418 protein-coding genes, 9 tRNA genes, 3 rRNA genes and 6 pseudogenes (2 of these 436 running past the window's edge) are annotated in these 450,876 nt (G+C 62.0%); 180 read left to right on the top strand and 256 right to left on the bottom strand.

Annotated features, from left to right (window positions below):
* The 3 genes in view from HNE05_RS11875 to HNE05_RS11865 are tightly spaced (at most 1 nt apart) and all read right to left on the bottom strand, a layout consistent with a single transcriptional unit that may run on beyond the window.
* On the bottom strand, window positions 1-362 hold the 5' portion of the coding sequence (locus HNE05_RS11875; RefSeq protein WP_173207331.1) for an SDR family NAD(P)-dependent oxidoreductase. 421 nt of this gene lie to the left of the window's left edge; 362 of the gene's 783 nt are visible here — the first part of the coding sequence; the start codon lies at window positions 360-362; its stop codon lies beyond the left edge, outside the window.
* Entirely contained in the window at window positions 359-1,276 is a 918-nt protein-coding gene (locus tag HNE05_RS11870; protein WP_173207328.1) for a bile acid:sodium symporter family protein, read from the bottom strand. The genes HNE05_RS11875 and HNE05_RS11870 overlap by 4 nt, the downstream gene beginning before the upstream one ends.
* 1 nt (window position 1,277) lies before the next feature.
* The gene (locus tag HNE05_RS11865; protein ID WP_173207324.1) at window positions 1,278-2,621 is read right to left on the bottom strand and encodes a flavin-containing monooxygenase; all 1,344 of its coding nucleotides are present in this window, start codon (window positions 2,619-2,621) and stop codon (window positions 1,278-1,280) included.
* Between the two features lie 103 nt (window positions 2,622-2,724).
* Between HNE05_RS11865 and HNE05_RS11860 the strand changes: the two genes are divergently transcribed.
* Window positions 2,725-3,693: an AraC family transcriptional regulator gene (locus HNE05_RS11860; protein WP_173207321.1), complete on the top strand. Its 969-nt coding sequence runs from the start codon at window positions 2,725-2,727 to the stop codon at window positions 3,691-3,693.
* On the top strand, window positions 3,690-4,445 hold the full coding sequence (locus HNE05_RS11855; protein WP_173207318.1) for a spermidine synthase: 756 nt from the start codon (window positions 3,690-3,692) through the stop codon (window positions 4,443-4,445). The genes HNE05_RS11860 and HNE05_RS11855 overlap by 4 nt, the downstream gene beginning before the upstream one ends.
* Window positions 4,446-4,505: 60 nt before the next feature.
* On the opposite strand, the gene HNE05_RS11850 is transcribed toward HNE05_RS11855, so the two are convergent.
* Window positions 4,506-5,297 (bottom strand): crotonase/enoyl-CoA hydratase family protein, encoded by a 792-nt coding sequence (locus tag HNE05_RS11850; protein ID WP_173207315.1) that lies wholly within the window; start codon window positions 5,295-5,297, stop codon window positions 4,506-4,508.
* Window positions 5,298-5,666: 369 nt separating this feature from the next.
* Here HNE05_RS11850 and HNE05_RS11845 point away from each other — a divergent pair, with 369 nt between their 5' ends.
* Window positions 5,667-7,352: a DEAD/DEAH box helicase gene (locus HNE05_RS11845; RefSeq protein ID WP_173207312.1), complete on the top strand. Its 1,686-nt coding sequence runs from the start codon at window positions 5,667-5,669 to the stop codon at window positions 7,350-7,352.
* A gap of 164 nt (window positions 7,353-7,516) precedes the next feature.
* Here HNE05_RS11845 and HNE05_RS20675 read toward each other — a convergent pair whose 3' ends face one another.
* From HNE05_RS20675 to HNE05_RS11820, 5 genes are all read right to left on the bottom strand, one after another.
* Window positions 7,517-9,256: a methyl-accepting chemotaxis protein gene (locus tag HNE05_RS20675; RefSeq protein WP_173207309.1), complete on the bottom strand. Its 1,740-nt coding sequence runs from the start codon at window positions 9,254-9,256 to the stop codon at window positions 7,517-7,519.
* Window positions 9,257-9,825: 569 nt separating this feature from the next.
* On the bottom strand, window positions 9,826-10,602 hold the full coding sequence (locus HNE05_RS11835; RefSeq protein ID WP_173207306.1) for a DODA-type extradiol aromatic ring-opening family dioxygenase: 777 nt from the start codon (window positions 10,600-10,602) through the stop codon (window positions 9,826-9,828).
* 148 nt (window positions 10,603-10,750) lie between these two features.
* Window positions 10,751-11,623 (bottom strand): protease HtpX, encoded by an 873-nt coding sequence (gene htpX / locus HNE05_RS11830; protein ID WP_173207304.1) that lies wholly within the window; start codon window positions 11,621-11,623, stop codon window positions 10,751-10,753.
* 90 nt (window positions 11,624-11,713) lie between these two features.
* Window positions 11,714-12,169, bottom strand: a complete 456-nt coding sequence (locus HNE05_RS11825) for a hypothetical protein (protein WP_173207302.1) — start codon at window positions 12,167-12,169, stop codon at window positions 11,714-11,716.
* 152 nt (window positions 12,170-12,321) lie between these two features.
* Window positions 12,322-13,533 (bottom strand): pyridoxal phosphate-dependent aminotransferase, encoded by a 1,212-nt coding sequence (locus HNE05_RS11820; RefSeq protein ID WP_173207300.1) that lies wholly within the window; start codon window positions 13,531-13,533, stop codon window positions 12,322-12,324.
* A gap of 176 nt (window positions 13,534-13,709) precedes the next feature.
* Here HNE05_RS11820 and msrB point away from each other — a divergent pair, with 176 nt between their 5' ends.
* From msrB to HNE05_RS11805, 3 genes are all read left to right on the top strand, one after another.
* Complete coding sequence (gene msrB, locus HNE05_RS11815; RefSeq protein ID WP_173207298.1) at window positions 13,710-14,105, top strand: peptide-methionine (R)-S-oxide reductase MsrB; 396 nt, start codon at window positions 13,710-13,712, stop codon at window positions 14,103-14,105.
* Between the two features lie 121 nt (window positions 14,106-14,226).
* Window positions 14,227-14,712 carry a glutathione peroxidase gene (locus HNE05_RS11810; RefSeq protein ID WP_173207296.1) on the top strand — a complete coding sequence of 162 codons (486 nt, stop codon included), beginning with the start codon at window positions 14,227-14,229 and terminating at the stop codon, window positions 14,710-14,712.
* Window positions 14,709-15,176, top strand: a complete 468-nt coding sequence (locus HNE05_RS11805; RefSeq protein WP_173207294.1) for a MarR family winged helix-turn-helix transcriptional regulator — start codon at window positions 14,709-14,711, stop codon at window positions 15,174-15,176. Before HNE05_RS11810 ends, HNE05_RS11805 begins: the two co-directional genes overlap by 4 nt.
* Here HNE05_RS11805 and HNE05_RS11800 read toward each other — a convergent pair.
* Entirely contained in the window at window positions 15,160-17,478 is a 2,319-nt protein-coding gene (locus HNE05_RS11800) for a response regulator (protein ID WP_173207291.1), read from the bottom strand. The genes HNE05_RS11805 and HNE05_RS11800 overlap by 17 nt on opposite strands.
* A gap of 90 nt (window positions 17,479-17,568) precedes the next feature.
* Between HNE05_RS11800 and HNE05_RS11795 the strand changes: the two genes are divergently transcribed.
* Window positions 17,569-18,456: an ATP-binding protein gene (locus tag HNE05_RS11795; protein WP_173207288.1), complete on the top strand. Its 888-nt coding sequence runs from the start codon at window positions 17,569-17,571 to the stop codon at window positions 18,454-18,456.
* A 394-nt stretch (window positions 18,457-18,850) separates the two neighbouring features.
* On the opposite strand, the gene HNE05_RS11790 is transcribed toward HNE05_RS11795, so the two are convergent.
* Window positions 18,851-19,618, bottom strand: coding sequence for a hypothetical protein (locus HNE05_RS11790; RefSeq protein WP_173207285.1), 768 nt, complete (start codon window positions 19,616-19,618; stop codon window positions 18,851-18,853).
* A gap of 222 nt (window positions 19,619-19,840) precedes the next feature.
* Here HNE05_RS11790 and HNE05_RS11785 point away from each other — a divergent pair.
* Window positions 19,841-19,916: transfer RNA gene (locus HNE05_RS11785), tRNA-Glu, on the top strand.
* Window positions 19,917-19,921: 5 nt separating this feature from the next.
* Window positions 19,922-19,997 (top strand) — tRNA-Gly (locus HNE05_RS11780).
* Between the two features lie 129 nt (window positions 19,998-20,126).
* Here the strand turns inward: HNE05_RS11780 and HNE05_RS11775 are convergent.
* Window positions 20,127-20,537 (bottom strand): PA2817 family protein, encoded by a 411-nt coding sequence (locus HNE05_RS11775; RefSeq protein ID WP_173207282.1) that lies wholly within the window; start codon window positions 20,535-20,537, stop codon window positions 20,127-20,129.
* A 72-nt stretch (window positions 20,538-20,609) separates the two neighbouring features.
* Window positions 20,610-23,057: an acyl-CoA dehydrogenase gene (locus HNE05_RS11770; protein WP_173207279.1), complete on the bottom strand. Its 2,448-nt coding sequence runs from the start codon at window positions 23,055-23,057 to the stop codon at window positions 20,610-20,612.
* 157 nt (window positions 23,058-23,214) lie between these two features.
* Here HNE05_RS11770 and HNE05_RS11765 point away from each other — a divergent pair, with 157 nt between their 5' ends.
* The 6 genes from HNE05_RS11765 (at window position 23,215) to HNE05_RS11740 (ending at window position 31,419) form a co-directional block, all read left to right on the top strand.
* Entirely contained in the window at window positions 23,215-23,889 is a 675-nt protein-coding gene (locus tag HNE05_RS11765) for a transglutaminase-like domain-containing protein (protein WP_173207276.1), read from the top strand.
* 151 nt (window positions 23,890-24,040) lie between these two features.
* Window positions 24,041-24,973 (top strand): ABC transporter ATP-binding protein, encoded by a 933-nt coding sequence (locus tag HNE05_RS11760; protein ID WP_173207273.1) that lies wholly within the window; start codon window positions 24,041-24,043, stop codon window positions 24,971-24,973.
* On the top strand, window positions 24,970-25,749 hold the full coding sequence (locus HNE05_RS11755; protein ID WP_173207270.1) for an ABC transporter permease: 780 nt from the start codon (window positions 24,970-24,972) through the stop codon (window positions 25,747-25,749). The genes HNE05_RS11760 and HNE05_RS11755 overlap by 4 nt, the downstream gene beginning before the upstream one ends.
* A 131-nt stretch (window positions 25,750-25,880) precedes the next feature.
* Window positions 25,881-26,906 carry an efflux RND transporter periplasmic adaptor subunit gene (locus HNE05_RS11750; protein WP_173207267.1) on the top strand — a complete coding sequence of 342 codons (1,026 nt, stop codon included), beginning with the start codon at window positions 25,881-25,883 and terminating at the stop codon, window positions 26,904-26,906.
* Window positions 26,903-29,971, top strand: coding sequence for an efflux RND transporter permease subunit (locus HNE05_RS11745; RefSeq protein WP_173207264.1), 3,069 nt, complete (start codon window positions 26,903-26,905; stop codon window positions 29,969-29,971). The genes HNE05_RS11750 and HNE05_RS11745 overlap by 4 nt, the downstream gene beginning before the upstream one ends.
* Before the next feature lie 305 nt (window positions 29,972-30,276).
* Complete coding sequence (locus HNE05_RS11740) at window positions 30,277-31,419, top strand: XRE family transcriptional regulator (RefSeq protein ID WP_240008753.1); 1,143 nt, start codon at window positions 30,277-30,279, stop codon at window positions 31,417-31,419.
* A gap of 673 nt (window positions 31,420-32,092) precedes the next feature.
* Here HNE05_RS11740 and HNE05_RS11735 read toward each other — a convergent pair.
* From HNE05_RS11735 to HNE05_RS11720, 4 genes and pseudogenes are all read right to left on the bottom strand, one after another.
* A pseudogene (locus HNE05_RS11735) lies at window positions 32,093-32,423 on the bottom strand (tRNA (adenine(22)-N(1))-methyltransferase TrmK); the annotation flags it as partial.
* 101 nt (window positions 32,424-32,524) lie between these two features.
* Entirely contained in the window at window positions 32,525-33,532 is a 1,008-nt protein-coding gene (locus HNE05_RS11730; RefSeq protein WP_173207261.1) for a zinc-dependent alcohol dehydrogenase family protein, read from the bottom strand.
* A 245-nt stretch (window positions 33,533-33,777) separates the two neighbouring features.
* Window positions 33,778-34,089: a muconolactone Delta-isomerase gene (locus tag HNE05_RS11725; protein WP_173207259.1), complete on the bottom strand. Its 312-nt coding sequence runs from the start codon at window positions 34,087-34,089 to the stop codon at window positions 33,778-33,780.
* Between the two features lie 473 nt (window positions 34,090-34,562).
* Window positions 34,563-35,267, bottom strand: coding sequence for a tRNA (adenine(22)-N(1))-methyltransferase (locus HNE05_RS11720; RefSeq protein WP_173207257.1), 705 nt, complete (start codon window positions 35,265-35,267; stop codon window positions 34,563-34,565).
* 245 nt (window positions 35,268-35,512) lie between these two features.
* Between HNE05_RS11720 and HNE05_RS11715 the strand changes: the two genes are divergently transcribed.
* Window positions 35,513-36,433, top strand: coding sequence for a hypothetical protein (locus HNE05_RS11715; RefSeq protein ID WP_173207255.1), 921 nt, complete (start codon window positions 35,513-35,515; stop codon window positions 36,431-36,433).
* 4 nt (window positions 36,434-36,437) lie between these two features.
* Here the strand turns inward: HNE05_RS11715 and HNE05_RS11710 are convergent, their stop codons facing one another.
* Window positions 36,438-37,772, bottom strand: a complete 1,335-nt coding sequence (locus HNE05_RS11710; RefSeq protein ID WP_173207252.1) for a heavy metal sensor histidine kinase — start codon at window positions 37,770-37,772, stop codon at window positions 36,438-36,440.
* Window positions 37,772-38,449 carry a heavy metal response regulator transcription factor gene (locus HNE05_RS11705; RefSeq protein WP_173207250.1) on the bottom strand — a complete coding sequence of 226 codons (678 nt, stop codon included), beginning with the start codon at window positions 38,447-38,449 and terminating at the stop codon, window positions 37,772-37,774. The genes HNE05_RS11710 and HNE05_RS11705 overlap by 1 nt, the downstream gene beginning before the upstream one ends.
* A 161-nt stretch (window positions 38,450-38,610) precedes the next feature.
* Between HNE05_RS11705 and HNE05_RS11700 the strand changes: the two genes are divergently transcribed.
* The 4 genes from HNE05_RS11700 (at window position 38,611) to queF (ending at window position 42,838) form a co-directional block, all read left to right on the top strand.
* Complete coding sequence (locus tag HNE05_RS11700; RefSeq protein ID WP_173207248.1) at window positions 38,611-39,141, top strand: cupredoxin domain-containing protein; 531 nt, start codon at window positions 38,611-38,613, stop codon at window positions 39,139-39,141.
* A complete protein-coding gene (locus HNE05_RS11695) occupies window positions 39,138-40,916 on the top strand; it encodes a copper resistance system multicopper oxidase (RefSeq protein ID WP_173207246.1) in 1,779 nt (592 codons plus the stop codon). Before HNE05_RS11700 ends, HNE05_RS11695 begins: the two co-directional genes overlap by 4 nt.
* Window positions 40,903-41,607 carry a copper resistance protein B gene (locus HNE05_RS11690; RefSeq protein WP_173207243.1) on the top strand — a complete coding sequence of 235 codons (705 nt, stop codon included), beginning with the start codon at window positions 40,903-40,905 and terminating at the stop codon, window positions 41,605-41,607. The genes HNE05_RS11695 and HNE05_RS11690 overlap by 14 nt, the downstream gene beginning before the upstream one ends.
* Before the next feature lie 400 nt (window positions 41,608-42,007).
* On the top strand, window positions 42,008-42,838 hold the full coding sequence (gene queF, locus HNE05_RS11685; RefSeq protein ID WP_173207240.1) for an NADPH-dependent 7-cyano-7-deazaguanine reductase QueF: 831 nt from the start codon (window positions 42,008-42,010) through the stop codon (window positions 42,836-42,838).
* Window positions 42,839-42,993: 155 nt separating this feature from the next.
* Here the strand turns inward: queF and HNE05_RS11680 are convergent, their stop codons facing one another.
* From HNE05_RS11680 to HNE05_RS11665, 4 genes are all read right to left on the bottom strand, one after another.
* Window positions 42,994-43,947: a transposase gene (locus HNE05_RS11680; protein WP_173207237.1), complete on the bottom strand. Its 954-nt coding sequence runs from the start codon at window positions 43,945-43,947 to the stop codon at window positions 42,994-42,996.
* A gap of 573 nt (window positions 43,948-44,520) precedes the next feature.
* Window positions 44,521-44,784: a DUF4404 family protein gene (locus HNE05_RS11675; RefSeq protein WP_173207232.1), complete on the bottom strand. Its 264-nt coding sequence runs from the start codon at window positions 44,782-44,784 to the stop codon at window positions 44,521-44,523.
* A 114-nt stretch (window positions 44,785-44,898) separates the two neighbouring features.
* Window positions 44,899-45,546, bottom strand: coding sequence for an HAD superfamily inactivated hydrolase PcrP (locus HNE05_RS11670; protein WP_173207229.1), 648 nt, complete (start codon window positions 45,544-45,546; stop codon window positions 44,899-44,901).
* 76 nt (window positions 45,547-45,622) lie between these two features.
* Window positions 45,623-46,030, bottom strand: a complete 408-nt coding sequence (locus tag HNE05_RS11665; RefSeq protein WP_173207226.1) for an acyl-CoA thioesterase — start codon at window positions 46,028-46,030, stop codon at window positions 45,623-45,625.
* Window positions 46,031-46,138: 108 nt separating this feature from the next.
* Here HNE05_RS11665 and HNE05_RS11660 point away from each other — a divergent pair, with 108 nt between their 5' ends.
* Window positions 46,139-46,840 (top strand): MlaA family lipoprotein, encoded by a 702-nt coding sequence (locus HNE05_RS11660; protein WP_173207223.1) that lies wholly within the window; start codon window positions 46,139-46,141, stop codon window positions 46,838-46,840.
* A gap of 59 nt (window positions 46,841-46,899) precedes the next feature.
* Here the strand turns inward: HNE05_RS11660 and HNE05_RS11655 are convergent, their stop codons facing one another.
* Entirely contained in the window at window positions 46,900-47,199 is a 300-nt protein-coding gene (locus HNE05_RS11655) for a PilZ domain-containing protein (protein WP_173207220.1), read from the bottom strand.
* A gap of 207 nt (window positions 47,200-47,406) precedes the next feature.
* Between HNE05_RS11655 and rssB the strand changes: the two genes are divergently transcribed.
* On the top strand, window positions 47,407-48,591 hold the full coding sequence (gene rssB / locus HNE05_RS11650; protein WP_173207216.1) for a two-component system response regulator RssB: 1,185 nt from the start codon (window positions 47,407-47,409) through the stop codon (window positions 48,589-48,591).
* Window positions 48,588-49,082, top strand: a complete 495-nt coding sequence (rssC, locus tag HNE05_RS11645; RefSeq protein ID WP_173207213.1) for an anti-sigma factor antagonist RssC — start codon at window positions 48,588-48,590, stop codon at window positions 49,080-49,082. The genes rssB and rssC overlap by 4 nt, the downstream gene beginning before the upstream one ends.
* A gap of 115 nt (window positions 49,083-49,197) precedes the next feature.
* Here rssC and tal read toward each other — a convergent pair whose 3' ends face one another.
* The 7 genes and pseudogenes from tal to HNE05_RS11615 form a co-directional block, all read right to left on the bottom strand.
* Window positions 49,198-50,121 carry a transaldolase gene (gene tal, locus HNE05_RS11640; protein WP_173207210.1) on the bottom strand — a complete coding sequence of 308 codons (924 nt, stop codon included), beginning with the start codon at window positions 50,119-50,121 and terminating at the stop codon, window positions 49,198-49,200.
* 87 nt (window positions 50,122-50,208) lie between these two features.
* Window positions 50,209-51,204, bottom strand: coding sequence for a tRNA dihydrouridine(20/20a) synthase DusA (dusA, locus tag HNE05_RS11635; RefSeq protein ID WP_173207206.1), 996 nt, complete (start codon window positions 51,202-51,204; stop codon window positions 50,209-50,211).
* Window positions 51,205-51,692: 488 nt separating this feature from the next.
* A complete protein-coding gene (locus tag HNE05_RS11630) occupies window positions 51,693-52,019 on the bottom strand; it encodes a YceK/YidQ family lipoprotein (protein ID WP_173207202.1) in 327 nt (108 codons plus the stop codon).
* 531 nt (window positions 52,020-52,550) lie between these two features.
* The gene (locus HNE05_RS11625) at window positions 52,551-52,826 is read right to left on the bottom strand and encodes a hypothetical protein (protein ID WP_173207199.1); all 276 of its coding nucleotides are present in this window, start codon (window positions 52,824-52,826) and stop codon (window positions 52,551-52,553) included.
* Between the two features lie 111 nt (window positions 52,827-52,937).
* Window positions 52,938-53,342: a hypothetical protein gene (locus tag HNE05_RS11620; protein ID WP_173207196.1), complete on the bottom strand. Its 405-nt coding sequence runs from the start codon at window positions 53,340-53,342 to the stop codon at window positions 52,938-52,940.
* 353 nt (window positions 53,343-53,695) lie between these two features.
* Window positions 53,696-53,880, bottom strand: a pseudogene (locus HNE05_RS20620) (branched-chain amino acid ABC transporter substrate-binding protein); the annotation flags it as partial.
* Window positions 53,881-53,945: 65 nt separating this feature from the next.
* Window positions 53,946-55,229, bottom strand: a complete 1,284-nt coding sequence (locus HNE05_RS11615) for an NAD(P)/FAD-dependent oxidoreductase (RefSeq protein ID WP_173207193.1) — start codon at window positions 55,227-55,229, stop codon at window positions 53,946-53,948.
* Between the two features lie 184 nt (window positions 55,230-55,413).
* Between HNE05_RS11615 and HNE05_RS11610 the strand changes: the two genes are divergently transcribed.
* The 13 genes from HNE05_RS11610 (at window position 55,414) to HNE05_RS11550 (ending at window position 68,679) form a co-directional block, all read left to right on the top strand.
* Window positions 55,414-55,490: transfer RNA gene (locus HNE05_RS11610), tRNA-Val, on the top strand.
* A gap of 488 nt (window positions 55,491-55,978) precedes the next feature.
* Window positions 55,979-56,959 (top strand): quinone oxidoreductase family protein, encoded by a 981-nt coding sequence (locus HNE05_RS11605; protein WP_173207190.1) that lies wholly within the window; start codon window positions 55,979-55,981, stop codon window positions 56,957-56,959.
* 11 nt (window positions 56,960-56,970) lie between these two features.
* Window positions 56,971-57,819, top strand: coding sequence for a TauD/TfdA dioxygenase family protein (locus HNE05_RS11600; RefSeq protein ID WP_173207187.1), 849 nt, complete (start codon window positions 56,971-56,973; stop codon window positions 57,817-57,819).
* A 52-nt stretch (window positions 57,820-57,871) separates the two neighbouring features.
* On the top strand, window positions 57,872-58,921 hold the full coding sequence (locus tag HNE05_RS11595) for a beta-keto acid cleavage family enzyme (RefSeq protein WP_173207184.1): 1,050 nt from the start codon (window positions 57,872-57,874) through the stop codon (window positions 58,919-58,921).
* 295 nt (window positions 58,922-59,216) lie between these two features.
* Window positions 59,217-60,542: an MFS transporter gene (locus HNE05_RS11590; RefSeq protein ID WP_173207181.1), complete on the top strand. Its 1,326-nt coding sequence runs from the start codon at window positions 59,217-59,219 to the stop codon at window positions 60,540-60,542.
* The gene (locus HNE05_RS11585; RefSeq protein ID WP_173207178.1) at window positions 60,539-61,204 is read left to right on the top strand and encodes a DsbA family oxidoreductase; all 666 of its coding nucleotides are present in this window, start codon (window positions 60,539-60,541) and stop codon (window positions 61,202-61,204) included. Before HNE05_RS11590 ends, HNE05_RS11585 begins: the two co-directional genes overlap by 4 nt.
* Window positions 61,201-62,211, top strand: a complete 1,011-nt coding sequence (locus HNE05_RS11580; RefSeq protein WP_173207176.1) for a YeiH family protein — start codon at window positions 61,201-61,203, stop codon at window positions 62,209-62,211. Before HNE05_RS11585 ends, HNE05_RS11580 begins: the two co-directional genes overlap by 4 nt.
* Window positions 62,212-62,260: 49 nt before the next feature.
* The gene (locus tag HNE05_RS11575; RefSeq protein ID WP_240008752.1) at window positions 62,261-64,183 is read left to right on the top strand and encodes an alpha/beta fold hydrolase; all 1,923 of its coding nucleotides are present in this window, start codon (window positions 62,261-62,263) and stop codon (window positions 64,181-64,183) included.
* Window positions 64,184-64,213: 30 nt separating this feature from the next.
* Entirely contained in the window at window positions 64,214-64,909 is a 696-nt protein-coding gene (locus HNE05_RS11570; protein ID WP_173207173.1) for a CoA transferase subunit A, read from the top strand.
* 2 nt (window positions 64,910-64,911) lie between these two features.
* The gene (locus tag HNE05_RS11565) at window positions 64,912-65,541 is read left to right on the top strand and encodes a CoA transferase subunit B (protein ID WP_173207170.1); all 630 of its coding nucleotides are present in this window, start codon (window positions 64,912-64,914) and stop codon (window positions 65,539-65,541) included.
* Between the two features lie 176 nt (window positions 65,542-65,717).
* Window positions 65,718-66,953 (top strand): Bcr/CflA family efflux MFS transporter, encoded by a 1,236-nt coding sequence (locus HNE05_RS11560; protein WP_173207167.1) that lies wholly within the window; start codon window positions 65,718-65,720, stop codon window positions 66,951-66,953.
* 45 nt (window positions 66,954-66,998) lie between these two features.
* Window positions 66,999-67,748: a hypothetical protein gene (locus HNE05_RS11555; protein WP_173207164.1), complete on the top strand. Its 750-nt coding sequence runs from the start codon at window positions 66,999-67,001 to the stop codon at window positions 67,746-67,748.
* Between the two features lie 82 nt (window positions 67,749-67,830).
* Complete coding sequence (locus HNE05_RS11550; protein WP_173207161.1) at window positions 67,831-68,679, top strand: SDR family oxidoreductase; 849 nt, start codon at window positions 67,831-67,833, stop codon at window positions 68,677-68,679.
* A gap of 5 nt (window positions 68,680-68,684) precedes the next feature.
* Here the strand turns inward: HNE05_RS11550 and HNE05_RS11545 are convergent, their stop codons facing one another.
* Window positions 68,685-69,707 carry an AraC family transcriptional regulator gene (locus HNE05_RS11545; protein ID WP_173207159.1) on the bottom strand — a complete coding sequence of 341 codons (1,023 nt, stop codon included), beginning with the start codon at window positions 69,705-69,707 and terminating at the stop codon, window positions 68,685-68,687.
* A 297-nt stretch (window positions 69,708-70,004) separates the two neighbouring features.
* Here HNE05_RS11545 and HNE05_RS11540 point away from each other — a divergent pair, with 297 nt between their 5' ends.
* The 8 genes from HNE05_RS11540 (at window position 70,005) to HNE05_RS11505 (ending at window position 81,433) form a co-directional block, all read left to right on the top strand.
* Window positions 70,005-71,570, top strand: a complete 1,566-nt coding sequence (locus HNE05_RS11540; RefSeq protein WP_173207156.1) for a methyl-accepting chemotaxis protein — start codon at window positions 70,005-70,007, stop codon at window positions 71,568-71,570.
* Between the two features lie 230 nt (window positions 71,571-71,800).
* Entirely contained in the window at window positions 71,801-72,535 is a 735-nt protein-coding gene (locus HNE05_RS11535) for a hypothetical protein (RefSeq protein WP_173207153.1), read from the top strand.
* A 160-nt stretch (window positions 72,536-72,695) separates the two neighbouring features.
* Window positions 72,696-73,262: an RBBP9/YdeN family alpha/beta hydrolase gene (locus tag HNE05_RS11530; protein WP_173207150.1), complete on the top strand. Its 567-nt coding sequence runs from the start codon at window positions 72,696-72,698 to the stop codon at window positions 73,260-73,262.
* A gap of 128 nt (window positions 73,263-73,390) precedes the next feature.
* On the top strand, window positions 73,391-75,376 hold the full coding sequence (locus tag HNE05_RS11525; RefSeq protein ID WP_173207148.1) for a DUF1302 domain-containing protein: 1,986 nt from the start codon (window positions 73,391-73,393) through the stop codon (window positions 75,374-75,376).
* A 35-nt stretch (window positions 75,377-75,411) separates the two neighbouring features.
* Window positions 75,412-76,770 (top strand): DUF1329 domain-containing protein, encoded by a 1,359-nt coding sequence (locus HNE05_RS11520; protein ID WP_173207145.1) that lies wholly within the window; start codon window positions 75,412-75,414, stop codon window positions 76,768-76,770.
* Between the two features lie 148 nt (window positions 76,771-76,918).
* The gene (locus HNE05_RS11515; protein WP_173207142.1) at window positions 76,919-77,995 is read left to right on the top strand and encodes a WD40/YVTN/BNR-like repeat-containing protein; all 1,077 of its coding nucleotides are present in this window, start codon (window positions 76,919-76,921) and stop codon (window positions 77,993-77,995) included.
* A 27-nt stretch (window positions 77,996-78,022) separates the two neighbouring features.
* The gene (locus HNE05_RS11510) at window positions 78,023-80,461 is read left to right on the top strand and encodes an efflux RND transporter permease subunit (protein WP_173207139.1); all 2,439 of its coding nucleotides are present in this window, start codon (window positions 78,023-78,025) and stop codon (window positions 80,459-80,461) included.
* Between the two features lie 126 nt (window positions 80,462-80,587).
* Window positions 80,588-81,433 (top strand): substrate-binding periplasmic protein, encoded by an 846-nt coding sequence (locus tag HNE05_RS11505; protein ID WP_173207136.1) that lies wholly within the window; start codon window positions 80,588-80,590, stop codon window positions 81,431-81,433.
* Window positions 81,434-81,994: 561 nt separating this feature from the next.
* Here the strand turns inward: HNE05_RS11505 and acnB are convergent.
* A complete protein-coding gene (gene acnB, locus HNE05_RS11500) occupies window positions 81,995-84,595 on the bottom strand; it encodes a bifunctional aconitate hydratase 2/2-methylisocitrate dehydratase (protein WP_173207133.1) in 2,601 nt (866 codons plus the stop codon).
* Between the two features lie 238 nt (window positions 84,596-84,833).
* On the bottom strand, window positions 84,834-85,730 hold the full coding sequence (gene prpB / locus HNE05_RS11495; protein ID WP_173207129.1) for a methylisocitrate lyase: 897 nt from the start codon (window positions 85,728-85,730) through the stop codon (window positions 84,834-84,836).
* A 464-nt stretch (window positions 85,731-86,194) separates the two neighbouring features.
* On the opposite strand from prpB (HNE05_RS11495), the gene HNE05_RS11490 reads away from it, so the two are divergent.
* The 13 genes from HNE05_RS11490 to HNE05_RS11430 all read left to right on the top strand — a co-directional run bounded on the left by HNE05_RS11490 (window position 86,195) and on the right by HNE05_RS11430 (window position 100,277).
* Window positions 86,195-87,379 (top strand): acetyl-CoA C-acyltransferase family protein, encoded by a 1,185-nt coding sequence (locus HNE05_RS11490; RefSeq protein WP_173207126.1) that lies wholly within the window; start codon window positions 86,195-86,197, stop codon window positions 87,377-87,379.
* A gap of 153 nt (window positions 87,380-87,532) precedes the next feature.
* Window positions 87,533-89,311, top strand: a complete 1,779-nt coding sequence (locus HNE05_RS11485; RefSeq protein ID WP_173207123.1) for an acyl-CoA dehydrogenase C-terminal domain-containing protein — start codon at window positions 87,533-87,535, stop codon at window positions 89,309-89,311.
* 38 nt (window positions 89,312-89,349) lie between these two features.
* Window positions 89,350-90,999 carry a fatty acid--CoA ligase gene (locus HNE05_RS11480; protein WP_173207119.1) on the top strand — a complete coding sequence of 550 codons (1,650 nt, stop codon included), beginning with the start codon at window positions 89,350-89,352 and terminating at the stop codon, window positions 90,997-90,999.
* Window positions 91,000-91,181: 182 nt separating this feature from the next.
* Window positions 91,182-92,018, top strand: a complete 837-nt coding sequence (locus HNE05_RS11475) for a cache domain-containing protein (protein ID WP_173207116.1) — start codon at window positions 91,182-91,184, stop codon at window positions 92,016-92,018.
* An 814-nt stretch (window positions 92,019-92,832) separates the two neighbouring features.
* The gene (gene thrS / locus HNE05_RS11470; RefSeq protein WP_173207113.1) at window positions 92,833-94,755 is read left to right on the top strand and encodes a threonine--tRNA ligase; all 1,923 of its coding nucleotides are present in this window, start codon (window positions 92,833-92,835) and stop codon (window positions 94,753-94,755) included.
* Window positions 94,755-95,306 carry a translation initiation factor IF-3 gene (gene infC / locus HNE05_RS11465; RefSeq protein WP_173211658.1) on the top strand — a complete coding sequence of 184 codons (552 nt, stop codon included), beginning with the start codon at window positions 94,755-94,757 and terminating at the stop codon, window positions 95,304-95,306. Before thrS ends, infC begins: the two co-directional genes overlap by 1 nt.
* A 60-nt stretch (window positions 95,307-95,366) precedes the next feature.
* The gene (rpmI, locus tag HNE05_RS11460) at window positions 95,367-95,561 is read left to right on the top strand and encodes a 50S ribosomal protein L35 (RefSeq protein ID WP_042552869.1); all 195 of its coding nucleotides are present in this window, start codon (window positions 95,367-95,369) and stop codon (window positions 95,559-95,561) included.
* A 25-nt stretch (window positions 95,562-95,586) separates the two neighbouring features.
* Complete coding sequence (gene rplT, locus HNE05_RS11455; protein WP_160080018.1) at window positions 95,587-95,943, top strand: 50S ribosomal protein L20; 357 nt, start codon at window positions 95,587-95,589, stop codon at window positions 95,941-95,943.
* A 94-nt stretch (window positions 95,944-96,037) separates the two neighbouring features.
* On the top strand, window positions 96,038-97,054 hold the full coding sequence (gene pheS, locus HNE05_RS11450) for a phenylalanine--tRNA ligase subunit alpha (RefSeq protein ID WP_173207109.1): 1,017 nt from the start codon (window positions 96,038-96,040) through the stop codon (window positions 97,052-97,054).
* A 42-nt stretch (window positions 97,055-97,096) separates the two neighbouring features.
* The gene (gene pheT, locus HNE05_RS11445; protein WP_173207106.1) at window positions 97,097-99,475 is read left to right on the top strand and encodes a phenylalanine--tRNA ligase subunit beta; all 2,379 of its coding nucleotides are present in this window, start codon (window positions 97,097-97,099) and stop codon (window positions 99,473-99,475) included.
* Between the two features lie 3 nt (window positions 99,476-99,478).
* Window positions 99,479-99,781 carry an integration host factor subunit alpha gene (gene ihfA, locus HNE05_RS11440; protein WP_002553164.1) on the top strand — a complete coding sequence of 101 codons (303 nt, stop codon included), beginning with the start codon at window positions 99,479-99,481 and terminating at the stop codon, window positions 99,779-99,781.
* Window positions 99,762-100,118, top strand: coding sequence for a MerR family transcriptional regulator (locus tag HNE05_RS11435; protein WP_160491379.1), 357 nt, complete (start codon window positions 99,762-99,764; stop codon window positions 100,116-100,118). Before ihfA ends, HNE05_RS11435 begins: the two co-directional genes overlap by 20 nt.
* Before the next feature lie 82 nt (window positions 100,119-100,200).
* A tRNA-Pro gene (locus HNE05_RS11430) sits at window positions 100,201-100,277 on the top strand.
* A 319-nt stretch (window positions 100,278-100,596) separates the two neighbouring features.
* Here the strand turns inward: HNE05_RS11430 and HNE05_RS11425 are convergent.
* From HNE05_RS11425 to HNE05_RS11410, 4 genes are read right to left on the bottom strand one after another with little or no spacing between them, the layout of a single operon-like run.
* Complete coding sequence (locus tag HNE05_RS11425; protein WP_240008751.1) at window positions 100,597-101,481, bottom strand: restriction endonuclease; 885 nt, start codon at window positions 101,479-101,481, stop codon at window positions 100,597-100,599.
* Between the two features lie 53 nt (window positions 101,482-101,534).
* On the bottom strand, window positions 101,535-104,720 hold the full coding sequence (locus HNE05_RS11420) for a type I restriction endonuclease subunit R (protein ID WP_173207100.1): 3,186 nt from the start codon (window positions 104,718-104,720) through the stop codon (window positions 101,535-101,537).
* Window positions 104,721-106,070 (bottom strand): restriction endonuclease subunit S, encoded by a 1,350-nt coding sequence (locus HNE05_RS11415; RefSeq protein WP_219637191.1) that lies wholly within the window; start codon window positions 106,068-106,070, stop codon window positions 104,721-104,723. It lies immediately after the preceding gene.
* On the bottom strand, window positions 106,067-108,049 hold the full coding sequence (locus HNE05_RS11410; RefSeq protein ID WP_173207097.1) for a type I restriction-modification system subunit M: 1,983 nt from the start codon (window positions 108,047-108,049) through the stop codon (window positions 106,067-106,069). Before HNE05_RS11410 ends, HNE05_RS11415 begins: the two co-directional genes overlap by 4 nt.
* A 551-nt stretch (window positions 108,050-108,600) precedes the next feature.
* On the opposite strand from HNE05_RS11410, the gene HNE05_RS11405 reads away from it, so the two are divergent.
* Window positions 108,601-109,395: an SDR family NAD(P)-dependent oxidoreductase gene (locus HNE05_RS11405; protein ID WP_173207094.1), complete on the top strand. Its 795-nt coding sequence runs from the start codon at window positions 108,601-108,603 to the stop codon at window positions 109,393-109,395.
* Window positions 109,396-109,462: 67 nt separating this feature from the next.
* Here the strand turns inward: HNE05_RS11405 and HNE05_RS11400 are convergent, their stop codons facing one another.
* From HNE05_RS11400 to HNE05_RS11390, 3 genes are all read right to left on the bottom strand, one after another.
* On the bottom strand, window positions 109,463-110,029 hold the full coding sequence (locus HNE05_RS11400) for a TetR/AcrR family transcriptional regulator (RefSeq protein ID WP_173207091.1): 567 nt from the start codon (window positions 110,027-110,029) through the stop codon (window positions 109,463-109,465).
* Between the two features lie 132 nt (window positions 110,030-110,161).
* Entirely contained in the window at window positions 110,162-111,298 is a 1,137-nt protein-coding gene (locus HNE05_RS11395) for a thiolase family protein (protein WP_173207088.1), read from the bottom strand.
* A gap of 158 nt (window positions 111,299-111,456) precedes the next feature.
* Window positions 111,457-111,996 (bottom strand): PaaI family thioesterase, encoded by a 540-nt coding sequence (locus tag HNE05_RS11390; protein WP_173207086.1) that lies wholly within the window; start codon window positions 111,994-111,996, stop codon window positions 111,457-111,459.
* Window positions 111,997-112,126: 130 nt separating this feature from the next.
* On the opposite strand from HNE05_RS11390, the gene HNE05_RS11385 reads away from it, so the two are divergent.
* The 7 genes from HNE05_RS11385 (at window position 112,127) to rrf (ending at window position 120,535) form a co-directional block, all read left to right on the top strand.
* A complete protein-coding gene (locus HNE05_RS11385) occupies window positions 112,127-113,344 on the top strand; it encodes an MFS transporter (protein ID WP_173207083.1) in 1,218 nt (405 codons plus the stop codon).
* 17 nt (window positions 113,345-113,361) lie between these two features.
* Complete coding sequence (gene lpdA / locus HNE05_RS11380; RefSeq protein WP_173207080.1) at window positions 113,362-114,762, top strand: dihydrolipoyl dehydrogenase; 1,401 nt, start codon at window positions 113,362-113,364, stop codon at window positions 114,760-114,762.
* A gap of 579 nt (window positions 114,763-115,341) precedes the next feature.
* Window positions 115,342-116,878, top strand: a 16S ribosomal RNA gene (locus HNE05_RS11375).
* 93 nt (window positions 116,879-116,971) lie between these two features.
* A tRNA-Ile gene (locus HNE05_RS11370) sits at window positions 116,972-117,048 on the top strand.
* 30 nt (window positions 117,049-117,078) lie between these two features.
* A tRNA-Ala gene (locus tag HNE05_RS11365) sits at window positions 117,079-117,154 on the top strand.
* A gap of 235 nt (window positions 117,155-117,389) precedes the next feature.
* A 23S ribosomal RNA gene (locus HNE05_RS11360) occupies window positions 117,390-120,281 on the top strand.
* 138 nt (window positions 120,282-120,419) lie between these two features.
* Window positions 120,420-120,535, top strand: a 5S ribosomal RNA gene (gene rrf / locus HNE05_RS11355).
* Together the 16S, 23S and 5S rRNA genes with 2 tRNA genes alongside form the textbook arrangement of a ribosomal RNA operon.
* Window positions 120,536-120,752: 217 nt before the next feature.
* Here rrf and queD read toward each other — a convergent pair.
* The 3 genes from queD to HNE05_RS11340 form a co-directional block, all read right to left on the bottom strand.
* A complete protein-coding gene (queD, locus tag HNE05_RS11350) occupies window positions 120,753-121,109 on the bottom strand; it encodes a 6-carboxytetrahydropterin synthase QueD (RefSeq protein ID WP_173207077.1) in 357 nt (118 codons plus the stop codon).
* Between the two features lie 81 nt (window positions 121,110-121,190).
* The gene (locus tag HNE05_RS11345; protein ID WP_240008750.1) at window positions 121,191-121,559 is read right to left on the bottom strand and encodes a YfeK family protein; all 369 of its coding nucleotides are present in this window, start codon (window positions 121,557-121,559) and stop codon (window positions 121,191-121,193) included.
* A gap of 33 nt (window positions 121,560-121,592) precedes the next feature.
* Window positions 121,593-122,672, bottom strand: a complete 1,080-nt coding sequence (locus HNE05_RS11340; protein WP_173207073.1) for a patatin-like phospholipase domain-containing protein — start codon at window positions 122,670-122,672, stop codon at window positions 121,593-121,595.
* A gap of 170 nt (window positions 122,673-122,842) precedes the next feature.
* On the opposite strand from HNE05_RS11340, the gene HNE05_RS11335 reads away from it, so the two are divergent.
* Genes HNE05_RS11335 through HNE05_RS11320 form a run of 4 tightly spaced genes read left to right on the top strand, consistent with a single transcriptional unit; the run spans window position 122,843 to window position 125,464 of the window.
* Window positions 122,843-123,151: a PepSY domain-containing protein gene (locus HNE05_RS11335; RefSeq protein WP_173207071.1), complete on the top strand. Its 309-nt coding sequence runs from the start codon at window positions 122,843-122,845 to the stop codon at window positions 123,149-123,151.
* Window positions 123,151-123,465 carry a PepSY domain-containing protein gene (locus HNE05_RS11330; protein ID WP_173207069.1) on the top strand — a complete coding sequence of 105 codons (315 nt, stop codon included), beginning with the start codon at window positions 123,151-123,153 and terminating at the stop codon, window positions 123,463-123,465. Before HNE05_RS11335 ends, HNE05_RS11330 begins: the two co-directional genes overlap by 1 nt.
* On the top strand, window positions 123,465-124,133 hold the full coding sequence (locus tag HNE05_RS11325) for a response regulator transcription factor (RefSeq protein WP_173207068.1): 669 nt from the start codon (window positions 123,465-123,467) through the stop codon (window positions 124,131-124,133). Before HNE05_RS11330 ends, HNE05_RS11325 begins: the two co-directional genes overlap by 1 nt.
* Window positions 124,130-125,464, top strand: a complete 1,335-nt coding sequence (locus HNE05_RS11320) for an ATP-binding protein (protein WP_173207066.1) — start codon at window positions 124,130-124,132, stop codon at window positions 125,462-125,464. Before HNE05_RS11325 ends, HNE05_RS11320 begins: the two co-directional genes overlap by 4 nt.
* A gap of 42 nt (window positions 125,465-125,506) precedes the next feature.
* On the opposite strand, the pseudogene HNE05_RS11315 reads toward HNE05_RS11320, so the two are convergent.
* Both HNE05_RS11315 and HNE05_RS11310 read right to left on the bottom strand, forming a co-directional pair.
* Window positions 125,507-126,103: pseudogene (locus HNE05_RS11315) on the bottom strand (NADPH-dependent FMN reductase).
* 130 nt (window positions 126,104-126,233) lie between these two features.
* On the bottom strand, window positions 126,234-128,378 hold the full coding sequence (locus HNE05_RS11310; RefSeq protein WP_173207064.1) for a methyl-accepting chemotaxis protein: 2,145 nt from the start codon (window positions 128,376-128,378) through the stop codon (window positions 126,234-126,236).
* Window positions 128,379-128,635: 257 nt separating this feature from the next.
* On the opposite strand from HNE05_RS11310, the gene HNE05_RS11305 reads away from it, so the two are divergent.
* Entirely contained in the window at window positions 128,636-129,955 is a 1,320-nt protein-coding gene (locus tag HNE05_RS11305; RefSeq protein ID WP_173207061.1) for a Na+/H+ antiporter family protein, read from the top strand.
* Window positions 129,956-130,378: 423 nt separating this feature from the next.
* On the opposite strand, the gene nuoN is transcribed toward HNE05_RS11305, so the two are convergent.
* The 23 genes from nuoN to HNE05_RS11190 form a co-directional block, all read right to left on the bottom strand.
* Entirely contained in the window at window positions 130,379-131,854 is a 1,476-nt protein-coding gene (gene nuoN, locus HNE05_RS11300) for an NADH-quinone oxidoreductase subunit NuoN (protein WP_173207059.1), read from the bottom strand.
* Between the two features lie 23 nt (window positions 131,855-131,877).
* Entirely contained in the window at window positions 131,878-133,407 is a 1,530-nt protein-coding gene (gene nuoM, locus HNE05_RS11295; protein WP_173207057.1) for an NADH-quinone oxidoreductase subunit M, read from the bottom strand.
* Window positions 133,408-133,685: 278 nt separating this feature from the next.
* Window positions 133,686-135,536 (bottom strand): NADH-quinone oxidoreductase subunit L, encoded by a 1,851-nt coding sequence (gene nuoL / locus HNE05_RS11290; protein WP_173207055.1) that lies wholly within the window; start codon window positions 135,534-135,536, stop codon window positions 133,686-133,688.
* A complete protein-coding gene (nuoK, locus tag HNE05_RS11285) occupies window positions 135,533-135,841 on the bottom strand; it encodes an NADH-quinone oxidoreductase subunit NuoK (RefSeq protein WP_160080851.1) in 309 nt (102 codons plus the stop codon). Before nuoK ends, nuoL begins: the two co-directional genes overlap by 4 nt.
* Window positions 135,838-136,347: an NADH-quinone oxidoreductase subunit J gene (gene nuoJ / locus HNE05_RS11280; protein WP_173207054.1), complete on the bottom strand. Its 510-nt coding sequence runs from the start codon at window positions 136,345-136,347 to the stop codon at window positions 135,838-135,840. The genes nuoK and nuoJ overlap by 4 nt, the downstream gene beginning before the upstream one ends.
* 9 nt (window positions 136,348-136,356) lie before the next feature.
* A complete protein-coding gene (nuoI, locus tag HNE05_RS11275; RefSeq protein WP_173207052.1) occupies window positions 136,357-136,905 on the bottom strand; it encodes an NADH-quinone oxidoreductase subunit NuoI in 549 nt (182 codons plus the stop codon).
* 13 nt (window positions 136,906-136,918) lie between these two features.
* The gene (gene nuoH, locus HNE05_RS11270) at window positions 136,919-137,911 is read right to left on the bottom strand and encodes an NADH-quinone oxidoreductase subunit NuoH (RefSeq protein WP_173207050.1); all 993 of its coding nucleotides are present in this window, start codon (window positions 137,909-137,911) and stop codon (window positions 136,919-136,921) included.
* Window positions 137,908-140,616: an NADH-quinone oxidoreductase subunit NuoG gene (nuoG, locus tag HNE05_RS11265; protein ID WP_173207049.1), complete on the bottom strand. Its 2,709-nt coding sequence runs from the start codon at window positions 140,614-140,616 to the stop codon at window positions 137,908-137,910. Before nuoG ends, nuoH begins: the two co-directional genes overlap by 4 nt.
* 95 nt (window positions 140,617-140,711) lie before the next feature.
* Window positions 140,712-142,061: an NADH-quinone oxidoreductase subunit NuoF gene (nuoF, locus tag HNE05_RS11260; protein ID WP_173207048.1), complete on the bottom strand. Its 1,350-nt coding sequence runs from the start codon at window positions 142,059-142,061 to the stop codon at window positions 140,712-140,714.
* 14 nt (window positions 142,062-142,075) lie between these two features.
* Complete coding sequence (nuoE, locus tag HNE05_RS11255) at window positions 142,076-142,570, bottom strand: NADH-quinone oxidoreductase subunit NuoE (RefSeq protein ID WP_420826961.1); 495 nt, start codon at window positions 142,568-142,570, stop codon at window positions 142,076-142,078.
* A gap of 2 nt (window positions 142,571-142,572) precedes the next feature.
* Window positions 142,573-144,354 carry an NADH-quinone oxidoreductase subunit C/D gene (gene nuoC, locus HNE05_RS11250; RefSeq protein ID WP_173207046.1) on the bottom strand — a complete coding sequence of 594 codons (1,782 nt, stop codon included), beginning with the start codon at window positions 144,352-144,354 and terminating at the stop codon, window positions 142,573-142,575.
* A 56-nt stretch (window positions 144,355-144,410) separates the two neighbouring features.
* Window positions 144,411-145,088: a NuoB/complex I 20 kDa subunit family protein gene (locus HNE05_RS11245; RefSeq protein ID WP_173207044.1), complete on the bottom strand. Its 678-nt coding sequence runs from the start codon at window positions 145,086-145,088 to the stop codon at window positions 144,411-144,413.
* A 10-nt stretch (window positions 145,089-145,098) separates the two neighbouring features.
* The gene (locus HNE05_RS11240; protein WP_173207042.1) at window positions 145,099-145,512 is read right to left on the bottom strand and encodes an NADH-quinone oxidoreductase subunit A; all 414 of its coding nucleotides are present in this window, start codon (window positions 145,510-145,512) and stop codon (window positions 145,099-145,101) included.
* 554 nt (window positions 145,513-146,066) lie between these two features.
* The gene (locus HNE05_RS11235) at window positions 146,067-147,662 is read right to left on the bottom strand and encodes an isocitrate lyase (protein ID WP_173207040.1); all 1,596 of its coding nucleotides are present in this window, start codon (window positions 147,660-147,662) and stop codon (window positions 146,067-146,069) included.
* A gap of 480 nt (window positions 147,663-148,142) precedes the next feature.
* Window positions 148,143-148,952, bottom strand: coding sequence for a secretin N-terminal domain-containing protein (locus HNE05_RS11230; protein WP_173207038.1), 810 nt, complete (start codon window positions 148,950-148,952; stop codon window positions 148,143-148,145).
* On the bottom strand, window positions 148,949-149,578 hold the full coding sequence (locus HNE05_RS11225; protein WP_173207036.1) for a DUF7931 domain-containing protein: 630 nt from the start codon (window positions 149,576-149,578) through the stop codon (window positions 148,949-148,951). Before HNE05_RS11225 ends, HNE05_RS11230 begins: the two co-directional genes overlap by 4 nt.
* A gap of 8 nt (window positions 149,579-149,586) precedes the next feature.
* Window positions 149,587-150,012, bottom strand: coding sequence for a GNAT family N-acetyltransferase (locus HNE05_RS11220; RefSeq protein ID WP_173207035.1), 426 nt, complete (start codon window positions 150,010-150,012; stop codon window positions 149,587-149,589).
* On the bottom strand, window positions 150,005-151,171 hold the full coding sequence (locus HNE05_RS11215) for a ribosomal protein uL16 3-hydroxylase (protein ID WP_173207034.1): 1,167 nt from the start codon (window positions 151,169-151,171) through the stop codon (window positions 150,005-150,007). The genes HNE05_RS11220 and HNE05_RS11215 overlap by 8 nt, the downstream gene beginning before the upstream one ends.
* 60 nt (window positions 151,172-151,231) lie before the next feature.
* Window positions 151,232-152,602 (bottom strand): adenylosuccinate lyase, encoded by a 1,371-nt coding sequence (gene purB, locus HNE05_RS11210; protein WP_173207033.1) that lies wholly within the window; start codon window positions 152,600-152,602, stop codon window positions 151,232-151,234.
* Window positions 152,603-152,688: 86 nt separating this feature from the next.
* Window positions 152,689-153,546 carry a DMT family transporter gene (locus tag HNE05_RS11205; protein ID WP_173207032.1) on the bottom strand — a complete coding sequence of 286 codons (858 nt, stop codon included), beginning with the start codon at window positions 153,544-153,546 and terminating at the stop codon, window positions 152,689-152,691.
* 1 nt (window position 153,547) lies between these two features.
* Entirely contained in the window at window positions 153,548-154,168 is a 621-nt protein-coding gene (hflD, locus tag HNE05_RS11200; protein WP_173207031.1) for a high frequency lysogenization protein HflD, read from the bottom strand.
* Window positions 154,165-155,292, bottom strand: a complete 1,128-nt coding sequence (gene mnmA / locus HNE05_RS11195) for a tRNA 2-thiouridine(34) synthase MnmA (RefSeq protein ID WP_173207030.1) — start codon at window positions 155,290-155,292, stop codon at window positions 154,165-154,167. The genes hflD and mnmA overlap by 4 nt, the downstream gene beginning before the upstream one ends.
* A 64-nt stretch (window positions 155,293-155,356) precedes the next feature.
* Window positions 155,357-155,803 carry an NUDIX hydrolase gene (locus HNE05_RS11190; protein WP_173207029.1) on the bottom strand — a complete coding sequence of 149 codons (447 nt, stop codon included), beginning with the start codon at window positions 155,801-155,803 and terminating at the stop codon, window positions 155,357-155,359.
* A 325-nt stretch (window positions 155,804-156,128) separates the two neighbouring features.
* Here HNE05_RS11190 and icd point away from each other — a divergent pair, with 325 nt between their 5' ends.
* Window positions 156,129-157,385 carry an NADP-dependent isocitrate dehydrogenase gene (gene icd / locus HNE05_RS11185; RefSeq protein ID WP_173207027.1) on the top strand — a complete coding sequence of 419 codons (1,257 nt, stop codon included), beginning with the start codon at window positions 156,129-156,131 and terminating at the stop codon, window positions 157,383-157,385.
* Between the two features lie 64 nt (window positions 157,386-157,449).
* On the opposite strand, the gene cspD is transcribed toward icd, so the two are convergent.
* The gene (gene cspD / locus HNE05_RS11180; protein WP_173207024.1) at window positions 157,450-157,713 is read right to left on the bottom strand and encodes a cold shock domain-containing protein CspD; all 264 of its coding nucleotides are present in this window, start codon (window positions 157,711-157,713) and stop codon (window positions 157,450-157,452) included.
* Between the two features lie 231 nt (window positions 157,714-157,944).
* Here cspD and clpS point away from each other — a divergent pair, with 231 nt between their 5' ends.
* The gene (clpS, locus tag HNE05_RS11175) at window positions 157,945-158,307 is read left to right on the top strand and encodes an ATP-dependent Clp protease adapter ClpS (RefSeq protein WP_173207021.1); all 363 of its coding nucleotides are present in this window, start codon (window positions 157,945-157,947) and stop codon (window positions 158,305-158,307) included.
* Between the two features lie 29 nt (window positions 158,308-158,336).
* Window positions 158,337-160,607, top strand: a complete 2,271-nt coding sequence (clpA, locus tag HNE05_RS11170) for an ATP-dependent Clp protease ATP-binding subunit ClpA (RefSeq protein ID WP_173207018.1) — start codon at window positions 158,337-158,339, stop codon at window positions 160,605-160,607.
* A 144-nt stretch (window positions 160,608-160,751) separates the two neighbouring features.
* On the opposite strand, the gene infA is transcribed toward clpA, so the two are convergent.
* The 4 genes from infA to trxB all read right to left on the bottom strand — a co-directional run bounded on the left by infA (window position 160,752) and on the right by trxB (window position 163,498).
* Window positions 160,752-160,970: a translation initiation factor IF-1 gene (gene infA, locus HNE05_RS11165; RefSeq protein WP_002553999.1), complete on the bottom strand. Its 219-nt coding sequence runs from the start codon at window positions 160,968-160,970 to the stop codon at window positions 160,752-160,754.
* Between the two features lie 100 nt (window positions 160,971-161,070).
* Window positions 161,071-161,778, bottom strand: coding sequence for an arginyltransferase (locus HNE05_RS11160; protein ID WP_173207015.1), 708 nt, complete (start codon window positions 161,776-161,778; stop codon window positions 161,071-161,073).
* A 54-nt stretch (window positions 161,779-161,832) separates the two neighbouring features.
* The gene (aat, locus tag HNE05_RS11155; RefSeq protein WP_173207012.1) at window positions 161,833-162,513 is read right to left on the bottom strand and encodes a leucyl/phenylalanyl-tRNA--protein transferase; all 681 of its coding nucleotides are present in this window, start codon (window positions 162,511-162,513) and stop codon (window positions 161,833-161,835) included.
* 37 nt (window positions 162,514-162,550) lie between these two features.
* Window positions 162,551-163,498, bottom strand: coding sequence for a thioredoxin-disulfide reductase (trxB, locus tag HNE05_RS11150; protein ID WP_173207009.1), 948 nt, complete (start codon window positions 163,496-163,498; stop codon window positions 162,551-162,553).
* 214 nt (window positions 163,499-163,712) lie between these two features.
* Between trxB and ftsK the strand changes: the two genes are divergently transcribed.
* The 6 genes from ftsK to cysG all read left to right on the top strand — a co-directional run bounded on the left by ftsK (window position 163,713) and on the right by cysG (window position 171,252).
* On the top strand, window positions 163,713-166,118 hold the full coding sequence (ftsK, locus tag HNE05_RS11145; RefSeq protein WP_173207006.1) for a DNA translocase FtsK: 2,406 nt from the start codon (window positions 163,713-163,715) through the stop codon (window positions 166,116-166,118).
* A 29-nt stretch (window positions 166,119-166,147) separates the two neighbouring features.
* A complete protein-coding gene (gene lolA / locus HNE05_RS11140; protein WP_173207002.1) occupies window positions 166,148-166,774 on the top strand; it encodes an outer membrane lipoprotein periplasmic chaperone LolA in 627 nt (208 codons plus the stop codon).
* Window positions 166,775-166,793: 19 nt separating this feature from the next.
* Window positions 166,794-168,119 carry a replication-associated recombination protein A gene (locus HNE05_RS11135; protein ID WP_173207000.1) on the top strand — a complete coding sequence of 442 codons (1,326 nt, stop codon included), beginning with the start codon at window positions 166,794-166,796 and terminating at the stop codon, window positions 168,117-168,119.
* Window positions 168,116-168,490: a fluoride efflux transporter CrcB gene (gene crcB / locus HNE05_RS11130; RefSeq protein ID WP_173206998.1), complete on the top strand. Its 375-nt coding sequence runs from the start codon at window positions 168,116-168,118 to the stop codon at window positions 168,488-168,490. Before HNE05_RS11135 ends, crcB begins: the two co-directional genes overlap by 4 nt.
* A gap of 18 nt (window positions 168,491-168,508) precedes the next feature.
* Complete coding sequence (serS, locus tag HNE05_RS11125; RefSeq protein ID WP_173206996.1) at window positions 168,509-169,789, top strand: serine--tRNA ligase; 1,281 nt, start codon at window positions 168,509-168,511, stop codon at window positions 169,787-169,789.
* 74 nt (window positions 169,790-169,863) lie between these two features.
* Complete coding sequence (cysG, locus tag HNE05_RS11120) at window positions 169,864-171,252, top strand: siroheme synthase CysG (protein WP_173206994.1); 1,389 nt, start codon at window positions 169,864-169,866, stop codon at window positions 171,250-171,252.
* 57 nt (window positions 171,253-171,309) lie between these two features.
* Here the strand turns inward: cysG and HNE05_RS11115 are convergent, their stop codons facing one another.
* The 6 genes from HNE05_RS11115 to HNE05_RS11090 form a co-directional block, all read right to left on the bottom strand.
* Window positions 171,310-172,287 (bottom strand): glycosyl transferase family protein, encoded by a 978-nt coding sequence (locus HNE05_RS11115; RefSeq protein ID WP_173206991.1) that lies wholly within the window; start codon window positions 172,285-172,287, stop codon window positions 171,310-171,312.
* Window positions 172,288-172,298: 11 nt separating this feature from the next.
* On the bottom strand, window positions 172,299-172,634 hold the full coding sequence (locus HNE05_RS11110) for a TusE/DsrC/DsvC family sulfur relay protein (RefSeq protein WP_173206989.1): 336 nt from the start codon (window positions 172,632-172,634) through the stop codon (window positions 172,299-172,301).
* A complete protein-coding gene (gene tusB, locus HNE05_RS11105; protein WP_173206986.1) occupies window positions 172,631-172,930 on the bottom strand; it encodes a sulfurtransferase complex subunit TusB in 300 nt (99 codons plus the stop codon). Before tusB ends, HNE05_RS11110 begins: the two co-directional genes overlap by 4 nt.
* Window positions 172,930-173,289 carry a sulfurtransferase complex subunit TusC gene (gene tusC / locus HNE05_RS11100; RefSeq protein WP_173206983.1) on the bottom strand — a complete coding sequence of 120 codons (360 nt, stop codon included), beginning with the start codon at window positions 173,287-173,289 and terminating at the stop codon, window positions 172,930-172,932. Before tusC ends, tusB begins: the two co-directional genes overlap by 1 nt.
* Window positions 173,289-173,681, bottom strand: a complete 393-nt coding sequence (gene tusD / locus HNE05_RS11095; protein WP_173206980.1) for a sulfurtransferase complex subunit TusD — start codon at window positions 173,679-173,681, stop codon at window positions 173,289-173,291. Before tusD ends, tusC begins: the two co-directional genes overlap by 1 nt.
* Window positions 173,682-173,791: 110 nt before the next feature.
* Entirely contained in the window at window positions 173,792-174,460 is a 669-nt protein-coding gene (locus HNE05_RS11090) for a Bax inhibitor-1/YccA family protein (RefSeq protein ID WP_173206977.1), read from the bottom strand.
* 135 nt (window positions 174,461-174,595) lie between these two features.
* On the opposite strand from HNE05_RS11090, the gene HNE05_RS11085 reads away from it, so the two are divergent.
* Window positions 174,596-174,685: transfer RNA gene (locus tag HNE05_RS11085), tRNA-Ser, on the top strand.
* A gap of 105 nt (window positions 174,686-174,790) precedes the next feature.
* Here the strand turns inward: HNE05_RS11085 and HNE05_RS11080 are convergent.
* Window positions 174,791-175,543: an MgtC/SapB family protein gene (locus tag HNE05_RS11080; protein WP_173206974.1), complete on the bottom strand. Its 753-nt coding sequence runs from the start codon at window positions 175,541-175,543 to the stop codon at window positions 174,791-174,793.
* Between the two features lie 382 nt (window positions 175,544-175,925).
* Between HNE05_RS11080 and gacA the strand changes: the two genes are divergently transcribed.
* The 6 genes from gacA (at window position 175,926) to HNE05_RS11050 (ending at window position 179,914) form a co-directional block, all read left to right on the top strand.
* Entirely contained in the window at window positions 175,926-176,570 is a 645-nt protein-coding gene (gene gacA, locus HNE05_RS11075) for a response regulator transcription factor GacA (protein WP_173206971.1), read from the top strand.
* 1 nt (window position 176,571) lies between these two features.
* The gene (gene uvrC, locus HNE05_RS11070; protein WP_173211655.1) at window positions 176,572-178,395 is read left to right on the top strand and encodes an excinuclease ABC subunit UvrC; all 1,824 of its coding nucleotides are present in this window, start codon (window positions 176,572-176,574) and stop codon (window positions 178,393-178,395) included.
* Window positions 178,396-178,428: 33 nt separating this feature from the next.
* Entirely contained in the window at window positions 178,429-178,989 is a 561-nt protein-coding gene (pgsA, locus tag HNE05_RS11065) for a CDP-diacylglycerol--glycerol-3-phosphate 3-phosphatidyltransferase (RefSeq protein ID WP_173206968.1), read from the top strand.
* A gap of 65 nt (window positions 178,990-179,054) precedes the next feature.
* Window positions 179,055-179,130, top strand: a tRNA-Gly gene (locus HNE05_RS11060).
* Between the two features lie 43 nt (window positions 179,131-179,173).
* A tRNA-Cys gene (locus tag HNE05_RS11055) sits at window positions 179,174-179,247 on the top strand.
* 277 nt (window positions 179,248-179,524) lie between these two features.
* Window positions 179,525-179,914 carry an MAPEG family protein gene (locus HNE05_RS11050; protein ID WP_173206965.1) on the top strand — a complete coding sequence of 130 codons (390 nt, stop codon included), beginning with the start codon at window positions 179,525-179,527 and terminating at the stop codon, window positions 179,912-179,914.
* A 46-nt stretch (window positions 179,915-179,960) separates the two neighbouring features.
* Here HNE05_RS11050 and HNE05_RS11045 read toward each other — a convergent pair whose 3' ends face one another.
* Complete coding sequence (locus HNE05_RS11045) at window positions 179,961-180,251, bottom strand: hypothetical protein (protein ID WP_173206963.1); 291 nt, start codon at window positions 180,249-180,251, stop codon at window positions 179,961-179,963.
* Window positions 180,252-180,440: 189 nt separating this feature from the next.
* On the opposite strand from HNE05_RS11045, the gene HNE05_RS11040 reads away from it, so the two are divergent.
* The 7 genes from HNE05_RS11040 (at window position 180,441) to HNE05_RS11010 (ending at window position 190,049) form a co-directional block, all read left to right on the top strand.
* Window positions 180,441-180,914, top strand: a complete 474-nt coding sequence (locus tag HNE05_RS11040) for a PaaI family thioesterase (protein ID WP_173206961.1) — start codon at window positions 180,441-180,443, stop codon at window positions 180,912-180,914.
* Window positions 180,914-181,360 (top strand): PaaI family thioesterase, encoded by a 447-nt coding sequence (locus HNE05_RS11035; protein ID WP_173206959.1) that lies wholly within the window; start codon window positions 180,914-180,916, stop codon window positions 181,358-181,360. The genes HNE05_RS11040 and HNE05_RS11035 overlap by 1 nt, the downstream gene beginning before the upstream one ends.
* Before the next feature lie 45 nt (window positions 181,361-181,405).
* A complete protein-coding gene (locus HNE05_RS11030) occupies window positions 181,406-182,650 on the top strand; it encodes an MFS transporter (protein WP_173206957.1) in 1,245 nt (414 codons plus the stop codon).
* A gap of 99 nt (window positions 182,651-182,749) precedes the next feature.
* Window positions 182,750-184,648 carry a molecular chaperone HtpG gene (htpG, locus tag HNE05_RS11025; RefSeq protein ID WP_173206955.1) on the top strand — a complete coding sequence of 633 codons (1,899 nt, stop codon included), beginning with the start codon at window positions 182,750-182,752 and terminating at the stop codon, window positions 184,646-184,648.
* 195 nt (window positions 184,649-184,843) lie between these two features.
* On the top strand, window positions 184,844-188,533 hold the full coding sequence (locus HNE05_RS11020) for a PAS domain S-box protein (RefSeq protein ID WP_173206953.1): 3,690 nt from the start codon (window positions 184,844-184,846) through the stop codon (window positions 188,531-188,533).
* Entirely contained in the window at window positions 188,530-189,528 is a 999-nt protein-coding gene (locus tag HNE05_RS11015; RefSeq protein ID WP_173206951.1) for a response regulator, read from the top strand. Before HNE05_RS11020 ends, HNE05_RS11015 begins: the two co-directional genes overlap by 4 nt.
* Before the next feature lie 47 nt (window positions 189,529-189,575).
* Window positions 189,576-190,049, top strand: coding sequence for a hypothetical protein (locus tag HNE05_RS11010; RefSeq protein ID WP_173206948.1), 474 nt, complete (start codon window positions 189,576-189,578; stop codon window positions 190,047-190,049).
* A 280-nt stretch (window positions 190,050-190,329) separates the two neighbouring features.
* Here HNE05_RS11010 and HNE05_RS11005 read toward each other — a convergent pair whose 3' ends face one another.
* The 6 genes from HNE05_RS11005 to HNE05_RS10980 all read right to left on the bottom strand — a co-directional run bounded on the left by HNE05_RS11005 (window position 190,330) and on the right by HNE05_RS10980 (window position 196,831).
* Window positions 190,330-191,184: a PhzF family phenazine biosynthesis protein gene (locus HNE05_RS11005; protein ID WP_173206944.1), complete on the bottom strand. Its 855-nt coding sequence runs from the start codon at window positions 191,182-191,184 to the stop codon at window positions 190,330-190,332.
* 402 nt (window positions 191,185-191,586) lie between these two features.
* Entirely contained in the window at window positions 191,587-192,063 is a 477-nt protein-coding gene (locus HNE05_RS11000; protein WP_173206941.1) for a nuclear transport factor 2 family protein, read from the bottom strand.
* Window positions 192,064-192,082: 19 nt separating this feature from the next.
* On the bottom strand, window positions 192,083-194,137 hold the full coding sequence (locus HNE05_RS10995; RefSeq protein WP_173206939.1) for a pyridoxamine 5'-phosphate oxidase family protein: 2,055 nt from the start codon (window positions 194,135-194,137) through the stop codon (window positions 192,083-192,085).
* 67 nt (window positions 194,138-194,204) lie between these two features.
* Entirely contained in the window at window positions 194,205-194,834 is a 630-nt protein-coding gene (locus HNE05_RS10990) for a glutathione S-transferase (protein WP_173206937.1), read from the bottom strand.
* Window positions 194,835-195,015: 181 nt separating this feature from the next.
* Window positions 195,016-195,915 carry a LysR substrate-binding domain-containing protein gene (locus tag HNE05_RS10985; protein WP_173206935.1) on the bottom strand — a complete coding sequence of 300 codons (900 nt, stop codon included), beginning with the start codon at window positions 195,913-195,915 and terminating at the stop codon, window positions 195,016-195,018.
* Between the two features lies 1 nt (window position 195,916).
* Window positions 195,917-196,831 carry a LysR family transcriptional regulator gene (locus tag HNE05_RS10980; protein ID WP_173206933.1) on the bottom strand — a complete coding sequence of 305 codons (915 nt, stop codon included), beginning with the start codon at window positions 196,829-196,831 and terminating at the stop codon, window positions 195,917-195,919.
* Between the two features lie 175 nt (window positions 196,832-197,006).
* Here HNE05_RS10980 and HNE05_RS10975 point away from each other — a divergent pair, with 175 nt between their 5' ends.
* From HNE05_RS10975 to HNE05_RS10950, 6 genes and pseudogenes are all read left to right on the top strand, one after another.
* Window positions 197,007-197,510: a YHS domain-containing (seleno)protein gene (locus tag HNE05_RS10975; protein WP_173206931.1), complete on the top strand. Its 504-nt coding sequence runs from the start codon at window positions 197,007-197,009 to the stop codon at window positions 197,508-197,510.
* A 59-nt stretch (window positions 197,511-197,569) separates the two neighbouring features.
* A pseudogene (locus HNE05_RS10970) lies at window positions 197,570-197,992 on the top strand (DoxX family protein); the annotation flags it as partial.
* Between the two features lie 86 nt (window positions 197,993-198,078).
* Window positions 198,079-198,699: a glutathione S-transferase family protein gene (locus HNE05_RS10965; protein WP_173206927.1), complete on the top strand. Its 621-nt coding sequence runs from the start codon at window positions 198,079-198,081 to the stop codon at window positions 198,697-198,699.
* 36 nt (window positions 198,700-198,735) lie between these two features.
* Complete coding sequence (locus tag HNE05_RS10960) at window positions 198,736-199,029, top strand: BufA1 family periplasmic bufferin-type metallophore (RefSeq protein ID WP_173206925.1); 294 nt, start codon at window positions 198,736-198,738, stop codon at window positions 199,027-199,029.
* A gap of 9 nt (window positions 199,030-199,038) precedes the next feature.
* On the top strand, window positions 199,039-199,908 hold the full coding sequence (gene bufB / locus HNE05_RS10955; RefSeq protein ID WP_173206922.1) for an MNIO family bufferin maturase: 870 nt from the start codon (window positions 199,039-199,041) through the stop codon (window positions 199,906-199,908).
* Window positions 199,905-200,648 (top strand): HvfC/BufC N-terminal domain-containing protein, encoded by a 744-nt coding sequence (locus HNE05_RS10950; RefSeq protein ID WP_173206919.1) that lies wholly within the window; start codon window positions 199,905-199,907, stop codon window positions 200,646-200,648. Before bufB ends, HNE05_RS10950 begins: the two co-directional genes overlap by 4 nt.
* A gap of 214 nt (window positions 200,649-200,862) precedes the next feature.
* Here HNE05_RS10950 and HNE05_RS10945 read toward each other — a convergent pair whose 3' ends face one another.
* The 4 genes from HNE05_RS10945 to HNE05_RS10930 form a co-directional block, all read right to left on the bottom strand.
* Window positions 200,863-201,099, bottom strand: coding sequence for a hypothetical protein (locus tag HNE05_RS10945; protein ID WP_173206916.1), 237 nt, complete (start codon window positions 201,097-201,099; stop codon window positions 200,863-200,865).
* Between the two features lie 146 nt (window positions 201,100-201,245).
* A complete protein-coding gene (locus tag HNE05_RS10940) occupies window positions 201,246-202,112 on the bottom strand; it encodes a pirin family protein (RefSeq protein WP_173206913.1) in 867 nt (288 codons plus the stop codon).
* Between the two features lies 1 nt (window position 202,113).
* A complete protein-coding gene (locus HNE05_RS10935) occupies window positions 202,114-202,509 on the bottom strand; it encodes an OsmC family protein (protein ID WP_173206911.1) in 396 nt (131 codons plus the stop codon).
* Between the two features lie 106 nt (window positions 202,510-202,615).
* Window positions 202,616-203,473 (bottom strand): substrate-binding periplasmic protein, encoded by an 858-nt coding sequence (locus HNE05_RS10930; RefSeq protein ID WP_173206909.1) that lies wholly within the window; start codon window positions 203,471-203,473, stop codon window positions 202,616-202,618.
* 165 nt (window positions 203,474-203,638) lie between these two features.
* Here HNE05_RS10930 and HNE05_RS10925 point away from each other — a divergent pair, with 165 nt between their 5' ends.
* A complete protein-coding gene (locus tag HNE05_RS10925; protein ID WP_173206907.1) occupies window positions 203,639-204,100 on the top strand; it encodes a DUF3859 domain-containing protein in 462 nt (153 codons plus the stop codon).
* 123 nt (window positions 204,101-204,223) lie between these two features.
* Here the strand turns inward: HNE05_RS10925 and fabB are convergent, their stop codons facing one another.
* The 3 genes from fabB to HNE05_RS10910 all read right to left on the bottom strand — a co-directional run bounded on the left by fabB (window position 204,224) and on the right by HNE05_RS10910 (window position 208,027).
* A complete protein-coding gene (gene fabB, locus HNE05_RS10920) occupies window positions 204,224-205,441 on the bottom strand; it encodes a beta-ketoacyl-ACP synthase I (RefSeq protein ID WP_173206905.1) in 1,218 nt (405 codons plus the stop codon).
* Between the two features lie 12 nt (window positions 205,442-205,453).
* Window positions 205,454-205,969: a 3-hydroxyacyl-[acyl-carrier-protein] dehydratase FabA gene (gene fabA / locus HNE05_RS10915; RefSeq protein ID WP_173206903.1), complete on the bottom strand. Its 516-nt coding sequence runs from the start codon at window positions 205,967-205,969 to the stop codon at window positions 205,454-205,456.
* A gap of 177 nt (window positions 205,970-206,146) precedes the next feature.
* Window positions 206,147-208,027, bottom strand: coding sequence for an ATP-binding protein (locus HNE05_RS10910; protein ID WP_173206900.1), 1,881 nt, complete (start codon window positions 208,025-208,027; stop codon window positions 206,147-206,149).
* Window positions 208,028-208,284: 257 nt separating this feature from the next.
* Between HNE05_RS10910 and HNE05_RS10905 the strand changes: the two genes are divergently transcribed.
* From HNE05_RS10905 to HNE05_RS10865, 9 genes are all read left to right on the top strand, one after another.
* On the top strand, window positions 208,285-209,307 hold the full coding sequence (locus HNE05_RS10905; RefSeq protein WP_173206898.1) for an NAD(P)H-dependent glycerol-3-phosphate dehydrogenase: 1,023 nt from the start codon (window positions 208,285-208,287) through the stop codon (window positions 209,305-209,307).
* A 25-nt stretch (window positions 209,308-209,332) separates the two neighbouring features.
* Window positions 209,333-209,680, top strand: coding sequence for a DUF4389 domain-containing protein (locus HNE05_RS10900; protein ID WP_173206894.1), 348 nt, complete (start codon window positions 209,333-209,335; stop codon window positions 209,678-209,680).
* Complete coding sequence (sixA, locus tag HNE05_RS10895) at window positions 209,677-210,135, top strand: phosphohistidine phosphatase SixA (protein ID WP_173206891.1); 459 nt, start codon at window positions 209,677-209,679, stop codon at window positions 210,133-210,135. Before HNE05_RS10900 ends, sixA begins: the two co-directional genes overlap by 4 nt.
* 118 nt (window positions 210,136-210,253) lie before the next feature.
* Window positions 210,254-211,909: an AMP-binding protein gene (locus HNE05_RS10890; protein WP_173206889.1), complete on the top strand. Its 1,656-nt coding sequence runs from the start codon at window positions 210,254-210,256 to the stop codon at window positions 211,907-211,909.
* A gap of 180 nt (window positions 211,910-212,089) precedes the next feature.
* Window positions 212,090-214,144 (top strand): type VI secretion system Vgr family protein, encoded by a 2,055-nt coding sequence (locus HNE05_RS10885; RefSeq protein WP_173206888.1) that lies wholly within the window; start codon window positions 212,090-212,092, stop codon window positions 214,142-214,144.
* Window positions 214,134-214,871 carry a DUF4123 domain-containing protein gene (locus HNE05_RS10880; protein WP_240008749.1) on the top strand — a complete coding sequence of 246 codons (738 nt, stop codon included), beginning with the start codon at window positions 214,134-214,136 and terminating at the stop codon, window positions 214,869-214,871. Before HNE05_RS10885 ends, HNE05_RS10880 begins: the two co-directional genes overlap by 11 nt.
* The gene (locus HNE05_RS10875; RefSeq protein ID WP_173206886.1) at window positions 214,871-219,685 is read left to right on the top strand and encodes an RHS repeat-associated core domain-containing protein; all 4,815 of its coding nucleotides are present in this window, start codon (window positions 214,871-214,873) and stop codon (window positions 219,683-219,685) included. Before HNE05_RS10880 ends, HNE05_RS10875 begins: the two co-directional genes overlap by 1 nt.
* The gene (locus HNE05_RS10870) at window positions 219,682-220,071 is read left to right on the top strand and encodes an Imm50 family immunity protein (protein ID WP_173206885.1); all 390 of its coding nucleotides are present in this window, start codon (window positions 219,682-219,684) and stop codon (window positions 220,069-220,071) included. Before HNE05_RS10875 ends, HNE05_RS10870 begins: the two co-directional genes overlap by 4 nt.
* 174 nt (window positions 220,072-220,245) lie before the next feature.
* Window positions 220,246-220,638: a hypothetical protein gene (locus HNE05_RS10865; RefSeq protein WP_173206884.1), complete on the top strand. Its 393-nt coding sequence runs from the start codon at window positions 220,246-220,248 to the stop codon at window positions 220,636-220,638.
* A gap of 197 nt (window positions 220,639-220,835) precedes the next feature.
* On the opposite strand, the gene cobA is transcribed toward HNE05_RS10865, so the two are convergent.
* The 7 genes and pseudogenes from cobA to HNE05_RS10830 all read right to left on the bottom strand — a co-directional run bounded on the left by cobA (window position 220,836) and on the right by HNE05_RS10830 (window position 230,413).
* Window positions 220,836-221,573 carry a uroporphyrinogen-III C-methyltransferase gene (gene cobA / locus HNE05_RS10860; protein ID WP_173206883.1) on the bottom strand — a complete coding sequence of 246 codons (738 nt, stop codon included), beginning with the start codon at window positions 221,571-221,573 and terminating at the stop codon, window positions 220,836-220,838.
* Between the two features lie 91 nt (window positions 221,574-221,664).
* The gene (locus HNE05_RS10855; protein ID WP_240008853.1) at window positions 221,665-224,379 is read right to left on the bottom strand and encodes a nitrate reductase; all 2,715 of its coding nucleotides are present in this window, start codon (window positions 224,377-224,379) and stop codon (window positions 221,665-221,667) included.
* Between the two features lie 64 nt (window positions 224,380-224,443).
* Window positions 224,444-225,652 (bottom strand): annotated as a pseudogene (locus HNE05_RS10850) (NAD(P)/FAD-dependent oxidoreductase); the annotation flags it as partial.
* Window positions 225,653-225,925: 273 nt separating this feature from the next.
* Window positions 225,926-227,593, bottom strand: a complete 1,668-nt coding sequence (locus HNE05_RS10845) for a bifunctional protein-serine/threonine kinase/phosphatase (RefSeq protein WP_173206879.1) — start codon at window positions 227,591-227,593, stop codon at window positions 225,926-225,928.
* A 196-nt stretch (window positions 227,594-227,789) separates the two neighbouring features.
* Window positions 227,790-229,001, bottom strand: a complete 1,212-nt coding sequence (locus tag HNE05_RS10840; protein WP_173206876.1) for a nitrate/nitrite transporter — start codon at window positions 228,999-229,001, stop codon at window positions 227,790-227,792.
* Between the two features lie 420 nt (window positions 229,002-229,421).
* The gene (locus tag HNE05_RS10835) at window positions 229,422-229,895 is read right to left on the bottom strand and encodes a cytochrome C (protein WP_173206873.1); all 474 of its coding nucleotides are present in this window, start codon (window positions 229,893-229,895) and stop codon (window positions 229,422-229,424) included.
* Between the two features lie 77 nt (window positions 229,896-229,972).
* The gene (locus HNE05_RS10830; protein WP_173206870.1) at window positions 229,973-230,413 is read right to left on the bottom strand and encodes a thioesterase family protein; all 441 of its coding nucleotides are present in this window, start codon (window positions 230,411-230,413) and stop codon (window positions 229,973-229,975) included.
* A 318-nt stretch (window positions 230,414-230,731) separates the two neighbouring features.
* On the opposite strand from HNE05_RS10830, the gene pyrF reads away from it, so the two are divergent.
* The 3 genes from pyrF (at window position 230,732) to HNE05_RS10815 (ending at window position 233,366) form a co-directional block, all read left to right on the top strand.
* A complete protein-coding gene (gene pyrF / locus HNE05_RS10825) occupies window positions 230,732-231,427 on the top strand; it encodes an orotidine-5'-phosphate decarboxylase (RefSeq protein WP_173206867.1) in 696 nt (231 codons plus the stop codon).
* A gap of 150 nt (window positions 231,428-231,577) precedes the next feature.
* A complete protein-coding gene (locus HNE05_RS10820; RefSeq protein ID WP_173206864.1) occupies window positions 231,578-232,339 on the top strand; it encodes an SDR family oxidoreductase in 762 nt (253 codons plus the stop codon).
* A 130-nt stretch (window positions 232,340-232,469) separates the two neighbouring features.
* Window positions 232,470-233,366, top strand: coding sequence for a bile acid:sodium symporter family protein (locus HNE05_RS10815; protein WP_173206861.1), 897 nt, complete (start codon window positions 232,470-232,472; stop codon window positions 233,364-233,366).
* A gap of 114 nt (window positions 233,367-233,480) precedes the next feature.
* On the opposite strand, the gene HNE05_RS10810 is transcribed toward HNE05_RS10815, so the two are convergent.
* Together HNE05_RS10810 and HNE05_RS10805 are read right to left on the bottom strand one after the other, a co-directional pair.
* Entirely contained in the window at window positions 233,481-234,671 is a 1,191-nt protein-coding gene (locus HNE05_RS10810) for a benzoate/H(+) symporter BenE family transporter (protein ID WP_173206858.1), read from the bottom strand.
* Window positions 234,671-235,282, bottom strand: a complete 612-nt coding sequence (locus HNE05_RS10805; RefSeq protein ID WP_173206855.1) for a LysE family translocator — start codon at window positions 235,280-235,282, stop codon at window positions 234,671-234,673. Before HNE05_RS10805 ends, HNE05_RS10810 begins: the two co-directional genes overlap by 1 nt.
* Before the next feature lie 143 nt (window positions 235,283-235,425).
* Here HNE05_RS10805 and HNE05_RS10800 point away from each other — a divergent pair, with 143 nt between their 5' ends.
* A complete protein-coding gene (locus tag HNE05_RS10800; protein WP_173206852.1) occupies window positions 235,426-236,070 on the top strand; it encodes a hypothetical protein in 645 nt (214 codons plus the stop codon).
* On the opposite strand, the gene HNE05_RS10795 is transcribed toward HNE05_RS10800, so the two are convergent.
* Window positions 236,071-236,526, bottom strand: coding sequence for a MarR family winged helix-turn-helix transcriptional regulator (locus HNE05_RS10795; protein WP_173206849.1), 456 nt, complete (start codon window positions 236,524-236,526; stop codon window positions 236,071-236,073).
* A gap of 83 nt (window positions 236,527-236,609) precedes the next feature.
* On the opposite strand from HNE05_RS10795, the gene HNE05_RS10790 reads away from it, so the two are divergent.
* Both HNE05_RS10790 and HNE05_RS10785 read left to right on the top strand, forming a co-directional pair.
* Complete coding sequence (locus tag HNE05_RS10790) at window positions 236,610-237,770, top strand: aminotransferase-like domain-containing protein (protein WP_173206846.1); 1,161 nt, start codon at window positions 236,610-236,612, stop codon at window positions 237,768-237,770.
* A 1-nt stretch (window position 237,771) separates the two neighbouring features.
* On the top strand, window positions 237,772-238,374 hold the full coding sequence (locus HNE05_RS10785) for a glutathione S-transferase family protein (protein ID WP_173206843.1): 603 nt from the start codon (window positions 237,772-237,774) through the stop codon (window positions 238,372-238,374).
* Window positions 238,375-238,416: 42 nt separating this feature from the next.
* On the opposite strand, the gene HNE05_RS10780 is transcribed toward HNE05_RS10785, so the two are convergent.
* From HNE05_RS10780 to HNE05_RS10760, 5 genes are all read right to left on the bottom strand, one after another.
* On the bottom strand, window positions 238,417-238,788 hold the full coding sequence (locus HNE05_RS10780) for a glutaredoxin family protein (RefSeq protein WP_173206840.1): 372 nt from the start codon (window positions 238,786-238,788) through the stop codon (window positions 238,417-238,419).
* Window positions 238,789-238,922: 134 nt separating this feature from the next.
* Entirely contained in the window at window positions 238,923-239,468 is a 546-nt protein-coding gene (gene folE / locus HNE05_RS10775) for a GTP cyclohydrolase I FolE (protein WP_173206837.1), read from the bottom strand.
* A gap of 95 nt (window positions 239,469-239,563) precedes the next feature.
* On the bottom strand, window positions 239,564-240,121 hold the full coding sequence (locus HNE05_RS10770; RefSeq protein ID WP_173206834.1) for a Smr/MutS family protein: 558 nt from the start codon (window positions 240,119-240,121) through the stop codon (window positions 239,564-239,566).
* 33 nt (window positions 240,122-240,154) lie between these two features.
* Window positions 240,155-240,481, bottom strand: coding sequence for a hypothetical protein (locus tag HNE05_RS10765; protein WP_173206831.1), 327 nt, complete (start codon window positions 240,479-240,481; stop codon window positions 240,155-240,157).
* A gap of 236 nt (window positions 240,482-240,717) precedes the next feature.
* The gene (locus HNE05_RS10760; RefSeq protein ID WP_173206827.1) at window positions 240,718-241,311 is read right to left on the bottom strand and encodes a cysteine hydrolase family protein; all 594 of its coding nucleotides are present in this window, start codon (window positions 241,309-241,311) and stop codon (window positions 240,718-240,720) included.
* Between the two features lie 145 nt (window positions 241,312-241,456).
* Between HNE05_RS10760 and prmB the strand changes: the two genes are divergently transcribed.
* Window positions 241,457-242,371 (top strand): 50S ribosomal protein L3 N(5)-glutamine methyltransferase, encoded by a 915-nt coding sequence (gene prmB / locus HNE05_RS10755; RefSeq protein ID WP_173206822.1) that lies wholly within the window; start codon window positions 241,457-241,459, stop codon window positions 242,369-242,371.
* Window positions 242,372-242,536: 165 nt separating this feature from the next.
* Here prmB and HNE05_RS10750 read toward each other — a convergent pair whose 3' ends face one another.
* On the bottom strand, window positions 242,537-243,319 hold the full coding sequence (locus tag HNE05_RS10750) for a hypothetical protein (RefSeq protein WP_173206819.1): 783 nt from the start codon (window positions 243,317-243,319) through the stop codon (window positions 242,537-242,539).
* A gap of 167 nt (window positions 243,320-243,486) precedes the next feature.
* Between HNE05_RS10750 and aroC the strand changes: the two genes are divergently transcribed.
* The 5 genes from aroC to mtnC all read left to right on the top strand — a co-directional run bounded on the left by aroC (window position 243,487) and on the right by mtnC (window position 247,749).
* On the top strand, window positions 243,487-244,578 hold the full coding sequence (gene aroC, locus HNE05_RS10745) for a chorismate synthase (protein WP_173206817.1): 1,092 nt from the start codon (window positions 243,487-243,489) through the stop codon (window positions 244,576-244,578).
* The gene (locus HNE05_RS10740) at window positions 244,575-245,729 is read left to right on the top strand and encodes an MFS transporter (RefSeq protein WP_173206815.1); all 1,155 of its coding nucleotides are present in this window, start codon (window positions 244,575-244,577) and stop codon (window positions 245,727-245,729) included. The genes aroC and HNE05_RS10740 overlap by 4 nt, the downstream gene beginning before the upstream one ends.
* On the top strand, window positions 245,726-246,337 hold the full coding sequence (locus tag HNE05_RS10735; protein WP_173206813.1) for a methylthioribulose 1-phosphate dehydratase: 612 nt from the start codon (window positions 245,726-245,728) through the stop codon (window positions 246,335-246,337). Before HNE05_RS10740 ends, HNE05_RS10735 begins: the two co-directional genes overlap by 4 nt.
* Before the next feature lie 22 nt (window positions 246,338-246,359).
* Window positions 246,360-246,905, top strand: a complete 546-nt coding sequence (locus tag HNE05_RS10730; protein WP_173206811.1) for a 1,2-dihydroxy-3-keto-5-methylthiopentene dioxygenase — start codon at window positions 246,360-246,362, stop codon at window positions 246,903-246,905.
* A 160-nt stretch (window positions 246,906-247,065) separates the two neighbouring features.
* Window positions 247,066-247,749: an acireductone synthase gene (gene mtnC / locus HNE05_RS10725; protein WP_173206809.1), complete on the top strand. Its 684-nt coding sequence runs from the start codon at window positions 247,066-247,068 to the stop codon at window positions 247,747-247,749.
* Window positions 247,750-247,847: 98 nt separating this feature from the next.
* On the opposite strand, the gene HNE05_RS10720 is transcribed toward mtnC, so the two are convergent.
* Together HNE05_RS10720 and HNE05_RS10715 are read right to left on the bottom strand one after the other, a co-directional pair.
* Entirely contained in the window at window positions 247,848-248,993 is a 1,146-nt protein-coding gene (locus HNE05_RS10720; RefSeq protein WP_173206807.1) for a catalase family protein, read from the bottom strand.
* Between the two features lie 14 nt (window positions 248,994-249,007).
* Window positions 249,008-250,882, bottom strand: coding sequence for a di-heme-cytochrome C peroxidase (locus tag HNE05_RS10715; protein ID WP_173206805.1), 1,875 nt, complete (start codon window positions 250,880-250,882; stop codon window positions 249,008-249,010).
* A 123-nt stretch (window positions 250,883-251,005) separates the two neighbouring features.
* Between HNE05_RS10715 and HNE05_RS20570 the strand changes: the two genes are divergently transcribed.
* Both HNE05_RS20570 and HNE05_RS10705 read left to right on the top strand, forming a co-directional pair.
* Window positions 251,006-251,134, top strand: coding sequence for a hypothetical protein (locus tag HNE05_RS20570; protein ID WP_275678355.1), 129 nt, complete (start codon window positions 251,006-251,008; stop codon window positions 251,132-251,134).
* A gap of 84 nt (window positions 251,135-251,218) precedes the next feature.
* Entirely contained in the window at window positions 251,219-251,740 is a 522-nt protein-coding gene (locus tag HNE05_RS10705) for a DUF3429 domain-containing protein (RefSeq protein WP_240008748.1), read from the top strand.
* 3 nt (window positions 251,741-251,743) lie between these two features.
* Here the strand turns inward: HNE05_RS10705 and HNE05_RS10700 are convergent, their stop codons facing one another.
* Window positions 251,744-252,358 carry a hypothetical protein gene (locus HNE05_RS10700; protein WP_219637190.1) on the bottom strand — a complete coding sequence of 205 codons (615 nt, stop codon included), beginning with the start codon at window positions 252,356-252,358 and terminating at the stop codon, window positions 251,744-251,746.
* An 8-nt stretch (window positions 252,359-252,366) separates the two neighbouring features.
* Window positions 252,367-252,619: pseudogene (locus tag HNE05_RS20480) on the bottom strand (methyl-accepting chemotaxis protein); the annotation flags it as partial.
* A gap of 342 nt (window positions 252,620-252,961) precedes the next feature.
* Between HNE05_RS20480 and HNE05_RS10695 the strand changes: the two are divergent.
* Window positions 252,962-253,795, top strand: a complete 834-nt coding sequence (locus HNE05_RS10695; RefSeq protein ID WP_173206803.1) for an undecaprenyl-diphosphate phosphatase — start codon at window positions 252,962-252,964, stop codon at window positions 253,793-253,795.
* A 4-nt stretch (window positions 253,796-253,799) separates the two neighbouring features.
* A complete protein-coding gene (locus tag HNE05_RS10690) occupies window positions 253,800-254,498 on the top strand; it encodes a DUF1294 domain-containing protein (protein ID WP_173206801.1) in 699 nt (232 codons plus the stop codon).
* Window positions 254,499-254,589: 91 nt separating this feature from the next.
* Here HNE05_RS10690 and HNE05_RS10685 read toward each other — a convergent pair whose 3' ends face one another.
* On the bottom strand, window positions 254,590-254,940 hold the full coding sequence (locus HNE05_RS10685) for an MmcQ/YjbR family DNA-binding protein (protein WP_173211652.1): 351 nt from the start codon (window positions 254,938-254,940) through the stop codon (window positions 254,590-254,592).
* A gap of 79 nt (window positions 254,941-255,019) precedes the next feature.
* Between HNE05_RS10685 and HNE05_RS10680 the strand changes: the two genes are divergently transcribed.
* The 6 genes from HNE05_RS10680 (at window position 255,020) to HNE05_RS10655 (ending at window position 260,878) form a co-directional block, all read left to right on the top strand.
* A complete protein-coding gene (locus HNE05_RS10680) occupies window positions 255,020-255,526 on the top strand; it encodes a DUF1993 domain-containing protein (RefSeq protein WP_173206798.1) in 507 nt (168 codons plus the stop codon).
* Window positions 255,527-255,869: 343 nt separating this feature from the next.
* Window positions 255,870-256,991 (top strand): branched-chain amino acid ABC transporter substrate-binding protein, encoded by a 1,122-nt coding sequence (locus HNE05_RS10675; RefSeq protein ID WP_173206795.1) that lies wholly within the window; start codon window positions 255,870-255,872, stop codon window positions 256,989-256,991.
* Window positions 256,992-257,095: 104 nt separating this feature from the next.
* A complete protein-coding gene (locus HNE05_RS10670) occupies window positions 257,096-258,010 on the top strand; it encodes an ABC transporter permease subunit (protein WP_173206791.1) in 915 nt (304 codons plus the stop codon).
* Window positions 258,007-259,293 carry a high-affinity branched-chain amino acid ABC transporter permease LivM gene (gene livM, locus HNE05_RS10665; protein WP_173206788.1) on the top strand — a complete coding sequence of 429 codons (1,287 nt, stop codon included), beginning with the start codon at window positions 258,007-258,009 and terminating at the stop codon, window positions 259,291-259,293. Before HNE05_RS10670 ends, livM begins: the two co-directional genes overlap by 4 nt.
* Window positions 259,290-260,165, top strand: a complete 876-nt coding sequence (locus HNE05_RS10660; protein WP_173206785.1) for an ABC transporter ATP-binding protein — start codon at window positions 259,290-259,292, stop codon at window positions 260,163-260,165. The genes livM and HNE05_RS10660 overlap by 4 nt, the downstream gene beginning before the upstream one ends.
* Window positions 260,162-260,878: an ABC transporter ATP-binding protein gene (locus tag HNE05_RS10655; protein WP_173206782.1), complete on the top strand. Its 717-nt coding sequence runs from the start codon at window positions 260,162-260,164 to the stop codon at window positions 260,876-260,878. Before HNE05_RS10660 ends, HNE05_RS10655 begins: the two co-directional genes overlap by 4 nt.
* A gap of 86 nt (window positions 260,879-260,964) precedes the next feature.
* Here HNE05_RS10655 and HNE05_RS10650 read toward each other — a convergent pair whose 3' ends face one another.
* Window positions 260,965-262,551: an ABC-F family ATPase gene (locus HNE05_RS10650; protein ID WP_173206779.1), complete on the bottom strand. Its 1,587-nt coding sequence runs from the start codon at window positions 262,549-262,551 to the stop codon at window positions 260,965-260,967.
* An 825-nt stretch (window positions 262,552-263,376) separates the two neighbouring features.
* On the opposite strand from HNE05_RS10650, the gene HNE05_RS10640 reads away from it, so the two are divergent.
* From HNE05_RS10640 to HNE05_RS10575, 14 genes are all read left to right on the top strand, one after another.
* Window positions 263,377-264,630, top strand: a complete 1,254-nt coding sequence (locus HNE05_RS10640; RefSeq protein ID WP_173206773.1) for a lipopolysaccharide biosynthesis protein — start codon at window positions 263,377-263,379, stop codon at window positions 264,628-264,630.
* 173 nt (window positions 264,631-264,803) lie between these two features.
* Window positions 264,804-265,847, top strand: coding sequence for a GDP-mannose 4,6-dehydratase (locus HNE05_RS10635; protein WP_173206770.1), 1,044 nt, complete (start codon window positions 264,804-264,806; stop codon window positions 265,845-265,847).
* A 196-nt stretch (window positions 265,848-266,043) separates the two neighbouring features.
* On the top strand, window positions 266,044-267,396 hold the full coding sequence (locus tag HNE05_RS10630; protein WP_173206767.1) for an exopolysaccharide biosynthesis polyprenyl glycosylphosphotransferase: 1,353 nt from the start codon (window positions 266,044-266,046) through the stop codon (window positions 267,394-267,396).
* Entirely contained in the window at window positions 267,386-268,321 is a 936-nt protein-coding gene (locus HNE05_RS10625; protein ID WP_173206763.1) for a glycosyltransferase family 2 protein, read from the top strand. The genes HNE05_RS10630 and HNE05_RS10625 overlap by 11 nt, the downstream gene beginning before the upstream one ends.
* Entirely contained in the window at window positions 268,318-269,148 is an 831-nt protein-coding gene (locus HNE05_RS10620) for an NAD-dependent epimerase/dehydratase family protein (protein WP_173206760.1), read from the top strand. The genes HNE05_RS10625 and HNE05_RS10620 overlap by 4 nt, the downstream gene beginning before the upstream one ends.
* On the top strand, window positions 269,145-270,104 hold the full coding sequence (locus tag HNE05_RS10615) for a glycosyltransferase family 2 protein (RefSeq protein ID WP_173206757.1): 960 nt from the start codon (window positions 269,145-269,147) through the stop codon (window positions 270,102-270,104). The genes HNE05_RS10620 and HNE05_RS10615 overlap by 4 nt, the downstream gene beginning before the upstream one ends.
* On the top strand, window positions 270,094-271,557 hold the full coding sequence (locus HNE05_RS10610) for an O-antigen ligase family protein (RefSeq protein ID WP_173206754.1): 1,464 nt from the start codon (window positions 270,094-270,096) through the stop codon (window positions 271,555-271,557). Before HNE05_RS10615 ends, HNE05_RS10610 begins: the two co-directional genes overlap by 11 nt.
* On the top strand, window positions 271,554-272,810 hold the full coding sequence (locus HNE05_RS10605) for a glycosyltransferase family 4 protein (protein WP_173206751.1): 1,257 nt from the start codon (window positions 271,554-271,556) through the stop codon (window positions 272,808-272,810). The genes HNE05_RS10610 and HNE05_RS10605 overlap by 4 nt, the downstream gene beginning before the upstream one ends.
* Window positions 272,807-273,643 carry a class I SAM-dependent methyltransferase gene (locus HNE05_RS10600; RefSeq protein ID WP_173206748.1) on the top strand — a complete coding sequence of 279 codons (837 nt, stop codon included), beginning with the start codon at window positions 272,807-272,809 and terminating at the stop codon, window positions 273,641-273,643. Before HNE05_RS10605 ends, HNE05_RS10600 begins: the two co-directional genes overlap by 4 nt.
* Entirely contained in the window at window positions 273,640-274,758 is a 1,119-nt protein-coding gene (locus HNE05_RS10595) for an acyltransferase family protein (RefSeq protein ID WP_173206745.1), read from the top strand. The genes HNE05_RS10600 and HNE05_RS10595 overlap by 4 nt, the downstream gene beginning before the upstream one ends.
* Window positions 274,759-274,776: 18 nt before the next feature.
* The gene (locus tag HNE05_RS10590) at window positions 274,777-275,397 is read left to right on the top strand and encodes a P-loop NTPase family protein (RefSeq protein WP_173206742.1); all 621 of its coding nucleotides are present in this window, start codon (window positions 274,777-274,779) and stop codon (window positions 275,395-275,397) included.
* Between the two features lie 50 nt (window positions 275,398-275,447).
* Window positions 275,448-276,200, top strand: coding sequence for a polysaccharide biosynthesis/export family protein (locus tag HNE05_RS10585; protein ID WP_173206739.1), 753 nt, complete (start codon window positions 275,448-275,450; stop codon window positions 276,198-276,200).
* Complete coding sequence (locus HNE05_RS10580; protein WP_173206736.1) at window positions 276,200-277,378, top strand: glycoside hydrolase 5 family protein; 1,179 nt, start codon at window positions 276,200-276,202, stop codon at window positions 277,376-277,378. Before HNE05_RS10585 ends, HNE05_RS10580 begins: the two co-directional genes overlap by 1 nt.
* Complete coding sequence (locus HNE05_RS10575; RefSeq protein ID WP_173206733.1) at window positions 277,375-278,892, top strand: GumC family protein; 1,518 nt, start codon at window positions 277,375-277,377, stop codon at window positions 278,890-278,892. Before HNE05_RS10580 ends, HNE05_RS10575 begins: the two co-directional genes overlap by 4 nt.
* 369 nt (window positions 278,893-279,261) lie before the next feature.
* Here the strand turns inward: HNE05_RS10575 and HNE05_RS10570 are convergent, their stop codons facing one another.
* Complete coding sequence (locus tag HNE05_RS10570; RefSeq protein ID WP_173206730.1) at window positions 279,262-279,609, bottom strand: MmcQ/YjbR family DNA-binding protein; 348 nt, start codon at window positions 279,607-279,609, stop codon at window positions 279,262-279,264.
* Between the two features lie 3 nt (window positions 279,610-279,612).
* Window positions 279,613-279,891 (bottom strand): peptidylprolyl isomerase, encoded by a 279-nt coding sequence (locus tag HNE05_RS10565; RefSeq protein WP_173206727.1) that lies wholly within the window; start codon window positions 279,889-279,891, stop codon window positions 279,613-279,615.
* Between the two features lie 371 nt (window positions 279,892-280,262).
* Between HNE05_RS10565 and HNE05_RS10560 the strand changes: the two genes are divergently transcribed.
* Window positions 280,263-281,486, top strand: a complete 1,224-nt coding sequence (locus tag HNE05_RS10560) for a PilT/PilU family type 4a pilus ATPase (RefSeq protein WP_173206724.1) — start codon at window positions 280,263-280,265, stop codon at window positions 281,484-281,486.
* Window positions 281,487-281,520: 34 nt separating this feature from the next.
* Here the strand turns inward: HNE05_RS10560 and HNE05_RS10555 are convergent, their stop codons facing one another.
* The 54 genes from HNE05_RS10555 to HNE05_RS10295 all read right to left on the bottom strand — a co-directional run bounded on the left by HNE05_RS10555 (window position 281,521) and on the right by HNE05_RS10295 (window position 320,513).
* Window positions 281,521-281,952 (bottom strand): cupin domain-containing protein, encoded by a 432-nt coding sequence (locus HNE05_RS10555; protein ID WP_173206721.1) that lies wholly within the window; start codon window positions 281,950-281,952, stop codon window positions 281,521-281,523.
* A gap of 51 nt (window positions 281,953-282,003) precedes the next feature.
* On the bottom strand, window positions 282,004-283,314 hold the full coding sequence (locus HNE05_RS10550; protein WP_173206718.1) for a glycoside hydrolase family 3 protein: 1,311 nt from the start codon (window positions 283,312-283,314) through the stop codon (window positions 282,004-282,006).
* Window positions 283,315-283,409: 95 nt separating this feature from the next.
* Complete coding sequence (locus HNE05_RS10545) at window positions 283,410-283,856, bottom strand: hypothetical protein (RefSeq protein ID WP_173206715.1); 447 nt, start codon at window positions 283,854-283,856, stop codon at window positions 283,410-283,412.
* Window positions 283,857-284,119: 263 nt separating this feature from the next.
* Entirely contained in the window at window positions 284,120-284,749 is a 630-nt protein-coding gene (locus HNE05_RS10540) for a hypothetical protein (RefSeq protein WP_173206712.1), read from the bottom strand.
* Between the two features lie 697 nt (window positions 284,750-285,446).
* The gene (locus HNE05_RS10535) at window positions 285,447-286,013 is read right to left on the bottom strand and encodes a hypothetical protein (protein WP_173206709.1); all 567 of its coding nucleotides are present in this window, start codon (window positions 286,011-286,013) and stop codon (window positions 285,447-285,449) included.
* A 105-nt stretch (window positions 286,014-286,118) separates the two neighbouring features.
* Window positions 286,119-286,742 (bottom strand): hypothetical protein, encoded by a 624-nt coding sequence (locus HNE05_RS10530; RefSeq protein ID WP_173206706.1) that lies wholly within the window; start codon window positions 286,740-286,742, stop codon window positions 286,119-286,121.
* 82 nt (window positions 286,743-286,824) lie between these two features.
* The gene (locus tag HNE05_RS10525; protein ID WP_173206703.1) at window positions 286,825-287,064 is read right to left on the bottom strand and encodes a hypothetical protein; all 240 of its coding nucleotides are present in this window, start codon (window positions 287,062-287,064) and stop codon (window positions 286,825-286,827) included.
* A 98-nt stretch (window positions 287,065-287,162) separates the two neighbouring features.
* Window positions 287,163-287,828, bottom strand: coding sequence for a hypothetical protein (locus HNE05_RS10520; RefSeq protein WP_173206700.1), 666 nt, complete (start codon window positions 287,826-287,828; stop codon window positions 287,163-287,165).
* A 199-nt stretch (window positions 287,829-288,027) separates the two neighbouring features.
* Window positions 288,028-288,450, bottom strand: coding sequence for a hypothetical protein (locus HNE05_RS10515; protein WP_173206697.1), 423 nt, complete (start codon window positions 288,448-288,450; stop codon window positions 288,028-288,030).
* An 83-nt stretch (window positions 288,451-288,533) separates the two neighbouring features.
* Window positions 288,534-288,773, bottom strand: coding sequence for a hypothetical protein (locus tag HNE05_RS10510; protein ID WP_173206694.1), 240 nt, complete (start codon window positions 288,771-288,773; stop codon window positions 288,534-288,536).
* 6 nt (window positions 288,774-288,779) lie between these two features.
* Complete coding sequence (locus HNE05_RS10505) at window positions 288,780-289,025, bottom strand: Imm32 family immunity protein (RefSeq protein ID WP_173206691.1); 246 nt, start codon at window positions 289,023-289,025, stop codon at window positions 288,780-288,782.
* A gap of 77 nt (window positions 289,026-289,102) precedes the next feature.
* Window positions 289,103-289,480 (bottom strand): hypothetical protein, encoded by a 378-nt coding sequence (locus HNE05_RS10500; RefSeq protein WP_173206686.1) that lies wholly within the window; start codon window positions 289,478-289,480, stop codon window positions 289,103-289,105.
* A gap of 86 nt (window positions 289,481-289,566) precedes the next feature.
* Window positions 289,567-289,944, bottom strand: a complete 378-nt coding sequence (locus tag HNE05_RS10495) for a DUF4288 domain-containing protein (protein WP_173206665.1) — start codon at window positions 289,942-289,944, stop codon at window positions 289,567-289,569.
* Window positions 289,945-290,021: 77 nt separating this feature from the next.
* Window positions 290,022-290,351 (bottom strand): hypothetical protein, encoded by a 330-nt coding sequence (locus HNE05_RS10490; RefSeq protein WP_173206683.1) that lies wholly within the window; start codon window positions 290,349-290,351, stop codon window positions 290,022-290,024.
* 77 nt (window positions 290,352-290,428) lie between these two features.
* Window positions 290,429-290,872, bottom strand: coding sequence for a DUF6714 family protein (locus HNE05_RS10485; protein WP_173206680.1), 444 nt, complete (start codon window positions 290,870-290,872; stop codon window positions 290,429-290,431).
* A gap of 119 nt (window positions 290,873-290,991) precedes the next feature.
* Window positions 290,992-291,264: a hypothetical protein gene (locus HNE05_RS10480; protein WP_173206677.1), complete on the bottom strand. Its 273-nt coding sequence runs from the start codon at window positions 291,262-291,264 to the stop codon at window positions 290,992-290,994.
* A 91-nt stretch (window positions 291,265-291,355) separates the two neighbouring features.
* Window positions 291,356-291,772 carry a HEAT repeat domain-containing protein gene (locus tag HNE05_RS20670; protein ID WP_420826960.1) on the bottom strand — a complete coding sequence of 139 codons (417 nt, stop codon included), beginning with the start codon at window positions 291,770-291,772 and terminating at the stop codon, window positions 291,356-291,358.
* Window positions 291,773-291,861: 89 nt separating this feature from the next.
* Window positions 291,862-292,293 carry a hypothetical protein gene (locus tag HNE05_RS10475; protein ID WP_173206674.1) on the bottom strand — a complete coding sequence of 144 codons (432 nt, stop codon included), beginning with the start codon at window positions 292,291-292,293 and terminating at the stop codon, window positions 291,862-291,864.
* Window positions 292,294-292,371: 78 nt separating this feature from the next.
* Window positions 292,372-292,734 (bottom strand): hypothetical protein, encoded by a 363-nt coding sequence (locus HNE05_RS10470; RefSeq protein ID WP_173206671.1) that lies wholly within the window; start codon window positions 292,732-292,734, stop codon window positions 292,372-292,374.
* A gap of 100 nt (window positions 292,735-292,834) precedes the next feature.
* Window positions 292,835-293,278: a hypothetical protein gene (locus HNE05_RS10465; protein WP_173206668.1), complete on the bottom strand. Its 444-nt coding sequence runs from the start codon at window positions 293,276-293,278 to the stop codon at window positions 292,835-292,837.
* A 93-nt stretch (window positions 293,279-293,371) separates the two neighbouring features.
* Window positions 293,372-293,749: a DUF4288 domain-containing protein gene (locus HNE05_RS10460; protein WP_173206665.1), complete on the bottom strand. Its 378-nt coding sequence runs from the start codon at window positions 293,747-293,749 to the stop codon at window positions 293,372-293,374.
* A 486-nt stretch (window positions 293,750-294,235) separates the two neighbouring features.
* The gene (locus HNE05_RS10455; RefSeq protein ID WP_173206661.1) at window positions 294,236-294,847 is read right to left on the bottom strand and encodes a hypothetical protein; all 612 of its coding nucleotides are present in this window, start codon (window positions 294,845-294,847) and stop codon (window positions 294,236-294,238) included.
* Between the two features lie 92 nt (window positions 294,848-294,939).
* Window positions 294,940-295,446 carry a hypothetical protein gene (locus tag HNE05_RS10450; RefSeq protein WP_173206658.1) on the bottom strand — a complete coding sequence of 169 codons (507 nt, stop codon included), beginning with the start codon at window positions 295,444-295,446 and terminating at the stop codon, window positions 294,940-294,942.
* A gap of 84 nt (window positions 295,447-295,530) precedes the next feature.
* Complete coding sequence (locus HNE05_RS10445; protein ID WP_173206655.1) at window positions 295,531-296,157, bottom strand: ankyrin repeat domain-containing protein; 627 nt, start codon at window positions 296,155-296,157, stop codon at window positions 295,531-295,533.
* Between the two features lie 134 nt (window positions 296,158-296,291).
* Window positions 296,292-296,771, bottom strand: a complete 480-nt coding sequence (locus HNE05_RS10440; RefSeq protein WP_173206652.1) for a hypothetical protein — start codon at window positions 296,769-296,771, stop codon at window positions 296,292-296,294.
* Between the two features lie 110 nt (window positions 296,772-296,881).
* A complete protein-coding gene (locus HNE05_RS10435; RefSeq protein ID WP_173206649.1) occupies window positions 296,882-297,418 on the bottom strand; it encodes a hypothetical protein in 537 nt (178 codons plus the stop codon).
* Window positions 297,419-297,504: 86 nt separating this feature from the next.
* Window positions 297,505-297,936 carry a hypothetical protein gene (locus HNE05_RS10430; RefSeq protein ID WP_173206646.1) on the bottom strand — a complete coding sequence of 144 codons (432 nt, stop codon included), beginning with the start codon at window positions 297,934-297,936 and terminating at the stop codon, window positions 297,505-297,507.
* A 79-nt stretch (window positions 297,937-298,015) separates the two neighbouring features.
* Entirely contained in the window at window positions 298,016-298,513 is a 498-nt protein-coding gene (locus HNE05_RS10425) for a hypothetical protein (RefSeq protein ID WP_173206643.1), read from the bottom strand.
* Window positions 298,514-298,618: 105 nt separating this feature from the next.
* Window positions 298,619-299,029, bottom strand: coding sequence for a hypothetical protein (locus HNE05_RS10420; protein ID WP_173206640.1), 411 nt, complete (start codon window positions 299,027-299,029; stop codon window positions 298,619-298,621).
* 87 nt (window positions 299,030-299,116) lie between these two features.
* Window positions 299,117-299,788: a cold shock domain-containing protein gene (locus HNE05_RS10415; RefSeq protein WP_173206637.1), complete on the bottom strand. Its 672-nt coding sequence runs from the start codon at window positions 299,786-299,788 to the stop codon at window positions 299,117-299,119.
* Window positions 299,789-299,888: 100 nt separating this feature from the next.
* Entirely contained in the window at window positions 299,889-300,386 is a 498-nt protein-coding gene (locus HNE05_RS10410) for a hypothetical protein (RefSeq protein WP_173206634.1), read from the bottom strand.
* Window positions 300,383-300,874: a YfbU family protein gene (locus tag HNE05_RS10405; RefSeq protein WP_173206631.1), complete on the bottom strand. Its 492-nt coding sequence runs from the start codon at window positions 300,872-300,874 to the stop codon at window positions 300,383-300,385. Before HNE05_RS10405 ends, HNE05_RS10410 begins: the two co-directional genes overlap by 4 nt.
* 493 nt (window positions 300,875-301,367) lie before the next feature.
* Entirely contained in the window at window positions 301,368-301,760 is a 393-nt protein-coding gene (locus HNE05_RS10400) for a hypothetical protein (RefSeq protein ID WP_219637189.1), read from the bottom strand.
* 77 nt (window positions 301,761-301,837) lie between these two features.
* Window positions 301,838-302,218, bottom strand: coding sequence for a hypothetical protein (locus HNE05_RS10395; RefSeq protein ID WP_173206625.1), 381 nt, complete (start codon window positions 302,216-302,218; stop codon window positions 301,838-301,840).
* A gap of 88 nt (window positions 302,219-302,306) precedes the next feature.
* A complete protein-coding gene (locus HNE05_RS10390) occupies window positions 302,307-302,810 on the bottom strand; it encodes a hypothetical protein (protein WP_173206623.1) in 504 nt (167 codons plus the stop codon).
* A gap of 75 nt (window positions 302,811-302,885) precedes the next feature.
* Window positions 302,886-303,440, bottom strand: a complete 555-nt coding sequence (locus tag HNE05_RS10385) for a transglycosylase domain-containing protein (protein WP_173206620.1) — start codon at window positions 303,438-303,440, stop codon at window positions 302,886-302,888.
* 75 nt (window positions 303,441-303,515) lie between these two features.
* Window positions 303,516-303,893 (bottom strand): hypothetical protein, encoded by a 378-nt coding sequence (locus tag HNE05_RS10380; RefSeq protein WP_173206617.1) that lies wholly within the window; start codon window positions 303,891-303,893, stop codon window positions 303,516-303,518.
* An 87-nt stretch (window positions 303,894-303,980) separates the two neighbouring features.
* Window positions 303,981-304,313: a DUF4288 domain-containing protein gene (locus HNE05_RS10375; RefSeq protein WP_173206614.1), complete on the bottom strand. Its 333-nt coding sequence runs from the start codon at window positions 304,311-304,313 to the stop codon at window positions 303,981-303,983.
* Between the two features lie 516 nt (window positions 304,314-304,829).
* Window positions 304,830-305,282, bottom strand: coding sequence for a hypothetical protein (locus tag HNE05_RS10370; protein ID WP_173206611.1), 453 nt, complete (start codon window positions 305,280-305,282; stop codon window positions 304,830-304,832).
* Between the two features lie 99 nt (window positions 305,283-305,381).
* Window positions 305,382-305,837 carry a hypothetical protein gene (locus HNE05_RS10365; RefSeq protein ID WP_173206608.1) on the bottom strand — a complete coding sequence of 152 codons (456 nt, stop codon included), beginning with the start codon at window positions 305,835-305,837 and terminating at the stop codon, window positions 305,382-305,384.
* Window positions 305,838-305,937: 100 nt separating this feature from the next.
* On the bottom strand, window positions 305,938-306,339 hold the full coding sequence (locus tag HNE05_RS10360) for a hypothetical protein (protein WP_173206605.1): 402 nt from the start codon (window positions 306,337-306,339) through the stop codon (window positions 305,938-305,940).
* A 130-nt stretch (window positions 306,340-306,469) separates the two neighbouring features.
* Window positions 306,470-306,964: a hypothetical protein gene (locus HNE05_RS10355; RefSeq protein ID WP_173206603.1), complete on the bottom strand. Its 495-nt coding sequence runs from the start codon at window positions 306,962-306,964 to the stop codon at window positions 306,470-306,472.
* A 107-nt stretch (window positions 306,965-307,071) separates the two neighbouring features.
* Entirely contained in the window at window positions 307,072-307,458 is a 387-nt protein-coding gene (locus HNE05_RS10350; protein WP_173206601.1) for a hypothetical protein, read from the bottom strand.
* A 74-nt stretch (window positions 307,459-307,532) separates the two neighbouring features.
* The gene (locus tag HNE05_RS10345; protein WP_173206599.1) at window positions 307,533-307,904 is read right to left on the bottom strand and encodes a hypothetical protein; all 372 of its coding nucleotides are present in this window, start codon (window positions 307,902-307,904) and stop codon (window positions 307,533-307,535) included.
* Window positions 307,905-307,981: 77 nt separating this feature from the next.
* A complete protein-coding gene (locus tag HNE05_RS10340; RefSeq protein WP_173206597.1) occupies window positions 307,982-308,455 on the bottom strand; it encodes an OsmC family protein in 474 nt (157 codons plus the stop codon).
* Between the two features lie 617 nt (window positions 308,456-309,072).
* Complete coding sequence (locus HNE05_RS10335) at window positions 309,073-309,444, bottom strand: hypothetical protein (protein ID WP_173206595.1); 372 nt, start codon at window positions 309,442-309,444, stop codon at window positions 309,073-309,075.
* Between the two features lie 111 nt (window positions 309,445-309,555).
* Complete coding sequence (locus HNE05_RS10330) at window positions 309,556-311,511, bottom strand: acetoacetate--CoA ligase (RefSeq protein ID WP_173206593.1); 1,956 nt, start codon at window positions 311,509-311,511, stop codon at window positions 309,556-309,558.
* A 315-nt stretch (window positions 311,512-311,826) separates the two neighbouring features.
* Window positions 311,827-312,723, bottom strand: coding sequence for a hydroxymethylglutaryl-CoA lyase (locus HNE05_RS10325; protein WP_173206591.1), 897 nt, complete (start codon window positions 312,721-312,723; stop codon window positions 311,827-311,829).
* 186 nt (window positions 312,724-312,909) lie between these two features.
* A complete protein-coding gene (locus HNE05_RS10320) occupies window positions 312,910-314,856 on the bottom strand; it encodes an acetyl/propionyl/methylcrotonyl-CoA carboxylase subunit alpha (protein ID WP_173206589.1) in 1,947 nt (648 codons plus the stop codon).
* Window positions 314,853-315,653, bottom strand: a complete 801-nt coding sequence (locus HNE05_RS10315; RefSeq protein ID WP_173206586.1) for a gamma-carboxygeranoyl-CoA hydratase — start codon at window positions 315,651-315,653, stop codon at window positions 314,853-314,855. The genes HNE05_RS10320 and HNE05_RS10315 overlap by 4 nt, the downstream gene beginning before the upstream one ends.
* Window positions 315,654-315,754: 101 nt before the next feature.
* Window positions 315,755-317,362, bottom strand: coding sequence for a carboxyl transferase domain-containing protein (locus HNE05_RS10310; RefSeq protein WP_173206583.1), 1,608 nt, complete (start codon window positions 317,360-317,362; stop codon window positions 315,755-315,757).
* Window positions 317,363-317,664: 302 nt separating this feature from the next.
* Window positions 317,665-318,828: an isovaleryl-CoA dehydrogenase gene (locus tag HNE05_RS10305; protein ID WP_173206580.1), complete on the bottom strand. Its 1,164-nt coding sequence runs from the start codon at window positions 318,826-318,828 to the stop codon at window positions 317,665-317,667.
* 48 nt (window positions 318,829-318,876) lie between these two features.
* The gene (locus HNE05_RS10300) at window positions 318,877-319,257 is read right to left on the bottom strand and encodes a MerR family transcriptional regulator (protein WP_173206577.1); all 381 of its coding nucleotides are present in this window, start codon (window positions 319,255-319,257) and stop codon (window positions 318,877-318,879) included.
* A 320-nt stretch (window positions 319,258-319,577) separates the two neighbouring features.
* Window positions 319,578-320,513 (bottom strand): LysR family transcriptional regulator, encoded by a 936-nt coding sequence (locus tag HNE05_RS10295; protein WP_173206574.1) that lies wholly within the window; start codon window positions 320,511-320,513, stop codon window positions 319,578-319,580.
* A gap of 159 nt (window positions 320,514-320,672) precedes the next feature.
* Here HNE05_RS10295 and HNE05_RS10290 point away from each other — a divergent pair, with 159 nt between their 5' ends.
* Complete coding sequence (locus tag HNE05_RS10290) at window positions 320,673-321,902, top strand: acyl-CoA dehydrogenase (RefSeq protein WP_173206571.1); 1,230 nt, start codon at window positions 320,673-320,675, stop codon at window positions 321,900-321,902.
* A 117-nt stretch (window positions 321,903-322,019) separates the two neighbouring features.
* On the opposite strand, the gene HNE05_RS10285 is transcribed toward HNE05_RS10290, so the two are convergent.
* The 4 genes from HNE05_RS10285 to xthA form a co-directional block, all read right to left on the bottom strand.
* The gene (locus HNE05_RS10285; protein ID WP_173206568.1) at window positions 322,020-322,202 is read right to left on the bottom strand and encodes a hypothetical protein; all 183 of its coding nucleotides are present in this window, start codon (window positions 322,200-322,202) and stop codon (window positions 322,020-322,022) included.
* Entirely contained in the window at window positions 322,202-323,194 is a 993-nt protein-coding gene (locus tag HNE05_RS10280; protein ID WP_173206565.1) for a TerC family protein, read from the bottom strand. Before HNE05_RS10280 ends, HNE05_RS10285 begins: the two co-directional genes overlap by 1 nt.
* Window positions 323,195-323,412: 218 nt before the next feature.
* Window positions 323,413-324,783 carry a phosphate ABC transporter substrate-binding/OmpA family protein gene (locus tag HNE05_RS10275; protein ID WP_173206561.1) on the bottom strand — a complete coding sequence of 457 codons (1,371 nt, stop codon included), beginning with the start codon at window positions 324,781-324,783 and terminating at the stop codon, window positions 323,413-323,415.
* A 415-nt stretch (window positions 324,784-325,198) separates the two neighbouring features.
* The gene (gene xthA / locus HNE05_RS10270) at window positions 325,199-326,011 is read right to left on the bottom strand and encodes an exodeoxyribonuclease III (RefSeq protein ID WP_173206558.1); all 813 of its coding nucleotides are present in this window, start codon (window positions 326,009-326,011) and stop codon (window positions 325,199-325,201) included.
* Window positions 326,012-326,144: 133 nt separating this feature from the next.
* On the opposite strand from xthA, the gene HNE05_RS10265 reads away from it, so the two are divergent.
* The 7 genes from HNE05_RS10265 (at window position 326,145) to HNE05_RS10235 (ending at window position 336,930) form a co-directional block, all read left to right on the top strand.
* Window positions 326,145-326,786, top strand: a complete 642-nt coding sequence (locus HNE05_RS10265) for a GNAT family N-acetyltransferase (protein ID WP_173206555.1) — start codon at window positions 326,145-326,147, stop codon at window positions 326,784-326,786.
* Window positions 326,787-326,991: 205 nt separating this feature from the next.
* Window positions 326,992-327,492, top strand: coding sequence for a thiol peroxidase (tpx, locus tag HNE05_RS10260; RefSeq protein ID WP_173206552.1), 501 nt, complete (start codon window positions 326,992-326,994; stop codon window positions 327,490-327,492).
* Window positions 327,493-327,650: 158 nt separating this feature from the next.
* Window positions 327,651-328,865 carry an MdtA/MuxA family multidrug efflux RND transporter periplasmic adaptor subunit gene (locus HNE05_RS10255; protein ID WP_173206548.1) on the top strand — a complete coding sequence of 405 codons (1,215 nt, stop codon included), beginning with the start codon at window positions 327,651-327,653 and terminating at the stop codon, window positions 328,863-328,865.
* Complete coding sequence (locus HNE05_RS10250) at window positions 328,862-331,954, top strand: MdtB/MuxB family multidrug efflux RND transporter permease subunit (protein WP_173206545.1); 3,093 nt, start codon at window positions 328,862-328,864, stop codon at window positions 331,952-331,954. The genes HNE05_RS10255 and HNE05_RS10250 overlap by 4 nt, the downstream gene beginning before the upstream one ends.
* 145 nt (window positions 331,955-332,099) lie before the next feature.
* Window positions 332,100-335,207: an efflux RND transporter permease subunit gene (locus HNE05_RS10245; RefSeq protein ID WP_173206542.1), complete on the top strand. Its 3,108-nt coding sequence runs from the start codon at window positions 332,100-332,102 to the stop codon at window positions 335,205-335,207.
* The gene (locus tag HNE05_RS10240) at window positions 335,204-335,398 is read left to right on the top strand and encodes a hypothetical protein (RefSeq protein WP_173206539.1); all 195 of its coding nucleotides are present in this window, start codon (window positions 335,204-335,206) and stop codon (window positions 335,396-335,398) included. The genes HNE05_RS10245 and HNE05_RS10240 overlap by 4 nt, the downstream gene beginning before the upstream one ends.
* Window positions 335,395-336,930 carry an efflux transporter outer membrane subunit gene (locus tag HNE05_RS10235; protein ID WP_173206536.1) on the top strand — a complete coding sequence of 512 codons (1,536 nt, stop codon included), beginning with the start codon at window positions 335,395-335,397 and terminating at the stop codon, window positions 336,928-336,930. Before HNE05_RS10240 ends, HNE05_RS10235 begins: the two co-directional genes overlap by 4 nt.
* 1 nt (window position 336,931) lies before the next feature.
* Here the strand turns inward: HNE05_RS10235 and HNE05_RS10230 are convergent, their stop codons facing one another.
* The 5 genes from HNE05_RS10230 to HNE05_RS10210 all read right to left on the bottom strand — a co-directional run bounded on the left by HNE05_RS10230 (window position 336,932) and on the right by HNE05_RS10210 (window position 341,318).
* The gene (locus HNE05_RS10230; RefSeq protein WP_173206533.1) at window positions 336,932-337,591 is read right to left on the bottom strand and encodes a glutathione S-transferase family protein; all 660 of its coding nucleotides are present in this window, start codon (window positions 337,589-337,591) and stop codon (window positions 336,932-336,934) included.
* Window positions 337,592-337,852: 261 nt separating this feature from the next.
* Window positions 337,853-338,302, bottom strand: a complete 450-nt coding sequence (locus HNE05_RS10225; protein ID WP_173206530.1) for a DUF4440 domain-containing protein — start codon at window positions 338,300-338,302, stop codon at window positions 337,853-337,855.
* 87 nt (window positions 338,303-338,389) lie between these two features.
* Window positions 338,390-339,640, bottom strand: coding sequence for a HipA domain-containing protein (locus HNE05_RS10220; RefSeq protein ID WP_173206527.1), 1,251 nt, complete (start codon window positions 339,638-339,640; stop codon window positions 338,390-338,392).
* The gene (locus tag HNE05_RS10215) at window positions 339,637-339,879 is read right to left on the bottom strand and encodes a helix-turn-helix domain-containing protein (RefSeq protein ID WP_173206524.1); all 243 of its coding nucleotides are present in this window, start codon (window positions 339,877-339,879) and stop codon (window positions 339,637-339,639) included. The genes HNE05_RS10220 and HNE05_RS10215 overlap by 4 nt, the downstream gene beginning before the upstream one ends.
* A 119-nt stretch (window positions 339,880-339,998) precedes the next feature.
* Window positions 339,999-341,318, bottom strand: a complete 1,320-nt coding sequence (locus HNE05_RS10210; protein WP_173206521.1) for a glycosyltransferase — start codon at window positions 341,316-341,318, stop codon at window positions 339,999-340,001.
* 244 nt (window positions 341,319-341,562) lie between these two features.
* On the opposite strand from HNE05_RS10210, the gene HNE05_RS10205 reads away from it, so the two are divergent.
* Both HNE05_RS10205 and HNE05_RS10200 read left to right on the top strand, forming a co-directional pair.
* Window positions 341,563-341,736, top strand: a complete 174-nt coding sequence (locus HNE05_RS10205; RefSeq protein WP_173206518.1) for a hypothetical protein — start codon at window positions 341,563-341,565, stop codon at window positions 341,734-341,736.
* A gap of 96 nt (window positions 341,737-341,832) precedes the next feature.
* A complete protein-coding gene (locus HNE05_RS10200; protein ID WP_173206515.1) occupies window positions 341,833-342,051 on the top strand; it encodes an LPXTG cell wall anchor domain-containing protein in 219 nt (72 codons plus the stop codon).
* Between the two features lie 148 nt (window positions 342,052-342,199).
* Here HNE05_RS10200 and HNE05_RS10195 read toward each other — a convergent pair whose 3' ends face one another.
* The 4 genes from HNE05_RS10195 to HNE05_RS10180 form a co-directional block, all read right to left on the bottom strand.
* Complete coding sequence (locus tag HNE05_RS10195) at window positions 342,200-343,588, bottom strand: efflux transporter outer membrane subunit (RefSeq protein ID WP_173206512.1); 1,389 nt, start codon at window positions 343,586-343,588, stop codon at window positions 342,200-342,202.
* Window positions 343,585-346,764, bottom strand: a complete 3,180-nt coding sequence (locus HNE05_RS10190; protein ID WP_173206509.1) for an efflux RND transporter permease subunit — start codon at window positions 346,762-346,764, stop codon at window positions 343,585-343,587. The genes HNE05_RS10195 and HNE05_RS10190 overlap by 4 nt, the downstream gene beginning before the upstream one ends.
* Window positions 346,765-346,777: 13 nt before the next feature.
* The gene (gene mexE, locus HNE05_RS10185) at window positions 346,778-348,019 is read right to left on the bottom strand and encodes a multidrug efflux RND transporter periplasmic adaptor subunit MexE (protein WP_173206506.1); all 1,242 of its coding nucleotides are present in this window, start codon (window positions 348,017-348,019) and stop codon (window positions 346,778-346,780) included.
* A gap of 172 nt (window positions 348,020-348,191) precedes the next feature.
* Complete coding sequence (locus HNE05_RS10180; RefSeq protein ID WP_240008844.1) at window positions 348,192-349,109, bottom strand: LysR family transcriptional regulator; 918 nt, start codon at window positions 349,107-349,109, stop codon at window positions 348,192-348,194.
* A gap of 202 nt (window positions 349,110-349,311) precedes the next feature.
* On the opposite strand from HNE05_RS10180, the gene HNE05_RS10175 reads away from it, so the two are divergent.
* Complete coding sequence (locus HNE05_RS10175) at window positions 349,312-350,331, top strand: zinc-dependent alcohol dehydrogenase family protein (RefSeq protein ID WP_173206503.1); 1,020 nt, start codon at window positions 349,312-349,314, stop codon at window positions 350,329-350,331.
* Window positions 350,332-350,533: 202 nt separating this feature from the next.
* Here the strand turns inward: HNE05_RS10175 and HNE05_RS10170 are convergent, their stop codons facing one another.
* The 24 genes from HNE05_RS10170 to HNE05_RS10055 all read right to left on the bottom strand — a co-directional run bounded on the left by HNE05_RS10170 (window position 350,534) and on the right by HNE05_RS10055 (window position 379,996).
* A complete protein-coding gene (locus HNE05_RS10170) occupies window positions 350,534-351,028 on the bottom strand; it encodes a hypothetical protein (protein ID WP_173206499.1) in 495 nt (164 codons plus the stop codon).
* 11 nt (window positions 351,029-351,039) lie between these two features.
* Window positions 351,040-354,207, bottom strand: a complete 3,168-nt coding sequence (locus tag HNE05_RS10165) for a DUF6519 domain-containing protein (RefSeq protein ID WP_173206496.1) — start codon at window positions 354,205-354,207, stop codon at window positions 351,040-351,042.
* Between the two features lie 9 nt (window positions 354,208-354,216).
* Entirely contained in the window at window positions 354,217-356,295 is a 2,079-nt protein-coding gene (locus HNE05_RS10160) for a hypothetical protein (RefSeq protein WP_173206493.1), read from the bottom strand.
* A complete protein-coding gene (locus HNE05_RS10155) occupies window positions 356,292-359,075 on the bottom strand; it encodes a putative baseplate assembly protein (RefSeq protein ID WP_173206489.1) in 2,784 nt (927 codons plus the stop codon). The genes HNE05_RS10160 and HNE05_RS10155 overlap by 4 nt, the downstream gene beginning before the upstream one ends.
* On the bottom strand, window positions 359,075-361,645 hold the full coding sequence (locus tag HNE05_RS10150) for a putative baseplate assembly protein (protein WP_173206486.1): 2,571 nt from the start codon (window positions 361,643-361,645) through the stop codon (window positions 359,075-359,077). Before HNE05_RS10150 ends, HNE05_RS10155 begins: the two co-directional genes overlap by 1 nt.
* Window positions 361,642-362,010 (bottom strand): GPW/gp25 family protein, encoded by a 369-nt coding sequence (locus tag HNE05_RS10145; RefSeq protein WP_173206484.1) that lies wholly within the window; start codon window positions 362,008-362,010, stop codon window positions 361,642-361,644. Before HNE05_RS10145 ends, HNE05_RS10150 begins: the two co-directional genes overlap by 4 nt.
* Before the next feature lie 2 nt (window positions 362,011-362,012).
* The gene (locus tag HNE05_RS10140) at window positions 362,013-362,333 is read right to left on the bottom strand and encodes a hypothetical protein (RefSeq protein WP_173206481.1); all 321 of its coding nucleotides are present in this window, start codon (window positions 362,331-362,333) and stop codon (window positions 362,013-362,015) included.
* Window positions 362,334-362,615: 282 nt separating this feature from the next.
* Complete coding sequence (locus HNE05_RS10135) at window positions 362,616-363,125, bottom strand: phage baseplate assembly protein V (protein ID WP_173206478.1); 510 nt, start codon at window positions 363,123-363,125, stop codon at window positions 362,616-362,618.
* Window positions 363,122-364,261 (bottom strand): hypothetical protein, encoded by a 1,140-nt coding sequence (locus HNE05_RS10130; protein ID WP_173206476.1) that lies wholly within the window; start codon window positions 364,259-364,261, stop codon window positions 363,122-363,124. The genes HNE05_RS10135 and HNE05_RS10130 overlap by 4 nt, the downstream gene beginning before the upstream one ends.
* Complete coding sequence (locus HNE05_RS10125; protein ID WP_173206473.1) at window positions 364,258-364,617, bottom strand: LysM domain-containing protein; 360 nt, start codon at window positions 364,615-364,617, stop codon at window positions 364,258-364,260. The genes HNE05_RS10130 and HNE05_RS10125 overlap by 4 nt, the downstream gene beginning before the upstream one ends.
* Window positions 364,614-365,270: a hypothetical protein gene (locus HNE05_RS10120; RefSeq protein ID WP_173206471.1), complete on the bottom strand. Its 657-nt coding sequence runs from the start codon at window positions 365,268-365,270 to the stop codon at window positions 364,614-364,616. The genes HNE05_RS10125 and HNE05_RS10120 overlap by 4 nt, the downstream gene beginning before the upstream one ends.
* Window positions 365,271-365,362: 92 nt before the next feature.
* Window positions 365,363-366,496 (bottom strand): eCIS core domain-containing protein, encoded by a 1,134-nt coding sequence (locus HNE05_RS10115; RefSeq protein ID WP_173206468.1) that lies wholly within the window; start codon window positions 366,494-366,496, stop codon window positions 365,363-365,365.
* Window positions 366,497-366,662: 166 nt separating this feature from the next.
* Entirely contained in the window at window positions 366,663-368,066 is a 1,404-nt protein-coding gene (locus tag HNE05_RS10110; RefSeq protein ID WP_173206465.1) for an eCIS core domain-containing protein, read from the bottom strand.
* Between the two features lie 30 nt (window positions 368,067-368,096).
* A complete protein-coding gene (locus HNE05_RS10105; protein WP_173206462.1) occupies window positions 368,097-369,626 on the bottom strand; it encodes an eCIS core domain-containing protein in 1,530 nt (509 codons plus the stop codon).
* Window positions 369,623-369,886, bottom strand: a complete 264-nt coding sequence (locus HNE05_RS10100) for a hypothetical protein (protein ID WP_173206459.1) — start codon at window positions 369,884-369,886, stop codon at window positions 369,623-369,625. Before HNE05_RS10100 ends, HNE05_RS10105 begins: the two co-directional genes overlap by 4 nt.
* Window positions 369,883-371,781: an AAA family ATPase gene (locus HNE05_RS10095; RefSeq protein ID WP_173206456.1), complete on the bottom strand. Its 1,899-nt coding sequence runs from the start codon at window positions 371,779-371,781 to the stop codon at window positions 369,883-369,885. Before HNE05_RS10095 ends, HNE05_RS10100 begins: the two co-directional genes overlap by 4 nt.
* Window positions 371,778-373,088, bottom strand: coding sequence for a Pvc16 family protein (locus tag HNE05_RS10090; RefSeq protein WP_173206454.1), 1,311 nt, complete (start codon window positions 373,086-373,088; stop codon window positions 371,778-371,780). The genes HNE05_RS10095 and HNE05_RS10090 overlap by 4 nt, the downstream gene beginning before the upstream one ends.
* On the bottom strand, window positions 373,085-373,366 hold the full coding sequence (locus tag HNE05_RS10085) for a hypothetical protein (protein ID WP_173206450.1): 282 nt from the start codon (window positions 373,364-373,366) through the stop codon (window positions 373,085-373,087). Before HNE05_RS10085 ends, HNE05_RS10090 begins: the two co-directional genes overlap by 4 nt.
* A gap of 533 nt (window positions 373,367-373,899) precedes the next feature.
* Window positions 373,900-374,586, bottom strand: coding sequence for a hypothetical protein (locus tag HNE05_RS10080; RefSeq protein WP_173206447.1), 687 nt, complete (start codon window positions 374,584-374,586; stop codon window positions 373,900-373,902).
* Between the two features lie 5 nt (window positions 374,587-374,591).
* A complete protein-coding gene (locus tag HNE05_RS10075; RefSeq protein WP_173206444.1) occupies window positions 374,592-375,116 on the bottom strand; it encodes a phage tail protein in 525 nt (174 codons plus the stop codon).
* A 12-nt stretch (window positions 375,117-375,128) separates the two neighbouring features.
* Window positions 375,129-376,709, bottom strand: a complete 1,581-nt coding sequence (locus HNE05_RS10070; protein WP_173206441.1) for a phage tail sheath family protein — start codon at window positions 376,707-376,709, stop codon at window positions 375,129-375,131.
* A 648-nt stretch (window positions 376,710-377,357) separates the two neighbouring features.
* Window positions 377,358-378,508 (bottom strand): IS3 family transposase gene (locus HNE05_RS10065; RefSeq protein ID WP_173203138.1). Its coding sequence is split into 2 segments (ribosomal slippage): window positions 377,358-378,271 and window positions 378,271-378,508, totalling 1,152 coding nucleotides; the frame shifts between segments, so codons are not numbered across the junction.
* A 173-nt stretch (window positions 378,509-378,681) separates the two neighbouring features.
* Window positions 378,682-379,338, bottom strand: a complete 657-nt coding sequence (locus HNE05_RS10060; RefSeq protein WP_173211651.1) for a paraquat-inducible protein A — start codon at window positions 379,336-379,338, stop codon at window positions 378,682-378,684.
* Window positions 379,325-379,996: a paraquat-inducible protein A gene (locus HNE05_RS10055; RefSeq protein ID WP_173206438.1), complete on the bottom strand. Its 672-nt coding sequence runs from the start codon at window positions 379,994-379,996 to the stop codon at window positions 379,325-379,327. Before HNE05_RS10055 ends, HNE05_RS10060 begins: the two co-directional genes overlap by 14 nt.
* Window positions 379,997-380,188: 192 nt before the next feature.
* Here HNE05_RS10055 and HNE05_RS10050 point away from each other — a divergent pair, with 192 nt between their 5' ends.
* Entirely contained in the window at window positions 380,189-380,647 is a 459-nt protein-coding gene (locus tag HNE05_RS10050) for a copper chaperone PCu(A)C (protein WP_240008852.1), read from the top strand.
* A 19-nt stretch (window positions 380,648-380,666) separates the two neighbouring features.
* Here HNE05_RS10050 and HNE05_RS10045 read toward each other — a convergent pair whose 3' ends face one another.
* On the bottom strand, window positions 380,667-381,290 hold the full coding sequence (locus tag HNE05_RS10045; RefSeq protein ID WP_173206432.1) for a trimeric intracellular cation channel family protein: 624 nt from the start codon (window positions 381,288-381,290) through the stop codon (window positions 380,667-380,669).
* A 6-nt stretch (window positions 381,291-381,296) separates the two neighbouring features.
* Window positions 381,297-382,655 (bottom strand): glutathione-disulfide reductase, encoded by a 1,359-nt coding sequence (gorA, locus tag HNE05_RS10040; RefSeq protein ID WP_173206429.1) that lies wholly within the window; start codon window positions 382,653-382,655, stop codon window positions 381,297-381,299.
* Between the two features lie 73 nt (window positions 382,656-382,728).
* Between gorA and HNE05_RS10035 the strand changes: the two genes are divergently transcribed.
* On the top strand, window positions 382,729-383,085 hold the full coding sequence (locus HNE05_RS10035) for a VOC family protein (protein WP_173206426.1): 357 nt from the start codon (window positions 382,729-382,731) through the stop codon (window positions 383,083-383,085).
* Between the two features lie 106 nt (window positions 383,086-383,191).
* On the opposite strand, the gene HNE05_RS10030 is transcribed toward HNE05_RS10035, so the two are convergent.
* Entirely contained in the window at window positions 383,192-383,536 is a 345-nt protein-coding gene (locus HNE05_RS10030) for a hypothetical protein (RefSeq protein ID WP_173206423.1), read from the bottom strand.
* A gap of 743 nt (window positions 383,537-384,279) precedes the next feature.
* On the opposite strand from HNE05_RS10030, the gene HNE05_RS10025 reads away from it, so the two are divergent.
* The 3 genes from HNE05_RS10025 (at window position 384,280) to HNE05_RS10015 (ending at window position 388,167) form a co-directional block, all read left to right on the top strand.
* Window positions 384,280-384,768: a hypothetical protein gene (locus HNE05_RS10025; RefSeq protein ID WP_173206419.1), complete on the top strand. Its 489-nt coding sequence runs from the start codon at window positions 384,280-384,282 to the stop codon at window positions 384,766-384,768.
* 433 nt (window positions 384,769-385,201) lie between these two features.
* Window positions 385,202-386,392, top strand: a complete 1,191-nt coding sequence (locus HNE05_RS10020; RefSeq protein ID WP_173206416.1) for a hypothetical protein — start codon at window positions 385,202-385,204, stop codon at window positions 386,390-386,392.
* A 1,232-nt stretch (window positions 386,393-387,624) separates the two neighbouring features.
* Window positions 387,625-388,167, top strand: coding sequence for a recombinase family protein (locus tag HNE05_RS10015; protein ID WP_173206406.1), 543 nt, complete (start codon window positions 387,625-387,627; stop codon window positions 388,165-388,167).
* A 416-nt stretch (window positions 388,168-388,583) separates the two neighbouring features.
* Here the strand turns inward: HNE05_RS10015 and HNE05_RS10010 are convergent, their stop codons facing one another.
* Window positions 388,584-391,052: a DUF4062 domain-containing protein gene (locus HNE05_RS10010; RefSeq protein ID WP_173206401.1), complete on the bottom strand. Its 2,469-nt coding sequence runs from the start codon at window positions 391,050-391,052 to the stop codon at window positions 388,584-388,586.
* Between the two features lie 84 nt (window positions 391,053-391,136).
* Window positions 391,137-391,652, bottom strand: coding sequence for a thermonuclease family protein (locus tag HNE05_RS10005; RefSeq protein WP_173206398.1), 516 nt, complete (start codon window positions 391,650-391,652; stop codon window positions 391,137-391,139).
* Between the two features lie 160 nt (window positions 391,653-391,812).
* Here HNE05_RS10005 and HNE05_RS10000 point away from each other — a divergent pair, with 160 nt between their 5' ends.
* Window positions 391,813-392,430: a hypothetical protein gene (locus tag HNE05_RS10000; RefSeq protein ID WP_173206395.1), complete on the top strand. Its 618-nt coding sequence runs from the start codon at window positions 391,813-391,815 to the stop codon at window positions 392,428-392,430.
* 28 nt (window positions 392,431-392,458) lie between these two features.
* Here the strand turns inward: HNE05_RS10000 and HNE05_RS09995 are convergent, their stop codons facing one another.
* A complete protein-coding gene (locus HNE05_RS09995) occupies window positions 392,459-394,096 on the bottom strand; it encodes a recombinase family protein (protein WP_173206392.1) in 1,638 nt (545 codons plus the stop codon).
* Window positions 394,097-394,137: 41 nt separating this feature from the next.
* Between HNE05_RS09995 and HNE05_RS09990 the strand changes: the two genes are divergently transcribed.
* A complete protein-coding gene (locus HNE05_RS09990) occupies window positions 394,138-394,557 on the top strand; it encodes a VOC family protein (protein WP_173206390.1) in 420 nt (139 codons plus the stop codon).
* 48 nt (window positions 394,558-394,605) lie between these two features.
* Here the strand turns inward: HNE05_RS09990 and galU are convergent, their stop codons facing one another.
* The 10 genes from galU to ppsA form a co-directional block, all read right to left on the bottom strand.
* The gene (gene galU, locus HNE05_RS09985; RefSeq protein ID WP_173206387.1) at window positions 394,606-395,445 is read right to left on the bottom strand and encodes a UTP--glucose-1-phosphate uridylyltransferase GalU; all 840 of its coding nucleotides are present in this window, start codon (window positions 395,443-395,445) and stop codon (window positions 394,606-394,608) included.
* 165 nt (window positions 395,446-395,610) lie between these two features.
* Window positions 395,611-396,642, bottom strand: a complete 1,032-nt coding sequence (locus HNE05_RS09980) for an OmpA family protein (protein WP_173206384.1) — start codon at window positions 396,640-396,642, stop codon at window positions 395,611-395,613.
* A 114-nt stretch (window positions 396,643-396,756) separates the two neighbouring features.
* Window positions 396,757-397,347 carry an RNA polymerase sigma factor SigX gene (sigX, locus tag HNE05_RS09975; protein ID WP_173211650.1) on the bottom strand — a complete coding sequence of 197 codons (591 nt, stop codon included), beginning with the start codon at window positions 397,345-397,347 and terminating at the stop codon, window positions 396,757-396,759.
* Window positions 397,348-397,432: 85 nt separating this feature from the next.
* Complete coding sequence (locus tag HNE05_RS09970) at window positions 397,433-398,257, bottom strand: mechanosensitive ion channel family protein (RefSeq protein WP_173206381.1); 825 nt, start codon at window positions 398,255-398,257, stop codon at window positions 397,433-397,435.
* Window positions 398,258-398,259: 2 nt separating this feature from the next.
* Window positions 398,260-398,502, bottom strand: coding sequence for a CrfX protein (locus HNE05_RS09965; RefSeq protein WP_173206378.1), 243 nt, complete (start codon window positions 398,500-398,502; stop codon window positions 398,260-398,262).
* A 55-nt stretch (window positions 398,503-398,557) separates the two neighbouring features.
* Window positions 398,558-399,553 carry a zinc transporter ZntB gene (locus HNE05_RS09960; protein ID WP_173206375.1) on the bottom strand — a complete coding sequence of 332 codons (996 nt, stop codon included), beginning with the start codon at window positions 399,551-399,553 and terminating at the stop codon, window positions 398,558-398,560.
* 46 nt (window positions 399,554-399,599) lie between these two features.
* Window positions 399,600-400,088, bottom strand: a complete 489-nt coding sequence (gene rraA, locus HNE05_RS09955; RefSeq protein ID WP_173206372.1) for a ribonuclease E activity regulator RraA — start codon at window positions 400,086-400,088, stop codon at window positions 399,600-399,602.
* Window positions 400,089-400,117: 29 nt separating this feature from the next.
* On the bottom strand, window positions 400,118-400,417 hold the full coding sequence (locus HNE05_RS09950; RefSeq protein ID WP_173206369.1) for a Rieske (2Fe-2S) protein: 300 nt from the start codon (window positions 400,415-400,417) through the stop codon (window positions 400,118-400,120).
* A gap of 75 nt (window positions 400,418-400,492) precedes the next feature.
* A complete protein-coding gene (locus HNE05_RS09945) occupies window positions 400,493-401,461 on the bottom strand; it encodes an alpha/beta fold hydrolase (RefSeq protein WP_173206366.1) in 969 nt (322 codons plus the stop codon).
* 139 nt (window positions 401,462-401,600) lie between these two features.
* Window positions 401,601-403,973 (bottom strand): phosphoenolpyruvate synthase, encoded by a 2,373-nt coding sequence (gene ppsA, locus HNE05_RS09940; RefSeq protein WP_173206363.1) that lies wholly within the window; start codon window positions 403,971-403,973, stop codon window positions 401,601-401,603.
* 154 nt (window positions 403,974-404,127) lie between these two features.
* Between ppsA and ppsR the strand changes: the two genes are divergently transcribed.
* Complete coding sequence (gene ppsR / locus HNE05_RS09935; RefSeq protein WP_173206360.1) at window positions 404,128-404,946, top strand: posphoenolpyruvate synthetase regulatory kinase/phosphorylase PpsR; 819 nt, start codon at window positions 404,128-404,130, stop codon at window positions 404,944-404,946.
* A 54-nt stretch (window positions 404,947-405,000) separates the two neighbouring features.
* Here ppsR and prpF read toward each other — a convergent pair whose 3' ends face one another.
* The 5 genes from prpF to HNE05_RS09910 all read right to left on the bottom strand — a co-directional run bounded on the left by prpF (window position 405,001) and on the right by HNE05_RS09910 (window position 411,796).
* Window positions 405,001-406,188: a 2-methylaconitate cis-trans isomerase PrpF gene (prpF, locus tag HNE05_RS09930; protein WP_173206357.1), complete on the bottom strand. Its 1,188-nt coding sequence runs from the start codon at window positions 406,186-406,188 to the stop codon at window positions 405,001-405,003.
* A 129-nt stretch (window positions 406,189-406,317) separates the two neighbouring features.
* On the bottom strand, window positions 406,318-408,927 hold the full coding sequence (gene acnD, locus HNE05_RS09925) for a Fe/S-dependent 2-methylisocitrate dehydratase AcnD (RefSeq protein WP_173211649.1): 2,610 nt from the start codon (window positions 408,925-408,927) through the stop codon (window positions 406,318-406,320).
* Window positions 408,928-408,941: 14 nt separating this feature from the next.
* Window positions 408,942-410,102, bottom strand: a complete 1,161-nt coding sequence (gene prpC / locus HNE05_RS09920) for a bifunctional 2-methylcitrate synthase/citrate synthase (protein ID WP_173206355.1) — start codon at window positions 410,100-410,102, stop codon at window positions 408,942-408,944.
* An 81-nt stretch (window positions 410,103-410,183) separates the two neighbouring features.
* Window positions 410,184-411,068 carry a methylisocitrate lyase gene (prpB, locus tag HNE05_RS09915; protein WP_173206352.1) on the bottom strand — a complete coding sequence of 295 codons (885 nt, stop codon included), beginning with the start codon at window positions 411,066-411,068 and terminating at the stop codon, window positions 410,184-410,186.
* On the bottom strand, window positions 411,065-411,796 hold the full coding sequence (locus HNE05_RS09910) for a GntR family transcriptional regulator (protein ID WP_173206349.1): 732 nt from the start codon (window positions 411,794-411,796) through the stop codon (window positions 411,065-411,067). The genes prpB (HNE05_RS09915) and HNE05_RS09910 overlap by 4 nt, the downstream gene beginning before the upstream one ends.
* A gap of 287 nt (window positions 411,797-412,083) precedes the next feature.
* Here HNE05_RS09910 and rloA point away from each other — a divergent pair, with 287 nt between their 5' ends.
* The 4 genes from rloA to pabB all read left to right on the top strand — a co-directional run bounded on the left by rloA (window position 412,084) and on the right by pabB (window position 416,608).
* A complete protein-coding gene (rloA, locus tag HNE05_RS09905) occupies window positions 412,084-412,617 on the top strand; it encodes a retropepsin-like aspartic peptidase RloA (protein ID WP_173206346.1) in 534 nt (177 codons plus the stop codon).
* A gap of 6 nt (window positions 412,618-412,623) precedes the next feature.
* On the top strand, window positions 412,624-414,150 hold the full coding sequence (rloB, locus tag HNE05_RS09900) for an osmotic stress tolerance membrane protein RloB (protein ID WP_173206343.1): 1,527 nt from the start codon (window positions 412,624-412,626) through the stop codon (window positions 414,148-414,150).
* 4 nt (window positions 414,151-414,154) lie between these two features.
* Window positions 414,155-415,141, top strand: a complete 987-nt coding sequence (locus tag HNE05_RS09895) for an alpha-L-glutamate ligase-like protein (RefSeq protein ID WP_173206340.1) — start codon at window positions 414,155-414,157, stop codon at window positions 415,139-415,141.
* 114 nt (window positions 415,142-415,255) lie between these two features.
* Window positions 415,256-416,608 carry an aminodeoxychorismate synthase component I gene (gene pabB / locus HNE05_RS09890; protein WP_173206337.1) on the top strand — a complete coding sequence of 451 codons (1,353 nt, stop codon included), beginning with the start codon at window positions 415,256-415,258 and terminating at the stop codon, window positions 416,606-416,608.
* A 62-nt stretch (window positions 416,609-416,670) separates the two neighbouring features.
* Here pabB and thrH read toward each other — a convergent pair whose 3' ends face one another.
* Complete coding sequence (gene thrH / locus HNE05_RS09885; protein WP_173206334.1) at window positions 416,671-417,288, bottom strand: bifunctional phosphoserine phosphatase/homoserine phosphotransferase ThrH; 618 nt, start codon at window positions 417,286-417,288, stop codon at window positions 416,671-416,673.
* Window positions 417,289-417,476: 188 nt separating this feature from the next.
* On the opposite strand from thrH, the gene HNE05_RS09880 reads away from it, so the two are divergent.
* Window positions 417,477-418,211, top strand: coding sequence for a phosphoadenylyl-sulfate reductase (locus tag HNE05_RS09880; protein ID WP_219637219.1), 735 nt, complete (start codon window positions 417,477-417,479; stop codon window positions 418,209-418,211).
* 46 nt (window positions 418,212-418,257) lie between these two features.
* Here the strand turns inward: HNE05_RS09880 and cysB are convergent, their stop codons facing one another.
* The 5 genes from cysB to HNE05_RS09855 all read right to left on the bottom strand — a co-directional run bounded on the left by cysB (window position 418,258) and on the right by HNE05_RS09855 (window position 422,312).
* Window positions 418,258-419,232, bottom strand: coding sequence for an HTH-type transcriptional regulator CysB (gene cysB, locus HNE05_RS09875; RefSeq protein WP_173206328.1), 975 nt, complete (start codon window positions 419,230-419,232; stop codon window positions 418,258-418,260).
* 139 nt (window positions 419,233-419,371) lie between these two features.
* Complete coding sequence (locus HNE05_RS09870) at window positions 419,372-419,860, bottom strand: universal stress protein (protein WP_173206325.1); 489 nt, start codon at window positions 419,858-419,860, stop codon at window positions 419,372-419,374.
* Window positions 419,861-420,104: 244 nt separating this feature from the next.
* Window positions 420,105-421,010 carry a 5'-nucleotidase gene (locus HNE05_RS09865; protein WP_173206323.1) on the bottom strand — a complete coding sequence of 302 codons (906 nt, stop codon included), beginning with the start codon at window positions 421,008-421,010 and terminating at the stop codon, window positions 420,105-420,107.
* A 7-nt stretch (window positions 421,011-421,017) separates the two neighbouring features.
* Window positions 421,018-421,965, bottom strand: coding sequence for a putative 2-dehydropantoate 2-reductase (locus HNE05_RS09860; protein WP_173206320.1), 948 nt, complete (start codon window positions 421,963-421,965; stop codon window positions 421,018-421,020).
* Window positions 421,965-422,312 (bottom strand): YbbN family protein, encoded by a 348-nt coding sequence (locus HNE05_RS09855; RefSeq protein WP_173211648.1) that lies wholly within the window; start codon window positions 422,310-422,312, stop codon window positions 421,965-421,967. Before HNE05_RS09855 ends, HNE05_RS09860 begins: the two co-directional genes overlap by 1 nt.
* A 37-nt stretch (window positions 422,313-422,349) precedes the next feature.
* Between HNE05_RS09855 and HNE05_RS09850 the strand changes: the two genes are divergently transcribed.
* Together HNE05_RS09850 and HNE05_RS09845 are read left to right on the top strand one after the other, a co-directional pair.
* On the top strand, window positions 422,350-422,769 hold the full coding sequence (locus HNE05_RS09850) for a PilZ domain-containing protein (protein WP_173206317.1): 420 nt from the start codon (window positions 422,350-422,352) through the stop codon (window positions 422,767-422,769).
* A 155-nt stretch (window positions 422,770-422,924) separates the two neighbouring features.
* The gene (locus HNE05_RS09845; protein WP_173206314.1) at window positions 422,925-424,001 is read left to right on the top strand and encodes a 3-deoxy-7-phosphoheptulonate synthase; all 1,077 of its coding nucleotides are present in this window, start codon (window positions 422,925-422,927) and stop codon (window positions 423,999-424,001) included.
* A gap of 57 nt (window positions 424,002-424,058) precedes the next feature.
* Here HNE05_RS09845 and HNE05_RS09840 read toward each other — a convergent pair whose 3' ends face one another.
* Complete coding sequence (locus HNE05_RS09840) at window positions 424,059-424,331, bottom strand: GNAT family N-acetyltransferase (protein ID WP_173206311.1); 273 nt, start codon at window positions 424,329-424,331, stop codon at window positions 424,059-424,061.
* A 19-nt stretch (window positions 424,332-424,350) separates the two neighbouring features.
* Window positions 424,351-425,616, bottom strand: a complete 1,266-nt coding sequence (locus HNE05_RS09835; RefSeq protein ID WP_173206308.1) for a hypothetical protein — start codon at window positions 425,614-425,616, stop codon at window positions 424,351-424,353.
* A gap of 301 nt (window positions 425,617-425,917) precedes the next feature.
* Between HNE05_RS09835 and oprI the strand changes: the two genes are divergently transcribed.
* Window positions 425,918-426,169 carry an outer membrane lipoprotei OprI gene (gene oprI, locus HNE05_RS09830; RefSeq protein ID WP_003239826.1) on the top strand — a complete coding sequence of 84 codons (252 nt, stop codon included), beginning with the start codon at window positions 425,918-425,920 and terminating at the stop codon, window positions 426,167-426,169.
* A gap of 127 nt (window positions 426,170-426,296) precedes the next feature.
* On the opposite strand, the gene HNE05_RS09825 is transcribed toward oprI, so the two are convergent.
* The 3 genes from HNE05_RS09825 to HNE05_RS09815 form a co-directional block, all read right to left on the bottom strand.
* The gene (locus HNE05_RS09825; protein ID WP_173206305.1) at window positions 426,297-427,268 is read right to left on the bottom strand and encodes a L,D-transpeptidase family protein; all 972 of its coding nucleotides are present in this window, start codon (window positions 427,266-427,268) and stop codon (window positions 426,297-426,299) included.
* A 125-nt stretch (window positions 427,269-427,393) separates the two neighbouring features.
* Window positions 427,394-427,678: a hypothetical protein gene (locus HNE05_RS09820; protein WP_173206302.1), complete on the bottom strand. Its 285-nt coding sequence runs from the start codon at window positions 427,676-427,678 to the stop codon at window positions 427,394-427,396.
* 55 nt (window positions 427,679-427,733) lie between these two features.
* Complete coding sequence (locus HNE05_RS09815) at window positions 427,734-428,354, bottom strand: arylesterase (RefSeq protein WP_173206299.1); 621 nt, start codon at window positions 428,352-428,354, stop codon at window positions 427,734-427,736.
* Between the two features lie 10 nt (window positions 428,355-428,364).
* On the opposite strand from HNE05_RS09815, the gene HNE05_RS09810 reads away from it, so the two are divergent.
* Genes HNE05_RS09810 through greB form a run of 3 tightly spaced genes read left to right on the top strand, consistent with a single transcriptional unit; the run spans window position 428,365 to window position 432,057 of the window.
* Window positions 428,365-429,048, top strand: coding sequence for an ABC transporter ATP-binding protein (locus HNE05_RS09810; protein ID WP_173206296.1), 684 nt, complete (start codon window positions 428,365-428,367; stop codon window positions 429,046-429,048).
* Window positions 429,048-431,552 (top strand): ABC transporter permease, encoded by a 2,505-nt coding sequence (locus tag HNE05_RS09805; protein ID WP_173206293.1) that lies wholly within the window; start codon window positions 429,048-429,050, stop codon window positions 431,550-431,552. Before HNE05_RS09810 ends, HNE05_RS09805 begins: the two co-directional genes overlap by 1 nt.
* A 7-nt stretch (window positions 431,553-431,559) precedes the next feature.
* Window positions 431,560-432,057: a transcription elongation factor GreB gene (gene greB, locus HNE05_RS09800; RefSeq protein ID WP_173206290.1), complete on the top strand. Its 498-nt coding sequence runs from the start codon at window positions 431,560-431,562 to the stop codon at window positions 432,055-432,057.
* A gap of 3 nt (window positions 432,058-432,060) precedes the next feature.
* Here the strand turns inward: greB and HNE05_RS09795 are convergent, their stop codons facing one another.
* Entirely contained in the window at window positions 432,061-432,372 is a 312-nt protein-coding gene (locus tag HNE05_RS09795; protein ID WP_173206287.1) for a class I SAM-dependent methyltransferase, read from the bottom strand.
* 546 nt (window positions 432,373-432,918) lie between these two features.
* Between HNE05_RS09795 and HNE05_RS09790 the strand changes: the two genes are divergently transcribed.
* A complete protein-coding gene (locus tag HNE05_RS09790; RefSeq protein WP_173206284.1) occupies window positions 432,919-433,860 on the top strand; it encodes a triacylglycerol lipase in 942 nt (313 codons plus the stop codon).
* Window positions 433,861-433,912: 52 nt separating this feature from the next.
* Window positions 433,913-434,947: a lipase secretion chaperone gene (locus tag HNE05_RS09785; RefSeq protein WP_173206281.1), complete on the top strand. Its 1,035-nt coding sequence runs from the start codon at window positions 433,913-433,915 to the stop codon at window positions 434,945-434,947.
* Between the two features lie 51 nt (window positions 434,948-434,998).
* Here the strand turns inward: HNE05_RS09785 and HNE05_RS09780 are convergent, their stop codons facing one another.
* Entirely contained in the window at window positions 434,999-435,433 is a 435-nt protein-coding gene (locus HNE05_RS09780; RefSeq protein ID WP_173206278.1) for a DoxX family protein, read from the bottom strand.
* Between the two features lie 115 nt (window positions 435,434-435,548).
* A complete protein-coding gene (locus HNE05_RS09775; protein WP_173206275.1) occupies window positions 435,549-436,973 on the bottom strand; it encodes an MltF family protein in 1,425 nt (474 codons plus the stop codon).
* Window positions 436,974-437,202: 229 nt separating this feature from the next.
* On the opposite strand from HNE05_RS09775, the gene HNE05_RS09770 reads away from it, so the two are divergent.
* Entirely contained in the window at window positions 437,203-438,033 is an 831-nt protein-coding gene (locus HNE05_RS09770) for a TatD family hydrolase (protein ID WP_173206272.1), read from the top strand.
* Here HNE05_RS09770 and HNE05_RS09765 read toward each other — a convergent pair.
* From HNE05_RS09765 to HNE05_RS09735, 7 genes are all read right to left on the bottom strand, one after another.
* The gene (locus tag HNE05_RS09765) at window positions 438,002-438,799 is read right to left on the bottom strand and encodes an acyl-CoA thioesterase (protein WP_173206269.1); all 798 of its coding nucleotides are present in this window, start codon (window positions 438,797-438,799) and stop codon (window positions 438,002-438,004) included. The two genes, HNE05_RS09770 and HNE05_RS09765, sit on opposite strands and share 32 nt — an antisense overlap.
* Before the next feature lie 96 nt (window positions 438,800-438,895).
* Window positions 438,896-439,675 (bottom strand): CHAD domain-containing protein, encoded by a 780-nt coding sequence (locus HNE05_RS09760; RefSeq protein WP_240008843.1) that lies wholly within the window; start codon window positions 439,673-439,675, stop codon window positions 438,896-438,898.
* A 182-nt stretch (window positions 439,676-439,857) separates the two neighbouring features.
* A complete protein-coding gene (locus tag HNE05_RS09755; RefSeq protein ID WP_173206262.1) occupies window positions 439,858-441,846 on the bottom strand; it encodes a transglutaminase TgpA family protein in 1,989 nt (662 codons plus the stop codon).
* Window positions 441,843-442,799, bottom strand: a complete 957-nt coding sequence (locus HNE05_RS09750; RefSeq protein ID WP_240008851.1) for a DUF58 domain-containing protein — start codon at window positions 442,797-442,799, stop codon at window positions 441,843-441,845. The genes HNE05_RS09755 and HNE05_RS09750 overlap by 4 nt, the downstream gene beginning before the upstream one ends.
* Window positions 442,800-442,801: 2 nt before the next feature.
* A complete protein-coding gene (locus HNE05_RS09745) occupies window positions 442,802-443,719 on the bottom strand; it encodes an AAA family ATPase (RefSeq protein WP_173206259.1) in 918 nt (305 codons plus the stop codon).
* 81 nt (window positions 443,720-443,800) lie between these two features.
* Window positions 443,801-444,409: a flavin reductase family protein gene (locus HNE05_RS09740; RefSeq protein WP_173206256.1), complete on the bottom strand. Its 609-nt coding sequence runs from the start codon at window positions 444,407-444,409 to the stop codon at window positions 443,801-443,803.
* An 11-nt stretch (window positions 444,410-444,420) separates the two neighbouring features.
* Window positions 444,421-444,699: a hypothetical protein gene (locus tag HNE05_RS09735; RefSeq protein ID WP_173206253.1), complete on the bottom strand. Its 279-nt coding sequence runs from the start codon at window positions 444,697-444,699 to the stop codon at window positions 444,421-444,423.
* Window positions 444,700-444,902: 203 nt separating this feature from the next.
* Here HNE05_RS09735 and HNE05_RS09730 point away from each other — a divergent pair, with 203 nt between their 5' ends.
* Window positions 444,903-445,910: a patatin-like phospholipase family protein gene (locus HNE05_RS09730; protein WP_173206250.1), complete on the top strand. Its 1,008-nt coding sequence runs from the start codon at window positions 444,903-444,905 to the stop codon at window positions 445,908-445,910.
* 81 nt (window positions 445,911-445,991) lie between these two features.
* Here HNE05_RS09730 and HNE05_RS09725 read toward each other — a convergent pair whose 3' ends face one another.
* The 4 genes from HNE05_RS09725 to kdpB form a co-directional block, all read right to left on the bottom strand.
* On the bottom strand, window positions 445,992-446,684 hold the full coding sequence (locus tag HNE05_RS09725; protein WP_173206247.1) for a response regulator: 693 nt from the start codon (window positions 446,682-446,684) through the stop codon (window positions 445,992-445,994).
* Window positions 446,685-446,756: 72 nt separating this feature from the next.
* A complete protein-coding gene (locus tag HNE05_RS09720; RefSeq protein WP_173206244.1) occupies window positions 446,757-449,405 on the bottom strand; it encodes a sensor histidine kinase in 2,649 nt (882 codons plus the stop codon).
* Window positions 449,406-449,410: 5 nt separating this feature from the next.
* Window positions 449,411-449,977: a potassium-transporting ATPase subunit KdpC gene (gene kdpC / locus HNE05_RS09715; RefSeq protein ID WP_173206241.1), complete on the bottom strand. Its 567-nt coding sequence runs from the start codon at window positions 449,975-449,977 to the stop codon at window positions 449,411-449,413.
* Between the two features lie 123 nt (window positions 449,978-450,100).
* On the bottom strand, window positions 450,101-450,876 hold the end of the coding sequence (gene kdpB / locus HNE05_RS09710; RefSeq protein ID WP_173206238.1) for a potassium-transporting ATPase subunit KdpB. 1,285 nt of this gene lie beyond the right edge of the window; the window shows 776 of its 2,061 coding nt (coding positions 1,286-2,061); its start codon lies beyond the right edge, outside the window; it ends in the stop codon at window positions 450,101-450,103.

The raw sequence follows: 450,876 nt of genomic DNA, 5'->3' as shown, positions 1-450,876 counted from the left end.
AGCGGCAGGGCGGCCAGGGTCAGTTCCAACGGTGCGTGGTAGTCCACCGCCATGACCTGGCGAAACACCGCCGGGTCGGTGCGGGTGGTCGGCGAGCGGTGGGTGATGCCGGCATTGTTGAACAGCAGGTCGAGGCGGCCGAACACGGCGCGGCAGGCGTCGAGCAATTGGCGGTGCAGCGTGGGGTCGGTGATATCGCCGGACAGCCCCTCGACCCGTTCGCCGCCCAGTTCGGCAACCCGTGCGGCCAGGCCGCTGGCGTCGATATCGGTCAGCAGCAACTGGTCGCCACGGGCATGGCAGGCGCGCGCCAAGGCCCAGCCGAGGCCGCTGGCAGCGCCAGTGATCAGCACCACGCTCATGGCGTCACCTCCTGCGCAGGCGCTGGCAGTGCCGTACGGCGTGACCACAGCCAGGCCAGGCTGAGGCCCGAGACCAGATGCCAGCAGCCCCAGAACGCGGCGATCAGCAACATGCCGCTGGCCTGCGGGAAGAAGGTGAAGATGATCACCAGGCCCAGGGCCGAGTTCTGGATGCCGACTTCCAGGGTGATGGCGCGGCGGTCGGCGACCGGCAGGCGCGCTAGGCGTGCGCTGCCATAGCCCACCAGCAGCGCCAGGGCGTTGTGCGCCACCACCAGCCAGAAGAACAGGTGGAAGTGCTGGAGGAACTGTTCGAAGTTGCGGCTGAAGGCCAGGCCGACGAACACCAGCATCACCAGCAAGGCGAAGATGCGCAGCGGTTTTTCCACCTTGAGGGTGAGCGTGGGGAAGCGCCGGCCGACCATCATGCCCAGCAACAGCGGCACGCCCAGCACCAGCAGCACCATCAGCAGCAGGCTCAGGGGCTGGATCGAAATCTCGGTGAGCAGGGCGCGGGTGTGCGGGTTGAGCCAGGCATAGAAGGTGAAGTTGAGCGGCGTGAGCACGCTGGCCGCCAGACTGGAGACGGCGGTCATGCTCACCGATACCGCGACGTTGCCACGGGCCATCCAGGTCATGATGTTGGAAAAACTGCCACCGGGGCAGGCCGCCACCAGCATCATGCCCAGAGCCAGTTGCGGCTCGACGCGCAGCGCCCAGCAGGCCAGGCAGGTCAGTGCCGGCAGCAACAGGAACTGCGCCAGCAGACCGATCACCGGTGCTTTGGGTTCACGCAGGATGCGGCGGAAGTCCTCGGCGCGCAGGTCGAGGGAGACGCCGAACATCATCACCGCCAGGATGATGTTGATCAGGATCAGGCTGGACGGGTCGAACTGGATCTGTACTTCGCCCATCTCAGGCCTCCCGCGCCAGTGGCGCTGTGTTGTTGCTGAGTATCTGGGGCGCGAGGTCGGCGCGCAGCTCGGCGCTATGCGCCTTGAGCGCGGCGCGGTAGCTGTCCTTGTGCACGTAGTAGGCCATGCGTTCCAGCTGCAGGTAGGCGTAGCCGCCGTCCAGGCGCTGGCCGAAGCGTTGCTGTACCTGCTCGTGGAAACGCGCGGCCGAGGCATGGCCATCGAGCTGCCGGCGGATCACCAGGGCGACCAGCTCGGCTTGTTCGGCGCGGCCCTGCCAGCCGAGGCCGGAGGCTTCGATCATGCCGAGCATGAACAGGTCGCGGTGCAGCGGGTGGAATACGTTGAGGTACAGATGCGGCGCGCCGGCGTCCTGGGGCCAGTTCAGTTCGGCGCGGTCGATAAACGGATAGTCGAGCTTGTAGCCGGTGGCCTGGAGGATCAGGTCGTAGTCGGCCTGGCTGCCATCGGCGAAGGTCACGCTATGGCCATCGACCTTGCGGATATCGCCGCGCGGCTGGATATCGCCATGGCCGATATGGTGCAGCACCAGCGAGTTCATCACCGGGTGCGACTCGTACAGGCGGTAGTCCGGATCGGGCAGGCCGTACTGCGAGGGCTTGCCGAGCAGGGCGCGCACCAGCAGGCCATCGACCAACTGCTTGAGCCGGCGTGGCAGCTTGATCGCACCGCCGAAGGTGTCGGTGGGCTTGCCGAGGATGAACTTGGGCAGGAAGTGGTAGCCACGGCGTACCGACAGGTCGACCGAGGCGGCACGGTGTACGGCATCCACGGCGATGTCGCAGGCCGAGTTGCCGCAGCCGACCACCAGCACGCGCTTGCCGGTGAAGATGTTGGCCGACTTGTAGGCCGAGGAGTGCAGCAGCTCGCCGGCGAACGAACCGGGCAAGGCCGGCTGGTTGGGCGTGTGCAGGGTGCCGTTGGCGATCAGTACGCCGTCGAACTGCCATTCGCGCTGCTGGCCGGCACACTCGCTGAGCAGGCGCCAGCCCTGGTCGAGGCGCTCCAGTTTGAGCACACGGGTATTGAACTGGTAGTGCTGGCGCAGGCCGAAATGCTCGGCGTAATCGCGGAAGTACTGGCCGATCTGCTGGTGCCGCGGGTAGTGCGGCACTTCGTCGGGCATGGGGAATTCGGCGAAGGCGGTGGTGCTCTTGGACGAGATCAGGTGCGCCGACTCGTACATCGTGCTGTGCGGGTTGCTGATGTCCCACAGGCCGCCGACATCGCTGTGCAACTCGAAGCCGACAAAGGGAATAGCATGGCGTTGTAGCTGACGGGCAGCCGCCAGCCCTATGGGGCCGGCTCCGATAATGGCGTGCATGCAAGGCGTCTCGATTGTCTTTCTAGTGTTATTCCGTAAGCATATGCAGCCCTCCGCCTGCCGTAATGGCTCATTCGGGACTCCAGCTGGTTAATTCAGGACCATGAGCACTACGCCTTCCGTCACCGTGCATTACACCCAGGCCATTCTCCAGGCCGCCGAGCGCCTGGCCTTGCCGCTGCCGGCCGAGCTGCGCGAGTTGGGGCGTGAAGAGCGCATCCCGCTGGCGCGCCAGGACGCCCTGTGGGAGGCCTTCTGCACGGCGGCGCACGATCCTCTGACCGGCCTGCGCCTGGGCTGTGCCCTGCAGGTGGGGCATCTGGACATGGTCGGCGCCCTGCTGATGAGCTGCGAAACGGTCGGCGAAGCGCTGGAAGCCCTGCTCGAGTACTACCCGATAGTCGGCGAGGGCGGCGAGTTCAGCCTGCGCGACGAGGGCCAGCGCTTGTGCCTGGTCTACCAGCCGCAGTACCAGGTACGCCGTGCTGAACGGGTCGAGGCGGTGCTGGCCAGCCTGCTGCACATGACGCGCTGGATCACCGGCAGCAAGGTCAGCCCCTTGCTGCTGAGCTTTAGTCACCCGGCGCGCGGCAGCGAGGCCAGTTACGCCGAGCTGCTGGCCTGTCCGCTGCAGTTCACCGCCGCCGAAAATGCCCTGGTGTTCGCCGCCGCCGATCTGCAGGTGCCGCTGATCCAGGCCAATGCCCTGATGCGCGAACACCTGCGTGGCCTCGCCGACAGCCTGCTCGAGCGCCTGGGCACGCAGAGCCTGGCGGCGCGCGTGCAGCAGCTGCAACGGGCGCAACCGCGCTGGGGCAAGGAGCGCATCGCCGAGCAGCTGGAGCTGAGTGGCCGGCATCTCAACCGCAAGCTGGCCGAGGAGGGCACCTCGTTCAAGTTGCTGCGTGATCAGGTGCTGTACCAGATGGCCGAACAATTGTTGCGCGAGTCGCCACGCCTGAGCGAGGTGGCCGAACGTCTGGGGTTTTCCGATGAGAGTGCGTTCGCCAAGGCCTTCCGCCGCTGGAGCAGCATGACGCCGGGGCAGTTTCGTCAGGGGTTGGTGGAATGAGTGATTTGCGTGAAGAGCGGGTATTGGCCGAAGTGCAGGACCAGTTCGGTCTGGTTCGCGTGCTGGAAGTCGGCGATTACCGCTTCCTCGAGTTCGGCGATGCGATCGAGCAGAGCTGCGTGTTCACCCGCGACCCGAAGTGGCTGGAGTACGACTACACCCGCGCCATGTTCCTCGGTGCGCTGTGCCATGAGGCGCCGGAAACCGCGCTGTTTCTCGGCTTGGGCGCCGGCAACCTGACCCAGGCCTGCCTGAGCTTCCTGAGCCTGGACGATGTCGAGGTGATCGAGCTGCGCCCGGACGTACCGCGCCTGGCCATGCAGTACCTCGGCCTGGCCGATGACCCGCGTCTGACCATCCGCATCGGTGATGCCCTGGAGCTGCTCGATAGCGCCGAGTCGGCCGACCTGATCTTCCTCGACCTGTACACCGACACCGGGCCGGCAGTCGGTCACCTGGCCTGGAAGTTCCTGGAAAGCTGCCAGGCCAAGCTCAGTCCGGGTGGCTGGCTGGTGATCAATCAGTGGGGCACCGACGACGGCAAGCCGCTCGGCGCGGCGTTGCTGCGCGGTCTCTATCACCGCCATTACTGGGAAATTCCGGTGAAGGAGGGCAACGTCATCCTGCTGGTGCCGGCCGATCTGGAGCAGGTGCTGGAACCCACCGAACTGGCTGCGCGCGCCGCCGCCCTGGCGCCGCGCCTGGGCTACTCGCTGCAGCCCTTGATCGACGTGCTGCGCCCGGCCAGTTGAGGTCGGTGCCAGGGCGCTTTTAGGGCCTTCCTACTTCTCCACTTAGCGTGCCGCGGCGGCTCAACGGCCTTTGAAGTCACCGGGGCGGCGTTCGAGCATGGCGCGCACACCTTCCTGGGCATCTTCGCTGGCCATCAGCGTGGTCACCAGCGGATGCAGGTTGGCGATCGCTGCCTCTTCACCCTGTTGCACGGCCTGGCGCGCCGAAGCCAGGGTGGCGCGCACGCCCAGCGGTGCCTGGGCGGCGATGCGTTCGGCGAGCGCCAGGGCGCCGGGCAGCAGATCCTCCGGGCTGAACACTTCCTGCACCAGGCCCAGGCGATAGGCTTCCGCGGCATCGAAGGGGTCGCCGGTCAGCAGCCAGCGCATCGCATTGCCCCAGCCGGCGGCCTGGTGCATGCGCAGGGTGGCGCCACCGAACGGCAGGATGCCGCGCTGTACTTCCATCTGGGCGAAGCGGGTGTCGCTGGAGCACAGGTTGATATCGGAGGCCAGCATCAGCTCGATGCCGATGGTGTAGCAGTAGCCGCGGGCGGCGACGATCACCGGCTTGCTCACCCGTGGGCCGCCGAATACGCCCCAGGGGTCGCAGCCACCGGCGGGAATATGCCAGCCGGCGGCGAAGGTTGCCGCCACCTTGGCCAGGTCGAGGCCGGCAGTGAAGTGCTCGCCATGGGCAAACACCAAGGCCACACGCGCTTCGTCATCGCGCTCGAATTCGCCATAGGCCAGGCAGAGCTGATTGAGCATGTCGAGGTCGAAGGCGTTGCGCTTGTCGCTGCGGTTGAGCCCGATCAGCAGGGTCTGGCCACGTTTCTCGCGGCTGATGCGGTCGGTCGTCGGCTCGGCCATGGGGTGGCTCCAAATTCGCTAGAGAAGCTCTCTTTATAGTCAGCCCGCCGGCGGTCGTCCAAACGCATTGCCCGCCTGAATGGCAGGCTATGATCTGCAAGACGCGCGCCGCTTCTGTAAAAAATCTGCCACGTGGACAGCTTTTCCTGTATGATTCGCGCCCGGCCAAACTTGGCCGTCGTTCAGGTGGTTAAACTCACGAAGCGCTTGCTTCGGCAGCTTGTTCGCATAGCGAACTATCCTTGACGTTTTATTCATTTAGTTTTCGCAAATCCCCGCCTACACGGCTGCCAGGGTGACTTTCGGGTCCTACATGGCATGTGCAGCTTTGGAACTTGGGTCTTTGCGGATGCACCTAGAGGCAGACCCATGACCCAGGAAGTAACCGGCACTTTCGCCGAACTCGGCCTTCATCCTTCTATTCTCGCTGCGCTGACCGCGGTGGGTTACGAAGAGCCGTCCCCGATTCAATCCCAGGCGATCCCGGTGATCCTCGCCGGCCACGACATGATCGGCCAGGCGCAGACCGGTACCGGCAAGACTGCAGCGTTCGCCCTGCCGATCCTGTCGAAGATCGACCCGGCCAAGCGTGAACTGCAGGCGCTGATCCTCGCGCCGACCCGTGAGCTGGCCCTGCAAGTGGCCACCGCGTTTGAAACCTACGCCAAGCAGATGCCAGGCCTGAGCGTGGTGGCCGTCTACGGCGGCGCGCCGATGGGCCCGCAGCTCAAGGCCATCCGCATGGGTGCCCAGGTCATCGTGGCCACCCCGGGTCGCCTGGTTGACCACCTGAGCCGCAACGACCAGCTGCTGTCGACCATCAGCCACCTGGTGCTGGACGAAGCCGACGAAATGCTCAAGCTCGGCTTCATGGATGACCTGGAAGTGATCTTCCAGGCCATGCCGGCCAGCCGCCAGAGCGTGCTGTTCTCCGCGACCCTGCCGGCCTCGATCCGCACCATCGCCGAGAAGCACCTGCGCGACCCGAAACACATCAAGATCGCCGCCAAGACCCAGACCGTCTCGCTGATCGAGCAGGCGCACCTGATGGTGCATGCCGACCAGAAGGTCCAGGCCGTGTCGCGCCTGCTGGAAGTCGAGGAATTCGACGCCCTGATCGCCTTCGTACGCACCAAGCAAGCCACCCTGGACCTGGCCTCCGCGCTGGAAGCCAAGGGCTACAAGGTTGCCGCGCTGAACGGTGATATCGCGCAGAATCAGCGCGAGCGCGTCATCGAGTCGCTGAAGGACGGCCGTCTGGATATCGTGGTCGCCACCGACGTGGCCGCCCGTGGTATCGACGTACCGCGCATCACCCACGTACTCAACGTCGACATGCCGTACGACCCAGAGTCCTACGTGCACCGTATCGGTCGTACCGGCCGTGCCGGTCGCGTTGGCCGTGCGCTGCTGCTGGTGACTCCGCGTGAGCGCCGCATGCTGCAGGTGATCGAGCGTGTAACCGGGCAGAAAGTCGCCGAAGTGCGCCTGCCCAACGCTCAGCAGGTGCTGGATGCACGCATCAAGAAGCTGACCAACAGCCTGGCGCCGCTGGTGGCTGATGCCGAAGCCAGTCATGGCGAGCTGCTCGACCGTCTGGTCGCCGATATCGGCTGCACCCCGCGTGCCCTGGCCGCGGCCCTGCTGCGCAAGGCCACCAATGGCCAGTCGCTGAACCTGGCTGACGTCGAGCGCGAGCAGCCGCTGGTGCCGACAGTCAGCGCCCCGCGCGAACGTCGTGAGCGTGATGGCGAGCGCAGCAGCGGTGGCGATTTCGCCCCGCGTGAGCGTCGTGCCCCGGTGCCGCTGACCGAAGGCCGTGCCCGTTGCCGTACCGCCCTGGGCACTCGCGACGGCATCGCCGCGAAGAACCTGCTCGGCGCGATTCTCAACGAAGGTGGCCTGGCCCGCGAAGCCATCGGTCGTATCCAGATCCGCGAGACCTTCAGCCTGATCGAACTGCCGGAAGAAGGCCTCGACCGTCTGCTCGGCAAGCTCAAGGACACCCGCGTTGCCGGCAAGGCCCTGAAGCTGCGTCGTTATCGCGAGGATTAATCCTCGCGTGAATAAAAAAGCCCCGCCTAGTGCGGGGCTTTTTTATGGTGGAGCAGAAGCGCGCGGGTAGAACTGGTTGACGATTCGTGCATTCGTGCATTCGTGCATTCGTCCCGTAGGCCCTAGTCTTCGGCTGAGCCCCTTTCCGAGAGGAAAGGGCGTCTTTACAGGCGGAAACTCGCCATTTGTTTGGACAGGTCTACAGACAGGTTTCGCAGAGTCTGGCAATCCGCCTGGCAGCGCTGGGTATCGTTGACCGTGGAGTGCGCCAGGTCGGCGATACCCTGGACATTACGGTTGATCTCTTCGGTCACCGAGGATTGCTCTTCGGTGGCCGTTGCCACCTGATGGTTGAGGTCGCTGATGTGGCCGATCTGCTCGGCGATGGCGCCCAGCGACTGGTTGGTGCTCTGGCTGGCCTCAACGCCGCTGCGGGTCGCCTCGTGGCCGGCACGCATCGAACTCACCGCAGCCTCGGCGCCCGTTTTCAGGCGCTGGATCATCTGCTGAATCTCGTCGGTGGAGCCCTGGGTGCGGCCGGCCAGGGTGCGCACCTCGTCGGCCACCACGGCGAAGCCACGGCCCATTTCCCCGGCGCGGGCGGCTTCGATGGCGGCGTTCAGCGCCAACAGGTTGGTCTGCTCGGAAATGCCGCGGATCACGGCCAGTACCTGGTCGATGGAGGCCACTTGCTCGGCCAGTTCGCCGACTGCCTTGGCTGCCGAGCCAATGTCAGTAGCCATCCGCTCGATCTGTGTGGTGGACTGTTTGACCGCCTTGCTGGCCTGGCTGGCTTCCTCTTGGGCATTCTGCGAAGCCTGCGCCGCGCCGCCGGCATTGCGCGCGATTTCCTGCACGGTCAGGCCCATTTCATGCACTGCGGTGGCCACCAGGTCGGTCATCTCGTTCTGTTGATTGGCGCGTGCGGCGGTGTCTTCGACGACCTGGGCGATCTGCCCGACGGCGCTGACCAGTCGTTCGCCGGTCGCCGAGACTGCTCCGATCAGTGCCTTGAGCCTGTCGTTCATCATGCGGGTGCGCCCCAGCGCGCTGTCTTCTGCGGCGGGAGGGATACTGACGCCCAGGTTGCCCGAGGCGATTTCGTTCAGCACTCGCTCCAGGACTTCCGGCTTGGCGCCCAGTTGGGCCAGGGTCTGCTGGCGGCCGAGGTAGATCAGCAGGGCAACTTGCCCGATCAGCAGGATAAGGACGGCCACGAACAGGTTCTGCGCAGTGCTGAGCGCGTCTTCCGCAACCTCCACTTCGGCCTTCGTGCGCTCCTCCACCTGGACGAAGAACGCGTCCAGCGGCTTCATGATCTGCGCCTTGAACTGGTGATATTCCGGGCTGTGCACCAGGTTGCGCGCCATTTCGAGGTCGGGCTCTGCGGTCACCGTGTAGTTGCCCTGGTCGTCGGCGAATTTGCCTTTGACCGCGTTCATTGCCTTGACCTCCAGCTGCACCAGGCCGTCGGAGTTGGCCTGGGCTTCCTTGAGCTTGGCGAATTCGCTGTCGCTGAAACCGGCCTTGACCATCAGGTCCTGTAGCGACTCGGTCGCGCCGTTGGGGCGCGGCTGCGCTTCGCCGGCTGCGACGAAGTCCCAGTAGATGCGGTGGTAGTCCTGCGGTCGGGGCGCCTTGCCGTTGCGAATGTCGAGAATCCGCAGGTACTGGCGCTCGTATTCCGGATCGGCGGTGACCACATAGGTGCGCCCGAGGCGGGTCAGGTCGTCCGAGCTCTGGCGCAGCTCATCGGCCAGCAGATAGGAGTGGTAGCGTCGTTCGGCGACTTTTTCCGCGTCGGTAGCAGCTTGTCTCATCGCGAGGAAGGTGTAGAGCAGCCCGGCGAAGGTTACCGCGATGACGGCGATCTGGATGATTCCGGTGTTGTTGGCTTTTTTCATTGTTATGGCCACTCCTGCTGGTGATGCAATGTCTGTTAGTTGCTTCGGCAGTGCCGCTGTTTTATTGAATCCACGGTGAAGATTTCCCGGCGCGGTGTGGGCAACCGGCTGGTTCAGGCTTCCGTGCACAGTGCTTGCGGGTCCGCCACTGGTGCGGGCAGGCCGAGGGCCGCAGCGACTCGCGCCAGGCTGGTCTCGCCGCTGGGCGGCAGGTTGCTGGTGATAGGGCAGACCTGTCCCTGACTATTGTTCGGCTAGCGTGCCGCGAGCCTCTGCAGGCGCTGCTGGAAGTACTGACGGGGCAGCGACTTGTCACGGTTTGGCGGGAAAATTCACGCCCTTTATGTGGCTGTCGAATACCCGTCGCCTCGGCAGCCAGTCGTACCGCCAGGGGCTGTGGCGTGGGCGCGCTTGCTGTCGATGCAAGCGTAGCTGGCGGCGGGCGCTGTCGGTGAGAAAACGCAGGGTGTTGAGCAACTGGCCAAGACCCTGCTGGCTCAGTTGCCACAGGCCGCTGCTGTTGCTGATGAAGGAGTAAGCCCGCAGGGGAAGCGTGCGCTATCCCTGACTCAGGCGAAGCTGTAGATATCCATGCCCAGGGCGCCATAGGTGAAGCCGCTGTGCTCGACCTTGAAGGCGCCGCCGGCGCCGCCGGCGCCGCGGGCGAAGTACAGCGGTAGCAGGTGCTCGTCGCTCGGGTGATTGCGCCGGGCCTGCGGGGCCTGCTGGCGGTAATCATGCAGGGCGGCCTCGTCATCGGCCTGCAGTTTTTCCACCATCCAGTCGCGAAATTCCAGGGCCCAGGGCGTGATGGTCTGCGGGCCGGCGCGCCAGTCCAGTTCGCCGAGGTTGTGGGTGATGCTGCCGGAGCCGACCAGCAGCACGCCCTGCTCGCGCAGGCTGCTCAGGGCCTGGCCGACCTGGGTCTGCAGTGCTGGGCCGAGTTGGCTGGGTAGCGACAGTTGCAGCACCGGGATATCCGCTTCGGGATACATCAGCGACAGCGGCACCCAGGCGCCATGGTCGCGCGGGCGCTGTTCGTCCAGGCGCGCCGCCAGGCCGGCCTCGGCCAGCAGCTGCTGGGCCTGCCGGGCCAGCTCAGGCGAGCCGGGGGCTGGGTATCGCACGGCGTACAGCGGCGCGGGGAAACCACCAAAATCGTGCCAGGTGCGCGGTTGTGCGGCGCTGCCAAGCAGCAGTTCGTCGCTTTCCCAGTGGGCGGAAACCACCAGAATGGCGCGGGGTCTGGGTAGCTCGCTCGCCAGGCGGGCGAGGGCGGGGCCGCTGGCGCCGGGCTCGAGGGCCAGCATGGGCGAGCCATGGGAAATGAATAAACTGGGCAGCACGCTGAAGTCCTCCTGAATAGATTTGATCATTGATCAAGCGAGGTCGGGCTTCAAACGGGAAAAGCTGGGGTTTCTTATCGATTGAGTCGATTGAGTCGCGGAAAAGACAAGGGCAGCCGAAGCTGCCCTTGGTCGTGCTGCTGTGCAATCAGCCGCGCTGGCGCAGGGCCTGAATGCGCTGTTCCAGCGGCGGGTGGGTCATCAGCAGGCCGGCCAGGCCATTCTTCAGGCCGCCGTTGATGCCGAAGGCGGTCAGGCTGCTGGGCATCTCAACCGGGATGCCTTGCTCGGCACGCAGGCGCTCCAGGGCGCCTATCATCGAGCCGGTACCGGCCAGACGGGCGCCGGCTTCGTCGGCCTTGAACTCGCGTTTGCGCGAGAACCACATGACGATGATGCTGGCCAGTATCCCTAGAACAAGCTCGGCGAAGATGGTCGCGACGAAGTAGCCAATACCGGGGCCGCCTTCGTTCTTCAAAATCACCTTGTCGACGAAATTGCCGAAGATGCGTGCAAAGAACATCACGAAGGTGTTCACCACGCCCTGGATCAGCGCCAGGGTGACCATGTCGCCGTTGGCCACGTGGCCGATTTCGTGGGCCAGCACGGCTTTAACTTCATCAGGCGAGAAGCGTTCCAGCAAGCCCTGACTGACGGCGACCAGCGCATCGTTCTTGTTCCAGCCGGTGGCGAAGGCGTTGGACTCGTGGGCGGGGAAGATGCCGACTTCCGGCATCTTGATCCCGGCATCACGGGCCAGTTCTTCCACCGTCTGCAGCAGCCACTGTTCGTGGCGGGTGCGCGGCTGGGTGATGATCTGGGTGCCGGTGCTCATCTTCGCCATCCACTTGGAGATGAACAGCGAGATCAGCGAGCCGGCGAAGCCGAACACGGCGCAGAAGACCAGCAGGCTGCCGTAGTTCTGACCGGTGAAGCGATCGACCCCCAGCAGTTTGAGGGTGATGCTGGCGATGACCAGTACCGCCAGGTTGGTGGCCAGGAACAACAGAATGCGCATCATGGTGTGAAGCTACTCCTCGGAGCGAGAGATCATCAGGTTATGCCGGCTATATAGGGGCGCGGGGCCGGCATCTTCAACCCGGTGACTATTTCAAACTGTGTCCCGGGCTGGATTTAGAGCGCTTTCGAAGAGTAGGCGGGTGAGGCGGGCGACTTTCTCGCTGTTGTGCAGCGACAGTGCTTCACGCAGTTGCCAGGCCAGGGTGGCCTGCACGCGACGCACCGCCGGTGGTGGCGGGTTGTCGCCAGCGGGCAGGGCATGCGGCAGGCCGCGGCTCAGGCGCAGGAAGCCCTTTTCGCTGAGCACGGCCTGGTCGAGGGCGTCATAGCCGATGGTCGAGTCGTAACGCAGGTAGCCTTCCTCGGCCAGCCACAGCAGGGCGCCCAGGCAGCTCTGGTGGCGTTTGCTGGGCAGGCCGAACTCGTCCGGCTCCTCGCGGCCGATCAGGTCTTCCACATACAGCGCGATCTTGCGCGGGAAGGCCTGATACAGCAGGAGCATGCCGGCGGCGGCATCCTTGTAGAACTCGTCGATCTGCAGGTCCATGGCGGTCCTCTTGCAACTGAAAGCCAGCCGAGGTCTAGCGAGCGACAGGTCAGGCAAGGCAAAAATGGCTGAGGAAGCGGAGTTTACGATTTGTAAATGAGCATTCCGAAGCCATTTTTAACGCAGCATCACCGTCGCGCAGCAGACCGGGCTTATTGACGGTAGGACTTGAGGAAACTGCCGATCCGCCCGATGGCCTGCTCCAGGTCATCCACGCGTGGCAGGGTGACCACACGGAAGTGATCCGGCCACGGCCAGTTGAAGGCGGTGCCCTGGACGATCAGCAGTTTCTCCGACAGCAGCAGGTCGAGGACGAACTTCTCGTCGTTATGGATCGGGCAGACCTTCGGGTCGATCTTGGGGAAGGCGTACAGCGCGCCCATCGGCTTGACGCAGCTGACGCCTGGGATGTCGTTGAGCAGTTCCCAGGTGCGGTTGCGCTGCTCCAGCAGGCGGCCTTGCGGCAGTACCAGGTCGTTGATGCTCTGGTAGCCGCCCAGTGCGGTCTGGATCGCATGCTGGCTTGGCACGTTGGCGCACAGGCGCATGTTGGCCAGGATGTCGATGCCTTCGATGTAGCTCTGCGCCTTGTGCTTGGGCCCGGAAATGGCCACCCAGCCGGAGCGGAAGCCGGCCACGCGGTAGGACTTGGACAGGCCGTTGAAGGTCAGGCAAAGCACGTCCGGGGCCAGCGAGGCGGTGCAGATGTGCACGGCGTCGTCATACAGAATCTTGTCGTAGATCTCGTCGGAGAACAGCACCAGATTGTGCTGACGGGCCAGTTCGACGATTTCCAGCAGCACTTCGCGCGAGTACACGGCCCCGGTGGGGTTGTTCGGGTTGATCAGCACCAGAGCCTTGGTGTTCGGCGTGATCTTGGCGCGCATGTCGGCGATATCGGGGAACCAACCGGCCTGCTCATCGCACAGGTAATGCACCGGCTTGCCGCCTGAGAGCGCTACGGCAGCGGTCCACAGCGGGTAATCGGGTGCCGGGATCAGCACTTCGTCGCCGTTGTTGAGCAGCGCCTGCATGGCCATCACGATCAGTTCGGAGACGCCGTTGCCGAGGTAGATGTCCTCGATGCCGATGCCTTCCACCTGCTTCTGCTGGTAGTACTGCATCACTGCCTTGCGCGCGCTGAACAGGCCTTTGGAGTCGCTGTAGCCCTGGGCGGTGGGCAGATTGCGGATCACGTCCTGAAGGATTTCCTCCGGGGCTTCGAAACCGAACGGCGCCGGGTTGCCGATATTCAGCTTGAGGATGCGATGGCCTTCCTCCTCCAGGCGCTTGGCGTGCTTGAGCACGGGGCCGCGAATGTCATAGCAGACGTTGGCGAGCTTGTTCGATTTGCTGACCTGCATGATCCAGATTTCCCGGGAGAAAGCACCGCGATGGCGGCGGGTGGCATTGATCCTGCGCCTTGGCAGGTTGTAACGCTGCTGCCAGACTGGCGTCCAAAGAGGCACGCATGATACGTGCGGCCCGATGCCCGGAAAAGGTACAGGTCGGGCTTTTTTCTGCCACTGAGGTGTACCCCATGGAAAAGATCGAAAAACCCCTGGAAGCCTGGCGCGACGAGCTTTCCGACGAGCAGTTCCACGTCTGCCGGCTGGGCGGCACCGAGCGTCCCTTCACCGGTGAATACCACGACAGCAAGGTACCGGGTCTCTACCACTGCGCCTGCTGCGGTGAGGCGCTGTTCGACTCGGCTGCCAAGTATGACTCCGGCAGCGGCTGGCCCAGCTATTTCCAGCCGGTCAGCGGCGAGGCGGTCGCCGAGAAGGCCGACTTCAGCCACGGCATGCAGCGTATCGAGGTCAAGTGCGCCAAGTGTGATGCCCACCTGGGCCATGTCTTCCCGGATGGACCGCGGCCGACCGGGATGCGCTATTGCATCAATTCGCTGTCGTTGAAGCTGGTGCCGCGCGAGTAGCGCGCGTGGCTGGAAAATAAGGCTCACTTATTCGTGGGCCTTATTTTTCAGCAATTGAATTGTGTGCAATTCAATTGCTCACTATATTGCCCAGGTTCCCAACCCATTCGGAGTGCCACCCATGAGCGACAAGCTGCTTGATATCCCGGTTACCACCATCAAAGGCGAGCAAAAGACCCTCGCCGACTTCGGTGGCAAGGCCGTGCTGGTGGTCAACACCGCCAGCAAGTGCGGTTTCACCCCGCAGTACAAAGGCCTGGAAAACGTCTGGCAGCAATACAAGGACAAAGGCCTGGTGGTGCTCGGTTTCCCGTGCAACCAGTTCGGCAAGCAGGAGCCGGGTGACGAGGGCGCGATTTCCGAGTTCTGCGAACTGAACTTCGGCGTCAGCTTCCCGCTGTTCAAGAAGATCGACGTCAATGGCAGCGATGCCCATCCGCTGTTCGTGCAGCTGAAGCAGCGCGCTCCGGGCCTGCTCGGCAGCCAGGGCATCAAGTGGAACTTCACCAAGTTCCTGATCGGTGCCGATGGCCAGGTGGTCAAGCGTTTCGCCCCGACCACCAAGCCGGAAGACCTCAGTGCCGAGATCGAAGCCCTGTTGCAATGACCTTGCTGGATGACGTCGAGGCGCAGCTGCAGCTGGACAACCAGCTGTGCTTCAAGCTGTACGCCGCCTCGCGTGCGGTCACCCGCGCCTATAAGCCGATGCTCGATGAGCTCGGCCTGACCTACCCACAGTACCTGGCCATGCTGGTGCTGTGGGAGTGGCAGGCCAATCCGCCGGCGCAGCCGACGGTAAAGGCCCTGGGGGAACGTTTGCTGCTCGATTCCGGCACCCTGACGCCGCTGCTCAAACGTCTGGAGCAACTGGGCCTGGTGCTGCGCCAGCGTTCGCCGCAGGACGAGCGTGAAGTACATCTGCGCCTCAGCGAGGCGGGTGTGGCGCTACGCCAGCGCGTGTTGCCGCTGAAGGGGCGTCTGCTGTGTGACAGTGGTTTCGATCTGGCTGAACTGGAGGGTCTGCGGCACAGCCTGGGTGGCCTGCTGGAGCGGCTCACGGCGTTGTCGTGAGCGGCAACCAGTTGTCCAGCAGAGTGGCCAGGTCTTCGCGGCGGAAGGGTTTGGCCAGGTAATCGTTCATCCCGGCTGCCTGGCAACGCTCGCGCTCATCGGGCAGGGCGTTGGCAGTCAGGGCGATGATCGGCAGGTTCGGCCAGCGGCCGTTCTGGCGAATGCGCCGGGTCGCCTCGTAGCCATCCATCACCGGCATGTTGCAGTCCATCAGCACCAGATCGACCGAATTCTTCTCCAGGTAGCTCAGTGCTTCGCCACCGTGGGCGGTGACCGCCACCTCGCAACCCAGCTTGGCCAGCATGCCTTTGGCCACCAGTTGGTTGACCGGATTGTCTTCGACCAGCAGTACGCGGGCCTGGCGCAGCTTGTTGGGCTGCGCGGCGGGCTGGCTGGCGCTGCTGCCCAGGCGTGGCTGCAACAGGCGCTGCAGACTTTGCTGCAGCACGGCGCGGGCCAGGGGGCGGGCCAGTTGTTCGAACGGAGCCAGCGCACTGGTCTGTTCGCTGGAGAGGAAGCCGCCATAGGCCGAGATCAGCAGCAGCGGGGCCTTGCTGCTCTGGCGCAGTTCGGTCAGGCGCTCGGCACTGTCGCAGATCAGCAGGTCGGCCTGCAGGCCTCCCAGGCTGGCGTCGCTGTCCAGGCGCTGATAGCTCAACCCCCAGTTCCCCAGCCAGCTGCCTAGCAGCTCGGCCAGGCCACTGTTGCTCTGGCAGAAGGCGATGACCCGTGCGGACAGGGCGGGCCACTGCTGCGCCGGGGTATGGCTGGGCAGTGGCAGCTCGGCGCAGAACTGGCTACCGAAGCCCTCCTGCGAATTCAGGCTCAGTTTGCCTTGCATGGCTTCGCACAGGCGCCGTGTCAGGGCCAGGCCCAGGCCGGTGCCGCCATACTGGCGGGTGATGCCGACGCCAGCCTGGGTGAAGGGCTGAAAAATACGCGACTGGGCTTCCTGGGCGATGCCGATCCCGGTGTCGCTGACCAGGATGCGCACACCGCCCGCGCTGGGCGCGACGCGTACATCGACACGGCCATAGCGGGTGAATTTGAGGGCGTTGGACAGCAGGTTGCTGACGATCTGGCGTACCCGGGTCGGATCGCCGAGCACCTGGGTTGGCAGGCGCGGGTCGAGCAGGCAGGTCAGCTCGACATTCGGCCCGGCGTTCTGCGACAGCAGGCTGGCGGTGTCTTCGACCAGGCTGCCGAGGTCGAACGGGATATGTTCCAGCTCCAGCTGGCCAGCCTCGAACTTGGACAGGTCGAGGATGTCGTTGAGCAGCTCCACCAGTACCTTGCCCGAGTCGTGGGCGATCGACAGCTGCTGGCGCTGCTCGACATTCAGCGGTCCGTCGAGAGACAGGGCGAGCATGCCAAGCAGACCATTCAGCGGTGTGCGGATCTCGTGGCTCATGTTGGCGAGGAAGGCCGCACGTGCCTGGGCCATGTCCAGGGCGGTATGACGCGCCTGTTCCAGCTCGCTGTTAGACAGGGTCAGCCGGGCATTGGTGGCCTTCAGCTCGGCGGTGCGCGCGGAAACGATGTTTTCCAGCTCGGCCAGGTACTGGGTCAGACGGTCTTCGGCTTCGCGGCGCTGGTCGATTTCTTCGTGGATGTTGGCCAGCTGTTGGTTGGTGACCGCCACCAGGGTGCCGATCTCGTCCTCTTCATGGCCCCTCGGGCAGGGCACGGGGGTGAAGTCGCGGCGCGGGTCGCGCTCGCTGAGGGCGCGAATCACGCCGATCAGGGGCTTGGTCAGCATGGCGTAGAACAGCACCAGGAGGATCAGCGACAGCAGCAGGCTGCGCACGAAGCCGGTGAGCAGGGTGAGTACGGCGCGGCGCAGGAAGTCGCTGCCGAAGGCGAAGGTGTCGACCTCCAGGCGCAGCATGCCGAGGGCCTCCTGCGGGGCGTGGCTGACGAACAGGTGGTCGACGAACTGGCGGCGTTCGTCGAACAGGAAATCGCTGAAGATCCGGTAGTCACTCTGGCTTGGGGCGCGTTCCACCGAGGCGAGGATCATGCCGCTGTTGTCGATGATTTCCGCGCGCATCACCGCCGGTGAACGCAACAAGCCGAGTACCAGTTCCTGGGCCAGTTCGGCGTCGATGTTGTAGGCGATACGGGCAGCCGGGTTATGGCTGATTTGCAGCAGGGAGTTGATTTCCAGGTCGATGGCAGCATCTTCGCTGGCATAATCCAGGCCGACCTGAATCAGGCTGAGCAGGGTTCCGAGGATAAACGCCACCAGCACCGTGATACTGGCCTGTTTGAACGACAGGCGGTGGGTGAGTGAGATATCCATGGATGGCAGGGCTGTTCCTGTATTCGTGCGCCAGCCAAGCATAGCCCATCACACCTGAGTGTCGGCAGGTGTGCTTTTGAGGAGTGAGTCGTGGATTCCCGCTTGAATAGCTTTCTGCAGCGTGCCGAGGAGGTCTTGGAGCGCCTCGACCCGTTGTTGCCGGTGCGTCGTTTGGCACTGGACTGGGATGTAACTGTTGCCGCGCGCTGGTTTCGCGAGGGGCAGGGCGGCTACCTGCAGCCGTTGCAGGTCAGCCTGGATCTGAGCCTGGCCGATCTGGTCGGTATTGATGTGCAGCGCGAGCAACTGGCGCGCAATACCCGCCAGTTCGTCAGCGGCCTGCCGGCCAACCATGTGCTGCTGTGGGGCGCGCGGGGCACAGGCAAGTCGTCGCTGGTGCGGGCGCTGCTGGCCGAATATGCCAAGGGCGGGCTGCGCTTGATCGAGATCGAGCGCGACTGCCTGGCGGACTTGCCGCGGGTGGTCGAGCAACTGGCCGGCTTGCCGCAGCGTTTCGTGCTGTTCTGTGACGACCTGTCGTTCGAAGCCGGCGAAGGCGATTACCGGGTATTGAAGAGTGTGCTGGATGGCTCGCTCGAGCGGGCCCCGGACAACGTGCTGCTATACGCCACCTCCAACCGCCGCCATCTGGTGCCGGAGAAGGAGAGCGACAACGACAACTGGCAGCGCGTCGAGGGCGAACTGCACCCCAGCGAGGCAGTGGAGGACAAGATCGCGCTGTCCGACCGCTTTGGCCTGTGGCTGTCCTTCTATCCCTTTACCCAGGAGCATTTCCTGGCCGTGGTGCGCCACTGGATCGAGGTGCTGGCTGCCCAGGCCGGTTTGCAATGGCAGTGGAACCACGAGCTGGAGATCCTGGCCATTCGCTGGGCACTGGGACGTGGCAACCGCAATGGCCGCTGTGCCTACCAGTTTGCCCGCAGCTGGGTAGGCCAGCAGTTGCTGGGGAGTGAGTAATGATCGGTTTGGCAGCGCTCGGCCAGGGATAGTCAGGCTACGCCTTGCTGGTTGCTCACTTCAGCGCTTTGCTCCCCTCTCCCACAAGTGGGAGAGGGGACTGTTCGTGTTGCCAGAAAGTCATCGTTCCGTTGCCTGGTCGCTGCATTTGCCGCAAGGAGAAACGCTGCTTTTCAGCGTTGTAGTCCGGATGCAATCCGGGAGCGGAGTGGCCTGCTTCCCGGATCGCATCCGGGCTACGACTGGATCTGGACAGTCCGCACCTGCGGCGCTTCAGTGATCGAGGATCGGGCGGGGGGCGAGCGCCTGGCTGAAATTTTCCTGAGGCTGAGTGACTACTGAACCAGCTCACACAAAAAAGCCCGGCAATGCCGGGCTTTTTTTGGACTGCTGTTCAGTCGTAGATGTTCTTCTTCTTCCAGTCGTCTTCTCCGAGCGACTGCAGGCCATCGGTCAATTCGCTGTGCTCGTCCGGCGCGGGCTTGGCCTTTTCCAAGACCATGTCGTTGGCGCGGGCCAGCTGTTGCTCCAGCTGTTGCAGCTGGCTCTGGTAGCGGGCCTGATCGGGCTGCTTGCGCAGGTATTGCACGCCGCGCTCGTAGGCCAGGCGTGCCTGGCCGGGCTGGCCCTGCTGCAGGGATTGCTGGCCGAGATTGGTGAAGAACTCGAAATGCAGCTGCACGAGGATATGGCGGATCTCGCCGATCCAGCGCTTGGCCTCGTTGGCTTGCAGCGCGCCATCCTGTGCGGCACGGGTGATCTGGCTATGGAAGTTCTCCAGGAGGAAACGCACTTCCTTGGCCTTTACTTCCGTCAGGATCGGTTGCGGTGCATTGCGTACGGGGATGTCTTCACCCTTGGCGACCATGTCGCGCAGTTCGGCAATGCGGTTGCGCAGGGCGGAGTTCTGTTTGTCGAGAGGTAGCAGGCGGTCGCTGAACTGCAGTTCCAGGCGCGACAGCAGCAGCTTGAGTGCCGGGCTCATCAACTGGCCGGGCATGTTGTCGGAGACATCGCGACTACGCCGCACGCGATCATTGAGATCGGCCTTGAGCCGGGCCTTCTCCAGCTTGCTGCTCTCCACCATATGGTTGATGTAGCCGATGGCGATGAGTAGCACGATGACGCCAACAACCAAGGCGGTGATGAGAAGTGGGGACACCGATGAATCTCCCGAACGCTTGTTTTTCTCCCGAGTGTAGTGCGTTAGCTAATATGCTCATAGCGCTATATCAGTTTCGACACTGAACTCATTGATTTGAAAAAAGTTTTGATTGAGGGTTGACGACCTCCAAGAGCATCCCTAGAATGCGCGCCACTCCCAACGCAGAAGCGGAAACGCAGAGCGAAAGGAGCCGGAAAGCTGTTGTAAGCTCCGGGCCACGTCCCCTTCGTCTAGTGGCCTAGGACACCGCCCTTTCACGGCGGTAACAGGGGTTCGAGTCCCCTAGGGGACGCCATATTTGCGGGAATAGCTCAGTTGGTAGAGCACGACCTTGCCAAGGTCGGGGTCGCGAGTTCGAGTCTCGTTTCCCGCTCCAAATAAACAGAAACGCCGCTCAATCGAGCGGCGTTTTTGTTTGCGCGCGATTCAGCGCCATGCAAAAAGGCCCGCCGGTCATGCCGTGCGGGCCTTTGCGTTGGCGCCCCGCAGCTGGGGCGCTTCGCCATCAATGCTTGGGGCTTTCCGGTGGTAGGGCCAGCAGCTGCTTTTCCTGGGTCCAGTCGAAGGGCTGACCATTGGCCTCGGCTTCGTAGCGACGCTCATCGAGGTTCTGGTACAGCTCGATTTCCTCGTCCGGCATGAAGTGCAGGCAATCGCCACCGAAGAACCACAGCAGGTCGCGCGGCACCAGGTGGGCGATCTGCGGGTAGCGGTGGAAGATCTGGCTGATCAAGTCCTGACCCAGGTACAGGCTGTTCTCCGGGTCTTTCGGCAGTTCCACCAGCAGTTCGTCATAGCGCTCGAGGAACAGGCCGTGGGTATCGTCTTCCACCAGTTCGGCTTCACCCAGGGCAACCAGGATGCCACGCAGGTGGGTGAGCAGGGCGAGGTGGTGGTCGAGGTGGGTGGAAGCCATGGCAGATATCCTGAAAGCAAAACGGGCGCGCGAGTATAGGGCCCCGCGCTGCGGCTGTCCCCCCTGTGCGGACTAACGCACCTTGCCTGCGCTGAGCTTGAGTTCGTCCTGGCTGAAGTCGTCCACGTCTATCACCTTGCGCCGCGCCTGTTCCGCCGCGTGCAGGCTCTGTGTCTCTGCGGCGCTGAACAAGCCACTGCGCTGGGCGGCGTCGATCGGGTTTTCCCCCGGTGCGGGCCGCACCTGATCGTCCTTGAGGGCCTGGCGCAGCTTCTTCTGCAGGCCGTGGGTGGCATCCAGTAAGTCGGCGGCCTGTTGCAGGGCGCCGACCGGGTCATCGGCATGCTGCGGGCGGTAGCAGCCCCTCAGCAGTTCCTCCAGCGCCGCATCGCCACGCGCGCGGCCGATAAGGGCGGCGACTTCCGCGTCCAGCGCATCGGATGGCCCTTTGTGGCGGCGGCCGAGGGGCATGGCCAGGACCCGCAACAGGCAGGCGAGGCTGCGTTGCGGAAAGTTGCTGAGCAGCCCATCCAGCGCCTGTTCGGCCTGGCCGAGGCTTTCTTCCAGGGCCCAGCGCAGCAGGGGCTGCAGGTATTCGGGAGAGCCGAGGTCGTGATAGCGCTTGAGTGCGGCGCTGGCCAGGTAAAGGTGGCTGAGGATGTCGCCGAGGCGTGCCGACAGGCGTTCGCGGCGTTTCAGCTCGCCGCCGAGCAGCAGCATGCTGACATCGGCGAGCAGGGCAAAGGCAGCAGCCAGGCGGTTCAATGCGCGGAAGTAGGGGCGGCTGAGGTTGTCTCCCGGTACGTCGCTGAAACGGCCCAGGCCCAGGCCGAGCAGCAGGCTGCTGGCGGCATTGCTGCAGGCGAAGCCGATGTGTTGCAGCAGCAGCGGGTCGAACTCCAGCAGGGCCTGGTCACTGTCCTCGCGGCCGGCCAGGGTCATTTCCTGGAGCACGTAGGGATGGCAGCGAATTGCGCCCTGGCCGAAGATCATCAGGTTGCGGGAAAGGATGTTGGCACCTTCCACGGTGATGAAGATGGGCGCGGCCTGCCAGGAGCGCGCCAGGTAATTGTTCGGCCCCATGATGATGCCCTTGCCGCCGTGCACGTCCATGGCGTGGCCGATGCACGCGCGGCCGCGCTCGGTCAGGTGGTACTTGAGGATGGCCGACAGCACCGAGGGTTTCTCGCCCAGATCCACCGCGCTGGCGGTGAGGATGCGCGCGCTGTCCATCAACCAGGCATTGCCGCCGATCTGCGCCAGGGCCTCCTGGATCCCTTCGAAGGCGGCCAGCGGCACGTCGAACTGTTCGCGAATGCGCGCGTATTGCCCGGTCACCAGGCTGCAGGCCTTGGCCGCACCGGTGCCGACGGCGGGCAGGGAAATCGAGCGACCGACCGACAGGCAGTTCATCAGCATCATCCAGCCCTTGCCGAGCATGGCCTGGCCACCGATGAGGAAGTCCAGCGGTATGAACACGTCCTTGCCCGAGTTGGGGCCGTTCATGAAGGCCGCGCCCAGGGGCAGGTGGCGCCGGCCGATTGCCACGCCGGGGGTCGCCGTGGGCACCAGGGCCAGGCTGATGCCGAGGTCTTCCTGCTCGCCGAGCAGGTGCTCAGGGTCGTAGGCCTTGAAGGCCAGGCCGAGCAGGGTGGCGACCGGGCCCAGGGTGATGTAGCGCTTCTCCCAGGTCAGGCGCAGGCCAATGACTTCCTTGCCCTGCCACTGGCCCTTGCAGATGATGCCGACGTCCGGCATGGCGCCGGCATCGGAGCCGGCCAGCGGGCCGGTGAGGGCGAAGCAGGGGATCTCCTCGCCGCGGGCCAGGCGCGGCAGGTAGTGGTTGCGTTGCTCTTCGGTACCGTAATGCAGCAGCAGTTCGGCCGGGCCGAGAGAGTTGGGCACCATCACGGTGGAGGCCAGGTCGCCGCTGCGGGTCGCCAGTTTCATCGCGACTTGTGAGTGGGCGTAGGCCGAGAAGCCCTTGCCGCCGTATTGCTTGGGAATGATCAGGGCGAAGAAGCCCTGCTCCTTGATGTGCTGCCAGGCCTGCTCCGGCAGGTCCAGCTGCTGGCCGATCTGCCAGTCGCTGACCATGGCGCACAGTTGTTCGGTAGGGCCGTCGATAAAGGCCTGTTCTTCCTCGCTCAGCTCGGCCTTGGGGTAATCGAGCAGGGTTTGCCAGTCGGGCCGACCGCTGAACAACTGGCCATCCCACCACACGCTGCCGGCCTCGATGGCATCGCGTTCGGTTGCCGACATGGGTGGCATTGCGGTTTGCAGCCAGGCGAACAGTGGCGTCGTGAAGAGTTTACGGCGCAGCTCCGGCAGCAGCAGGAAGGCGCCTGTCGCCAGTACGGGTAGCCACAGCACCAGCATCAGCCAGCCCGGCGCGCGGCTGAAACCCTGCATGACCAGCAGGTAGACGGCACTGGCGGCGAGTATGGACAGGGGGGCACTGCGTCGATGGGCCAACCAGGCCACGCCGAGCAGCAGAACGAAAAGCCAGACAACCAGCATGTCGAATCCTCCGTGATGACGTGAGCAGTGGGCTCCGTCGTGAACTCGGCTCGAAAACCAAGGTTTGATTGGCGTCAAGGGCGGTGAGCTTGGCCGGAACGCCGCTTTCTGTGCCGAGGCGTGCCGCTAGACTGGGACAAAGCCCTTGGAGAGTGCCATGCAAGCCTGTCTGCAACCTGCTCGCTTCGTTGATAGTGACCACCCCCTGGTAGTCGAGTTCAGCGAAACCTGGCGCGGCGCCAGCGCTGATCCGCGCGAGCAGGCGGTTAGCCTGTATTACGCGGTGCGTGACCAGATCCGCTACAACCCCTACAGCTTCAGTCGCGATCCCGAAACCCTGAAAGCCAGCCATGCGCTGGCCGCCGGCGAATCCTACTGCGTGCCCAAGGCCCTGCTGCTGGCGGCCTGCGCCCGGCATTGCGGCATCCCGGCCCGCATCGGTCTGGCCGATGTGCGCAATCACCTGTCCAGCCCGCGCCTGCTGCAGATACTGCGTAGCGAAGTGTTTGCCATGCATGGCTACACCGAACTGCTGCTCGACGGGCGCTGGGTCAAGGCCACACCGGCGTTCAATCTGGCCCTGTGTCGAGTGTTCAAGGTGGCGCCGCTGGAGTTCGATGGGTGCACGGACAGTGTGTTCCACCCATTCAACCAGCAGGGCGAGCGCTACATGGAATACCTGGCCGATCACGGCCAGTTCGACGACCTGCCGGAAGCGCTGTTCTTCGCCCATCTGCAGCACTGCTACCCGCATCTGTTCGCCGCCGATTCGGCGTTTCTACGCGGCGATCTGCAGGCCGAAGTGGCCGCCATGCAGGCTATCGATAGTTAACATCAGCATTCGCGACTTTTTTCTTGTGCCCAGGCTGGGTAGGGTGCTGCTCCTGCAAGCTGCGAAGGCTCCGCTAACCTGAAACATCAGGTTGCAAACACCGCGGCGCGTCCCTATCTAAGTTTCTCCATTTGCTGAGTACCTAGCCCCCATGAGTTCCGCTCTGTCCATCCGGCAGCTGACCAAGACCTACGGCAATGGCTTCCAGGCCCTCAAGGGCATCGATCTGGAAGTGTCCGAAGGCGACTTCTTCGCCTTGCTCGGCCCCAATGGGGCCGGCAAGTCCACCACCATCGGCATTCTTTCCACCCTGGTGAACAAGAGCGGCGGTACGGTCGAGGTGTTCGGTCACGACCTCGATCGCGACCCTTCCGGCCTCAAGCGCTGCCTGGGCGTGGTGCCGCAGGAGTTCAACTTCAGCCAGTTCGAGAAGGTCTTCGACATCGTCGTGACCCAGGCCGGCTACTACGGCATCCCGCTGAAAGTGGCCAAGGAGCGCGCCGAGCAGTACCTCAACCAGCTCGGTCTGTGGGACAAGCACGACGTGCCCGCGCGCATGCTCTCCGGCGGCATGAAGCGCCGGCTGATGATTGCCCGTGCGCTGGTCCACGAGCCGCGCCTGCTGATCCTCGACGAGCCCACCGCAGGGGTGGACATCGAGTTGCGCCGCTCGATGTGGAGCTTCCTCAGCGAGCTGAACCAGAAGGGCATCACCATCATCCTCACCACCCACTACCTGGAGGAGGCCGAGCAGCTCTGTCGTCACATCGGCATCATCGACCACGGCAGCATCGTCGAGAACACCAGCATGAAGGCGCTGCTCAAGACCCTGCACGTGGAGACCTTCCTGCTCGACCTCAAGGAATCGCACCTGGTGGCGCCGCAATTGCTGGGCTACCCGGCGACCTTGGTCGACCCGCACACCCTGGAAGTTCAGGTGGAAAAGGATCTGGGCATCACCGAGCTGTTCCGCCAGCTGGCGGCGCAGAAGGTCGAGGTGCTGAGCCTGCGCAACAAGAGCAATCGCCTGGAGGAACTGTTCGTTTCCCTGGTGGAGAAGAACCTGGCCAAGGTGGCGAAATGAGTCCCGAACTGCGCTCCAACCTGATCGCCCTGCAGACCATCGTGGTCCGCGAGGTGCGCCGCTTCACCCGCATCTGGGCGCAGACCCTGCTGCCGCCGGCGATCACCATGGCCCTGTACTTCGTCATCTTCGGTCGGCTGATCGGCAGCCAGGTCGGCGATGTCGGCCAGTACAGCTACATGGAGTTCATCGTGCCGGGGCTGATCATGATGTCGGTGATCACCAACTCCTACAGCAACGTGGTGTCGAGCTTCTTCAGCAGCAAGTTCCAGCGCAATATCGAGGAACTGCTGGTGTCGCCGGTATCGCCGCACACCATCCTTATCGGCTATGTCGTCGGCGGAATGCTGCGCGGCCTGGCAGTGGCCTTTATCGTCACCCTGCTGTCGCTGTTCTTCACCGACCTGCAGGTGCACCACCTGGGCGTGACCGTGCTGGTGATCATCCTCACCGCCATCACCTTCGCCCTCGGCGGTTTCATCAACGCGGTGTACGCGCGCAACTTCGACGACATCTCGATCATCCCGACCTTCGTGCTGACGCCGCTGACCTACCTGGGCGGGGTGTTCTACTCGATCAGCCTGCTGCCCGAGTTCTGGCAGACGGTGTCGCTGGCCAACCCCATCCTGCACATGGTCAATGCCTTCCGCTACGGCATTCTCGGCGTCTCCGACATCAATATCGGCGTCGCCATCGGCATGATGCTGCTGGCCAGCAGCGTGCTCTACATCGTCTGCATTCGCCTGTTGCAGAGCGGCCGGGGCATGCGTCAGTAGGGGCTGTTCCCGTTTCGTTCGCGGTTCGCGAACGAAACGAGACCCTAGTACATGGGGTAACACTTTCTGCGGTCGGCAGCTGGCGCAACCGCCGTTAAACTCGACCGCCTGGACAATAAAAAGGTCGAACGATGTCTTCCCTCCGCCCCGCCTTGCTGCTCACCTGCCTGTTCACCTGCAGTTCGCTGCCCGCCCTGGCCGAGCAGGCGCCGCTGGTGGAAGTGGTGCAACCTGAGCGGACGCTGGTGCGCGACGAGCTGATCACCTTCGGTTCGCTGCGCTCCGATGAGTCGACCGTGATCCGCCCCGAGCTGGGCGGGCGCCTGGCGGCCGTGCATTTTCGCGAAGGCGAGGCGGTCAAGGCCGGCGAGTTGCTGGTCAGCCTGGATGATGCGATTGCCCGTGCCGAGCTGGCCCAGGCCCAGGCCAATCTCGATCTGGCGGAAAAGAGCTTTGCGCGCACCCAGCTGCTGTTCAAGCGCGGCGCCAGCAATGCCCAGGCCCAGGACGAGGCGCAATCCCAGCAGCAAGCCGCTCGTGCCAGCCTGGCCCTGGCCCAGGCGCGCCTGGACAAGACGCAGATCCGCGCGCCCTACGACGGCGTGCTCGGCCTGCGCCAGGTCAGCGTCGGCGACTACCTGAGCGCCGGCCAGGACCTGGTCAACCTGGAAGTGCTCGACCCGCTCAAGGTGGATTTCCGCATTCCGCAGAAGGCCGTCAGCCAGGTGGGTCTCGGCCAGGCCATCGAGCTGAGCCTGGATGCCTACCCCGGCGAGCGCTTCAAGGGCACGATCATCGCCCTCAACCCGCGCCTGGACGAAGTGGGCCGCAGCCAGGCCATCCGCGCCCAGGTCGACAACCAGGACCAGCGCCTCAAGCCCGGTCAGTTCGTCAAGGTCTCGGTGATCCTCGCCGAACGCCCGCAGGCCCTGCTGATTCCCGAGGAAGCGGTGATGCCCATGGGCCAGCTGCTGTTCGTCAACCTGGTGGTGGATGGCAAGGTCGAGCGCCGGCAGATCCGCATCGGCCAGCGCCTGCGCGGCAAGGCCGAGGTGGTGGAGGGTCTGCAGGGTGACGAGACGCTGATCAGCGCCGGCTGGCAGAAGGTCGCGCCGGGCCGCGAGGTACGCACGGTCAAGCGCGGGGAGGGCGTATGACCCTCTCGGATATCTGCATCCGCCGGCCGGTGTTCGCCACCGTGCTGTCGCTGATCATCGTCCTGCTCGGCCTGATGGCCTACCAGCGCCTGGCCGTGCGCGAGTACCCGAACATCGACGTGCCGATCGTCACGGTCAACGTCATCTATCCCGGCGCCAGCCCGGAGATCATGGAATCCCAGGTGGCCCAGCCGATCGAGGACGTGCTGTCCGGCATCGAAGGCCTGGATTTCGTCAGCTCCATCAGCCGTTCGGAGAACACCCAGATCACCGCGCAATTTCGCCTTGGCAGCAATTCCGACGAGGCCGCCAACGACGTGCGTGACCGCCTCGGCCGGGTACGCAGTCTGCTGCCGGACGAGATCGACGAACCGCTGGTGCAGAAGGTCGAGGCTGACGCCCAGCCCGTGATCTGGCTGGCGTTCTACAGCGAGCGCTTCTCCGCCATGGAGATCACCGATGTGCTGGAGCGGGTGGTGCAGGACCGCCTGCAGAGCATCCCCGGCGTCTCGGAAGTGCAGATCCGCGGCGCGCGCACCTTCGCCATGCGCATCTGGCTCGACCCGGAGAAGCTGGCCGCCCACGACCTCACCGTGCAGGACGTGGAAGACGCCCTGCGCCGGCAGAACGTGGAGATTCCGGCCGGGCGCATCGAGTCGGTGCAGCGCGAGTTTTCCGTACTCTCGGAAACCGACCTGAAGACTGCGGACGACTTCAACAAGATCATCCTCGACGACTCGCGTGGCTATCTGCTGCGCCTGTCCGATGTTGGCCATGCCGAAATTGGCGCCGCCGACGAGCGCACGGTGGTGCGTTTCAACGGCAAGCCGGCGGTGTCCATGGGCCTGGTCAAACAGGCCACGGCCAACCCGCTGGAGATTTCCGATGGCCTCAGCGAGGCCATGCCCGAGGTGCGCAAGCTGCTGCCCGAAGGCATGCAGATGGCGGTGGCCAACGACAACTCGCTGTTCATCCGCGAGTCGATCAGCAACGTCTACACCACCATCTGGGAAGCGGTGCTGCTGGTCATCCTGATCATTTTCCTGTTCCTCCGCTCGCTGCGCGCCACCCTGATTCCGCTGGTGACCATCCCGGTGTCGCTGATCGGTGCCTGTGCGCTGATGCTGATGATGGGCTTCACCCTCAATACCCTGACTCTGCTGGCCATGGTCCTGGCCATCGGCCTGGTGGTGGACGATGCCATCGTGGTGCTGGAGAACATCCACCGGCATATCGAGCAGGGCATGAAGCCGATGCAGGCGGCCTTCGTCGGTAGCCGCGAAATCGCCTTCGCGGTGATCGCCATGACCCTGACCCTGGCCGCGGTGTATGCGCCCATCGGTTTCATGCAGGGCACCTCCGGCAAGTTATTCACCGAGTTTGCCTGGACCCTGGCCGGCGCCGTGCTGGTGTCCGGCTTCGTCGCCCTGACCCTGTCGCCGATGATGTGCGGCCACCTGCTCAAGGCCCATCAGCCGCAGCAGCAACACAGTCGCGTCTACAACCTGATCGAAGGCTTCCTGAACAACCTGACCTACAGCTATCGCCATGGCCTGGAACGGGTGCTGCGCGCCTGGTGGCTGGTGCTGGCGCTGCTGCTGGGCATCCTCCTGCTGTGCGCCTGGCTGTTCGGCAGCCTGCGCAGCGAGCTGGCGCCGACCGAAGACACCGGCACCATCGTCGGTTCGATCAACGGCCCGGACGGCGCCACGCTGGCGTACACCAGCCGCTACGCCCAGCAGCTGGAAGCCGCCTACGACGCGGTGCCGGAAACCAACCGCTACATGGTCATCGTCGGCTTCCCCACGGTGGCCCAGGGCCTGTCGTTCATGAAGCTGGAGGACTGGGACAAGCGCGAGCGCAGCCAGTTCGAGATCCGTGACGAACTGCTGCCCAAGCTGCAGGACATCCCCGGCGTGCGCGCCTTCCCGATCAACCGTCCGCCGCTGGGGCAAAGCGCGCGCAACCAGCCGGTCAACTTCGTTATCCGCTCTTCGCTGGAGTACGCCGAGCTGCAGCAGTACGTCGACCAGCTGCTGGCCGAGGTGCGCGGTTATCCGGGGTTGGAGAGCCTGGACACCGACCTCAAGCTGAACACCCCGCAGCTCAAGGTCACGGTCAACCGCGAGCAGGCGGTGGCGGTCGGCACCGATGTGGCGACCATTGGCAGGAGCATGGAAAGCCTGTTCGGCAGCCGCCAGGTGACCCGCTTCAAGCAGAACGGCGAGCAGTACGACGTGCTGGTGCAGCTGCAGGGCGTGGATCGCAGCAACCCGGAAGACCTCAACCGCGTTTACGTGCGCGGGCGCAATGACAACATGGTGCAATTGTCCAACCTGATCGAAGTGCGCGAGACCGTGGCGCCGCGCGAGCTCAACCATTTCAACCAGCTGCGCGCGGTGACGGTGACCGCCAACGTCGGCTCCGGCTACACCCTCGGCGAGGCGCTCGATCACCTGGAAGAGAAGGCGCGGGCGATCTTCCCGCCCGAGACCCAGTTCGACTACACCGGCACCTCGCGCGACTTCAAGGATTCCAGCAGCGGCGTGGCGCTGATCTTCGTGCTGGCGCTGATCTTCATCTACCTGGTGCTGGCCGCGCAGTTCGAGAGCTTCCTCGACCCGCTGATCATCCTGCTCAGCGTGCCGCTGTCGATGGCCGGCGCCTTGCTGGCGCTCAAACTGTTCGGCGGCACGCTGAACATCTACTCGCAGGTCGGCCTGGTGACGCTGATCGGCCTGATCACCAAACACGGCATCCTTATCGTCGAGTTCGCCAACCACCTGCTGCGCGAGGGCAGGGCGCTGCACGAAGCGGTGATGGAAGCGGCGGTGCAGCGCCTGCGGCCGATCCTGATGACCACCGGCGCCATGGTGCTCGGCTCGCTACCGCTGGCCATCGCCAGCGGTGCCGGCGCCGAGAGCCGCCAGCAGATCGGCATGGTCATCGTCGGCGGCCTGCTGGTCGGCACCTTCTTCACCCTGTTCGTGGTGCCGACGTTGTACAGCCTGCTGCGGCGTTGGAAGCCGCTGGAGGTGGGGCAGGGTGAGGTGGGGTTGGCTTAGGGTGTTTGCAGGTTGAGTGGTCGGCTGCTGCCGGCCCGAACAAGTCACTCGTCAAGACAGCTACCGACCCAGCGCTGCCTGTCGAAAAAGCTGGTGGACAAGTAAACGTTGTCCACCCTACAGAGTGCTCAAGGTCGCGTAGGGTGGAAAACCGCGCAGCGTTTTCCACCGTACAGATATCCAGGCTACTTGCTTGATGGCGTCAGGTGAGATGCGGCGGGAGCAACAGCCTCTTCTGAGCCGGCTGACTGGAAAGAATGGGCAACGACATTTAGGATCGTCCTGCCCCAACAAGGAGAACGGGCATGACAATAAACCTAATAGCCCTGGGCTCGAAGTTGTCTCGCTATCGCGAACAGCTTCAGCTGAGTGTGGAGGAAGTGACTGCAGCCATTCGCATCTCTCCCGACCGGTTACGGTCCGTTGAGGAGGGTACGTTGGAGCCCACGGGCGACGAGGTGCTTATGCTGGCCGACCTCTATCGTTGTGACTTCAAATTCTTCATCTCGAATGAGCAGCTAGCTCCGTTTGAGCAGACGGAAATTCTGTATCGCAAGCACGGCAGTGAGTTCACCAAGGACGATCGCAGGGCCATTCAGGAGTTTCTTTACCTCTGCGAAACTGAGCACTTCCTGATGGAGGAACTGAATGCCACCCATCGCGAGTTTTTGGCACCCCCAGTATCGGGGCATTTCAAGACCGACGGGATCAAAGCGGCTGAGGCTTTCCGCCGCTTCAATCAGCACCTAAGCAATGAAGTGCCAAGGGATGTCTACGGCGAAATCCGCCAAACAGGCGTGCACGTGTTCCGTCACAAGCTAGGCAACTCCAATATCTCAGGCTTGTTTCTGGCCCATCCCAAAGCCGGCAAATGCATTCTGGTTAACTACAGCGAGGATGTGTATCGGCAGCGATTTAGTGCAGCTCATGAAATGGCCCATGCAATTTTCGATGCGGAGGGAGGCCCCAGCATCACGTACTCCAGCACTGATAAAAACGATTATGTAGAACTGCGCGCAAACACTTTTGCTTCCCGGTATCTCATGCCCCCGGAAGTCCTTCGGCAGCTTCCCCATCCTGAACGATGGACACAGGCCGACGCGGGGCATTGGGCGCAAGAGCTTCGAGTAAGTTGCCATGCCTTAAGCATAGGCCTACAGGCCGAGAGGCTTGTCAGTGAAGAAGCATTCCAACGAATCAAATCCAGCCGGGTTCCCCGGACTCGCAAGATTGACCCTGAGCTGCCAGCTCATCTGACAGACCGGCAGCGAGAACGCAAAACGCGCCTGTTGGAGAGGGGGCTTTCTAGCAGCTACGTCGCACTATGTTTGGATGCCGCGAGCCAAGGGCTGATAACTCAAGGTCGCCTAGCTGAGGCGCTTCTGTGTGACTCCGCAGAGTTGCAGGATTTGCTCTCTCTTTACGGGAGGGCGCCGGATGTCGATTGACCCGTCCCGCTTTCACCCCATCAACGTGACAGATACATGTTCGGTTTGGAATCTCTTATCGTCAGTCACTTTGTACAGAGCTGCGCTCGCCGCACAATGCCACTTCTGTGTCACTGGCTTCGTGAACTATGAGTGCTTAATCAAACCTCGCACGTTGCCAACCGCCGTCACCCGTGAGCTTCAACGCCGATTGGAAGAGGCGCGTTGCGCCGGCCAATTCGAAATCCATTCCTGCAACCTGGACGACCTTCAGGTCATCAGTATGTTGGAAGGACGTAAGCGACTGGGGAAGGGAGAGCTTTCATCAATTGCCTTTGCAATGGGCCGTGGCCTAGCTGTACTAACGGATGACCAAGGGGCAAGGAGGCTATCATCGGCAGCAGGTAACCACCCTACGCAGACAACGCCTCATTTGCACAGCTGGCTGATTTTCACAAGGAAGCTTGATGATTCAGACCACTCGAATGTGCTGAGCCAACATCGGCAAATGGAAGGTAGCCTGGCGCCTCATCTCCAGGATGCGTATTTCCTAGCGCTTCAATGCGCTCGCAACGCATTACCGCCACCTTAGGCTGAAGCTGCCTCACCGTCCGCCCGCTTTGGGTCGTTTTGCAGGCCAAGAGAAGATACGCACAGGTGTGCTACCGGCGCGCTGCGCGCTATCTACTGAGTATCAGCCCTTCAGCGCCTCGCCCTTTTGAGCAAGCAGCTCACTGATCCATCCGACCTGTTGTGTGAGCACTTGCACCTGCTCGCCGCGCTCGGGCGAAGTGGCTGAGGGTTCGCTGCTTCAGGCGCAATAGGCGCTGCCACTTGGCCAGAAATGCCGAGCTGCGTTGCTGCATTTGCAGTGGGCCGAAGTACAGCTCCTGGGCGGTGTACAGCACCGGCCCGCTGCGCTTGGCGACGATGATTTCGTAGTTGAAGCGGTTTTCCCGCAGCACTTCCTCGCCGAGGATGCAGTAGCCATTTTCCATCAGCCAGTGGCGCAGGGGCTGCTCGCCGAATCAGGTAGCGCGAGCCGAACTGGCGGTTATGGCAGGCGCGAGTCGATCAGAGAGGGGGGGCTGTCCTCGTCCCCCTGTTCCGCACCGGGGCTTTCCCTTCAATAGTGCAGGCAGATCTTGCCAAAGTGACTGGCGGTGATCTGGTGGGCAAAGGCCTCGGCAATCTGCTCCAGCGGATAGCGGCTGTCGATGACGGGGCGCCAGCTGAAGTTTTCCAGGGCGCGCACCATGTCCTGCTGCTGCTCGCGGCTGCCGACGATCAGGCCACGCAGGGTTTGCTGCTTGCGCATCAACTCCAGGGTCGGAACGCTGCCGGCAATGCCGGTGAGCACGCCGATCAGGGCAATATGGCCGCCGGGCGCGCAGGCGCGTATGGACTGGGGCAGCGTGCCTGGGCCACCCACTTCAACCACTATGTCGGCACCGCGGCCATCCGTGGCGGCCAGCACTGCGTCGCCCCATTCGGGTTGGTCTTTGTAGTTGATGATATGGTCGGCCCCCAGTGCCAGCAGGCGCGCTCGCTTGGCCTCCGACGAGGTCGTGGCAATCACCCGCGCGCCCATGGATTTCGCCATTTGCAGGGCAAAGATGGACACGCCGCCGGTGCCCAGCACCAGCACGGTGTCGCCCGCTTGAATGCGCCCATCCACCACCAGCGCACGCCAGGCGGTCAGGCCTGCAGTGGTCAGTGTGGCGGCTTCTTCGTGGTTGTAGCCGTTGGGCGCCAGGGTGAATGCTTCTGTGGGCATATTGACCCGTTCGCGGGCAAAGCCGTCCACGCCGTCACCAGGGACGGTCTGGAAGGTGGTGGGCACGACCCGGCCCGATTGCCAATGGGGGAAGAAGCAGGACACCACAGCGTCGCCTGGGGCGAACTCTGTCACGCCGTCGCCCACGGCGGTGACTACGCCGGCGCCATCGGACATCGGGATGCGCCCATTCTCCGCACGGGCATGGCCGGTGACGACGCCGAGGTCGTGGTAGTTGAGTGAGCTGGCATGAATCCGCACCTGGATCTCGCCGGCTGCGGGCGCACCTGGGGCTGGCATGTCGACCAGGCGCAGGTTATCCAGGCCCGCAGGTTGTTGCAGTTGAATGGCTTTCATCAGTGTCCTTGAGTGAGTGCGGCGCTACATCACGCATGCTCGTCATGCTGATCACGAAGCGCTGCTTCAGGTGACCCACAGCGACTGCTGTTGGCCCTTTTCTTCGGTGCTGACCCTCAGGGTTTGGCACCCTCAGCCCCTTCCGCGAATTCGCACACCACGGACGACTTATTGTTACGTCTGAGGTGCTAGCCGCTCTTGACCTGTTGCAGAAATCGCACATGCCCGAGTGTCAGGTCGCACCCTCAGAACGCCGGCATAGGCCCGTGCGCTTTTTCCCATGCTACGGCGGCGGGATGTTCAACGAGAGGGGTAATGGACAATTTCATATACGGATACAGCGGAAGAGACCGTACCGCGGCATGCAGTTCCTCAAGACTGTCAGCCTGCCAAAGACAGCAGGTGTCAGCCGTGCCTACTGGACGCCAGATGCGGTGCAGTTTGCCCGCTTCAATAAATTCAAAGACGCGTGCATGTTCGCCCTGACGTAATTGTTCTTTCAGCTCCTCCGAAGTATCGGCAGGAACGGTTACTTCGAAGTGGATTAGAAAGAGCATTGTGGACTCCTGACGGTGGGAGGCGCGGAGGTCATCCTCGGCGCAGGGGGGGGCTGCACGGTAGTGGGCACAGAATGAGGTTTCGCCAGCCATTGCCCGGCTTTAGACGAGCGTGGCGAGTGGCTTGCCGAAGTTCCCGCCCTTGAACAGGCCGATCAAAGCCTCAGGCGCGGTGTTCATGGCCGCCAACCACTCATAGCTAGGCTTGCTGCGCAGACCTTGCAGAGGAGTTTATAGAGAAGGTGTGGGCCAGCCTTTCATTAAGCGACAGCCACTTCTCATTTCATGACAACCCATAAGCTTTGATCTGACATGGCACATCGCGCTGCTTGAGTCCGCTTTTGCGTGGTCGTCCTGCTTTCTGGCATCCACATTGAATCGCTGGTGATGGCCGCTTTCTGCCCGTAGCCAACGACCGTTTTGGGTCGCTGTTGAAGGCCAAGAGAAGACAGGTTCTGCTGCGCGCACGGGCCTCAGCCTGCTTGCGCAAGCAGTTCGCTGATCCACCCGACCTGTTGGGTGAGTTCTTGCACCTGCTCCTCGGGCACGGCCTGCCGCGCGCGGGCGAAGTGGCTCAGGGTGCGCTGCTTCAGGCGCAACAGGCGCTGCCACTTGGCCAGGAATGCCGGGCTGCGTTGCTGTAATTGCAGGGGGCCGAAGTACAGTTCCTGGGCGGTGTACCGCACCGGCCCGCTGCGCTCGGCGACGATGATTTCGTAGTTGAAGCGGTTTTCCCGCAGCACTTCCTCGGCGAGGATGCGGTAGCCATTGTCCATCAGCCATAGGCGCAGGGGCTGCTCGCCGCCGTTGGGCTGCAGGATCAGGCGCTCCTCGCCGCTCAGGCGCGCCTGGTCGCGGTCGAGGATGTCGCGGATCGTCTCGCCGCCCATGCCGCAGAGGCTGATTGCCGTGATGCCGTCTGCTGGCTCGATCGCGGCCAGGCCATTGGCTAGGCGTACGCTGATGCGCTGGCTCAGGTCATTTTCGCGCACGGTGCGTTGCGCCGCGTGAAACGGCGTCAACGCCACCTCGCCGGCCACCGCCGCCGCGATCACGCCGCGCTTCATCAAGGCGACGAGCAGGTAGCCGTGATCCGAGCCGATGTCGGCCAGCCGCGCATCGGCCGGCACATGGGCGGCCACGCGTTCCAGGCGCTCGGACAATCTCTGTTGGTTCAACTGCTACCTCTGTTCACCAGGGTCGTCCGGCACGTTGGGCCGGAACGGCAGGCGATTTTGTCGAGCAACAGCGTGCCTGGCAAATCCCGGCGATCAGTTCCATGGCTCGGCCTGCGCTGATGACTTCAGGGCGGCCCGCAGCGATCCCTGGTCATCATGGGGTGTTGCCGTTGGTCACACCGGTTTGCCGGCACGGCAGGAGGGACTATGCCTAAAGGACGTATCGTCTGCAGGGAGGCTCCATCATGACCGCGCGCTTGCTGGTTCCATTGTTTTTGCTGTGCTCCGCTCTCGGCGGTTGCACCCTGGATCGCTCGGTTATCGCCGCCATGCCGGGCGGAAGCCTGACTGCCACACCCGCTCTGGCCTGTGCCGGCGATACAGTGACCATTGCCTGGGATACCCAGCGTCCACGCAACCCGAGCTTCTGCGCCATTGCCAACGGCAATACCCCGGCGCTGCAGAGTTGTCGCATCAGTGCCGACTGCACGGCTGGTGCGATATGCCTGGATGGCTTCTGCAATGGTTGCGCGGCCATCAGCGACCCGGTGCGCCGTATGAGCGAGTGCGCGGCGCCAAGCAACTTGGGTTGCGAGCCCAACCTCAATGCCCGCATCCAGATCACTCCCGAGCCCGATCCGCCACTGGCCGATGCCAGCGATATCGTCCAGCACCGTGGCGAGCGCACTTTCGTGATCCGCGAGACCAGCAATATCGCCTTGCGTAGCGAAGTGATCGATGTCGAGGGCCAGCGTGCCGGGGTCGCCAGTGCCATCGGGCGCATCGATCTGGATACGCGGGCCGAGGTTATCCCCATCGATCTCCGGCGCATCGCCGCCAATGCCTACGAATGCCTGGGTGGCACCCGCACCTGGGGCGGCACGCGCCTGGAGGAGCTGTTCACCCGGGCTTCGCCCAATATGCATCTGCTCAGCATCCACAACCCCAATGGCTTCGCCGTGGTCGGCAATCTCAATGGCAACCCGTTGCGCCTGGCGGCCCGTGAGACCGTCAGCCTCAACCTGCCTTTGGTTGGGCCGATCCAGGCGCAGCCTGATCCGGATTTCCTGCGTACCCTGCCGCCGGTGCAGTGCACCGCCAGCCATGTCAGTGGCAGTTTGCCCAGCGCGCCGCTGCGTCTGACGGCGGGTTGTGTGTTGCCTTAACCGGCTAGGTTGGGAACTCCAGGATAAAGCGCGTCCAGCCCTCGGCCGACTCGCAGCGGATGGCCCCGCCGTGGGCGCGGACGATGGAGCGGGTGATGGCCAGGCCGAGGCCGGCGTGTTCGGCATTGCCTTCGCGGCGGGCCGGGTCGGCGCGGTAGAAGCGGTCGAACAGGCGCTCGCGCAATGCGGCCGGAATCTCCGGGCCCTGGTTGGCCACTTCGATGCGTACCGTGGCGCCCGCGCTTGTCGTGCTCAGGCGCAGCTCGCCACCGCTGGGGGTGAAGCGCAGGGCGTTGTCGATCAGGTTGCTCAGGGCGCGGCGCAGCAGGCCGCGGTCGGCGCTGAGCGCGGCCTGGCCGGTGACCCGCAGGGTGACCCCGGCATCCTCGGCCAGCGGGGTGAAATACTCGGCCAGGGCGGCCAGTTCGGCGCCCAGTTCCAGGCTTTCCCGCTGGGTTTGCAGCAGGCCGTGCTCGGCCTTGGCCAGCAGGAGCATGTCGCCGACCATCTGCGCCAGGTGTTGCAGTTCCTCCAGGTTGGAGTGCAGCGCTTCCTGGTAGTCCTCCAGTGGCCGTGGCTGGCTGAGGATCACCTGGGTCTGGGTCAGCAGGTTGGACAGCGGCGTGCGCAGCTCGTGGGCGATATCGGCGGAGAACGCGGAGAGGCGGGCGAAGGCATCTTCCAGGCGCGCCAGCATGGCGTTGAAGGCCTGTGCCAGTTCGCCCAGTTCGGCGGGCAGGCCCTGGGTCGGCAGGCGGGTGGTCAGCGAGCTGGCGGAAACCTGCTGCGCCACCGCGGTCATGTTGCGTAGCGGGCGCAGGCCGCGGCGCGCCACCCAAGCGCCGAGCAGCGCGGTGGCCAGGGCCGAGAGGCCGACGCAGAGCCAGATCAGCCGCTGCATCTGCTGCAGGAAGTGCTGGTGGTGGGTGATGTCCAGCAGCAGGCTCAAGCGCAGGCCGTTGGGCAGGCGCTTTTCCATCACCCGGTAGTCGGTATCGCCGTTGCGCCAGCGACGCAGTTCCTTCATGGAAATCGACAGTTCCTCAAGTTGCGGCAGGCTGCTGAACCACAGCTGGCCATTGCGGGTTTCGACGCGCAGGGCCAGTTCCGGGTGGCGTTGCAATTCCTGCAGCATGGCGGGGCGGCGGCTGGCCAGGGCGTCGGGGTCGTCGGCGTCTTGGAGGATATCGGCGAACACGGCCAGCTTGCTTTGCAGCAGTTGCCGGTCCAGGTCGACGAAGTGCAGGGCGCTGGCCTGGCTGAACAGGCTGCCGGCGATCAGCGCCACGGCCGCGGCGCAGGCGGCGAACAGCAGGGCCAGGCGATTGGCGAGGGACATCAGCGACGCGCCTCCAGTACATAGCCCATGCCGCGCACGGTGTGGATCAGCGGCTGGGCGAAGCCGTCGTCGACCTTGGCGCGCAGGCGGCGGATGGCCACTTCGATGACATTGGTGTCGCTGTCGAAATTCATGTCCCACACCTGCGAGGCGATCAGCGACTTGGGCAGCACTTCGCCCTGGCGGCGCAGCAGCAGTTCGAGCAGGGCGAACTCCTTGGCGGTCAGTTCGATGCGCTGGCCGGCGCGCTCGGCGCGGCGGCGCAGCAGGTCTAGGGACAGGTCGGCCAGTTGCAGCTGGGTGTCCTGCGCCACGCCGTTGCTGCGCCGTAGCAGGGTACGCACGCGGGCTAGCAGTTCGGTGAAGGCGAAGGGCTTGACCAGGTAATCGTCGGCGCCGGCCTCCAGGCCGCGCACGCGGTCCTCGACGGCGTCCCTGGCAGTGAGAAACAGCACCGGGGTCTCCAGGCCAGCGCCGCGCACGCTACGCAGGATCTGCCAGCCGTCGCGGCCCGGCAGCATCACGTCGAGAATCAGCAGGTCATGCTCGCCGGACAGCGCCAGCAGTTCGCCGCTGCTGCCGTCGGTGGCCAGTTCGACGCTGAAACCGGCCTCGGCGAGGCCCTGGCGCAGGTACTGGCCGGTCTTGGGTTCGTCTTCGACTATCAGCAGTTTCATTCGGGGCTCGCAGCTTGGGGCTCGTGCGCGGTGGATGCCGGCTTTATACGCCAGGCGAGGGCTGGAATGGGCAAAGCTGACAAAGTTGTAATCTTCGCGTCAGCTTAGCGCCAGTTGCCGGCGCCTAGAGTGGGGCATCGTCCATCCATGGAGCCTCACTCATGTCCGCTCGTATTCTTTTGCCGCTGCTCTGCGCCCTCAGCCTGCCTGCCCTGGCTGGTCAGGGTCACTTCAGTTTCGGCCAACCGGCTAAAGCGGCCGAGGTCGACCGCACCGTGGAAATCGTCCTCGGCGATATGTACTACGAGCCGGGCAGCGTGCAGGTCAAGGCCGGCGAGACCGTGCGCTTCGTGCTGAAGAACGAGGGCGCGCTGCTGCACGAATTCAGCCTGGGCGATGCGGCCATGCACGCCGAGCACCAGAAGCACATGCTGATGATGCAGCAGATGGGCATGCTCACTCCGACCGGCATGCAGCACGACATGAGCAAGATGGACCACAGCCAGCACGATATGAGCGGCATGCAACACGGCAAGATGGCCCACGACGACCCGAATACGGTGATGCTCGAACCGGGCCAGAGCGCCGAGCTGATCTGGACCTTCAGCCAGAGCACCGGCCTGGAGTTCGCCTGCAATATCCCCGGCCACTACCAGGCGGGCATGGTCGGTAACGTCGAGGTCAAGCCGTGAAGCGTCTGCTACTGGCTGTCGGGCTACTGGGCCTGAGCCTGACCGCCCAGGCCGCTCGCTACGAACTGGTGATCGACGAGGGCCAGGTGCGCTTCAGCGACGGCGTGCGCCCGGCGCTGACCGTCAACGGCCAGAGCCCGGCGCCGGAGCTGCGCTTTCAGGAAGGCGAGGCGGTGGAAATCGTCGTCACCAACAAACTGGAGCGCATGAGCGCGCTGCACTGGCACGGCATCCTGCTGCCCTACACCCAGGACGGCGTGCCGGGCATCAGCTTCCCCGGCATCCAGCCGGGCGAGACCTTCACCTACCGCTTCACGGTCAACCAGTCCGGCACCTACTGGTACCACGCCCATGCCGACTTCCAGGAACAGGAGGGCATCTACGGGCCGCTGATCATCGAGCCCAAGGGCCGCCAGCCGTACCGCTACGACCGCGAATACACGGTGCTGCTGTTCGACTGGCAGGACGAGAAGCCGGAGCGCACCCTGGCCAACCTGAAGAAGCAGGCCGATTACTACAACGACCAGCAGCCGACCCTCGGCGACCTGCTGCGCGACGCCAAACGCGATGGCTGGAGCGCGGCGCTCAAGGATCGCTGGGACTGGGGCAACATGCGCATGGCCAAGACCGACATCGCCGATGTCAGCGGCTTCCGCTTCCTGGTCAACGGCCGCGACACCGAGCAGAACTGGACCGCACTGTTCAAGCCGGGCGAGCGCGTGCGCCTGCGCATCATCAACGGCTCGGGCATGAGCTACTTCGACCTGCGCATCCCCGGCCTGGCCATGACCGTGGTGCAGGCCGACGGCAACGACGTACAACCGGTGACTGTCGACCAGCTGCGCATCGCGGTGGCGGAAACCTACGACGTGATCGTCCAGCCCAAGGAAGACAAGGCCTACACCCTGTTCGCCGAATCCATGGACCGTCGCGGCTATGCCCGCGCCACCCTGGCGCCGCGGGCCGGCATGCAGGGCGAGGTGCCCGAGCTGCGGGCGCCGCGCCTGCTGAGCATGGCCGACATGGGCATGGCCCACGCCGGGATGGATCATGGCGGCATGGATCACGGCGCGATGGCTGATGGCGAGATGGCCGGCATGGATCATTCGGCCATGGCAGGTATGGACCATTCGAAGATGAGCGGGGTGGATCACTCGGCGATGGCGGGGATGGATCATTCGCAGATGGCCGGCATGGACCATGGTGCGATGAATCACGCGGCCATGGCCCAGGCGAACAATCCGGACTACGCCGCCGGCAGCGGCATCGCCCCCGAACCGGTGGATGGCGGGCGGGTGCTGGTTTACGGCGACCTCAAGGCCATGCGCCCGGCCGCCGGCTATCGCGCCCCGGATCGCACCATCGAGCTGCAGCTGACGGGCAACATGGAGCGCTACTTCTGGTCGTTCAACGGGGTGAAATACTCCGAGGCCGAGCCGATCCGCCTCAAGTACGGCGAGCGCGTGCGCTTTCGCTTCGTCAACCAGACCATGATGAACCACCCCATGCACCTGCACGGCATGTGGATGCAGCTGGACAAGGGCAACGGCCAGTTCAACCCGCTCAAGCACGTAGTCAACGTGGCGCCGGGGCAGACCCTGGAAGTGGACGTGCCGGTCGATGCCATGGGCGAGTGGGCCTTCCATTGCCACCTGATCTACCACATGGGCAGCGGTATGTTCCGCAAGATCGTGGTCGAGGCGGCCGATGGCAGCACTCAGCCGTTCTACAGCGAGCAGCCGGCGGCCAAGGAGAGCGAACATGCGCACCATTAATCTGCTGCCGGCGCTGCTGCTGGCCACCCCGGCGCTGGCCATGGAACCGCACATGGACGCCATGCCGGTGGCCAAGCTGGCCGTGGATCACCTGGAACAGCGTTTCGATGGCGACGACCAGGCCCTGGCCTGGGAGCTGGAGGCGACCTATGGCAACGACCTGCACAAGGCAGTACTGAAAAGCAGCGGTGAGCGTGCTGACGGCGGGCCGACCGAGTCCAGCGAGACCCAGCTGCTCTATCGGCGCATGGCCAGCGAGTTCTTCGACTGGCAGGCCGGCGTTCGCCATGACGATCAGCCGGGACCGCAGCGCAGCTATGCCGTGCTCGGCATGAAAGGCCTGGCGCCCCAGTGGATCGAGCTGGACGCCAATCTGTTCGTCAGCGAACGCGGCGACCCGTCGCTGCGCGTCGAGGCCGAGTATGAGCTGCTGCTGGGCCAGCGCTGGGTGCTGGAACCCAAGCTGGAATACGACCTGGCGTTGGCCGACGACCGCGACCTGGGTGTCGGCGCCGGTGGCAGCACCCTGGAGGCCGGGCTGCGCCTGAATTACCGGGTCAGTCCGCAGTTTTCGCCCTATGTCGGCTATGTCTGGGAGAAGACCTACGGCCGCACGGGCGACTGGCTGCGCGACGAAGGCGAGCATGACGAGGAGGGCGCCTGGGTGCTGGGGCTGAAGTTCTGGTTGTGAATCACCCCTCTCCCCAGCCCTCTCCCGTGAACGGGAGAGGGGGCGGCCAGCCTGTAGCCCGGATGTAATCCGGGGCGGAGTGGCCTGCTTCCCGGATTTACGGAGACTGCGCCCCGAACGCGAGCCTGACGAGGAGGGCGCTTGGGTGCTGGCGTTGAAGTTCTGGTGTGAGTCACCCCTCTCCCATTTATGGGAGAGGGGCCGGGGGAGAGGGGGGTGGGCAATTTACCCTCTCCCCAGCGCTCTCCCGTGAACGGGCGAGGGGGCCGCCGGCCTGTAGCCCGGATGCAATCCGGGGCGGAGTGGCCTGCTTCCCGGATTGCATCCGGGCTACGGGTGACGAGAGGGCTCTGGGCATGGGGTACAATGCCCGCCGTTTTCCGCTTTCCAGGCCGTCGCCATGCAGCATCCTGCCGAACACTCGCCGCTGGGCAAGTCCAGCGAATACCTTTCCAGCTACAGCCCCGAGCTGCTGTTCCCGATTCCGCGCGCCACCAAGTGGGCCGAACTGGGGCTGACGGCCAGCACCTTGCCCTATCAGGGCGTGGACTACTGGAACTGCTACGAACTGTCCTGGCTGCTGCCGTCCGGCAAGCCAGTGGTGGCCATCGGCGAGTTCGCCATCCCGGCCGACTCGCCGAATATCATCGAGTCCAAGTCGTTCAAGCTCTATCTCAATTCGCTGAACCAGAGCGTCTATGCCAGCCAGACCGAGGTCGAGCAAGTACTGGCGCGCGACCTATCGGCCTGCGCTGCTGCGCCGGTGGCGGTGCGGGTGCGCAGTCTGGATGCGGTGGCCGCCGAGGGCGTGGCCCTGTTGCCGGGGCGCTGCGTCGATGAGTTGGAGATTGCGGTCAGCGACTACGCCCATCCGCGGCCCGAACTGCTGCGCTGCGCTGCGGACGAGATCGTCGAGGAAACCCTGTATAGCCACCTGCTCAAGTCCAACTGCCCGGTCACCGGCCAGCCCGACTGGGGCACCCTGGTGGTCGAGTACCGCGGCCCGCGTCTGGATGCCGCCAGCCTGCTGGCCTACGTGGTGAGCTTCCGCCAGCACCAGGACTTCCACGAGCAGTGCGTGGAACGGGTGTTCCTCGACCTGCAGCGCGTGTTGCAGCCGCAGCGCCTGACGGTGTATGCCCGCTACGTGCGGCGCGGCGGGCTGGATATCAACCCCTACCGCAGCACGGGGCCGATCAGCCCGGACAATCGGCGGTTGGTGCGCCAGTAAGCAAAAAGCCGCTGTTCACTAAAGGAAAACGCCGCTTTCCTCCTCCTGGAAAGCGGCGTTTTTCCTTGCGGCAAATGCAGCGGCCATGCAACGGGAGAATGACTTTCTGGCAACCCGGATAGTCCCCTCTCCCACTTGTGGGAGATTCTATGTTGCTACGCAACACCTTCCATCCCTGCCGGCTGATATTCGCTTTGGTTTTTCATCAAGGCGAATGCCACCCGTGCGATCTTTCTGGCCATGATCACGTAGACCTGCGTGGCCTTTAGGCCACGTGCCAAATAGCGCTCGTAAACAGGCTTCCAGATGTCACTGCGGGACGCGGCCATGGACGCGTTGTGCAGCAACCGCCGCGGCTCAGAGTCGCCTCGTTTGGATAGGCGTCGGCGCCCTGTTTTCTGGCCAGAGTCGCTTACCCGCAAGTCCAGCCCCAAGAAGGCGATAAACGCATCGCTGCTTTTAAAATCACCCCGTGAAAACGAGGTTGCCAAGGCTGCGGCGGTAAGTGGTCCTACGCCCTCGATCCCCTCACACCTTCGTACTTGGGACGTTAATCCTGCTTCCTCAATTAGCGTGTGAAGCATTTTTTGAATCTGGGTATCCACCTTCGCTATTACCGCCAGTAGCTCTTTAAGCTGGCGTTTGAGCATCGGCTCGTCTGCCCAGCTCTGATTCAGGGCAACCTTGATTTGTACCAGTTGGCTTCTTTTACGCATCAGCCCCTGAAGCTTGCTAAAGCCCTTAGGTGGCGGGCTCCACGGACGCAGGTCTTCAAGTTCGTTGGTTAGGTAACGAGCTAAAAGGCGAGCATCAGAGAAGTCGGTTTTGGACCTTCCGCCGGTACCTTTGCGGTAGTTGCTAAGGCGGTAGCCGTCGATCACGTAAAGCGTATGGCCCATCGCATGAGCCAACTCCACCGTTTGTATGTGATAAGAGCTCGTGGCTTCCAGGGCGATCAAACTGCCTTTGGGCAACGATCTCAGCCACTTCTTGATCGGACCAAGCTCGTTGATGACGATAAGGGTTTCTTGCAGGTCTGCGCGATAGACGACCAGTTCAGTCTTGGCCACATCGACACCTGCGACCGTTTGCGAAGTGATGGTTGTCATGAACAATCCTCCACGCTAGGTTTTCAGGGCTTGTTGGGGCTTTTACCAAAGCGCGCTGGCTTGCCTCTATCGTCGGTTTTCCCGATGCATTCTTTATCGGCGCTCTTTGGTTGAAGAGGTGGGGCGAGGTCTCCCACGGTCTGTACTGGCTAGAGTCAGATTTGGCTTGTCGGTCCCACCACCCCTTCAAGTTTCGAACATACAAGAGGGTTAGGGAGAGGGTTGGGGAGAGGGGCGCACTTGACCACTACAAGCGGCCTGCCTGACCCTCTCCCCCGGCCCCTCGGCTTTGGCTTCCTGCGTCGCCCTACCTCCTGCATCCATGCAGTCGTCTCCCGTAAACGGGAGAGGGGAGTAAAGCGCTTAGGGTTTGTAGCCCGGATGCAATCCGGGAGCGGAGCTGCCTGCTTCCCGGATTGCATCCAGGCTACGACTGAGGCGCCGCCGGACACTGAGTGGGCAAAGAAAAACGCCGGGGCTGTGCGAAGCAGGCGCGGCGTTTTTCTTAGATGAACAGCACCCGCATGCTGCGGGCTTCTCTTTGGTAGCCCGGATGCAATCCGGGGTGGGTACTCAGATCCCCATATTGGCCAGGCTTTGCAGGATATTGCGCAGGGTGCCGGCGAGGGTCGGGTGCTGGCTTTCGAAGCGCTCCACGGCCAGGTTGACGCCATCGACCAGGCTGGCATCCGGCGCGCTGGCCAGCTCCTTGGCCAGTTTCAGGTCGATCTCCTGCATCAGTTCGAGCAGGGCGGCGCGGTCGTTCACGTCCAGCGGGATATCGGTGGCGAGCTCGTCGCGCAGTTGCTGAAGATGTTGCTGCAGGCGTGCGGGCATGGTTTCTCTCCTTCAAGACAACAAAGTGGACCCTCGCCCGACAGCAAAGGTCCGTCCCTTTGTTTGAAGGTTAATCCAGCTCGCGCGCTCTTGCCTGATCGGGATCAAAAGCGCTCAGGGTTTTTCGCCTTTCTGCCGGCGCATGGCGAGATCTTCCAGGCAGGCCGGCACTTCACTCGGGTGATCGATCACCGAGTGCGCGCCGAGGCGATAGAGCTGCAGGGTCGCTTCGACCCGCAGCTTCTCGCGCTCAGTGCTCGGCAGGGCTTGCCAGTCGCCCAGGGCCAGGCCGCACAGCGAGCCGCAGGTGGCCAGGCCGATGCACCACAGTCCGGCATTGAGCCCGGCTTGCAGCAGGCGCGGTTCGCTGGCGATCAGCACGCAGCTGTGCAGACGGTCGACCTGCAGGCCGCTGAGGGCCTGCCAGATGCTGTCCGGTGCCGGCCAGGGGCGACCAGCGCCATGCTGCCCGGCTTCAAGCCAGGCGGGCAGGGCAGCGGCCAGGCGGGCGCTGGCGGCTGGCGGTAATTCGTCGAGCCAGGCCGCCGGCAGTTGCTGGCGCTGTACCTGGGCGAGCAGTTCACTGACACCCGGCAGGCATTCCGCATGTTCGGCAGCGCTGGCCAGCAAGGCGGCGTCATCCAGCGGGCCGGCGGTGTGGGCGAGGGCAACCGGCAAGGTGCGGGCGCCGAAGTCCACCAGGCAGCCGGAGAGGCCGAACAGCAAGGCATTGAATGTGGGGGCTGCGTTGGGGCTGGGCATGACGTGGGTTCCCGGGATTCACGGGGCAGGCTAGTCCATATCGATGACGTTTCAGTGACGCCGAGGTTTCAGCCTCTCAGGCGCCCATGACACTGCGCAGGCTGTCGGGCACCGGCACCGAGGCGTTGCTGGCATGGTCGATCCACACCAGCTTGCAATGGCCTTCGCCGTAGCAGTTGTGCGGATCTTCGCGGGTGCTCAGGCGATGCTCGACCACCAGGCTGCTGCGCCCGACCGCGCCGGCATAGAGTTCGATGACCACGGTAGCCGGATGCACCACCGGCTTGAGGTAGGTGTGCAGGGTCTGCAGGACGACCGGCCCCTGCGGTGCATGGTCGATGGCAATGCCGACGAGGGCGAACCACTCGACGCGGGCTTCCTGCACATATTCGAGATAGACGGTGTTGTTGACGTGGCCGTAGTTGTCCATATCGCCCCAGCGAACCGGGATATGGGCGGTGTGCAGAAGGCGTTTTTCCGTCATGGGTTCGTCCGCTATGCTGCTGTCTTAAGAGGCCGGGCTGTTTATACTGCGCGACCTGATGGGCTGGCCGTGGGCCGCCACACTACTGATGCCATGGAGAGACTGCAAATGCGTATGGCTGCTGTAAGCTGGATCGAGCGTCTGGGTCGTTTGTGTGCCTGTGCCACCCTGGTGCTGGTTCCGGCACTGGTGCAGGCCTCTGAAGATGATCCGTGGGAGTCCTTCAATCGTCCGGTGTTCCGCTTCAATGACACCGTTGATACCTACGCGCTGAAGCCATTGGCGCAGGGCTATCAGGCCGTGACCCCGCAGTTTCTCGAAGAGGGCGTGCACAACGTCTTCGGCAATATTGGCGATGTCGGCAACCTGGCCAACAACCTGCTGCAAGGCAAGGTGCATGATGCGGGCGTGGATACCGGTCGCCTGATCTTCAACACCACCTTCGGCGTGCTGGGCTTCTTCGACGTGGCGACCCACATGGGCCTGCAGCGCAGCGACGAAGACTTCGGTCAGACCCTGGGTGCCTGGGGCCTGAACAGTGGCCCGTACCTGGTGCTGCCGTTCATGGGGCCGAGCAGCGTGCGGGATGCCGGGGCGAAGATTCCGGACAGCTACCTGGGCATGTACCCCTACATCGACCATGTGCCGACCCGCAACGTCACCCGGGGCGTCAATGTCATCGATATCCGCGCCAGCCTGCTTGAGGCCGAGAAGATGGTCAGTGGCGACAAGTACATCTTTATCCGCAACGCCTACCTGCAGAATCGCGAATTCCGCGTGCAGGACGGTGAAGTGGTCGACGATTTTTGATCGTCGGCAGGTAAACGAAAAAGGCGGCCTAGGCCGCCTTTTTCATGTCCGGATGTAACTCAGGTCATCGACAGGATGGCCAGCCCGATGGATTGGCGCCCATCGCCCAGGTCGATGATGCGCATCACTTCGCTTTCGGCATTGAGCCCCTGCAGCTCGTTGTGATCGGAGGCGATATGCACGTTGACCTTCTGGCCCATGGTTACGCTGCACTCTGCTTCCAGTTGCATGCCGGTGCTCGACAGGTCGAGGCACAGGGCGGGTATGACGCTGCCATCAATGTGCAGGGTGACTGGGGCTTCCAGTCGCATGCGGATGAAGTCACGTTTCTCGCTGTAGGCACGATCGCTTTGGCTCATGGACCCTGTCCTCTTGTTTTATGGGTTCTCCCGCAGGTCGTTATAACCCCCGCGGATTTGAGGTGTAAAGTCGCCGGGCGACAATCGGCACCGGCTTGAATCGACCGCAGGATGGGAGTACCGTCTGCGCCGTGAAATGATCGTGTGCGGAAGCCTCCGAACACCCATCGCCAACTCCCTCTCCGGCGTCGTTTGCCTGGATACTGCATGCACAATCCCAGCGCCAAGCTGCTGATTATTGATGATGACGAGGTGGTTCGTGCCAGCCTCGCCGCCTACCTCGAGGACAGCGGGTTCACTGTCCTGCAGGCCTCTAATGGCTTGCAGGGGCTGGAAGTCTTCGAGCTGCAGCGCCCCGATCTGGTCATCTGCGATTTGCGCATGCCGCAGGTCGATGGCCTCGAACTGATCCGCCGAATCAATGTGCTCAACACCGAAGTACCGGTGATCGTGGTCTCCGGTGCCGGGGTGATGAGCGATGCCGTCGAGGCCCTGCGCCTGGGTGCCGCCGACTACCTGATCAAGCCCCTGGAAGACCTCGCCGTACTCGAGCACTCGGTGCGCCGCGCGCTCGACCGTACTCATCTGCGCCTGGAGAACCAGCGCTACCGCGAGAAGCTGGAAACCGCCAACCGCGAGCTGCAGGCCAGCCTGCACCTGTTGCAGGAAGACCAGAACGCCGGGCGCCAGGTGCAGATGAACATGCTGCCGCTGACCCCTTGGCGGGTCGACGGGCTGGAGTTCGCCCACCAGATCATTCCGTCGTTGTACCTGTCGGGTGACTTCGTCGATTACTTCCGGGTCGATGAGCGGCGCATAGGCTTCTATCTGGCCGACGTATCGGGTCACGGCGCCTCCTCGGCCTTCGTCACCGTGCTGCTGAAATTCATGACCACTCGTCTGTTGTACGAGTCGCGCCGCGGTGGTCTGTTACCCGAATTCAAGCCTTCCGATGTCCTGGCTCATATCAACCGGGGCCTGATCAACTGCAAGCTGGGCAAGCACGTGACCATGCTCGGCGGGGTGATCGATGAGCAGAGCGGCAAGCTGACCTACAGCATTGGCGGGCACTTGCCGCTGCCGGTGTTGTACAGCGAAGGTCAGGCCCACTATCTGGAGGGCCGCGGCCTGCCGGTCGGTCTGTTCAATGAAGCGGTCTACAGCGATCTGCAAATGGACCTGCCGAAGTCATTCAGCCTGACCCTGCTGTCAGACGGCATTCTGGATCTTTTGCCCGGCGATACACTCAAAGAGAAGGAAGCCGTATTGCCGCAGCTGATAAGCTCGGCCGGCGGTACGCTCGATGGGCTGCGTCAGGTCCTCGGGCTGGCCAATCTGGGCGAGATGCCCGATGATATCGCCTTGCTGGTGTTGAGCAGGAACCTTGCATGAATCCTGGGAATAGCCCCGGTAGAATCCAGTTTGCCGAGAAGGACGGTACCTTCGTCCTGAAGTTCATCGGTGAAGTGCGCCTGACCTTGTGCTCGGCGCTGGACTCCACAATCGAAAAAATCTTCACGGCGCTGAATTTTTCGGCGATCGTTATCGATCTGACGGAAACCCGCAGCATCGATAGCACCACGCTGGGCCTGCTGGCCAAGCTCTCGATCCTGTCGCGGCAAAAGATCGGCCTGTTGCCGACCGTGGTGACCACCCACGCGGATATCACCCGGCTGCTGCAGTCGATGGGTTTCGATCAGGTGTTCAATATCGTCAACCAGCCGATCCCTTGTCCGGAGTCCCTGGATGACCTGCCGTCGCAGGATCATTCGGAAGCGGTGGTCAAGGCCAAGGTGCTGGAAGCGCACCGCATCCTCATGGGCCTCAACGACTCCAATCGCGAGGCGTTCCATGACCTGGTGAGTGCGCTGGAACGCAGCTGACGTTCAGCACTACAAAAAGGGCGACCCCAGGGTCGCCCTTTTTATTGCCTGACGCATTCTCCGTCACGCCCGGTGGGAGCAGCTTCCACTGCGAAGCGCCCCCTTCAGATGGCATTCAAGCCCGCGCGGCGAGCAGCGCCTCGAGCTTTTCCTGGTCACGGGCGAACAGGCGAATGCCCTCGGCGAGCTTCTCGGTGGCCATGGCGTCTTCGTTGAGGGCCCAGCGGAAGCTGTTCTCGTCCAGGCTCTGGCGGGCTTCACCGCTGCCGGCATTGAGCAGGCGCGGCAGCTCGCCCTGGTCATCGCTCAGTTGCTGCAGCAGGTCCGGGCTGATAGTCAGGCGATCGCAGCCGGCCAGTTGTTCGATCTGGCCCAGGTTGCGGAAGCTCGCGCCCATCACCACGGTCTGGTAGCCGTTGGCCTTGTAGTACTGGTAAATGCGCGCCACCGACTGCACGCCCGGGTCTTCAGCGCCGACGAAGTCGCGGCCCTCGGCCTTCTTGTACCAGTCGTAGATGCGCCCGACGAAGGGCGAGATGAGGAATACCCCGGCATCGGCGCAGGCCACTGCCTGGGCGAAGGAGAACAGCAGGGTCAGGTTGCACTGGATGCCGGCTTTTTCCAGCTGCTCGGCGGCGCGGATGCCTTCCCAGGTGGAGGCGATCTTGATCAGCACGCGCTCGCGGCCGATGCCGGCCTGGTCATACAGACCAATGATGCGCTCGGCGCGGCGCAGGGTGGCCTGGGTGTCGAAGGACAGGCGCGCGTCCACTTCGGTGGAGATGCGCCCCGGAATCACCTTGAGGATCTCCTGGCCGACGGCCACGCCGAAGCGGTCACAGGCCAGGCCCAGATCGCCCTGGCAGCCGGCCACGGCTTCATCCAGCAGGTGGGCGTAGCGCGGCAGGGCGGCGGCTTTGAGCAACAGGGAAGGGTTGGTGGTGGCGTCCACCGGCTTGAGCCGGCTGATCGCGTCGAGGTCGCCGGTGTCGGCGACCACGGTGGTGTACTGCTTGAGTTGATCCAGTTTGGAAGTCATGACGAAACCCTGTCGTTGCAAGTGGCATGACCTTACCCGAGCGCAGAGGCCCGCTCAACGGTCTGGCGTGCGCATTTCCAACAGGTTTCAGCGACCGACGAGCAACTCGCCAGCCTGATCGAGCAGGGCCAGCGGGTCCTTGACCTTGTGCACATCCACCGAAAGCAGTTGGCGGAAGCGGCGTGCCCCGGAGAAGCCCTGGGCCAGGCCCAGCACATGGCGGGTGATGTGGTGCATCACGCCGCCGTCGGCAATGTGCTGCTCGATATACGGACGCATGCGCGCCAGTGCTTCGGCGCGGCTGATCACCGGGCCTGGCTGGCCGAACAGCAGTTGATCGACTTGGGCCAGCAGGTAGGGGTTGTGGTAGGCCTCGCGGCCGAGCATCACGCCGTCGAATGTCTGCAGGTGCTGCTGGCATTCCTCCAGGGTCTTGATCCCGCCGTTGAGGATAATCTCAAGCTCAGGGAAGTCCTGCTTGAGCTGCGCGGCGACCTCATAGCGCAGCGGCGGTACTTCGCGGTTTTCCTTGGGTGACAGGCCTTCGAGAATGGCGATGCGCGCGTGCACGGTGAAGCTGGTGCAGCCGGCATCGCGTACCGTACCGACGAAGTCGCACAGCTCGGCATAGCTGTCGCGGCCGTTGATGCCGATCCGGTGCTTGACCGTGACCGGAATCGACACCGCGTCCTGCATGGCCTTGACGCAATCGGCCACCAACTGCGGATGGCCCATCAGGCAGGCGCCAATCATGTTGTTCTGCACCCGGTCGCTGGGGCAGCCGACATTCAGGTTGACCTCGTCGTAGCCATGCTGCTCGGCCAGCCTAGCGCAGGCCGCCAGCTCCGCCGGGTTGCTGCCGCCCAGCTGCAGGGCCAGCGGGTGTTCACAGTCGTTGTAACGCAGAAAACGCTCGGCCTCGCCATGCAGCAGGGCGCCGGTGGTGACCATCTCGGTGTACAGCAGGGCCTGGCTGGACAGCTGGCGCAGGAAGAAGCGGCAGTGGCGGTCCGTCCAATCCATCATCGGCGCGACGGAGAAACGGCGGGACAGGCGAGGCGGGGTGGCAGTATCGGCAATCATGGCGGCTATCGGTCTTTCGGCTGCGGTCCGCAGGAGCCCAGCGGGCTGTGCGGAATAGGCCGCGCAGTTTACCAGCCCGTGGCCGCGCCGCGGGGAATTGCTCCCAAAGCACTATTGCCGGCGGCCGGCGCGCGGAGGAGGCTAGCGGCTAGGTCACCAGAGGTATCCGCGTGCTGGCGCCCGGGCAACAGCTGCATCGTCAAGGGTTCGGCCCTGGGCTCGAGCTGCTCTGGCTGCACGCCCCGGATGGCTTGCAGGCGGCCCTGGCGCTTGATCCGCAGCGTCAGCCACCTGTATCCGCGCTATGAACAGAAGGGTTTGGGCAGGGTAGATACGCAGGAGTAACAGGGTGGCTTTTCCCCCTCTCCCGTTTACGGGAGAGGGCTGGGGAGAGGGTCGCTGTTTGGACTATGCACTGAGCGTGGAGATATCAGTGTGCCAATACCCTCCCCCAAGTGGGCGAGGGGAGTATCCGCGGTCGCGTCAGCTTATTCGAGCGCTGTAGCCTCCGCGCTCACCGCCTCCTCATCCCCCACCGCCAGCAGATCAAACGGCAACAACAGCGTATCCACCGCCGCATCCACCGGCACCGACACCAGAGTAATCAGCGGGCAAACCACCATCAGGTAGCACATCACCGTGGCGCCTTCGGCCTCGCCGCTGCTGCTGGTGGCGCCGAGCAAAACCATGTCCGCTTCCACGCCCTTGTAATAGTCACCCTCGCTGGCCTCACCGGCCCGACCGAGAAAGGTGCCGCAGCCGGTCAGGGTGAAGGCGAGGGTGGCGAGAAGGAGTGTGCGAAGTGCGTGAGGCATATTGAAGTCCTTTCAATATCGGTTTGGGCAATGCCCGAATTAAGCCGCGCCGGCTTGAAGTAATGGTTATGTTTTTAGCACCCATCAAGATGTTTCTTTACTTTTACTGCCTGAGAACTTTCATTGCCTACCAAGCTAATTATTGCGTTTTCTGCTATGCAAAAGCTTCCTGATATTGGCAATCTACACCCTTTATTATTGCATGCGCCATTGTGCTTGGTTACGAACTCGATCACACCGGCAAAGCCAGCGCTGGCCATGAGGTTATGGTTAAGAGAGTGCTCTAGGGCGGAATAGTTAAAACTTCCGTCTGGATTTCTAAAAAGATCTATCGCTATTCGATCGCGTTGATCCATAGAGCCAAAAAAATAATAAATAGATCCCGCCATGGCGGATAACGAAACTATCAATACGCTTAGTATTATTAAGAAGCTCTTCCTTGGCATGCAGCCTCCATGAAAAATAGCGTTTGGCTAAGGGGCGGGCTTTAGCCCGTCTCAGCGAGCGATTCGAACCGGTTGTTATGCATTTCTAGCTGAATAGGCCAGCGATTGCACTTGCTATGCCTTCGATGATTGCTACGGCTCCGTCAATCATGGCTTCGACGGTGCCGACGACTATCTCCAGAATTCCCTCGTCGCGCTGGACAAGAGGCGCAGCTGTTCCGGCAGCGGAGATAGCTATAGCTGCGATGGCAACAGAGTTGAAGCCCATAATCATAAGGTAAATTGCAGAGCCCGTAAGAAGTGTCGCACACAGCGAATTAAAGGCCCTCAGCCATTTCGACCTTTTAACTTTGCTTTTCATTTGCGAGCCCATTTGTAGCGGGATGACACATTTCTGAAAATGCATAACGTTTGGTTAAGGGGCCGGCTTTAGCCGGTCCCAGTGAGCGAAGCGAAGGATTTGAACCATTTGTTATGCGACTTCGTAGTATGCCTTAATTTGGAACTCGAATTCTTTTGTGCCTAATTTATCTAGTGTGATCTTTTCTTTTGTTTCTGGCGCGGCCCCTTGCTCTCCCTCCCAGCAAGAAAATATTTCGATTTTTGCGCCAGTGGCCATTTGTTCACTTAGATAGAGCACAAGTGCGTCATAGTTTGTTTGAACTAAAGCCAAGTCGTCACCGGTTTCACCATCTTTGACAAAGCCACACCCGCAGCCTTCATGTGAGCCGGCGTATACAATGTACGGATGTAGAAATTGTTTTTTTATTAATTTTTTGTTAGCCGTGATCGACACCGCGTTGAATCGAGGTTCTGTTTCGATCCAGCGTACTAGAGGGGGCGGCACGTCACTTGCGAGGTAGACGGCAAAGCACATTTAATTTCTCGCATAACATATAAATAGGCGACATACATGATGTATTTCTCTGCGCCATGTATGTCGAATAATTTGCCTTGTCGTTTGCCAAACCCTTGTCTTGCCTGAGCGCTGTCGCAACAAACGCGACAGGACACAGGACGTTAGGCGACAGCAATAACGGCAAGTCCTTTTGCACAAATGAGGAGTGCGGTAAACCGCACGCTAGCCAGTTGCCCGCAGCCTGTCCAGCGCCTCGGCGCTCGGGCTCTGCGTAGGGTGCGCCGTGCGCACCGGGGCGGCTCGGTGGGGTGTTGGTGCGCGCGGCGCACCCTACGGCGGTAGGGTGGTGGGCCGCGCCGGGGAGGCGGGGGTTATTGCAGGGTGAGGATGTCGCCGCGTTCCTGTTGCCAGTCGTCCAAGCTGTGGGCGGTCAGGTCGCCGGCCATGCGGAGGATGTTTCGAAGTAGTCCTGCTTGAACGGGTCAGCCATCACGTCGGCCCGGTTGCGTACGCGCATGGCGAGGATGCTCTGCACGTTCTGGTGATCTGTCGTGCGCCGCGTCGCACCCGACAGATTGGCTCCTGCGCACCACCCGGACGTAGGCGGTGCGCAGGACTCGATCAGATGCCGAACTTGTCACGCAGGGTGTAGTACCAGGCGCCGATGGCGCTGAACGGCACCTGGAACAGGCGACCACCCGGGAACGGGTAGTGCGGCAGGTCGGCGAAGGCGTCGAAGCGCTCGGCCTGGCCACGCAGGGCCTCGGCCAGCACCTTGCCGGCCAGGTGGGTGTAGGTCACGCCGTGGCCGCTGCAACCTTGCGAGTAATAGATGTTGTCGCCGATCCGGCCCACCTGCGGCAGGCGCGACAGGGTTAGCAGGAAGTTGCCGGTCCAGGCGTAGTCGATCTTCACGTCTTTGAGCTGCGGGAAGGCCTTGAGCATTTTCGGACGGATGATCGCCTCGATGTTCGCCGGATCGCGGGCACCGTAGACCACGCCGCCGCCGAAGATCAGGCGCTTGTCGCTGGTCAGGCGGTAGTAGTCGAGCAGGTAGTTGCAGTCTTCGACGCAGTAGTCCTGCGGCAGCAGGCTCTTGGCCACGTCAGCGGCCAGCGGCTCGGTGGTGATCACCTGAGTACCGCACGGCATCGACTTGGCCGACAGCTCCGGCAGCAGGTTGCCCAGATAGGCGTTACCGGCCACGACCACGAACTTGGCTTTAACGCGGCCGTTCGGGGTGTGCACCACCGGGTTGGCGCCACGCTCGACGCGGATGGCCGGCGATTGTTCGTAAATCACGCCGCCCAGCGACTCGACCGCTGCCGCTTCACCGAGGGCCAGGTTGAGTGGGTGGATATGGCCGCCGCTCATGTCGAGCATGCCGCCGACATAGCTGTCACTGGCGACCACTTCGCGGATGCGCTTGGCGTCCATCAGTTCCAGCTGGGTGTGGCCGTAGCGTTCCCACAGCTTCTTCTGCGACTCCAGGTGCTTCATGTGCTTTGGCGTATTGGCAGCGAACACGCCACCGTCCTTCAGATCGCACTGGATGTTGTACTTGGCGATGCGCTCACGAATGATGCGGCCGCCTTCGAAAGCCATCTGCCCGAGCAGCTGTGCCTGCTTGGGGCCGACGGTGCGTTCGATCACGTCGATATCGCGGCTGTAGCTGTTGACGATCTGCCCGCCGTTGCGCCCGGACGCCCCGAAGCCGACTTTGGCGGCTTCCAGTACGGTCACCTTGAAGCCGTTCTCCAACAGGAACAGCGCCGTCGACAGACCGGTGTAGCCGGCACCGATGATGCAGACATCGGCTTCGGTCTCGCCCTGCAGTTCTGGACGTGCCGGAACCGGATTGGCGGAAGCGGCGTAGTAGGACTGGGGGTAGGGGGTGTGCGTCATATTGGAACCTTTGTTCTTTATTTTTTACGAATGAGGCGATGCTACTCGACTTGAAAATGCCCGGCTAGCCTCTGTGCAAAATTTTTAACGTTTCGTGTCAAAGACAAAAAATCCACTTTTTCAGCCACTTAGCGAAAAAGGTGTTGACAGTCATGCGCTTATCCGTAAAATGCGCGGCCATTGCAGGCACATAGCTCAGTTGGTTAGAGCACCACCTTGACATGGTGGGGGTCGTTGGTTCGAGTCCAATTGTGCCTACCAAACAAACCCGTCCTGCACGGGACTTAGAAGGCGATCCGAAAGGATCGCCTTTTTTGTTTTTCACGCGTTTTGTTTTTCACGCTCGTTCGGTCTACCTGCAGTCTAGAGCTCTAATCCGACCTGGGCCTGCTCGAGTTTCACCTCTTCCTCCTTGTGGCCGGCTGGTACGTGGTCATCCCTCTGCCAGCATGTCCCCGTCGGCTGCTGTACATGCGCCCTGAATACCCAGCCTGCACGGCTTGCCGCTGACCAGTACGCCTGCAGCCCGGCGGGCTCCTCGCTGGACGGTGCGAGGGGGCCGTGTTCAGCGTTATGCACATACTGTGCGCTTTGCGCCGCAGGCCAGGCGGAGCCTGCTGCCGCCGGCCTTGTCATGAAATGAAAAGTGCCTGTCGTCTGATGAGAAGCACCCGGGCAGCCTGCGCCCTAAAGTCCAATCAACGTAAATCGACGCTGTTCGTCAAGATCGATGATTGGAGAAAACAGACATGGCCAAAGCCGTACGCTTCTACGAAACCGGTGGTCCCGAAGTCCTGCGTTATGAGGACGTTGAAGTCGGCGAACCCGGCCCGGGCGAAGTTCGCCTGCGCCATGTGGCCGTTGGCCTGAACTACGCCGACACCTATTTCCGCAATGGCACCTACCCGATCCCGATGCCTAACGGCATGGGCGTGGAAGCGGCCGGTGTGGTGCAGGCGGTGGGCGAGGGCGTGAGCAATGTGGTGGTGGGTGATCGCGTTACCTACACGGGTTTCCTCAACACCCTCGGCGCCTACAGCACCGAGCGCCTGATTTCGGCTGCGCCGCTGATCAAGCTGCCGGACACCATCGCCTTCGAGACCGCCGCGGCCATGACCATGCGCGGGCTGACCTCGTCCTACCTGATGCGTCGTATCTATGACTTCAAGCCGGGCGACAGCATCCTCCTGCACGCCGCCGCGGGTGGCGTCGGCCTGATCGTGGCGCAGTGGGCCAAGCTGCTCGGCCTCACCGTGATCGGTACCGTGTCCAGCGAGGCCAAGGCCGAAGTGGCGCGCGCCCACGGCTGCGACCACACGATCAATTACAGCCATGAGGACGTCGCCAAGCGCGTGCGCGAGATGACCGATGGCGTCGGCGTCAACGTGGTGTTCGACAGCGTCGGCAAGAACACCTTCATGGGTTCGCTGGACTCGCTCAAGCGCCGTGGTTTGCTGGTGTGCGTCGGCACCGCCTCCGGCCCGATCGAGGGCTTCAATCCGCAGCTGCTGGCCATGAAAGGCTCGCTGTACATGACCCGTCCGGCCCTGGCCGACTACATCGCCGACCCGGCCGAGAAGGCTGCCCTGGCTGGCGAGCTGTTCGATCACGTCGGCAGTGGCCGGATCAAGATCGAGATCAACCAGCACTACGCCCTGCAGGATGCGGTGCAGGCGCACCGTGATCTGGAGTCGCGCAAGACCACCGGTTCGTCGATCTTCATCATCTGAGGAGGTTGGTCATGCAAGTCGAACAACTGACTTACAACATCGGCGCCGAGCTGGTCGGGGTGAATCTCGCCGACGCCATCCATGACGATGGCCTGTTTGCCGAGATCCGTGCCCAGCTGCTCACGCATCGCGTGCTGTTCCTGCGCAAGCAGGAGTTCAGCCGCGCCGAGCATGTGGCCTTCGCCCGCCGTTTTGGCGAGCTGGAAGACCATCCGGTGGCTGGCAGCGATCCGGAGCATCCGGGCCTGGTGCAGATCTACAAGCGCCCGGATCAGCCGGCGGACCGCTACGAGAACGCCTGGCACACCGACGCCACCTGGCGCGAGGCGCCGCCCATGGGCTGCGTGCTGCGCTGTGTGGAGTGTCCGCCGGTAGGCGGCGACACCATGTGGGCGAACATGGTGGTGGCCTATGCCAATCTGCCGGATGACGTCAAAGCCAGAATCGAAGGCCTGCGCGCCCGTCACAGTATCGAGGCCAGCTTCGGTGCGGCGATGCCGATCGACAAGCGCCTGGCGCTCAAGGCGCAGTTCCCGGATGCCGAGCACCCGGTGGTGCGCACTCACCCGGAGACCGGCGAGAAGGTGCTGTTCGTCAATGCCTTCACCACCCATTTGAGCAACTACCACACCCCCGATCGGGTGCGTTTCGGCCAGGACGCCAATCCCGGTGCCAGCGACCTGCTGCGCTACCTGATCAGCCAGGCGTACATCCCCGAGCATCAGGTGCGCTGGCGCTGGCAGCCGAACAGCGTGGCGATCTGGGACAACCGCAGTACCCAGCATTACGCGGTCATGGATTACCCACCCTGCCATCGCAAGATGGAGCGTGCCGGGATCATCGGCGACAAGACCTACTGAGTCGATACATCCCAGTCGCGCCACTTACTAATAATTATTTGAGGCAACAGGCATGAACTTCCTTGACGGTTCTCTCTTTCCTGAAAATCAGGACAAACTCGTCATCACAGCGGCCCCCTATGGCCCCGAATGGGTCCCCTCTGACTATCCGGAAGACATTCCGGTGACCATGGAAGAGCAGATCCAGAAGGCGGTTGACTGCTACGAAGCCGGCGCCTCCGTACTGCATTTGCACGTGCGTGAACTGGACGGCAAGGGCTCCAAGCGCCTGTCCAAGTTCAACGAACTGATTGCCGGCGTCCGCAAGGCCGTGCCGGACATGGTTATCCAGGTCGGCGGTTCCATCTCCTTCGCGCCCCCGGAAGACGGTGCGGCCGCGAAGTGGCTGCATGACGACACCCGTCACATGCTCGCCGAACTCGATCCCAAGCCCGACCAGGTCACTGTGACGGTCAACACCACGCAGATGAACGTCATCGAGCAGATGGATGTGCGCGACTACACGGGCACGTCCATGGGCAGCGATACCTTTGAGGCCTACCGCGAGATGATCGTGCCCTCCGGCCCGAGCTTTATCGAGGAGCATGTGCGCCGCCTGAGCGCCGCCGGCATCCAGAGCGCCTTCCAGTTCTACAACATCAACAGCTACGAGTCGGTGGAGCGCCTGATCCGGCGCGGCGTCTACAAGGGGCCGCTGGTGTGCAACTGGGTGGCGATTGGCGGTGGCATGGACCAGCCGCATATCTACAGCATGGCCAACTTCCTGCGCGCCATCCCCGACGGCACCATGCTGACGGTGGAAAGCACCATGCTCAATACCCTGCCGGTCAACCTGATGGGCATGGCGATGGGCCTGCATGTGCGCTGCGGTATCGAGGACAACATCTGGACCCAGGATCGTTCGCGCAAGATGACCTCCGTCGAACAGATCGAACAGCTGGTGCGCATCGCCAAAGAAATTGGCCGTCCGGTTGCCAACGGCAAGGAAGCGCGCGAGATCCTCAAGATCGGCGTTTTCTACAACACGGTCGAAGAAACCCTGGCCGCCAACGGCTTCGCGCCGAATCCGAAGGGCGGTCAGCAGGGCTTCCTGCGCAAGTGATTCAGCCGCAGCGCGGCTGAGGCAAGTAATCAGTCCCCTGCGGGTCAGGTCAGGGGGCGGATACTGAGTCGCGGGCTTGCCCCGCGGCACAGGGGCCGTGACGGACACGGGAGGCCTGGCCGCCCGTGTTCGACCGACCTCGATCCGATTGTGCAAAGGCTTCCACCAGACCGGTGTTTCCCGCTTGTCGCCACGCAGACAAGCACATGCACCGGGCGTCCACTCCCACGAAGAGTCGGGGCGAAGCTTTTTCAGAGCCGGTTCCAAGTACAACAAAACGCTCCCAGGAGGCAGCATGGCCCATCACATCAGCGACGACGGTATCGACACGTCGCTCGGTATTCCACGCACCTATGCCTGGATCGTTTTTGCGCTGACCTTCGGTCTGCTGATCTCCGACTACATGTCGCGCCAGGTGCTCAACGCCGTATTCCCTCTGCTCAAGGCAGAGTGGGCGCTGTCCGACAGCCAGCTGGGCCTGCTCAGCGGCATCGTCGCCTTGATGGTCGGCCTGCTGACCTTCCCGCTGTCGCTGATGGCCGACCGCTTCGGCCGGATCAAGAGCCTGACCATCATGGCCGTGCTGTGGAGCCTGGCGACCCTGGGCTGCGCCGTGGCCGAGACTTATGAGCAGATGTTCGTTGCGCGTTTCCTGGTCGGCGTCGGCGAAGCCGCCTACGGCAGCGTGGGTATCGCCGTGGTGGTTTCGGTGTTCCCCCGCGAGATGCGCGCCACCCTTTCCGGTGCCTTCATTTCCGGTGGCATGTTCGGCTCCGTGCTGGGCATGGCGGCCGGTGGCGTGCTGGCTCAGCACTTCGGCTGGCGCTGGGCCTTTGCCGGCATGGCCATCTTCGGCCTGGTGCTGGCGCTGCTCTACCCGCTCATCGTCAAGACCTCGCGTATCGCCCCCCAGGCGGCAGCCTCCGCCGCGCGCAAAGCGGCGGACAAGGTCAGCCGCCCGCTGCGCACCCTGTACTCCAGCCGCTCGGTGATCAGCGCCTATGTCGGCAGCGGTCTGCAGTTGTTCGTCGGCGGCACCGTGATCGTCTGGATGCCCAGCTACCTCAACCGTTTCTACGGCATGACCACTGACAAGGCCGGCGCGGTGGCGGCGATCATCGTGCTGTGCAGCGGCGCCGGCATGATCCTCTGCGGCATGCTCAGCGACCGCATGTGCCGCAACCGTCCGGATCGCAAATTCATGCTGTCCATCGCCTACTGCCTGGGTAGCTGCCTGCTGCTGTCGCTGGCCTTCGCCCTGCCGTTCGGCATGCCGCAGCTGGTGATGATCGGCCTGGGCATGCTGATCGCTGCCGGCACCTCCGGCCCGGCTGGCGCCATGGTCGCCAACCTGACCCACTACAGCGTGCACGGCACCGCCTTCGCCACCCTGACCCTGGCCAACAACCTGCTCGGCCTGGCCACCGGGCCGCTGCTGACCGGCAAGCTCTCCGACCTGATCGGCCTGGACAACGCCTTCCAACTGGTGCCACTGGTCAGCATCGCTGCGGCAGCGGTGTTCTTCTACGGCAAGCGCCACTACCTCAAGGACATGGCCCGCCTGAAAGGCAATGGCGGTGAGGACAAGGCGCTCGATGCGGCGCTGGAGGTGCAGTCGTGAGTCGTTCGCTGCGGATCGATGTGTTCTTCGATTTCATCTGCCCCTGGTGCCTGATCGGCAAGCGCCAGCTGGAGCGTGCCCTGGCGCAGCTGCGCGCCAGTCGTCCGGAGGTCGCGGTCGATCTGGTCTGGCATGGCGTGCAGCTGCTGCCGCATATGCCGGCCCAGGGCGAGCCCTTTGCCGAGTTCTACCTCAACCGCCTGGGCAGCGCCGAGGCCGTGCGCATGCGCCAGGCCCAGGTGCAGCAGGCCGCTGCGGCGGCCGGCCTGGAGATCGACCTGACGCGCATCGCCCGCATGCCCAATACCGCCGATGCCCACCGCCTGCTGCAGCGGGCTGAGGCACTGGCCGAGCCGGCCCAGCGCGATGCCTTGCTGGAACGCCTGTTCGCCGCCTATTTCCAGCATGGCGAAGACCTTGGCGCGCGCGCCACCCTGCTGAGCATCGCCGAATCCTGCGGCCTCGAACGCTCGGCCGTGGCCGACTGCCTGCGGGGTGATGGCGAGCCCTTTGTCGGCCTGGTCAACGCGGCGGCAGGCGGGGTGCCGCATTTCATTCTCGACCGACGTCAGTCCGTTTCCGGTGCGCAGCCGGCCGAAGTGCTGCTCGCGGCCATGCTCGAAACCCTGGCCTACAGCGCTGCCCAGGAGCTGTCGGCATGAGCAGCCTCGCACTTGCCAGCATCCAGAGCCGCGCGCGCGAACTGGCGCCGGGCGTTGTCGTCAGCCTGATCGTCGCTGCCGCGGCGACTTTCCTCTCCGAGCATTACGGCGCGCCGGTGATGCTGTTCGCCCTGCTGTTAGGCATGTCGCTGAACTTCCTCTCCGGCGAGGGCAAGTGCAAGCCGGGCATCGAGTTCACCGCGCGCAGCGTGCTGCGTATCGGCGTGGCCCTGCTGGGCATGCGCATCACCCTGGAGCAGATCGCCGGCCTCGGCTGGAAGCCGGTGGCGCTGGTGGTGACGCTGGTGGTGGTGACCATTCTGGTGTCGGTGGTGGCGGCCAAGCTGATGGGCTTCCAGCGCCTGTTCGGCATGCTCACCGGCGGCGCCACCGCTATCTGCGGTGCCTCGGCCGCCCTGGCGCTGGCCGCCGCGCTGCCCAACCACCCGCAGAAGGAACGTGCCGTTCTGTTTACCGTGATTGGCGTGTCGGCGCTGTCCACCGTAGCGATGATCCTCTATCCGATGATCGCCAACTGGGTCGGCCTGTCGCCGCAAATGGCCGGGGTGTTCCTCGGTGCGACCATTCACGATGTAGCCCAGGTGGTCGGTGCCGGTTACAGCATGTCCACCGAGACCGGCGACACCGCCACCGTGGTCAAGCTGATGCGCGTCGCTATGCTGCTGCCGGTGATCGTGGTGGCCGCCATGATCACCCGCATGCAGGGCGCCGACACGACCGGCAAGCGGCCGCCGCTGCTGCCGATGTTCGCCGTCGGCTTCCTCGCGCTGGCCTGCATCAACAGCACCGGCTGGGTGCCGCAGGTGGTGCAGGGCGGGGTCAACGAGCTGTCGCGCTGGTGCCTGGTGGTGGCCATCAGTGCCCTGGGCATGAAAACCCAGATCAAGGAGCTGGCCGCAGTGGGGATCAAGCCGATCCTGCTGATGATCGGCGAAACCGTGTTCCTCGTCGTCCTGGTGCTGCTGCTGTTGCAGTGGGCCTGGTGAGTTACCCATTGAGCCCGCGCCTTCCGCGTCCGTCAGTTCGAGAACCGTCATGAGCCAACCCCCCGCAATGCCTGCGGCCCCGAGCGGCGCCGAACAGCCCGCTGCGCCCGCCGTTACCCCACGGGCGCCGCGCAAGCCGCGCGCCAGCCGGGCCAAAAGCGTCGCGGCGGTCGGGCAGGGCGCCCAGCCGAGCGAGCACGAGGCCGCAAAGCAGCCGCTGAAGAAGGCAGTGAAGACGGTCGCCAAGCCGGCGGTAAAGAAGGCGGTGATAAAGGCTGCCGAAGTCCCCGCGATCGAGCTGGCCGTCGCCGCCGAGCGCCACACCCTGGCGGTGACCCCGCTGATCGGCGTGCGCCCGCGCGATCTGCTCGGTGCCGCCGGCACCTTGCTCAAGGCCGTGCTGCGCACCCCGTTCAAGGCCGGCATGCACTCCGGCAACTACCTGCGGGAGCTGTACCGCATCGCCACCGGCGAGTCAGAGCTGGCGCCGGCAGCCAAGGACAAGCGCTTCGCCGATCCGACCTGGCAGAGCAACGGCTTTCTGCGTGCTTTGGTGCAGAGTTACCTGGCCGGCGAGCGCGAGCTCAGCGCCTTTATCGAGGCGTCGGATCTGGAAGGTGCCGACAAGGGCCGTGCCCGTTTCGTCGCCTCGCTGCTGGTCGACGCCCTGGCTCCCAGCAACCTGCTGCTGACCAACCCCACGGCGCTGCGCAAGGTGCTCGACACCGGCGGCATGAGCCTGCTGCAGGGCGGTCGCCAGTTGGCCCGCGACATCCTGCACAACCAGGGCATGCCCAGCCAGGTCGACAGCGAGCCGTTCAAGCTGGGCGAGAACATCGCCACCGCCAAGGGCGAAGTGGTGTTCCGCAACAAGATGTTCGAGCTGCTGCAGTACGCGCCGAGCACGCCGAACGTGTTCGAGCGGCCGCTGGTGATGTCGCCGCCGCAGATCAACAAGTACTACGCCGTCGACCTGTCGCCGGAAAAGAGCCTGATCAAGTGGGTGCAAGACAGCGGCGTGCAGCTGTTCGTCATCAGCTGGCGCAACCCCACCGCCAAACAGCGCGACTGGGGCCTGTCCGACTATGTGCAGTGCCTGGACCAGGCGGTGGACGTGGCGCGGCAGATCAGCGGCAGCCCGGACGTGAACATGTGGGGCTCCTGCTCCGGCGGCATCACCCTGGCCGCCTACCTGGGCTGGCTGGCGGCCGTAGGGGAGAGCGCCAAGGTGGCCAACACCTGCTGGGCGGTGTGCGTGCTGGACATGCCTTCGGTGATGGACGCCACCAGCATCGGCCTGATCGCCACCCCGGCGGCGCTGGCCGCGGCCAAGGCCAATTCGCGGCGCAAGGGTGTGCTCAGCGGCCAGGAAATGGCGCGCATGTTCGCCTGGCTGCGGCCCAACGACCTGATCTGGAACTACTGGGTCAACAACTACCTGCTCGGCAACAAACCGCCGGCCTTCGACATCCTGGCCTGGAACAGCGACACCACGCGCCTGCCGGCCCAGCTGCACGCCGACTACCTGGACCTGATCCAGCACAACCCCTTCAGCAACCCGAACAAGCTGTGGGTGCGCGGCCTGCCGATCGACTTGGGCCAGGTGCAGGTCGGTGCCTATGTGGTCGGCGGCACCACCGACCACATCACCCCCTGGCAGGGCTGCTACGGCACCGCCCGGCTGTTCGGCGAGCAGAGCACCTTCGTGCTCTCCAACGCCGGCCACCTGCAAAGCCTGGTCAACCCGCCTGGCAACCCCAAGGCGCACTTTTACGCCGCCAGTGCCAGCCAGGCAGACGCCGAGGACTGGCTCGCGGCGGCCGGCGAACGCCAGCAAGGCAGCTGGTGGCCGCACTGGCGACAGTGGATCGGCGAGCGCTCCGGCGTCAGCCGCACGGCGCCCAAATCGCTCGGTTCGAAAAAATACCCGGCCCTGTGCGCCGCCCCCGGCACCTATGTGCTGGAACGTTGACGCAGGCGATATCCAACCCCGAGGACATCCATGAACAAGATCTATCCCGATGCCCACGCCGCGCTGGCCGGCATCGTCCACGACGGCATCACCATCGCCTCCGGCGGCTTCGGCCTGTGCGGCATTCCCGAGGCGCTGATCGCGGCACTGGGCGAGACCGGCAAGAAGGACTTCACCATCATCAGCAACAACTGTGGGGTGGATGACTTCGGCCTCGGTCCGCTGCTGTACAGCCGGCAGATCAAGAAGATGATTTCCTCCTACGTCGGCGGCAACAAGGAGTTCGAGCGCCAGTACCTGGCCGGCGAGCTCACGCTTGAGTTCACCCCGCAGGGCACCCTGGCCGAGAAGCTGCGGGCCGGCGGTGCCGGCATCCCGGCGTTCTACACCCGCACCGGCTACGGCACGCTGATCGCCGAAGGCAAGGAAACCCGCGAGTTCGACGGCCACTGGTACGTCATGGAGCGTTCGCTGACCGCCGACCTGGCACTGATCAAGGGCGCCGTGGCGGACAAGGCCGGCAACCTGAGGTTCAACAAGACCGCGCGCAACTTCAATCCGCTGTGCGCCAAGGCCGGCCAGGTGTGCGTCGCCGAGGTCGAGGAAATCGTCGAGATCGGCGAGCTGGCGCCGGATGAAATCCATCTGCCGGGTATCTATGTACAGCGCCTGGTGCTCAACCGCAGCCCGGAAAAACGCATCGAAGTCCGTACGGTGAGGAACTGATCATGGCCTGGACCCGTGAAGAAATGGCGCAACGCGCCGCCCAAGAATTGCAGGACGGCTTCTACGTCAACCTCGGCATCGGCCTGCCGACCCTGGTGGCCAACTACATTCCCGAGGGCATGGACGTCTGGCTGCAGAGCGAGAACGGCCTGCTTGGCATCGGCCCGTTCCCCGGCGAGGAAGAGATCGACGCCGACCTGATCAACGCCGGCAAGCAGACCATCACCACCTTGGCCGGCAGCAGCTTCTTCGACAGCGCCGAGAGTTTCGCGATGATCCGCGGCGGCCATATCAACCTGGCCCTGCTCGGCGCCATGCAGGTGTCGGCGCAGGGCGACCTGGCCAACTGGATGATCCCCGGCAAGATGGTCAAGGGTATGGGCGGCGCCATGGACCTGGTGGCCGGCGTCAAGCGCGTGGTGGTGATGATGGAGCACACCGCCAAGGGCGGCGCGCACAAGATTCTCGAGCGCTGCGACCTGCCGCTGACCGGGGTAGGGGTGGTCAACCGGATCATCAGCGATCTGGCCGTGCTGGACGTCACCGCAGACGGCCTGCGTTTGGTGGAAATGGCCCCCGAGGTGAGTTTCGACGATCTGCAGGCCGCCACTGGCTGCCCGATCCTGCGTTAAGCACTGGGCTCCCTTTGCTCCACCCTGTACCAGGCTGGGGAGAAGCGGCCCCGGTCAAGCTGGTGCGTGCTGCCATCCGGCAGCGCGCCGCTTGGTTGACGGGGGAGCGCTTGCGGCATCTCCCTGAAGGGTCTCTCTGAAGAGCGCGTCCATGGAAGTCAGGATTGACGATCAGCATGCGTAACCCCTACCTCTTCGTCGTGCTGGTGGCCAGCCTGGCTTCCCTGGGCCAGTTCGCCATTGCCACCTATCTGCCGGCCTTTGCGGTGATTGGCAGCGACCTGGGGGCAACGCCGGCACAGGTGCAGCAAACCCTCACGGCCTATCTGCTGCCCTTTGCCCTGACCATCGTCTGGCATGGCGCTATCTCCGATGCCATCGGCCGGCGCGGCTTTATTCTGCTCGGCCTGGCCCTGTTTCTGCTGGCCTCGCTGGTGTGTGCCCTGGCCCCGACCATCGAGTGGCTGTTTGCCGGTCGTGTAGTGCAGGGGCTGTCTGCCGGCATCGGCATCGTGGTCGGGCGGGCGATGGTCCGTGATCGCTTCGATGGCGTGCAGGCTCAGCAGCAGATGGCGCTGGTGGCCATCCTGTTTTCCCTGGCCCCGGCACTGGCGCCGCTCTGTGGTGGCTGGTTGCTGCCGGTGGTCGGCTGGCGCGGCATTTTCGCTTTTCTCGCCGCCATCAGTGCCCTGCTTTTGCTGGGTTGCTGGCGGCACCTGGGGGAAACCCTGGTGCAGGAGAAGCGCCAGTCGCTGCATCCCCTGGCGCTGACGCGGGCCTTCGCCGAACTGCTGCGCGATGGTCCGTTTCTGCTGCTGTGCCTGGCCAATGCCGGGGTCAACGCGGCCATCTACCTCTATGTGTTGAGCGCCCCGCGCTTTGTCACCGAGCACCTGGGGTTAGGCGCGGAGGACTTTGCCTGGCTGTTCCTGCCGCTGGTGGGCGGGTTGCTGCTCGGCTCGCTGGCGTCTCACTGGGTGGCCGGGCGCATGACGGCTGCGGCCGGCGTTGGACTCGGGCACCTGCTGATGCTGCTGGCCACGCTGATCAATATCGCGGTCAACCTGTGGCTGCCGGTGGGTTTGCCCTGGTCGATCCTGGCCCTGCCGCTGTTCGGCCTGGGCCTCATGCTGACGCAGCCGGGGCTGCAACTGTTGGCCCTGGATCGCTTTCCCGCGCGCCGCGGACTGGCCGCCAGCGGCTACATCACCCTGCAGCAGCTGGCCAATGCGCTGGCCTCGGCCTGGTTGGTGCCGTGGCTGCTGGGTAGCCCCCTGCACCTGGCGCTGGGCATGGCGGCGCTGCAATACCTCGGGCTGCTGGCGTTCTTCCTGGCGCTCTACTGGCTTGGCCGCCGCCCGCGCACTACCGGGCAGCGGCAAGCAGACTCGGCGCAGCCGGACAGGCCATGAGGTTCTCGTTACTCCCCTAACAACAATAAAAAGTAAGGACACACCATGCGTAGTTTCATCCTGTTCTGCGTGCTCAGCCTTGGCCTGCTTCCCGCTCAGGCGCAAGTCAGTCTGCGTGATGCCCAGTTGCTCAGTGAGGTGGGCAGTCGCGCGCAACTGCTCAGCGCCAGCGCCTTGCTGTACTTCAATCCGGCGCTACGCACGCCTGATCCACGCAGCCTGACGGCGGCCTACTACCACCTCAATACGCTCGCCAGCCATGTCCAGCAGTTGGGCCAGCCGAGTGCCCTGGCGCGGCCCCTGCAGGCGATTCAACGCAGCTTCGCCGAACTCGATGGGCTGAGCAGCAAAGAGCAGCAGCGTTACCCGGCGCTGCTCGAAGCCTTGTTGCTGCAGCAACGCCAGTTGCAGCAAGCGGCGGGGGAGGCCTACGCCGATGCGGGCCTCAGCGAGCCGACCTCTCTGAGCCTGTTGCACCAGCAGAGTCAGGACCTGGCCAGCCTGCTGCTGGACCAACAGGTGCGCCAGTACCCCTGGCCAAGCGGTGCACCCGTGCCGCTGCTGGGCAAGCGGGTGCAGCTGCTCGATCAGCTCGTCGCGCAACGCTTTACCCAGCTGCAGGTGGCCGAAGAGCAACAGCAGCTGCTGACCGGTGTGCGGCGTAACTATCAGTTCGTTCGCTCCATCCTGATGGATACCCAGGCCGGCGGTCAGGGTGGCGCTGAGTTCTATCTGACGCGGGCCGTGCTGGATCTGGATGAGCTGGCGCTCAATCAGGTGGAGAGCGCGCCCTGAACCTCCACCCCGCCGGCGGCCGGATGGACCGTCGGCGCAGGCACAACCCTGTGCCGCATTCCCAGTGCTTTGGAGTGAGTAGATGAAACCTTTTGTGATGATCACCGGCGTCTCGTCGGGCATCGGCCTGGACTGCGCCCGGTTGTTGCTCAGGCGGGGCTATCGGGTCATTGGCACGCTGCGCAGCGAGGCCGATGCCCGGCGCCTGAGTGGGGAGCTGGGGGATGACTTTCTGCCGCTGCTGCTCGATGTCAGCAAGGCGCAGGACTTGCCCGCGGCGCTGCGCCAGGTCGAGGGCTGGGTGGGTCAGCAGGGGCTGGCGGCGCTGGTCAACAACGCCGGTATCGCCTCGCCCTGCGGTCCGCTGCTGTTGCAGCCGCTGGCGGAGATCCGCGGCCTGTTCGAGGTCAATCTGTTTGGGCTGCTGGCGGTGATCCAGGCCTTTGCTCCCTTGCTCGGCGCCTATGCGGGCAGTGAGCGGGCGGGGCGGTTAATCAACCTCGGCTCGATGTCGGGCCGGGTGGCCACGCCGCTGACCGGCAGTTATGCGGCCAGCAAGCATGCCCTGGAGGCGGTCAGCGATGTGCTGCGGGTAGAGCTGGCCATCTACGGCATCGACGTGGTGCTGATCGAGCCCGGGCCGATTCGCACGGCGATCTGGGACAAGGCGCCGGATTACCACTGCTACCAGGGCACTGATTACCAGGCCGGTATGGCCGCCCTGGGCACGATGATGGCGGCGAATGCCGAGCGGGGCGCCGCGCCGGCGCTGGTCAGCCAGGCCATTTTGCGCGCCATCGAAGCGCCGCGGCCGAAGGCGCGCTATCCCCTGCATCCGTTGTGGCACCTGGCGCGCTGGTTGCCGACCCGCCTGCTGGATCGCTTGATGGCCAGGCGCGTCGGCTTATCGGCCAGGCGACCTTCCGCCTAGTCGGCTCAGCTGTGCTTGCGCGGGACGATATTGTGCTCGCTGCGCCAGGTGGCTGGCGGCATGCCGAACTGCGAGATGAACCAGCGGGTGAAGGAACTCGGCAGCGAGTAGCCGAGCATGTCGGCGATGCGCGCCAGCGAGTAGCCGGGGTTTTCCATGTAGCGGATCACCAGCTCGCGGCGCACGCTGTTGATCAGCTCGCTGAAGGTGATGCCGCCTTCCTCCTCCAGGCGCCGTTGCAGGGTGCGCACGTTCATGCCCTGGGCCTGGGCGATCTGTTCGATGGTGGCCCGCCCCATGGGCAGCAGCAGGTAGATGGCCTTGCGCACATCCAGTGCCAGTGAGTGCTCGCTGGCATCCTGCAGCGAGTCCAGGTAGCGCTGTGCATGGCGGGCCATGGCGGCGTTGGCCAGCGGGTTGGTGGTATCCAGGTTGGCCGAAGAGCAGACAATGCCGTTGAACTCGCTGCCGAACTCCAGCTGACAGCCAAATATGCGTCGATGTACCGACAGATCCGCAGGGGCCTCGTGGGTGAAATTGATGCTGATCGGGTGCCAGTGTGCGCCGAGCAGGGCCGCGCAGAAGCGGTGCATCACGCCGATAGCCAGTTCGATGGCCTGGCGACTGTGGGTGGGGTATTCGCTAACCACTTCCTCGCGAATGATCACCGCCTTGCCGGCGTCCTCAATATGAATGGCCAGCGAATCGTTGAGCAGGTGGCGGTATTGCACGATCACCTGCAAGGCATCACGCAGGCTGTGCTGGTGGCTGAGCAGCAGGCTGACTTCGCCGAAGTCGGACAGCTGACGCAGTTCGGCCATGCGCAGACCGAGGGTCTCGCAAGCGCTTTCGCGGGCGGAGTCTTCCATCAGGCGGATGGCCGCTTCTACCGGAATGCGCTGCTCGGGGTCGTTGAGTACGGACTGGCTCAGGCCGGCTTTGGACATCAGGGCATGGGTGTTCAGGCCGTACTGGCGAGCAACTTCGAGGTAGTTGGTCAAAACGGCGGAACGGGCTTGGGCAGTCATGATGGGGCGCTCTCGGGGCGGCTCTTGGTTGGCCGCGTGGCTTGGACAGGCGGTTAGCTTATAAAGCCTTAGTCATGAAATGAAAAGTGCCTGGCGGCTAAAGCTAAGCGGGGAGCGGGGGGCATTTTTACAATCCAGTGCACTTCGCTGGGTCAAGGCGCCCGGCGGCAACCTCCAAGCCTCACGGCCTGTGGGGAACACAGACGTCCTGTCGCGGCTGTCGCGGACTCGCTCCGTGAGTATGGCAGCGAAGTGCGGTCCCGGTAGGCAGTCGCGCGGTATCGCGCAGGAGTAACGATGCGAATCAACATGCCACTCAGTGGTCGCGAGACCCGCTTTCCCGCCAATCAACGCCTGATCTCCAGCACCGATGCCAAGGGCCTGATCACCTCCTGCAATGACGAGTTCGTCGCCGTCAGTGGTTTCAGCCGTGAGCAGTTGCTGGGCAGCCCGCACAACCTGGTGCGTCACCCGGAGATGCCGGCGCAGGTCTTCGCGCAGATGTGGGAGTACCTCAAGGCCGGCAAGAGCTGGATGGGGATCGTCAAGAACCGCTGCCACAATGGCGACCACTACTGGGTCAACGCCTATGTCACGCCGATTCTCGAGCAGGGCCGGGTGGTGGGCTATGAGTCGGTGCGGGTCAAACCGGATGCCGATCAGGTGCGCCGCGCCAGTGCCCTGTACAGCCGCCTGAACCAGGGGCGTGCGGCGAGTTCGCTGGGCGAACGGCTCGGCGTGTTGGCGCGCTTCCTGTTGCTGCCGTTGCTCGGTGCGCTGCTGGGGCCCTGGTTGTTTATCGAGGGCTATGCCGGCCTCGGGATTGCCTTGGTGATCCTGCTGTCGCTGGGCCAGACCATCGCCACCATGGGCTTCGTCAAACGGGCCCTGCTGCGGGTGGCCCTGGCGGCGCCCAAGGCCTTTGCCAGCGAATTGGTGGCGCGCACCTACACCGACGATACGGGCGCGGTGTCGCGCCTGCAGCTGGCGCTGCTCAGCGAGGGCGCGCGGATCCGTACGGCGCTCGGCTTGCTCGGTGATTACGCCACGCGCACGGCCAGCCAGGCTTCGCAGAACGGCCAGCTGGTGCACCAGGCTGAGCTGGCGCTGCAGGCGCAGCGGGTCGAGACCGACATGGCGGCTACCGCCATGCAGCAGATGGCGGCCTCGATCAACCAGGTTGCCGTGCATGTGCAGCAAACGGCCGCGGAGGCGCGTCAGGTCAACCAGCTGTCGCTCGACGGCACCCGCCAGGCCCAGCAGAGCCGCAAGGTGGTGGAGAAACTGGCGCACACGGTGGATGACATCAGCACCTCGGTGGCCGGGCTGGCCGGCGAGGCGCAGTCGATCCAGCAGGCGGCCAACATGATTCGGGCGATTGCCGAGCAGACCAATCTGCTGGCACTGAACGCCGCCATCGAAGCGGCTCGTGCCGGCGAGCAGGGCCGCGGTTTCGCCGTGGTGGCCGACGAAGTGCGGGCGCTGGCATCGAAGACCCAGGAGTCCACCGAGACCATCCAGGGCATCATCGCCAGCCTGCAGACCGTGGCCGGCCAGGCGGTGCAGATTGCCCGCCAGGGCAGCGAAGAGGCGCGTGCCGGGGTGGCCCGGGTGGTCGAGACCGAGCAGGCGCTGGACGGCATCACCGCCGCAGTCGAGCGTATCCATCAGATGGCCGAGCAGATGGCCTCGGCGGCCGAGCAGCAGAACCTAGTGGCCGAGGACGTCTCACGGCAGATCAGCACGATCTCCATGGCTTCTGAGCAGAATGCCGAGATCACCACCCGCTCCGCCCACCTGGGTAGCGAGCTGGAGGCCACCGCGCATGCCCTGCATGCCCTGGTGGCGCGCTTCGATAGCTGAGTGAGTTCGGTAAATGGTGATGCGCGTGACGCACCAGGGCGCGGGCTTCGGTCTGGGCTGCGGGCTTGCGGGTGCTCGACACGGGGCTGGCCAGCAGGGTTGTGATCGATAGCCGACACGCGGGCGACTGGCTTGCCAGGTCAATACCTGGCGCGCAGTTGCAGGCCGGGCTGGCCGCGCAAATTCTGGGCTAAGCTGCTTCTGCCACCATTAGCGGCGAGGGTTACCTGATGCGACATGGCTGGCTGACTGGGTTGCTCTGTCTCGTGTGCAGCAGTCTGCAGGCCGCCGAGCAGTTGGTGTTGTTCACCTATCAACAGAAACCGCCCTACGTCGTCGATGCCGAGCAGGCTCGGGGCTTGTATTACGATCTGGCCGAACTGCTCAACGCGCGCCTGCCGCAATACCGCTTTGTGGTCAGGGTGGTCCCGCGCCGCCGCCTGGATCATGGTCTGGCGGCGGGCAAGCTGCCGGGTCTGGTGCTGGGTGTTGCCCCCGAATGGTTTGCCGATGCACCGCGCCATCTCTGGTCGGAAGTCTTCATCGACGATGCCAACCTGTTGCTCTCGCGATCCTCCGGCACGGCCAGTCGCCTGCCGCTCGATGGCCTGGAGGGGCTGCGCCTGGGCTTGCTCGGCGGCAGCCACTACCCCGAGCTGGATGCACTCCTGAGTGCGGGGCGGGTACAGCGCAAGGATGCCGCCTACGAGGAAGACAATCTGCAGCGGCTGCTGCGGGGGTGGGTGGATGCCATCGTGATCGGCCAGCGCACCCTGGATTTCCGTCTGCAGCAGGAGCCGCAACTGGCCGCACGGCTGCACGTCGACAACCCTCCGTTACGTCACTTTCAGCGTCGTGTGCTGGTGCCTGTGCAGCATGCCGCGGTGTTGCCTGAACTGGATCGCATCCTGCGCCTGTTGCCCAAAGACGCCGAGTGGCAGGCGCACTTGCGCCGCTATCGCTAGCTGGCTGTGCGGCCGCTGCGGCCAGGCTATTTTCTCCGTGTCACCAAATGAGAAATGCCTGACGTGAAATGTGAAGCGGGCTGGGTGGGCGCTCTTTACTGTTGTCAGCAATGACTATCCGGCCAGCTGTGGAGCCGGAGCCAACTGTAAAGGTGTCGATGTGGACAAGCTGCAAACCCAAGCCACTGTACTGATCGTTCCCGGCCTGCGTGACCATGTACCGCAACACTGGCAAACCCTGCTCGAAGCCAGGCTCGCCAAGGTGCGCTCGGTACCGCCGCTGGAAACCGACAAGCTCAGCTGCGCGGCTCGGGTCGAAGCCATCCAGCGCGAACTGGAACAGATCGACGGGCCGGTGATCCTGGTCGCCCACAGTGCCGGCGTGCTGATGGTGGCGCACTGGGCTGCCCGTTACAGCCGCCCGATCAAGGGCGCTCTGCTGGCAGCTCCGCCGGATCTGCAGGCCACCTGGCCGGAGAGCTACCCCACTCCGGACAGCCTGCGCGCCCATGGCTGGGAACCGCTGCCCAGCGGCCCACTGCCGTTCCCCAGCATCCTTGCCGCCAGCAGCAATGACTACCTGGCCAGCTTTGCAGCGGCCTGTCACCTGGCCGAAGGCTGGGGTAGTCAGCTGGTCAACCTCGGTGAGGTCGGTCATCTCAACCCTGCTTCCGGGTACGGCGAGTGGGCGCGAGCCGATGAGTTTATTCGTGAGCTGGACTGCTGAACGAGCGTGACTGCTTCCCCGAGCACGTACTGGCTGTTGTAGGGCCAGGCAAGTAATAACTCACATCAACTGCTACACCGGATGTGAGCCGTTGTTAGAGCCACACACACAATAAGCGGAGACAACGCATGTACAACAATAAGAATCGCAATCTCAGGCCTCTGCGCCGCAGCGTGCTGGCTACGGCCATCCTGGCTGCCTCCATGCCGGCCGCACAAGCCGTCGAAGTCGACATGGGCAGCGAAGACTGGGCTGTACGTTTCGACAACACCGTCAAGTACAACTACGGCGTGCGCGCCGAGAGTGCCGACAAGCGCATGCTGGCTACGCCGAACAACAACGACGGCGACTACAACTTCCGCAAGGCCGGCACCAACATCACCAACCGCGTCGACCTGCTGACCGAGCTGGACGTGGTGTACCAGAACCAGATGGGTTTTCGCGTCAGCGCAGCCAGCTGGTACGACAAGGCCTATGACAACACCGGCTCCAATTCCAACCCCTTCGGCAACGGCAATGGCACGGTCAGCGGCATGGTCGGCCAGCACTTCCAGGTCGGTCCCTTGGCCAGCCGTGATGGCGTGGGCAATGGCAGCCCGCACCTGAGCAACTACGCCAAGCGCTACTACAGTGGCCCGTCCGGCGAGATCCTCGATGCCTTCCTGTTCTACAGCACCGAAGTCGGCGAGGAGTCGCTGTTCAGCGCGAAGGCCGGTCAGCACAACGTGTTCTGGGGCGAGACCATCCTCAACCCGGTGCATTCGCTGAGCTATGGCCAGTCCGGCCTGGACCTGGCCAAGCTGGCCGCTTCGCCCGGCACCGAGGCCAAGGAGCTGTTCGTTCCGCGCAACCAGCTGTCCACCAGCTTCACCCTGAACTCCGAGTGGACCTTCGGCGCCCAGTATTTCCTCGACTGGAACGCCGCCCGCCTGCCGGAGGCCGGCACCTATTACGGCACCTCCGATCTGCTGGGCGAGGGCGCGCAGTCCTTCCTGCTCGGCCACACCGCCGATCCCGCCGGCTTCCTCGGGCCGAACGCGCTGACCAATGTGCGCCGCGGCGACGACAATACCCCGGATGACCGTGGCGACTGGGGCGTGATGGCCAAGTGGGCGCCAGAGTGGCTGGATGGCACCCTGGGCTTCTACTACCGCAACACCTCCGACATCCTGCCGCAAGCAGTGCTCGATGCCCGCTCCCTGTCCCTGACTCAGGGCAGCTGCGTGGTGGCGCCGGGGGGTGTAGTGAGCGTACCGGGCACCGGCGTCTGCCGCCTGGTCGATTCCCTGGCCGGTACCAGCTACAACCTCTCCTACGGCGACGACATCGACATCTATGGCCTGAGCCTGTCCAAGGAAATTGCCGGGGTCAGCGTCGGCAGCGACCTGAACATTCGTCAGAACATGCCGCTGGCCAGCATTCCGGCGCTGATCAGCGCCACCGGCCCGGGCGGCCTGGCCGCCGGCCTGGGGCACCCGGCACTGGCTCCGCGCACCGCTGGCACCGGCGTGGTCACCGACCTGCCGGGTGAAGGCGAGAGCATGGCCGCCACCGGCGACACCCTGCACTGGACCGTCAACGGCCTGCTGGCCATTGCCGAGACACCGTTTTTCGACTCCGCCAGCCTGCTGGGCGAGCTGTACTACAGCAACCTGCTGAGCCTCGATAGCAAGAACGAGGCGCTGTACAAGGGCGAGGATACCTACCGCGGCATCGACAAGCCGACCCGCGACAACTGGGGCCTGGCGGTCAACTTCACGCCGACCTGGTACCAGGTGTTCCCGGGCGTGGACCTCTCCGCCCCCATGTCGATCAACGTCGGCCTGGACGGCGTCTCGCCGGTCGCCGCCGGTGGCGCCGAAGACACCGGCAACTATGCGGTGGGTGTGGGCGCGGCTATCTACAACCAGTACTACGTGGACCTCAAGTACGTCGACTCCTTCGGTGAAACCGAGAAGTGCGAAGACGGCGCCACCGATGGCTCCACCCCCAACGCCCTCGACGGTACCGAGCGTTACACCTGCTACGGCGGTGGCTACTCCTCCTTCTCCGGCGGCGGTGCCACCGGCGAAGACCGCGGCGCGGTCTACCTGACCTTTAAAACCACGTTCTGATGCTCGCACCACAACAATAAGCGGAGAGAATCGAGATGAAATTTTTCTATAACGTGCTGGCCGCCTCGCTGGCGACCATCATTGCCGGTCAGGCCCAGGCCGCCGTGTCGGCGGCAGAGGCTGCCAAGCTCGGCCAGTCGTTGACCCCGGTTGGTGCCGAGATGGCCGCCAACGCCGACGGCTCTATCCCTGCCTTCACCGGTGGTTTGAAGACGGCTCCGGCCGGTTTCAAGGCGGGCGACACCTTCCGTCCCGATCCCTTCGCCGGCGAAAAGCCGCTGCTGGTGATCGACGGCAAGAACGCCGACCAGCACAAGGATCAGCTGACCGCCGTGACCTACGAGCTGGCCAAGCGCTACCCGAGCTTCCGCGTGGACGTCTATCCGAGCCATCGCACCGCCACCATGCCCCAGGCGCTGCTGGACAACACGCTGAAGAACGCCACCGGCGCCAAGTCGCTGGAGGGTGGTAACGCCATCGAGAATGCCCTGCCAGGCATTCCTTTCCCGATTCCGCAAAATGGCGCCGAGGCCATGTGGAACCACCTGCTGCGCTTCCAGGGTGCGGGCTACACCACCAAGTACGACTCCTGGAACGTGGACTCCTCCGGGCGTGCCACCCTGGCTACCACCGGTACCGCGTTCAACGCCTTCCCGGTCTACGAAGACCTGAACAAGGTGATCGATGCCAAGGACACCTACTTCCAGACCAAGCTGTACTACAGCGGCCCGGCCCGCCGTGCCGGTGAGTCGCTGATGCTCAAGGACTCGGCCAACCCGTTGACCCAGCCGCGCCGTGCCTGGCAGTACCTGCCTGGCGTGCGTCGGGTCAAGCTGGCGCCGAACCTGGCCTACGACACGCCGAACCCGGGTACCGCCGGTTCCGGCACCTACGACGACATCTATGTGTTCAACGGTGCGCTGGATCGCTACGACTGGAAACTGGTCGGCAAGAAGGATATGTACGTGCCGTACAACACCTACGCCCTGACCTACGTCAAGGACCCCAAGCCGCTCACCACGCCCAATCACCTGGCGCCGGAGTTGGTGCGTTGGGAGAAGCACCGTGTCTGGGTAGTGGAAGGCACCCTGAAATCCGGCTCCCGCCATGTTTATGCCAAGCGCAGCTTCTACCTGGATGAGGACAGCTGGAACGCGCTGGCCTCCGATCAGTACGACGCCGGCGGCAAGCTGTATCGCGGTTCCTATAGTTTCCTGACCCAGAGCTACGATGTAGAGACGCCCAACACCGCGCCTCATGTCATCTATGACCTGGTCGGCGGCAGCTACAACGTCAACGGCGTAGTGGGCCCGTACGGCGGCATCAAGTACATCGAGCCGCTGTCCAAGGCGCAGTGGTCGCCGGAAGCCCTGGCCGGTGCCGGTATCCGTTAAGCAACTGACGCAAGAACCCGGCCGCAGTGGTGATGCCCTTGCCTCGCCACTGCGGACTCCAGCCTGTCGGCCAGGTCCGGAACTGCCGCTTTCGTCGCCGGGCGGCGTGCCAACGCCACCCGGCGCTGTTTTCTTCAGAGGACGCAGTATGTGCTCCTATAACAACAAGATTTTGCAGCTGGCGCTGTCTGCCCTGCTGACCCTGCTGCCGGGCCTTGCCCAGGCGACCAGCTACGTTGACGTGCTGGATCTGCCGGCCAAGCCGAGTGCCCTGGCACTGCGCAGCCCCCTGCTGGACGTTACCCGTGCGGGTGAGCGTTTGGTGACCGTTGGCCAACGTGGCCACATTCTGTATTCCGACGACGCTGGCCAGTCCTGGCAACAGGCCCAGGTGCCGGTCAGCGTCGACCTCAATGCCGTGCATTTCCCGACCCCCCAGCAAGGCTGGGCGGTGGGCAATGACGGCGTGATCCTGCACAGCAGCGATGCCGGCGCCACCTGGAGCAAGCAGCTCGATGGCCGCCAGATCGGTGAGCTGGTGCTCAAGCACTACAGTGCCCTGGCCGCCGCCGAGCCGGCCAACGAACAGTGGGCCAGCCTGGCGGGCGAAGGCCAGCGCCTGCTCGACGAAGGCGCCGACAAACCCTTTCTCGATGTGTGGTTCGCCGACCAGCACACGGGCTACGCGGTGGGCGTGTTCAACCTGATCCTGCATACCCGCGATGGCGGGCGCAGCTGGATTCCCTTCCAGGACCGCACCGAGAACCCCCAGGGCCTGCACCTGAATGCCATCAACGGCACCGGCGATGCGCTGTATATGGCCGGCGAGCAGGGCCTGCTGCGCAAGTGGGACACCACTCTCGAACGCTTTATCGCACTGGAAACGCCTTATCAGGGCAGCTTCTTCGGCATCACCGGCAAGCCCGGCGAGGTGCTGGTCTATGGCCTGCGCGGGCATGCCCTGCGCAGCCAGGATGGCGGCGCTAGCTGGCAGAGCCTCAGTGGCGAACTGCAGATCAGCTTCTGCGCCGCCCTGGTCGATACCCAGGGGCGCTATCGCCTGTTCACCCAGGCCGGCCACCAGTTGCTCGCGAGCGGCGCGCAGAACACCTTGCAGCTGCTGCCCCAGACGCAGCAGGCCCCGGTCGCCGGTGCCGTGCAGGCGGCCAATGGCTCCTTGATTCTGGTTGGTGCGCGCGGCGTACGCAGCCTGCCTGCCGAATAACCAGACGCATTCGAACGAGTATTTGCTATGGGCAATATCAAGCAAGACACCATGCCGGTGATTCGCGATGTGCGCGACTTCGACCCGCGCACCGGCAACCTGCTGGAACGCATGGTGTTCAACCACCGGGTGCAGTTCGTCCTGCTGATGGCATTGATCACCCTGGTGCTCGGCTACATGGCGGTGACCCGTCTGGAGCTGCGGCCCAGCTTCGAGAAGATGATTCCGCAGAGCCAGCCGTACATTCAGAACTTCCTGCAGAACCGCGACTCGCTGCGCGGCCTGGGCAACTCGGTGCGGGTGGTGGTGGAAAACACCCAGGGCGATATCTTCGACCCCGAGTACCTGACCGTGCTCAAGCAGGTCAACGATGAGCTGTTCCTCACCAGCGGCGTCGACCGCGCCTGGATGAAGTCCTTGTGGAGCCCGGCGGTGCGCTGGACCGAAGTCACCGAGGAGGGCTTCCAGGGCGGCCCGGTGATGCCCGATGCCTACCAGGGCAGCCCGAGCGACATCGAGGCGCTGCGGCAGAACATCAACCGCGCCGGCATTGTCGGCAGCCTGGTGGCCAGCGATTTCAAGTCGACCATGCTGATCGTGCCGCTGCTCGACAAGAACTCGGCCACCGGCCAGAGCATCAACTACTACCAGTTCGCCAAAGTCATCGAAGAGCAGCTGCGCGACAAGATCGAATTCGCCGGCGACAGCGCCGCGCGCCAGTCGGGCGAGGAGGGCAGCGGCAAGTACAAGGTGCGGGTGATCGGTTTCGCCAAGCTGATCGGCGACCTGATCGACGGCCTGATCCAGGTGATGATGTTCTTCGGCCTGGCGGTGGTCAGTGCCTTCGTGATCATCCTGCTGTACACCCGCTGCATCCGCAGCACCCTGCTGGTGATTCTCTGCTCGCTGACCGCGGTGGTCTGGCAGCTGGGCATCGTCGCCTGGCTGGGCTACGCCATCGATCCCTACTCGATCCTGGTGCCGTTTCTGATCTTCGCCATCGGCGTGTCCCACGCGGCGCAGAAGATGAACGGCATCATGCAGGACATCGCCCAGGGCACGCACAAGCTGGTGGCCGCGCGCTACACCTTCCGCCGTCTGTTTATCGCCGGGGTCACCGCGCTGCTGTCCGACGCGGTGGGCTTCGCCGTGCTGATGCTGATTGACATTCCGGTGATCCAGGAACTGGCCATCACCGCCAGCATCGGCGTGGCCGTGCTGATCTTCACCACCCTGCTGATGATGCCGGTGGCGCTGTCCTATGTCGGCGTCAGCGCCACGGCGGCCAAGCGTGCCCTGGTGATCGACAAGCGCGCTGCCGAGCACCGTGGCTTCGGCAAGCTGTGGGATTTGCTCGATCTGTTCACCACGCGCAAGTGGGCCACCGGCGCGGTGCTAGTGGCGGCGCTGATGGGCATCGGCGGCTTTATCGTCAGCCTGCAGCTGAAGATCGGCGACCTCGACAGCGGCGCCCCGGAGCTGCACGAGGACTCGCGCTATAACCGTGACAATGCCTACATCACCAGCCACTACGCGCTGTCCAGCGACCTGTTCGCGGTGATGATCAAGACCGGGCCGGAAGGCTGCCTGAACTACCAGACCCTGATCCTGGCCGATCGTCTGGCCTGGGAGCTGCAGCAGCATCCGCAGGTGCAGGCCACCAGTTCGCTGGTCAATGCGGTGCGCCAGATCACCGCCGGTTCCTTCGAGGGCAACCCGAAGATGAACAGCGTCCAGCGCAACCAGGACATGCTCAACTACGCCGCCCAGCAGGCCTCGGTGAATGCCCCGGAACTGTTCAACACCGACTGCTCGCTGATGCCGGTGATCGCCTTCCTCAAGGATCACAAGGCCGAGACCCTGGATGGCGTGGTGGCCATCGCCGACAAGTTTGCCCGCGAGAACAGCACCGAGGAGCGCCAGTTCCTGCTGGCCGCAGGCAGCGCCGGGATCGAGGCGGCGACCAATATCGTGGTGCGCGAAGCCAACCGCACCATGCTGATCTATGTCTACTCGGCGGTGATCATCTTCTGCCTGATCGCCTTCCGCAGCTGGCGCGCGGCAGTGGTGGCGGTGCTGCCGCTGGTGCTCACCTCGATCCTCTGCGAAGCGCTGATGGTGGCCATGGGCATCGGCGTCAAGGTCGCCACCCTGCCGGTGATCGCCCTGGGTGTGGGCATCGGCATCGACTACGCGCTGTACCTGCTCAGCGTGCAGCTGCATTACCAGCGCCACGGCATGTCGCTGTCGGATGCCTACCAGAACGCGGTGGCCTTCACCGGCCGGGTAGTGGGGCTGGTCGGCATCACCCTGGCGGTGGGCGTGATCACCTGGGCCTGGTCGCCGATCAAGTTCCAGGCCGACATGGGCATCCTGCTGGCCTTTATGTTCCTGTGGAACATGCTCGGCGCGCTGATCCTGATCCCGGCGCTGTCGCACTTCCTGCTGGGTAAACCGAAGGCGTGACGCGCCCCGCCGGCCGCGGTCAGTAACGGGTTCGTCCCGAAGGAGCACAGGGTGTCTGCGTGGTTTTTCCTGCGAGCTGTGACGCAGGGTCAACGCACTGTCCTGTGCCCTCAGGCTGGCAGGGCCGTGGGGCCTGACGGGACTCGCCGCCGACCCCGGCAACTGGCGGAGCAGCCGCTCAGGCAGCTGTGCCAGGGCGGTTTGTTGTGCCTGCTGCTGTTGCTGGCGGCATCGGCCGGGGCGACGACCCTGACGGTGTGCGTCAGCGATGAGGCCTTTCCACCCTTCACCGACCCCCATCACGATGGCGAAAGCCAGACCCGTATCCGCCTGGCCGTCGAGCGCCAGGGCTGGCAGGTGGCGTTCGTCGCCTTGCCCTGGCGGCGCTGCCTGGCGGGTGTGCAGCATGACCTTTACGATGCCATCGCCGGGGTTGCAGCCACGCCGGAGTACCAGACCTTCATGGTGTTCCCCCGGCGCGATGGGCAGCTCGATCAGGCGCGTGCGCTGGGCGTGACCCGGCTGGTGGTGTTTCGCCCCGTGGGCAGCTCTGCCAGTTGGGACGGGAAGCGCTTCAGCCGGATGGCCAAGCCGGTGCTCTATCTCTCCGGACGGGCGACCCTCAAGGTACTGCTTGCCCGTATGCGCACACCTGCGGACGATACCGCGAAGACCTCCACCCAGTTGGCGCTGATGCTGCTCAAGGGCCGCGGGAGCCTGGCGATCGACCACGACTACCAGGTCGCACGGCTGGCCGCCATGCCGGCGTTTCAGGGCCGCCTCGACGTGTTGCCGATACCTCTGGGTGAGGCCTCTGTGTACATGGCGGTGGGCGGGCACTTGTATGAGCGCCATCGCCAGATGATCGAGGCCGTCTGGGACGAACTCGGCGCCCTGCAGCAGGCCGCCGGCCCAACCCCCGCGCCCGTCTGGCCTGCGCCTGTGCGGGCCGTGGCCGCTGACCGCAGGTAAGCGCTGGGCGCGCTTTGCTCCCCTCTCCCGTTCACGGGAGAGGGGCCGGGGGAGAGGGTGGGGCAGGCAATGCTGATGGGGCCGGTAAAATACCCAGCCCGTAGGAGCGAGCTCTGCTCGCGAAGCTTTAGGGGATGCCCCGTTCGCGAGCAGAGCTCGCTCCTACAGGTTGCCCGTCGCAGAAAAAAACGCCGCGATTCCTCTGCGAAATCGCGGCGTTTTCTTAAGCCAGTAGCCCGGATGCAATCCGGGGGCGGGGCTGCCTGTTTCCCGGATTGCATCCGGGCTACGCCGCGGCGCTTTGCTCCCCTCTCCCGTTCACGGGAGAGGGGCCGGGGGAGAGGGTTGGGCAGGCCATGCTATTGGGGTCGGTAAAAACCCAGACCGTAGGAGCGAGCTTTGCTCGCGAAGCTTTAGAGAATGCCCCGTTCGCGAGCAGAGCTCGCTCCTACGGTTGGCCCGCCGCAGAAAAAACGCCGCGATTCCTCTGCGAAATCGCGGCGTTTTCTTAAGTGAACAGCCTTACCTCAGCAGGCGCGGCTGGTTCATTCCCGTTGACGCTTAGAGCTGCACGGCCGGGATCTTGGCGTTGGCAGCGGCTTCGCGGAACTCGGCGATCTGGTCGAAGGAGAGGTAGCGGTAAACGTCGGCCGCCATGCTATCGATGTCCTTCGCGTAGACCATGTATTCCGCGACGCTCGGCAGCTTGCCGGTGATCGAGGCCACCGCGGCCAGCTCGGCAGAGGCCAGGTACACGTTAGTCGCATCGCCCAGGCGGTTGGGGAAGTTACGGGTCGAAGTGGAGACCACGGTCGAACCGGTCTGTACCCGCGCCTGGTTACCCATGCACAGCGAGCAGCCGGGCATTTCCATGCGTGCGCCGGAGCGGCCGAAGATGCCGTAGTAGCCTTCCTCGCTCAGCTGGTGGGCGTCCATCTTGGTCGGCGGCGCCAGCCACAGACGGGTTGGCAGGCCGCCCTTGACCTTGTCCAGCAACTTGCCGGCAGCGCGGAAGTGACCGATGTTGGTCATGCACGAACCGATAAACACTTCGTCGATCTTCTCGCCGGCCACGCTGGACAGCAGACGGGCATCGTCCGGGTCGTTCGGCGCGCAGAGCACCGGCTCGGTGATCTCGGCCAGGTCGATTTCGATGATTTCGGCGTACTCGGCGTCGGCATCGGCTTCCAGCAGCTGCGGATTGGCCAGCCAGGCTTCCATCGCTTGCGCGCGACGTTCCAGGGTACGGGCATCGCCGTAACCTTCGCCGATCATCCAGCGCAGCAGGGTGATGTTGGAGCGCAGGTACTCGGCGATGGCCTGCTGCGGCAGCTTGATGGTGCAACCGGCGGCGGAGCGTTCAGCCGAGGCGTCGGACAGCTCGAAAGCCTGTTCAACGGTCAGCTCGTCGAGGCCTTCGATTTCCAGGATGCGGCCGGAGAAGGCGTTGATCTTGCCCTTCTTCTCGACGGTCAACAGACCAGCCTTAATCGCGTAGTAGGGGATGGCATGCACCAGGTCACGCAGGGTGATGCCCGGCTGCAGCTTGCCCTTGAAGCGCACCAGGACCGACTCCGGCATGTCCAGCGGCATCACACCGGTGGCCGCGGCGAAGGCCACCAGGCCGGAACCGGCCGGGAAGCTGATGCCCAGCGGGAAACGGGTGTGCGAGTCGCCACCGGTGCCGACGGTATCCGGCAGCAGCATGCGGTTCAGCCAGCTGTGGATGATGCCGTCGCCGGGCTTGAGGGAAACCCCGCCGCGGTTGCGCATAAAGTCCGGCAGGCTGTGGTGGGTCTTCACGTCCACCGGCTTGGGGTAGGCGGCGGTGTGGCAGAACGACTGCATCACCAGATCAGCGGAGAAGCCCAGGCAGGCCAGGTCTTTCAGCTCGTCACGGGTCATCGGGCCGGTGGTGTCTTGCGAGCCCACGGTGGTCATCTTCGGTTCACAGTAGGTGCCAGGGCGGATGCCCTCGACGCCGCAGGCGCGGCCGACCATCTTCTGCGCCAGGCTGAAGCCCTTGCCGCTGTCGGCCGGCACGTCCGGCTTGTTGAATAGGGTGGATGGAGCCAGGCCCAGCTCGGCGCGTGCTTTCTCGGTCAGGCCACGGCCGACGATCAGCGGAATACGGCCGCCGGCACGTACTTCGTCGAGCAGCACTGGCGTCTTCAGTTCGAAGCTGGCCAGGACTTCCTCGCTGCCGTGTTTGCAGACCTTGCCCGCGTAGGGGTAGAGGTCGATCAGATCGCCCATATGCAGCTTGGCCACGTCGAATTCGATCGGCAGGGCGCCGGCGTCTTCCATGGTGTTGTAGAAAATCGGCGCGATCTTGTTGCCGAAGCAGAAACCGCCGGCGCGCTTGTTCGGCACGTTAGGGATGTCGTCACCGAAGAACCACTGCACCGAGTTGGTGGCGGATTTGCGCGAGGAGCCGGTACCGACCACGTCGCCGACGTAGGCCACCGGATAACCCTTGGCCTTGACCGCTTCGATCTGCGCCAGCGGGCCGATGGCGCCGGGCTGCTGCGGTTCGATACCGTCGCGGGCCATCTTCAGCATGGCCTGGGCGTGCTGCGGAATGTCCGGACGCGACCAGGCTTCGGTGGCCGGCGACAGGTCATCGGTGTTGGTTTCGCCGGGCACCTTGAACACCGCCAGGGTGATCTTCTCGGCCAGCAGCGGGCGGCTCTGGAACCACTCGCCGTCGGCCCAGGAGGCCAGCACGGCTTTGGCATTGGCATTGCCGGCCTTGGCGCGTTCGGCGACGTCGTGGAAGGCGTCGAACATCAACAGGGTGTGCTTGAGTTGCGCGGCGGCTACGGTGGCCAGCTCGGCGTTGTCCAGCAGCTCGACCAGGGTGGCGATGTTGTAGCCGCCCTGCATGGTGCCCAGCAGTTCAACAGCCTGTTGCTTGCTGATCAGTGGGGAAGTGGCTTCGCCCTTGGCGATGGCGGCGAGGAAGCCGGCCTTGACGTAGGCGGCTTCGTCCACGCCAGCCGGCACGCGGTGGCTGATCAGTTCGAGCAGTACGGCGGCTTCGCCGGTCGGTGGGTTCTGCAGCAGCTCGACCAGGCCGGCGGTTTGCTCGGCGCTCAGGGCCAGGGGCGGCAGGCCTTGTGCGGCGCGTTCTGCTAGATGGTTGCGATAGGCTTCAAGCACGGTGTGTTCCTCGGGTCGGAAGGCCCCTGTGATGATTTATCGGGGCCGGGCCTGGGTCGAAAAGTCGGGTGCTGGCTGGCGGTTTGCCCGCGCCAGGGGAATCGCATCTCCCTTCAGAGAGAGGGCTGGGGAGGGGCCGCCTTTCCGAGACAGTGATCCACCCTAACCCGCTCTCGGAAGGGAGAGCGGCGTAGCGCCGGAGACTGCTGGTCAGGCTGGGCGCTGCGCGTTGCAGGGGTTACTTCTTGGCGGCGAACAGGGCGTCGAGGTGCTGCTCGAAGGCGTGGTAGTTGATGCGCTCGTACAGCTCCATGCGCGTTTGCATGGTGTCGATCACGTTGGCCTGGGTGCCGTCGCGGCGCAGCGCGGTGTAGACGTTCTCGGCCGCCTTGTTCATGGCGCGGAAGGCCGACAGCGGGTACAGCACCAGGGACACGTCGACGCTGGCCAACTCTTCGGTGGTGTACAGCGGCGTGGCGCCGAATTCGGTGATGTTGGCCAGGATCGGCGCCTTGATACGGTCGGCGAAGGTCTTGTACATCGCCAGTTCGGTGATGGCTTCCGGGAAGATCATGTCGGCGCCGGCCTCGATGCAGGCGGCGGCGCGATCCAGCGCGCTATTCAGACCTTCGACGGCCAGCGCATCGGTACGCGCCATGATCACGAAGCTGTCGTCGGTCCGCGCATCGACGGCGGCCTTGATGCGGTCGACCATCTCCTGCTGGGTCACGATCTCTTTATTAGGACGGTGGCCGCAGCGCTTGGCGCCGACCTGGTCTTCGATATGGATGGCGGCGGCGCCGAACTTGATCATCGACTTGACCGTGCGCGCCACGTTGAACGCCGAGCTGCCAAAGCCGGTGTCGACATCCACCAGCAGCGGCAGGTCGCACACGTCGGTGATACGGCGCACATCGGTGAGTACGTCATCCAGGCCGGTGATGCCCAGGTCCGGCAAGCCGAACGAGCCTGCCGCCACGCCGCCACCGGACAGGTAGATGGCCTTGAAACCGGCGCGTTTGGCCAGCAGGGCGTGGTTGGCGTTGATCGCGCCGACGACTTGCAGGGGATGTTCGCTGGCGACGGCATCGCGAAAGCGCTGGCCGGGGGTATTGGGCTTGGAAGCTTGGCTCATGACTCACCCTCTGGGGTTGGTTGTCTATTGCTCGGGTTCGAGAAGACACGCGGTGCTGTGTGCAAGCAAGGCGTGACAATGCTTTTGTCGACACATCCGTTTGATTGGCCAAAAACTACTCAGTAAAAAGCGGCCGGTCAATCAAATATTAAAATACTGTCAACAATCTTGACGGGCGGTAATGGCTACCGATTGCCGCTTCGGATGGCGATGTCTCTACGACAGGGCTTTGCTGGTTTGGTGTTGGCTCCCAGTTGGCCGAGCGGCTTACGAGTGGGTGGCTGCTATCACCATTGTCGACAATCTATCGACGCGAGCGTTGCGCAAGAATCGGATGCTGCTAGGGCGCTCTGTCATGAAATGCCTATCATTTGTCATCAAATGAAAAGCTTGCGTGGCGGGATATCCCTAGATTGAGGCCGTTTTGCACAGCCACTGTCCTAGCCACTGCCACGGAGCTCCCCATGTCTACCCCCGAAGTGTTTGTCGTCAGCGCTGTACGAACCGCAATCGGCTCCTTCGGTGGCTCGCTCAAGGACATCCCGCTGGCGCAGCTGGCCACCACGGCCGTGCAGGCCGCCCTGCAGCACAGCGGTTGTGCACCAGAGCGGGTCGGGCATGTGGTACTGGGCACTGTGATCCCGACCGAAACCCGTGACGCCTACCTGTCGCGGGTCGCAGCGATGGACGCCGGTATCCCCAAGGAAACCCCGGCGTTCAACGTCAACCGCCTGTGCGGTTCCGGCCTGCAGGCGATCATTTCGGCGGCGCAGAGCCTGCTGCTGGGTGACTGTGACATCGCTATCGCCGGCGGTGCCGAGTCCATGAGTCGCGGCCCCTACCTGCTGCCTGGTGCGCGCTGGGGCGCTCGCCTCGGCGATATGCAGGCGGTGGACTATATGCTCGGCATCCTGCATGACCCCTTCCAGCGCATCCATATGGGCATCACCGCCGAGAACATCGCCGAGCGCCATGGCATCAGCCGCGAGGCCCAGGATGCCCTGGCGCTGCAAAGCCAGCAGCGCGCGGCGCGGGCGATTGCCGAAGGGCGCTTCGTCGGGCAGATCGTCCCGGTCGCGCTGAAGACGCGCAAAGGCGTGCAACTGTTCGAGGTCGACGAGCATGTGCGCGGCGATGTCTCGCTGGAGCAGCTGGCGGCCATGAAGACGGCGTTCAAGCAGGGCGGCACGGTGACCGCCGGCAACGCCTCAGGCCTTAACGATGGCGCCGCGGCGCTGCTGCTGGCCACGGGTGCGGCGGTCAACAGCGACAACCTGCGCCCGCTGGCGCGCCTGGTCAGCTATGCACATGCCGGCGTCGAGCCAGAACTGATGGGACTCGGGCCGATTCCCGCTACCCGCCTGGCGCTGCAGCGTGCCGGTCTGACAATGGCCGATCTGGATGTGATCGAGTCCAACGAAGCCTTCGCCGCCCAGGCCTGCGCCGTGGCCCGCGAGCTGGACTTCGATCCGGCCAAGCTCAACCCCAACGGTTCGGGCATCTCCCTCGGTCACCCGGTCGGCGCCACCGGGGCGATCATCGTTACCAAGGCCATCCACGAACTGCATCGCGTCCAGGGCCGCTACGCCCTGGCGACCATGTGCATTGGCGGCGGTCAGGGCATCGCCGCGATCTTCGAACGAGTTTAAGGCTCGGCGCTCTGGCGAGCTGGCATGTGCGGTTCACTGGATCGAGCCGCACATGCCGGCTCGCCAGCGCTGCCATCAGGGCGCGCCGCCTGAGCGCCTCTTCTATCTATTGCGGCATGCCAATGCCCCTAACACCTTCCGAGAGATTCCATCATGGCTGACTACCAAGCTCCCCTGCGCGATATGCGCTTCGTGCTCAATGAAGTGTTCGAGGTTTCCAAGCTGTGGGCGCAGTTGCCAGCCCTGGCCGAAGTGGTGGACGAAGACACCGCCGCAGCCATCCTGGAAGAAGCAGGCAAGGTCACCGCTGGCGTGATCGCCCCGCTGAACCGCAGTGGCGACGAGGAGGGCTGCTCCTGGGAAGGTGGCGCGGTGCAGACTCCGGCCGGCTTTCCTGCGGCCTACCGGACCTACGCCGAAGGCGGCTGGGTCGGTGTCGGCGGTGCGCCGGAATTCGGCGGCATGGGCATGCCCAAGGTGATCGGCGCCCAGGTCGAGGAAATGGTCAACTCGGCCAGCCTGTCGTTCGGCCTGTACCCGATGCTGACCGCCGGTGCCTGCCTGTCGATCCTCAACCACGCCAGCGAAGCGTTGAAGGCGCAGTACCTGCCGCCGATGTACGAAGGTCGCTGGGCCGGTTCCATGTGCCTGACCGAGCCGCATGCCGGCACTGACTTAGGGATTATCCGCACCAAGGCCGAACCGCAGGCCGACGGCAGCTACAAGATTTCCGGCACCAAGATCTTTATCACCGGCGGCGAGCAGGACCTGACCGAGAACATCATCCACCTGGTGCTGGCCAAGCTGCCGGATGCCCCGGCCGGGCCGAAAGGCATCTCGCTGTTTCTGGTGCCGAAAGTCATGGTGGGCGCCGATGGCTCCCTGGGCGAGCGCAATGCCGTGTCCTGCGGCTCGATCGAGCACAAGATGGGCATCAAGGCTTCGGCCACCTGCGTGATGAACTTCGACGGCGCCACCGGCTGGATCGTCGATGCGCCGAACAAGGGCCTCAACGCCATGTTCACCATGATGAATTACGAGCGCCTGGGCGTCGGCATCCAGGGTCTGGCCCTGGGCGAGCGCAGCTACCAGAACGCCGTGGAATACGCCCGCGACCGTATCCAGAGCCGCGCGCCGAGCGGCCCGCAGGCCAAGGACAAGACTGCCGACCCGATCATCGTGCACCCGGACGTGCGCCGCATGCTGCTGACCATGAAGGCGCTGAACGAGGGCGGTCGCGCCTTCTCCAGCTACGTTGCCATGCAGCTGGACACCGCCAAGTACAGCGAGGACACCCCCACCCGCAAACGCGCGGAAGAATTGGTGGCCCTGCTGACTCCGGTAGCGAAAGCCTTCCTCACCGATATGGGCCTGGAAACCACCACCCATGGTCAACAGATCTTCGGTGGCCACGGTTATATCCGTGAGTGGGGCCAGGAGCAGCTGATCCGCGATTGCCGCATTACCCAGATCTACGAAGGCACCAACGGCATCCAGTCGCTCGATCTGCTGGCGCGCAAAGTGGTCGGCAACGGTGGCAGCTTCTACCAGCACTTCAGCGATGAAGTGCAGGCCTTTATTGGCAGCGCCGATGCCAGCCTCGGCGAATTCACCGCGCCGCTGCAGGCCGCCATCGCCAATCTCGACCAGCTGACAGCCTGGGTCATCGAGCAGGCCAAGGGCAACCCCAACGAAGTCGGCGCCGCTTCGGTCGAGTACCTGCAGGCCTTCGGCTACACCGCCTACGCCTATATGTGGGCGCTGATGGCAAGGGCCGCGCTGGCCAAGCAGGGCGACGACGATTTTTACGTCAGCAAGCTGGGCACCGCACGCTTCTACTTTGCCCGCCTGCTGCCGCGCATCCACTCGCTGACTGCTTCGGTCAAGGCCGGCAGCGCCTCGCTGTTTCTGCTCGACGCCGCGCAGTTCTGATCAGTGCCGCCCCTCAACCGCAAACGCGAGATATGACCATGCTGAACACCAAAATAATGCCGCCAGCCGAGGGTGCCTACAGTTACCCGCTGCTGATCAAGCGCCTGCTGCTGTCTGGCGTGCGCTACCAGCCGGACCAGGAAATCGTCTATGCCGACAAGCTGCGCTACAGCTACCGCACCCTCAACGAGCGCATCCAGCGCCTGGCCAACGCGCTGACGGCGGCCGGGGTCAAGGCCGGCGATACGGTGGCGCTGCTGGACTGGGACAGCCACCGTTCGCTGGAATGCTTCTTCGCCGTGCCGATGCTCGGTGCCGTGCTGCACACGGTGAATATCCGCCTGTCGCCGGAGCAGATCGCCTACACCATGAACCACGCCGAGGACGACATCGTCCTGGTGCATGACGACTTCCTGCCGCTGATGGAGCAGGTTAGGGGCGAGCTGCGCACCGTCCGCGGTTTCGTGCAGCTGAGCGATGGCAGCGCCACGCCGACCGAGCTGCCGCTGCTGGGCGAATACGAGGCCCTGCTGGCCGCTGCCGGCAGCCATTTCGACTTCCCGGATTTCGACGAGAACTCGGTGGCGACCTTGTTCTACACCACCGGCACCACCGGCAACCCCAAGGGCGTGTACTTCAGTCATCGCCAGCTGGTGCTGCATACCCTCAACGAGCTGGGCACTTTCGCCGGCTGGGATGGCCAGGCGCTGCTGCGCGCGCATGACGTGTACATGCCGATCACCCCGATGTTCCACGTCCACGCCTGGGGCGTGCCGTACGTGGCCACGGCGATGGGCGTCAAGCAGGTTTATCCCGGCCGTTACGAGCCGAACACCCTGGTCCGCCTGTTCCGCGAGGAGGGCGTCAGCTTCTCCCACTGCGTGCCGACCATCCTGCAGATGATGCTGGAGTGCGAGGAGGGCAAGCGCACCGACTTCAGCGGCTGGAAGATGCTGCTCGGTGGCAGTGCCCTGACCCTCGGCCTGGCGCGCCAGGCCAGCGAGCGCGGCATGCTGGTGCACTGTGGCTACGGCATGTCCGAGACCTGTCCGCTGCTGACCCTGACCCACCTGCGCGGCGAAGACCTGGCCCTGCCGATGGATGCGCAGATTCCCGAGCGGATCAAGACCGGCGTGCCGGTTCCCCTGGTCGACCTGCGCATCGTCGACGGCAAGGGCAACGAGGTGGCCCACGACGGTGTGGCCCTGGGCGAGATAGTGTTGCGGGCGCCCTGGCTGACCCAGGGTTACCTGCATGAGCCGGAGAAGGGCGCCGAGCTGTGGAAGGGCGGCTGGCTGCACACCGGCGACATGGCCTCGATCGACGCGCGTGGCGTGGTGGAAATCAAGGACCGCATCAAGGACGTGATCAAGACCGGTGGCGAATGGATCAGCTCGCTGGATCTGGAAAACCTGATCAGCCAGCACCCTGCGGTCGCCTCGGTGGCCGTGGTCGGCATCCCCGACGCCCAGTGGGGCGAGCGGCCGCTGGCCCTGGTGGTCTGCGTGCCGGGCACGAGCCTCGACCAGCCGGCCATCGACCTGCACCTGCAGCAGTTCGTCGCCAGCGGGCAGCTCAACAAGTGGGCGATTCCGCGGCAGATCCGCTTCGTCGCCGACATCCCCAAGACCAGCGTCGGCAAGATCAACAAGAAGCTGATCCGTGAGAATGAACTGGCAGGGCGCTGATGGGGGCCGCTGAACGGCCCGTCCCTGCGTCGTCAACTAATGCATGCGCTATCGTGTTTCAGCACAGGCGCGACAGGAGGGCAGTCTGACCACTGCCCTGTGGGCTTCCATACTGGCCGCCGCATCGGTCCTCAACCGCTGGCGGCCCAACGCGTACTTTCGCAGTGAATAAGGTGAGTGCCATGAAGCGATTCTGTTTAGGGGTAACGCTGCTGTTGACGCTGATGGGCGCCAGCCAGGCTGAGGAAGCCGCCGACGGCGAGCAGGCCAAGCGTCTGCTGCAAAGCGCCGTGGAGTATTACCGTATGCAGGGCGATGCGGCCTTGGCCGCCTTCAGCCGGCAGGGCGAGTTCATTGATGGCGAGCACTATGTCTTCGTCGTCGACACCGAGGGCACCATGCTCGCCAGCGGCGGCACCTCAGCGGTGCTGATCGGACGCGATGTGTCCACGGTGCTGGAGCCGGAGTTGCAGAAGGCCTTTGCCCAGGTGCTGGCGGGTGAAGAAGGCAGCATGGGAACCGCCGAGTACCGCTGGATGAATGCCCGCGACGGTCGTGTCGAGCGCAAGCAGGTTTACTACCAGCGGGTTGGCGAGCGCATCATTGCAGTCGGCCACTACCTGCCGCGGGCCACGCCGCAACAAGCGCAGAGCCTGCTGGAGCGGGCGGTTGCCGCCCTGGAAAAAGATCCCGAGGCCACGCTGGGCTCGATCAACGACTTGTCGGCGGAGTTTCGCGAGGACGACCTGTATGTCTACGTCGTCGACCTGGATAACCGCCGCTATGTGGCCCACGGCTACAACCTGCGCCTGATCGGCGTGGACTTCGCCTCGATCAAGGATCCCGAAGGCAAGCCGGTGGGTGAACCGATCCTGGCGCTGATGACCAAGGGTGACAGCGCCGGCTATGACTACCGCTGGAAAAACCCGGTCACCGCCAAGGTCGAAGACAAGCACGCGCTGCTGCGCAAGGTGGGGCATTACCTGGTGGCTGTGGGTTACTACCGCGAGCCGCAGTAAGGGCGTCTGACGATCAGTGAAGCTTATGGGGCCTGTGCCAACCCTGCACGGCTTATGCCCCGTTGGGTTGGCGCTGGAGCCATAAGTTGAATGTCGAGGTGCGTGTGGGGGCCTGGCTCTGGGGACTTCCCCACCGGCTGTTGCGAGTTGGCCGCCGAAGCTGGCTGGCTGCAGGTTGTAGTGTGGCGAGGCGATCATGGTGCTAGGACCGCCTGGAATGAGAGTCGCGCGGATCATGGTCTGGTGGTTAATGGCAATGATGTTAATGCGCTCGAGCACTACCAGAAACAGCAAGTCATCAGGAGGGGGTGAAAGAGGCCGGACGCTCTTTTACCAAAGTGAAATGCCTTATGACCCGCCTAGCCAAGCGGCTCGTCGCTGATCGCGCGGAATGAGCAGGGCGGTAGCAGTTTGCGCGCAACGGCAGATCCGCTCGGCCCCATGCGGCGCTAAGTTATTGATTCTCTTTGTGGTAGAGTGCGCCCTCTGTTGCTATTCGGTAGGTAATTTTCCTGTTGAATATCAATGAGATGGGTTTTTGTCAGGGCCGCTGACAGGACGATGGAGCTGTTTCAGCTCAGCTGCATCAGCTCATCTTGAAAGGGACGCCTGGGCGATCCTTTTTTATCGGTTGCTTGTCAGGGCTAAGGCTTTCTGGAAGCATCCGCTTTTTTTACTTCCAGTGACTCTGGTCCGTTCTGGTTTGCCCGCAAGGCTCCTGCCACTGTTAGGCAGGTATACCGCCGGATCGCTTCCTGGCTCATCCCAACCCACGTGACCTTTGGTAGGGGTCACCACTAGGAGAGGAGGCGCCATGCCCATCATTACTCTTCCCGACGGCAGTCAGCGTTCGTTCGATCATCCCGTGTCCGTGCTTGAGGTCGCCCAGTCCATTGGTGCCGGCCTGGCCAAGGCCACCCTGGCCGGCAAGGTCAATGGCAAGCAGGTGGATGCCTGCGATGTGATCGACAGCGATGCCACCCTGCAGATCATCACGCCGAAAGACGAAGAGGGGCTGGAAATCATCCGCCACTCCTGTGCGCACCTGGTTGGTCATGCGGTCAAGCAGCTGTACCCGGACGCCAAGATGGTGATCGGGCCGGTCATTGAAGAGGGCTTCTATTACGATATCGCCATCGGCCGGCCTTTCACGCCGGAAGACATGGTGGCCATCGAGAAGCGCATGGTCGAGCTGATCGACAAGGATTACGACGTCATCAAGAAGATGACCCCGCGTGCCGAAGTCATCGAGCTGTTCCAGGCGCGTGGCGAGGAATACAAGCTGCGCCTGATCGAGGACATGCCGGACGAGCAGGCCATGGGCCTGTACTTCCACGAAGAATACGTCGACATGTGCCGTGGTCCGCACGTGCCGAACACGCGCTTTCTCAAGTCATTCAAATTGACCAAGATCTCCGGCGCCTACTGGCGTGGCGACTCGAAGAACGAGCAGCTGCAGCGTGTCTATGGCACCGCCTGGGCGGACAAGAAGCAGCTGGCGGCCTATATCCAGCGCATCGAGGAAGCCGAGAAGCGCGATCACCGTCGCATCGGCAAGCAGCTGGACCTGTTCCACCTGCAGGAAGAAGCGCCAGGCATGGTGTTCTGGCATCCGAACGGCTGGACCGTCTATCAGGTGCTGGAGCAGTACATGCGCCAGGTGCAGCGCGAGCACGGCTACGTCGAGGTGCGCACCCCGCAGGTGGTTGATCGTATTCTCTGGGAGCGTTCGGGGCACTGGTCCAACTACGCCGAGAACATGTTCACCACCAACTCGGAAAACCGCGACTATGCGGTGAAGCCGATGAACTGCCCGTGCCATGTGCAGATCTTCAATCAGGGTCTGAAGTCCTACCGCGACCTGCCGCTGCGCATGGCCGAGTTCGGTGCCTGTCACCGTAACGAGCCGTCCGGCGCGCTGCACGGCATCATGCGCGTGCGTGGCTTCACCCAGGACGATGCCCACATCTTCTGCACCGAAGATCAGGTGAAGAAGGAGGCCGCCGACTTCATCAAGCTGACTCTGCAGGTGTATTCCGACTTCGGTTTCTCCGATATTGCGATGAAACTGTCGACTCGCCCGGCCAAACGCGTGGGATCCGACGAGCTGTGGGATCGCGCCGAAACGGCCCTGGCCGATGCCCTGAACGAGTCGGGTCTGGAGTGGGAATACCAGCCGGGCGAGGGCGCGTTCTACGGTCCGAAGATCGAATTCACCCTGAAGGATTGCCTGGGCCGTAACTGGCAATGTGGCACCCTGCAGTACGATCCGAACCTGCCAGAGCGTCTGGATGCCAGCTATATCGCCGAAGATAACAACCGTAAGCGCCCGGTGATGTTGCACCGTGCGATCCTCGGTTCCTTCGAGCGCTTCATCGGCATGCTGATCGAAAACTATGCTGGCGCCTTCCCGGCCTGGCTGGCGCCGACCCAGGCCGTGGTGATGAATATCACCGACAAGCAGGCCGATTTTGCCCTCGAAGTCGAAAAAACGCTCAATGAAAGCGGATTTCGTGCCAAGTCTGACTTGAGAAACGAGAAGATCGGCTTTAAAATCCGCGAGCATACTTTGCTCAAGGTTCCCTATCTCTTGGTTATTGGAGATCGGGAGGTTGAGACACGATCCGTTGCTGTGCGTACCCGCGAAGGCGTCGACCTGGGCTCCATGCCCCTCGAGCAATTCGCCGATCAGCTCAAGCAAGCGGTTTCCCGGCGTTCGCGCCAAGATTCGGAGTAATCATTATTAAGCGTGAAATGAGACAAGATAAACGAGCTGCACCTAAAGCACCGATCAACGAGAATATCTCGGCCCGCGAGGTTCGGTTAATTGGTGCTGATGGCGAGCAGATTGGCATCGTCTCGATTGATGAAGCGTTGCGAGTGGCTGATGAAGCCAAGCTCGATCTGGTCGAAATTTCTGCCGACGCGGTTCCGCCGGTTTGCCGAGTGATGGACTACGGCAAGTCGATCTTCGAGAAGAAGAAGCAGGTTGCCGCGGCGAAGAAAAACCAGAAGCAGATTCAGGTTAAAGAAATCAAGTTTCGTCCAGGGACGGAAGAAGGGGATTACCAGGTAAAACTACGCAACCTGGTACGTTTCCTTAGTGATGGGGATAAGGCCAAGGTATCGCTTCGATTCCGCGGCCGAGAGATGGCCCACCAGGAGCTGGGCATGGAGCTGTTGAAGCGGGTTGAAAATGACCTGCTTGAATACGGCGCCGTTGAGCAGCATCCAAAGATGGAAGGACGCCAACTGATCATGGTCATCGCCCCCAAAAAGAAGAAGTAACCACCAGGGCACGGCAGGCCTTGCGGTTATGTTTATCAACTGAATGCGGAGTATCCGAACATGCCAAAGATGAAAACTAAGAGTGGTGCAGCCAAGCGTTTTCTCAAAACCGCTACTGGCTTCAAGCACAAGCACGCTTTCAAGAGTCACATCCTGACCAAGATGTCCACTAAGCGTAAGCGTCACCTGCGCGGTAGCACCATGGTGCATCCGTCCGACGTTGCAAAAGTGGCGCGCATGCTGCGCGTTCGTTAATCGGTCAAGATAGAGGAAATTACTCATGGCTCGTGTTAAGCGTGGCGTTATCGCTCGTGCTCGTCACAAAAAAATCCTGAAACTCGCTAAAGGCTACTACGGCGCTCGCTCGCGCGTGTTCCGTGTTGCCAAGCAGGCTGTGATCAAGGCAGGCCAGTACGCCTACCGCGACCGCCGTCAGCGGAAGCGTCAGTTCCGCGCTCTGTGGATCGCTCGTATCAACGCTGGTGCTCGTGTTAACGGTCTGTCCTACAGCCGTTTCATCGCTGGCCTGAAAAAAGCGTCCATCGAGATCGACCGCAAGGTTCTGGCCGATCTGGCAGTGAACGAAAAAGCGGCGTTTGCTGCGATTGTCGAGAAAGCTAAGGCCGTTCTGGCTTAAGTCCCCGACAATCACCGGGTTCGCCCGGTGCCAACGTCACCAATAGGGGAAGAGCCTTCAAGCTCTTCCCCTATTTTGTATCTGGAGTCCGTACATGGAAAACCTGGATGCATTGGTCTCGCAAGCGCTTGAGGCCGTGCAACACACCGAAGACGTCAACGCCCTGGAACAGCTCCGGGTTCACTATCTTGGCAAGAAAGGCGAGCTGACCGCCCTGATGCAGACCCTCGGCAAGCTTTCCGCCGAAGAGCGTCCACAGGCCGGTGCCCTGATCAATGCTGCCAAGAACCAGGTTCAGGACGCCCTTAACGCCCGCAAATCCGTGCTTGAGCAGGCTGCGCTGAGCGCCAAGCTCGCCGCCGAAAAAATCGACGTGACCCTGCCGGGCCGCGGTCAGGCCTCTGGTGGTCTGCACCCGGTGACTCGCACGCTGGAGCGTGTCGAACAGTTCTTCACCCATATCGGCTACAACGTGGCCGAGGGTCCGGAAGTCGAAGACGACTACCACAACTTTGAAGCGCTCAACATTCCCGGCCACCACCCGGCGCGGGCGATGCATGACACCTTCTATTTCAACGCGAACATGCTGCTGCGTACCCACACCTCGCCGGTACAAGTACGCACCATGGAATCGCAGCAGCCGCCGATCCGCATCGTCTGCCCCGGCCGCGTCTATCGCTGCGACTCCGATATCACCCACTCGCCGATGTTCCACCAGGTCGAAGGCCTGCTGGTCGACGAGGACATCAGCTTCGCGGACCTCAAGGGCACCATCGAGGAATTCCTCCGGGTGTTCTTCGAGAAACCCCTGGGCGTGCGCTTCCGTCCGTCCTTCTTCCCATTCACCGAACCGTCGGCGGAAGTCGACATGCAGTGCGTGATGTGCAGCGGCAATGGTTGCCGTGTGTGCAAGCAGACCGGTTGGCTGGAAGTCATGGGCTGCGGCATGGTGCACCCGAACGTGCTGCGCATGTCTGGTATCGATCCGGAGAAGTATTCCGGCTTTGCCTTCGGCATGGGTGTCGAGCGCCTGGCCATGCTGCGTTACGGCGTCAATGACTTGCGCCTGTTCTTCGATAACGACCTGCGGTTCCTGGCGCAATTCCGCTAGGCCACATGACTCGTATCGAATGCGTTCAGGAGAACAGACAGTATGAAATTCAGTGAACAGTGGCTGCGCAGCTGGGTCAATCCGCCGGTCTCGCGTGACGAACTGGTGGCCCGCCTGTCCATGGTCGGCCTCGAAGTAGACAGCGTCACCCCGGCTGCCGGCGAGTTCAGCGGCATCGTGATTGGCGAAATCCTCAGCACCGAACAGCACCCGGATGCCGACAAGCTGCGCGTATGCCAGGTCAGCAATGGCAGCGAGAGCTTCCAGGTGGTCTGCGGTGCGCCGAATGCGCGCTCGGGCATCAAGATCCCGTTCGCCATGATCGGTGCCGAGCTGCCGGGCGACTTCAAGATCAAGAAGGCCAAGCTGCGTGGCGTCGAGTCCAACGGCATGCTCTGCTCGGCTTCCGAGCTGCAGATCAGTGACGACAACAGCGGTCTGATGGAGCTGGCGGCCGATGCGCCGGTGGGCGGCAACATCCGTGACTATCTCGGCCTGGACGACGCCAGCATCGAGCTGGGCCTGACGCCTAACCGTGGCGACTGCCTGTCGCTGGCCGGTCTGGCTCGTGAAGTCGGTGCCATCTACGCCGCTCAGGTGTCGCCGCTGGCGATTGCTCCGGTGGCTCCGGCGCATGACGAGGTTCGTCCGGTTGAAGTGCTGGCGCCCAAGGCTTGCCCGCGCTACCTGGGTCGCGTCATCCGCAATGTCGACCTGTCCAAGCCAACTCCGCTGTGGATGGTCGAGCGCCTGCGTCGTTCCGATATCCGCAGCATCGATGCGGCAGTGGATATCACCAACTACGTGATGCTCGAGCTCGGTCAGCCCATGCATGCCTTCGATCTCGCCGAGATCAACGGTGGCATCCGCGTGCGCATGGCGGAAGAGGGCGAGAAGCTGGTCCTGCTGGATGGCCAGGAAGTCAGCCTGCGTGCCGACACCTTGGTGATCGCCGACCATCAACGCGCCCTGGCCATCGCCGGCGTGATGGGTGGCGAGCACAGTGGCGTGAGCAGCAAGACCCACGATCTGTTCCTCGAAAGTGCGTTCTTCGACACCATCGCGCTGGCCGGCAAGGCCCGTTCCTATGGCCTGCACACCGACTCCTCGCACCGCTTCGAGCGTGGCGTGGATTCGCAGCTGGCCCGTCAGGCCATGGAGCGTGCTACTGCGCTGCTGCTGGAGATCGTCGGCGGCGAAGCCGGTCCGGTGATCGAAGCCGTGAGTCAGGCTGATCTGCCACAGATTGCACCGATCACTCTGCGTGCCGAGCGCATCGATCAGATGCTGGGCATGCAGATGGATGCTGCGGAAGTCGAGCGTCTGCTCACGGCCCTGGGGCTGAGCGTATCTGCGCAAGGCGCAGGTGTCTGGCAGGTTGGTGTGCCGAGCCATCGCTTCGATATCAGCCTGGAAGTCGATCTGATCGAAGAGTTGGGTCGCCTGTACGGCTACAACCGTCTGCCGGTGCGTTACCCGCAGGCGCGCCTGGCGCCCCAGGCCAAGAGCGAAGCGCGCGCCGAGCTGGCGACCCTGCGTCGTCTGCTGGTGGCGCGTGGTTATCAGGAAGCGATCACCTACAGCTTCATCGATCCCAAGCTGTTCGCCCTGTTCAATCCGGGTGTCGAGCCACTGCAACTGGCCAATCCGATCTCCGCCGATATGGCCGCGATGCGTTCCTCGCTGTGGCCGGGGCTGGTCAAGGCGCTGCAACACAACCTCAATCGCCAGCAGTCGCGCGTGCGCCTGTTCGAAAGCGGTCTGCGCTTTGTCGGGCAGCTCCAAGGGTTGAGGCAGGAAGCCATGCTGGCTGGTGTGCTCACCGGCAGCCGTTTGCCGGAAGGTTGGGCGCAGGGTCGTGACGAGGTCGACTTCTATGACCTGAAGGCCGATGTCGAGGCGCTGCTGGGTTCTGCAGGTTCTGCACAAGAGTTCAGTTTCGTGCCTGGCGAGCATGCTGCGCTGCATCCGGGGCAAACCGCGCGCATCGAGCGTGATGGCCGCCTGGTTGGCTTCATCGGTGCGCTGCATCCGGAGCTGGCCAAGACCCTCGGCATCGATCAGCCGGTCTATCTGTTCGAGCTGGTATTGGCCGAAGTTGCCCAAGGGCGCATGCCGAAGTTCAGCGAACTGTCGCGCTTCCCCGAGGTGCGTCGTGACCTGGCTTTGCTGGCTGATCGTGAGCTGCCGGCCGAGTCGGTACTGGCCTGTATCCGTGAAGCGGCAGGCGAGTGGCTGACGGATCTCAGGCTGTTTGACGTGTATCACGGTAAAGGTATTGATCCGCATAGAAAAAGCCTGGCCGTCGGCTTGACCTGGCAGCATCCATCGCGCACTCTTAATGACGATGAGGTGAATATCACAACGCAAAATATCCTCACCTCGCTGGAAGAAAGGTTCAACGCCACGTTAAGGAAGTAGCGTATGGGGGCTCTGACGAAAGCTGAGATGGCGGAACGTCTGTATGAAGAGCTTGGCCTGAATAAACGGGAAGCCAAGGAACTGGTCGAACTGTTTTTTGAAGAGATCCGCCACGCGCTGGAGGATAACGAGCAGGTCAAGCTGTCCGGTTTCGGCAACTTTGACCTGCGCGACAAGCGCCAGCGTCCGGGTCGCAATCCGAAAACAGGCGAAGAAATCCCAATCACGGCTCGCCGTGTTGTCACCTTTCGTCCCGGCCAGAAACTGAAGGCCAGAGTTGAGGCATATGCTGGAACCAAGTCATAACGACGAGCTGCCGCCCATCCCTGGCAAACGCTACTTCACCATCGGTGAGGTTAGTGATCTGTGCGCGGTAAAGCCGCATGTGCTGCGTTACTGGGAGCAGGAGTTTCCTCAGCTCAATCCGGTAAAGCGCCGTGGAAACCGTCGTTATTATCAGCGCCAGGATGTGCTGATGATTCGCCAGATTCGCGCCTTGTTGTACGACCAGGGCTTCACCATCGGCGGTGCGCGTCAGCGCTTGTCGGGTGATGAGGCCAAGGATGATACGACGCAGTACAAGCAGATGATCCGGCAGATGATCGTCGAGCTGGAAGATGTTCTACAGGTACTCCGCAAGTAACCTTGTAGTAGCAAAAAAAACTTCCACAATTCAGCAGCTTATTGTAAAGTCCACCCCGCTTCCGGTGACACGGAAGCATCGTCGGGGCGTAGCGCAGCCCGGTAGCGCACTTGCATGGGGTGCAAGGGGTCGAGTGTTCGAATCACTCCGTCCCGACCAAATAACTCCACGACTTAGGCCAGTTCAGAGATGAGCTGGCCTTTTTCGTTTGTGCTTCAGGGGTAAGCAAAGGGGTAAACGCTTCATCAGATTCGCCATGGGTTCAAGTGGCGCTTTTCTTGAGGCGAGGCACTGAGCAATTGCTGTTTGTACGGCATCAGCGCCCGTTTAGTGAATTGCCGCTTTCTATCTCTTGCCTAGATTTACTGCCAGCGCCAGCGTGCCCGCAGCGTTGCCTTGGTTGGCGATGGCTAGTCTGGCGAAATGACATCGCATCAGAATCAGCCAGTAGCAGCGATTCTGTGCAAATCGCTATGGCTCATTCCTCCAAGAAATAGTCACTGTCGAGCTGCTTTACCTCGTACACCTGCTTAACGCTGACGCCCAGGTTGTTCTCCACCATCAACCGGGCAAGCTCGACGCCGTCGATCAGAACCACCTTGATATCCAACCCCAGCGCAGCCTCACGGGCACCGACCGAGAAGTCCGAGGTGGTGATAAACACGCCTTTGCGCGCCCGCTGACGAGTCAATGCGCCGATGAACTTGTCGATTTCCGGTCGATGAACCGTATTGGTCCAGCGCTTGGCCTGCAGGTAGATCACGTCGAGGCCGAGCTTGTCTTCCTTGATGATGCCGTCGATACCGTCGTCATTGGTGGCCTGGGTCGCCTTTCCGGCCTCCTTGCGCGAGCCGCCGTAGCCCATGGCGATCATCAGATCGACCACCAGCTGTTCGAAGAAGCTCGGTGTCGCCGCCCGTACATGCGCCAGTAGCTCATCGGCCAGCGACTGCAGCAGCGCCTGATGCGCCTCGGCTAGTTGTTCATCCGGCGTCGTTTCGGCGGCATCCAGCTCTACGGCAGCCGGCGCATCAGCTGCCTGCGGCTTGGCGGTATGAAAGTCGGCAAACTCGGGAAACTGTTTCAGCCAACTCACGGTAATGCGTTGTGGGCCGCTGACCAGGGCGTCGCGACCTCGCTCGGTGATCTGCACCATGCCCTTGGCCGGTATGCACAGCAGGCCGGCCTTGTTCAGGTAGGTGCGCGCCCAGCCAACACGGTTGTTGATCGCCGTCTGATGGCCGGAGGGCAGGCGCTCCTTACGCTCGTCCTCGGTCAGCTGAAACTGATCGGCCACGCGCTCGCGCAACTCATTGAGTGGCAATGGCTCACCGTTCTGAACGGTGGCCAGCACAGGCCGCATTACGCTTTGAAAATCCGGAATTGCCATCGTCACTCCCTAACCTGGTTGGCCGTTTAGAAGCGGCGCTCGCCGCTCTGATCCAGCCCAGCCTGCTGCGTCAGCATCTTCAAAATCACCAGCGCAAACGCCCGGCTCTTGGTCTCGTTATCCAGCACTTCCAGCGACAGCTTCTCGTGGTCGGTCATGGCGTCCAGCACGGTGTCCAGCACCCGCTTGGGGAACAGGCCATGCATCACCTGCTCCACCGAGTGGCTGTTCACCTGAGCCATCACATCTTCCTGACGGCTGATGCGGTTGGCGATGCCGGTGAGGAACTGCAGCTGGTCGTCATCGCTCACTTCGGCACCGAAGATATCGTTCAGCGCCTCAATGATTTCCGATAGCCGCTTCTTCTCCGGGTCATGGGCCTTACCGCTGCCCAGCCCGCTGGCTGGGTCGAGGCCGTAGTCGCCTTGCTCTTCGCTCATGCGCAGCTGGTGTTCGGCGCGCTTGGTCAGGCGGTAGTGGGTCAGTTGCAGTTCGCCCACATCCACATCGTCTTGCTCCAGGCGATCCACGCGCAGCAGCGGGTACAGGTGCTTGGCGAATACGCTCAGTTGCTCCAGCTCGCGATCCTCGTAGGGGATGATCTGCGAGAGGAACTCGTACAGGCGCACAAAGCTCTGCAGGTTCTTCTTGAACAGGTCGAGTTGATCCACCTGCTCGCCGGCTTCCTTGACTGCCGCCTCGGCCTTTTTCAGGCCGGCGCTGTCGCCGTTGTGCTCGGCGGTACGCTTGAAATCGAGCGCCTGCTGGCGTGATTCCTGGGCCAACTTGTAGCGTTTGGCAAAGCGCTCCTTGGCAGGCTTGCTGTAGTAATTGAGCTTGCTGCCACCCGCCTTGGGGTCGAAGAAGGCGATGGCAAACGCCGCCACCTCTTCCCAGTGGTAGATGCCCTCGGCATCCAGCTTCTTCTGCAGGTCATAGATGAGCTGCGGGTCGGTCACGTCGGTCAGCTCGGCCTTGGTGTAGTACGGCAGGAAGGCGTCGAGAATGTCCTGGGCGTCGTTGAAAAAGTCGAGGATGAAGGTCGGCTTGCTGTCGCCAAAGGTACGGTTGAGGCGCGACAGGGTTTGCACGCAGTCCACGCCCTGCAGCTTCTTGTCCACGTACATGGCGCACAGCTTGGGCTGATCGAAGCCGGTCTGGTACTTGTTGGCGGCGATCATCACATTGAAGTCCTGGGTGTCGAAGGCTTCCGCAAGGTCACGTCCGTTCAGGCCGGGGTTGAGCAGGCTGCTGCTTTCCGTCACCTCTTCGGGAATCACCCCGTCCGGCAGCACACTGCCGGAAAAGGCCACCAGCGGATGCACGTCGCTGTAGCCCATCTGCTTCACATAGGCCTGCACCGCCAACTGGTAGCGCACCGCCTCCTGCCGGCTGCTGGTGACCACCATGGCCTTGGCCTGACCGCCTAGCAGGTGGCGGATATTGGCGCGGAAGTGCTCGACGATCACCTCCACCTTCTGGCTGATGTTGTACGGATGCAGGCGCACCCAGCGCGCCAGCTTCATGCGCGCCTTCTTCGAGTCCACTTCCTCGTCGTCGCCGTCCGGGTGGGCGATCTTCCAGGCGGTGCTGTAGGTGGTGTAGTTCTGCAGCACATCGAGGATGAAGCCTTCCTCGATGGCCTGGCGCATGGAATACAGGTGGAACGCCTCGGGCTTGTTGTCGGTGCTTGCCGGCAATGCCGGGTTGGCCGGGCGACCGAACAGCTCCAGGGTCTTGGCCTTGGGCGTGGCGGTAAAGGCGTAGTAGCTGATGCGCTCGTTGGGCGCACGGGCAGCCACGGCGGCGTCCAACAGCTCTTCGGCGCTGATCTCTTCAGCGTCCGGGGCATCGCTGCCGAGAATCTGCTTGAGCTTGCTGGCCGAGGAGCCGGTCTGCGAGGAATGCGCCTCGTCGGCGATCACCGCATAGCGGCCGCTGGCAAGCTTGGGGTACTTGTCCAGCGCATCGAACAGCGCCGGGAAGGTCTGAATGGTGACGATGATGATGCGCGTCTGCTCGGCCAACGCCTCGGCCAGTTGTTCGGACTTGCTCTGGTTGCCGATATCACGGGTGATGCACTTGACCACGCCCTGGGCGTGCTCGAACTGGTAGATGGTGTCCTGCAGCTGCTTGTCCAGCACGGTGCGGTCGGTAATCACGATCACCGAATTGAACAGGCGCTGGCCCTCGGCGTCGTACAGCGAGGCCAGCTGATGCGCCGTCCAGGCAATCGAGTTGGACTTGCCCGAGCCGGCGCTGTGCTGGATCAGGTAACGCTTGCCCGGCCCTTCGGTGCGGGTGGTTTCGATCAGCGTGTTGACCACTTCCCACTGGTGGTAGCGCGGGAAGATCAGGGTTTCTTTGGTGACGCGCTTGCCGTCGGCATCTTCCTTCACGCTCTTCTGCAGGTGCAGGAAGCGGCCCAGCACCTTGAGCCAGGCATCCGGCCGGAACAGGCGTTGCCACAGGTAGCCGGTGGCGTACTGGCTGTCATCCGGTGCAGGCGGGTTGCCGGCACCACCGTCGAGGCTGCCCAGGTTGAATGGCAGGAAGAAGGTCTCCTTGCCGGCCAGTTGGGTGGTCATCGCCACCTCGTTCTGGCCCACGGCAAAGTGCACCAGCGCGCCGCGTTTGAAGGTCAGCAGCGGCTCGGGCTTGCGCGTCAGCGGATCTTTCACCGGGCGGTCATAGCGGTACTGGCGCTTGGCGTTTTCCACGCTCTGCTTGAACTCGCTTTTCAGCTCCAGCGTGGCAACGGGGATGCCGTTGACGAACAGCACCAGATCGAGGCGCGGGTTGTACTCCCCCTCACGGTAATGCGGCGAGTAAGACACCTCCTGCACCACGCGCAGGCGGTTGCACTGGTAGCGTTTGAGGGTGTCCGGGTTCATGCCGTGGTCGGGCTTGAAACTGCACAGCTCAATCTTCACCCCCGGCAGCTTGAAGCCATGGCGCAGCACATCCAGGGTGCCGTCCTGCTCCAGCTCGCGCACCAGCTTCTGCACCAGCACGCTTTCCGGGTTGTTCGGGTTGGCCTTGGCGAACTTGTCCCAACGCTCCGGCCAGGCTTCCTTGAAATAACCGAGAAAGTCCTCGGTATACAGCGCCGTGCGCCGGTCATAGCCGCTGGCCGGGCCGGTGAGCCAGCCCTGATCGGTCATGGCGCTGATTATGTCCTGCTGGAACTGGGCTTCCTTGCTGTCCGCCATTTAGTCGGCCTCTGCTACTGCTAATTCGGGGGCTTGGGTGCTGGCCGTTGGCTGCCAGTTGCGCACATCGATTTTGCCGGTGACGGCGGCGGAGATTAGGGCCGAGCGGCGCTCTTGTAGAAAACCTACAACGCGCTCTGCCTCTTTCACTAACGAATCATGTTCGATGGTTTTTTGGTCGAGAAAGTCAGAGATTACTTGCTGCTCTTCGATGTCCGGCGCAGGAATTTTCAGGTTGGCAACAGTGTCTTGGCTAATATTAGGCTGCCCTCCACCAGTAGCATAAAGGGAAATGATTACTTCCCTGAATCCGTGTAGCCAATAGAACGTAAATTTTGGCTCAAGAGACCTGGGATTAGACAGGACACAGCATGCTTGATTTGTCGTTGCGCTAATACCCAACATCCCGAGCCGCCCTATCGTGGCACCATACATTGCAATAGCCAAAGACCCCGGCGGATGTATTTGTAATGCGCTGAACTTCCCCAGAGCTTCTAAAGTAACGCTTTTTTTTGTAGTAGTAATGATGCTCTCCCGGAGCTCACTGGTCGTTATCCAGGGAATTGTCCCTCCGTCGTACCAGCCATGCTCTGCACTTGGAGGAGTTGTACCACTACCGATTCCACCAAAAGCGTGATTAAGCTTCCAAGCTTCCCAATGCGCCGGCACCTCGCCCAGCCACTCCACCCCGGAGTCTTTCATCGGCACCGTCGGGTCGAGACCTTTGGTGACGGCGTGGGAGATCACTGCCTGGCGCTTTTCCTTGAGCAGTTCGATCAGGCGCTGCTGCTTTTCTATCAGCGCGTCGATGCGGGTGGTTTCGTGGTCGAGGAAGCGGGCAATCTGAGTTTGCTCTTGAAACGAGGGCAGCAATACAGACATGCGCGAGTGTTGCTGTGGCTCCAAGTCCCACTGGTTTACGCGGATACCCTTCGAGTTCGCTAGATAACCCGCTATGTACTCATTGCACCGAAAAAGGTGATGGAGATATTGAGGTGCTTCTGAATGACTAGGCGCATAAACATGATAGGCCGGGCTGACGATTCCGTTGTGGCTAGATATTCCTACGGAACCTTGCCATGCCTTCATTTTATTAATCGCCAAATCACCAACTTTAACAAGTTGATACGCGCCCAAATCATCTGAAGGCTTGTTGAAATTGTCATCGCGCGACGCCTTTGGAATGACGCCATAGTCGCGATAAACAGATAGCAATTGCTCATCAGGAAAACCCGTAAGCTTATGCCTCCGAAACAAAGCCCACAGAGGCTTAATGCTCCACCCTTCAGGGATTTCGCCCAACCAATCAACCCCAGAGTCTTTGTAAGCCGGATAAGCAGGAAAACTCATGCCGACAGCCCCTCGATCATCTGCTTGATGCGGTCGGTGCAGGCTTTCAGGTCGCGATCGATCTCAGCCAACGGGCGAGGTGGCTGGAATATGTAGAAGTGGCGGTTAAAGGGAATCTCGAAGCCGACCACACCGACTTCGCCATCCTGCTCATCGGTCTTGCTGGTGTCGATCCAGGCATCTGGCACATGGGGTTTCACTTCGCGCTCGAAGTAGTCGTATACCGACTCGCCCAACGGCACATTTTCGTTATCGCGCAGGCCGGCATCGGCTTCCGCCTGGCCTTTGACCATGCAGATATCCGCTTCTGGGTCACGCTCACTCAGGGCGTTGAGGATGGCCTTTAGTTCAGGCGTGCTGGGGGATACGTCGTGGGCGCTGAGCGTCTTCTTCAGCAGTTTGCTGAACTGCTCGCGGTTGCGGTGCAGCACGCTGGCGTCCATGGCCTGCAGGGCGGCGATCAGTTGCTGCCGTGCAGTGGCCTCCAGCTTCTCGATGGCTTTTTCTTCCAGCACTTTCTCAAGGCGCTCGGCGCTGGTCTGGAAGTTCAGGCGCAGCGGGCGCTCGACGGTGATGCGCCGGTAGCCGAAGGCTTCGACGGGGAAGATCTTGCTCTGCGCGGTTTCCTCGAAGCGGCCATACAGGCGCACCAGCGCGTCGATCTGCTCTTCGGTGAGGTACTGGCGCTTGCTGCCCAGCGACTTGCGCATCTTGGCAAAGTGCTGGCTGCCGTCGATCAACTGCACCTTGCCCTGGCGCACGGCGGCCTTGTGATTGCTCAGTACCCACACATAGGTGGCGATGCCGGTGTTGTAGAACATGTCGGTGGGCAGGGCGATGATGGCTTCGACCAGATCGTTCTGCAGCAGGTAGCGGCGAATCTCCGACTCGCCCGAACCGGCACCGCCGGTAAACAGTGGCGAGCCGTTGAGGATGATGCCGATGCGTGAGCCGCCTTCACGCGGGTCACGCATCTTGCTGACCAGGTGCAGCAGAAACAGCAGCGAGCCATCGGACACACGCGGCAGGCCGGGGCCGAAGCGGCCGTTGAAGCCCTTCTCGCTGTGCTCGTCGGTGATCTGCTTCTGTACCTTCTTCCACTCCACGCCAAACGGCGGGTTGCTGAGCATGAAGTCGAAGCGGTGCTCAGGGCCGGCCAGTTGGTCGTTGGAGAGGGTGTTGCCCAGCTTGATGCTGGTGACGTCCTGGCCCTTGATCAGCATGTCCGCCTTGCAGATGGCGTAGGACTCGGGGTTGAGCTCCTGGCCGTGCAACGACACGGTGACCTGCTGGCTGATGGACTGGATGTACTCGTCGCCCTCGGAGAGGAAGCCGCCGGTGCCGGCAGTCGGGTCGTAGATGGTGACGATGCTGTTGGGCTTGAGCTTGTCGTCCTGCCCGGTGATCACCAGCGAGGTGGTCAGGTGCACGATATCGCGCGGAGTGAAGTGCTCCCCGGCGGTTTCGTTGGAGCTTTCCGCGAACTTGCGGATCAGCTCTTCGAAAATGATGCCCATGCCGAAGTTGCTGATGCGCACGGGGCTCAGGTCGGTAGCGGCAAAGCGCTGCACGACCTGATACAGCAGGTTGGCGGCGGCGAGCTGCTGCACGAAGTCCTCGAAGTGGAAGTGCTCGAAGATCTCGCGGGCGTCCTTGCTGAAGGACTGCACGTAGCTCATCAGGTCGGCGGCGGTCTGGGTGTCGGACAGTGTGCTCAAGGTCAGCTTGGAGGCGTTGAAGAACTGCTGGCCGGCCGCGCGCAGCAACAGACGCTCACGCACCAGATCAGGCCGGCCTTCCTGCGCATAGGACTCACGGATCACCGCCTCCTTGGTCGGCTCCAGCACACATTCCATACGGCGCAGCAGGGTGAACGGCAGGATGATGCGACCATACTGGGACTGTTTGAAGTCACCGCGCAGCAGGTCGGCAATCGACCAGAGAAAGGCCGCTGTCTGGGAATGGTTTTCCGTGTTCACGCAACAACTCCAGGGGCGGGAAAAATAATCTGCAAGGTTACCTGCTAGGCGTAGCTATCGGACAGCATTTAAGGCGTCTGGCTTAAGTCGTGTGCGACTGACCATTCTGGCAAGCGTCCAGATTTTCCAATAACTCTGCGTCTGTTGCGCAATCGCAGCGGAGAGGAGGGGGCTCGTTATCTGAGCCCGCAGTTTGTGCGGGCAAGGAGCTACTACTAACGGCTGCATATGCCGACAGCGCTTCTTTATAGCCTCGGGCGTAGATTCGTTGCTGTCACTAATCAGCAACCCGGCAGTTTCCTCTGCGGGCTCAATCCTCTGGCGCCGGATGCTGATCAAAGAAAGACTTGCCATCGCCATTGATGACAGCCCATGAGCCAAGGCCGCTACAGCTCTAGAGCGCAGATTGGATTCCTGTATGCGGGCCCTTCGACCAGCGGCCCTTACTTTTAAATTATGACTGACATATATTTGTTTCGTGATTGAAATCCAACGCTGGCGGGCTGCAGTTAGGGCCGCACAGACATCAGGCTGCGTACTGGAGAATTGCTATGAGCAAGCAACATGCGATGGGTTCGGCACTGGTTACCGGTGCTTCGTCGGGGATTGGCGCCACTTATGCCGAGCGTCTGGCGCGGCGTGGCTATGACTTGCTCTTGGTGGCACGTGATCTGCGGCGCCTTGAGGCCATGGCCGGGCGTCTGGCTCAGGAATATGGCGTGGCAGTCGAGGTGCTCAAGGCTGATCTCACGCGCAAGGACGACATGCGTTTGGTCGAACAGCGCTTGCGCAGTGACGCCAGTATCAGCCTGCTGGTCAACAATGCCGGGGTGGCACTGAACGGTAGCCTTGCCGAAGCCGATCTGGACCGCGCCGATGATCTGATCCAGCTTAACGTGGTTGCGTTGACCCGCCTGGCTGCGGCAGCGGCGGCTAGTTTCAGTGCGGCCGGGCGCGGCGGCATCATCAATATTGCGTCGGTGGTGGCGCTGGCTCCGGAAATGTTCAACGCCATCTACAGCGCGTCGAAGGCTTATGTGCTGAGCCTGACCCAGACGCTGCACGGCGAGGTTGGCAAGCTGGGGGTGCAGGTGCAGGCCGTGTTGCCGGGCGTGACGCGCACGGAGATCTGGGAACGTTCGGGTCTTGATGAAGCGGCTCTGCCAGCAGAGATGATCATGGAGGTCGGCGAGATGGTCGATGCTGCGCTGGCCGGTTTCGATCAGGGCGAACTGGTGACCATTCCTTCGTTGCCTGATGCCGCCGACTGGCAGGCATTTGTCGGTGCGCGCGCCAAGCTCGGGCCCAACCTGTCGCGTAACAGTGCGGCGGCCCGCTACAAATAAGCGTGGGGAAATTGAAATGCCCTTTCCGTCAGCGGGAAGGGCTTTTTCATGTGGGGTTGATTCGGGTTTACGGTTGGGCTTCGGTTTGCTCGATGAGCAATTTGCGGGTGGTTTTCAGCAGACGATCAGACAGTTGTGGGTCGCTGACGCTGCGTGACAGCAGCAAAGCTCCGACCATGGCAGAGAACATCAGCACGCTTTGCTCGGCGGCATCCTCGCCGTCGAGCTTGGACTCGAGCATGGCCAGGCGATCCTGGATGAGTTGGTCGGTAGTCGTGCTGGGTTGGCCGCGCTGTCCCAGTTCGGCGCAGATGGTCGGCAGCGGACAGCCGGCGCCAGGATCGGCACGGTGTGCGCTGGAGAGGTAGCGCGCGATGAAAGTGCTCAGCGGCTGATCGCTGGCCATGGCTTCCTGGCTTTTGCTGCGCAGCTGTTCCACGGCATGCTGCAGGGCGGTTTCGACCAGTTCGTCCTTGGATTTGAAATGGGCATAGAAGCCCCCGTGGGTTAGCCCCAGAGTTTTCATCAGGGGCTGTAGACCGGTCGCGCCGACGCCATCGCGCCGGAACAGGCGTGCGGCTTCATCAATGATGCGCTGATGGGTTTGAGCTTTGTGTTCCTGTGAATAGCGCATGGTGGGCCTTGTCTCTTCCGCTTCTTAGGATGCTGTCTTTCATCTTACCTTTTTTGTCGATGCCTGGCTGATGCCCGCCGGCATGGTAGGCGGACGGGGAAGAGCCGTGGCGGGCTCTTCCCCGGGTACACCTCAGTTGTCGACAGCTTCGAGCAGGGTGGCTACGCCTTGTCCACCGGCGATGCATTGGGTGGCAATGGCATAGCGCCCACCGGTGCGCTTGAGCAGGGCGGCGGCCTTGCCGGTGATTCGTGCGCCGGTGGCGCCCAGCGGGTGGCCGAGGGCGAGGGCGCCGCCATCCAGATTAACCTTGGCCATATCCAGGCCGAGTTCGCGTACGCAGGCAATCGATTGGCTGGCAAAGGCTTCATTGATCTCCACCAGGTCGATGTCGGCGATGCTCAGTCCGGCGCGCTGCAATACCTTGCGCGTCGCCACTACCGGGCCCATGCCCATGATCTCGGGCGCACAGCCGCCTACGGCAACGGCCTTGATCCGCGCCAGGATGTCCAGCTTGTGCTGGCGCGCGAATGCTTCGCTGCAGACCAGCACGGCGGCGCTGCCATCGGTCAGTGGCGATGAAGTAGCGGCGGTGACACTGCCGCCGAAGGCCGGCTTGAGGCCGGCGAGGGACTCGAGGTTGGTTCCTGGACGAATGCAGCCATCTTCGCTGACCTGTCCGTCAGGCGTGTCGATGGTGACGATCTCGTCGGCCAGCAGGCCAAGCGCACGGGCGTTGGCGGCCTTGGCGTGGGAATCGACGGCCATAGCTTCCTGCTCGCTGCGGCTGATGGCAAAGCGCTTGGCCACTTCTTCGGCCGTGTGTCCCATGGCCATGTAGACCTGCGGGAAGCTGCCCATCAGTGTCGGGTTGGGTGAGATGTTGAAGCCGCCCATGGGCACGCGGGTCATGGATTCGACCCCGGCGCAGATAAAGGCCTCGCCGGCGCCCAGCATGATTTGGCCGGCGGCGAAGTGCACTGCAGTCATCGACGAGCCGCAGAAGCGGTTGACCGTGGCGCCGCCCAGGGTTTCCGGAAAGCCTGCGCGGAAGCTGGCGATGCGGGCGATGTTCATGCCCTGTTCGGCTTCGGGGTAAGCACAACCCATGATCACGTCTTCAATGTGTGCGGGATCCAGGTCGAGTTTGCCGATCAGGCCCTGGAGAACCTGGGCTGCCAGGTCGTCGGGACGGATATTGATCAGTCCGCCTTTCTTGGCGAAGTGGAAAGGTGAGCGGGCAAAACCTGCGATAACGATGGACGACATGACAGTGCTCCTTGGCTCTGGAGGGCTACTCCGTGGTTCGGGATGAACCGTGGATGATTAAAATTATAGGTGTAATTTTATTTTCCAGATAGATGATGAGTGAAATTTAAAGTGATCGATGCCGATCGGGCTCGGATTGAGGGGCGCCTGACCGCTGGCTATCGGGGCGTATCGAGGATCAGGCAGGTCGTTGAGCCGACAGCGTAAAGGCGGTCATCGACATCGTAGATGCGTCCTTCGGCCAGTGCGGTCGAGCGCCCCAGATGCACGATGCGCCCCTCGGCGCGGACGGGGCCGACATCGCCCCGCAGGGCACGAACAAAACTGACGCGCAAATCCGTCGTGGTGTAACCCTGGCCTGGCTGGAGCAGGGTGTGGATGGCGCAGCCCATGCAGGAGTCGAGCAGGGTTGCCGCATAGCCACCATGCACGCTGCCCAGCGGATTGTAGTGGCGCGTATCCGGAGTGCCCTGGAAGACGAAGTAGCCGCTTGACCACTCCAGTGGCACGAAGTCCACCAGGTGGCCGAACGGCGGGCAGGGCAGTTCACCGCTGCCTATCTGCGCAAAGAACTCCTGTGGCTGCAGGGCGCTGACTTCGGCAAGGCTGAGGGTGCCGGGAGCTGCCAGGCGGGCTCGGGCGGCCTCTCCTGCAGCTATCCATTGGTTCAGTTTTTCAGTGTGAGATGAGTCGGGCATGGCGGGTCTCGTCGGGTGTTTGTCAGATGAATGATAGATGTAATTCTATTTTTATATTATGTTTGAAATCTAAAATGGCAACCGGAATTCAACAGAAGACGGTTGCGGGCTATTTCTCAGGAGTGCCGCCATGCCGACTCATCCGCTTCCTTCGCGAGTTTTACTGATTCTGCTAGTGGTCTTGACGGCTCTGGGCGAGATATCGACGCAGTTGATCATTCCCAGCCTGGGGACCTTGGAAAGGGATCTGCTGGCCAGTCCGGGGTCGGGTGTCCTGGCGCTCGCAGTCTTTGTGGGGTCCTTTGGTGTCGGCCAATTGATCCTGGGGCCGTTATCCGACCGGATCGGGCGCCGGCCGGTTCTGCTGGGCGGGTTATCGCTCTATCTGTTGGCTACGACAGGAATGCTGTTGGCCAGCAGCATGGAGACCTTTATCGCGGCGCGCTTGCTGCAAGGTTTGGGGGCTTGCGCGGCGCTGGTGCTGGCACGTGCGATCGTGCGCGATGTCTGGCAGGCCCAGGCTGCGCCGGCATTGGCGCTGACGGTGATCGGCATGCTCTGCGCCATTGTGGTTTCCCCTATGTTGGGTGGTTTCCTGGCAAGCCAGGGCGGCTGGCAGTTGCCGGTGTTTGCGGCGCTACTAGTGGGGCTGGGTGCTTTGCTGGCGGTGTTGACTATCTATAAGGAGAGCAATCAGGCGCTCGACCCTCAGGCCGGTCAGTTGCGAGGCTTGCTGGGCAACTATCTCGATTTGCTCAAGGGTCGCTCCTGCCGGGTTTTGGCTCTGGCTCTGCTATTTACCTACGGTGCCATGTTCGCCGTGATCGCAGGCTCTTCGAGTGTCTATATCGGTTTGCTTGGGTTGTCTTCCGCCGAATATGGCCTGACCTTTGGTTTTATCGTTTCCGGGTTGATTGGTGGGGCATTGCTGACGCGCCGGATGATTCTGCAGGTTGGGCCCGAGCGGCTGGTAGCCATCGGGGTGAGTTTTGTTGCTGTCGGGGCTGTCGCCACGCTAGCTATATATAAGCTACTGGGGTTGTCCGTCCTTGGCTTGTCGCTGCCACAAGTCCTAGTGACATTTGGCGGAGGGATGGTCCTGCCTGCCGCCGTAGCAGGCGCGGTGATGCCTAATGCCCATCGCGCAGGCCTAGCTGCCGGACTGATGGGGTTTGCCCAGATGCTGGGTGCGACCTGCAGTGGTCTGCTGCTGAGCGTCATGCAGGATGGAACGGCCTGGCCTATGGTTCTCCTGCATGTACTGTTTGCGCTGTGTGCTTTCTTTGTCTTCCATGCGCTGCGTCGCCCGCGCCCGGCTGGTGTGCCGGTCGCGCATGAACAATCTTGAATAGGTCGGAGCGTCCCATGAGCGTGTATGACGTGGTGGTGATCGGTGGCGGACCGGGCGGCTACAACGCCGCGATCAGGGCGGGGCAGTTGGGCTTGAAGGTCGCCTGTGTCGAGGGTCGAGAGACCCTGGGCGGCACCTGCCTGAATGTCGGCTGCATGCCATCGAAGGCATTACTGCACGCCTCCGAGCTCTACGAGTCAGCGATGGGCAGCGAATTTGCCAATCTTGGTATCGAGGTCAAGCCACAGCTCAATCTGACGCAGATGATGAAGCAGAAGGATGAGAGCGTGGCGGCCCTGACCAAGGGCGTCGAGTTCCTCTTTCGCAAGAACAAGGTCGACTGGATCAAGGGCTGGGGGCGGCTCGATGGGGCAGGGCGAGTGCTGGTCACGGCGGCGGACGGCAGTCAGAGCGAGTTGCAGGCCAAGGACATTGTCATTGCCACCGGCTCCGAGCCGACGCCGCTGCCTGGGGTGGCCATCGATAACCAGCGCATCCTGGACTCGACGGGCGCTTTGTCGCTGCCCGAGGTGCCCCAGCACCTGGTGGTAATCGGTGCGGGTGTTATCGGCCTGGAGCTGGGTTCGGTGTGGCGGCGTCTGGGCAGCCAGGTCACCGTCGTCGAATTTCTTGATCGAATTTGCCCGGGGCTGGATGAAGAAACGGGCAAGACCCTGCAGCGCTCACTCGCCAAGCAGGGGATGAGTTTCAAGCTCGGTTCGAAGGTGACTGCTGCAGTCGTCAAGGACGAGGGCGTTGAGTTGAGTATCGAACCTGCTGGCGGAGGCGCGGCGCAGTTGCTGCAGGCGGATTATGTGCTGGTCGCTATTGGTCGTCGTCCTTACACCCAGGGGCTGGGTTTGGAGACTGTGGGTATCCAGACCGATAAGCGTGGCATGCTCGAGAATCAGCGTCATCGCAGCAGCGCGCCTGGCGTCTGGGTGATAGGTGATGTGACCTCCGGGCTCATGCTCGCGCACAAAGCCGAGGACGAGGCGATTGCCTGCATCGAACAGATCGCGGGCAAGGCGGCTGAGGTCAACTACGGGGTCATTCCCAATGTCATCTATACCCGTCCCGAAGTGGCCTGTGTCGGCAAGACCGAAGAGCAGCTCAAGGCCGAAGGGCGCACCTATAAGGTCGGCAAGTTCCCGTTCACCGCCAATAGTCGGGCAAAGATTAATCATGAGACCGAGGGCTTCGTCAAAGTCCTGGCTGATGAGCAGAGCGATGAGATTCTCGGTGTACACATGGTTGGGCCAAGCGTTAGCGAGATGATCGGCGAATACTGCGTCGCCATGGAGTTCGCTGCCTCATCCGAAGACATTGCGTTGATCTGTCATCCGCATCCCACCAGATCCGAAGCGTTGCGCCAGGCGGCAATGGGGGTTGAAGGCTGGATAATGCAGGCCTGATCTGGCCATTTGGCTGAATTTGAAAATGATTAGCAGAAATGCGTTGACGGCGAAATCTGCGGGCCTATAATACGCACCTCTTCCGGCGCAGCCTGATCTGAAAACTCCTTAATAAACAAGAAGTTAGATGAAAATAAAGGTTGCGGCGGTGGCGGATTCGAGTAGAATGCGCCGGGCTGACAGGGCGGTGGTTTGGTCTTGTCGGTGCTTCGGTTCGAAAGAGCTGAAGAAGCTTAAAAGAGGTGGTTGACAGCGAGTTTGAACGCTGTAGAATTCGCCTCCCGCTGATGTGAAGCGAAAGCAGATCGGAAGCGCAAGCGGTTGAGAAGAAACGAAAAATTCTTCGAAACTGGTTGACAGAAAGAAAGGCTGCTGTAGGATGCGCGGCCTCGGTTGAGACGAAAGACTTAATCGAAACGCTCTTTAACAACTTGAATCAAGCAATTCGTGTGGGTGCTTGTGGAGTAAGACTGTTAGTCGCAAGATTATCAGCAACACAAGTAACTCTTCGTGAATTCAAAGAGTTTATTTGCGATTGCTGAGCCAAGTTTAGGGTTTTCTCAAAACCCAAGCAGTATTGAACTGAAGAGTTTGATCATGGCTCAGATTGAACGCTGGCGGCAGGCCTAACACATGCAAGTCGAGCGGTAGAGAGGTGCTTGCACCTCTTGAGAGCGGCGGACGGGTGAGTAATGCCTAGGAATCTGCCTAGTGGTGGGGGATAACGTTCGGAAACGGACGCTAATACCGCATACGTCCTACGGGAGAAAGCGGGGGATCTTCGGACCTCGCGCCATTAGATGAGCCTAGGTCGGATTAGCTAGTTGGTGAGGTAAAGGCTCACCAAGGCGACGATCCGTAACTGGTCTGAGAGGATGATCAGTCACACTGGAACTGAGACACGGTCCAGACTCCTACGGGAGGCAGCAGTGGGGAATATTGGACAATGGGCGAAAGCCTGATCCAGCCATGCCGCGTGTGTGAAGAAGGTCTTCGGATTGTAAAGCACTTTAAGTTGGGAGGAAGGGTAGTAACCTAATACGTTGCTACTTTGACGTTACCGACAGAATAAGCACCGGCTAACTTCGTGCCAGCAGCCGCGGTAATACGAAGGGTGCAAGCGTTAATCGGAATTACTGGGCGTAAAGCGCGCGTAGGTGGTTCAGCAAGTTGGATGTGAAAGCCCTGGGCTCAACCTGGGAACTGCATCCAAAACTACTGAGCTAGAGTACGGTAGAGGGTAGTGGAATTTCCTGTGTAGCGGTGAAATGCGTAGATATAGGAAGGAACACCAGTGGCGAAGGCGACTACCTGGACTGATACTGACACTGAGGTGCGAAAGCGTGGGGAGCAAACAGGATTAGATACCCTGGTAGTCCACGCCGTAAACGATGTCGACTAGCCGTTGGGATCCTTGAGATCTTAGTGGCGCAGCTAACGCATTAAGTCGACCGCCTGGGGAGTACGGCCGCAAGGTTAAAACTCAAATGAATTGACGGGGGCCCGCACAAGCGGTGGAGCATGTGGTTTAATTCGAAGCAACGCGAAGAACCTTACCTGGCCTTGACATGCTGAGAACTTTCTAGAGATAGATTGGTGCCTTCGGGAACTCAGACACAGGTGCTGCATGGCTGTCGTCAGCTCGTGTCGTGAGATGTTGGGTTAAGTCCCGTAACGAGCGCAACCCTTGTCCTTAGTTACCAGCACGTTATGGTGGGCACTCTAAGGAGACTGCCGGTGACAAACCGGAGGAAGGTGGGGATGACGTCAAGTCATCATGGCCCTTACGGCCAGGGCTACACACGTGCTACAATGGTCGGTACAAAGGGTTGCCAAGCCGCGAGGTGGAGCTAATCCCATAAAACCGATCGTAGTCCGGATCGCAGTCTGCAACTCGACTGCGTGAAGTCGGAATCGCTAGTAATCGTGAATCAGAATGTCACGGTGAATACGTTCCCGGGCCTTGTACACACCGCCCGTCACACCATGGGAGTGGGTTGCTCCAGAAGTAGCTAGTCTAACCGCAAGGGGGACGGTTACCACGGAGTGATTCATGACTGGGGTGAAGTCGTAACAAGGTAGCCGTAGGGGAACCTGCGGCTGGATCACCTCCTTAATCGAAGACTTCAGCTTCTTCATAAGTTCCCACACGAATTGCTTGATTCACTTGCGAAAAGCGATTGGGTTATTACCCGAGAGTAAGACGATTGGGTCTGTAGCTCAGTTGGTTAGAGCGCACCCCTGATAAGGGTGAGGTCGGCAGTTCGAATCTGCCCAGACCCACCAATTGTCAAGGGATGTGGCCAGTCCGTAAATGGGGCCATAGCTCAGCTGGGAGAGCGCCTGCCTTGCACGCAGGAGGTCAGGAGTTCGATCCTCCTTGGCTCCACCATTAACTCTTAAATCGCTGAAAGCACAGAATTGAATGCTTCTAGATGAGCATTGAATTCTGGTCTTTGCGCCAGAACTGTTCTTTAAAAATTTGGGTATGTGATAGAAGTAGACCGATGTGTTGCTTTCACTGGCAGCATGTCGCGTCAAGGTAAAATTTGCGTGTTCTCTATGCAAATTTTCGGCGAATGTCGTCTTCACGTTTGAGACAGTAACCAGATTGCTTGGGGTTATATGGTCAAGTGAAGAAGCGCATACGGTGGATGCCTTGGCAGTCAGAGGCGATGAAAGACGTGGTAGCCTGCGAAAAGCTTCGGGGAGTCGGCAAACAGACTTTGATCCGGAGATGTCTGAATGGGGGAACCCAGCCATCATAAGATGGTTATCTTGTACTGAATACATAGGTGCAAGAGGCGAACCAGGGGAACTGAAACATCTAAGTACCCTGAGGAAAAGAAATCAACCGAGATTCCCTTAGTAGTGGCGAGCGAACGGGGATTAGCCCTTAAGTGGCTTTGAGATTAGCGGAACGCTCTGGAAAGTGCGGCCATAGTGGGTGATAGCCCTGTACGCGAAAATCTCTTAGTCATGAAATCGAGTAGGACGGAGCACGAGAAACTTTGTCTGAATATGGGGGGACCATCCTCCAAGGCTAAATACTACTGACTGACCGATAGTGAACTAGTACCGTGAGGGAAAGGCGAAAAGAACCCCGGAGAGGGGAGTGAAATAGATCCTGAAACCGTATGCGTACAAGCAGTGGGAGCCCACTTTGTTGGGTGACTGCGTACCTTTTGTATAATGGGTCAGCGACTTATATTCAGTGGCAAGCTTAACCGAATAGGGGAGGCGTAGCGAAAGCGAGTCTTAATAGGGCGTTTAGTCGCTGGGTATAGACCCGAAACCGGGCGATCTATCCATGGGCAGGTTGAAGGTTGGGTAACACTAACTGGAGGACCGAACCGACTACCGTTGAAAAGTTAGCGGATGACCTGTGGATCGGAGTGAAAGGCTAATCAAGCTCGGAGATAGCTGGTTCTCCTCGAAAGCTATTTAGGTAGCGCCTCATGTATCACTGTAGGGGGTAGAGCACTGTTTCGGCTAGGGGGTCATCCCGACTTACCAAACCGATGCAAACTCCGAATACCTACAAGTGCCGAGCATGGGAGACACACGGCGGGTGCTAACGTCCGTCGTGAAAAGGGAAACAACCCAGACCGTCAGCTAAGGTCCCAAAGTTATGGTTAAGTGGGAAACGATGTGGGAAGGCTTAGACAGCTAGGAGGTTGGCTTAGAAGCAGCCACCCTTTAAAGAAAGCGTAATAGCTCACTAGTCGAGTCGGCCTGCGCGGAAGATGTAACGGGGCTCAAACCATACACCGAAGCTACGGGTATCACTTAGGTGATGCGGTAGAGGAGCGTTCTGTAAGCCTGTGAAGGTGAGTTGAGAAGCTTGCTGGAGGTATCAGAAGTGCGAATGCTGACATGAGTAACGACAATGCGAGTGAAAAACTCGCACGCCGAAAGACCAAGGTTTCCTGCGCAACGTTAATCGACGCAGGGTTAGTCGGTCCCTAAGGCGAGGCAGAAATGCGTAGTCGATGGGAAACAGGTTAATATTCCTGTACTTCTAGTTACTGCGATGGAGGGACGGAGAAGGCTAGGCCAGCTTGGCGTTGGTTGTCCAAGTTTAAGGTGGTAGGCAGAGTGCTTAGGTAAATCCGGGCGCTTAATGCTGAGAGCTGATGACGAGCGTTCTTTTAGAACGTGAAGTGGTTGATGCCATGCTTCCAGGAAAAGCTTCTAAGCTTCAGGTAACTAGGAACCGTACCCCAAACCGACACAGGTGGTTGGGTAGAGAATACCAAGGCGCTTGAGAGAACTCGGGTGAAGGAACTAGGCAAAATGGCACCGTAACTTCGGGAGAAGGTGCGCCGGTGAGGGTGAAGCATTTACTGCGTAAGCCCATGCCGGTCGAAGATACCAGGCCGCTGCGACTGTTTATTAAAAACACAGCACTCTGCAAACACGAAAGTGGACGTATAGGGTGTGACGCCTGCCCGGTGCCGGAAGGTTAATTGATGGGGTTAGCGCAAGCGAAGCTCTTGATCGAAGCCCCGGTAAACGGCGGCCGTAACTATAACGGTCCTAAGGTAGCGAAATTCCTTGTCGGGTAAGTTCCGACCTGCACGAATGGCGTAACGATGGCGGCGCTGTCTCCACCCGAGACTCAGTGAAATTGAAATCGCTGTGAAGATGCAGTGTATCCGCGGCTAGACGGAAAGACCCCGTGAACCTTTACTATAGCTTTGCACTGGACTTTGAATTTGCTTGTGTAGGATAGGTGGGAGGCTTTGAAGCGTGGACGCCAGTTCGCGTGGAGCCAATCTTGAAATACCACCCTGGCAACTTTGAGGTTCTAACTCTGGTCCGTTATCCGGATCGAGGACAGTGTATGGTGGGTAGTTTGACTGGGGCGGTCTCCTCCTAAAGAGTAACGGAGGAGTACGAAGGTGCGCTCAGACCGGTCGGAAATCGGTCGTAGAGTATAAAGGCAAAAGCGCGCTTGACTGCGAGACAGACACGTCGAGCAGGTACGAAAGTAGGTCTTAGTGATCCGGTGGTTCTGTATGGAAGGGCCATCGCTCAACGGATAAAAGGTACTCCGGGGATAACAGGCTGATACCGCCCAAGAGTTCATATCGACGGCGGTGTTTGGCACCTCGATGTCGGCTCATCACATCCTGGGGCTGAAGCCGGTCCCAAGGGTATGGCTGTTCGCCATTTAAAGTGGTACGCGAGCTGGGTTTAGAACGTCGTGAGACAGTTCGGTCCCTATCTGCCGTGGACGTTTGAGATTTGAGAGGGGCTGCTCCTAGTACGAGAGGACCGGAGTGGACGAACCTCTGGTGTTCCGGTTGTCACGCCAGTGGCATTGCCGGGTAGCTATGTTCGGAAAAGATAACCGCTGAAAGCATCTAAGCGGGAAACTTGCCTCAAGATGAGATCTCACTGGAGCCTTGAGCTCCCTAAAGGGCCGTCGAAGACTACGACGTTGATAGGTTGGGTGTGTAAGCGCTGTGAGGCGTTGAGCTAACCAATACTAATTGCCCGTGAGGCTTGACCATATAACACCCAAACAATTTGCTGTTTGTGTGGCTCGACAGAAGTCGACAAAGACCGAAAATTTGCCTGAACACGCATTACCACTGATATCACATACCCATTAGGGGAAACGACTAAACACCGAGTCCCCAACCGAATTGCTTGACGACCATAGAGCGTTGGAACCACCTGATCCCATCCCGAACTCAGTAGTGAAACGACGCATCGCCGATGGTAGTGTGGGGCTTCCCCATGTGAGAGTAGGTCATCGTCAAGCTCCTATCCCCAAACCCCCAATCCGTGCAAACGGGTTGGGGGTTTGGCTTTTGGCGCTAGAAAAGTTCTGGGCGCTGAGCGTGGCTTTTTTAGAGGCCGAGCAGGCGCCGTCTCTTGCCTTGTACCGCGATGGCTACCCAGGGTGCGAGCTCTTGTAAGCACAGAACTGAAGACATAAAAAAGCCACCCTAAGGTGGCTTTTCTCTTCGCAGGACCGATCAGTCGCCGCGGTATTCGCAGCCGCTGGTACAGGTTTCCTTGATACAGATGCGCGAGAGCTCTGGCAGAACTGGCTTGAGTTGTTGCCAGATCCACTTGGCGAGGTTTTCGCTGGTAGGGTTCTCCAGCCCAGGGATGTCGTTCAGGTAGTTGTGATCGAGCAGATCGTAGATCGGCTTGAAGATCGCCTTGATTTCGGAGAAGTCGCGAATCCAGCCGGTGTAAGGGTCTACCTCACCCTCGATGTAGATGGCCGCACGGAATGAATGACCATGCAGGCGACCGCATTTGTGACCTTCAGGCACGTGCGGAAGGCGGTGGGCGGACTCGAAAATGAATTCTTTGAACAGTTCCAATCTTTGATGCTCTATGCGGGGTGGCCGCGAGGGGCGGCCAAAGCTGCCTAATAGTTTAACAGCTTACCCAGTAGAGTCGCCTCAGTGCTTGGCGCGCAAACGCTGCAGCTCACTGTTCAGCCAGTCGGCCGAAGGCTGTTTCTTGCCCTGACAATCGACCTGATAGGGAGTGCCGCTGAAGCTGCTTTCGGTTGCCGCGCGAGCAATGAAGTCTTCCGCGGAGTCGACCAGGCCTTTGTCATTCAGATAGTCGAGTTTCTTCTGCAGATGGACACGAGCATCGGCGGGGGCGTGTTCGTTGCCGTTGCGAATGAAGGTGCAGCCACTGCTCTCGACAAAGCCAAGTAGCTCGGCGACTTCCTGTTGGCCCTGCGCGTTCAGGGCGGCCTCGGCATTGCCGAGAACAAGCAGGCAACTGCTAGCAAGTGCAATGTTTCTGAGATATTTCATGCGGGGCATTCCTTTGCGAAGCGCTGCTGCGCGTTAGAGCGGTTGTAGATGATCGGCGAGGCGACCGCTATCGGCCAGTTCGAGAAATTCGTCACCGAGGCGTTCGCTTTCGGCCATCGCCTGGCGCCAGTAACGCTCGCGACCGAGGTCATTGCCCAGGTAGCGTTTGAAGTCGCTACGATCCGGCAGCTTGCCGTGAGGCAGGCTGGCCAGGTAGTCGCGCGAGGGGGAGAGCAGCAGCACATCCTGCAGGCGCTGCGTGTCACCGCGGCGCCAGGGTAGTCCCTTGTCGAACCAGCCTGGCACAACTTTGTCGGTGAAGTGCGGATAGAGCACCACGCCGTCTCCGGCATAAGGCAGGTCGAGGTGATAGTCGAGCAGGCCGCCGTCACGGTAGGCGCCCGGCTCCAGCCCTGGAATTTCGCGAATGGCTTCCATCACCATGGGAATTGAGCCGGATGCCAGTAGTGCCTGGCGCAGGTTGCTGCTGTCGAGGGCATGGAAGTGCGAGCGAAAGTCCTCAAGTTTGGCCAGCGGTGGTGCCTGGCGGGCATCGTGGAGAATGACCCGGTCGAAATGGCGGGCCAAACGTTGGCGGGCGAGCAGATTGTTGCCAATCACCGAAGACAATCCCAGGCTGAGTTTGCCCCTGTGGTCATGGCGCAGCAGGCCGTGGCTCTTCACCACGACAATGTTCAGGCGGTAGAGCGGGTTGTTCAATACCGCAGCATCTTGCCCATCGAGCAGCTCGTCGAGCAGCCTGACGCAACTGCGCGAGACCTCGGCCATGCTCACACCTTTGGCGAAGCGCTGGCTGGTGTACAGCTCGCCGAGGCGACGAATGCCGGCGCTGGCGTCAGGCAGGCAGGCGCTGGCGAAGCGCCAGGAGCCAATCGAGGCGCCGATCAGTGTGCGTTCACGCGGAGCACGTGGCAGCCAGTCGCCAAACAGAGCCAGATCTAGCCCCTGAATCCCCAGACCTTTCGGCCCGCCAGCGGCGCCAGGCAGAATGGCGACATCGGCGGGTTGCAGGCCACGCTCACGGATACGCGCCAGGGCCCGCTTGCCGGCACGTAAACTGAGGGCGGGTGACTTGATATGGATGGCGCTCATACGGGTCTCCAACGGACAAGCGAGCGATTATAGTGGCCTGGGTCGCCAGGCCAAGCAGGTTCAGCGGGTGAATGATGCAGCCATCTTCCAGCCGATTCAGTTTGAGTTAAGTCGCCTTGGGTATCTTGGCTCTTGTAGCAAGCACATACCGCTAATCAAGGAGAATCACCATGAAGACACTGACCGCCCTGTTTACCACCGTTGCTCTTGTCACCTCCGCTGGCCTGGCTCAGGCCCGTGATCTGGGACCGGATGAGGCGCTCAAACTGCGTGATGCAGGTACCATTCAGTCCTTCGAAAAGCTCATTGCGGCAGCCATCGCCAAGCATCCGGGCGCGACGGTGGAAGACACCGAGCTGGAGCATGAGCACGGTCGCTATATCTATCAGGTCGAGTTGCGTGATGCACAGAGCCAGCAGTGGGATCTGGAGCTGGACGCCACCACCGGCCAGGTCCTGCAAGATCATCGGGATGACTAATGAAGTTCGTGGCACGTTATAGCGGCATCGTCGCCATGGTTCTCGCGGTACTGGCCCTTGAGGCTCAGGCTCGCGATCTGGGGCACGACGATGCGCTGCGCCTGCACCAGAAAGGCGTCATTCTTTCTCTTGAGCAACTGGTGCAAACGGCCCTGGATCGCTATCCGGGGTCACGTTTGCTGGAGGCCGAGCTGGAGGAGGAGGACGATGTGCTGGTCTATGAGGTCGAGCTGCTGAACACTGACGGCACGGTGCGCGAGCTGGAACTGGATGCCCGTGATGGGCGCATTCTTAAGGACGAGGTGGAGGACTGATGCGCCTGCTGCTGGTTGAAGACCATGTGCCACTGGCCGATGAACTGATCGCCGGCTTGGGCCGCCAAGGTTATGCGGTGGACTGGCTGGCCGATGGCCGTGACGCCGTTTACCAAGGCGCCAGTGAACCATATGACCTGATCATTCTGGATCTTGGGCTGCCGGGTAAACCCGGGCTTGAGGTGCTGCGCGAATGGCGCGCCGGTGGCCTTGCCACCCCGGTGCTGATTCTGACTGCGCGTGGCTCCTGGGCCGAACGCATCGACGGCCTCAAGGCCGGTGCCGATGATTACCTGACCAAGCCGTTTCATCCGGAAGAACTGGCCCTACGTATCCAGGCGCTGCTGCGTCGGGCCCATGGCCTGGCCAACCAGCCGCAACTGGAGGCTGCTGGGCTGCAACTGGATGAGGGCCGCCAATGCGTAACGCGCAATGGCCAGGAGATCGAGCTGACGGCCGCCGAGTTCCGCCTGTTGCGTTACTTCATGCTGCATCCGGGGCAGCTCCTGTCGAAAAGCCATCTGGCTGAGCACCTCTACGATGGCGAGACCGAGCGCGACTCCAATGTCCTCGAAGTGCATGTCAACCGCCTGCGCGGCAAGCTCGGGCGAGAGGTGATCGAGACTCGCCGTGGCCAGGGTTACCGCTTCAGCGGAGTGAGCGGGTGAAGTCGATTCAGCGTCGTCTTAGCCTCGGCCTGGCCGGGGCGTTGCTGCTGGTGGGGCTACTGCTGGCCCAAGCCAGCCTCTGGCTGTTCGATCACAGCTTGCGCAGCTATCTGGAGAGCGGCCTGCGCGATGAAGCCGAAGCCCTGCTGATTGCCATCGTGCGTGGCCCGCAGGGTGTGCAGCTGGATGAACGGCGGCTGACCTCGGCCTATCAACGGCCTTTCTCCGGATTGTACTTTCGCATCGACTTTGCCGAGCAGAGTTGGCGCTCGCGCTCCTTGTGGGATCGCCAGTTACCCCAGGTGCCGAGCGCCGGTTTGCAGGCGGCGCTGGGCGATGGGCCACACGGGCAGCAACTACTGGTCTGGCGCGGGGACTACCAGCGCTACGGCGAGCGCTTCACGATTGTCGTGGCCCAGGACTACACCCCAATCCTTCAGAGCTTTCGGCGTATCGAGTGGTTCGGCCTGGGCCTTGGCGGCGGCGCTTTGCTGCTGATTCTGTTGGCGCAACGTTACACCGTGCGCTCGGCGTTGCGCCCGCTGGAGCAGGTGCGCCAGCAGATCGTCCAGCTGCAGAATGGCCAGCGCAGCGAGCTGGATGCCAGCGTACCGGTCGAGCTTGCGCCCCTGGTGACCCAGGTCAACCACCTGCTGGCCCATACCGAAGACACGCTGCGGCGCTCGCGCAATGCCCTGGGCAATCTTGGCCATGCCTTGAAAACCCCATTGGCGGTGCTGGTCAGCCTGAGCAGTCGTGCAGAGCTGCAGAAGCAGCCAGAGCTGCAGAGTGGCTTGCGTGAACAGTTGACGCAGATCGAACAGCGCCTGGCGCGCGAGTTGGGGCGGGCTCGCCTGGCTGGCGACGTATTACCCGGTGCACATTTCGATTGTGCGCAGGAGTTGCCGGGGCTGCTGAGCACGTTGCAGATGATTCACCCGCAGGGCCTGCAGCTGGATTGGCAGGCGCCGCCGGGGCTGCGTCTGCCCTGGGATCGCGAAGACATGCTCGAACTGCTCGGCAATCTGCTGGACAACGCCTGCAAGTGGGCGCAGGCAAGGGTCGAATTGCGCGTTGCCAGTGATGCCGGTGGTTATAGGCTGGATATCGAGGACGACGGCCCCGGAATCGCCGAAGCGCTGCGCCGCGATGTGCTCGAACGAGGCGTGCGTCTCGATGAGCAGGTGAGTGGCCATGGCCTGGGGCTGGGCATAGTGCGCGATATCGTCGAGGCCTGGGGCGGCAGCATTGCCCTGCACGACAGTGCCCTCGGCGGCTTGCGCGTGGCGATTCATCTACCCGCGCGCGGCTTGTCTAAGTCAGGCGGATAAAAAAGCCCGGCATTTGCCGGGCTTGTTCATTATCGGGCTGGATTACATGCCGTTGGCGAATGCGGCAATGTTCAGATCGATCGATTCGCGCACCGGCTTCAGGGCCACGGCGTATTTGCCGAGGATATCCAGGGCGTAGTCGATGCGCTTGCGGATGCGCAGATCATCTTCGTTGGCCGCCGGGCCAGCGTTCAGCACGGCTTCCACCTGACGCACGATCAGGTGCTCGGGCAGCTAACCCAGGCGGCAGTTCTTGTAGCCGGAAGCGCGCAGCTCGCTGATTGGATAGGCACCACCGATACCCGAGGACACACCGACCAGCAGAGCCGGTTTGTGCGCCAGCTCGAACTTGCTGGCGTAGAGGAAGAAGTTCTTGATCGCCGGCGCCGCCATGCCGTTCCACTCCGGAGCGATCACCACCAGCGCGTCAGCCGCCAGCAGTTGCCGCTGATAAGCGTCCCAGGGGCCTTGATCATCACTCGGCCAGAGTGGCAGGGGCTGTTCGCCCAGGTCGATCACGCTGACGCTGGATGCACTGGCCAGATCCAGGTCGATCAGGCGTTGCTGGAGAAAGCGGGCAACCTTGGCGGATTGACTGTCGCGACGGCTGGAGCCGGCGACCAGGACGATATTCAACATGCGCAACTCTCATCAGGGAGGACAGGGCGCAGAGGCTAGCGAGCGCTCTGGGACGGGGCAAGGGGGATGACGCCAGGCGCACCGACGGAACGCGTCAGCCTGGCACCTTGACAGTGCCAGGCATGGCGCATCAGACGCGGAACTGGTCCATCAGGCCCTGTTGGTGGTTGGCCAGGCTGTTCAGCGACTGGCTGACCTGTGCCGATTCCTCGGCTTGGCCAGAGAGCGTTTCGGTGACATCACGGATGTTGGCCACGTTGCGATTGACCTCTTCGGCCACCGCGCTCTGTTCCTCTGCAGCACTGGCGATCTGCAGGTTCATGTCGTTGATCACGGTGACTGCTTCGCCGATGCTGCGCAGAGCGGTCACCGCCTGTTCGACCTGCTCGACGCTGCCCTGGGCCTGCTTGTGGCTACTGTGCATGGTGCTGACCACTTCGCGGGTGCCGCTCTGCAGCCCCTCGATGACCTGGCGGATTTCTTCCACCGAGTCCTGGGTGCGCTTGGCCAGATTGCGTACTTCGTCGGCGACCACCGCGAAGCCACGACCCGCCTCGCCGGCGCGGGCGGCTTCGATGGCGGCGTTGAGCGCGAGCAGGTTGGTTTGCTCGGCGATGGCGCGGATCACTTCCAGTACCGAGCCGATCTTCTCGCTGCTGCTGGCGAGGCCTTCGACCTCCTGCATGGCGGCACTCAGCTCGGCGGCCAGTTGTTCGATCGACAGCGTGGTACGGTCGATCACCGCCAGGCCTTCGCGGGTCGCCGCATCGGCGCCGCGTGCCGCATCGGCAGCCTGGGCGGCGTTGTTGGCCATGTCATGGGCGGTGGCGCTCATTTCCTGGGAAGCGGTGGCCACCTGGTCGACTTCGCGGAACTGCTGCTGCATGCCGGCGCTGGTCTGGCTGGCGATGGCTGCGGATTGGTCGGCGGTCTGGCGGGCATCCTGCACACTGCGTTTGACGTCAGCGATCACCGGTTGCAGCTTGTCGAGGAAGCGGTTGAACCAGCCGGCCAGGGTGCCCAACTCGTCGGCCTTGGCGTATTCCAGGCGACGGGTCAGGTCGCCTTCGCCGCTGGCGATGTTCTGCAGCATGGCGGCCACGTCGAGGATCGGCCGGGTTACGCCACGGGCAGTCAGCCACATCAGCAGTAGGCCGAGGAGGATGGCGACCAGGGCCAGCACCAGGGTCAGGGCGGTGTCACGGGTACGTTGCTGGTCAAGCTGGTCTTCCAGTTGCTGGGCTGGGCCGAGCAGGGTCGTCAGCGGCACTTCGAGCAGCACGGCCCAGGGCTTGGACTCCGGAATCGGTAGCAGCGGCTCGAGCACGCGCAGCATGCTGTCGTGCTCGATGAACTGCGATTGGCCGCTGCCTACCAGCGCCGTCAGTTCGCTGCCTTCCTCCGGATAGGCAGTTTCTGCGGGCTTGCCCAATACGCTCGCATTGGGGCTATGCCCGGCCAGCAGGCCACCCGGACTGAGGATGCTGACTTCGCCCTGGCCGTCATACAACTCCTGGCTGGCTTTGCCACTGAGGTCTTGCAGGCTTTCCAGGCTGATGTCGACCCCCATCACGCCAATGACCTTGTCGTTCTGGATCAGGGGGAAGGCGATGCTGGTCATCAGCACCTGCTTGCCGTTGATGTCGTCGTAATAAGGGTCGAGCACGCAGGCCTTGCGGGTGTCGCGTGGGCAGGTGTACCAGGCGTTGTAGGCCGTGCCGCTGGCGCCGGCAGTGGTGTCGTTGAGCTGTGCCTCGTCCATTGCCTCGGACTCCAGCTGGCCCGGCGTGCTTTGCGACCAGTACAGGGAGAAGCGGCCGCTGTCGTTGCTGCCCAGTTCTGCCTGGCCAGCAAAGAGTTCGTCCTTGCCATCGAGGCCGTTGCTTTCGAAGACCACATAGAGGCCGATCAGGTTGGGATTGGCATCCAGGGCGGTGCGTACCTGGCGGGTCAGGTCTTCACGCAGGTCGAAGGCATCGAGAAAGCGCTTTTCCGCCTGGTCCTTGAGGAACAGTACCTGGCGCGAGAACCCTTTGCCGTACTGGTAGGCATCCATGAAGTAGCGCTGAATGCGGATGCCCTGTAGCTCGCCGCGGGCGGCCATGCGCAGGCGGGCGGACTCTTCGAGCATGCTAGAGCTGGAGGCTTTGACCAGCTCGGCGCCTTGCTTGGATTGGTACAGCGAGGCACCGACCAGCAGCGTGACGATGGCCAGCAGGCAGAGGCCGGCGAGGAGGGTGATTTTCCACTGGATGGACAGACTACGGGACTGCATCGGCAGGGTCCTTATCAGTTCAGACTACAAGCCCTATATCGGTGCGCGCAGAGCAGACTTGATGCTTGCGCTGGCGAAATAGAGAGCTACATGAGCATTTAGGTGGAGCAGCTGAAACCCAAGGCAAGAATTATGCACAGTTTGCTCAGTATCCTGCACAACTTTAGTTTTGACAGAAGCTGACCGATCGGGCAGAGTGCTGCGCTTTTTTCTCGGGCTCTGGTGCTCGGTCTTTCTTGTCCTGATGGGAGTGAGTCATGAACGCAGTGGTTGCCGCAGTGGGCATCATGCTGGTCCTCAGCCTATGCCGCGTGCATGTGGTGGTGGCCCTGATCGTTGGGGCCCTGGCCGGTGGCCTGGTGGGTGGGCTGGGTATAGAGGGCTCGCTGGCGGCTTTCAACAAGGGTCTGGGCGGAGGCGCCACGGTAGCGCTGTCTTATGCCTTGCTGGGTGCGTTCGCGGTGGCGATTGCCAAGTCCGGTCTGGCTCATGCACTGGCTGACAAGGCCTTAGCTCTGGTCGGGCGCAATGAGGCGAAGGGCACCGGCACTGTCAAATGGCTGTTGATTGCCTTGTTGCTTGGCGTGGCGGTGTCATCGCAGAACATCCTGCCGATCCACATTGCCTTCATCCCGCTGCTGGTTCCGCCGCTGCTGTATGTACTGACCAAGTTGCAGATCGACCGCCGCCTGATCGCCTGCGTGATCACTTTCGGCCTGATCACTCCTTACATGTTCCTGCCGGTGGGTTTCGGCGGCATCTTCCTCAATGACATCCTGCTGGCCAACGTGGCCAAAGGTGGCGTGGACGTAGCAGGCCTCAATGTCTCTGAGGCCATGCTGATTCCGGCCATCGGCATGCTGGTGGGGCTGTTGATCGCGGTATTTTTCAGCTACCGCAAGAAGCGCGTTTACGACCTGGCGAAGATCGAGCAGGCCGAGCAGGTGCGCGCGGTGTACAACCCGCTGAGCCTGCTGGTAGCCGCAGTGGCCGTGGCTGCGGCCTTTTTCGTGCAGCTGTGGCTGGACTCGATGATTGTCGGCGCCCTGGTCGGCTTCGTGATTTTCTCGGTGTCCGGCGTGGTGCGCTGGAAGGAAGCGGACGACCTGTTTACCGAAGGCATGAAGATGATGGCCATGATCGGCTTCATCATGATTGCCGCCCAGGGTTTCGCCGAGGTGATCAACACCACGGGCGATGTGAAGACCCTGGTCGATGCCTCGACAGCCTGGATCGGCAACAGCAAGGCCATCGGCGCACTGCTGATGTTGCTGGTTGGCCTGCTGGTGACCATGGGTATCGGCTCGTCCTTCTCCACCGTACCGATCATCGCGGCGATCTTCGTGCCGCTGGGCGTGCAGCTGGGCTTCAGCCCGCTGGCCATCGTCAGCATCATCGGCACCGCCGGTGCGCTCGGTGATGCCGGCTCGCCGGCTTCCGACTCGACGCTCGGGCCAACTTCCGGCCTCAACGTCGACGGCCAGCACAACCACATCTGGGACAGCGTGGTGCCGACCTTCCTGCACTACAACCTGCCGCTGCTGGTCTTCGGTTGGACGGCGGCGATGGTGCTGTAACGGCAGAGAAATCATTGCTGGCTAGACGGTGCTGACCGACGGGGCGCATCGGCTATCGACGGGGTTGCCGATCAGTCGGCAGCCCCGTTTTGCATTTGACTAAAGAGCAGCGTGTGCTGGTCGAGGAGGTCAACCGTGCAGCAGATCGTCTTGAGTCTAGAACGCATGGGCTGCGCAGAGGCCTCGCACAGCCTGGTCGGGCTGGCTGCGCGAAATCGGCCTCACGATTCTCATTCCAGGCTTTCGTCTGGGGGGCTTTTGTAGCCCGGATGAAATCCGGGAGCCGACATTCCCCCGGATTTCATCCGGGCTACTTGCTGCATTTGCCGCAAAGAAAAACGCCGCGCTCCGGGAGGAAGGCGGCGTTTCTCTTAACTGAACAGCATTACGGCCTTGGCCGGGTTCTTCGTTGCGACTAACGCCTCACTGGGCGATGGCCACCAGACCGGCCTGTTGCACCAGCTCCAGCAGCGGCTGCGGGTAGACGCCGAGGAAGAAGGCGAGCAGGGCGACGAACAGCAGCATCATGCCGCCGGCACGTTGTGCCCAGTGCAGCTCCGCATCGTGGCGACGCAGGTTGGGCTCGACCATGAACAGGGTGACCATGACGCGCAGGTAGTAGAACACGCCAATCGCGCTACCCAGCACCAGGGCGCCGAGCAGCCACCATTGCTGCGATTGCACACCGGCGGCGACCACGTAGAACTTGCCGATAAAGCCGGCGGTCAGCGGGATGCCGGCCAGCGACAGCATCATCACGGTCAGCACGGCAGTTAGGTACGGGCGCCGCCAGAACAGGCCGCGGTACTCGTACAGGGCATCGGCATCGCGGCCGCTGTAGGGTGTCGACATCAGGGTGATCACGCCGAACGCACCGAGGCTGGTCAGCACGTAGGTGGCCAGGTACACGCCGACCGCTTCCACGGCCAGGCCCTTGCTGGCGATCAGCGCCACCAGCAGGTAGCCGAAGTGGGCGATGGAGGAATAACCGAGCAGACGCTTGAGGTTGTTCTGCAGCAGGGCCAGCAGGTTACCGAAGAGGATCGAGGCGATGGCGATGACCGTCAGCAGCTCGCTCAGCCAGCCGCCAGCGGTCACCGGCGAGATCTGATACAGGCGCAGCAACACGGCAAACACCGCCACCTTGCTGGCGGTGGCCAGGAAGGCGGCCACCGGCGCCGGCGCGCCTTCGTAGACGTCCGGGGTCCACAGGTGGAAGGGCACCAGCGACAGCTTGAAGGCCAGACCGATCAGCATCATGCCAAGGCCGATCTGCGCCAGCATGCTCGGCAGGCCGTCAGCAGCCAGCTTGGCGCCGATACCGGCGAAGCTCAGGCTGCCAGATTCGGCGTAGAGCAGGGCCATGCCGAACAGCAGGAAGGCCGAACCGGCGGCCGACAGCACCATGTACTTGATGCCGGCTTCCAGCGAGCGCTTGTTGAAGAAGGCGTAAGCGATCATGCCGTAGGTCGGCACCGACAGCAGTTCCAGGCCGATGAACAGGCCAGCCAGGTGCTGCGCGCTGACCAGTACCAGGCCGCCAGCGGCGGACAACAGCATCAGCAGATACAGCTCTTCGCGATTGCCCGGATAGCCCTTGCCCGATTCGCCACCCAGGTAGGCGTGGATCAGCGTCACGCAGGCCAAAGTCGAAGCCAGCACCAGGGCCATGTAGTAGCAGGCGAACTTGTCTACCAGCAGCAGTGGGGTGACCTCGATGGGCGTCACGCCCAGGGCCGGGATCAGCGACAGCAAGGCCAGGTTGAGGCCCAGCACCGAGAGGCCGAAGGTCATCGCATGGTTGCGTTTCCAGGCGATTGCCAGCATCACCAGCACCGCGGTGGCACTGGTGATCAGCAGCGGCAGCAGCGCGATGAAATGTTGAGTCGTCAGTTGCATAGCATGACTTTCCATTGAGCAGCTTACCGGGCCAAAACAGGTTGATTGAGAGCGCTACCCAGCCACTGCTGCACGCCTTGCATGCTGGCGGCCGAGGTGTCGAGCACCGGTTGCGGGTAGACGCCCAGCAGGATCAGCAGCACGGCTAGGCCCAGCACCATGCTCAGTTCGCGCGGTTTCAAGCCAGGCAGGGCGGTGTCCGCCTTGGCCGGGCCGAAGTAGGCGCGGTGAATCATGATCAGCGAGTAAACCGAGCCGAAGACCAGGCCGGTGGCGGCCAACACGGTGACCCACGGCGCGCTCTGGAAGCTGCCGACCAGGATCAGGAACTCGCCGACGAAGTTGCCGGTGCCCGGCAGGCCCAGTGCGGCGGCGGCAAAGAACAGGCTCACTGCTGGCAGCCAGGGCATGCGTGCCCAGATCCCGCCCATCTCGCGCATGTCACGGGTGTGCACACGCTCGTAGAGCTGGCCGCAGAGTATGAACAGCGCCGCGGCGGACAGGCCGTGGGCCATCATCTGCACCACCGCGCCCTGCAGGGCGATCTCACTGGCGGAGTAGATGGCAATCAGCACAAAACCCATGTGCGACACGCTGGAGAAGGCCACTAGGCGCTTGATGTCGGTCTGGGCGAACGACAGCAGGGCGCCGTAGATGATGGCGAACACGCCGAGCCACTGGGCGATCGGCGCGAACTCGGCCGAGGCATTGGGGAACAGCGGCAGGGCAAAGCGCATCAAGCCGTAGGCGGCGGTTTTCAGCAGGATACCGGCCAGGTCCACGGAACCGGCGGTCGGTGCCTGGGCGTGGGCGTCCGGCAGCCAGGAGTGGAACGGCACCACCGGGAACTTCACCGCGAAGGCGATGAAGAAGCCGAGCATCAGGATGTACTCGGTGCCGGCGGCCATCTTGGTCTTCAGCAGATCGGCGTAGTTGAAGGTGAGGACGCCGGTCTGGTCGAAATGCACGAATACCAGGCCGAGGATCGCCACCAGCATCACCAGGCCGCTGGCCTGGGTGAAGATGAAGAATTTGGTGGCGGCGTAGATCCGCGTCTTGCCGTCGCTGCCGCTGTGACCCCAGAGCGCGATGAGGAAGAACATCGGCACCAGCATCATTTCCCAGAAGAAGAAGAACAGGAACAGGTCGACGGCGAGGAACACGCCGACCACGCCGCCGAGGATCCACATCAGGTTGAGGTGGAAGAAGCCGACGCGGTTCTGGATCTCGTTCCACGAGCAGAGCACGGACAGTACGCCGAGCAGGCCGGTGAGGCTGATCATCAGCACCGACAGACCGTCCAGCGCCAGGTGCACGCTGATGCCGAGTCGTTCGATCCACTGCAGCTGGAATTCGGCAGCCCAGACCGGATCGGCGCCCGGTGCGGGAGCCAGGCTGAAGTCGCCGGTGGCCCACAGCCACAGGCCCAGGCCGAACAGCAGGCCCATGGTCAGCAGGGCGATCCAGCGCGGCAGGGTGTTGCCGAAACGCTCGAGCTGCCAGCACAGCAGGCCGCCGATAAAGGGGATCAGGATTAGCCAGGGCAGAATCATGACAAGAGAACCTATCCGTTAATAAATCATGGTTGCGTTGCTGCCCAAAAACACGCCAGGCAAGGCGCAGGACGCAGCCAATGGCATTCCCTTGGCAAGTCCTGCAACGCCGCATGGCGTGTTTTTGGGCGCAACCCGAAGGGACGGGGCCATTTTTCCGCAGGACTGCGTTACTCGTCGTTCATTTGGATGTACCAAACTTCTCTCCTCTTGCCTTGCCCTGCGGAAAAATGGCCGCCGGCGCAAGCATGATTTATTAACGGACAGGTTCTTTGTCCTTAATTCAGAATCAGCAGCAGGCCGAGCACCAGTACGGCGCCCCCGGCGATAGACGTGGCGTACCAGCGCACCTGACCGGTCTCGCTGCGGGCCAGCAAGGCGTTACCGCCCCGGGCCAGACGCGGGATCAGGCTGATGCTGCGATCGATCGGGTCACGCCCGAGCAGACGGCAGAGCAGCAGGTAGGGGCGCACGAACAGCTTGTCGTAGAGCCAGTCGAAGCCCCAGGCGGCGAACCACCAGGCCGACAGGAAACGGCCCGGGCCGCTCTGCGCCACCGCCGTGGCGAAGCTGCGCTTGCCGAGGAACAGCAGGGCGGCCAGCACGATACCGGCCAGGGCGATGGCGCCGGAAGCGATCTCCAGGCTGTGCTTGGCCTCGCCACCGGCATGGCCGAGGCTCTGCGGCAGCACACCGGCCAGCGGCGGGCTGATCAGCGCGCCGATAAAGGTCGACAGCACGATCAGCACACTCAGCGGCAGCCAGTGGGCGACGCCATGACCGGCATGGGCTTCAGTCTGCTGCTCGCCGTGGAAGGCGATGAAGATCAGGCGGAAGGTGTAGATCGAGGTCAGGAAGGCCCCGGTCAGGCCGGCGTACAGCAGCCACTGGTGACCACTGGCGAAGGCTTCCCAGAGGATCTCGTCCTTGGAATAGAAACCGGCAGTAATCAGCGGCAGGGCGGCCAGGGCCGCGCCACCGACGATGAAGCTGGCGTAGGCCAACGGCAGTTTCTTCCACAGTCCGCCCATCTTGAAAATGTTCTGCTCGTGGTGGCAGGCGTTGATCACCGCACCGGAAGCGAGGAACAGCAGGGCCTTGAAGAAGGCGTGGGTCATCAGGTGGAAAATCGCCGCGTCCCAGGCCTGCACGCCGAGGGCGAGGAACATGTAGCCGATCTGGCTCATGGTCGAGTAGGCGAGGATGCGCTTGATGTCGGTCTGCACCAGGGCGGCGAAGCCGGCCAGCACCAGGGTCACGCCGCCGACGATGCCGACCAGCTCCAGAATGTCCGGAGTCAGCAGGAACAGGCCATGGGTCCGCGCGATCAGGTAGACGCCGGCGGTCACCATGGTCGCCGCGTGGATCAGCGCGGAAACCGGGGTCGGGCCGGCCATGGCGTCGGCCAGCCAGGTCTGCAGCGGCAGCTGGGCGGATTTGCCGACCGCGCCGCCGAGCAGCATCAGGGTGGCGATCCACAGCCAGCTGTCACCGGCCACGTACTTCTGCGGCGCCAGCACCATCAGCTCCTGGATATTCAGAGTGCCGAGGTGCAGGAACAGGATGAACAGGCCGATGGCCATGAACACGTCGCCAACACGGGTGACGATAAAGGCCTTCAGCGCCGCGTTGCCGTTCGGCGTGTGCTTGAAGTAGAAGCCGATCAGCAGGTAGGAACACAGGCCCACGCCTTCCCAGCCGAAGTACAGCACCAGCAGGTTATCGCCGAGCACCAGCAGCAGCATGCTGAAGATGAACAGGTTGGTGTAGGCGAAGAAGCGCGAATAGCCCTCTTCACCGCGCATGTACCAGCTGGCGAACAGGTGGATCAGGAAACCGACGCCGGTGACCACGCCGAGCATGGTCAGCGACAGGCCGTCCAGATACAGGGTGAAGCTCGGCGCGAAGCCGGCGACATTCATCCACTGCCACAGCACCTGGGTGAATACGCCACCCTCAGGCGGGTTGAGGTTGAACTGCAGGATTACCCAGCCGGCGGTGAGCGCCGACAGGCCGACCGAGCCGACGCCGATCAGGGCGGAGAGGTTCTCGGAGAAGCGGCCGCGGGAGAAGGCCAGGAGGAACCAGCCGAGCAGGGGGAACAGGCAAGTCAGGAATAGAAGATTCATCCGCGCATCTCGCTGGCAGCGTCGATATCGAGGGTGTGGAAGCGGCGATACAGCTGCAGCAGGATCGCCAGGCCGATGCTGGCCTCGGCGGCTGCCAGGGTGATCACCAGAATGAACATGATCTGCCCGTCAGCCTGCACCCAGCGGCTGCCGGCGACCACAAAGGCCAAGGCGGTGGCGTTCATCATCACTTCCAGGCTCATCAGCACGAACAGGATGTTGCGCCGCACCATCAGGCCGATCAGGCCGAGGCTGAACAGCACGCCGGCCAGGGCCAGGCCGTGCTCCATGGGAATTGCATTCATGGCGTTGCATCCTTAGCTTCGTGGCGGCCCAGGTGGTAGGCGGCGACCAGGGCGGCGAGCAGCAGCATCGAGGCCAGCTCGACGGCCAGCAGATAGGGGCCGTACAGGGCGATGCCGACGGCCTTGGCATCCACGGTCACCAGACCGATGGAAGCACCGCTCGGCGCCTGGAACAGCACATACAGCAGTTGGCCAAGGAGGATCGCGGAGAGAATCGCCGGGCCGGTCCAGATGCCGGGCGTCAGCCATTTCTTCTCCTGCTCGGCGGCAGCCGGGCCGAGGTTGAGCATCATCACCACGAAGACGAACAGCACCATGATCGCGCCGGCGTAGACGATGATCTCCAGTGCGCCGGCAAACGGTGCACCGAGGGCGAAGAAGGTCATGGCCACGGCCAGCAACGAGAGAATCAGATAGAGCAGGGCGTGCACCGGATTGCTCGCGGTGATGACCCGAAACGTGGACGCCACGGCAACGCCCGCAGCGAGGTAGAAAGCGAATTCCATGTCCTCTCCTTAGGGCAACAGGCCTTTGACGTTGATCGGTTCGGCTTCGTTTTGCGCAGCGCCTTTCGGCTTGCCAGCGATGGCCATACCGGCAACGCGGTAGAAGTTGTAGTCCGGGTTCTTGCCCGGGCCGCTGATCAGCAGGTCTTCCTTTTCGTACACCAGGTCCTGGCGCTTGAACTCGCCCATCTCGAAGTCCGGGGTGAGCTGGATCGCTGTGGTCGGGCAGGCCTCTTCACAGAGGCCGCAGAAGATGCAGCGCGAGAAGTTGATGCGGAAGAAATCCGGATACCAGCGGCCGTCCGGGGTCTCGGCCTTCTGCAGCGAGATGCAACCGACCGGGCAGGCCACGGCGCACAGGTTGCAGGCTACGCAGCGTTCTTCGCCGTCGGGGTCGCGGGTCAGCACGATGCGGCCACGGTAGCGTGGCGGCAGGTACACGGCTTCTTCCGGGTACTGCAGGGTGTCGCGTTTGCGGAAGCCGTGACTGAACACCATCACCAGGCTGCGCAGTTGGGTCCAGGTGCCATGCACCACATCCCAGATGTATTTGATCATCGCGTATTACTCCTTACTGGGCCGTAGCCAGCACAACTGCGCCGGTCACCAGCAGGTTGATCAGGGTCAGCGGCAGACAGAACTTCCAGCTGAAGGCCATGACCTGGTCATACCGTGGGCGCGGAATCGAGGCGCGCAGCAGGATGAAGATCATGATGAAGAAGCAGGTTTTCAGGGCGAACCAGATAAACGGGATCTGCGGCAGGATGCCGAACGGGCCGTGCCAGCCACCGAAGAACAGGGTCACCAGCAGCGCCGAAATGGTCACGATGCCGATGTATTCGCCGACGAAGAACATGCCCCATTTCATCCCGGCATATTCGATGTGATAACCGTCGGCCAGCTCCTGCTCCGCTTCCGGCTGGTCGAACGGGTGACGGTGAGTCACCGCAACGCCGGCGATGAAGAAGGTACAGAAACCGAAGAACTGCGGAATGATGAACCACAGGTTCTCGGCCTGGTAATCGACGATGTCGCGCATGTTGAACGAGCCAACCTGAGCGACGATGCCCATCAGCGCCAGGGCCAGGAACACCTCGTAGGACACCGTCTGCGCCGAGGCGCGCAGGGCACCGAGCAGGGCGAACTTGTTGTTACTCGACCAGCCGGCGAACAGCACCGCATACACCGACAGACCGGCCATGGCGAAGAAGAACAAAATGCCAATGTTCAGATCCGCCACGCCCCAGGTCGGGGTGACCGGGATGATCGCGAAGGCCATCAGCATGGCGGCGAAGGCAATCATCGGCGCCAGGATGAAGATCGCCTTGTCGGCGAACGGCGGCGTCCAGTCTTCCTTGAAGAACATCTTCAGCATGTCGGCAACGATCTGGAACATGCCGAACGGACCGACGCGGTTCGGACCATAGCGATCCTGCCACCAGCCAAGCAGGCGGCGTTCGACGAAGCTCAGCAGCGCGCCACTGATTACCACCACCAGCAGGATAACAATGGCCTTGAGCACAGCGATCAGTACATCGATCACCTCAGGAGTGAACCAGCTCATTGCGCGGCCTCCTGGATGGTGGTGACCACTGCGCCGGCAACCAGCGCCGGGATACCCGGCAAGCCGACCGGCAGACCGACCAGGCCGATGGCCATGTCTTCGTTGATCTGCAGCGGCAGGCGCAGGGCCTGACCGTTAACGCTCAGGCTGAGCCAGGCACCTTGGTTGACACCGAGACGGTCGGCTTCGGCCTTGGCCAGCGCCACATACGGCTGCGGGATGCGCTCCTGGATCGGTGCGGCGCGCGACGAGGTTTCCTCGCTGCCGAACAGGTGATGCAGCGGTACGGCTTGCAGCGTGCCCTGGGCCGGGTTGAACGCGGCGCTTACGGCAAACCACGGCAAGCTGGCGCCCTTGGCTTCGATCAGGCGTACGCCGGGATCACCGGCACGCAGGTGACCGCCGACTTCGTCCTGGAACTTGTTCCAGGCCTGCGGCGAGTTCCAGCCTGGCGACCAGGCAAACGGAATCTGCTGACGGTCTTCCTTGCTGCCCGAATAGCCTTCCATGGAGAAGGCGAAGGCCGAGTCCTGATCCTGCGGCTGACGCGGCTCGTGCACGCTGATGTTGGCGCGCATGGCGGTACGGCCGCTGTAGCGGTGTGGCTCGCGGGCCAGCTTGAGGCCCTTGATGCGGAACGACGCGCTCGGTGCGGCACCGGTGATGCCGGCGAGGATGCTGCTGCTGGCGGCGCAGGCGGCGGTGACCTGGTCCAGCTGGGTCCAGTCGACGGCCTTGCCTTGCATTGTGTTGTGCAGGGCATGCAGCCAGCGCCAGCCTTCACGCACCAGGATATTGCTGTCGTAGTAGCTCGGCTCGTACACCTGGAAGAAACGCTGGGCGCGGCCTTCCAGGCTGACCAGGGTGCCGTCGCCTTCGGCGAAGCTGGCAGCCGGCAGTACCAGATGGGCTTTGGCGCTGGTGGCGGTCTGCTGGTGGTCGGCAACGATTACCACCTTGGCGGCAGCCAGGGCAGCGTCGACCTTGGCGGCATCGGCGCGGCGATACAGGTCGTTTTCCAGCACGATCACGGCGTCGGCCTGGCCGGCGGTCAATGCCTCCAGCGCGACGTCCAGCGATTCGCCGCCAAACAGGGCCAGGCCCATGCTGTTGGCTTCCGGCACCACCAGGCTGATGGAGCCGTTTTTCTCGCGATTCTTCAGCGCGCTGGCGATGTTGGCTGCGGCTTCGATCAGTTCCTTGCTACCTAGCGAGGCGCCGGAAACGATCAGCGGACGCTTGGCGTTAAGCAGCGCATCGGCGATCAGCTGCACCAGCTCGGCGGCTTCGTCGTCCAGGCCGCTAACGGCTGGGGCGCTCGGGTCGATGGCGTGGGCCACGGCAAAGCCGATGCGGGCCAGGTCGGCCGGGGCGGCATGCACGCAGGCTTCGGCGATGTCGTCGAGGCGGGTCGGGGTGACGCTGGCGATGAACAGCGGGTGCAGCGCGTCTTGCGCGACGTTCTGTACGGCTGCCATGTGCCAGTCCTGGATCTTCATCGAGGCGGCGATTTCAGTGGCCTTGCCCTTGACCGACTGGCGCAGGGCCAGGGCCAGGCGGGCGGCGGTCTGGGTCAGGTCTTCACCGAGGACGAACACCGCGTCGTGGTGTTCCACTTCGCGCAGGGTCGGCACCGGCAGCGGGCCGTTCTGCAGGATGTCGCGGATCAGGCGCAGGTTGTCCAACTCGGCAGCGGCGATGCCGCTGTAGTAGTTGCTGGCACCGACCAGTTCGCGCAGGGCGAAGTTGCCTTCCAGGCTGGCGCGCGGCGAACCGATGCCGATCACGCGCTTGCCCTTGAGCAGCTCGGCGGCCTTGTCCAGGGCGGCATCCAGGCCGAGCTTCTCGCTACCGAACAGCGGCTGGCGCGGACGGTCGTCGCGGTTGACGTAGCCGTAGCCGAAGCGGCCGCGGTCACACAGGAAGTACTGGTTCACGTCACCGTTGAAGCGGTTCTCGATGCGGCGGATCTCGCCGTAACGCTCGCCCGGGCTGGTGTTGCAGCCGCTGGCGCAGCCATGGCAGATGCTTGGGGCGAACTGCATGTCCCACTTGCGGTTGTAGCGCTCGGAGTGGGTCTTGTCGGTGAACACGCCGGTCGGGCAGACCTCGACCAGGTTGCCGGAGAACTCGCTTTCCAGCACGCCGTCTTCGACGCGGCCGAAGTACACGTTGTCGTGCGCGCCATAGACGCCCAGGTCGGTGCCGCCGGCATAGTCCTTGTAGTAGCGCACGCAGCGGTAGCAAGCGATGCAGCGGTTCATCTCGTGGGAGATGAACGGGCCGAGCTGCTGGTTCTGGTGGGTGCGCTTGGTGAAGCGATAGCGGCGCTCGTTGTGGCCGGTCATCACCGTCATGTCTTGCAGGTGGCAGTGACCGCCTTCCTCACAGACCGGGCAGTCGTGCGGGTGGTTAGTCATCAGCCATTCGACGACGCTGGCGCGGAACGCCTTGGATTCCTCATCGTCGATGGAGATCCAGGTGTTGTCGGTGGCAGGCGTCATGCACGACATGACGATGCGGCCGCGCTTGTCATTCTCGTCGCTGTACTGCTTTACCGCGCACTGGCGGCAGGCCCCGACGCTACCGAGCGCCGGGTGCCAGCAGAAGTAGGGGATGTCGAGTCCGAGGGACAGACAGGCCTGCAGCAGGTTGTCCGCACCGTCGACTTCGAAATCTTTGCCGTCTACGTGGATAGTGGCCATGGTTCAGGTTTCTTCTTTGCCCATCGAAGCGGGCTTGGCTAATGGAATCACGCTGTGTCACGGGGCCAGGTGAGTGGCCACCGTCACGCAAAACTTCACGCGGGGACGAATTGCCCCGTCGTTGCCGGGGCGCTGTTGCTGGCTACGCCAGCGTCGAACTCCGGACGGAAATACTTGATCGCGCTACCCAATGGCTCGACGGCACCCGGTGCGTGAGCACAGAAGGTCTTGCCGGGGCCGAGGAAGTTGACCAGGCCGAGCAGGGTGTCGATGTCCTGCTGGGTGCCTTGGCCACGCTCGAGGGCGCGGAGGATCTTCACGCTCCACGGCAGGCCATCGCGGCACGGCGTACACCAGCCGCACGACTCGCGGGCGAAGAACTCTTCCATGTTGCGCAGCAAGGAAACCATGTTGACGCTGTCGTCCACCGCCAGGGCCAGGCCGGTACCCATGCGGGTGCCGACCTTAGCGATGCCGGCGGCGTACATCGAGGCGTCCAGGTGTTCGGGCAGCAGGAAGCCGGTGCCGGCGCCGCCGGGCTGCCAGCACTTGAGTTTGTAGCCGTCGCGCATGCCGCCGGCGTAGTCCTCGAACAGCTCACGGGCGGGCAGGCCGAAAGGCAGTTCCCACAGGCCGGGGTTCTTCACCTTGCCGGAGAAGCCCATCAGCTTGGTGCCCATGTCTTCGCTGCCTGGACGGGCCAGGGTCTTGTACCAGTCGACGCCGTTGGCGACGATCGCCGGCACGTTGCACAGGGTCTCGACGTTGTTCACACAGGTCGGCTTGCCCCACACGCCGACGGCGGCGGGGAAGGGCGGCTTGGAGCGCGGGTTGGCGCGGCGACCTTCGAGGGAGTTGATCAGTGCGGTTTCTTCACCGCAGATATAGCGGCCGGCACCGGTGTGGACGAACAGCTCGAAGTCGAAGCCGCTGCCGAGGATGTTTTTGCCCAGCAGGCCGGCGGCCTTGGCTTCCTCGATGGCGCGATTGAGGTTGGTGGCCGCGTCGACGTACTCGCCGCGCAGGAAGATGTAGCCGCGGTAGGCCTTGAGCGCGCGCGCGGAGATCAGCATGCCTTCCACCAGCAGGTGCGGCAGCTGCTCCATGAGCATGCGGTCTTTCCAGGTGTTCGGCTCCATCTCGTCCGCGTTGCACAGCAAGTAGCGGATGTTCATGGATTCGTCGGCCGGCATCAGGCCCCACTTCACGCCGGTGGGAAAGCCCGCACCGCCGCGGCCTTTGAGGCCGGAGTCCTTGACCGTCTGCACGATATCGGCCTGGGCCATTTCGCCCAGGGCCTTGCGTGCGGCGGCGTAGCCGTTCTTCGCCTGGTACTCGTCGAGCCATACCGGCTGGGCGTCGTCACGCAGGCGCCAGGTCAGCGGATGGGTTTCTTCGCTGCGGGCGATGGTATTGGCCGGGCCGATGGAAGTCAGCGTTTTCATAGCGGTGCGCCCAGTCATTGATACGCCTCCAGCAGCTCGGCGACGGAGTCGCCGTCGAGGTTGCCGTAGGTGTCGTCGTCGATCATCACCGCCGGGGCCTTGTCGCAGTTGCCCAGGCAGCACACCGGCAGCAGAGTGAAGCGGCCGTCGGCTGTGGTTTGACCGGGCACGATGCCCAGCTTGTCCTTGAGACTGCCGAGCAGGTTTTCGTGGCCGCCGACAAAGCAGGTCATGCTGTCGCACACGCGAATGATGTGGCGACCAACCGGCTGGCGGAAAATCTGACTATAGAAGGTGGCCACACCTTCGACGTCGCTGGCCGGGATGCCGAGGATTTCGCCAATCGCATCGGCTGCGCCGTCCGGCACCCAGCCGCGCTCTTTCTGCACGATCTTCAGCGCTTCGATGCTGGCAGCGCGCGGGTCTTCGTAGTGGTGCATCTCGTGCTCGATGGCCGAGCGCTCGGTTTCGCTGAGAGTGAAACGATCAGTCTGGATAAGCGTGTTCATAATCAGCGGTCCACGTCGGCCATAACGAAGTCGATACTGCCCAGGTACGCGATCAGGTCCGCCACCATGCTGCCGCGGATCACCGAAGGGATCTGCTGCAGGTGTGGGAAGCTGGGGGTGCGAATCCGGGTGCGGTAGCTCATGGTGCTGCCGTCGCTCGTCAGGTAGTAGCTGTTGATGCCCTTGGTCGCTTCGATCATCTGGAAGCTCTCGTTGGCCGGCATGACCGGGCCCCAGGAGACTTGCAGGAAGTGAGTGATCAGGGTCTCGATGTGTTGCAGGGTGCGCTCTTTCGGCGGCGGCGTGGTCAGCGGGTGATCCGCCTTGTACGGGCCTTCCGGCATGTTGCGCAGGCACTGGTCGATGATCTTGATGCTCTGGCGCATCTCTTCCACGCGGACCAGGCAGCGGTCGTAGGCATCGCCATTGGCGGCCAGCGGTACTTCGAACTCGAAGTTCTCGTAGCCGGAATACGGCCGGGCCTTGCGCAGGTCGAAATCACAGCCGGTGGCACGCAGGCCGGCTCCGGTGGTGCCCCATTCCAGGGCTTCCTTGGTGTTGTACTGGGCTACGCCTTTGGTCCGGCCGATCAGGATGCTGTTCTTCAATGCCGCCTTTTCGTATTCGTCGAGGCGCTTGGGCAGCCAGTCGACGAACTCCTTGACCAGGCCATCCCAGCCGCGCGGCAGGTCGTGGGCGACGCCACCGATACGGTACCAGGCCGGGTGCAGGCGGAAGCCGGTGATGGCTTCGATCACCTTGTAGGCGCGCTGGCGGTCGGTGAAGGTGAAGAACACCGGGGTCATCGCGCCGACGTCCTGGATATAGGTACCGAGGAACAGCAGGTGGCTGGTGATGCGGAAGAACTCGGCCAGCATGATGCGAATCACGTCGACCTTTTGCGGCACGGTGATCCCGGCCAGCTTTTCCACGGCTAGCACGTACGGCAGGTTGTTCATCACCCCGCCGAGGTAGTCGATGCGGTCGGTGTAGGGAATGAAGCTGTGCCAGCTCTGGCGTTCGGCCATCTTCTCGGCACCACGGTGGTGGTAGCCGACTTCCGGCACGCAGTCGACGATCTCTTCGCCATCGAGCTGCAGGATGATGCGGAACGCCCCGTGAGCAGAGGGGTGGTTGGGACCGAGGTTGAGGAACATGTAGTCCTCGTGCTCGCTGCCACGCTTCATGCCCCAGTCTTCCGGCTTGAAGCGCGCCGACTCTTCTTCAAGCTGCTGCTTGGCCAGGGTCAGGCTGAACGGATCGAATTCGGTGGCGCGCGCCGGGTAGTCCTTGCGCAGCGGGTGACCTTCCCAGGTCGACGGCATCATGATGCGGGTCAGGTGCGGGTGGCCCTGGAAGGTGATGCCGTAGAGGTCCCAGACTTCGCGTTCGTACCAGTTGGCGTTGGGCCAGATACCGGTGACGCTGGGCACATTGAGGTCACCTTCTTTCAAGGCGACCTTGATCATGATGTCGCTGTTCCGCTCCAGCGACATCAGGTGGTAGAACACCGTGAAGTCTGCGCCCGGCAGGCCACGTCGCTGGGTGCGCAGGCGCTCATCGACGCCATGCAGGTCGTAGAGCATGACGTAGGGGCGCGGCAGGTTGCGCAGAAAGGTCAGAACGTTGATCAGGCGGTCGCGCGCCACCCACAGCACCGGCATACCGGTGCGGGTGCTCTGCACGGTAAAGGCCTCAGCGCCAAAACGGGAATTCAGTTCGACGACCACATCTTGGTCGTCAGCCTTGTACGGCGGTATGGACAGAACGCTGTCTGCAGTCATGGTCTCGGTCGCTATCGGTCAACGGCGTCAGTAGGCGGGCTCAGTCGAGCCCAGGCTCACACTTCGTCGGGGCTACGCAGATTGGTTACGGCGATCCGCTGTTCGCGGCGCTGTTCTTTCTGCGAAGGCATGTCGGCACGGTAAACCCCCTGATCACCGACCACCCAGGACAATGGGCGACGTTCCTGGCCGATGGATTCCTGCAGCAGCATCAGGCCTTGCAGGAATGCCTCGGGGCGCGGCGGGCAGCCAGGGATGTAGACGTCGACCGGGAGAAACTTGTCGACCCCCTGGACCACGGAGTAGATGTCGTACATGCCGCCGGAGTTGGCGCACGAACCCATCGAGATCACCCACTTGGGCTCCAGCATCTGCTCGTACAGGCGCTGGATGACCGGAGCCATCTTGATGAAGCAGGTGCCGGCGATGACCATGAAATCCGCCTGGCGTGGGGATGCGCGAATGACTTCCGCGCCAAAACGTGCCACGTCATGGGGCGCGGTAAAGGCGGTGGTCATTTCCACATAGCAGCAGGACAGGCCGAAGTTGTACGGCCATAGGGAGTTCTTGCGCCCCCAGTTCACTGCGCCGTTGAGAACATCGGCAAGTTTGCCCATGTAGATGTTCTTGTGGACCTGGTCTTCTAGCAGCGGGTCGGAGACAGTCTCCCGCTCGCCGATCGGATACTGCTCATTAGGCGCATCCGGATCGATCCGAGTAAGTTTGTATTGCATCGCCAAAGCCTCATTGTTTTAGCTTCGCCTGCCGATTACGACGACCCTCGGGTGCCCAGTCGAGCGCACCGATACGCCAAAGATAGACAAGACCTGCCAACAGAATTGCTATAAAAACTGTAGCTTCGATCAGGCCGGCCCAGCCGCTTTCGCGTACCGAGACTGCCCAAGCGAAGAGAAAGAGAGCTTCAACGTCGAAGATCACGAAGAGCATCGCGACCAGATAGAACTTTGCCGAGAGGCGCAGGCGTGCGCTGCCCACGGGCAGCATGCCGGATTCGAAGGGTTCGTTCTTGCTGCGCCCCCAGGCTTTGCTCCCCAGCAGGCTGGAAAGGCCGAGCATGAAAGCGATGAGCCCGAAAACGCCGAGCAGGAATACAGCGAAAGCCCAGTTGTGGGACATGGTCGATACCGCATCAGGCATGCCGGTTCTCCTTGGGTAAGGGACGGCCTTCTATTATTGAAGAGGTACAACCCGCTTCGGGTTGCCCTGCAAAGTATGGGCGCAATTTTATGCGCGCATGGCGTAGTAAGTAAATTTTTCTGAATAAAAAAATGAACGGACTGCGCTCTTGCGAAGACGCCGCACGCCTTGATTTTATTGGCCTGCGGTCGCTGGAAGGGGCTCTAGTGCTTTGGTCTGATGGCTTTTCTGGCGTTTATCTGGAGCGAGTTGACGCCTTTATGAAAGATATCCGTCAGTAATTGTTTACGGGCTCTGGTTTTTCCAGGGTGTGATCAGTGTGTTCTGTATTTCTGCAGAATAAATAAATGGCTGGCTTTTGAAACTCGAGTTCTTTCGGTCGAGCTTTGCTTGCTGTTGAGGGCTTTGGCTCTGCTGTTGGCCGCCGACCTGGCGTCATTGCTCAGCGTTGGGTGCGCTTTTTGGCGCCGGAAACGAAAAACCCCAGCATCGCTGCTGGGGTTTTCTGGCAACACATTCGGTTCGGGGCGTGGCCCTCGCCGATGAACCGGTTCTTAGCTGAACTGGTTCATGGTGTTGTCTTTGCCGCCGGCTTTCAGAGCTGCTTCACCAGCGAAGTACTCTTTATGAGCGTCGCCGATGTCGGAGCCGGACATGTTCTGGTGCTTAACGCAGGCGATACCTTGACGGATCTCCTGACGCTGAACGCCTTTCACGTAGGCCAGCATGCCCTGGTCTGCGAAGTACCCTTTGGCCAGGTTGTCGGTGGACAGCGCGGCGGTGTGGTAGGTCGGCAGAGTGATCAGGTGGTGGAAGATGCCGGCGCGAGCCGAACCATCACGCTGGAAGGTACGGATCTTCTCGTCAGCAACCTGGGCCAGCTCGGTTTCGTCGTAGTCGACGCTCATCAGCTTGGCGCGGTCGTAGGCGGAGACGTCTTTACCTTCAGCAACGAAGGCGTCGAATACCTGCTGGCGGAAGTTCAGGGTCCAGTTGAAGGACGGGCTGTTGTTGTAGACCAGCTTGGCGTTCGGGATGACCTTGCGGATCTCGTCAACCATTTCAGCGATCTGGCCAACGTGCGGCTTCTCGGTTTCGATCCACAGCATGTCAGCGCCGTTCTGCAGCGAGGTGATGCTGTCCAGTACGCAGCGCGCTTCACCGGTGCCAGCACGGAACTGGAACAGGTTGGACGGCAGACGCTTAGGACGCAGCAGCTTGCCACCACGATTCAGAACGACGTCGCCGTTGTTCAGGTCGGCAGCGGAAACTTCTTCGCAATCCAGGAAGGAGTTGTACTGGTCGCCCAGGTCGCCCGGCTGGTTGGTCACAGCGATCTGCTTGGTCAGGCCGGCACCCAGGGAGTCGGTACGAGCAACGATCACGCCGTTGTCGATGCCCAGCTCGAGGAATGCGTAGCGAACGGCGTTGATCTTGGCCAGGAAGTCGGCGTGAGGAACGGTCACTTTACCGTCCTGGTGGCCGCACTGCTTCTCGTCGGAAACCTGGTTTTCGATCTGGATGCAGCAAGCACCGGCTTCGATCATCTTCTTAGCCAGCAGGTAGGTGGCTTCCGGGTTACCGAAGCCAGCGTCGATGTCGGCGATGATCGGTACGACGTGAGTTTCGTAGCCGTCGATCTGAGCTTGGATTTCGTCTGCTTTGACTTTGTCGCCAGCAGCGCGAGCCGCGTCCAGAGCGGTGAACAGCAGGTCCAGCTCACGGGCGTCGGCTTGACGCAGGAAGGTGTACAGCTCTTCGATCAGGCCGGAAACCGAGGTTTTCTCGTGCATGGACTGATCCGGCAGCGGACCGAAGTCCGAACGCAGAGCAGCAACCATCCAGCCCGACAGGTAGAGGTAGCGCTTGTTGGTGGTCTTCAGGTGCTTCTTGATCGAAATCAGCTTCTGCTGACCGATGAAGCCGTGCCAGCAACCCAGCGACTGGGTGTAGACGGAGGAGTCGGCATCGTACTCAGCCATGTCTTTGCGCATGATGTCGGCAGTGTACTGAGCGATTTCCAGACCGGTTTTGAAGCGGTTCTGGGCACGCATGCGAGCCACGGACTCCGGGTCAATAGCGCTCCAGCTGCTGCCGGCGGCTTCTTTGAGTGCGGCAACGGCTTTGATGTCGTTTTGATAAGCTGACATGGTCAATCCTTCAAAGTGTGAGTTTGGTTGAGCACCGACTTCCCACCCAAAACCAACGTGCAAAAAGCTTGCAGTGTTGCGGGCGACACAAAGCAGAACGTCGAAATATCGACCGAGACGAGAGTGGAGCAGAGAGGAGGGGGGATACGAGCAAGCAGTCCGTTGATCAGTCTGGCGCTGCTTGCCGGTTCGTGGAAACCGTTGGGCTGTGCGCTGCACTGGTCTGGCGGTCTTACTTATACGCTTAGGCTTCCCCGTCCCTCAGGACAACTTTCGTTCCAGTCGCAACCTCGTCGAAACGCCTTGTGGGCTGTTAAAACACGGATCGTTCCGAATGGTGGTACGGAGCCGATCTGGAGGCTCTTCAACAGAGCCCCTGGCTAGCGGGAGCGGGGCCATGATGCCCTTCAAGCGGAAGTTCGTCAACGATTTTGTAGTGGCCGTGCGTCGCCACTACATGCCCTGGCAGGGCCGCTGTGGCTAGTCCAGTGCGTCAACCTTGATGCGCATGCTCATGTCGTTGGCGCCCTGGGTGGAGTGGCGACGCAGGAAGCCATCGTTATTGCCCTGGCTCTGTTCGCTGACGCCACCCAGGGTGATCCATTCACCCAGTCGGCCACTGACCCGGGTGTCGGTGCTCTGCACGTCGATCACGTCGGGCTGATTGCGGCTGATGCGGTCGTTGTTGCTGCTGATGCTGATGTGCACGATTTCGCCCGTCAGGCTGGCGGTGACGTAGTAGCCCTGGGTGACATTGCGGTACTGGGTGTTCTGGTAGACCTGGCCGTACGGGCCGGTGCTGGTGGTGGTCAGCGGTACGCTCTGGCCGACCTGGATCAGCGCCGGGTAGCCTTCGGTGGTCTGGATCTGCTGCACCCCACCGCGCTGGCTGTCGGTGCTGCGGCGAATGATGCGTACCTGATCGCGTCCATGCACTTCGCCGCGACCGGCTTCTATGTCGACGTCGCCGATGCTGGCCGAGCCATTGACCGCATAGCCTTCGTTGTCCTGGTAGCCCGATTCGCTGGTATCGACGCTGATCAGCAGGCGCCGTGGCGCTGTGTCCAGCTGACCGAGCAGGTTGCGGATTTCCTGGATCTTTTCCGGCGAGGCGTTGACCACCAGTTGATTGCCGTAGGGGCTGACCTTGCCCTGGCCGTCGAGCACCGACTGCACCACCGGGATCACCTCGTCGGCGGTGCGGTAGTTCAGCTGAATCAGCTCGGTGGCGGCCAGTGATGGCAGGCTGACGACAAGCAGCAGGGCAGCCAGGCAGGCGCGCAAGGTCATAGCAGAAAGCTCCGTAGATCGGGGTCTAGCAGGCTGATATCCCAGGCCTGGTCGAACAGTGCCTGTTGCAGGCGCACGCGGCTGGGGTCGTTATACAAAGCATAGCCAGCGTAGTCCTCGGGGTGCGAGCGCAGCAGCAGGCCGCGCGCGTCGGCCAGCAGGTAGGCGATTTCCTCGCTGGGATGATCCGGGTTGAGGCGGCGGATATGCAGGTTGCTGCTGATGCGCTGCGCCAGGTTGAGCAGGCGATGGCCTTGCTTGACCGGGCGCGAGACGTCGCGCACGAGAATGCGCAGGCGGTTCTTCGGGCTGGCCAGGAGGAAGCGGGTGCAGGCGTCCTGCACGCTGCTGTGGTTGTACAGCCAGGGTTCGAGGTCGGGGGTGTACAGGCACAGGCTGCTGCGGCTCTGTTGCAGCAAGGCCAGGGCGTGAGCCTGGGCTTCTTCGGCACTGCTGAAGCGCTGCAGGGCTTGGTGTTCGCCCAGTTGGAAGGGCGCGGCTTCGCGCTGCTCCGGGATGGCGCCGGTGCTGGCTGGGTTGTGCACGACAAAACGCCCCGGCGACTGAAAATCAATGGCCGGCAATTCGGTCTGGTTTTCGTCTGGTGGGGCGTTTTCGTCGCTCATCCGAACCTCTAGTCGCTATGGCGCACCATCATCACATGGGGGATGCCGGCTTCCAGGTACTCGGCGCCTTCGATGTGAAACCCCAGGCGCTCGTAGAAGGCCGTGGCATGTACCTGCGCGCTGAGCTTCTGCTCGCGCTGGCCACGCTGCTCAGCGGCGCTGATGGCGGCATGCATCAGGGCGTCACCGACTTTCAGGCCGCGCCAATCCTTGAGCACGGAAACCCGGCCGATCTGGCCGTCGGCCAGCAGGCGGGCGGTGCCGATCGGGTAGTCGCCTTCGAGGGCGAGGAAGTGCACGGCCTCGATGTCCTCGTCATCCCATTCGAGTTCTGCAGGCACGGCTTGTTCCGCGATAAACACGGCTTCGCGGATGCGGCGCAGCTCGGCATTGTCCTTCTGCCAGTGGGCCAGGCGGACGTGAATCTCACTCATCAGCAAACTCCAGGCTACCTTGCTTGACCAGTTCGCAGAGCAGCTTACGCCCCTCTTCGTCGGCGAGCCATTGGCCGAGGTTGTCGGCATGCAGGGCGTCGGCGGCGCAGATCAGCTTGAGCAGTTCCTTCAGGTTGCTTGGCAGCAGGCGACTCTGGCCGCTGGCGAACAGCACCAGGCCAACATCCAGCTCGCTCCAGGCCAGGCGCGCGCTGGGGTTGCGCACCAGCACGGCGCCTTGCTCGAGGGCTGCGAGCAGTTCGTCGTCTTCGACCTCGGTGCCGGCCACCAGCTCGGGGTAGCGCGGTTCGGTCATGAACTGGCCAAACCAGGTCAGCAGCAGGCGCTCGTCACCCATGTGCTCGGCGAGCAGGGCCTTGAGGCGGTCGAGGGCGTCCAGCTGGATCTGGTGCGGGTCGTCGGTCGGCGCGGTGCCGGCGTCGCTGTAGCGTTCTTCGTCCGGCAGGAACTGGGCGAGGAAGTCGGTGAAATGGGTCAGTACCTCGGCGGCGCTGGGGGCGCGGAAGCCCACCGAGTAGGTCATGCAGTCATCCTCGGCGGTGCCGAAGTGGGCCAGGCGCGGCGGCAGGTAGAGCATGTCACCGGGCTCCAGCACCCACTCTTCGGTCTGCGCGAAGTCGGCGAGGATGCGCAGGTCGGCGTGCGGCAGCAGCGGGCTCTCGGCATCGCACATCTGGCCGATTTTCCAGCGGCGCTGGCCGTGGGCCTGGAGCAGGAATACGTCATAGTTGTCGTAGTGCGGGCCGACGCCGCCGCCCGGCGCGGCGAAGCTGACCATGACATCGTCGATGCGCCAGCTGGGCAGGAAGTTGAAGTGCTTGAGCAGTTCGGCGACATCCGGGACGAACTGGTCGACCGCCTGCACCAACAGGGTCCAGTCGCGCTCCGGCAGTTGGCCGAAGGCGTCTTCGGCGAACGGGCCGCGGCGCAGTTCCCAGGGGCGCTCGCCGTGCTCGATGACCAGGCGCGATTCGACTTCTTCTTCCAGGGCCAGGCCGGCCAGTTCGTCCGGGCTGATCGGACTTTCGAAATCAGGGATGGCCTGGCGGATCAGCAGGGGTTTCTTCTGCCAGTAGTCGCGCAGGAATTCACGGGCTGTAAGACCGCCGAGCAGTTGCAGAGGTACATCAGTAGTCATGTGCAAGCCTTTGAAATAAAAACGCCCGGCACAGCCGGGCGTGCAAGTAAGAAGCGTCTGTCAGACGCGCTTGGCCTGGGCTACGGCGTTGCCGATGTAGTTGGCCGGGGTCAGTTGCTTGAGCTCGTCCTTGGCGGCGGCCGGCATGTCCAGGCCGTCGATGAAGCTGAGCAGGGCTTCGGGGCTGATGCCCTTGCCGCGGGTGAGCTCCTTGAGCTTCTCGTAGGGGTTCTCGATGGCGTAGCGGCGCATCACGGTCTGGATCGGCTCGGCGAGGACTTCCCAGCAGGCGTCCAGGTCGGCGGCGATGCGCGCTTCGTTCAGCTCCAGCTTGCCGATGCCCTTGAGGCTGGCTTCGTAGGCGATGACGCTGTGGGCGAAGCCGACGCCAAGGTTGCGCAGTACGGTGGAGTCGGTCAGGTCGCGCTGCCAGCGGGAGATCGGCAACTTGCTGGCCAGGTGCTGGAACAGTGCGTTGGCGATACCCAGGTTGCCTTCGGAGTTCTCGAAGTCGATCGGGTTGACCTTGTGCGGCATGGTCGAGGAGCCGATTTCGCCAGCGACGGTCTTCTGCTTGAAGTAGCCGAGGGAGATGTAGCCCCAGACGTCGCGGTCGAAGTCGATGAGGATGGTGTTGAAGCGCGCAATGGCGTCGAACAGCTCGGCGATGTAGTCGTGCGGCTCGATCTGCGTGGTGTAGGGGTTGAACTGCAGGCCCAGGTCGCCTTCGATGAACTGCTTGGCGTTGGCTTCCCAGTCGATCTGCGGGTAGGCGGACAGGTGGGCGTTGTAGTTGCCCACGGCGCCGTTGATCTTGCCCAGCAGCGGCACGGCTGCAACCTGAGCGATCTGCCGCTCGAGGCGGAAGACCACGTTGGCCAGCTCCTTGCCCAGGGTGGTCGGCGAAGCCGGCTGGCCATGGGTGCGCGACAGCATCGGCACGTCGGCGAACTTGATCGCCAGCTCGCGGATGGCGGCGGCGATCTGCTTCATCAGCGGCAGCAGCACGCCGTCACGGCCTTCGCGCAGCATCAGGGCGTGGGACAGGTTGTTGATGTCCTCGCTGGTGCAGGCGAAGTGGATGAACTCGCTCACGGCAGCCAGTTCCGGCAGCTTGGCGGCTTGTTCCTTGAGCAGGTATTCCACGGCTTTGACGTCGTGGTTGGTGGTGCGCTCGATCTCTTTCACGCGCTCGGCGTGCTCGACGGCGAAGTTGTCTGCCAGCTCGTTGAGCAGGGCATTGGCTTCGGCGGAGAAGGGCGCGACTTCGCTGACGCCTTCGTGGGCGGCCAGGCGCTGCAGCCAGCGTACTTCGACCATGACGCGGAAACGGATCAGGCCGTATTCGCTGAAGATCGGGCGCAGGGCGCTGGTTTTGGAGGCGTAACGGCCATCAACGGGGGAAACCGCGGTGAGCGAGGAGAGCTGCATGGAGGCGTTCTCGGACTGTCGGTCAACGAAAAGGGCGCACATCATACATGAAATCGTGACGGCAGCCGCGATTGGCGATGGACCGTTCAGCGCCGGCTGATGGACAACAGGCTGGCGCCGAAGATCAGCGCGGCACCGAGCAGCGAGGTCAGGTCGGGCGTTTCGCCCCAGCGCAGCCAGGCGATCAGGCCGGCGAAGACAATGGCCAGATAAGCGATCGGGCCGATGATGCCGGGCGGGGCCAGGGCGTAAGCCTTGGACATAACGATCTGGCTGACGGTGGCGAGCAGGCCGATCACCAACAGCAGGCCCAGGTCGTGGCTATCCAGCGCCTGCCAGGCCCAGGTCAGCGGGATGGCGGAGATCAGGGTGCTGAACAGGGCGAAGTAGAAGACGATGCGAAAGGCCGGCTCGGTATTGCTCATCTCGCGGATCGAGACGAAGGCGAAGGCGGCCAGGATGCTGGCGGCCAAGCCGACCAGCGACTGGCTATCGAGCAGGGCCTGGCTGGGTTTGGCCACCAGCAGCACGCCGATCAGGCCGATGCCGGTGGTCAGCAGCATGCGCCGGGTCAGTGGTTCTTTCAGCCACCACCAGGCAATCACGGGGGTAAACACCGGTGCCGAGTAGGTAAACAGCATGGCGTCGGCCAGCGGCAGGTGGGCGATGGCGTAGAAGAAGCAGTACATCGCCGCCAGGCCGTAGGTGGTGCGCCATAGGTGGGATTTCAGGCGCCCGGTCTTCAGTGGCTGAGTGCCCTTGAGCAGCACCAGCGGCAGGAAGAACAGCACGCCGACCAGGTTGCGGAAGAACACCACCGACTCGTTGTTGACGCTGCTGGAGACTTCGCGGATGCCGACGCCCATCAGCGAGAACAGCAGGGCGGAGAGCGCCAGCAGCAGGGCGCCTTGCAGGGGTTTTACGCTACGCGAAGGGAGGCTCATGTCAGCTGCGCAGCAGCGGATAGAGTTCCTTGAGCAGCTTGCCGCGGCTGAATACCAGCTGCCAGCGATGGCCACCGAGCTGGCGCCACAGGCGCGCCGAGCGGATGCCGGTCAGCAGCAGGGCGCGGATCTTCGCCGCGTTGTTGGCCTGTTGCAGGAAGCGCATGTCGCCCTGCACCTGGATGCGCCGGGGGAAGGTGCTGATGGTGTCCTGGTACAGCGCGCCGCAAGAGGAAATGACGTTCTCGTGGGTCAGACCGAAGTGGCCGACCTGTTGCTGGATCTGGTCCAGGCGACTGCCGATCACTTGCAGCAGGTCGTCGCGCTTGGCCAGCTGGCGCTCCAGGCCGAGCAGGGCCAGGGCATAGCGCAGCGGCTCGCGCTGCAGGCTCGCCGGGTTGCGTTCGAGGGCGCTGGCCAGGGCCTTGTAGCCCTCGCGCAGGTTGAGGTCGTCACCGCCGTAAACGTCCAGGGTGTTCTTCGGCTCACGCACCAGCAGGCTGCCGAGCAGGCAGGTGATATCGGCTTCGCTGGCCTGGCCGGTGCGGGCGATCTTGTCGACCAGGGTGGTGGCTTCGAAGACGGCGGCCAGTGCGGTCAGTTGTTCCTGAATCGGGCTCATACCAGGCCGGCTCCGGCAAACCAGGGCTCGGCGCTTTCGATCACGCCGCCGCCGAGGCAGACCTCGCCGTCGTAGAACACCACGGACTGGCCGGGGGTGACGGCACGTTGTGGCTCGGCGAACACGGCGCGGTAGCCGTCTGCGGTCTGTTCCAGGGTGCAGGTCTGGTCGCTCTGGCGGTAGCGCACCTTGGCGGTCAGTTGGCGCGGGCTGCTCAGGTCGATGGGGTTGACCCAGTAGATCTCCGAGGCGAGCAGGGCGCGGCTGAACAGCCAGGGGTGTTCGTTGCCCTGGCCGACCAGCAGTACGTTGCGCTTGAGGTCCTTGGCCAGTACGTACCAGGGTTCGTCGCCGGCGTCCTTGAGGCCGCCGATGCCCAGGCCCTGGCGCTGGCCGATGGTGTGGTACATCAGGCCGTGGTGGCGGCCGATCACTTCACCCTCGATGGTCTCGATATCGCCGGGTTGGGCCGGCAGGTACTGCTTGAGAAAATCGCTGAAACGGCGTTCGCCGATAAAGCAGATGCCGGTGGAATCCTTCTTCTTGGCGGTGGCCAGGTCGAACTTCTCGGCGATGGCGCGCACCTGCGGTTTTTCCAGTTCGCCGACCGGGAACAGGGTGCGGCCGATCTGCTCGCCGCCGACGGCATGCAGGAAGTAGCTCTGGTCCTTGTTCGGGTCGAGGCCCTTGAGTAGCTCGCTGCGGCCGTCGATGTCGCGGCGGCGCACGTAGTGGCCGGTGGCGATCAGGTCGGCGCCGAGGCTCAGGGCGTAGTCGAGGAAGGCTTTGAACTTGATCTCGCGGTTGCACAGGATGTCCGGGTTGGGCGTGCGCCCGGCCTTGTATTCGGCGAGGAAGTGCTCGAACACGTTGTCCCAGTATTCGGCGGCGAAGTTGGCGGTGTGCAGCTGGATGCCGATCTTGTCGCACACGGCCTGGGCGTCGGCCAGGTCATCCATGGCGGTGCAGTATTCGGTGCCGTCGTCTTCTTCCCAGTTCTTCATGAACAGGCCTTCGACCTGATAGCCCTGTTCGAGCAGGAGCAGGGCCGAGACGGAGGAGTCCACGCCGCCGGACATGCCGACGATGACGCGCTGGGTACTGGGGGAGGTGCTGCTGGACATAGGGATCTGGGCGTGACTGCAATAAAGACGGCGATTCTAACAGGCGCCACGGTGCGGCGGCGAATCAGGCCGGGTCGCGGATCAGGCTCAGCGGGAAGCGCTCGCCGGCCAGGTAGTCGTCGATGCAGCGCATGACCAGTTCACTGCGCCAGCGTTCGGGCTGGGCCGCCAGTTCCGCGCGGGTCAGCCAGCGCGGGCCGATGATGCCGTCGTCCAGTGGGCTCTCTGGCAGGTGCTGCAGGGGCTTTGCGGCGAAGCACACGCGCTGGTAGGTGACGCCGTTGCTCGGGGCTGTGTAGAGGTAGATGCCGGTCACGGCGGTCAGTTCGACCTGCCAGCCGGTTTCTTCGAGGGTTTCGCGCAAGGCGGCGTCGATGAGACTTTCGTCTGCTTCCAGATGGCCGGCAGGCTGATTAAATACCGCCTGGCCGCCAGCCAGCTCTTCGACCAGCAGGAAGCGTCCCTGGTCTTCGACCACGGTGGCTACCGTGACATGGGGCGTAAAACGCATGGGAACCTCCGCAAATTAGGTCGCGGATGTTAGTGGCAGATTCTGCCGGAGGCCAGATCAGCGCATTCTCGGGCTGAGCTGCTAGGCTAAAAGTCGGTTCAGTTTGTGGTGCCGTGTAGTGCTCTCTGTAGTTTGACTACAGGAACGGCTGCAGGGCAGTATCGGTGCAGCTCTTGAGGCGGCAAAGATGTAAGGAAATGTCGAAAAGTGCGTGACTTTCTGTAGAAAAACTACAAGAATGCGGCACCTTTCCGAGACCCAAAGTTCCATTCGCCACGCCATCCGCGCGGCGGAATGTCAGACCACGAAAACAACGGAGTCAAGCATGGGATACCAGAAGATCCAGGTGCCAGCGACCGGTGACAAAATCACCGTCAACGCCGACATGTCCCTGAATGTACCGAACAACCCGATCATCCCGTTCATCGAGGGTGATGGCATCGGCGTCGATATCAGCCCGGTGATGATCAAGGTCGTCGATGCGGCCATCGAGAAAGCCTACGGCGGCGAGCGCAAGATTTCCTGGATGGAAGTTTACGCGGGCGAGAAGGCCACCCAGGTCTACGACCAGGACACCTGGCTGCCGAAAGAAACCCTGGAAGCCGTACGCGATTACGTGGTTTCCATCAAAGGCCCGCTGACCACTCCGGTCGGTGGCGGCATCCGTTCGCTGAACGTTGCCCTGCGCCAGGAACTCGATCTGTACGTCTGCCTGCGCCCGGTGCGTTGGTTCGAAGGCGTGCCGAGCCCGGTCAAGCGTCCTGGTGACGTCGACATGACCATCTTCCGCGAGAACTCCGAAGACATTTATGCCGGTATCGAGTGGAAGGCCGGTTCGCCTGAAGCGACCAAGGTCATCAAGTTCCTGAAAGAAGAAATGGGCGTCACCAAGATCCGTTTCGACCAGGACTGCGGTATCGGCGTCAAGCCGGTTTCCAAGGAAGGCACCAAGCGCCTGGTGCGCAAGGCTCTGCAGTACACCGTCGACAACGACCGCGAGTCGCTGACCATCGTGCACAAAGGCAACATCATGAAGTTCACCGAAGGTGCCTTCAAGGATTGGGGCTACGAAGTGGCGCGTGACGAGTTTGGTGCCGAGCTGCTGGATGGCGGCCCGTGGATGCAGTTCAAGAACCCGCGTACCGGCAAGAACATCGTGGTCAAGGACGCCATCGCCGACGCCATGCTGCAGCAGATCCTGCTGCGTCCGGCCGAATATGACGTGATCGCTACCCTGAACCTGAACGGTGACTACCTGTCCGACGCCCTGGCGGCCGAAGTGGGCGGTATCGGTATCGCGCCGGGTGCCAACCTGTCCGACACCATCGCCATGTTCGAAGCGACCCACGGCACCGCGCCGAAGTACGCTGGTCAGGACAAGGTCAACCCAGGTTCGGTCATCCTCTCCGCCGAGATGATGCTGCGTCACATGGGCTGGACCGAAGCGGCGGACCTGATCATCAAGGGTACCAACGGTGCCATCGGTGCGAAGACCGTGACTTACGACTTCGAGCGTCTGATGGATGGCGCCAAGCTGCTGTCCTGCTCGCAGTTCGGCGATGCCATGATCGCTCATATGTAATTAAGTGACGAGTGGTAACAAAAAGGCCGGTCTTTGACCGGCCTTTTTTATTGCAGACTCTTTATCAGGCTTCTACCGGAGTGCTTTGTGGCGAACTGATGGTCGCCGGGGATTCACTGGTTGCCTGGGCGGCGCTGATATTCACGGCGTGCAGGCCCTTTGGACCTTGCAGAATATCGAAGCTTACCGGCTGGCCGGCCTTGAGAGTCTTGTAACCGTCCATCTGGATGGCCGAGTAGTGGGCGAATAGGTCCTCATCTCGGCCATCGGCGACGATGAACCCGTAGCCCTTGGCGTTGTTGAACCACTTGACCTTACCGCTAAGCATGCTGATATCCCTCTGCAAACAACTCCATCACTGGAGTATCATCCACTTCAATTCCGTGCCTGAAATCAGCCGGGTTTGGCGAAGGCGCGGAACCCCGATACCCGAGACGGGTATTCAATGTTTGTAACACCCTTTTGCAGTTAGTCAAGGCGCTCCGGCAGCTGGCTGAGAAACCAGTCATAAACCTGTCTAGCATCTGTATTCGTCCAGCCACGAAGCATCCTCTTTCGCATGCATGCAAGCAGTCAGATTCGTCTAACATTCAATCAAGATCGTCCAGCTACGCACGAGGATGATTCCTCGGGCCTTGCTGTCCAAGAAGCCAAGCCGCGGTTGCAGGCACCACCGATGTACAAGGTGCTGCTGTTCAACGACGACTACACGCCAATGGACTTCGTGGTCGAAGTGTTGGAGGTGTTCTTCAACCACAATCGCGAGCTGGCGACCAAGATCATGCTGACCGTCCATACAGAGGGACGGGCAATCTGCGGTGTGTATACCCGTGATATCGCAGAAACCAAGGCCATGCAGGTCAACCAGTACGCCCGGGAAAGCCAGCATCCGCTACTCTGTGAAATAGAGAAGGACGGTTAATACCGGTCGCTTGGGTAAGAGGTGAAGCTATGTTGAATCGAGAGCTGGAAGTCACCCTCAATCTGGCCTTCAAGGAGGCACGCGCCAAGCGCCATGAGTTCATGACGGTCGAGCACCTGCTGCTGGCATTGCTGGATAACGAGGCTGCAGCCACTGTCCTGCGCGCTTGCGGCGCCAACCTGGACAAGCTTCGTCATGATTTACAGGAATTCATTGACTCCACCACGCCACTGATCCCGCAGCACGACGAAGATCGCGAAACCCAGCCGACACTAGGTTTCCAGCGTGTGCTGCAGCGCGCGGTGTTTCACGTGCAGAGCTCGGGCAAGCGCGAAGTCACCGGCGCCAACGTGCTGGTGGCAATCTTCAGCGAACAGGAAAGCCAGGCGGTATTCCTGCTTAAGCAGCAGAGTGTCGCGCGTATCGATGTGGTCAATTACATCGCCCATGGCATCTCCAAGGTGCCGGGGCATGCCGACCATTCCGACAGCGAGCAGGAAATGCAGGATGACGAGGGTGGCGAGTCCGCTTCCTCGGGTAATCCGCTGGATGCTTACGCCAGTAACCTGAACGAACTGTCTCGCCAAGGGCGCATCGATCCGTTGGTCGGGCGCGAGCCCGAGGTGGAGCGGGTGGCGCAGATTCTCGCGCGTCGGCGCAAGAACAATCCGCTGCTGGTAGGTGAAGCCGGTGTCGGCAAGACCGCCATCGCCGAAGGCCTGGCTAAGCGCATCGTCGATGGCCAGGTGCCGGACCTGCTCTCCGACAGCGTGGTCTACTCCCTGGATCTCGGCGCCTTGCTCGCGGGCACCAAGTACCGCGGTGACTTCGAGAAGCGCTTCAAGGCGCTGCTCAACGAGTTGCGCAAGCGTCCGCATGCCATCCTGTTCATCGATGAAATCCACACCATCATCGGTGCCGGTGCGGCCTCTGGTGGCGTAATGGATGCTTCCAACCTGCTCAAGCCGCTGCTGTCCTCGGGTGAGATCCGCTGCATCGGCTCCACTACCTTCCAGGAATTCCGTGGCATCTTCGAGAAAGACCGTGCTCTGGCGCGGCGCTTCCAGAAGGTCGATGTCAGCGAGCCGTCGGTCGAGGATACCGTCGGCATCCTGCGCGGGCTGAAGGCGCGTTTCGAGCAGCATCACCATATCGAGTACAGCGACGAGGCCCTGCGTGCAGCGGCCGAGCTGGCAGCGCGCTACATCAATGACCGGCACATGCCGGACAAGGCCATTGATGTGATCGACGAGGCGGGTGCCTATCAGCGCCTGCAACCGGAAGACAAGCGTGCCAAGCGTATCGAAGTTGCCCAGGTCGAAGACATTGTCGCCAAGATTGCGCGGATTCCCCCGAAGCACGTCACCAGCTCCGACAAGGAGCTGCTGCGCAATCTGGAGCGCGACCTCAAGCTGACCGTATTCGGCCAGGATGCGGCGATCGACTCGCTGTCGACTGCGATCAAGCTGTCGCGTGCCGGCCTGAAAGCGCCGGACAAGCCGGTGGGCTCCTTCCTGTTCGCCGGGCCGACTGGGGTCGGCAAGACCGAGGCCGCTCGTCAGCTGGCCAAGGCCATGGGTATCGAGCTGGTGCGCTTCGACATGTCCGAGTACATGGAGCGGCATACCGTTTCACGCCTGATCGGTGCGCCTCCTGGCTACGTTGGTTTCGATCAGGGTGGCTTGTTGACCGAGGCAATCACCAAGCAGCCGCATTGTGTGCTGCTGCTCGACGAGATCGAGAAAGCCCATCCGGAAGTCTTCAACCTACTGCTGCAGGTGATGGATCACGGCACCCTGACTGACAACAACGGGCGCAAGGCTGACTTCCGCAACGTGATCCTGATCATGACCACCAACGCCGGGGCGGAAACCGCAGCGCGGGCGTCGATCGGTTTCACCTATCAGGATCACTCGACCGATGCCATGGAAGTGATCAAGAAGAGCTTCACGCCGGAGTTCCGCAACCGCCTGGATACCATCATCCAGTTCGGTCGCCTGAGTCACGAAGTGATCAAAAGCATCGTCGACAAGTTCCTCACCGAACTGCAGGCGCAGCTTGAAGACAAGCACGTGCTGCTGGAAGTCAGCGATGCGGCGCGTGGCTGGCTGGCAGAGAAGGGCTATGACGTGGCGATGGGGGCAAGGCCGATGGCGCGCCTGATCCAGGACAAGATCAAGCGTCCGCTGGCGGAGGAAATCCTCTTCGGTGAACTGGCCGAGCATGGCGGCGTAGTACACATCGAGCTGGTGGGCGATGAGCTGCGCTTCGAGTTCGAGACCACGGCAGAGCCGGCTTGATCTGAAAAAGAGGTAAACGAAAACGCCCGGCAGTGCCGGGCGTTTTCATTTCAGCTGGGCTTAGAGCTTGTTCAAAGGCTCGCGAGTCAGCTCATGCCGTTGCGATGAAGCGTGGCTGGCTTGTAGCGGGCTTTGAACAGGTTCTTAGCGGGCGCGGTAGGTGATGCGGCCCTTGCTCAGGTCATATGGCGTCAGTTCGACGCGGACCTTGTCGCCAGTGAGAATGCGGATGTAGTTCTTGCGCATCTTTCCGGAGATATGCGCGGTAACGACGTGCCCGTTTTCCAACTCCACACGGAACATGGTGTTGGGCAGGGTGTCGACGACAGTGCCTTCCATTTCGAAGCTGTCTTCTTTCGACATGCAGTAAAGCCCTCGGTATCCAATGAATGGCCCGGCGCAACTGGCCCCAGGCAAAAGCGGCGTGCATTGTGCCCGAAAATGCGCTCTGCCGCCAAGGTATTCAGGTGAGGACTGTCCAGCGTTGATTGACGAACAGCTCAATGGGGCGGTACTGGGTCTTGTAGCTCATCTTGCGGCAGTTCTTGATCCAGTAGCCGAGGTAGACCGCTTGCAGGCCCAGGCGTGCGGCTTCGCCGATCTGCCAGAGGATGGCGAAACGGCCCAGGCTGCGCCGTTCCTGGTCGGGGTCGTAAAAGGTATAAACCGCCGAAAGGCCGTTGGGCAGCATGTCGGTGACGGCGATGGCCAGTAGTTTGCCCGCCAGGCGGAACTCGTAGAAGCGCGCGAATGGCAGGTCGCGAACCAGGAACGTGCTGAACTGGTCACGGCTGGGTGGGTACATGTCGCCGTCCGCATGGCGTAGCTCGATGTAGCGCACGTAGAGGTCGTAGTACTCCTCGTTGAACGCCGGGCGTACGGCCTTGACCTGGATGTCGGCGTTGCGTTTGAGGATGCGCCGTTGCTGGCGATTGGGCAGGAACTGGTCGGCAGGGATGCGTGCCGGTACGCAGGCCGTGCAGCGTTGGCAGTGCGGACGATACAGATGGTCACCGCTACGCCGAAAGCCCATTTCCGAGAGCTCGGCATACACCTGCACATCCATGGGCTGGCTGGGATCGAGGAACAGGGTGGTGGCCTGTTCATCGGGCAGGTAGCTGCAAGGATGTGGCTGGGTGGCGTAGAACTTGAGGCGAGCCAGCTCGGTCATGGTCAACCCTCGGGAAAACCTTTGAACAAGTGTATGCCAGCCTGCGGGAGTCGCCTAGGCGAGCCAGTTGGCTTGGCAGGGTTGGTCGAGATGGTGCTGCAGGTAAGTCGCGAACTCGCTGCGTGGTATCGCCCGGGCGCCAAAGCTGTGCAGGTGCTGGGTGGGCATCTGGCAGTCGATCAGAACGAAGCCCCACTCACGCAGTTTGCCGACCAGGGTAGCGAAACCGACTTTCGAGGCGTTGTCCGTGCGGCTGAACATCGACTCACCGAAAAACAGCTGACCCATGGCCAGGCCGTAGAGCCCGCCGACCAGTTGTCCGTTTTCCCAGACTTCGACCGAGTGGGCGATGCCTTGGTGATGCAGGTGTAGGTAGGCGCTCTGCATGCTTTCGGTGATCCAGGTGCCGTCGGCATAGGCGCGTGGTTCGGCGCAGGCCTGGATGACTGAGGCGAAATCACGATCGAAGCTGACTGTGAAGCGCTGCTGGCGGATCAGCTTGGTCAGGCTGCGTGACAGGTGGAATTCATAGGGAAACAGCACCGTGCGTGGATCCGGTGACCACCACAGCAGCGGTTGACCTTGCGAGTACCAGGGAAAGCAGCCATGCCGATAGGCGGCGACCAGGCGTGCAGGCGAAAGATCGCCACCGGCTGCCAGCAGGCCATTGGGCTCGCGCAGGGCTTTATCCAGGGGCGGGAAGTCGAGGGTGGCGCGTTGCAGCCAGGTCAGCATGCGGGGGAGGGCGGGCGTTGGGCGCCCGCCTGGCAACTTAGACGTCGAGGTATTTTTCGGCGTCGAGCGCGGCCATGCAGCCCGCGCCAGCCGAGGTGATGGCCTGGCGGTAGACGTGGTCGGCCACGTCGCCGGCGGCAAACACGCCATCGATACTGGTCAGGGTGGCATTGCCTTCGTTGCCGCCCTGCACGATCAGGTAACCATCACGCATTTCCAGTTGGCCCTGGAACAGCTCGGTGTTGGGCTTATGGCCGATGGCGATGAATACGCCAGCCAGTTGCAGTTCCTTCTTGCTGCCGTCTGCCGTGTTGATCAGGCGCACACCGGTTACACCGCTGGCGTCGCCCAGCACTTCGTCCAGTGTGTGGTTCCAGTGCAGGCGGATATTGCCGTTGGCGGCTTTCTCGAACAGCTTGTCCTGCAGGATCTTCTCCGAGCGCAGCTTGTCGCGGCGATGGATCAGGTGCACTTCCTTGGCGATGTTGGACAGATACAGGGCTTCTTCCACGGCCGTGTTGCCACCGCCGATCACGCAGACCACCTGGTTGCGGTAGAAGAAACCGTCGCAGGTGGCACAGGCGGATACGCCCTTGCCGGCGAAAGCTTCTTCCGACGGCAGGCCGAGGTACTGGGCACTGGCGCCGGTGGCGATGATCAGGGCGTCGCAGGTGTAGGTGCCACTGTCACCCTTGAGGGTGAAGGGCTTTTGCTGCAGCTCAGCGGTGTGGATGTGGTCGTAGACGATCTCGGTGTCGAAGCGCTCGGCATGCTCTTGCATGCGCTGCATCAGCGCCGGGCCGGTCAGGCCGTGTACGTCACCTGGCCAGTTGTCGACTTCGGTGGTGGTGGTCAGCTGGCCGCCGGGCTGGATGCCGGTGATGATGACAGGCTTGAGGTTGGCGCGGGCGGCATAGACGGCAGCGGTGTAGCCGGCAGGGCCGGAGCCCAGAATGATCAGGCGTGAATGCTTGACTTCGCTCATAAAAAGACCTCATAAGCCTTTGTCACAAAAGAGAATGCATGCTCAAATTGAGCGGTGCGTAAGATGCTGGCCGGTATGCTACACCGAAGCAGGAAGGGCGGCAAAACGCGCCCATTGCCTGGCATGGCATCGGACCTGTAAATCCGTACAATGGTCCGACTTTACGTTTTCAACTGATTGTTGGTCGCGCTCCGGGCGCAGGAATAGCAGCGTTTTGAAGAATTCCACCTCTACAGCTCAGGTCCCCCTCTGGCGCCAGCAGTTGCACTACCGCCTCAAGGAAGGTGCGCTGATCGCGCTTGGCGCGCTCTGCCTCTATCTGTGGATGGCATTGCTGACCTACGACCAGAACGACCCGGGCTGGAGCCATACCAGCAATGTCGAGCAGGTGCAGAACGCCGCCGGTCGCGCGGGTGCCTGGTTCGCCGACATCCTGTTCATGGTGCTCGGCTATTTCGCCTACCTGTTCCCGCTGCTGCTGGCAGTAAAGACCTGGCAAGTGTTCCGCAATCGCCATCAACCCTGGCAGTGGAGCGGCTGGCTGTTTTCCTGGCGCCTGATCGGCCTGGTCTTCCTGGTCCTGGCCGGCGCTGCGCTGGCCGATATCCACTTCCAGGATGGTAGCGGCTTGCCTGCCTCGGCCGGTGGTGCGCTGGGTGAAAGCCTCAGTGTGCTGGCGGTCAATGCCCTGAATATCCAGGGCAGCACGCTGCTGTTCATCTCGCTGTTCCTGTTTGGTTTGACCGTATTTGCCGACCTGTCCTGGTTCAAGGTCATGGATGTCACCGGCAAGATCACCCTCGACCTGTTCGAGCTGATCAACAGCCTGATCAACCGCTGGTGGAGTGCCCGGGTCGAACGCAAGCAACTGGTCGCCAAGCTGCGTGAAGTCGACGACCGGGTCAGCGAAGTGGCTGCGCCGGTGGTGCCTGATCGCCGCGAACAGGCCAAGGTCAAGGAGCGCCTGATCGCCCGCGAGGAAGCGCTGAGCAAGCACATGAGCGAGCGCGAGAGCCGCCCGGCGCCCGTGATCGCACCGCCGCCCGCGCCGAAAGCGCCGGAGCCGAGCAAGCGTGTGCTGAAGGAAAAGCAGGTCTCGCTGTTCGAAGACAGCGCCGTGGCTGGCACCTTGCCGCCGATTTCGATTCTCGATGCCGCCGAGAAGAAGCAGAAGCAGTACTCGCCGGAGTCCCTGGAGGCCATGTCGCGCCTGCTGGAGATCAAGCTCAAGGAGTTCGGCGTCGAGGTCATCGTCGAATCCGTGCACCCGGGCCCGGTGATCACCCGTTTCGAGATTCAGCTGGCCGCCGGGGTCAAGGTCAGTCGTATTTCCGGCCTGGCCAAAGACCTGGCGCGTTCGATGGCGATCATCAGCGTGCGCGTGGTCGAGGTGATTCCGGGCAAGACCACTGTGGGCATCGAGATTCCCAACGAAGACCGGCAGATCGTGCGGTTCTCCGAGGTGCTGTCGTCCAGTGAGTACGACGACGCCAAGTCGCCGGTAACCCTGGCCCTGGGCCACGATATCGGCGGCAAGCCGGTGATCACCGACCTGGCCAAGATGCCGCACCTGCTGGTGGCCGGTACCACCGGCTCCGGTAAGTCGGTGGGGGTCAACGCGATGATCCTGTCGATCCTGTTCAAATCCACGCCGGAAGAGGCGCGGATGATCATGATCGACCCGAAGATGCTCGAACTGTCGATCTACGAAGGCATTCCGCACCTGCTGTGCCCGGTGGTGACCGACATGAAGGAGGCGGCCAACGCCCTGCGCTGGTCGGTCGCCGAGATGGAGCGCCGTTACAAGCTGATGGCCGCCATGGGCGTGCGCAACCTGGCCGGCTTCAACCGCAAGGTCAAGGATGCCGAGGAGGCTGGAACGCCGCTGACCGATCCGCTGTACCGCCGCGAGTCCATGGAAGATGAAGCGCCACTGCTGAAGAGCCTGCCGACCATCGTCGTGGTGGTCGATGAATTCGCCGACATGATGATGATCGTCGGCAAGAAGGTCGAAGAGCTGATCGCGCGTATCGCGCAGAAGGCGCGTGCCGCCGGTATCCACCTGATTCTCGCCACCCAGCGTCCGTCGGTCGACGTGATCACCGGTCTGATCAAGGCCAACATCCCGACGCGCATGGCCTTCCAGGTCTCCAGCAAGATCGACTCGCGCACCATCCTCGACCAGGGCGGCGCCGAACAGCTGCTCGGCCACGGTGACATGCTCTACCTGCCGCCGGGCACCGGTCTGCCGATTCGTGTGCATGGCGCCTTCGTTTCCGACGAAGAAGTGCACCGCGTGGTCGAAGCCTGGAAACAGCGCGGTTCGCCAGACTACATCGAAGACATCCTGGCTGGCGTCGAGGAGGCCGGTAGTGGCTTCGATGGCGGTAGCAGTGGCGAAGGCAGTGAGGGCAGCGAGGCTGACCCGCTGTACGACGAAGCCGTCAACTTTGTGCTGGAGAGCCGTCGCGCTTCCATTTCCGCCGTGCAGCGCAAGCTGAAGATCGGCTACAACCGTGCCGCCCGCATGATCGAAGCCATGGAGATGGCCGGCGTGGTTACGTCGATGAATACCAATGGCTCGCGCGAAGTGATCGCACCGGGCCCGATGCGGGACTAATTCCCAGTTTGTCTATGAAGAGGATTTCCATGCGACTGTTGCGCATGTTGTTGCTGTCCGCCCTGGCCTTTGTCGCCATCCCCGCCCAGGCGGACGACGAGGCGGCGGTCAAACGCCTGACCGAGCTGCTCAACCAGGCGCAGACCATCAGCGCCCGTTTTTCCCAGCTGACCCTCGACGGTACCGGCACCCAGCTGCAGGAAACTGCCGGCCAGCTGGCACTCAAGCGCCCGGGGCTGTTCCGCTGGCACACCGATGCACCGCAGGAGCAACTGCTGGTGTCCAACGGCGAGAAAGTCTGGCTGTACGACCCGGACCTGATGCAGGTGACTATCCAGAGCCTCGACCAGCGCTTGACCCACACCCCGGCGCTGCTGCTGTCCGGTGATGTGTCGAAGATCCGCGAGAACTTCGAGATCAGCTTCAAGGAAGCCGGCGAAGTGGTCGACTTCATGCTCAAGCCGAAGGCCCAGGACACCTTGTTCGACAACCTGCGCCTGTCGTTCCGCCGTGGCGTGATCAACGACATGCAGCTGATCGACAGCATCGGCCAGCGCACCAATATCCTGTTCCTCAGCGTGAAGATGAACGAGCAGCTCGACCCCGCGCTGTTCACCTTCGACGTGCCTGAGGGCGCCGACGTCATCCAGGAATAAGAGGCCGCTGCCGCCCGGTATGGACCTGTTTCGCTCCGCCCCCGTCGCCCAGCCCCTGGCCGCGCGTTTGCGCGCGACCAGCCTGGACGAGTACGTCGGTCAGGAGCATGTGCTGGGCCACGGCAAGCCGCTGCGCGAGGCGCTGGAGCAGGGTGCGCTGCACTCGATGATCTTCTGGGGCCCGCCTGGGGTCGGCAAGACCACCCTGGCCAGGCTGCTGGCGCAGGTCTCCGAAGCGCACTTCGAAACGATTTCCGCGGTGCTCTCCGGGGTCAAGGAAATCCGCCAGTCTGTGGAAGTGGCCAAGCAACAGGCCGCTCAGTACGGCCGCCGCACCATCCTCTTCGTCGACGAAGTGCACCGTTTCAACAAGAGTCAGCAGGACGCCTTTCTGCCCTATGTGGAAGACGGCACGCTGATCTTTATCGGTGCCACCACCGAGAACCCGTCCTTCGAACTGAACAACGCGCTGCTCTCGCGTGCCCGTGTCTATGTTCTGAAAAGCCTGGACGAGGCGGCCATGCGCAAGCTGGTACAGCGTGCGCTGAAGGAGGAAAAGGGTCTGGGCAAGCAGCGTCTGAGCCTGCCGGAAGAGAGCTTTCAAATCCTCCTGGCCGCCGCCGATGGCGACGGTCGGCGCCTGCTCAACCTGCTGGAGAATGCCGCGGACCTCGCCGAGGACGGCAGCGAGATCGCCGCCGAGCTGCTGCAGAACCTGCTCGGCGACAGCCGCCGGCGCTTCGACAAGGGTGGCGAGGCGTTCTACGACCAGATTTCCGCGCTGCACAAGTCGGTGCGCGGCTCTAATCCTGACGGTGCGTTGTACTGGTACGCGCGCATGCTCGACGGCGGCTGCGACCCGCTGTATCTGGCGCGGCGCGTGGTGCGCATGGCCAGCGAGGACATCGGCAACGCCGACCCGCGAGCCCTGACCCTGTGCCTCAACGCCTGGGACGTGCAGGAACGCCTGGGCAGCCCCGAGGGCGAGCTGGCCGTGGCCCAGGCCATCGTCTACCTGGCCTGCGCGCCGAAGAGCAATGCGGTGTACATGGGCTTCAAGGCGGCTATGCGCGATGCCGCCGAGCACGGCTCGCTGGAGGTGCCGCTGCACCTGCGTAATGCGCCGACCAAGCTGATGAAGGAACTCGGCTACGGCGAGGAATACCGCTACGCCCATGACGAGCCGGATGCCTACGCCGCCGGCGAGGACTATTTCCCCGAGCAGCTTGAGCCGCAACCGTATTACCAGCCGGTGCCGCGTGGCCTGGAACTGAAGATTCGCGACAAACTGGCCCATCTGGCGGCACTGGATGCCGCCAGCCCGCGCCAACGGAGAAAGCCATGATTGGTGTGGTTATCGCGGTCGCCCTGGGCGGCATGGCCGGCACCCTGCTGCGCTTCTTTACCAGCAACTGGGTCAGCGCGAACTGGCCGCAGCACTTCTATGGCGCTACCCTGGCGGTCAATATTGTCGGCTGCCTGCTGATCGGCTATCTGTACGGCCTGTTTCTGCTGCGCCCCGAGGTGCCGCTGGAGCTGCGCGCGGGGCTGATTGTCGGCTTCCTTGGCGGCCTGACCACTTTTTCATCCTTCTCCCTCGACACGCTGCGCCTGCTGGAAAGCGGCCAGGCACCGCTGGCCATCGGCTATGCGACTGCCAGCGTGTTGGGCGGTCTGCTCGCCACCTGGGCCGGCCTGACATTAACCAAGCTCTGATCTAGACGAGAACATCCCATGCTCGACTCCAAACTGGTTCGTACCCAACTGCAGGAGATTGCGGACCGCCTGGCTACCCGTGGCTTCCAGCTGGACGTGGCGCGTTTCGAGGCCCTCGAGGCCCAGCGCAAGACCGTGCAGACCCGCACCGAACAGCTGCAAGCCGAGCGCAATACCCGCTCCAAGTCCATCGGCCAGGCCAAGCAGCGTGGCGAGGACATCGCGCCGCTGCTGGCGGAAGTCGACAAGATGGGCAGCGACCTGGAAGAGGGTAAGCGCGAGCTGGAGTCGATCCAGGCTGAGCTGGACAACCTGCTGCTGAACATCCCCAACCTGCCGGATGAGTCGGTGCCGGTTGGCGAGGACGAAGAAGGCAACGTCGAGGTATCGCGTTGGGGGACGCCGCGCAGCTTCGACTTCCCGGTGCAGGATCATGTCGCCCTCGGCGAGCAGCATGGCTGGCTGGACTTCGAGACCGCCGCCAAGCTCTCTGGCGCCCGTTTCGCCCTGCTGCGCGGGCCGATCGCCCGGCTGCACCGCGCCCTGGCCCAGTTCATGATCAACCTGCATACCGCCGAGCATGGCTACGAGGAGGCCTACACGCCTTACCTGGTGCAGGCCTCTGCGCTGCAGGGCACCGGCCAGCTGCCGAAGTTCGAGGAGGATCTGTTCAAGATCCAGCGCGAAGATCAGGCCGACCTGTACCTGATCCCGACCGCCGAAGTGTCGCTGACCAACATCGTTGCCGGCGCGATCCTCGACGCTAAGCAGCTGCCGCTCAAGTTCGTCGCCCACACCCCGTGCTTCCGTAGCGAAGCCGGCGCCTCGGGCCGCGACACCCGCGGGATGATCCGCCAGCACCAGTTCGACAAGGTCGAGATGGTGCAGATCGTCGAGCCGTCCAAGTCCTTCGAAGCCCTGGAAAGCCTGACCGCCAACGCCGAGCGCGTGCTGCAGCTGCTCGAGCTGCCGTACCGCAAGCTGGCCCTGTGCACTGGCGACATGGGCTTTGGCGCGGTGAAGACCTATGACCTGGAAGTCTGGGTGCCGAGCCAGGACAAGTACCGCGAAATTTCCTCCTGCTCCAACTGCGGCGACTTCCAGGCCCGGCGCATGCAGGCGCGCTACCGCAACCCGGAAACCGGCAAGCCGGAGCTGCTGCACACCCTCAATGGCTCCGGCCTGGCGGTGGGCCGTACCCTGGTGGCGGTGCTGGAAAACTACCAGCAGGCCGATGGCAGCATCCGTGTGCCTGAGGTGTTGAAACCGTACATGGCTGGTATCGAAGTCATCGGCTAAGCCGGACTTCAGTTGCAGAATACGGGGTGGCTAAAGCCGCCCCGTTTTGTTTTTCCTGATCGAGAGCGTGCGCCATGGATTTTCTCCCCCTGTTCCACAAACTGCAGGATCGCCTGGTACTGGTTGTCGGCGGTGGCGAGGTGGCGCTGCGCAAGGCGCGGCTGCTGATCGAGTCGGGAGCGGTGTTGCGCGTGGTTGCTCCGGAGATTCGTGACGAGCTGCGCGAGTTGGCCGGCCCGAGCGCCCAGGTTTTGCAGCGTGGCTACCAGGCGGATGATCTGGATGGGGTGTGCCTGGTGATCGCCGCCACCGACAATGAGCCGCTGAATGCGCAGATTTCCGCCCAGGCCCAGGCGCGCGGCATTCCGGTCAATGTGGTGGATGCGCCGAAGCTGTGCAGCGTGATCTTCCCGGCCATCGTCGACCGCTCGCCGCTGATTGTCGCCATCACCAGTGGTGGTGATGCGCCAGTGCTGGCGCGGCTGATCCGCGCCAAGATCGAGACCTGGATTCCCGCCACCTATGGCCAGCTGGCCGGGCTGGCGAAGAAATTCCGTGCCCAGGTGCGTGGCCTGTTTCCCGATGTGCAGCAGCGCCGGGTGTTCTGGGAAGACGTGTTCCAGGGGCAGATCGCCGAAAGCGTGTTCGCCGGCAAGCTGGGTGAGGGCGAGCGTCAGCTTGAGGCGAAGATCGCCGGCATTGCGCCGCGCGCGCTGGGCGAGGTTTACCTGGTCGGTGCCGGTCCTGGCGATCCGGATTTGCTGACCTTCCGCGCCCTGCGCCTGATGCAGCAGGCCGATGTGGTGCTGTATGACCGTCTGGTGGCGCCGGCTATCGTCGACCTGTGTCGCCGCGATGCCGACCGCATTTATGTTGGCAAGCAGCGCTCAGAGCATGCCGTGCCGCAGGAGCAGATCAACCAGCGCCTGGTCGACCTGGCCAAGCAGGGTAAGCGGGTGTTGCGCCTCAAAGGTGGCGACCCGTTCATCTTCGGCCGCGGCGGCGAGGAAATCGAGGAGCTGGCGGCCCACGGCATTCCGTTCCAGGTGGTGCCGGGGATTACTGCGGCCTCGGGCTGTGCGGCCTACGCGGGGATTCCGCTGACCCATCGTGACCATGCGCAGTCGGTGCGTTTCGTCACTGGGCACCTCAAGGACGGCAGCAGCGACCTGCCCTGGAGCGAACTGAGTGCGCCGGGGCAGACCCTGGTGTTCTACATGGGCCTGGTCGGGCTGCCGGCTATCTGTGCGGAGCTGATCCGCCATGGTCGCGCGGCGGAGACTCCGGCGGCGCTGGTGCAACAGGGCACCACGCAAAATCAGCGAGTGTTTACCGGCACCCTAGCCAACCTGCCGCAACTGGTGGCCGAGCATGAGGTGCACGCGCCGACCCTGGTGATAGTTGGCGAGGTGGTGCAGCTACGCGAGAAGCTGGCCTGGTTCGAAGGCGCGCAGTCCCTGTAGGCGCGAGCTCTGCTCGCGAATTGCCACAGGGAAAATACTTTGCGAGCAGAGCTCGACCTAGCCGTGGCGTTTTTGCCAGAGGTGCTCGGCGCGGGCAAAGGCGGTGTCGCGTGACTCACCCAGGGCGCGTAAGCCCAGGGCGATGGTGCTGAGCACCGCCAGGCGGCCATAGGCGTCTTCCACTTCGCCATTCCAGAAGGCCAGCAGATGTGCCGGGTCAAGCTGTTCCGGTTTGACGTGGCGCTGGGCGGACAGCGCCGGCCATTCCTCATCCCAGTTCTCGCCGCCGGCGGTGCCGTACAAGTGGCACAGGCCATCCGGATTGACCTCAATCTCGCCACCTTCGCCCTTGATCACGATGGCCGTGTCGCCGAGCAACTGGCTGGCCTCGCGGTGTGTGGCCTGGTAACCGGGGTGGAAGATGCTCTGCATCACGCAACGCGCCCCGAGTGGATTGAGGATGCGCGCCAGCGAGTGGATCGGCGAGCGCAGGCCGAGGGTGTTGCGCAGGTCGATCATCCGTTGCAGCTGTGGCGCCCAGGCGCCCAGCGGGGTGAAGGCCAGGTTGTGGCGCTCCAGATTATCGGCAACTTCTGCCCACGACTGGCAGATCGGGATGGCGAGCTGTTCCAGCAGTTGCTCGCTGTACAGGCGTCCGGCGGTATGCGCGCCGCCGCCGTGCAGGTGGATGCGCACGCCGCTGGCGGCCAGGGTTTTGACCGCCAGGAGGAACCAGGGCAGGTGACGCTTCTTGCCGGCATAGCTGGGCCAGTCCAGGTCGACGGCGATCGGCGGCGTCATCAGGCGTTCACGCAGGGCCTCGGTGAAACCGGCCAGCTCCTCGGCGCTTTCCTCCTTGTGTCGCAACAGCATGAGAAAGGCACCCAGCTGGGTGTCCTCGACCTTGTCGTCGAGCAGCAGGCCCATGGCTTCACGGGCTTCCTCGCGGCTCATGTTGCGCGCGCCGCGCTTGCCCTTGCCGAGGATGCGCACGAACTGGGCGAAAGGATGTTCCGGGGGAGCTACGAGAATCATGGGCGCTACTTTCACAGGCAATTGGTCGGTTTCGGCAGGCCAGCCAGTTTGGCGGCGAGCTTGGCGGGCGTGCCCTTGAACAGGCGGTTGAGGTGCAGGCTGTTGCCTTTTTCCGGGCCGAGCTTGAGGGCCACGTATTTGATCAGCGGGCGGGTAGCCGGCGACAGCTGGAACTCGCTGTAGAAGGTGCGCAGCAGCTCGAGGATTTCCCAGTGTTCGGCACCCAGCTGCAGGTCTTCACTAGCAGCCAGGGCTTCGGCAGTGGCTGGCGACCAGTCGGCCAGCTCGGCTAGATAGCCATCCTTGTCCAGGGCGATGCTGCGGCCATCGACTATCAGGTTGCTCATAGCCAGCTGTTGACCTTGGCATAGCTGGCGCACAGCTCGACAAAGGCGGGGTAATCGACTGCTTGGGCGCGGTCTGACACTTGTAGATGGCGCGCTTGCAGGTCTTCGTCGAGGGCAAACAGGGCGATGCCCGCCGGCATCAACTGCAGGGCTTGCAGCTGAACGGTACCCGGTTGCAGGGCATATACGGCGTCGCCGCTCAGCAGCAGGCCGTCCTGCGGGCCGAGCAGGCGCAGGCAGCTGGCGAAACGGCCGTCGCTGAAGGGAGAATGGGAAAGCAGGTGCAGAGTGGCCATCAGAGCGTGATCACCTGGTCGTAACGGTCGATAAGCAGGGTCAGTTGGCTGTCGTCGAGCTGTTCCACCGGCAACGCCAGGGGCTGTTCGCTGAGGCCGCGTTCGCTGAGGCTGCGGCTACTGGCATACAGCGATTCGACGCCGAACAGCGGCAGGGCCTGCAGGTTGGCGGTCAGGTCTTTCTGTTGCAGAGCTGTGGGTTGCTGCTGCGCCAGGAGCTGGAATACGCCGTCATCGAGAAATAGCAGGCCCAGCGGCAGGTCGAAGGCGCCACCGGCCAGCGCAATATCCAGGGCCTCGCGGGCGCTGGGGCCGGCCCAGGGTGCCTGGCGACTGATGATCAACAGGGATTTGCTCATCAGTGGCCTCCGAAGCAGATCAGGCGGTCAGCCAGCTGGTTGGCTTCGTGCAGCTGACCCAAGCCGGACAGCTCCCAGGGTGCGCCGAGGTTGGCGGCCGGCTTCTGGTAGCGCTGTGCTTCTTCCTCGTTGAGCACGCCACGGCGCAGGGCGGCGGCAATGCACACCACGGCATCCAGCCGTTGTTGTTCGACGAAGGCGCGCCACTCGGCCGGCAGGTCCACTTCGTCCTGGGCGCTGACCGTATTGGCCGAGGCGCTGTGCACGCCGTCCTGATAGAAAAACAGGCGCACGATCTCATGGCCGCCCGCAATCACCGCCTCGGCAAAGCGCAGGGCGCGGCGTGAGGAGGGCAGGTGGGCCGGGGCGAACAGGGCAATGGCGAACTTCATGACAATCCCGCGATAACACTCTGCGGCCATGATAAAGGCAGAACGCTGCAGATGCTTGTCACAGGCATGAAAAAGCCCGCCGAAGCGGGCTTCTTTGCAGCAGGAACCACTCAGTCGTCGCTGCCCATGATGCCGAAGATCTGCAGCAGGCTGACGAACAGGTTGTAGATCGATACATACAGGCTGATGGTGGCCATGATGTAGTTGCGCTCACCGCCGTGGATGATCGCGCTGGTCTGGAAGAGGATGCACGCCGAGGAGAACAGCACGAAGCCGGCGCTGATCGCCAGTTGCAGGCCGCTGATCTGGAAGAAGAAGCTGGCCAGCGTGGCGCCCAGCAGGACGAAGAAGCCCGCGGTGATGAAACCGCCGAGGAAGCTCATGTCCTTGCGGGTGGTCAGCACATAGGCCGACAGACCGAAGAACACCAGAGCGGTCATGGCGAAGGCCGAGCTGATGACTTCACCGCCGCCACTCATGCCCAGGTAACGGTTGAGGATCGGGCCCAGGGTGTAACCCATGAAACCGGTCAGGGCGAAAGTCGACAGCAGGCCCCAGGCCGAGTTGCGTAGCTTCATGGTGAGAAAGAAAAGGCCGTAGAAGCCGATCAGCACCACGAAGATGTTGGGGTAGGGCAGGTTCATCTGCTGGGCGAAATACGCCACCAGGCCACTGAAGGCCAGGGTCAGTGCCAGCAGGCCATAGGTATTGCGCAGGACTTTGCTGACTTCCTGCTGGTCGACCTGCGCATGGCTGAGCGCGTAATCTTGTTCGTGCATGACAACACTCCTGTAAAGACAAATTGGGTCCGTGACCGCAGTCAAGCCGATCATAACAGACCACGATCGTCTGCCAATTACGAGAGTTTGACAGTGTGTTGCGTTCCGGTAAGATTGCCGCCCGCAGCAAGCGCCGGAAGCGTGGCAGAGCGGTTGAATGCAACGGTCTTGAAAACCGTCGAAGGGGAAACTCTTCCGTGAGTTCGAATCTCACCGCTTCCGCCAATTACTCAACAAAGCCCTGGCCTCCAGGGCTTTGTTGTTTCTGATCCTATGTTCCCTCACTGAACGTGGCGTAGTTGCCCATCAACCTAGTCGATAGGTCGGCCATCAATTACGCGCATGGGACATCTGGAACTTCGACACCCCCTCGAAGCGTGAGAGTTCATCGGCCATGTCGGTGATGCGGGCACTCTTGTGGCCGTCGATGGCGACGGCGACGAAGCGCCACTCCAGTTGCTGCTGCTCGTAGCTGATCACGAAAGAGCTGGCGGCTATTACATAGCCGCGGTCGCGGGCGATCTGTCGCAGCACTTCCGCTGAGGGTTTTTCGTAGCCGGCAACGAAGCGCAGGACTATGGCTATGGCCGGTTTTGATGGCAGGCGCGCCTCGACTTTGGCACCCCACATCATCAATGCCGCAGAGATCAGTGTGAGCAAGATCGCCGCGGCATAGAAACCGACACCGACTAGCACACCAATCGCCGAAGAGGACCAGATCGAGGCGGCAGTGGTCAGGCCGCTGATGCTCATGCCGTCCTTCATGATCAGGCCGGCGCCGAGAAAGCCGATGCCGGTGACTATGCCTTGAATGACGCGGGTCGGATCAGTCCCGCTGCCAGTGGCGAAATGCGCGCCGTACCAGTATTCCGGGTAGCCGCACAGCACCGTGAGCGCGGCGGATGCCATGCAGACCATGCCGTAGGTGCGCATGCCGGCGGCGCGACCGTGGTAGGAGCGCTCGTAGCCAACTATCAGGCCGAGCAGCAGGGCGCCCGCCAGATTGAAAATGATGACCAGATTGACGGCAATCTCAGGTTGCGCCCAGTAGCTGGCGAGCTGCTCCAGGAACGATGGACTCACGTCGAGACCTCGCGGCGGCAGAGTTATTGGCTGACAGATGGTTCACTCAGCGTAGCCGATCCGTTGGAGGGCTCCGTGGGTGCGGGCGCGTGCGGTCTGGTTGGTTCGGCTGCGGACATAGGCTGGGGGCGGATGGGGTGTTTTCTTTCGATGCTGCACTGGAACAGCAAGCCTGCAGTCCAGTAGACTTTGGTGGATTATTACGGTGGAAACACCGTCTCTGCCACGTTCGGCGTTAGCAATTAAGTGATGCCTGGAACGGTTTTTTGGCGTTTGCTTTCTGACGAATTTGCGCCAAGCTAGGTTCGTGAAAATCTTCACAGATTTGACTGCATGCCCAAAAGACCGCAACAGCGGCGTGTTTAATGCAGCGAGGTGTCGCTTGATTAAGGTGCTAGTGGTCGACGACCACGATCTGGTTCGAACAGGCATTACCCGCATGCTGGCCGATATCGATGGCCTGCAGGTGATAGGGCAGGCGGACTCCGGTGAGGAGTCGCTGAAGAAAGCCCGCGAGCTCAAGCCGGATGTCGTCCTGATGGACGTCAAGATGCCCGGCATTGGCGGTCTCGAGGCCACCCGTAAACTGCTGCGCAGTTATCCCGACCTGAAAGTCATCGCCGTCACTGCCTGCGAGGACGACCTGTTTCCGACCCGCTTGCTGCAGGCCGGTGCCGCCGGTTACCTGACCAAGGGCGCGGCGCTGGAGGAGATGGTCCAGGCTATCCGCATGGCGTTTGCCGGCCAGCGCTACATCAGCTCGCAGATTGCCCAGCAGCTGGCGCTGAAGTCGTTCCAGCCGAACAACAGCGGTTCGCCGTTCGATTCGCTGTCCGAGCGGGAAATCCAGATCGCCTTGATGATCGCCAACTGCCACAAGGTGCAAACCATCTCCGACAAGCTGTGCCTGTCGCCGAAGACGGTGAACACCTACCGCTATCGCATCTACGAGAAACTCTCCATCACCAGTGACGTGGAACTGGCTCTGCTGGCCGTGCGTCATGGCATGGTCGATGCCATCAGCTGAGATGTCCGCGCCGTTCGATTCGAGTGCCTTCCTCGCTACCTGTAGTGGCCGCCCCGGCGTGTACCGGATGTTCGATGGCGAGGCCAAACTGCTCTATGTGGGCAAAGCCTCCAACCTGAAGAAGCGCCTGGCCAGCTATTTTCGCAAGACCGGCCTGGCGCCGAAGACCGCCGCCCTGGTGGGGCGCATCGCGCAAGTCGAAACCACCATCACGGCCAACGAGACCGAAGCGCTGCTGCTCGAGCAGACGCTGATCAAGCAGTGGCGGCCGCCGTACAACATCCTGCTGCGTGACGACAAATCCTATCCCTACGTGTTGCTCTCCGATGGCGAGTTCCCGCGGCTGGGCATTCATCGGGGAGCGAAGAAGGAGAAGGGCCGCTATTTCGGCCCTTACCCGAGCGCCGGGGCTATCCGCGAAAGCCTCAATCTGCTGCAGAAGACCTTTCTGGTTCGCCAGTGCGAGGACAGCTACTTCAAGAACCGCACGCGGCCTTGCCTGCAATACCAGATCAAGCGCTGCAAGGGGCCTTGCGTCGGCCTGGTCGAGCCGGAGGAATATGCCGAGGACGTGCGCCGCTCGGTGATGTTTCTCGATGGTCGTAGCAGTGCGCTGACCGACGAGCTGTCCGCAGCGATGGAAAAGGCAGCGATGAACCTGGAGTTCGAACGGGCCGCCGAGTTGCGCGACCAGATCGGTCTGCTGCGCCGGGTGCAGGACCAGCAGAGCATGGAAGGCGGTACTGGTGATGTCGACGTGGTCGCGGCCATGGTCAATCCCGGAGGCGCCTGCGTACACCTGATCAGCGTGCGCGGTGGGCGGGTGCTGGGCAGCAAGAATTTCTTCCCGCAGGTGGGCATCGAGGAGGAGGGTGGTGCCGTTTTGGCCGCTTTCCTTGCGCAGTATTACCTGAGCAATCACGAACGCGACCTGCCCAGCGAGTTGATCGTCAACGTCGTGCATGAAGACCTGCCCACGCTGGCGGCGGCGCTGGCCGAACTGCGTGGGCGAGAACTGGCGATCAGTCATCGGGTGCGTGGCACGCGGGCGCGCTGGCAGCAACTGGCGGTAACCAATGCCGAGCAGGCCCTGGGTGCGCGCCTGGCCAATCGGCAGCATGTGGCGGCGCGCTTCGAGGCGTTGGCCGAGGCGCTGGAGCTTGATGAGCCGCTGCAACGCCTGGAGTGCTACGACATCAGTCACTCCAGTGGTGAGGCGACCGTGGCCTCCTGCGTGGTGTTCGGCCCGGAGGGGCCGCTCAAGTCCGATTACCGGCGCTTCAATATCGAGGGCGTGACGGCCGGTGACGACTACGCCGCGATGCACCAGGCCCTGACCCGGCGCTTCAGCCGACTGAAAGACGGCGAGGGCAAGCTGCCGGATATCCTGCTGGTCGACGGTGGCAAGGGGCAGATGGCCATGGCCCGCGACGTGCTGCAGGAACTGGCCGTGCCTGATCTGATCCTGCTCGGCGTGGCCAAGGGTGTGACGCGCAAGCCGGGCCTGGAAACCCTGTACCTGAACGATGCCGAGCATGAGTTCACCTTGCCCGCCGATTCGCCGGCACTGCACCTGATCCAGCAAATCCGCGATGAGGCACACCGTTTCGCCATCACCGGCCACCGCGCGCGCCGTGGTAAAGCGCGGCGCACCTCCAGTCTGGAAGACGTGGCGGGTGTCGGGCCCAAGCGCCGGCGCGAGCTGCTCAAGCATTTTGGCGGCTTGCAGGAATTGACCCGTGCCAGCATCGAGGAAATTGCCAAGGCGCCAGGGATTAGCAAAAAGCTCGCCGAGTCGATTTATGCGGCCCTGCACAGCGAGTAGAATGCCCGTTCACTTTGCTGGCCAGTAGTCCTGATGAACATTCCGAATTTGCTCACCGTTCTGCGCGTTGCCCTGATTCCCGTCATCGTCCTGTTCTTCTATCTGCCGTTTTCCTGGAGCTATCTGGCAACCAGTGCGATTTTTTCCCTGGCGGCCATCACCGACTGGTTTGATGGCTACCTGGCGCGGCGTTGGGAGCAGAGCACGCCGCTGGGCGCGTTCCTCGATCCGGTAGCAGACAAGCTGATGGTGGCTGTGGCGCTGGTGTTGCTGGTGGAAGAGCACGCCAACTTGTGGCTGACCCTGCCGGCGGCCATCATCATCGGGCGCGAGATCGTCGTTTCGGCGCTGCGCGAGTGGATGGCCGAACTGGGGGCGCGGGCGCATGTCGCCGTATCCCAGTTGGGCAAGTGGAAAACTGCCGCGCAGATGGTGGCGCTGGTGATTCTGTTGGCCAATCCGCCACTGCTGACACTCTGGGTGGGCATCGGCTACGCGCTGCTGATCATCGCTGCCGGCCTGACCCTGTGGTCGATGGTGCAGTACCTGCTGGCGGCCTGGCCGCATCTCAGCAGCAGCTCGGAAAAGAAATAAACTTTTTTGAATCAAGGGGTTGACGGCTCGTTCTGAAAGTATAGAATGGCGCCCGTCACCAAGACGCGGGAATAGCTCAGTTGGTAGAGCACGACCTTGCCAAGGTCGGGGTCGCGAGTTCGAGTCTCGTTTCCCGCTCCAGTTTGTTGACGTTGACGCCGCTTTTTGCGGCGTCTTCGTTTGAGGCCGATTAGCAGAGTGGTTATGCAGCGGATTGCAAATCCGCGTACATCGGTTCGATTCCGGTATCGGCCTCCAGTATCAAAGCCCCGTAGATTAACGTCTACGGGGCTTTTTTCATTGCTGGCCGAAAGCACCGGCTCGGCAAATCCCCAGATCGTTTCCGCAGTTATTGCTCGCTTGAGACCCTTGCCTGCAAGGGGAGGCCCCTGTGCGGATCTTCGATACCTGCTTTCCATGCTGGCCAGCGCCGGCGTGATGTGCGTACTGTGTCGTGGCGAGTTCTATTCCGTGTACTGCAACGAGATGCCCTACACCTAGACCCCGTTACTGGCGTCAGCCAAGGAGAAGCCCAATGACCCTGCCTTTCTGGTGTGTTTTTATCAGTGCTGTGTTGATTTTCCTGTCGAAGATTCCCGTGGCCAAGGCGATGAATGCCGATGGCGGTTACGACAACCACCACCCGCGGGCCCAGCAGGCGCGCCTGACGGGCTTTGGGGCGCGCGCGCTGGCGGCGCATCAGAACAGCTTCGAAGCTTTCCCGCTGTTCGCCGTGGGGGTGCTGATGGCCCATGTGACCCAGACGCACGGGCAACTGGTGAATATCCTGGCGGTCACGTTCGTCATCGCCCGGGTGCTCTATTTGGTGCTGTATTGGGCCGACCTGCACTGGCAGCGCAGTCTGGTATGGGTGGTGGGGCTGTTGTGCAGCCTGCTGCTGATGATCAGTCCAGCGTTGGGCTGAAACGAAAAAGCCCGCGTGAGCGGGCTTTTTGTTGGGTGCTGGTTATTTATTGGCCGTCGATGGCGTCCTTGGCTTCGTCGCCGGCATCCTGGATGGCGTCGGCGGCATCGTCAGCCGCATCCTGGATTTTCTCGCCAGTAGTGGGCTCGGTGCCCAACACCTGATCGGTTTTCTGCTCGATGGCCTCACCGGTGTCCTTGGCAGCATCACCCAGTGACTCCATGGCTTCGGAGGCGGACTCCTTAGCGGACTCCATTTTGTCTTCCGGAGTTTTTTCGCAGGCTGCCAAGCCGAGCATGGCGGCGAGAAGCAGGGCGTAGGTAAAGGGCTTAGACATGGGCGCACTCCTTTCTGTGGCTTTCCTGACGAGGACTATCCTCGTAACTCGAGATAAGAGGCGGCGGAGTGGCCAAAGTTCCGCCGGATATGGTCAAGCCTGTAATTCATTGCAGTGGAGTGGCTGTGTGCCCGTATCGGCGAGCGGGTATGATGCGCGCCTTTTGCACCATCGCCTGGGAAAGCAGTCATGAGCGATAACCCTGTTCTAGAGCGCGCCGAGCGCTTTTTATCGGCCTTGCGCCATTGCCAGGTATTGGGTATTGCCGTTCACGAGGCGGTGCCATCTGGCCTGACCCTGCGTCTGCCCTATAGCACACAGATCATTGGCAACCCGGAGAGTGGAGTGATCCACGGCGGCGCCATCACCACCCTGATGGACACCACGTGCGGCATTTCCACGGTCTGTGTGCTGCCGGAATTCGAGATCTGCCCGACCCTCGACCTGCGTATCGACTATATGCGCCCAGCTCAGCCGCACAAGGATGTCTACGGTTTCGCCGAATGCTACCGGGTCACCGAGAACATCATCTTCACCCGTGGTTATGCCTATCAGGACAACCCCGACGAGCCGATTGCCCACGTGGTGGGCGCCTTCATGCGCATGGGCAAAGGCGCGCAGGGCGACGGTGCGCTCAAACGCAATATCCAGGGAGGTGCCTGATGGCCGCATTGAACCTCAATACCCTGGTGCGCCAGGCCCACGAGCAGAATGACTACGACAGCCTGATCAGCCTGATTCCCTATGCCAAGCTGATCGGCATCGAGTGCCTGCGTCTGGGGGACGATGTGGTGTTTCGTCTGCCGGCGAACAAAGACAATATCGGCAACCCGATACTGCCTGCGCTGCATGGCGGGGTGATCGCCGGCTTCATGGAGCACGCAGCCATGCTGCATCTGCTGATGTTCATGGGTATCCCACATTTGCCGAAAATCATCGACTTCTCGATAGATTACCTGCGCGCCGGCCATTATCGTGACACCTACGCCCAGTGCCAGGTCTGGCGCCAGGGACGCCGCGTCGCCAACGTCGCCATCACGGCCTGGCAAACCAATCAAACCGAACCCATTGCCACCGCGCGTGCGCACTTCAAGGTCGACGAGCCCTGAGCAGCGCCCAGCGTAGCGGCGACCCAGAAAAATAAGGAATCCTGGATGGATGCGTTGCTGATCCTTGGCGGCCTGCTGCTGATGCTGAGCGGGCTGGTCTGGCTGGTCATGCGGGCTTTCGCCACCAGTCTGCTGTGGGGCTGGGGCAGCCTGCTGCCACCGCTCACGCTGATCTATGTGCTGCGCCACTGGCGCCGCGCGCGCAGTGCAGTCGGCCTGCTGGCGCTGGGTTTTATCCCGCTGATCGTGGGGTTGGTGCTGATGGCCAACAAGGATGCCGAACGCCTGCAGGCGATCCTCAGCCTGGACTGGCTGAAACCTGCCGCGCAGGCCCCGGCGGAACTGGATATTCAGTTACGGGGTGAATTGAACAACCAGCCGTTTATGCCGCAGCATGCCGAACTGATCGATGGCGTCCTCAGCTTGCGCGAGGGCCAGGATTTCTTTGCCCGTCGCGAGGTGAAGATTCGCCTGCCGCGCGCTACAACGGCGCCTATCCGCCTGGATGTGCTGCCGGAAGACCAGGGGGAGCTGCCCGAGGTTGAAGTCAGCTGGCTGCTGCCCGAGCAGGATCTGCCGGAGGCGCGCCGCCTGAGCAAGGGCTACACCCTGCACCTGGATTTGCAGGCGCTGCCGCCGAACAAGCTGAATGGCGATTTCCATCTGGTGTTGCCACCGCAATACGGCACTACCCTGAGTGGTCGTCTGGAGTTGTTCACCGATCGTCTGCGTTACCGTGACGGGCACCTGGATACCGCGTTCGACTCTCAGGAAACCCTGGCCCATGTGGTCGAGGATTACCTGCAGCGGCGCTTCAACAGCCGTGTGGTGCAGCTGCAGGAACTGCCAGCGGTGAGTTTTCCGGCCAGCAGTGTGCCGCTGGCGGTGGTGGCGAAGGTCAATGGCCAGGAACAGCGCCTTGATCTGGTACTGGAGAAGGGCGCGCGTGGCTGGCAGGTCAAGGATGACCGTTACCCCGCGCTGAGCTTGCCGAACGCTGTCGCCGCCAAACCGGTGGTTAGCGAGGACGTGGCCGTCAACGAGCCTGCGCAGACCAAGCCGGATCGCCGCCAGCGTTTCTCGCTGCTGCGTCTGTTGAGTAGCCCGCAGCAGTACCAGAACCTCAGCATGCGGGTGGTCAAGCTCAATGGCGGCACGGCCGAAGGCCGCTTCGCCGGCCTGGACACCGACGGCAGCATCCGCCTGAGCCAGCAGCATGGCGGCGCCGGACAGGCCACCTTTACCCTGCATCCGGATGAAATCAGCCGGGTCGAGCTGCTCGAACCCTGACCTGGTTTTGCCCCAAGCCCTTGAAATTCATTCTGAAGTCCCCATCTGCATGACATCCGCCGCGTTTGCGGCCTGTCCTGCATGTGGAGTTAGACGACCATGAGTGTGGAAACTCAAAAAGAAACCCTGGGCTTCCAGACCGAGGTGAAGCAACTGCTGCACCTGATGATCCATTCGCTGTATTCGAACAAGGAAATCTTCCTCCGTGAGCTGATTTCCAACGCCTCGGATGCTGCCGACAAGCTGCGCTTCGAAGCACTGGCCAAGCCAGAGCTGCTCGAAGGCGGCGCCGAGTTGAAGATCCGCCTGACCTTCGACAAGGACGCCAAGACCGTCACCCTCGAAGACAATGGCATCGGCCTGAGCCGCGAGGAGGCCATCGCCCACCTCGGCACCATCGCCAAGTCCGGCACTGCCGACTTCATGAAAAATCTCACCGGCGACCAGAAGAAGGATTCGCACCTGATCGGTCAGTTCGGTGTGGGCTTCTACAGCGCCTTCATCATCGCCGACAAGGTTGACGTGTTCAGCCGCCGCGCCGGCCTGGCCGCCAGCGAAGGCGTGCACTGGTCGAGCAAGGGCGAGGGTGACTTCGAAGTTGCCACCGTCGAGAAAGCCGAGCGCGGCACCCGCATCGTCCTGCACCTGAAGGCCGGCGAAGAAGAGTTCGCCGACGGCTGGCGCCTGCGCAACATCGTCAAGAAGTACTCTGACCATATTGCCCTGCCCATCGAGCTGCCGAAGGAGCAGCAGGGTGAAGAAGCTCCTGCCGAGGTTGAGTGGGAAACCGTCAACCGCGCCAGCGCGCTGTGGACCCGTGGCCGCACCGAGGTCAAGGACGAGGAATACCAGGAGTTCTACAAACACGTCGCCCACGACTACGAGAACCCGCTGAGCTGGAGCCACAACAAGGTCGAAGGCAAGCTGGAATACACATCCTTGCTCTACGTGCCGGGCCGTGCGCCGTTCGACCTGTACCAGCGCGAAGCCCCGCGCGGCCTCAAGCTGTATGTGCAGCGCGTGTTCATCATGGACCAGGCCGACGAGTTCCTGCCGTTGTACCTGCGCTTCATCAAGGGCGTGGTCGATTCCAACGACCTGTCGCTCAACGTGTCCCGCGAGATCCTGCAGAAAGACCCGGTCATCGACTCGATGAAGACGGCGCTGACCAAGCGCGTGCTGGACATGCTGGAGAAGCTGGCGAAGAACGAACCCGAGCAGTACCAGACCTTCTGGAAGAACTTCGGCCAGGTGCTCAAGGAAGGCCCGGCGGAAGACTTCGCCAACAAGGAAAAGATCGCCAGCCTGCTGCGTTTTGCCTCCACCGGCGACGACTCCGGCGAGCAGTCCGTGGCCCTGGCCGACTACCTGGCCCGCGCCAAGGAAGGCCAGGACAAGATCTACTTCCTCACCGGCGAAACCTACGCCCAGGTGAAGAACAGTCCGCACCTGGAAGTCTTCCGCAAGAAAGGCATCGAAGTGCTGCTGCTCACCGACCGCATCGACGAGTGGCTGATGAGCTACCTGAGCGAGTTCGATGGCAAGAGTTTCGTCGACGTGGCGCGTGGTGATCTCGATCTCGGCAAGCTGGACTCGGAAGAGGACAAGAAGGCCCAGGAAGAAATCGCCAAGACCAAGGAAGGCCTGGTCGAGCGCCTCAAGGGCGCCCTCGGCGAGCAGGTTGCCCAGGTGCGCGTGTCCCATCGCCTGACCGACTCGCCGGCGATCCTCGCCATTGGCGAGCAGGACCTCGGCCTGCAGATGCGCCAGATCCTCGAAGCCAGCGGGCAGAAAGTGCCGGAATCCAAGCCGATCTTCGAGATCAACCCGGCCCACCCGCTGATCGAGAAGCTGGACGCCGAGCCGGACGAAGAGCGCTTCGCCGACCTCTCGCACATCCTCTTCGACCAGGCCGCCCTGGCCGCCGGCGACAGCCTGAAAGATCCGGCTGCCTACGTGCAGCGCCTGAACAAGCTGCTGGTGGAACTCTCCGCCTGACGCTGGTCGTGCGGTAACAACGAGGCCCGCAGCAGCGGGCCTTGTCGTTTCTGGCGTACAAGGCTGACCGATCAGCCAGTTTTGCTGCTCCGATCAGCGGATTCCACTGGTATTCATCGATGCTGGCTATTTACTATCGGCTGCCGTGGACGCCCCAGCTTGGTGTATCCGTGATGTTTTCTTGATGGATCAGCCATGTCTTATCTGACCAGCCTGTTTCTCGATGCCAGCGATCCCGGCCTGTTTCTCTACGGCAGCTACAACCCCGGGTTGGTGGCGCTGTCGCTGCTGATCGCCATGTTCGCCTCGGGCATGGCCCTGCAAGTGGCGGGTATGGCGCGTCTCAGTGATAACCGCCTGTACCGCCAGGTGGCGTTGATTTCCGGCTCGCTGGCCCTGGGCGGCGGTGTCTGGTCGATGCACTTCATCGGCATGCTGGCTTTCCAGTTGTGCGCGCGGGTCGACTACGCCCCGGGCCTGACGCTGCTGTCGCTGTTGCCCAGCCTGTTTGCCTCCTGGATCGCCTTGCAATTACTGGCACGGCGCAGCATCAGCAACACACAACTGATCACCAGCGGTGTGTTGGTAGGGGCCGGTATTGGCGCCATGCACTACAGCGGCATGGCGGCCATGCAGATGGCGCCGCTCTTGCGCTATGACCCGTACTGGTTCGCGCTATCCATTCTGGTCGCGGTGGTGCTGGCGATTCTCGCCCTGTGGGTACGCTTCGGCCTGCGTGGGCGGATTTCCGGAGTGCGGGCGATCCTCGCCAGCGGTGTGGTCATGGGCCTGGCCATCGCCGGCATGCACTACACCGGCATGGCCGCGGCACGCTTTATCGGCAGCGCCGAGCCGCTGGACCAGCAGAGCAATGCGGACAGCGTATTTATCGCCCTCGCCGTGGCCCTGATTACCGTGACGTTGACGGTGTTCGTCGCGGCCGCCAACGGCCTGCTGCGCTACCGCCAGTTGTTCCGGCAGATGCAGGGCAGCGAGTCGCGGCTGCGCGCGATCCTGGAAACCGCAGTGGATGGCATCGTCATCATCGATGAGCACGGCCTTATTGAGGGCCTCAACACGGCTGCCGAGCGCCTGTATGGCTGGCGCAAAGAGGAGCTAGTGGGGCGGCATATCAATACGGTGATTCCCGCGAGCTATCACCAGGGCGCCCTGGACTACCTGCCCAGGATGATGCGCGAGGGCCAGAGCGACATCGTCGGGGGCAGTCGCGAGGTGGAAGCGCAGCTCAAGGACGGTAGCCTGCTGCCGATTCGCCTGGCCATCGGCCTGGCCAATCTGCCGGGCAAGACCCTCTACGTCGGCTTCATCAGTGACATCAGCGAGCGCAAGGCCATGGAGCAGGCCCTGCGCGAGAGCGAGCAGCAGTACCGCTCGCTGATTGGCAATATCCCCGGGGTGTCGTTCCGCTGCTTGTTGGACGCCAACTGGAGCATGCTCTTCATCAGCGATGCGGTAGAGAAGCTGACGGGCTGGACGGCGGCCGACTTCATGAGTCAGCGCCAGTCGATTAGCGCGTTGTTCCACCCCGAAGACGTCCAGCAGGTGGCGGATAACGTGCACGCAGCGATCGCCCAGAGCCGTAACTACACCGTCGAATACCGCCTCTACGACCGCCAGGGCGAGGAGCACTGGATCTGGGAAAGCGGCAGCGCGGTGCGCGACGAGCGCGGCGAACCGAAATGGATCGATGGTGTGCTGCTCGACATCACCGAAAGCAAACTGCGTAACGCCGAATTCGAGAGCACGGTGAATGCCATCCGTCGCGCACTGGCAGTGGTCGAGTTCGATCTGCAGGGTCAGATCCTTGATGCCAACCAGAACTTCCTCGATCTGATGGGTTATCAACTGGAGGAGATCCAGGGCCAGCACCACCGCATGCTCTGCGCGCAGGCGTATGTCGAAAGCCCGCAGTACTCGGCGTTCTGGGCGCGTCTGGGCCGTGGTGAGCTGGATGCCGGCGAGTACCTGCGCCTGGGCAAGGGCGGGCGCGAGGTATGGATCCAGGCCTCCTACAACCCGATCTTCGATGCCGACGGCAAACCGTTCAAGGTGATCAAGTTCGCCACCGACCTCAGCCAGCGCCGTGAGATGGAAGAGGCGCTGCGCGAGGCCAAGGACGTCGCCGAGCAGGCGGCTGCCGCCAAGACCACCTTCCTGGCCAACATGAGCCATGAGATCCGCACGCCGATGAACGCCATCATCGGCTTTACCGAGCTGCTGCTCGGTGGCTCGCTGGACAGCCTGCAGCGCCGCCACCTGAGCACCGTGCGCCAGGCCGCGCGCTCGCTGCTGGGGCTGCTCAACGACATCCTCGATACCGCCAAGCTGGAGCGTGGCGCGGTGGAGCTGGAGTGCGTGGATTTCTCCCTGCGTGAGCTGTGCCAGCAGATCTGCGACTCCCTGCGCCTGAGCGCCGAGGCCAAGGGCCTGACCCTGGAACTGGATTACCCGGCCGAGCTAGGTGAGTACTTCAAGGGTGATCCGCTGCGCATCCAGCAAGTGCTGACCAACCTGGTGGGCAACGCGGTGAAGTTCACCGAGCGCGGTTGGGTGCGCCTGGAGCTGCGCGCGGGACAGGCTGACGGGCTGCATTTCGCCGTGCGCGACAGCGGCATCGGCATTGCCGCAGACCGATTGCAGCGCATCTTCGATCCGTTCGCCCAGGCCGATGCAACCATGAGCCGGCGTTTCGGCGGTACCGGTCTCGGCACCACCATCGCCCGCCAGCTGACCGAGCTGATGGGCGGGCGCATCGAGGTCGAAAGCCAGCTGGGCGAGGGCAGTAACTTCCATGTCTGGCTGCGCCTGCCCGTGGGCGTCGCCACTTCCCACGAGCCAGCTGCAAGCGGCCTCGGCCTGACACCGCTGCGCATCCTTGCTGCCGACGACGTGCCGCAGAACATTGAGCTGCTCAGTCTGACGCTCGGGCGTCTGGGGCATCAGGTGGTCACCGCTTATGACGGTGAGGAGGCGCTGGCCGCGTTCCTCGCCGGCCGCTTCGATCTGCTGCTGATGGATGTGCAGATGCCGCGCGTGGATGGCCTGGAAGCCACCCGGCGGATTCGCCGGCACGAACAGGTCAATGGTCTGCAGCCGACGCCCATCATCGCCCTGACCGCCAGTGTGCTGGAGCAGGATCGGCGTGCCGCACGCGAGGCCGGCATGGACGGTTTTGCCTCCAAGCCGCTGGAGATGGACAAGCTGCTGGCCGAGATCGCCGCCGTCACCGGCTTGGCGGCGGCAGTCCCGTTGCGGCCGCTGACGCTACCGGAAGACCTGCCGGAAACCAGCATCGACTGGCCGCGCGGCGTGCAGCTGTGGGGCAGTGACACGGCGCTGCTGGCGGCCATACGGCGTTTCCTCGCTGAGCATGCCAACGTGGCCACGCAGATCGCCGACTTGCTGCAGCGCGGCGAGCAAGTGGCGGCCACCGAGCTGACCCATCGCGTGCGCGGCGCCGCGGCCAACCTGGCGCTGCTGCGGTTGAGCCGCCTGGCCGGACAACTGGAGCATGCGCTCAAGGGCGCCGTGCCGGCTTCTACTGAGGAGCTACTGACCAAGCTGAAGCAGGCCCTGGCCAGCCTGCCGGCCGCGCTGCCGGAGTTGGCTGCGGCGCTGGACAAGCCTGTCGCCAGCGCAGTAGAACTGGCGCAGCTGCGTCCGCTGATCGAACAGGCCCTGGCCGCCCTGCAGCATGGTGAACTGGCCGAGCAGGCTCTGCAGCCGTTGCTTGCCGCACTGCCGGCTGAGCGGGCGCAGGCCCTCGACGCGGCGATCAACGATTTCGATTTTGAGCGTGCTGCTGTTCTGCTTGCCGAGTTGCTCGGCTGGCTCGAGCAGCAGCCCGGAGGTACGCAAGCATGAACGAAGCCGTCGATAGCCGTCCCAAGCTGTTGCTGGTCGACGATGAGCCGACCAACCTGCAGGTGCTGCGGCAGATCCTGCAGGATGACTACCGTCTGTTCTTCGCCAAGGACGGCGACAAGGCCTTGGAACTGGCGGCGCGCGAGCGCCCCGATCTGCTCCTGCTGGATGTGATGATGCCCGGCATGACCGGCTACGAGGTGTGCAGCCGGCTTAAGCAGAGCGAGGCTACGGCAACCATTCCGGTGATCTTCGTCACCGCCCTGGCCGATGTCGACGATGAAGCGCGGGGCTTCGAGGTCGGCGCGGTGGACTACATCACCAAGCCGGTCAGCCCGCCTATCGTACGGGCACGGGTGCGTACCCACCTGTCGCTGGTGCGGGTCGACGAGCTCAAACAGACCCGCCTGCAGATCGTCCAGCGCCTCGGTCTGGCCGCCGAATACAAGGACAACGAGACCGGCCTGCACGTGATCCGCATGAGCCATTACTCACGCGTGCTGGCCCTGGCCGCCGGTTTCAGCGAACTGGCCGCCGATGACCTGCTCAACGCCGCACCGATGCATGACGTGGGCAAGATCGGCATTCCCGATGCCATCCTGCAGAAGAACGGCAAGCTCGACGCCGAAGAGTGGCAGGTGATGCGCCAGCACGCGCAGATCGGTGCCGACATCATCGGCGAACATCCGTCAGGCCTGTTGCAGATGGCCCGCAGCATCGCCCTGACGCACCATGAAAAATGGGATGGCAGCGGCTACCCCAATGGCCTCAAGGGTGAGCAGATTCCCGTCACCGGGCGCATCGTCGCCATCGCCGACGTGTTCGATGCGCTGACCAGCGTGCGCCCGTACAAGGCGGCCTGGTCGGTGGAAGAGACGCTGGAGCTGCTGCGCCGCGAAAGCGGCAAGCACTTCGATCCGCAGCTGGTGGAGCTGTTTTTTGGCTGCCTGCCGGAGATCCTGGCGATCAAGGAGCGCTGGGCGGAGCAGGGGTGAACAAGGTGTAATAGTTGCCTTGTGATTTGCCCTGCACTGGAACCCTTATGACGCTGCAAACCTGGGAACTGCTGTCCTATATCGTCACCGTGGTGGCCTTGCCTTTTGCTCTTGGGGTCTTCCTCTTCGAGCAGCGCAAGGAGCGCGAGAACGAGGAGGAAGCCATCTGGCAGCAGATTTCCGATGCTTACATCGACTTTCTCGAAGTGGTCCTGGCCAACCCCGACCTGCGTCTGCGCAGCCAGGCTGCTACGCCGGATCTCAGTGATGAGCAGCGCGAGCGCATGTGGGTGATCTTCGACATGCTGATCTCGTTGTTCGAACGTGCCTATCTACTGGTCTACGCAGACGATATGGACGCCAAGAAGCGTCGGCGCTGGCACTCCTGGGAGGACTACATGCGCGAGTGGAGTCGACGTGAGGATTTCCGTGCGCGTCTGCCAGAGTTGCTGCGCGGTGAGGACGCCGACTTTGCCCGTTACATTCGCGGTCTTGCCGCAGAGGAACAGCAGCAGGCCTGACGCTGCCCGCTGCTAGGGTCTGTTCCCGTTTCGTTCACGGCCGCGCCGGAGCCTGTTTTTGCGCGGGGCTAGGCGCGAGACGCGAGGTTTGGTCGTCCAAATGAGCCGTCGAGTAACGACGTCCCGCGCAAAAACGGGCCCGTCCCTGCGGGTTGCGCGCAAAATCGCGCCATGCGTCGTTGCGGGACTTGCCAAGGGAATGACCATTGCCTGCGTCCCGCGCCTAGCCTGGCGCGATTTTGCGCAGCAACGCGGTTCGCGAACGAAACGGGAACAGACCCTAGGCCAGGCTGGCAGGCGCCAGCAGCAGTTCGGCACGTGCCACCAGTTGCACGTGGCCACCGACCAGCACCTGGCCGTTGTCTTGCACCCGTACATCCAGGCTGCTGGGGCGATCGACGAAACGGCCCTGATACAGCTGGAAATCCTGCCCGACACGCTGCAGGCCCTGGGCCAGGCGCCAGGCCGCTACCGGGCCGGCGGCACTCCCGGTGGCAATGTCTTCGATCACGCCCAGCGGATCCCAAGTACGGCCTTCGGCAGCATCGACATCCATGAGGAAAACGAAGGCCGCGCCCAGTTCGTCGAGGGCGGCGTCCAGGGCTTGCTGCTGCTTGGCATTGGCCAGTCCGGCAGCGGTGACCGGTAGCAACAGATAGGGTAAGCCGGTGCTGACGACCTGGGCCGGGTAGCGGCGATCCAGGCTGCTGGCGAAACACGCGGCGAACCATTCAGCCTGCTGCTCGGAAAGCACGGCGCCGAAGCTGGCCCGACCCTGATCCATTTGTGCATAGAAGCCCTGGCCGCTGCGGCGGGTGGCGATGCTCAGGGTTTTCTCGGCTAACTGCAATTGCCAGTCGGCCGCCTGCTCACCAGCGTACAGGTGATGCAGCAAAGCGGCGGCGCCCAGTACCGGGTGACCGGCGAACGGCAGTTCCTCTTCGACGGTGAAGACCCGGGCGCTGAACTGATTGGGCTGTTCGCCAGGGCACAGGAAGATCGACTCGAACTGGCGCAGCTCGCGGGTCAGCGCCTGCATTGCCGCCGGCGTCAGGCCGCGGGCGTCGGCGAAGACCGCCAGGCCGTTGCCGCTCAGTGGCCGCTCGGCAAAAACATCCAGTTGCCAGTAGTGCATGGCGGGTACTCCTAGGGTGGAAGGGCGAGGCTAGCGCGTCTGCTGTCCGTTGTTAACAAAAAGAACGGCGCCACTAGGGTCTGTTCCCGTTTCGTTCACGGTCGCGACGGAGCCTGTTTTTGCGCGGGGCTAGGCGCGAGACGCGAGGTTTGGTCGTCCAAATGAGCCGTCGAGTAACGACGTCCCGCGCGAAAACAGGCCCGTCCCTTCGGGTTGCGCGCAAAATCGCGCCATGCGTCGTTGCGGGACTTGGCAAGGGAATGACCATTGCCTGCGTCCCGCGCCTAGCCTGGCGCGATTTTGCGCAGCAACGCGGTTCGCGAACGAAACGGGAACAGACCCTAGGGCGCCGCAAGGCCAAGGAGCGTGGAAGGCTGACCTTCAAGAGTGTGCTAAAGGTGGTTACAGACCGAGTTCGCTAAGGCTAGGGTATCCATCCGGGCGGCTGCCCTGAGGCCAGTGGAACAGGCGATCCTGTTCACGGATTGCCAGGTCGTTGATGCTGGCATGGCGCTCGCGCATCAATCCGTGTTCATCGAATTCCCAGTTCTCGTTGCCGTAGGAACGAAACCACTGGCCGTTGGCGTCGTGCCACTCGTAGGCGAAGCGCACGGCGATGCGGTTGTCGGTGAATGCCCAGAGCTCCTTGATCAGGCGGTACTCCTGCTCGCGTTGCCACTTGCCGGCGAGAAAGGCACGGATCTGTTCACGGCCCACGGGGAACTCGTTGCGGTTGCGCCAGCGGCTGTCGGCGGTATAAGCCAGCGCTACGCGTTCCGGATCTCGGCTGTTCCAGCCGTCTTCGGCCATGCGCACTTTCTGCACGGCGCTGTCGCGGGTAAAGGGTGGCAGGGGTGGGCGTTGTTCGGCATGGCTCATGGCACGGTCCTGATGTCGGTTATAGGTCGAGTAGCAGCGGTTTATCGCCAGCCGGTATGGCGCAGCAGATCAGCACCTCGCCAGCGGCAGGTGTTTCGGCGGGTGGCATGGGGTAGTGCACCTGGCCAGCGAGCAGGCGCGTGCGGCAGGTGCCGCAGGAGCCGCCGCGGCAACTGAATTCCGGGTTCAGGCCGCGGCTCTCGGCCAGCTCCAGCAGGCTGCCGCTGCCGGGTGTCCAGCGGGCTTCCTTGGCTGAGTGCTGGAACAGCACGGCAACCGGCGCGGTGGCGGCTGGCGGTTGCTCCGGCGCCGGGGCTGCCTGGCTGACCTGGCGACGCAGGCTCGACGGGCCGAAGGTTTCCGCATGGATGCGTTCATCGCCGATGTTCAGCGCGCGCAGGCCGTCGTACAGGTCCTGGGTGAAAGCACTCGGCCCGCACAGGTAGAAATCGAAATCGTCGAAGGGCAGCAGATGTTTGAGCAGGTCGATATCGATGCGTCCGCTCAGTTCGAAGTCCTCGCCCTCGCTGGCTTGTGCTTCCGGCTGGCTGAGCAGGCGCACGGCCTGTATCGCCTCGCCGCCGCGCTGCAGTAAGGTCTGTAGCTCCTCGCGAAAAGCCAGATCGGCCAGCTGCCGGGCGCTCTGGACGAACCACACCCGTCGCGAGCGGCGCAGGCGCAGGTTCTGGTAGATCACTTCGCGCAGCATCGCCAGCAGAGGCGTGACGCCAACCCCGGCAGCCAGCAGCACCAAAGGTCGGCGCTGCTCGGCATCGAGGCTGAAGCGGCCCTGCGGCGCGCGGCATTCGAGCAGGCTGCCGACGTCGATCTGCTCGTGCAGGTAGGTCGAGACCAGGCCCTCGCGCTTGACGCTGATGCGCAGGAATTGGTCGGACGGTGCGCTGCTCAGGCTGTAAGTGCGGATCAGCGGTTGCGCCTGGCCTGGGATGCGCAGGCGCAGGGGCAGATGCTGACCGGCCTGGAAAATCGGCAAGCCGGCGCCATCGGCCGGCTCCAGGTAGAAGGAGCGGATATTGGCGCTTTCCTCGACGATGCGTGCCACCCGCAGCGTGCGCCATTGCTCGCGCAAGGCTTCGGCAGCCAGGCGGGCTTCGGCCTCGCTCCAGCTGCCGGTCAGCAGGCTGTTCGGCGAGTAACCCTCGAATTGCCAGCGCAGCCTGAGCGCGGCGGGGCGCCGTACCAGTTGCTCGACATCCAGCTGCCAGAGCCGCTCCGCACCCTGGAAGGCGGCGATCTGCGGGCCTTCGAGAATCAGTTCGGTGCGCCCGCTGAGCTGCAGCAGATCGCCGCTGGCAAAGTCGATGAACAGCAGTCCGGCACGTGGGTTAATCAGCAGATTGCCGAGGGTGTTGAAGTGCAGGTTGCCGGCGAAGTCGGGAATGGTCAGACGATTGCCCTGCACGCGCACGAAGCCGCTCTGCCCGCCGCGATGGGAGACATCCACCGAGCGGCTGCCGTCGGCGTGTTCGACATAGCTGGCGACGAAGAACGTATCGGCCTGGCCAATCGTGGCGCGGGCGGCGTCATCCAGCGTGTCGCGCTGTTCGGCCGGTGCGCTGGCCGCGGCCGCTGCCTGGGGTTGAAGCTGCAACTGGCGTAGCTGGATGTATTGCGGGCAGTTGCCGAAGGCGTGTTCGACCGCGATGCTCAGGCCGTTTTCGCCATGGCGTTCGACCGTGCCATTGACCCGGTTGCGCCGCCGCGTGTGCAGCTCGATGCCGAGCAGGCCGACCGCTGCGCCGGCCTGCAGGGCACGGGCGGCGGGGTCGCTGGGCTGTGGCGAGGTATCCAGCTGCAGCCGGCGTGGATCAGGCGAGTGGGCAAAGCCCGCTGCGCCTTCGAGAATACTGGCCCAGGGGCGGCCTTCGGCATCCACCGTCCCTAGCAGAATGAACGGCAGTTGCCGGTAGAAATTGCGGTGTTGATCCGGCATGTAATCGCGGATCACCTTGCTGCCGAACACCGCCATGCGCTCGGCGACCCCAAGGCTGGCCTGCAGCTGCTGCTCCCCGGCATGCCAGGGCGAAGAGGTGGGTTCGGGAGGCAGGTTCATGTGCGGTCTCCATCAACAGGGAGAAACTGGCCAGCGTGCTATCGAACGCTGGCCAGGCCCGATGGACTCAGGCGCTCTGCAGGCCGATAGCCGTGCGCTGCATCGGTACGAAACCGGGCAGGGCTTCGATACGGGCCAGCCAGGCGCGAACATGTGGGTAGTCGGCCAGCGACACATTGCCTTCCGGGGCATGGGCGATATAGGTATAGCCGGCCACATCGGCCAGGGTTGGCTGGGTGCTGGCCAGGAACGGGCTGGCGCTCAGCTCCTGGTCCATCACCTTGAGCAGGGCATGGGAGCGGGCAATGGTTTCCTCGGCGTTGTACGGCGCGCCGAATACGGTAATCAGGCGGGCGGTGGCGGGGCCCGAGGCGATCTGCCCGGCGGCGACCGAGAGCCAGCGCTGTACCTTGGCAGCGGCCAGCGGCTCGCTCGGTAGCCAGCGGCCGTTGTCGTACTTCTGCGCCAGGTAGACCAGGATGGCGTTGGAGTCGCTGAGCACGCTGCCGTTGTCGTCGATCACCGGCACCTGGCCGAAGGAGTTGAGGGCGAGGAACTCCGGCTGCTTGTGCGCGCCCTTGGCCAGGTCAACGAAGACCAGTTCGCTGGGCAGGTTGAGCAGCGAGAGCAGCAGCTCGACGCGATGGGCATGGCCCGAGAGTGGGTGACGGTAAAGTTTGATCGGATTGTGCGACATGCTGGGCTCCGCGCTTGAGTGAGTGAGGGCTCAGCGGGCCGGGGTTACCTAAGTGGGGCCGCGCTGATGGGAGCCATACTCTGCCTAAGCGTGAATCAGCAGAATCACCAAAAATCACAATCCTTTATTTCAGTAGCTGCAAGAAAGCAATGTGGCACGGCGCCAGGCCGCGCTACTGTGCTCAGCGCAGCGCTGGATGTTGTCGCAGCTGCTGGCTGGCGAAGTCGACAAAGCTGCGCACCCGCGCGGCGGCCTTGCGGCCTTCGCGATAGGCCAGGTGCACGGGCACGGCGGCCGGTTCAAAGGCTTGCAGCACCCGCACCAGATGGCCCTGGGCGAGTTGCTCATGCACTTGATAGTTCATGCAGCGAGTCAGCCCGGCATGCCGGCAGGCGGCGGCGATGGCGGCCTGGTTGGTGGCACAGCTCAGGCGTGGGCGCAGGGCAATGTTGAGGGGCATTGCGCCCTCGCGAAAGCGCCACTCGGGCAGGCGGGCGTCGGCGCTGGAGTGAACGACCGCATGACTGCGCAGCTCCTCGGGATGCTGCGGCGTGCCCTGTGCAGCCAGGTAGCTAGGGCTGGCGCAGACAATCCGGCGGATGTCGCCGACCCTGACGGCGAACAGCGAGGAGTCGGCCAGCTCGCCGGCCAGCATGGCCACGTCCACCCCTTCTTCGTGCAGGTTGGGAAAGCGGTCCATGAAGTGGGCCAAGACCTGCACCTCGGGATAGTCGTTCAAGTAGTCCAGCACGATGGGCATCAGCAGTTGCTGGCCAAACAGCAACGGCGAGGCCAGATGCAGATGACCGCGTGGCTGGGCATGCAGGCCGCAGGCGGAGGCTTCGGCGTCGCTGACATCCTGCAGGATGCGTCGACAATCATGGGCAAAGCGCTCGCCAGCCGCGCTGAGGCTGACGCCGCGTGTGCTGCGCTGCAGCAAGGTGACCCCCAGGCGGTTTTCCAGCGAGGCCAGGGCGCGGGTCACGGTGGGCGCGGAGATCTCCAGACGGCGCGCTGCTGCCGCCAGGCTCAGCTCACTGGCCACCGCCAGAAACACGCTCATCTCATGATGGCGGTCCATCTCAGCCCTTGCGCCCCGGGTTGAGGGCGACGTCCTGGCTCAGGCGGGCGGCGCAGAAATCGACGAAGCTGCGCACCTTGGCGCTGATCTTGCGCCCGCCCTGGTAGACCACGTGGATGGGCAGCGGCGGCTGCTCGAAGTCCTGCAGGACGACTTCCAGCTCGCCGGCGGCAATTTTGCCGGCCACCTGATAAGAGAGTACGCGGGTCACTCCCCAGCCCATGCAGGCCGCATTGATCGCGGCCTGGTTGGCGGTGACGATCAGCCGCGGCTCGGTACGCACGCTCACGGGGCCATCGACGCCGGCGAAGTGCCAGTCGCTGAGCAGGTGACTGGCAGACGACAGGGCGATGCGATGTTGCTGCAACTGCTCGGGATGCTGTGGGCGGCCATGTTCGGCGAGGTAAGCGGGAGAGGCACAGATCACCTGGCGCACTTCACCGACCTTGACGGTGTGCAGGCCGCTGTCGGGCAGGTTGCCGATGCGGATGGCCACGTCGATACCATCGTCGACCATGCTGACCACCCGATCGACCAGCAACGCCTTGATGTTCACCGCCGGGTATTCGTTCAGGTAATCGACCATCACCGGGGTGACATAGAGCTCGCCAAACAGCACCGGCGCGGTGAGGGTGAGTTGCCCGCGCGGCATGGCATGGCTGCCGGCGGCCGACTCTTCGGCTTCCTCCAGTTCGGCGAGGATGCGCCGGCAATCTTCCACATAGCGCTGACCGGCTTCGGTGATATGCACGCTGCGCGTGGTGCGGGCCAGCAGCAGGGTGCCGATGCGTTCTTCCAGAGCCGCCACGGCGCGGGTCACGCTGGGCGGCGACATGTTCAGGCGGCGCGCCGCCGCGGCGAAACTTTGCTCCTCGGCGACGGCGAGAAACACCTGCATTTCCTGGAATCTGTCCATGGGCGGCTCCTTGTAGGCCTGCAAGTGTGGTCGATTAATTCCATTAGCTGCAATTGTTCCTTGTAAAAAGCGTCTGTTCTTGTCCGTTTCTTGTTTCCTTAGAGTGATTCCACGTCGACGGCATGACCGTCGACGGCGACCCGATCACCTCATCAGAGCCCTAAGGAAACGCCCCATGAACCTGAAAAAATCCGTTATCGCCAGCTCCCTGGCCGCCGCACTGACCCTGGGTGCCGGTGCACTGCTGACCGTCACCAGCAGCTACGCCTACGACGAGACTTCTACCGCCGCCATCAACGTCGATGCCCAGGCCGTTATCCTCAAGGGCTATGACAGCGTGGCCTATTTCAGCAAAGGCATGCCGACCCTCGGTGACAAGCGCTTCGCCGCCAAACATGACGGCGCCACCTACTACTTCGCTTCCGCGGAAAACCTGCAGAAATTCCAGGCCAATCCGAGCCAGTACGCTCCGCAGTACGGCGGTTATTGCGCCATGGGCGCAGCGCTGGGCAAGAAGCTCGACGTGGACCCGACCCAGTTCAAAGTGGTCGACGGCAAGCTCTATCTGAACGTCAACGCCGATGTGTTCCAGAAGTGGTCGCAGGACGTGGCGGGCAACATTCAGAAGGCCGAGGCCAACTGGCCGCTGATCAAGGACAAGGCCGCCAACACCCTGTAACCCCTGAACGGCCTGGCGCCATCGGGCGCCAGGCCGTTCACTTGTCCGAGGAATGCAGCATGAGTGCTCGTCCGCTTCTATCCCGTCTGCCTGGTTTGCTCAGCAGCGCTCCGGTGTTGCTGGCGCGCCTGTTTCCCGGTGCGCTGTTCTGGCAGTCCGGCCGTACCAAGGTCGACGGTTGGCAACTGAGTGATAACGCGCTGTACCTGTTTCAGGAAGAGTACCGCCTGCCACTGCTGGCGCCCATTACTGCGGCCTGGTTGGCGGTGGCTGCCGAGCATCTGTTGCCAGTGCTGCTTCTGCTGGGCCTGGCCACCCGCCTGGCGGCGCTCGGTCTGCTGGGTATGACCCTGGTGATTCAGACCCTGGTCTATCCCGATGCCTGGGCCACCCACGGCACCTGGGCGGTGGCATTGCTGCTGTTGATCAGTCACGGCGGCGGGCGACTCTCCATCGACCACCTGATCGCCCGTGCCTGGCGGCATCGGCAACATCCGCACAGTGCCTGCCAGCAGGTCATGGCGGGCGAGAGTGAGGCATTTGCCGAGCAGATTCAGAGGCTGGGCCAATGATCGAGCTGTACACCGCCAATACGCCGAACGGCGTGAAGATACCAATCGCCCTGGAGGAGCTTGGCCTCGACTACCAGCTGATCAAGCTCAATCTGGCCGCCGGCGAGCAGAAGCGCCCGGCATTTCTGGCGCTTAACCCGAATGGTCGCATCCCGGTCATCGTCGATCTCGACGGGCCGGCTGGGCAGCCGATCTCGGTATTCGAGTCCGGGGCCATCCTCTTGTACCTGGCGCAGAAAAGCCCAGGGCTGTTGCCAGAGGACGCCTTCGCCCGCTGGCGCGCGATGGAGTATCTGTTTTTGCAGGTCTCCGCCGTTGGCCCGATGTTCGGCCAGGCGGGCTGGTTTCTGCGCTCGGCCGCACAACCGATTGCCGTGGCCATCGAGCGCTATTGCAGCGAAGCCGTGCGCCTGACCGGGGTACTCGAGGCACGTCTGAGCGAACACCCCTGGTTGGCGGGTGCCGAGTATTCGCTGGCCGATATCAGTCATTTTGGTTGGCTGCGAGTGGCGGATTACGCCGGTGTCGAACTTTCCCGTTTTCCCGCAGTACAGGACTGGGTGGCGCGTATCAGCGCTCGCCCGGCAGTGCAGCGGGCGTTTGCCAGGCTGCAGTGAGCCCGGCGTTACCCTTGATTGCATGAGGAATTACATATGGATCGTCGTACCTTCAACGCCACCCTGGCGCTGTCTCTGGCCAGTGCATTGCTGGCCAGCGTCACCAGCGTCAGTGCCGCGCAAACTGCGGTCAACGCCGGCAAGGAAAAGTGCTATGGCATCTCCCTGGCCGGGCAGAACGATTGTGCCGCCGGCCCCGGAACATCCTGTGCCGGAACGTCCAAGGTCGACTACCAGGGCGATGCCTGGAAGCTGGTGCCCACAGGCACCTGCACCACGATCGTGACGCCCAAGGGCACGGGTTCGTTGACTCCGCTCAAGCGCAGCTAGGAAACGTCGATGAACTGCAAACCACTGCAAGCGGGCGCCGGTGTGGCGTTCAAGCCGCAGTATTTCGAGGCTCTGCTGGCCGATCCACAGCGGCTGGACTTTATCGAGATCCATGCCGAGAACTACTTCGGCGCAGGTGGTTTGCTGCATGCGCAGATGGGCGCCTTGCGCGAACATCTGCCACTTTCCGTGCACGGGGTCGGCTTGTCCCTGGGCGGCACCCAGGCGCTGGATGCCGGGCATCTGCAGCGGCTGGCCGAACTGTGTCGGCGCTATGAACCGGTATTGGTGTCCGAGCACCTGGCGTGGTCCAGTCATGCGGGCGTCTACCTCGGCGATTTGCTGCCGATTGCCTATGACCGCGCGACGCTGGATCGCCTGGTCGAGCATGTCGATCAGTTGCAGTGCGCGTTGCAGCGCGAGGTACTGATCGAAAACCCGGCCGCTTGTCTGCGACTGGCGCACAGCGAGATGAGCGAGGTCGAGTTTCTGCACAGCCTGAGCCAGCACAGTGGCTGCGGAGTGCTGCTGGATTTGAACAACCTGCTGATCAGTAGCCACAACTGTGGCGGCGACCCGTGGGAATACTTGCAGCAGTTGCCGCCTGAGCGCGTCGGTGAGGTGCATCTGGCCAGCCATACTCGCGTTGAGCTGCCCGATGGCGAGTCTGTGCTGGTGGATGAGCACGGCAGTGCGGTCGCCGATGCCACCTGGCAGTTGTATGCCGAATGGGTGCGCCACGCCGGCAAGTGCCCGACGCTGGTCGAATGGGATCGCAACCTGCCGACCTGGTCGGTACTGGCAGCGGAGGCCGACTGTGTGCGCTCGTTGCAGTGCGTGCCCTTCATGCCAGCGATCACGCTGGACGTGCCGCTATGAATGCTGCGGATCAGGCCGTATTTGCCCAGGCCCTGGACAGGCCCGAGGCCACCATCCCCTGGCAACTGGGCAATCTGCCAGAGCAGCGTTTTGCTCAGCGCTTCAACATGCTGCGCAACACCGTGCATGCCGGGCGTATCGAGGCCTTGCGGCAAGTCTACCCGGCTGTGGAGCGGCTCCTGGGCGCGGACTATTTCACGGCGCTGGCGGCACTGTTCAGCAGTCAGCATCCGCCAAGCTCGGCGGTGTTGCATGAGTACGGTGCGCATCTGGCGGTGTTTATCGAACAGTTTCCACCCTTGGCCGACTGGCCTTTTCTGGCGGACGTTGCTCGCCTGGAGTGGGCACGTTTGCATGCCTTTCATGCGGCCGATGCGCTACCCCTGCAACTCGATGGTCTGGGCGAGGAGGCGTTGCATCGCCTGCTGGATCTGCGCTTGCAATGGCACCCCAGCGTCACCTTGCTGCGCTCGACTTACCCGCTCTGGTCGCTGTGGTTCGCTGCAGAGCTGCCGCACGCTGACTGGCCGGGCGAAAATGTCCTGGTCTGGCGCCAGGGACTGCAGCTGATGACCCGCAAGGTGGATGACAGCAGTGCGGATCTGCTTGAGCAATTGCGGCATCGCAGGTCTTTCAGCGAGGCGGCGCTAGTTTTGCAGGCGCAGATGGATATGGCGCAGCTCTGTGCGCGGTTCAGCATGTTCCTAAGCTGGCAAATATTTAGCGCATCCGAACGCTAGGCGGGCACCCGGTTGGCCAGTAGCCTTGGTTCCTCCTGCACGAATGAGCGTGGGCGGCGGGGCAGACGGAAGCAGCTCCAGGGCTGCGCCATTTGTTCTGATTCTGCGTGGCGTCTGGAGCGGCCACAAAGGGTTGAGGGCGGTAGCACACGGCTGATATGCAAACGGCACCACTAGGGTGCCGTTTGGTGTAAGCGCAGGGAGCGTTTCTCAGTCAGGCAGTTTGATTCACTCTGCCAGCCTGTTGGCGTGGAGCCCGAGGCGAGTGGGTGCGTTCGCTACCGTTCTCGGCCACAGTGTCTGCTGCTTTGACATGGGGACGCAGCAACCGATGTTCGCTGCCATCTTCGGCCAGGGCGGGCGATAAGGCTACCTGGCCCTGATGGGTGGCCAATGTGCCGAGCAGGGCAAGAGCAAGGAGCAGGCGGCGAGATGAAGTGATGGTGTGCATGGGGTGATCTTCCTGTTGAGAGTTGCCGTTGCCGGCGGTGAGACAAGTCTCTCAGTTATCTTTTTTAGGAAGAATAACCGTTCTGTTGACTAGTAAATTTCAAAATTAGAAATTATCTCTATCCCACTCCTGCTTCAGTTCCTGTGTCATGTGCGGCTCGGCAACTCGATGCGCTGCGATTCGCCCGGCACCTGCGGCCAATCCCCGCTTGCCCAGCGCTGCTTGGCTTGTTCCAGCAGGGCTGGATCGCTGGCGACGAAGTTCCAGAACATCCGCCGCGGCCCCAGCGGCTCGCCGCCGATCAGTGCCAGGTGGCATTCACCGCAGGCGCTGAGCAGCAATTCCTCGCCTTCGGGCAGTACGGCCAGGCTGTGCAGGGGCAGCTCGTCGTCCTCCAGTCTGGCCTCGCCGTCGATCAGGTACAGGGCGCGCTCGCGCTGCTCGGCCGGGATCAGCAGGCTGGCCCCGGCCTGCAGTTTCAACTCGGCGTAGAGGGTCGGTGAGTGTATGGGCACGGGCGATTCGAGGCAGAAGCCGGAGCCGGCGATCAGGGTGATCTGCACACCCATGGCCTCGCTGCGCGGCAGGCTGGCGGCCGGGTGGTGGCTGTAGCTTGGTTCGCCTTCCTCAAGCTCTTGCGGCAGGGCCAGCCACACCTGCAGGCCGTGCAGGCGTGAACCGGTTCTGCGCAGTGCTTCGGGCGTACGTTCGACGTGGGCCACGGCGCGTCCGGCGGTCATCCAGCTGACATCGCCGGGCCGCACGTGCTGGTCCGAGCCGAGGCTGTCCTTGTGCTGCAGCTCGCCGGTGAACAGGTAGGTGAGGGTGGACAGGCCGATATGTGGATGCGAGTTGATGTTCATCCCGCTGCCGGGCGGGTAGGCCTGTTCCAGCATATGGTCGAAGAACACGAAGGGGCCGACACTGCGGCACTTGGCCGAAGGCAGCGGGCGCAGGATGGGTTGCCCGGCGATGTCTTCCGCTCGCGGCTGAATCAGTAGCAGGCTCGCCATCTCAGGCGCCTTCGAGCTGGGTGGTGATCTGTACCTCGCTGCTGGTCACCAGCTTGTGCACTGGGCATTTGTCGGCGATGCGCAGCAATTGCTGGCGCTGGGCATCATCCAGGGCACCGTGCAGCTCCAGTTGTACGGCCAGGCGATAGACCCCCTGGCGCTCTTCGCTGTCGTCGCGGCTGACCTGTACATCCAGGCCGTCCAGCGGCATGCCTTTCTGCTTGGCGTAGAGCATCAGGGTCAGCGCCTTGCAGGCACCGATGGCGGCATCGAACAGGTCATGGGGCTCGGGGCCGGAGGCCTCGCCGCCGAACTCGACGGGGACGTCGGTATGCAGCAGGTGCTCGCCGATTTCGATGCTGTGGCGCAGGCCGTTCTCTGTGCTGATGCGGATCATGGCTATTTCCGGGCTGACGGGTAGAGGTTTCAGCCTAGCTCAGGCGCATGGCCTCAGACCAGCGCCGCTGGCCAGCCGTAGGGCCTGGGCGAGGGAGCCGTTCGTGCTACTGGGGTGCGGCGGGCTGGTACCACAGCTCTTCACGGGCGAAGGGGGTCAGTTCCGGGAGGTCGGGGTTGTGCAGCTCGATGACTTGGCGCTTGTCCAGTTGTGCCTTGCGGATGGTCGCGCCGTGATGGCTGTCGAACAGCTGCTCGAAGCTGCCGTCGGCAATCATCCGTTCCAGGCCGCGCTCGATATCCGCGGCCAGGTCTGCCCGTGCCCGTGAGGTGAAAAAGTAGAAGGCGGTGGGGTAGTGCAGTACCACATGTTCATCCACCGCCAGTTGCAGCCCTTGCTGGTTGGCCCGTGCCTGCTCGTCCCAGGCCACCACCACTTCCCGTGGGAAGAGGTCGAAGCGCCCGGCATCGAGCATGCGGAACAGGCTCGGGTAGCTCTGGCTGGTGACCACCTGCAGGCCATTGCTGCGCAGGATGGCGGTGTCCGGCCAGTCGCTGCGCTGACCGATGCGCATGGGTTTGAGGTCGGCCAGGCTGCGTACGGACTTCAGCCAGTGGCGGTCTTCCTCGCGCACCAGGGCCACGCGCCAGCCAATCAGGCCCTTGTAGATGGGGATGCGGATCGGCAGGAGGATCTGCTCGCGCTCCTTGGTGGTCATCGTCCACATCAGCTGCACGCTGTTGTCGTTCTGCTCCAGCGACTGCTGTGCGCGGCTCTGCGCCATGGCCAGACGGGACGGCACCAGTTGATGACCGGCACCACTCTTGTCGAGGGCCAGGCGCAACAGCTCGACCACATAGGCTTCGGGGTCGTCCTCGCTGGAGTGCAGCGGGTAGGTCAGGCGCTCGCCGGCCAGCAAGGGGCCGCAGCAGAGTAGGGCAAGCAAGGCGAGCAGGCGGGGCATTGGGCGACTCATGGATTGTGGCTTCGCTGTTCAGCATGGCTGCTCGCGGGGCTGCTGGCCAGTTGGCTGGCGAATGCCACGCTTTGACTCCTGCTGACGATGGCTTGTCATCAGCCTGTCATGCTTTGGTCATAGCCTCGCGCCATCCCAAACAAGGAGCGCGAGATGAAAGTGTTGAGCCTGACTGCCCTGGCCCTGAGCCTGGCATCCAGCCTGGCGATGGCCGATGTGCGTGTCGAGGGGCCGATCGAGTACGGGGTGTTCGCCACCCAGTTCAAGGACCCGCAACCGGGCGAGCGGGTGCTGACCCGAGCCAACCAGCAGATAGAGCAGACGGAGCAGGTACCGGCCCAACTGGGTACCAAGTTCGGTATGCGCTATCGCCTGGCCGGCAAGACCGAAAGCGGCGAGCCGCTGACCCTGATGTACTTCACTCCCGGGCTGATCGGGCCGGATGGCCGGCGCCAGGACAAGATCGAAGTAGTGCAGAAGCTGGCACCGGGCGCAGCGCAGGACGTGATGGCCTTCGAGTTCACCGAGCGCCACGAAGTGGTGCCGGGGGAGTGGCGCTTCATGGTGTTCCAGGGCGATCGCAAGCTGGTTGAGCAGAGCTTCCTGGTACGCTGATTCCGTTCGTTATAGACCTAAGGCCCGGCCGCACAAGCGTTCGGGCTTTTCTATGCCCGGTTTGGAACGGTGACAGAAAACACAACGGCGCCCTGGGGCGCCGTTTTTCGTGGGGCTGAGTGATCAGCCCTTGTAGCGTTGCAGGACCAGGGTGGCGTTGGTGCCACCGAAACCGAAGCTGTTGCTCATCACCGTGTTCAGTTCAACATTCTCGCGGGTCTGGCGCAGGATCGGCATATCGGCCACTTCCGGGTCCAGCTCGTCGATGTTGGCCGAACCGGCAATGAACTTGCCTTCCATCATCAGCATGCAGTAGATCGCTTCCTGCGCGCCGGCGGCGCCCAGAGAGTGACCGGACAGGCTCTTGGTCGAGCTGATCGGCGGCGCCTTGTCACCGAACACTTCACGCACGCCGCGGATTTCCGCGACATCTCCCACCGGGGTGGAGGTGCCGTGGGTGTTCAGGTAGTCGATGGGGGCATCAACGGTAGCCAGGGCCTGCTGCATGCAGCGGATTGCACCTTCGCCGCTCGGCGCGACCATGTCGTAGCCATCGGAGGTGGCGCCGTAACCGACGATTTCCGCGTAGATCTTGGCGCCGCGTTTGAGCGCATGCTCCAGCTCTTCAACCACCACCATGCCGCCACCGCCGGCGATGACGAAACCGTCACGCTTGGCGTCGTAGGCGCGCGAGGCCTTCTCCGGGGTTTCGTTGTACTGGCTGGAGAGGGCGCCCATGGCGTCGAACAGGCAGCTCTGGGTCCAGTGTTCTTCCTCGCCACCGCCGGCAAACACGATGTCCTGCTTGCCCAGCTGGATCTGCTCCATGGCCTGGCCGATGCAATGCGCGCTGGTGGCGCAGGCCGAGGAAATGGAGAAGTTCACGCCCTTGATCTGGAACGGCGTGGCCAGGCAGGCCGACACGGTGCTGCCCATGGTGCGGGTGACGCGGTAAGGGCCAATGCGCTTGACGCCTTTTTCGCGCAGGGTATCGAAGGATTCCATGAGGTTCAGCGTGGAGGCGCCGCCGGAGCCGGCGATCAGGCCGGTACGCGGGTTGGAAACCTGCTCGGGGGTGAGGCCGGAGTCCTTGATCGCCTGCTCCATCGACAGGTAGGCATACGCCGCCGCATCGCCCATGAAGCGCAGGACCTTGCGGTCGATCAGCTCTTCGAGGTTGAGGTCGACCGAACCCGATACCTGACTGCGCAGGCCCATTTCGGCGTAGGCCGGATTGAAGCGGATGCCCGGCTTGCTGGCACGCAGGCTGGCGGAAACGGTGTCTTTGTCATTGCCCAGGCAGGAAATGATACCCAGACCGGTGATCACGACGCGGCGCATGCGAAAAATCCTTTAGAAACTGTCGGTAGAGGTGAACAGGCCAACACGCAGGCCTTCGGCACTGTAGATCTCGCGGCCATCGACGCTGACGGTGCCGTCGGCGATGCCGAGGATCAGCGAGCGACTGATGGTGCGTTTGATATGGATGTTGTAGGTGACTTTCTTGGCGGTGGGCAACACCTGACCGAAGAACTTCACTTCGCCCGAACCCAGGGCGCGGCCGCGGCCCGGATTGCCCTGCCAGCCGAGGTAGAAGCCGACCAGCTGCCACATGGCGTCGAGGCCCAGGCAGCCGGGCATCACCGGGTCACCTTCGAAGTGGCAACCAAAGAACCACAGGTCCGGATTGATATCGAGCTCGGCGACGATTTCGCCTTTGCCATACTTGCCGCCGGTTTCGCTGATATGGGCGATGCGGTCGATCATCAGCATGTTTGGGGCGGGCAGTTGCGCGTTACCCGGGCCGAACAGCTCGCCGCGGCTGCAGCGCAGCAGATCTTCCCGGGTAAAGGCGTTTTGCTTGGTCATGCGAGCTCCTCAATGGCCCCGCCGCACGGGGCTATGTGTTACATCCTGATTGCCGTCTGGCGGCAGCGTAGTCATAGACTGTTGCGTCTTGGTGAAAGTCACAGTCCGCAGTGCACACTTGTACCCTCGAACCGTAGCGCCCCCTGCACGGCATTCTTAGGTCTGACTTTAGCACCCTCAGTGACCACGTTTGCTCAGCCAGCGCAGCAATATGCGTTCGAGATCGGCGCGCTTGAACGGTTTGGCCAGGTAATCGTTCATCCCGGCCTGCAGGCAGGCTTCGCGATCGCCCTGCAAGGCATTGGCCGTGAGGGCGATGATCGGGGTCTTACTGTACGTCTGCAGCTGGCGAATCTGGCGGGTGGCTTCGTAACCATCCATGACTGGCAGCCGACAATCCATGAGTACCGCCGCATAGGTGCGCTGGCGGGCGCTGTGCACCGCCTGGGCGCCATCGCTGACCAGGCTGACCTGATAGCCGAGGCTGCGCAGCATGGCTTCGATCACGGTCTGGTTGACCGGGTTGTCCTCCACCAGCAGCACTTCCTGGCCTTCGCCATAGTGGTTGAGTGGCTGGCTGCCTGACTCCTCGGTGTACGGGCGCAGGCTGAACGGCAGGGGGATTTCCAGGGTGAACACCGAGCCCTGACCCTCCGTGCTGCGCGCATGCAGGGTGCCGCCCATGCGTTCGGCCAGGGTGCGGGCGATCGACAGGCCGAGGCCGGTGCCACCATAGCGCCGGGAAATCGACGAGTCGGCCTGCTGGAAGGCGTCGAACATGCGCTCCAGACGCTGCGGTGCGATGCCGATGCCGCTGTCATGCACGGCGCAGGTGAACCACAGCACTTCGTTATCCAGCGGCTGCCAGCGGGTCTCGATGCGAATGCCACCGTCCTCGGTGAACTTCAGCGCATTGCCCAGCAGGTTGACCAGAATCTGGCGGATCCGCGTCGGGTCACCCTGCACCTCGAACTGTTCCAGGCCCGGTTGGTTCTCTAGGTTCAGATGCAGACCATGTTGCTGCGCGCTGTGCTGGAACACCTGGATAGAGCCCTGCAGTAGCTCCAGCAGATTGAACGGAATGCGCTCCAGTTCGAGGGCACCGCGCTCGATGCGGGAGAAGTCGAGGATGTCGTTGATCACCTTGAGCAGATGCTCTGTCGACTCGGTGGCCAGGGCGGCGTATTCGTCCTGCTCGTGGGTCATTTCGGTGGTTTCCAGCAGCTGCAGCATACCCAGCACGCCGTTCATGGGGGTGCGCAGCTCATGGCTCATCATCGCCAGAAAGTCCGATTTGGCCCGGTTGGCCTGCTCGGCTTCTTCGCGGGTCTTGATCAGCTGGGTCATGGCCAGCTGCTGCTCATGGCTGGCATCGGCCAGGCTGAGCGCCAGCTTGTTGATATGGCGGGCCAGGTCGCCCAGCTCGCCAGTGGCGGTTTCCGCCAGCGGCGGCTGGTAGTCGCCGCTCTGCAGGGCTTGCAGGGCTTGCCCCATGTCGCTGATCGGCTGGGCCAGGCGCCGCGCCAGTTGGCGCGCCAGAAGGAAGGTCAGGAGCAGGGCGAACAGGCCCAGAACGGCGGCCTTGAACAGAATGGCCTGCTGGCGGCTGGTGAAGGCCTCGCCGGACATGCCCACCACCACACGCCCCAGATAGTCGTCGCTGAGTTTGTCGCGAATGCCTGGCTGGCCGGCTTGCTGCAGGTGGATGGGGGCATGGAAAACCTCCACGGACGTGCTGCCGGGGTGATTCTGCTGCTCGACATAGACCAGGATGTTCTCTTCACGGTCGCGCACTTCGAGAAAGCGTACGTGCGAGGTTGTTAGCGTGGAGCGGAGCAGGTTGTCGAGCACCGCCAGGTTGTCGGAAATGACCCCGTACTCGGCCGCCGGTGCCAGTTGGCTGGCGATCAGCTGGCCAGTACGGTTGAGTTCCTGGCGCAGGTCCTGCAAGCGTTCATAGGTAAAGAAACTGATCAGCAGTACGGTCAGCAGTAGGGCGGGGCCCACACTGATCAGCTGAGTACGGCTATGAATAGTCCAGTTACGGCCGAAGCTCATGGGCGTCCTGCTCCAGCCAACAGGTGCAGAACCTGCAGCGGCAGAGCCTGCTGGCGGGAGTGGGGTGGGCTGCGGAGGGGTATGTTCGGGTGCACGCAACGGCCTTGCTATAGGGCGGAATGCCCCGCATGTTAATCGACAAACGCGTATTTGCCAGTCTGTCGCTGCGCGCAAGCGCTCTGGGGACTGGTCGGTCAGCGGATGCTCCGCAATAATGCCGCCCATTCGCCATCTCGATGGCTCTGATTGGATAGATCATGACCGAGCAACAACCAGTCGCCGTATTGGGTGGCGGCAGCTTTGGTACTGCCATCGCTAATCTGCTGGCACAGAACGGCCAGCATGTCCGCCAGTGGATGCGTGATCCGGAGCAGGCCGCCGCGATGCGCAGCCAGCGCGAGAACCCGCGCTACCTCAAGGGCATCAAACTGCACCCGGGCGTCGAGCCGGTGACCGACCTGGCCGCGACCCTGGCCGCCTGCGAGCTGGTATTCGTCGCCTTGCCGTCCTCGGCCTTGCGCCAGGCCCTGCAGCCGGTAGCGGGCGCGCTGGCTGGCAAACTGCTGGTCAGTACCACCAAGGGGATCGAGGCGCAGAGCTTCAAGCTGATGAGCCAGATCCTCGAGGAAGTTGCCCCGCAGGCGCGCATCGGCGTGCTGTCCGGGCCCAACCTGGCGCGCGAAGTGGCCGAGCAGGCGCTGACCGCCACGGTGATCGCCAGTGAAGACGAACAACTCTGCCTGCGTGTGCAGGAAGCTCTGCACGGGCGTACCTTCCGTGTCTACGCCAGCCGCGACCGTTTTGGCGTGGAGCTGGGCGGGGCGCTGAAGAACGTCTACGCGATCATCGCCGGTATGGCCGTGGCGATGGGCATGGGCGAGAACACCAAGAGCATGCTGATCACCCGCGCGCTGGCAGAAATGACCCGTTTCGCGGTCAAGCTTGGCGCTAATCCCATGACCTTCCTCGGCCTGGCCGGGGTCGGCGACCTGATCGTCACCTGCTCGTCGCCCAAGAGCCGCAACTATCAGGTTGGTTTTGCTCTCGGCGAAGGTCTCAGCTTGGAAGACGCCGTGGCGCGGCTCGGCGAAGTGGCCGAAGGGGTCAACACCATCAAGGTGCTCAAGGCCAAGGCCGAGGAGCTGCAGATTTACATGCCTTTGGTCACGGGTTTGCATGCCATCCTCTTCGAGGGGCGTACCCTGGCCCAGGTGATCGAGGCGCTGATGCGTGCCGAGCCGAAGACCGACGTCGATTTCATTTCCACCAGTGGTTTCTGAAACCTAGCGAGATTGGGAGAGCGACATGAGCGAACCGAGCAAAGAACTGGAGCGTGAATCCATCCTGCTGCGCATTCTGTGGATGGTGATCTTCACCATCGTCTGGCAGCTGGCGGAAATCATCCTCGGCGGCGTGGTGCTGCTGCAGCTGGGCTACCGCCTGTTCTACGGCGCACCCAACGGCGGCCTGCAGGGTTTTGGCGACAGCCTCAGCCAGTACCTGCAGCAGATTGGTCGCTTCGGCACCTTCAACAGCGAAGAGAAGCCCTGGCCGTTCGCCGACTGGCCGACCCCGCGTGCGCCGCAAGACAACGAGCCGCACAGCATCCCGCCAGCGGCCCATCCGGTGGTGGACGAAGAGCCCAAGCTGTGAGGCTATGGCTGTTGCGGCACGGGGAGGCCGAGCACAGGGCGCGCAGTGATGCCGAGCGCGCCCTGACTGAACACGGCCGCAAGGAAGTCCGCCATGCGGCCAAGCACCTGCGCGGCGTGGCGCTGACGAAAATCCTCGTCAGCCCTTACCGGCGCGCCCAGCAGACGGCTGAACTGGTGCGCGAAACTCTGGGTCTGCAACTGCCGCTGACCACCCTCGACTGGCTCACGCCAGACGACGACCCGCGCGACGTGTTGCAGCAACTGGATGCCGACGCTGCCGACGAACTCCTGATCGTCAGCCACAACCCCTTGCTTGGCTCCCTGGCCGGATTGCTGGTGTATGGCCACCTGCAACAGCCGGTCATCCTGCATACCGCCAGCCTGGTATGTCTCTCCGGCGACCACCTGCTGGCCGGCGCGCTGGCGCTCGACGCGCTGCATCACCCGCACTAGAGCGGCTCTGCGCTCCTGTAACATTTCTTCACTTGCCGCCCCTCCTGACGCATGGAATATTCAACCAAGCAAGTGCTTGGTTGCTCCCTGTGACAATAAGAAAAAACAAGGAGGCCCCGTGGCCAGTGCAGTCCGTTTACCGCTCGAGGTGTTTTTCGAGCGTGAGTCGCGTCACCCGAACAAGACGTACCTGATCCAGCCCCAGGGCAATGGCCAGGTCGAGGAGCTGAGCTGGTCCGAGGTCGGCGAGCAGGCGCGCCGCGCCGCCAGCTGGCTGCGCAGCCTGGAATTGGAGCCGGGCAGCCGGATCGCCATCATCTCGAAGAACTGCGCACACTGGATCGTCACCGACCTGGCGATCTGGATGGCCGGGCATGTCTCGGTGCCGCTGTATCCCAATCTCACCGGCGACTCCGTGCGCCAGGTGCTCGAGCATGCCGAGGCCCGCGTGGCATTCATCGGCAAGCTGGATGACTGGCCAGCGATGGCGCCCGGCGTGCCCGAGGGCGTCATCACCGTGTGTCTGCCGTTGCACCCGCACGGCCGTTTCGACCGTACCTGGCAGGACCTGCAGGCCAGTGCGCCGATCCAGGACACTCCGCGCCCGGCGGCCGACCAGTTGGCCACCATCATCTACACCTCCGGCACCACCGGCATGCCCAAGGGCGTGATGCACAACTTCGGCAACTTCGGTTTCACCGCCAGCCACGCCACTGAGTTGTTTGGTGTTTCCGATAGCGATCGGGTGCTGTCCTACCTGCCCTTGTGTCATGTGGCCGAGCGCATGTTCGTCGAGCTCAATTCGCTGTACAGCGGCCTGACGGTGTACTTCGCCGAGAGCCTGGATACCTTCCTCGCCGACCTGCGCCGCGCCAGGCCGACGGTGTTCTTCGGCGTGCCGCGGATCTGGACCAAGTTCCAGATGGGTGTGTACTCGAAGATGTCCGCCAGCACGCTGGATGTCCTTCTCTCTATTCCGCTGCTCGGGCGCTTGTTCGGGCGCAAGGTGCTGCGCGGCCTGGGCCTGGATGCCGTGCGCTATGGCCTGTCCGGTGCGGCGCCGGTGCCCGAGGCGCTGCTCAACTGGTACCGCCGCCTGGGCCTGGAGCTGCAGGAGGTGTATGGCATGACCGAGAATTGCGGTTACTCGCACGTCTGTCGTCCCGGCAAGTTCAAGCAGGGCTGGATCGGCCAGAACAACCCCGGCGTGGAAGTACGCATCAGCGAGGAGGGCGAGGTGCTGGTGCGCAGCGGCTCGACCATGCAGGGCTATTTCAAGGAGCCGGGCAAGACCGCCGAAGCCATGACCGAGGACGGCTTCCTGCGTACCGGCGACAAGGGCGAGCAGGATGCCGACGGTAACCTGCGCCTGACCGGGCGGATCAAGGAAATCTTCAAGACCAGCAAGGGCAAGTACGTGGCCCCAGCGCCGATCGAGAACCTCCTGGCGGTGCACTCGCATATCGAGCAGGTCTGCGTGGTTGGCGATGGCCTGCCGCAGCCGCTGGCGCTGTGTGTGCTGTCCGAGGCCGGGCGCAAGGAGCCGCGCGAGCAGCTCGAGGGCAGCCTCAAGCGTCTGCTGGAGGAAACCAACCAGGCGCTGGACAAACACGAGAAGCTCAACGGGCTGGTGCTGGTGCCGGAAATCTGGGCGGTGGAGAACGGCTTCCTGACGCCGACTCTGAAGATCAAGCGGGCCTCGGTCGAGGGCGCGTACAGTCCGCATTTCCACGCCTGGGGCAGTCGCTCCGGCGAGGTGGTCTGGCAGGAATAGCTGCCGGCGGGTGTCCTGCTGCAAGGCGCGAGGCTGTCTCGCGCCCATTGCAGCGGTTTGGCGCAGTTAAATAGTCGATTTCTTTGACCGGGGCCATGATTCGGCAATCCGGCGATTGAAGCTGTGCGCCCGCTTGGGCACCCTTGCGCCTTCTGCAAACTCCAGGAAGGAGGTTAGGGCGTGAAGGATGCCAATCAAACGCATATTTCCCTGAGCATTCAGGGTATCGCCAGCGACCTGCAGGTACTGGCGTTCGAGGGTCGCGAGGCGCTCAACCAGCCGTATGTGTTCAGCATCGACCTGGTCAGCCAGGACCCGCAGCTGGATCTGCAAGCGCTGCTCAACCAGCCGGCCTTTCTCGCCTTCGGCCCCGGTGGCGGCGTGCATGGGCTGGTCTACGCCATCGAACAAGGTGACTCCGGCAAGCGCCTGACCCGCTACCGCATCAGCCTGCAACCGCAGCTGGCCTACCTGCAACACCGCCATAACCAGCGCATCTTCCAGCAACTGAGCGTGCCGCAGATCATTGCGCAACTGCTCGAGGAACACGGCATCCAGCAGGGCGCCTACAAGTTCCAGCTTGGCAGCGTCTACCCCACGCGCGACTACTGCACCCAGTACGACGAATCCGACCTGCACTTCATTCAGCGCCTGTGCGAGGAGGAGGGCATCAGCTTTCACTTCCAGCACAGCGAGAATGTCCATGTGCTGGTGTTCGGCGACGACCAGACGGTGTTCCGCAAGCTGCCGGCGCTCAACTACCAGCAGGACAGCGGCCTGGCCGCCGAGCATGCGGTGGTACGTGCGTTCCACGTGCGCCTGGCCACGCGCAGCACCCAGGCCAGCTACCGCGATTACGATTTCGAGAAGCCGCGTCTGACCCTGCAAGCCACGCAGAACAGCGCTTTCCAGCCGAGCCTGGAGGTCTACGACTTTCCCGGCCGCTTCACTGAGCGCGAACGCGGCAAACACCTGGCCAAGCGCGCCCTGGAACGCCTGCGCAGCGACTACACCCAGGCCGAAGGCAAGAGCGATGCATCCCTGGCCTGCGGCCACTTCCTCAGCCTGCAGCAGCACCCCAGCGCACCATTGAACGATCTGTGGCTGCTGCGTGAGGTCTGGCACCAAGGCAAGCAACCGCAAGTGCTGGAAGAGTCGGTGACTGACTTTGTCGGTGGCGGCCGGGCCGGTCAGGCGCTGGATGGCGAGGATTTCCAGCAGGGCTACCGCAACCGCTTCAGCGCCACGCCCTGGGCCGATCCATTCCGCCCGGCTCTGCAACATGCCAAGCCCAAGGTGCTCGGCAGCCAGACCGCCGTGGTCACCGGCCCCAAGGGCGAGGAGATCCACTGCGACCAGTACGGCCGGGTGAAAGTGCAATTCCACTGGGACCGCGAAGGCCAGGCCGACGACAAGACCAGTTGCTGGCTGCGCGTGGCCAGCAGCTGGGCCGGCGACCGCTACGGCGGCATCGCCATCCCGCGGGTTGGCATGGAGGTGCTGGTCAGCTTCCTCGAAGGCGATCCCGACCAACCCCTGGTCACCGGCTGCCTGTACCACGCCGAGCACGTGGTGCCCTACGACCTGCCGGCGAACAAGACCCGCAGCGTGTTCAAGACCCTCAGCTCGCCCGGTGGCGGCGGCTACAACGAACTGCGCATCGAGGACCGCAAGGGCCAGGAACAGATCTACCTGCACGCCCAGAAAGACTGGGACGAAAACGTCGAAAACGACCAGAAGATCCGCATCGGCCACGAACGCCACGACACGGTCGAGGCCAACAGCTACACCGAACTGAAAGCCGAGGAACACCGCACCACCCACGCCGACCGCAAGGTCGAGGCACGCAGCAATGACCACCTCACCGTAACAAGCACTCAGCACATCAAACTGGGCACGGCCCAGTTCACCGAGACCGGCAACGAAATCCACTATCACGCCGGCAGCAAGGTGGTGATCGAGGCCGGCATGGAGCTCACCGCCAAGGGCGGCGGCAGCTGGCTCAAGCTCGATCCGGGTGGCGTGACCCTGAGCGGGGCGACGATCAAGATCAACTCGGGCGGGGCGCCGGGCGTGGGTAGCGGCATCTCCGCACTGCTGCCTGGCGCATTGCAGCAGGCCGATGCCGATAAAGCCGGTGCACTGCTCACTCCAGCCCAGATCCAGACTCTCAAGCGCAATGCTCCTTTCTGCGAGGAGTGCGAGAAGTGCAAGGGAGGTGCCTGTGCCATCTGAACTGTTCTCCATCCGAGACTGGCTGGGGGCGGAGTGGCAGGAGGGGCAGCGCCTCTATGTGGTGATGGGTAATGCCAGCGAAGCCAACCCGCTGCAGGCCTATTACCAACAGGCGAGCATCATCCTGCCACGGCCGATCTGGAGCGGCACGCCCTACGCTGGCTGGCAGGAGGTGATGCCCTATCTGGGCGAACTGGAAATCGGCAGCAACTTCCTGGACTGGATAGATGAGGCTCCTACCCAGGACTGGGGCTGGCTGGCGATGTCGCCCCACCCGCCGGAATCCGTGCTCGACCATCTGCGCAGTCTGACCCAGGTGCGAATGCCGGATGGCGCCGAAGTGTTCTTCCGCTTCTGGGACGGCAGTTACTGGCTTCCCACCCTGAAACATCTGGGGCAGGAAATCACCCAGGTTCTACCCACAGTGCACCGCTATTGGGTCAATGGCCGAGCCGTACAAGTCGATCCCGTGCCGCTGCAGCCCGCCAAAACCTACCCCTGGTGGCAGGTGCCTGCGGATTTGATAGCCACACTGATGGGCGAAGACCCCAGCACTCTCGTCGACAACCTCATGCAATGGCTGCGCGAAGAGCACGCCGATCTGTATTTCGCCCTGCCAACCCCAAATCTACAGCTCAAGGTCGAGCGCCATGTACGCAATGGCGCCATGGATGACCGACTGAAGCAGCGCCTGCTGGCGCTACTGGAAAAGGAAACCGCCCGATAATGTCCTCCGTAATCGCCAAAATGCTGTTCATGCTGCACGGTCTGTATGCCGAAAAGCCCGATGGCAAGCAGGTAATCGACAAATTCCGTCAGGACATCCTCAACCACTACAAGGGCTTTGCGGAGGACTGGAAGACCGGTTGGATGCTGGATGTCGAGCAACAGATCCGTCTTACCGACGATCTCGGCAATGAGGTACTTAAGGTTGCCGTCGACAAGGACGACAGCAAGGTAAAGGATTACGCCGCCTGCTCGGCCAACGGCAAGCTCAACATCCTGCACCGTTTCGAAACCGTCTCCTTCGTGCCTATCGGCAACACCCCCTATGAGATGGAAGAAGTAACCGGCCCCTTCGGCCCTGCGCCGCAGAAATTCACCGGCAGGCTGGACGCCGACGGCAAGGCATCGATCAGCGGCTGCAGCCCCAATCGCCAGTATCGGGTGACCTTCTACCCGACTGTCGGCGAACCCGAGATGAACGCACTGTTCACCTCCTATACGGGCCTGCTGGACAACCTGCACGGCTGGCTCCTGCAGGAATGGACCACGCGCATTTCCGCACACTGGCTGATGATGTCCCCAGTCGGGGATCCGCGCCGTTTGTTGGAGATCAACCAAGCCTTCCTGGCCGGTGTCGGGCATGCGATGAGCAACATCATCGACGATGTGAAAAGCCTCATCGAAATGCTCAGCGATCTGGACAAGTTCAAGGAGCATTTGCTCAATTTCATTTCCGAACTGGACTTCCAAAAGCTCAAGGAGCAAGCCAAGGATCTTCTGCACACGGCCTTGATGATCCTGCACGACGAGCCCCTGATCTTCTTCTTCGCGGCGACCATCTGCTGCTGGGCAGAGCTGCTGCCGCCCGTTGAAGCCGCCGAAATGATCAGTGCATTCGAAGCGGGAATACTGCTCAACATACTGCTTGGCATAGTGCTTGCCGGCGGCCTGGGCCTCGCCTTCCGGCTCTCGGTCAAAGGGCTCAAGAAAGTAGTCAAGGTAACGCCTGCGACGGACAATCTGGTCGATGCCATGCAGGGACTGATCGACATCAGCCGCAGCCATGCACTGAGCGCTCACGCCAAGGTAGTGGCCCCACTTGTGGCCAGCGGCAGCATGCTGGTCAACAGCTCGGCCAAAGTACCCCTGATGGTCAAGAGCCTTCCGCAGAAGATTAATCAGGTGGTGGAGGATGCGCTCTCTCTGGTGCGCAACAGAAAGCGGCCGGGCTTTCGCACGGATAAGAGCGAAGCCGTGGATGACGCCTCCACCACCGCCAAAACACCTAATGACCAGCCTGCCGACCAAGCCGACAATACCTGTTCCCACGGTTGCCCCGTCTCCATGGTCACCGGCGAGGAGCTGCTTACCCTCACCGATGCCACCCTGGAAGGCGTGCTGCCCTTTGCCTGGGACAGGCTCTATCGCACCAGCGCTGCGGAACTCGACTGCGGCTTGGGCTTCGGCTGGAGCCACAGCCTGGCTCAGCGCCTCGAACTGGAAGGTGAAAGCCTGGTCTGGACCGACCACGAGAATCGCCGCACCCACTTTCCCATCCCCAGCGAGCAGCGGCCGGCCATCACCAACCGCCTGGCTCGCGCCGCCATCTACCTCGGTCAGGATCCCGCCGAGCTGATCCTGGCGCAGGCCGGCAAGACACCGCGCTTCTACCACTTTCGCCGCGATGCCCTGGGTGGCTACCTGATCGCCATCAGCGATGCCTATGGCAACCGCCTCAATCTCAACCGCGACTTGGCCGGTCGGCCACGACGCCTCAGCGGGGCAGGGCGCGCCCTGTTGCTGCGTTACGAGAGCAGCCGCATCGTCGCCGTGGACTACCAGATCCAGCGCCCGGCTGAGAACGAAGAAGCCAGCTGGCAGAGCGTGCAGACCCTGGTTAGCTACCAGTACAACCAGCTGGGCCAGTTGGTCGCCGCCAGCAACGCCCTGGGCGAGACCGAGCGCTACCGCTACGACCAGGACAACGTGATTCTCGAACGCCAGCTGGCCGGCGGCGCGGCCTTCTACTGGGAATGGCAGGGTCAGGGCAAGATGTCGCGGTGCGTACACCACTGGGCCAACTTCGGCCAGATGGACGCGCGTTACAACTGGGACGACCATGGCGGCGTCACCGTGGTCAACGCCGATGGCAGCGAGGAAACCTACGTCCATGACCAGAATGCGCGCCTGGTGCGCCAGGTCGATCCGGACGGCGGCGAAACACTCAGGTCCTACGACGACAAGGGGCAGTTGATCGCCGAGCAGAGCCCGCTTGGGGCACTAACCGAGTACCGCTACAACACGGCCGGGCATCTGCAAGCCTTGATCCCTTCGGAGGGTGAGCCGACCTACTACGACTACCTCGACGGCCGCATCTGCAGCGTGCGCCGCGGCGAAGCCATCTGGAAGTACGGGCGCAACGCGCAAGGCGACATTACCGCACAAACCGACCCACTCGGTCAGGTCACCCATTACCGCTACGATGCTCGTGGCCGCCTGTTGGAAATTCGCCATCCGGACGGTAGCCAGCATCTACTGGTATGGAACGCCCAGGGCGAGCTGATCGAGGAACAGCTGCCCGCCGCCGGCGTCCGCCGTTACCGCTACGACGCCTTCGGCCGCCTGATCACTCGCCAGGACGAGAACGACGCGCTGACCCAGTACCAATGGGATGCCGCCGGCCACCTGGCCCAGGTCACCCTGCCTGGCGGCGCCAGCCGGGCCTACAGCTACAACGCCTACGGCAAGGTCACCAGCGAGCGCGACGAGCAAGGCCGCGTCACCCGCTACGAATATGCCGACGGCCTGCACCTGGTCAGTCGCCGCATCAATTCCGACGGCAGCCAGCTGCGTTACCGCTATGACAATGCGCGCCTGCTGCTCACCGATATCGAGAACGAGCGCGGCGAACATTACCGGCTGGACTACCACCCCAACGGGCTGATCAGCCAGGAGACCGGCTTCGACGGGCGCCAGACCGCCTACCGCTACGACCTCGCCGGCCACCTGATCGAGAAGAAGGAGTTCGCCGAGGACGGCAGCGAGCGGATCACCGCCTACCAGCGCGATAGCGCTGGCCGCCTGCTGGTCAAGACCCTGGCCGATGGCGAACAGATCCACTATGCCTACGATGGCCTGGGTCGACTGGTCGGCGTCGACGACGGTCAATGGCCAATGGCCTACGCCTACGATCTGCGCGACCGCCTGATCGAGGAGCACCAGGGCTGGGCGACCCTGCGCTACGAATACGACGCGCTCGGCCAATTGGGCCACTGCCGCCTGCCCGACGGCAGCCGCCTGGACTATCGCTATCGCCCTGGCGGAGAGCTGGCGGGCATCGATCTCAACGACCAGCCGCTGACCCGTCACCAGTTCGAACAAGGTCGCGAGCGCTACCGGCGCCAGGGCGCCCTGCTCAGCGAATACGACTACGACGACCAGGGCCGACTGCAGGCCCACCGGGTGCGCAGCGACCATCGCCAACTGCTGCAACGCCAGTACCACTACGATGCCAGTGGCAACCTCGCCGCCATTGAGGACTCGCGCAAGGGCAACCGCAGCTTCCACTACGACCCGCTGGATCGCCTGGTGTCCGTGCGTGGCGACCTGCCAGAGAGCTTCGCCCACGACCCAGCCGGCACTCTCCTAGCGCAGAACACGGCCACACCGAGCGGCCTGGCCAACGTCAAGGGCAACCGCCTGCTGATGCAAGGCGACAGCCACTATGACTACGATGCCTTCGGCAACCTGGTACGCGAGCGTCGTGGCGCCGGCAAGCGGCTGGTCACCGAGTACCAGTACGACAGCCAACACCGCCTGATCGGCGCCAGCCTGCCGGATGGTCGCTGCGTACAGTATCGCTATGACGCCTTCGGCCGGCGCATCGCCAAGACGCTGGATGGCCAGACCACCGAGTTCCTCTGGCAGGGCGAACGCCTGATCGCCGAAAGCAGCCCGGTGCACTATCGCAGCTACGTCTACGAACCCGGTACCTTCCGCCCCCTGGCGCTGCTGAAAGGCGAAGGCGATGCCACTGAACCCTTCTACTACCAGCTCGACCACTTGGGCACCCCGCAGGAAGTGACCAGCGCTGACGGGCAAATTCTCTGGTCGGTGAAGTACCGCGCCTATGGCAGCCTGGCCAAGGTGGAAGTCGCGGAAGTCGACAACCCGCTACGCTTCCAGGGCCAGTACTTCGACGCCGAAACGGGGCTGCACTACAACCGCCACCGCTACTACAACCCCACCACGGGATCATTCCTGACGCCGGACCCGATCAAGCTGGCGGGTGGGTTGAACAACTACCAGTACGTGCCGAATCCGACGGGGTGGGTGGATCCGCTGGGGCTGAATGGATGCCCAGGAACTGGTAAGTCAACCACCGGAGGAAAGAAAGATCCGGTGGAAAATGCGAAGGTAGATGAGGGGGGGCCAGAAACCCCGGAAGTTTCTCGGAATGGGGCGTTCAATGAGGCTAAGCGTGATGCAGGTATCGCCAAAAACCAACAACCCGACCCCGTCTTTGACTCAAGGACAGGTAGAGTGCAGCAGTACAAATATGAGCCCCTAACTGGACATGATAAAGAACCAATACTTGATGCCAATGGCAAGCCAGTCATGACTCGGGTATATCAATATACTCGTGCAGACGGAAGCACAGTCCTCATACAAGAGCACTCTCTTGGTCATCAATTTAACGATGTCGGCGGCCGTGGGGATCAGCCACCCCACTTCAACCTGCGACCAATAGCAAATCCACGCACCGGGAAGGTGGACGGCGCAGCCGACCATTACTATTTTAGGGTGAAAGAATGAGAATCTGGAACCAGCTAGAAGGCAATAAATTATTCAATATCGTTTTCTCTTATCCCGTAGAAATAGACAAAATTGAACTATTTTCACTGACGCTGGAGAATGACCAGCCGAAACTTATTATGCAGTTCGATATTCTAAGTCTGCCTGACATCCCCCCTCCAAAATGGGGAAGATTTAATAGATGTCGCTTAGGCTTGTACTGCTTATCAGTTAGCGAGTTATTGGTAAAAAACATACCCTGCAAAGAGCAGTTGGATATATCTATCGAGCACACAAGTGGATCTTTCTATATCAAGGCCTCAAACTCCACTTCGCTGATAGAATTTAAGGCGAAATTCGTTTCTCTGAGCGGTCCTTCTGTCTATTTGAATGGGGGTGAGGCTTAAAACATATTTGGTTTTCAGGGCTCTACGTTTCTCGAACAGGAATTAGAGTTATTCAATGGGGCGAAAAAGAGAGCGAAAGGGAGGCAGATTTATTATTGCCGGTGCCTCCATGTCATGTAGTGTTAGAAAATAAATCTGCCCCCTTTGGCGCTCTAATCCCAAGGCAGAAAAATAATGGAAAGCGTAATTCTAGAAGTGATTTTCAATAATAAAGCAGAGAAGGTGAAGCTAACTTACTCCGAACAGCCTGCATCAGTTAGCGTGGTCTTTGCGGATGGGGCGAAATTCACCAGCACGGGCACAGATATATTTTCTTCTTTCTTGAGTCTGCGCGAAAGACTCCCTGGATATATATTTCAGTGCAAGGGGGCTAAAATCAACGTTCATCCCTCCAGAATGTCAAGCCAGATGGGGTGTGGTTTGATTGCGTATGAACTATCACTAGGGTTCCCAGCCAAAAAAAGTGACTTGGTGAATATATTTACTCCAGACGTGGTGAAGAGTGAAGTCACCACTAAAGAACAGCGTGACTTTTTCAAGAATTGGATGCAGTCGCTATCTGCATAATCTATATAGATAGCCGATAAGGAGCGGATTTATTTATTGACGATACCTCCGTAGTGTGTGGTGTTAGAAAATAAATCGCTCCTCGCTTTTCTCGAAAAGTGATATTTCCATATCCTGAGGATTTTTTAGAAAATCCGCGGCAAAAAAAGCCCGGCCAAAAGGCCGGGCAAAGCATTTCTCCGCAGGAGCGAAGGGGGTTAGGCAATCTCTGCCAAAGCTTGAATCTGTTGCTGCGCGGCCACTTCACCGATCACCAGGATCGCCGGGCTCTTGAGCTGAAAGTCGTGGGCAGCCTGCTGCATGCTCGCCAGGTTGCTGCGGCACTCGCGCTGGTGGGGCAGCGAGGCGTTTTCGATCATCGCCACCGGCATGTCGGCGCGCATGCCGCCGGCCAGCAGGCTTTCGCGGATGTCCGGCAGCTTGGCCACGCCCATGTACACCACCAGGGTGGTGCCGCTCTGCGCCAGGGCCGGCCAGTTGAGGCTGCTGTCGTCCTGGGTGTGGGCGGTGACCAGGGTCACGCCGCGGGCCACGCCGCGCAGGGTCAGGGGGATGCCGCAGTTGGTGGCGCCGGCCAGGCCGGCGGTGATGCCGTTGACCATTTCCACTTCGATGCCGTGCTCGGCCAGCCAGTCGGCTTCCTCGCTGCCACGACCGAAGATGCACGGGTCGCCACCTTTCAGGCGCACCACGCACTTGCCCTGGCGCGCGTAGCGCAGCATCAGGCGGTGGATGAAGGCCTGCGGGGTGGAGCGGCAGCCGCCGCGCTTGCCCACCGGGACGATGCGCGCATCCGGGCAGTGTTCCAGCACGGCCGGGTTGACCAGGTCGTCGATCATCACGATCTCGGCCTGGTTGAGGGCTTTCACCGCCTTGAGGGTCAGCAGTTCAGGATCACCAGGACCTGCGCCTACCAGCCAGACTTTTGCGCTCATCGACCTTTCCTCGTACTCATTGTGGGAGCGAGCTCTGCTCGCGAATCCCGGCTATCCAAAAGCTTCGCGAGCAGAGCTCGCTCCTACAGGGTCAGGCGCTGACGGCTACCGGTTGGGTCGCCAGCAGACGTTTGATTTCCGGTACGCAGGAGCCGCAGCTGGTGCCGCATTTCAGCTCCTGCTTGAGGCCGTTCAGGTCGAGGCCGCGGGCGATGCCGGCGCACACCGCGTCCTGGCTGACGTTCAGGCAGTTGCACAGGGTCTTGCTGAGCTTCTTGCCGTTGCTGCCCGGTGGAGTGGACAGCGGGGCGAGCAGCCAGCGGCGCAGGTCGGCGTCGGCCTGGCCGTCGTTCCACAAGCCTTTCAGCCAGTCGCGGGCCGCGGTTTCGCCGGCCAGGCGGATGCTGACGATGCGCCCGTCCTCGATGCGCACGCGCTTGCCCACGGTGCGCCGTGGATCGTCGTAGGCCAGCACCGGGCCAGCGTCGACCGCCAGCAGGGCATCGATCTGCGCCAGCAGTTCGGTGGGCGGGGCTTCGCCGCTGGCGGCCTTGATCAGCAGGGCCGGGCGTTCGCGGCCGGTGAGGGTCAGGCTGGCGTAGGTGAATGTCTCGAACAGCGGGCGCAGCGCTTCGAAACGGCGTTGCACATCCCCTTCGACCAGGGCGAAGAACTGCCAGGGCAGCTCGGCCTTGCTCACTTCGACACCGCTGAGTTTGAGCTCCGGCTGTTTGGACAGCGGGTCGAAGGCCGGCTGGGTCAGCACGTTGGTGCCCAGACCCTTGAGGAAGCGATTGCCCCAGTGCATCGGCAGGTAGGCCTGGCCGGGGCGCACGTTTTCGTCGGCCTGTACCGGCAGGCTCAGCTCGCCGCGGCGGCTGCGCAAGGTGACCAGTTCGCCCGTCTGCAGGCTGCGCCGGCGCAGTTCGTCCGGGTGCAGGCTGAGCACGGCCTCCTCGGCGTGGCCGAACAGACGCGCGGCGGTGCCGGTGCGGCTCATGCCGTGCCACTGGTCGCGCAGGCGACCGGTGTTGAGCAGCAGTGGATAGCGCGTATCGCGCTTCTCCTTGCCCGCGCAGTACGGGTCGGCCAGGAACTGCGCGCGCCCGCTGGCGGTGGGGAAGTGGCCATCCTCGTACAACCGCGCGGTGCCCTGCTGGGCGCCGGCCGGGAAGGGCCACTGTTGCGGACCTTGGTTATCCAGGATCGCGTAGCTCAGGCCGGACAGGTCGAGGTCGCGATTGCTGGTCAGGTGTTTGTATTCCTCGAACAGCGACTCGCTGTCGAGGAAGGTGAACAGGCTGGGCAGGCCGGGGCGGAGCAGTTGTTCCAGGCGACGGGCGAAATCACAGGTGATCACCCAATCCGGCCGCGCCTCTGCGGGCGCTGGCACGGCGCGGCGCACATGGGTAATGCGCCGCTCGGAGTTGGTCACGCTGCCTTCTTTTTCGCCCCAGCTGGCGGCTGGGAGCAGAAGGTCGGCGTAGTGGCAGGTTTCGGTGGTGAAGAAGGCTTCCTGCACCACCACGAAGGGGCAGGTGGCCAGGGCTTCGTGGATTTTCTGCTGGTCCGGCAGCGATTGTGCCGGGTTGGTGCAGGCGATCCATAGGGCCTTGATCTTGCCGACGCGCACTGCTTCGAACAGCTCGACGGCGCTCAGGCCGGGGCGCTCTGGCAGGCTGTTGACGCCCCAGTAGCGGGCGACTTCGGCGCGGTGCTCGGGGTTACCGGCCTCGCGGTGACCCGGCAGCAGGTTGCTCAGGCTGCCGGTCTCGCGGCCGCCCATGGCATTCGGTTGGCCGGTGAGGGAGAACGGACCGGCGCCGATCTTGCCGATCTGCCCGGTGGCCAGGTGCAGGTTGATCAGTGCGCTGTTCTTGGCTGAGCCGGCGGTGGACTGGTTGAGGCCCATGCACCACAGCGAGAGGAATGCCGGCGATTTACCGATCAGCTCGGCGGCGCGCAGCAGGTCGGCCTGGGCGATGCCGCAGATATCGGCGACGGCCGTCGGGGTAAATTCGCGCACCAGGCTCTTCAGGGCCTCGAAGCCTTCGGTGTGGGCGGTGATGTAGGCGTGGTCGACCCAGCCTTCCCACATGAGGATGTGCAGGATGCCGTGGAACAGCGCCACATCGGTACCCGGCAGGATCGCCAGGTGCAGGTCGGCCAGGTCGCAGGTGTCGGTGCGCCGTGGGTCGACGACGATGATCTTCATCTCCGGCCGCGCGGCTTTGGCCGCTTCCAGACGGCGGAACAGGATCGGGTGGGCGTAGGCCATGTTGCTGCCGGCGATCAGCAGGCAGTCAGCCAGCTCGATGTCCTCGTAGTTGCACGGGGGGGCATCGGCACCCAGGCTGCGCTTGTAGCCGACCACGGCCGAGGACATGCACAGGCGCGAGTTGCTGTCGATGTTGTTGGTGCCGACCAGGGCACGGGCCAGCTTGTTGAAGGCGTAGTAGTCCTCGGTCAGCAGTTGGCCGGAGATGTAGAAGGCCACGCTGTCCGGGCCGTGCTCGCGAATGGTCTCGGCGAATACATTGGCGGCGTGATCCAGGGCGCTGTCCCAGTCGCTGCGCGAGCGAGCCAGGCCCTTGCCCAGACGCAGCTCGGGGTAGAGCGCGCGGGCGTCGAGGTCGCCGGTCAGGTGTAGGGTCGAGCCCTTGCTGCACAGCTTGCCAAAGTTGGCGGGGTGCTCCGGGTCGCCCTGGACGCCGAGGATCTTCTCGCCGTCATGCTCGATCAGCACACCACAGCCGACGCCGCAGTAGCAGCAGGTGGTGGCGGTGTGCTGGGTGGCCGGGGCCACGACGGGTTGCAGGCTGAGTTCAGGCACGGGCGGTATCCTTGGCTGCGCTGGCGTTCGCCGCATCGATACTGGCCTGGCCGAACATCAGGTGATCGCGCACCTGGCTGATATCCGCTGCGCCGCAGATCTGCTGGAAGTACCAGCCGCCGTCCAGGGTGTCGCCGTACAGGCAGCCACCGACCAGTACGTCGTCCTTGATCACCAGTTTCTTGTACACGCTGCCGATGGGGTCGGTGAGGGTGATGGTCTCGGTGCCTTCGGCGCCCATGAAGTCGCCGGCGGAGAACAGGTCGATGCCGGTCACCTTGAGCTTGGTCGAGGTCACCGAGCCCTGGTAGCGCGCGGTGCCGAGCATGGCCAGGTGATTGGCGCAGACCTTGGCCTGTTCGAACAGCGGAGCGACCAGGCCGTAGGCGATGCCGCGATGGTTGGCGCATTCGCCGACCGCATAGACGCGCGGGTCGTAGGTTTGCAGGCAGTCGTCGACCAGAATGCCGCGGTTGCACGGGATGCCGCTCTTCTCGGCCAGTTCGGTGTTGGGGCGGATGCCGGCGGCCATCACCACCAGGTCGGCGGGAATCACGTCACCGCTCTTGAACTGCACGGCGCAGACGCGGCCGTCACCGTTGTCCACCAGCTCTTCGGTCTGTTCGCTCAGGCGGAAGTGGATGCCGCGAGCTTCCAGGGCGCTCTGCAGCAATTTGCCGGCGGTCTTGTCCAGTTGCCGTTCCAGCAGCCAGTCGGAGAGGTGCACGACGGTCACGTCCATGCCGCGCATCTTCAGGCCGTTGGCTGCTTCCAGGCCGAGCAGACCGCCACCGATGACCACGGCATGGCTGTGGGTCTTGGCGGTGTCGACCATCTGCTGGGTGTCGGCGATGTCGCGGTAGGCGATTACGCCGTCCAGGCGGTTGCCCGGCACTGGCAGGATGAAGGGATTGGAGCCGGTGGCCAGGATCAGGCGGTCGTATTCGGCCATGCTGCCGTCGTCGGCGGTGACCACACGCTTCTTGCGGTCGATGCTGACTACCTTGCACCCCAGGCGCAGCTCGATGTTGTTATCGAGGTACCAGTCCAGGCCATTGAGGACGATTTCATCGAAGCACTGTTCGCCGGCCAGTACCGGCGAGAGCAGGATGCGGTTGTAGTTCGGGTGCGGCTCGGCCCCGAACACGGTGATGTCGTAGAGGTCGGGAGTGAGCTTGAGCAGCTCCTCCAGCGTCCGCACGCCGGCCATACCGTTGCCAACCATTACCAGCTTGAGTTTTTTCATGCCGGCCATCTCCTGCGTAAGAATCACGAGAAACAAAAAAGGCGTCCCGCTAGTTGCCTAGCGAGGACGCCTTTGTCCTGCCCCGATCTGTCGGGAAGCAGCGCCTTCTACGTTGAAGGCAGTGCTTTTATGTACTGTCGATCTCTCTAAAGCAGGCAGCGTGCCAACTCTGTAGATGTTTGATTTTCAGGGGCTTTCAGCGATTTTCTGGAGGCTTGCGGGCGCGTCTGGCGCACCCGTATAAAGCAAGTTGCGCTGTTGTGGTGCGCTGGCTTATTTCAGCAGCAACACCAGCAAGCTCAGGTTCAGTAGCAGCGAGACCAGTGCCACCGTGCGCCAGACCTTGAGCGGCTCGCGCTCCAGCAATGGGCGGGGGCGCAGGCTGAGGGTCTGGCGTTCGCCCTGTTCCAGGGCCAGCAGCCATTCCTCGGCGGTTTCGAAGCGCTCGCCGGGGCTAACCGCCACCGCGCGCAGCAGGCAGTCGTCGAGCCAGGTCGGGATGTCCGGACGGTAGCGACTGGGCGCGGTCGGCTTGCCGAAGCGCGGGTGCTGGAAGGCCTCGATCTCGCCGTAGGGGTAGTGCCCGGTGAGCAGGTAATAGAGGGTCACGCCGGCGGCGTAGATATCCTGCTGCGCGCTGGGTTTGCCGCCGCTGAAGGCCTCCGGGGCGATAAAGCTGGGCGTGCCGGGCAGGGCGTGGGCTTCGTCGCGGGACAGGCCGGGGCAGTAGGCCAGGCCGAAATCCAGCACGCGTAGTTCACCGTCGTCGCACCACAGCAGGTTTTCCGGCTTGATGTCGCGGTGCAGCAGGTTGCGCCGGTGCAGCATGCCGAGGGCCTTGAGCAGGCGCGGCGCCAGCTCCAGCCACTCCGGCAAGCCCAAGGGGCCGGACAGGCGCAGGTGCTCGGCGAGGGTCTGGCCCTGATGCTCGCGCTGGACGTAGTAGAGATGCTGGCGCTGCGGCAGCGGGTGGGCTTCGGCAAAATTGCGCCCGGCCACACGGCGCAGGAACCATTCTTCGAGGAGCAGGGCGGGGCCGGCCTGTTCTTCGTCATGGCGGCTGGCCGGCAGGGTTTTTAGCAACCAGCGGCGTGACTGGTTGTCACGCACGCGGTAGACCAGTGACTGACGCGATTCGGCGAGCAGGCGCTCGACCTGCCAGCCTTCGAAATTCTGCCCGTCGCGCAGGCGCGGCGGCAGCGGCCAGTGCTTGAGCTGGGCCAGGGTGTCGGCCAGGTCGTTGTCCGGCAGGCTCTGTACGTCTACCAGTACGGCGCTGGCATTGTCCTGGCTGCCGGCCAGGTGGGCGGCGCTGACCAGGGCGCGGCAGGCGGCGGCCGGGTCACTCTCGTCCTTGAGCATGCTGTGGATGCCCTGGTCGCCGAGGGTCGACCAGACGCCGTCGCTGACCAGCAGGAAGCGTTCGCCTTCGCGCAGCTCGCCTTCTAGGTAATCCACCACCAGGTGCTGGTCCAGGCCCATGGCGCGCTTGAGTACGTGCTGCATGCCCGGCTGTTCCCAGACGTGGTCTTCGCTGAGGCGTTCGATCTCACCATCCAGGCAGCGATAGGCCCGGCAGTCGCCGACATGCGCCAGGGTGAAGCGGCGGCCGCGCAGCACCAGGGCGGTGAGGGTGGTCAGCAGCGGCTGGCCGCCACCGTTGGCCTGCAGCCAGCGGTTGTGGGCGACCAGCAGACGATCCAGTGATTGCGCCACGGCCCAGGTTTCCGGAGTGGCGTAGTAGTCGAGGGCCAGGGCCTGCAGGGTGGCGCGGGCCGCCAGGCCGCCATCGGCGCATTGACTGACGCCATCGGCCAGGGCGAACAGGAAGCCCTTGCTCGCCGCCAGGGCGGGCGCCGGGGTGACTACGCGGATGGCGTCCTGGTTCTCGGCACGGGGGCCGGTGGCAGAGGCTTCGCCGAAGCTGAGTTGCAGGGCCATCGGGCTCTCTCGTGCGAAGAGCGCCCTGAGGCGCCCGAGAATTCAAGTCGGTTGAGACAAAGGCTGAGCCACCTAGACGCCCAGGAGTGTTGCCACTCCACCTTTCCTGACCAGTGCAGGGAGTCTGTGGTCGCCCCGCCTTTGTCGCAACCGACCTGTGCGGGGCCGGGCAGTGAGCCCGGCACCGGACACAGGGTTATACGCGGGCGGCAGTTACTGCAGCGCTGCCCCAGGTGGTGCGCCAGCGCAGCTTGACGCCGTACAGGCCGACCCAGGCCAGGATGCCCAGGCTGGCGAACAGCCACAGGCCGAGCTGGTAGGAGCCGGTGGACTGCTTGATGGCGCCGAGCCCGGCGGTCAGGCAGAAACCGCCGATGCCGCCGGCCATGCCGATCAAGCCGGTCATCACGCCGATTTCCTTGCGAAAGCGCTGCGGCACCAGCTGGAACACCGCACCGTTGCCGGCACCCAGGCTGAGCATGGCGACCACGAACAGGGCCAGGGCGGCCAGCGAGCTGGGCAGGTTGAAGCCGACGGCGGCGATGCAGATCGAGGCGCAGGTGTACATCACCAGCAGCGAGCGGATGCCGCCGATGCGGTCGGCCAGGGCGCCGCCGAGCGGGCGCATCAGGCTGCCGGCGAACACGCAGGCAGCGGTGTAGTAACCCGCCTTGACCGGATCGAAGCCGTACTGGTCATGGAAGTAGCCGGGCAGGGTGCTGGCCAGGCCGAGGAAACCACCGAAGGTCACGCTGTAGAAGAACATGAACCACCAGCTGTCGCGGTCACCCAGGGCCTTGAGGTAGTCGGCCATGGATTTCACCGGCGGCCGCTCCGGGGCGTTGCGCGCCACCATGGCGAAGATGATCAGCACCAGCACCAGCGGAATCAGCGCCAGGCCGAACACGTTGCTCCAGCCGAACATGGCGGCCAGGCCGGGGGCGAAGAGGGCGGCCAGCACGGTGCCGGAGTTGCCGGCGCCGGCGATGCCCATGGCCTTGCCCTGGTGCTGCGGCGGGTACCACTGCGAGGCCAGCGGCAGGGCGACGGCGAAGGAGGCACCGGCGAAACCGAGGAACAGACCGAGCAACAGTGCTTGCTCGTAGCTATGCACGCCGTGCAGCCAGGCCACCGTGAGGGCGGCGATGACAATCACCTGGCCGATCAGGCCGGCGGTCTTGGGCGACGTGCGGTCGGCCAGCAGGCCCATCAGGAAGCGCAGTACGGCACCCGCCAGAATCGGCGTGGCCACCATCATGGCGCGTTGCTGGGTGGTCAGGCCCAGGTCGGTGGCAATCTGCACGCCCATCGGGCCGAGCACGTACCAGACCATGAAGCTCAGATCGAAATAAAGGAAGGCGGCGAACAGCGTCGGTGTGTGGCCGGCTTTCCAGAAACTTGTATTCATCCAACACCTCGTCAGCAAATGAGAGTCCCGGTAGGCTGCCGGTCGATGTGATCGTGGGCACATCGCCGGCAGCCACCGGGCGAAGCCGGGCGCTTGTGACGCCCAGCCCTGAGGCCGAAGCCGCAGCCAGATTGAGAGAGTTACCGATCGACGTCCGGATCGCGGCCCGTCGACCCACCCCATGCGTTGGGGCTGAAACGCAAAAAGCGCCGCACCACCTGATCGCTAGTTAGCGGGGTAGTGCGACGCCTTTGTCGTATCTGGGGCAACCGCCATTGGATGCCATGGCGGTACTACAGCAAGAGCCGGGCCAACGTGCCTGTTTGCCTGCTGCGCGGGCTGTACAGCCGTGTTGCTCGAGGTGGTCGGTTCAATACGGTGCGCAAGTGATGCTCTTCGCACTGTATTGGGGCGCGACGCTCAGGGTTGCGTGGGCGGTTGCGGAAACTGCACCACCGGGCCTTGGGCCGTCTGCCCGGGCGGCAAGGCGGCGGGTGCCGGCTGGCCGGCTTCACCGAGTTGCTTGGCGAAGCGATGGATGCTGCGCAGATCGTCTTCTTCCATGATGCGCAACGCGTGGTTGGGCATGGGCGGGCGGTAGTTGGCGTTGCGCGCCAGTTGCAGCCACTGTTCTTCCGTCAATTTGGGCAATACCAGGCGCAGGTTGCTGGCGTAGGTGACGCCCCAGGGCCCGCTCCAGCCCAGGCTGTCGCCCAGCAGCCAGGCGCTTTCCGGCACCTGGTCTGGCGCCATGATATAGCCGGAGGTATGGCAATCGTTGCAGCCGGATACCTGTACCAGGTAGCGGCCGCGCTCGACGGAAGGCTCGGCCTGGCTGGCCATGGGCAGTGCTGCCAGGCTGGCCAGCAGCAGGGGTTGGAAGAGAATGCGCATGTCTGGGCTCCTCGGCTGATGCCTCTGGTGGGCAATCCGTGATTAACCCTAGAACCTGCTCCAGCGCTGCGCCAGCCTCAGTCCAGCCAGTTGACCGCGGGGAACTTGCCGCGAAATGACTCGGGCATGGCGGCGACCTTGCCCAGGCGGTAGTCGAAGAACACGAAGCCGGATTTGGCCAGGGCGATCAGCGTGCCGTCGACCGGGCGGGTGATGCGGAAGATGATGTCGCCGCCGTAGCGGTTGAAATCCATCACGCCGACTTCGAACAGCAACTGGTCGCGGGCGTGGGATTCGGCGCGGTACATGGTGGCCAGGTCGGTGACGATGATGCCGTCGTCCTCAGCCGTTTCGCGGATGCCGAAATCGAACAGAAAGCGCGCCCGTGCTTCGGAAATCATCGAGATCATCGAATCGTTGCCCAGGTGATTGCTGGCATTGATGTCGGTGCTGCGCACGGTCATGTGGGTGCTGTAGCAGAAGGGCTGCTGGGAGAAATCGAGCTGGAGACGGGCCATGACTGCTGCCTGGTCGTGGGGAAGGCGCACAGTTTAACGGCGTCACGCCGGTGCGGAAGCATTGCTGCGGTGAATGCCAGGTTGCGGGCAAACGGGTGGGCGTCAACCAGGACTGGGGCGTAACGGGGCAGGTGGCCTGTGGTGCCTGCGTGTGGCGGGAGCACGCCGACTCCCGAGGCTTCTGCCGGTACCCAAGCACTGGCCGGGTGCATGACGGCCCTGGCGCGGCCGCTTAGCAGCCCACCGGGCGCCAGTTCTGACGCCGGCGGCGGCTTTCGCTACAATGCGCGGCGTTTTCGACCTGCCTGTGAGCCCGCCATGTCCTGCCAGACCCCGATCATCGTTGCCCTCGACTTTCCTTCCCGTGACGCCGCGCTGGCCCTCGCCGATCAGCTCGATCCCACGCTGTGCCGGGTCAAGGTGGGCAAGGAGCTGTTCACCCGCAGCGGCCCGGCGGTGGTCGAGACCTTGCAGGCCAAGGGCTTCGAGGTGTTCCTCGACCTGAAATTCCACGACATCCCCAACACCACGGCGATGGCGGTCAAGGCCGCCGCCGAGCTGGGCGTATGGATGGTCAACGTGCACTGCTCCGGTGGCCTGCGCATGATGGCGGCCTGCCGCAACGAGCTGGACAAACTCAGCGGCGCCAAGCCGCTGCTGATCGGCGTGACCGTGCTGACCAGCATGGAGCAGGACGACCTGGCCGGCATCGGCCTGGACATCGCCCCGCAGGAGCAGGTGCTGCGCCTGGCGGGTCTGGCTGCCCAGGCGGGCATGGACGGTCTGGTCTGCTCGGCCCAGGAAGCGCCGGCCCTCAAGGCTGCACAGCCGGCCCTGCAACTGGTGACCCCCGGCATTCGCCCGGCGGGCAGTGCGGCCGATGACCAACGGCGCATCCTCACCCCGGCCGATGCGCTCAAGGCCGGTTCCGACTACCTGGTGATCGGCCGCCCGATCAGCCAGGCCAGCAACCCGGCCAAGGCCCTGGCCGAGATCGTCGGCGAACTCAACTAACTGCAGGATTAATCCATCTCGGTGATGGAGGCCTCCTGGCTTTCATCACTCGGATGGATAGTCTTTTACACGGCACCTTGATAGTGCTGCTCGTGACGCGGGTGGCTGGCTAGACTGCGCTCATTCCCAACTCCCTGCGAGGATAGAGACATGAGCATGACCTTTTCCGGCAAAGTAGCTCTCGTAACCGGTGGTGCCGCCGGCATTGGCCGTGCCACCGCCCTGGCCTTTGCGGGCGAAGGCCTGCAGGTGGTGGTTTCCGATGTCGACGTGGTCGGCGGCGAAGGCACCGTGCAGCTGATCCGCGAAGCCGGTGGTGATGCCGCCTTCGTACGCTGCGACGTGACCCGCGAAGCCGAGGTCAAGGTGCTCATGGAGCGCACCCTGGCCGCCTATGGCCGCCTGGACTACGCCTTCAACAACGCCGGCATCGAGATCGAGAAGGGCAAGCTGGCCGAGGGCAGCGAGGCCGAGTACGACGCCATCATGGGTGTCAACGTCAAGGGCGTATGGCTGTGCATGAAGCACCAGATCCCGCTGCTGCTGGCCCAGGGTGGTGGTGCCATCGTCAACACCGCCTCGGTGGCCGGCCTCGGGGCCGCACCGAAGATGAGCATCTATGCCGCCTCCAAGCACGCGGTAATCGGTCTCACCAAGTCCGCTGCCGTCGAATATGGCAAGAAGAAGATCCGCGTCAACGCCGTGTGCCCGGCGGTGATCGACACCGACATGTGGCGCCGTGCAGCCGAAGCTGACCCGAAGAAAGCCGAGTTCGTCGCCGGCATGCACCCGGTTGGGCGTATCGGGCGAGTCGAGGAAATCGCCACGGCGGTGCTCTACCTCTGCTGTGACGGGGCAGGCTTCACCACCGGCCACTCGTTGGCGGTGGATGGCGGGGCTACCGCGATCTGAACCTGAAGGCGCCGCAAGGCGCCTTTTTTGCATTCTGTAACAGCAATACCGCCCCTTGGCGCGCAAAGCCAGTTACAAGGTTGTTGGTAGTCGTGAAGAATCGGCCGACTCGTTTCGGAGAACAACAAGAATGACCGCATCACCCTTGCTCACCGCATTTCTCCCCATAGCCCTGGGCATCATTATGCTCGGACTGGGCTTGTCGCTGACCCTGGCGGACTTCGCCCGGGTGGTGAAGTTTCCCAAACCGGTACTGATCGGCCTGGGTTGCCAGCTGCTGCTGTTGCCGCTGCTGTGCTTCCTGATTGCCAAGGGCTTCGGCCTGGCACCGGCGCTGGCGGTCGGCCTGATGCTGCTGGCGGCTTCGCCCGGCGGAACCTCGGCCAACCTTTACAGCCATCTGGCCCACGGTGATGTGGCGCTGAACGTGACGCTGACGGCCGTCAACTCGGTGATCGCGATCCTGACCATGCCGTTTATCGTCAACCTGTCGCTGGCGTATTTCATGGAGGCCGATCAGGCCATCCCGCTGCAGTTCGCCAAAGTGGTGCAGGTGTTCGCCATCGTGCTCGGCCCGGTGGCCATCGGCATGGTGATTCGCCGTCTGGCGCCCGGCTTCGCCAACGCCATGGAGAAGCCGGTGAAGATCATCTCCGCGCTGTTCCTAGTGCTGGTGGTGGTGCTGGCCTTCATCAAGGACTGGCAGACGGTGGTGGACTACGCCCCGGTGGTTGGTCTGGCGGCGTTGCTGTTCAACCTGGTCAGCCTCGCCGTGGGTTACGGCGTGCCGCGCCTGATGAAGCTGCCACGCCGCCAGGCGGTGGCCATCGGCATGGAAATCGGCATCCACAACGGCACCCTGGCGATCGCCCTGGCGCTCAGTCCGATGCTGCTGAACAACGCCACCATGGCCATTCCGGCGGCGATCTACAGCTTCATCATGTTCTTCACCGCTGCAGCCTTCGGCTGGTGGGTCAACTTCGCCCACGGCAAGGAACTGGCCAGCGAGGAAGCCGAGGCGGCCTGATACGTCGCGCCAAGAAAAAGCCCGGGCATGCCCGGGCTTTTTCGTGCTGCAAGTGCGTCGTAGCCCGGATGCAATCCGGGAGACCGGCGACTCCGATCCCGGATTACATCCGGGCTACACCTTGCGCCAGTTGAGGATCAGCAGGGTCAGCGCGCCGCCGATCAGGCCCCAGAAGGCCGAGCCGATACCGAGCAGAGTCATGCCCGAGGCGGTGACCATGAAGGTGATCAGCGCGGCGTCACGCTCGCCAGGGTTCTGCATGGCCTGGGCCAGGCCATTGCCGATGGAACCGAGCAGGGCCAGGGCGGCGATGGACAGCACCAGGGCTGTCGGCAACGCGGCGAACAGCGCGGCCAGGGTCGCAGCGAAAATCCCGGCGATGCCGTAGAACACCCCGCACCAGAGCGCCGCGGTGTAACGCTTGTGACGATCCTCATGGGCTTCGGCGCCGGTACAGATCGCCGCACTGATGGCCGCCAGGTTGATGCCATGGGAGCCAAACGGCGCCAGCAGCAGCGAGGCGATGCCGGTGGTGGAGATCAGTGGCGAGGGCGGTACGTCATAGCCATCGGCGCGCAGCACGGCAATCCCGGGAATGTTCTGCGAGGCCATCGCCACCACGAACAGCGGAATGCCGATGCTGATCACCGCGCTGAAGGAGAAGCTCGGTGTGGTCCACACCGGAACCGCCACCTGCCACTCGAACTGGCTGAAATCCAGCAGACCCAGCACACCGGCCACGCTTGCGCCGACCAGCAGCGCCGCCGGCACGGCATAGCGCGGCAGCAGGCGCTTGCCGAGCAGAAAGGTGAAAAACATGGCCAGCACCAGCAAGGTGTTGCTTTGCGCAGCGATAAAGATTTCGCTGCCGATGCGGAACAGGATCCCGGCCAGCAGCGCCGCGGCCAACGAGGCCGGCAGGTGGCGCATGACTCGCTCGAAGGTGCCGGACAGGCCCAGCAGGCTGAGCAGCAGGGCGCAGACGACAAAGGCGCCGATGGCTTCCGGGTACGTTACCCCCGGCAGGCTGGTGATCAGCAGCGCCGCGCCGGGGGTCGACCAGGCCACCACGATCGGTGCGCGGTAGCGCAGCGACAGGCCGATGGTACAGATCGCCATGCCGATCGACAGGGCCCACAGCCAGGAGGAGATCTGCGCAGTACTCAGGCCGGCCGCCTGGCCGGCCTGGAACATCAGCACCAGCGAGCTGGTGTAGCCGGTGAGCATGGCGACGAAGCCGGCGACGACTGCCGATGGCGAGCTGTCTGCCAGCGGGCGCAAGGGCAGGGGTTGGGCCTGGGTCATCAGAGCGGTCCTTGGAAATCGCTAAGGATAGGGTAGAGCGAAGCCACCAGTAGCAAGGCCATGCCGATGTTGAAAGCACGCAGCACGCGCGGCGCCTCCAGCCAGCGGCGCAGGAAGCTGCCGGCCACGGTCCACAAGCCGACGCTGGGGCAGTTGACTAGGGCGAACAGGGCGGCGATCAGCAGCACGTTGAGCAGAAAGCCCTCATGCGGGGTGTAGGTGGTGATGGCGCCGATGGCCATGATCCAGGCCTTGGGGTTGACCCACTGGAAGGCCGCGGCCTGCAGGAAGGTAAACGGCTTGCTGTTGCCGCTGGCGGCATCCGGTGCGCCGGCGCCGGCAATCTTCCAGGCCAGGTACAACAGATAAGCCGCGCCACCGTAGCGCAGCGCGCTGTACAGCGGCGGGAACTGCTCGAACAATTGGCCAAGCCCCAGGCCCACGGCGATCACCAGGATCATGAAACCCAGGCTGATGCCGAGCATGTGTGGCAGGCTGCGGCGCACGCCGAAATTCACCCCGGAGGCGAGCAGCATCATGTTGTTCGGCCCCGGGGTAACCGAGGTGACGAAGGCAAAGGCGATAAAGGCGAGCAACAGTTCAGTGGTCATGGCAACACTCCGGGCTTGCTGGCAGCCTATGCCCTGTTAGGCTGAGCGTCGCGGTACAGCAGCGCGTGCTTTGAGCGATACAGTTTTCGCCAGAGTCGAAACTGCACGGTACTGTTCCTTTCATCGCAGACACAGGAAGTCGTATGGAACAAAACAACCCTTATGCCGCGCCACAGGTGGCGTTGGTCGATCAGCAATCGCCTCAGCCACTGCTGGGCTGGAGTGCCGGGCAACTGCAGGTGCTTGGTTGGCTATGCCTGGTGTCGCTGCTTGCGTCCCTGGTTGACATGGTGCTGGTGTTCGTCGTCGACGAGCAAGCCGATGCCCTTCTGCAACAGGGCGTGGTGGCCCTTGGGCTGGTCACCGTCATGCTCGGCATGTACCTGCTGCTGCGCTTCAAAGGCTTTGCCGAGCAGCGCTTCAGTGCCCGCCGCCTGAGCCTGCCGGTGTGGCTTTCGGTGTTCTTTATGCTGGTGCTGGAGGGTTTTGACCTGGCTTTCGGCGATGCCGAGCTGGCTCAGTTCGGCTGGCCGATGTTCGTCTACTTCGGCTTGCTGGCCGTGCTGGGTGGGGTGACGCTGTGGCTGGGGATCAGGCTGTTGCAGGTCAAGGACGTCTATCCGGTGTTCCGCGTGATGGCCTGGATGGAAATCGTCGGTGGCGGTTTGCTGGCCACCATCCTGCTGATGGTGCTGGCGGTTGTGCCGCTGGTGGGCGCCACGCTGTGCATGATGCTGGTGTTCTTCCGCGGCGCCGAGGAGTTGCGCGGGCAGCCGGCCCAGGGCTGATCAGTCTTCGCCGAGCAGCACCTGGCGGGTGTTGCCGAGCCGCTGGTTGACCGCCAACCAGCTGCTCACTGCATCCGCGCCGGCTTCTGCGAGCATGCGCTCGAGCAGTTTCACCTGCTCGCGGCGCAGCGCCTGCTCCAGCTTGGCGCCATCGTCGGTCAGCGCCAGCAGGCGTTTGCGCTTGTCGTCCGGCGCCGCCAGGCTTTCCACCAGATTCATTTCCAGCAACTGGCGCAGCGGAATGTTCAGCGCCTGCTTGCTCACGCCCAGATAGCCGAGCAGCTGTTTCATGCTCAGCCCCGGGTAGCGGGCGATGAAGAACAGAATGCGATGGTGAACCCGCGACAGACCCCGGCGGGCGAGCATTTCGTCCGGTTTGGCGGTGAAGGCCTGGTAGCCGAAGAAGAAGGCTTCCATGGCGGCCTGCTGGCTGGTCGGCTTTTTCAGGTCAAGCATATTGACGTATCTGTCCGAGTCGGCGTAGTTTCGGTCAATCAGTTTGACCCAATTTGTCCTGCCTTTGCTACCGGTGATTTGTCATGGCCTTCTCCGAACGTGTTGCCCGCCTGAAAAGCTCCCTGATCCGCGAAATCCTTGCTGCGGCGCAGCGTCCGGAGGTGATGTCCTTCGCTGGCGGCCTGCCGGCCGAGGCGATGCTGCCCAAGGTGGATTGGAACGACATGCCGGTCAGCATGGGCCAGTACGGCATGAGCGAAGGCGAGCCGGAACTGCGCGAGCGGATTGCCGCCGAAGCGCGCCTGCTCGGCGTACCGTGCGAGGCCAGCCAGGTGCTGATCGTCTGCGGTTCGCAGCAGACCCTCGACCTGGCCAGTAAGCTGTTCATCGATCCGGGTACCGAAATCCTGGTGGAAGCGCCAACCTACCTGGCCGCGCTGCAGTCCTTTCAGCTGTTCGGCGCCGACTGCATCACCGTGCCCCAGGAAGCCGACGGCCCCGAGCTGGAGGCTCTGCGCCAGCGCCTGCAGAACCACAAGCCGGCTTTCGCCTACCTCATTCCGACCTTCCAGAATCCGTCCGCCGTGCGTTACAGCGAAGCCAAGCGCGATGCGGTGGCGGCGTTGCTCGACGAGTTCAACGTCACACTGATCGAGGATGAGCCGTACCGCGAGCTGGTCTTCGATGCCGGCAGCGCCACGCCGATCGTCAGCCGCCTCAAGCGCACCAGCTGGATCTACACCGGCACCGTCTCCAAGACTCTGCTGCCGGGTCTGCGCGTGGGTTACCTGATCGCTACCCCGGACCTGTTCCCGCATCTGTTGCGCCTGAAACAGTCCGCTGACCTGCACACCAACCGTATCGGCCAGTGGCAGGCGCTGCAGTGGCTGGGCAGCGACAAATACCGCGCGCACCTGGCCGAGCTGCGCGACTTCTACCGTGTGCGTCGCGACGCCATGCAGGTGGCGCTGCAGGAACACTTCGGTGACTTGGCAACCTGGGAGATTCCTCAGGGTGGCCTATTCTTCTGGCTGACCCTGAAGGACAAGCTGGATACCCGCACCCTGCTGCAGCCGGCGATGGCGCAAAACGTGGCGTTCATGCCGGGCGAGCCGTTCTTCGTCGAGCCGGATGCCAACCCCGGTCACCTGCGCTTGAACTTCAGCCACGTCGAGCCGGAGCGTCTGGGCGAAGGCCTGCGTCGCCTGGCGGCGGTGGTGCGCGAAGCGCAAGGGAGTAAATAGCATGCTCAAGGTCTACGGTGATTACCGTTCTGGCAACTGCTACAAGATCAAACTGATGCTGCACCTGCTCGGCCGCGAGTGCGAGTGGCTGCCGATCGACATCCTCAAGGGTGAAACGCAGACTGCCGAGTTTTTGGCCAAGAACCCCAACGGCAAGATCCCGGTGCTGGAACTGGAAGACGGCACCTACCTGTGGGAGTCGAATGCCATCCTCAACTTCCTCGCCGATGGCAGCGAGTTCATCCCCAGCGAGCCGCGCCTGCGCACGCAGATGCTGCAATGGCAGTTCTTCGAGCAGTACAGCCATGAGCCCTACGTGGCGGTGGCGCGCTTCATCCACCTGTACCAGGGGCGCCCGGCCGAACGCGAGGAAGAACTCAAGGTGTGCATGGTGCGCGGCCACAAGGCGCTCAAGGTGATGGAGCAGCAGCTCAGCCGTACGCCCTACCTGGTCGGCGAGCAGTACACCATCGCCGACATCGCCCTGTACGCCTATACCCACGTGGCCAACGAGGGTGGCTTCGACCTCCGCGCCTATCCGGCGGTGCAGGCCTGGCTCGCGCGCGTGGCCAGCCATCCCAAGCATGTGAGCATGCTCGGCTGACAGTGGGCTGGGGGCAGGGCGATTGCGTCTTGCCCCACAGGCTTACTGCGCGGCGAAACGCTCGTTCAGATAGGCGCTGATGGCCTTGGATTCATACAGCCAGCGGCTCCCGCCCTGTTCCTCGATACGCAGACACGGCACCTGGATCTTGCCGCCTTGCTCCAGCAGCTCTTGGCGGTGAGTGGCGTCGTTCTTCGCATCACGCAGCGCTACCGGCACGTTCAGGCGGTGCAGGTTGCGCCGAGTCTTCACGCAGAACGGGCAGGCATGGAACTGATACAGCGCCAGGCCGGCGGCTTCGCGTTCGACCTGGGCCTGGGCTTCTGCGCTGCGCTTGAGTTTGCGCGGACGGGTGATGAAATCGATGAAGATGATGATCTGGCCGAGGCCGATCCGCAGTGCCTTGATAAGCATCGCCGGTCATTCCTGTAGGAGTGTCTGAAAGGGGCGGCAGGGTACCCGACTTGCTCGGGCTTGGCTGTACCGGATATCGATTAGCTCGCCATAAAAAACCGGCCCTGGAGGCCGGTTTTCTGTTGCAGCGGCAATCAGCCGATCAGGCTGAGGAACTCGCTGCGGGTGGCGGCGTTTTCGCGAAACTCGCCGAGCATCACCGAGGTGACCATCGACGAGTTCTGCTTCTCCACGCCGCGCATCATCATGCACATGTGCTGCGCTTCGATGACCACCGCCACGCCGAGGGCGCCGGTAACCTGCTGGATCGCCTCGGCGATCTGCCGGCTGAGGTTTTCCTGGATCTGCAGGCGGCGGGCGTACATGTCGACGATCCGCGCGACCTTGGACAGGCCCAGTACCTTGCCGCTGGGAATGTAGGCCACATGGGCCTTGCCGATGAACGGCAGCAGATGGTGCTCGCACAGCGAGTACAGCTCGATGTTCTTTACCAGCACCATTTCGCTGTTGTCGGAGCTGAACAGGGCGCCGTTGGTGACTTCTTCGAGGGTCTGCTGGTAGCCCTTGCAGAGGTACTGCATGGCTTTGGCGGCACGTTTTGGCGTGTCGAGCAGTCCTTCGCGGGACACGTCCTCGCCGAGCTGGCCGAGGATGGCGGTGTATTGCTGTTCCAGGGACATGGGTCTTCCTGTGGAGTCAAAAAATCGCAGAGGCGCAGGGTAGGGCGCAGCTGCCGGACTGGCAAGGGCGCATTGCGCCAGATCGACGGGCCTGGCTACTCGTCGCGGCCATCCATCATGGTGCGCTTGAGCAGCACATAGACTGCACCGGCGCCACCATGTTTGGGCAGGCAAGAGGTGAAACCGAGCACCTGCTGGTGCTGACGCAGCCAGGTGTTGACGTGGCTCTTGATCAGCGGGCGCTTGCCATCTTTGCGCGCGGCCTTGCCGTGGGTCACGCGCACGCAGCGCACTTCCATCTTGGCCGCTTCGGCAAAGAAGTCCCAGAGGATTTCGCGGGCTTTTTCCACGCTCATGCCATGCAGGTCGAGGCTGCCTTCGAAAGGCACCTGGCCGGCCTTGAGCTTGCGCAGCTGGCTGTCCTGCACACCGTCACGGGCCCAGTACAGCTCGTCCTCGGCGCCGACGTCGATGACGAACAGGTCGGACAGGCCATCGACCGTGACGCTGTCGGTCTTCAGCGTGGCGGCCTGGCGCAAGATGTTCAGGCGTTGGCGGTCAGCCTTGGCTTTGCCGGTATCGGCGCGGTCATGGCTGATCGGTTTGACGCCCCGCACGGCGGATTGGAATAGAGATAAGTCGTCGTCTTGCATAGTGCCTCCACACAGGAGGCCAGTTTACCGGGATCAGCCGCGCTTTTTCAGCAGGCGTGGCGACAGGCTCAGTTCATTGCTGTAACGCTGGCGCATCTGTCGGCGGCAGCGGCGCCACAAACTCACGCCGAGCCACAGCAGCAACAGGCCGCCGAGCAGCAGGGTGATGGCGGCGCCGATGCTGTCATTCAGCGCGCCTAGCGCTGCCGGGCGGCCAAGCAAGGTGGATGCCCCGGCCAGCGTCAGCAGGACACCCAGACTGGCCAACAACGCCGCGAACATGGCACCGAGACGCCAGCGCAAGCCACCGGGGCCGCGCGGGCGCAGGCGGCGAGCATCAAAACCTTCAGACAACTTCATCCCGATTTCCTCATGGGCTATCGGCGCTATGACCGGCCCTGGCTGCCAGGGTTCCGTTCGCGGGGTGCAGCCGTGAGGCTGCTGAGTAGCGGGTCAGAACCTGTTTACGCTCTCGCGAGCTAGAGACAGACAAGGCAAAACTGGCCGAGGGAGCGGAGTTTACGATTTGTAAATGAGCATCCCGAGGTCAGTTTTAACGCGGTATGGCCGACGCGCAGCAGAGCGTAGACAGGTTCTCAGATCAGCGCGTGGGCCTGGGGCACCACAATCGCGTAGTTATCGGCCAGGGCCGCCATCTCCATGCGGTGCAACTGGCGGGCGCCGATCAGTTCACCGGCATAGGGCAGGTCGCGGGTGGCACAGGCGCTGTCTACCAGGGTGCAGCGGTAGCCGTAGTCCTTGGCCGCACGCACAGTGGTGCTGATGCTGGAGTGGGTCATGAAGCCGCAGACGATCAGGTCGAGGTGGCCGAGTTGCTGCAGGCGCTCGTGCAGGTCGGTGCCGGCGAAGGCATTGGGCAGGCGCTTCTCGATCACCGCTTCGCCGCCTTCCGGCTCCAGGCCGGCGAGGAAGTGACCACGCGGGCCTTGGGGGTCGAGCAGGCCACCGGGGATGCCGAGGTGACGCACATGCACGACGGGGGTGCCGAGGCGGCGGGCGGCCTGCAGCAGGGTGGTGATTTCCGCCACGGCAGCGTCCACGTCCGGCAGCTGCAAGACACCGCTGCGATACTCTTCCTGCGCGTCGATGATCAGCAGGGTGGCCTTGCCCAGGGTGGCGGGTGCATAACCACGACCAGTCAACTGGAACAGGGTTTTGGGATCGGACATGACGCAGGCTCCTGATGTGGCTGTGGCTCTATTCTCTGCTTGCCAGAGCCATCTGTGAACCTTTGCAGCACAACGCGCCGATTCGCCGGGGCAATTTGCTTGCACTTGCGGCTAGAATCGCCCACCCGTTCTGGAGGTTTGTCCCGTGTCCCAATCCCGCCTGCGCACCGTGCGCGACCACATTCGCTGGGCTGTCAGCCGTTTTCATGACGAGCAGCTGTTCTTCGGCCATGGCACCGACAATGCCTGGGATGAGGCGCGCCAGCTGGTACTCGGCGCCTTGCACCTGCCATGGGAAATCGCCGATGCCTACCTCGACTGCCGCCTCGAAGAGGATGAGCAGGAGCACCTGCTGGCGCTGCTGAAACGGCGTATCGAAGAGCGCGTACCGACGGCTTACCTGCTGGGTGAAGCCTGGTTCTGTGGCCTGCCCTTTATCGTCGACGAGCGTGTGCTGGTGCCGCGCTCGCCGATTGCCGAGCTGATCGGCCAGCACTTCGCGCCCTGGCTGCCGGCCGAGCCGGCGCGCATCCTCGATCTGTGTACCGGCTCCGGTTGCATCGGCATCGCCTGCGCCTTTGCCTTCCCCGAGGCCGAAGTGGTGCTGGCCGACCTGTCCTTCGAGGCCCTCGAAGTGGCCAACCAGAACATCGAGCGACATGAACTGGACGAGCGCGTGTACACCGTGCAGGGCGATGGTTTCGCCGGGCTACCGGGCCAGCGTTTCGACCTGATCGTGTCCAACCCGCCCTATGTCGATGCCGAAGATTTCGCCGACATGCCGGCCGAGTACCAGCACGAACCTGAGCTGGGCCTGGCCTGCGGCGACGATGGCCTGGACCTGGTGCGACGCATGCTGGCCGAGGCCGCCGATCACCTGAGCGAGCAGGGCACCCTGATCATCGAGGTGGGCAACAGCCAGGTGCATGTCGAGGCGCTGTACCCGGAGGTTGACTTCACCTGGCTGGAGTTCGAACAGGGTGGCCACGGCGTGTTCCTGCTGGCGGCCAAGCAGTGCCGCGAGCATCAGGAGCTGTTCCGCTCGCGGCTGAACGGCTGAGCCGGTGTAGCCCGGATGAAATCCGGGAGCCTGCATCCCGTCGGGCCAATATTCCCGGATTGCATCCGGGCTACCGGCTAAGCGTTTTGTAGGAGCGAGCTCTGCTCGCGAAGCTGTTGCTCTGCCAATTTCGAGAGCAGAGCTCGCTCCTACATGAGTGCTCGCTTAGCGGGTAGCGATCCAGATCAGCAGCCCGGCCTGGAACAGCGCCAGGGTCACCAGGCAGCCGATGGTGAAGCGCAGGCTGCTGTCTTCGCGCTTGAGCAGTTCGATCTTGCGTTCCAGCTTGCCGATCTTCACCTCCTGCTCGTGCAGGCTCTGGTCGGCTTGCTGCAGCATGGCCCCGGCTTCGAGCGGCTCCACCTGCTGCAAACGTTCGCGATTCCACTCGCCCACCAGGGCGCTGACGCTTTTTGCCCCGTAGGTGGCCTTCAGCTGCAGCAGGTCCTGGTACTCGACCTCGAACCCCAGGGCGCGCAGGAAGTGGTCGCGGCGCAGGCGGGCGTCGTCGCTGAGGATGTCCTTGACCGCCAGGGCACCGCCCTCGACCTGATAGTTGGGCCAGCGCTGACGGGCCCAGAGAATGCCCTGGGCCATCAGGAAACGGCCGATGCCGCGATTGACCGGTTCGATCTGCAGGCCCTTGTCGGCGCCGAAGCGCACTTCGCGGCTGCGGTGGTCGGCCCAGATTTCCAGCACATTCTGCTCGCGCCGCACGCGTTGCCCCGGCAGGTCGATGCTCAGGCGCAGCAAGCTCTGCTCCGGGCTGTGGCGTTCGGTGCGGCCGAGCTGAACGAAACGCAGCGGCCGCGCGCCGGTATGCCGATCGGTCGGCAGCGGGGCCAGGCGCAGCAGGCGCAATTGTTCGGCCGGCAGGTCCTGCCAGGGATGCGGCTGCGGCGCGGCGGGCACTTCATCTGCGGGTTGCTGGGCGTCGGTATCGGTCATGGCGGGCGTCCTTGGGCCAGGCGGGCGGGGCACTGGTATGCGAATTATCGACTGTTTCTGCGCAATCTGGAGGCTGGCAGTTTGCTAGTGGCGCTTCGCAGGTGAACTGACCGGGCACCGCGGGTATACTGGTGCCCCCTCGTTCAGGCCCTCGCGGAGCTTTCTGCATGTCCGGCAATACCTACGGCAAGCTGTTCACCGTCACCACCGCAGGCGAAAGCCATGGTCCGGCGCTGGTCGCCATCGTCGACGGTTGCCCGCCGGGCATCGAGCTGTCCCTGGAAGACATGCAGCGCGACCTGGACCGACGCAAACCGGGCACCAGCCGCCACACCACCCAGCGCCAGGAAGACGACGAAGTCGAAATTCTCGCCGGCGTCTTCGAGGGCAAGACCACCGGTTGCGCCATCGGCCTGCTGATTCGCAACACCGACCAGAAGTCCAAGGACTACTCGGCGATCAAGGACCTGTTCCGCCCGGCCCACGCCGACTACACCTACCACCACAAGTACGGCATCCGCGACTACCGTGGCGGCGGCCGCAGCTCGGCGCGCGAGACCGCCATGCGCGTCGCCGCCGGCGCCATTGCCAAGAAGGTGCTGGCCGCTTTCGGTATCCGCGTGCGGGGCTACATGAGCCAGCTCGGCCCGATCGAGATCCCGTTCAAGACCTGGGACAGCGTCGAGCAGAATGCCTTCTTCAGCCCCGACCCGGACAAGGTGCCGGAGCTGGAGGCCTACATGGACCAGCTGCGCCGCGACCAGGACTCGGTCGGGGCAAAGATCACCGTGGTCGCCGAAGGCGTGATGCCAGGCCTCGGCGAGCCGATTTTCGACCGCCTGGACGCCGAACTGGCCCACGCGCTGATGAGCATCAACGCGGTCAAGGGCGTGGAAATCGGCGCCGGCTTCGCCTCGGTGGCCCAGCGCGGCACCGAGCACCGTGACGAGCTGACCCCGGAAGGTTTCCTGTCGAACAACGCTGGCGGCATCCTCGGCGGTATTTCCTCCGGCCAGCCGATCGTCGCCCACCTGGCGCTCAAGCCAACCTCCAGCATCACCACCCCGGGCCGCTCCATCGATGTCGACGGCAACCCGGTGGAAGTAATCACCAAGGGTCGCCATGACCCTTGCGTGGGCATCCGTGCCACGCCGATCGCCGAGGCGATGATGGCCATCGTCCTGCTCGACCACCTGCTGCGCCACCGCGCGCAGAATACCGGCGTGAAGGTCAATACACCGGTACTCGGCCAACTGTGACGACAGCCGCGCTGCCGTACTGGCGCCTGTCCGGCTTCTACCTGTTCTACTTCGCCCTGCTGGGTGCCACGGCACCCTTCCTGGCGTTGTATTTCGACTTCCTCGGCTTCAGCCCGGCGCGCATCGGTGAGCTGGTGGCCATCCCCATGTTGATGCGCTGCGTGGCACCCAACCTGTGGGGTTGGCTCGGTGATCGCAGTGGCCAGCGTCTGCGCATCGTGCGCTTCGGCGCGGTCTGCACGCTGCTCAGCCTGAGCCTGATCTTCGTCGACCAGAGCTATGCCTGGCTGGCTCTGGTGATGGCTCTGCACGCCTTCTTCTGGCACGCGGTGCTGCCGCAGTTCGAGGTCATCACCCTGGCTCACCTGCAGGAGCAGACGGCGCGCTATTCGCAGATCCGCCTGTGGGGCTCAATCGGCTTCATCCTCAACGTGGTTGGCCTGGGCAAGCTGTTCGAGGTCTACAGCCTGGCGATCTACCCCTGGACGCTGCTGCTGATCATCGCCGGTATCGCCCTGAGCAGCTTCTGGGTGCCTAACGCCACGCCGCAGGCAAACAACAGTGCGGGCGGCGAGGGCGGTTTCTTGGCCCAGCTGCGGCGGCCGGGTGTGCTGGCCTTCTACCTGTGCGTGGGGCTGATGCAGATGTCCCACGGGCCGTATTACACCTTCCTCAGTATCCATCTGGAGTCGCTTGGCTACAGCCGCGGGGTGATCGGGCTGCTGTGGGCCCTGGGCGTGGTGGCGGAGATCGTGCTGTTCCTGTTCATGACCCGCATCCTCGCGCGTTTCTCCTTGCGCCAGGTACTGGCGGCCAGTTTTGCCCTGGCGGCGCTGCGCTGGTTGCTGCTGGGCAACCTGGCCGATCACCTAGCCGTGCTGCTGTTCGCCCAGCTGATGCATGCCGCCACCTTCGGCAGCTTCCATGCTGCCGCGATCCACTTCGTCCAGCGCAGTTTCGGCGCCAACCAGCAGGGCCAGGGCCAGGCGTTGTATGCGGCCATGGCCGGTATTGGCGGGGCGCTGGGGGCGTTGTATTCCGGCTATAGCTGGAACAGCCTGGGGCCGGCCTGGACCTTTGCCATCGCCAGCTTGGTCGCGCTGGCCGCGACCCTTATCATTGCCACCCGATTGCGCGAGGAGCAGGCATGAACCGCGAACAACTCGCCGAGCAGATCATCGAGGCCGGGCGTTTTCTCTACGGCCGCGGCTGGTCGCCGGCCACCAGCAGCAACTATTCGGCGCGCCTGAGCGCTGAGCAGGCGCTGCTCACCGTCTCCGGCAAGCACAAGGGCCAGCTCGGCCCGGACGACGTGCTGGCCACCGACCTCGACGGCAACAGCCTGGAGCCGGGCAAGAAGCCTTCGGCCGAGACGCTGCTGCACACCCAGCTGTACCGCTGGCAGCCGCAGATCGGCGCGGTGCTGCATACCCATTCGGTCAACGCCACGGTGCTGTCGCGCCTGACCCTGGCCGATTCGCTGCTGTTCGCCGATTACGAACTGCAGAAGGCCTTCGCCGGCGTCAGCACCCACGAGTGTCAGGTCGAGGTGCCGATCTTCGCCAACGACCAGGACATCGCTCGCCTGGCGTCGGAGGTGCAGCTCTGGCTCGATGAGCACCCGGATTGCGTCGGCTACCTGATCCGCGGCCACGGCCTGTACACCTGGGGCGCGCAGATGAGCGACGCCCTGCGCCAGATCGAAGCCTTCGAATTCCTGTTTGAGTGCGAGCTGAAAGTTCGCGCCTTGCAGCGCTAAGCATCCCGCAGAGGACATTGCCATGAGCAGCCTTACCGTCTACCACCAGTCCAGCCCGGACGTGCCGAACAAGATGCTGACCCACCTGGAAGACATCGCCAGCACCCTGGGCGCAGTCGGCGTGCGCTTCGAGCGCTGGCAGGCCGCCGCGAAGATCCAGCCGGGCGCCAGCCAGGACGAGGTGATTGCCGCCTATCGCCCGCAGATCGACCAACTGATGCGCGAGCAGGGCTATGTCACCGTCGACGTGGTCAGCCTGAACAAGGATCACCCGCAGAAGGACGAACTGCGCGCCAAGTTCCTCGACGAGCATCAGCATGGCGAGGACGAGGTGCGCTTCTTCGTCGCCGGGCGTGGTCTGTTCAGCCTGCATATCGATGACTACGTCTACGCCGTGCTGTGCGAGAAGAATGACCTGATCTCGGTGCCGGCCGGCACGCGCCACTGGTTCGACATGGGCGAGTTCCCGCACTTCGTGGCGATTCGCCTGTTCAACAATCCCGAGGGCTGGGTGGCCAACTTCACCGGCGACGAGATCGCCAGCCGCTTCCCGCGTTTGGAAGACTGATCACTTAACCCTCTCCCTAGCCTCTCCCATAAATGGGAGAGGGGACTGCTGCGGAGCTGCCGGCGGAGCGTAAGCCAGCCTGAGCGCACCGAGCCGCTTGTCTCCCCTCGCCCGCTTGCGGGAGAGGGGCCGGGGAGAGGGAAACTCAACTGGAGCCCCCATGCCGATCAAAGCCATCCTCACCGATATTGAAGGCACCACCAGTTCGGTGAGCTTCGTCTTCGACGTGCTGTTTCCCTATGCCGCGCGGCATCTGCCGGATTTCGTGCTGAACCACGCCGATGAGCCGCTGCTGATCGAGCAACTGGACGCGGTACGGGCGCAAAGCGGCGAGGCGGATGCCGACCTGATCCGCGTCATCGAGATTCTGCTTGGCTGGATCGCCGAAGACCGCAAGGCCACGCCGCTCAAGGCGCTGCAGGGGATGATCTGGGCCGAAGGCTACCAGGCCGGGCAGCTCAAGGGGCATGTCTACCCGGATGCGGTGGAGGCGCTCAAGCGCTGGAAGGCCGAGGGCTATGGGTTGTATGTCTACTCGTCCGGCTCGATTCAGGCGCAGCAGCTGATTTTCGGCTGTTCCGAGGCGGGCGACCTGACCCCGCTGTTCAGCGGCTATTTCGATACCACCAGCGGGCCCAAACGCGAGGCGGACTCCTACCGGCGTATCGTCGAGAGCATCGGCCTGCCAGCCGAGGAGATTCTGTTTCTCTCCGATATCGTCGAGGAACTGGATGCCGCCCAGCAGGCCGGCCTGCAGACCATTGGCCTAGCCCGCGAGGGGGGCGAGCTGCGCGGCCACGACACGGTGGCCAGCTTTGCGGTCATCGATCTCGACCGTTTCTAGCCGTAGCCCGGATTCAATCCGGGGAAGCAGGCAACTCTGTTCCCGGATTGCATCCGGGCTACAACGGCACAAGGCCGCCCGAGGGCGGCCTGCTTGTTTCAGTGCGCCTGTGGCGCGGCGTTGCGCTGGTGGCGGTACACGCTGACCGCTTCATACACGGCCTTGCGCAGGCGGTTGATGCCGCCAATCGGCCGATGCTCGGGCAGGGCGTGCCAGGGGTTGAACGATAGGTTGTCGCAGAGCAGGTTCTGCTCGCGGCTATCGAAGTCCTGGGCCGGCACCTTGATGGTTGCCACGGTCTCGAAGGGCGAGATGGCTTCGCTCCATTCCACGCTGGGGTCTTCGATCGGCATGTAGTGCTCGGGGTTCTGCCGCTGCACCTGCAGGGCGAAACAGGCCGGCACTCGATCCAGCGACAGCTGCTGGTACAGGGCGCTGCGCAGGAAGTTGGGCAGGTCGGCGTTCTGCTCCGGTAGTTCGTAGGACGGGCAGCTGGCCGGGTCGGGGATGACCCGATACTTGATGTTGTGTGGGCCGAGCTTGAACGGCGCGATGGAGTTGTAGGTGGTGGCCACCGGGCTTTCCGGTGCTGGGCTGAGGGTTTTCAGGGCGATGATCAGGTGGCGGATTTCCCAGCTGCGCGGGTCCCAGCTGGGGAAAAAGGCGAGGACTTTCTGGCCGCTGGCCTGGGCGGCGAAGTTCTGTTTGTACTCGGCCACATCGCGGACGAAGAACACCGGATGGTTGAACATCACGAAGTCCTGGTTGCCAGCGGTGGCAGGGCTGCTGAGCAGTTTGTCACCCGGCACGTCGAGCAGCTTGATGGCCATGCCGCGGGCATCGCGGGCGCGGTCGAACTGCGGGTAGGCGTTGCCGTTGGACAGACGCATCCAGGCTTGCCAGGTTTTGCCCGGCTCGCTGAGCACACCTTGGCGCAGGCTCGCATCCAGGGTCGGCAGCACGCTGACTTCGGCTTTCACGCAGCCGTGGGCCTTGGCATGGGCGTCGCGCAGCACGCGGGTGTTGTCGCGGTGCTGCTCGACCACGCTGATGGCGTCTTCGATGATGCCCTGGGTGAGGGCGGCCTCATCGGCCGGGATCTGCTCCTCTGTCGACACCGGGCCGGAAAACTTCCAGCCGTAATACAGCGCACCGATAGCCCAGCCCAGCAGGCCGAGCAGGAGCAGGGTGAGTAGCAGCTTGCCGAGCAGGCGGCCGAGCCACAGCCAGAAACGCTTGAGCATGGTGGATATCCTTGTCAGATCTGGCAGCTGGGGCCAGGGGTCCAGGCTTTTGCTTCGACGGGCTTGAGCTGGCCTTCCAGCGCCGGATCACCCATGACCTTGAGGTATTCGATCAGCGCCCAGCGTTCCTCCGGGGCCAGCGCGCGGCCAATCACCCCGTCGACCCGGCAGCCGTCGCGGAATTCGTGGCCGCGGTTGCTGTTGCCGGTGATACGGGTGTCAAACAGGAAGCCGCCATCGAACTTACCGGTGAGGAAACCGGCGCGCTTGGGGTCGTACTCGAAGTTGCCGACCCAGAATTGCTTGTCACGTTCGACCACGGGCGAGAGCAGCTGAAACAGGTTGGGTACCGAGCCGTTGTGCAGGAAGGGCGGAGTGGCCCAGATACCGTTTAACGGGCGCGCCTTGTAGCCGCGCTTCTCCTGCACGCCGATGGCCAGGCCGTAGCCGTCCATGCGCCAGCGCTCACGCGGCTGAATGCCGGCATCCTGGTAAGCGCGGTTTTCCACATAGGCGGTGATGTAGGCCAGGCCCTTGGCGCTGGAGATGCTGGCGAAGTCGACCTCGTCGAGGCTGGCGCCGAACAGTTTGACGTCCAGCTTGGCCAGTTCTTCCTTCTTCCAGCCCAGCTTGCTGATATCGAAGCGGTGGTCGGCGATGTTGTCGGCGGTGGTCGGATCGGTGCCGATGATCCGTGTCGGCACGATGCGCATGCGCCATTCCGGATCGCGCGCGGCGGCCAGGCGCTCGTCACGCGGCTTGGGATCGGGCGCATGGCAGTAGGCGCAGTTCTCGCTGAACAGGGCGCGACCCTGGCTGGCCAGCCCGACATCGACCTTGCCCAGCACTGCTTCCGGCCAAACCGGTGGTTTCAGCTGCTTGAGGGTTTCTTCCAGGGTGTAGAGGTCACGCAGGCGCACGCTGGAGGGATAGCGTTCGGCCTCGCTCAGTTGTCCGCCATTCTCGTCGAACAGGTGCAGGGTGGCCCCGACGCCCAGGGCCTCGCCGATATTGCGCGCCATCGGCTGCATGGCCGAGCCGTTCCACTGTACCCAGTCGAACTTCCAGATATCCCACACCTGCGGGTAGCTGACCGGGGCGTTGGCCACCCGGTAGTTGCTGGCGTCGATGGCATCACCGAACACACTGTTGGCGATGCGGCCGAAGGCATCGGTACGGCCGAAGCCTTCCTCGGTGGGGTAGAGGCCGCGGTCCCAGTCGTTCATCGCGGTGCCGAGCAGACGGTCGAGGACCACCTTGAAGTCCGTGCGCAGCTGTTTTTTGCCCTGGTCGTAGTTGTCGCCCAGCACCGTCTTGGCGAAGCGCTTGAACTTGATCGGGTTGTAATAGGTAAACGCCATGCTCATGCCCAGCGCCTGACCGAAGCTGCCGCCCTTGAGGGTGGGGACTGTGGAGGCCAGCGAGTGCAGGGCGGCGCCGCCATCAATGCGGATGGCCTGGCCCTGGTAGCGCAATTCGCCGGTGTGGCAGGCGGAGCAGGTGATATCGAGGAACTGCGCGCCACTTTCCACGTCCTGGTGGCGGGCGAAGCCGACCGGCAGGTTGCCGGGGTTGAGCGCACTGGCCTGCTGCTGCGGATCGGTGAGGAAACCGAAGCGGGCCAGGTAGTCGGGGGTGGCGAACTTGTCGGTGGAGAAGGGCAGCTCCAGCGCGGTGAACCAGTCATAGCGCAGGCCTTTGACCTGGGTGCCTTGCGGTGTGTAGTAGTAGGTCTGGCGCGCTTTCTCATCCCATTGGCCGAGGTAATGCACCTGGCTGGGCGGGCTGAACGGCGGCAAATTGGGCTTGGCGATGTAGTAGAGCACCACGGCGCCAGCGAGCAGGGCGAGCAGCACGACCAGGTACAGGGCACGGCGCAGGATTCGCATACTTCAACATCCGTGTGGCGATTTTGTTATGGGGTACGTTTATGCCAATCCGGTGGCTGGATGGCAAGTAGCCATTCCAAACTTGTCAGTCTGATGTCTGCTAAATCATACAAGGAGCAAGACATGCACGATTTCAACGCCAGCCAGCCGCCGCTGCTGGCCCGGCTGCTGGGTTATGCCGGTTTGCTGCCGTTCATTTCCGGCGCCTTGGGGGTGTGGCTCATACCCCTGGGATGGCGCCCGTGGGTCTAGGGTCTGTTCCCGATTCGTTCACGGCCGCGACGGAGCCCGTTTTTGCGCGGAGCTAGGCGCGAGACGCGAGGTTTGGTCGTCCAAATGAGCCGTCGAGTAACGACGTTCCGCGCAAAAATGGGCCCGTCCCTGCGGGTTGCGCGCAAAATCGCGCCATGCGTCGTTGCGGGACTTGCCAAGGGAATGACCATTGCCTGCGTCCCGCGCCTAGCCTGGCGCGATTTTGCGCAGCAACGCGGTTCGCGAACGAATCGGGAACAGACCCTGGAGGCCTTGCTCGATTATGCCGCCGTGATCCTGGCCTTCATGGGCGCCATTCATTGGGGGTTGGCCATGCGTGCGGAGCAGCAGGAAACTGCTGCACGTCTGCAGCTGGGGCTTTCGGTGATTCCGCCCCTGCTGGGCTGGCTGGCGATTGCCGGCAATCTGCCGTACGGCCTGGCGTTGCCCCTGTTGTTGCTGTGCTTTGGCGCGCTCTATCTGGCCGATTTGCGGGCCGTGAGCCTGGGCCTGGCGCCGCGCTGGTATCCGGCCCTGCGCTGGCCGCTGACGCTGATTGTCTGCGGCAGCCTATTGCTGGCCTGGGGCAGTGTGCTGCTGGGCTGACTTTCAGCAGTCCAGGCTGTCGGCCTGGCGATAGAGCGCCAGCAGCTTGCGGGTGATGGTTTGCTGGATATCGTCGCGCTCGAAGGTCGACAGACGGGTGAGCCGCTGTACCTGCAGGCGGTGCAGGTGGATGTAGGGCATCTGCTGGTCGAACTCGCGCAGATCCCCTTTCATCATGATCGGCAGGAACACGTCGCCAATCTTCTTCTGGTTACTGATGATCTGCGCCAGGGCCTGCTTGAACGGCATGGTCTTGGGCGCCGGGCCACCATTCTTCATCTGCGTGGTCAGCAGCAGCCCCGGCTTGCCCAGCACCACGCCCGGCAGTACGCACAGCCCGGTCTGGCGCACGGCGGCGATCTCGATGCCGTGCAGGGTGTCGTGGAAGGCGTAGGGGTTGGGTAGCACCACCATCTTGCGCCCCTGGTCACTGGGGAAGTGCAGGTTGTAGTTGGTGTAGAGCTGGCGTACCGACTCGGAATAGACGCACAGGCGGTTCTCGAACAGCTTGATGAAGCGTTCGGCCAGCTCGCGGCGGGCGATGCTGTCCAGATCCCAGATCAGGTCCTGGTTCTGTGGCCGGCTCAGGTCGACTTCCTGGTGTTCCATGCTGCTCATTCAGCCCCTCATACACGAAATTGGTCCAGCAACGGGTTGCGTTGCCTTGCCGGGTGGCCCAGGTGCTGGCGGGTCTCACTGGATTGATCGGCGGCCAGGGCACTTTCATGAGCCAAGGGGGCAGCCGGGAGTGACAGTGTGATTGATATCGTCAAGCACATGCGACTGTTGCAGAGTGGCACTGGCGACTAAAGCATTCAAGCCCGTGAGATTACCCGGAGAGCTGGCAATCTGCCTCAGGCTGTCTCCGCTCGGGCGCGCCTACCCGGCGTGGTGTGGATCACTTGGCTGCGGATCAGCCCCCTGGCGGGTTACGCGGCCTCTTCGCGCTTGAGCGTGCCGCGGCTTGTCAGCCCCTGACACAGGGGCTGGATGCCGCTGGCGCTGGTTGATCGGCAGGCTGTTCATGGGCGTTGGGCGCCGCTCTGGTAGGGGGTGCCTCTGTCGGCAGCGAACCATCAGCCTGGAAGCTGTGCAATTAGCTGCCGGCCCGGGCGGCGAGCAGGTCGCTGCTCTGGTAGGATGCCGTGCCTTTTTCACCTGACGCTTCAGGTGCCCAATCGAGTTGTGGCCCGCCAACCCTGGCGTGCCGAGAGGTTTTTCATGGATTTATGGACTGCTCTGCAGGTACTGATTCTTGGCGTGGTCGAGGGGCTGACGGAGTTCCTGCCGATTTCCAGCACCGGCCATCAGATCATCGTCGCCGACCTGATCGGCTTCGATGGCGACCGGGCCAAGGCCTTCAACATCATCATCCAGCTCGGCGCCATCCTCGCGGTGGTCTGGGAGTATCGCCGCAAGATCCTCACCGTTGCCTTCAATGTGCCTCGGCAGGCACAGGCGCAGCGGTTCACCCTCAATCTGCTGATTGCCTTCATGCCGGCGGTGGTGCTGGGAGTGGCCTTTTCCGACCAGATCCACCATTACCTGTTCAACCCCATCACCGTTGCTGTGGCCTTGGTAGTGGGCGGGGTCGTAATGCTGTGGGCCGAGCAGCGCCAGCATGAGGTGACGGTCGAGGAAGTCGACGACATGACCTGGAGGGAAGCCCTGAAGATCGGCTGCGCCCAGTGCCTGGCGATGATTCCCGGCACCTCGCGCTCGGCCTCGACCATCATCGGTGGCCTGCTGTTTGGCCTGTCGCGCCGCGCCGCTACCGAGTTTTCCTTCTTCCTGGCCATGCCGACCATGGTCGGTGCGGCGGTCTATTCCGGCTACAAGTACCGCGAGCTGTTCCAGCCCGGTGATCTGCCGGTGTTCGCCCTGGGCTTTGTGGTGTCCTTCGTCTTCGCCATGATCGCCGTGCGCGCGTTGCTCAAGTTCATCGCCAACCACAGCTATGCGGTGTTCGCCTGGTACCGCATCGTTTTTGGTCTGCTGATCCTCGCCACCTGGCAGTTCGATCTGATCGACTGGGCCACCGTGCAGGCCCACTGAAAGCATGCAGGCGACTGAGAAACGCGGCACCCTGAAAAGCTGGAACGATGCCAAGGGCTTCGGTTTTATCCAGCCGGAGCAGGGCGGTGAGCAGCTGTTTGTGCATGTCTCGGCGCTGCGCGGTGAGCGCCGTCCACAGCCCGGTGAAACGGTGCTGTTCGTGCCCGGCAAGGATGCCCAGGGGCGGCTGCGCGCCGAGCACATGCGCTTCGAAGGGCTGAGCCTGGATCGTCCGGCGATTCGGCGAAAGTCGCGTGCGGCTGCAGTGGAGCCCGTACCGCGCGCATCTCGCGCTGTCACGGGCGCTATTCAGCAACTGCCGCTTAAACTGATCATTCTGCTGGTGCTGTGCGCGCTACCGCTGGCCGGGGCCCTGCAGCTCTGGCTGGGCGCCGGTGTGGCGTGGGCGTTGGGCGCCTATGCGCTGCTCAGCCTGATCAGCTTCGGCCAGTACTGGAACGACAAGCGCAGCGCGCAGAAGGGCCGCTGGCGTACTCCCGAAAGCCAGCTGCAACTCGTGGCCCTGCTCGGCGGTTGGCCCGGTGCACTGGTGGCGCAGCAGGTGTTTCGGCACAAGACGCGCAAGCTGCCGTTCCAGCTGCTGTTCTGGCTGATCGTCCTGCTGCATCAGGGCTTCTGGTTCGACCATTTGCTGCTGGATGGCCGTTTTCTTGGCGCCTATCTGCACGGTGTCCTGCCGTAGCCAGCTCCAAGGCCAGTAACGCAGGCTGCGCTGCGCGCACCAGGGCTGATCTGCGGGCTTTCTGCTGCTACGGATAATCCGAGACAGGCGCTTACTGATCGAGCAGCAGGCCGACCTGGCGAATCTTCGGCAGTTTGCGCACCACCAACTGGTGCGAGCGGCGCAGCAGGTCGCGCAGTTCCTCGTCGCCGAGCGGCCAGGGTGGCGCCATGCTGATCCAGTAGGCTCGCGCCAGATAAGGCGCGGGACGGATGCCGGGGCGGTCGACAAAGCCGAGGAACAGCTCCTTGTCGACCTTGAAGGCCAGCTTGTTGCCGAGAAAGTCGAGAATGGCGAACATCTTGTTGTCGGCGATGGAAAACACCCGGTTCTCGCCCCATTTAAGGTCTTCGCGGGCGCCGGGCAGGCTCAGGCAATACTCGGCTATCTGTGCGGCTGTCATCAAGATGCAGTCTCCCTTGGCTGAACTGCAGCTACCCTAGCAGAGTCCTACAGCCATCATTCCTAGAGGAGTCACTTCGATGTCGCTTTCCATGTACCAAGCTTCGATTCCGGTGTTCGTGCGTATGTTCGGCAACCTTTCGGCCATCCTCGACAAGGCTGCCGCCTATGCCGACGCGAAGAAGATCGACCCTGCCGTATTGCTCAATGCGCGTCTGGCGCCCGATATGCACCCGCTGACCCGCCAGGTGCAGATCGCCAGCGATGCCGTCAAAGGCTGTGCCGCCCGCCTGGCCGGCGTGGAGATTCCCAGTTACGCCGATACCGAGAGCAGCTTCGCCGAGCTGCAGGCGCGCATTCAGAAGACGGTGGACTTTCTCAAGGGTTTCAGTCCCGCGCAGATCGACGGCAGCGAGGGTAGGGAGGTCGTGCTCAAGTTCCCGGGCGCCGAGATGAAGTTCACGGGCCAGGATTATCTGCAGCATTTCGTGTTGCCGAATTTCTACTTTCACGTCACCACGGCCTACGCCATCCTCCGCCATAACGGCCTGGCAATCGGCAAGATGGACTACCTGGGCGGCGTCTGATCTGAGCCTGCGGCCGATGGTGACAGGCCAGGCAGAGATGGCCTGCTCTCGGTATTCAGGCGCTGGCGCCTGCTGGTGCGGATGGGTGGATGCAGCGCACTGAAACTGGGCGGGTAAGCAAAGCATGGCGACAGGCCTCGCTTGCAACAGTAAAACCTGGTCCGCAGGGCAGGCGGTCCAGGTTTCTGGGGAGCCTGCAGTCGTGACGATTTTGGATAAATTTTCATAAAGGCCTGCTTCTTTATTAGCGCCCTCCGTTTTTTCTGCTTGGATTCTTGAGGCATCCGCTGGCATACGCCTTGCTGTCGCAGGTTGCCAACACCTAAAACCTCAGGAGTACACCATGTCGCAGAAGATTTTCAGAAAAGGCTTTCTGGCTCTCGCTGTCAGCACCGCGATGGGCGCTTCTTCCTTCACCCTGGCCGATGTCGTCATCGGCGTGGCCGGCCCGCACACGGGGCCCAACGCCTCGTTCGGCGAGCAATACTGGCGTGGCGCTACTCAGGCCGCCGAGGACATCAACGCCGCTGGCGGCATCAACGGCGAGCAGATCAAACTGGTCAAGGCCGACGACGCCTGCGAGCCGAAGCAGGCCGTGGCGGTGGCCAACCGCCTGGTGGATTCCGACAAGGCGGTCGGCGTGATCGGCCACTTCTGTTCTTCCTCGACCATTCCGGCCTCCGAGGTGTACGACGAGGCCGGCATCATCGCCATCACCCCGGCCTCGACCAACCCGCAAGTGACCGAGCGCGGCCTGCCCGGCATGTTCCGCATGTGCGGGCGTGACGACCAGCAGGGCGTGGTGGCCGGCGACTACCTGGTGGACAAGCTCAAGGCCAAGAAGATTGCGGTGATCCATGACAAGGACACCTATGGCCAGGGCCTGGCCGACGCGACCAAGGCGCAGTTGGCCAAACGCGGCATCGAGCCGGTGTTGTACGAGGGCCTGACCCGCGGCGAGAAGGACTTCAACGCCCTGGTCACCAAGATCCGCTCGGCCGGTGCCGAAGTGGTCTATTTCGGTGGTTGCCACCCGGAAGCCGGTCCGCTGGTACGCCAGATGCGTGAGCAGGGCGTCACCGCCGCTTTCGTTTCCGGTGACTGCGTAGTGACCGACGAAATGGTCACCACCGCCGGTGGCCCGCAATACACCAAGGGTGTGCTGATGACCTTCGGCGCCGACCCACGCCAGCTGGCGGAAGGCAAGGCGGTGATCGAGAAGTTCCGCGCCAATGGCTTCGAGCCCGAGGGTTACACCCTGTATGCCTATGCCTCGGTTCAGGCCCTGGCTGCGGCCTTCAAGGGCGCCGGCGGCAGCGAGGGCGGTAAGGCCAGCGAATGGCTGAAGGCCAATAGCGTCGATACCGTGATGGGCAAGAAGTCCTGGGATGGCAAGGGAGACCTGCAAGTCTCCGACTACGTGATGTACGAGTGGGACGACAAGGGCAAGTACCACCAGCAGTGATCGACTCGCACGCTCCGGCCCGCCATGGCAGGCCGGGCGCTGCGTCTGCATGATCGCGGCCTCGCGCGGCGGTCGTCCTTGTCCACGCCTATGAGACTTATTTCATGGACGGCATCTTCCTGCAGCAAATGATTAACGGCCTGACCCTCGGCGCGGTCTATGGCCTGATCGCCATCGGCTACACCATGGTTTACGGCATCATCGGCATGATCAACTTCGCCCACGGCGAGGTGTACATGATCTCTGCCTACCTGTCGGCCATCACCCTGGCCCTGCTGGCCTTCTTCGGCCTCGAATCCTTTCCGCTGCTGATCCTCGGCACGCTGCTGTTCACCATCTTCGTCACCGGTATGTATGGCTGGGTGATCGAACGCATCGCCTACAAGCCGCTGCGCAACTCTACGCGCCTGGCGCCGCTGATCAGCGCCATCGGCATGTCGCTGATCCTGCAGAACTACGTGCAGATCAGCCAGGGCGCGCGCCAGCAGGGCGTACCGACCCTGCTCGATGGCGCGTTCCGCTTTCCTATCGGTGAGGGCTTCGTCCAGCTCACCTACACCAAGGTGTTCATCCTCATCGCCGCCTTCGTCGGCATGGGCGTGCTCACCTACGTAATCCAGCACACCAAGCTCGGCCGCATGTGCCGCGCTACCCAGCAGGATCGCAAGATGGCCTCGATCCTCGGCATCAACACCGACCGGGTGATCTCCTACGTGTTCGTCATCGGCGCCGCCATGGCCGCGCTGGCCGGTGTGCTGATCACCATGAACTACGGCACCTTCGACTTCTATGCCGGCTTTGTCATCGGCATCAAGGCGTTCACCGCGGCGGTGCTCGGTGGCATCGGCTCGCTGCCGGGGGCGATGCTCGGCGGGTTGATTCTCGGCGTGGCCGAGGCGCAGTTCTCCGGCATGGTCAACACCGACTACAAGGATGTGTTCAGCTTCGGCCTGCTGGTAATCATCCTGATTTTCCGGCCGCAAGGGCTCCTGGGCCGTCCCCAGGTGGCGAAGGTATGAGCCTGCCTGCCAGCACCCAGGGCTGGGACCTGAAGAAAAGCTTGCTGGATGCACTGCTCGCCGGCCTGATCGCCCTGATCGTGTTCGGCCCCATCGTCGGCGTGGTGCTCGACGGCTACAGCTTCAACCTGCAACCGCAGCGGCTCGGCGTGGTGATCGGTGTGGTCATGCTCGGCCGCCTGCTGCTCAGCCTGTATCTGCAGAGTGCTAGCGGTGTCGCGCTGCTGGCGCGCTTCGAAGGCAACGCTTCGGGTGTGCACGTGCGGCCGCCGGACTACCAGTCGCGGCTGCGCTGGATCATCCCGTTGCTGCTGGTGGTGGCGCTGGTCTTCCCGTTCTTCGCCAGCAAGTACCTGCTCACGGTGGTCATTCTCGGCCTGATCTACGTGCTGCTGGGGCTGGGCCTGAACATCGTGGTCGGCCTGGCCGGCCTGCTCGACCTCGGCTACGTGGCCTTCTACGCCATCGGCGCCTACGGCCTGGCGCTGGGCTACCAGTATCTCGGCCTGGGCTTCTGGACGGTGTTGCCTTTGGCGGCATTGCTGGCGGCAGCGGCGGGGGCGTTGCTGGGCTTCCCGGTGCTGCGCATGCACGGCGACTACCTGGCCATTGTCACCCTCGGCTTCGGCGAGATCATCCGCCTGGTGCTCAACAACTGGCTGAGCTTCACTGGCGGGCCGAACGGCATGTCGGTGCCGTCGCCGAGCTTTTTCGGCCTGGAGTTCAGCCGCCGCGCCAAGGACGGCGGAGTGCCGTTCCATGAATTTTTCGGCGTCGCCTACAACCCCAACCTGAAGTTCCTGTTCATCTACGTGGTGCTGTTCCTAGTGGTGATGCTGGTGCTGTACATCAAGCACCGTCTGACACGCATGCCCGTCGGCCGCGCCTGGGAAGCGCTGCGCGAAGACGAGATCGCCTGCCGCGCCATGGGCCTCAATCATGTGCTGGTGAAGCTCTCGGCCTTCATGATTGGCGCCTCCACCGCGGGGCTGGCCGGGGTGTTCTTCGCCAGCTACCAGGGCTTCGTCAACCCGTCGTCCTTCACCTTCTTCGAGTCGGCGCTGATTCTCGCCATCGTCGTGCTCGGCGGCATGGGCTCGACGGTGGGTGTGGTGATCGCCGCCTTCGTACTGACGGTGGCGCCGGAGCTGCTGCGCAGTTTCGCCGACTACCGCGTGTTGCTGTTCGGCATGCTCATGGTGCTGATGATGATCTGGCGCCCGCGTGGGCTGATCCGCATCAGTCGTACCGGGGTCACGCCGCGTAAGGGGGTGGCGCCATGAGCGACGAGATGATTCTCAGGGTCGACAGCCTGATGATGCACTTCGGTGGCATCAAGGCGCTCAACGACGTCAGCCTGCAGGTCAAACGCCACTCGATCTCGGCGCTGATCGGCCCCAACGGTGCCGGCAAGACCACGGTGTTCAACTGCCTCACCGGCTTCTACCAGGCCACCGGCGGTAGCATCAAGCTGCACGCGCGGGGCACCGTCACCGACGTGATCCAGGTACTCGGCGAGCCGTTCCGGCCGAGCGACTTCGTGGCCCCGGCCACCCTGGCCAGCCGCATCTGGTTCAAGATGTTCGGCGGTACCCATCTGGTCAACCGAGCCGGTCTGGCGCGCACCTTCCAGAACATCCGCCTGTTCAAGGAAATGTCGGTGGTGGAGAACCTGCTGGTGGCCCAGCACATGTGGGTCAACCGCAGCCTGCTGGCCGGCGTGTTCAATACCCGCGGCTACCGCAAGGCCGAGGAGGACGCGCTCAACCACGCCTTCTACTGGCTGGAGGTGGTCGACCTGGTGGACTGCGCCAACCGCCTGGCCGGTGAGCTGTCCTACGGCCAGCAGCGCCGCCTGGAAATCGCCCGGGCCATGTGCACGCGGCCGCAGCTGATCTGCCTGGATGAACCGGCCGCCGGCCTCAATCCGGCGGAAACCGAGGCCTTGAGCGCGATCATCCGCAAGCTGCGCGACGAGCACGAGATGACCGTACTGCTGATTGAGCACGACATGGGCATGGTGATGAGCATTTCCGACCATATCGTCGTGCTCGACCACGGTGTGGTGATCGCCGAGGGCGGGCCGGCTGAGATTCGTCACGACCCGAAAGTGATCGCCGCCTACCTGGGCGCGGACGAGGAGGAGCTGGCATGAGCGAGCCGCTCCTCGAACTGAAGGACGTCGACGTGCACTACGGGGTGATCCAGGCGCTGAAGAAGGTCAGCCTGCACATCAACGAAGGCGAGACGGTGAGCCTGATCGGCTCCAACGGTGCCGGCAAGTCCACGCTGCTGATGTCGATCTTCGGCCAGCCGCGCGCCTCGGCAGGGCAGATCCTCTTTCGTGGCACCGACATCACCCACAAGTCCTCGCACTACGTCGCCTCCAACGGCGTGGCGCAGGCGCCGGAAGGGCGCCGGGTGTTCCCCGACATGAGTGTGGAAGAGAACCTGCTGATGGGCACCATCCCGATCGGCACGGCGCATGCCGACGAGGACATGCAGCGCATGTTCGAGCTGTTCCCGCGGCTCAAGGAGCGGCGCAATCAGCGTGCCATGACCATGTCCGGCGGCGAGCAACAGATGCTCGCCATTGCCCGTGCGCTGATGAGCCGACCCAAGCTGCTGCTGCTCGACGAGCCCTCGCTGGGCCTGGCGCCAATCGTGGTCAAGCAGATCTTCCAGACCCTGCGCGAGCTGGCTCAGACCGGCATGACCATCTTCCTGGTGGAGCAGAACGCCAACCACGCGCTCAAGCTGTCGGATCGCGCCTACGTGATGGTCACCGGAGAAATTCGCCTGAGCGGTACCGGCGCGGAGCTGCTGGGCAACCAGGAGGTGCGCAACGCCTACCTGGGCGGGCATTGAGCCGCCCATAAACAAAAAGGGCATCCCGTGGGATGCCCTTTTTGTTTATGCCGCTAGCAGGTGGTGCGAGCGTTCAGGCCGTTGCCTTAAACAATCACACCTTGGCTGCGCAGGTAGTCGTCATAGGTCCCGCTGAAGTCGGTGATGCCGTTCGGCGACAGCTCGATGATGCGCGTGGCCAGGGAGCCGACGAACTCGCGGTCATGGCTGACGAAGATCAGCGTGCCCGGGTAGTTTTCCAGCGCCAGGTTGAGCGACTCGATCGATTCCATGTCCAGGTGGTTGGTCGGTTCGTCCATCACCAGCACGTTGGGCTTCTGCACGATCAGCTTGCCGAACAGCATGCGGCCTTGCTCACCACCGGAGATGACTTTGACCGACTTGAGGATCTCGTCGTTGGAAAACAGCATGCGGCCGAGGGTGCCACGCACCATCTGCTCGCCCTGGGTCCACTGGCTCATCCAGTCGAACAGGGTAACGTCGTCTTCGAAGTCGTGGGCGTGGTCTTGGGCGTAGTAACCCAGTTCGGCGCTATCGGTCCATTTCACCGAGCCGGCGTCCGGGGTCAGCTCGCCGACCAGGGTGCGCAGCAGGGTGGTTTTGCCGATGCCGTTGGGGCCGATGATGGCGACGCGCTCGCCGGCTTCGACCTGGAAGCTGAAGTTCTTGAACAGCGTCTTGCCGTCGAAGCCCTTGGCCATTTTGTCGACCATCACGGCCTGGCGGTGCAGCTTCTTGTTCTGCTCGAAGCGGATGAACGGGCTGACGCGGCTGGACGGCTTGACCTCGGCCAGCTGGATCTTGTCGATCTGCTTGGCGCGGCTGGTGGCCTGCTTGGCTTTCGAGGCGTTGGCCGAGAAGCGGCTGACGAAGCTCTGCAGTTCGTTGATCTGCGCCTTCTTCTTGGCGTTGTCCGACAGCAGCTGCTCGCGCGACTGGGTCGCTGCGGTCATGTACTCGTCGTAGTTGCCCGGGAACAGGCGCAGCTCGCCGTAGTCCAGGTCAGCCATGTGGGTGCACACGCTGTTCAGGAAGTGACGGTCGTGCGAGATGATGATCATGGTGCTGTTGCGCTGGGTGAGGATGTTTTCCAGCCAGCGGATGGTGTTGATGTCCAGGTGGTTGGTCGGTTCGTCCAGCAGCAGCACTTCCGGGTCGGAGAACAGCGCCTGGGCCAGCAACACACGCAGCTTCCAGCCCGGCGCTACTTCGCTCATCGGGCCGAAGTGTTGTTCCAGCGGAATGCCCAGGCCGAGCAGCAGTTCTCCGGCGCGCGATTCGGCGGTGTAGCCATCCATTTCGGCGAACTCACCTTCCAGCTCGCCGACCTTCATGCCGTCTTCTTCGCTCATCTCCGCCAGCGAATAGATACGGTCGCGCTCGGCCTTGACCTTCCACAGCTCCTCGTGACCCATGATCACGGTGTCGATCACGCTGAACTGCTCGTAAGCGAACTGATCCTGGCGCAATTTACCCAGGCGCACGTTCGGCTCGAGCATCACCTGGCCGCCGGACGACTCCAGATCGCCGCCAAGAATTTTCATAAAGGTCGACTTGCCGCAGCCGTTAGCCCCGATCAGGCCGTAGCGGTTGCCGCCGCCGAACTTGACGGAAACGTTCTCGAACAGGGGTTTGGCCCCGAATTGCATGGTGATGTTGGCGGTGGAGATCACGAATCAGATCCAGAAAGCGGGCGCGCAGGCGCGAAAGGGGCGCGATTGTACAGCTTTCTGCATGGGGAAGGGCAGCCAGTAGGATGGATGGGCTCAGCGCCTGGTGCCGGCAGGGCGCGGAGCGGTTTGGGATAGTCGAGCTACAGGCCGTCGCAGTCGCCGTCAGAAACGCCTGGAAGCCAGTGCCTTTGCGGCTCTCGTAGAGATCGCGGTGCGCGCCCTGGCGGGCGCATGGGCTGATCTGTAGCGTCTGTGCCGTGATGAGCAGCATGCGCAACCCGGCGTATTCGCCGTCGCACAGATGCAGGCGGTTGATCGGCAAGCTATTGGCGACGGACGTAGGTAAGGTATCGATATCCCGGCGGCCCTGCACGGCGGCGAGCGTTCGTTCGAGTCAGTGTGCCAGTTACCCAGCCCGTCGCCGAATAGAGTGCGAGTAGCGTTTCAATCATCGGTGCAGCAGCCTTCATCACTGCCTGCTAAATCTGCAGCAAGAGAAGCCGCTTTGAGGGGCTTTGCCTCCTAAGCCCCTTCTAATGTCCAGTCGATCGGCAGTCTGGGCTGACAGAGCTTCCTCACCGGTTGTTCTGCTGGCGTTTTGCCTTCTATGCTGTCGGCGAGGTGAGGGCAGGCTGCACAGTGATAGGGCGGCCAATGGCTAGCATGCCGGTTCAAGGAGCATCGACTGGCCCGGCGTCCGTAGGCATAGCGTCCATAAGTGACAAAATATGACGTTTTGCCACCATTCATCTCAAGGTTCTTTGGTGGCAGACGGCTAAAAATCAGGCGCTTTCACAGGATATTCGCAGGGCTGCTGGAGCTTTTATGGGGGTATTTAGTCAATTTCTTTCCTTGCGCGAAAGAGTGGGTGGAGCTGTTTTCGTATTATTGGGGCAAGCAGCACAAAGTGTTGGAAGTTTTGTTACGGGTCTGGTTATCGCGCGCGCTGCCGGCCAAGAGGAGTTGGGGCTATTTGCGCTCGGATTTTCGTTTTGTTTTCTCGTTACCTGTCTTGGTGACACATTGGTCGCAACACCGTACACCTATTTCAGTTCCCAGGAGGGGGGGCGGCAATCCGGTATTTTAAAGGCGGGTTTAGTCGGGTCTTTTCTAGTGGGTCTGCTGGTTTGTCTATTGATCGTTGCTGCAGCCATTCTGGGTGTGGAGAGTTTGCGTGGACTGGTGTTTACTTTGCCCCTGGCTGTAATAGGGCTGGTCTTGCGCGAGTTTGTTCGGCGTCATTTATATGTTGCTGGAAAATTGACGTCCGTATTGTTGAGGGATCTGCTCTCGTGCGCGTTGCAACTTGCGCTGATATTTCTGCTGGCTGCTGCCGATTGGTTATCGGCAGGTACTGCCTTTCTCGCAATTGGTTTGGCGGCTTTGCTGCCCGTTCTGGGTTTTCTGGGGTGGGGGATGTTCGCTGGCCAGGCATCGACAAGTAGCGAAATTTTCACCTGGCTGAGTCGGTTCTTCGGCTATGGCCATTGGCTGGTGCTGGGGACGGCGTGCCATGTCGCCAGCGTTCAGCTCTACCCATGGCTGGCTCTGGCAGGTGGTGGCGTCAGGAATGCCGGGGTTTTTGCGGTGTGCATGGCGCTGACTAATTTAATGAACCCATTGCTGGTCGGGCTGACCAATTACTTCAGGCCCAAGTTCATGGCGAACTATCGAGATGCCTGCTCATCTGGTTTCTTTGCGTATGTTTTGCGTATTTCAATGTTGTTTCTCGCGCCAGCGCTGCTGTTTCTTATCGTTGTAGCTGTCGAGGGTGACAGATTGCTCGTGGCGATCTATGGCGAGAGTTATCGTGAAGGTTCAAGTGCGCTCTTCTACATGGGTTTTGGCGTGGTTGCCGTCGCTCTTTCTGCTCCACTGCAATTGGCTTTGCTGGCTGTGCGAGCGCCGGTCACAAACTTGATCTACCATGCATTCGCCTTGTTGATCCTGCTTCTGCTAAGTGCAGTTTTCTGGCCTCATCTGAGTACTACGACTCTCGGTTTTTTTTACGGTGGCGTGAATCTTGCTGCATTGGGCGTTCTGTTCTTTTTGTTCTTGAGGCGGGTGGTTTTCCGTTAGCATGGCAGGCCATTTGAATCGTGGGCTCTTATTTATGGCGTCAAATTATTGTTGGGACTGAGTTGTTGGTGGGATAAGTTGCGGCGTGCGATTAACCTACTGTTTTAATTAAACTTTGGTGCATCGTTCTGGACTGCGAAATTGCTTCGTGGTGCAGAGGGGAGGGACTCTTTATGCGCAAGATCGTAATCACCGGTGGTGCTGGTTTCGCTGGCTCGCATATCGTCGATGAAGCTTGTCAGAAATACCCGGACGCTCGTGTGGTGGTCCTCGACAAGATGACCTATGCGGGTGATGTGCGAAACATCTCTCATCATGTGTTCTCCAACCGAGTGCAACTGCTGGTGGGTGATGTGGCCGACCTGGACCTGTGCCGACGTGTGGTTAAGGGCGCCTGTCTGGTAATCCATGCGGCAGCGGAGAGCCACGTCGACAACTCCTTCGGCAACTCCCTGGAGTTCACCCGCACCAACGTGTTGGGTACCCACGCGCTGATAGAAGCCTGCCGCCAGGAGCGCGTACCTAAAGTGGTGCATGTCAGCACTGACGAGGTGTATGGCGAGGTCATGAGCGGTGCGGCGGCCGAGGACGATGTGCTGCGCCCGACCAACCCGTACTCTTCCTCCAAGGCTGCCGCAGAAATGATTCTGCGCGGCTATATCCAGTCCTATCACGAGCCCATCGTGATCATCCGGGCGAACAACCTCTATGGCATTCGCCAGTTCCCGGAAAAGATCATTCCCCGCTTCATCTGCCATTTGCTCACCGGGCGGCGCCTGCCCCTGCATGGCAACGGCAGCAACCGCCGCCACTATCTGAGCACTCGCGACTTCGCGCGTGCTGTGCTGTTCGTTGCCGAACAGGGTGTGGTCGGTGAGACCTACAACATCGGTACCACTGAGGAATACACCAACCTGGAGATGGCCGAGCTGGTGTGCAAGCACTTCGGGCGCAGCGTCGATCAGTTGGTGGACTTCGTGCCGGACAGGCCCTTCAACGATGCACGCTATTCGATCTCCTGGAGCAAGCTCCAGGGCATGGGCTGGAAACCCCAGCACAGCTTGCGTGAAGACCTCGGCATGCTGGTCGACTGGTACCGCGACAACCTTGAGCGCTACACCGAACTCTTCGGTACTCCTGAGGTTCAGGCCATTACCCAGACGCTGGCGATGCTTGCCACCAGTGGGGCAGCCGCGGAATTGAAAGTCACCACGTGAGGAGGGTGGCTGGGGTTCGGATGCGAATGGTTGTCCAGGGATAGGCCTGGCTCGAGGGATGACGGTGATGGATCCGATTGAGGCAATAGATGTAGCCCGACAGGGGAGAGTCCGGCGTTTTCCTGGCAAGGGTGCGGCTCGCCCGAAAGGTGTACGGCGCTTCGATGCAGCGGCCCTTTCCGGCGTAGAGCTGCTGTTGTTGCGATTGGTGCATGCGCTCTGCGGTTTCCTGGCAGTGGCGGCGCTCTATGTCTATATGCTTGCCGTGCAGGCGGAGTCGGTGGCAGATCTGCGGCTGTGGGCAGTATTCCTCACCCTGTTTGCCGCTTTGATGCCGGTACGCGTCTACGGGGGCTTGTGCCAGCGGCGTGTTGAACGAGCGCTGAAAGCGGTGAGTGCGTTGCTCAATGCGGGCATGGCAATTGCCGTGTTGCAGGTACTGTTGCTGCTGGCCGGGCAGAATGGGTTGCCGCCGCTGCTTCTGCTGGGGCTCTTCCTGCTGGTAGGCATGATGTCGCTGGGTGGCCGCTTGCTCCTGGAACGCCTGGTTCGCCGCTGGGATCACAAGACGCGTCTGGTCATTGTCGGCGCCGGCGAGCAGGGTGTTGCAATTGCCCAACACATGGCGCTGAGCGAGCCGAATATCGAGGTCATCGGTTTTATCGAAGACCGCCAGTCGCGGATTGACCCCTCCAGCCTGCCTGTGCCACTGCTGGGCAACACCTCGCAGCTGGAAGAGCTGCCGCGTGATATCGATGGCGTGGTGATCGCGCTGCCGAACAATGCCGGTGAGCGGGTCAATGAGCTGGCTTCTTTGCTGCGTTCGCGCCTGGGCAGTGTGTATCTGGCGCCTGAAGTGCCGGTGCTGCGCCACGCTTTCGCCGGCTGGCCGAAGCAGGGCCCACACAAGATGATGTTGTTGGGCATGAATCGTCTGCCGGTCGAAGGGCGCTTGCTCAAGAGGCTTTTCGATATCGGTTTTTCGGCCTGCGCCTTGCTGGCGTTTCTGCCGTTCGGCTTGCTGATCGCTGCCGCGATCAAGCTCGAATCGCCTGGGCCGGTGCTGTTCCGGCAACAGCGTTATGGCCTGCGTAACCAACTGTTCGGCATCTACAAGTTCCGTAGCATGAGCTTCGAACCCGATGGGGCGAACAAGGAAATTCGTCTCACTGCCCGAGGCGATAGCCGAGTCACTCGCGTTGGTGAGTTTCTGCGGCGCAGCAGTCTCGATGAGATCCCGCAATTCCTCAATGTGCTGCTGGGGCATATGTCGGTGGTCGGCCCGCGCCCGCATCCGCCCGGGGTGAAGGCCGGTGACCGGATCTACGAGGCGGTGGTGGTGGATTTCGTCGAGCGCTACAAGGTGCGTCCCGGCATCACGGGCTGGGCACAAGTCAACGGCCTGCGTGGTAACACCTTTACCGAGGAACACCTGACCGAGCGTTTTTCCTACGACATCCAGTACATCCAGAACTGGTCTGTCGAGCTCGATATGTGGATCGTCACCAAGACCGTGCTGGGCGGTTTCGGAGGCAAGAATGCCTTTTGACCCGATTGCGCGGACCAGCGTGGTGATTCTCACCCTCGACGCCCAGCGCTACCTGCCGGCGCTGCTGACGGCCATCGGCGGATTGCCACAGGCGCCGCAGCGGGTGCTGTTCATCGACTCTGCCTCGCGTGACCAAACTGTCGCCCTCGCGCTGGCGGCTGGGCATCAGGTGCATGGCATTCAACGCAGTGACTTCGGACACGGCAAGACCCGAAACCTGGCGTTGCAGCTGTGTGCCGACAGCGAGTTTCTGGTCTACCTGACGCAGGATGCCTGCCCCCGCGGCGAGAATTGGCTAGCGCAACTGCTGCAACCCTTCACCGATGAGCAGGTGGCGCTGGTCTATGGCCGGCAACTGCCACGCGCTGAGGCGACCTTGTCCGAGCGCTTTGCTCGCGAGTTCAACTATTCGGCACAAGCCGATCGAAGCACGCTGGCGGATCTGCCTGTGCGTGGGATCAAGGCCGTGTTCTGCTCCAACTCATTCTCCGCCTACCGCCGGGCCGCGCTGGTGGCGGTGGGTGGCTTCCCTGAAAAACTGCCGCTGGGCGAGGACATGGCGGTAGCCCTGCGTTTGCTTCAGCAAGGACATGCCCGTTGCTATCAGCCACTGGCCCAGGCGGTGCATAGCCATGACTACAGCGTGCTCCAGGAACTCAAGCGCTACTTCGATATCGGTACGCTGATGGCCATGGACGACGAGTTGCGCCGCGTGCGCTTGGCCGCCTCGGGTGAGGGCCTGCGCTTTGTTCGCGCCGAGCTGGCAGTCGCCTGGCAGCAGAGTGCCTTGGCCGAACTATGCAGAATCGTGCTGCGCACGCTGGGCAAGTACTTCGGCTTCGCCCTGGGGCAGCGTTATCAGCATCTACCGATGAGCTGGCGGCGGCGCTTGAGCATGCACGCGTTTTTCTGGAGTGAATCATGACGGTGGCGGTGGTCGGTGCCAGCAGTTTCATTGGCCGGGCTCTGCAGGCGCGTGCGCAAACGGCGAGCTGGCGCTTCCTCGACTGGCGCACGGCGCTGGCTGAAGACGCCTGGCTGGACGGTGTCGACTGCCTGATCAACTGCGCCTTCGATCCCGCGCTCAAACGTGAGCCCTACAGTGCCGCGCGTGATATCGACCTGCAACTGGCTGAGCGATTGCGCGACTATCCGCAAGTGCATTACCTGATGCTCAGCTCGCGCATGGTCTATGGCCCGGCCGCTGCTGACGGTCGCCTGCATGAGGCGCTGCTGCCGCAACCGATCAACCTCTATGGCGCCGCCAAATGGCAGAGCGAGCAGGCCTTGCAGTGCCTGCTCGAGCAACGTCTGACGGTGCTGCGTTTGAGCAATGTCTGTGGTTACGAACTGGGTGGCGGCCGCCAGAGTTTCTTCGCCATGGCGGCGCGCAGCCTCAGTGAGCAGGGGCGCATCGTGCTGGACATGAGCCCTTTCATTGAGCGCGACTTCCTGCCGGTGGAAATCCTTGCCGCCTGGTTGCCACTCATCGCCGCCGCGCCCCAGCCCGGGGTGTTCAACCTTGGCGCAGGGCAGGGAACGGCGACCGGGCGTATCGCCCAATGGTTGATCCAGGGTTACGGTGAAGGTGAACTGCTGGTCAGCAACCTGCGCGAGCATGATCCGTTCTGGCTGGACCTGAGTGCGGCAACGCAGGCCTACGGCATCGCAGGAGTCGATACGGCGCAGTTACGTGACTATTGCCTGGCCCTCGGCCAGCGTTTGCGCCTGGTAAAGGATGCCGCCCAATGACATCGCTGTGCGTTTCCATCGTCAATTACAAGACGCCGCAGTTGGTGATCGAGTGCATCGACTCGCTGAAGCGCTTTGCTCCCAGCCTGGCCGCGCTCGAGGTGGTGGTGGTCGACAACGCCTCGGGCGATGACAGCCTGGTGCGCATCGCCGCCGCTCACGCCGACGTGCGCTTGATCGACGCCGGTGCCAACCTGGGCTTCGCTGCGGGCAACAACCTGGCGCTACGCGAGTGCAGCAGTGACTACGTGCTGCTGCTCAACAGCGATGCGCTGGTGGTGGCGGGCACGCTGGATGGCCTGCTGGGTGCCTTGCAGGACAATCCACAGGTTGGCGCGGTCAGTGCGCGGGTGGTGAATGCCGATGACGGCGAAGATCAGGATTACCCCTGCCGCTTCCCGACCCTGACGGAAATGGTCCGTCGTGCGCTACGTGGCCCGCAGTACCCGGCGCAGGGTCAGCAGGCGCCAGTGGCGATGGAGCGCTTGCATGGTGCCTGCATGATGCTGCGCGGTGCCTTGCTGCGTGATGTCGGCCTGCTCGATGACGGTTTCTTCATGTACGACGAGGATGTCGACTGGTGCGTGCGCATCCGCCAGCAGGGCTGGCAGTTATGGTTGCTGCCTGAGGTACGGGTGCTGCACCACGGCGGCAAGTCTTCCGGGCGAGCGCCGAGCGGCCAGCGTGCGGCACCTCAGTTGAGTGCCACGGCGCTGCGCATGCGTTATGAGCTGCGCCGCAGTCGTTATCGCCTGTATCGCAAGCACCGTGCGCTGTGGGAAGTGTGCCTGCTCAAGTTGCTAACCGACCTGGCAATGCTGGCGGCCAGTGTGCGCCCGGCCCTGCACTGCCTGCTGCCGCAACGTCGCGCCGCCTCGCTGGCGCTACTGCGCTCCAATTTCAGGGTGATTGCCCTTAATCCTTTCGGTCCGGAGGTGTCCGGGCATGGTGTTTAGTTCGTTGCTGCAGCGATCGGAGGTCAGTGGGCGTGGTGTGCTATTGGCGCTGCCACTCGGCTTCCTGTTGGCGCTGTTGACCACCCTCTATCCATTGCCGGGCATGGCGCTGGGTGTGGGGCTGGGCGTGGTGCTGGCACTCAGCAAGCAACCTCAATTGCTGATGATTCCGTTCGTCATCAGCTTGGCCATTCCGATCCAGAGGACCTTCGCCGGCCTGCCGCTGAATGCCACGGACGGTCTGCTGGTGCTCTGGTGCCTGCTCTGGCCGTTCATGTTGCAGCGTGAGCAGGCGCCGCATCTGGGGCGCTGGCGCGTGCCGTTGCTGGTGTGGGCCATCACGCCGTTCCTGATCGCCACCTGCCTGGCGCAGATCGGCTCCATCGCTCAGGGCAACAGCCTCAAGCAGATCCTGCGCATCGTCGAATGGTTCATGGTGCTGCCGGTGTTGCTGATGATCTTTCGTCCGCAACCGGCGTTCTGGCGCTTCGCGGCCCTGACCATGCTGCTGGTGCCGTGCCTGTTCGCCATCGACGGGCTCTACGAACTGGCCAGCAATGGCACGCGGCTGACCGGCATGCTGGGGATTCCGGTGCCGATCCCGGAAGGCGACATGGCGCAGATCCGCCATACCTTCGATATCTCCGGTCGTGCCGGCAGTTCCTTTGGCGGTGCCCAGGGTCTGGCCATGTACCTGGTGATGACCATGAGCGTGGCGATCGCGCACCTGCTCATTTCGCCGCGTCCGGGGCTGCGTCTGCTGGCGGGGCTATGCCTGCTGGTGTGCCTGGGCGGGTTGGCGGCTACCAAGTCGCGCGGCGGCCTGCTGGGCGCCCTGGCCCTGGTGCTGGTGATGCTGGTGGTGTTCCGCCCTGTGTTGCTGCGCTGGCTGGTGCTGCTGGGCGTGCTGGCGGCGCTGGCTGGCGTGCTGACTATCGCCATGCTGCCGAACTGGGACGGCACCATCGCCGACCTTGTGCCCGGTCGCCCGGAGGCGGTGCTCGACCGTCTGATCATCTGGGGCGTGGTCTTCGATGTGTTCAAGGACAACCCCTTGTTCGGCGTCGGCCTGGGCAATTTCCGCGATGAGTTCTTTGCCCGCGGGGTAAGCCTGAACGTCGAACTCGGCTATTCATCGCTGCATGCCCATAACACCTACCTGGAAATCCTCGCCGATACCGGGCTGGTCGGTCTGCTCGGTTACCTGGCGTTCCTGCTGACGGTGGCGCGGCACCTGGCCAGACGCTGGCGCGAGCGTTGCGGCGACGACGCGGCGGTATTCACCCTGGCGGCCATCGGCACCTTGGCGGCCTACATGGTGTTTGCCTCGGTGGACATGCTGCTGTTGCAGAACATGCATTTTCTGTTGGTGTTGTTGCTCGGTCTGGGTGTCAGCGACAGCCGCGCCGACGCGGTTGGCCTCAAGGTGAGTGAGCCGGAGCAGATGGCATGAGAATCCTGTTGCTGGTGGAGACCCTGACGATTGGCGGCCTGCCCAACTACGTGCTGGAGCTGGCTCGGGCCTTGGCCGAACGCGGCGAAACCGTGGGCCTGGCCCATGGTGGCGGCGAGGTCCCGGCGTTTCTCGATTGCCGTGGCGTGGAGCTGTTGGCGTTGACCGCCAATGGCTTCCAGCAACCCTACGACTTGCAGAGTGCCCTGCAGATCCTGTGCGACTGGCAGGCGGACCTGCTGCACCTGCATCTGTGCAGCGTATTGCCCTTGCTGCAGGCGCTGCCAAGTCTGGGGGTGCCGCTGCTGCGCTCCTTCCACGATTACACCTCGATGTGTCTGCGCCGTGGTCGTCGGCGTTTCCCAGGTGATCGCTGCACCCGTCCGCTGGGGTGGAGCTGTGCCTTGCAAGGCTGCCTGATCGGCGCGCCGCGCCCAGGTAGCCGCGTGCCGGGCTTGCAGAATTTACCCGCCAAGCTGGCGGAGCGTGCCGTTTACCACGGCTTTTCGGCATCGGTGGTGGGCAGCCAGCACATGCGTCGGGTGCTGCTGTTGAATGGTTTCGCCGAACCGGACGTCAACGTGGTGCCCTATTTCAGCCGCTTCGATCAGCAAGCGCTGGGGCGGGCGTCGCTGGGTGCGCCCAAGGCGCTGGGACTGCCCGGGCGCGAGCGCCCGCTACGGCTGCTGTTCACCGGCCAGGCGGTAAAAGGCAAGGGCCTGGAAGTGCTGGTCAAGGCGCTAGCCCAGCTGCGCGGCGACTGGCACTTCACCGCGATTTCCTCCGGGCCCCGGCTACCGGTAGCCAAGGCCCTGGCCGAGCGGCATGGCATTGCCGAGCGCATCGACTTCATCGAGTGGCTGCCCCAGGAGCAGCTTGCCGACTATTACCGCAGCGCCGATCTGTTCGTCCTGCCCTCGGTCTGGGATGACCCGGGCCCGCTGGTCGGTATCGAGGCCATGTCTTTCGAAACCCCGGTGCTGGCATTCCCCGTGGGCGGGATTCCGGACTATGTACTAGACGGCCGCACCGGTTACCTGACCGCCAGTGTTTCTGTCGCGGGCATGGCGGCCGGCCTGCAGCGCGCGCTCGATCAGGCCGAGTCGCTGCCCGCACTGGGCCTGGCGGCGCGAGCCTTGGTAGCCCAACGGCATACCCGTGGTGGCCATATCGATACCTTACAACAGCTATACCGACGCGTTACCCCGCCGCACACCCAGCCTGGCTTGACGGCCAAGGAGTTGCTCTCATGATGATTCAGTGGGCAAGAAAGCTGGTGCCCTCATTGGCCACGCTGAGCTACAACCCGGTTCTCAAGCATGTGTTATCGCTGGGCGATCTGATGCCGGGCTTACTGTTCAAGGAGTTTCGCAACCTGCCACCGAACTACATGCGCGTACGTATCGGCGCCGGTTCGCGGTTGTTCCACAACCAAATCGTCTACCTCAATGCTGCGCGCAACTTCTGGTACTACATGATGGACAAGGGCTTGGTCGGCCTCGACTCCGATGTGGTCGACATTGGCGTGGGTTGCGGTCGTTACGCCCATCACCTGCGTGACTACGACTTCAAGGGCGAGCGTTTCAGTGGCCAGTACATCGGTATCGATATCGACGATGAGATGCTCGCCTGGTGCAGTGAGCACTTCGATACCGAGCGTTTCAGCTTCATCAAATCGACCCACAGCAGCGCCACTTACCGCAACGAGAATGGCCAGAAGGCCTTCTACAGCATTCCCCTGGCAGATGAGAGCCGTGACCTGGTGTTCTCCACGTCGCTCTACACCCACCTGCTGGAGGAGGAGCTGTACAACTACAGCGCCGAGGCTTTCCGCATCCTGCGGCCGGGGCGCTGCATGGCGATGTATGTGTTCTGTCTGGACTTTCCGCCGCCGACCTTCATGACCCGCCATACCTTTGCCCATCGCATCGGTGCTGCCGCCGTGGAGTCGCTGGTCAATCCGGAGGCTGCGGTGGCCTATGACTCGAACTACCTGATCGAGATGTGCCGCGGTATCGGCTTCACTGATGTTTCCATCAAAACCGTTAAAGGGGAGGCGCAGCCTTTGCTGCTGGCACGCAAATGACAGCGATCTTGCGCGAATTCGTCGGTATCTACAGTCGTGCCCTGGCCACTCCCCTGGTGCACAAGGGCGAATTGCTCAGTGTGCAGCGCCTGCGCGGGCTGGCGGTGCTGATGGTGCTGGTGTACCACGTCGAGGACATCGCCTTTAAGCTGCCGGGTTGGGGGCAGGAGCACTCCATCTATTCGGAGCTGGTCGGCTATTCGGCGCCGGATCTGTTCTTCGTGATCAGCGGCTTCATCATGTCGTACATCACCTTCACCACGCGCTTTGAACCGCGGCGCTGGCTGCTCAGCCGGTTCTTCCGGATCTTCCCGATGTACGTATTCTTCACCAGCCTGGTGCTGGTACTGTGGCTGTACAACCCGGCCATGACCATGGGCTCGGGGGTGCATGACTGGGGCTCGATCACGCGTTCGTTGCTGATGCTGCCGCAGGCTGGTTTGCCGCTGTTGTTTGTCGGCTGGACGGTGGAGCACGAGTTGGTGTTCTACGCCACGGTGTTCCTGGTCGCGCGCTTCCTGCCGGTGCAATGGCTGTATGGTGTGATGTTGACCCTGAGCGTGCTGGCCTTGGGCAAATGGCTGCTGCAACAGCATGCCGGCATACAGTTCTGGGACTTCCACATTCTTTCGCTGTACATGATTCAGTTCACCATCGGCGCGCTCATCTACCGTTTCTGGGCCAAGGCCGAGGTGTTCGGCTGGAAGCTGCCGCTGCTGCTGTGCGTGATATTCCTCGGGCTCGGCATGCGCTATGCCGAGCCCGGGCTGCTCAATCAAGAACACCCCGTCCGGGTGCTGATCTTCGGTTTTGCCTACGGCATGCTGTTGCTGACTGTGCTCAATCTCGAGAAGAGCCAGCGCGCTGCCGGTCGCCAGTGGCAGAAGCGCGACTGGCTGGTGTGGTGTGGTGATGCATCGTACTCGATCTACCTCAGCCATCCGTTCGTCCTTGCCCTGTTCGGCAAGCTCTATCCGCATCTGCAACTTTCGGGCGGCCTGGCCGGAGCGATGGCGATCCTGAGCGGGCTGACCGTCGTAGCGGTCGGGATGGTGATCCATGTATTGCTCGAGAAACCGGTCATCGAAATTGGTAAGCGCCTTTCCAAGGCTTAGGGACTCAGGGAGTCGTCTATGAACGCAGTCAATCCACAGGCACCGCTGCATCTGCTCGGGGAAGACAGTCGTCTTTCGTTGCCGATGCAGGAGCTGATGGCGCGGGTTTTGCGAGAAGCCCGTGAGCGTCAACTCAATCAACTGATGATCGTCGGTGTGGCGCGCATGGTCGGTACCAGCTTCATCGCCGAACAAGCAGCGGAAGAGCTGGCGGCTGCCTTTGGCCAGATCCTGGTGGTCGAGGTCAGCGCCGATGCGGGCGACGCGGAGGTGCTCGATGGCGATCTGGAGCGTCTCTGCGTGCCCGGCCATGCGGTGGCCAAGGTCAACGTGTCGCTGAACACCTGCCTGCACCTGTTCGGCATCGGCAACTACGAGACCCAGGCGCTGTTTGCTCGGCTGCATGAGCGCTTCGCCCTCGTGCTATGGGACATGCCGCCACCGACCCTGTCGCCGGTGTCGATGATCGCCGCCAGCTGCATGGACGGTGTGGTGCTGGTGGCCGAAGCCAACAAGACGCGCCGCCAGGTCGCTCAGTACGTGGCCAATCGCCTGGAAGAGAGTGGCGGCAAACTCTTGGGGCTGGTACTCAACCGGACCTTGAACTTCATCCCGGAATGGCTCTACCGCTGGCTGTGAGCCGGCGCGGACAACAACACATGGTTTTCTTGGCGAGAGGATATTCGCGTATGTGGGCAAAGGGCTGGGTGCGAGGCGTAGCGCTGTTGGGCGCGCTGGTGCTGGTGGGGTGTACGTCGATCGAGGTCGATCACATGCCGGGCGCCGATGGGTTGCCGCTGATGGATGGCGACGGCGTGGTGCCTGAGGTGGAGTACCGCATTCGTCCGGGTGATGACCTGGACATCAAGTTCTTCTACACCCAGGAACTCAATGACCAGGTGAAGGTGCGCCCGGACGGTTACATCAGTATGCAGCTGATTGATGAGCTCAAGGTTGCCGGCCTGACACCCAAGGCGGTCGATGACCTGCTCACGCAGAAATACACGGCGCACCTCAAGGACCCCTCAGTCTCGGTGATCGTGCGATCGTTCAAGGGTTTCCGTGCTTACGTCGGCGGTGAGGTCGCGGTGCCACAGGTCATTCCGCTGGATGGCGGCATGTCGGTGATGCAGGCGATTTACCGGGCAGGGGGCACGCTGCCGACGGCCAGCATGGAATCCATCGTGCTGATCCGCAAAGGCAAGAATGGCGAGCCGATGCCCTATCACCTGGATCTCAGCGATGAGGCCATCGCGGCCGGCCGTCCGGATACTCAGGTAGCGCTCACCCCTTCGGACATAATCTATATCCCACGTTCGCCGATCGCCAACGGCAACCGCTGGGTACAGCAGTACATCACCGATCTGGTGCTGTTCAAGGGTGTCCAGCTCGGCTTCGGGGTCAACTACATCATTGAAGAGAATGACGACGGAGACGACTGATGAGTGCGCGTTTCTCGCTCCATCTACAACGTGGCTTGCTACGCGGGCTGGTGTTGCTGTGTCTGCTGCTGAGCGTACCGCTGGCACGGGCTGAGCCTCTCTCCCTGGGTATCAACTCCATGTGGGGACCGGGCGATGAAGCCAGCCTGCGCAAGCGTTTCAAGCAGGCCAAGGCAGTGGGTGTAACGCAGGTGCGTCTGGACTGGGAGTGGCGCCAGGTTGAGTCGACGCGGGGCACCTATAACTGGCAGGCACTCGACACGCTGGTGCAGGCGGCCAAGGCAGAGCAGATCGAACTGCTGCCGATTGTCCACTACGCGCCGGCGTGGGCCCTGCGCACCGAATCCAAGCCGGATGAGGTCTATGAAATGGCCCCTGCGGATGAGGCGTTTGCTGACTACGCGCGCTTTCTCAAGGCGTCCATCCAACGCTACGGACCGGAAGGCGATGCCCAGGTGCCGTTCACGCCGATTGTCTACTGGCAGGTGTGGAACGAACCGAACATCAAGAACTTCTGGGGGCCGAAGCCGGACGCAGCAGCCTTCGTCAAACTGATGCGCGTGGTGCAGCAGGAGACTGCCGGGCAGCGGGACAAGATCAAGCTGGTGCATGCCGGCTTGTCCAAGCCTGACCTGATCTTCTTCTGGCAGTTGTGGGAGGCCGATCCGCTGTATGGCGAAACCTTCGACATCATGGCCGTGCACCCCTATCTCTTCGATTGGTGGGATGGCATCCGCGACCCCGAGGAGATGGACGGCGATGACGGCGACTACGCCGCTCTCGGCGCGGTAGGCAGCCATGACGACCCGGGCTATCTGGGTAAGGTATTCAACCTGCAGCTGATGATGAACCTGAAGGGCTTTGCCGATAAGCCGATCTGGGTCACGGAGATGGGCTACTTTGTCGCCGATCACCGCTTGGGGGTGACCGACCAGGAGCAGGCCACGCGCCTTACCGCCACCCTCGACTTCATCCGGAAACAGTTGGGCAGCACAGCCTATGGCAAAGGTGTGCGTGGCGATCTCGCCGCCAACGTGCAACGTATCTACTGGTTCTCCCTTGAGGACTATCCCTCGCCTGACGGTCTTGGCACCTTCGGTTTGTATCGCGCCGACGGCAGTAAGCGGCCCGCCGCTGATGTATTTCGCAATCTAGCCAAGCAGGTGAACGCTCAATGACCATTCGAGACATTCTCAATATCCTGTTCAAGCGCAAGCTCGTGGTCGGCTGCTTCTTCCTGGCTGCCGTTGTCGGCGGTTATGCCGGCCTCAAGCTGGTTTCGCCGACCTACGAATCCACTGCACGCCTGCTGGTGCGTATCGGCCAGGAAGATATCTACATGCCGGCGCTGCCTTCCAGCCAGTTCCGCACGCCGATGATGTCGGTGGTGCGTGAGGAGCAGCTGCACTCCGAGTCGAGCATTCTCACCAGCGTCGATCTGGCGCAGAAAGTGGTGGCTGAAGCAACGCCGCAGCGCCTGTTCCCGGGGATCGACATCAACCACCCCTGGTACACCCCCAAGGGTTGGGTGCAGATGGCCAAAAGTCTGTACACAGGCTTGGAAGACTACTTCTTCCCCTTGTCATCGGACCGCACGCTGGAAGCCCAGGCCATCAACCGCTTCCTCAAGGATCTCGATGCCGAGGCGATCAAGAGCTCGAACATCATCGAGGTTTCCCTGCGCAGCAAGGTACCTGAATCCGCCGCCCTGGGCGTCAACACCCTGGTCCGGCAGTACCTCAGCGAGCGGGTGCGCATTTACCAGCGCGAGCAGGCCGGCTTCTTCACCGAGCAGTTGAGCCAGCTCGATACACAGCTGGCCGCTACCGAGAAGGCCGTGGACACCTTCCGCACCGAGAAGCAGATCGTCGATGTGGACAAACAGCGCAGCCAGCAAATGGAGCGCCTGGGTGATGTCCGCAAGAACATCGACGGGCTGCAGGTCGCGGTTGGTCAGGCCGAACGGCAGAACCAGGTGCTCAGGCAGCAGCTTGCTTCGGTGCCGGCCACGGCCCAACTGTCTGGCGCCGAGTCGGCCAACAACTTCTCCATCAGCGAGATGAACAAGCAGCTTGCCGACCTGCAACGCACGGAGGCCGATATTGTCGAGCGTTTCTCGCCTACCGATCCTCGCCTGCGTTCGGTGCGTGAGGAAATAGCGGTAATCCAGCGCATGCTGAAGGGCCAGGAAACCCAGCGGTATTCCTCCTCCCAGAAAGGGATCAACCCGCTGCATGCGCGCCTGCGTGACGACCTGCTGCAAAGCGATTCCCTGCTCGCGGGAACACGCCAGGCCCTGGAAAACTGGACGCAACTGGAGCGCGAGACGCTGGCGCGGCTGAATGACCTCAACTCCCACGAGTCCGAGTACAAACGCCTGGTCCAGCAGCTCGATGTACTGCGCGATACGCGCCAGCTGTATCTGGAGAAAACCGAGGAAACCCGTTACCTCTCGGCCCAGGCGGCGGCCAAGATCGGCAACGTCTCGGTGGTCAACTGGGGGGCGGTGAACAATCGTCCGGTCAGTCCGAAACTCTGGCTGGTGCTGGTCGGCGTGCTGGTGGTGGGTCTGTTCGGTGGTATCGGCTTGGCCTTCGTCGTCGAGTTGCTCGACGATAGCCTGAAGTCGGATGCGGACGTCAGGCGTTATCTGAAACTGCCGGTCATTGCTAAGGTGCCCGAGCTGGCGTGAGTCACTGGTAGTCTGTGCGGCTAATCCGTGCATTCAAGTTCGAGTGCCCGGGTTTGTCAGACCCGGCGCCGCGACGAGTCGTAGCAGGGCTACGGAGAGGAGCGGCAACGCCGTATGGCGAAGTCTAACGCCTATGAATATTTGAATTAGCCAAACAGGCCACTAGCCACCCAGGTCACGAGGGGGCGGAGTGCTGCTCCGCAGTAGCGAATGGGCAGCCCTTACCCGATCCAGGATTTCGCGCAGGCTGACAGTGGCGGTAGACATCCTGACTGGAATCCTGGGGGGGCGAGGGCACGCTTGTAGCGGTTTAGGCCGGGCAGCCAGCGGGACGGATGGGCGACTGATTGTCGGGTCTCCGGCTCAAGGTCAGAGCAGCAGGGAAGGCTTGAGGCGCTTGGGCAGCTTGCTCACCACCAGCTGGTGCGAGCGGGTCAGCAGCTCCCGCAGCTCGCTGGCGGCGAGGGGGTAGGGCTGCGCCATGCTGATCCAGTGCGCGCGCGCCAGGTAGGGCGCCGGGCGAATGCCGGGGCGATCGCAGTGGCCGAGGAACAGGTCGTGGTCGACCTTGAAGGCCAGGTCGTCGTGGCTGGTCAGGTGAATCAGGGCGAACATCTTGGTTTCGGCCACCGAGAACACCCGCACACCGCCCCACTTGATGTCTTCGCGGGCGCCGGGAAGGCTCAGGCAGAAGGCGGCGACTTGGGTGGGCGTCATGACTCAGTCCCGATAGAAAACTTGCACCAGATGGTAGCCGAATTGGCTTTTCACCGGGCCATGCACGGTGCGCAGTTCCTTCTTGAATATAACCTGGTCGATTGAGCGGACCATCTGCCCTGGACGCACTTCGCCCAGGTCGCCACCTTTCTTGCCAGACGGGCAGGTCGAGTACTTGCGCGCCAGCACATCGAAGGCCTCGCCGGCGACGATACGCTTCTTCAGCGCCGCGGCTTCTGCTTCGGTCTTGACCAGAATGTGGCGGGCCATTGCCTTTGCCATGACGGGCTCCTCATTTTTCTCGGGCCGCTATTGTGCCAGCATTTGTCGCGCCATCAGAATGACGCCACTTTTCAGGCTCGCAAGTCCCGGAATATCCGGCAAACATGGCCTAACTTGTTAGAGCCTGTACAAAGTCTTGCGAGCTAGAGCCAGGCAAGGCGCAACGACCAACGGGAGTAACAGCCGCAGGCTGGCCCGAAGGGTAAGCGGCAGCGAATAAATCGGGCGAAGAAGCGCAGTTTACGAGTTGTAAATGAGCATTCTGAGCCCGATTGACCAGCCTGCGGCTGTTACTGCGTTGCAACGCAGCATGGCCGACGCGCAGCTGACTTTGGACAGACTCTTAACTCCACCTTGATGGATGCACGCCCATGGACCTCTCCGCAATGCTCAAGATCCTGTCCAGTCAGGACGGTTCCGACCTTTATCTGTCTACGGGAGCACCGCCCTGCGCCAAGTTCAATGGCGTGCTCAAGCCGCTCAGCGCCGAGCCGCTGAAGCCGGGTGAGGTCGCAGCGATTGCCGCCGGCGTGATGGATGAGCAGCAGCGTGCGGACTTCGAGCGTGAGCTGGAGATGAACCTGGCGATTTCCCTGCCCAATATTGGCCGCTTCCGCATCAACATCTTCAAGCAGCGCAACGAAGTGTCCATCGTCGCGCGCAACATCAAGATGGAGATCCCCAAGTTCGAAGACCTCAAACTGCCGGAAGTGCTGCTCAAGACCATCATGGAGAAGCGCGGCCTGGTGCTGTTCGTCGGTGGCACCGGCTCGGGCAAGTCGACCTCCCTGGCCGCGCTGATCGACTACCGCAACCGCAACAGCGGCGGGCACATCATCACCATCGAGGACCCGGTGGAATACGTGCACCGGCACAAGAAGTCGATCATCAACCAGCGCGAAGTCGGCGTGGATACCCGCAGCTTCCACGCGGCGCTGAAGAACACCCTGCGCCAGGCGCCGGACGTGATCCTGATCGGCGAGATCCGTGACCGCGAGACCATGGAGCATGCCCTGGCCTTCGCCGACACCGGCCACCTGGCGATCTCCACCCTGCACGCCAACAACGCCAACCAGGCGCTGGACCGCATCATCAACTTCTTCCCCGAAGAGCGCCGCCCGCAACTGCTCAACGACCTGGGCAATAACCTCAAGGCCTTCGTCTCCCAGCGTCTGGTCAAGACGGTGGATGGCAAGCGCCGCGCGGCGGTCGAGGTGCTGCTGGGCACGCCGACCATCCGCGACCAGATCAAGCGCAACGACTTCTCCGAGATCAAGGAAACCATGGAGAAGTCGAAGAACCTCGGTATGCAGACCTTCGACATGGCGCTGATCGATCTGGTCCACCAAGGCAGCATCGACGAAGAGGAAGCGGTGAAGAACGCCGACTCGGCGAACAACGTGCGCCTCAAGCTCAAACTGCACCGCGAAAACCCGGCCAACGCCGCCGCCCAGGTTGCCGCCGCGCCTCAAGCGGCGCCTGCACCGGCCGCCGTCAAGCCGGCGGCCGATGTGGCGAACTGGGGCATGGAGCTGAAACTGGAAGATATCGAGGAAGAGAACCCGCCGGAAGATCCGGGGCGGCAGGGAATCTAAACCCTGCGCTGGGCTGGAGTGCTGCAGCCATGTATTACGGCTGCGGCGCTTCCTTTTTCGATAGCGCCTGGCCGACGGCCCCTGCATAGAACACCACCAGCTTGACCGGCACCTGGCCGGTGTTGCGCCCGTTGTGCAGGGTGTTGACCACCTCGGCCAACGCCTCGCCGGCTTTCAGGCGCTTGACTGCGCCGTCTTTCAGCTGCACTTCCAGCTCGCCTTCCAGCACCATGCCGAATGACGGCAGCGGATGCAGGTGCCAGCCCGTCTCGCCACCCGGAGCGATCTCGATGAGCATGCCGGTCACCTCGGCTTGCCCCTCGGGATAGGCCAGTGGCTTGCCGTCCCAACTGCTCTGGGTCTTCAGCACGGTGGCAACCTTGACGCTGTTGTTCTGCTCCAGCGCCATGGCGGGCGGCAGGCAGAGCAGGGCGGCAAGGGCGGCAAACAGTTTTAATCGTGGCATGGTGGCTCCTGAAGGGCGGGCTCGCTAGCCCGGGGGGTGGGCGAAGAAGTGCTAGGGCTGGGGGTGTGTAGCGCTCAGCCAGCGTTGCTGTTCGGCAAGCCGCTGGGCGCTGCGTTGCAACTGGTCCTGATCCAGCGTGCCGTGCGCATAAGCCTGGCTCAGGCAGTCCAGCAGTGGATAGACCTTCTCATGATCGTAGGACACCAGAAGCAGATCCACGCCGGCATTCAGCCCGCCGACTGCGACTGTGCAGAGCCCGCGGTTGTAAGCCGCCGCCATGGTCAGGTCATCGGTGATCAGCACACCCTGGTGCTGCCATTGGCTGCGCAGCAAATCCTCAATCAGCTGTGGCGAGGTGGCGACCAGATTGTCGGGATCGATCGCGCTCAACACCACATGGCCGAGCATGATCAGCGCGCGCGTCTGGCCGGCGACTTCACGGAAAGGTCGCCAGTCTCGCTGACTTAGATCGGCCAGTGGTGTATCCAGGTTGGCAGAGAAGTGGTGAGTGTCGGCGCTGACCCCGCCCAGGCCGGGAAAATGCTTCAGTGTGGGCAGCACGCCCTGGCTTTGCAGGCCGCGGCTGTAACCAAGGGCGATGGTGCTGACCGTGCCGGGATCGCTGGCGATGGCCCGTTGGCTAATACGGCTATGAAAGTCCAGTAGTTGCCCCGGTGTGTCCGGCTTGATATCGACCACCGGGCTGAAATTCAGGTTGATGCCCAATCTGGCCAGCTCTGCCCCCTGAACCGCCCCGTACTGCTCGGCACGCAGCAATTGTTGCTCGGCTGTAGGCGAGTCTGCGAGCAGGCTGGCCAGCGGCGCTCGTTGCGGCAGGAGCGGTGACAGGTGGGAAACCAGACCGCCTTCCTGGTCGCTGGCGATCAGCAGTGGCGGCAGCCCGGAGGCGTGGCGCAGCTGCTGCAGTTCGCCGATTTCAGTCTGCAGTTGCTCGAGGGTTTTCCCCTGCAGATTGCGCCGGGTGATGAACACCCCGGCGACCATGCCCCGGCCTACCAGCACGCGCAACTCATCGAGATCGCTGTAACCCACCAGCAGATGAGCGCCCACCACGCGGGCACCGCTCAGTTCTCCGGCGTGTACCGCCGCCTTCTGGCGCAGCAGCGTCCACTCGCCATAAGCGCTGAGACCGGCGCTGCCCAGCAGCACGGTCACCCCCAGGATGCCGGCCAGTCGTCCCTGGCAACGCTGGAACAACAGCGCCAACAGCAGGCACAGGCCGATCAGCAACGCGCTTTCATAAGGGCGCAGCGCCAGCAGATGGGGATCTTTCAGGTTCCAGGCCCACACAGCCAGCAACAGGGTGGCAAGCCAGAGCAGGGCGGAGAGGCCTTTACGCACGCAGGTATTCCTTTACACGACGAAGCGGATGGACTGGTGCCGATGGCGCCCTGCGGGGCGTCGATACCAGCCTGTGCAACGACTACGGACTGGATTCAGGAGCGTTGTTCCAGTGTCTCGGCAGCCGGTTTGATGCCCTTGTTCTGCGGCTCTTCGAACTGCTCATAGCCGAGCCCCGGCGTGGGCGCCTTGCGCACCAGTTTCATGCTGCGGATGTCTTCGATGCGAAACACCATCTCACCGCTGTTCTGCAGGTCGCGGTAGGGATGGATCAGGTCGTCATCGCCCCAGTAGTGCATCTCCTGCAGGCGCACGAAGCCACTCTGCAGGCGGTTGGCGCTGATCAACTGATAGAGGCTTTTCGAGACCTTGCCGTAGTAATAGAAGGACTCCAGCCCCTCATCTTCTTCCGGCACGTTGAACTGGATGAAGGTCCAGACCTGTTCCTCCTTGGCATTGGCTTCCAGGGCCAGGGTTTCATCTTCAAGCTGGCAACCGGCCAGGGCGAGGGTCAGGGTGAGCAGGAGGAGGGTGGTTTTCATCGCGGGTCCTTGTGATGGGGTAAGGCTTTGCAGGGAACATATCAAGCAGATCCCGAGCTGCTCGCTTGCCTTGGCGTCGGGTCTGCTGCGCTGAGTGGGATTCTCGCCGATGTTTGCGGCGGATGGCGAGGCGTGGCGCACGGCATCGCACGGCTGGTAGTGCTCAGCTGCCAGGATGGCGCTGGGCGATCATGAGTAACCCGGATGAAATCCACAGTGGTGCGGCTGGTGTTCGCGGATCTCATCTGGGCCAGGTGCTGCGTTTACCATCCGTTCAAATAGGCGGTGACAAAAAGCGGTACCAGAACCGGCAACAGCATCGCCGTTCCCATGATGATTGCGCCATCTGCCGCAACGGCGATGGGGGTGAGCGGTGCTCTGACCAGGGTTTCGGTAGTCGATTGCTCGGCTACGATCTCGACCGAATAGATTTTATCGAGCCGGAGCAAATTGCTGGGTGGCTGAAAATTGCCAGCTCTGTAGCGCTTGCCAGTCAGATTGTAAGAAAGCTCCAACTGCTGCTCGTAATCGGGTTTAAAGCCCAATTGCAGGGCGACGTCTTTCTCTGCGGCGCTGAGCTGTTCGTTTTCCTTCAGTCTCAGCCAGACCTGCATGCTGTTGTGCTTATCAATTTTGACCGTACCAATACTCGCCTCAAGCTTTTTGCGCAGAGGTGCATTCAGGGCGGCGGTGAGCTCCTGAGGCGCGTCGATTATGTAGTGATACTTGTCGCCCAACAGGGCAAGGCTCTTGCCGTCGCTGGCGATCAGCACCGAGGAAACCTTCTCTTGATAGTTATGGTCAGCGTGCAGGGTAGAGGTTATGCAGCCTGGCAGTTGGCTGATCAAGGCCAGAAAGCCGCTGGTCAGCAGTAATCGTTGGAGCGGATTCATCCTTGGTATCCCCATCAGTCAAAAAAGTGTTTTGTGGGTGCCACTCATCCTGTACGTGGCGCAGTTCTTATGCCGGCTACGCCTTGTCAGTACAAGCACTTCAGTTCGCTGGGGGGCTATTTTGCGATGCCTACCTCGCTTGGTGGCAGAGGGCTGGCGTCGCTGTCGGGGGAGATTGTCTCGTGTTGCCAGGCCCTAACGTTTGGTTAAGGGGCCGGCTTTAGCCGGTCCCTAGTGAGCGAAGCGAACGGCTTGAACCAATTGTTATGCTTTACTCGAAAGCATATTTTTGACGAGAACTGTTACGCCAAATGCTATGAATGCTACTCCAGTGAGAAACAAGCCAGTTTCCCTTGGATACTCAAACAAACCAGACCAAGAAACTGCCAGATACGAACCATATAGAATTGTGATGACTGGCAGCCAAGCGCGGAGTAGGGACGCGTAACTCTGATTTGATGCTTGACGGTTAAGCAATTTAACTCGTTTCTCGCAATTTCCTTTGCAGGATAGCGAGGAATTTACTTCCTGAGCGCATTCGTGGCATAGCCCTTTCATACAGGACTTGCATACACCTACTGCTTCTGCGCTTCCGTGTAAGTAGCAGTTCACGATTTCTCCTTTAGAGCATAACGATTAAGCTAAGGGGCCGGCTTCGCCGGTCCCAGCGAACGGAGTGAGCGCTTTGAGCGCATTGTTAGCGTTGGTAAATTGATACGCTGATTTTTCCGTTTTGCTTTTTAAAGATTCTTGGAATATCAAGGTTGGGGAACTCTGCTGCATAGCCGTTAAATGTGTGTTCATAGGTTTTAATAGCCCTGCCTGCATAATCATAGCTTACCTCGCACCGCCAATCCCAATGCCCGCCTAACCATTCTGCTTCTTTGCTCCATCGCAGGATTGGAGACTCCTGTGGGGGTTTGAGCTCTAATGGGCACCCAAATGTTGTGCTATGCCCCCAATAAATATAGGCGCCAAGCTCTCTGTTGAAACTATCAATTCTGCTATTCCATACGTGCGTATTTAGGCGTTGGATTGCCTCAGTTTGCTCTTTTGATGGTTTTAGTAGGTAGAGGTTTAAGCCATTTATCTCAATCTCTTTCAGATGCCCCTCGGTCAGTTGAGGGATGTCTATTGTCACAAGTGATGCGTTATTTGCCTTGGGACCAATACTCAGTGATTTTATAAATGGAGATGCTGAAAAGATAACTCCAATAAAGGCTATCAAGAAAACTGCCAGAGATAATGCTGTTTTTCTGTTCATTTGCATTTGCGCTAACGTTTGGTTAAGGGGCCGCGGAACGCGGTCCCGAGCGAGCGAAGCGAGCGGCTTGAACCGGTTGTTAGGTGATGCCCGCACGTGGTTTGGTTAATTTGCTTTGCCTCTAAGCTTGCTAACAACATCTTTGTATTTTTGCCAATCTTCTTGGTAGCCAGAGCATCTGTCTTGGATTAGCCAGAATTTTAAAGAGTGCATGCCGCCAATGTAACCTTCGTTGCCAGAAGTAAATGTAATTATTTTTGCTAGGACTTCGCCAGTTTTCTTGTCTAATAAAGATGTTTGCCATTTCCAAGTATTTATAAAAATCTCACCCTCTTCTGAGGTGCGCAGATGGTCTTTTTTGAAGTAGCCAATGCGCTGATTAATACTTGTTATTTTGATTTCGCGCCACGTCTCTTGTGGCCAGTTCGGATATTCATACTTTGAGGAGTTGTCAGTCAGTGTTTCTATCACTCCAGGGTTCTCGCTCATCCATTGCTCTGGGGTTTTGTATATCCACACCCCAGCCTCAGTGGCGCAATGATATTTGTGGGATAGCAATGTTGGGAGCCAGTCCCAGAACGGAATGAGGAACATGGCTAGTGCCGCTGAAATTCCCCAGAGAACTGATGATCTATTTTTTCTTCGCGCGCATGTGACTGCATAGATGATGATGAGGGAGCTGACCACTAGGTAGGCTCCAAATGCAACTAAATACGCGAGTCCCATCATGGTAATAGCGGCTCCTAACGATTAAGCTAAGGGGCCGGCTTCGCCGGTCCCAGCGAACGGAGTGAGCGTTTTGAGCGCATTGTTATGCGGCATTAACGATGTTTTCAATTGCTTCTTTTGCTTGTTTCAGGCTTACGCCGTGCACTTCTCGGTATGCCTTGATTGCAAGAGTTTTGTTTAGCTTCTCGACGTGTTGCATCGTTGCTTGGCCGGGCTCTGGATATAGGCCTTTAAGGCGAAAACTGCGGATTCGCACGGTGTTGTATGAAATTACAATCGCTGCGATGGATAATCCGATGGCGGCGTAGATGAGGATGGTCATAGCTGCGTCCTTTGCGGCATAACGTTTGGTTAAGGGGCCGGCTTTAGCCGGTCCCGCAGTGAGCGAAGCGAACGACTTGAACCAATTGTTATATGCGTTCACCTCATGTCTCGCATACCCGAACTTAATGCTCTGCTTAGATTTTCTTTGCTAAAGTCTGAATTGTTTTTAAGGTATGACTCTTGTGATTTTTGATACGTATGTTTACTTATACTTTTGTTGAGCGCTAAGTTGCCGAGGATTAAGCTGTCTTTAATTAGCTTTGTGCAACGCTCAATGGCTTGGTCAAATTCTCTTTGATCATAACTTTTGAAGACCTCGCTCGGGGATATATCTTCTGGTTTAGGCCTGGGACCCCACCGCTTAACATCTCTGTTGTAGAAGTAGATGCAAAAAGTAGCATTCAAGAAATCAACTGATTTTGCTTCGCTCAAATATTTATTTCGGGTTTCAATATCATATTGCGAAATTTCGGCCATGTTTTTTCCGGATTGCATATAACGTTTGGTTAAGGGGCTGCGGAACGCAGTCCCGAGCGAGCGAAGCGAGCGGCTTGAACCAGTTGTTAGGCAGCGGGCATCGAGTCGGACGCAGGTAATGAATACCGCACTGTGGCCAACCTGCAATTCTCTTGCAAGCACCTGATTCGTTTTTGCTGGGAACTCAATCCCTACGATATTGAAGGCAGCGCCTGGGCTAGAGTGGGCTAACGGCTTAAAAGCGCAATGATGGCGCGTACATCCTTTTTTTGGGAACTCATTCATGCAAGCTGTCCGGCCCGTACGATGATCGAGTGTGGAATTTGAAAAGCAGCACATGAGCTAGAGCGGGCTAACGACTGAACAGCAAAATGAAAGACTTCCATGCCCGCACATCCTTTAATTGCTCTTGCCGCCTAACGTTTGGTTAAGGGGCCGGCTTTAGCCGGTCCCAGCGAGCGGAGCGAGCGATTTGAACCAATTGTTATGCGCCTTGCACTGGGCTTTTTTGCTTATGTAGATAAATGCATGCGCCTGCTAGTATTGCTAGAGCAATTGAATAGCCGCCAATTATAACTATTGATGCTGATTGGAAAGCAGATTGAAAAGTGGTTTTCTCTGCTTGCATTATAAAGTAAACAGCTCCAAAACTGGCGCCAGAGATTATGCTGCAAGCTAAAGCTCCAGCGTAGCCGAGCAAGAGTAATAACTGACTTTTTAGTTTGTTGCTTTTGAAAATTAGTAACGTGACAAAGAAAGACCAGGACGCAAGTGCTGCGCTAGAGAAAAGCCCAAGATTCATGGCCCAATAATGCAGCTCGCGACCTTTCACTGGTGAGGTATAAATGGCCAGTAAGGTAGTAAAAGTTGCAATTCCGCCAGTGATGATGAGATTGGCTGAGCGCATAACATTCCTTAGTGCATAACGATTAAGCTAAGGGGCCGGCTTCGCCGGTCCCAGCGAACGGAGTGAGTGATTTGAGCGCATTGTTAGAGGTTAACTCCGCGCTTCACCAGTGCGATGCTTTCGTTTGCTGAGTTTTTGTAGTGAATGAGGCCACCAAAATCAGTGTCTATGAGCGTCCCCTCAACTAAATAGGCCCACTCGCTTTGGGGATACTGCGCGGTGTATTGGCCTGAATCGATACAGGCGACCACGATGCCTTTGTGCCGGCCGTCGATAAGAACCTCATCTCCTACCATAGCTGTCTGCCCGTCGATGTAGTTCATGAGACGTCACAGCTCGTAGTCTGGATTAAACACAACAAAGTGGGGCGAGTTTCCAAAGCTCTTGTCTTGATCGGATAAGTGCTCATGCCCCCAAGACTTTCCATATTTCTCGATATTGTCTGCGCAGCGCTCAAGAAATTTAGCAATGCGTCGTAGCTCGTTTGCTGATGCGACTAATGTGATTTCTACTAATTCGGCAGGGATGAGATTCTCAGTGTCTCGCTCTTCCTTGGCGTAACCGTGAATTTCCACTGTGACCTCTAACGTTTGGTTAAGGGGCCGGCTTTAGCCGGTCCCGAGTGAGCGAAGCGAACGACTTGAACCAGTTGTTAGGTTGCAGTTGCACGATTTTCGCCCCATTCGATTGTGATGCTGAGCGCCGTAATTTCCCAGCAAAACCAAGGCGTATTATTTTTGTAGCCCTGCAAATTTAGTGTTCCGTTTTCGATGCTTGCTAACTCTACTATTTCTATTGGGCAGCCGCTTAGGTCTGCATGTTTTTTCACGCCACCACCTAAGTGCTGTGTTGCTGATTCGCTGGTGACGTTAGAGAGCCTAACTACGGCGTTAAGCTGTTCGTTTGCTTGATGTTTATTGGATTTAAAGAAAATCGACTTAAATGATATGGCTATTTCGCTACCACTACGAAGGACATCGTCTATTCGGGAGTTTTCAAGGTCGAAGCTTCCGATGTCTGCATAGATCATGATCTGTAACCTAACGTTTGGTTAAGGGGCCGGCTTTAGCCGGTCCCAGCGAGCGGAGCGAGCGATTTGAACCAAGTGTTAGGAGACTACTGCACGAACTCACCACGCCTCCGAACCATTTTGCGTAAATTCTTTAGCTTTGTGGGCTTGTGCTCAGACCACATGATTTCTGAACCATCCTCTAGCTCTTCGTAGATTGGCAATATATCTGTTATGCCCTCAAAGACCCATTGAACAGGTATGGCGTCTGCACCGCCTAGATATGGCGCTGTTGACTCTTTCGCGATTTTTTCGATTTTGTCATAGGCCTCGTCCATATTTTCTGCTTTTACTATGACGGTATTTTCCCATGACAAAAATCGCTCTTCGCCGTCTTCATTGCTTGGGTCGTTAACTTCAATGAAGCGTAAAAGATAGGCCCCAACGTACCATCCGACTGGCGATATGTTTTTATCTCGGGCCAAAATAGGCTCCTAACGATTAAGCTAAGGGGCCGCGGAACGCGGTCCCAGCGAACGAAGTGAGCGCTTTGAGCGCATTGTTAGGAAACACTTGCACGTTTTGGTTTTGCTGAAATGGCAAGAATAAATACGCCAAGGGCAATAAGATAGTGCCCAATTTGAGCTGCATGGATAGAGATTTTTTGTCCTAGAGGCAAGCATTGGTAAAAACTCTTCTCAAGCCAGCAGCCGCCATCACCTCCAGGGTTATCTGTGAACGTCATGTACACAGCTGACTGGAGATGGAGAGTGAAGCCAGCCAGCAGAAGTATTGCTGCTTTCTTATTGCCTGTTAGGAACATGTATCCTGCTGCTACCGTGCATGCTGACATTCCTAGAAGGTTTAATGTCAGTTCCAGATCAAATTCCATTTGTGGTTCCTAACGTTTGGTTAAGGGGCGGGCTTTAGCCCGTCCCAGTGAGCGGAGCGAACGGTTTGAACCAGTTGTTATACGCTGGCCCAGATTTCTATTGTAGAAAAAAGCATTTCTTCATCGCCGTATAGTGTGATGATATCAATTTTTGTTTCTGCCAAATGGTTAAGAAATTTTAATGTGAAATTTTGTTGCTCGGCCGAGAACGCTAGTGTGTATCTGTTGTTCTTTCCGTCATAGCTTAAGTGAAATAAAAATTGACTAATGTATGACTGGTCTGGGTTGCTGTTTAAGCAAAGCCTTACAAAGGCTGGGAAGTAATAAATAAAACCTTCTGCTTCTACATAGCAAATAGGGTCCCAGCCAGGATTTCCAAGCTCATCAAAGCCAATAGAGTCAACATCCGAATTCACAAGAGTCAGATCGTGATCAAGGCACTCTTCACAGTGGCCGAAATCGGTGAAGTGCTCAGGCTTCGGTGTGTTGAATAATTTTCGAGATTCTTCGATCCAGTTCATGGCGTATAACGTTTAGGTTAAGGGGCTGCGGCACGCAGTCCCAGAGAGCGAAGCGAACGATTTGAACCGCTTGTTATGCGCATACACAGAATTTTTGCTGCGATTACAGCAATGCGGTACTAGGGCTTGCGATAGAAAATATAGCTTTGCGTGAGAAGTGCAAGAAATATAGTGATGAAGAAGAATAAAAATTGCGGCGCCAGGTCAAGAAGATAGTTGATGACTCCGTAGGATTTAATTAAAAACTGAACAGCCTCAAGGCCATAATAAGTTGTTTGTGTTTCGCCATCGTTTACTGCCGCCCAGTTTAAAGTTACAGTGAAAACTAATAGTGCAGAAATAATGCTGTATGGGACAGCGATGAGCAGCGCATTTTTGAAAATTCGGAGCATGTTTCCTGCCTGTGCATAACGTTTGGTTAAGGGGCCGGCTTTAGCCGGTCCCAAGTGAGCGAAGCGAGTGACTTGAACCAGTTGTTAGGCATCATGGCGCTGGCCTACTTTCCACTGGGGTAAGCTCAAACAGCTCTTGCCGTGCTATGTAATTATGCTCTGCTGACAACGTATTTGGGTTGAATTTTACTAACTGTGCGTGCACTCGTTGAACAGCTTTTGCTGACGTTGCTGATTCCGCGATTATGCTGCATGCCCCGGCAGAAACCTCAAAATTTCCGGTCAGCGCTAAATCTACAAGTGTCTCTAAAAAATCTTCGCAGTTGAATGCGCTTAATGCGTAGACAAGTGTCCCGCGGTGATTAACGTTCTCGGGCCTGAAGATCGCTCGGAGAAGTGGGGCGATCGCGCTGTCATCCCCGATATCCATAAGGTCTAAAGCTGCTCTGTCTCGAATGGATGATTTCGGAGACTCTAGATCTTGGATGAGCGATTGGAGTTCACGCATATCTGAGTGATGCCTAACGTTTGGTTAAGGGGCCGGCTTTAGCCGGTCCCGAGTGAGCGGAGCGAACGGCTTGAACCACTAGTTAGGTTTCACTTGCACAAATTGTCCCTAACCATTGTTGCTGCAATTTGTTGAGCCGACCAGTGGCGAGTAACCCAGATGGTTAGTGCGGCACCGGACGTATGCCACCAAGTATTGTTACCCATACGATGAGCAGCATTATAGGTGCTCGCAATTCGCCATGCGGCAAGCTCTCCTGGTGTCGTACGAAGTGGATTGCCAAATAGGAGTCTACTAGTAACTCCCCAAGGGTTAGTAGGTTGAACCTCGATAGGCAGCTTCTCTCTGCATTGACTCCACGCTTTATCCATTGACTCTTGGCTGTAGTTTTCAGGATTGGCGGGAACTGGGCGACCATCAACCCTGTACATACCGATGATATAAACAATTCCGGGAAAAGCAGCAGCCAATAGAAAAGACACTAAAAGTATTGAAAGGATGACCCGGCGTAAGAGGAGCATGGGGTGATACCTAACGTTTGGTTAAGGGGCCGCGGAACGCGGTCCCGAACGAGCGAAGCGAGTGACTTGAACCAGTTGTTAGACGCCATACTCACTGTACGCAGGACTTGCATAGTAAGAGATCCAGCCGCAAATGTAAGGCAGCAGCGCTATAAAAAGGAAGGCCAAAAAGACGAGAGAGCCTCGCCAGCCTCGCGTATGGATGAGATATGCCGGCAATACGATGGGCCAAAGGAAGAAAATAAAAGCGCCAAACTCATAAGGGCGATGGAAATTATATTTCTTAGCGTCATCCAAACACCACAGCGCAACCATGAGTGCGAAAGACCAAGCCATTAAGCTTTCGTATTCGGGCGCAGGGTCATAACCCAAATATCCCATGATTGAGTAATGAACTATCGAGATTGCGACTACAACTGCGATGTTGATGGACGTGCGCATAACTTCCTTGTGGTGTCTAACGTTTGGTTAAGGGGCCAGCTTTAGCTGGTCCCGAGTGAGCGAAGCGAGCGGTTTGAACCGTTTGTTAGGCTGGGCACGGCTAGCTAGGAAGCGCGATATTATGTTTTTTGCCAAGCATTGCACTCATTCCGTGCTCTTCGATGGCGTGAGCAAACAATACCCAATGCCGAATAGCTGCCCATACCTGCTCGTAAGAAAAGTCAGCTTCGTCTTCTGTATTCCCGTTGTATATGTGTACGCCCTTGATCGGAGCACGTGGCGGTAAAAGGTCAACAAATTTATCGTTGATGCAAAAATCGGATAGAGCCAAATTCTTTGAAATGTAAGTGCTTTCTTGGGCGGCTTTAAGAAGCTCAGAGAACTCACTAAGAATGTGGCTATCTCCTGGAGGGTAAATTTCCGAAATTAGATCAAGCAAAGTTCTAGAAACCACCTCGTCAAGCTTCTCGTCCGAGAAACATGTGTAACTCGGTATGCAGCAGCCATTAGACAGTAGTACGACCTCTGCAACGATATGTTTCATCAGGGCTCCCGCAAAGCCTAACGTTTGGTTAAGGGGCCGGCTTTAGCCGGTCCCAGCGAGCGGAGCGAGCGATTTGAACCAAGTGTTAGGAGACTACTGCACGAACTCACCACGCCTCCGAACCATTTTGCGTAAATTCTTTAGCTTTGTGGGCTTGTGCTCAGACCACATGATTTCTGAACCATCCTCTAGCTCTTCGTAGATTGGCAATATATCTGTTATGCCCTCAAAGACCCATTGAACAGGTATGGCGTCTGCACCGCCTAGATATGGCGCTGTTGACTCTTTCGCGATTTTTTCGATTTTGTCATAGGCCTCGTCCATATTTTCTGCTTTTACTATGACGGTATTTTCCCATGACAAAAATCGCTCTTCGCCGTCTTCATTGCTTGGGTCGTTAACTTCAATGAAGCGTAAAAGATAGGCCCCAACGTACCATCCGACTGGCGATATGTTTTTATCTCGGGCCAAAATAGGCTCCTAACGTTTGGTTAAGGGGCCGCGGAACGCGGTCCCGAACGAGCGAAGCGAGTGACTTGAACCAGTTGTTAGGCAGCGGGCATCGAGTCGGACGCAGGTAATGAATACCGCACTGTGGCCAACCTGCAATTCTCTTGCAAGCACCTGATTCGTTTTTGCTGGGAACTCAATCCCTACGATATTGAAGGCAGCGCCTTGGCTAGAGCGGGCTAACGGCTTAAAAGCGCAATGATGGCGCGTACATCCTTTTTTGGGGAACTCATTCATGCGAGCTGTCCGGCCCGTACGATGATCGAGTGTGGAATTTGAAAAGCAGCACATGAGCTAGAGCGGGCTAACGACTGAACAGCAAAATGAAAGACTTCCATGCCCGTACATCCTTTAGTTGCTGTTGCCGCCTAACGTTTGGTTAAGGGGCCGGCTTTAGCCGGTCCCGCAGTGAGCGAAGCGAGCGACTTGAACCATTTGTTAGCTTTCTCACTGGAAGTCGCCGCGGGCTTTTAAAACACCACTTTGTTTTAGACGGAATAGCTCATCTACATAGTTGCCGTATACGGCAATAGCTTTTTTACCTTCAATTCTGTAATAAGGTTCAGGGAATATCTTTGCTATGCGATCTTTTGTGACATCAGATATGTCATAAAAAACCGGCTCGTTGAACTCTATTCGTATAGGTTTGATCGGTGTATTTTTATTATAACTATGCTCATAGTCATATGATGCATAGGTGCCAGCCCACTTGCCACTCCTGTCTTTGTATAGAGGTGAGAACTGATATTTTGAGTGGAAATATTGACCGTCGTGCATTTCTACGTACAAAAGAACGTGTTCATATAAAGAAAATTGTGGGGTGCCATGGTGATCGTAAACGGTAAATTCAATGCTCTTTCCTTTATGCGTTCCCCAGTAGGGCTCCAATATTTCATACGTTGCCAAGAATTGGCTGTCTAGAAGTATTTCGCCGGCCTTTGGTGGCACAGGTTCTAAGCTGATTTTTTTACCAATAAAAACAAAATACTTACTATTTACTTGCTCAGGAAATACTGGAAAAGAAAATAGTAAGATTATTAGTGCTAATGCTGCTCTCACGGTATTTCCTTGGAAGCTAACGTTTGGTTAAGGGGCCGGCTTCGCCGGTCCCAGCGAGCGGAGCGAGCGATTTGAACCAATTGTTAGCGCTCTTACCTGTTGATGTATAACATGCCATTTTTAGCCTCTACAGGGGGTGAGTACATTTTTATACCCCAATCGTCTTTAGGGCTCCCGTTATAGGCCCACTGCCATAAAGACGAACCCCACTCAGGAGTTTCTTTGTCATGGCATTTTATAATTCCACCTTTAAGCAATTTTCCTGACTCATCTGCTTCGGGAGAAAATTTAGAACACTCGTAGTAACCATACCCCCACCACCTTTCTGGCAATATTACCTTGCTGTCTTTTGTTGGCAGAAGATATACATAAAGAGTTTCATCCCAGTCTTTTACAAGTAATACTATTTCATTCCAGGCGCTATCGCGCCCAAATGATTCAAAGCGATATTCTCCAGGGTGCAGCGTCGATATGTCGTGCTGTGAGCGAGCGGCTTTTGCTTTAGCAGATGGCTGTATCGACGCTCCTAACACAAATAGAATAAAGACTATTCCTGTGGCGGCAAATGTTCCGACTGCACATGCGAGTGCTTTTTTCATTTAATGGCGCTAACGATTAAGCTAAGGGGCCGGCTTCGCCGGTCCCAGCGAACGGAGTGAGCGCTTTGAGCGCATTGTTAGGTCTCACGAGAATATTTCAGGGTAGTACTTTATTAGAATTTCTTTCATTGCAGGCTTCCCGCTGAAGCGCTCACGATCCCTAGCCTCATCAATGATGGTTCTTCCACGGCAGTCTTTAACTGTTAGTTTGGGCTGGTAAGCACATAGTATTTCTAGGGCTACTAGGTCATTTTCGCGCCCTGCGCGTGTGCACATAATAGCGGTGGAGCCGTCTGAGCCGATGGAGTCAATATTTGCGCCTGCAGATAAAAGTGCCTTCATGATTTCGAAGTGGTGCCGGTTGGTGGCCCACATTAAGGCGCTCCAACCATGGTGTTCTGCATCAAGCTCGTCTAATGTCGCCCCAGTCTCGATGAGCTTATTGACCACAGGTAGATCGTTGCACATGGAGGCATGAATAACTGAGTTGTCACCTGCTTGATACGCGCCAATCTCAATTAGTTGGCACGCAAGGTGACTACGTTTACGAAGAATACTTGCTGGCAGCGGAAATCGCCCCCACTCATCCTTGGCTCTTAATGCTCTATTCTTTTGCGCAAGTTTAAGGACAAGAGCATCGTTGCCATGCTCAATGGCGTCAAAAATTCGGTGTCGCGTTAAGCGCCGGAACCAGGTTTTGAGGGCGCCCACGTAGTGCCCAATTGTTCCGGGCTCCCAAGCTATAACTATGGCCACAGTGGTACCTTTTTGTAAGACCTAACGATTAAGCTAAGGGGCCGGCTTCGCCGGTCCCAGCGAGTGAAACGAGCGATTTGAGCGACTTGTTAGGCATTGCCAACACCGGCATGTAGGGTTGTTTGTTTGATTGCTGCAGGATCATAGTTTGCTATTGAGACAATTACTAAGTAGGTGTTAAGCATGGCCCAGTGAAACTCTGTGAAATTACTGTCTATTATGTTTCTGGGAAAAGTTTCGGAGTGAGCGCAAACATGATGAGTGAATTTTTTAATTTTTATTTGTACTTCTTCATGTGCCAGGGTATGAGATAGCTCGTTACGTGCTTGATTGAGTAGGTCTAGTGCCTTCCAAACCCAAACTGCATGATTAGCCTCGCCCGTAGCTCTGGCAAGTTTTATTTTTTGAGAAAATGTTAGTCGTGCGTCATTTAGATATTTTGGGTTTTTAAAGGCATTGCTAATTATTTTTGTTAGAACTTCTTCCGATAGTAAGTGGCACTTCAATAGAGTTAGTTCAGTGTCTCCGTTTTTTGGGAGAACCTCCATAAGCCGAATGAGCGGCTTCATATCTAACTTTCTATGCGTCATGTCTAGCAGTGCCTAACGATTAAGCTAAGGGGCCGGCTTTAGCCGGTCCCAGCGAACGAAGTGAGCGGTTTGAGCGCATTGTTAGGTATTTATATTGCATGCTCATTGTCAGGGCATCTTGTGAAAACATTAAATGTGCCTGCTTCCTGATGAAGTAGATAATAGCTTGTTTTTATTTCTTCTCCGTAAATTCCTTTTAAATTTACCGTTATCCAGAAATGCACTTCTTTAAGATTAAACTTTTGGAATGCTACATTTGCTGTGCGTCTGTTGGATGTTGTGCTGAATTTTTTTGACTCGTTCTTTGGGATATAGAAGGTGCTTAGTATTTCTTGGTTAAGCCTTTTCCTTTTATCTGTTTCGTGACCGTATTCTAGGCTTATGCTGGTGATTTTTATGGCTGTTTCAGAGTGATTGTTAAGCTCTGCAGAGAAGCTAAATTCTGGCATATCTTTATTGTCGTCATATATATCTAGTTCCATTTTGGCAAGGGATAGCTTTGGAGAAATTGTGTAGTCCCCTTGGGATTTTGATATTTGTATGGCGCGCCTTGATCTCACGAGTGCTGTTAGTGAAATTATTAAGGCCACTATTGAGGTTGCAAGGCTTAGGTCGATGTTCTGCATTGGTGTCCGTTAAATACCTAACGTTTGGTTAAGGGGCCGGCTTTAGCCGGTCCCGAGTGAGCGAAGCGAACGGCTTGAACCATTTGTTATGCGTCTGGCGCAACAGGGAAGCCCGGTGGTTGGTTCGGAAAGTTTTTAGTAGGTAGCTCTTGGTTCTTTCCTGCCCAGTAAAGCAAGCCGTCACTTTCATATTGAAGTGGAATGTCGCACCTTTTCATGAAAAAGCCCTGGCAATATATGTTTGATGCCTGTGCTGGGTATGGCTCAAATGCAAAACTATAAATGCTTTCTTTGCCTGATGTGGTGATGCTGTAGCTCCAAGCATTGATTTTTTTGTCGGCAACCAGCGATACCTTATTAGATGATTTGGGCTCAATGGTTTGGCAGTTTTGATTTGTGTGATTTAAATTGCAAACCTTGATGCTTGACTTGCTGTTGTTGAACAAAATAACCTCAACTAAGAATGAGCATCCGGGTAAGGTTAGGGTGATTATAAGGACTGCGAGGAGTTTGATCATGTGATTACGCATAACGTTTGGTTAAGGGGCCGGCTTTAGCCGGTCCCGAGTGAGCGCAGCGAACGGCTTGAACCATTTGTTAGGCGCTCCCAAATAATTGGTTGTATAGCTCATTTATGGTTTGCAGCTTAGTGAAGCTGCCTTTATTTAAGATGCGAATATTCGGCCTTTCTGATTTGAAGCCGGTAGCATCACCTTTTGTATGTGTGGCAATTTTGAGATTTTCTAGGCTCGGTAATGGCTGGCCTGGAGCTGCGCCAAAAAAATAGTACGGGCCAAGATCAAGTGTTTCATTGTTAAAGTAAACCAACACCACGCAGCCGGACGGTTTCTTTGACAGTGAGATATGGACTTTTTGTGTGGCGGTTGCTGAGCCAATAAATGTGGCTTTGAGTTGGATATGCCTAATAACACCATTTGCTTCGGCAATGAGATCGTAGCCAGAGTTATCGACCTCGGGCTTGGAAATTTCGAGGCTAAAGTCTTTGGTTTTCCAAGAGAATTTCAGTAATTCACCAACGAGCAAGTGCTCGATTAATTTTTCACGATATGAAGAGTGCTGCGAGTGTTCTGTCATTTTTGGTTACCTGCGCCGCACTGAAGATTGAAAGAGCCTAACGATTAAGCTAAGGGGCCGCGGAACGCGGTCCCAGCGAACGGAGTGAGCGCTTTGAGCGCATTGTTAGGTCTCGCCACACAGTTGATTTTGAATCTTTATTGCAAGCGCTCCATGACCAACACCCTTGCCCTTGTTGTGTTCGGAGAAATTCTGAGAGCTTGTAACGTCCTCCCACTGCTCAATAGAAAGCAGCTCTTCATGGGTGTGATCTGTTTCTAACTCGAACTCGATGAAGCGTCCAGCATTGCTTAGGATTTTGCCGGTTAAACTAGGCATGCCTGGAAAATCGATCTCAAGCTCTAGAACTATCGTTTGGCTCCAGAGAATGCCTTGCTCGTTGCCGTAGGCTATGAGGGCTAAAGGTATTGGATGCTCCTGCCAATATTTCGCCGTTGAAAGCAGCTTGTGCTCAGCGATTGCATTCTGCTCTTGGACATTGAGCTGGCGCTTCCTTAGCAACCGCGAAATTTCCATGTGAGACCTAACGTTTGGTTAAGGGGCCGGCTTTAGCCGGTCCCGAGTGAGCGAAGCGAACGACTTGAACCAGTAGTTAGGTTTAGCTTACACAATCCATGTGACTGCGCCGACGATACAAATGACCGGGACGGACGCAATAACCAAAAACAGACCAAGGCAGCCTGACTTGGATGAAGTATAAGAGCCTCGGCTTTCTTGTTGCTCTTTAGGTTGTTCGCGCAACCATGCCAGATGACAAGATTTGCAATATAAGCGATCAAAGCCTCTGTTCCAGGCGAGCACTGTCCTCTCGTCGTGACTGGAGGTTACACGGCACTTTGAGCACGAGAACAATTTATTCGCAGGCTGCTTTTTTCTACTTGATATAAAGAACATAACTAGTAGAAAAATTGCACCAGGTGCCAAGGCTGACTCTGGTGCACCTGTTTTTATGAAGAGGCCTATTGAGATAGCAAAAAGTATAGCTAGAGCAAAGTACGCAAAATAATCTAGCGCATCTTTCTTGACGGGCTCTGTGACTATTCTTTTTGAATTCCCTGAGCTGGCAAGCGATACACCTTCAAGTAGCACATGCGTTGCTTTGAGGCGACCTTGAGAGTCCTTGGCCACTTCAAAGATAACTACATCACCAACTTCTGGTTTGCGAGTTGCTTTTTTTACGCTTGAGATGTGGAAAAAAACCTGTTCGCTTTTACCTTCAGGGCTGATGAAGCCGAAGCCTTTATCATCCTTCCATGAAGTAATTTTCCCTTTCATTCTTGTGGTTCTCTCATTTTTTAATAGCGTACCTAACGTTTGGTTAAGGGGCGGGCTTTAGCCCGTCCCAGTGAGCGAAGCGAGCGAATTGAACCAGTTGTTAAGCGCCGGTAACTACGGACTCTTTCTTGCTCGTGAACTCTCTTTTGAGTATTGGAGAGAAATTCGCTAGCTTGTTTAAAATGCTATTTCCATGTTCGGAGATATTGTTTATAGAGCTGGACTTTCTGAAAAGTTGAAGAGTTTTCTCTATGTCATCGTAAAATTTGTCAGCAACATTTTCATGTTCGCCTTCAAAGTACTCGTTGTAAGACTTTAGTGTGTGCATGAATGAGAGAAGTGACTCGGAGTCTGCGTGATGATCAATCCCTGCAAGTGCCTTGGGATTGGAGGCGCCGTATTTAGTGAATTTCTTTTGTGCAGTGCCAAGTAGAGCCTGTAATTCAGCCAGTTCTGATGTTTTTCTGTGGCCGATTAGTTGGTCTTTTATGCGTTGAGCTAGTTGTGCTGCTGTTTTGGATTTTTTAGCCTCTTTCCATGCCCATATGGCACCCAATATAGATGCTATAGATCCAATAACTGAAATGGCATCAATCATGCTGCCACCACGGCTTCAATTTCCTCTTCGCTTAACTCGAAAGAGTCGAGGCTTTTCCATATGGCTAGCATGCGAGTGTATTTCCCTAGCATAGGGCAGTGGCTGTTGAAGTCGCAGTAGTCTGAGTCGTAAGTAAGCTCCCTGAATCTGTCAAGATCATTGATGAAGTATTGTGTATAGCCCATCTGGGCTGTTTCGTTATTTCCGTCGAAGCCTCGGAACTTTAGTTTGCTTGGGATTTCCTCGCCGTCATGGAGGCGCTCCCAAGAAAATGTAATAGATCTGTACATATCTAGAACATCCAATACCTGTTTGCATTGGTCTTCTGATAATGGGTCGCTAATGCTTTCTACGAGCCATGAATAATGTAATTCATAGCCATGCTCTAATGCCTTTCTATTTTTTGCGTAATACTCGGCCTCTTCTGGGTATAGCTTCTCCAATATCAACATCTGGTTGATAAAGTTTAGCCTTTCGAATTTGTCCAAAATTTTCTCCAAGGTGCTTAACGTTTGGTTAAGGGGCCGCGGAACGCGGTCCCGAGCGAGCGAAGCGAGTGGCTTGAACCAGTTGTTAGGCGGCGAATCATAGTTATAGCTCCTCTCACGGTGAGGTGTCGGTCTTAACTATGTTTAGTAGCCCGCCGTATAGCAGGCCAGCACACCATGCATTGGTTAGACCTGTAAGGGCAACTGGGGCATACATATCTTCTGCGCCCTCAGCTATTTCTTTAGCAAGACTAGCTAAGCGTTTTGTACCTAAACCGGAAATTTCGCCGGAAGTTAAAGCCTGTGACCATTCAACTAGTGCTGACCCTGCAGTCCGGGCAGCCACTTGCTTTATGTGTGTTCCACCACGATATTCCCAGATGACTGTGTACGTACTCATAAAGAGCCTAACGTTTGGTTAAGGGGCCGGCTTTAGCCGGTCCCGAGTGAGCGAAGCGAACGACTTGAACCAGTAGTTAGATGTGGCCACTCGCTAGTAAAGCTTTATCTCTAGAACCAACTCGGTAAGTCTGTGAGGAATTCCAAGTGTGGTTAGCTCTTCCGATAGCTTGCTTATATTTTGTTGTCTGTGGCCATGGGTAAATTCTTTGTTTTCAATTTTTTCCCAATAGAACTGTGCAGGAATTATAAAGTGGGCAATTTGCTCGTAGTGGAACGGTTGCCCCCAAACTCCACCGTCGGCCGTGTAACTCTCATGAATATCTTGCTCATCTGGAAGACCACTTTTCCAGTAATTTATGTCTGAGTTCAAGCTTTGAAACGTAGTCCAGGCACACCAAGATTTGCTTGCCCATGAGACGGGCGCTCCTTGCCCAAGGATGCGTCGCGCGGTTTTTAGAAATTCTTGCCACTGTGCATTAGTCATGAGCTGCATCTAACGATTAAGCTAAGGGGCCGGCTTCGCCGGTCCCAGCGAGTGAAACGAGCGATTTGAGCGCATTGTTATATGCGCACCTCATAGTATGTTTTTTCTTCAATAGGTTCATGGATAAGTTGAAGGGTGACCCCGTTCGAAAAATTGAGCATCCAGTTTCCTTCGAGGTCTATGGTGTAGCCATTAAAAATTAACTCCGCACCATCTATGGCGGAAATTGGATTATGCGGGTAGAAAAATTCTGAGTCACCTAACGGCTTATTTCGGTTAGGTTCTTCATCGCTCTCTTTAGCATCCCAACTATAACTTTCGTCGTTGTATAGAATTTTTATAATCTTGGCGTTACTGAAACGGAGGAAAATGCAGCAGCAGTTGGAAACTAGCTCTCCAGACAGCCAGAATTCTCTAGCGAAAGCTTCTTTGCATTTTTGGCCGATGAATTGGTTCATGTGTGCATATAACGTTTGGTTAAGGGGCCGGCTTTAGCCGGTCCCGAGTGAGCGAAGCGAGCGACTTGAACCATTTGTTAGGCGCGGTTCAACTGGCTTGGCTGGTTGCTGGTTTTATTTTGTAGTGGAAAACGATGTAAATGACACCCTGGTTTGAGTGGAAATTCTTGATTTTTTCCAGGTTAGACTTAAAAGCTAACAGCTGAACTTTATTCGATTCAGTGTCATCTCTTACCATCATTTCAAATGTCGCTGGATTTGAAGTTGTGAGCTCAAATTTAACCATGACCTCAAATGATGATTTGCTATTTTTGAAGGATTTTGCGGCGGATTTTTTTACTTCTTCATAGATTCTGTCGAATTCTTTTTGCTCTATATTTTGAACGCATCGATTATCTGGATTCATGTGCTGCAAGGCAGCAAGCTCAACATTTTCTGCTGTAAATTTTTGGTCGTCTGGCAAGAAGTGCGCCCATGCTTCGCCGCAAAAATTCTGCTCAAACTGCTCTCTTTCTTCTTTTGTTAGCTCGGTGCCGAAGGCTGGCTGTATTAATGCTAAGAGTAGAGTCGCGGAGATAATTGTGTTTTTCATATACGCCTAACGATTAAGCTAAGGGGCCGGCTTTAGCCGGTCCCAGCGAACGAAGTGAGCGATTTGAGCGCATTGTTAGATGCCACCTCCAAGGCGGTTGAGGATTCTGTCACGATGCTTAGCTAGTGCAGCCTGGTTCTTGGAGAACAGGTTGGGGGCTGTAGGCCATGCAGCAACAGTTGCTGCCTCTGTATTATTAAGTTTGGATAACTCTTTGTTAAATAATTTCTGAGCTATTGACGCTAGGCCAAAAGAGCGACTTCCTACGAATACGCGCGAGCAGTAAATGCTCAGCAGCTCTTCCTCTGAGAGGTGTAGCTTCAATAGGTAGGGTGTAATAGCGCCAACAAGATGCCAGCGAAGCATGCTTCTTGGCTCAAAGTACGGAGTTGATTGGGTGATTATGATGCGGGAAACCAGAGCATTGATGCCCCTAGGCTCTGAGGCTAAAACCATTTCTGTAATTAGTTCTGGAGGATTTCTCTCTTCAGGTGCGCCATTCTTTGCCAGTTCTTTAGTAGCTTCAATTCTCGGCTTTAGCCATAGCATGTCGAAGGTGGCAATTGCTCCAACCGGCAAAACGAGTGCTGCCGAAGCTATGTATATGAGTAGGCGGCGCAAGAAGTGCATGTGGCCTCTAACGTTTGGTTAAGGGGCCGGCTTTAGCCGGTCCCAGTGAGCGCAGCGAACGAATTGAACCAATTGTTATGCTGCGCGCTTCCATATGTGCTCGGATTTGAAAGAATAGAAATAGAGTGGGATTAATATTATAGCGATGATACTTGCGGCTAAAGCGTAAGCAGCTATTCCCAAAGTGTCGTTAGCATCAAGGAGCAGCGGCGCTGCCTCAGTTAGGCTGTAGATACCGAGGGCTAGATTTAACAGGAAAGCTGCAATTGATATTCTTTTAGTCCCTACTGCTTTTTGATACGCGTAGCCGTACAGGCAGAATTGTCCGAATATCTGGATTGCTAATGCAATGATATCAATGGCGTCAGGTCGGATGTAGGCAAAAGGAAGCGTTAAGACTGCAAATATTATGAGCGATGTGGATATCCAGAATATTATTTTCCATATCAGCATGGATTTTTTTGCTCCGGGCATAACGATTAAGCTAAGGGGCCGGCTTCGCCGGTCCCAGCGAACGGAGTGAGCGCTTTGAGCGCATTGTTAGGTACCAGCATTGTGCGATTTTGGGTAATAGCGGCGAATGAACGCTTGGCTACTGAGCTCTGTTCGTGCGCTACGAGAGAAGACCTCAATGCCACTGGCCGGAGTAGCGCCAAGCCAATATGCGTGCCACCAACCGGTAGGCTCTATGCAGTAATTGGCCTGCTCGTCGTTTGCACAGTATTGAGCTGCCTCTAGCTCCGCAAGATCTAATGCGTGCTCGAAGCTCTCGGCTTCAAAGAGCACCACTCTTTCTTCTATGCGGTCTGTGGCACCACCCGCTTTCATATACCAGCGGAAAAGCCCTTTGACTGAATACCACTCCTTGGCCATTTGCGGTACCTAACGTTTGGTTAAGGGGCCGGCTTTAGCCGGTCCCGAGTGAGCGAAGCGAACGACTTTGAACCATTTGTTAGGTCTTGGCTTCGATGCAATAGCCACGCTTTGCGAAAAAATTGCTTGGATTTTCTAGGGTTTGCCATGACGGCATCGAGAAAGTGGCCTAGTTCTAGATACGCCTCAGAACATGAAGTGTTAGCTGCTATTGCTTGCCGATATGACCTCTCAGCCTCTGTGAGTGCAGGCGCTTCTTCATAGTCACAGAGTTGAATTAGATCCCCACGCATGATCCAGAGGCGATAACTGTTGGGATATTCGGCAATCGCCTTATCACACAGCGTAATAGTTTCCGGTGTTGGTTCATTGTCATTACGTGAAGGCCAGCGGCTTTTGATGAGCTCAATGTATTCTGCTTCTTTCATGGCTCATAAGACCTAACGATTAAGCTAAGGGGCCGGCTTCGCCGGTCCCAGCGAACGGAGTGAGTGATTTGAGCGCCTTGTTAGGCATTTACACAGTACTCCTTACTAATTGCGAAGCTCCGTTTATAATTAGCTCTCGGACTCTCCTGCCTTCAGGTGTGCAATCATGGCGAATTGGGGCGTCTTCAGACTCTGGTGGATAAATTTTTAGTAAACCTAATTTTTCCAAATAATATAGGCGCTCATGCAAAATGTTTTTTGGTATTGGAACTGTATAATTAAATCCTATGGCTTCGGTGAATGAAACAAGCAGAAAAAGATCAATTTCATCTGTCGAGAGTACTGATATTTTTTCCAGTTGCTCCTCAGTTAGGCTTTGGGCATGCATCTGTTGCCTCATTTGAATTTCAATATCCCCGGCCCTAATTCCATTGAATCTAGAAATTAATTTCTTTATGGGGTCTCTCAGTAGGTATGCAGCAATAAGAACGACAATGGGCCATGAAGAAAACTCAACAAGCTTCAAAATTATTTCATTCATAAGACTTTCTCAATGTAGATGCCTAACGTTTGGTTAAGGGGCCGGCTTTAGCCGGTCCCGCAGTGAGCGAAGCGAACGACTTGAACCAGTTGTTAGCCATTAGGTGCCAAGGAGTACACCGCAGGCCAAGACAGTGCTGCATAACACCGTTTGATTAGCTAAGAATCCTATACCAAAGCCTAGGAAGCCAGTAGTAAAGGCGAGAACTGGTTTGTTTTGCTTTGAAAATCGACTAATGATTCCGGTGATTAGTAGACCAATAAACGCACCGGGCAATGAAAATATATGACCTAGACCAAGTAGGTCGTTTGTTGCTGATGGTGCCCAGTTTGCTTGGATATAGATTCCGAAGGTTAGCCCAGCAGCAAGAACTGCGCCGGAGATAAATAGGGGCTTTGTCTTAATGAGAGCGCTTGGGATGAAAGTTAATAGGAAAACTGATTCGTAGTACCAGTGTCCGATGAAAAGGACATCACCTTTCGTTAGAGTAATAGCAGCCACAACAGCAATTGCTGCTGTTGTGGTGATCGCGTCCGTGCGTAGTGTCAGATTCATTTTGGTGGCTAACGTTTGGTTAAGGGGCCGGCTTTAGCCGGTCCCGAGTGAGCGAAGTGAACGACTTGAACCAGTAGTTAGGTGCTGTCGACTTTGCTAATTAAATACCAATTGCTTTTTTTGTGCTGTTGGTTAGGCTTTCGAAGCGTCGAGATAAAATCTGGTCTTGTTTTTTGCCGGAAACAATAGTGTTGTTCGAAACATCAAATAGTACAGCGCTCTTGCCGACAACTTTTCCATTCTCAAGCATTTCATAATCAATTGCGCTTGTTGATGGATTGAATGATGCTTTTATCTTTACGCCAATAGGTGGCGGGCCAAAAAGTAATGCACCAGTTCCATCTGCTTCAAGATATATGGCTTGACCTTTAATTAGTAGTTCGCCGCTTAACACAGCGTCTTTGCTTGCCCAGATGCCTACAATATTTTCTGGAATAACATCTGTTTTTGGCGTGCATCCAAGAGCAAGCAGTGACCATAGAATAATTGCGATGCGTTTCATATTGGCACCTAACGTTTGGTTAAGGGGCCGGCTTTAGCCGGTCCCGAGTGAGCGGAGCGAACGACTTGAACCAATTGTTAGGCTCTGCTTCTTGTAGGGTCAATAGCCTCTACATTTAGAGTTGAGCTAGCTAGTAATTGCTTTCTGTCGGCAGTACAGGCTGATTACTCTCGCTTCTAAGAGAAGGTATTAGGTCTTTGTACGTAAGCTCAAAGTTACTGGGCATTTCTACTATATTAAATGTTGCAGTTTTTAGATCGTCTGTTGATGTGCCAGTAAGCTTGTAAGTTTTTCCAGCAAGCACCTCTAAATCTATCGAGGTGTGGCCAAAGTAATTTGCAAATTTATATTTGACCGCTATCGAATGTTTGCCTGGGGTGAGATATACGACGGACGGGCAATCGCTTATTAATCCCAATTTATAGTAGCTCTTACCGTCGACTTTACATATAAAACTCATTTCGCCGCTAAAGCCACCCCAAACACTGTATACCGTTGCAATGTCAGATGCCGGCTTTTGTGGTGGGCTGTAGGCATGAGCTCGAATGAGATCTTTGGGTCCGGCACAAGAGGCAAGCAATGGAGTCAAGAGTGCCGCTAAAAATAATGATTTTGTATTTTTCATTTTAAAAGTGATGCCATGAATGTGTTGGCCTAACGTTTGGTTAAGGGGCCGCGGAACGTGGTCCCGAGTGAGCGAAGCGAACGGCTTGAACCAATTGTTAGAGCGACTCAGGTGATTCGGCCTAACTGAAAAATTGGCAGATACATTGCCAGAATCATGGCTGGTATAACAATGACAAGGCTTATAACGCCAAGTAGGCACGAAGCCAAAGGGCGCCGCTGAGTTTTTGGCCAAAAAATGCGTGCGGCTATGACAAATATAGGGAGCGTCCAAAGCCACAGGTGATAGCTCAATGCAATATGAGTTATCAGCGGGACTTGTGCGCCGAAGCCATTGAATACCTGTTGGAACTGCGGAATAACTAACGCTGGGACAAGTGCAGCAATAAGCGCGCAAACCAGCCCCACGATCAGCTGGATGACAGCAGCTAAATCATTGCTTGACTTCGGGGCGGCTTCAAAAGCTGACTCAGGAGTTTGGTATGGATTTGTCATAGGCTCTAACGTTTGGTTAAGGGGCCGGCTTTAGCCGGTCCCGAGTGAGCGAAGCGAACGACTTGAACCATTTGTTAGAGGTCATGCACCGGCACCGTTGTGTCGAATGCAAGAAAATCTCCAGACTCTAAATCTTCATAAGTACAGGCCGTTCCATCGTAGCAGTAGTTTCCGTGCTTAAATTCTGTGTGTACGCGTAGAAGATCAGTCGTTGATTTTAATGAGTTTGGCGGCGACGAAAATGAAAGAACAATAATGTTTCGCGAGTCGTTTCGCAGGATGCTCCTGGGGCGATTGCCAGCTACAAGCTCAGAGATAGCAATTTTTTGAAGCTGAGAAGAGAGCTGGGACCAGAACTCATTGGCCTTGGCATTTCCAAAGCCGCTTCCATCCCATGCTATCTCGTTTACGGATACTGTATTTGGTCCGAGTTGCTGCACTGCCATGTGCTGACCTCTAACGTTTGGTTAAGGGGCCGGCTTCGCCGGTCCCAGCGAGCGGAGCGAGCGATTTGAACCAATTGTTAGATGGCAACATGCACAGGCTCGCAGCGCAATTCTGTTTTTACTGAGTTAGCAATAAAACACTCTTGATGTGCGTCATGGTGCATTTTTTCAATTTGTTCTCGGGAGGGCGTTACTTCTCCTGAAAAAATTACTTCGGGTTTAAGTGTGACGAGCGTCATTGCTAGCTTCCCCTCTGAATTTTTCTCCATTACACCAATAGCTTTGTCAGCGTAACGATCTACGCAGAATTTCCGCTTGGCCGCGATGGAGAGAAACCAGAGCATATGACAACTGGAAAGCGAAGAAACAAATGCTTCCTCGGGGTCAATCGCTGCTGCGTCTGACATGGGAATAGGTACTACATGTGGAGATGAAGATCCTGGAATTTCGATGCCACCGTCAAAGCGTAGGATATGCTTCCTACTGTAGCGGTTGCTGAGAAAGTCTTGCCCATTCCGTGTCCAAATAACTTCAGCAACATACTCTGCCATGGGGTTGCCTTCTAACGTTTGGTTAAGGGGCCGGCTTTAGCCGGTCCCGAGTGAGCGAAGCGAACGGCTTGAACCAGTAGTTAGAAGCCAATTGCACTAAAAATGTTACATAAATAAACGCGACTAACAACAATGCTGCTTAGTAAGACGCCAATAACGAAGGAGATTATAAGCACCCAGAATAACCTCCATGTGGCTCTGCCATAGCCTGAGGCGTCAGTGCCAAATAATGTAAGTGGCTCCTCGGTTGATTTTCGAGTTTTTTGAGTGGTTAGCCTAAAGTCGAGAAGGCGTGTTATTACTGCTGCCGACCCAACAAGCGAAGAGATTAGGAAAGATAGTAGTGCAATAATAAATAATGCAGCGAATATTCCGGAAGGGTTAAATGATGACTCTCGTGCCAAGGAAAATAAAAAGCCTAAGCCCGCTACGGATAAACCAGAAAACAAAGATAGCGCCGTAGAAAGCTGACCTATGGTTTGCGCCTGCCATCGTATAAAACGATCGTTAGACAACTGTGATCCCTCCTTGGCTTCTAACTATAAGTAGGCGACACGCCTACATCTGGGAATATTCCCACATCTGGAAATATGTCTCCAGATGTGGGCATTGAGTGTCTATATCTGACCATCATTTTCGATGATCCGATCTTTCAACCCGAGTTTGATGGCGTCGCCGTAGCGGATGCGCCAGACCTTTTTCTCCAGGTCCCATTTACCGCCCGCCCTTAGGAGCAGACGCCGCAAATCCTCCTCGTCGTAGTGGATACGCAAAGGAACGAGCTGGCGGTTCTGATACAGGCGTTGGGCGGTGAGGTTCAGCCCCGGAGTGGGGGCAGGTTTTGTTTCGATGATCAGTTCAACCGTGGTGTAGCTGAGCTGTTTGTCGCGGTCGAGGCGGTAGCGTACGGCGAGGAGTTGCTTGCCGTAGAGTTCCACCAGGCGTTTGGTGCCGTTGCGACCGGGCTTGAGGGTTTTGACAACTTCCATATCGTCACCTGAGCAAGAAGGGCAGAGTGCCCGATCAGCAGTCTGCCCCAATGCTGGCACTTTGCTCAATATGGTGCCGGTTGCTGCGCCGTTGGACGCTGATTGAGTTTGTCAGTCCCGCAGTTGCGGCAGGTCGCGGTAAAGCTCCAGCGCCTGTGGGTTGGCCAGGGCGTCGGTGTTCTTCACCGGTTTGCCGTGCACCACGTTGCGTACCGCCAACTCGACGATCTTGCCGCTGATGGTGCGCGGGATGTCGGCCACGGCGATGATCTTGGCCGGCACGTGGCGCGGGGTGGTGTTGGCGCGGATGACCTGGCGGATCTGCGCCTGCAGCTCGTCAGTCAGCGTCACGCCGTCGCGCAGGCGGACGAATAGCACCACGCGCACGTCGCTGTCCCAGTCCTGGCCGATGGCGATGGACTCCAGCACCTGCTCGACCTTTTCCACCTGGCGGTAGATCTCGGCTGTGCCGATGCGCACGCCGCCGGGGTTGAGCACTGCGTCCGAGCGGCCATGGATGACCAGGCCGCCGTGCTCGGTGATTTCCGCGTAGTCGCCGTGGGCCCAGATACCGGGGAAGGTGTCGAAGTAGGCGGCGCTGAATTTCTCGCCGTCGGCATCGTTCCAGAAGCCGATCGGCATCGAGGTGAAGTGCTGGGCGCAGACCAGCTCGCCTTTCTCGCCGATCACCGCCTGGCCGGCCTCGTTCCACACCTGCACGTCCATGCCCAGGCCCTTGCATTGCAGCTCGCCGGGCCACACCGGCAGCACCGGGTTACCCAGGGCGAAGCAGGAGACGATATCGGTGCCGCCGGAGATGGACGACAGGCAGACATCGCGTTTGATGTCGCGGTAGACGTACTCGAAGCTCTCGTGGGCCAGCGGCGAGCCGGTCGAGAGGATGGCCTTCAGGCGACTCAGCTGGTGCGTCTCGCCGGGTTTGGCGCCGGCCTTCTCCAGGGCGGCAAGGAACTTGGCACTGGTGCCGAAGAGGCTGATGTTCTCTGCATCGATCAGGTCGATCAGGCGCTCGGCACCCGGATGGAAAGGCGAGCCGTCGAACAGTACCAGGGTGGCGCCCAGGGCTAACCCTGAGACCAGCCAGTTCCACATCATCCAGCCGCAGGTGGTGTAGTAGAACAGGCTGTCGTCGGCCGTGAGGTCGGTGTGCAGGCCGAGCTCCTTCACGTGCTGCAGCAGGGTGCCGCCAGCACCGTGGACGATGCACTTGGGCACGCCGGTGGTGCCGCTGGAGTAGAGGATGTACAGCGGCTGCTCGAAGGGCACCTGGGTGAACATGGGTTCGCCGCCGGCCTGGTAGAAGTCGCTCCAGAGCGCGACTTTGGCCGGGGTCTTGAAGTCTGCCGCGCGGGCCTGGGCGTTGGAGTAGGGCACCACCAGCAGTTGTTGCAGGGTCGGCAGACGTTCGAGGATTTCGTTGAGTTTGCCGGTCAGGTCGAGGTTCTTGCCGGCGTAGCGGTAGCCGGCGGCGGCGATCAGCACCTTGGGTTCGATCTGGCCGAAGCGGTCGATCACGCCCTGGGTACCGAAGTCCGGCGAGCAGCTCGACCAGGTGGCGCCGAGACTGGCGCTGGCGAGCATGCCGACCACGGTCTGCCAGGTGTTGGGCATAAAGGCGGCCACGCGGTCGCCGACACCGACGCCAGCGGCTTTCAGGCTCTGTTGCAGGCCGGCGACATGCGCGGCCAGCTCGGCATAGGTCAGTTGTTCGCGGCTGCCGTCTTCGCCGATGGCGACCAGGGCCGGATGCGTGTCGCGGCGGCGCAGCAGGTGTTCGGCGAAGTTCAAGGTGGCGCCGGGGAACCAGTGGGCGCTGGGCATGGCGCTGCCTTCGGTCAGCACGCACGCGGGCTGCTGGCTGAAACGGATCTCGAAGAAGTCGACGATGGCCTGCCAGAAGGCTTCGCGCTGGACCACGCTCCAGGCGTGCAGGGCCGGGTACTCGGCCAGCTGCAGGGCGTGGCGCTGGTTGACGTAGCGGCGGAAGGCATCCATGCGCGTAGCGGCGATGCGGTCGGCGGAAGGGGCCCAGAGCGGTTGGTGCATCTCGATTCCTCGATTGTTCTTGTCGTTCGCGCCAGCCCGGAGGCGGCGGATGGCACAGCCTAAAGTGTTGCTCGGCGCCGGCTACAGCCGCTGCCGTTGGTCTGCCGGGCTGCGCGCGGTGTCGCTGTGGCGTGGGCGCTACGGTGTGATCATTGCTGCAGTTGGCAGGCGCTGCGGGCTTTACAGACTGTCAGGAAAAGCTGACAGGGGTTGTTCCGTAGCGTGTGTAGTTTTCCCGGATTGCATCCAGGCTACGTCCGAGCACTCCCTCTCCCCCGGCCCCTCTCCCGTGAACGGGAGAGGGGAGACAAGCTGCTAAAGCTGTTTGGCCCTGGCCACGCGTGAGCCGTTGGGCTTGCCGAGCACGTTGCAGATGCGTTGGCCGGCGGTGATCAGTTGGTCCATGTCGATGCCGGTGTCGATGCCCAGGCCGTTGAGCAGGTAGAGCAGGTCTTCGGTGGCGACGTTGCCGGTGGCGCCCTTGGCGTAGGGGCAGCCGCCCAGGCCGGCGACCGAGCTGTCGAATACGCTGATGCCTTCCAGCAGGCTGGCGTAAACATTGGCCAGAGCCTGGCCGTAGGTGTCGTGGAAGTGCCCGCCGAGTTTGTCGCGCGGGATATTGCCGGCACAAACCTCGAACAGCCGGCGGGTGGCGCCGGCGGTACCGGTGCCGATGGTGTCGCCGAGGGACACTTCATAGCAGCCCATGGCGAACAGCTCGGCAGCCACGCTGGCCACTTGCTCGGGCGCCACTTCGCCCTCGTAGGGGCAACCGAGCACGCAGGAGACATAGCCGCGCACGCTGATGCCGTGCTGTTTGGCGGCGTCCATGATTGGCACGAAGCGCTGCAGGCTGTCGCTGATCGAGCAGTTGATGTTCTTCTGCGAGAAGGATTCGCTGGCCGCGGCAAACACCGCGACTTCCTTGACCCCGGCAGCCACGGCGGCCTCGAAGCCCTGCATGTTGGGCGTCAGTGCGCCGTAGACCACGCCGGGCTTGCGCTGGATCTGCGCGAACACTTCGGCGCTGCCGGCCATCTGCGGCACCCACTTGGGCGAGACGAAGCTGCCGACCTCGATATAGCCGAGGCCGGCGGCGCTCAGTTCGTCGACCAGGCGCACCTTGTCGGCCACGCTGATCGGCTGTTTCTCGTTCTGCAAACCGTCGCGCGGACCGACTTCGACTAGGCGGACGTGGTGGGGCAGGTTCATGCATGTTCTCCGTAGGGGGGATGGCGCTTTATCCATCCACCGTTGTTTGGTGGAAAACGCTTCGCGGTTTTCCACCCTACAAAATAGGGTGCCTGTAGGGTGGATGTCGCTTTCTACATCCACCTTTGTGCCCGCGCTGATCCCGATGGTGGACATAGAGAGCGATGTCCACCCTACGGCTGCTGGTCAGCTTTGTTCCAGCTCCACCAGCGCCGCGCCTTCGCTGACCATATCGCCTTCGCCGCAATACAGTGCCTTGACCGTGCCGGCGTGCGGCGCGCGGATGCTGTGCTCCATCTTCATCGCCTCCAGCACCACCAGGGCAGTGCCGGCCTCGACGAGCTGGCCGGGTTCGACCAGTACACGGACGATGCTGCCGTTCATGGGTGCGGTCAGGCCGCCCTGGTGGGCATGGCTGGCTTCGGCGGCGGCAATCGGGTCGAAGCGGGTGATCGGGTGCAGCTCGCCGTGCCATTCCAGGTACAGGGTGTCGCCCTGGCGGATGGCCTGCAAGCGGCGTTGTACCCGATCCTGCCCGGTGCCGATCAGCGTCTCGCCGACCAGCTTGGCCTGGCCGCTGGGGCGGGCCTTGTGCTCGCGTTCGCCGCTGCACAGGTGCAGCTCGCTTTCTGCCGGCAGGCCGGCGCGCCAGCCGCTGCGGGCGCTCCAGGGCGAGTGGTAGTCGTCGTGGCGCAGCTGCTGTGGTTCGCTCTGCAGCCAGGCGTCGGCGGCCAGTTGCCAGAAGGCTTCGGGCAGCTCGGCAGGCGCCGGCAGCAGGACGTCCTGATGACGGGCGATAAAGCCGGTGTCCAGCTCCTCGGCGGCGAAGGCAGGGTGGGCGAGAATGCGCCGCAGAAAGGCCAGGTTGGTCTTGAAGCCGCCCACGGCCGTTTCGTCGAGCATGGCCAGCAGGCGCTGACGGGCTTCCTCGCGGTTCTCGCCCCAGGCGATCAGCTTGCCCAGCATCGGGTCGTAGAACGGCGAGACTTCGTCGCCTTCAGTCACGCCGCTGTCGACGCGGCGGCCCGGCCCGCTGGCGGGTTCGCGGTAGAGGGCGAGGGTGCCGCTGGCCGGGAGGAAGTCGTTTTGCGGATCTTCGGCGTACAGGCGCACTTCGATGGCATGGCCATTCAGCGGCACCTGCGCCTGGGTAATAGGCAGTGCTTCGCCACGGGCCACGCGAATCTGCCAGGCGACCAGGTCGAGACCGGTGATGGCTTCGGTGACCGGGTGCTCCACCTGCAGGCGGGTGTTCATCTCCATAAAGAAGAACTGGCCGCGAGCGTCGAGCAGGAACTCGACTGTGCCGGCGCCAACATAGCCGATGGCCTGTGCGGCCTTGACCGCCGCTTCACCCATGGCACGACGCAGTTCGGGCGACAGGCCCGGTGCCGGAGCTTCTTCGACCACTTTCTGATGGCGGCGCTGGATCGAGCAGTCGCGCTCGTTGAGGTACAGGCAGTTGCCGTGCTGGTCGGCGAACACCTGGATCTCCACGTGGCGCGGCTTGAGTACGTACTTTTCCACCAGCATGCGCGAGTCGCCGAAGGCCGATTGCGACTCGCGTTGCGCCGACTGCAGCGCTTCAGCCAGCTCGGCTTCACGCTCGACCACTTTCATGCCCTTGCCACCACCGCCGGCGGCAGCCTTGAGCAGCACCGGGTAGCCGATGCGCTCGGCGGCGAGGCGGAAGGTTTCCACGTCCTGCGCCTCGCCGTGGTAACCGGGCACCAGCGGCACCCCGGCGTCTTCCATCAACGCCTTGGCAGCGGACTTGCTGCCCATGGCATCGATGGCGCTGGCGGGCGGGCCGAGGAACACCAGGCCGGCGGCCTCGATGGCGCGGGCGAAGCCGGCGTTCTCGGAGAGAAAGCCGTAGCCCGGGTGGATAGCCTGGGCGCCGCTGGCCTTGGCCGCAGCGATGATCTTGTCGACCAGCAGGTAGCTGTCGGCCGGCTTGGCGCCGCCGAGGTCGACGGCCATATCGGCCTCGCGCACATGGCGGGCATTGCGGTCGATGGCGCTGTGCACGGCTACCGTGCGCAGGCCCAGGGCCTTGGCGGTGCGCATCACCCTGCAGGCGATCTCGCCACGGTTGGCGACGAGGAGGGTGGTGATCTGCTGCTGGCTCATGCTTGGGGCTCCTGCCAGGCCGGGGGACGTTTGTTGAGGAAGGCATTCAGGCCTTCCTGGCCTTCGGCGCTGACGCGGATGCGCGCGATGGCGTTCTCGGTGTAACGGCGCAGCACCGGACTGAGCACGCCACTGGCGACTTCGCGCAGCAGGTCTTTGCTCGCTTGCATGGCTTGCGGGCTGTTGAGCAGCAGGTTGCTCACCCAATTTTCCGCCTGGGTATCCAGCTCGGCGGCCGGGTAGGCCTCGGCGAGCAGGCCCAGTTCACGGGCGCGGTTGCCGTCGAAGCGTTCGGCGGTCAGCGCGTAGCGGCGTGCCGCGCGTTCGCCGATGGCCTGCACGACGAAGGGGCTGATCACCGCCGGAGCCAGGCCGATGCGGACTTCGGAGAGGGAGAACAGCGCGTCATCGGCGCCGACGGCCATGTCGCAGCAACTGACCAGGCCCACCGCGCCGCCGAAGGCCGCGCCCTGCACCACGGCCAGGGTGGGGATCTGCAGGGCATGCAGGCTGTACATCAGCTCGGCCAGCTCATGGGCGTCGGCCAGGTTGGCGTTGTAGTCGAGGGTCGCCGAATGCTGCATCCAGGCCAAATCGGCGCCCGCGCTGAAGTGCTTGCCGCGCCCGCGCAGCAGCAAAAAGCGCAGAGTCTGGTCGCCGGCCACCGCTTCGAGGGCGAGGATCAGCTCGCGGATCATCTGCGCGTTGAAGGCGTTGTTCTTCTCCGGGCGATTCAGCCACAGGGTGGCGAAGCCGCGCGGGTCTTGTTCGAGTTGTACGGTGGTGAAGTCGGTCATCACTGCTGTCCTTGGGTAGGGTGGAAGACGCTTTTTTCTTCCACCATCGGCGGCGAACTGGTGGATGGATAAAGCGCCATCCACCCTACGGTTCGTATCGCTTACATCCGGAACACGCCGAACTGGGTCGTCTCGATCGGCGCGTTGAGCGCGGCGGACAAGGCCAGGCCGAGCACATCGCGGGTCTGCGCCGGGTCGATCACGCCGTCGTCCCACAGCCGGGCGCTGGAGTAGTAGGGGTGACCCTGCTGTTCGTACTGGGCGAGGATCGGCTGCTTGATGCGTGCCTCTTCCTCGGCGCTGAACGGGTGGCCGGCACGTTCGCTTTGCTCGCGCTTGACCTGCACCAGCACGCCCGCGGCCTGTTCGGCGCCCATCACGCCGATCCGCGCGTTGGGCCACATCCACAGGAAGCGTGGGTCGTAGGCACGGCCGCACATGCCGTAGTTACCGGCACCGAAGCTGCCGCCGATGATCACGGTGAACTTCGGCACCTTGGCGCAGGCCACCGCGGTGACCAGCTTGGCGCCATGCTTGGCAATGCCGCCTTCCTCGTACTTCTTGCCGACCATGAAGCCGGTGATGTTCTGCAAAAACAGCAGCGGGATGCCGCGCTGGCAGGCCAGCTCGATGAAGTGCGCGCCTTTCTGCGCGGCCTCGGCGAACAGAATGCCGTTGTTGGCCAGGATGGCGATGGGGTAGCCGTGCAGGTGGGCGAAGCCGCAGACCAGGGTGGTACCGAACAGCGCCTTGAACTCATCGAACTCGCTGCCATCGACGATCCGTGCAATCACTTCGCGCACATCGAAGGGTTGCTTAGCATCGGCCGGGATCACTCCATACAGCTCATCGCTGGCATGTTTCGGTTGGATCGGTGCGCGGCTGTTGAGCACGCCCTGCTTGCGCCAGTTGAGGTTGGCGATGCTGCGCCGGGCGATGGCCAGCGCGTGTTCGTCGTCCTCGGCGTAATGATCGGCCACGCCGCTGGTCTTGCAGTGCACATCGGCGCCGCCGAGCTCCTCGGCCGTGACCACTTCGCCGGTGGCGGCCTTCACCAGTGGTGGGCCGGCGAGGAAGATGGTGGCCTGGTTGCGCACCATGATGGTCTCGTCGCTCATCGCCGGCACATAGGCGCCGCCGGCGGTGCAGGAGCCCATCACCACGGCGATCTGGGGAATCCCCATCGCGCTCATGTTGGCCTGGTTGAAGAAGATGCGGCCGAAGTGCTCGCGGTCGGGGAACACCTCGTCCTGGCGCGGCAGGTTGGCGCCGCCGGAATCCACCAGGTAGATGCATGGCAGACGGTTCTGCTGGGCGATGGTCTGGGCGCGCAGGTGCTTTTTCACGGTCAGCGGGTAGTAGCTGCCGCCTTTTACCGTGGCGTCATTGGCCACGATCATGCACTCGACGCCCTCGACCCGGCCGATACCGGCAACCACGCCGGCGGCCGGCACGTCTTCACCGTACACGCCGTGGGCGGCCAGCTGGCTGATTTCGAGGAACGGCGAGCCGATGTCCAGCAGGCGGTTGATGCGTTCGCGCGGCAGCAGCTTGCCGCGCGAGGTGTGGCGCTCCTGGGCCTTGGCGCCGCCGCCTTCGTGGACCTGGGCGAGCAGGGTGCGGAGGGCGTCGACCTGTTCGCGCATGGCCGCGCTGTTGGCGGCGAACTCAGGCGAGCGGGTGTTGATCTGGGTGTGCAGGATGGCCATGTGGCGCTCCGTGTCGTAGCCCGGATGTAATCCGGGGCAGGGGTTCCCGGATTGCATCCGGGCTACCGGCTTTTATCTCCCCTCTGCCCGGCTCTTTGTAACAGAGCGTGGGAGAGGGCCGGGGGAGAGGGGTGGGCGGGCAACTCCGTCCCTCTCTCTAACCCTCTCCCAGCTTTTTGTCATGAAGCATGGGAGAGGGGACTGTCCGTGTTGCCAGTTACGTAGGGTGGATGGCGCTTTATCCATCCACTGGTTCTGGTGGAAAACGCTTCGCGGTTTTCCACCCTACGTCAGGCGCATGCCTATTTCGTCTCGTTGTACAGCTCACGACCGATCAGCATGCGGCGGATCTCGCTGGTGCCGGCGCCGATCTCGTAGAGCTTGGCGTCGCGCAGCAGGCGGCCGGCCGGGTAGTCGTTGGTGTAGCCGTTGCCGCCGAGCAGCTGGATGGTATCGAGGGCCATCTTGGTGGCCATCTCGGCGGTGTAGAGGATCACCGCGGCGGCGTCCTTGCGCGACTCCTCGCCGCGGTCGCAGGCCTTGGCCACTGTGTACAGGTAGGACTTGGAGGCGTTCATGCCGGCGTACATGTCGGCCAGCTTGCCCTGGACCAGCTGGAACTCGCCGATCGACTGCTTGAACTGCTGGCGCTCGTGCACGTAGGGCAGCACCACGTCCATGCAGGCGCTCATGATCCCGGTCGGGCCGCCGGAGAGCACGGTGCGCTCGTAGTCCAGGCCGCTCATCAGCACCGCCACGCCACGACCTTCGCCGCCGAGGATGTTTTCCTCCGGCACTTCCACGTCCTCGAACACCAGTTCACAGGTGTTGGAGCCGCGCATGCCCAGCTTGTCGAGCTTCTGGTGGCGGGAGAAACCCTTGAGGTCGCGCTCGACGATGAATGCGGTCATGCCGCGCGAGCCGGCGTTGATGTCGGTCTTGGCATAGATCACGTAGGTGTTGGCGTCCGGGCCGTTGGTGATCCACATCTTGTTGCCGTTGAGCACGTAGCGGTCACCGCGCTTCTCGGCGCGCAGCTTCATCGACACCACGTCGGAGCCGGCATTCGGCTCGCTCATGGCCAGGGCGCCGATGTGCTCACCGGAGCACAGCTTGGGCAGGTACTTGGCCTTCTGCTCTGGGGTGCCATTCTTGCGGATCTGGTTCAGGCACAGGTTGGAGTGGGCGCCGTAGGACAGGCCGACCGAGGCCGAGGCGCGGCTGATCTCTTCCATGGCCACCACGTGGGCCAGGTAGCCCATGTTGGTGCCGCCGTATTCCTCTTCCACGGTCATGCCGAGCAGGCCCATGTCGCCGAACTTGCGCCACATGTCCATGGGGAACTCGTTGTCGCGGTCGATCTGCGCCGCACGCGGGGCCAGCTCGGCCTGGGCGAACTGGTGCACCGAGTCGCGCAGCATGTCGATGGTCTCGCCGAGACCGAAGTTGAGGGTCGGGTAGCTCATGGTTCCACCTGTGATTGTCTTTATTAGGTTTGCTAGCTAACTGCTTGTTCAGGCTTGAGTTTGTTCGAGCGCGGCGAGGCAGCGCTCCTCGGCGGTATCCAGCTCCAGCTGCATCTGCTGGATGTCCAGCAACTGCTGTTCGAGCTGGGCGCGGCGCTCGCTGATCTTGTCCATGAAGGTCTCCAGCTGTTTGCGGTTGCCACCGGCCGGGTCGTACAGCTCGATCAGCTCCTTGCACTCGGCCAGGGAGAAACCGATGCGCTTGCCGCGCAGGATCAGCTTGAGGGTGACCTTGTCTTTGGCCGTATAGATCCGCTCCTGGCCGCGCCGCTCGGGGGCGAGCATGCCTTGCTCCTCGTAGAAGCGGATGGCGCGGGTGGTGATGTCCAGCTCGCGGGCCAGGTCGGAAATACTGTAGTTGGCGGCCATGCAATGGGCTCTGCGCGGGTTGCTTTACGTAAACGTAAAGCTGGTTGACGTTAACGTCAACGTAAAAGTGCGAGGGAGGAGTCAAATGCAACAAACCTGCGAGGGCAGCCATGCTGTCATTTAAGAGGTTTTCGGGCAGGTAAAGCGCCCAGACCGTAGGAGCGAGCTCTGCTCGCGAAGCTCTATGGGGATGCCCAGTTCGCGAGCAGAGCTCGCTCCTACAGGTTTGCCGCAGCAGAAAAAACGCCGCGACTTCTTTGGGAAATCGCGGCGTTTTTCGAGCAGTATTTGTTTTAATTCAACCTGTTAACAGGTATAGCTCAGGCTTTAGCTTCGCTTTCCAGCTTCTTCTCCTGGGCGCCGATCTGCTGGGCGATCTCGATGATCTGCTCGCGCATCCAGCGGTTGGCCGGGTCCTGGTCGGTGCTTTCGTGCCAATACAGGTGGGTTTCCAGGGACGGCACGTCGTTGACCGGCAGTTGCACGTAATGCAGGCCGTGGCGGCGGGCGAAGCGCTCGGGCACGGTCATCGCCATGTCGGTGTTCTGCAGCACGGTGGAGGCCATCATGTAGTGCTGCGAACGCAGCGCCACCTTGCGTTGCAGGCCCATCTTGCCCAGCGACAGGTCGACATAGCCGAGGCCGCTGCGGCGGCTGGAGATCTGGATATGGGTCAGCGACAGGTACTCGTCCAGGCTGATCTTGTCCTTGGCCAGCGGGTGGCCCTGGCGCAGGGCGCAGACGTAGCGGTCGTCCATCAGCTTGACGTGGCGCACCTGGGTATCGGTGTTGAGCGGCGCATCGACGGCGAAATCCAGGCGCCCAGCGGCCAGCTCCTTGGTGGTTTCGCGGCGCTTGGACAGAAAGCTCTCGATCTGTACGGCCGGCGCCAGGCGGCGCAGGCGTTGGAACAGCGGTGGCAGGATGATCGCCTCGGTGAGGTCGGTCATGCTGATGCGGTAGGTCTTGTTGGCCTGTGCGGGGGTGAAGGTGCGGCTTTCCTGCACCGACACACGCAGCAGCTGCAAAGCGTTGCGCACCGGGCCGATGATGTTCTGCGCCATAGGCGTGGGCACCATGCCCTGGGCGGTGCGCACGAACAGCGGGTCATTGAAGGTTTCGCGCAGGCGCGACAGGGCGTTGGACACGGCCGGCTGGGTGATGCCGACGATCTGCCCGGCGCGCGTCAGGTTGGCTTCGGTGTAGATGGCGTCGAAGACGATGAAGAGGTTGAGGTCGACCTTGCTCAGATTCATTGCGGGCTCTCGTCATGCCGATCCAGTGCGCCGGATCATATATCAGTGATGAATGTTAATAAGCCATGAAAATAGGTTCGATAAATCAAGGTCACTGTTCTAGCATCATTTGCAGATTGAAACCACAACCTCGCCCTGGTCGTTAGAAGGTAGCTACCCATGGATTTCGCCTACTCCCCCAAAGTTCAGGAACTGCGTGAACGCGTCACCGCCTTCATGGACACCCACGTCTACCCGAACGAGGCCGTGTTCGAGCAGCAGGTCAACGAAGGTGACCGCTGGCAGCCAACCGCTATCATGGAAGAGCTGAAGAACAAGGCCAAAGCCGAAGGCCTGTGGAACCTGTTCCTGCCAGAGTCCGAGTACGGTGCCGGCCTGACCAACATGGAATACGCGCCGCTGGCCGAGATCATGGGCCGCTCGCTGATGGGCCCCGAGCCGTTCAACTGCTCGGCGCCGGACACCGGCAACATGGAAACCCTGGTGCGCTACGCCAGCGAAGCGCAGAAGCAGCAGTGGCTGGAGCCGCTGCTGCGCGGCGAGATCCGCTCGGCCTTCGCCATGACCGAGCCGGGTGTGGCCTCATCCGACGCCACCAATATGGAAGCCAACGCTGTGCGTGACGGCGACGAGTGGGTGATCAATGGCCGCAAGTGGTGGACCTCCGGCGCCTGCGACCCGCGCTGCAAGATCATGATCTTCATGGGCCTGACCAACCCGGACGCGCCGCGCCACCAGCAGCACTCGATGATCCTGGTGCCAACCGATACCCCCGGGGTGAAGATCCTCCGTGCGCTGCCGGTATTCGGCTATGACGACGCGCCGCACGGCCACGCCGAAGTGCTGTTCGAGAACGTCCGTGTGCCGTACGAGAACGTCCTGCTCGGCGAGGGCCGTGGTTTCGAGATCGCCCAGGGTCGCCTTGGCCCAGGCCGTATCCACCACTGCATGCGCTCCATCGGCATGGCCGAACGCGCCCTGGAACTGATGTGCAAGCGCGCCGTCAGCCGCACCGCCTTCGGCAAGCCGCTGGCGCGCCTGGGTGGCAACATCGACCACATCGCCAACTCGCGGATCGAAATCAACCAGGCGCGCCTGCTGACGCTGAACGCCGCCTACATGATGGACACCGTGGGCAACAAGATCGCGGCCAGCGAAATCGCCCAGATCAAGGTGGTGGCGCCCAACGTCGCGCTCAACGTGATCGATCGGGCGATCCAGATCCATGGCGGTGCCGGTGTCTCCAACGACACGCCGCTGGCCTACTTCTACGCAATGCAGCGTACCCTGCGCCTGGCCGACGGCCCGGACGAAGTGCACCGCATGGCCATCGGCAAGTTCGAGATCGGCAAGTACGTGCCGCGTGACGCGATGAAAGCCAGCCGCTGAGCCTGGCTCAGTAACGACAAGGCCCGCATTTGCGGGCCTTGTCGTTTCTACCGTTGTAGCCCGGATGCAATCCGGGAGCGGAGCCGCCTGTTTCCCGGATTGCATCCGGGCTACGTATCAGTGGCTGTCGGCGCTTTCTGCCTGCGCCTGCCGGCTCAGCCAGTCCAGGCGAATATGCATTTGCGCGGCAAAGGTGCGCGCAGCCAGCTCCTCGTGAAAGGTCAGGGCACGGCGACCCACGCGTACCCGCCATATCAGGCGGCCGTGCTGCTCCAGTGTTTCGATGCGCACATCGGGCATTAGGGTTTGCTCTCCTGGTTCTGCTCGCGGGTTTTCAGCAGCGACAACAACACACCGCCCGCCAGCAGGCCGAAGGTTACGCCAAGAGAGAGCAGGGCGGGAATCTTGCCGATCAGGCCATGCAGGAAAATCTTCCCGCCGATGAACACCAGCACCAGGGCCAGGGCGTACTTCAGGTAAATGAAACGATGCATTAGCGCGGCCAGGGCGAAGTACAGCGAGCGCAGGCCGAGGATGGCGAAGATGTTTGAGGTGTAGACGATGAACGGGTCCTGGGTGATGGCAAATACCGCCGGCACGCTGTCCACGGCGAACACCAGGTCGGCCAGTTCGATCAGGACCAGGGCGAGAAACAGCGGAGTGGCATAGAGCAGGGGATGGGGCTGCCCCGGTGGTTGCAGGCGAACGAAGAAATGTCCGTCATACAGGTGATCGGTTATGCGGAAATGCCGGCGGATAAAGCGCAGCAGCGGGTTCTGCGCCAGGTCCGGGTGATGCTCCGGGTGACTGAAGAGCATCTTCACGCCGCTGAACAACAGGAAGGCGCCGAACAGGTAGAGCATCCACTCGAAGCGCTGCACCAGCGCCGTGCCCAGGCCGATCATCAGGGCGCGCAGCACGATCACCCCGATGATGCCCCAGAACAGCACGCGGTGCTGGTAACGCCGGGGGATATCGAAGAAGCCGAGGATCAGCGCCATGACGAACACGTTGTCCATCGACAGCGATTGCTCGACCAGAAAGCCGGTGTAGAACTCCAGGGCGCTCTGGGCGCCGAGTTCATGCCAAATCCACACGCCGAACAGCACGCCGACGCTGAAGTAGCCGCTGTACAGCAGCAGGCTCTCGCGCATCTCGATCTCATGCTGGTCGCGGTGCAGTACGCCGAGATCGAATATCAGCAGGGCGATGACGATGGTGAAGAAGCTCAGCCACAGCCAGGTCGGCGTGCCAAGCATGGGGCTGGTGAGGAGACTGAGCAGGTTGTTCATGGGGCCCTCCCGTCGCTGCCTGCAGACAGTGACTCCGACATCACGGTGAAGGCTCACCGCCAGAGGGGCCCGGCGTCACTACTGGCAGGCTAGTGCGCCTGGGCGGTTGCCGCAAATTGCCGGCTGTTGCAAGGCTTGTACGGGTCCAGGGCTGCGGACCGAAACGGAAAACGCCCTGACGTGCAGGGCGTTCTCCATGGCGGCGAGGGGCTGGGCAATCAGTAGACCCAGACCTCCACGCGCCGATTCTTGCTGCGGCCTTCATCGCCGCTGTTGGCGGCCACCGGCAGCTGGGCGCCGAGCCCGGTGATGTCGCGGAAAATCACCCCGCCGCGCGACAGCTCGCGGCGCACTTCCATGGCCCGCAGCTTGGACAGCAGGGCCGAGCGGCTGGGGTCGTTCTTCGGATCGCCGAAACCGACCAGTACCACCTTGCTGTGCAGCTTGTCCTGGCTTTTCAGGTAGTCGAGCACCCGGGCGATATCGCGCTGGGCCTTGTTGTCGAGGGTGGCGCTGTTTTCCTGGAAGCGGAAATTCACCGACAGACGCTGGGCTTCGTTGGTCAGCTTCTGGTAGCTGGCCGGCATGCTCGGGCTGCCGCTGACCTTGACCGCCTGTACCGTCTGCGCGATGAAGCCGTTCTGCTCGACGATCGCCTGGCCTGCCGGGCTGTGGGCGAATTCCAGCAGGGACTTGGCCCAGGCATTCTCGGCAGTGGGCGAGGTGTAGAGGAACAGGCGGCGCGACAGCGGATAGTCCTCGGTGGCGATCAGCGTGGTGCTCGGCAGCATCGGCTGGGATTCGCCGGCGGCAATCGCCACGGCCTTGCTCTGGCGGATATAGGGCAGGCCGATGAAGCCGATGGCGCTGGGATCCTGGCTGACGCTGTCGGACAACTGGCTGCTCGACTCGAAGCGCTTGGCGCCGGCGGCGAGGCTCTTTCCATTGGCCGTCAGCACCAGCTCCTTGAAGGTGTCGTAGGTGCCTGATTTGTCATCGCGGGCATACAGGGTGATGGGGCCACCACGGCCACCCAGCTGTTCCCAGGTGCTGATTTCGCCGGCGAAGATGGCCGCGAGCTGGGCGGTGGTGAGTGCAGCCAGCGGGTTGCCCGGATGCAGGATGATGGCCAGGCCGTCGATGGCGATGATCTGTTCGGCGGCGCGGCTGCGCATGTCGCCGAGCTTGGCCAGGCTGTCGGCCTCGCCATCCTTGATCGGGCGCGAGGAGGCGGCCAATTCGGCGCTGCCGTCCTGCAGGGCGACGAAGCCGGTGCCGGAGCCGTGGGCGGCGACGGCGATGCTTACGGGGCGGCCGTTTTTGTCCTCGGCCAGCACCCGTTGTTCGTTCTCGGCGGCAGCCGGTTCGATACGGATATTGCGCAGCCCCTGTTGCTCGAACAGGCCCTGCACCAGGGCCGGACCGAGCTTGGCGCCGATGGTGTTGGAGCCCTGGATGCGCAGCACGCTGCCGGCATCGCTCGCGGCAAACACGGACCAGGGCAGGGCATAGCAGATGAAACCGAGCAACAACCAGGCATAGGCCTGGTGCCAGGAGTGCCGATCACTAACGGGCAGGGTGCGCGACATTGCAGCAAGAGCCTTCTTCGAGGGAGGGAAAGTGCCGCGCAGATTAAGACGGTTAGATTGCAGCCAGGTTACAGCGACCGCTCTGGGTCGGCGTTTTCGGCTTTGGCTGTGGTTATGTAGCGCTGTAGCCCGGATGCAATCCGGGAGCGGAGCGGCCTGCTTCCCGGATTGCATCCGGGCTACGGCCAACGCGGTGGCGGCAGGCAGACTGTAGGAGCGAGCTCTGCTCGCGAAGCTTTAGGGGGTGGCCCGTTCGCGAGCAGAGCTCGCTCCTACAGGGCGCCGGCGCAGAAAAACCGCGGCGATGCTTCGCGTTTTCCTTCAGGGAGCAGGGTGTAGGGCGGGTGAAACCCGCGTTGACCTGGCGCGGGTTGCACCCGCCCTACAGGTTATGCGCCGCGTATTGATCGCGCGCTCAGTTCAGCTCCAGCCAGATCGGCGCATGGTCAGAAGGTTTTTCCATGCCGCGCAGCTCATAGTCGACGCCGGCATCCTTGATGCGCGCCTGCAGCGCCTGGGTGGCGAGGATCACGTCGATGCGCAGGCCGCGCTTGGGTTCGTCCTCGAAGCCGCGGCTGCGGTAGTCGAACCAGCTGAAGCGGTCGTTCACCGCCGGGTTGAGCTGGCGGAAGCTGTCGACCAGGCCCCAGCCCTTGAGCGTGGCCAGCCATTCGCGCTCTTCCGGCAGGAAGCTGCATTTGCCGGTCTTCAGCCAGCGCAGGCGGTTGGGTTCGCCGATACCGATGTCGATATCTTCCGGGGAGATATTGATGTCGCCCATCACCACCAGCGCCTGCTCAGGCTTGAACTGGCTGTGCAGCAGGTTCTGCAGGTCAGCGTAGAAACGCTGCTTGGCCGGGAACTTGGTGGGATGGTCGCGGCTCTCGCCCTGGGGGAAGTAGCCGTTCATCACAGTCACCGGGTTGCCCTGGGCATCAGCGAAGGTGCCGTAGATGAAACGGCGTTGGGCGTCTTCCTCGTCACCGGGAAAACCCTTGTGTAGCTCCAGCGGTGCCTGGCGCGAGAGCAGGGCGACGCCGTAGTGGCCCTTCTGCCCGTGGTAGTGCACGTGGTAGCCGAGCGCCCGGATTTCCGCTTCCGGGAACTGCTCGTCGGAGACCTTGGTTTCCTGCAGGCCGATCACATCCGGCTGGTGCTTCTCGATCAGCGCGGCCAACTGGTGGGGGCGGGCGCGCAGGCCGTTGATATTGAAGGAAACGATCTTCATGGGCAGCTACCGACGGAGTAAAACCGCGATGCTAGCCCAGTCGTCGGGTGACGGCCAGCTCCTGGCAGGCCTTGTGGCACGGTGCTACCTTGGTCTGCGACCCGCAAAACCTATAACAAATGAGGTCAGCCCGATGCCCCATCGCACCGCCGAAGTCCGCCTGCTCGACCATGGCTACAGCCGCGAAGCCCGCTCCCTGCTGTACCACGCCTACCGTCACGACCCCACCTTCGCCTACCTGTTCGAAAGCGAGCGCCCCGGCTTCGACCAGCGTGTGCGTGCCACCGTGCGCGAGCTGGTGCAGCAGCACTTTGCCGAGGAGCTGCCGGCCATCGGCCTGCTGATCGAGGAACGTCTGGTCGGCATCGCCCTGATCGCCCCGCCAATCCGTCGCCTGGACATCACCGAGAGCTGGGGCTGGCGTCTGCGCATGCTGATGACCACCGGTTTCCGTTGCACCAAACGCTACCTGGAGTACCACGACGCGGTGCTCGCCTGCCTGCCGCCCGGCCCTTACCACGTGTTGCCGCTGATTGGCGTGCACCCGGAATTCCAGGGCCAGCACCTCGGCGAGCAACTGCTCGGCGCGTTGCACAACTGGTGCGCGGAAGATGCCGGCTCTCAGGGCGTGGTGCTGGATACCGGCAACCCGCACTATCTGGAGTTCTACAAACGCCAGGGCTACGAGGAAATCGGCGAAGTCGCGGTGGGACCGATCCGTGAGCATGTGTTCTTCCATGCCAACCCACAGGTGACGCTCAAGGCCAGCGCCTGAATCCTGCTCACGGCCTGTTCGCCAGGGTGGGTAACGCCTCCTGACCCACCGACGGCATCCGCAAAAAGGCCTGCACAATCTGCCGGCCTTTTTTGTTTGCCGGACACAATCGCGCTAACCTTCGTCACCACCGCAGGCGCATGCTTGCCGTTTTCCAGCCTTACGCTGCGGCGTCGGGCTCAACTACAACCAGAAGGACACTGAAATGGCTCAAGTAACCCTCAAGGGCAATCCGATCCAGGTTGACGGCCAACTGCCGCAAGCCGGCCAGCAGGCACCGGCGTTCAGCCTGGTGGGCACGGATCTCTCCGACGTGAGCCTGGCCAGCCTGGCCGGCAAGCGAAAAGTGCTGAACATCTTCCCCAGCGTCGACACCCCGACCTGCGCCACCTCGGTGCGCAAGTTCAACGCCGAGGCCAGCGCGCTGCCCAACACCGTGGTGCTGTGCATCTCCGCCGACCTGCCGTTCGCCCAGGCGCGTTTCTGTGGCGCCGAAGGCCTGGACAACGTGGTCAACCTGTCGACCATGCGCGGCGCTAATTTCCTCAAAGACTACGGTGTGGCCATCGCCAGCGGCCCGCTGGTTGGCGTTTCCGCCCGCGCAGTTGTGGTAGTCGACGAACAGGGCAAGGTGCTGCACAGCGAGCTGGTGGGCGAAATCGCCGATGAACCGGATTACGCTGCCGCCATCGCCGTTCTGAAGTAAGTTTCTGCAATACCTTGAAACGGCCTGCCTAGCAGGCCGTTTTCTTTTGTGGGTCAAACACTTGGTTACGTCAATGAAGGGTAAATGAGCGGTAAAGCCCTTTGCTTCACGGCTGATAGTACTTATCGTTCACGCTCCCAAGGAAAGTGACCCGGACCATGCCTGATATTCGCTCTGCATCGCGCTCTTACCGCCCCTGGCTGATTGCCCTGGCGCTGCTCGCCATCGTCCTGTTGCTGGGGTGGCTGTGGCCGGAGAAGTCTGCCGAAGAGGATGAGCGCGGCGGCCCCTGGGGGCGCGACAAAGGCCCGGTACCGGTGCGCGTCACCGAGGTCAGCCAGGGCGATTTCAATATCGAGCTCAAGGCCCTTGGTACGGTCACCGCGCTGAACACCGTGAGTGTGCGCTCGCGGGTGGACGGCGAGCTGGTCAAGGTGTTGTTCGAGGAAGGCCAGCTGGTCAAGGCCGGTGACCTGCTGGCGCAGATCGATCCGCGTGCCTACCAGGTCGCCCTGCAACAGGCCGAAGGCACCCTGGCGCAGAACCAGGCGCAGCTGAAGAACGCCGAGATCGACCTGGCCCGCTATAAAGGCCTGTACGCCGAAGACTCCATCGCCAAGCAGACCCTGGACACCCAGGAAGCGCTGGTCGGCCAGTACCGTGGCACGGTGAAGAACAACCAGGCCGCCGTCGCCGAGGCGCGCCTCAACCTCGACTTCACCCGCATCCGTGCGCCGATCGACGGCCGTCTGGGCCTGCGCCAGGTGGATGCCGGCAACCTGATCAGCAGCGGCGACACCACCGCGCTGGTGGTGATCACCCAGGTCAAGCCGATCACGGTCAATTTCACCCTGGCCGAGAACGACCTGCCGCCGGTGCTGGCGCGGGTGCGCAACAACGAGCAGCTGTTGGTGCAGGCCTGGGATCGCGGCGAGAAACAGCTGCTGGCCGAAGGCGTGCTGCACAGCCTGGACAACCAGATCGACCTCGCCACCGGCACGGTCAAGCTCAAGGCGCGTTTCGACAATGCCAGCGAGAGCCTGTTTCCCAACCAGTTCGTCAATGTCCGTCTGCGCGTGGAGACCCGCCAGGGCGCCACGCTGATTCCTTCGGCGGCCTTGCAGTTCGGTGCCCGTGGCACCTTCGTCTTCCTCCTCGATAACGAGGACAAGGTGCAGTTGCGCAAAGTCGAAGTGGGCGCCAGCGACGGTGCGCTGACCCTGATCAGTGCTGGTCTGAAAGTCGGCGAACGCCTGGTGCTGGAAGGCACCGACAAACTCAAGGACGGCAGCGAAGTGCAGGTGATCGGCGAACCCGGCGCCGTGGCCCAGCCGGCTGACAAGGGCAAAGCCGAGCAGAAGCACGACGCATGAACGCTTCGCGCCTGTTCATCCTGCGTCCGGTCGCCACCACCCTGTTGATGGTGGCGATCTTCCTCACCGGTCTGATCGCCTACCGCCTGTTGCCGGTCTCGGCGCTGCCGGAGGTGGATTACCCGACCATCCGCGTCCTCACCCTGTATCCCGGCGCCAGCCCGGAGGTGATGACCAGCGCGGTGACCGCGCCGTTGGAGCGCCAGTTCGGCCAGATGCCGGGGCTCAAGCAGATGTCCTCGACCAGCTCCGGCGGCGCCTCGGTGATCACCCTGCGCTTCACCCTGGAAGTGAACCTGGATGTGGCCGAGCAGGAGGTTCAGGCGGCGATCAACGCGGCAACCAACCTGCTGCCCAGCGACCTGCCGGCACCGCCGGTGTACAACAAGGTCAACCCGGCCGACACCCCGGTGCTGACCCTGGCGATCAGCTCGGCGAGCATGCCGCTGACCGAAGTGCATGACCTGATCGACACCCGTATGGCGCAGAAAATCGCGCAGATCAGCGGCGTCGGCCTGGTCAGCCTGGCCGGCGGCCAGCGCAAGGCGGTGCGCATCAAGGTCAACCCCGAGGCCCTGGCCAGCCATGGCCTCAACCTGTCCGATGTGCGCACGCTGATCACCGCGAGCAACGTCAACCAGCCCAAGGGCAACTTCGACGGCCCGACCCGCGTCTCGCAGCTGGATGCCAACGACCAGCTGGAGTCGGCAGAGGCCTACCTCGACCTGATCCTCAAGTACGAAAACGGCGCTGCGCTGCGCCTCAAGGATGTCTCGACGGTCATCGACGGCGCCGAGAACGAGCGCCTGGCCGCCTGGGCCGACCGCAACCAGACCGTGCTGGTGAGCATCCAGCGCCAGCCGGGCGCCAACGTCATCGAGGTGGTCGAGCGCATCCAGAAGCTGCTGCCGCAGATCACCGCCAGCCTGCCGGCCAGCGTCGAGGTCAAGCTGCTCACCGACCGCACCCAGACCATCCGCGCGGCCATCGACGACGTGCGGTTCGAGCTGATCCTGGCCATCGGCCTGGTGGTGCTGGTGACCTTCCTGTTCCTGCGCAAGCTGTCTGCCACCGTTATTCCGTCGATCGTGGTGCCGCTGTCGCTGATCGGCACCTTCGGCGTGATGTACCTGGCGGGCTTCTCGGTCAACAACCTGACCCTGATGGCGCTGACCATCGCCACCGGCTTCGTGGTCGACGACGCCATCGTCATGCTGGAGAACATCGCCCGCCATCTGGAGGAGGGCGAGACACCGCTGAACGCCGCGCTCAAGGGCGCCAAACAGATCGGCTTTACCCTGATCTCGCTGACCTTCTCGCTGATTGCGGTGCTGATCCCGCTGCTGTTCATGGCCGATGTGGTCGGGCGGCTGTTCCGCGAGTTCGCCATCACCCTGGCGGTGGCCATCCTGATTTCTCTGGTCATCTCGCTGACCCTGACGCCGATGATGTGCGCGCGCCTGCTCAAGCCCGAGAAGGCGGAAGAGCAGGGGCGTTTCTACCGCGCCAGCGGCGCCTTTATCGACGGCCTGATCGAGCGCTACGGGGTCGGCCTGCAATGGGTGCTCAAGCACCAGCCGCTGACCCTGCTGGTGGCCCTCGGTACCCTGGCGCTGACCGTGGTGCTGTATCTGGCGGTGCCCAAGGGCTTCTTCCCGGTGCAGGACACCGGGGTGATCCAGGGCATTTCCGAGGCGCCGCAGAGCATTTCCTTCGCCGCCATGAGCGAGCGCCAGCAACGTCTGGCCGCGGTGATTCTGCAGGATGAGGCGGTCGCCAGCCTGTCGTCCTATATCGGCGTGGATGGCGACAACGCCACGCTCAACAGCGGCCGCCTGCTGATCAACCTCAAGCCGCATGCCGAGCGCGAGGTCAGCGCCAGCGAGGTGATCGAGCGCCTGCGCCCGGCACTGGCGGCGATTCCCGGCATCCAACTGTACCTGCAGCCGGTGCAGGACCTGACCATCGAGGACCGGGTCAGCCGCACCCAGTTCCAGTTCAGCCTGGAGTCGCCGGATGCCGCGCTGCTGGAAGAATGGACGCCGAAACTGATCGAGGTGCTGAGCGAACAACCCGAGCTGCGTGACGTGGCCAGCGACCTGCAGAACCGTGGCCTGCAGGTGTACCTGCAGATCGACCGCGACGCCGCCTCGCGCCTGGGCGTGAGCATCAGTGACATCGACGATGCGCTGTACGACGCCTTCGGCCAGCGGCAGATCTCCACCATCTTCACCCAGGCCAGCCAGTACCGCGTGGTGCTGGAGAGTGCCGGCGCCGGCGAGCTCGGCCCGCAGGCCTTGCAGCAGGTGCATGTGGCCACCGCCAGCGGCGGCCAGGTGCCACTGGCCTCCCTGGCGCGCATCGACGAGCGTGCGGCCAGCCTGCTGGTCAACCATATCGGCCAGTTCCCGGCGGTGACCGTGTCGTTCAACCTGGCCAGTGGCGTGTCGCTGGGCGAGGCGGTGGCGGTGATCGAGCAGGTGCAGCAGGACATCGACCTGCCTGCCGGCATCCAGAGCCAGTTCCAGGGCGCCGCCGAGGCCTTCCGCGCCTCGCTGTCGAGCACCTTGCTGCTGATCCTGGCGGCCATCGTCACCATGTACATCGTGCTCGGCGTGCTCTACGAGAGCTACATCCACCCGATCACCATCCTCTCGACCTTGCCTTCGGCCGGGGTCGGCGCGCTGCTGGCGCTGCTGCTGACCGGCAACGACCTGGGCCTGATCGCCATCATCGGCATCATCCTGCTGATCGGCATCGTCAAGAAGAACGCGATCATGATGATCGACTTCGCCCTGGAGGCGGAGCGGCATCAGGGCATGGCGCCCGAGGCGGCGATCTACCAGGCGGCGCTGCTGCGGTTCCGCCCGATCCTGATGACCACCCTGGCGGCGCTGTTCGGCGCCATCCCGCTGATGCTGGCCTCGGGTTCCGGCGCCGAGCTGCGCCAGCCGCTGGGCCTGGTGATGGTCGGCGGCCTGCTGCTCAGCCAGGTGCTGACACTGTTCACCACGCCGGTGATCTACCTGTGGTTCGATCGCCTGTCGCGCCGCTATTTCGGTCGCAGCGCGGCCGGGGTGACGGTATGAGCACGCTTTTCCTCCCCTCTCCCATTCATGGGAGAGGGGCCGGGGGAGAGGGCGGGGCCCCTGCGCTGCCTGTTTCCCTCTCCCCAACCCTCTCCCATAAATGGGAGAGGGGGCTGGCCGTGCATGCATTCTGGGCGCTGTGTCGATGAACATCTCCGCGCCCTTTATCCGCCGGCCGGTGGCCACGCTGCTGCTGAGCCTGGCGATTCTGCTGCTCGGCTGGGTCAGCTTCGGCCTGCTATCGGTGGCGCCGCTGCCGAAGATGGATTTCCCGGCCATCGTGGTCAACGCCACGCTGCCGGGCGCCAGCCCGCAGGTGATGGCGTCGAGCGTGGCCACGCCGCTGGAACGCTCGCTCGGCAGCATCGCCGGGATCAGCGAGATGACCAGCCGCAGCAGCCAGGGCAGCACGCAGATCGTCATCCTCTTCGACCTCGAACGTAACGTCGACGCCGCCGCCCGCGAGGTGCAGGCGGCGATCAACGCGGCGCGCAACCTGCTGCCCAGTGGCATGCGCAGCATGCCGACCTATAAGAAGTTCAACCCGTCGCAGGCACCGATCATGGTGCTGTCGCTGACCTCGCCGCTGCTGGACAAGAGCCAGCTGTACGACGTCGCCTCCACCGTTCTGGCGCAGAAGCTGGCGCAGGTGCAGGGCGTCGGCCAGATCCAGATCGGCGGCAGTTCGCTGCCGGCGGTGCGGGTGGAGCTGCAGCCGCGCCTGCTCGATCAGTACGGCATCGCCCTCGACGAGGTGCGCAACGCCATCGTCCAGGCCAACGTCGACCGGCCCAAGGGCGCCGTGGAAGACGCCAGCCGCCACTGGCAGATCCAGGCCAACGACCAGCTGGAAAAGGCCGCCGACTACCAGCCGCTGATCATCCGCTACCAGAACAACGCGGCGGTGCGCCTGAGCGATGTGGCGACAGTCCGTGACTCGGTGGAAAACCGCTACAACAGCGGCTTCTACAACGACAACGACTCGGTGCTACTGGTGATCAACCGCCAGCCCGGCGCCAATATCATCGAAACCATCGAGGACATCCGCGCCGAGCTGCCGGCGCTGCAGGCGGTGATCCCGTCCAGCGTGCAGCTGGAAGTAGCGATGGACCGCTCGCCGGTGATTCGCGCCACCTTGCACGAGGCCGAGCGCACCCTGCTGATCGCCGTGGCCCTGGTGATCCTGGTGGTGTTCGCCTTCCTCGGTCGCTGGCGCGCCGCGCTGATCCCGGCGCTGGCGGTGCCGGTGTCGCTGGTCGGCACCTTCGCGGTGATGTACATGCTGGATTTCTCCCTCAACAACCTGTCGCTGATGGCGCTGATCATCGCCACCGGCCTGGTGGTGGACGACGCCATCGTGGTGCTGGAGAACATCTCGCGGCATATCGAGGCCGGCGAGAAGCCCATGGCGGCGGCGTTCAAGGGCGCCCAGGAAGTCGGCTTCACCCTGCTGTCGATGAACCTGTCGCTGGTCGCGGTGTTCCTCTCCATCCTGTTCATGGGCGGCATCGTCGGCAGCCTGTTCCGCGAGTTCTCCCTCACCCTGACCGTGGCGATCCTGATCTCCATGCTGGTCTCGCTGACCCTGACGCCGATGCTCTGCGCGCGCTGGCTCAAGGCCGAGGAAACCGAACGCCAGCCCGGTCGCCTGCAGCGCTTCGGTACGCGCCTGCAGGAGCGTGTGCTGGATGGCTACGCGCGCAGCCTGGACTGGGCCTTGCGCCATGCGCGGCTGACCCTGTTCAGCCTGCTGGCGACCATCGCCTTCAACGTGTTTTTGTTTATCGAAGTGCCGAAGACCTTTATGCCGCAGCAGGATACCGGCCAGCTGATCGGCTTTATCCGCGGCGACGATGGCCTGTCGTTCCAGGTCATGCAGCCGAAGATGGAGATCTACCGCCGCGGGCTGCTGGCCGATCCGGCGGTGCACAGCGTGGCGGGTTTCATCGGCGGCAGCGGCGGGATCAACAACGCCTTTCTGGTGGTGCGCCTGAAACCCATCGGCGAGCGCGGCGTATCGGCCCAGGAAGTGATCGACCGCCTGCGCGACAGCGTGCCCAAGGTGCCGGGCGGACGGCTGATGCTGATGCCCGACCAGGACCTGCAGTTCGGCGGCCGCCAGGGACGCAGCTCGGAGAACGAATACGTGTTGCTGGCGAGCAACCTGGACGACCTGCGCGAGTGGCTGCCCAAGGTGCGCGACGCCCTGGCCAAGCTGCCGGAACTGACCGATATCGACGCCAACGAAGGAGAGGGCGCCCAGCAGATCAGCCTGCAGATCGACCGCGCTACCGCGCAGCGCCTGGGCGTGGACATGGCCATGGTCACTGCGGTGCTGAACAACGCGTTCAGCCAGCGGCAGATTTCCACCATCTACGACAGCCTCAACCAGTACAGCGTGGTGATGGAGATCGATCCCACGTTCGCCGAATACCCGGAGGCGCTGGACCAGATCCAGGTGATCAGCGCCGACGGGGCGCGGGTGCCGCTGTCCAGCTTTGCCCGCTGGGAGCGCAGCCTGGAGGAGGACCGGGTCAACCACCAGGGCCAGTTCGCCGCGGAAAGCGTCGGCTATTCGCTGGCCGAGGACGTTACCCAGGAACAGGCCAACGCGGCGATCGGCAAGGCGGTGGCCGAACTGAATCTGCCGACCGAAGTGCAGGGCATACTCGGCGGTACGGGCGGCCAGTTCGAAAAGGCGGCCAAGGGCCAGCCCGGGATGATCCTGTTGGCCCTGCTGGTGGTCTATATCGTGCTCGGCATCCTCTACGAGAGCTATATCCACCCGCTGACCATCCTCTCCACGCTGCCCTCGGCCGGGGTCGGCGCGTTGCTGGCGATCATCCTCAGTGGTGGCGAGTTCAGCCTGATCTCGCTGCTCGGCCTGTTCCTGCTGATCGGCGTGGTGAAGAAGAACGCCATCCTGATGATCGACCTGGCCCTGGAGCTGGAGCGCCACGACCAGCTGAGCCCGCAGGAGTCGATCCGCCGCGCCTGTCTGCTGCGTTTCCGGCCGATCATCATGACCACCCTGGCCGCCCTGCTCGGCGCCGTGCCGCTGCTGCTGGGCATGAGCGAAGGCGCGGAAATGCGCCAGCCGCTGGGCCTGACCATCGTCGGCGGGCTGATCCTCAGCCAACTGCTGACCCTCTACACCACCCCTGTGGTCTACCTCTACCTCGACCGCCTGCGCCACCGCGTCAACCGCTGGCGCGGCGTGCGTAGCGATGCTGCCCTGGATACCCCCGTATGAAGTCTGCACTGACCGTAGGAGCGAGCTCTGCTCGCGAAGCTTTCGCCTTGCCGGGATTCGCGAGCAGAGCTCGCTCCTACAGCGGCATCACCCCCGTGGTCTACCTCGACCTTGTCCTCGACCGCCTGCGCCACCGCGTCAACCGCTGGCGCGGCGTGCGTAGTGATGCTGCCCTGGATACCCCCGTATGAAGCCTGCACTGACCGTAGGAGCGAGCTCTGCTCGCGATGCTTTTGCCTTGCCGGGATTCGCGAGCAGAGCTCGCTCCTACAGCGGCCGCCTCACGCTGTTGGCCCTGAGTCTGGCCTTGGCCAGCTGTGCCATCGGCCCTGACTACCAGCGCCCGGCTTCCGCCGAATCCGCGCAGTTCAAGCAGGCGGCCGGCTGGAAAGCGGCGGCCCCGGCCGACACCGTACTGCGCGGCAACTGGTGGGAGCTATACGGCGATGCCGAACTGAACCAACTGATCGAACGGCTCAACGCCAACAACCAGAGCCTGGCCAGCGCCGAGGCTCAGTACCGCCAGGCCAAGGCTCTGGCCCGTGGTGCGCGGGCCACGTTCTTCCCGACTATTGGCCTGGATACCGGCGTCAGCCGTGCGGGGCAGGGTGGCGGCGACAGCACCATCGGCACCACCGGCGGGGTCAGCGTCAGCGGCTCGAATGCCGCGCAGATCTCCAAGACCTATGACGCCAGCCTGGGTGTCAGCTGGGAACTGGATATCTGGGGCAAGCTGCGTCGCCAGCTGGAATCAGACAGCGCCAGCATGCAGGCCAGCGCCGCCGACCTGGCCGCTGTGCGCCTCAGCCAACAGTCCGAGCTGGTGCAGAGCTACCTGCAGCTGCGCGTGCTGGACGAACAGAAACGCCTGCTCGACGAGACCGTGGCGGCTTATCAGCAGGCGTTTCGCATCGCCGAGAACCAGTATAAGGCCGGCATCGTGCCGCGCTCCGACGTGACCCAGGCGCTGACCCAGCTGAAAAGCACCGAGGCCGAGGCGGTCGACCTGGAGTACCAGCGCGCCCAGCTGGAACATGCCCTGGCCGTGCTGGTCGGGGTGGCGCCGTCGCAGTTCGAACTGGCCGCGCGTGAGCAGGTGCCGCAGTTGCCGGCGGTGCCGCTGAGCCTGCCTTCGACTCTGCTGGAGCGCCGCCCGGATATCGCCGCCGCCGAACGTCGGGTGATTTCCGCCAACGCCTCGATCGGCGTGGCCAAGGCCGCCTACTACCCGGACCTGACCCTGAGCGCCACTGGCGGCTACCGCAGCGGCAGCCTGAATGACTGGATCAGCTCGCCCAACCGCTTCTGGTCGATCGGCCCGCAGTTCGCCATGACCCTGTTCGACGGCGGCTTGATCAGCTCCCAGGTCGAGCAGGCCGAGGCAGGCTACGACCAGACCGTGGCCGACTACCGCCTGACCGTACTGGAAGGCTTCCGCGAAGTGGAGGATTACCTGGTGCAACTGGCCGTGCTCGAGCGCGAGGCCGTGGTGCAGCAAGAGGGGCTGGATGCCGCGCGCGAATCGCTGCGGCTGATCCTCAACCAGTACAAGGCCGGCACCGTGGAGTTCACCGACGTGGTCAGCGTGCAGACCAGCGCCTTGTCCAGCGAACGCACGCGCCTGACTCTGCAGGGCAACCGCCTGACGGCCAGCGTGCAGCTGATTGCCGCCCTGGGCGGCGGCTGGGATGGTGTGACCGAGCCGATCGAACCGACCGAATAGCTCAGTCGCGCTGCGGCGCACCCAGCGGGAACAGGTGCCGGTAAGGTCGTGCCTCGTCCACCGCGCGAGCGAAGGAGGGGCGTGCCAGCAGGCGCTGGCGATAGGCGCGCAGGGTGCTGAACTCGGTGCCTATCGGCTGCACCCAGTCGGCATAGAACAACGCCGGCGCGGCCGCGCAGTCAGCCAGGCTGAAGCTTGCACCGGCGGCCCATTCGCGGTCGGCCAATTTCTCGTCGAGCCAGCGGTAGGCGGTTTCCAGCAGTTGGTGTGCCTGCGCCACGCCGTAGGCATCGCGCTGTGCTGCCGGACGCAACTGGTCGAACACGCAGGCCGTCATCGGGTTGGATACATACAGGTCGAAGCATCGGTCCATGAAGCGCACTTCCAGCGCGGCCTCGGCCTCCTCAGGCAGCAGACGGGTCGCGCCGGGGTAATGCTGCTGCAGGTATTCGATGATGATGCTCGACTCGCTCAGCGCGCGCTCCCCGTCGAGCAGCAGTGGAAAGCGCCGGAACGGCCAGTGCACCTCCAGCTCGGCCATGGCCTGCGGGTTTTCCGGGGCCAGCAGGTGCCACTCGAAGGGCGTGGCGTTTTCATAGAGGGCGATCAGCACCTTCTGGCAATAGGACGAGAAGGGGTGGGCATAGAACTGGATGGCCATGGTCGATTCCTCGGAATGGTCCGGCATGCGCTGAGCATAGTGCCGAGCGCTTCCTCCAGTAGTCGTTGCAGCTGCGGGAATTTCGACAAGTCTGCAAACAAAGGCTCAACAGCGTTATAGCGATGTGTACAACAGCTGCGGAGCGCTTTGCCCCCTCTCCCGTTTACGGGAGACGACTGCATGGATGCAGGAGGTAGGGTGAAGCAGGACGCCCGAACCGAGGGCTGGGGAGAGGGGCGTTGCCGAGAGGCTAACCGTCTCTTATGGCTGCACCACTGCCTCGATCAGACTGATCTTCGGCTCGCCATCAACCAGGCGCAGGGTGGCGGTTTCCCGGGTGCTGGTCTGCATGGTCTGACCTTGCGCCTGGTAGGACTCCTGCGTCCGGTCGATCACCGTGGCGCTTTGCCCGTCGGCAGCCACGTCGATGCTTTCGATGCTGACCGTCACCTGGTATCCGTCGATCGCGCCCCAGCCCTGCTTCAGCAGGTCGCGATACATGGTCATGTCCATATCCAGGTTGCCGCTGCGGTCCTCGATCTGCACGCGGGCATCCTCGCTCATATGGCGCAGAACTCCTTCGATATCCTGGGCCTGTGCGGCTGCCGTCAGTTCGGCGTACATGGCGCGGATGTTGTCTTCGCTAAGCCTGTTGGCGGCGTGGGCCACCGGCACGACCAGCATCATTAGCGCGAGAAGTAGCTGTTTCATCCTATGTCCCTATGCAGAGGCCTGCTCCGTGCAGGCTAGCCTAGATAGTAGGGCAACATGCCCTGGCTAGCCCACCTATGCCCGGATTCAGCCCAGTTGCGCCAGCATGTCCGCCAGCACGCCATGGCGGATCTGTCGCAACAGGCGCAACTCGCCCGCGCTCAGGCGCAATTCCAGGGCCTGCTGTAGCTGCTGCTCGGCGGCGGCGGGCAGGGCGGCGAGCAGTGCATCGAGCAGGCGCTGGCCGATCTTTGCCGGCAGACCGAGCACTTCGCCAAACGCCAGCACGTCGGCCCGGCGCAGTTCGGCAAAGCGCCGGGCCTGGCCCATGGGCCAGGACAGTTCGGCCGCGCCCCAGGCATTGTCCCGTGCGTAGACACTGGTGCTGAGCAGGTCGTAATGCGGGGTGAGCTCCACGCCCTGGGCACCGACGAAGAACGACAGGTTTTTCAGGTGTGCATCGTTATTGCCGAGCAGGGCATTGAACAGGGCCCAGCGGAACAGCAACTGGCGGCTCAGTGCCTTGCTGCGACACAGCTCGACCAGGCGCTGCAAGGTTTCCAGGGTGGCCATGCGGTACTTGTAGAGGCGGTCCAGGGACAGCAGCTGGCAGGCGTCCAGCACATGCCGGCGGCGCAACTGGCCATCGGCCAGTTCGCGGTCGAAGCGCTGCACCAGGTACACCGATTGCGGCACCCGGCGCAGTTCGACAGCGGGCACCGGCAGCTTCACCGCCCGCGCAATGGACATCACGAACCACTCGTTGGCGGCGCTGTGCGGGTAATTGTCGCTGTCCGGATGGTCGGGCTTGAGGATGTGGGTAGAGGGCGCATGGCCCACCGGCTCCAGCAACTGATTGCCCTGCAGCACGATGGCCAGCTTGTGCTGCGCTCCCGCCAGGGACATGCGTTTGGGCGCGGCCTGGCCGAGCGACACCCGTGGCAAGGCGCTGATGCGCTGCGCCAGTGTCGGTTCGGCCAGCGGCTGCAAGGCGCCTGCAGGCAAGGGTTGGCCCGGCGGCAGGAGGGTCAGCGCGCCGGCCGATTCGGCCCCGTAATAGGCCAGCAGACCAAACGCATCGGCCACCTCGACCTGTGCATCCTGGGCCAGCAGGGTGCGGGCCTGTTCTTCCGGCAGCAGATTGTCGAAGAACCACTGCACCGGTCGCTGGCTGCCCCCATCGCGGATGCTGCCCAGGCTGCGCGGCAGTTGCGGGGACAGGTCGAAGCTGCGGCTAGCGGCCAGCCACTGCGGGTCATAACTGAGCTGCCAGAGGTTGTCCTGCTCCTCCAGCAGGCCGACGACGTGCTCGTTCAGCCACAGTTGCAACTGCCTCATGCGGATTGCCCGTCCAGGCTATCCGGCACTTCCAGGTGGATGCGTACCCCCAGTTCATCGAGCAGGCGCAGCAACTTGCCGAGCTGAACGGTGCCTTTGCCTTGTTCGACGTCACGCAGGAACACGTGGCTGGCACCGATGATGGCCGCCAGGTCGTCCTGGCGCAGGCCCTGCTGGCGGCGCAGGTCGCGGGCCAGGGTGCCGATATCGGCTGCGTCGCGGATGGGAATCAGGGTCATGACAGGCTCCTAATCTAAGCTGCAGCTTAGATTAGCCCTGTGGCTGTCTATTTTTCAACCAAATCTAAGCTATGGCTTAGATTTTATGGTTTCACGGCCTTCGAGCGATAAAATCTAAGCTACAGCTTAGATTTATCCTGCGGTTCCGGCGAAGTGCCTGGCGCACCGCGATTTTTTGCCGCAATCCACTGCGCCATGTACTGGGTGCTCTTGAGCATATGGTGGCGCAGCATGCCACCGACGAAGTTGGCGCGGCGCTCGGCCGGCAGATTGGCGCGCAGGGCCAGCAGGCGCTCGACCAGCGCCTGGCCGGACTGCTGGCGGTCGAAGCGTTCGGCCAGGATGCGCGCGCCATTGGCCTGGGCCTGCAACCACAGGTCCTGATCCTCGTGCAGCGCCACGGCGGCATCGGCAAAGGTCTGGGCATCCTTCACCACCGCGCCGCCCCAGGGCAGCTCGCCGGCCATGCCTTCGCTGCCGATCGGCGTGGTCACGTTGGGCGTGCCGCAGGCCATGGCATCGGCCAGTTTGCCCTTGATCCCGGCGCCGAAACGCAGCGGCGCCAGGCACACGCGGGCCTGCACCATCACCGCATGGGCATCGTCGGCCCAGCCCAGTACATGGAAACCCTGCTTGGGGTTTTGCAGGGCCGTGGCCTTGGGCGGGGTGTAGGAGCCGTAGACATGCAGCTGCGCCTGCGGCAGACGCTGGCGGATCAGCGGCCAGAGCTGCTGCTTGAGCCACAGCACCGCGTCCCAGTTGGGCGCATGGCGGAAGTTGCCGATGCTGAGGAAGTGCGCGCGCTCAGCGAAGGACGGCTGCACGGTGGCCGTGGGAATCAGCATCAGCGTGCAGTGGTGAAGCAGGGCGGCGGGCACGCCGAACTGTTCACGCAGCAGCTGCTGCTCGAAATCGGAGATCAGCAGGGTCAAGTCGCTGCGGTAGATGGCGGCGATCTCGCGCTGCGCCATGTCGTCCATGGCCATAACGTTGAACAGCTCAACGGCTGTGGCGCTGACGGCGCCTTGCTGGTGTTTTTCCGCTTCGCTGCTGCAGGCCTGTTGCGCCGCCTTGAGCAGGCGCTGACGGGCATCGCGCAGGCTGTGCAGGTCGCTGGTTTCGAGGATGCGCAGGGCCTGCGGACAGGCCCGCTCGACCCGCCAGGCGAACTGCTCCTCGCTGAAGAAACGGTCGAACAGCACCAGGTCCGGCTGCAGCGCGCTGACGAAGGTATCGAAGCTGTCGCAGTTGAGGGTGATCGGCACTTCCGGTACGTCGAGCGCGGCCAGGTCGGCGCGGTGTTCGGACAAGGCCGCCGCGCTGGCGAAGGTCACTGCCCAGTCCTGGGCACGGAACAGCTCGATCAGTTCGATCATCCGGCTGCCCGCCGCCGAGGAACGTGGCTCAGGCCAGACATAGCCGATGATCAGTACTTTCATGTGCGTGCGCCGAAAAAATGCAGGGCGCGAGTATAACCGCCGGCAACAGACCCCTGGCACCGATCGCCCTCGTTTCAGTCTGGAGGTGCGCCAGCGCACCGATAGTGGCAGGCATTGGGCGCAGTGTGTGTAGAGGGCTCGATGCAGCGTTTTCAGCCACGTACAAGCTGGCATGGAGGCCAGCGAATACAGGCCACCCGTGCCCTGTCGATCGGATCGAACGCCCGCAACGAGGAGAAGCAACATGTCATTCGCACTCTATATCGCTGGAGCCCTGATCTTTATCGGCGGGCTGATTTACGGCGCCGTGCTGCTGGAAGTTCCCATGCAGTGGATCGCCGTGGGCGCCTTGGTAACCCTGGGGCTGGCGTGCCTGAGTGCGGTCAAGGTGACGCGGCAGAAGGATTCCGGGGAATAGGTCACGGCAGGGCGCCTGCTTCGCAGCGCCGAAAAGGTCCCGTTTGCAGGTGTTGGCGCAGCCCAGTTCAGGTGCTGCGCAAGAGGAGAAGAAAAGATGGACGCAGTCAAGATCGTCGCGCTAGTGCTGATAATCGCTGGAGCCTTGGGGCTCGCCTATGGTGGCTTCAGCTACACCAAGGAGACCCACAACGTCGACGTGGGCCCGTTGCATATGGAGGTCGTAGAGAAACAGCAGGTCAGTATCCCGACCTGGGCCGGCTTGGGCGCCATCCTGGTGGGCGGGGCTTTGCTGCTCATACGCAGGAAGGGCTGAACACAAAAAAATCCCCACGGGCTGGAGCAGCGCCGTGGGGAAGGAATGGCCGACAAAGGAGGAAGTCGACCCAGGAGGAACTGGTTTGCTGTAGGGCGGGTGAAACCCGCGCGCGGGGTGGATAACGCGGGTTGCACCCGCCCTACGTTCAGGCTTGCGGCTGCCAACCTCCGCCAAGCGCCTTGTAGATGGCGACGATGCCGCGGTACAGCTCGACCTCGGCTTGGGCCTGGGCGTCTTCGGCGGCCAGGCGTTCGCGTTCGGCGTCGAGCAACACGAGAAAATCCACCGTACCTTCGCGGTAGCGCACCTTGGCTTGTTCGGCGGCGGCGCGGCTGGCTTGCGACTGGCGCACCAGGGCGAGCAGGCGCTGTTGGCGTTTGGCGTAGTCGCTGAAGGCGTTTTCCGACTCTTCCAGGGCCAGCAGCACCTGCTGCTCGTAACCAGCCAGGGCGCCATCGGCCTCCGCTTCGGCGCCGCGCAGGCGGGCCCGCACACTGCCCAGATCAAATGCAGCCCAGCTGATGGTCGGCGCCACGCCCCAGGCCTGGGCGGCGGAAGCACCCAGCTGCGAACCACGCCCGGCGGTGAAACCGAGAAAACCGGACAGGCTGACCCGTGGAAACAGGTCGGCGGTAGCCACGCCGATATTGGCCGTGGAAGCAGCCAGCGTGCGTTCAGCCGCGCGGATATCCGGACGGCGGCGCAGCAGCTCGCCTGGATCGCCAATCGGCAGGGCCTTGGCGATCACCGGCAGCGGTTTGGCCGACAGGTCTACCGTCAATCGTTCCGGCCGCTGGCCGAGCAGGGTGGCGATGCGGTTGCGCGCCCGTGCCTCCTCGGCCTGCAGTTGCGGCAGGCTGGCTTCGGTGGCAGCCAGGCGCGCGTCACTGCGCAGTACATCCAGTTCGCTGCCGATACCGGCGTCGCGCAGTTGTTCGGTGAGTGCGCGTGACTGGCTCTGGTTCTTCAGGTTATCGCGGGCAATTCGCTCCCTGAGCTGCGCACCGCGCATATCGCCGTAGGCATCCACCAGTTCGGCGATCAGGCTCACCTGCAGTTGCTGCAGCTCGGCTTCGGCCACTTCGATCTGCGCATCGCTGGCTTCCAGCTGGCGCTGGATGCGGCCGAACAGGTCGAGCTCCCAGGCCATGTCCAGGCCCAGGTCGTAACGCTCGGTTTTCACCCGTTGTTCGGTAATCCCGGGTTGCTGGGCCTTGCCGAATTCACCGCTGGCGCGACTGGAGACGGTGGGCAACTGGTCGTTGGCCACGTCATCGCGAATCGAACGGGCGGCGCGCAGGCGGGCGAAGGCCACGCGCAGCTCGCGGTTTTCCTGGAGCGACTGCTGCACCAGCTGGTTCAGGGTCGGGTCATCGAACTGCTGCCACCAGACCGCCTCGAAACGACTGCGGTCATAGTCGCCGGCTTCCAGGCTGCTCAGCTTGGCCGGTTCGGTGGCCGGGGCCTGGTAGTCGGGGCCGACGGCGCAGGCACTGACTGCCAGGGCGAGCAGGGCGGGCATCAACGGCTTCATGCGTGTACCTCCTGCAGGCGGGCGGCTTTCTGCGCTTCGCGCTTCTCCACGAAGCCGCGAATCAGCACATAGAACACCGGGGTCAGCAGCAGGCCGAAGAAGGTCACCCCAAGCATGCCGCTGAATACTGCGACGCCCATGGCATGGCGCATCTCGGCGCCGGCACCGGAAGACAACACCAGCGGCACCACACCCATGATGAAGGCGAAGCTGGTCATCAGGATCGGCCGCAGACGCAGGCGGCAGGCTTCCAGCACCGCGCTGACGCGGTCCATGCCTTCTTCCTGTTTTTCCTTGGCAAACTCGACGATCAGGATGGCGTTCTTGCACGCCAGGCCCACCAGTACGATCAGGCCGATCTGGGTGAAGATGTTGTTGTCGCCACCGGCCAGGATTACCCCGGTGATGGCCGACAGCAGGGTCATCGGCACGATCAGGATCACCGCCAGCGGCAGGCTCCAGCTTTCGTACTGGGCGGCCAGCACCAGGAAGGCCAGCAGCACGCAGAGCGGGAAGACGAAGATCGCGCTGTTGCCGGCGAGGATCTGCTGGTAGGTCAGGTCGGTCCACTCGAAGCTCATGCCGTTGGGCAGCTCTTCCTTGAGCAGCTTGGCCATCGCCGCTTCGGCCTGGCCGGAGCTGTAGCCGGGCGCCGCGGCACCGTTGATCTCGGCGGTGAGGAAGCCGTTGTAGTGCATCACCCGGTCCGGACCTGAACTGGCGCTGACCTTGAGGAAAGCCGACAGCGGCACCATTTCCCCGCGGTTGTTGCGCACCTTGAGCTGGCCGATCTGCTCCGGTTCCAGGCGGAACTGCTGTTCGGCCTGCACGTTGACCTGATAGGTACGGCCAAAGCGGTTGAAGTCGTTGGCGTACAGCGAGCCCAGGTAGATCTGCATGGTGTCGAAGATGTCGCTGATCGCCACGCCATGGGTCTTGGCCTTCTCGCGGTCGATGGCGGCATCGATCTGCGGCACATTCACCTGATAACTGGTGAACACCGACATCGGGTCCAGCTCCGGCAGCTGACGGGCCTTGGCGATGACGTTCTGGGTCTGCACGTACAGCTCGTCGTAACCCAGGTTGCCACGGTCCTGCACCTGCAGGCGGAAGCCGCCGATGGTGCCCAGGCCTTGTACCGGCGGTGGCGGGAAGATGGCGATATAGGCGTCCTGAATCTCGCTGAACTGCGCGTTCAGCTCGGCGGCAATGGCGGTGGCGCTCATCGACGGATCACTGCGCTCATCAAAAGGTTTGAGCGGGGTGAAGACGATGCCGCTGTTCGGGCTGTTGGTGAAACCGTTGATCGACAGGCCGGGGAAGGCCACGGTGTTTTCCACACCGGGGTGCTTGCCGGCGATTTCCGACATCTTTTTGATCACTGCTTCGGTGCGATCAAGCGTTGCCGCATCCGGCAGCTGGGCGAAGGCCACCAGGTACTGCTTGTCCTGCGCCGGTACGAAACCGCTCGGCGTGGTGGCAAAGCCCAGGTAGGTCAGGCCCATCAAACCGGCGTAGACGAACAGGGCGATGCCGCTACCGCGTAGCACGCGTTTCACCGTGCCGACGTAGCGATGGCTGGCGCGGTCGAACACCCGGTTGAACGGCGTGAACAACCAGCCGCCAAACAGCTTGTCGAGCACCTTGGAGAAGCGGTCTTTCGGCGCGTCGTGACTTTTCAGCAGCACAGCGGCCAGGGCCGGGGACAGGGTCAGCGAGTTGAAGGCCGAGATCACCGTGGAGATGGCGATGGTCAGCGCGAACTGCTGATAGAACTGCCCGGTAAGCCCAGAGATAAAGGCGGTCGGCACGAACACGGCGCACAGCACCAGGGCGGTGGCGACGATTGGCCCGGTGACTTCCTTCATCGCCTGTTTGGTGGCTTCCACCGGGGTCTTGCCCAGGCCGATATTGCGTTCGACGTTTTCCACCACGACGATGGCGTCGTCCACCACGATGCCGATGGCCAGCACCAGGCCGAACAGCGACAGCGCGTTGAGCGAGAAGCCGAACATATGCATCACGGCGAAGGTGCCGATCAAGGATACCGGCACGGCGGCCAGCGGGATGATCGAGGCGCGCCAGGTCTGCAGGAACAGGATCACTACCAGTACCACCAGCACGATGGCTTCGAGCAGGGTGTGCACCACCGCCTCGATGGAGCCGCGCACGAAGATGGTCGGGTCGTAGACGATTTCGTAGTCCACGCCCTGTGGGAAACTCTGCTTCAGTTCGGCCATGCGGCCACGCACCGCATCGGAAATCTCGATAGCGTTGGAGCCGGGACGCTGGAACACCGGGATGGCCACCGCCGGCTTGTTGTTGAGCAAGGAACGCAGGGCGTACTGGCTAGATCCCAGCTCGATCCGCGCGATGTCCTTCAGGCGGGTGATTTCGCCATCGGCACCGGCGCGGATGATGATGTTCTCGAACTCTTCCTCGCTGACCAGACGGCCCTGGGTGTTGATCGACAACTGAAAGCTGTTGCCGGCATCGGAAGGCGGCGCACCGAGGGAACCGGCGGCGACCTGACGGTTCTGCTCACGAATGGCGTTGACCACATCGCTGGCGGTGAGGTTGCGCGAGGCCACCTTGTTCGGGTCCAGCCACACGCGCAGCGAGTAGTTGCCCAGGCCGAACAGCTGCACATCACCCACGCCATCCAGGCGCGCCAGTTCGTCCTTGACGTTGAGCGCGGCGTAGTTGGACAGGTAAAGCATGTCGTAGCGGTCGTCCGGCGAGGTCAGGTGCACAACCATGGTCAGGTCGGGCGAGGCCTTGTCGACGGTCACGCCGAGCCGCTGCACTTCGGTGGGCAGGGTCGGCATGGTGCGGGTTACGCGGTTCTGCACCTGCACCTGGGCGTTGTCCAGGTCGGTGCCCAGAGCAAAGGTGATGGTCAAGGTCAGCTTGCCGTCGGCAGTGCCCTGGGAGGACATATAGAGCATGCCCTCGACCCCGGTGATCGCCTGTTCCAGCGGCGAGGCGACGGTTTCGCCGATCACCTTGGGGTTGGCGCCGGGGAAGGCGGCGCGCACCACCACGGTCGGCGGCACCACTTCCGGGTATTCGCTGATCGGCAGCTGGAACAGCGAGATGGCCCCGCCGATCAGGATCAGCAGTGACAGCACAGCGGCGAAGATCGGCCGCTGGATAAAGAATTGCGAGAAATTCATCGTCTTCTACCTGTTAGCTGCGCGGCGCAGTGGCGGGCTTGGCGGCTTTCTCGGCCACGCGCGGGGTGGCGCTGGCGTCCACGGCCTGGCGTTGACTGGCCAGGGCGGCGAGGGTCTGCTCGTCGGCCATGGGCACTTCCTGCGGATCGACCGTCGAGCCGGGGAAGGCGCGCTGCAGGCCGTTGACCACAACCTTCTCGCCCTGGGCCAGGCCCTTGCGCACGATGCGCAGGCCTTCCAGCTTCGGCCCCAGCTCGATGGCGCGGTATTGCACGGCGTTGTCCTTGTCGAGGACCAGGACGAACTTCTTGCCCAGGTCGGTGCCGACCGCGGCGTCCTGGATCAGCGTGGCGTCGTACTTGCCGCTGCCCACCAGTTTCAGCCGTGCATACAGGCCGGGGGTGAAGCGGCCGTCACGGTTGTCGAACACGGCGCGGCCACGGATGGTGCCGGTCTGCGGGTTGACCTGGTTGTCGAGAAAATCCAGCTGACCGAGGTGCGGGTTGCCGTCTTCGCTGGACAGGCCGAGGTAAACCGGGCTGGCATCGCGGGTCTGGCCGCCGGACTGGCGGGCCAGCTCGACGTACTTGAGGAACACGCGCTCGTCGGCGTCGAAATAGGCGTAGACCTTGTCGGTGGAGACCAGGGTGGTCAGCAGCGACTGGCCGGCACCCACCAGGTTGCCTTCGGTGATCTCGGCGCGGCTGACGCGACCGTCGATGGGCGCGGTGATACGGGTGAAGCTGAGGTTGAGCTTGGCACTCTCCAGTTCGGCCTGGGTTGCCGCGACATTCGCTTGGGCTGCGGCAGCGGCACTGCTTCGGGCATCGGCCAGTTCGGCGGAGATCGCGTTGCTCTGGCGCAGGCGCTCGCCGCGGCGGGCTTCGTTGTCGGTGCGGGTCTGGTTGGCACGGGCCTGCTGTACTTGCGCTTGCAGCCGCTTGACCTCGGCCTCGAACGGGCGCGGGTCGATCTGGAACAGCAGGTCGCCTTTCTGCACCAGGCTGCCTTCGCGGAAGGCCACGCGGTCGATGTAGCCGGACACGCGCGGACGCACTTCCACCGACTCCGGAGCTTCCAGGCGACCGGTGAACTCGTCCCACTCATTGATCGGTTGCTGAATCACTTCGGCCACGCTGACCTTGGCGGCCGGGTGCTGGGCGGCGCTTTCCGGCGCCTTGCCGCAGGCGCTGAGCACCAGGATTGCGGCGAGGGCCAGGGGGTAGCGCAAGAAGGGGGTAGGAAACCGGTCCATGTGAGAACTCCGCCAGATTGGATTTACGAATGGGCGGAGTCTGCGACGCTGAGTTGCACGCGACGAATCGATCAATTCGAAGGTGAGTATCAGCAGGAATGATGATTGGCGGGCTTGTATCGATAAATCGCTATGTGCGCAAAGAGCGCCGAGATAGGGGGGTTACCTGGCCTCAGGCCAGGCTATCCGGGTCACCACAGAACATCTGGATCCGCGAACGCAACCAGCGCTCGGCCGGATCGTTGTCCTGGGCGCCGCGCCAGGCCATGTGCAGTTCGAAGGTTTGCGCATCGACCGGCAGGTCTTCCGAACGCAGGCCGCCGGCGGCGGTGAGGGCGGCAGCGGTGTAGTCGGGCACGGTGGCGACGATATCGGTGCCGGCGAGCAGGGTGCCGAGGCCGTTGAACTGCGGCACGGCCAGCACCACGCTGCGCTTGCGGCCGATTTTTTCCAGCGCCTCGTCGATAAAGCCGCTGAGGTCACCGGCGAACGACACCAGGGCATGCGGGCGGCTGCAATAGTCGTCCAGGCTCATGCGGCCCGGCACGCTGTCGGCGCGTAGCAGTTTGGCGGAACTGCGGCGCAGCACCTTGCGCTTGGCGTTGGCCGGCAGCTCTTCGGTGTAGCCGACGCCCACGGAAATTTCCCCGGAAGCCAGCAAGCCCGGCATCAGCAGGTAGTTGGCGCGGCGAATCACCAACACTACGCCCGGCGCTTCGCCGCGCAGACGACGCAATAGAGGCGGCAGCAGGGCGAACTCGACATCGTCGGAAAGGCCGATACGAAACACCGTCTTGCTGGTCGCCGGATCGAAGTCGGTCGCCCGGCTGACGGCGGTGGAGATGGAGTCGAGGGCCGGGGAGAGCAGGGCGAATATCTCGCCGGCGCGGGCGGTCGGCTCCATGCTGCGGCCGGTACGGACGAACAGCGGATCGTCGAACAGGCTACGCAGGCGGGCCAGCGCGGCACTGATTGCCGGCTGGCCGAGAAACAGCTTCTCCGCCGCGCGGGTGACACTGCGCTCGTGCATCAGCGTTTCAAAAACGATCAGCAAATTGAGGTCAACACGACGCAAGTCGTTGCGGTTCATGGCCGTCTTCCATGTGGGATGTGTGAAAGGTGCGGCTATGGCAAGCTGCCGTCAAGAGTGCAACCTGACGCGCTGCGACAGGTCTGTATTGATGAGCCCCGGATCATCCGCATTTATGGTGACTATCAATCTGTGCGGGTGGTTTTGCCGGGAAAGCCCGTATAGAGTCCGTGGCCATAGAGAGTCTACGGCGAGGTGTGTGATGTCCCGCATGATCCGTTTCCACCAGTTCGGCGATGCCAGCGTATTACGCTCGGAGGACGTGCCGACCCCGAAACCCGGCCCCGGCGAAGTCCTGATTCGTACTCAGGCCTTGGGCGTGAACTGGCGCGACGTGCTCTGGCGGCAGAACCTGGCCCCGGAACAGGCGCGTCTGCCGGCCGGTGTTGGCTCTGAATTGGCCGGCGTGGTCGAAGCCGTCGGCGAAGGTGTCGACGATCTCACCCCCGGTGTGGCGGTGGCCAGTTTCCCGGCCTTCAGCCTCAACCAGTATCAGACCTGGGGCGACCTGGTGCTGATGCCGCGTCTGGCGCTGACTCGTTACCCCGATGTGCTGACCCCCGAAGAAGCCGCCGTGCACTACACCGGCTATCTGGCTGCCTACTTCGCCCTGGTCGATCTGGCCAAGCTGCAACCCGGCCAGCATGTGCTGATCACCGAAGCGGCTCATTGCAATGCGCCGCAGGCAGTGCAGATGGCCAAGGCGCTGGGTGCCAAGGTCATCGCCGCCACCAGCGAATCCGCTAGCCGCGACTTCCTGCGTGAGCTGGGAGCCGACAAGATCATCTGCACCGAAGAGCAGGACCTGGTCCTGGAAGTCGAGCGCTACACCCAGGGGCAGGGCGTTGAAGTGATTTTCGACCAGTGCGCCGGCCCGCAGATGAAACTGCTCGGCGACGTCGCGGCGACCCGTGGCAAGCTGATCATCTGTGGCGTCAACGGCGGCAACGACGCAGCATTCCCGGCCTGCGCGGCATTCAAGAAACACCTGCAGTTCTACCGGCACTGTGTGCTGGATTTCACCGGCCTGCCGGAACTGGGTCTGGAGCGTAACGAGGAGGCTGTGCAGCGCGCGTTGAGCAAGATCAACCAGCTGACCGCGGACCGCCTGCTCAAGCCGGACATCAGCAAGGTGTTCGACGCCAAGGACTTCGTTGCCGCCAGCCAGTTCATGGAAACCTGTCCGGCCAACGGTCGGGTGGTGATGACAGTCACCGAGTAAGCCACCTTCCGCGCCGCCCGTTCTGGGCGGCGTTACCAACCCCTGAACAGACCGCCACTGGCACACAGGAATGCCCGGCCATGCTGCGCAGCGGCGGGCGTTCTAGCGCGCTGCAAGAGGGGCCGCGAGCCGGACGGGTTCGCCAAGCACCAAACGCTCAGCCCTGCGCGCATCGTCAGCAGCGAAACTAGCCGGCACCCACTCAGCGCTTCTGCAGATCGCCCTGCATCTGTTTGATGGCGGCAGCCAGCGACTGCTGGCGTTCCTCCAGCTCCTGTTTGCGTCGTTCGTTGAGCGTGCCGATATTCTTCGCCAGGTCGCGCAGCGGTTTTTCCTTGGCGATCACCCGGGTCAGCTCCGGCTCCGCCAGCACCGCGGCGGTTTGCGCCACCGCCTCCTGGGCGGCGGCGAAGCGGGGGCCCAGAAGGCGGGCGAAGGCCTGCAGTTCGTTGCTCAGATGGTCGGCCAGCTGGTCGTCCGGCTTGCCGCCGGCGCGGTTGGCCTTGGCGCGCAGTTCCGGCAGGTCCGGCACCTTGAGCAGGGTGCCGGCACGCAGGCTGGTGATCTGGTCCAGCTGTGGATTGGCCTGCAGCAGGGCGCCTTCGACCTTCTCGCGCTGGCGCGGGGTGAGCTTCAGGAACAGTTTGTCGGCCAGCTCGCCGAGGTTCTTTTCGCCGCGAAAGGTGGTGACGGCCATGTCTTGCTCTCCTAGAAGCCAATGATGTTGGTCAGCGCCATGTCGTTGGGGATGGGCGCGCCGTTGATGACCCGAATATTGCCGGTGCTGGTATTGCCGATGACGATGGCCTGCTTGACCTGGACATCCGGGTGCAGATGCAGGGTGTCGTGGTCACCCTGGCCGCGCAGGCGGTTGTTGCTGGCGTTGAGGGTGCGCGCCTGCAGCTCGCCGGATTGCGCGCCATCGTTGGCGGCGCCCAGCGTCTCGCAGTGATTGCCGGCGAACAGGCAATGTTCGAGGCTGGCGCAGAGGTTGAGCGGCACACTGCTCAGGTGCGCGCGCAGACGATTGTTCTGAATCGCCAGGTCGGCCGGCTGACGCGCGAGTGCATAAGCGCGGTTGGCGCTGAGCAGGTAGGTGCTTTCCGGCGCGGGCACCATGTAGGCGACGCTGAAGTTGGCCGGGCCGCCGAGCGTGACCGGGGCTATCTGGATTGCCCGCCAGATGGCGTTGACCGGTTTCTGCTGCTCGTCGTCGCCGACCCGGTCGACATGGTTGCCCTCGACCACGCTGCGCTCGAAGGGTGGCAGGATCTGGATGGCAACCATCTCGCCGCTGCTGCGATCCGGGCCGATGCCGAGGAAGCGATTGCCCACCACCCGCAGTTGGCCGACCGCCGCCGCGCGCAGGCCGGCGATGGCGGGTGAGATCACGGCGTCGCGCGCCACTTCGGCGATCAGGTTGTCGCAGAAGTCGCCGCGCTGCACGCGGATCAGCTGCACCGCGGCATAGGCAGTGCCATCGACATTCGCCGCCAGGCCCAGGTGGCGGCAGCGGTTGCCGGTCACGCCCAGGGTAGTGGCCGAACCGCCTTCGCCCATCACCAGGGCACCGAGACCGATACCCTCGATCAGGTTGCCGGCGATGCTGGCGTTGTCCAGATGCTGGTGGATGAGGATGGCGTTGCCCTGCAGTTGGCTCAGGCGGTTGCCCTCGATGCGCACGTCGCTCAGGCCCTGCGGGTCGAGGCCTTCCTCCAGCACGATGCCGTCGCCGCTGCGCTCGCCCGCGCCGCTGATCTCGTTATCGCGGATGCGCAGGCCATCCACCCCGGCGCGAATACCGTCGCCCTGGGTGTAGATGACGTTGTCGGCGATGGTGAACGGCGAACCCGGCAGCACCGCGCCGGTGGCCACCAGCGCCGTTTGCGTGCCGGTGATCATCAGGTTGCCGTCGATCCGTGTGTTGCCGTAGTGCAGGCTGATGCCGTCCAGGTTGAGGGCGCGCTGGCTGCAGAAGAACAGGTTGCGCGTCACCCGCAGTTCGGCGCTGAGCAGGTACTCGCCGGCGCGCACAATGCCGCGTTCGGCCACCAGGGCGCAGTCGTCGATGCTCACACCGAGCATGTTGCTGCCCAGGCTGATGGCGGCGCTGGTGCCTTCACCCGTGGCCAGGCACAGCACGTTGATGTGCTCGGCACGCAGGTCGACCGTGTTGCGCGCGCGCAGCGCCGCCGTGCTACTGGCACTGCTGGTCGAGGCGATCAGGCTGAGGTTCTCCAGGGCCACGCCATTGCTGGCACTGATGTCGATCACGCTGCCGGGCTGGCTGCCGACCAGCAGGCTGCCCCAGCCCTGGCCGCGGATGCGCAGGGAGTTGGCGTCGTCCACGGTCAGCGTTTCGCGCAGGTTGTAGGTGCCGATGCCCAGGCAGATGGTGCCACCGACATCCTTGATTGAGTCGATGGCCTGCTGGATGGTGGCCACGCCGCTATTGTGCCCCTCGGCGCTGACGCACACGGTGCAGTCGCAGCCTTCGCCCTCGGCAATTGGCGGCCACAACACGCGGCAGTCGGTCTCGTTGTCGGGGAAGTTGACCATCGCCAGGCGTGCGTAATGGTGGTGGATGCCCAGTGGTGGCGCCTGATTCAGTTCCTCGATGCTGGCATCCACGGTACGCGCGGCGAATACCCAGTAGTCGCCCGTCTTGAATTGGCCGCCGGCCGGGGCCAGGGCAAATTCGACCAGGATGCCGTGTTCGAGAAACAGGCGGGTGCCCACGGCGGGAATCACGATGTCGCCAGCGGCACCTGGGGCGTTGAGGTCCAGTACCTGATTGCCGTTCTCGCGGCGCACCACGCCGGCCTGGTCCCAGCGCCGCACGCGGGTGTTGCGCGCGGCCTGGGTGGCCTGCTGGGCGTTGGTGGGGAACATGCCGGCGGGTAGCGCCAGGTCGAACTGCAGGGTCCGCGCGCTTTCGTCTACGCCGCCGGCGACACGGATGCGCCGCAGCTCACCGGGCAGGCCATGCAGCTCGCGCCAGTCGTCGGTCACCTCGACCCAGTCGCCGTCATGGAAGCGCAGCACATCGTCGCGGCCGATGCTCTCGACGGTGATGCGATCACGCGCCGGATTGATATGGCTGACCCGCGAGGCCACCGTGGCGTTGTCCCGCGACCACTTGAAGGTGGCAGTGCCGAGAGTGCCGCCGCGGTGCACTTCGACCCGGTACAGCTGGTTCTCCAGCCCGCGATAGCCGGCGGCTGGCGGCACCTGGCAGGGGTCGGGCTCGAAATTCGGCACGCCGGTACTGGTCGACAGGCGCGCCGCCGAGGGCGCCGTGAGGGCTTGCCAGCCCGGCACATCTTCATCCTCGGTGGCACAGGTGCTGTTGCCGACATTGGCCAGCACCTTGACTTGCCACACCGTTTGCAGGCGTCCGGTGCTGTCCACACCGACCGCCTTCTCGACCAGATCGGGGGCCTCCACTGCGGTGACGTCGCGTTGCCAGACATCGACATACACCAGGTGCGGCCCGCCCTGGGGCAGTACCGGCGGATTGGGGTAGTAGGGCTGGTTGGCGTAACCTAGCGCGGCGCTGCCGGTCAGCTCGGCCAGGCGCGGTTCCCAGACGTTGGGCGCGGCGCCGTGGTTCTCCGCCAGCAGGCCGTCCACGTAGATGCGTCCGGCGCCGATGGTGAAGCTGCCGCCGCCGGCCTCGATACGAAAGCCATCCGGGGTGATGCGCGGCACCACGTTGCCGCCGAAGGTATCCAGCGCGCCGGCCTGGATGCGCCGGGCCAGCTGCGCCACCCACTCGTTCCAGTCGGCGTCCAGTTGGACCCGACCCTGTTGCATGACCACGCCGAGGAAGTCGCGGCGGGCGTCGAAGCGGACTCGACTCAGATCGAAGCTCATGATGCGCCCTCAGGATTCGTGAAAGATGCCGGCGCGCAGCCCGACTCGCAGGTATTCCGCGAGACGGATGCGCAGGTTGGTGACCCGTTGTGCGCCATACAGCTGGTGGAACACGCCCATTTCGCTCTCGTCGTCGGCGCCCTGGAGGATTTCCGCCGCGGTAGAGGTAGCGAGCTGGCCGTAGGCGGGAGTGCCGTAGCGCAGCGAGGTGAAACGCGGTGCGATGTGCCGGGCGGCCGCGCTGGAATCGGGCTGGCAACGGTGGCGGCGGGGCAGGATCGAGTTGAACGGCAGCCAGCTGAAGCGCACGCAACCGACCTGTTTGCGCTCGGCGCGTACCGGTACCGTCCAGCTGTCAGCCGGCGCCAGCGCGGCGAACAGGATGCTGTTGGAGATCAGCCCGACCTCGCTGGTGTGCAGCTTGCCGATCAGCGTGCAGGCATCCAGCGACAGCGCCGCGCCCGGTGCTTCGCCATCCATGGCGGCGAAGGCCACGCCGTCGCGGGCGGTGGCGTCGATCAGGCTATCGCTGGCCTGCACCACGGCGTGTTCGTGGGCGCGGATGGCGCCGACCAGGCTGCGCGAGATGCGCGTCTGCAGGCTGGCGATCTCCAGCAGCAGGCTCGGGCTGGCAGGCTGCAGCGGTTGGCCGCCGGCATCTAGCGCGATGCCGGGCACCAGGGTGCAGTGGTCCAGTTGCAGACGGGCCAGCAGGTTGCCGGCGCCGGCCGCTACCTGCAGTGGCGCGCCGCTGATCAGCAGGCCGTTGAGCAGGCAGGCGCTGTCTGCCGCGCCGCTGATGCTCAACTGGCTAAGTGCCAGGACCGGGCGCCTGCCGTTGCGCGCGCGGATTTCCACGGCGCCATCTGCCGCCACCTGGATATCCAGCGCCTCCTCATAGCGGCCGTTGTCGGTGATTTCCACCACCCCGTCGCCGGCGATCTCGGTCAGCGCCGCCACCAGCGTCGGCTGATCATCTGGCACCCGCACCACCAGGCGGCCGAGTGGTGGCGTGGGCAGGTCGGCGCCGCGCTCGTATTCGCCGCCGCCGATATCGGCCGAGAAGCCTTCGTGCCAGGTCAGCTGCACCTCGGCGGGGTCCGGGGCGTCGCCGGGCAGGGCGATGCGCCCTAGCAGCGGGTCGATGGAATAGGTGCCGTCCGCCGGTGGCGTGTGGGCCCAGCCGGCACCGTCGTCGCCGAGGTGGCAGATGCAGATCTGCTCGCGCTCGATCAGCGTGCCGTCGACCCACAGCTCCAGGCTCGGCGCCGGGTTGTCCAGCGGCGCGCCGGCATTGGCGCGCACCCCGTAATGCCGCGCCAGGTGCGCCTCCAGGCGCCGGCGCGACAGCGGCCAGGGCACGTTGTCCGGCTCGGCCAGGTGGCCGATGTCGTCCTCCACCCGTGGTTTGTTGTACAGCGCCAGGTCGTGGCCCAGCGGGCTGGCCCGGTAGCGTCGTGGGCCGGCGCGCAGACAGGGCGCCTGGCTGCGCGAGTAGGCCTGGATGCGCCACAGGTGCAGGCCGACGTTGGGGATGTTGTGCCGGCCGCGACCGGTCTCGATGCGGCGCACGTCGACGCTGCGGTTGGCCGTCTCGAAGGCTGTGCCCAGCCACTCCAGCGCCTGTTCCTGACGCAGGTCGGGGGCCTGCAGCGCCTGCGGTCGCGGGTGGTTCATGTACTGGGTGGCGCACAGGCGCTGGAAGTACTCGACGGCGCGGGCGTCCCAGCCGGTGACGTCGCGGGCCAGCTGTTCCAGCACGGTGGCGGTGCCTTTGCGCCGACGCAGGGCAATGGTGTGGGCGACCTCGGCGCGCGGGCTGGCGACCTTGGGCACCACCTGATGCAGGCCCTGGTAGCCGATCAGGTCGCCGATATAGGGCACCACCCAGTCGGCGCAGGTCTCGATGAACAGGTCGTCGTAGAGCTGTTCCAGGCCTTCTTCGGCGATGCCCAGCTGCTCGGCCAGCAAAGCCACCAGCTCCTCCAGCGGGCCGCGCTCGAAGCCTTCGGCCTCCGCCAGTTCCGCATCGCGGATGCGGTGGATGGCCGGCAGCAGGGCGAACAGCGCTTGCGCATCCAGGCTCATGGCAGCACCTCCAGTTCCAGTGGGGCGTCGGCCAGGGTCAGCAGCTCCGCCGCCTGCGGCAGGCCGCTGAGCGAGGCCACCGGCAGCGCGGCATACAGGCGTGGTGCCAGGCCCGGCGGCTGGCCCTGGCGATACAGACGGCTGACCTGCACCGCCTGCACCCCGGCGATGCCGTGGGCCACCGCCGCCAGCTCGTCGACCGACACGGTCTGGCCGAAATCGCGCTTGGCGAAGCCGAAATGTTCGCGCAGCGCGGCCTCCACCTGGCTGAGCACCAGATCACCCTCGTATTCAGCCAGCACCTTGACCGCCAGGCGGCAACGGAAGCGCGCATCGGTGTAGCCGACCATGCGCAGCGGCACCAGTGGGTCGCCGTAGGCCAGCAGCGCGGCGCGCAGCGAGGCATACACGGCGTCGCCCTCGGCCACCGTCGCGCCTTGCGCACCGGCCAGGCTGAGGAACACGCCACGTGCCGGGCCACTGGGAATCCACAGGGCGTGGGCCTTGTCGATACCGGCGAAGGCGCGGGCGAAGTTGGCGTAGTCGGCGATGGACACGGCGCGGTCCAGGGTCAGCACCGTCAGCGGCGCGTTGCCGCGAGCCTGGTCCAGCGATTCACCATCCTCGCCGCCGCTGGCCGGCACCGGGTTGACCACCTCGCTGACGCCAAGCGGGCGCGAGAGCAGGGTGGTGAGCTTGCCGGCGGGCAGGTTGCCGGCGCCGCCGAGGCCCTTGCGGTAGCGCACGCGCACGTTGCTGTGGCCGCTGGGCAGGCGCGCGCCCTCGTTGCCGTCGCCGAACTGCAGGGTGGTGTAGCCGGCCTCGTCCTGGCTGGTTTCGTAGCTGCGCGCATTGGCGGCCGCGTGGTACAGGGTCGGCGCCTCGCTCCACAGCACGTCGTTGATCCGCAGTTCCAGGGACGAGGCGCGGCCACTGGGTGTGCTGGCGCTGAGGTAGGTCAGTGGCGCCTGGTTGAGTGCGAAGCGCTGGTTGGCCTGGGCCGCGTTGCCGTCACCAAGGATGGCCTCGACCGTCTCGCCGTGGCTGGCCGGGGCGACGTTGGCGTTGATGCGCAAGGTGGCGCGCTCGAACACATGCTGCAACGGCGTCTGCAGCTTGAGGCTGGTGCGGTCGCGGTCGTGACTGAGGGCATTCTCGGTGTCGCCGATAAAAGCGATCTGACGCACCAGCGGATCGTCCTTGTGGCCCACGGCCAGGCGAATCTGGCTGGCCTTGGCCTGCAAGCGGCCGCTGCGCCCGTCGCGATCCAGCACCTGCAAGCGCAGGTTGACCGACGCGCTGCCAAGCAGCCCGGCGAACTCTTCGGCGCCTAGCGCCACCGGGATGCTGCCGAACAGGCGGTCGGCGGCGCTGAGCATGAACAGCTCATCGCCTTGCTCCAGCGCCACGCTGCCGCCCAGGTCCAGCTGCAGGGCCAGGCCGCTGGCGAGCAGGGCGATGCGCTGGCGCCGGCCGGACAGCGCCAGGGCCTGGCCCGGCTGCAGGCCGTCGACGCGCCGGTCGAGTTCGAGAAGATCGCCATACGCTGGGTGGAACAGCGGCGTGGCCAGCGTCTCCAGCGCCTCGCTGTGGGCCAGCACCAGGGTCTGGCGCAGCGGGAAGGTGGTGGAGCTGAGGTTCTCGTCGGTGTCCGGGGTGATGCGGGTGATCTTGCCGGACAGGGCGAAAGCGCTGCGGGTGCGATGGATCACCCGCATGGCGCGGTACAGCTCGACATAGCCGGGCAGGTCGGCGCTGCCATAGGCCGGGTTGTTGGAGACCAGGGCGAACCAGCTGCCGGCGACGATCTTGGCGTTGTCGGTGTCCAGGTCGACGGCGGCCGGATCGACTGTGAAGTTGGCCCAGCGCCAGTTGTTGGTCGTGGTCTTGTCGATCTGGTGGCCGATCTGCGGGTTGTCCGGGCCGAACAGGTTGGGATCGGGCGCGTTGTGACCGAACAGCGCCGTGCGCTGGCGCAGGGCAAACACCCGGGCACCGGCGCCACTCGGGCTCATTGCCGGGAAGCCGCTGCCCAGCGGGTGATTCCATTGCAGACGGGTGCGCCCGTTCTCGCTATCGGCTTCGACCTTGGCCAGCACGCGCACGTCCCAGCGCTCGCTGCCAGGGTCGCTGAGACGCTCGTCGCCGACGATGAGGATGGCGTCGCCCACCTGCAGCTGGTGAAGAACCCCGGCCAGCCACAGCTCGGTGTCGCCCTTGCGCGGGCGCCAGGCGCGGCTGGCCTGGGCCGGAATGGCGTTCCAGGCGGCGCGGGCCGGCGCCGGGGCGAGGGTCTCGAAGGTCTGCGCCTGTTCGTCCTGGCCGGGCACGCTCTGCACCTTGCTGCCGACTGGAATGACGATCGGCTCGCTGGGCATGCCCGGCGCGCTCTGCAGGGTGAACGCCAGGTGGGTGGAGGCCGCTACGCCCGGCGCCGGCCGGTAGCCGATCAGGCGTGCCATCTGCCGCACCGACAGCTGCTCGGTGGCGGTGCGCAGGTAGTGCTCCTGGGCGTAGCGCTCGGTGTAGAAGCCGAGCACGTCCAGCGAGCAGGCCAGGGCGTCGGACAGCGCCAGGGTGAAGTCGCTGGCCTCGCGGCTGGTGAAGGCAGCCAGGGCCGGATATTCGGCGCTGGACAGGCGCGCCTGCAGGCTGTCCATGAAGTCGCCATGGCGGCCGATGCGATAGTCGATCGCCGGCAGCCCCGGCGGGTTGTCGATGCGCTGCGGGGTGTCGGCGTCCACGCCGGTGCAGCAGTCACAATCAGTTTTGCTGGCCATCACTTGCCTCCATGCAGGTTGAGCCGCAGCACGCCGTGCTCCGGAAAATTGGGATCGTTGTCGAGGCGCACGATTTCCAGGCGGCCGAGCGCCATGAAGCCATCGGCCAGTGGTTTGGGGTCGATCTGGCCCTGGCGCTGGAAGCGCGTCACCTGCACCGAAGCCACGCCGGGCACGGTGCGCGCGGCGGCGTACAGCGGGCTGAGGAAGAAGGTCTGGCCGAAGCTGAAGTTGTCCGGGTGAAACAGGCCGCGTGTGCCGTCGCCGCGCTGACGGCTACCCAGCACGTCGAGCAGGCCGTGGCGTACATCGCTGCGGAAGTAGCCGGCCTTGACGCAGACCAGCAGGTCGATCTCCAGCGACACATGCAGCGGCTCGTTCACCCGCAGGTCATGGCCGGCCATGCGGTAGCGGTCGAGGTGCTCGACCACGTTCTCGGCGAACGGCGCATCGACCGGCTCGCCGCCCTCGCGATCGACGGTAACGAACACCGTGTGCCAGCTGCCGGTCCAGCGCAGCCCTGCAGCGGCGCGCTGCACGCCGTCCAGGCGTTCGGTGACTTCGGCGTAGTCGGCCGGGGTGACTGCCCGCTCCTGGGTGCGGAACGCCTGCGGCGCCGCGCGGCGCAGCTCGGCCTGGTTCTCCGCGGCGATGCCGCCGTGGGCCGGCAGCGGGTTGCTCACCGCCTCGATGCGCGCCTCGGCGCTGACCACATGGGCAATGCTGGCCGCGCCGACATTACCAGCCGGGCCGTTGCCGACCCGGTAATAGGCGCGAAAGTCCATGCCGCTGTCCGGCCGGCGGCCGTGGCGGTCGTCGCCGAAGCGCAGGTGGGTGCTGCCATCGTGCTCGGCCTCGACGACGAAGTGGCGGTCCTCTGCCTTGCTGTCCAGCAAGTTGCGCTGCACGTTCCAGTGTTCCGGGCTAGCCTCCAGGCCGCTTTCCAGGCGCAGGGCGGGGATCGCGTCGGCGGCGCGCCAGTGCAGCGCGCTACTTGCCGAGGCCTGTGGGTCGAACAGCACCCACTCGCGGCGCAGCAGGCCGCCATCCAGCACCCGCCGCACCACGCGGCCGCGGTGGGTCACCGGGCCCTCGGCCAGCAACGGGCGATAGCGCGGCGGCAACGGCTCTGGCGCCACGCGCAGACAGGCGCCGCCGCTGGCCGGGTACTGCATCCTGGGCGCCGGCACGCTGCCCAATGCTTCGCCAATAACGCTGCGGCCGTGGTCGACCAGGACGATATTGCCCAGCGCCACGCTGACATCGTCCAGCTGCAGGCTGCCGTGGGCCTCGTCGGTTTCGCTGGAGATGCACAGGGCAAAGGGCAGGGCGTCGTCGGCGTGCCAGGCGATCTCGGTAATTTCGCTGTCGTCCAGCGGATCGAGCAGTGGGTCCGCGCCGTCGAAGGCGCGCACCTGGGTCAGACGCACCGCGTGGCGCCGCGCAGGATCGGCGTCGGCCGCCTCGCCAGTGAGCGGGCCGAGCACTTCCTGCAACACCAGCACGTCGCCCACCGCCAGGTCCGGCAGGTGGCCGCGCAGGGTAGCGGCGGTGGCACCGCTCGCCAGGCAGCAGCGGGCGTCACTCCAGGTGTGGAAGAACAGGCGGTTGTGCGCCTGGTTCAGGCTGGCCTGGTGCATCGGTTCGAACACCAGGGGTGAGCTTTGCAGCGCCTGGCGTTCCTCCGGCGAGTCGCTGAGGATGCGCGGCGGCACGCCCGGCACGCGGGTATAGAAACGCAACCCGTCCGGCAGCGGGAAGGGCCCGCCGCTGACCTGTAGATGCAGCCAGGCGCGGGCGTTGCAGCCCTCGTGCAGCTGGTAGTCCACCAGCAGGGCATGGCGGCGCAGGCTGCTGCGCTTGCGCGCGGTATGCAGGTAGGCCTCGGTGGTGACGGCGTCGAGCTGGTAGTGCTGCAGGTCGCCGACATAGGCGATCAGCTCGCCCAGGGTGGTGGCCAGGTCGGCCGGGCTGCGGTCGCGCCAGCCGGGCATCTGCCGGGCCAGGCGATCCATCACCAGGCGGCGCAGGCTGGCGTAGTCGCGGGCCAGGTAGTTGATGTCCGGCGCCGGCGTGGCGGGCTCGGCACAGTCCTGTTGCGGGCGGCAGTCGAAATCGCTGGGGCACTCGACCTTGAAGGCGAAGTCCACAGCCGACAGACGCGGGTCGAAATCCTCCAGTGGCGTGTCGAGGGAGCCGGCCTGGCCTAGCCGCAGGTGGTAGGTGGAGTGGTCGCCATCGGTGTCGGTGCGCAGCACCAGCACATGCTCGGGCTCCACCAGAGCTAGGAACAGAGCCTGCTCGGCGGCGCTGGCCTGGGCCGGTGGCGTGCTGGCGATGCCGAGCCACTCGACGCTCACCCGGCGCACGCGTTCGCCGCCGCTGATGTGCAGGTTGTCCACGCTCAGCCCGGCCGGCACCGGCTTGAGCAGGCGGACCAGCAGGGTGCGCTGGCGCGGGCTGCCGGGCGGTGCGTCGAGGTCGAGCACCTCCAGGTAGTCGATGCCGTTGAGGCTGGGGTGGGCATCCACCAGCGCGCGGCGGTTCTCTTCGCAGCAGTGGTAGATCATGGCGTCGCTCCCTGGACGAAGCTGTCCTCGCGCCTCTGGTTGGTGCGGCGGATGCGGTACTGCACCTGCACCGCCAGGCGCGCCTCGACGGCGCTGACCTCGACCGATTCGACCAGGATCAGGTCGGCCAGCCATTGCTGCAGCGCGCCCTGCACGAGGAACTGCACGGTGGCGGCCAGCTCCGGGCTGTTGGGCGCGAACACCAGCTCGCGCAGGCCGCTGCCGAAGTCCGGGCGCATCACCCGTTCGCCGGGCGCGGTAAACAGCACCTGCTCGATCAGGCCGCGGATCCAGCTGGCTTCATCGGCCTCGCGGCTGCGGCCGTGGCCATCGAAGGCGTAGGGAAAGTGCAGGCGCTGGGTCATGGTTAGCTCCCGATCACGCGTGTCTGCGCGGCCACCGGCAGCAGCGGTGTGCCGTTGGGCGCGCAGACCGCCTGGCTGTCCATCAGCACCACGGGCTGGCCGTTGGACAGCACCCGGGTCGCCGCCACCACCCATTGGCCGGTGACACAGGGCACCGGGCTGCCGGAGACGTTGAACGGGCAGCCGGCGATCACGTAGGGGCCGCTCATCAACACGGTTGGCTGGCCGCTGACCAGCACGCGCGGGTTGGGCACGGTCGGATTGGCGGTGCCGCCATGGGCGCAGAGCACACTGGCGCCGACATGCAGGAGTGGGCCGGGCATCTCAGCAACCCTCCGGGCGCCACAGGGCACGTGGCCGTGCACTGCTCGGGCGGCGCTGCTGCGTTGCGTATCTGTCCATATCTGCCTCCTTGTTCCGCATCCCACGGGAACTGCCAGTGACCGCCCGCTCGGGCGGCCTTAGCAGGCTGTTGAAAAACTACCTGCGTTGCCATCGCGGCGTTAAAAACAGGCTCAAAATGCTCATTTACAGCTCGTAAACTGCGCTTTTTCGCCTGTTTTTGCCTTGCGCTGGCTGCCTCGCCAACGTTTTTCAACAGCCTGCTAGATCACCGTCAACGCGCCGTTATTGATGGTTACCGCCGGGCCCACCAGGGTGAGCATGGCGCCCTTGCCGTTCTGGATATAAATGCCGGTGTCGTTGACGATCAGCGTCGCCCCGGTGGCGCTCTTGAGCATGATTCCGCCGGTAGGGCCGGGCAGGTCGGAGATGGTCAGGCCGTTCTGCAGCGGGGTTTGCAGGGTGATGGCCTGCATGCCCGGCGGCGTGGCCAGGGCCAGCGCGGGGATCTCCGCCGCGCTGCCCCAGAAGCAGCCGACCCAGATCGGGTGGTCCGGGTTGCCCTGTTCGAACTCCACCCATACTCCGGAGCCGATCATCGGCAGCGCCACCATGCCGTTCTGGATGCCGGCGATCGGCACGCAGGGCATGGCCCAGCTGGCCGGAATCAGCCCGGCCACATCGGGCACCTGCACCTGCAGGCGGCCCTGCTGCATGGGGTCGATGTTGTTCAACACCATGCCGCGGTACTTGCCGTAGTAGCGCTGGCTCATGCGGGCACCGTTGGCGTGATGGAGATCAACCCGTTGCGGCTGAGGTTGAAGCTCTGGGTGAACTTGCCGCGGCCGAGGGTGCTGGTGACGCTGCTGACGTAGTACAGGCCGTCGTAGGCGACCCCGGCGCCACGCACGCCGACCAGCTTGCGCGGGCGCAGGATGCGGCCGTAACGCAGCACGTCAAGGCTGCCGCTGGCGCTCACCGCGTCCTGGGATTTCTTCGCCTCGGCCAGGCCAGCACAGATGGCCTGCATCGGGCTCATCTTGGCCGTCTCCTTCATCATCTTGAGATTGGCCAGCGGCGTGGACAGCACGCCCAGCGGCGGCTGCAACGGGTTGAGATTGGGGATCGGAATGGGGATCGGCACGCGGGTCATCTGGTTCTGGATGAACACGATCGGCAGCACGCCCTTGGTCGGGTCGAAGCTGAAGTTCAGCGACTCGACGTTGGTGTGCGCGTCCATGTCGATGTTCAGCGCCGGTTGCGGTATGCCGACTTTGATCTCGGGGCCGAAGTAGGCGATGTTGGTCAGCGGCACCTCGCCCGGTTCGATGTAGAACACATGGCCGACTTCCTCGGCCAGTTGACGGATGTAGGCCAGGTCCGTGCCCTGCTGGGCGGGGATGCGTTCGATGGGGATCGGTACATCCGGGAAGAACGACGGGATCGGCAGCGGGATGATGCCGAACGCGGCGTACTTGGCGCAGATCAGCGCCACCCGCGCCTCGACCGGCATGGCCGGGTAGGGCAGGCCGGAGAAGTCGATCAGATCCATCACCTTGGTCAGGTCTTCGCCGGTGATGGTGATGCTGCCGGGCTGGCGATTCTGCCCGGCCTGCACCTCGACATTGGTCAGCACGCCATCGAACAGCGGCTGCGCGCGCCCGCCGAGGGTGACGATCAGCACCACCCGCAGCGGCGGCGTGCCCAGGCTGGCGTTGTTGCCCACGGCAATCAGGAACAGGGTGTTCAGTTCGGACTTGCTGTTGACCTTGAAGCGCAGTTGGAAGCCGCTGGCGCCCTCGCTGGCACTGGTCACCGTGACCTCTTCGAGGGCGTCGATCAGCATCGCCGGCACGGGCAGCGGAATGATCGGGCCGATCAGCAGGCTGAGGTGGACGGCATTGCTCATGTGTCGTCTCCCGGCACGCCTTCGGGCAGGGTGATGCGCAGGCGGCGGCCGACGGTCTCGGTCAGCTCATCCGGGCGCAGCGCGCCGTTGCCGTCGCACAGCCGCCAGTACTGCTGCGGATCGCCCAGATGGCGCGCAGCCAGGTTGTCCAGGCGGTCGCCGACCTCCACCCGATGCTCGCCCAGGGTGGCGAAGTTCTCCGGCGGCGGCACGAAACGCCGGCGTACATAACTCAGCACCTCACCGTCGGCACGCACCCACTGGGCGATCTCCAGGCCGTGGTAGCGACTGTCCGGGGCGAAAGCCGGGGCGTTGAGGGCGTTGGCCTGCAGGAAGGCCTTGAGCGGATCGATCATGGCAGGCCTCCAATGCCCAGCGCGTCGAAGCCGAAGGTGGCGGCCTTGCCGGCCAGCTTCTCGCGTGATTGCAGGTAGGCCATGAACAGCCCGCCGCCCTTGTGATCGAAACCGAGGTCGTCCACCGAGAGCACGCGCAGGCCGAGGTTGCAGGTGGCGTTGATCGGGTTGAGCTGCGGGTCGAACGCCTCTTCGGCGATGGAGAAGTCGGTCACCCGCACCGGCACAATGCGCTTGGCGCCCCAGACGAACAGCACCAGGGCCGACTCCATCGGCGCGATTTCCAGGGTGCCCGCCGCGGCCAGCGCCTTGCCGGCCAGCAGATCGGCTGCCGCCGGGTTGATCAGCGACTCCAGCACCGCCAGCTGCGGGGCGATGCCGGCATCCACCACGGCCTGATGTTGTTCCGGATACTGCAGCTGGTCCGCGGCATCGATCTCCACCTCCAGTTGAAAGGTCTCCACCGCCGGCCCCTTCAAGCGCAGCGCCTCGGAACGCTCGGCACCGTCGCCGGCCCCTTGCACCTGCAGGCTGCGGGTGAGCTTTTCCGGGTTGTACTGCAGGGCGATCACCCGGCGCACCTGGGCCGATTGCGGGTCGATCATGACCAGGCCGGCTTTGACCAGGCGGGGGGAATTACTGAGGCCAGTCATGCTGAACATGCTCCGTAGCGGGTTGCGTCTTGCCGTGCATTTACCCTGAACGCTGTCTTCATGGATCGCCCATCCTGTGTGGTAGCAGCTGTCTAATCGCAGCTGCTGTGTCTGGCGTAAGCGCCGGTGTAGCTACCGCTGACCTCGACCGTGGTGACGTTCGAGCGGGCACTGTCGAAGATGATCTTGGAGGCGCCCCGGTGCAGCCTGACGCAACCGTGGGAAGCGGGGTGGCTGGGCACGCTGGAGTAGTAGTGGAAGCCCACTCCGTCGCGCTGGAAACCACTGAAGTTCTGCAACCCCAGGCGTGGCGTAACGCAGCTCTGCGCGCCCAGGGTGAAGGTGCCTTTGGGGGTACAACAGCTGCCGCTACTCTTGCTGTGCTCGGTGTCGTTGCAGCTGGCCTGGCCCGTCACTCCGGCACCGGTGGAACAGTTGATGACGCCGTCAACGGTGGCAGCCAGTACGTTCCGCTCGGCCTCCGCGACGCTGGGGCCGGTCCAGTCCAGGGTGACCTTCTGATTGGTCAGCGAGACGTTGATCTTGCTGATGTAGGTCTCCGGAAAGTCCAGCGGCTGGGTGCTGGGGTGCTCGTTGACCTTGCCGCTGCAGATGGTCGCCTGGTAGAGCTGCCAGCCTATGGGGGCCGGGGAAATATTCGGTGGCGCATCCTGTAGCCGGGCGGTATTCGCGGTTACCCCTGCGCGGGCTGCCACCAGAGGTGCGCGGCCCTGCTGCACCACATGGGTCAGCTCGTGGGCGAGCAAGCCCCTGGGGCGGCTGGAGGCGACTCGCTCGGACAGGTAGATATGGTTGCTGCGAGTGGCCGCCAGAGCGTTGATCTGCCGGGTGTATTGATGTGCCTGGCTGTCGTTGTGGATGCGCACGGCTGAGAAGTCCCGGCCGAAGAAGTTTTCAAAGGGGCGGCGCTCTGCGCTGGGCATGGCAGATCCCCCGCCTATCGATGAAGGGACATGGCTGACGGGCTCGACTCGGGCGTCGGCACGCTTGGTCAGTACCTCGTCGGCGGCGGTTCCAGGCTCGCCAAGGTTGCTCTCGGCGGTTTCCGTCACCGAGCCGTCGCCTTTGCCCTCCTGCGCGGCACCTTGCGCCGGCGCGGGACTTTCCTCGTCATCCTTCTTCAGCACGGCCTGCTGTGGGGCGGCGCTGGCTGTCGGGCGCGGCCCACCACCCGCGAAGCCGGAGCGAGTAAAGCGCTCGGCCATCTGATCGGCCTCGCTCTCCAGGCGCTGGCGTTGCGCATGACTCAGCAGCGAGGGCTCTCGCCCTCGCGCAGCGGCGCTTGGTGCGCGCTCCTTGCAACTTGCGCACTGGCTGCAGGGTGCCGACTTGCTGCTACATGAGCCCATGTTCGCTCCCGCCCGCTTGCTTTCAGGGTTTTTCGAAGGAAACCGTTGAGTTGTGGTCGCGCCGCATGACCAGGGTGATGTGGTCCATGACCTCGCCCAGGTGCGTGGAAGAATTGCGACGAATGTCGTGGTAGAGCATGACGATCTTGGGGGCCGAGGGCGTGGTACCCCGCCAGCTGCGTGCAGCCATGGCAGTCAGCCCGGTTTCGACGTTGGTCTTGAGCTGGGCCAGGGACAGCTCGCCACCGGGGTCGCCGTCTATGTCCCAGAGCAGGTTGGTCAGGCTGAGCGAGGCGTAGGTACTGCGCACAGCGGCGTCCGAGCTGCCAAACGGAGGCCTGACCAGGGTGGCTGTTACGCCGGGTTCGGTTTCGGTGGCCGTGGTGTCGCGGATAAAGTCGCGAGCGCCCGACAATTCGCCACTTAGGCGGCCGGCGGCTTGCGCGGCAATATGCGACTCATGGTCCCGGGTACCACCGGTGTGGATGCCAATGGCGTGGCCTTCGGCATGCATGCGGCGGATCAGCTGCCGGCCCACCGGGGTGTTGCCCCGAATTGGCCGTCCATCGCCGCCCTGCGCATGGGTCTGAATGAAGAAGCCGGCCTTGGCTCCTTTGTCGCGCAGGGTATCGAGGACCTTCTCGGTCCTGTTGTTGCCGGTGCCCAACCCAGCCGCATGCGGGCCGTCGTCGAAGGTCAGGGCGACTACCCGGGCTGTGGGGGTAGGGGGAACACGCTGAGCCGGTTCTGCCACTGCCTCTGCCTCTGCCACTGCCGGTGGCGGCGCGCTGGCCGAAGATCCGCCTGCACCGTCGCCAGTGCGCTGCACCCGCTGGTTCCCAACGGCAGATGCGCCCTGTTGCACGACATGCGCCAGCTCATGGGCAAGCAGTGCGCGCCCGCTGCCACTGTCAGGCGCGTAACGGCCCTGGGCAAACACGACATGCCGCCCCACGGTGTAGGCATGCGCGGCAACATCCCGTGCCGAGTTGGCTGCGGCATTGTCGCGGTGCACCCGGACCTGAGCGAAATCATGGCCGAAGCGGGGCTCGAAGAAGGCTCTGGCAGCGCCGGGCAGCGGCTCGCCAGCAGACTGCAAGGTTCTGGTTACGCTCGCCGGGGCCACCGCTGTGGCGGCGGCGCCATGGGCAACGCGGCTGAGATGGGGGCGCGCCGAGGGCTGAATGCGGGTCTTGCCGGCGTCACCGAGCACCTGAGCGGCGGCCCGGTCGGCTTCCTGCTCCAGCGGGTCATTAGTGGCGCCCACCGCCAGCCGGGTTTGCATCCCCAGCGCCTGGGGACGTCGGCACTGCTCGCAGTCAGCCGCTAGGCTGGAGGCCGGGTTGCCATAGGCACACTTGCGCTGCAGCAATGGCGCTGCAGTGCTGGCGGCGGCGACCGGGCTCAAGGCGGACTTGCTGCTCATCGACATGCCTCGGGCACGCTACCCATAGACTCAAGGGCTCGGGTACTGATCACTGAAGTCTCCTTTTTTCCTGCAGGCGTTGTTCTTCGCATCCGTTGCGGTGACGGTCTGCCAGGCGGAACCATCCCAAAAGGTCACGGTTCCGCCCTGGTAGATGCCCGGCTGCGGGGCGGTCTGCCCCTTGTGGCGCGACTCCACGACCGACTTCCAGATGGCAATGATCGCCGCCACATCGACGGGCTGATCGAGCAGCAGGGGGCGATTGAGTTCGTTGATGCGCTTGGTCAGGTCGGCGCGCACGGCTGCTCCTTCTAGAGGGGCCGACTTGCGGTAGCCGAGGATCACCGCGTTGGGGAACAGGCCGCTGAACACAGAGGCAGCCTCCTGGCACAAGGTTGCGCAGCTGGTGCTGATCATCAGCTTGACGTTGCCGAAGCCACCTTTCTTCTCGACATAGCGCAGGTCGAAGCCTTCGCTCTCATCTCCATCGGCGAACAGCCCGGGCGCCTTGTACTGGGCGTACTGATGGCCGCGGAAATAGACGATGTCGGTGCGCTCCAGATCGGCCACGTCACCGGCTCCCGCTGTCTTGGCTCTACTCTTGTGCGTCTTTCCTTCACTGGACAGTACGAAGGTATTGGACGCCAGCGACTCGCTCGTGCCCAGCTTGTCCAGATGCGTTTTGACGTCGGGGGCATAGCCCGGGTAGAAGCCGACATAGCCACCAAACGCGGTACCGGCTGCCGCCCAGGCCTCGTCGGCCTTGGCCGTGGACAGGCTGCTGCTCAGGCTGTCCTTGACCTCGGTTTGCTGCTTGGCCGTGGCGCAACGGCGGATTGGCTTGAGCGCACGGATCAGTGGTAACAGGTCAGCGGTTTTACTCGCCAGCTTGGCCTGCGCCTCGACTGCCTTGCGCGCGCTAGCGAAATTGAAGGTTTCGCACAGCGGGTCGGCAGGCGCTTTGGCAGCCGGCGCCCTGCGCAGGACCTGGCTCTGTTGCGTGACGTGGGTTAGCTCATGGGCCAGCAGGCGCTTGCCCTCCTGGCTATGGGGGGCGTACTGACCGGCCGCGAACACCAGGTCCTGGCCGACCGTGTAGGCGCGGGCCTGGACCGCTCTGGCCGACGCTGCCGCAGTCCCGTCGGTATGCACGCGCACCTTGGCAAAGTCGTGGCCGAGGCGCGGTTCGAAGAACGCGCGCGCATCGTTGCCCAGTGGTTCCCCAGGTGAGCGCAGCGCCTGATTAACTACTGGCGGTACAGCTGCGCCGCCGGCGCCGCCATCGTCTGACTTGCGCCGCAGCGGTGTGGCTGTGGTCGGGTGCACGGTGGGAGCATTGCCGGGTGATCCGCCCACGACTTGCTCGGCAATTCGATCAGCCTCACGTTCGTACTGATCATCTGCGGGTCCGATGGCCAGCTTGCGCTGCAGGCGCTGCGCGCATTCCGTGCATTCCCCCGTAAGCCCAGAGGCCTGGCCACCGCAGCTGCATTTGCGTTGCAGCAATAGCCCTGAGTGCTCGGGCGACGGGTTCAGCTGTTCGACTCGACCCAGGCTCATGGCGCACCTCGTTCGGTTGTCGGCAGCAACTGACTGGCGACCGCCTGGCCAAACTGCTCGCTGCTGGTGTGGGGCGCGAGTCGGATGGGGGCAGGCCGGTAACGTGCCTGCCGCTCATGGCCCTGTAGCGCCGCCAGCCCGCCGTCAACGGCGAGACGCTGCTGCAGCTCGGCTTGAAAGGCTTCGGCAAATGTACTGGCGTCCTCTGGGGCAATGCCACGCAGCACCAGGCGATCGATATGCAGCACGACACGGCTCATACCCACCCCCGTGTTTCCGCATCGGAAATCGGTTTGTCGCGTTTACCTGCCTCGATATGCGCGGCCCGCAGCAGATGGCGCATGCCCACCGCCGTTCCGCCCTCGGCGGCGAGGAAGGCGGCGCCGAGGGCGATGTTACGGATGGTGCCGCCCGGTACGGACAGGTTCGCCAGCTTGCGGTAGTCCAGCGGCTCCAGCGGTGTCGCCGCCGGAAACACGCCATGCCAGAGCGCCTCACGCTGGACCTGGTCGGGGAAGGGGAAGTGCACCACGAAGCGCAGGCGCCGGGCGAAGGCGCTGTCCAGCGCGGCTTTGTGGTTGGTGGTGAGGATGGCCAGGCCGCGATAGGACTCCATCCGTTGCAACAGGTAGCTGACTTCGATGTTGGCGTAGCGGTCGTGACTGTCCTTGACCTCGCTGCGTTTGCCGAACAGCGCATCGGCCTCATCGAATAGCAGAATGGCGCCGAGCTCTTCGGCGCTGTCGAAGACTCGGCGCAGATTCTTTTCTGTTTCGCCGATGTACTTGCTGACCACGGCCGACAGGTCGATGCGGTAGAGCACCAGGCCCAGGGTATTGGCCAGCACCTCGGCGGCCAGGGTCTTGCCGGTGCCGGAGTCGCCCCAGAACAGGGTGGCGATGCCCAGGCCACGCGAGCTTTTCTCGGCAAAGCCCCAGTCGTGATGCACGGTGAGGCGATGGTGGGTATGTACGGCGATCTGCTGCAGGATCCGCCGCTGCGCTTCGGGCAGTACCAGATCGTCCCAGTCGGCCCGCGCTTCTATACGCTGAGCCAACTCGCTCATGCTCGGCGCATCGGCCCGGCAGGCGCGGTGCAGCTCAGCCAGGTCGAGCTCTGCACCAAGCCGCGCGGCGATGCTGGCGATGCGCCGCGCGCCGAGTCGGTATTGTCCGGCCAAGCTGTCGAGGGACGGCGCCAGTTCGTCACCTCGTTGACCCAGGGCCTCGCGCCAGAGCCGGCGTTGCTCGGGTACGTCGGGCCGCTCGACGATGAACGCCTCGCCATCCAGCGCGATGGGCGCCCGTGACGCGATGATCAGGAGCCCGCCGAGACGTTCGACGAAGCGCTCCAACGTTTTGCTCTCGTCATCGCGCAGTTCGATCAGCAGAGCACTGCCGAGCAGGACGGCCTCGCGCTGCCAGAGGGTGGCCAGTGCTGCCTGCTCGTGGGCAGTGGCGGGAATGTCCACGGCGCGCAGGCAATACACTGCGACGCCGAGTCGCCGGGCAATGTCGGCGGCGACATCCTGTTGCCCCTGCGGGTCATCGCCGGCCAGCAGGATGGTTCTGGGCCTGGCGCCATCACGCTGCAAGTGGCTGCAGGCGTGCGCGCTGACAGCGGCATGTGCCCGGCACATCAATCCGGGAGGCGGTAGCGGCGACAGCAAGGGTTGCAGGCGTTGATCCAGATGGTTGAGACCCGCCAGGTAGTGCAGCACGCGCTCATCCATGCGTACGCGCCCGCTGGCCAGCCCGCTACTCTCGTCGACCTCCAGCAAGCGCCAACGGCGCAGCGGTTCCGACGGAACCAAGGCATCCCAGTGGGCAGAGGGCAGCAGGCTCATGGCCAGGCCAAAAGTCGCCCAGGGGCGGCCTGCCTGGCCATTGGCCAAGGCGCAGAGCGGGCCCAGTCGGGCGTCCATCTCGACGCCCGCGACGAGCAGCAGGAGGTCGCGTTCGAAGTCACTCAGTTCGAACAGCTGTGCCAGGGTATCGATGGCTGGCGGCGCGCTCATTGCCGCACGCAGCTCAGCGCCGCGCATCCGCTCATCCTCGGCATCGCTGCTGTCGAGCAAGGCCCGCAGACGGGCGAACTCGGCAGCCAGCAGCTGCTGGTTGGCGCTCGACCAGTCCATGGCTGCCGGGGCGTTCATGTGATGGTCAGCCGCAGATTGAGGAAGGTCGGCGGCGTGGTGGCGTGATCGACGATGGGGCTGTCGACCCCATCGATGCGCAGGCGCACCAGGTGCTCGCCGACTTCGGCCTGCTCGATCAGGAAATCCAGCGTGTCGGTCGGCGCAGCGAAGCTTTGCGGCGGCACCTCGCGCTGACCGACCAGCAGGGTGGCGCGCTGACCGGCGCGCAATTCAGGGGTGAACTCGATAGTGACCAAGGCATCGCCGTCGCCGTCACGCGCCACGTTCTGCGGCAGATTGGTGATATCTGGGGCGAGGGTGAAAGCCAGGCGATTGCTCTCCCTGGCGAGGCTTTCGCCGGGACGGATCAGCCGCGCATTCGCTTCATAGACGCCCACCGGGAAGTCATCTGCACGCGCCACCGGGATCAGCAGTTCCATGCTCTCACCCAGGTTGGCGCCGCTGGCTACGAGGACTTCGCTCACTTCATAGCGGGGGTTGCCAATGCGCACTTCACGGTCGCTGCCGTTCAGGTGGTGGCCGCGCAGCACGATGCTCTGCCCGAGCCGGGCCACCGGCTGGGCTCCACTCGGCAGGATGGCCTCCAGAGTCGGCAGGGCCGGGATCAGGCTGGGCGAAACCACCACGCCGCGCTCGCGTCCGGAGAGCGGGTCGACCTCTCCGCGCGTCAGCACCGGCAACGGAGCGAGGGCAGGGCGGGTGGCCTCGATCAGCACCACCGATACCTGGTAGGCCGCGGTGGGCCGCAGGCTGGACTGGGTGGCCGACCACAGCTTGGAGCTCTCCTCGGTGCTGAGCGTCTGTGGCGTGATGCGCAGCAACTCGAACTGGTCGGCCAGACCACACTCGGCCAGCGCCCGCAGGGCTGGCGGCAACACCACGCCCAAGTCGGGTGAGGGGGTGAGGGCGGTACGGATCATCTCGCGGGTGATGATCGGAAACTCATGCATCAGCTGCATGGCATAGCCGAGCAGGATTTCGGCATGCAGGTCGCCCCCGCTGTAGGCGGAAATCAGGTAATACAGATCCAGGGCCAACGGCTGGTTGGTCAGGCGCTGGCGGCCAGCGGAGTCGTGGGAGGGCAGCGCCTGATTGCGCCAGCTGACGTTGGGCATTGCCTGATAAAGGAACAGGTTGAGCTGGCTGGACTCGGTGCCATCGGCCGGCACCACGCGGTCGGGCGGCAGCACGCTGACAGTCACTGTGCTGCCAAGGATGCCGGCAACGTTATGGTTGACCAGACCATCGTTGAGGCGGTCGCGCAGCACGGCGGTGACGCCGGCCAGAGCCAGGGCGGTACTCATCGACCGTCTCCCTTGCGCCTGGCCAGGTAGTCATCCAGCGAGAGCGGTGCCGCGCCTTTGCGTGACGCGCGTTTGCTCGGCGCGCTTTCCTGGATGGCAGTGACTTCGATGCGGCCGATATGAATGTGCACTTCGTCCGGCTGCGGACTGGGTATGGGTGGTGCCGATGCGAGCGGGGCGGCAGTAACCGCCTGGCTGGGCGCAACCGGGCGCGGCGAGAGCAGGGCGGCAGGCAGGGGCAGGGGGCCGTTGTCCTCGCGGCTGACAGGCTCGATCACGGCTGATTCATTGCGTGCCGGGTCAGCCAGCGGGCTCGGCGCATGCCCTTCGGTTGTTTGCCGCGGGCTCTGCGGGGAAGCGGCATCCGCTTGCTGCGCAGAGAAGTTCGCCGTTGCCGTTCTTATCGGCTGTGTTATCAAACCGGGTGGCACAGCCAGCGCGGAGGGAGCATGTGTATCCGTTGGCTCCCGGTTAGACAGGGAGGACGCCGTCGCAGGTTCGTCATGTGCCTGAAAATCATGGGAGGCGTCTGCGGGCGTCTGCTTATCTGGCACCTGCGGATTCATCGCCTCGCTGTCCGGCAACCTATACGGCGGGCGGGCGGGCAGCCTCGCGGCGGTTTCGGGAGCCAGAGTAAAGGCGGGCTGCTCCATCGCAGGAGCTTGCACCCTTGGTAAGTCCGGCCGATCCGCCGCAGACTCAAGCGGCTCCACTCGCTCCGGGGCGCTCTGATAGGGCAATGCCGCAGGCGAACGCAGGGTAGCGCCACGCTGACCGCTGGCCTGCGCAGCCAGACGCAGGAACAGGCCACTCATGGCGCCACCCTGGTCAGATAGGCGCTGCGCCGCATGGCGCTGAGTGCCAGGATCTGGGGCTCGCTCCATCCGTATGCCTGGGCGAGCAGGTGAATCTCGTTCAGCAACTGGCGGGCGCTGACATCGACTTCCTCCCACAGGTAGCCGGCCACATCGAAACAGGCCTCGCCACCCTGGCCACAGGTCGGGCACTGGAAGGCCAGCGACAGATCGGCCCAGGGGTCGGCATCCTCCAGCGCGGCCTCAACCAGCTCACGGCGGATGTCCGAAACGCATGCATCTTCGGCACAGCCCAGCAGCAGTTGTTGCGCGGCCGACTCCCTGTCGGTGAGGTTGGCAATGCCAGCCAGATCGCGACTGGTGGGGCAGCGAAAACGCTGCCCGGCCACTTCAACGAACTCGGGTGGAGGCTGCATGGGCGGCAGTTGCTCCGGCAGCAGCTCGAACTCCATACGCTCGCCACAGGCGGGACAATCCAGCCACAGCGGCATGCGGCTGCCGAAGCTGCGCCAGCGCAGGCGCATCAGCGCCGCGTGGCACTCGCCCAGCGGCCGGTCTGCCAGACTCTCGGCCGGTAACTGCGGAGCAGCCTGGGCGAAGAGCAGCAGCGCGCGGTCGAGCGGATGCCGCGCCGCGCCATGCTCCCAAAGCGCCAGCAGCTGTGCTGAATTCAGCGGCAACATGCTGTTCAGGCCGGCTCGGTGTAGCTGGGCTCGCTGGGTTCGGTCACGTCGTAGTCACGCTCCCACCCCTCGTTTTCCAGCTTGATGGTCTGGATGGCCACCGCGTTGGCATTGGCGTCCAAGTCTGGCATCGCCTGGAACTCCGACACCCAGCAACGGAACACCTTGTAGGCGAGGGCGAGCTGACCGGCCTCGTTGTAGACCTCGATGATCAGGTCCTTGCGGAAGTCCTTGAGGGATACCTCGGCGCCCAGCCCGGCACCGAAGTTCCACACCTTGTTGGCCCACTTTTCGAACTCGGTGTCATGGGTGACGCCGCGCTCCAGGGTGATGGCCTCGAACTTGGTGCGTCCGGGCGATTTGCGCGAGGTGGACGGATCGCCACCTTCGCGGTGCTCGACCAGCTCGGTGCTGCGCTTGAGGGCGCCGACCTTGCTGATGCCGGCAACATAGCGGCCATCCCACTTCACCCGGAATTTGAAGTTCTTGTACGGATCGAAACGCTGTGCGTTGACGCTGAACTGAGCCATGGTCTGGTTCTCCTAGACGTCGATCTGGCCGGCCATCTGCTGCAGCTTGATGACCACGAACTCGGCGGGTTTGAGCGGGGCGAAGCCAACGAGAATGTTCACCACACCTCGGTTGATATCGCTCTGCGTGGTGGTTTCGCGATCGCATTTGACGAAGTAGGCGTCGCGCGGACTGGAGCCCTGGAATGCGCCCTGGCGGAACAGGTCCTGCATGAAGGCGCCGATGTTCAGGCGGATCTGCGCCCACAGCGGCTCGTCATTGGGTTCGAACACCACCCACTGGGTGCCGCGAAACAGGCTTTCCTCGAGAAACAGCGCCAGGCGCCGGATCGGCACGTACTTCCACTCGGAAGCCAGCAAGTCCGCCCCCGCCAATGTGCGCGCGCCCCAGACCAGATGACCGGCTACGGGGAAGCTGCGCAGACAGTTGAGGCCGACGGGATTGAGCACACCGTTCTGCCGGTCGGTCATGGTGTAGCTGAAGCCCTGCACCCCGGAAAACGATGCAGCCAGGCCGGCCGGAGCCTTCCATACGCCGCGCTGCACATCGGTACGCGCCATGATCCCGGCCACCGCACCGCAAGGAGCGAACTCGGCCAGGCGATTCTCGGACAGCGGATCGGCCATGCGCAGACGCGGGTAGTACACCGCGGCGTTGATCGCATCGTCGTTGCCGATCGTGGCACGCAGCGCGTTAACCCCATCTTCGGCGTCGGCTATGGCTGTGCTCGGGCTGGCGGTCCAGGCCGCCGGGGCATCGATGATCAGTACCGCGCGGCGCGTTTGGCAGTAGCTCGCCGCCGCCGCCAAAGTGGCAGGATCGAGGTCGGCCTCGCGGGTGAGGGGAGGGATGCACAGCAGGTTGAACAGGTCGGCCGCATCCAGCGCGAAGATGCCGGTGCGCTGGTCTTCGTCGCCAGTGATTTCGGCGTCCTCAATGGGGTCGCCGTCCTCGCCGAGGACGCCTGCCGCCGTGGCGGTGCCGTCGTCATTGGCTACGGCTAACGTGCCGTCAGTGGGACTTTCATCAACCGGCGCCGAGGCCTGGACGTTGACCAGCGCGGATTGCTCGTTGAGTACCGTATCGACAAAGCGCGGGCTGAGCGGATCGACCGAGAGGTTGCGAAACACCTCGGAGGCAACAGTCACAGTGCCTCCAGGCCGGTCCAGTTCTTCGATCAGCAGATTGAACAGCAGCGGATCTGCAGTATCGCGCGTCAGGTGATCGACCGTGGCCTGCAGGCGGCTGCCCCAGACACCGGGGCTGGCGGCTTCGAGCAGCAGCGAACCGCCAGCGGTCGGTAGCTCCAGCGTCGCGCTAACAGCCGCGTTGTCTACCCGAACGATCAAGGCGTCGCTGCCGCCATGCTGAAAGAACTGCAGCACCGCATAACTCAAGGTACTCGGCTGCCAGAGACCGCCAAACAGCCTGGAATACTCGGCGAAACTCTGGACTCGCACAGGGTCATTGACCGGCCCGCGTAGCGCGCGACCGATGAACGCCGTGATCGAGGTAGCGACGCCGGTAATGCTGCGCACGCCGCTGGGCACTTCTTCGATATAGACGCCTGGATAACTCAGGTTGGAAGGCATGAGCTGAACTCCTCAGAGGTAATCTGATGCCCGGCCTAATGCATAGATGGCGCGCAGACCGGGCATGGAACTACTCGGTGCACAAATTGGATCGATGCGGACAATGCGATGCGCACAATCAGGAAAGACGAGCGTCCAGGCCCAAATGCGGCGGAGAGGAAAGTTGCTTCCGTCCTTGAAAACTAGGCGTCAAACGCGGACTGCAGGAGCCCGATTGGCCATACGGCCGATAAATCTATTAACACCATAGGTCAGCGAAGCCGAGCCGCAATGCTGTCACTTTGCCAGGCTGACGAGAGGTAGCTGTACTGGCTTACATAATGCTTCGCATAATGTATATTATGTTAAATTAGATGTTGTGCTTTAGACGTTCATGAGAATCCTAAGGCCCTGATTCGAGTACCCGGAAGTGAATATCTCAATTTCTGCGTACCAATGATCCAAACTGCGGGATTCCTCCCCGCTTTGGAGATTTACTTCGCCTTGGCGCTAGCACGAGCCTTGTGCCGCTACGCGGCTTCGAATCGCGGTCGGAGCTCTGTCGAAATTTAGATAGAGCCTAGAACGCTGGATTTGCTGCCTTTCACGTCTAATGTTCCCTATGCCGTCGATACCGAGCACCTCGAGCATTGAATCGCCCCAGCTTTCCTAGACACTCTCCAAGCTCTGGAAATAGCGCTTTTCAAACTCCACTGGCGATAGCTGCATAGCGCTGCTGTGCCGGCGCTTGGGGTTATAGAACATCTCGATGTAATCGAACACATCACTGCGGGCTTCTTCACGGGTTCCGTAGGTTTTCCGTCGGATGCGTTCCCGCTTCAGCAACTGGAAAAAGCTTTCCGCGACCGCGTTGTCGTGACAGTTACCGCGTCGGCTCATGCTGCTGATCAGGTTGTTGGCCTTGAGGAAACTCTGCCAGTCCGAGCTGCTGAACTGGCTGCCCTGGTCGGAATGGATCATCACTTCCTGCTTGGGCTTGCGCCGCCACACCGCCATCAGCAACGCATCGATGGCCAGGTCGCTGCACATCCGAGGCTTCATCGACCAGCCGATCACTTGGCGAGAAAACAGATCCAGCACCACCGCCAAGTACAACCAGCCCTCATACGTGCGGATGTAAGTGATGTCGGTGACCCAGACCTTGTTCGGTTCACTGACATTGAACTGCCGCTCCAGACGGTTGGGCGAGGCCACCGTCGGCTTGCCACCGTAGTACCCGGGGCGCCGGCGATAACCGGTCTGCGAGCGCAGTCCCTCTCTCCTCATCAGGCGAGCCACACGGTGCCGGCCACAAGACTCGCCCAGCTCACGCAGGTCGTCGTGGATCTTGCGGTAGCCGTAGACCCCGCCGCTTTCCAACCAGGCATGCTTGATCAAGCCCAGCAGACGCTGATCTTCCTTGGCACGCGCGGATTTCGGCTCGGCCAGCCAGGCGTAGTAACCGCTGGGATGCACCTTGAGGGTCTGGCAGAGGCGCCGCACCGGGTACTCCACCGACAGCTTTCTGATAACGGCGTACTTCAGCCGGACTCCTTGGCAAAGTACGCGGCGGCCTTTTTTAGGATGTCTCGCTCTTCAGTCACTCGCTTGAGTTCGGCACGCAGGCGACGCAGTTCGGCCTGCTGATCATCTACCTGCTGCCGCTGTGCTTGCGGCTTGCTGTAGCGCTTTACCCAGGCGTACAGGCTGTGTGCGGACACGCCTAGACGCTCGGCCACATCGGCAACGCGCAAGCCGCGCTCGGTAATATGCTTGACCGCTTCGATCTTGAATTCTTCGGGGTAACGCTGGTTGCTCATGGCACCTCCTAATGGGCCTCATTATGAGGCTTGGAGGTGTCTACGAAACTAGGGGCGATTCACCCACCATCTCCCTAAGAGAGAGGGCGCACTCTGCGCATAGCGCGAGCTCCCGGTGCCATGCGGCAAGACGAGGTTGGTCGCCCCACCTTCAGTTCCCCGCACGCCTCCGTTCAGTCCTGCGCTTTGTTGCTCTGCAATTCGGCGCGACCGTCCTCTTCATTTTCTGCATCGGTGTTATCCCAGATCAGCCGTGGATCGAACATCACCGCGGCCAGCATGGTCAGGACCACCACGCAGCAAAACGCGATTGCACCGGGAGCCGCCTGAATGCTGGCGATGTTGCCGAAGTTGACCAGCGCAACCAGGATTGCGATGACGAAGATGTCGAGCATGGACCAGCGTCCGATCCACTCGATGAAACGGTACATCAAGATGCGTTGCCGGGCTGACATCGGCTGATGGCGCTGCACCGAGTACAGCAGCAAAGCGATACCCACCAGTTTGAAGGTCGGCACCAGGATGCTGGCGACGAACACCACGAAGGCGATTGGCAGCATGTCGGCATGGATCAGCTCCAGTACGCCGCCCATGATGGTCGCAGGCGCGCCGTTGCCGAAGAAGTTGATGGTCATGATCGGCAGCAAATTTGCCGGGATATAGAGAACTGCCGCCGTGATCAGCAAGGCCCAGGTGCGGGCGATGCTGTTCGGCCGGCGCATATGCAATCTGGAGCCACAACGCGAACAGTGCTGAACTTCGCCTTCGCAAAGGTATTCGAGTCGATGACATTCGCCGCAGACCAGAATTCCGGCATCAAGTGCGCGCATGGTTATCTTCCTCTTCACTGAGTGCATCCCACACCTGGTGCGGAGACATGGTCACTTCGAGCCACACCTGAGCCAGCATCAAGGCGATGAAGCAGGCCATGCCGATGCCCAGATGCAGATCGGCCAGGTCGATCAATTTGACGATTGAGACCAGAATGCCGAACAGATAGACCTCCAGCATGCCCCACTCGCGCAGGTGGTGATACGCCCGATAAAGCTGCGTGCCCATAGGGCGCCAACGGGGGAATGGCAGGCTCAGCAGGACCAGAAGCTGGCACAGCAGCTTGACCAACGGGATCAGCATGCTGCAGAGAAAGACCACCACTGCCACGATCCCCATGTTGGAGTGGTACAGCCCCACTACCCCGCTCCACACCGTGTCGACGGCGTTCTGGCCGAGCAGGTTGAGGCTCATGATCGGCAGGAAGTTGGCTGGAATGAACAGCAACAATGCTGTCAGCACCAGAGCCAGGGCGCGGCGATGCATCTGTGCACGGTGTACCACCAGTTCGTAGCCACAGCGCGGGCAGCTGGCTTTCTGCTCTTCACCAACATGCGGGTGATGCATGAGCAGATCGCACTCATGGCAGGCAATCAGGTCCTTCAGCGGCGGTAGCGCTTGCCGGGTATCCACGGGTTGCCCCGATTCCTGAATCATCGCATTGCTCCGTACTCATCACAGGCCGGCTTGGCGGGTGCTGGCCTGCAGATAATACCTGCACAGCTGCAGGTTTAACCCGCTTGGGGTTCAGGTTTCTGAATAATCTGTGCCGCTTTGCCACAGCCTGCGGCGGCTGGCTTCATGCTAGGGTTGGCTTATTCACAACCTGGAGACTTTTTCACGATGCGCCTGAAACTGGCCGCCCTTGCCATGCTGGCCCTGCTGGGCAACTCCGCACTGGCTCATGAGTTCACTGTAGGCAATTTGCATATCGAACACCCCTGGTCGCGCGCCCTGCCCCCCAATGCCCCTAACGGCGGCGCCTATTTCATCGTGCACAACCAGGCGGAAAGTGCTGATCGCCTGCTTGCCGTCAGTACGCCGCGGGCTGCCAAAGCCGAGCTGCACACCCATCTGATGCTGGGCGACGTGATGAAGATGCAGAAGGTCGACTCGGTGAGCATTCCGGCGGGTGGCGAAGCGCGCTTCGCTCCAGGCGGCAATCACGTGATGCTGTTTGGCCTGACCCAGCCACTGGTGGCTGGTGAACGCTTTCCGCTGACGCTGGAATTCGAGAAGGCTGGCAAGGTGGACGTAGAGGTAGCTATCGAAGCCGAAGCGCCTGCCGATACCCACGCCCACCACTGAGTGAGTGCGGCGCCTGCACTCAGTCGCGATCCAGCAAATGGAACTGCGGCAGGCCCAGGTGCCACTGGATGGCCGCGAGGCGCACACCAAGCACCGTCAGCATGGCTATCCCGGTGTCCAGCCAATGCGGCGTCTGCAGCTCACGCAGGGCAATGAACACCAGCGAGCCGAGGATGCAGGCGGTGGCGTAGATCTCTTTCTTGAAGATCAGCGGAATCTCGTTGCAGATGACATCGCGCATCACCCCGCCGGCCACGCCGGTCATCACGCCCATGATCACCGCGGTGCTATAGGGCACATTGTGTTGCAGAGCGACTTCTGTGCCGATCACGGTAAACACAGCCAGACCAAAAGCGTCCGCAATCAGCAGGCCGCGCTCGTGGATCGGCCGGGTCAGGCGCACCCAGAGCACAGTGCCGATGGCTGCCAGCGAGGCAACCAGGATATAGGTGTCATTGCGAATCCAGCTGACCGGGTGGTTATCCAGGATCACATCACGCAGGGTTCCACCGCCTAGCGCGGTGACGATGGCGATCACCAGTACGCCGAACAAATCCATGGACTTGCGTCCGGCCATCAGCGCGCCGGTGATGGCGAATACGGCGACGCCAAACAGGTCGGCCAGGTAGAAAAGCTGTTGCATGGGAACTCAGGCGCCTACGGGGGTGCGCATGGTAACAAACTCCTCGGCGGCCGTTGGATGGATGCCCAGGGTCTCGTCGAAGATCTGTTTTGTCGCTCCTGCCTTGAGTGCCACGGCCAAGCCCTGGATGATCTCCCCCGACTCCGGGCCGACCATGTGGCAACCCAGTACGCGATCGCTCTCGGCATCCACCACCAGCTTCATCAGGGTTCGCTCCTGGCATTCGGTGAGGCTCAGCTGCATCGGCCGGAAGCGACTCTCGAACACCTTGACCTCATGCCCTGCCGCCCTCGCCTGCTCTTCGCTCAGGCCTACGGTGGCGATATTCGGCAGGCTGAACACCGCTGTCGGGATCAGGTTGTAATCCACCTTGCGGTACTCCTGCGGACGGAACAGGCGACGGGCCACGGCCATGCCCTCGGCCAGGGCCACCGGCGTCAGCTGCACACGACCGATCACATCACCGAGCGCGAGGATCGAGGGTTCGTTGCTCACGTAATGTTCGTCGACCTTGATGAAGCCGCGCTCATCCAGCTCGACGGCGGTATTTTCCAGACCGAGATTGTCCAGCATCGGCCTGCGCCCGGTGGCGTAGAACACGCAATCGGTTGGCAACTGGCGACCATCCTGCAGCGTGGCCAGCAGGCTGCCGTCGGCCTGGCGCTCAATCCGTGCGATATCACTGTGGAATTGCAGATCCAATCCCTTGCGGGTCAGCTCATCTTTCAGGTGTTGGCGGACCGCACTATCGAAACCGCGTAGGAACAACTCACCGCGGTACAGCAGTGAGGTCTGCGCACCGAGGCCATGGAAAATAGAGGCGAACTCGACGGCGATATAACCGCCCCCGACCACCAGCACGCGCTTGGGCAGTTCCTTGAGAAAGAAGGCCTCATTGGAGGTGATTGCCAGCTCCTTGCCGGGAATATCCGGCACTTGCGGCCAGCCCCCGGTGGCGATGAGGATATTGGCTGCGCTGTAACGCTGGCCGTTGACCTCGACGTTGTGCTTGTCGAGCAGGCGTGCGTGCCCCTCCAGCAGCTCTACCCCGCTATTGACCAACAGATTGCGGTAGATGCCATTGAGACGCTGAATCTCGCGGTTCTTGTTGCCGATCAGGGTCGGCCAGTCGAAGTTGGGCTGTTCACTGCTCCAGCCGAATCCCTGTGCCTGTTCGAAGGTCTCAGCCAAATGGGCACCGTAGACCAGCAGCTTCTTCGGCACACAACCCACATTGACGCAGGTGCCGCCCAGGTAACGGCTTTCCGCAACCGCGACCTTGGCGCCGTAGCCGGCAGCAAAACGTGCGGCACGTACACCGCCGGAACCGGCGCCGATGACGAAAAGGTCGAAGTCGTAGGGCATGGGTTGTGATCTCCTTAACAGGCTGCCAGCATACCCCAACGTCCTCGCTGAACGTTCGCCGGGAGTGCCAGAGATGCGCCCTAGCCTGACCCATATCGCCCTGCATGTGCCCGACTTGCAGGCCTGCATCGACTTCTATGAGCAATTTTGCGGCATGCGCATCATCCACGAGCGGGCCGGCAAGGGCTCGAAAATCGTGTGGATGGCCGAGCCAGGCAAAGAGCACCAGTTCATCTTCGTGATCATGCCCGGCGGAACGGAGCGCCACCTCGCGGCGGACGATTACAGCCATTTCGGCTTCGCCCTGGACAGCCGCCAGCAGGTCGACGCCGTGGCCCAGCAAGCAGAGTTGGCAGGCTGCCTGATCTGGGCGCCGCGTGAAGAGCCCTACCCTGTCGGCTACTACTGTGGCCAGAATGAAACGATGTAAAGGGAAGCAGCCCTTGCCTAGCCATTCAAAGGAAAGCCCCTTGGCCGCCTGTGAGTAGCTCGCATGAAAAAGCCCGCGTTTAGCGGGCTTTGTCTTTCAAGCAATCTCAAAGCTTAGCGATGGCAGCATCTACATCGGCAATCTCTTTCTCGACTTCCTGCAGCTGCTCTTTGAGCTGCTTGGCCTGTGTTTCAAGCTGAGCCTTACGTACACCGAGTTTCTTCTTGGCTTCCCTGAGAACGTCGGTGATGGATTGCTGCCCATCGCTAGGCGCATTGCTGGTTCCAGACTTCTCCAGCCAACCAACGAAAGTAGCCCGTGCAGGTTGCTTCAGCTCCGGCCAAGCACTTTTGTATGCCTTGAGAAACCCTGCGATGTTTTCCTTGCCGTACTCCTTGTACTTATCAAGTACATGCTCAATCTCTGGCAGCTCCCACTTTACACTTGCCATGCTTCACCTCGTGTCAGATGTATGTGTAAGTGTTGATGATAGACGTCTTTCATCTATCACACAAAATAATCTGCAAAACATGGCGAAAATGTGTTACGACTGTATTGACAAATTCAAGTTGTTCATGGTACAATATACCGTATTAATGAAGATTTAAGTTCTTCATCAGGTAGTAACGCCTCTGTGTTTATCCTCGGTTTCACAGGCAGCTTCTACCGCAGCCTGCCTAGATTCCTAGTACATCCCTTGTACTACGCCACTCTCCATGGCTCCCAAACGTGAATACAACACCTCCTGTTGTGAAGACTCCGCTACCACTTCCTATCTGACATTGCTTGGGAAGTAGTGGTGGGCTAACTGCGTTGACCTATCCGCAGGAGTCGAAGATAGGTCGCTAATACTCCGTGCTGATTCAAGTCAGCCTTCTAAAGACTGTCGTAATGACGGTCTTTCTTTTACATAAGTTCCAAACTGCAACAAAACCATACCTAAACATTATCCAGCACCCAAGGAGGCTTTCCCATGCCCGCTGATCCTATCGACTCGCTCATTGATTTTGAGCTTGTCCAACAAAACCGAAAGACTAACACAAAAGTTTGCCCATGCTGCGGAGTGCGATTCAAATTCACTTACAGTAATAAGTTTACGTGCTCGCCTCAATGTCGACAGTCGTTGTACAGACTCAGATTGAAGGCTCGTGCAGCACAAAAAACAACAGAAACCACAACCACGGAGACAACAAAGTGAAATATGAAAGCAAGCAAACTATCCGCCACACATTCGACGCAGACGAGCTAAAACGTCGCGTAGAAAATGAACTGACCTTCTACCGGAGCCGAGATACTACAGCTCGTCAGCGTGGCGCATTGGTGAAGGTATCTCATAGCAATGCCACTTGGTTCTTGCAGGAGATTGCCGAGAAAGTATTGGCCGGGTACACGCTGGCGGAAGCTTCGCCAATCCTTACCACTTATCCAGAGTTTTCAGCGTTCTATGTAAAGCCTGCAGCGCTGCAACAAGATGATATTGCAGCAATTACAGCTGAGCTTGAAGCGGAGTACAAAGCAGAACTGAAAGCTGCCTATGACTCTCACATTGAAGCAATCGTGGCAGAGACCGTTGCACGTGAAGAAGCTGCACAACGTAAGAAAGAAGACCAAGCTCGTGCAAAACTCATTGAAGCAGCCCGCCGTGATGCAGTTGCCTGCCTAGGAACTTTCGATGCGAGTTGAAGAGCGAAAATATAGCCACAAAGTGCCTATGGCGGCATGGCGTCAAGACGAACCAGACAACACGCTTCCCGAATGTCTGCAGTGTGGTGAGATGACCAGGAAAGGAAGTAAGTGGTGCAGCTATTACTGCCGCTGTGAATATTTCAATAATCGTTGAAAGCCACACCACATCTATTGCTCTCGAAATGTATCCCCCTAAAAGTGGAAAACCCACTGCAAGGCTGTTACATCCCGAGAGCAATAATAACCACCAATACCTAACCGCTCGTGCGTGATACGCACAGGAGAAACCAAATGAAGTCTTGCACCTGCAAGAACTGCGGACACGTTTTCGCAGCTTCAAAGATTCAACCGTTTTGCACTGGCAGTTGCCGCAAGCATTACGGGCTAACACATCCAAAACCCCTAACAGCTAGCCAAGACGGAGCTATCAATGACCAACACCACAAACACAAAACCCTGTAAGCAGAAACTCTGTAAGAACTGCCTACAGCCATTCCAGTACAAACGTAAAACAGCAGAGTTCTGCAAGGAATACTGCAAAAAATCCAACAAGGCGAAACGTCTAAAAGCGCAACAAGAGAAACGGCTATACCGGGCTGAAACGAGTGCATTCTTTTACTACCTTGCGGACGAATGCAGAAGAGCCGGGACTGTTGAGGTACTGCCGGCGACACTGGAAGACTTCCAAGCACTGCACGCCGTTTACAAGTACCGCTTGAAAGCGAACAACTACGGCAGAGATTCAGAGTACAGCATCTGCCACATCTTCCCAGTGCAACACCCTTTTCTTATTGGCACCATTACGGCAGATAACCTTGTCGTTTCTTATAGCAAGTTAAACAGCAAGTACTCCAATACTGCATTTGCTGGAGCTGGTAGAAGTATTTCTCGTTTGTCACTTCTCCCCAAGTGGCGCACAAGTGAAGAGCAGCCCAAAAAAGAAGTCATAAAGATGATTGTTGAATATCTTGGAGCTGACTTTGTAGAGAAAATGCAGCAGTTATTAAAGCTTCAGCCTGCACAAAGACAACAAGTCTTCGACTGGCTAATTGCTCACGCAGACGAAAGAATCCCCTCTGTAGAGAAACTAGAAGCACTAACTACGCAGGAGTTATCAAAGCTGAAAGCCCTTGTATCTGGGAAGGAGAGTGGAAGTTTTGCTTATTCTGACTGGCAAGAATATGGAGCTGTGTTTGGTCACGAGCTACGCCGACTTGTGCAATACAGACCAGAGCTGGAACGAGCTATCGAAGCGTGGGAAGCAACATTAGAAGATTACATCGGTGTTGAGCTATCACGCCACTACGGAAAACTGCCAAAGCGTCTGACAGCAAAACTAGACAAAGTCCTACAGACCATTTATGCAGAGCAATTTTCCATACTGCATGGCTCTCCTGCTAGTCAATTCGTGCAGAAGATTCAAACTCTTGTTTCTGAAGCCAAAGCCATAGCTGCTGAGCCAATAGCGCAGTCTGATATGACGACGAAAGAATGGGCAGATTATCAACACAGACTAATTAAAGATCAGCTCAGAAAGGAGGCAGCGGAAGCGCACGCGCTTTACGTAGAAAAACGCTGGATAGAAACACAGGCTGCGATGAGTCTTAAACAAGCCGCATAACGGATATCAGACACGACAACACCACGCCCTACCTATTGCTCCTAAAACTTATCCCCCTAACAGAGTGTAATCAGCCTGTCAGGAAGTTACATCATTAGGAGCATTAACAACACACGCGACTGATAGTCGCAATTGCTTAAGCGGCACAGCCGCTTAGTGGAGAAGACGAATGACAACAACAAATTATGAAGAACTAGTAGCAAGCCACGACACATGGCTAAAGACGTATTACGCAGAACATCCACCTATCAGGCTTGCTGAGCCAGTGGGCTATGACGGAGAAGCAACATACGTTGACCAGCTGTTTAGCAGATCGGCCACTATTCGTGGAATCTGGCAACCAGTAGTGAAACGCGGCCCCGGCAGGCCACGTAAGGAACTGGCGAAGCCATAGGCACACCCGGTTTAAATTACCTTGAGAATCCCCGGAATAATTGCTTGCTAGCAGGTAACTACTCCGGGGTTTTTCGTTTGTGCCTGCCCTACACGCCAGCATTTCCGGGGAGGTGGTAGCACGCTAGTCAAACTAAACAGATTCTCCTCCGCGTATTTGTTCACCCGCCGCACCAAACCGAACAAAGTTGAAAGGCAGACCCAATAGCTGCAGTCTATGCCCAGACGGACAGGCACAGGGATGGGTAGAGATGGCGTTTTCACTTCGTAACCGCTCAGGCTGGAACAGGCTTTGGATTGTGCTTGCTTTGCTGTGGTGGGGGTGCATTGCTATTGCGTATCTAGAAGATTACCCACGCAGGGCAGAGCTTGATCGTAAGTACGAATACGATCTGTCGTTGGTGACTCAGCCAGAAAGCCCCAGCTCTCTCAATCGCAGTCTCTTGGAGAGGGTTGACGCGATTAGGAATCCCACCGCCCCCGATACTCCACCCCCGCCATCCCAAGCACTGATTGATAAGCGAAGGTACGAAGCTATGTCTGCATATGCCCACGCCATCGATCAGCTACCGCACAGACAGCGCCAGCACTTGCTGCAAGCAGGTGCTGCAGCTCTGGCCCCTTTTGCCGTGTACGCAATTCTCTATCTGCTAGTAGCTGTCGTGTTCTGGATCATCCGAGGCTTCCGCACCCAGCCGTAGTCATTTGGGTGTACCCCGGAGACCACTCGTCACTGACTACAGTCACCCCACATAATCTGTATTCTTTAGGGTTGTATTTGTTATGAATGCACCATATCCTCTCAACATCTAGAGGCTAATGAATACATGGTGAGGAAAATGGCAAAGGTCGGTTATGTACGAGTGAGTTCGGTAGACCAAAACACTGAGCGCCAGCTCGACGGTGTAAAGCTGGACAAGGTATTCACCGACAAAGTCTCCGGTGCCACTACAGACCGCCCCCAGCTCATCGCCATGCTCGACTATGTGCGAGAGGGTGACTGCATTGTCGTCCACTCCATCGACCGCCTAGCACGCTCCCTCGTAGACCTGTTGGCCTTGGTGCAGGAGCTGAATGCAAAGGGGGTACACGTCCACTTCCACAAAGAAAAGCTTGAGTTCACTGGCGACGACAACCCCACACAACACTTGATGCTGTCCATGATGGGCGCCGTAGCTCAGTTCGAACGCAGCATGATCAAAGAGCGCCAGAAAGAAGGCATCGCCAAGGCCAAAGAAGCTGGCGTCTACAAAGGCCGGGTAAAGACAGTTGATGATGACGCCATACGGGCAATGGTCGCTTCAGGCGTCAGCTACCGCAAAGCCGCTGAAGAACTTAAAGTCAGCTTGTCCACGGTGCAGCGAGCAATGAAGGCCGCGTAAGCCTCTGCAATCCCACTCCCTGACGTGCAAACAAAACCCGACCATTGAGCCGGGTTTGTTGTTGTGGGTACTGCAAATATTTCCCGATTCCTAGCGATCAGGGCACCCCTCCCCGGAATCTGCTAAGTCGTCCGGGTGAAGAGATATTCCAGGCCGGACATGGGCAGGATATTTTCACCAGCTACACGCCAGTTTTCATGCTAATTGCACGCTTCTTGCGGCGGGGGCAGATGAGAGTATCCGCAGCACAAATCACAGTTTCTATCGTTTAGAACTCTCCAACCCCAGGTGGGGAGTGATCTATCTGGTGGTCAGCTATTTGAGAGTAACGCCCTCTTGCATCAAGATGCCGTCCAAGCCATACACCCGTTTATAATACGAAACATCCTTTGGGGTCACTGGAATATAAATATACTTCAATTACCAATTAACCTACCCACTCCAAAGACAGAGACTTCTTTCGGAAGTGACACACCAAAATCCAACCAGTGAACCGAATTATAATACTGCTGAGGCCCTTCCATATATTTAACAAGAAGAGCATTCAAGCGAGTTTTAGTGAAACATTTTACACATTTAAGAGCGGCCATTTTTCGGCAAGCATCATTCTCGTGCATCAACAATTGCAACAAAGCATCATCAGCAAGCTTCTTAAAGCTACCATCCGAAAATAACCTAAGTACTTCTTCAAAAACACGCGCAGAAATCCCCATATCCAAAACCTCCAGCTCACGCCCTTTGGATATCATAAGAATGGTCTTTGCAGCAAACCTAGCATTCGCCCCATAAGCACCATCATCCGCGAAGGCTGAAAGTAAACTGGCATAGCCGTAGTCAACATTATCGACCATCTTTAGCACGAGCTCTATATCTTGCCACTCACCATGCTTACCCAAAAAATCGAAATCTTCTTTTCTAGAGGAAACACTACCACTAGATAATACTCTCCGAAAGAACCCTAGATCTTCAAGAGACGCCACAGTTGATACTAAACTCAAGCTCTCCCTGATCAAATTACGTTTTATGTGGCCACTTAAATTCCGCAAAGTGCCTCTAATCGAATCTGAATCTGAGAACCTTGAAAGCCAAAGAACCTGCGCCTCATGAAGATAATCTTCATAACCATCTTCAATCCGAAGCATTAAATCTTTCTTGTACTTTTTCTTATGTCTACTCATTAAAACAATATATGGCATCTCATCCAGCACAACATCATTTTTAATTTTCCGCTCAAGCTCTGCATCCGTAAGAGACTCTAGCAAAGTAACCTTAAATAGCCCTCTGTTTTTATAATGTTTATTCGCAGATAAGCCCAGCCCCACACCCACACCACCCTGCTCACTCTTTAGAATTGCTTCAGCCTCTACCTCTTCAAATTTTCTACCGAGAGAAAAAGCGACTTGCATTGCAGCTAGCCGAACGTCTAGATCGCTATCGCCATAAAAGCGCTCAAGACTTTCTACCTCAATAGCACCCCGCCTACCCAACTCCTTTATAGCCCCCGCTCTAATTAATGCAGCCCTATGCGCCAATGCTGCATTAAGCACACAAGTAGAAAGAGCTGCAGCGTTCTTAAAAATTTCCAACACCAGACCTTCCTTGATAGAAGCCGGCTGCAATTCTATTACAGACTCAAGTGCCTTCTCCCGCCCACTTTTTAAAGCCAAACGAATTAATGCCTCCTTTGCCTCACCATTGGTTTGAGAGTCATTGCGCTCAACCTCTCGCATAATGACGCTTGCATCCTCAGCTTTTCCATAAACAGCTAAATATCCTAATGCGGCCCGTCTTAAATTTATGTCAGCACCATCATTCAACCAAAGTGCCAAATAAAAATCCTTATTAAACACAGGCTCCGTCGGGAACGGCCTTCCAACAAGGGATATTGCTTTAACAGCATTTACTGGGACCGCACCTTTACCAATGACCGTTTGAAAGAACAAACAATCATCGCCCTGTTTATCATCTAAAGAGTTAACCCAGCACCACAAGGGAATATTTTGATGTTCATAGCTCTGAAGAGCACTAGCCACCAACCCATTCAACTCAGCCGTCCCCAAACCAGTATTGGATTTATCAGCAAAGATTAGATTGGAGTCATGTGCGCCTATGTGCTGTATATCATTTCTTGCCTTTCCTAGAACTGACGACAGCAATCTTATTCTGGCTACAGCCTTCTCATCAACAGAAGACTCTTCTACTGGGTATTTTAGCCTCTTAATAAAATCCGAAAAGAAACCAATACTCTCCGGCGGCAAAATTGTATTCTTCGGCTCACCGCCTGAATCATCGCCATTAGAACCTTCAGCAATAGACTCCATACCTTCCACAGAGTCCAGCCCCCCCTCTGAAGGGTAAGCCGCCAGTTCAAAAACATATGCAACTATGCAGGCTCTTAATTTACTTTCAAAATCTGAATTATTAAACTCTTGAAAAAGAACCTCTTTACCTGTAATCATGCGATCTTTGAAGGCAAGAACCTTCTTCAATCCATCACCTGGATCTTTTAAATTATCACTATCAACTTCTTTAAAGAACAGACTTATCTGAGGCTTGTCACTTTCACGCTTACTCTGTAGCGACAAGGTAAATTCTTCCTCGAACCCTGAACTATACCCATCACCATTTCCAGTTGGCGTCCCCCAGCGCTTCCATATCAAACCAATAAATACATCGCACCTCTTCAAATCTTGATTAATTATTTCTTGCGGACGCCCGTACCTAGGTGTTGTATCCTCCCACCCAACAAGCTCAATTTGAATACTTAATCTACTGGAGAGCAAGGCATTCAGCTCTGTAACAATATCCCTTACTTTCAGGCGCTCCGTACCAAGATCGCCCGGAGATCCGAGAAAAATACTTATAACCTTCCTAGTGCTGGCCACTTTAACTCCTAACCCATAATCAATTAATAGAACTACCCTATAAATGCAGAGCAACAACTGCTAAGGAAGCCCGGATCAAGCAATTCAACGTACCCCCTTCCGCCAATCCCAGGGCGGCACCGGGCTAGTGTCAATCCATAGCCCAGCCTTTCTGGCTCTAGCTTCTCTTTCTTCGAATTCGTACTGGTGACGCTGCTGCAATGGCTGCTCTTTGGCATAGCGACGAAACCACCATGCCATCCCCACAGTGAGCTGTGCAGCTCCCGCATCAAGGGTGTGCCCACATGATGGGCAATCAGTTGGAGTAACCCATACAGCACCGAGAATGCGCTTCCAGCGGTCACGCTTGTACCAGCGAACCGTTACCGGCTTACCGTACACAAGGTCAGATAGGTTCTGCTTAGAGCGCTGGCCGAATGGTTGCTTGGATTCTGGGGCATCGATCCCCTGCAGCCGGATTTTCTCCTGCTTACGTTCAGCAGTGAGGCAGGTGATGGTGTCGCCATCCGTTACCCCAACAACCTTGCAGGCAAGCTCGTAGGAGTGCGCATGCTGTGCAGCCCCAAGCACACAGACAAGCAGAAAGGTACTTGCTCGCATGAAGGCATCCTTGTCTCTGGAGAATTATGCAGCCCAGAGTTTACCCAGTTTGCAAGGCTATCAGGCGGTGTTAGTCGGCTGAGTCAGCTGGCATCTTGACGTGCATACCCTGGAACGGGATTAGTAGAGCCACTTACATTCCCCGAACAGGATTAGCAGCATGATCATATGGATTCGAGATCACTGGAAAGCAGTCCTCATACCTGTCGGCGTCGCCTGTTCCGCCATCATCACGAAGGCCATAGATCAGTATTTTGACTTGGGATGGCTCGGCGATTTGGCGGGCTGGATCGTGGCGGCTTGCGCCATCATTTGGGCTGGGCTGATATCACCCGTGACCATGCCGGTCTGGTTGATTGTGCTGCTGGCCGCCCTGGCTGCATTGGCCGCAACCTGGCTAAAGCGTACGCACTCCAAGCTGGCTGTAGCCACGGCAGAGTTGGATGAACTGAAAAACCCTTCGAAAATTGAACTTGAGTTTGATCAGCATGCCGCTGTTTTCTGGCTTGCCGCCCTACGGGAGCACTATGGCAGCGGCAAGGGTATTTTGGTTGACGACCTGGCCAGCTGGATGAACGTCCCAATTGTTACTGTCGAGGCTGTGGTGGATGTATTGCGGAGACAACAGATGTTGGTTCGCTCCCTTCGCACTAATGCGCCTCTGGAGTTGACTGCGAAAGGGAGGGAATACCTAATGCAACCTATCGTGCGGGAAGACTTTGCACGATTCATGGAAAGACGCACAGGCACTTGGCAGGGAGGGGCTCTCAGTGATTAACACGCCATACAGAGCGCTACATGGGCTTCTAGCGAATTGCCTTAGCCCAGAAAAAGACTGGTGCATCTTCGTCGTCTGGCTCAAGGGGGCCATCTGGGTCTAACAGAAGTTCATGACCCGCGTCAGGATGGTTGCTCCCGCCACCGCTGGCCAACAGACTGTCATGTGTGGTGACGGTGCCGTCTGGCATCTTGACGAGGAATGTCTTCCCCTTGCGGTTGTACCCCAGAAACGCCCACTGCTCCCCGCCTGCAACCATGCCGCCCTGATCATCACAGACGATACGATATCCCCCAATCTGCAGAGTCTTGGCCAGTGCCAGCGGATCACCATTGATAGCCGCATACATCTCGGCCACGCTCACCACGCCCTCCCCGCTGTCATCTGGTAACGACGCCAGTTGTGCAGATAACTCTTTACCTTCGACTTTCAGCTGCTCGTACCGGGCCATTACCTCGGGATCATCACCATCTTCGATCAGCGGGAGTAGCCGCCTGCGCTTGGTGGCGTTCTCGTCTATCTGCGCCTCAAGCAGAACACGTTCCTTCTCGTACCCGGAAAGCTTGGTCTTCTGCAAGCTGGTGTAGATGTAGCCGCGCATGGTTTCAAAGAAGACAGCCCCAAGCACTGGCATGGGATAATTTTTGCTGTTCGAGCAGTTCTCTTTGTTCAGGCCACGGGTGTAGCAGCTCATCGATGCGTGCACGCTCTTGGCGTTAGCGTTGCGCTTGGCAAAATTCCCTCCACAGTTTGCACAGACGACCAATCCCGCCAGCGGGTTTACTCTGGCATGAGTCACCACACTCTGATGCTTGAGCATCTTCTGAGCTTGGTAGAACAGCACGTCATCCACAGCAAACTCAAATACGTCTTTGATCAGCTCTGCAGGCGCCCTGAGCTGCTTCTTCCTGCCGTTTTCCACGTCAACACCCGTCAGGGTGTATCGCTGCCAGTGACCAATAGCAGCCGGGTTGGTTAGTAGCTTCCTGACGGATGACGGGTTGGCAAAATGATCAGAATGTTTTCGTGCAAGCTCTCGAATCCCCACACCTGATACGAATGAGGCGAACACATCCCGAACAACTACAACCTCCAGTGCCTCCGCGCCATCCTCAGTCCGTTTTAGCTTCCCTTGGCTGGTGAGCCAGAACGGGTTACGCCGATTGATACCCTTGCCGTTCTTTGCGGCTTCTTCGCGGCCTTGGTAACTGTCCCTCACTCGTCTGGCAAGGTTCTGACTGTACTCATAAGCGCCCATCGCAGCACCCGCCAACATAAACAGCTGTGGGCCGTTTATGCTGTCGCGGTCATATCGCTGGTTATCGCTCAAGGTGATCAGGTCAACGCCCTTCTCGACCACCTTCTCCAGCATGTTCAAGGTTTTGATTGCTGGGAGTCTCGAAAACCTGTCGAGGGATTCGATGATAATCACTGAGCCTTGGGGTATAGCGCCACTCTCCACCGCCTCCAGAATCTTCCCTAGATTTCCGTGCAGGTGATCACCCTTGCTGGCAGACAGGCCAAGGTCTTCATATCGTATGTCTGAAAGCGTGTAATCGGGGTTTCTCGCCACCCACTCGGCGGCCATCCTCCGCTGCCTGCGAACAGAATCCCCCTCCTCCTGCTTCTTGCTGGAGAATCGGACGTAACTGATTGCTGTTGGCATGTTTTACTTCCTACTAAATCCGAACGGCGGGAGGGCTCCCCGTGACTTCTTTAACTCACCTTGCCTTGCACGTACCCGACCTAGATGCCTGCATCGCGTTCTATGAAGCCTTCTGCGGCATGAGGGTTATTTGTGAGCGTCCCGGCAAAGGTTCACGCATCGTGTGGATGGCCGAACCGGGCAAGGAACATCAGTTCATCTTCGTCATCATGCCCGGCGGTCAGTCTCGCCACCTTGCACCGGATGACTACAGCCACTTCGGCTTTGCCGTGGACAGTCGGGAACGGGTCGATGCCCTCGCCCAACAGGCACAGCTTGCCGGCTGCCTCATCTGGCCTCCAAAGCAGGGAGACCTTTACACTGGATATTATTGCGGGTTACGCGACCCCGCCGGCAACTATGTCGAGTTCAGCTATGGCCAGCCGCTCGGGCCTGGCTCCGAGCACTTGCCAATCCCCTGAAATGCAAAAGCCACCGGCAGGTGGCTTGTGCTGGCATGGCGCCTGGAATCAGTAGGCCCGGCCGGTCTTGTACAGATGTTCGAAGCAGAAGTTGGTCGCGTCGATGTAGCCTTCCGCGCCACCGCAGTCGAAACGCTTGCCCTTGAACTTGTAGGCGATCACGCAGCCATCCTGAGCCTGTTTCATCAGCGCATCGGTGATCTGGATCTCACCACCCTTGCCCGGCTCGGTCTTCTCGATCAGTTCGAAAATGTCCGGGGTAAGGATGTAACGGCCGATGATCGCCAGATTGGACGGTGCGTCTTCCGGCTTCGGCTTCTCGACCATGGTGTTCACCCGGTAGATGTCATCGCGGATCATCTCGCCGGAAATCACGCCATATTTCGAAGTTTCTTCCGGCGGCACTTCCTGGATCGCCACGATGGAGCAGCGGAACTGGTTGTACAACTTGACCATCTGCTGCAGAACGCCATCGCCTTCGAGGTTCAAACACAGGTCGTCAGCCAGGACCACGGCGAACGGCTCGTCACCAATCAGCGGGCGGCCGCTGAGAATGGCGTGGCCGAGGCCCTTCATTTCGACCTGGCGGGTGTAGGCGAAGCTGCACTCATCGATCAGGCGACGGATGCCGACCAGGTATTTTTCCTTGTCGGTGCCCTGGATCTGATGTTCCAGCTCGTAGCTGATGTCGAAGTGGTCCTCCAGGGCTCTCTTGCCGCGCCCGGTGACCATGGCAATTTCGGTCAGTCCTGCTTCCAGAGCCTCCTCAACGCCGTACTGGATCAGTGGCTTGTTGACCACTGGCAGCATTTCCTTGGGCATGGCCTTGGTTGCGGGGAGAAAGCGGGTGCCATAGCCGGCAGCCGGGAAGAGACATTTCTTGATCATGGGAGTCCTGGATACAACTATGAATAAACTGTCGCGCAGTCTAATCAGGCGGCGCGAGCCTTACAATGGCGCGGATAAGGACACTATCGAGGCCAGGTAAATAAGATTATGTCGGGTACAAAAAACCCGGCATCGGCCGGGTTTTTTGTGAGGCTACAGGGGCAATTACTTGGCCTGAGCTTCTACTTCAGCTTCTACGCGACGGTTAACAGCGCGGCCAGCTTCGCTAGCGTTGTCTGCAACCGGGCGGGACTCGCCGTAACCGACCGAGTTAACGCGCTCGGCGCCAACGCTGTACTGGTTAACCAGTACATCACGAACGGCGTTGGCACGACGCTCGGACAGCTTCTGGTTGTAGGCGTCGGTACCCACGGAGTCGGTGTGACCTTCCACGGTGGTAGCGGTTTGCGGGTATTGGTTCATGAAGTCAGCCAGGTTCTTGATGTCACCGTAGCTTTCTTCTTTGACCTGGGCCTTGTCGAAGTCGAACTTCACGTCCAGCTCAACACGAACCACTTCGGCAACAGCCGGGCAGCCATCGGCGTCAACGGTAGTGTTGGCCGGGGTGTCCGGGCACTTGTCGACGTTGTCGCAAACGCCGTCGTTGTCGCTGTCGCTGCACACGTCAGCAACTGGCTCAACGGCCGGAGCCGGCTTGGAGCCGCCACCGAAGTTCAGGCCGATACCAACGCTCGGGGCCCACTCGGTGTCACCTTGGTCGATGTTGTACTGAGCTTCAACACCAGCGCGGGCGTAGAAGTTCTCGGTGAAGTACATCTTGGCACCGCCGCCCAGGTTGGCGAAGGTGGAGCCGTTACGGCCGCTGTTGCCGTTCTGGCCGATGCTCTGGTCAGAGAAACCAGCCGATACGTACGGGCGCAGGGTGTCGCCCGGAGCATTGAAGTGGTACAGGGCATCCAGAGCGGTGTTGGAGCCTTTGATGTTACGGCCGTCGTCGCTACGGGCGTTGTGTACTTCGTCGTAGCCCAGACGCAGTTCCACGTCGTCGGTCAGGAAGTAGCCAACGGAGGCACCGAACAGGTTGCCGTTGTTGTCAAAGTCGCGGGCGCTATCAAAGAACTCTTTTTTGGCGAAGCCTTCGATTTCAACAGCGCCTTGGCCTTGAGCCAGTGCATTCAGCGAAGTAGCAGCGATCAGAGAACCAATGACTGCGCTCAAGGTGTTTTTCAGTTTCATCCGTAAATCCCCATCATGGAATAGCAGTGAGTTGCCCCAACGGTCATGCGGAGCAACTTGGTGGCGGAGTCTAGCAGAATGACCGGGAGCGTGTTTAAGATAATTTGCCGCAGATTAAGTTTCGCCAAGCCCGGAATATTTTTCACGCAGGCGATCAAGCGCCCGCTTGTAGCGCATTTTGGTGGCGCTGAGGCCCATGTGCATGATGTCGGCAATTTCCTGGAATTCCAGTTCGGCGACAAAGCGCAAAACCAGGATCTCTCGGTCTATGGGGTTGACATGCACCAGCCAGCGATCCAGACCACCACGCTCTTCGGCCTTGGGGGTCTTTTCTTCAGAGGCTTCTTCCAGCGGATCGAGACTCAGGGCATCAAGTAAACGGCGTTTGCGGCGCTCTTTGCGGTATTGGGTAATGCATTCGTTATACGTGATGCTATATAGCCATGTTTTGAACTTGGACTTGCCTTCGAAGTTCTTCAGGCCATACAAAACCTTGAGCATGACTTCCTGGCAAACATCATCCGCATCACGTTCATTACCCAAATAGCGGGCACACACATTGAACAAGGTGCGCTGGTAGCGCCGCATGAGTTCTTCGTATGCGCGAGTAACGTGAAACAGTTCGACATGCGCCCGCTGCACCAACTCCTCATCTGAGAGTTCGCGCGGGTCGTAACGCATTGAAAGCGATTGGCCTGTATTCAAAACGGGTCGTGCCGACAAAGAGGTCAGATGGCAGCCAGTGCCCAGAGAATGGGCACTGGCGGCATACATTAGCAGGGATTGATTGTCAGCGACTGCTGACGTGCTGCTCGAGCAAGGTGCGGTTAGCCAGCGAGACCAGCTCCCCATCCTCGGTCAGGAGTACGGTTTTTACCGTACCAATCTCCTCGATCTGCCCTTCGACCTCACCCACCTTCACTTGTTGCCCGACTTCATACAGTTCGCGCACATAGATGCCGGCGAGGATCTGCCCGGCGATATCGCGACTGCCCAACCCCAATGCCAAGGCGATAGCCAGACCAATGGAGATCAGCACGATGGCGATCACGTTGTTCAGCAGTTCGGTTTTCACTTCCAACTGACCGATGGCTACCGAGATGCTGATGATAATTACCAGCCCCTGGGCAACACGACCGAGGCCGGCTGCATAGTCCAGACCAACACCTTCCGCGGCTCCACGGACAATGCCGCTGAGCAGCTGAGCCAACAGTACACCGGCCAGCATGATCGCTGCGGCGCCGAGCACTTTCGGCAGGTACAGCGCGAGTACGTCGAGGGTGGCGGATACGCGATCCAGGCCCAGGGACTCGGCGGCGGAAACCAGGAAGATCAACAGGATGAACCAGTAGACGATCTTGCCGATCAAGGTGGAAACCGGCACCTGAATGCCCACGCGGGAGAGCATTTTGGTCAGCCCGGTCCCCGACATCAGGCGATCCAGGCCAACCTTGGCCAGGAGCTTGGAGAGCAAGGTATCGAGCAGCTTCGCCACCACGAAACCGAGCAGCACCACCACCAACGCACCGAACAGGCGCGGGATGAAGCCGGCGATAGGAGCCCACACCGAGCTCATGGCATTAACGAGACTTTGAGTCCAGGGGTCGAATTCCATATTCAATCAGCCTTGTCTGCGGAGCGCGGGGATGAGGTGCGAGAAACTGGGGATATATGGGCAGAGCCGTTGTTCAGCGCAATCATCAGGGCCTCGATACAGTGCCCCATGAGACTGAACAGATCGCCCACGCCAACCTGGCGGTTGGCAGTTTTCAGGACGCGACCGAGTGTGGCGTCGTCGTCATGTGTGGTCGTGTGCGACTTAAGCAAGTCGCGCAAGGATTCTTCGAACGGATCGTGCATGCGCACCTCGCGTGGATATGTTGCCTAGACGTGCCCCTGTCCTGCGGGGTCACATCTACAGCCAGCGTAACCGGCGAAACAGCCACCATTGAAACGTGACAATCGCGCCAATTAGCACGCAGGCAATCAGGAAACCATAGGTACTGTCCGCACCAGGGATGCCGCCGACATTGATACCGAGCAGACCGGTAATACAGCTGATCGGCAGAAAGAAACCGGTAATGATGCCGAGCCAGTACATGGTGCGCCCCATGTGCTCGCTCATGCGCCGGTGTTCGGATTCCATCACCAGCCCTACCCGCTCACGGACCAGCTCCAGCTCTTCCAGATAGCGAGTCAGACGATTGTGCAGCTCGTTCCAGTAGCTGGTATCGCTGGCAGCGAACCAGCTGAAACCATTGCGCAGCAACTGCGCATAGATATCGCGCTGCGGTGCGAGAAAGCGCCGTAACCCGGCGGCTCGCCGGCGAATCTGCAGCATCAGGCTGTGATCCGGCAAATAACGTTCGTTGCTGTCCAGGCGCTCCTCCTGTTCGTCCAGCTGCTCGGACAGTTCGCTGACCAGGGTGTCGACACGATCCGTGAGATTTTCGGCGAGGAACAGGATCAGCTCGGCCGGGCTTTTCGGGCCCTGACCTTTCTGCAGTTTGGCGATCAGCTCTTCGGTGGCGCGCAGCGGTCGCAGGCGCAGGGAAATCACTCGCTGCGCATTGGCGAAAATACGCACGGAGACCATGTCTTCCGGCTCAGCCCCGGGGTTCAGGTTGACCCCGCGCAGGAATAGCAGCAACTCATCGGCAGGTAGTGCCAGCACCCGTGGCCGGGTGTTTTCTTCCAGCAGCAGGTTGCAACTGAACTCATCGAGCCCACTCTGGCTACGCAGCCAGGCTTGTGCCTGCGGGTGACTGCGATCCCAGTGCAGCCACAGGCTTTCCTCAGCCCGGAGCTGCAAGCCATCCAACTCTGCACGGGCAATGCCGCGCGCGCCGCCCCGTCCATCGAGGACGAAGGCATGCACCAGGCCCCACTGCAGGTTGTCCGGCTCAATCATCCGTAATCACTCTGTCTGGTCGCGAGCAAGCCCGGAGCAGGCCCTCTTATTCAGGCATCTTCAGGGCTTGCGGGGAAACGATGATGCCGTTGTTGTCGGCATACACGAACTCGCCCGGGCGGAAAGTCACGCCGCCGAAGGTGACGACTACATTGAGATCACCGATGCCGCGCTTGTCGGTCTTCATCGGGTGGCTGGCCAGGGCCTGCACACCGAGATCGGTTTGCGCCAGGACATCGACGTCGCGCACGCAACCGTAGATGACCATACCTTCCCAGCCGTTTTTTGCGGCTTTCTCGGCGATCATGTCACCCAGCAGGGCGCGGCGCAGCGAGCCGCCGCCATCGACGACGAGGACTTTGCCCGTGCCTGGCAGGTCGGCCTGGGATTTGACCAGGGAGTTGTCTTCGAAGCATTTCACCGTGACGATCTCGCCACCGAAGGAATCGCGCCCGCCGAAGTTGGCGAACATCGGCTCAACCACTTGCACCAGTTCCGGGTAGGCGTCGCACAGGTCTGGAGTGATGTATTGCATGGGAAAGCTCCTTTCAGTGAAGAACAGCGTCAGAGATCGATGCCTATGCGGTCACCCACATAGGCCAGTTTCAGTTGAGTCAGGCCAGCGCAGGTGGCGTTCAACGGCTGCCCGCTGAGCAGGTCGAACTCGACCCCGTGGCGCGCGCAGCGCAGCACCGTACCGACCAGCGTAGCGTTGTGCAAGGGTGCGCCCTGGTGTGGGCAGCGGTTCTCCAGCAGCACCGGCTGACGATCAATCACCAGCAACAGCAGGCTGCGCCCGGAGACCTGAAAGGTCTGCCGATAACCGTCATCAAGATTGATCAGGCGCTCAAGTGCTACAAACATGGCGGCACCACGCAGGGGATTGGCCGGCATTGCCTTTGGCTGCCATCTTAGCCGCAAGCTTGAGCGCTTGGCACCTCAGTCGTGGGTCAACTCGGCCGGCAATTGCCCTTCGCGCAGCCAGTGTTCAACCAACGGCCAGACTTCCTGCTGCGCCGCCTTGCTGACCAGCATTTCCACGTGACCGTAGTCGCTGTTGAAGCCCTTTTTTTTGGCCAGTTCGAGGAACGCTCGGGGCGCCGCGACGAATTGCTCATAGAGTTTGCGGCAAGCCCAGGTCGGGTCCTGCATATCACCGGCGGCGCTCACCGCCAGCAGCGGCATGCGCACCTCGGCCATGCCGGCCCACCAGTCACGCTGCCTATCGCCAAAGCGACCGAACAGCCGGTGCCAGCGCAGGCTCTCGCGCACCAGACCAATCGGCTCGTCTTCCGGGCCGCGCTTCAGGCGCGCGCCGGAGACATGCCGGAAGCCCTTGAGCAGCAGGCGACTGCCCCACTCCACCGGCGGCACCTTGAGCGGCCAGTAGATGCGACTGATCTGGCTGCCGAACAGCGCTGCGGAAGCGGCATCTTCCTCGCCCAGATAATGCCCGCCCAATGCCGCTGCCAGGGTAATGCCGCCCAGCGAGTGACCAACCCAGTGTGGCGCCTGGCCATTCTGCTCACGAACAAAGGCGGCAATGGCCGGCAGGTCGTAGCGGGCATAGTCGGCCACGGTGTTGCGGCTGTAAGCCTGGTTACGCGGTGACAGGCCGTGGCCACGCATTTCCGCGATCCACACATCGAAACCGGCACGCGCCAGATAAGGGCCCAGGCCAATGCATTTGGGCGAATACCAGAAACGTCGATTGGAGAAGCTACCGTGCAGCAGGATCACCGGCACACCGCGATTTTCCTGATTGGCACGACCGAGCCGGGTCAGCGCCAGTTCGACGGAATAGTCGGGGCTGTTACCCGGCTTGAGACGGTAGACATCCTCGCTCAGATCGCCGCGTAATTCGGCGCTGATCAAGGCGACGGGGAATAACTCGCTACTGCTTTGCATAGTCTTTCTTGCACAAAAAAGTTGCCGGGAGCCATTGGTGGCGTTGCCCACAGGGCCGCCCCGGAAAGTGTCCGCCACGGATGACGGGACACAAAAAAGGGCGGAATTGCTGCCGCCCTTCAATGCTGATGGCGTGGACTCAGGCTGGCTGGGTTTCCGCGAGGAAGAACCAGGTATCCAGCACCGAGTCAGGGTTCAGCGACACACTCTCGATGCCCTGCTCCATCAGCCACTTGGCCAGATCCGGATGATCTGAAGGACCCTGCCCGCAGATGCCGATGTACTTGCCAGCTTTGTTACAGGCCTGGATGGCGTTGCTCAGCAGCTTCTTAACCGCCGGATTACGCTCGTCAAACAGGTGCGCGACGATGCCGGAGTCGCGATCCAGGCCCAGGGTCAGCTGGGTCAGGTCGTTGGAGCCGATGGAGAAGCCGTCGAAGAATTCGAGGAACTCCTCGGCCAGGATGGCGTTGGACGGCAGCTCGCACATCATGATGACCTTCAGGCCATTCTGCCCACGGGCCAGGCCATTGGCGGCCAGCAGATCAACAACCTGGCTGGCTTCGCCGAGGGTACGCACGAACGGCACCATGATCTCGACGTTGGTCAGGCCCATCTCGTTGCGCACTTTCTTCAGCGCGCGGCATTCTAGCTCGAAGCAGTCGCGGAACGACTCGCTGATGTAGCGCGAGGCACCGCGGAAGCCGAGCATCGGGTTCTCTTCTTCCGGCTCGTAGAGCTTGCCGCCGATCAGGTTGGCGTATTCGTTGGACTTGAAGTCCGACAGGCGCACGATGACCTTCTTCGGCCAGAACGCTGCGGCCAGGGTGCTGATGCCCTCGACTAGTTTCTCGACGTAGAAGCCGACCGGGTCGTTGTAGCCGGCGATGCGCTTCTCGACGCTGTCCTTGATCTCCGCCGGCAGGCTGGCGAAGTTCAGCAGGGCTTTCGGGTGCACGCCGATCATGCGGTTGATGATGAATTCCAGGCGGGCCAGGCCCACCCCTTCGTTCGGCAGTTGGGCGAAGTCGAAAGCGCGGTCCGGGTTGCCGACGTTCATCATGATCTTGAACGGCAGATCCGGCATGGCATCCACGGAGTTCTTGCGGATATCGAAGCCCAGCTCGCCTTCGAAGATGAAACCGGTATCGCCTTCGGCGCAGGATACGGTCACGCCCATGCCGTCTTTCAGCACCTGGGTGGCGTTGCCGCAGCCGACTACAGCCGGAATGCCCAGTTCACGGGCAATGATCGCCGCGTGGCAGGTACGCCCGCCGCGGTTGGTGACGATGGCGCTGGCGCGCTTCATCACCGGCTCCCAGTCCGGGTCGGTCATGTCGGAAACCAGGACGTCGCCCGGCTGCACCTTGTCCATCTCGGAAACGTCGTGGATTACCTTGACCTTGCCGGCGCCGATGCGCTGGCCGATGGCGCGGCCTTCGACCAGGACAGTACCCTTCTCTTTCAGCAGGTAGCGCTCCATGACGTTAGCGCTGCTGCGGCTCTTCACGGTTTCTGGACGGGCCTGGACGATATACAGCTGCTGGTCGTCGCCGTCTTTGGCCCATTCGATGTCCATCGGCCGGCCGTAGTGTTTCTCGATGATCAGCGCCTGTTTGGCCAGCTCGGTGACTTCGGCATCGCTGAGGGCGAAACGGGCGCGTTCGGCACGGTCGACTTCGACGGTTTTCACCGACTTGCCGGCCTTGGCTTCTTCGCCATAGACCATCTTGATCGCCTTGCTGCCCAGGTTGCGGCGCAGGATGGCTGGGCGACCGGCCTCCAGGGTCGGCTTGTGCACGTAGAACTCGTCAGGGTTCACCGCGCCCTGCACCACGGTCTCGCCGAGGCCGTAGGCACCGGTGATGAACACCACGTCGCGGAAGCCGGATTCGGTGTCCAGAGTGAACATCACGCCGGCAGTACCGGTTTCCGAACGCACCATGCGCTGTACGCCAGCAGACAGGGCGACCAGTTTGTGGTCGAAGCCCTGATGCACGCGGTAGGCGATAGCACGGTCGTTGAATAGGGAGGCGAACACTTCCTTGGCGGCGCGGATCACGTTATCCACGCCACGGATGTTGAGGAAGGTTTCCTGTTGGCCGGCGAAAGAAGCGTCCGGCAGGTCTTCGGCGGTTGCCGAGGAGCGCACGGCAACCGCCATATTGGCGTTGTCGCCGGCCATCGCGGCGAAGGCGGTGCGGATTTCGCTGTCGAGGCGCTCGGGGAACGGAGCGTCCATGACCCACTGGCGAATCTGCGCGCCAGTCTTGGCCAGGGCATTGACATCGTCCACGTCCAGCGCATCGAGGGAGGCATGAATACGATCGTTCAGGCCACTTTGATCGAGGAAGTCACGGTAGGCCTGGGCTGTGGTGGCAAAACCGCCAGGAACCGAGACACCAGCACCGGCCAGGTTGCTGATCATTTCGCCCAGGGATGCGTTTTTGCCCCCTACGTGCTCCACATCGTGGACGCCGAGCTTATCGAGGGAAACTACGTACTCAACCAAGGTGAACTCTCCACTGTGTTCGGCCCAGCCGTGCAGCCATGCTGCGTCCTGGCTTTGCCTCAAGGAAATAAGTCACAATGCCGGCCAGTACGGGCCCGACAAAGGGGGCCTATGATAGCCAAGAATCGCTCCTGACTTAAGGCCTTTGGCGCAAATGAAACGAACCGCTTTCTTTATCTCCGACGGCACCGGCATCACTGCCGAAACCCTGGGCCAGAGCTTGCTGGCGCAGTTCGAAACCATCAACTTCACCAAGCTCACACGCCCGTACATCGACAGCGCGGACAAGGCGCGAGCGATGGTACAGCAAATCAATAATGCTGCCGAGAAAGACGGTGCTCGGCCGATCATCTTCGACACGGTAGTTAACCAGGATATTCGCGACATTCTGGCCCAGTCCAACGGCTTCATGATCGACATTTTCTCCACCTTCCTCTGCCCGCTCGAGCAGGAGCTGACTTCACACTCCTCCTACTCGGTTGGCAAGTCGCACTCCATCGCCAGCAGCAGCAACTACATGGAGCGCATCGAGGCGGTCAACTTCGCCCTCGACAACGACGACGGCGCGCGCACGCATTACTACGACAAGGCCGATCTGATCCTGGTCGGCGTCTCCCGCTGTGGCAAGACCCCGACCTGCCTGTACATGGCCATGCAATTTGGCATCCGCGCCGCCAATTACCCGCTGACCGAAGAAGACATGGAGCGCCTGCAACTGCCGGCCGCCCTCAAGTCCTACAAGCACAAGCTGTTCGGCCTGACCATCGACCCGGACCGGCTCACCGCCATTCGCCACGAGCGCAAGCCCAATAGCCGCTACGCCAGCTTTGCCCAGTGCGAGTTCGAAGTCCGCGAGGTGGAAAACCTGTTCCGCCGCGAGAACATCCCCTACATCAACTCCACGCATTTCTCGGTGGAGGAAATCTCCGCCAAGATCCTGGTGGAAAAGGGTGTCGAGCGACGCCTCAAGTAACGCTGGCGTTACAGCTCAGCCAAAGCCCGGCCCTGTGCCGGGCTTTTTCATGCCTCAGAACGTGTCGCCTGGAACCCGCACCCAGCCTTCCATCAGGATGCGCGCGCTGCGGCTCATGATGGCCTTCTTTACGACCCACTCACCGTCGACCTGACTGGCTTCGGCACCGACCCGCAAGGTGCCGGACGGGTGACCGAAGCGCACCGCCTCGCGCTCGCCGCCACCGGCCGCCAGATTGACCAAGGTGCCGGGAACCGCCGCTGCCGTACCGATGGCCACCGCGCAGGTACCCATCATCGCGTGGTGCAGCTTGCCCATGGACAGCGCACGCACCAGCAAATCGACCTCGCCGGCCTCGACCGTCTTGCCGCTCGAAGCCTTGTAGCTCTTGGGTTTGCTGACGAAGGCGATCTTCGGCGTGTGCTGACGAGTCGCAGCCTCCTCCGCCGTCTTGATCAGGCCCATGCGCAGGGCGCCCGCCACGCGAATCTGCTCGAAGCGCGCGAGCTGCTGCGGATCGCCGTTGATGTCTTCGCGCAGTTCGGTGCCCTGGTAGCCGATGTCCTCGGCATTGACGAACACCGTGGGAATACCGGCGCTGATCATGGTGGCCTTGAAGCTACCCACACCCGGCACGTCCAGGTCATCGACCAGATTGCCGGTGGGGAACATCGAACCGCCCTCCTCGCCATCGTCGGACGGGTCGAGGAACTCCAGCACGATCTCCGCGGCCGGGAAGGTTACCCCGTCCAACTCGAAGTCGCCGGTCTCCTGCACCTGGCCATTGCTGACCGGCACATGGGCGATGATGGTTTTCTGGATATTGGCCTGCCAGATACGTACCACGCAGGTGCCGTTGTCCGGGATACGCGCCGCATCGACCAGCCCGGCCTGCAGGGCGAAAGACCCAGCGGCGGTGGACAGGTTGCCGCAGTTGCCGCTCCAGTCGACGAAGGCCTTGTCGATGGAAACCTGGCCGTAGAGGTAGTCGACGTCGTGATCGGGCTGAGTGCTTTGCGACAGAATTACGCACTTGCTGGTCGAAGAGGTCGCGCCGCCCATGCCGTCTATGTGCGCGGAGTACGGGTCTGGGCTGCCGATCACCCGCATGAACAGTTTGTCGCGCGCGGCGCCAGGCATCTGGCAGCTCTGCGGCAGGTCCTGCAGGCGAAAGAACACGCCCTTGCTGGTGCCGCCACGCATATAGGTAGCGGGGATCTTGATCTGGGGTTGCTGAGCCATGCTTCAATCCTGGCTTGGTGAAGGTAGCCCGGATGCAATCCGGGATGGGGTGCTGCTCGCCATACCCGGATTGCATCCGGGCTACAGGCTGACGACCCTCCCCCGTGAGAGAGGGTGTCAGCGCCGGCATCAGCCCTTGGACGACTCGAGGAAGTCCTGGGCAAAGCGCTGCAGCACGCCGCCAGCGTTGTAGACGTTGACTTCGGCAGCGGTGTCCAGACGGCAGATCACCGGCACTTTGACCACGTCGCCATTGCGACGATTGACCACCAGGGTCAGCTCGCAGCGCGGCGACAGCTCGCCCTGGATGTCATAGGTTTCAGTACCGTCGAGGCCGAGGGTCAGGCGGGTGGTGCCCGGCTTGAACTCGACCGGCAGCACGCCCATGCCGACCAGGTTGGTGCGGTGGATGCGCTCGAAGCCTTCGGCGACGATCACTTCCACACCAGCCAGGCGTACGCCCTTGGCCGCCCAGTCACGCGACGAGCCCTGACCGTAGTCAGCACCGGCAACGATGATCAGGTTCTGCTTGCGGTTCATGTAGGTTTCGATCGCTTCCCACATGCGCATGACCTTGCCTTCCGGCTCGACGCGGGCCAGCGAACCCTTCTTCACTACGCCGTCAACCACGGCCATTTCATTGACCAGTTCTTTGTTGGCGAAAGTAGCGCGCTGCGCCGTCAGGTGGTCGCCGCGGTGGGTAGCGTAAGAGTTGAAGTCCTCCTCCGGCAGGCCCATCTTGTGCAGGTACTCACCGGCTGCCGAGTTCATCTGGATCGCGTTAGACGGCGACAGGTGGTCGGTGGTGATGTTGTCCGGCAGGATCGCCAGCGGCAGCATGCCCTTGAGCGTGCGCTCACCGGCCAGCGCGCCTTCCCAGTACGGCGGACGGCGGATGTAGGTGGACATCGGGTGCCAGTCGTACAGCGGGCTTTCGGCTTCCTCGATGGTGCCCAGATCGAACATCGGGATGTAGATCTGCTTGAATTGCTCCGGCTTCACGCTGGCAGCGACAATCGCGTCGATCTCCTCGTCGCTCGGCCACAGGTCTTTCAGGGTAATCGGGTTGCCCGCTTTATCGGTACCCAGCACGTCCTGCTCGATGTCAAAGCGCACGGTACCGGCGATGGCGTAGGCCACGACCAACGGCGGCGAAGCGAGGAAGGCCTGCTTGGCGTAGGGGTGGATACGGCCGTCGAAGTTGCGGTTACCGGACAGTACCGCGGTGGCGTACAGGTCGCGGTCGATGATTTCCTGCTGGATTACCGGGTCCAGCGCACCGGACATGCCGTTACAGGTGGTGCAGGCATAGCCGACAATGCCGAAGCCGAGCTTTTCCAGCTCCGACAGCAGACAGGCATCTTCCAGGTACAGCTTGGCGACTTTCGAACCAGGAGCGAAGGAAGTTTTGACCCACGGTTTGCGCAGCAGACCCAGCTCGTTGGCCTTCTTCGCCAGCAGACCGGCGGCCACCACGTTGCGTGGGTTGGACGTGTTGGTGCAGCTGGTGATGGCGGCGATGATCACCGCGCCATCTGGCAGCAGACCTTCGGCTTCCTCGACCTTGGACGCCGCCAGCATGGCGTCGCCAGCAATGCCGCGCTCTTGCAGTGCCGAAGTCGGCAGGCGCTTGTGCGGGTTGGACGGGCCAGCCATGTTGCGTACCACGGTGGACAGGTCGAAGCTCAGCACCCGCTCGTATTCGGCAGTGACCAGCGCATCGGCCCACAGACCAGTGGTCTTGGCGTAGTTCTCTACCAGCTCGATCTGCTCCGGCTCACGACCGGTGAGCTTGAGGTAATCAATGGTTTGCTGGTCGATGTAGAACATCGAAGCGGTGGCGCCGTACTCCGGGCACATGTTGGAAATGGTCGCGCGGTCGCCGATCGACAGGCTATCCGCACCCGGGCCGAAGAACTCGACCCAGGCACCGACCACACGCTCCTTGCGCAAGAACTCGGTGATCGCCAGGACGATGTCGGTGGCGGTAATGCCAGGCTGGCGCTTGCCAGTGAGCTGCACGCCGACGATGTCGGGCAGGCGCATCATCGACGGCAGGCCGAGCATCACGGTTTCGGCTTCCAGACCGCCGACGCCAATGGCGATCACGCCCAGGGCATCGACGTGCGGGGTGTGCGAGTCGGTACCCACGCAGGTGTCCGGGAAGGCCACGCCGCCGCGCGCCTGGATCACCGGGCTCATTTTCTCCAGGTTGATCTGGTGCATGATGCCGTTACCGGCAGGGATCACGTCGACGTTCTTGAACGCGGTCTTGGTCCACTCGATAAAGTGGAAACGGTCCTCGTTGCGACGGTCTTCGATGGCGCGGTTCTTGGCGAAGGCATCCGGGTCGAAGCCCGGAGCTTCCACGGCCAGGGAGTGGTCGACGATCAGCTGGGTCGGCACTACCGGGTTGACCTTGGACGGGTCCCCACCCTTCTCGGCGATAGCATCACGCAAGCCGGCCAGGTCGACCAGGGCGGTCTGACCGAGGATGTCGTGGCAGACCACGCGAGCCGGGTACCAGGGGAAATCCAGGTCCTGCTTGCGCTCGATCAGCTGCTTGAGCGAATCGGTCAGCGCCTCGGGCTCACAGCGGCGCACCAGTTGCTCGGCCAGCACGCGTGATACGTAAGGCAGCTTGGCATAGGCACCAGGGGCGATGGCATCGATCGCCTCGCGCGTGTCGAAGTAGTCCAGCGCGGTGCCGGGCAGGTGCTTGCGGTACTGAGTGTTCAGCTGGCTGTTCATGATTATTTGCGATCCTTGAGCGGCACGAACTTGAGGTCCTCAGGACCTGTGTAGTTGGCACTCGGGCGGATGATCTTGCCGTCGATGCGCTGCTCAATCACATGGGACGACCAGCCCGAGGTACGGGCGATGACGAACAGCGGGGTAAACATGGCGGTCGGCACGCCCATCATGTGGTAGCTCACAGCGCTGAACCAATCCAGGTTGGGGAACATCTTCTTGATTTCCCACATGGTCGATTCCAGACGCTCGGCGATGTCATACATCTTGGTGTTCGACTGCTCGGCGGAGAGTTCGCGCGCCACGTCCTTGATCACCTTGTTGCGCGGATCACTCACGGTGTAGACCGGGTGACCGAAGCCGATCACCACTTCCTTCTTCTCGACGCGGGCACGGATATCGGCCTCGGCCTCGTCCGGATTGTCGTAGCGCTTCTGGATCTCGAAGGCCACTTCGTTGGCGCCGCCGTGTTTCGGGCCGCGCAACGCGCCGATAGCGCCAGCAATGCAGGAGTACATGTCGGAGCCGGTGCCGGCGATAACGCGCGAAGTGAAGGTGGATGCGTTGAATTCGTGCTCGGCGTACAGATTCAGCGAGGTGTGCATGGCGCGCACCCAGGACTCGCGCGGCTTCTCGCCATGCAGCAGATGGAGGAAGTGACCACCGATGGAGTCGTCATCGGTTTCCACGTCGATGCGCTTGCCGTTGTGGCTGAAGTGGTACCAGTACAGCAGCGCGGAACCCAGCGAGGCCATCAGCTTGTCGGCGATATCGCGGGCGCCCGGGTGATTGTGGTCGTCCTTCTCCGGCGACACGCAGCCGAGCACGGACACGGCGGTGCGCATCACGTCCATCGGGTGGGCAGACGGCGGCAGTTGTTCGAGGGAGGTCTTGAGCGCCGCCGGGATGCCACGCAGGGCCTTGAGCTTGGTCTTGTACGCGGCCAGCTCGGCGACATTGGGCAGCTTGCCGTGGACCAGCAGGTGAGCGATTTCCTCGAACTCACAGCGGTTGGCGAAGTCGAGCACGTCATAGCCGCGGTAGTGCAGGTCGTTACCGGTACGGCCGACGGTGCACAGGGCCGTGTTGCCGGCAGTGGTGCCGCTCAGGGCTACGGATTTCTTCGGCTTGAAGCCGGTGGTGGTTTCGGGAGTGGCGCTCATAACGAATAGGTCCTCATCTAATCCGGTTGTTTCTTGTTGTGCGCCGGCCTGCCCGCTCTGGGCGGGCGGCCAGCGTACCGGTTACTTCTTGGCGGCAAACAGGGCGTCAAGGTGCTGCTCGAAGGCGTGGTAATTGATGCGCTCGTACAGTTCCATGCGCGTTTGCATGGTGTCGATCACGTTGGCCTGGGTGCCGTCGCGGCGCAGCGCGGTGTAGACGTTCTCGGCCGCCTTGTTCATGGCGCGGAAGGCCGACAGCGGGTACAGCACCAGGGACACGTCGACGCTGGCCAACTCTTCGGTGGTGTACAGCGGCGTGGCGCCGAATTCGGTGATGTTGGCCAGGATCGGCGCCTTGATACGGTCGGCGAAGGTCTTGTACATCGCCAGTTCGGTGATGGCTTCCGGGAAGATCATGTCGGCGCCGGCTTCGATGCAGGCGGCGGCGCGGTCGAGGGCCGAGTTGAGGCCTTCGACGGCCAGGGCATCGGTACGCGCCATGATCACGAAGCTGTCGTCGGTACGGGCGTCGACGGCGGCCTTGATGCGGTCGACCATCTCCTGCTGGGTCACGATCTCTTTATTGGGGCGGTGGCCGCAGCGCTTGGCACCGACCTGGTCTTCGATGTGGATGGCGGCGGCGCCGAACTTGATCATCGACTTGACCGTACGCGCCACGTTGAACGCCGAGCTGCCAAAGCCGGTGTCGACATCCACCAAGAGCGGCAGGTCGCACACATCGGTGATACGGCGCACATCGGTGAGTACGTCATCCAGGCCGGTGATGCCCAGGTCCGGCAAGCCGAGCGAGCCTGCCGCCACGCCACCACCGGACAGGTAGATGGCCTTGAAACCGGCGCGTTTGGCCAGCAGGGCATGGTTGGCGTTGATCGCGCCGACTACTTGCAGGGGATGTTCGCTGGCGACGGCGTCGCGGAAGCGCTGACCGGGAGTGCTCGAACTCATGATTCACCTCGTGCGGTTGAAGGAGCGGCGCCCTGCCCCGCTTGCGCGGTGTAGTGGCGTTCGATATTGCGTTTGGAGGCGGCGATATGGCGGCGCATCAGTAGCTCGGCCAACTCGCCATCGCGCTCGGAGATCGCGTCCAGAATGCGATGGTGCTCGTTGAAGGCATGCCTTGGGCGGTTCGGCGTAGCGGAAAACTGCAGGCGGTACATGCGCACCAGTTGATAGAGCTCGCCGCAGAGCATCTGGGTCAGGGTCTTGTTGCCGCTGCCCTGGATGATCCGGTAGTGGAAGTCGAAGTCGCCTTCCTGCTGGTAGTAGCCAACACCGGCCTTGAAGGCCGCATCCTGTTCATGCAGGTCGAGTACCCGGCGCAGCTCATCGATCTCGCCCTGGGTCATGCGCTCGGCGGCCAGGCGACAGGCCATGCCTTCGAGGGATTCGCGGATTTCATACAGCTCGATCAACTCGGCGTGGCTGAGCGAGACCACCCGCGCGCCCACATGGGGGACGCGAACCAACAGGCGCTGACCTTCCAGGCGGTGGATCGCCTCGCGCAGCGGGCCGCGACTGATACCGTAAATACGCGCCAACTCTGGCTCGGAGATCTTGCTGCCGGGCGCGATCTCTCCCTTGACAATAGCCGCCTGGATACGCCGGAAGACATGCTCGGAAAGCGTGCCGGAGTCGTCGACAGAGGCAGTGGTAATGTCGGAAGTGCCCAGCATTATTGTTGACACCTTTAATTTATGATGCGGAAAAACTACGATCCAGGTGGCCTCCTGTCAAATAAAAAAACAACATTGTCGACAATATCTCGACGAGTGACGTGCGCATAATCCGTGCACTTCACCTCTAGAAACGCGTGTAAGCGTCTGTCGCAGCTGAAAAAGCCCATGCTAGAATGCGCCGCCAGCGCCGTCCCTATGCCTGTAGCGCCTGCTAGACTGCAGGGGCCGGCCGCCCCACTCCCTTGCCGATCACCCGATCCGACGAAACAAACATCACAGGACTTATGAGACTCGAGCCCTTAGCCTTCTTCCTTTGCTGCACGATGTTCTCCGGCCTGAGTCTCGCGGCGGAAAAGGCTGTCTATGGTCTGAATGAATACATCCAGCTCTCCGATCTTGAGATGGAAGTCGCCGCCAAACTGGATACCGGCGCCAAGACAGCTTCACTGAGTGCGCGCGACATCAAACGCTTCAAACGTGACGGCGAGACCTGGGTGCGCTTCTACTTGGCGATCGATGATGCGCACGAACACCCCATCGAACGCCCCCTGGCGCGGATCAGCAAGATCAAGCGACGTGCCGGCGACTATGATCCAGAAGAAGGCAAGACCTACACTGCACGTCCCGTCATCGAACTGAACGTATGTATGGGTAAAACCCAACGCACCATTGAAGTGAACCTGACCGACCGTAGCGCCTTCCAGTATCCCTTGCTGATTGGCTCAGAAGCGCTCAAGCGCCTGGATGCCATGGTCGATCCAAGTCTTAAATATGCCGCCGGCAAGCCCGGCTGCCTCCTTACTACCGCTGCCGAGTAATTGCTCATGCGATCCTTGACCCTGCATCTGAAAGTCCTCATCACCCTTCTGGTGACGGTGGGCATTCTGGTTACGGCCTACCAGATCTTCATTCTCGGCATCCCGGTGACCGAGGACGAGACCGATGACCTGTGGAACATCGACGCCAAAGTCGAATTCCAGGCCAGCGGCCGCGAGCCGGTGAAGGTGCAGATGTTTGTACCGCCGCTCAACCAGGACTATGTCAGCCTCAATGAGAGCTTCATCTCGAACAACTACGGGGTGAGCATCAAGCGCGCTGATGGCAACCGCAAGGTGACCTGGTCGGCACGGCGCGCCAGCGGCAATCAGACCCTGTATTACCGCCTGGTGCTGACCAAGCGCTACAGCGGCGAGCAGCCTAAGGCCACGGGGCCGATCTACCGTGACAGCATTGCGGTCGAAGGCGCCGAGAAGATCGCTGCCGAGGCCCTGCTGGCGCCGATCCGCCAGCACTCGGCCGACGTCGAGACCTTCATCAGCGAGACCATCAAGCGGGTCAACAATAGCGCTGACGACAACGTCAAACTGTTGCTCGGCGGCGATGCCTCGACCCCGAACAAGGCCAAAGTCATCGAGCTGCTGCTGTCCATCGCCCATGTCCCCATGGAGCGTGTGCACACCATTCGCCTGGCGGCCGACATTCAGCAGACTCCCGAGCTGTGGCTGCGTAGCTTCAACGGCGAGAACTGGCTGTATTTCAACCCGGACAGTGGCGAGCAAGGTCTGCCGCAAGATCGCCTGGTCTGGTGGACCGGCGACGACCAGCTGGTTGGCATCGAGGGCGGCAAGAAGGCCCTGGTCAGCTTCACCCTGAACAACAGCGAGATGAACGCCATTCGCCTGGCCAAGCTGACGGACGAGAACACCGACGTCGACTTCCTCGAATACTCCTTGTACGGCCTGCCGCTGCAGACCCAGCAGACCTATCAGATCATGATCATGATCCCGATCGGCGTGCTGGTGATCCTGATCCTGCGCAACCTGGGCGGCCTGCAGACCCTGGGTACTTTTACTCCGGTACTGATCGCCTTGGCCTTCCGCGAAACCCAGCTGGGTTTCGGCATCATGCTGTTCACCGTCATCACCGCCCTCGGCCTGTCGCTGCGCTCCTACCTTGAGCACTTGAAGCTGCAGATGCTGCCGCGTCTGTCGGTGGTACTGACCTTCGTCGTGGTACTGATCGCCGTGATCAGCCTGTTCAGCCACAAGCTGGGCCTGGAACGCGGCCTGTCGGTAGCGCTGTTCCCGATGGTGATCCTGACCATGACCATCGAACGCCTGTCGATCACCTGGGAAGAACGCGGCGCCTCGCATGCCTTCAAGGTCGCGGTTGGCACCCTGTTCGCCGCTACCTTGGCACACCTGCTGATGACCGTGCCGGAGCTGACCTACTTCATCTTCACCTTCCCGGCTGTGCTGTTGATCATGGTGGGCTTCATGCTGGCGATGGGTCGCTACCGCGGCTACCGCCTGACCGAGCTGTTCCGTTTCAAAGCCTTCCTGAAGGATTGAGCCCATGTTCGGTCTGATCAAGAGATGGAAAGCCCTGGAAGCCAAAGGCATCATGGGCATCAATCGACGCAATGCGGACTACGTGCTGAAGTACAACCAACGGCACCTGTACCCCATCGTCGATGACAAGATCATCACCAAGGAGCGTGCGATCCAGGCCGGCATCCATGTGCCGGAGCTGTACGGGATCATCTCCACCGAGAAGGAGATCGAGAAGTTCGACGAGATCATCGCCGGACGCAGCGATTTCGTGATCAAGCCGGCGCAAGGCGCCGGTGGTGACGGCATCCTGGTCATCGCCGACAAGTTCGAGGGCCGCTACAAGACGGTTTCCGGCAAGATCGTCAGCCAGGAGGACATCGAGCACCAGTTATCGAGCATCCTTACCGGCCTGTACTCCCTGGGTGGTCACCGCGACCGCGCGCTGATCGAGTACCGGGTCACCCCGGACCCGATCTTCAAGAGCATCAGCTACGAAGGCGTGCCGGACATCCGCATCATCGTGCTGATGGGCTACCCGGTAATGGCCATGCTGCGCCTGCCGACGCGCCAGTCCAACGGCAAGGCCAACCTGCACCAGGGCGCCATCGGCGTGGGTGTGGATCTGGCGACCGGCCTGACCCTGCGCGGCACCTGGCTGAACAACAAGATCACCAAGCACCCGGACACCACCAACGCGGTGGACGGCGTGCAGCTGCCCAACTGGGACGGTTTCATGAAGCTGGCGGCCGGTTGCTACGAGTTGTGCGGCCTTGGCTACATCGGTGTGGACATGGTGCTGGACGAAGAGAAAGGCCCGTTGATCCTCGAGCTCAACGCCCGCCCCGGCTTGAACATCCAGATCGCTAACGACTGCGGCCTGACCCATCGAGCCCATGCGGTGGAAGCACGGATTGCCGAACTGGCGAAGAACGATGTGAAGGAAAGCGCGGAAGATCGCGTGCGCTTCTCCCAGCAGCTGTTTGGTCATGTCAAACCGGCAGAGATCTGATTCAGCTCCATCCAGAAAAGCCCGGCTCCGGCCGGGCTTTTTCATTGCTGCGCCCTAGGCCCTCAAGGCGGGCACAGACTACAATCGGCCTTCGCGTTCGCCTGACCAATTCGCATGCACAGCTGCCTCGTTCACGCCCTGCCCTACCTGGCCGATCCGGCCGATTACTTTGCCTTGGTGCGCCAGGCTCCCGGCGCCGTGCTGCTGGATGCCGGCCGGCCGCAGGCCGAACGCGGACGTTTCGACCTTCTCAGCGCCTGGCCACTGCAGACGTTCGTACCCAACCCCAATGAACCGGCTGCGGCGTTCTTTCAGCACCTGCGCAAGAGTCTCGATCAGTTGGGGCGCGCCGAGGCACCGGCAAATATCGAACTGCCTTTCACAGGCGGCCTGATCGGCTATCTGGCCTATGATTTCGGCCGCCGCATCGAGCAATTGCCAGAACAGGCCAGAGATGACCTGCTGCTGCCGGATGCGCGCTTTGGCCTGTATGGCTGGGCGCTGATCAGCGACCACCAGAAGCGTACCAGCCAGCTGGTGTTCCACCCGCAACTGGAGGCCGCCGAGCGTACACGACTGATCGCGCTGTTCAGTCAGCTAGCGCCTGTCGCAGCCGCCAGCTTCAAGCTGCTGGAGGCCTTTCGAGGCGACCTTGATGCCGAGCAGTACCGTCAGGCGATCGAGCGCATCCAGGCCTATATCCAGGCCGGCGACTGCTACCAGGTGAACTTCGCCCAACGCTTCCAGGCGCCTTGTGCAGGCGATCCGTGGACCGCCTACCAGGCTCTGCGTACCGCCTGCCCCACTCCGTTCGCAGGATTCCAGAGCCTGCCCGATGGCGGCGCCATTCTCAGCCTTTCGCCGGAGCGTTACCTGCAGGTCAGTCAGGGTCGGGTGGAAACCCGGCCGATCAAGGGCACCCGTCCACGCGGTGCTACGCCAGCCGCCGATGCTGCCGAAGCGCAGCTGCTGCTGGATAGCCTAAAAGATCGCGCCGAAAACCTGATGATCGTCGATCTGCTGCGCAACGACCTCGGCCGCAGCTGCCGCATCGGCTCAGTGCGCGTACCCGAGCTGTTCGCCCTGGAGAGTTACCCCAACGTGCATCACCTGGTCAGCGCGGTTACCGGTGAGCTGGCTGCGGGCAAGGACGCACTGGATCTGATTGCCGGCAGCTTCCCCGGTGGCTCGATCACCGGCGCGCCGAAGATTCGCGCCATGCAGATCATTGACGAACTGGAGCCGACCCGCCGCACCCTGTACTGCGGCTCCCTGCTCTATCTGGATGTACGCGGCGAGCTGGACAGCTCCATCGCCATTCGCAGCCTGCTGGTCAAGGACGGTCAGATCAGCTGCTGGGGCGGCGGTGGCATAGTCGCCGACTCGCAGTGGCAGGCCGAGTACCAGGAGTCGATCACCAAGGTGAAAGTGCTGCTACAGACCCTCGAGCAACTCTCCGGCCTTTAGCCCGCCACTGAAACGACAAGGCCCGCAATTAGCGGGCCTTGTCGTTTTTTTGCGCAAGAGCCTTACAGGCTCAGATCACGCTCAGACGCCTTGAGGAACTCGCGCTTGAGGTCGTCATAGGTGTGCACCGCCGGGAACTGCGGGAACTCGCGGATCACGTTGTCCGGGGCATGGAACAGGATGCCGGCATGGGCTTCGCTGAGCATGGTGGTGTCGTTGTACGAGTCGCCGGCGGCGATCACGCGGTAGTACAGGCTCTTGAAGGCGATGACCGACTGGCGCTTGGGATCTTTCTGGCGCAGTTGGTAACCCACTACGCGATCGGTTTCGTCGGTGATCAGCTTGTGGCACAGCAGCGCCGGGAAGCCCAGCTGGCGCATCAGCGGCTGGGAGAACTCGTAGAAGGTGTCCGAGAGGATCACCACCTGGAAGCGCTCGCGCAGCCAGTCGACGAACTCCACGGCGCCTTCCAGCGGCTTGAGGGTGGCGATCACTTCCTGGATATCGGCGAGCTTAAGCCCATGCTCGTCGAGGATGCGCAGGCGCTGCTTCATCAGCACGTCGTAGTCAGGAATATCCCGGGTGGTCGCCTTGAGGGCGTCAATGCCGGTTTTTTCGGCGAAAGCGATCCAGATTTCCGGGACCAGAACGCCTTCGAGGTCGAGACAGGCAATTTCCACGGGACACTCCTAGCTAGCAATTTGACAGAAGGCGGCACTCTAGCGATTCACCCGTTGCGACGCAACGCAGCACTTATATCCATAGTGGTTAGTCATGCTTGAATATGGTTATTTAGACGCATATGCCCTTTTTGCTAACATCCTCGGCACAGAGCGTTCAGCGCCACCTAAACCAGGAAACCAGCCCGATGAGCCAAGCCTTCAACGTTGCCGAACTGGCAACGGCCTATGCCAACAAATCGCCCCAGGACATTCTCAAACTGGCCTTCGAGCACTTCGGTGACGAGCTGTGGATCTCCTTCAGCGGTGCCGAGGACGTGGTGCTGGTCGACATGGCCTGGAAGCTCAACAAAAAGGTCAAGGTATTCAGTCTGGATACCGGCCGCCTGCACCCGGAAACCTACCGTTTTATCGAGCATGTACGCGAGCACTATGGCATCGCCATCGAAGTACTGAGCCCGGATGCCACCCGCCTCGAAGCCCTGGTGCGCGAGAAAGGCCTGTTCAGCTTCTACAAGGACGGTCATGGCGAATGCTGTGGCATCCGCAAGATCGAACCGCTCAAGCGCAAGCTGGCCGGCGTCAAGGCTTGGGCCACCGGCCAGCGCCGCGACCAGAGCCCCGGCACCCGCAGCCAGGTCGCCGCAATGGAACTGGATGGCGCCTTTTCCACGGCCGACAAACCGCTGTACAAGTTCAACCCGCTGGCGCAGATGAGCAGCGAGGAAGTCTGGGCCTATATCCGCATGCTCGAGCTGCCCTACAACAGCCTGCACGAGCGCGGCTATACCAGCATCGGCTGCGAGCCCTGCACCCGCCCAGTCCTGCCCAACCAGCACGAGCGCGAAGGCCGCTGGTGGTGGGAAGAGGAAACCCAGAAGGAATGCGGCCTGCATGCCGGCAATGTGATTGCCAGAGCCTGAATGAAAAAGCCCGGCGAATGCCGGGCTTTTTCTATCTGGACGACACTCAGTAGGTTGGCAGCTCGACCCCGTCGAACAACTCGTCCAGCTCGGCTTTGGTATGACATTGCACAGCCTTGGCCATCACTTCGCGGGTCAGGTGCGGGGCGAACTTCTCGATGAAGTCACACATGAAACCACGCAAGAAGGTGCCGCGACGGAAGCCAATCTTGGTCACGCTGGATTCGAACAGATCGCTGGCGTCCAGCACCACCAGATCACTGTCGAGCTTGGCATCGACCGCCATGCGCGCCACGATGCCCACGCCCAACCCCAGACGCACGTAGGTCTTGATCACGTCAGCGTCGGCCGCGGTGAATACCACCTTGGGCGTCAGGCCACGGTGGCTGAACGCTTCATCCAGCTTGGAGCGACCAGTGAAGCCGAATACATAGGTGACGATCGGGTACTCGGCCAAAGATTCCAGTGACAGCTTCGGCAGCTTGGTCAGCGGGTGGCCCTGAGGCACGACCACGCAGCGGTTCCAGCGGTAGCACGGCATCATCACCAGGTCGCCGAACAGCTCCAGCGCCTCGGTAGCGATGGCAAAATCGACGGTGCCATCGGCGGCCATTTCGGCAATCTGCATCGGCGTACCCTGATGCATGTGCAGGGCGACTTCCGGGTACTGCTTGATGAAGCTGCTGATCACCGGCGGCAGTGCATAGCGCGCCTGGGTGTGCGTGGTAGCGATGGACAGGGTGCCCTTCTTCTCGTTGGAGAACTCCTGAGCGATCTGCTTGATGCTCTCGACCTTGCGCAGGATCTCCCCTGCGGTGGTGATGATCCGCTCGCCAGCTGGAGTTACCCGGGTCAGGTGCTTGCCACTGCGGGCGAAGACCTCCACCCCCAGCTCGTCTTCCAATAGGCGGATCTGCTTGCTGATACCGGGTTGCGAGGTATAGAGGCTCTGCGCAGTAGCGGAGACGTTGAGGTCGTGGTGCGCCACTTCCCAGATGTAGCGCAATTGCTGGAGCTTCATAAATATCCCTCTAAAGCAGATAGACGCTGCTCGAATGTGCCAGCTGCGTTATATAACCATATTAATGGTTCAAGGAATAAAACTAGACGATTTTCTGAGTTATGCATGCCGTTCGTCTAACGAATGCGCATAACCCGCCTCAACCACGATGCTGCAGCATCGGCACCAGGTAGACAGGTATCTCGGAGAGCTGCAGGACACGGGCCGCTGTGCGCCCCAACGGGGTCTCCTGAGTCGCGCCATGGCTGTGACTGCCTACGACCAGCAGATCGACGGCGAGTTTCCGCGCCTCCTCCAGAATCACCTGTGAAGAGTCGCCTTGAGCCACCCGCACATTACGGATCAACTCGATGTCATGCTGCGCATCGCCCAACTCATCGCGAAACCCCTCTAGCACCCGCTGCTCGATACTCGCCATGACATTGCCCAGCCCTTTACTGCGCAGTTCCTGCAAAGTCTTCTCATCCAGGTAGGTTTGCAGCACGGACTCGGCGAACAGCCCCATGGGCTCGACCGCATGCACCACATAGAGTTCGGCCTTGAGGGCGCGGGACAGATTCAGCGCATGCTGCAGCACATAAGGAGCGTACAGGCCGAGATCGGTGGCATATAGGATGGATCTGATCATGCGGCCTCCCCACTTCCTGCTGCGGCCCTGTTTTGAGCTTAGCAGCGTGTCGCCGCGCGCAAGGCTGCAGACCAGGGAGCAGACGGGCGGCCCTCAGAACCTGTTCACGATCTCTTGTCCGTCGGCCATGCCGCGTTAAAAACAGGCTCGGAATGCTCCGCTTCCTCGCCGTTTTGACCAGCCGGAGGCTGTTACTGGCGTAGCGCCTTGTCTGGCTCTAGTCCAAAAGATCGTAAACAGGTTCTCAGAGCTGTATTTCGTTACTCACCCCATGCGGTACATGACCGGTGGCCACCACTTCACGGGCTTTCTCACAGTGCCCGGCCTGATCATCGAAAAACACGTCAGCGGCGAAGGCTTCAAGAAACGCCGCTTTTTCCAGCCCCCCGAGAAACAGCGACTCGTCCAGGCGAATATCCCACTCGCGCAGGGTGCGGATGACCCGCTCGTGTGCTGGTGCCGAGCGCGCAGTAACCAGCGCGGTACGAATCGGGCACTGTTCTTCGGCAAACTCGCGTTGCAAGCGGTTCAGGGCCGCCAGGAACGGCTTGAACGGTCCGCCACCCAGCAGCTCACGGGCGGAAGCCTTCTCATGGTCCTGAAACGCGGTCAGGCCGCCCTGCTGATAAACCCGCTCGGACTCATCGGAAAACAGCACGGCATCACCGTCGAAGGCGATGCGCAGCTCGTTGCTGGCCGCCCGCCGCGCCCCACCGGAAAGAATGGTGGCGGCGGCAAAGCCCGCATCCAGGGCGCTGCGCACATCCTCGACATGGGTGGAGAGAAACAGGTGGCAGCCGAATGCAGCCAGATAGGGGTAAGGGCTGCGGCCGCCGACGAAGGCGGCGCGGGAAATGCCCAGACCGTAGTGCTGAATCGAGTTGAACACGCGCAGGCCGGTATCGGCACTGTTGCGTGATACCAGGATGACCTCGACCCTGGCCTGCCCCAGGCTGGTGTTGAGGCTGAGCAGCTTCTCCACCAGGGGGAAAGCGTCGCCAGGGCTGAGAATCTCCTCCTCGTGGTCGATCTGGTACTGGCGGTAGGCGGCGACCCCTTCGCTCTCGTAGATGCGATGGCTGTCACTCAGGTCGAACAGTGCTCGCGAGGAAATCGCCAACACCAGCTTGTCACCCAGTCCCTTGCTCATATCGACCTCAATGTATGTCCAGAAAACGCAATGCCTGGTAGAGCATGCGGGTTTTCGGTAATTCACAGCCGGTTGCAGCAGCGGCGGCCAGCGGTGCTGCGTAAATGGCCTCAAGCTCCAGCGGGCGCTGCAGCGTGAAGTCGTGGTACATGCTCGGCAGGTAGTCTGGCATGCGCTCGGTGGCCGCCAGCAGCTTGTCGGCACAACCTTCCGGCAATACATGACCGCAGGCGGCAGCGCCCTGCACCACTTCCAGCATGATGGCGTGGATCAATGCGCGACTATCGGCGCTCGCCATCAGGCGGGTGGTGCCCGCGTTGAGCAGCACGGACAAGCCGTTGTACGGCACGTTCCACACTAACTTCTGCCAGCGGGCCTGTTCCAGCTCGGCCATTGCCGTTGCTTCCAGCCCGGCGGCGCGGAACATCGCAGCGCCCTCCTCGACAATCGCCTGGCGTTGCTCAGCGCTGCTCGACGGGCCCGAGTGGTAACCCAGACTCAGCGCCCCCAGTGCCTGGTGTTCGATCACCCCAGGCGCGGAGCGATGCGCGCAGATATAGCAGAGCCCGCCGAACAGATGCAGGGAGTCCGGCAGCAGCGGGCGTAACTGATCTTCCACCGCCAGGCCGTTCTGCAACAGCACAACCTTGGCTCCCGGCTCTGCGACCCTGCCAATCAGCGGTGCCAGCTCGGCGTTACTGGTGGTCTTGGTGCCTACCAGCAGCCAATCGCAATGGGGCATTTGCTCCGCGCTGGGCCAGGCCTGCACGGGTTGCAGATGCAACCGGCCATGCACGGCACTGTTGAGTTGCAGGCCATGTTCGGCAACCGCTGCATACTCGCTGCGCAGGAGGAAATGCACGTCAAAACCGGCCCGAGCCAGCATCAAACCATAGAAACCACCAATGGCACCGGTACCGATAATGCCAATGCGCGGGCGTGGTCGATCTTGCATCAAGGTAACTCCTCGGACTCCAGCTGCAGGGCCTGCGCGATGGCAGCATTCAACCCGGCGGCGCTCAAGCGGCAGTGCAATGTGCCAAAAAACTGCCCATCGCGAATCAGAAACACGCTGGGAAGCTGGAAAACCTCATAGCGCTCGACCAGGCCACCATTATTCCCGGCATCGATCCAGCACAGCTGCTCGACAGCCAATGGCAAGCCAGGCAGCTCGCGGCGCGCCCAACGACAACTGGCACAACCTATGCTGGTGAATATGAGCAAGGACGTGCCGCTCAGTTGCAACAGACGCTGCTCGGCATCGAAATCGGTCAACTCCAGACTGGGCACTATACTGTTCATGTGTGATGTCAAATAAGTGGCATCCGGAGTAGTCAAAATGCGTCATTTCTTGCGTCACCCCAGCGACATGCCAGTCGAACTGGTTCAACGCAAACACGCCTTCCTGCCGAGACAAAGGCTGAACAATATCAGCCTCGGGGGCGTGGCGTGCAATTCCAACAAAGGCTTTCGCAAGGGCACGGCAGTCGAGCTGCGCATTCCCTTGCTGGGCGAGCAGGCGCGTTATCCGGGCGTTGTGGCCTGGTGCCGCAAGCAGGCTGAGGATTACCTGGTCGGCATTGCCTTTATCGATGAAGACACCCTGTTCCGCGCGCGCATGGTCGAGCAGGTCTGCCAGATCGAGCACTACCGTCATCAGCGCGAACGCGAACTCGGCGAGGATCTGCCCGTTGAGGTAGTGGCTCGCGAGTGGATTGCCCTGCATGCGGCAGAGTTCTCCGGAGCCAGCTTGAACTAGTGTTTTCCTGCCTGGCACGGCTTTTAAGCGGCCGCGCCCATTGTCGAGCCCGCCCGTTACGCGCTAAGGTTCCGCTTCCCCGCTGCGCCCATGATTAGCTGTGCCTCTGGCGCCCGGCACCCGTGACCTGATGACTCTGACTGATGAATAGCACGATGGCTGATTTACCGATCGACGATCTTAACGTTGCCTCCAACGAAACCCTGATCACCCCGGCGCAGCTCAAGCGCGAAATCCCTCTCACCGCCGCCGCCCAACGCACCGTCGCCCATGGCCGCGAAGTGGTACGCAATATTCTCGATGGCACGGACCACCGCCTGTTCGTGGTCGTGGGCCCCTGCTCCATCCATGACATCAAGGCGGCCCACGAATACGCCGAGCGTCTCAAGGTGCTGGCTGCAGAAGTGTCCGACAGCCTGTTCCTGATCATGCGCGTGTATTTCGAGAAGCCGCGTACCACGGTCGGCTGGAAAGGCCTGATCAACGATCCGTACCTGGACGATTCGTTCAAGATTCAGGACGGCCTGCATATCGGTCGCCAGCTGCTGCGCGACCTGGCCGAGATGGGCCTGCCGACCGCCACCGAAGCCCTCGATCCGATCTCCCCGCAGTACCTGCAGGACCTGATCAGCTGGTCGGCCATCGGCGCGCGCACCACCGAATCGCAGACCCACCGCGAGATGGCCTCCGGCCTGTCCTCCGCGGTCGGCTTCAAGAATGGCACCGATGGCGGCCTGACGGTGGCGATCAACGCCCTGCAGTCCGTTTCCAGCCCGCATCGCTTCCTCGGCATCAACCAGGAAGGTGGCGTCTCGATCGTCACCACCAAGGGCAACGCCTACGGTCACGTGGTGCTGCGCGGCGGTAACGGCAAGCCGAACTATGACTCGGTGAGCGTGGCTATCTGCGAGCAGGAACTGGCCAAGGCCAAGATCCGCCCGAACGTCATGGTCGACTGCAGCCATGCCAATTCCAACAAGGACCCGGCTCTGCAGCCGCTGGTCATGGAGAACGTGGCCAACCAGATCCTCGAAGGCAACAACTCCATCGTCGGCCTGATGGTGGAAAGTCATCTGGGCTGGGGCAGCCAGTCGATCCCCAAAGACCTCTGCGACCTCAAGTACGGTGTATCCATTACCGATGCCTGCATCGACTGGGACGCCACCGAGAAGACCTTGCGCAGCATGCATGCCAAGCTCAAGGACGTCCTGCCCAAGCGCCAGCGCAGCTGACTGGAGCAGGAATGAAAACGCCGGGCATTGCCCGGCGTTTTTGTTTGTTCTGGCCTGTCAGTGATGGCGCTGACGTCGCTCCAGATAGCGCTCCACGTAAGAACAGGACGGAATGACCGTGTAGCCCATGTGCTCCGCGTACTCCAGCGCCTGCTCGGTCAGTGCCGCGGCGATGCCGCGGCCGCGCAATGGATTGGGCACGAAGGTACGGTAGATATCCAGGGTCTGCTTGCCCAGATCCATATAGGCCAGGTACGCCCGATGGCCATCGATGACGGCCTCAAACTGGTGACCCGCCAGGTCATGGTGGATGGACAACCCTTCGCTCATTTCTACTCCTCAGCGGGTTCTAGAACAGCACCCTTACCTTATCGATCTTTTCCAGGCGAAGAAACATCTCGGCCGAGCCGGAACCAAACTGGACACTCAGGAAAACTTTGCCGTTCTCTACCTTGTGCAATAGGCCTTGATAGTAGGCTCCGTCATAAGTAATGAACTGTAGTCGTTTTCCCGCATGTTCGGCCAGACTGGCGACTTCGACAAAATCGTACTGGCGCAACTTGCCCGGTTGCTCGACCTCAGGTGCACGCACCAGCTCTTCCTCTTCGGGAGCGGCCACAGCATCCGGGTCGACCCAGGAAAACGCCAGAGGGTGCACCGCCTGCTGGTTGATCAGCAGCACCGGACGCAGCATGGCCACTACATCCTTGGGCTCGAAGAACTGCAAACCGTCCCAGCTCATGCCTTCCGTGGGTGCCAGCTCCAGACGCAGCGCCTGTGGGTCCTTGTAGTACGCACCCAGCGACTTGAGCAACTCGGGGTCCAGAGCAATCCGCTGTGCACGCAAGGCGCGGTCTAGCTGATCCAGCGTAGTCTGCAGGTAGGCTTCTTCGGTTTGACCGAGCTTGCCAGCGCAATAGCTCTGGATCTTGCGCTGGTACTGATCATCATTGATCTCCAGCGTCACAGTGGATAAGCGCGGCGGATTGACCCGCATGTCACCCGGCCGCTCAGACATATTGGCCAGTGCAAAATTGACCCGGTACTCACCCATATCACGGGTATCGGCTGTCAGATTGAACGTCAACGTCTGGGCGCCAGGCTGGTACAGATAGGAAAACTGCGCATCGGTTTCCAGTGTGCGATAGCCCATTTCAAGCAACTCATCACTGCCGATATAGCGAGAGCTGCCGCAGGCGACCTGGGACAAGGCGGTGTAGATAGAAGCCTCTTCTGGCTGCTGGCTTATCTGCGTCATGAAGGGGCCATGCACGTCGAACTCCAGGCCCTTGATGTTGACCGCCATCTGCTCCGGAAACTTGCCGGCGCTCATGCTCTCCTTGAAGCGCAACAAGTCCATGAGTCCCTTGAACTTCAACTCGGCATGTTCGATGCGGAAATGATCGCGCATCAGCGGCACATGCACATTAATGCCGGAAATCCCGACCCGCCCATCGAAGGAGGAGGTAATCCCGGAATAACTTATGCGCATGACGGGCGACAATTGCTCGATAGCGTCGTTCATGATCGTGCGGACCGACAACCACAGCGATGCCTTGATAAGCAGTGCCAGGGCAAGAACCCCTAGCAAACCCCATTTAACCAGCTTCGACATATGCAACGTCCTTGAAATATTTCGGGAGAACAGCCTTCCCGTTGGCCGCCCCGGATGTTATCAGGCAGGCAGGATGCCAGCCACGATCTGAGCTAAATTGCTGGGCAAGACGTCACTCTAAGCACCTGATCTGTATGTTTTTTAAGCAAAACATAGAGCCAGGGCTAGATAAAAGAAAAAAAGTGGCTTGTCTTGCGTTCGCTCAGTTTACTTACTAAAAGTAATGGGTAGTATGTAGCCCGGCTAATTTCCCAGTGTTGGGGAATTGCTTTTATGGAAAGTCCACCTCAAGGGGAACACGATGAACAACGTTCTGAAATTCTCTGCTCTGGCCTTGGCAGCAGTTCTGGCTACCGGTTGCAGCAGCATGTCCAAAGAAACTGAAGCCCGTCTGACCGCTACTGAAGACGCCGCTGCTCGCGCTCAAGCTCGTGCTGACGAAGCCTACCGTAAGGCTGATGAAGCTCTGGCCGCTGCTCAGAAGGCTCAGCAGACTGCTGACGAAGCCAACGAGCGCGCTCTGCGCATGCTGGAAAAAGCTAGCCGCAAGTAATACTTGCCAAAGCTTTGAAGAAGCCGACCTGTTCGCAGGTCGGCTTTTTTATTGCCTGCGAATTATCCAGGCCAATAAAAACCCGCCGATGCTTGGCATGGGCGGGTTTCGGAACGCGCTATCTAGATCAGAACTGAACCTGCGCAGCATTGTCCGCCAGCGAACCCTGCCCCTGCTGAGGCACGGCGATCTCGATAGGCATGCCGTCTTCGGCAGCCACCACCTCGCGCACCACTTCCCAATCCAGACGCATCTGCCCGGCAACCTCGTCGCGCTTGAGCAGCGCATTGATCACCGCCGTGTGCTTGTCCACTACCGAAGGCACGCCATGATCATCCAGTGGCGCGTGAGCCTCCAGGTAGACCTTGCCATTGCTCATGCCGAACTTGTACGGCTCGTTGACAATGCGCACCGAGGTGCCCACCGGCGCCATCTTGGCCAGCTCCAGCACGTTGTGGTTGAGCATGCGGAAGCAGCCGTGACTGACGCGCATGCCAATGCCGAACTTCTTGTTGGAACCATGGATCAGGTAGCCCGGAGTACCCAGGGTGAACTTGAACGGACCCAGCGGGTTGTTCGGGCCTGGCGGCACATAGGCTGGCAGCGGATCACCATCGGCTGCGTGCTCGGCGCGGATAGATGCTGGCGGCGTCCAGCCTGGATTGGGTGTTTTGGCGGTGATGGTGGTTTTCGCAATGGGCGACCCCCAGCCTTCCCGGCCAATTCCCAGCGGGAAGGTGTGCACCACATTCTGCCCCTTAGGGAAGTAATACATGCGGTACTCGGCCAGGTTGATCACGATGCCCTCGCGCGGACCTGGCGGCAGGATGAAGCGGGTCGGCAACACGACCTCGGCGCCCGCGCCCGGCAGCCAGGGATCAACGCCCGGGTTGGCCACGACCATTTCCAGGTAGCCCAGATCATTGGCCGCGCCCAGATCCGCGAAGGTGTCTTCGTACTTGGCTTTGACTACCTGCACCTGGCCGACGATGTCATCGCCCGGAGCAGGAAGCGGCAGTTCAAGGGCTGCTACGGGGCCCGCCACGCAAAAACTGGCGAGAGTCAGGTTACGGGCGACGGCAGGAACGCGCGACAACATCCGGAAATCCTTGGCATGAATGACTGATAAATAGACTCGGAATTGTACACCGGCAATGCCAGAGCTGGGAGACCCCGCAAACCCACCAGTAGCCATTCCACTTGCCAACGAATACCCGGCCTTGCCTATAAGGCTTCAGGCCAGATCGACCGCTCACCTCGGCGCTGGGCTTCCAGCACGCTCTTGCAAGCCTGGCAGAGGCGCTTGTCGCGCAGGCTGGTCTTGTCCACTGCGCTCATCACCGGCAAGGCTGGCAGCAGGCCCCCGCACAGTGTGCGATCAGCGAACCCCTGCAGCTCGAGCTGGCGAGCGACCAGGTGTACACGCGCCTCGCGGCAGGCGAACAGGTCGAGCTGTTCGTCGGGCACGATCAATTGATAGGCATGCAGGGACCAGGCAGGGCGCGGCATTGGGAGCTCCGAGAGGGGTCGCCACGATAGCCGAAAGGCTGCGCACGGGGAAGACTCAGAGCAAGGGCTGCAACTGCGGCCAGACGTTATCCAGCAGGCGTTCCTGGGCGCTCACGGTCGGGTGGATACCATCGGCCTGGATCATTCCCGCCACACCGCCAACGCCATCGAGGAAGAACGGTACCAGCGGCACCTGCTTCTCCGCTGCCAGATTGCCGTAGACCGCAGCAAAGGCACGCGTATAGCGCTGTCCGTAATTGGGCGGCAAGTTCATGCCCAGCAGCAGCACCTTGGCCCCAGCTGCGCGCGAGCGGTCGATCATCGCAGCAAGATTCTGTTGCAATTGCGCAGGTGCCTGTCCACGCAGCCCATCATTGCCGCCCAGCTCGATTATCACCAGCTCCGGCTGATGCTGTGCAAGCAGCGTGGGCAGGCGCGCGAGGCCGCCGGCACTGGTGTCGCCGCTGATTGAAGCGTTGATCACCCGCTGTGGGAAACCACCCTCGACCAAGCGTTTTTCCAGCCGTGCAACCCAGCCCTGACGGGTATCCATGCCAAAAGCAGCGCTGATACTATCGCCCACGACCAGCACGCTGCCGGCCATGGCGCCCTGGGGCCACAACACCTGAGCCAACAACAGCAGTGCAGCAGCACCGCTCACCCACCACGCACGCATCGGACTCTCCATGAGCGCTAGCATTCTTTCTGCGCGGCACCTTAGCAAAGTGGTTCCCAGCACGGAAGGCGAGTTGAGCATCCTGCACGACCTCAGTCTCGAGCTGAACCGTGGCGATAGCCTGGCCATCGTCGGCAGCTCCGGATCGGGCAAGTCCACCCTGCTCGGCCTCCTCGCGGGTCTCGACCTGCCCAGCAGTGGCGAAGTGGAGCTGGCCGGACACAGCCTGACCAATCTGGATGAAGATCAGCGCGCACGAGTCCGCGCCGAGCATGTGGGTTTCGTCTTCCAGTCTTTCCAGTTGCTCGACAACCTCAATGCCCTGGAAAACGTCATGCTGCCGCTGGAGCTGGACGGCCGCCGCGATGCCCGCGAGCGCGCCCGCGGCCTGCTGGAGCGGGTCGGCCTGGGCCAGCGCCTGACCCATTCACCCCGCCAACTGTCCGGTGGCGAACAACAGCGCGTTGCCATTGCCCGCGCCTTTGCCGCCGAGCCGGCAGTGCTGTTTGCCGACGAACCGACCGGCAACCTCGACAGCCACACGGGCGAACGCATCAGCGACCTGCTGTTCGAGCTGAACCAGGAACGCGGTGCAACCCTGGTGCTGGTCACCCATGATGAACGCTTGGCGCATCGTTGCCGGCGCCTGATTCGCCTGGAAGGCGGCCGTCTGGTCGACACTGTGGAGCCCTGATGCGCGCCCTGCCGCTGTCACGCCTGTTCGCCCTGGCCTTGCGCCAGTTACTGCGCGATGCCCGTTCCGGCGAGCTGCGCGTGCTGTTCTTCGCCCTGCTGATCGCCGTGGCCTCCAGCACTGCCATCGGTTACTTCAGCGCGCGCCTGAATGGCGCCATGCTGTTGCGTGCCACCGAGTTCCTCGGTGCCGATCTGTTGCTCTCCGGCAGTGCGCCGGCTACGTCGGAACAGATCGAAGCAGGCCGCCAACTGGGCCTGGACCATGCGCAGGTGGTCGAATTCTCCAGCGTGATCGCCACCGATCAGGGTATCCAGCTGGCCAGCGTCAAGGCCGCCAGCGCCGGCTATCCGCTGCGCGGCGAGCTGAAAAGCGCAGCGGCGCCCTATCAACCCGAACAGCCCGGCACAGGACCGGGGCCCGGCGAAGCCTGGGCGGAGGCCCGACTTTTTGCCGCGCTGGACCTGAAGATCGGGCAATCGATAGAGGTCGGCAACCTGCCCCTGCGCCTGACCCGCGTACTGACCTACGAACCGGATCGCGCCGGTGATTTCTACAGCCTCACCCCGCGGGTACTGATGCATCTGGACGATCTGCCCGCCACCGGCGTTGTGCAGCCCGGCAGCCGGGTGCGCTACCGCGAATTGTGGCGCGGCGATGAGCAAGCCCTGCAGCGCTACCAGGATGGCTTGCAAGCAGGCCTTGCGGCGCACCAGAGCATTGAGGATGCGCGCTCCGGCAACCGCCAGATCGGTGGCGCACTGGGCCGCGCCGAACGTTATCTGAACCTGGCCAGCCTGGCTGCCGTGCTGCTTGCCGGGGTCGCGGTAGCCTTGTCGGCGGCCCGCTTCGCGGCCCGGCGCTTCGACAGCAGCGCACTGTTGCGCTGCCTGGGCTTGTCGCGTCGCGAAGCCCTGAGCCTGTTCGCCCTGCAACTGGCGCTGCTCGGTCTGCTGGCATGCATCGCTGGCGCAGTGCTCGGCTGGGCTGGCCAGCTGATCCTGTTCAAGCTGCTCGCGGGCCTGCTGCCGGCCGGTGTGCCGCCTGGCGGCGCCCTGCCCGCCCTGGCCGGCATGGCCATCGGTCTGGTGGCATTGGCCGGTTTTGCCCTGCCGCCGCTGGCAGCGCTGGGGCGCGTGCCGCCATTACGGGTACTGCGCCGCGACCTGCTGCCGGTGCCACCGAGTTCCTGGCTGGTCTATGGTGCAGCACTGCTGGCCCTGGGCCTGATCATGTGGCGCCTGAGCCTGGATCTGAAACTGACCCTGGCCCTGCTCGGTGGCGGCTTGCTCACCACCCTGCTGCTGGGCGGCCTGTTGCTGCTCACGCTGCGTAGCCTGCGCCGGTTGCTGGCGCGTGCCTCATTGCCCTGGCGCCTGGGCCTGGGCCAGTTGCTGCGTTACCCGCTGGCCGCCGCGGGGCAGGCACTGGCATTCGGCCTGATCCTCCTGGCCATGGCACTGATCGCCCTGCTGCGCGGCGAGTTGCTGGATACCTGGCAGGACCAGTTACCCGAACAGGCCCCCAATCACTTCGCCCTCAACGTGCTGCCGGCAGAAAAGGAGGCCTTCGCCGCGCGCTTGGCCGAGATCTCGCCGCAGCCTGCTCCGCTCTATCCAATAATTGCCGGGCGCCTGACCGAGATCAACGGCGCGGCGGTCAAGCAGATCGTCAGCAAGGACAGCACCGGCGACCGCGCGGTAAGACGTGACCTGAGCCTGACCTGGTCGGCTGAACTGCCGAGCGGCAACGAGCTGGTCGAAGGGCAGTGGTGGACGACTGGCGGGGCCGGGGCAGTGCCGGGCGTCTCGGTGGAGTCCGAGTTGGCCGAAAGCCTGCAGCTGCAGCTCGGCGACCTGCTCACCTTCGATGTCGGCGGCCTGCAACGCCAGGCCCGCGTCAGCAGCCTGCGCAAGGTTGAATGGGACAGCTTCCAGCCGAACTTCTACATGATCTTCGAGCCCGGCACCCTGCAGGATCTGCCCGCCACCTACCTGACCAGCTTCTACCTGCCGCCCAACAGCGAGCAGCAACTGGTGGAGTTGGCGCGAGCCTTTCCGGCGGCCACCCTGCTGCAGGTCGAGGCGCTACTGGCGCAACTGCGCAGCATCCTGGCCCAGGTCACCCTGGCCGTGGAGTACGTCTTGCTGTTCGTCCTGGCGGCGGGCCTGACCGTGCTGTTCGCCGGCCTGCAATCCACCCTGGATGAACGCATCCGCCAAGGCGCCCTGCTCCGCGCCCTGGGCGCCGAGCGCCGCCTGCTTATCGCCGCGCGGCGCACCGAGTTCGCCCTGCTCGGCGCCACCAGCGGTGTGCTGGCCGCACTTGGCTGCGAACTGGTAAGCCTGCTGCTGTACCGCTTCGTCCTCGATCTACCCTGGCAGCCGCATGCCTGGCTGCTGCTATTGCCGTTGATTGGCGCCCTGCTGGTGGGGACTGCCGGGGTACTCGGCACCCGCCGCGCCCTCAATGTCAGCCCTTTGGCCGTCCTACGCGATACGTGAGAGTTACATGAGCCGTTACCGTCCGCCGCGCACCGCCGGCACTGCCCTGATTACCCCGCAAGGTGAAGCACGCCTGCGTGCGGAACTGCACGAGCTTTGGCATGTGCGTCGTCCGCAGGTGACCCAGTCGGTCAGCGAGGCGGCGGCCCAGGGCGACCGTTCGGAAAACGCCGAATACACCTACGGCAAGAAGATGCTGCGGGAAATCGACAGCCGCGTGCGCTTCCTGACCAAGCGCCTGGAAAGCCTCAAGGTGGTCGACAGTCGTCCTGCCGACCCGAACAAGGTCTACTTCGGCGCCTGGGTGACCCTGGAAAATGACAATGGCGAAGAGACCCGCTATCGCATCGTCGGCCCGGACGAACTGGACCTCAAGCAGGGACTGATCAGCATCGACTCGCCGCTGGCACGGGCCCTGGTTGGCAAGGCACTCGACGCCGAAGTACGGGTACAGGCACCGGGCGGCGAGCAGACCTTCTACATTACCGCGATCGAGTATCCCTAGGGCTCAGCACAGGCTGATCAGCCCTTGGCGGGCGACCCGTACCAGTTGTTCGATCAGCTCGGCATTCACCGGTTGCACCTCGCCACCGACCACCACCAGATCGAAGCCGTTGCTGGGTAACTGCGCCAGTGCTTCGGCGTCTGGCGAGGCAAACTTGATCAGGAAATTACGCGCTCCCGGCCAATGCTTGGGCCAGCCTTCGAGGCTCTTCAGCAGACGCGGTTGATGGCTGCCGACCAGCAGCACATGCGGATGGCGGTTGACCGCGGTACGCGGCAGGGAGGAAAAATACAGATGAGGGCGCGGGCAATTCATGGATACAGTCTCAGCCTCGTAATCCCGCCGGACTGCGGTGAGAGGCGACACCGGCCAGCGCTTTAGCGGTATTTGCCCAACCGGGCGGCGCCCCGCAAGTTGCTCTTAAATCGGCGCCATGGGGGTGATGCTAAAAATCCTCGCACCGCTCTGTCAAGCCGCATGCAGGCCGGGAAGCGCGGCTGCCGTTGTACATTCTCCTGGGCGCTTGAGCACTTCCCCCCTTTTTACCTCGCACCCGCAGACCGTTGGCCGCCGCTACCAGGGCGTTAGGCAGTCACCTTTGCCGTCGGCAACAAGCTGATCGGCCACTTCTGAGCGAACGAATTCCCACGTGGCGTTTCCCCAGGTAACAACTCGGGGTTTGCGGGCAAGGTCGATCAAATAGTGGCCTTAATTTGCAAACGGCCGTTTAGAGCCTTCGCTCTAATATTCCAACTTCTTGGCACATTTCCTGCCATTCAAGCTCCGCTGAAGTGCCTGCCCAGGATGGCTATGGCTGGCTGAACCCAGGGAAAACTGCCACATCACTGCTTGAGAGCCCCCATGAATAATAAGAAGACTCTGCTCGCCCTCTGCATCGGAACCGGAATCCTCCTCTCTGGCCAGGCCCAAGCCGGCCTGTTCGGCTCAACCGGCTACACCAAGACCAAGTACCCGGTCGTCCTGGCCCACGGCATGCTGGGCTTCGATAGCATTCTCGGTATCGACTACTGGTATGGCATCCCTTCGTCGCTGCGCTCCGATGGCGCCAGCGTCTATGTCACCGAAGTCAGCCAGCTGAACACCTCCGAACTGCGCGGCGAAGAGCTGCTGGAACAGGTCGAGGAAATCGCCGCCATCAGTGGCAAGGGCAAGGTCAACCTGATCGGTCACAGCCACGGTGGCCCGACCATTCGCTACGTCGCCGCCGTACGCCCGGACCTGATCGCCTCGGCCACCAGCGTCGGCGCACCGCACAAGGGCTCCGACACGGCCGACTTCATTCGCCAGATTCCTCCGGGTTCGGCCGGTGAAGTGATTGTTGCCGGTATCGTCAACGGCCTCGGTGCACTGATCAACTTCCTCTCGGGCAGCTCCAGCACCTCGCCGCAGAATGCCCTGGGCGCCCTGGAGTCGCTGAACAGCCAGGGCGCAGCGGCCTTCAACGCCAAGTACCCACAAGCCATCCCGACCAGTGCCTGCGGCGAAGGCGCCTACAAGGTCAACGGCGTCAGCTACTACTCGTGGAGCGGCAGCAGCCCGCTGACCAACTTCCTCGACATCAGCGACCTGCTGATGGGCGCATCCGCGCTGGCCTTCGACGAGCCCAACGATGGCCTGGTCGGCACCTGCAGCTCGCACATGGGCAAGGTGATCCGCGACAACTACCGGATGAACCACCTCGACGAGGTCAACCAGACCTTCGGTCTCACCAGCCTGTTCGAGACCAATCCGGTCACCGTCTACCGCCAGCACGCCAACCGTCTGAAAAACGCCGGTCTGTAATCAGCCTGCCGGGGCCTTCGGGCCCCCTTGGCTCGCCTCTTCGAGTATCGACGTGAATCGAAAACTGCTATTTGCCGCCCCCCTGGTAGTCGGAGGCAGTATTGCGCTGACGCTCTACCTGAACCCCGCGGCCGACCTCCCGGCACCGGTCAACATGCCTGCAACGCCCACCGCCACCAGCACGCCAGCGGCGACTCTCGACAGCACCACGCAAACTGCGCAGGCCAGCACCCAGGACAATGCGCCCTATGCCCTGCCTTCTTCTTTTGACGGAACGACAGTAGACGGCCAGTTCCGTGTCGACAGCGCCGGCAATCTGCTGATCAGCGAGGATATCCGGCGGATCTTCGACTACTTCCTCAGTGCCCTGGGAGAAGATTCGCTGCAGCACAGTATCAAACGCTTGCAGGCCTACATCACCAGCCAGCTGGCAATGCCCGCCCGTGAACAGGCGCTGGCCCTGCTTGAACAGTACCTGCAATACAAGCAGCAACTGGTACAGCTGGAAAAGGACCTGCCGCAGATGGCCAGCGTGGATGCCATGCGCCAGCGCGAGCAGGCCGTACAGGCCTTGCGCGCCTCGCTGTTCAGCGCCGAGGCGCATCAGGTGTTCTTCGGCAACGAAGAGGCCTACAACCAGTTCACCCTGCAGCGCCTGGCCATCCGCCATGACCAGAGCCTGAGCGATGACGAGAAAGCCGCAGCCCTCGACCAGCTGCGCAATAACCTGCCGGAGTCCATGCAGGAACTGATCGTGCCGCAGCTGCAGACCGAGCTGCGCCAACAGACGGCAGCCTTGCAGGCGCAAGGTGCCAGCCCGCAGCAGATCCAGCAGCTGCGTCTGCAACTGGTCGGTGCCGAAGCCACCGCACGCCTGGAGGCGCTCGACCAGCGACGCCAGCAATGGGCGCAGCGCCTCAACGACTATCGCCGGGAGAAGGCGCTTATCGAAGCCAACAACGGCCTCAGCAGCAGCGACAAGGCGGCAGCCATCGACAGCCTGGCTGCCGAACGCTTCGACGATCAGGAGCGCCTGCGCCTGGCCGCCGCCGAAGAGCTGGCCAGCGCCCGCGAACAGACGCCTTGAAACAGAAACGACAAGGCCCGCAAATGCGGGCCTTGTTCATTGCAGGGGGACTCAACCGGCGATGCGGCGATCCAGCGACAGCTTGCCGGCCCCTTCGATGACCAGAGTGGCACTGATCAGCGCCAGGATCATCGCGTACTCATAGCCATTGGCGCTCATGAAGAAGCCATTGACCCAGTGCACGCTGAAGATGGCGACCAGCATGGCAATCAGCAGGGAGATCGCTGCCGGGCGTACCAGCAGGCCGACCACCAGAGCCAGGCCACCGAAGAACTCGGCACTGCCAGCCAGGGCGGCCATCAGGTAGCCAGGGGTGATGCCGATGCTTTCCATCCACTGGGCCACGCCGTCCAGGCCGTAGCCACCAAACCAGCCAAACAGCTTCTGTGCGCCGTGGGCGGCGAAGGTCAGGCCGGTGACGATGCGCAGCAGGGTGATGCCGTAACCGGCTTGGGTGGCGAGAGCGGATTTGATCAGTGCATTCATGCCAGTGCGTCCTTTAGTGCGAGAAGTGAGAGTTAGCGGTTGCTGAACAATAGATTAGATGAATTTATCGATTTAAAAAGTGCAAATATGCGCTAATTAAAATCGAATAAATAGATCATTTCCGCGTGCTCACTTTCTGCCCTTGCGGCTCGATCAGATCACGCTCGCGGTCGTAAGCCAGGTAGTACTTGTTCACGCTGCTCACGTAGCTGACCACGCCCATGCCCATCTGCTCCATGGCGACGCGCTCGACCTGGAAGAACCAGCGATTAGCGTCCAGCCCCCGGCGCCGCGCCTCGGCCCGCAAGCTCTGCACCCGTTGCGGGCCCATGTTGTAGCCGGCCAGGACAAAAGCCATGCGCTCTTCCTCGGCGATCTGCCGGCTGGAGAAGAACTCGCGGCGGATGCGCGCCATGTAGCGGGTGGCGGCCAGGACATTGCTGTCCAGCGCCTGGATATTGCCAACCCCGACGCTGCGCGCCGCCCCCGGGGTGATCTGCATCAGGCCGGTAGCGCCCGAGGCGCCGCGCGCAGCCGGATTGAGGGTGGACTCCTTGTAGGCCACCGCCGCCAGCCGCAACCAGTCGAGATCCTGCTGCTGGCCGTGTTTCTGCAACACCTGGCGCACCTTCTCCAGGCGCTGGCGGTCATTGCCCGTGAGGGGATTACGCACCTTGTACAGGCGGCGGTAGACACGCTGGAAGGTGGCATCCTGATCGGCAGGCTGGCGGTAGCTGGCCAGAAAACGATCGATACTGGCGCGCAGCATCAATGCATCGCGGCGCACGAACCAGCTCATGTCAGCCGTCTGCCCCACCCGCAGATGCCTCTCGATGCGCAGCCTGGGCAACACCTTGCTCCAGCGCTCGGCAATCGGCTGCTCCACGGCCGTCCAGGGGTAGATACCAGCCTGGACCATCTCCAGCACGTCCTCTACGGCGAGACTGGGATCAGCCCACTCGACCACGATCGGCGGTAGCTTGCGTTCGGCCAGACTCTGATTCACCTCGCGCAGGGCTTCGCCAACGGCACTGCCTGCCGGCAGAACCAGGCTGCGCCCGGCCATGTCTTCGAGTTTGCGGTAGTGACGATTGCCGCGATTACCCACCACCACAATCGCCACATCACGGCGAATCGGCGCACTGGCAGTGACCATGCGCCCGGTATGCGGGGCCAGCAATTCTCCCGGTGCGACCAGATCACCCTGGCCCTTCTGCAAGGCTGCAAGCAGTTGATCCTTGGGCAACGGGATGATCTTCAGGCGCAGATTGCGGCCGTCACGGACATTGCGATTGAGGTATTGCTCAAAGGCCCGCAAGCGATGGCGCTCGACGCCTATCGCCTGGCCCTTCACTTCACCGGAGCTGTTGCGGCTCTGGTTGACCAGCACGCGCAACTCGCCACTCTTGCGCACCTCGGCCAGGTCGCGCAGCGGTAGATCACTGCCACGCACCTCGGCCGGCGAGCTGGCCAGACGCGCCTGGACGGGCAGCGCCAGGAGCATCAGGCAACAGAGCAGGAACGACAGCGCTCGGATCATCCGACCTCCGGGTGGCGCCAGGCGTGACAACTGCCTGGCCGACTGCAAGCCCCGAGCAACCGGCCGAACCGGACAAACGGGGCCGCGGAGAGTGTCACAGACAACCGCTTGGCGCCAGTCGCAACGAATAAACAGCCTTAGATTTCATAGCTAAACCAATGTAAATATTGAGTTTTCTGATAATTACACTGCTCTGCTATGCTGCCCGACGCAGTTTAGAGATAGCACCATGCAACTCATCGACATCGGCGTCAATCTGACCCACCCCAGCCTGGCCCGGCAACGTGACGAAGTACTCGCTCGCGCACAGGCTGCTGGCGTCTGCCAATTGATCCTGACCGGCACCAGCCTGGAAGAGAGCGAACAGGCCCTGACCTTCTGCGAGGAACTGGACGGCACTGGCCAACGGCTGTTCAGCACCGCCGGCGTGCACCCGCACGATGCCAGCCAGTGGAACGCCGACAGCAGCCGCCAGTTGCGTTCCTTATTGGCGCAAGCGCCGGTGCGCGCGGTGGGTGAATGCGGGCTGGATTTCAACCGCGACTTCTCCCCTCGTTCACTGCAGGAAAAAGCCCTGGAGGAGCAGCTGGCCTTGGCGGTCGAACTGCAGCTGCCGGTGTTCCTCCATGAGCGCGACGCCAGCGAGCGGCTGATCGCCATCCTCCGCGAGTTTCGCGACCGCCTGCCGGCGGCGGTGGTGCATTGCTTCACCGGCGAGAAAACCGCGCTGTACGGCTACCTAGACCTCGACCTGCATATCGGCATCACCGGCTGGATCTGCGACGAACGCCGCGGCACTCACCTGCACCCACTGGTGCGCGAGATTCCGGCCGGGCGGCTGATGCTGGAAAGCGATGCGCCGTTCCTGCTGCCACGCAGCCTGCGGCCCAAACCGAAGAGCGGGCACAACGAACCGGCGTTTCTAGGCGAAGTGTTGCGTGAGGTCGCCGCGCACAGAGGCGAAAGTCAGGAAGCGCTGGCCGCACACACGACCGCCAGCGCGCGGGCGTTCTTCGATCTTCCGCTGATCAGCCGAACACCGTCACCGTCTGCCGACTGAGGGCCAGCAGCTCGCCCGTGGGGCTCCACAGGCCGGCGGCGATATGCCCGTAGCCATCGCGGGCATGCTCGATCTCGGCCCGGTACAGGCACCAGTCGTGGGTGGTCAGCTTGGCCACCGGCTGGACGAACTCGATGGTCCAGGTCAGCGAGCTGCCCGGGGTCGGCGCCTTCAGGTGTGACAGCGGGATCGGCGGCCAGGCATCGACCAGGGCCAGCAGGTGGGTTTCGCTGATCTTGTCGTAGGACACATCGCTGCGCAGGCGTACCCAACCGCCCATTTCACGCGACGTGTTGCCGCTGAAGGGCATGCCGCCCAGCCCCCAGCGCATGGCCAGGAAACGGGTGAACTCGGGGGTGACGCCGGCGATGTACGGCAGTTCCTGGCATTCCTCGACCGGCTTCATCGCGGGCGCGGGCACGGCGGGAACCTCGACTGCCGACTGGCGCGAGGCACCAAAGCTGCCCTGCATCAGGGCCACTACTTCACCGTTCTGCACCGCGCGGCCCAGTACCTGGCTGACCGCCTTGCCTTCGCGCAGCACTTCCACTTCGAACGCCACCGCCTCGCCCATCAGCAGCGGACCGACAAAGGTGATCGACAGCGAACGCACCGGGCGCCCGGCCGGCACCTTGGCGCGCATGGCTTCGTAGATCATCGCCGCGACCAGGCCACCGAACGTGGCCCGCCCCTGGCCCCAGAGTGGCGGCACTACAACGTGTTGCGGGCGGTTATGCACCGCCTGGATCAGTTCAGCAAAAGTCATGCAGCAATCTCCTGTTATCTGCTCAACAGCTTAGGAGAAAAGCACCTTGCTGCGGGAGGGGCGTTCTAGACAATTCAGCCGCGAAATTACCGCCAGTCAGTCCGCTTGTGACGCCTCGGGGAAGTGTTCGCACAGTGCCTGCAAGGCTTGGTCTGCTTTTTGCTCGGCTTCATCCAAGTGGCGCTGCCAGAGCGCGGCGCAGGGCTGCAGATCGGGCTCGCTGGGCAGGCGCGCCAGCCACTGCAGGTGATCGTGCCAATCGCCCAGCGCGGCCTGGGCCAGGCGCAGGCCACTCAGGCAGTTGGCCGAGAGGTCGCTATGGCGTGGATAGGCCTCGGCGCAGTAGCGCAGACGCTTGATCAGCAGGCGCAGGCGATGGCGGTCATGGGCCGGATCGCGCAGAGCCGTCGCCAGATGTTGCGCCTGGTTCGCCAGGTACTTGCGTACGCGCTTGCGGCCCACCTGCCACTCACCCTTGCTCCGGGCCTCGCGACAGTTGTCGGGCCAGTCGTCGAGGAGGATAAACAGGCGCTGCAAGGCCAGGCTGTCGAGCAAGCGGGCGTAGCCCTCCGCCAGGTGAGTGCGGCGCTGCCTAGCCAGGTGGTCATGGCCCAGCCGCTGCAGCTCGCCGGCCAGCACTTCGAGGTCGCGCAGCGGCCCGCTGCTTTCCCCGAGCGCCGCCGCCGCTTGCTCAAGCTGTGCGCAGAGCGCCTGCCGGCGCAGCGGGCGCAACAGGCTGCGCAGCTTGCGCAAGGCGATGCGCAGGTCATGCAGCGCCTCGTCATCCGTTTGCGCCTGCAAACGGGCACAGCAGGCATACAGCCGCACCTGCTGGCTCAGCACCTGACTCTGCAGCTTGTTCAGTAATTCCGTCACTCTGCCCTCCCTGAAAGCATCTGCTCCCATCCATGGCCATATTGCCGCTGCTGCTGTGAGCAGCAAGTGGTCAATAGTCGCACGCCTGGCTCAAGCACTTGTCGCGGATCTTGCGTAGGATGCAGCGTGTGTTCAGCCAGGATAACCTGCGGCACGGCGCACCCTACAGCTCGAAAAAGGCTCTAAGCGCCTGGGCTTTTGCGCCAGGGCAACATACGACGCAACTGGCGCAGCGCTGCACGCAGCTCGTCAGGCGCGCTGGGCTGACCGGCATAGCGCTGCGCCTCATAGATCCGCGCAAAGGCCTGGATGGCCGCGGCCTGGACCGGCAGTTCCCGCGCCGCGCGATGGGCAAAGGCGCGCATGCCTTCGCCGCGCTGGCGGATCACGGCATGGCGGGCCAGGGCCCGTTCGAAACCGCGCAGCAGGCGTTGCTGTGGGTCGCGCTCGCGGCGCCAGGGCTTGAACAGCCAGAGCGCTACCAGCCCAAGCAACACTCCGCCGCCACCCACCAGGGCCAGGGCCAGGCGCTGCCAGTCGAGGGTACCGAACCAGCGTTGCAGCAGGTGCAGCTGCTGCTCACCGCGATAGCCCAGCACCCAACGCTGCCAGCCGTAGTTGATGTTGTCCCAGGTCAGGCGCAGGTCGTTCAGCCAGCCGACATCGCGGTAGCGCAACAGCGAGAGCGGCGATTCCTCGAGAAAGCTCTGCTCCTCGGCGAGAGCCTGTTCCAGCCCCAGCTCGATACGTTCGGGTGCCACCTGAAAGGTCGGATCGACGCTGATCCAGCCTTTGCCGTCCTGCCAGTATTCGACCCAGGCATGGGCATCGAACTGGCGCACCGACAGGTAATTGCCGGCCGGATTCAGCTCGCCGCCCTGGTAACCGGCCACCACCCGCGCCGGAATGCCGGCCGCACGCAGGACGAAGGTCATGGCACCGGCGTAGTGGGCACAGAAGCCCTTGCGCGTGCGGAAGAGGAACTCGTCGATGCTGTCGGCGCCCACCGGCGGCGGTTTCAGGGTGTAGCCATAGGGTTCGCGGTTGAAATGCTGCAACAAGGCCGCGACCAGCGCCTGGTCCTGCCCATGTTGGCTGCGCAATTCCTCGGCCCAGGCGCGGCTGCGCGGGTCGCCCTGTTCGGGCAGTTGCAGGGCCCGCCGAGCCACCGCAGGCGGGAGCTCTACCTGGCGCAGCGCCTGCGGCCAGGAGCTGACCTGATAGAGCAGGTTCTGCACCACCGGCTGGCGGTTCTCCAGGCGGAAGTCGCTCATCTGGCGCACACCGTCCTGATTGCTCAGGCCGACATCCAGGGCGAACAGCCACGGCTTGCCACTGGGCTGCATGACGATGCTGTAGTCCAGCGCCGGGCCCTGTTTACGCCAGTCGGCACCGCCGATCTGTTTAGCCCCCGCCGACTGCGACCAGCGCCGGCCATCGAAGTGTTCCAGGGTCAGCGCGCGCCAGTACAGCTCACTGCGTTCGGGCATCGGGCTGCTGAAACTGGCGCGGAAGGCCAGGGCATCGGAACGGCTGAGTTCGGCGATATCGGCCGGCGCCATGCTGTCGGACAGGCCGGTAAAGGCCTTGTTCGGGTTGGGTAGGCTCCACAGCGGGCCCAGGCGCGGGAAGAACACGAACAGCAGCAGCATCAGCGGCAGCGCCTGCAACTGCAGGGTAACGGCCAGTTTCAGGGTGGCCCGCGGCTGCACGGCCACCCCGCTCTGCTGCAGACCGATCAGCGCGGCCAGCAAGGCGGTCACCGGCAGCAGGCTGTACAACGCGGCAAGCAGACTGTCATCGAACAGGTAGGCCGTCACCACCACGAAGAAGCCGAGGAATATCAGCACCAGGGCATCGCGCCGGCTGCGCATTTCCAGCAGCTTGAGGATAAAGGTCGCCACCAGCAGCAGCACGCCGGCATCCAGGCCGATCAGGCTGCCACGGGAGAGGAACACACCGGCGGCCGTAGCCAGCAGCAGGCCGACCCGCACCAGGGTACCGGGATAGGTGGCGCGCATGCGGAACACCTGGATCCGCCAGCCGGCGCAGAACAGCCACAGGCCGATGATCCACGGCGGCAGGTGCAGCAGGTGCGGCAGGATCACCAGCACCTGGGCCACCAGCAGCCAGGTCAGGGCAATCCGCGGAATCGGCTGGACGCTGCTCATGCGGCCACCCCGTAGAGTGCCAGAGCCCGCAGGCAGGCCTCGCGGTGCGCGTCGCCATAGTCCGGCGCCAGCTCGCTACCGGGCAGGCGCAGGCCATAGGGCTGCTGACGATCGTCGAGCTGCAGCACCCAATGGCAGAGCAGCGACAGGCGCGCCTCCGGGTCGCCGCCAATGGCCAGGAAGTCCAGCCACAGGTCGCGCCCGGCCAGGGCGGCGAAATCCTTGACCAGCAGGCCCTGGCCGCGCGAATAGGCCTTCCAGTGCAGGCGCCGCTTGGAGTCGCCAGGCTGGTAGGTTTTCAGCCCCTGGTAATCGTCTGCGCCCTGGCCGCTGGCGCGCGAACCTTCATCTTCCTCGTCCTGGCCGGCACCGGCGGCCAGGGGCAGATCGCCCGCCAGCGGCTTTGGATAGACCAGCACCGCCTGATCCAGATCGACCCAGCTCCAGGCCACCAGCAGGCCGAGCGGAAAGCGGCTCTCCACCCGCAGGCGTCCGGGGCGCAACCAGCCACGGCGCGTGGCCGGCAGGCTCAGCTCGCACTCGCGCTGGCCGTTTTCCGGCACATCGAGGGTCTGCAGCTCGCCCTGCGGCCAACCCAGGCCGACGGCATGGTGAGGGCTGCCAACGCTCTCCAGACGCACGCGAAAGCGCGCCTGCTCGCCGACGAACACTGCACCGCTGCTGCCGGCCTTGAGCACCAGCCCGGTGAAATTGCGGTAGGTGTGCAGGATGGCGACGATGAACACCGCCGCGAGAACGAAGGTCAGGCCATAGGCCAGGCTGTTCTCGTAGTTGATCGCGGCAAGCAGCAGGAGGAACAGCATCAGGCCGAACGCCGCGCCGACCCGGTTGGGCATGATGAAGATGCGCCGCTGGTTGAGCTGCACCTGAGCTGCCGGCGGAATGCGCCGGGCGACCCAGTTGCGCCAGCGTGCCTGGCCGCGTTCGCGCAGGGTCAAACCGCCGGCACCTCGCGCAGCAGCCACTGCACCAGCGAGCCACCACCATGCCCGGCCGGATCGGCGCGCTCGCGCAGGCGATGGCCGACCACCGAAGGCAGCACGGCCTGCACATCTTCCGGAATCACGTACTCGCGGTTGGCCAGGAAAGCCCAGGCGCGCGCCGCCGACAACAGCGCCAGGCTGGCGCGCGGCGACAACCCCCAGGCGAACTGCGGTTCGCTGCGGGTGGCCTCGACCAGGCGCAGGACGTAGTCGACCAGCGCATCGCTGGCGCGCACCTGGGGAATCAGCGCCTGGATCGCCGCCAGCTCGGCATGGTCGAGCAGCGGCTGCAGTTTCGGCAGCAGTTCGCGACGCGCCTCGCCCAGCAGCAGGGCCTTTTCTGCGGCCTTGGCCGGATAGCCCAGGGACAGGCGCATGAGAAAGCGGTCGAGCTGCGACTCCGGCAAGGCGAAGGTGCCGCCCTGGCTCACCGGGTTTTGCGTGGCGATGACGAAGAAGGGTTCCGGCAGCGGGCGCGTAGCGCCTTCGATGGTCACCTGGCCCTCCTCCATGGCCTCCAGCAGCGCGCTCTGGCTTTTCGGCGTGGCCCGGTTGATCTCGTCTGCCAGCACCAGTTCGGCGAAGATCGGTCCGGGGTGGAAAGTGAACTGGCCGCTGTCCTTGTCGAACACCGACGTGCCGAGGATGTCACCGGGCAACAGGTCGGAGGTGAACTGGATGCGTTGGTAGCTCAGGCCGAGGATGCGGGCCAGGGCCTGGCTAAGGGTGGTCTTGCCCATGCCCGGCAAGTCTTCGATCAGCAAGTGCCCGCGCGCCAGCAGGCAGGTCAGCGCCAGGCGCACCTGCGGTTCCTTGCCCAACAGAATCTGGTTCACTGCGTGCAGTACGGCATCCAGCTTGGTGCGCATGAATCACTCCTTTCTTGTCAGGCGCACGATGCTACTGCGCCACGTCGATATGGCATAGCGGGCTGCAATCTTTGTTGACGATTAGGCGGGGCGTTGCAGGCTGAACTGGTCGCGGGTTCGACAGTACTGGCTGCCGCCCAGACGCCCGACCAGGTCCAGGCGCTGCGGGTCGATCCGTCCCTGCTCGTTGAGCACGGCGTCATCGATATGCGCCAGCAATACTTCGACGAAGATCAGGTGGCAATTGGGCGTGGCTCGCGGGAACGGCTGCACCTCCAGCAACCGGCACTCGAAGGCCACCGGTGCGCCCGCTACCCGGGGTGGACGTACCAGCGCCGAGGACAGGCTGGCGATGCCGCAGTGGGAAAACTCGCTGATGCCGTGGGGCAGGTGCGCGGCGCTGGCATTCATCGCCTCGGCCTGGGCGAAGGACACCAGCTGGATCACCAGCTCGCCGGTGTCCTGCACGTTGCGCAGAGTGTCCTTGAGGCTGCCATCGTCACGCGAACCGACGTTGATCATCAGGCTCGGCGGATCGTCGCTGATCACTTGGAAGAAACTGAAGGGCGCCAGGTTGCTGACACCCTCCCGCGACAGGCTGGAAACCCAGGCAATCGGCCGAGGGGTAACGGTGGAAGCCAGCCAACGGTAGGCCTCCAGGGCGCTCAAACGACTGAAATCGAGCTGCATGCCACCCTCACTCAACGGCCGGCGCGCGACTCACGGATATAGAAGCGCGCTTTCTGCGCCTTGGCCGAGCAGCCTTCGAAGGCTTCGAACTGCTGCTGGGTCTTGGCCCCGGTCAGCAGCGACAACGCCTTGGAGTAGCTGACCGTACCGGCAAAGCCCTCGGCCTTGGCAATATCCAGCTCGCGCCAGGCGGCATCCAGCTGGTTGGCGCAGCTGTCGCGATACGCCGTCTTGCCGGCACAACCACTGACGAGTACGACGAGCAGCGTCAGCAAGGTGAAATTCTTCATGGGGATCAAGCTCCTGAACAGCGGATTCTTGTATGGGATGGCGTAAGGGGCGAGAAGTGCCCGAGTTTTGCTTTTGCCAAGGTGCCGCCTGAGCCATCGGAGACTTCCAATGCAGGCTGCGCTGCAGGCAAATTCTAGCAAAGCGCTCCTTGGCGCAAGGTAGCACCAAGGGTATGGTCGAGGCATGCATGGGGGAAGCGTAAATGAGCAAGAAAATAGCCTTGGTTCTCGGCTCGGGGGGCGCGCGCGGTTATGCGCATATCGGAGTGATCGAGGAACTGGAGGCCCGTGGCTATGAAATCGGCTGCATTGCCGGCTGTTCCATGGGCGCGGTGGTGGGCGGCATCTATGCCGCCGGCAAACTCCGTGAGTATCGCGAATGGACGGAAAGCCTGGATTACCTCGATGTACTGCGCCTGATCGATGTGAGTTTCCGTCTCGGCGCCATTCGTGGCGAAAAAGTCTTCGGCAAGATCCATGAAATAGTCGGTGAGATCGACATCGAGGACCTAGCCATCCCCTACACGGCGGTCGCCACCGACCTGACCAACCAGCAGGAAATCTGGTTCCAGGAAGGCTGCCTGCACAAGGCCATGCGCGCCTCGGCGGCCATCCCCAGCCTGTTCACCCCAGTCACCCAGGGTAACCGCATGCTGGTCGACGGCGGCCTGCTCAACCCGCTGCCGATAGTGCCGGTGGTAGCCAGCCACTGCGACCTGATCGTCGCGGTCAACCTCAACTCGCTCAATCAGAAGCAGTACCACCTGCCGGTGATCGAGCGACCAGCGGCGATCAAGGGGCGCATCGACCAGATGATGGGCTCGCTCAGCGCCCGCCTGCCCTTTCTCAAGCGTGACAGCGATGAAGAAGAGGACGGCGATGTGGTCGTCGAGGTCAATCCCTGGCTGGAGAGCCGTGCCCCCAAAGCCAAAGCGCTGCTGGAAGAAGCCGCACCGAAGTCCGCCAATAACTCCCGCGTACTCGGCAACGTCGGCCCCGCTTCGCTGCTGGAGCTGGTCAACCAGAGCTTCGAGGCCATGCAGTCGTCGCTGACCCAGTACAAGATCGCCGGCTACCCGCCGGACATCCTGATCAACGTGCCCAAGCGCGTGTGCCGTTTCTTCGAGTTCCACAAGGCGCCGGAGCTGATCATGCTCGGCCGGCAGATCGCCAGCGACACCCTGGACAAGTACGAGCGCGACCACCCGTAGGGTGGATGTCGCTTTGTACATCCACCATTCACACCGTACGGTGGATCGATAAGGCGCGATCCCCCCTACGCATGCAGATGCCTACAACTCACGCAGCCGATAACCGACCCCGGCTTCGGTGACGATGAAGCGCGGCGCCGCCGGGTCATCGCCGAGCTTTTGCCGCAGATGACCGACCACCACGCGCAGGTAGTGGCTGTCCTCGACATGGCTCGGGCCCCAGATGTCCTTGAGCAGTTGCTGCTGGGTCACCACCCGGCCAAGGTGGCGGGCAAGCATGGCCAGCACTGCGTATTCCTTGCGGGTCAGGGCGACTTCCACAGCATCCAGGGTCACCCGCCGATAGGCGAAATCCAGGTTCAGCGGACCGCTGCTGACCACCGCCTCCTGCTGCTCACCCGCGCCAGCCTGGCGCAGCAGCACGCGCACCCGGGCGAGGAATTCCTGAATGCCGAACGGTTTGGTCACGTAGTCGTTGGCGCCGCCATCCAGGGCCAGGACCTTCTCGCCTTCGCTGGCGCGTACCGAGAGCACCAGCACCGGCACCGCCGACCACTCGCGCAGTTCACGCAGCACCTGCTGGCCGTCCATGTCCGGCAGGCCGAGGTCGAGCACCACCAGGTCCGGCTTGCCCAGCGCGGCCTGGGCCAGGCCCTCGCTGCCATTGGCGCCCTCCAGCACCTTGTAGCCCTGGGCGGTGAGGCTGATACGCAGGAACTTGCGGATCTGCGCTTCGTCGTCGATCACCAGAATGGTCGTTGGATTGCTCGTCATATCACTCTTTCATTCGGCTCACGTAGGGCGGCTGAAACCCGCGTCCACCACTCGACGCGGGTTGCACCCGTCCTACTCCTCTTCGGGTAAAGGTTGCGGGTGCAACGGCAGATGCAAGGTCAGCGTAGCGCCTCGGCCATCCAGGCCCTCACCCACGGTGACCCGACCACCGTGGGCGCCGAGCATACCCTGGCAGATCGCCAGCCCCAGGCCGGTGCCCTGGCCACCGCGATCACCGCGCGCCGCCGTATAGAACATGTCGAAAATCTTCTCTCGTTCATGTTCGGGAATCCCCGGCCCCTGGTCGCTGACGGAGAAACGCAGCTCGTCCTCGTCCGCCTCGACCGCCACCCGCAAGCGGCCCTGGCTCGGTGAAAAGCGCGCCGCATTCTCCAGCACATTGATCAGCGCCTGCTCGATCAGCGCGGCATGCACATAGAGCAGCGGCAACTCGGTCGGCAGCACGGTCTCGACCTGCAGCGGCGCCAGCACCGGGCGCAGGCGCTGCAGGGCGCTGGCGACGATATCGACCGGCGCCACCCAGTCGCGCGACAGTTTGAGGGCGCCATGCCCCAGACGGGTCATGTCCAGCAGGTTCTGGATATAGCGGTCGAGCCGTTCGGCTTCGTCGCGGGTGCCTTCCAGCAGCTCGCGGCGATCGGCCAGGGGGATCTGCTCGCCCAGCGCCAGCAGGCTGTCGATGGAGCCGCGCATGGCGGTTAGCGGCGTACGCAAGTCATGGGACACCGAGGCCAGCAGCGCGCTGCGCAACTCTTCGGTTTGCCCGTGCAGGCGCGCGGCTTCCAGGTCTGCGGCCAGCTGCGCGCGTTCCAGGGCCTGGGTCAGCGGCTGGCCCAGCGCGGCGATCAGCCGGCGCTGTTCCGGCGGCAGCGCACCACCATCCTTGGGGCTGACCCCCAGCAAGGCCAGCGGTCCCTCCTCGCCGGACAACGGCCACCACCACCAGCGCCCGCCCGGCAAGGTGCCGGTGCCCAGCCCGGCGGGCTGGTCGTGCTGCCAGGACCAGTCGGCCGCAGCGCGCTCCTGTTCGGCAAGCAGGCGCTGCGCGCCGGCCTCGACCTTCCACACGCCGTCCGTACTGCGTGCCAGCAGGCTGACTTCCACTTCCGGCCACAGGGCGAACTGCTGCAACGCCGCCGCCAATACGGCCTGGCGGTCGGTGGCGGCGGTCAGCTTGCGCGACAGCTCCAGCAGCGCGGTGGTTTCCGCCTGGGTCTGGCGCAGGGCCTGCAACTGGCGACGCTGGCGGGTGGCCAGATTGCCGGTGAGCCCCGCCATCAGCAGGAAGAACAGCAGGGTCAGCACATCCTCCTGGCGCTCGATGATCAGGGTGAAGGTCGGCGGGATGAACAGGAAGTTGTACGCCAGAAATGACAGCCCGGCGCAGGCCAGTGCCGGGCCCAGGCTGCTGCGTACCGCCACCAGCAGCACGGCGGCGAGGAAGATCAGGGAGATGTTCGGCAGTTCCAGCACCCGGGAAAGCCCCAGGGCAATGCCCACAGCGCCAGCGGTGGCCAGCAACGCCAGCAGATAGTCACGCCAGGCCAGCGGCTGGCTGGCCCGCGGCATCGGCGGGGCCTGATCGACCTCGGTATCCAGCACACTGATTTCCAGCCCCGGGCCCTTGGCCAACAGGCGCTCAGCCAGGCCGCGACCAAGCCAGCGGCGGCGCAGGCGATGCCGGCTGCGGCCAACCAGAATCAGGCTGGCGCGGCGTTCGCGGGCATGTTCGATCAGGGTGCGGGCGACTTCGCCACCGCGCAGACTGACCACTTCGCCGCCCAGGCGTTCGGCCAGTTGCTGGGCGGCCTGCAGATTAGCCAGGCGCGTTTCGTCACGCTCGCCGCCGGTATCCACATGCACCACCGACCAGGGCAGATGACGGCGCTCGGCGACCCTGCTGGCGTGTCGCACCAGCCGTTCGGCCTGGGCATCGCCATCGATGCCGAGCAGCAGACGACCACGCACGGTCGGCGCCTCCTGCCCCTGCAGGCGATAACGGCGGTTGAGATCGGCATCGACCCGCGCCGCAGCAGTCTGCATGGCCAGTTCGCGCAGGGCGGTGAGGTTGGTCTGGCTGAAAAACGCATCGATGGCCGCGCGTGCCTGTTCCGGCACATACACCTTGCCTTCGCGCAGGCGCTCGAGCAGCTCGCGCGGCGGCAGGTCGATCAGCAGGATCTCGTCGGCTTCCTGCAGCACCCAGTCCGGCAGGGTCTCGCGCACCTGCACGCCAGTGATATCGCGGATCTGGTCATTCAGCGCTTCGAGGTGCTGCACGTTGACCGTGGTGTAGACGTCGATACCGGCTTCGAGCAACTCCTGCACGTCCTGCCAGCGTTTGCTGTGGCGGCTGCCGGGGGCGTTGCTGTGTGCCAGCTCGTCGACCAGCACCAGCTTCGGTGGGTTGGCGAGGATGCCGTCGAGGTCCATCTCGTTCAGCGCCACGCCACGGTATTCCAGATGGCGCTGCGTTTGCTGCGGCAGGCCGGTGAGCATGGCTTCGGTTTCTGCGCGGCCGTGGGTTTCCACCACCCCGACGCGCAGGTCGACGCCCTGGCGCAGTTGCGCCTGCGCCGCCTGCAGCATGGCGAAGGTTTTGCCCACGCCGGGGGCCGCGCCGAGGAAGACTTTCAGCCGGCCGCGCCCCTCGCGGGGCATATCGGCCAGCAAGGCATCGGCGCGGGTGGCATCACTCATACAGCTTACTCAGGTTGGGCAGAGGGGCGATTGTCGGCCAGCGCCAGGTTGAGCGCCAGTACGTTGACCACGGCTGGTCCCACCAGCGGTCTTTCCACGTGTGCAGCGATCAGTCGTTCCAGATTGTCGCTCGGAATGCCGCGAGCGTTGGCGATACGGCCGATCTGGAAGCGTGCTGCTGCCGGCGACAGGTGCGGGTCGAGGCCGCTGGCGGAGGTGGTCACCAGTTGCATGGGTACCGGCCCTTGTCCTTCGTCGAACAGGCGCTGGGCATCCTTGCCGATGCGTTCGGCCAGCGCCGGGTTGCTCGGTGCCAGGTTGCTCGCACCGCTGGATACGGTGGCGAAAGCGGCGGCCGATGGGCGCGGCTGGAACCACTCGACACCTTCGAAGTTCTGCGCCAGCAGAGCGCTGCCACGCACGGCACCTTTGCCGTCGAGCACCAGGCTGCCGTTGGCCTGATCGGGGAATGCCAGTTGCGCCACGCCGGTAACGGCCAGCGGATAGGCGACACCGGTAATCAGGGTCATAAAGGCCAGCACACTGAGGGCTGGGCGAATTTGCTTGAGCATGATGGATCTCCAGATTCTGTGTAGCCCGGATGCAATCCGGGGGCGGATTTCCCGGATTGCATCCGGGCTACGGACTCATCTTGCAGGGTGGGAAGCGCTGTGCGCTTGCCACCCTGCCCTCGGTTAAACCAACCCTATGGCCACCAGCAGCACATCGATCAGCTTGATCCCGACGAAGGGCGCCACCAGGCCGCCCAGGCCGTAGATCAGCAGATTGCGGCGCAGCAGGCTGGCGGCATCGGCGGCCTGCACACGGACGCCACGCAGGGCCAGCGGAATCAGCGCGACGATGATCAGCGCGTTGAACACGATGGCCGAGAGGATCGCGCTCTGCGGGCTGTGCAGCTGCATCAGGTTGAGCGCACCCAGCTGCGGGTAGATGCCAGCGAACAGCGCCGGGAGGATGGCGAAGTACTTGGCCACGTCGTTGGCTACCGAGAAGGTGGTCAGCGCACCACGGGTCACCAGCAGCTCCTTGCCCACCTGCACCACGTCGAGCAGCTTGGTCGGGTCGGAGTCGAGGTCGACCAGATTCGCCGCCTCACGCGCGGCCTGGGTGCCGTCGTTCATCGCCAGGCCAACGTCGGCCTGGGCCAGCGCCGGGGCGTCGTTGGCGCCGTCACCGCACATGGCGACCATCTTGCCTTCGGCCTGTTCGGAGCGGATGCGTTGCAGCTTCTTCTCCGGGGTGGCTTCGGCAATCAGGTCATCGACGCCGGCTTCGGCGGCAATCGCAGCAGCAGTCAGCGGGTTGTCACCGGTGACCATCACGGTACGGATGCCCATGGCGCGCAACTCGGCAAAACGCTCGCGGATGCCCGGCTTGACCACGTCCTTGAGATGGATGGCACCCAACAGGCGTGCATCGCCGGCCACCAGCAGCGGCGTACCACCGCTCT

Source organism: Pseudomonas campi (assembly GCF_013200955.2).
GTDB lineage: Bacteria > Pseudomonadota > Gammaproteobacteria > Pseudomonadales > Pseudomonadaceae > Aquipseudomonas > Aquipseudomonas campi.
The sequence above is the reverse complement of the archived record's forward strand: the minus strand, read 5'-3'. Positions and strand labels throughout refer to the sequence as shown.

Bases quoted from the DNA above. Each gene is read 5' to 3' on its own strand.
- HNE05_RS09825 (WP_173206305.1), bottom strand. From the start codon at position 427,268: ATGTTGTCGCGCGTTCCTGCCGTCGCCCGTAACCTGACTCTCGCCAGT.
- HNE05_RS10520 (WP_173206700.1), bottom strand. From the start codon at position 287,828: ATGAATGAGTTCCCAAAAAAAGGATGTACGCGCCATCATTGCGCTTTT.
- HNE05_RS10525 (WP_173206703.1), bottom strand. From the start codon at position 287,064: ATGACCATCCTCATCTACGCCGCCATCGGATTATCCATCGCAGCGATT.
- HNE05_RS10225 (WP_173206530.1), bottom strand. From the start codon at position 338,302: ATGAAACAGCTACTTCTCGCGCTAATGATGCTGGTCGTGCCGGTGGCC.
- pheS (WP_173207109.1), top strand. From the start codon at position 96,038: ATGGAAAACCTGGATGCATTGGTCTCGCAAGCGCTTGAGGCCGTGCAA.
- HNE05_RS11425 (WP_240008751.1), bottom strand. From the start codon at position 101,481: ATGCGGCCTGTGCTGGCCACCGTTCAGAACGGTGAGCCATTGCCACTC.
- HNE05_RS10715 (WP_173206805.1), bottom strand. From the start codon at position 250,882: ATGCGAATCCTGCGCCGTGCCCTGTACCTGGTCGTGCTGCTCGCCCTG.
- prpC (WP_173206355.1), bottom strand. From the start codon at position 410,102: ATGAGCGCCACTCCCGAAACCACCACCGGCTTCAAGCCGAAGAAATCC.
- HNE05_RS11615 (WP_173207193.1), bottom strand. From the start codon at position 55,229: ATGACGCACACCCCCTACCCCCAGTCCTACTACGCCGCTTCCGCCAAT.
- queF (WP_173207240.1), top strand. From the start codon at position 42,008: ATGCAGCATCCTGCCGAACACTCGCCGCTGGGCAAGTCCAGCGAATAC.
- HNE05_RS10830 (WP_173206870.1), bottom strand. From the start codon at position 230,413: ATGGCCCGTCTCCAGCTCGATTTCTCCCAGCAGCCCTTCTGCTACAGC.
- fabA (WP_173206903.1), bottom strand. From the start codon at position 205,969: ATGACCAAGCAAAACGCCTTTACCCGGGAAGATCTGCTGCGCTGCAGC.
- HNE05_RS20670 (WP_420826960.1), bottom strand. From the start codon at position 291,772: ATGCGTGAACTCCAATCGCTCATCCAAGATCTAGAGTCTCCGAAATCA.
- HNE05_RS11670 (WP_173207229.1), bottom strand. From the start codon at position 45,546: ATGCCCAGCCCCAACGCAGCCCCCACATTCAATGCCTTGCTGTTCGGC.
- HNE05_RS10195 (WP_173206512.1), bottom strand. From the start codon at position 343,588: ATGAAGCCGTTGATGCCCGCCCTGCTCGCCCTGGCAGTCAGTGCCTGC.
- HNE05_RS10300 (WP_173206577.1), bottom strand. From the start codon at position 319,257: ATGGCCGCCAACTACAGTATTTCCGACCTGGCCCGCGAGCTGGACATC.
- HNE05_RS10170 (WP_173206499.1), bottom strand. From the start codon at position 351,028: ATGGCCGTCACCACCTTTCGCGGCGAAAAGAACCTCGGCGAGCTGGCC.
- HNE05_RS11605 (WP_173207190.1), top strand. From the start codon at position 55,979: ATGGCCAAAGCCGTACGCTTCTACGAAACCGGTGGTCCCGAAGTCCTG.
- ppsR (WP_173206360.1), top strand. From the start codon at position 404,128: ATGAAACGAACCGCTTTCTTTATCTCCGACGGCACCGGCATCACTGCC.
- HNE05_RS10605 (WP_173206751.1), top strand. From the start codon at position 271,554: ATGAGAATCCTGTTGCTGGTGGAGACCCTGACGATTGGCGGCCTGCCC.
- HNE05_RS11860 (WP_173207321.1), top strand. From the start codon at position 2,725: ATGAGCACTACGCCTTCCGTCACCGTGCATTACACCCAGGCCATTCTC.
- HNE05_RS10475 (WP_173206674.1), bottom strand. From the start codon at position 292,293: ATGCTCCTCTTACGCCGGGTCATCCTTTCAATACTTTTAGTGTCTTTT.
- trxB (WP_173207009.1), bottom strand. From the start codon at position 163,498: ATGAGCGAAGTCAAGCATTCACGCCTGATCATTCTGGGCTCCGGCCCT.
- HNE05_RS11110 (WP_173206989.1), bottom strand. From the start codon at position 172,634: ATGAGCAACCTGATAGTCGATGGCCGCAGCATCGCCCTGGACAAGGAT.
- HNE05_RS10240 (WP_173206539.1), top strand. From the start codon at position 335,204: ATGAAGTCTGCACTGACCGTAGGAGCGAGCTCTGCTCGCGAAGCTTTC.
- lpdA (WP_173207080.1), top strand. From the start codon at position 113,362: ATGAGCGTGTATGACGTGGTGGTGATCGGTGGCGGACCGGGCGGCTAC.
- HNE05_RS10435 (WP_173206649.1), bottom strand. From the start codon at position 297,418: ATGCAGAACATCGACCTAAGCCTTGCAACCTCAATAGTGGCCTTAATA.
- rssB (WP_173207216.1), top strand. From the start codon at position 47,407: ATGCACAATCCCAGCGCCAAGCTGCTGATTATTGATGATGACGAGGTG.
- HNE05_RS11575 (WP_240008752.1), top strand. From the start codon at position 62,261: ATGAGCCAACCCCCCGCAATGCCTGCGGCCCCGAGCGGCGCCGAACAG.
- HNE05_RS10515 (WP_173206697.1), bottom strand. From the start codon at position 288,450: ATGCGCTCAGCCAATCTCATCATCACTGGCGGAATTGCAACTTTTACT.
- HNE05_RS11325 (WP_173207068.1), top strand. From the start codon at position 123,465: ATGCGCCTGCTGCTGGTTGAAGACCATGTGCCACTGGCCGATGAACTG.
- HNE05_RS10340 (WP_173206597.1), bottom strand. From the start codon at position 308,455: ATGGCAGAGTATGTTGCTGAAGTTATTTGGACACGGAATGGGCAAGAC.
- rloA (WP_173206346.1), top strand. From the start codon at position 412,084: ATGAGACTCGAGCCCTTAGCCTTCTTCCTTTGCTGCACGATGTTCTCC.
- HNE05_RS10115 (WP_173206468.1), bottom strand. From the start codon at position 366,496: ATGGCCGAGCGCTTTACTCGCTCCGGCTTCGCGGGTGGTGGGCCGCGC.
- HNE05_RS10290 (WP_173206571.1), top strand. From the start codon at position 320,673: ATGGATTTCGCCTACTCCCCCAAAGTTCAGGAACTGCGTGAACGCGTC.
- HNE05_RS10670 (WP_173206791.1), top strand. From the start codon at position 257,096: ATGGACGGCATCTTCCTGCAGCAAATGATTAACGGCCTGACCCTCGGC.
- HNE05_RS10905 (WP_173206898.1), top strand. From the start codon at position 208,285: ATGACCGAGCAACAACCAGTCGCCGTATTGGGTGGCGGCAGCTTTGGT.
- HNE05_RS10900 (WP_173206894.1), top strand. From the start codon at position 209,333: ATGAGCGAACCGAGCAAAGAACTGGAGCGTGAATCCATCCTGCTGCGC.
- HNE05_RS09870 (WP_173206325.1), bottom strand. From the start codon at position 419,860: ATGATCAGATCCATCCTATATGCCACCGATCTCGGCCTGTACGCTCCT.
- HNE05_RS10190 (WP_173206509.1), bottom strand. From the start codon at position 346,764: ATGAATTTCTCGCAATTCTTTATCCAGCGGCCGATCTTCGCCGCTGTG.
- HNE05_RS10875 (WP_173206886.1), top strand. From the start codon at position 214,871: ATGTCCTCCGTAATCGCCAAAATGCTGTTCATGCTGCACGGTCTGTAT.
- HNE05_RS10125 (WP_173206473.1), bottom strand. From the start codon at position 364,617: ATGATCGATCCGCTCAAGGCCTTCCTGCAGGCCAACGCCCTCAACGCC.
- HNE05_RS11700 (WP_173207248.1), top strand. From the start codon at position 38,611: ATGTCCGCTCGTATTCTTTTGCCGCTGCTCTGCGCCCTCAGCCTGCCT.
- HNE05_RS10625 (WP_173206763.1), top strand. From the start codon at position 267,386: ATGCCTTTTGACCCGATTGCGCGGACCAGCGTGGTGATTCTCACCCTC.
- aroC (WP_173206817.1), top strand. From the start codon at position 243,487: ATGTCCGGCAATACCTACGGCAAGCTGTTCACCGTCACCACCGCAGGC.
- HNE05_RS10990 (WP_173206937.1), bottom strand. From the start codon at position 194,834: ATGTCGCACAATCCGATCAAACTTTACCGTCACCCACTCTCGGGCCAT.
- HNE05_RS11485 (WP_173207123.1), top strand. From the start codon at position 87,533: ATGGCTGACTACCAAGCTCCCCTGCGCGATATGCGCTTCGTGCTCAAT.
- tpx (WP_173206552.1), top strand. From the start codon at position 326,992: ATGGCTCAAGTAACCCTCAAGGGCAATCCGATCCAGGTTGACGGCCAA.
- HNE05_RS10870 (WP_173206885.1), top strand. From the start codon at position 219,682: ATGAGAATCTGGAACCAGCTAGAAGGCAATAAATTATTCAATATCGTT.
- HNE05_RS10545 (WP_173206715.1), bottom strand. From the start codon at position 283,856: ATGAAAACCACCCTCCTCCTGCTCACCCTGACCCTCGCCCTGGCCGGT.
- HNE05_RS09740 (WP_173206256.1), bottom strand. From the start codon at position 444,409: ATGCAGCTCGATTTCAGTCGTTTGAGCGCCCTGGAGGCCTACCGTTGG.
- HNE05_RS10305 (WP_173206580.1), bottom strand. From the start codon at position 318,828: ATGAGCTACCCGACCCTCAACTTCGGTCTCGGCGAGACCATCGACATG.
- hflD (WP_173207031.1), bottom strand. From the start codon at position 154,168: ATGAGCCCGATTCAGGAACAACTGACCGCACTGGCCGCCGTCTTCGAA.
- tal (WP_173207210.1), bottom strand. From the start codon at position 50,121: ATGACTTCCAAACTGGATCAACTCAAGCAGTACACCACCGTGGTCGCC.
- HNE05_RS10395 (WP_173206625.1), bottom strand. From the start codon at position 302,218: ATGAACCAATTCATCGGCCAAAAATGCAAAGAAGCTTTCGCTAGAGAA.
- HNE05_RS11850 (WP_173207315.1), bottom strand. From the start codon at position 5,297: ATGGCCGAGCCGACGACCGACCGCATCAGCCGCGAGAAACGTGGCCAG.
- HNE05_RS10660 (WP_173206785.1), top strand. From the start codon at position 259,290: ATGAGCGACGAGATGATTCTCAGGGTCGACAGCCTGATGATGCACTTC.
- HNE05_RS10685 (WP_173211652.1), bottom strand. From the start codon at position 254,940: ATGACAGCCGCACAGATAGCCGAGTATTGCCTGAGCCTGCCCGGCGCC.
- HNE05_RS10730 (WP_173206811.1), top strand. From the start codon at position 246,360: ATGAGCAGCCTTACCGTCTACCACCAGTCCAGCCCGGACGTGCCGAAC.
- HNE05_RS10210 (WP_173206521.1), bottom strand. From the start codon at position 341,318: ATGAAAGTACTGATCATCGGCTATGTCTGGCCTGAGCCACGTTCCTCG.
- HNE05_RS11820 (WP_173207300.1), bottom strand. From the start codon at position 13,533: ATGCAGGTCAGCAAATCGAACAAGCTCGCCAACGTCTGCTATGACATT.
- HNE05_RS10205 (WP_173206518.1), top strand. From the start codon at position 341,563: ATGTCATTCGCACTCTATATCGCTGGAGCCCTGATCTTTATCGGCGGG.
- pgsA (WP_173206968.1), top strand. From the start codon at position 178,429: ATGAACATTCCGAATTTGCTCACCGTTCTGCGCGTTGCCCTGATTCCC.
- HNE05_RS10160 (WP_173206493.1), bottom strand. From the start codon at position 356,295: ATGAGCCTGGATGCGCAAGCGCTGTTCGCCCTGCTGCCGGCCATCCAC.
- HNE05_RS09770 (WP_173206272.1), top strand. From the start codon at position 437,203: ATGCAACTCATCGACATCGGCGTCAATCTGACCCACCCCAGCCTGGCC.
- HNE05_RS10180 (WP_240008844.1), bottom strand. From the start codon at position 349,109: ATGAACCGCAACGACTTGCGTCGTGTTGACCTCAATTTGCTGATCGTT.
- HNE05_RS10365 (WP_173206608.1), bottom strand. From the start codon at position 305,837: ATGAATCTGACACTACGCACGGACGCGATCACCACAACAGCAGCAATT.
- HNE05_RS11745 (WP_173207264.1), top strand. From the start codon at position 26,903: ATGACCCTCTCGGATATCTGCATCCGCCGGCCGGTGTTCGCCACCGTG.
- HNE05_RS10335 (WP_173206595.1), bottom strand. From the start codon at position 309,444: ATGGAAGTTGTCAAAACCCTCAAGCCCGGTCGCAACGGCACCAAACGC.
- HNE05_RS10995 (WP_173206939.1), bottom strand. From the start codon at position 194,137: ATGAACCTGCCTCCCGAACCCACCTCTTCGCCCTGGCATGCCGGGGAG.
- HNE05_RS11570 (WP_173207173.1), top strand. From the start codon at position 64,214: ATGAACAAGATCTATCCCGATGCCCACGCCGCGCTGGCCGGCATCGTC.
- HNE05_RS11135 (WP_173207000.1), top strand. From the start codon at position 166,794: ATGGACCTGTTTCGCTCCGCCCCCGTCGCCCAGCCCCTGGCCGCGCGT.
- nuoI (WP_173207052.1), bottom strand. From the start codon at position 136,905: ATGATCAAATACATCTGGGATGTGGTGCATGGCACCTGGACCCAACTG.
- xthA (WP_173206558.1), bottom strand. From the start codon at position 326,011: ATGAAGATCGTTTCCTTCAATATCAACGGCCTGCGCGCCCGCCCCCAC.
- HNE05_RS10795 (WP_173206849.1), bottom strand. From the start codon at position 236,526: ATGCTTGACCTGAAAAAGCCGACCAGCCAGCAGGCCGCCATGGAAGCC.
- HNE05_RS10020 (WP_173206416.1), top strand. From the start codon at position 385,202: ATGACCAACACCACAAACACAAAACCCTGTAAGCAGAAACTCTGTAAG.
- HNE05_RS10415 (WP_173206637.1), bottom strand. From the start codon at position 299,788: ATGAAAGGGAAAATTACTTCATGGAAGGATGATAAAGGCTTCGGCTTC.
- HNE05_RS11000 (WP_173206941.1), bottom strand. From the start codon at position 192,063: ATGAGCCATGCCGAACAACGCCCACCCCTGCCACCCTTTACCCGCGAC.
- HNE05_RS10480 (WP_173206677.1), bottom strand. From the start codon at position 291,264: ATGCTCCGAATTTTCAAAAATGCGCTGCTCATCGCTGTCCCATACAGC.
- HNE05_RS09780 (WP_173206278.1), bottom strand. From the start codon at position 435,433: ATGAATGCACTGATCAAATCCGCTCTCGCCACCCAAGCCGGTTACGGC.
- HNE05_RS10980 (WP_173206933.1), bottom strand. From the start codon at position 196,831: ATGGACAGATTCCAGGAAATGCAGGTGTTTCTCGCCGTCGCCGAGGAG.
- serS (WP_173206996.1), top strand. From the start codon at position 168,509: ATGCTCGACTCCAAACTGGTTCGTACCCAACTGCAGGAGATTGCGGAC.
- HNE05_RS10700 (WP_219637190.1), bottom strand. From the start codon at position 252,358: ATGAGCAGCATGGAACACCAGGAAGTCGACCTGAGCCGGCCACAGAAC.
- HNE05_RS10060 (WP_173211651.1), bottom strand. From the start codon at position 379,338: ATGCGCGCACTTGATGCCGGAATTCTGGTCTGCGGCGAATGTCATCGA.
- HNE05_RS10585 (WP_173206739.1), top strand. From the start codon at position 275,448: ATGTGGGCAAAGGGCTGGGTGCGAGGCGTAGCGCTGTTGGGCGCGCTG.
- rraA (WP_173206372.1), bottom strand. From the start codon at position 400,088: ATGCAATACATCACTCCAGACCTGTGCGACGCCTACCCGGAACTGGTG.
- HNE05_RS10770 (WP_173206834.1), bottom strand. From the start codon at position 240,121: ATGCAAGACGACGACTTATCTCTATTCCAATCCGCCGTGCGGGGCGTC.
- HNE05_RS10280 (WP_173206565.1), bottom strand. From the start codon at position 323,194: ATGAACAACCTGCTCAGTCTCCTCACCAGCCCCATGCTTGGCACGCCG.
- HNE05_RS09840 (WP_173206311.1), bottom strand. From the start codon at position 424,331: ATGAGCGAAGGGTTGTCCATCCACCATGACCTGGCGGGTCACCAGTTT.
- HNE05_RS10595 (WP_173206745.1), top strand. From the start codon at position 273,640: ATGACAGCGATCTTGCGCGAATTCGTCGGTATCTACAGTCGTGCCCTG.
- HNE05_RS10560 (WP_173206724.1), top strand. From the start codon at position 280,263: ATGGACCTCTCCGCAATGCTCAAGATCCTGTCCAGTCAGGACGGTTCC.
- HNE05_RS11305 (WP_173207061.1), top strand. From the start codon at position 128,636: ATGAACGCAGTGGTTGCCGCAGTGGGCATCATGCTGGTCCTCAGCCTA.
- HNE05_RS11870 (WP_173207328.1), bottom strand. From the start codon at position 1,276: ATGGGCGAAGTACAGATCCAGTTCGACCCGTCCAGCCTGATCCTGATC.
- nuoJ (WP_173207054.1), bottom strand. From the start codon at position 136,347: ATGGAATTCGCTTTCTACCTCGCTGCGGGCGTTGCCGTGGCGTCCACG.
- HNE05_RS10750 (WP_173206819.1), bottom strand. From the start codon at position 243,319: ATGACCGATACCGACGCCCAGCAACCCGCAGATGAAGTGCCCGCCGCG.
- HNE05_RS10130 (WP_173206476.1), bottom strand. From the start codon at position 364,261: ATGAGCAATGCCGTCCACCTCAGCCTGCTGATCGGCCCGATCATTCCG.
- HNE05_RS09805 (WP_173206293.1), top strand. From the start codon at position 429,048: ATGCGCGCCCTGCCGCTGTCACGCCTGTTCGCCCTGGCCTTGCGCCAG.
- HNE05_RS10470 (WP_173206671.1), bottom strand. From the start codon at position 292,734: ATGCGCACGTCCATCAACATCGCAGTTGTAGTCGCAATCTCGATAGTT.
- prpB (WP_173206352.1), bottom strand. From the start codon at position 411,068: ATGAGTTCGAGCACTCCCGGTCAGCGCTTCCGCGACGCCGTCGCCAGC.
- HNE05_RS09880 (WP_219637219.1), top strand. From the start codon at position 417,477: ATGAGCCAAGCCTTCAACGTTGCCGAACTGGCAACGGCCTATGCCAAC.
- HNE05_RS09950 (WP_173206369.1), bottom strand. From the start codon at position 400,417: ATGTTTGTAGCACTTGAGCGCCTGATCAATCTTGATGACGGTTATCGG.
- HNE05_RS11050 (WP_173206965.1), top strand. From the start codon at position 179,525: ATGACCCTGCCTTTCTGGTGTGTTTTTATCAGTGCTGTGTTGATTTTC.
- HNE05_RS10610 (WP_173206754.1), top strand. From the start codon at position 270,094: ATGGTGTTTAGTTCGTTGCTGCAGCGATCGGAGGTCAGTGGGCGTGGT.
- HNE05_RS11385 (WP_173207083.1), top strand. From the start codon at position 112,127: ATGCCGACTCATCCGCTTCCTTCGCGAGTTTTACTGATTCTGCTAGTG.
- HNE05_RS09860 (WP_173206320.1), bottom strand. From the start codon at position 421,965: ATGCAAGATCGACCACGCCCGCGCATTGGCATTATCGGTACCGGTGCC.
- icd (WP_173207027.1), top strand. From the start codon at position 156,129: ATGGGATACCAGAAGATCCAGGTGCCAGCGACCGGTGACAAAATCACC.
- cysG (WP_173206994.1), top strand. From the start codon at position 169,864: ATGGATTTTCTCCCCCTGTTCCACAAACTGCAGGATCGCCTGGTACTG.
- HNE05_RS10620 (WP_173206760.1), top strand. From the start codon at position 268,318: ATGACGGTGGCGGTGGTCGGTGCCAGCAGTTTCATTGGCCGGGCTCTG.
- HNE05_RS10245 (WP_173206542.1), top strand. From the start codon at position 332,100: ATGAACATCTCCGCGCCCTTTATCCGCCGGCCGGTGGCCACGCTGCTG.
- HNE05_RS11775 (WP_173207282.1), bottom strand. From the start codon at position 20,537: ATGGCTTCCACCCACCTCGACCACCACCTCGCCCTGCTCACCCACCTG.
- HNE05_RS10315 (WP_173206586.1), bottom strand. From the start codon at position 315,653: ATGACCGACTTCACCACCGTACAACTCGAACAAGACCCGCGCGGCTTC.
- mtnC (WP_173206809.1), top strand. From the start codon at position 247,066: ATGCCGATCAAAGCCATCCTCACCGATATTGAAGGCACCACCAGTTCG.
- HNE05_RS10565 (WP_173206727.1), bottom strand. From the start codon at position 279,891: ATGGCAAAGGCAATGGCCCGCCACATTCTGGTCAAGACCGAAGCAGAA.
- HNE05_RS11230 (WP_173207038.1), bottom strand. From the start codon at position 148,952: ATGACCTTGCGCGCCTGCCTGGCTGCCCTGCTGCTTGTCGTCAGCCTG.
- HNE05_RS10925 (WP_173206907.1), top strand. From the start codon at position 203,639: ATGAAAGTGTTGAGCCTGACTGCCCTGGCCCTGAGCCTGGCATCCAGC.
- nuoG (WP_173207049.1), bottom strand. From the start codon at position 140,616: ATGGCCACTATCCACGTAGACGGCAAAGATTTCGAAGTCGACGGTGCG.
- HNE05_RS11770 (WP_173207279.1), bottom strand. From the start codon at position 23,057: ATGCTGGTTGTCTGGCTTTTCGTTCTGCTGCTCGGCGTGGCCTGGTTG.
- prpB (WP_173207129.1), bottom strand. From the start codon at position 85,730: ATGAGCCAAGCTTCCAAGCCCAATACCCCCGGCCAGCGCTTTCGCGAT.
- HNE05_RS10815 (WP_173206861.1), top strand. From the start codon at position 232,470: ATGACCGCATCACCCTTGCTCACCGCATTTCTCCCCATAGCCCTGGGC.
- HNE05_RS10430 (WP_173206646.1), bottom strand. From the start codon at position 297,936: ATGATCAAACTCCTCGCAGTCCTTATAATCACCCTAACCTTACCCGGA.
- HNE05_RS11030 (WP_173206957.1), top strand. From the start codon at position 181,406: ATGGATGCGTTGCTGATCCTTGGCGGCCTGCTGCTGATGCTGAGCGGG.
- HNE05_RS10100 (WP_173206459.1), bottom strand. From the start codon at position 369,886: ATGAGCCGTGTCGTGCTGCATATCGATCGCCTGGTGCTGCGTGGCATT.
- htpX (WP_173207304.1), bottom strand. From the start codon at position 11,623: ATGATGCGCATTCTGTTGTTCCTGGCCACCAACCTGGCGGTACTGGTC.
- HNE05_RS10840 (WP_173206876.1), bottom strand. From the start codon at position 229,001: ATGAATACAAGTTTCTGGAAAGCCGGCCACACACCGACGCTGTTCGCC.
- HNE05_RS11010 (WP_173206948.1), top strand. From the start codon at position 189,576: ATGACGCTGCAAACCTGGGAACTGCTGTCCTATATCGTCACCGTGGTG.
- HNE05_RS10705 (WP_240008748.1), top strand. From the start codon at position 251,219: ATGAGCCGTCGAGTAACGACGTTCCGCGCAAAAATGGGCCCGTCCCTG.
- HNE05_RS09980 (WP_173206384.1), bottom strand. From the start codon at position 396,642: ATGAAACTGAAAAACACCTTGAGCGCAGTCATTGGTTCTCTGATCGCT.
- greB (WP_173206290.1), top strand. From the start codon at position 431,560: ATGAGCCGTTACCGTCCGCCGCGCACCGCCGGCACTGCCCTGATTACC.
- HNE05_RS11715 (WP_173207255.1), top strand. From the start codon at position 35,513: ATGACCGCGCGCTTGCTGGTTCCATTGTTTTTGCTGTGCTCCGCTCTC.
- HNE05_RS11395 (WP_173207088.1), bottom strand. From the start codon at position 111,298: ATGTCGTCCATCGTTATCGCAGGTTTTGCCCGCTCACCTTTCCACTTC.
- HNE05_RS10350 (WP_173206601.1), bottom strand. From the start codon at position 307,458: ATGACAAATCCATACCAAACTCCTGAGTCAGCTTTTGAAGCCGCCCCG.
- HNE05_RS10310 (WP_173206583.1), bottom strand. From the start codon at position 317,362: ATGGCCATCCTGCACACCCAGATCAACACCCGCTCGCCTGAGTTCGCC.
- HNE05_RS10635 (WP_173206770.1), top strand. From the start codon at position 264,804: ATGCGCAAGATCGTAATCACCGGTGGTGCTGGTTTCGCTGGCTCGCAT.
- HNE05_RS10420 (WP_173206640.1), bottom strand. From the start codon at position 299,029: ATGGAAATTTCGCGGTTGCTAAGGAAGCGCCAGCTCAATGTCCAAGAG.
- HNE05_RS10425 (WP_173206643.1), bottom strand. From the start codon at position 298,513: ATGACAGAACACTCGCAGCACTCTTCATATCGTGAAAAATTAATCGAG.
- HNE05_RS09795 (WP_173206287.1), bottom strand. From the start codon at position 432,372: ATGAATTGCCCGCGCCCTCATCTGTATTTTTCCTCCCTGCCGCGTACC.
- HNE05_RS11020 (WP_173206953.1), top strand. From the start codon at position 184,844: ATGTCTTATCTGACCAGCCTGTTTCTCGATGCCAGCGATCCCGGCCTG.
- HNE05_RS11555 (WP_173207164.1), top strand. From the start codon at position 66,999: ATGCGTAGTTTCATCCTGTTCTGCGTGCTCAGCCTTGGCCTGCTTCCC.
- uvrC (WP_173211655.1), top strand. From the start codon at position 176,572: ATGTCCGCGCCGTTCGATTCGAGTGCCTTCCTCGCTACCTGTAGTGGC.
- HNE05_RS09810 (WP_173206296.1), top strand. From the start codon at position 428,365: ATGAGCGCTAGCATTCTTTCTGCGCGGCACCTTAGCAAAGTGGTTCCC.
- HNE05_RS10355 (WP_173206603.1), bottom strand. From the start codon at position 306,964: ATGAAAAATACAAAATCATTATTTTTAGCGGCACTCTTGACTCCATTG.
- HNE05_RS11525 (WP_173207148.1), top strand. From the start codon at position 73,391: ATGTACAACAATAAGAATCGCAATCTCAGGCCTCTGCGCCGCAGCGTG.
- HNE05_RS11665 (WP_173207226.1), bottom strand. From the start codon at position 46,030: ATGACGGAAAAACGCCTTCTGCACACCGCCCATATCCCGGTTCGCTGG.
- HNE05_RS10500 (WP_173206686.1), bottom strand. From the start codon at position 289,480: ATGATCTATGCAGACATCGGAAGCTTCGACCTTGAAAACTCCCGAATA.
- HNE05_RS11215 (WP_173207034.1), bottom strand. From the start codon at position 151,171: ATGACTACTGATGTACCTCTGCAACTGCTCGGCGGTCTTACAGCCCGT.
- HNE05_RS10000 (WP_173206395.1), top strand. From the start codon at position 391,813: ATGATCATATGGATTCGAGATCACTGGAAAGCAGTCCTCATACCTGTC.
- HNE05_RS10485 (WP_173206680.1), bottom strand. From the start codon at position 290,872: ATGAACTGGATCGAAGAATCTCGAAAATTATTCAACACACCGAAGCCT.
- nuoK (WP_160080851.1), bottom strand. From the start codon at position 135,841: ATGAATGCAATTCCCATGGAGCACGGCCTGGCCCTGGCCGGCGTGCTG.
- HNE05_RS10780 (WP_173206840.1), bottom strand. From the start codon at position 238,788: ATGCTTATCAAGGCACTGCGGATCGGCCTCGGCCAGATCATCATCTTC.
- HNE05_RS10070 (WP_173206441.1), bottom strand. From the start codon at position 376,709: ATGCCTTCCAACCTGAGTTATCCAGGCGTCTATATCGAAGAAGTGCCC.
- HNE05_RS11015 (WP_173206951.1), top strand. From the start codon at position 188,530: ATGAACGAAGCCGTCGATAGCCGTCCCAAGCTGTTGCTGGTCGACGAT.
- HNE05_RS10655 (WP_173206782.1), top strand. From the start codon at position 260,162: ATGAGCGAGCCGCTCCTCGAACTGAAGGACGTCGACGTGCACTACGGG.
- ihfA (WP_002553164.1), top strand. From the start codon at position 99,479: ATGGGGGCTCTGACGAAAGCTGAGATGGCGGAACGTCTGTATGAAGAG.
- HNE05_RS10325 (WP_173206591.1), bottom strand. From the start codon at position 312,723: ATGAACCTGCCCCACCACGTCCGCCTAGTCGAAGTCGGTCCGCGCGAC.
- HNE05_RS10790 (WP_173206846.1), top strand. From the start codon at position 236,610: ATGGCCTTCTCCGAACGTGTTGCCCGCCTGAAAAGCTCCCTGATCCGC.
- nuoF (WP_173207048.1), bottom strand. From the start codon at position 142,061: ATGAAAACGCTGACTTCCATCGGCCCGGCCAATACCATCGCCCGCAGC.
- HNE05_RS11710 (WP_173207252.1), bottom strand. From the start codon at position 37,772: ATGTCCCTCGCCAATCGCCTGGCCCTGCTGTTCGCCGCCTGCGCCGCG.
- HNE05_RS10615 (WP_173206757.1), top strand. From the start codon at position 269,145: ATGACATCGCTGTGCGTTTCCATCGTCAATTACAAGACGCCGCAGTTG.
- HNE05_RS10045 (WP_173206432.1), bottom strand. From the start codon at position 381,290: ATGCAACAGCTTTTCTACCTGGCCGACCTGTTTGGCGTCGCCGTATTC.
- tusB (WP_173206986.1), bottom strand. From the start codon at position 172,930: ATGGCCACTCTGCACCTGCTTTCCCATTCTCCCTTCAGCGACGGCCGT.
- HNE05_RS10175 (WP_173206503.1), top strand. From the start codon at position 349,312: ATGTCCCGCATGATCCGTTTCCACCAGTTCGGCGATGCCAGCGTATTA.
- tusD (WP_173206980.1), bottom strand. From the start codon at position 173,681: ATGAAGTTCGCCATTGCCCTGTTCGCCCCGGCCCACCTGCCCTCCTCA.
- HNE05_RS09775 (WP_173206275.1), bottom strand. From the start codon at position 436,973: ATGATCCGAGCGCTGTCGTTCCTGCTCTGTTGCCTGATGCTCCTGGCG.
- HNE05_RS11855 (WP_173207318.1), top strand. From the start codon at position 3,690: ATGAGTGATTTGCGTGAAGAGCGGGTATTGGCCGAAGTGCAGGACCAG.
- HNE05_RS10800 (WP_173206852.1), top strand. From the start codon at position 235,426: ATGGAACAAAACAACCCTTATGCCGCGCCACAGGTGGCGTTGGTCGAT.
- HNE05_RS09765 (WP_173206269.1), bottom strand. From the start codon at position 438,799: ATGACTTTTGCTGAACTGATCCAGGCGGTGCATAACCGCCCGCAACAC.
- HNE05_RS09815 (WP_173206299.1), bottom strand. From the start codon at position 428,354: ATGCGTGCGTGGTGGGTGAGCGGTGCTGCTGCACTGCTGTTGTTGGCT.
- nuoE (WP_420826961.1), bottom strand. From the start codon at position 142,570: ATGAACACGCTTATCCAGACTGATCGTTTCACTCTCAGCGAAACCGAG.
- HNE05_RS11590 (WP_173207181.1), top strand. From the start codon at position 59,217: ATGGCCCATCACATCAGCGACGACGGTATCGACACGTCGCTCGGTATT.
- HNE05_RS09960 (WP_173206375.1), bottom strand. From the start codon at position 399,553: ATGATTGAGCCGGACAACCTGCAGTGGGGCCTGGTGCATGCCTTCGTC.
- rssC (WP_173207213.1), top strand. From the start codon at position 48,588: ATGAATCCTGGGAATAGCCCCGGTAGAATCCAGTTTGCCGAGAAGGAC.
- nuoL (WP_173207055.1), bottom strand. From the start codon at position 135,536: ATGAATCTTCTATTCCTGACTTGCCTGTTCCCCCTGCTCGGCTGGTTC.
- prpF (WP_173206357.1), bottom strand. From the start codon at position 406,188: ATGGCTCAGCAACCCCAGATCAAGATCCCCGCTACCTATATGCGTGGC.
- HNE05_RS11520 (WP_173207145.1), top strand. From the start codon at position 75,412: ATGAAATTTTTCTATAACGTGCTGGCCGCCTCGCTGGCGACCATCATT.
- HNE05_RS10975 (WP_173206931.1), top strand. From the start codon at position 197,007: ATGAACCTGAAAAAATCCGTTATCGCCAGCTCCCTGGCCGCCGCACTG.
- HNE05_RS11400 (WP_173207091.1), bottom strand. From the start codon at position 110,029: ATGCGCTATTCACAGGAACACAAAGCTCAAACCCATCAGCGCATCATT.
- cysB (WP_173206328.1), bottom strand. From the start codon at position 419,232: ATGAAGCTCCAGCAATTGCGCTACATCTGGGAAGTGGCGCACCACGAC.
- galU (WP_173206387.1), bottom strand. From the start codon at position 395,445: ATGATCAAGAAATGTCTCTTCCCGGCTGCCGGCTATGGCACCCGCTTT.
- HNE05_RS11810 (WP_173207296.1), top strand. From the start codon at position 14,227: ATGAGCGACAAGCTGCTTGATATCCCGGTTACCACCATCAAAGGCGAG.
- lolA (WP_173207002.1), top strand. From the start codon at position 166,148: ATGCGACTGTTGCGCATGTTGTTGCTGTCCGCCCTGGCCTTTGTCGCC.
- HNE05_RS10375 (WP_173206614.1), bottom strand. From the start codon at position 304,313: ATGGCCAAGGAGTGGTATTCAGTCAAAGGGCTTTTCCGCTGGTATATG.
- HNE05_RS11765 (WP_173207276.1), top strand. From the start codon at position 23,215: ATGCAAGCCTGTCTGCAACCTGCTCGCTTCGTTGATAGTGACCACCCC.
- HNE05_RS11740 (WP_240008753.1), top strand. From the start codon at position 30,277: ATGACAATAAACCTAATAGCCCTGGGCTCGAAGTTGTCTCGCTATCGC.
- HNE05_RS10785 (WP_173206843.1), top strand. From the start codon at position 237,772: ATGCTCAAGGTCTACGGTGATTACCGTTCTGGCAACTGCTACAAGATC.
- HNE05_RS10450 (WP_173206658.1), bottom strand. From the start codon at position 295,446: ATGAAAAAAGCACTCGCATGTGCAGTCGGAACATTTGCCGCCACAGGA.
- HNE05_RS09995 (WP_173206392.1), bottom strand. From the start codon at position 394,096: ATGCCAACAGCAATCAGTTACGTCCGATTCTCCAGCAAGAAGCAGGAG.
- HNE05_RS11680 (WP_173207237.1), bottom strand. From the start codon at position 43,947: ATGACAACCATCACTTCGCAAACGGTCGCAGGTGTCGATGTGGCCAAG.
- HNE05_RS09865 (WP_173206323.1), bottom strand. From the start codon at position 421,010: ATGAGCAAGGGACTGGGTGACAAGCTGGTGTTGGCGATTTCCTCGCGA.
- HNE05_RS10490 (WP_173206683.1), bottom strand. From the start codon at position 290,351: ATGGAATTTGATCTGGAACTGACATTAAACCTTCTAGGAATGTCAGCA.
- HNE05_RS10950 (WP_173206919.1), top strand. From the start codon at position 199,905: ATGAATGCTGCGGATCAGGCCGTATTTGCCCAGGCCCTGGACAGGCCC.
- htpG (WP_173206955.1), top strand. From the start codon at position 182,750: ATGAGTGTGGAAACTCAAAAAGAAACCCTGGGCTTCCAGACCGAGGTG.
- HNE05_RS11235 (WP_173207040.1), bottom strand. From the start codon at position 147,662: ATGTCAGCTTATCAAAACGACATCAAAGCCGTTGCCGCACTCAAAGAA.
- HNE05_RS11545 (WP_173207159.1), bottom strand. From the start codon at position 69,707: ATGACTGCCCAAGCCCGTTCCGCCGTTTTGACCAACTACCTCGAAGTT.
- HNE05_RS11205 (WP_173207032.1), bottom strand. From the start codon at position 153,546: ATGAGCCTCCCTTCGCGTAGCGTAAAACCCCTGCAAGGCGCCCTGCTG.
- HNE05_RS10575 (WP_173206733.1), top strand. From the start codon at position 277,375: ATGACCATTCGAGACATTCTCAATATCCTGTTCAAGCGCAAGCTCGTG.
- HNE05_RS10235 (WP_173206536.1), top strand. From the start codon at position 335,395: ATGAAGCCTGCACTGACCGTAGGAGCGAGCTCTGCTCGCGATGCTTTT.
- HNE05_RS11560 (WP_173207167.1), top strand. From the start codon at position 65,718: ATGCGTAACCCCTACCTCTTCGTCGTGCTGGTGGCCAGCCTGGCTTCC.
- purB (WP_173207033.1), bottom strand. From the start codon at position 152,602: ATGCAGCTCTCCTCGCTCACCGCGGTTTCCCCCGTTGATGGCCGTTAC.
- HNE05_RS09790 (WP_173206284.1), top strand. From the start codon at position 432,919: ATGAATAATAAGAAGACTCTGCTCGCCCTCTGCATCGGAACCGGAATC.
- HNE05_RS09850 (WP_173206317.1), top strand. From the start codon at position 422,350: ATGCGTCATTTCTTGCGTCACCCCAGCGACATGCCAGTCGAACTGGTT.
- HNE05_RS11620 (WP_173207196.1), bottom strand. From the start codon at position 53,342: ATGTGCTTTGCCGTCTACCTCGCAAGTGACGTGCCGCCCCCTCTAGTA.
- HNE05_RS09965 (WP_173206378.1), bottom strand. From the start codon at position 398,502: ATGCACGATCCGTTCGAAGAATCCTTGCGCGACTTGCTTAAGTCGCAC.
- HNE05_RS10275 (WP_173206561.1), bottom strand. From the start codon at position 324,783: ATGTCGCGCACCCTGCCCGTTAGTGATCGGCACTCCTGGCACCAGGCC.
- bufB (WP_173206922.1), top strand. From the start codon at position 199,039: ATGAACTGCAAACCACTGCAAGCGGGCGCCGGTGTGGCGTTCAAGCCG.
- HNE05_RS10110 (WP_173206465.1), bottom strand. From the start codon at position 368,066: ATGAGCAGCAAGTCCGCCTTGAGCCCGGTCGCCGCCGCCAGCACTGCA.
- HNE05_RS10285 (WP_173206568.1), bottom strand. From the start codon at position 322,202: ATGCCCGATGTGCGCATCGAAACACTGGAGCAGCACGGCCGCCTGATA.
- tusC (WP_173206983.1), bottom strand. From the start codon at position 173,289: ATGAGCAAATCCCTGTTGATCATCAGTCGCCAGGCACCCTGGGCCGGC.
- HNE05_RS11675 (WP_173207232.1), bottom strand. From the start codon at position 44,784: ATGCCCGCACGCCTGCAGCAACATCTTCAGCAACTGCGCGACGAGCTC.
- aat (WP_173207012.1), bottom strand. From the start codon at position 162,513: ATGCTGACCTGGCTGCAACGCGCCACCCTCGACTTCCCGCCCCTGGAT.
- msrB (WP_173207298.1), top strand. From the start codon at position 13,710: ATGGAAAAGATCGAAAAACCCCTGGAAGCCTGGCGCGACGAGCTTTCC.
- HNE05_RS10540 (WP_173206712.1), bottom strand. From the start codon at position 284,749: ATGAATCCGCTCCAACGATTACTGCTGACCAGCGGCTTTCTGGCCTTG.
- nuoC (WP_173207046.1), bottom strand. From the start codon at position 144,354: ATGACTGCAGACAGCGTTCTGTCCATACCGCCGTACAAGGCTGACGAC.
- HNE05_RS11845 (WP_173207312.1), top strand. From the start codon at position 5,667: ATGACCCAGGAAGTAACCGGCACTTTCGCCGAACTCGGCCTTCATCCT.
- HNE05_RS10600 (WP_173206748.1), top strand. From the start codon at position 272,807: ATGATGATTCAGTGGGCAAGAAAGCTGGTGCCCTCATTGGCCACGCTG.
- HNE05_RS09745 (WP_173206259.1), bottom strand. From the start codon at position 443,719: ATGCGCACCAAGCTGGATGCCGTACTGCACGCAGTGAACCAGATTCTG.
- rpmI (WP_042552869.1), top strand. From the start codon at position 95,367: ATGCCAAAGATGAAAACTAAGAGTGGTGCAGCCAAGCGTTTTCTCAAA.
- HNE05_RS11655 (WP_173207220.1), bottom strand. From the start codon at position 47,199: ATGAGCCAAAGCGATCGTGCCTACAGCGAGAAACGTGACTTCATCCGC.
- HNE05_RS10640 (WP_173206773.1), top strand. From the start codon at position 263,377: ATGGGGGTATTTAGTCAATTTCTTTCCTTGCGCGAAAGAGTGGGTGGA.
- HNE05_RS11220 (WP_173207035.1), bottom strand. From the start codon at position 150,012: ATGAGTGAGATTCACGTCCGCCTGGCCCACTGGCAGAAGGACAATGCC.
- HNE05_RS10250 (WP_173206545.1), top strand. From the start codon at position 328,862: ATGAACGCTTCGCGCCTGTTCATCCTGCGTCCGGTCGCCACCACCCTG.
- oprI (WP_003239826.1), top strand. From the start codon at position 425,918: ATGAACAACGTTCTGAAATTCTCTGCTCTGGCCTTGGCAGCAGTTCTG.
- HNE05_RS10055 (WP_173206438.1), bottom strand. From the start codon at position 379,996: ATGATTCAGGAATCGGGGCAACCCGTGGATACCCGGCAAGCGCTACCG.
- HNE05_RS10330 (WP_173206593.1), bottom strand. From the start codon at position 311,511: ATGCACCAACCGCTCTGGGCCCCTTCCGCCGACCGCATCGCCGCTACG.
- HNE05_RS11540 (WP_173207156.1), top strand. From the start codon at position 70,005: ATGCGAATCAACATGCCACTCAGTGGTCGCGAGACCCGCTTTCCCGCC.
- HNE05_RS10935 (WP_173206911.1), bottom strand. From the start codon at position 202,509: ATGATCCGCATCAGCACAGAGAACGGCCTGCGCCACAGCATCGAAATC.
- HNE05_RS11420 (WP_173207100.1), bottom strand. From the start codon at position 104,720: ATGGCGGACAGCAAGGAAGCCCAGTTCCAGCAGGACATAATCAGCGCC.
- HNE05_RS10105 (WP_173206462.1), bottom strand. From the start codon at position 369,626: ATGAGCCTGGGTCGAGTCGAACAGCTGAACCCGTCGCCCGAGCACTCA.
- HNE05_RS10080 (WP_173206447.1), bottom strand. From the start codon at position 374,586: ATGTTGCCGCTGAATTCAGCACAGCTGCTGGCGCTTTGGGAGCATGGC.
- HNE05_RS10810 (WP_173206858.1), bottom strand. From the start codon at position 234,671: ATGACCCAGGCCCAACCCCTGCCCTTGCGCCCGCTGGCAGACAGCTCG.
- HNE05_RS11825 (WP_173207302.1), bottom strand. From the start codon at position 12,169: ATGGACCTGCAGATCGACGAGTTCTACAAGGATGCCGCCGCCGGCATG.
- HNE05_RS09755 (WP_173206262.1), bottom strand. From the start codon at position 441,846: ATGAGCAGCGTCCAGCCGATTCCGCGGATTGCCCTGACCTGGCTGCTG.
- clpA (WP_173207018.1), top strand. From the start codon at position 158,337: ATGTTGAATCGAGAGCTGGAAGTCACCCTCAATCTGGCCTTCAAGGAG.
- fabB (WP_173206905.1), bottom strand. From the start codon at position 205,441: ATGCGCCGCGTCGTGATCACCGGTCTGGGTATCATTTCCTGCCTGGGC.
- HNE05_RS10400 (WP_219637189.1), bottom strand. From the start codon at position 301,760: ATGACTAATGCACAGTGGCAAGAATTTCTAAAAACCGCGCGACGCATC.
- HNE05_RS11725 (WP_173207259.1), bottom strand. From the start codon at position 34,089: ATGCTCTTTCTAATCCACTTCGAAGTAACCGTTCCTGCCGATACTTCG.
- mexE (WP_173206506.1), bottom strand. From the start codon at position 348,019: ATGGACCGGTTTCCTACCCCCTTCTTGCGCTACCCCCTGGCCCTCGCC.
- HNE05_RS11510 (WP_173207139.1), top strand. From the start codon at position 78,023: ATGGGCAATATCAAGCAAGACACCATGCCGGTGATTCGCGATGTGCGC.
- pyrF (WP_173206867.1), top strand. From the start codon at position 230,732: ATGTCCTGCCAGACCCCGATCATCGTTGCCCTCGACTTTCCTTCCCGT.
- folE (WP_173206837.1), bottom strand. From the start codon at position 239,468: ATGTCCCTGGAACAGCAATACACCGCCATCCTCGGCCAGCTCGGCGAG.
- HNE05_RS10835 (WP_173206873.1), bottom strand. From the start codon at position 229,895: ATGCGCATTCTCTTCCAACCCCTGCTGCTGGCCAGCCTGGCAGCACTG.
- HNE05_RS10960 (WP_173206925.1), top strand. From the start codon at position 198,736: ATGGATCGTCGTACCTTCAACGCCACCCTGGCGCTGTCTCTGGCCAGT.
- HNE05_RS11600 (WP_173207187.1), top strand. From the start codon at position 56,971: ATGCAAGTCGAACAACTGACTTACAACATCGGCGCCGAGCTGGTCGGG.
- HNE05_RS11005 (WP_173206944.1), bottom strand. From the start codon at position 191,184: ATGCACTACTGGCAACTGGATGTTTTTGCCGAGCGGCCACTGAGCGGC.
- HNE05_RS11435 (WP_160491379.1), top strand. From the start codon at position 99,762: ATGCTGGAACCAAGTCATAACGACGAGCTGCCGCCCATCCCTGGCAAA.
- HNE05_RS09910 (WP_173206349.1), bottom strand. From the start codon at position 411,796: ATGCTGGGCACTTCCGACATTACCACTGCCTCTGTCGACGACTCCGGC.
- HNE05_RS10140 (WP_173206481.1), bottom strand. From the start codon at position 362,333: ATGCCCGGCCCACTCCTGCATGTCGGCGCCAGTGTGCTCTGCGCCCAT.
- kdpC (WP_173206241.1), bottom strand. From the start codon at position 449,977: ATGCTCAAGCAAATTCGCCCAGCCCTCAGTGTGCTGGCCTTTATGACC.
- HNE05_RS11760 (WP_173207273.1), top strand. From the start codon at position 24,041: ATGAGTTCCGCTCTGTCCATCCGGCAGCTGACCAAGACCTACGGCAAT.
- HNE05_RS09835 (WP_173206308.1), bottom strand. From the start codon at position 425,616: ATGTCGAAGCTGGTTAAATGGGGTTTGCTAGGGGTTCTTGCCCTGGCA.
- HNE05_RS11800 (WP_173207291.1), bottom strand. From the start codon at position 17,478: ATGGATATCTCACTCACCCACCGCCTGTCGTTCAAACAGGCCAGTATC.
- HNE05_RS10945 (WP_173206916.1), bottom strand. From the start codon at position 201,099: ATGCACACCATCACTTCATCTCGCCGCCTGCTCCTTGCTCTTGCCCTG.
- HNE05_RS11595 (WP_173207184.1), top strand. From the start codon at position 57,872: ATGAACTTCCTTGACGGTTCTCTCTTTCCTGAAAATCAGGACAAACTC.
- HNE05_RS10135 (WP_173206478.1), bottom strand. From the start codon at position 363,125: ATGAGCCAGCGCTACTACGGCAAGTACCGCGGCATGGTGTTGAACAAC.
- HNE05_RS11245 (WP_173207044.1), bottom strand. From the start codon at position 145,088: ATGCAATACAAACTTACTCGGATCGATCCGGATGCGCCTAATGAGCAG.
- HNE05_RS11660 (WP_173207223.1), top strand. From the start codon at position 46,139: ATGCGTATGGCTGCTGTAAGCTGGATCGAGCGTCTGGGTCGTTTGTGT.
- HNE05_RS10215 (WP_173206524.1), bottom strand. From the start codon at position 339,879: ATGACCCTGATTCCCATCCGCGACGCAGCCGATATCGGCACCCTGGCC.
- HNE05_RS10075 (WP_173206444.1), bottom strand. From the start codon at position 375,116: ATGGCTCAGTTCAGCGTCAACGCACAGCGTTTCGATCCGTACAAGAAC.
- HNE05_RS09720 (WP_173206244.1), bottom strand. From the start codon at position 449,405: ATGAGTGATGCCACCCGCGCCGATGCCTTGCTGGCCGATATGCCCCGC.
- rplT (WP_160080018.1), top strand. From the start codon at position 95,587: ATGGCTCGTGTTAAGCGTGGCGTTATCGCTCGTGCTCGTCACAAAAAA.
- HNE05_RS10145 (WP_173206484.1), bottom strand. From the start codon at position 362,010: ATGACCCAGCGCCTGCACTTTCCCTACGCCTTCGATGGCCACGGCCGC.
- HNE05_RS10385 (WP_173206620.1), bottom strand. From the start codon at position 303,440: ATGCACTTCTTGCGCCGCCTACTCATATACATAGCTTCGGCAGCACTC.
- HNE05_RS09735 (WP_173206253.1), bottom strand. From the start codon at position 444,699: ATGAAGAATTTCACCTTGCTGACGCTGCTCGTCGTACTCGTCAGTGGT.
- HNE05_RS11565 (WP_173207170.1), top strand. From the start codon at position 64,912: ATGGCCTGGACCCGTGAAGAAATGGCGCAACGCGCCGCCCAAGAATTG.
- cobA (WP_173206883.1), bottom strand. From the start codon at position 221,573: ATGAGCGCAAAAGTCTGGCTGGTAGGCGCAGGTCCTGGTGATCCTGAA.
- HNE05_RS10865 (WP_173206884.1), top strand. From the start codon at position 220,246: ATGGAAAGCGTAATTCTAGAAGTGATTTTCAATAATAAAGCAGAGAAG.
- nuoM (WP_173207057.1), bottom strand. From the start codon at position 133,407: ATGATTCTGCCCTGGCTAATCCTGATCCCCTTTATCGGCGGCCTGCTG.
- HNE05_RS09945 (WP_173206366.1), bottom strand. From the start codon at position 401,461: ATGCAAAGCAGTAGCGAGTTATTCCCCGTCGCCTTGATCAGCGCCGAA.
- HNE05_RS10510 (WP_173206694.1), bottom strand. From the start codon at position 288,773: ATGAACTACATCGACGGGCAGACAGCTATGGTAGGAGATGAGGTTCTT.
- HNE05_RS11330 (WP_173207069.1), top strand. From the start codon at position 123,151: ATGAAGTTCGTGGCACGTTATAGCGGCATCGTCGCCATGGTTCTCGCG.
- HNE05_RS10360 (WP_173206605.1), bottom strand. From the start codon at position 306,339: ATGAAACGCATCGCAATTATTCTATGGTCACTGCTTGCTCTTGGATGC.
- HNE05_RS09820 (WP_173206302.1), bottom strand. From the start codon at position 427,678: ATGCCGCGCCCTGCCTGGTCCCTGCATGCCTATCAATTGATCGTGCCC.
- HNE05_RS11190 (WP_173207029.1), bottom strand. From the start codon at position 155,803: ATGCGTTTTACGCCCCATGTCACGGTAGCCACCGTGGTCGAAGACCAG.
- dusA (WP_173207206.1), bottom strand. From the start codon at position 51,204: ATGATTGCCGATACTGCCACCCCGCCTCGCCTGTCCCGCCGTTTCTCC.
- HNE05_RS09970 (WP_173206381.1), bottom strand. From the start codon at position 398,257: ATGGAATTCGACCCCTGGACTCAAAGTCTCGTTAATGCCATGAGCTCG.
- HNE05_RS10570 (WP_173206730.1), bottom strand. From the start codon at position 279,609: ATGACGCCCACCCAAGTCGCCGCCTTCTGCCTGAGCCTTCCCGGCGCC.
- HNE05_RS09855 (WP_173211648.1), bottom strand. From the start codon at position 422,312: ATGAACAGTATAGTGCCCAGTCTGGAGTTGACCGATTTCGATGCCGAG.
- mnmA (WP_173207030.1), bottom strand. From the start codon at position 155,292: ATGTCCAGCAGCACCTCCCCCAGTACCCAGCGCGTCATCGTCGGCATG.
- HNE05_RS10690 (WP_173206801.1), top strand. From the start codon at position 253,800: ATGCAGGCGACTGAGAAACGCGGCACCCTGAAAAGCTGGAACGATGCC.
- HNE05_RS10345 (WP_173206599.1), bottom strand. From the start codon at position 307,904: ATGGCAGTGCAGCAACTCGGACCAAATACAGTATCCGTAAACGAGATA.
- HNE05_RS10580 (WP_173206736.1), top strand. From the start codon at position 276,200: ATGAGTGCGCGTTTCTCGCTCCATCTACAACGTGGCTTGCTACGCGGG.
- gorA (WP_173206429.1), bottom strand. From the start codon at position 382,655: ATGCCCTACGACTTCGACCTTTTCGTCATCGGCGCCGGTTCCGGCGGT.
- HNE05_RS10555 (WP_173206721.1), bottom strand. From the start codon at position 281,952: ATGCCACGATTAAAACTGTTTGCCGCCCTTGCCGCCCTGCTCTGCCTG.
- HNE05_RS11705 (WP_173207250.1), bottom strand. From the start codon at position 38,449: ATGAAACTGCTGATAGTCGAAGACGAACCCAAGACCGGCCAGTACCTG.
- HNE05_RS11035 (WP_173206959.1), top strand. From the start codon at position 180,914: ATGGCCGCATTGAACCTCAATACCCTGGTGCGCCAGGCCCACGAGCAG.
- HNE05_RS11490 (WP_173207126.1), top strand. From the start codon at position 86,195: ATGTCTACCCCCGAAGTGTTTGTCGTCAGCGCTGTACGAACCGCAATC.
- HNE05_RS11690 (WP_173207243.1), top strand. From the start codon at position 40,903: ATGCGCACCATTAATCTGCTGCCGGCGCTGCTGCTGGCCACCCCGGCG.
- HNE05_RS11535 (WP_173207153.1), top strand. From the start codon at position 71,801: ATGCGACATGGCTGGCTGACTGGGTTGCTCTGTCTCGTGTGCAGCAGT.
- HNE05_RS10675 (WP_173206795.1), top strand. From the start codon at position 255,870: ATGTCGCAGAAGATTTTCAGAAAAGGCTTTCTGGCTCTCGCTGTCAGC.
- HNE05_RS10165 (WP_173206496.1), bottom strand. From the start codon at position 354,207: ATGAGCTTCGATCTGAGTCGAGTCCGCTTCGACGCCCGCCGCGACTTC.
- HNE05_RS10090 (WP_173206454.1), bottom strand. From the start codon at position 373,088: ATGAGTACCGCCCTGGCTCTGGCCGGCGTCACCGCCGTGCTGCGCGAC.
- HNE05_RS10765 (WP_173206831.1), bottom strand. From the start codon at position 240,481: ATGAAGTTGTCTGAAGGTTTTGATGCTCGCCGCCTGCGCCCGCGCGGC.
- HNE05_RS10465 (WP_173206668.1), bottom strand. From the start codon at position 293,278: ATGAAACATATCGTTGCAGAGGTCGTACTACTGTCTAATGGCTGCTGC.
- HNE05_RS10390 (WP_173206623.1), bottom strand. From the start codon at position 302,810: ATGAAAAACACAATTATCTCCGCGACTCTACTCTTAGCATTAATACAG.
- HNE05_RS10265 (WP_173206555.1), top strand. From the start codon at position 326,145: ATGCCCCATCGCACCGCCGAAGTCCGCCTGCTCGACCATGGCTACAGC.
- HNE05_RS10230 (WP_173206533.1), bottom strand. From the start codon at position 337,591: ATGGCCATCCAGTTCTATGCCCACCCCTTCTCGTCCTATTGCCAGAAG.
- nuoH (WP_173207050.1), bottom strand. From the start codon at position 137,911: ATGAGCTGGTTCACTCCTGAGGTGATCGATGTACTGATCGCTGTGCTC.
- HNE05_RS11040 (WP_173206961.1), top strand. From the start codon at position 180,441: ATGAGCGATAACCCTGTTCTAGAGCGCGCCGAGCGCTTTTTATCGGCC.
- pheT (WP_173207106.1), top strand. From the start codon at position 97,097: ATGAAATTCAGTGAACAGTGGCTGCGCAGCTGGGTCAATCCGCCGGTC.
- HNE05_RS11405 (WP_173207094.1), top strand. From the start codon at position 108,601: ATGAGCAAGCAACATGCGATGGGTTCGGCACTGGTTACCGGTGCTTCG.
- HNE05_RS10910 (WP_173206900.1), bottom strand. From the start codon at position 208,027: ATGAGCTTCGGCCGTAACTGGACTATTCATAGCCGTACTCAGCTGATC.
- HNE05_RS10005 (WP_173206398.1), bottom strand. From the start codon at position 391,652: ATGCGAGCAAGTACCTTTCTGCTTGTCTGTGTGCTTGGGGCTGCACAG.
- HNE05_RS10095 (WP_173206456.1), bottom strand. From the start codon at position 371,781: ATGAACGCCCCGGCAGCCATGGACTGGTCGAGCGCCAACCAGCAGCTG.
- HNE05_RS10760 (WP_173206827.1), bottom strand. From the start codon at position 241,311: ATGTCCGATCCCAAAACCCTGTTCCAGTTGACTGGTCGTGGTTATGCA.
- HNE05_RS11345 (WP_240008750.1), bottom strand. From the start codon at position 121,559: ATGAAATATCTCAGAAACATTGCACTTGCTAGCAGTTGCCTGCTTGTT.
- cspD (WP_173207024.1), bottom strand. From the start codon at position 157,713: ATGCTTAGCGGTAAGGTCAAGTGGTTCAACAACGCCAAGGGCTACGGG.
- livM (WP_173206788.1), top strand. From the start codon at position 258,007: ATGAGCCTGCCTGCCAGCACCCAGGGCTGGGACCTGAAGAAAAGCTTG.
- HNE05_RS10930 (WP_173206909.1), bottom strand. From the start codon at position 203,473: ATGCCCCGCCTGCTCGCCTTGCTTGCCCTACTCTGCTGCGGCCCCTTG.
- HNE05_RS10940 (WP_173206913.1), bottom strand. From the start codon at position 202,112: ATGGCGAGCCTGCTACTGATTCAGCCGCGAGCGGAAGACATCGCCGGG.
- HNE05_RS10295 (WP_173206574.1), bottom strand. From the start codon at position 320,513: ATGAATCTGAGCAAGGTCGACCTCAACCTCTTCATCGTCTTCGACGCC.
- HNE05_RS09725 (WP_173206247.1), bottom strand. From the start codon at position 446,684: ATGACGAGCAATCCAACGACCATTCTGGTGATCGACGACGAAGCGCAG.
- HNE05_RS10120 (WP_173206471.1), bottom strand. From the start codon at position 365,270: ATGACTGGCCTCAGTAATTCCCCCCGCCTGGTCAAAGCCGGCCTGGTC.
- HNE05_RS10720 (WP_173206807.1), bottom strand. From the start codon at position 248,993: ATGCTCAAGCGTTTCTGGCTGTGGCTCGGCCGCCTGCTCGGCAAGCTG.
- HNE05_RS11730 (WP_173207261.1), bottom strand. From the start codon at position 33,532: ATGAAAGCCATTCAACTGCAACAACCTGCGGGCCTGGATAACCTGCGC.
- HNE05_RS11115 (WP_173206991.1), bottom strand. From the start codon at position 172,287: ATGATTCTCGTAGCTCCCCCGGAACATCCTTTCGCCCAGTTCGTGCGC.
- HNE05_RS11805 (WP_173207294.1), top strand. From the start codon at position 14,709: ATGACCTTGCTGGATGACGTCGAGGCGCAGCTGCAGCTGGACAACCAG.
- HNE05_RS10035 (WP_173206426.1), top strand. From the start codon at position 382,729: ATGCGCCCTAGCCTGACCCATATCGCCCTGCATGTGCCCGACTTGCAG.
- crcB (WP_173206998.1), top strand. From the start codon at position 168,116: ATGATTGGTGTGGTTATCGCGGTCGCCCTGGGCGGCATGGCCGGCACC.
- HNE05_RS10985 (WP_173206935.1), bottom strand. From the start codon at position 195,915: ATGGACCGCCATCATGAGATGAGCGTGTTTCTGGCGGTGGCCAGTGAG.
- HNE05_RS10695 (WP_173206803.1), top strand. From the start codon at position 252,962: ATGGATTTATGGACTGCTCTGCAGGTACTGATTCTTGGCGTGGTCGAG.
- HNE05_RS09895 (WP_173206340.1), top strand. From the start codon at position 414,155: ATGTTCGGTCTGATCAAGAGATGGAAAGCCCTGGAAGCCAAAGGCATC.
- HNE05_RS11340 (WP_173207073.1), bottom strand. From the start codon at position 122,672: ATGAGCGCCATCCATATCAAGTCACCCGCCCTCAGTTTACGTGCCGGC.
- HNE05_RS11580 (WP_173207176.1), top strand. From the start codon at position 61,201: ATGAGCAGCCTCGCACTTGCCAGCATCCAGAGCCGCGCGCGCGAACTG.
- thrS (WP_173207113.1), top strand. From the start codon at position 92,833: ATGCCCATCATTACTCTTCCCGACGGCAGTCAGCGTTCGTTCGATCAT.
- HNE05_RS10680 (WP_173206798.1), top strand. From the start codon at position 255,020: ATGTCGCTTTCCATGTACCAAGCTTCGATTCCGGTGTTCGTGCGTATG.
- HNE05_RS11390 (WP_173207086.1), bottom strand. From the start codon at position 111,996: ATGCCCGACTCATCTCACACTGAAAAACTGAACCAATGGATAGCTGCA.
- HNE05_RS10535 (WP_173206709.1), bottom strand. From the start codon at position 286,013: ATGAACAGAAAAACAGCATTATCTCTGGCAGTTTTCTTGATAGCCTTT.
- HNE05_RS10410 (WP_173206634.1), bottom strand. From the start codon at position 300,386: ATGATTGATGCCATTTCAGTTATTGGATCTATAGCATCTATATTGGGT.
- HNE05_RS11090 (WP_173206977.1), bottom strand. From the start codon at position 174,460: ATGCACGAACAAGATTACGCGCTCAGCCATGCGCAGGTCGACCAGCAG.
- HNE05_RS11515 (WP_173207142.1), top strand. From the start codon at position 76,919: ATGTGCTCCTATAACAACAAGATTTTGCAGCTGGCGCTGTCTGCCCTG.
- HNE05_RS11475 (WP_173207116.1), top strand. From the start codon at position 91,182: ATGAAGCGATTCTGTTTAGGGGTAACGCTGCTGTTGACGCTGATGGGC.
- HNE05_RS10440 (WP_173206652.1), bottom strand. From the start codon at position 296,771: ATGAAGCCGCTCATTCGGCTTATGGAGGTTCTCCCAAAAAACGGAGAC.
- HNE05_RS11225 (WP_173207036.1), bottom strand. From the start codon at position 149,578: ATGAGCGACGAAAACGCCCCACCAGACGAAAACCAGACCGAATTGCCG.
- rloB (WP_173206343.1), top strand. From the start codon at position 412,624: ATGCGATCCTTGACCCTGCATCTGAAAGTCCTCATCACCCTTCTGGTG.
- HNE05_RS10320 (WP_173206589.1), bottom strand. From the start codon at position 314,856: ATGAGCCAGCAGCAGATCACCACCCTCCTCGTCGCCAACCGTGGCGAG.
- HNE05_RS09845 (WP_173206314.1), top strand. From the start codon at position 422,925: ATGGCTGATTTACCGATCGACGATCTTAACGTTGCCTCCAACGAAACC.
- HNE05_RS20570 (WP_275678355.1), top strand. From the start codon at position 251,006: ATGCACGATTTCAACGCCAGCCAGCCGCCGCTGCTGGCCCGGCTGCTG.
- HNE05_RS20675 (WP_173207309.1), bottom strand. From the start codon at position 9,256: ATGAAAAAAGCCAACAACACCGGAATCATCCAGATCGCCGTCATCGCG.
- nuoN (WP_173207059.1), bottom strand. From the start codon at position 131,854: ATGCAACTGACGACTCAACATTTCATCGCGCTGCTGCCGCTGCTGATC.
- HNE05_RS10015 (WP_173206406.1), top strand. From the start codon at position 387,625: ATGGCAAAGGTCGGTTATGTACGAGTGAGTTCGGTAGACCAAAACACT.
- HNE05_RS10735 (WP_173206813.1), top strand. From the start codon at position 245,726: ATGAACCGCGAACAACTCGCCGAGCAGATCATCGAGGCCGGGCGTTTT.
- HNE05_RS11045 (WP_173206963.1), bottom strand. From the start codon at position 180,251: ATGTCTAAGCCCTTTACCTACGCCCTGCTTCTCGCCGCCATGCTCGGC.
- HNE05_RS10155 (WP_173206489.1), bottom strand. From the start codon at position 359,075: ATGGCCAGCAAAACTGATTGTGACTGCTGCACCGGCGTGGACGCCGAC.
- HNE05_RS10845 (WP_173206879.1), bottom strand. From the start codon at position 227,593: ATGGCCCTGCAACTCAGCTTCGGCGAAGCCTCTGCCACCGGCCCCCGT.
- HNE05_RS11625 (WP_173207199.1), bottom strand. From the start codon at position 52,826: ATGAAAAGCAAAGTTAAAAGGTCGAAATGGCTGAGGGCCTTTAATTCG.
- pabB (WP_173206337.1), top strand. From the start codon at position 415,256: ATGCACAGCTGCCTCGTTCACGCCCTGCCCTACCTGGCCGATCCGGCC.
- HNE05_RS10220 (WP_173206527.1), bottom strand. From the start codon at position 339,640: ATGAGGCAGTTGCAACTGTGGCTGAACGAGCACGTCGTCGGCCTGCTG.
- HNE05_RS11550 (WP_173207161.1), top strand. From the start codon at position 67,831: ATGAAACCTTTTGTGATGATCACCGGCGTCTCGTCGGGCATCGGCCTG.
- HNE05_RS10805 (WP_173206855.1), bottom strand. From the start codon at position 235,282: ATGACCACTGAACTGTTGCTCGCCTTTATCGCCTTTGCCTTCGTCACC.
- HNE05_RS10590 (WP_173206742.1), top strand. From the start codon at position 274,777: ATGAACGCAGTCAATCCACAGGCACCGCTGCATCTGCTCGGGGAAGAC.
- HNE05_RS11335 (WP_173207071.1), top strand. From the start codon at position 122,843: ATGAAGACACTGACCGCCCTGTTTACCACCGTTGCTCTTGTCACCTCC.
- HNE05_RS10370 (WP_173206611.1), bottom strand. From the start codon at position 305,282: ATGAATGAAATAATTTTGAAGCTTGTTGAGTTTTCTTCATGGCCCATT.
- HNE05_RS10530 (WP_173206706.1), bottom strand. From the start codon at position 286,742: ATGATGGGACTCGCGTATTTAGTTGCATTTGGAGCCTACCTAGTGGTC.
- HNE05_RS11310 (WP_173207064.1), bottom strand. From the start codon at position 128,378: ATGCAGTCCCGTAGTCTGTCCATCCAGTGGAAAATCACCCTCCTCGCC.
- HNE05_RS09730 (WP_173206250.1), top strand. From the start codon at position 444,903: ATGAGCAAGAAAATAGCCTTGGTTCTCGGCTCGGGGGGCGCGCGCGGT.
- HNE05_RS11415 (WP_219637191.1), bottom strand. From the start codon at position 106,070: ATGAGTTTTCCTGCTTATCCGGCTTACAAAGACTCTGGGGTTGATTGG.
- HNE05_RS10150 (WP_173206486.1), bottom strand. From the start codon at position 361,645: ATGATCTACCACTGCTGCGAAGAGAACCGCCGCGCGCTGGTGGATGCC.
- HNE05_RS10255 (WP_173206548.1), top strand. From the start codon at position 327,651: ATGCCTGATATTCGCTCTGCATCGCGCTCTTACCGCCCCTGGCTGATT.
- clpS (WP_173207021.1), top strand. From the start codon at position 157,945: ATGCATGCAAGCAGTCAGATTCGTCTAACATTCAATCAAGATCGTCCA.
- HNE05_RS11480 (WP_173207119.1), top strand. From the start codon at position 89,350: ATGCTGAACACCAAAATAATGCCGCCAGCCGAGGGTGCCTACAGTTAC.
- infA (WP_002553999.1), bottom strand. From the start codon at position 160,970: ATGTCGAAAGAAGACAGCTTCGAAATGGAAGGCACTGTCGTCGACACC.
- HNE05_RS10820 (WP_173206864.1), top strand. From the start codon at position 231,578: ATGAGCATGACCTTTTCCGGCAAAGTAGCTCTCGTAACCGGTGGTGCC.
- HNE05_RS11630 (WP_173207202.1), bottom strand. From the start codon at position 52,019: ATGCCTCACGCACTTCGCACACTCCTTCTCGCCACCCTCGCCTTCACC.
- HNE05_RS10030 (WP_173206423.1), bottom strand. From the start codon at position 383,536: ATGGCAAGTGTAAAGTGGGAGCTGCCAGAGATTGAGCATGTACTTGAT.
- HNE05_RS10200 (WP_173206515.1), top strand. From the start codon at position 341,833: ATGGACGCAGTCAAGATCGTCGCGCTAGTGCTGATAATCGCTGGAGCC.
- HNE05_RS10380 (WP_173206617.1), bottom strand. From the start codon at position 303,893: ATGCTGATATGGAAAATAATATTCTGGATATCCACATCGCTCATAATA.
- HNE05_RS11865 (WP_173207324.1), bottom strand. From the start codon at position 2,621: ATGCACGCCATTATCGGAGCCGGCCCCATAGGGCTGGCGGCTGCCCGT.
- HNE05_RS11750 (WP_173207267.1), top strand. From the start codon at position 25,881: ATGTCTTCCCTCCGCCCCGCCTTGCTGCTCACCTGCCTGTTCACCTGC.
- HNE05_RS11755 (WP_173207270.1), top strand. From the start codon at position 24,970: ATGAGTCCCGAACTGCGCTCCAACCTGATCGCCCTGCAGACCATCGTG.
- HNE05_RS11160 (WP_173207015.1), bottom strand. From the start codon at position 161,778: ATGACCGAGCTGGCTCGCCTCAAGTTCTACGCCACCCAGCCACATCCT.
- HNE05_RS11240 (WP_173207042.1), bottom strand. From the start codon at position 145,512: ATGCCTGATGCGGTATCGACCATGTCCCACAACTGGGCTTTCGCTGTA.
- HNE05_RS10965 (WP_173206927.1), top strand. From the start codon at position 198,079: ATGATCGAGCTGTACACCGCCAATACGCCGAACGGCGTGAAGATACCA.